The sequence below is a fragment of the Oceanisphaera submarina genome (assembly GCF_046521305.1).
GTDB classification, from domain to species: Bacteria; Pseudomonadota; Gammaproteobacteria; order Enterobacterales; family Aeromonadaceae; genus Oceanimonas; species Oceanimonas submarina.
This window is the reverse complement of record NZ_JBKGFN010000001.1, coordinates 1-450,384: the sequence shown is the minus strand read 5'-3', so window position 1 is coordinate 450,384 and position 450,384 is coordinate 1. Positions and strand designations below refer to the sequence as shown.

450 protein-coding genes, 9 tRNA genes, 1 other RNA gene, 9 pseudogenes, 3 riboswitches and 1 other annotated feature (1 of these 473 only partly in view) are annotated in these 450,384 nt (G+C 57.7%); of the genes and pseudogenes, 265 read left to right on the top strand and 204 right to left on the bottom strand.

The window, feature by feature from the left end; translation table 11 throughout:
* Positions 1-1,545, top strand: partial view of a glutamine--tRNA ligase gene (gene glnS / locus ACLEIV_RS02345; protein WP_410455045.1) — the 3' portion only. The gene continues 117 nt to the left of window position 1, outside the view; 1,545 of the gene's 1,662 nt are visible here — the last part of the coding sequence; the start codon falls outside the window, past its left edge; it ends in the stop codon at positions 1,543-1,545.
* 72 nt (positions 1,546-1,617) lie between these two features.
* Here the strand turns inward: glnS and fur are convergent, their stop codons facing one another.
* Positions 1,618-2,055 (bottom strand): ferric iron uptake transcriptional regulator, encoded by a 438-nt coding sequence (gene fur, locus ACLEIV_RS02340; RefSeq protein WP_410455044.1) that lies wholly within the window; start codon positions 2,053-2,055, stop codon positions 1,618-1,620.
* Positions 2,056-2,227: 172 nt separating this feature from the next.
* Between fur and ACLEIV_RS02335 the strand changes: the two genes are divergently transcribed.
* Positions 2,228-2,695 carry a DUF4442 domain-containing protein gene (locus ACLEIV_RS02335; protein WP_410455043.1) on the top strand — a complete coding sequence of 156 codons (468 nt, stop codon included), beginning with the start codon at positions 2,228-2,230 and terminating at the stop codon, positions 2,693-2,695.
* Positions 2,696-2,826: 131 nt separating this feature from the next.
* On the top strand, positions 2,827-3,069 hold the full coding sequence (locus ACLEIV_RS02330; RefSeq protein ID WP_104485520.1) for an LPP leucine zipper domain-containing protein: 243 nt from the start codon (positions 2,827-2,829) through the stop codon (positions 3,067-3,069).
* Positions 3,070-3,138: 69 nt separating this feature from the next.
* On the opposite strand, the gene ACLEIV_RS02325 is transcribed toward ACLEIV_RS02330, so the two are convergent.
* The 5 genes from ACLEIV_RS02325 to ACLEIV_RS02305 form a co-directional block, all read right to left on the bottom strand.
* Positions 3,139-4,044: a L,D-transpeptidase family protein gene (locus ACLEIV_RS02325; protein ID WP_410455042.1), complete on the bottom strand. Its 906-nt coding sequence runs from the start codon at positions 4,042-4,044 to the stop codon at positions 3,139-3,141.
* A 106-nt stretch (positions 4,045-4,150) separates the two neighbouring features.
* The gene (gene fldA, locus ACLEIV_RS02320) at positions 4,151-4,678 is read right to left on the bottom strand and encodes a flavodoxin FldA (RefSeq protein WP_410455041.1); all 528 of its coding nucleotides are present in this window, start codon (positions 4,676-4,678) and stop codon (positions 4,151-4,153) included.
* Positions 4,679-4,724: 46 nt separating this feature from the next.
* Positions 4,725-5,009, bottom strand: coding sequence for a LexA regulated protein (gene ybfE / locus ACLEIV_RS02315; protein ID WP_410455040.1), 285 nt, complete (start codon positions 5,007-5,009; stop codon positions 4,725-4,727).
* A 3-nt stretch (positions 5,010-5,012) separates the two neighbouring features.
* The gene (locus ACLEIV_RS02310) at positions 5,013-5,234 is read right to left on the bottom strand and encodes a DUF2788 domain-containing protein (protein WP_410455094.1); all 222 of its coding nucleotides are present in this window, start codon (positions 5,232-5,234) and stop codon (positions 5,013-5,015) included.
* Positions 5,235-5,290: 56 nt separating this feature from the next.
* Positions 5,291-6,058 (bottom strand): alpha/beta fold hydrolase, encoded by a 768-nt coding sequence (locus tag ACLEIV_RS02305; protein WP_410455039.1) that lies wholly within the window; start codon positions 6,056-6,058, stop codon positions 5,291-5,293.
* Positions 6,059-6,191: 133 nt separating this feature from the next.
* On the opposite strand from ACLEIV_RS02305, the gene seqA reads away from it, so the two are divergent.
* The 4 genes from seqA (at position 6,192) to ACLEIV_RS02285 (ending at position 10,990) form a co-directional block, all read left to right on the top strand.
* Positions 6,192-6,695 (top strand): replication initiation negative regulator SeqA, encoded by a 504-nt coding sequence (gene seqA, locus ACLEIV_RS02300; RefSeq protein WP_410455093.1) that lies wholly within the window; start codon positions 6,192-6,194, stop codon positions 6,693-6,695.
* 57 nt (positions 6,696-6,752) lie between these two features.
* Positions 6,753-8,396 (top strand): phosphoglucomutase (alpha-D-glucose-1,6-bisphosphate-dependent), encoded by a 1,644-nt coding sequence (gene pgm / locus ACLEIV_RS02295; RefSeq protein ID WP_410455038.1) that lies wholly within the window; start codon positions 6,753-6,755, stop codon positions 8,394-8,396.
* Positions 8,397-8,862: 466 nt separating this feature from the next.
* Complete coding sequence (gene astE / locus ACLEIV_RS02290; protein ID WP_410455037.1) at positions 8,863-9,894, top strand: succinylglutamate desuccinylase; 1,032 nt, start codon at positions 8,863-8,865, stop codon at positions 9,892-9,894.
* 232 nt (positions 9,895-10,126) lie between these two features.
* The gene (locus tag ACLEIV_RS02285; RefSeq protein WP_410455036.1) at positions 10,127-10,990 is read left to right on the top strand and encodes a hypothetical protein; all 864 of its coding nucleotides are present in this window, start codon (positions 10,127-10,129) and stop codon (positions 10,988-10,990) included.
* A 72-nt stretch (positions 10,991-11,062) separates the two neighbouring features.
* Here the strand turns inward: ACLEIV_RS02285 and ACLEIV_RS02280 are convergent, their stop codons facing one another.
* Positions 11,063-11,845, bottom strand: a complete 783-nt coding sequence (locus tag ACLEIV_RS02280; RefSeq protein WP_410455035.1) for a nucleoside-binding protein — start codon at positions 11,843-11,845, stop codon at positions 11,063-11,065.
* Positions 11,846-12,007: 162 nt separating this feature from the next.
* Entirely contained in the window at positions 12,008-12,556 is a 549-nt protein-coding gene (locus ACLEIV_RS02275; RefSeq protein ID WP_410455034.1) for an HPP family protein, read from the bottom strand.
* 117 nt (positions 12,557-12,673) lie between these two features.
* Here ACLEIV_RS02275 and ACLEIV_RS02270 point away from each other — a divergent pair, with 117 nt between their 5' ends.
* Positions 12,674-12,883, top strand: coding sequence for a hypothetical protein (locus tag ACLEIV_RS02270; protein ID WP_410455033.1), 210 nt, complete (start codon positions 12,674-12,676; stop codon positions 12,881-12,883).
* 51 nt (positions 12,884-12,934) lie between these two features.
* Positions 12,935-13,025, top strand: a tRNA-Ser gene (locus ACLEIV_RS02265).
* Positions 13,026-13,088: 63 nt separating this feature from the next.
* Here ACLEIV_RS02265 and ACLEIV_RS02260 read toward each other — a convergent pair.
* From ACLEIV_RS02260 to ACLEIV_RS02245, 4 genes are all read right to left on the bottom strand, one after another.
* The gene (locus tag ACLEIV_RS02260) at positions 13,089-14,078 is read right to left on the bottom strand and encodes a TAXI family TRAP transporter solute-binding subunit (protein WP_410455032.1); all 990 of its coding nucleotides are present in this window, start codon (positions 14,076-14,078) and stop codon (positions 13,089-13,091) included.
* Positions 14,079-14,255: 177 nt separating this feature from the next.
* Positions 14,256-15,392, bottom strand: coding sequence for a MalY/PatB family protein (locus ACLEIV_RS02255; RefSeq protein WP_410455031.1), 1,137 nt, complete (start codon positions 15,390-15,392; stop codon positions 14,256-14,258).
* Positions 15,393-15,452: 60 nt separating this feature from the next.
* Complete coding sequence (locus ACLEIV_RS02250; protein WP_410455030.1) at positions 15,453-16,397, bottom strand: LysR family transcriptional regulator; 945 nt, start codon at positions 16,395-16,397, stop codon at positions 15,453-15,455.
* A 102-nt stretch (positions 16,398-16,499) separates the two neighbouring features.
* Positions 16,500-17,267 (bottom strand): YciK family oxidoreductase, encoded by a 768-nt coding sequence (locus ACLEIV_RS02245; protein ID WP_410455029.1) that lies wholly within the window; start codon positions 17,265-17,267, stop codon positions 16,500-16,502.
* A gap of 192 nt (positions 17,268-17,459) precedes the next feature.
* On the opposite strand from ACLEIV_RS02245, the gene sohB reads away from it, so the two are divergent.
* Positions 17,460-18,479: a protease SohB gene (sohB, locus tag ACLEIV_RS02240; protein WP_410455092.1), complete on the top strand. Its 1,020-nt coding sequence runs from the start codon at positions 17,460-17,462 to the stop codon at positions 18,477-18,479.
* 235 nt (positions 18,480-18,714) lie between these two features.
* Here the strand turns inward: sohB and astB are convergent, their stop codons facing one another.
* Entirely contained in the window at positions 18,715-20,052 is a 1,338-nt protein-coding gene (gene astB, locus ACLEIV_RS02235; RefSeq protein WP_410455028.1) for an N-succinylarginine dihydrolase, read from the bottom strand.
* A gap of 335 nt (positions 20,053-20,387) precedes the next feature.
* Here astB and topA point away from each other — a divergent pair, with 335 nt between their 5' ends.
* Positions 20,388-23,015 carry a type I DNA topoisomerase gene (gene topA / locus ACLEIV_RS02230; RefSeq protein WP_410455027.1) on the top strand — a complete coding sequence of 876 codons (2,628 nt, stop codon included), beginning with the start codon at positions 20,388-20,390 and terminating at the stop codon, positions 23,013-23,015.
* 183 nt (positions 23,016-23,198) lie between these two features.
* Entirely contained in the window at positions 23,199-23,363 is a 165-nt protein-coding gene (locus ACLEIV_RS02225; RefSeq protein WP_410455026.1) for a hypothetical protein, read from the top strand.
* Positions 23,364-23,384: 21 nt separating this feature from the next.
* On the opposite strand, the gene ACLEIV_RS02220 is transcribed toward ACLEIV_RS02225, so the two are convergent.
* From ACLEIV_RS02220 to ggt, 3 genes are all read right to left on the bottom strand, one after another.
* A complete protein-coding gene (locus ACLEIV_RS02220; protein WP_410455025.1) occupies positions 23,385-23,738 on the bottom strand; it encodes an MGMT family protein in 354 nt (117 codons plus the stop codon).
* A 4-nt stretch (positions 23,739-23,742) separates the two neighbouring features.
* A complete protein-coding gene (locus tag ACLEIV_RS02215; RefSeq protein WP_410455024.1) occupies positions 23,743-25,296 on the bottom strand; it encodes a methyl-accepting chemotaxis protein in 1,554 nt (517 codons plus the stop codon).
* 169 nt (positions 25,297-25,465) lie between these two features.
* On the bottom strand, positions 25,466-27,220 hold the full coding sequence (gene ggt / locus ACLEIV_RS02210; RefSeq protein WP_410455023.1) for a gamma-glutamyltransferase: 1,755 nt from the start codon (positions 27,218-27,220) through the stop codon (positions 25,466-25,468).
* Between the two features lie 427 nt (positions 27,221-27,647).
* Here ggt and ACLEIV_RS02205 point away from each other — a divergent pair.
* Positions 27,648-27,723: transfer RNA gene (locus ACLEIV_RS02205), tRNA-Gly, on the top strand.
* 11 nt (positions 27,724-27,734) lie between these two features.
* A tRNA-Cys gene (locus ACLEIV_RS02200) sits at positions 27,735-27,808 on the top strand.
* Positions 27,809-27,832: 24 nt separating this feature from the next.
* On the opposite strand, the gene ACLEIV_RS02195 is transcribed toward ACLEIV_RS02200, so the two are convergent.
* Positions 27,833-28,636, bottom strand: coding sequence for a DUF1853 family protein (locus ACLEIV_RS02195; RefSeq protein ID WP_410455022.1), 804 nt, complete (start codon positions 28,634-28,636; stop codon positions 27,833-27,835).
* A gap of 52 nt (positions 28,637-28,688) precedes the next feature.
* Between ACLEIV_RS02195 and ACLEIV_RS02190 the strand changes: the two genes are divergently transcribed.
* From ACLEIV_RS02190 to ACLEIV_RS02140, 11 genes are all read left to right on the top strand, one after another.
* Positions 28,689-29,447: a Nif3-like dinuclear metal center hexameric protein gene (locus tag ACLEIV_RS02190; RefSeq protein WP_410455021.1), complete on the top strand. Its 759-nt coding sequence runs from the start codon at positions 28,689-28,691 to the stop codon at positions 29,445-29,447.
* Between the two features lie 281 nt (positions 29,448-29,728).
* A complete protein-coding gene (locus ACLEIV_RS02185) occupies positions 29,729-31,102 on the top strand; it encodes a sigma-54-dependent transcriptional regulator (RefSeq protein ID WP_410455020.1) in 1,374 nt (457 codons plus the stop codon).
* Positions 31,102-31,476, top strand: coding sequence for an Hpt domain-containing protein (locus ACLEIV_RS02180; protein ID WP_410455019.1), 375 nt, complete (start codon positions 31,102-31,104; stop codon positions 31,474-31,476). The genes ACLEIV_RS02185 and ACLEIV_RS02180 overlap by 1 nt, the downstream gene beginning before the upstream one ends.
* A gap of 353 nt (positions 31,477-31,829) precedes the next feature.
* A riboswitch (molybdenum cofactor riboswitch) is annotated at positions 31,830-31,970 on the top strand.
* A complete protein-coding gene (gene moaA / locus ACLEIV_RS02175) occupies positions 31,958-32,938 on the top strand; it encodes a GTP 3',8-cyclase MoaA (RefSeq protein ID WP_410455018.1) in 981 nt (326 codons plus the stop codon). Its footprint overlaps the riboswitch before it by 13 nt.
* Positions 32,939-33,140: 202 nt before the next feature.
* The gene (gene moaB, locus ACLEIV_RS02170) at positions 33,141-33,656 is read left to right on the top strand and encodes a molybdenum cofactor biosynthesis protein B (RefSeq protein WP_410455017.1); all 516 of its coding nucleotides are present in this window, start codon (positions 33,141-33,143) and stop codon (positions 33,654-33,656) included.
* Positions 33,653-34,126: a cyclic pyranopterin monophosphate synthase MoaC gene (moaC, locus tag ACLEIV_RS02165; RefSeq protein WP_410455016.1), complete on the top strand. Its 474-nt coding sequence runs from the start codon at positions 33,653-33,655 to the stop codon at positions 34,124-34,126. Before moaB ends, moaC begins: the two co-directional genes overlap by 4 nt.
* Positions 34,123-34,371 (top strand): molybdopterin synthase sulfur carrier subunit, encoded by a 249-nt coding sequence (moaD, locus tag ACLEIV_RS02160; RefSeq protein WP_410455015.1) that lies wholly within the window; start codon positions 34,123-34,125, stop codon positions 34,369-34,371. The genes moaC and moaD overlap by 4 nt, the downstream gene beginning before the upstream one ends.
* A gap of 1 nt (position 34,372) precedes the next feature.
* The gene (moaE, locus tag ACLEIV_RS02155; RefSeq protein WP_410455014.1) at positions 34,373-34,819 is read left to right on the top strand and encodes a molybdopterin synthase catalytic subunit MoaE; all 447 of its coding nucleotides are present in this window, start codon (positions 34,373-34,375) and stop codon (positions 34,817-34,819) included.
* A gap of 643 nt (positions 34,820-35,462) precedes the next feature.
* Positions 35,463-36,269, top strand: a complete 807-nt coding sequence (locus ACLEIV_RS02150; protein WP_410455013.1) for a MetQ/NlpA family ABC transporter substrate-binding protein — start codon at positions 35,463-35,465, stop codon at positions 36,267-36,269.
* A gap of 15 nt (positions 36,270-36,284) precedes the next feature.
* Complete coding sequence (locus ACLEIV_RS02145; protein ID WP_410455012.1) at positions 36,285-36,674, top strand: alpha/beta fold hydrolase; 390 nt, start codon at positions 36,285-36,287, stop codon at positions 36,672-36,674.
* 24 nt (positions 36,675-36,698) lie between these two features.
* Positions 36,699-37,136, top strand: a complete 438-nt coding sequence (locus ACLEIV_RS02140; protein WP_410455011.1) for a hypothetical protein — start codon at positions 36,699-36,701, stop codon at positions 37,134-37,136.
* Positions 37,137-37,160: 24 nt separating this feature from the next.
* Here the strand turns inward: ACLEIV_RS02140 and ACLEIV_RS02135 are convergent, their stop codons facing one another.
* The 4 genes from ACLEIV_RS02135 to ACLEIV_RS02120 all read right to left on the bottom strand — a co-directional run bounded on the left by ACLEIV_RS02135 (position 37,161) and on the right by ACLEIV_RS02120 (position 40,870).
* Complete coding sequence (locus tag ACLEIV_RS02135) at positions 37,161-37,427, bottom strand: PilZ domain-containing protein (protein WP_410455010.1); 267 nt, start codon at positions 37,425-37,427, stop codon at positions 37,161-37,163.
* A 308-nt stretch (positions 37,428-37,735) separates the two neighbouring features.
* Positions 37,736-37,999, bottom strand: a complete 264-nt coding sequence (locus ACLEIV_RS02130) for a DUF1289 domain-containing protein (RefSeq protein WP_410455009.1) — start codon at positions 37,997-37,999, stop codon at positions 37,736-37,738.
* Positions 38,000-38,060: 61 nt separating this feature from the next.
* Positions 38,061-39,335 carry an NAD(P)/FAD-dependent oxidoreductase gene (locus ACLEIV_RS02125; RefSeq protein WP_410455008.1) on the bottom strand — a complete coding sequence of 425 codons (1,275 nt, stop codon included), beginning with the start codon at positions 39,333-39,335 and terminating at the stop codon, positions 38,061-38,063.
* A gap of 176 nt (positions 39,336-39,511) precedes the next feature.
* Positions 39,512-40,870 carry a glutamine synthetase family protein gene (locus tag ACLEIV_RS02120; protein WP_410455007.1) on the bottom strand — a complete coding sequence of 453 codons (1,359 nt, stop codon included), beginning with the start codon at positions 40,868-40,870 and terminating at the stop codon, positions 39,512-39,514.
* Between the two features lie 257 nt (positions 40,871-41,127).
* Here ACLEIV_RS02120 and ACLEIV_RS02115 point away from each other — a divergent pair, with 257 nt between their 5' ends.
* The 9 genes from ACLEIV_RS02115 to ACLEIV_RS02075 all read left to right on the top strand — a co-directional run bounded on the left by ACLEIV_RS02115 (position 41,128) and on the right by ACLEIV_RS02075 (position 50,232).
* The gene (locus ACLEIV_RS02115) at positions 41,128-42,456 is read left to right on the top strand and encodes a glutamine synthetase family protein (RefSeq protein WP_410455006.1); all 1,329 of its coding nucleotides are present in this window, start codon (positions 41,128-41,130) and stop codon (positions 42,454-42,456) included.
* A 43-nt stretch (positions 42,457-42,499) separates the two neighbouring features.
* Positions 42,500-43,861 carry an aspartate aminotransferase family protein gene (locus ACLEIV_RS02110; protein ID WP_410455005.1) on the top strand — a complete coding sequence of 454 codons (1,362 nt, stop codon included), beginning with the start codon at positions 42,500-42,502 and terminating at the stop codon, positions 43,859-43,861.
* A 19-nt stretch (positions 43,862-43,880) separates the two neighbouring features.
* Positions 43,881-44,987, top strand: coding sequence for an extracellular solute-binding protein (locus tag ACLEIV_RS02105; protein WP_410455004.1), 1,107 nt, complete (start codon positions 43,881-43,883; stop codon positions 44,985-44,987).
* 75 nt (positions 44,988-45,062) lie between these two features.
* The gene (gene potG / locus ACLEIV_RS02100) at positions 45,063-46,184 is read left to right on the top strand and encodes a putrescine ABC transporter ATP-binding subunit PotG (RefSeq protein WP_410455003.1); all 1,122 of its coding nucleotides are present in this window, start codon (positions 45,063-45,065) and stop codon (positions 46,182-46,184) included.
* A 10-nt stretch (positions 46,185-46,194) separates the two neighbouring features.
* Positions 46,195-47,088, top strand: a complete 894-nt coding sequence (gene potH, locus ACLEIV_RS02095; protein WP_410455002.1) for a putrescine ABC transporter permease PotH — start codon at positions 46,195-46,197, stop codon at positions 47,086-47,088.
* Positions 47,089-47,091: 3 nt separating this feature from the next.
* Positions 47,092-47,943 (top strand): ABC transporter permease subunit, encoded by an 852-nt coding sequence (locus ACLEIV_RS02090; protein WP_410455001.1) that lies wholly within the window; start codon positions 47,092-47,094, stop codon positions 47,941-47,943.
* 10 nt (positions 47,944-47,953) lie between these two features.
* Positions 47,954-48,499 carry a cupin domain-containing protein gene (locus tag ACLEIV_RS02085; protein WP_410455000.1) on the top strand — a complete coding sequence of 182 codons (546 nt, stop codon included), beginning with the start codon at positions 47,954-47,956 and terminating at the stop codon, positions 48,497-48,499.
* Between the two features lie 152 nt (positions 48,500-48,651).
* Entirely contained in the window at positions 48,652-49,773 is a 1,122-nt protein-coding gene (gene ald, locus ACLEIV_RS02080) for an alanine dehydrogenase (RefSeq protein WP_410454999.1), read from the top strand.
* A gap of 45 nt (positions 49,774-49,818) precedes the next feature.
* On the top strand, positions 49,819-50,232 hold the full coding sequence (locus ACLEIV_RS02075) for a YkvA family protein (RefSeq protein ID WP_410454998.1): 414 nt from the start codon (positions 49,819-49,821) through the stop codon (positions 50,230-50,232).
* A 38-nt stretch (positions 50,233-50,270) separates the two neighbouring features.
* On the opposite strand, the gene lysC is transcribed toward ACLEIV_RS02075, so the two are convergent.
* Positions 50,271-51,608, bottom strand: a complete 1,338-nt coding sequence (gene lysC / locus ACLEIV_RS02070) for a lysine-sensitive aspartokinase 3 (RefSeq protein ID WP_410454997.1) — start codon at positions 51,606-51,608, stop codon at positions 50,271-50,273.
* A gap of 63 nt (positions 51,609-51,671) precedes the next feature.
* Positions 51,672-51,842: riboswitch (Lysine riboswitch) on the bottom strand.
* A gap of 79 nt (positions 51,843-51,921) precedes the next feature.
* Positions 51,922-53,250, bottom strand: coding sequence for an amino-acid N-acetyltransferase (gene argA, locus ACLEIV_RS02065; protein WP_410454996.1), 1,329 nt, complete (start codon positions 53,248-53,250; stop codon positions 51,922-51,924).
* Positions 53,251-53,503: 253 nt separating this feature from the next.
* Between argA and nhaD the strand changes: the two genes are divergently transcribed.
* Positions 53,504-54,949, top strand: a complete 1,446-nt coding sequence (gene nhaD, locus ACLEIV_RS02060; RefSeq protein ID WP_410454995.1) for a sodium:proton antiporter NhaD — start codon at positions 53,504-53,506, stop codon at positions 54,947-54,949.
* A gap of 482 nt (positions 54,950-55,431) precedes the next feature.
* On the opposite strand, the gene ACLEIV_RS02055 is transcribed toward nhaD, so the two are convergent.
* The 3 genes from ACLEIV_RS02055 to ACLEIV_RS02045 form a co-directional block, all read right to left on the bottom strand.
* On the bottom strand, positions 55,432-57,999 hold the full coding sequence (locus tag ACLEIV_RS02055; protein ID WP_410454994.1) for a TRAP transporter permease: 2,568 nt from the start codon (positions 57,997-57,999) through the stop codon (positions 55,432-55,434).
* A 149-nt stretch (positions 58,000-58,148) separates the two neighbouring features.
* Positions 58,149-59,117, bottom strand: a complete 969-nt coding sequence (locus ACLEIV_RS02050; protein ID WP_410455091.1) for a TAXI family TRAP transporter solute-binding subunit — start codon at positions 59,115-59,117, stop codon at positions 58,149-58,151.
* A gap of 189 nt (positions 59,118-59,306) precedes the next feature.
* On the bottom strand, positions 59,307-60,548 hold the full coding sequence (locus tag ACLEIV_RS02045) for a D-amino acid dehydrogenase (RefSeq protein ID WP_410454993.1): 1,242 nt from the start codon (positions 60,546-60,548) through the stop codon (positions 59,307-59,309).
* Positions 60,549-60,672: 124 nt separating this feature from the next.
* Here ACLEIV_RS02045 and ACLEIV_RS02040 point away from each other — a divergent pair, with 124 nt between their 5' ends.
* Complete coding sequence (locus ACLEIV_RS02040; protein WP_410454992.1) at positions 60,673-61,575, top strand: LysR family transcriptional regulator; 903 nt, start codon at positions 60,673-60,675, stop codon at positions 61,573-61,575.
* A 38-nt stretch (positions 61,576-61,613) separates the two neighbouring features.
* On the opposite strand, the gene ACLEIV_RS02035 is transcribed toward ACLEIV_RS02040, so the two are convergent.
* From ACLEIV_RS02035 to nagA, 3 genes are all read right to left on the bottom strand, one after another.
* Complete coding sequence (locus tag ACLEIV_RS02035) at positions 61,614-62,171, bottom strand: TMEM165/GDT1 family protein (RefSeq protein ID WP_410454991.1); 558 nt, start codon at positions 62,169-62,171, stop codon at positions 61,614-61,616.
* Positions 62,172-62,185: 14 nt separating this feature from the next.
* Positions 62,186-62,394: riboswitch (yybP-ykoY riboswitch) on the bottom strand.
* Between the two features lie 41 nt (positions 62,395-62,435).
* On the bottom strand, positions 62,436-62,756 hold the full coding sequence (locus ACLEIV_RS02030) for a translation initiation factor (RefSeq protein ID WP_410454990.1): 321 nt from the start codon (positions 62,754-62,756) through the stop codon (positions 62,436-62,438).
* Between the two features lie 27 nt (positions 62,757-62,783).
* Complete coding sequence (gene nagA / locus ACLEIV_RS02025; RefSeq protein ID WP_410454989.1) at positions 62,784-63,926, bottom strand: N-acetylglucosamine-6-phosphate deacetylase; 1,143 nt, start codon at positions 63,924-63,926, stop codon at positions 62,784-62,786.
* Between the two features lie 226 nt (positions 63,927-64,152).
* On the opposite strand from nagA, the gene nagE reads away from it, so the two are divergent.
* Entirely contained in the window at positions 64,153-65,655 is a 1,503-nt protein-coding gene (gene nagE, locus ACLEIV_RS02020; protein ID WP_410454988.1) for an N-acetylglucosamine-specific PTS transporter subunit IIBC, read from the top strand.
* 546 nt (positions 65,656-66,201) lie between these two features.
* Here the strand turns inward: nagE and ACLEIV_RS02015 are convergent.
* Positions 66,202-66,277 (bottom strand) — tRNA-Asn (locus ACLEIV_RS02015).
* Between the two features lie 155 nt (positions 66,278-66,432).
* Between ACLEIV_RS02015 and uvrB the strand changes: the two genes are divergently transcribed.
* The gene (gene uvrB, locus ACLEIV_RS02010; RefSeq protein WP_410454987.1) at positions 66,433-68,433 is read left to right on the top strand and encodes an excinuclease ABC subunit UvrB; all 2,001 of its coding nucleotides are present in this window, start codon (positions 66,433-66,435) and stop codon (positions 68,431-68,433) included.
* 28 nt (positions 68,434-68,461) lie between these two features.
* Here the strand turns inward: uvrB and ACLEIV_RS02005 are convergent, their stop codons facing one another.
* From ACLEIV_RS02005 to corA, 3 genes are all read right to left on the bottom strand, one after another.
* Positions 68,462-69,787, bottom strand: coding sequence for an alpha/beta hydrolase (locus tag ACLEIV_RS02005; RefSeq protein ID WP_410454986.1), 1,326 nt, complete (start codon positions 69,785-69,787; stop codon positions 68,462-68,464).
* A gap of 179 nt (positions 69,788-69,966) precedes the next feature.
* Complete coding sequence (locus ACLEIV_RS02000) at positions 69,967-70,434, bottom strand: CreA family protein (RefSeq protein ID WP_410454985.1); 468 nt, start codon at positions 70,432-70,434, stop codon at positions 69,967-69,969.
* A gap of 24 nt (positions 70,435-70,458) precedes the next feature.
* Complete coding sequence (corA, locus tag ACLEIV_RS01995; RefSeq protein ID WP_410454984.1) at positions 70,459-71,406, bottom strand: magnesium/cobalt transporter CorA; 948 nt, start codon at positions 71,404-71,406, stop codon at positions 70,459-70,461.
* A gap of 190 nt (positions 71,407-71,596) precedes the next feature.
* Here corA and ACLEIV_RS01990 point away from each other — a divergent pair, with 190 nt between their 5' ends.
* Entirely contained in the window at positions 71,597-72,091 is a 495-nt protein-coding gene (locus ACLEIV_RS01990; RefSeq protein WP_410454983.1) for a DUF922 domain-containing protein, read from the top strand.
* Between the two features lie 338 nt (positions 72,092-72,429).
* On the opposite strand, the gene mnmC is transcribed toward ACLEIV_RS01990, so the two are convergent.
* Positions 72,430-74,421, bottom strand: a complete 1,992-nt coding sequence (gene mnmC, locus ACLEIV_RS01985) for a bifunctional tRNA (5-methylaminomethyl-2-thiouridine)(34)-methyltransferase MnmC2/FAD-dependent 5-carboxymethylaminomethyl-2-thiouridine(34) oxidoreductase MnmC1 (protein ID WP_410454982.1) — start codon at positions 74,419-74,421, stop codon at positions 72,430-72,432.
* A gap of 105 nt (positions 74,422-74,526) precedes the next feature.
* Here mnmC and fabB point away from each other — a divergent pair, with 105 nt between their 5' ends.
* Positions 74,527-75,741: a beta-ketoacyl-ACP synthase I gene (gene fabB, locus ACLEIV_RS01980; RefSeq protein WP_410454981.1), complete on the top strand. Its 1,215-nt coding sequence runs from the start codon at positions 74,527-74,529 to the stop codon at positions 75,739-75,741.
* A gap of 185 nt (positions 75,742-75,926) precedes the next feature.
* Here fabB and ACLEIV_RS01975 read toward each other — a convergent pair whose 3' ends face one another.
* Positions 75,927-76,658: a phosphatase PAP2 family protein gene (locus tag ACLEIV_RS01975; RefSeq protein WP_410454980.1), complete on the bottom strand. Its 732-nt coding sequence runs from the start codon at positions 76,656-76,658 to the stop codon at positions 75,927-75,929.
* A gap of 145 nt (positions 76,659-76,803) precedes the next feature.
* Between ACLEIV_RS01975 and ACLEIV_RS01970 the strand changes: the two genes are divergently transcribed.
* The 6 genes from ACLEIV_RS01970 (at position 76,804) to dedD (ending at position 83,897) form a co-directional block, all read left to right on the top strand.
* Positions 76,804-77,922, top strand: a complete 1,119-nt coding sequence (locus ACLEIV_RS01970; RefSeq protein WP_410454979.1) for a 4-phosphoerythronate dehydrogenase — start codon at positions 76,804-76,806, stop codon at positions 77,920-77,922.
* A gap of 143 nt (positions 77,923-78,065) precedes the next feature.
* Complete coding sequence (locus tag ACLEIV_RS01965; protein ID WP_410454978.1) at positions 78,066-79,934, top strand: FimV/HubP family polar landmark protein; 1,869 nt, start codon at positions 78,066-78,068, stop codon at positions 79,932-79,934.
* A 91-nt stretch (positions 79,935-80,025) separates the two neighbouring features.
* Positions 80,026-80,820 carry a tRNA pseudouridine(38-40) synthase TruA gene (gene truA / locus ACLEIV_RS01960; RefSeq protein WP_410454977.1) on the top strand — a complete coding sequence of 265 codons (795 nt, stop codon included), beginning with the start codon at positions 80,026-80,028 and terminating at the stop codon, positions 80,818-80,820.
* A 281-nt stretch (positions 80,821-81,101) separates the two neighbouring features.
* The gene (gene accD, locus ACLEIV_RS01955) at positions 81,102-81,965 is read left to right on the top strand and encodes an acetyl-CoA carboxylase, carboxyltransferase subunit beta (protein WP_410454976.1); all 864 of its coding nucleotides are present in this window, start codon (positions 81,102-81,104) and stop codon (positions 81,963-81,965) included.
* Positions 81,962-83,200 (top strand): bifunctional tetrahydrofolate synthase/dihydrofolate synthase, encoded by a 1,239-nt coding sequence (folC, locus tag ACLEIV_RS01950; RefSeq protein ID WP_410455090.1) that lies wholly within the window; start codon positions 81,962-81,964, stop codon positions 83,198-83,200. Before accD ends, folC begins: the two co-directional genes overlap by 4 nt.
* A gap of 37 nt (positions 83,201-83,237) precedes the next feature.
* Positions 83,238-83,897: a cell division protein DedD gene (gene dedD, locus ACLEIV_RS01945; RefSeq protein ID WP_410454975.1), complete on the top strand. Its 660-nt coding sequence runs from the start codon at positions 83,238-83,240 to the stop codon at positions 83,895-83,897.
* A 147-nt stretch (positions 83,898-84,044) separates the two neighbouring features.
* On the opposite strand, the gene aguA is transcribed toward dedD, so the two are convergent.
* The gene (gene aguA, locus ACLEIV_RS01940) at positions 84,045-85,115 is read right to left on the bottom strand and encodes an agmatine deiminase (RefSeq protein WP_410454974.1); all 1,071 of its coding nucleotides are present in this window, start codon (positions 85,113-85,115) and stop codon (positions 84,045-84,047) included.
* Positions 85,115-86,005, bottom strand: coding sequence for an N-carbamoylputrescine amidase (gene aguB, locus ACLEIV_RS01935; RefSeq protein ID WP_477529378.1), 891 nt, complete (start codon positions 86,003-86,005; stop codon positions 85,115-85,117). Before aguB ends, aguA begins: the two co-directional genes overlap by 1 nt.
* A 302-nt stretch (positions 86,006-86,307) precedes the next feature.
* On the opposite strand from aguB, the gene ACLEIV_RS01930 reads away from it, so the two are divergent.
* On the top strand, positions 86,308-87,210 hold the full coding sequence (locus ACLEIV_RS01930; RefSeq protein WP_410454973.1) for a LysR family transcriptional regulator: 903 nt from the start codon (positions 86,308-86,310) through the stop codon (positions 87,208-87,210).
* A gap of 432 nt (positions 87,211-87,642) precedes the next feature.
* Here ACLEIV_RS01930 and ACLEIV_RS01925 read toward each other — a convergent pair whose 3' ends face one another.
* The gene (locus ACLEIV_RS01925) at positions 87,643-88,965 is read right to left on the bottom strand and encodes a Na+/H+ antiporter family protein (protein ID WP_410454972.1); all 1,323 of its coding nucleotides are present in this window, start codon (positions 88,963-88,965) and stop codon (positions 87,643-87,645) included.
* Positions 88,966-89,204: 239 nt separating this feature from the next.
* Between ACLEIV_RS01925 and ACLEIV_RS01920 the strand changes: the two genes are divergently transcribed.
* Positions 89,205-89,810 (top strand): peroxiredoxin C, encoded by a 606-nt coding sequence (locus ACLEIV_RS01920; protein WP_410454971.1) that lies wholly within the window; start codon positions 89,205-89,207, stop codon positions 89,808-89,810.
* 97 nt (positions 89,811-89,907) lie between these two features.
* Here the strand turns inward: ACLEIV_RS01920 and ACLEIV_RS01915 are convergent, their stop codons facing one another.
* Positions 89,908-90,153, bottom strand: coding sequence for a TIGR02647 family protein (locus tag ACLEIV_RS01915; RefSeq protein ID WP_410454970.1), 246 nt, complete (start codon positions 90,151-90,153; stop codon positions 89,908-89,910).
* A gap of 170 nt (positions 90,154-90,323) precedes the next feature.
* Here ACLEIV_RS01915 and modF point away from each other — a divergent pair, with 170 nt between their 5' ends.
* Both modF and ACLEIV_RS01905 read left to right on the top strand, forming a co-directional pair.
* Complete coding sequence (gene modF, locus ACLEIV_RS01910; RefSeq protein WP_410454969.1) at positions 90,324-91,802, top strand: molybdate ABC transporter ATP-binding protein ModF; 1,479 nt, start codon at positions 90,324-90,326, stop codon at positions 91,800-91,802.
* A 207-nt stretch (positions 91,803-92,009) separates the two neighbouring features.
* Positions 92,010-92,681, top strand: a complete 672-nt coding sequence (locus ACLEIV_RS01905) for a cupin domain-containing protein (RefSeq protein WP_410454968.1) — start codon at positions 92,010-92,012, stop codon at positions 92,679-92,681.
* A 106-nt stretch (positions 92,682-92,787) separates the two neighbouring features.
* Here ACLEIV_RS01905 and rnt read toward each other — a convergent pair whose 3' ends face one another.
* Positions 92,788-93,486, bottom strand: coding sequence for a ribonuclease T (rnt, locus tag ACLEIV_RS01900; protein WP_410454967.1), 699 nt, complete (start codon positions 93,484-93,486; stop codon positions 92,788-92,790).
* A gap of 368 nt (positions 93,487-93,854) precedes the next feature.
* Here rnt and ACLEIV_RS01895 point away from each other — a divergent pair.
* The 4 genes from ACLEIV_RS01895 (at position 93,855) to ACLEIV_RS01880 (ending at position 100,954) form a co-directional block, all read left to right on the top strand.
* Positions 93,855-93,942, top strand: a tRNA-Ser gene (locus tag ACLEIV_RS01895).
* Between the two features lie 222 nt (positions 93,943-94,164).
* Positions 94,165-98,223: a CHASE domain-containing protein gene (locus tag ACLEIV_RS01890; RefSeq protein WP_410454966.1), complete on the top strand. Its 4,059-nt coding sequence runs from the start codon at positions 94,165-94,167 to the stop codon at positions 98,221-98,223.
* A complete protein-coding gene (locus tag ACLEIV_RS01885) occupies positions 98,220-99,203 on the top strand; it encodes a diguanylate cyclase (RefSeq protein ID WP_410454965.1) in 984 nt (327 codons plus the stop codon). Before ACLEIV_RS01890 ends, ACLEIV_RS01885 begins: the two co-directional genes overlap by 4 nt.
* Positions 99,204-99,283: 80 nt before the next feature.
* Positions 99,284-100,954, top strand: a complete 1,671-nt coding sequence (locus tag ACLEIV_RS01880) for an AMP-binding protein (protein ID WP_410454964.1) — start codon at positions 99,284-99,286, stop codon at positions 100,952-100,954.
* Between the two features lie 169 nt (positions 100,955-101,123).
* Here ACLEIV_RS01880 and ACLEIV_RS01875 read toward each other — a convergent pair whose 3' ends face one another.
* Positions 101,124-102,053: a LysR family transcriptional regulator gene (locus tag ACLEIV_RS01875; RefSeq protein WP_410454963.1), complete on the bottom strand. Its 930-nt coding sequence runs from the start codon at positions 102,051-102,053 to the stop codon at positions 101,124-101,126.
* Positions 102,054-102,098: 45 nt separating this feature from the next.
* Positions 102,099-102,767 carry a DUF2982 domain-containing protein gene (locus ACLEIV_RS01870; protein ID WP_410454962.1) on the bottom strand — a complete coding sequence of 223 codons (669 nt, stop codon included), beginning with the start codon at positions 102,765-102,767 and terminating at the stop codon, positions 102,099-102,101.
* A gap of 69 nt (positions 102,768-102,836) precedes the next feature.
* On the opposite strand from ACLEIV_RS01870, the gene nfsA reads away from it, so the two are divergent.
* Positions 102,837-103,562, top strand: a complete 726-nt coding sequence (gene nfsA, locus ACLEIV_RS01865; RefSeq protein ID WP_410454961.1) for an oxygen-insensitive NADPH nitroreductase — start codon at positions 102,837-102,839, stop codon at positions 103,560-103,562.
* Between the two features lie 76 nt (positions 103,563-103,638).
* Here nfsA and ACLEIV_RS01860 read toward each other — a convergent pair whose 3' ends face one another.
* Positions 103,639-104,076, bottom strand: coding sequence for a universal stress protein (locus tag ACLEIV_RS01860; RefSeq protein ID WP_410454960.1), 438 nt, complete (start codon positions 104,074-104,076; stop codon positions 103,639-103,641).
* Positions 104,077-104,373: 297 nt separating this feature from the next.
* On the opposite strand from ACLEIV_RS01860, the gene ACLEIV_RS01855 reads away from it, so the two are divergent.
* The 4 genes from ACLEIV_RS01855 (at position 104,374) to ACLEIV_RS01840 (ending at position 105,881) form a co-directional block, all read left to right on the top strand.
* Positions 104,374-104,574 carry a hypothetical protein gene (locus ACLEIV_RS01855; RefSeq protein WP_410454959.1) on the top strand — a complete coding sequence of 67 codons (201 nt, stop codon included), beginning with the start codon at positions 104,374-104,376 and terminating at the stop codon, positions 104,572-104,574.
* Positions 104,575-104,645: 71 nt separating this feature from the next.
* Entirely contained in the window at positions 104,646-104,780 is a 135-nt protein-coding gene (locus ACLEIV_RS01850; RefSeq protein ID WP_410454958.1) for a TIGR02808 family protein, read from the top strand.
* 329 nt (positions 104,781-105,109) lie between these two features.
* On the top strand, positions 105,110-105,622 hold the full coding sequence (gene sixA / locus ACLEIV_RS01845; RefSeq protein WP_410454957.1) for a phosphohistidine phosphatase SixA: 513 nt from the start codon (positions 105,110-105,112) through the stop codon (positions 105,620-105,622).
* Between the two features lie 46 nt (positions 105,623-105,668).
* On the top strand, positions 105,669-105,881 hold the full coding sequence (locus ACLEIV_RS01840) for a DUF1107 domain-containing protein (RefSeq protein ID WP_410454956.1): 213 nt from the start codon (positions 105,669-105,671) through the stop codon (positions 105,879-105,881).
* A gap of 213 nt (positions 105,882-106,094) precedes the next feature.
* On the opposite strand, the gene smrB is transcribed toward ACLEIV_RS01840, so the two are convergent.
* Positions 106,095-106,619, bottom strand: a complete 525-nt coding sequence (smrB, locus tag ACLEIV_RS01835) for an endonuclease SmrB (protein WP_410454955.1) — start codon at positions 106,617-106,619, stop codon at positions 106,095-106,097.
* Between the two features lie 50 nt (positions 106,620-106,669).
* On the opposite strand from smrB, the gene prmB reads away from it, so the two are divergent.
* From prmB to ACLEIV_RS01810, 5 genes are all read left to right on the top strand, one after another.
* Entirely contained in the window at positions 106,670-107,590 is a 921-nt protein-coding gene (gene prmB / locus ACLEIV_RS01830; RefSeq protein ID WP_410454954.1) for a 50S ribosomal protein L3 N(5)-glutamine methyltransferase, read from the top strand.
* Positions 107,591-107,612: 22 nt separating this feature from the next.
* Positions 107,613-108,698, top strand: a complete 1,086-nt coding sequence (aroC, locus tag ACLEIV_RS01825) for a chorismate synthase (RefSeq protein WP_410454953.1) — start codon at positions 107,613-107,615, stop codon at positions 108,696-108,698.
* Between the two features lie 117 nt (positions 108,699-108,815).
* Positions 108,816-109,340 carry an elongation factor P hydroxylase gene (locus tag ACLEIV_RS01820; protein ID WP_410454952.1) on the top strand — a complete coding sequence of 175 codons (525 nt, stop codon included), beginning with the start codon at positions 108,816-108,818 and terminating at the stop codon, positions 109,338-109,340.
* Between the two features lie 15 nt (positions 109,341-109,355).
* Positions 109,356-110,486, top strand: a complete 1,131-nt coding sequence (locus ACLEIV_RS01815) for an ATP-NAD kinase family protein (protein WP_410454951.1) — start codon at positions 109,356-109,358, stop codon at positions 110,484-110,486.
* Positions 110,487-110,783: a YfcL family protein gene (locus tag ACLEIV_RS01810; protein WP_410454950.1), complete on the top strand. Its 297-nt coding sequence runs from the start codon at positions 110,487-110,489 to the stop codon at positions 110,781-110,783.
* 328 nt (positions 110,784-111,111) lie between these two features.
* On the opposite strand, the gene cysN is transcribed toward ACLEIV_RS01810, so the two are convergent.
* Positions 111,112-113,034 (bottom strand): sulfate adenylyltransferase subunit CysN, encoded by a 1,923-nt coding sequence (cysN, locus tag ACLEIV_RS01805; protein ID WP_410454949.1) that lies wholly within the window; start codon positions 113,032-113,034, stop codon positions 111,112-111,114.
* The gene (gene cysD / locus ACLEIV_RS01800) at positions 113,034-113,933 is read right to left on the bottom strand and encodes a sulfate adenylyltransferase subunit CysD (RefSeq protein WP_410454948.1); all 900 of its coding nucleotides are present in this window, start codon (positions 113,931-113,933) and stop codon (positions 113,034-113,036) included. The genes cysN and cysD overlap by 1 nt, the downstream gene beginning before the upstream one ends.
* A gap of 121 nt (positions 113,934-114,054) precedes the next feature.
* Here cysD and ACLEIV_RS01795 point away from each other — a divergent pair, with 121 nt between their 5' ends.
* Together ACLEIV_RS01795 and ffs are read left to right on the top strand one after the other, a co-directional pair.
* Positions 114,055-115,782 (top strand): SLC13 family permease, encoded by a 1,728-nt coding sequence (locus tag ACLEIV_RS01795; protein ID WP_410454947.1) that lies wholly within the window; start codon positions 114,055-114,057, stop codon positions 115,780-115,782.
* A gap of 168 nt (positions 115,783-115,950) precedes the next feature.
* Positions 115,951-116,048, top strand: an RNA gene (gene ffs, locus ACLEIV_RS01790) — signal recognition particle sRNA small type.
* A 107-nt stretch (positions 116,049-116,155) separates the two neighbouring features.
* Here the strand turns inward: ffs and ACLEIV_RS01785 are convergent.
* Entirely contained in the window at positions 116,156-116,482 is a 327-nt protein-coding gene (locus ACLEIV_RS01785) for a hypothetical protein (RefSeq protein ID WP_410455097.1), read from the bottom strand.
* Here ACLEIV_RS01785 and ACLEIV_RS01780 point away from each other — a divergent pair.
* Positions 116,436-116,654: pseudogene (locus ACLEIV_RS01780) on the top strand (IS5-like element ISAs34 family transposase); the annotation flags it as partial. The gene ACLEIV_RS01785 and the pseudogene ACLEIV_RS01780 sit on opposite strands and share 47 nt — an antisense overlap.
* Positions 116,655-117,077: 423 nt before the next feature.
* Here the strand turns inward: ACLEIV_RS01780 and ACLEIV_RS01775 are convergent.
* From ACLEIV_RS01775 to ACLEIV_RS01765, 3 genes and pseudogenes are all read right to left on the bottom strand, one after another.
* Positions 117,078-117,419, bottom strand: a complete 342-nt coding sequence (locus ACLEIV_RS01775) for a hypothetical protein (RefSeq protein ID WP_410454946.1) — start codon at positions 117,417-117,419, stop codon at positions 117,078-117,080.
* Between the two features lie 408 nt (positions 117,420-117,827).
* Positions 117,828-118,651 (bottom strand): annotated as a pseudogene (locus ACLEIV_RS01770) (IS5 family transposase).
* Positions 118,652-118,760: 109 nt separating this feature from the next.
* A pseudogene (locus tag ACLEIV_RS01765) lies at positions 118,761-119,702 on the bottom strand (integrase core domain-containing protein).
* A 996-nt stretch (positions 119,703-120,698) separates the two neighbouring features.
* Here ACLEIV_RS01765 and ACLEIV_RS01760 point away from each other — a divergent pair.
* The 10 genes from ACLEIV_RS01760 to ACLEIV_RS01715 all read left to right on the top strand — a co-directional run bounded on the left by ACLEIV_RS01760 (position 120,699) and on the right by ACLEIV_RS01715 (position 128,396).
* A complete protein-coding gene (locus ACLEIV_RS01760) occupies positions 120,699-120,944 on the top strand; it encodes a DUF3955 domain-containing protein (RefSeq protein WP_410454945.1) in 246 nt (81 codons plus the stop codon).
* Between the two features lie 326 nt (positions 120,945-121,270).
* Entirely contained in the window at positions 121,271-121,528 is a 258-nt protein-coding gene (locus ACLEIV_RS01755) for a DUF3297 family protein (RefSeq protein WP_410454944.1), read from the top strand.
* A gap of 194 nt (positions 121,529-121,722) precedes the next feature.
* Positions 121,723-122,478 (top strand): alpha/beta hydrolase, encoded by a 756-nt coding sequence (locus ACLEIV_RS01750; protein ID WP_410454943.1) that lies wholly within the window; start codon positions 121,723-121,725, stop codon positions 122,476-122,478.
* Positions 122,479-122,513: 35 nt separating this feature from the next.
* Positions 122,514-122,858 (top strand): DUF4377 domain-containing protein, encoded by a 345-nt coding sequence (locus ACLEIV_RS01745; RefSeq protein ID WP_410454942.1) that lies wholly within the window; start codon positions 122,514-122,516, stop codon positions 122,856-122,858.
* A 180-nt stretch (positions 122,859-123,038) separates the two neighbouring features.
* A complete protein-coding gene (locus ACLEIV_RS01740) occupies positions 123,039-123,446 on the top strand; it encodes a GNAT family N-acetyltransferase (protein WP_410454941.1) in 408 nt (135 codons plus the stop codon).
* Between the two features lie 8 nt (positions 123,447-123,454).
* Positions 123,455-123,844 (top strand): DUF3147 family protein, encoded by a 390-nt coding sequence (locus ACLEIV_RS01735; protein WP_410454940.1) that lies wholly within the window; start codon positions 123,455-123,457, stop codon positions 123,842-123,844.
* A 495-nt stretch (positions 123,845-124,339) separates the two neighbouring features.
* A complete protein-coding gene (locus ACLEIV_RS01730; protein ID WP_410454939.1) occupies positions 124,340-124,654 on the top strand; it encodes a DUF6172 family protein in 315 nt (104 codons plus the stop codon).
* 416 nt (positions 124,655-125,070) lie between these two features.
* Positions 125,071-126,465 carry a DEAD/DEAH box helicase gene (locus ACLEIV_RS01725; RefSeq protein WP_410454938.1) on the top strand — a complete coding sequence of 465 codons (1,395 nt, stop codon included), beginning with the start codon at positions 125,071-125,073 and terminating at the stop codon, positions 126,463-126,465.
* A gap of 90 nt (positions 126,466-126,555) precedes the next feature.
* Positions 126,556-127,269: an RluA family pseudouridine synthase gene (locus ACLEIV_RS01720; protein ID WP_410454937.1), complete on the top strand. Its 714-nt coding sequence runs from the start codon at positions 126,556-126,558 to the stop codon at positions 127,267-127,269.
* A 269-nt stretch (positions 127,270-127,538) separates the two neighbouring features.
* On the top strand, positions 127,539-128,396 hold the full coding sequence (locus ACLEIV_RS01715) for a PA4780 family RIO1-like protein kinase (protein ID WP_410454936.1): 858 nt from the start codon (positions 127,539-127,541) through the stop codon (positions 128,394-128,396).
* A gap of 320 nt (positions 128,397-128,716) precedes the next feature.
* Here ACLEIV_RS01715 and ACLEIV_RS01710 read toward each other — a convergent pair whose 3' ends face one another.
* The 4 genes and pseudogenes from ACLEIV_RS01710 to ACLEIV_RS01695 all read right to left on the bottom strand — a co-directional run.
* A complete protein-coding gene (locus ACLEIV_RS01710; RefSeq protein WP_410454935.1) occupies positions 128,717-129,640 on the bottom strand; it encodes a pirin family protein in 924 nt (307 codons plus the stop codon).
* Positions 129,633-130,208, bottom strand: coding sequence for an NADPH-dependent FMN reductase (locus ACLEIV_RS01705; RefSeq protein ID WP_410454934.1), 576 nt, complete (start codon positions 130,206-130,208; stop codon positions 129,633-129,635). Before ACLEIV_RS01705 ends, ACLEIV_RS01710 begins: the two co-directional genes overlap by 8 nt.
* 73 nt (positions 130,209-130,281) lie before the next feature.
* Complete coding sequence (gene ycaC / locus ACLEIV_RS01700) at positions 130,282-130,959, bottom strand: isochorismate family cysteine hydrolase YcaC (RefSeq protein ID WP_477529377.1); 678 nt, start codon at positions 130,957-130,959, stop codon at positions 130,282-130,284.
* 40 nt (positions 130,960-130,999) lie between these two features.
* A pseudogene (locus ACLEIV_RS01695) lies at positions 131,000-131,236 on the bottom strand (pirin-like C-terminal cupin domain-containing protein); the annotation flags it as partial.
* Positions 131,237-131,384: 148 nt separating this feature from the next.
* Here ACLEIV_RS01695 and ACLEIV_RS01690 point away from each other — a divergent pair.
* The 15 genes and pseudogenes from ACLEIV_RS01690 to ACLEIV_RS01620 all read left to right on the top strand — a co-directional run.
* Positions 131,385-131,546, top strand: a pseudogene (locus ACLEIV_RS01690) (LysR family transcriptional regulator); the annotation flags it as partial.
* A 48-nt stretch (positions 131,547-131,594) separates the two neighbouring features.
* A pseudogene (locus tag ACLEIV_RS01685) lies at positions 131,595-131,792 on the top strand (LysR substrate-binding domain-containing protein); the annotation flags it as partial.
* Positions 131,793-131,846: 54 nt separating this feature from the next.
* Entirely contained in the window at positions 131,847-132,386 is a 540-nt protein-coding gene (locus tag ACLEIV_RS01680) for a GFA family protein (protein ID WP_410454931.1), read from the top strand.
* A gap of 255 nt (positions 132,387-132,641) precedes the next feature.
* Positions 132,642-133,511, top strand: coding sequence for a delta-class carbonic anhydrase (locus tag ACLEIV_RS01675; protein WP_410454930.1), 870 nt, complete (start codon positions 132,642-132,644; stop codon positions 133,509-133,511).
* A 210-nt stretch (positions 133,512-133,721) separates the two neighbouring features.
* A complete protein-coding gene (locus ACLEIV_RS01670; protein WP_410454929.1) occupies positions 133,722-133,916 on the top strand; it encodes a cupin domain-containing protein in 195 nt (64 codons plus the stop codon).
* A 22-nt stretch (positions 133,917-133,938) separates the two neighbouring features.
* Positions 133,939-134,625, top strand: a complete 687-nt coding sequence (locus tag ACLEIV_RS01665) for an ABC transporter ATP-binding protein (RefSeq protein WP_410454928.1) — start codon at positions 133,939-133,941, stop codon at positions 134,623-134,625.
* Positions 134,616-137,117, top strand: a complete 2,502-nt coding sequence (locus ACLEIV_RS01660; RefSeq protein ID WP_410454927.1) for an ABC transporter permease — start codon at positions 134,616-134,618, stop codon at positions 137,115-137,117. The genes ACLEIV_RS01665 and ACLEIV_RS01660 overlap by 10 nt, the downstream gene beginning before the upstream one ends.
* Positions 137,114-138,379, top strand: coding sequence for a lipocalin-like domain-containing protein (locus ACLEIV_RS01655; RefSeq protein ID WP_410454926.1), 1,266 nt, complete (start codon positions 137,114-137,116; stop codon positions 138,377-138,379). The genes ACLEIV_RS01660 and ACLEIV_RS01655 overlap by 4 nt, the downstream gene beginning before the upstream one ends.
* Before the next feature lie 63 nt (positions 138,380-138,442).
* Entirely contained in the window at positions 138,443-138,955 is a 513-nt protein-coding gene (locus ACLEIV_RS01650; RefSeq protein WP_410455086.1) for a substrate-binding domain-containing protein, read from the top strand.
* 166 nt (positions 138,956-139,121) lie between these two features.
* On the top strand, positions 139,122-139,544 hold the full coding sequence (locus ACLEIV_RS01645) for a GNAT family N-acetyltransferase (RefSeq protein ID WP_410454925.1): 423 nt from the start codon (positions 139,122-139,124) through the stop codon (positions 139,542-139,544).
* A gap of 87 nt (positions 139,545-139,631) precedes the next feature.
* Positions 139,632-140,423, top strand: coding sequence for a PhzF family phenazine biosynthesis protein (locus tag ACLEIV_RS01640; RefSeq protein WP_410454924.1), 792 nt, complete (start codon positions 139,632-139,634; stop codon positions 140,421-140,423).
* Positions 140,424-140,458: 35 nt separating this feature from the next.
* Positions 140,459-141,118 (top strand): LysE family transporter, encoded by a 660-nt coding sequence (locus ACLEIV_RS01635; protein ID WP_410454923.1) that lies wholly within the window; start codon positions 140,459-140,461, stop codon positions 141,116-141,118.
* Positions 141,119-141,153: 35 nt separating this feature from the next.
* Positions 141,154-141,369, top strand: coding sequence for a hypothetical protein (locus ACLEIV_RS01630; protein WP_410454922.1), 216 nt, complete (start codon positions 141,154-141,156; stop codon positions 141,367-141,369).
* A 54-nt stretch (positions 141,370-141,423) separates the two neighbouring features.
* Positions 141,424-141,747 carry a cupin domain-containing protein gene (locus ACLEIV_RS01625; protein WP_410454921.1) on the top strand — a complete coding sequence of 108 codons (324 nt, stop codon included), beginning with the start codon at positions 141,424-141,426 and terminating at the stop codon, positions 141,745-141,747.
* Positions 141,748-141,876: 129 nt separating this feature from the next.
* Complete coding sequence (locus ACLEIV_RS01620) at positions 141,877-142,845, top strand: ribonuclease Z (protein WP_410454920.1); 969 nt, start codon at positions 141,877-141,879, stop codon at positions 142,843-142,845.
* 55 nt (positions 142,846-142,900) lie between these two features.
* Here ACLEIV_RS01620 and ACLEIV_RS01615 read toward each other — a convergent pair whose 3' ends face one another.
* A complete protein-coding gene (locus ACLEIV_RS01615; RefSeq protein WP_410454919.1) occupies positions 142,901-144,094 on the bottom strand; it encodes an MFS transporter in 1,194 nt (397 codons plus the stop codon).
* 116 nt (positions 144,095-144,210) lie between these two features.
* Here ACLEIV_RS01615 and ACLEIV_RS01610 point away from each other — a divergent pair, with 116 nt between their 5' ends.
* Positions 144,211-145,104, top strand: a complete 894-nt coding sequence (locus ACLEIV_RS01610) for a LysR family transcriptional regulator (protein ID WP_410454918.1) — start codon at positions 144,211-144,213, stop codon at positions 145,102-145,104.
* Between the two features lie 100 nt (positions 145,105-145,204).
* On the opposite strand, the gene katG is transcribed toward ACLEIV_RS01610, so the two are convergent.
* Positions 145,205-147,436, bottom strand: a complete 2,232-nt coding sequence (katG, locus tag ACLEIV_RS01605) for a catalase/peroxidase HPI (protein WP_410454917.1) — start codon at positions 147,434-147,436, stop codon at positions 145,205-145,207.
* Between the two features lie 220 nt (positions 147,437-147,656).
* Between katG and ACLEIV_RS01600 the strand changes: the two genes are divergently transcribed.
* A complete protein-coding gene (locus tag ACLEIV_RS01600; protein WP_410454916.1) occupies positions 147,657-148,295 on the top strand; it encodes a 3'-5' exonuclease in 639 nt (212 codons plus the stop codon).
* Here the strand turns inward: ACLEIV_RS01600 and ACLEIV_RS01595 are convergent, their stop codons facing one another.
* The 5 genes and pseudogenes from ACLEIV_RS01595 to ACLEIV_RS01575 all read right to left on the bottom strand — a co-directional run.
* Positions 148,296-149,066, bottom strand: a complete 771-nt coding sequence (locus tag ACLEIV_RS01595) for an alpha/beta fold hydrolase (protein WP_410454915.1) — start codon at positions 149,064-149,066, stop codon at positions 148,296-148,298.
* Between the two features lie 61 nt (positions 149,067-149,127).
* On the bottom strand, positions 149,128-150,669 hold the full coding sequence (gshA, locus tag ACLEIV_RS01590) for a glutamate--cysteine ligase (RefSeq protein ID WP_410454914.1): 1,542 nt from the start codon (positions 150,667-150,669) through the stop codon (positions 149,128-149,130).
* 180 nt (positions 150,670-150,849) lie between these two features.
* Positions 150,850-151,776: a bestrophin family protein gene (locus ACLEIV_RS01585; RefSeq protein ID WP_410454913.1), complete on the bottom strand. Its 927-nt coding sequence runs from the start codon at positions 151,774-151,776 to the stop codon at positions 150,850-150,852.
* A gap of 379 nt (positions 151,777-152,155) precedes the next feature.
* On the bottom strand, positions 152,156-152,998 hold the full coding sequence (fghA, locus tag ACLEIV_RS01580; RefSeq protein WP_410454912.1) for an S-formylglutathione hydrolase: 843 nt from the start codon (positions 152,996-152,998) through the stop codon (positions 152,156-152,158).
* A 228-nt stretch (positions 152,999-153,226) separates the two neighbouring features.
* A pseudogene (locus tag ACLEIV_RS01575) lies at positions 153,227-153,538 on the bottom strand (S-(hydroxymethyl)glutathione dehydrogenase); the annotation flags it as partial.
* A 185-nt stretch (positions 153,539-153,723) separates the two neighbouring features.
* Between ACLEIV_RS01575 and ACLEIV_RS01570 the strand changes: the two are divergent.
* Both ACLEIV_RS01570 and ACLEIV_RS01565 read left to right on the top strand, forming a co-directional pair.
* A complete protein-coding gene (locus tag ACLEIV_RS01570) occupies positions 153,724-154,593 on the top strand; it encodes a LysR family transcriptional regulator (protein ID WP_410454911.1) in 870 nt (289 codons plus the stop codon).
* Between the two features lie 195 nt (positions 154,594-154,788).
* Positions 154,789-154,980, top strand: a complete 192-nt coding sequence (locus tag ACLEIV_RS01565) for a hypothetical protein (RefSeq protein WP_410454910.1) — start codon at positions 154,789-154,791, stop codon at positions 154,978-154,980.
* Positions 154,981-155,292: 312 nt separating this feature from the next.
* Here the strand turns inward: ACLEIV_RS01565 and ACLEIV_RS01560 are convergent, their stop codons facing one another.
* Positions 155,293-157,449, bottom strand: coding sequence for an FAD-dependent oxidoreductase (locus tag ACLEIV_RS01560; protein WP_410454909.1), 2,157 nt, complete (start codon positions 157,447-157,449; stop codon positions 155,293-155,295).
* Positions 157,450-157,617: 168 nt separating this feature from the next.
* Here ACLEIV_RS01560 and ACLEIV_RS01555 point away from each other — a divergent pair, with 168 nt between their 5' ends.
* The 5 genes from ACLEIV_RS01555 (at position 157,618) to ACLEIV_RS01535 (ending at position 164,815) form a co-directional block, all read left to right on the top strand.
* Complete coding sequence (locus ACLEIV_RS01555) at positions 157,618-158,757, top strand: efflux RND transporter periplasmic adaptor subunit (RefSeq protein WP_410454908.1); 1,140 nt, start codon at positions 157,618-157,620, stop codon at positions 158,755-158,757.
* 1 nt (position 158,758) lies between these two features.
* Positions 158,759-161,854, top strand: coding sequence for an efflux RND transporter permease subunit (locus tag ACLEIV_RS01550; RefSeq protein ID WP_410454907.1), 3,096 nt, complete (start codon positions 158,759-158,761; stop codon positions 161,852-161,854).
* 169 nt (positions 161,855-162,023) lie between these two features.
* Positions 162,024-162,971: a c-type cytochrome gene (locus ACLEIV_RS01545; protein WP_410454906.1), complete on the top strand. Its 948-nt coding sequence runs from the start codon at positions 162,024-162,026 to the stop codon at positions 162,969-162,971.
* An 8-nt stretch (positions 162,972-162,979) separates the two neighbouring features.
* Entirely contained in the window at positions 162,980-163,726 is a 747-nt protein-coding gene (locus tag ACLEIV_RS01540; protein ID WP_410454905.1) for a DUF6969 family protein, read from the top strand.
* Positions 163,727-163,942: 216 nt separating this feature from the next.
* Complete coding sequence (locus ACLEIV_RS01535; protein ID WP_410454904.1) at positions 163,943-164,815, top strand: patatin-like phospholipase family protein; 873 nt, start codon at positions 163,943-163,945, stop codon at positions 164,813-164,815.
* Between the two features lie 76 nt (positions 164,816-164,891).
* Here the strand turns inward: ACLEIV_RS01535 and ACLEIV_RS01530 are convergent, their stop codons facing one another.
* From ACLEIV_RS01530 to lhpI, 3 genes are all read right to left on the bottom strand, one after another.
* A complete protein-coding gene (locus ACLEIV_RS01530; RefSeq protein WP_410454903.1) occupies positions 164,892-166,151 on the bottom strand; it encodes an NAD(P)/FAD-dependent oxidoreductase in 1,260 nt (419 codons plus the stop codon).
* Entirely contained in the window at positions 166,148-167,590 is a 1,443-nt protein-coding gene (gene nhaC, locus ACLEIV_RS01525; RefSeq protein ID WP_410454902.1) for a Na+/H+ antiporter NhaC, read from the bottom strand. Before nhaC ends, ACLEIV_RS01530 begins: the two co-directional genes overlap by 4 nt.
* Positions 167,591-167,703: 113 nt before the next feature.
* Positions 167,704-168,669 (bottom strand): bifunctional Delta(1)-pyrroline-2-carboxylate/Delta(1)-piperideine-2-carboxylate reductase, encoded by a 966-nt coding sequence (gene lhpI / locus ACLEIV_RS01520; RefSeq protein WP_410454901.1) that lies wholly within the window; start codon positions 168,667-168,669, stop codon positions 167,704-167,706.
* 210 nt (positions 168,670-168,879) lie between these two features.
* On the opposite strand from lhpI, the gene ACLEIV_RS01515 reads away from it, so the two are divergent.
* The 6 genes from ACLEIV_RS01515 (at position 168,880) to ACLEIV_RS01490 (ending at position 175,411) form a co-directional block, all read left to right on the top strand.
* Positions 168,880-169,662 (top strand): AraC family transcriptional regulator, encoded by a 783-nt coding sequence (locus ACLEIV_RS01515; protein WP_410454900.1) that lies wholly within the window; start codon positions 168,880-168,882, stop codon positions 169,660-169,662.
* A gap of 341 nt (positions 169,663-170,003) precedes the next feature.
* Positions 170,004-171,401, top strand: a complete 1,398-nt coding sequence (locus tag ACLEIV_RS01510) for a sodium:solute symporter family transporter (RefSeq protein ID WP_410454899.1) — start codon at positions 170,004-170,006, stop codon at positions 171,399-171,401.
* A 135-nt stretch (positions 171,402-171,536) separates the two neighbouring features.
* Positions 171,537-171,929: a YbaN family protein gene (locus ACLEIV_RS01505; RefSeq protein ID WP_410454898.1), complete on the top strand. Its 393-nt coding sequence runs from the start codon at positions 171,537-171,539 to the stop codon at positions 171,927-171,929.
* A 70-nt stretch (positions 171,930-171,999) separates the two neighbouring features.
* Positions 172,000-172,545, top strand: a complete 546-nt coding sequence (apt, locus tag ACLEIV_RS01500) for an adenine phosphoribosyltransferase (protein WP_410454897.1) — start codon at positions 172,000-172,002, stop codon at positions 172,543-172,545.
* A gap of 6 nt (positions 172,546-172,551) precedes the next feature.
* A complete protein-coding gene (dnaX, locus tag ACLEIV_RS01495) occupies positions 172,552-175,041 on the top strand; it encodes a DNA polymerase III subunit gamma/tau (RefSeq protein WP_410454896.1) in 2,490 nt (829 codons plus the stop codon).
* A gap of 40 nt (positions 175,042-175,081) precedes the next feature.
* A complete protein-coding gene (locus ACLEIV_RS01490; RefSeq protein ID WP_410454895.1) occupies positions 175,082-175,411 on the top strand; it encodes a YbaB/EbfC family nucleoid-associated protein in 330 nt (109 codons plus the stop codon).
* Between the two features lie 27 nt (positions 175,412-175,438).
* Here ACLEIV_RS01490 and ACLEIV_RS01485 read toward each other — a convergent pair whose 3' ends face one another.
* The 21 genes from ACLEIV_RS01485 to ACLEIV_RS01385 form a co-directional block, all read right to left on the bottom strand.
* Positions 175,439-176,719, bottom strand: coding sequence for a tyrosine-type recombinase/integrase (locus ACLEIV_RS01485; RefSeq protein ID WP_410454894.1), 1,281 nt, complete (start codon positions 176,717-176,719; stop codon positions 175,439-175,441).
* Between the two features lie 10 nt (positions 176,720-176,729).
* On the bottom strand, positions 176,730-177,053 hold the full coding sequence (locus ACLEIV_RS01480; RefSeq protein WP_410454893.1) for a hypothetical protein: 324 nt from the start codon (positions 177,051-177,053) through the stop codon (positions 176,730-176,732).
* A gap of 170 nt (positions 177,054-177,223) precedes the next feature.
* Positions 177,224-178,762, bottom strand: a complete 1,539-nt coding sequence (locus tag ACLEIV_RS01475; protein ID WP_410454892.1) for a DNA cytosine methyltransferase — start codon at positions 178,760-178,762, stop codon at positions 177,224-177,226.
* 117 nt (positions 178,763-178,879) lie between these two features.
* Positions 178,880-179,131: a hypothetical protein gene (locus tag ACLEIV_RS01470; RefSeq protein ID WP_410454891.1), complete on the bottom strand. Its 252-nt coding sequence runs from the start codon at positions 179,129-179,131 to the stop codon at positions 178,880-178,882.
* Positions 179,128-179,400: a hypothetical protein gene (locus tag ACLEIV_RS01465; protein ID WP_410454890.1), complete on the bottom strand. Its 273-nt coding sequence runs from the start codon at positions 179,398-179,400 to the stop codon at positions 179,128-179,130. Before ACLEIV_RS01465 ends, ACLEIV_RS01470 begins: the two co-directional genes overlap by 4 nt.
* On the bottom strand, positions 179,397-179,969 hold the full coding sequence (locus tag ACLEIV_RS01460) for a hypothetical protein (protein ID WP_410454889.1): 573 nt from the start codon (positions 179,967-179,969) through the stop codon (positions 179,397-179,399). The genes ACLEIV_RS01465 and ACLEIV_RS01460 overlap by 4 nt, the downstream gene beginning before the upstream one ends.
* 5 nt (positions 179,970-179,974) lie before the next feature.
* Entirely contained in the window at positions 179,975-180,688 is a 714-nt protein-coding gene (locus ACLEIV_RS01455; RefSeq protein ID WP_410454888.1) for a hypothetical protein, read from the bottom strand.
* Positions 180,685-181,002, bottom strand: coding sequence for a hypothetical protein (locus ACLEIV_RS01450; RefSeq protein ID WP_410454887.1), 318 nt, complete (start codon positions 181,000-181,002; stop codon positions 180,685-180,687). Before ACLEIV_RS01450 ends, ACLEIV_RS01455 begins: the two co-directional genes overlap by 4 nt.
* 244 nt (positions 181,003-181,246) lie before the next feature.
* Positions 181,247-181,510 carry a hypothetical protein gene (locus tag ACLEIV_RS01445; protein ID WP_410454886.1) on the bottom strand — a complete coding sequence of 88 codons (264 nt, stop codon included), beginning with the start codon at positions 181,508-181,510 and terminating at the stop codon, positions 181,247-181,249.
* Positions 181,507-182,439 carry a recombination-associated protein RdgC gene (gene rdgC, locus ACLEIV_RS01440; RefSeq protein WP_410454885.1) on the bottom strand — a complete coding sequence of 311 codons (933 nt, stop codon included), beginning with the start codon at positions 182,437-182,439 and terminating at the stop codon, positions 181,507-181,509. The genes ACLEIV_RS01445 and rdgC overlap by 4 nt, the downstream gene beginning before the upstream one ends.
* Positions 182,440-182,455: 16 nt before the next feature.
* Complete coding sequence (locus ACLEIV_RS01435; protein ID WP_410454884.1) at positions 182,456-182,941, bottom strand: hypothetical protein; 486 nt, start codon at positions 182,939-182,941, stop codon at positions 182,456-182,458.
* 36 nt (positions 182,942-182,977) lie between these two features.
* Complete coding sequence (locus ACLEIV_RS01430) at positions 182,978-183,550, bottom strand: phage N-6-adenine-methyltransferase (protein WP_410454883.1); 573 nt, start codon at positions 183,548-183,550, stop codon at positions 182,978-182,980.
* Entirely contained in the window at positions 183,547-183,792 is a 246-nt protein-coding gene (locus ACLEIV_RS01425) for a hypothetical protein (protein ID WP_410454882.1), read from the bottom strand. The genes ACLEIV_RS01430 and ACLEIV_RS01425 overlap by 4 nt, the downstream gene beginning before the upstream one ends.
* Positions 183,793-183,825: 33 nt before the next feature.
* On the bottom strand, positions 183,826-184,083 hold the full coding sequence (locus ACLEIV_RS01420; RefSeq protein WP_410454881.1) for a hypothetical protein: 258 nt from the start codon (positions 184,081-184,083) through the stop codon (positions 183,826-183,828).
* 160 nt (positions 184,084-184,243) lie between these two features.
* The gene (locus tag ACLEIV_RS01415; protein ID WP_410454880.1) at positions 184,244-184,441 is read right to left on the bottom strand and encodes a DUF1382 family protein; all 198 of its coding nucleotides are present in this window, start codon (positions 184,439-184,441) and stop codon (positions 184,244-184,246) included.
* 20 nt (positions 184,442-184,461) lie between these two features.
* Positions 184,462-185,793 (bottom strand): phosphoadenosine phosphosulfate reductase domain-containing protein, encoded by a 1,332-nt coding sequence (locus ACLEIV_RS01410; protein WP_410454879.1) that lies wholly within the window; start codon positions 185,791-185,793, stop codon positions 184,462-184,464.
* A 34-nt stretch (positions 185,794-185,827) separates the two neighbouring features.
* Positions 185,828-186,931 (bottom strand): hypothetical protein, encoded by a 1,104-nt coding sequence (locus ACLEIV_RS01405; RefSeq protein WP_410454878.1) that lies wholly within the window; start codon positions 186,929-186,931, stop codon positions 185,828-185,830.
* Between the two features lie 22 nt (positions 186,932-186,953).
* Positions 186,954-187,970 carry a recombinase RecT gene (locus ACLEIV_RS01400; protein ID WP_410454877.1) on the bottom strand — a complete coding sequence of 339 codons (1,017 nt, stop codon included), beginning with the start codon at positions 187,968-187,970 and terminating at the stop codon, positions 186,954-186,956.
* Positions 187,971-187,974: 4 nt separating this feature from the next.
* A complete protein-coding gene (locus ACLEIV_RS01395; RefSeq protein WP_410454876.1) occupies positions 187,975-188,793 on the bottom strand; it encodes a PD-(D/E)XK nuclease-like domain-containing protein in 819 nt (272 codons plus the stop codon).
* On the bottom strand, positions 188,786-189,214 hold the full coding sequence (locus ACLEIV_RS01390) for a hypothetical protein (protein ID WP_410454875.1): 429 nt from the start codon (positions 189,212-189,214) through the stop codon (positions 188,786-188,788). Before ACLEIV_RS01390 ends, ACLEIV_RS01395 begins: the two co-directional genes overlap by 8 nt.
* A 13-nt stretch (positions 189,215-189,227) precedes the next feature.
* A complete protein-coding gene (locus tag ACLEIV_RS01385) occupies positions 189,228-189,413 on the bottom strand; it encodes a hypothetical protein (RefSeq protein WP_410454874.1) in 186 nt (61 codons plus the stop codon).
* A gap of 1,318 nt (positions 189,414-190,731) precedes the next feature.
* Here ACLEIV_RS01385 and ACLEIV_RS01380 point away from each other — a divergent pair.
* The gene (locus ACLEIV_RS01380) at positions 190,732-191,004 is read left to right on the top strand and encodes a hypothetical protein (RefSeq protein ID WP_410454873.1); all 273 of its coding nucleotides are present in this window, start codon (positions 190,732-190,734) and stop codon (positions 191,002-191,004) included.
* On the opposite strand, the gene ACLEIV_RS01375 is transcribed toward ACLEIV_RS01380, so the two are convergent.
* Positions 191,001-191,933 (bottom strand): hypothetical protein, encoded by a 933-nt coding sequence (locus ACLEIV_RS01375; RefSeq protein WP_410454872.1) that lies wholly within the window; start codon positions 191,931-191,933, stop codon positions 191,001-191,003. The two genes, ACLEIV_RS01380 and ACLEIV_RS01375, sit on opposite strands and share 4 nt — an antisense overlap.
* Positions 191,934-191,952: 19 nt before the next feature.
* Positions 191,953-192,870 carry a LexA family transcriptional regulator gene (locus ACLEIV_RS01370; protein ID WP_410454871.1) on the bottom strand — a complete coding sequence of 306 codons (918 nt, stop codon included), beginning with the start codon at positions 192,868-192,870 and terminating at the stop codon, positions 191,953-191,955.
* Here ACLEIV_RS01370 and ACLEIV_RS01365 point away from each other — a divergent pair.
* The 18 genes from ACLEIV_RS01365 (at position 192,869) to ACLEIV_RS01280 (ending at position 203,635) form a co-directional block, all read left to right on the top strand.
* Positions 192,869-193,066 carry a Cro/CI family transcriptional regulator gene (locus tag ACLEIV_RS01365; protein WP_410454870.1) on the top strand — a complete coding sequence of 66 codons (198 nt, stop codon included), beginning with the start codon at positions 192,869-192,871 and terminating at the stop codon, positions 193,064-193,066. The genes ACLEIV_RS01370 and ACLEIV_RS01365 overlap by 2 nt on opposite strands.
* An 82-nt stretch (positions 193,067-193,148) precedes the next feature.
* Entirely contained in the window at positions 193,149-193,592 is a 444-nt protein-coding gene (locus ACLEIV_RS01360) for a phage regulatory CII family protein (protein ID WP_410454869.1), read from the top strand.
* A 25-nt stretch (positions 193,593-193,617) separates the two neighbouring features.
* Entirely contained in the window at positions 193,618-193,815 is a 198-nt protein-coding gene (locus tag ACLEIV_RS01355; RefSeq protein WP_410454868.1) for a hypothetical protein, read from the top strand.
* Between the two features lie 14 nt (positions 193,816-193,829).
* Complete coding sequence (locus ACLEIV_RS01350; protein ID WP_410454867.1) at positions 193,830-194,093, top strand: hypothetical protein; 264 nt, start codon at positions 193,830-193,832, stop codon at positions 194,091-194,093.
* Positions 194,090-195,043 (top strand): hypothetical protein, encoded by a 954-nt coding sequence (locus tag ACLEIV_RS01345; RefSeq protein WP_410454866.1) that lies wholly within the window; start codon positions 194,090-194,092, stop codon positions 195,041-195,043. Before ACLEIV_RS01350 ends, ACLEIV_RS01345 begins: the two co-directional genes overlap by 4 nt.
* Complete coding sequence (locus ACLEIV_RS01340) at positions 195,036-196,424, top strand: replicative DNA helicase (RefSeq protein ID WP_410454865.1); 1,389 nt, start codon at positions 195,036-195,038, stop codon at positions 196,422-196,424. The genes ACLEIV_RS01345 and ACLEIV_RS01340 overlap by 8 nt, the downstream gene beginning before the upstream one ends.
* A 10-nt stretch (positions 196,425-196,434) precedes the next feature.
* Positions 196,435-196,986, top strand: a complete 552-nt coding sequence (locus tag ACLEIV_RS01335; protein WP_410454864.1) for a Fic family protein — start codon at positions 196,435-196,437, stop codon at positions 196,984-196,986.
* A gap of 208 nt (positions 196,987-197,194) precedes the next feature.
* Positions 197,195-197,644: a DUF1367 family protein gene (locus ACLEIV_RS01330; RefSeq protein ID WP_410454863.1), complete on the top strand. Its 450-nt coding sequence runs from the start codon at positions 197,195-197,197 to the stop codon at positions 197,642-197,644.
* Positions 197,644-198,216 carry a recombination protein NinG gene (locus ACLEIV_RS01325; protein ID WP_410454862.1) on the top strand — a complete coding sequence of 191 codons (573 nt, stop codon included), beginning with the start codon at positions 197,644-197,646 and terminating at the stop codon, positions 198,214-198,216. Before ACLEIV_RS01330 ends, ACLEIV_RS01325 begins: the two co-directional genes overlap by 1 nt.
* A gap of 33 nt (positions 198,217-198,249) precedes the next feature.
* Positions 198,250-198,897 carry an antitermination protein Q gene (locus ACLEIV_RS01320; RefSeq protein WP_410454861.1) on the top strand — a complete coding sequence of 216 codons (648 nt, stop codon included), beginning with the start codon at positions 198,250-198,252 and terminating at the stop codon, positions 198,895-198,897.
* Positions 198,898-199,036: 139 nt separating this feature from the next.
* Positions 199,037-199,360: a hypothetical protein gene (locus tag ACLEIV_RS01315; protein WP_410454860.1), complete on the top strand. Its 324-nt coding sequence runs from the start codon at positions 199,037-199,039 to the stop codon at positions 199,358-199,360.
* A complete protein-coding gene (locus tag ACLEIV_RS01310; RefSeq protein WP_410454859.1) occupies positions 199,357-199,740 on the top strand; it encodes a hypothetical protein in 384 nt (127 codons plus the stop codon). The genes ACLEIV_RS01315 and ACLEIV_RS01310 overlap by 4 nt, the downstream gene beginning before the upstream one ends.
* Positions 199,733-200,923 (top strand): MucR family transcriptional regulator, encoded by a 1,191-nt coding sequence (locus ACLEIV_RS01305; protein WP_410454858.1) that lies wholly within the window; start codon positions 199,733-199,735, stop codon positions 200,921-200,923. Before ACLEIV_RS01310 ends, ACLEIV_RS01305 begins: the two co-directional genes overlap by 8 nt.
* A gap of 545 nt (positions 200,924-201,468) precedes the next feature.
* A complete protein-coding gene (locus tag ACLEIV_RS01300) occupies positions 201,469-201,954 on the top strand; it encodes a KilA-N domain-containing protein (protein ID WP_410454857.1) in 486 nt (161 codons plus the stop codon).
* A 113-nt stretch (positions 201,955-202,067) separates the two neighbouring features.
* Positions 202,068-202,424 (top strand): phage holin family protein, encoded by a 357-nt coding sequence (locus tag ACLEIV_RS01295; protein ID WP_410454856.1) that lies wholly within the window; start codon positions 202,068-202,070, stop codon positions 202,422-202,424.
* A complete protein-coding gene (locus tag ACLEIV_RS01290) occupies positions 202,421-202,576 on the top strand; it encodes a hypothetical protein (protein ID WP_410454855.1) in 156 nt (51 codons plus the stop codon). Before ACLEIV_RS01295 ends, ACLEIV_RS01290 begins: the two co-directional genes overlap by 4 nt.
* Positions 202,545-203,096, top strand: a complete 552-nt coding sequence (locus ACLEIV_RS01285) for a TIGR02594 family protein (protein WP_410454854.1) — start codon at positions 202,545-202,547, stop codon at positions 203,094-203,096. The genes ACLEIV_RS01290 and ACLEIV_RS01285 overlap by 32 nt, the downstream gene beginning before the upstream one ends.
* Complete coding sequence (locus tag ACLEIV_RS01280; RefSeq protein WP_410454853.1) at positions 203,093-203,635, top strand: lysis system i-spanin subunit Rz; 543 nt, start codon at positions 203,093-203,095, stop codon at positions 203,633-203,635. The genes ACLEIV_RS01285 and ACLEIV_RS01280 overlap by 4 nt, the downstream gene beginning before the upstream one ends.
* A gap of 40 nt (positions 203,636-203,675) precedes the next feature.
* On the opposite strand, the gene ACLEIV_RS01275 is transcribed toward ACLEIV_RS01280, so the two are convergent.
* Entirely contained in the window at positions 203,676-203,888 is a 213-nt protein-coding gene (locus tag ACLEIV_RS01275) for a hypothetical protein (RefSeq protein ID WP_410455096.1), read from the bottom strand.
* Between ACLEIV_RS01275 and ACLEIV_RS01270 the strand changes: the two genes are divergently transcribed.
* The 19 genes from ACLEIV_RS01270 (at position 203,844) to ACLEIV_RS01180 (ending at position 215,686) form a co-directional block, all read left to right on the top strand.
* The gene (locus ACLEIV_RS01270) at positions 203,844-203,942 is read left to right on the top strand and encodes an HNH endonuclease (RefSeq protein WP_410455085.1); all 99 of its coding nucleotides are present in this window, start codon (positions 203,844-203,846) and stop codon (positions 203,940-203,942) included. The two genes, ACLEIV_RS01275 and ACLEIV_RS01270, sit on opposite strands and share 45 nt — an antisense overlap.
* Positions 203,943-204,080: 138 nt before the next feature.
* Positions 204,081-204,554, top strand: coding sequence for a phage terminase small subunit P27 family (locus ACLEIV_RS01265; protein WP_410454852.1), 474 nt, complete (start codon positions 204,081-204,083; stop codon positions 204,552-204,554).
* A gap of 3 nt (positions 204,555-204,557) precedes the next feature.
* Positions 204,558-206,273: a terminase large subunit gene (locus tag ACLEIV_RS01260; RefSeq protein ID WP_410454851.1), complete on the top strand. Its 1,716-nt coding sequence runs from the start codon at positions 204,558-204,560 to the stop codon at positions 206,271-206,273.
* Positions 206,267-206,446: a hypothetical protein gene (locus ACLEIV_RS01255; protein WP_410454850.1), complete on the top strand. Its 180-nt coding sequence runs from the start codon at positions 206,267-206,269 to the stop codon at positions 206,444-206,446. Before ACLEIV_RS01260 ends, ACLEIV_RS01255 begins: the two co-directional genes overlap by 7 nt.
* Entirely contained in the window at positions 206,446-207,705 is a 1,260-nt protein-coding gene (locus ACLEIV_RS01250) for a phage portal protein (protein ID WP_410454849.1), read from the top strand. Before ACLEIV_RS01255 ends, ACLEIV_RS01250 begins: the two co-directional genes overlap by 1 nt.
* Complete coding sequence (locus ACLEIV_RS01245; RefSeq protein WP_410454848.1) at positions 207,693-208,643, top strand: S49 family peptidase; 951 nt, start codon at positions 207,693-207,695, stop codon at positions 208,641-208,643. The genes ACLEIV_RS01250 and ACLEIV_RS01245 overlap by 13 nt, the downstream gene beginning before the upstream one ends.
* 69 nt (positions 208,644-208,712) lie before the next feature.
* On the top strand, positions 208,713-209,990 hold the full coding sequence (locus ACLEIV_RS01240; protein WP_410455084.1) for a phage major capsid protein: 1,278 nt from the start codon (positions 208,713-208,715) through the stop codon (positions 209,988-209,990).
* Between the two features lie 56 nt (positions 209,991-210,046).
* A complete protein-coding gene (locus ACLEIV_RS01235; RefSeq protein WP_410454847.1) occupies positions 210,047-210,223 on the top strand; it encodes a hypothetical protein in 177 nt (58 codons plus the stop codon).
* A 6-nt stretch (positions 210,224-210,229) separates the two neighbouring features.
* Positions 210,230-210,562 (top strand): head-tail connector protein, encoded by a 333-nt coding sequence (locus tag ACLEIV_RS01230; protein ID WP_410454846.1) that lies wholly within the window; start codon positions 210,230-210,232, stop codon positions 210,560-210,562.
* A 3-nt stretch (positions 210,563-210,565) separates the two neighbouring features.
* Positions 210,566-210,910, top strand: a complete 345-nt coding sequence (locus ACLEIV_RS01225) for a phage head closure protein (protein WP_410454845.1) — start codon at positions 210,566-210,568, stop codon at positions 210,908-210,910.
* Entirely contained in the window at positions 210,897-211,331 is a 435-nt protein-coding gene (locus ACLEIV_RS01220) for an HK97-gp10 family putative phage morphogenesis protein (RefSeq protein ID WP_410454844.1), read from the top strand. Before ACLEIV_RS01225 ends, ACLEIV_RS01220 begins: the two co-directional genes overlap by 14 nt.
* Positions 211,328-212,056 (top strand): hypothetical protein, encoded by a 729-nt coding sequence (locus ACLEIV_RS01215; RefSeq protein WP_410454843.1) that lies wholly within the window; start codon positions 211,328-211,330, stop codon positions 212,054-212,056. The genes ACLEIV_RS01220 and ACLEIV_RS01215 overlap by 4 nt, the downstream gene beginning before the upstream one ends.
* An 11-nt stretch (positions 212,057-212,067) precedes the next feature.
* The gene (locus ACLEIV_RS01210; RefSeq protein WP_410454842.1) at positions 212,068-212,223 is read left to right on the top strand and encodes a hypothetical protein; all 156 of its coding nucleotides are present in this window, start codon (positions 212,068-212,070) and stop codon (positions 212,221-212,223) included.
* Entirely contained in the window at positions 212,186-213,118 is a 933-nt protein-coding gene (locus ACLEIV_RS01205; RefSeq protein WP_410454841.1) for a phage tail tube protein, read from the top strand. Before ACLEIV_RS01210 ends, ACLEIV_RS01205 begins: the two co-directional genes overlap by 38 nt.
* Positions 213,119-213,127: 9 nt before the next feature.
* Positions 213,128-213,469 carry a hypothetical protein gene (locus ACLEIV_RS01200; RefSeq protein ID WP_410454840.1) on the top strand — a complete coding sequence of 114 codons (342 nt, stop codon included), beginning with the start codon at positions 213,128-213,130 and terminating at the stop codon, positions 213,467-213,469.
* 71 nt (positions 213,470-213,540) lie between these two features.
* The gene (locus tag ACLEIV_RS01195) at positions 213,541-213,804 is read left to right on the top strand and encodes a DUF1799 domain-containing protein (protein WP_410454839.1); all 264 of its coding nucleotides are present in this window, start codon (positions 213,541-213,543) and stop codon (positions 213,802-213,804) included.
* Positions 213,805-214,036: 232 nt separating this feature from the next.
* Positions 214,037-214,531, top strand: coding sequence for a GIY-YIG nuclease family protein (locus ACLEIV_RS01190; RefSeq protein WP_410454838.1), 495 nt, complete (start codon positions 214,037-214,039; stop codon positions 214,529-214,531).
* A 228-nt stretch (positions 214,532-214,759) separates the two neighbouring features.
* Positions 214,760-215,524, top strand: coding sequence for a KilA-N domain-containing protein (locus tag ACLEIV_RS01185; protein WP_410454837.1), 765 nt, complete (start codon positions 214,760-214,762; stop codon positions 215,522-215,524).
* 39 nt (positions 215,525-215,563) lie between these two features.
* Positions 215,564-215,686, top strand: a complete 123-nt coding sequence (locus tag ACLEIV_RS01180) for a hypothetical protein (RefSeq protein ID WP_410454836.1) — start codon at positions 215,564-215,566, stop codon at positions 215,684-215,686.
* 530 nt (positions 215,687-216,216) lie between these two features.
* On the opposite strand, the gene ACLEIV_RS01175 is transcribed toward ACLEIV_RS01180, so the two are convergent.
* The gene (locus ACLEIV_RS01175; protein ID WP_410454835.1) at positions 216,217-216,375 is read right to left on the bottom strand and encodes a hypothetical protein; all 159 of its coding nucleotides are present in this window, start codon (positions 216,373-216,375) and stop codon (positions 216,217-216,219) included.
* Between the two features lie 347 nt (positions 216,376-216,722).
* Positions 216,723-217,043, bottom strand: coding sequence for an Arc family DNA-binding protein (locus ACLEIV_RS01170; RefSeq protein WP_410454834.1), 321 nt, complete (start codon positions 217,041-217,043; stop codon positions 216,723-216,725).
* A 152-nt stretch (positions 217,044-217,195) separates the two neighbouring features.
* Here ACLEIV_RS01170 and ACLEIV_RS01165 point away from each other — a divergent pair, with 152 nt between their 5' ends.
* The 13 genes from ACLEIV_RS01165 (at position 217,196) to recR (ending at position 230,792) form a co-directional block, all read left to right on the top strand.
* Positions 217,196-217,351, top strand: a complete 156-nt coding sequence (locus ACLEIV_RS01165) for an Arc family DNA-binding protein (RefSeq protein WP_410454833.1) — start codon at positions 217,196-217,198, stop codon at positions 217,349-217,351.
* The gene (locus tag ACLEIV_RS01160; protein WP_410454832.1) at positions 217,332-218,363 is read left to right on the top strand and encodes a BRO-N domain-containing protein; all 1,032 of its coding nucleotides are present in this window, start codon (positions 217,332-217,334) and stop codon (positions 218,361-218,363) included. The genes ACLEIV_RS01165 and ACLEIV_RS01160 overlap by 20 nt, the downstream gene beginning before the upstream one ends.
* Positions 218,364-218,494: 131 nt before the next feature.
* Positions 218,495-218,938: a hypothetical protein gene (locus ACLEIV_RS01155; protein ID WP_410454831.1), complete on the top strand. Its 444-nt coding sequence runs from the start codon at positions 218,495-218,497 to the stop codon at positions 218,936-218,938.
* 66 nt (positions 218,939-219,004) lie between these two features.
* Positions 219,005-222,082, top strand: a complete 3,078-nt coding sequence (locus ACLEIV_RS01150) for a coiled-coil domain-containing protein (RefSeq protein ID WP_410454830.1) — start codon at positions 219,005-219,007, stop codon at positions 222,080-222,082.
* 8 nt (positions 222,083-222,090) lie between these two features.
* Positions 222,091-222,417: a phage tail protein gene (locus ACLEIV_RS01145; protein ID WP_410454829.1), complete on the top strand. Its 327-nt coding sequence runs from the start codon at positions 222,091-222,093 to the stop codon at positions 222,415-222,417.
* On the top strand, positions 222,414-223,121 hold the full coding sequence (locus ACLEIV_RS01140; RefSeq protein ID WP_410454828.1) for a phage minor tail protein L: 708 nt from the start codon (positions 222,414-222,416) through the stop codon (positions 223,119-223,121). The genes ACLEIV_RS01145 and ACLEIV_RS01140 overlap by 4 nt, the downstream gene beginning before the upstream one ends.
* 2 nt (positions 223,122-223,123) lie before the next feature.
* Positions 223,124-223,846 carry a Mov34/MPN/PAD-1 family protein gene (locus tag ACLEIV_RS01135; RefSeq protein WP_410454827.1) on the top strand — a complete coding sequence of 241 codons (723 nt, stop codon included), beginning with the start codon at positions 223,124-223,126 and terminating at the stop codon, positions 223,844-223,846.
* A complete protein-coding gene (locus ACLEIV_RS01130; protein WP_410454826.1) occupies positions 223,843-224,388 on the top strand; it encodes a tail assembly protein in 546 nt (181 codons plus the stop codon). The genes ACLEIV_RS01135 and ACLEIV_RS01130 overlap by 4 nt, the downstream gene beginning before the upstream one ends.
* Entirely contained in the window at positions 224,388-227,603 is a 3,216-nt protein-coding gene (locus ACLEIV_RS01125; protein ID WP_410454825.1) for a TipJ family phage tail tip protein, read from the top strand. Before ACLEIV_RS01130 ends, ACLEIV_RS01125 begins: the two co-directional genes overlap by 1 nt.
* 9 nt (positions 227,604-227,612) lie before the next feature.
* On the top strand, positions 227,613-229,031 hold the full coding sequence (locus tag ACLEIV_RS01120) for a phage major tropism determinant (protein WP_410454824.1): 1,419 nt from the start codon (positions 227,613-227,615) through the stop codon (positions 229,029-229,031).
* Positions 229,032-229,084: 53 nt separating this feature from the next.
* Positions 229,085-229,639, top strand: coding sequence for a DUF4376 domain-containing protein (locus ACLEIV_RS01115; RefSeq protein ID WP_410454823.1), 555 nt, complete (start codon positions 229,085-229,087; stop codon positions 229,637-229,639).
* 11 nt (positions 229,640-229,650) lie between these two features.
* A complete protein-coding gene (locus ACLEIV_RS01110; RefSeq protein WP_410454822.1) occupies positions 229,651-229,908 on the top strand; it encodes a hypothetical protein in 258 nt (85 codons plus the stop codon).
* A 278-nt stretch (positions 229,909-230,186) separates the two neighbouring features.
* Positions 230,187-230,792, top strand: a complete 606-nt coding sequence (gene recR / locus ACLEIV_RS01105) for a recombination mediator RecR (RefSeq protein ID WP_410454821.1) — start codon at positions 230,187-230,189, stop codon at positions 230,790-230,792.
* Positions 230,793-230,875: 83 nt separating this feature from the next.
* On the opposite strand, the gene cdd is transcribed toward recR, so the two are convergent.
* The 7 genes from cdd to ACLEIV_RS01070 form a co-directional block, all read right to left on the bottom strand.
* On the bottom strand, positions 230,876-231,733 hold the full coding sequence (cdd, locus tag ACLEIV_RS01100; protein WP_410454820.1) for a cytidine deaminase: 858 nt from the start codon (positions 231,731-231,733) through the stop codon (positions 230,876-230,878).
* A 19-nt stretch (positions 231,734-231,752) separates the two neighbouring features.
* Positions 231,753-232,442, bottom strand: a complete 690-nt coding sequence (locus ACLEIV_RS01095) for an LrgB family protein (RefSeq protein ID WP_410454819.1) — start codon at positions 232,440-232,442, stop codon at positions 231,753-231,755.
* Positions 232,439-232,777 carry a CidA/LrgA family protein gene (locus ACLEIV_RS01090; RefSeq protein ID WP_410454818.1) on the bottom strand — a complete coding sequence of 113 codons (339 nt, stop codon included), beginning with the start codon at positions 232,775-232,777 and terminating at the stop codon, positions 232,439-232,441. Before ACLEIV_RS01090 ends, ACLEIV_RS01095 begins: the two co-directional genes overlap by 4 nt.
* Before the next feature lie 10 nt (positions 232,778-232,787).
* A complete protein-coding gene (sbcB, locus tag ACLEIV_RS01085; protein ID WP_410454817.1) occupies positions 232,788-234,209 on the bottom strand; it encodes an exodeoxyribonuclease I in 1,422 nt (473 codons plus the stop codon).
* A gap of 378 nt (positions 234,210-234,587) precedes the next feature.
* Positions 234,588-234,929, bottom strand: a complete 342-nt coding sequence (locus tag ACLEIV_RS01080; protein WP_410455083.1) for a MaoP family protein — start codon at positions 234,927-234,929, stop codon at positions 234,588-234,590.
* Positions 234,930-235,047: 118 nt separating this feature from the next.
* The gene (locus ACLEIV_RS01075; RefSeq protein WP_410454816.1) at positions 235,048-235,935 is read right to left on the bottom strand and encodes a tetratricopeptide repeat protein; all 888 of its coding nucleotides are present in this window, start codon (positions 235,933-235,935) and stop codon (positions 235,048-235,050) included.
* 128 nt (positions 235,936-236,063) lie between these two features.
* Positions 236,064-236,273, bottom strand: coding sequence for a cold-shock protein (locus ACLEIV_RS01070; protein ID WP_104487633.1), 210 nt, complete (start codon positions 236,271-236,273; stop codon positions 236,064-236,066).
* Between the two features lie 289 nt (positions 236,274-236,562).
* On the opposite strand from ACLEIV_RS01070, the gene ectA reads away from it, so the two are divergent.
* From ectA to rplY, 11 genes are all read left to right on the top strand, one after another.
* Positions 236,563-237,081, top strand: a complete 519-nt coding sequence (gene ectA / locus ACLEIV_RS01065; RefSeq protein ID WP_410454815.1) for a diaminobutyrate acetyltransferase — start codon at positions 236,563-236,565, stop codon at positions 237,079-237,081.
* A 74-nt stretch (positions 237,082-237,155) separates the two neighbouring features.
* On the top strand, positions 237,156-238,427 hold the full coding sequence (ectB, locus tag ACLEIV_RS01060) for a diaminobutyrate--2-oxoglutarate transaminase (RefSeq protein ID WP_410454814.1): 1,272 nt from the start codon (positions 237,156-237,158) through the stop codon (positions 238,425-238,427).
* Positions 238,428-238,646: 219 nt separating this feature from the next.
* A complete protein-coding gene (locus ACLEIV_RS01055) occupies positions 238,647-239,045 on the top strand; it encodes an ectoine synthase (RefSeq protein WP_410454813.1) in 399 nt (132 codons plus the stop codon).
* Positions 239,046-239,183: 138 nt separating this feature from the next.
* Positions 239,184-240,620 (top strand): aspartate kinase, encoded by a 1,437-nt coding sequence (locus ACLEIV_RS01050; protein ID WP_410454812.1) that lies wholly within the window; start codon positions 239,184-239,186, stop codon positions 240,618-240,620.
* A 554-nt stretch (positions 240,621-241,174) separates the two neighbouring features.
* Positions 241,175-241,456, top strand: coding sequence for a peptidylprolyl isomerase PpiC (ppiC, locus tag ACLEIV_RS01045; RefSeq protein ID WP_410454811.1), 282 nt, complete (start codon positions 241,175-241,177; stop codon positions 241,454-241,456).
* 92 nt (positions 241,457-241,548) lie between these two features.
* Complete coding sequence (locus ACLEIV_RS01040; RefSeq protein WP_410454810.1) at positions 241,549-243,171, top strand: DUF2813 domain-containing protein; 1,623 nt, start codon at positions 241,549-241,551, stop codon at positions 243,169-243,171.
* Positions 243,172-243,203: 32 nt separating this feature from the next.
* Positions 243,204-243,938, top strand: a complete 735-nt coding sequence (locus tag ACLEIV_RS01035) for a hypothetical protein (RefSeq protein ID WP_410454809.1) — start codon at positions 243,204-243,206, stop codon at positions 243,936-243,938.
* A gap of 93 nt (positions 243,939-244,031) precedes the next feature.
* Positions 244,032-245,168: an MFS transporter gene (locus tag ACLEIV_RS01030; RefSeq protein WP_410454808.1), complete on the top strand. Its 1,137-nt coding sequence runs from the start codon at positions 244,032-244,034 to the stop codon at positions 245,166-245,168.
* Between the two features lie 224 nt (positions 245,169-245,392).
* Positions 245,393-245,869 (top strand): outer membrane lipoprotein, encoded by a 477-nt coding sequence (locus ACLEIV_RS01025; protein ID WP_410454807.1) that lies wholly within the window; start codon positions 245,393-245,395, stop codon positions 245,867-245,869.
* A gap of 775 nt (positions 245,870-246,644) precedes the next feature.
* Entirely contained in the window at positions 246,645-250,520 is a 3,876-nt protein-coding gene (gene hrpA, locus ACLEIV_RS01020) for an ATP-dependent RNA helicase HrpA (RefSeq protein WP_410454806.1), read from the top strand.
* A 169-nt stretch (positions 250,521-250,689) separates the two neighbouring features.
* Positions 250,690-250,977 (top strand): 50S ribosomal protein L25, encoded by a 288-nt coding sequence (rplY, locus tag ACLEIV_RS01015; RefSeq protein ID WP_410454805.1) that lies wholly within the window; start codon positions 250,690-250,692, stop codon positions 250,975-250,977.
* A 56-nt stretch (positions 250,978-251,033) separates the two neighbouring features.
* On the opposite strand, the gene ACLEIV_RS01010 is transcribed toward rplY, so the two are convergent.
* A complete protein-coding gene (locus tag ACLEIV_RS01010; RefSeq protein WP_410454804.1) occupies positions 251,034-251,513 on the bottom strand; it encodes a LabA-like NYN domain-containing protein in 480 nt (159 codons plus the stop codon).
* Between the two features lie 151 nt (positions 251,514-251,664).
* Between ACLEIV_RS01010 and ACLEIV_RS01005 the strand changes: the two genes are divergently transcribed.
* The 12 genes from ACLEIV_RS01005 to ACLEIV_RS00950 all read left to right on the top strand — a co-directional run bounded on the left by ACLEIV_RS01005 (position 251,665) and on the right by ACLEIV_RS00950 (position 267,578).
* Positions 251,665-252,171: a DUF3087 domain-containing protein gene (locus tag ACLEIV_RS01005; protein WP_410454803.1), complete on the top strand. Its 507-nt coding sequence runs from the start codon at positions 251,665-251,667 to the stop codon at positions 252,169-252,171.
* Positions 252,172-252,267: 96 nt separating this feature from the next.
* Entirely contained in the window at positions 252,268-252,609 is a 342-nt protein-coding gene (locus ACLEIV_RS01000; protein ID WP_410454802.1) for a PBPRA1643 family SWIM/SEC-C metal-binding motif protein, read from the top strand.
* 171 nt (positions 252,610-252,780) lie between these two features.
* The gene (locus ACLEIV_RS00995) at positions 252,781-252,990 is read left to right on the top strand and encodes a DUF3565 domain-containing protein (RefSeq protein ID WP_410454801.1); all 210 of its coding nucleotides are present in this window, start codon (positions 252,781-252,783) and stop codon (positions 252,988-252,990) included.
* 116 nt (positions 252,991-253,106) lie between these two features.
* Entirely contained in the window at positions 253,107-254,099 is a 993-nt protein-coding gene (locus ACLEIV_RS00990; RefSeq protein WP_410454800.1) for a hypothetical protein, read from the top strand.
* An 11-nt stretch (positions 254,100-254,110) separates the two neighbouring features.
* Entirely contained in the window at positions 254,111-254,938 is an 828-nt protein-coding gene (locus tag ACLEIV_RS00985) for a mechanosensitive ion channel family protein (protein ID WP_410454799.1), read from the top strand.
* 146 nt (positions 254,939-255,084) lie between these two features.
* Positions 255,085-256,068: a transposase gene (locus ACLEIV_RS00980; protein ID WP_410454798.1), complete on the top strand. Its 984-nt coding sequence runs from the start codon at positions 255,085-255,087 to the stop codon at positions 256,066-256,068.
* A 331-nt stretch (positions 256,069-256,399) separates the two neighbouring features.
* Positions 256,400-259,807, top strand: a complete 3,408-nt coding sequence (recC, locus tag ACLEIV_RS00975) for an exodeoxyribonuclease V subunit gamma (protein WP_410454797.1) — start codon at positions 256,400-256,402, stop codon at positions 259,805-259,807.
* Entirely contained in the window at positions 259,804-263,532 is a 3,729-nt protein-coding gene (gene recB / locus ACLEIV_RS00970) for an exodeoxyribonuclease V subunit beta (protein ID WP_410454796.1), read from the top strand. The genes recC and recB overlap by 4 nt, the downstream gene beginning before the upstream one ends.
* Complete coding sequence (recD, locus tag ACLEIV_RS00965; protein ID WP_410454795.1) at positions 263,519-265,564, top strand: exodeoxyribonuclease V subunit alpha; 2,046 nt, start codon at positions 263,519-263,521, stop codon at positions 265,562-265,564. Before recB ends, recD begins: the two co-directional genes overlap by 14 nt.
* Positions 265,565-265,687: 123 nt before the next feature.
* Positions 265,688-266,218, top strand: coding sequence for a DUF3455 domain-containing protein (locus ACLEIV_RS00960; protein WP_410454794.1), 531 nt, complete (start codon positions 265,688-265,690; stop codon positions 266,216-266,218).
* Positions 266,219-266,310: 92 nt separating this feature from the next.
* Positions 266,311-266,877: a sigma-70 family RNA polymerase sigma factor gene (locus ACLEIV_RS00955; RefSeq protein ID WP_410454793.1), complete on the top strand. Its 567-nt coding sequence runs from the start codon at positions 266,311-266,313 to the stop codon at positions 266,875-266,877.
* The gene (locus ACLEIV_RS00950) at positions 266,874-267,578 is read left to right on the top strand and encodes an anti-sigma factor (RefSeq protein ID WP_410454792.1); all 705 of its coding nucleotides are present in this window, start codon (positions 266,874-266,876) and stop codon (positions 267,576-267,578) included. Before ACLEIV_RS00955 ends, ACLEIV_RS00950 begins: the two co-directional genes overlap by 4 nt.
* A 163-nt stretch (positions 267,579-267,741) precedes the next feature.
* On the opposite strand, the gene ACLEIV_RS00945 is transcribed toward ACLEIV_RS00950, so the two are convergent.
* The 5 genes from ACLEIV_RS00945 to ACLEIV_RS00925 all read right to left on the bottom strand — a co-directional run bounded on the left by ACLEIV_RS00945 (position 267,742) and on the right by ACLEIV_RS00925 (position 274,102).
* Positions 267,742-270,306 (bottom strand): EAL domain-containing protein, encoded by a 2,565-nt coding sequence (locus ACLEIV_RS00945; protein ID WP_410454791.1) that lies wholly within the window; start codon positions 270,304-270,306, stop codon positions 267,742-267,744.
* Positions 270,307-270,478: 172 nt separating this feature from the next.
* On the bottom strand, positions 270,479-272,143 hold the full coding sequence (gene asnB / locus ACLEIV_RS00940) for an asparagine synthase B (protein WP_410454790.1): 1,665 nt from the start codon (positions 272,141-272,143) through the stop codon (positions 270,479-270,481).
* 333 nt (positions 272,144-272,476) lie between these two features.
* Positions 272,477-273,115 carry a 2OG-Fe(II) oxygenase gene (locus ACLEIV_RS00935; protein WP_410454789.1) on the bottom strand — a complete coding sequence of 213 codons (639 nt, stop codon included), beginning with the start codon at positions 273,113-273,115 and terminating at the stop codon, positions 272,477-272,479.
* Between the two features lie 188 nt (positions 273,116-273,303).
* Positions 273,304-273,391, bottom strand: a tRNA-Ser gene (locus ACLEIV_RS00930).
* Positions 273,392-273,673: 282 nt separating this feature from the next.
* Positions 273,674-274,102 carry a YbjN domain-containing protein gene (locus ACLEIV_RS00925; protein ID WP_410455082.1) on the bottom strand — a complete coding sequence of 143 codons (429 nt, stop codon included), beginning with the start codon at positions 274,100-274,102 and terminating at the stop codon, positions 273,674-273,676.
* Between the two features lie 272 nt (positions 274,103-274,374).
* Between ACLEIV_RS00925 and ACLEIV_RS00920 the strand changes: the two genes are divergently transcribed.
* The gene (locus ACLEIV_RS00920) at positions 274,375-275,235 is read left to right on the top strand and encodes a universal stress protein (protein WP_410454788.1); all 861 of its coding nucleotides are present in this window, start codon (positions 274,375-274,377) and stop codon (positions 275,233-275,235) included.
* 166 nt (positions 275,236-275,401) lie between these two features.
* Here ACLEIV_RS00920 and cysQ read toward each other — a convergent pair whose 3' ends face one another.
* Positions 275,402-276,220 carry a 3'(2'),5'-bisphosphate nucleotidase CysQ gene (gene cysQ, locus ACLEIV_RS00915; protein ID WP_410454787.1) on the bottom strand — a complete coding sequence of 273 codons (819 nt, stop codon included), beginning with the start codon at positions 276,218-276,220 and terminating at the stop codon, positions 275,402-275,404.
* Between the two features lie 455 nt (positions 276,221-276,675).
* On the opposite strand from cysQ, the gene ACLEIV_RS00910 reads away from it, so the two are divergent.
* Complete coding sequence (locus tag ACLEIV_RS00910; RefSeq protein ID WP_410454786.1) at positions 276,676-278,268, top strand: ABC-F family ATPase; 1,593 nt, start codon at positions 276,676-276,678, stop codon at positions 278,266-278,268.
* Positions 278,269-278,374: 106 nt separating this feature from the next.
* Here the strand turns inward: ACLEIV_RS00910 and ACLEIV_RS00905 are convergent, their stop codons facing one another.
* The 3 genes from ACLEIV_RS00905 to ACLEIV_RS00895 form a co-directional block, all read right to left on the bottom strand.
* A complete protein-coding gene (locus ACLEIV_RS00905) occupies positions 278,375-279,229 on the bottom strand; it encodes a universal stress protein (protein WP_410454785.1) in 855 nt (284 codons plus the stop codon).
* Between the two features lie 189 nt (positions 279,230-279,418).
* Entirely contained in the window at positions 279,419-280,273 is an 855-nt protein-coding gene (locus tag ACLEIV_RS00900; protein WP_410454784.1) for a universal stress protein, read from the bottom strand.
* A gap of 12 nt (positions 280,274-280,285) precedes the next feature.
* Positions 280,286-281,770 (bottom strand): SulP family inorganic anion transporter, encoded by a 1,485-nt coding sequence (locus ACLEIV_RS00895; protein ID WP_410454783.1) that lies wholly within the window; start codon positions 281,768-281,770, stop codon positions 280,286-280,288.
* A gap of 415 nt (positions 281,771-282,185) precedes the next feature.
* On the opposite strand from ACLEIV_RS00895, the gene ACLEIV_RS00890 reads away from it, so the two are divergent.
* Positions 282,186-282,587, top strand: a complete 402-nt coding sequence (locus ACLEIV_RS00890) for a phosphate-starvation-inducible protein PsiE (protein ID WP_410454782.1) — start codon at positions 282,186-282,188, stop codon at positions 282,585-282,587.
* A gap of 117 nt (positions 282,588-282,704) precedes the next feature.
* On the opposite strand, the gene ACLEIV_RS00885 is transcribed toward ACLEIV_RS00890, so the two are convergent.
* Complete coding sequence (locus ACLEIV_RS00885) at positions 282,705-283,262, bottom strand: hypothetical protein (protein WP_410454781.1); 558 nt, start codon at positions 283,260-283,262, stop codon at positions 282,705-282,707.
* Between the two features lie 177 nt (positions 283,263-283,439).
* Here ACLEIV_RS00885 and ACLEIV_RS00880 point away from each other — a divergent pair, with 177 nt between their 5' ends.
* The 4 genes from ACLEIV_RS00880 to ACLEIV_RS00865 all read left to right on the top strand — a co-directional run bounded on the left by ACLEIV_RS00880 (position 283,440) and on the right by ACLEIV_RS00865 (position 286,895).
* Complete coding sequence (locus ACLEIV_RS00880; RefSeq protein ID WP_410454780.1) at positions 283,440-283,637, top strand: DUF4250 domain-containing protein; 198 nt, start codon at positions 283,440-283,442, stop codon at positions 283,635-283,637.
* Between the two features lie 156 nt (positions 283,638-283,793).
* The gene (locus ACLEIV_RS00875) at positions 283,794-284,450 is read left to right on the top strand and encodes a thiopurine S-methyltransferase (protein WP_410454779.1); all 657 of its coding nucleotides are present in this window, start codon (positions 283,794-283,796) and stop codon (positions 284,448-284,450) included.
* A 329-nt stretch (positions 284,451-284,779) separates the two neighbouring features.
* Positions 284,780-286,147, top strand: a complete 1,368-nt coding sequence (locus ACLEIV_RS00870) for a YjiH family protein (protein WP_410454778.1) — start codon at positions 284,780-284,782, stop codon at positions 286,145-286,147.
* Between the two features lie 211 nt (positions 286,148-286,358).
* Positions 286,359-286,895 (top strand): DUF924 family protein, encoded by a 537-nt coding sequence (locus ACLEIV_RS00865; RefSeq protein WP_410454777.1) that lies wholly within the window; start codon positions 286,359-286,361, stop codon positions 286,893-286,895.
* Between the two features lie 55 nt (positions 286,896-286,950).
* Here ACLEIV_RS00865 and ACLEIV_RS00860 read toward each other — a convergent pair whose 3' ends face one another.
* Together ACLEIV_RS00860 and dinG are read right to left on the bottom strand one after the other, a co-directional pair.
* Positions 286,951-287,583, bottom strand: a complete 633-nt coding sequence (locus ACLEIV_RS00860) for a YccT family protein (protein WP_410454776.1) — start codon at positions 287,581-287,583, stop codon at positions 286,951-286,953.
* 167 nt (positions 287,584-287,750) lie between these two features.
* The gene (gene dinG / locus ACLEIV_RS00855; RefSeq protein WP_410454775.1) at positions 287,751-289,865 is read right to left on the bottom strand and encodes an ATP-dependent DNA helicase DinG; all 2,115 of its coding nucleotides are present in this window, start codon (positions 289,863-289,865) and stop codon (positions 287,751-287,753) included.
* Positions 289,866-290,122: 257 nt separating this feature from the next.
* Between dinG and ACLEIV_RS00850 the strand changes: the two genes are divergently transcribed.
* Entirely contained in the window at positions 290,123-291,169 is a 1,047-nt protein-coding gene (locus ACLEIV_RS00850) for a porin (protein ID WP_410454774.1), read from the top strand.
* 104 nt (positions 291,170-291,273) lie between these two features.
* On the opposite strand, the gene ACLEIV_RS00845 is transcribed toward ACLEIV_RS00850, so the two are convergent.
* The 8 genes from ACLEIV_RS00845 to ACLEIV_RS00810 form a co-directional block, all read right to left on the bottom strand.
* On the bottom strand, positions 291,274-291,645 hold the full coding sequence (locus tag ACLEIV_RS00845; RefSeq protein ID WP_410454773.1) for a transcriptional regulator, TraR/DksA family protein: 372 nt from the start codon (positions 291,643-291,645) through the stop codon (positions 291,274-291,276).
* A 137-nt stretch (positions 291,646-291,782) separates the two neighbouring features.
* Positions 291,783-292,724 (bottom strand): tRNA-dihydrouridine synthase, encoded by a 942-nt coding sequence (locus tag ACLEIV_RS00840; protein WP_410454772.1) that lies wholly within the window; start codon positions 292,722-292,724, stop codon positions 291,783-291,785.
* Between the two features lie 668 nt (positions 292,725-293,392).
* A complete protein-coding gene (locus ACLEIV_RS00835; protein WP_410454771.1) occupies positions 293,393-294,184 on the bottom strand; it encodes a sterol desaturase family protein in 792 nt (263 codons plus the stop codon).
* Positions 294,171-294,830, bottom strand: coding sequence for a TIGR04282 family arsenosugar biosynthesis glycosyltransferase (locus ACLEIV_RS00830; protein ID WP_410454770.1), 660 nt, complete (start codon positions 294,828-294,830; stop codon positions 294,171-294,173). Before ACLEIV_RS00830 ends, ACLEIV_RS00835 begins: the two co-directional genes overlap by 14 nt.
* A complete protein-coding gene (locus ACLEIV_RS00825) occupies positions 294,827-295,492 on the bottom strand; it encodes a TIGR04283 family arsenosugar biosynthesis glycosyltransferase (protein WP_410454769.1) in 666 nt (221 codons plus the stop codon). The genes ACLEIV_RS00830 and ACLEIV_RS00825 overlap by 4 nt, the downstream gene beginning before the upstream one ends.
* Complete coding sequence (gene arsS / locus ACLEIV_RS00820; protein ID WP_410454768.1) at positions 295,489-296,490, bottom strand: arsenosugar biosynthesis radical SAM (seleno)protein ArsS; 1,002 nt, start codon at positions 296,488-296,490, stop codon at positions 295,489-295,491. The genes ACLEIV_RS00825 and arsS overlap by 4 nt, the downstream gene beginning before the upstream one ends.
* Before the next feature lie 38 nt (positions 296,491-296,528).
* On the bottom strand, positions 296,529-296,741 hold the full coding sequence (locus tag ACLEIV_RS00815; RefSeq protein ID WP_410454767.1) for an anti-sigma factor family protein: 213 nt from the start codon (positions 296,739-296,741) through the stop codon (positions 296,529-296,531).
* A complete protein-coding gene (locus ACLEIV_RS00810) occupies positions 296,735-297,325 on the bottom strand; it encodes a sigma-70 family RNA polymerase sigma factor (protein ID WP_410454766.1) in 591 nt (196 codons plus the stop codon). The genes ACLEIV_RS00815 and ACLEIV_RS00810 overlap by 7 nt, the downstream gene beginning before the upstream one ends.
* Positions 297,326-297,526: 201 nt before the next feature.
* Between ACLEIV_RS00810 and mtnK the strand changes: the two genes are divergently transcribed.
* Positions 297,527-298,726, top strand: a complete 1,200-nt coding sequence (gene mtnK, locus ACLEIV_RS00805; protein ID WP_410454765.1) for an S-methyl-5-thioribose kinase — start codon at positions 297,527-297,529, stop codon at positions 298,724-298,726.
* Positions 298,727-298,734: 8 nt separating this feature from the next.
* Here the strand turns inward: mtnK and ACLEIV_RS00800 are convergent, their stop codons facing one another.
* The gene (locus ACLEIV_RS00800) at positions 298,735-299,634 is read right to left on the bottom strand and encodes a LysR family transcriptional regulator (protein WP_410454764.1); all 900 of its coding nucleotides are present in this window, start codon (positions 299,632-299,634) and stop codon (positions 298,735-298,737) included.
* 89 nt (positions 299,635-299,723) lie between these two features.
* On the opposite strand from ACLEIV_RS00800, the gene ACLEIV_RS00795 reads away from it, so the two are divergent.
* Entirely contained in the window at positions 299,724-300,959 is a 1,236-nt protein-coding gene (locus ACLEIV_RS00795; RefSeq protein ID WP_410454763.1) for an MFS transporter, read from the top strand.
* A gap of 15 nt (positions 300,960-300,974) precedes the next feature.
* Here ACLEIV_RS00795 and ACLEIV_RS00790 read toward each other — a convergent pair whose 3' ends face one another.
* Together ACLEIV_RS00790 and ACLEIV_RS00785 are read right to left on the bottom strand one after the other, a co-directional pair.
* On the bottom strand, positions 300,975-301,550 hold the full coding sequence (locus tag ACLEIV_RS00790) for a VOC family protein (RefSeq protein WP_410454762.1): 576 nt from the start codon (positions 301,548-301,550) through the stop codon (positions 300,975-300,977).
* A gap of 5 nt (positions 301,551-301,555) precedes the next feature.
* Entirely contained in the window at positions 301,556-302,320 is a 765-nt protein-coding gene (locus tag ACLEIV_RS00785) for a DNA repair ATPase (RefSeq protein WP_410454761.1), read from the bottom strand.
* Between the two features lie 206 nt (positions 302,321-302,526).
* On the opposite strand from ACLEIV_RS00785, the gene cysB reads away from it, so the two are divergent.
* Positions 302,527-303,501 (top strand): HTH-type transcriptional regulator CysB, encoded by a 975-nt coding sequence (gene cysB / locus ACLEIV_RS00780; RefSeq protein ID WP_410454760.1) that lies wholly within the window; start codon positions 302,527-302,529, stop codon positions 303,499-303,501.
* Between the two features lie 155 nt (positions 303,502-303,656).
* Here cysB and gloA read toward each other — a convergent pair whose 3' ends face one another.
* Positions 303,657-304,064: a lactoylglutathione lyase gene (gene gloA, locus ACLEIV_RS00775; protein ID WP_410454759.1), complete on the bottom strand. Its 408-nt coding sequence runs from the start codon at positions 304,062-304,064 to the stop codon at positions 303,657-303,659.
* A 369-nt stretch (positions 304,065-304,433) separates the two neighbouring features.
* On the opposite strand from gloA, the gene ACLEIV_RS00770 reads away from it, so the two are divergent.
* Together ACLEIV_RS00770 and ACLEIV_RS00765 are read left to right on the top strand one after the other, a co-directional pair.
* Positions 304,434-304,895: a Crp/Fnr family transcriptional regulator gene (locus ACLEIV_RS00770; RefSeq protein WP_410454758.1), complete on the top strand. Its 462-nt coding sequence runs from the start codon at positions 304,434-304,436 to the stop codon at positions 304,893-304,895.
* A 12-nt stretch (positions 304,896-304,907) separates the two neighbouring features.
* Entirely contained in the window at positions 304,908-305,165 is a 258-nt protein-coding gene (locus tag ACLEIV_RS00765; protein WP_410454757.1) for a Crp/Fnr family transcriptional regulator, read from the top strand.
* 167 nt (positions 305,166-305,332) lie between these two features.
* On the opposite strand, the gene ACLEIV_RS00760 is transcribed toward ACLEIV_RS00765, so the two are convergent.
* The 3 genes from ACLEIV_RS00760 to ACLEIV_RS00750 all read right to left on the bottom strand — a co-directional run bounded on the left by ACLEIV_RS00760 (position 305,333) and on the right by ACLEIV_RS00750 (position 306,284).
* Positions 305,333-305,488, bottom strand: coding sequence for a hypothetical protein (locus ACLEIV_RS00760; RefSeq protein WP_410454756.1), 156 nt, complete (start codon positions 305,486-305,488; stop codon positions 305,333-305,335).
* Positions 305,489-305,732: 244 nt separating this feature from the next.
* Complete coding sequence (locus ACLEIV_RS00755) at positions 305,733-305,930, bottom strand: Thivi_2564 family membrane protein (protein WP_410454755.1); 198 nt, start codon at positions 305,928-305,930, stop codon at positions 305,733-305,735.
* 195 nt (positions 305,931-306,125) lie between these two features.
* Positions 306,126-306,284, bottom strand: a complete 159-nt coding sequence (locus tag ACLEIV_RS00750) for a DUF3309 family protein (RefSeq protein WP_410454754.1) — start codon at positions 306,282-306,284, stop codon at positions 306,126-306,128.
* Positions 306,285-306,661: 377 nt separating this feature from the next.
* Between ACLEIV_RS00750 and ACLEIV_RS00745 the strand changes: the two genes are divergently transcribed.
* Both ACLEIV_RS00745 and ACLEIV_RS00740 read left to right on the top strand, forming a co-directional pair.
* Positions 306,662-307,063, top strand: coding sequence for a high-potential iron-sulfur protein (locus ACLEIV_RS00745; protein WP_410454753.1), 402 nt, complete (start codon positions 306,662-306,664; stop codon positions 307,061-307,063).
* A 153-nt stretch (positions 307,064-307,216) separates the two neighbouring features.
* Positions 307,217-307,423 (top strand): CsbD family protein, encoded by a 207-nt coding sequence (locus tag ACLEIV_RS00740; protein WP_410454752.1) that lies wholly within the window; start codon positions 307,217-307,219, stop codon positions 307,421-307,423.
* Positions 307,424-307,513: 90 nt separating this feature from the next.
* Here the strand turns inward: ACLEIV_RS00740 and nth are convergent, their stop codons facing one another.
* The 11 genes from nth to ACLEIV_RS00685 all read right to left on the bottom strand — a co-directional run bounded on the left by nth (position 307,514) and on the right by ACLEIV_RS00685 (position 317,780).
* Complete coding sequence (nth, locus tag ACLEIV_RS00735) at positions 307,514-308,149, bottom strand: endonuclease III (protein WP_410454751.1); 636 nt, start codon at positions 308,147-308,149, stop codon at positions 307,514-307,516.
* Positions 308,146-308,841 (bottom strand): electron transport complex subunit E, encoded by a 696-nt coding sequence (locus ACLEIV_RS00730; protein WP_410454750.1) that lies wholly within the window; start codon positions 308,839-308,841, stop codon positions 308,146-308,148. Before ACLEIV_RS00730 ends, nth begins: the two co-directional genes overlap by 4 nt.
* Positions 308,838-309,470, bottom strand: coding sequence for an electron transport complex subunit RsxG (rsxG, locus tag ACLEIV_RS00725; protein WP_410454749.1), 633 nt, complete (start codon positions 309,468-309,470; stop codon positions 308,838-308,840). The genes ACLEIV_RS00730 and rsxG overlap by 4 nt, the downstream gene beginning before the upstream one ends.
* Positions 309,470-310,519, bottom strand: a complete 1,050-nt coding sequence (gene rsxD, locus ACLEIV_RS00720; protein WP_410454748.1) for an electron transport complex subunit RsxD — start codon at positions 310,517-310,519, stop codon at positions 309,470-309,472. The genes rsxG and rsxD overlap by 1 nt, the downstream gene beginning before the upstream one ends.
* Positions 310,519-312,822, bottom strand: coding sequence for an electron transport complex subunit RsxC (gene rsxC / locus ACLEIV_RS00715; protein ID WP_410454747.1), 2,304 nt, complete (start codon positions 312,820-312,822; stop codon positions 310,519-310,521). Before rsxC ends, rsxD begins: the two co-directional genes overlap by 1 nt.
* A 1-nt stretch (position 312,823) precedes the next feature.
* Positions 312,824-313,378 carry an electron transport complex subunit RsxB gene (gene rsxB / locus ACLEIV_RS00710; protein WP_410454746.1) on the bottom strand — a complete coding sequence of 185 codons (555 nt, stop codon included), beginning with the start codon at positions 313,376-313,378 and terminating at the stop codon, positions 312,824-312,826.
* A 1-nt stretch (position 313,379) separates the two neighbouring features.
* Complete coding sequence (rsxA, locus tag ACLEIV_RS00705) at positions 313,380-313,961, bottom strand: electron transport complex subunit RsxA (protein WP_104488368.1); 582 nt, start codon at positions 313,959-313,961, stop codon at positions 313,380-313,382.
* Between the two features lie 92 nt (positions 313,962-314,053).
* The gene (locus ACLEIV_RS00700) at positions 314,054-314,785 is read right to left on the bottom strand and encodes a sulfite exporter TauE/SafE family protein (protein WP_410454745.1); all 732 of its coding nucleotides are present in this window, start codon (positions 314,783-314,785) and stop codon (positions 314,054-314,056) included.
* A 305-nt stretch (positions 314,786-315,090) separates the two neighbouring features.
* The gene (gene pfkA, locus ACLEIV_RS00695) at positions 315,091-316,053 is read right to left on the bottom strand and encodes a 6-phosphofructokinase (protein ID WP_410454744.1); all 963 of its coding nucleotides are present in this window, start codon (positions 316,051-316,053) and stop codon (positions 315,091-315,093) included.
* A 74-nt stretch (positions 316,054-316,127) separates the two neighbouring features.
* Positions 316,128-316,880 (bottom strand): triose-phosphate isomerase, encoded by a 753-nt coding sequence (gene tpiA, locus ACLEIV_RS00690; protein WP_410454743.1) that lies wholly within the window; start codon positions 316,878-316,880, stop codon positions 316,128-316,130.
* 93 nt (positions 316,881-316,973) lie between these two features.
* Positions 316,974-317,780 carry a YdcF family protein gene (locus ACLEIV_RS00685; protein ID WP_410454742.1) on the bottom strand — a complete coding sequence of 269 codons (807 nt, stop codon included), beginning with the start codon at positions 317,778-317,780 and terminating at the stop codon, positions 316,974-316,976.
* A gap of 80 nt (positions 317,781-317,860) precedes the next feature.
* Between ACLEIV_RS00685 and ACLEIV_RS00680 the strand changes: the two genes are divergently transcribed.
* From ACLEIV_RS00680 to mukB, 4 genes are all read left to right on the top strand, one after another.
* On the top strand, positions 317,861-318,631 hold the full coding sequence (locus ACLEIV_RS00680) for a methyltransferase domain-containing protein (RefSeq protein WP_410455081.1): 771 nt from the start codon (positions 317,861-317,863) through the stop codon (positions 318,629-318,631).
* 305 nt (positions 318,632-318,936) lie between these two features.
* A complete protein-coding gene (mukF, locus tag ACLEIV_RS00675) occupies positions 318,937-320,262 on the top strand; it encodes a chromosome partition protein MukF (protein WP_410454741.1) in 1,326 nt (441 codons plus the stop codon).
* Positions 320,243-320,914: a chromosome partition protein MukE gene (gene mukE / locus ACLEIV_RS00670; RefSeq protein WP_410454740.1), complete on the top strand. Its 672-nt coding sequence runs from the start codon at positions 320,243-320,245 to the stop codon at positions 320,912-320,914. The genes mukF and mukE overlap by 20 nt, the downstream gene beginning before the upstream one ends.
* 14 nt (positions 320,915-320,928) lie before the next feature.
* Positions 320,929-325,350 (top strand): chromosome partition protein MukB, encoded by a 4,422-nt coding sequence (gene mukB, locus ACLEIV_RS00665; protein ID WP_410455080.1) that lies wholly within the window; start codon positions 320,929-320,931, stop codon positions 325,348-325,350.
* Positions 325,351-325,756: 406 nt separating this feature from the next.
* Here mukB and ACLEIV_RS00660 read toward each other — a convergent pair.
* Positions 325,757-326,722 (bottom strand): annotated as a pseudogene (locus ACLEIV_RS00660) (integron integrase).
* Positions 326,723-327,060: 338 nt separating this feature from the next.
* Here ACLEIV_RS00660 and ACLEIV_RS00655 point away from each other — a divergent pair.
* From ACLEIV_RS00655 to ACLEIV_RS00620, 8 genes are all read left to right on the top strand, one after another.
* On the top strand, positions 327,061-327,987 hold the full coding sequence (locus ACLEIV_RS00655) for a hypothetical protein (protein WP_410454739.1): 927 nt from the start codon (positions 327,061-327,063) through the stop codon (positions 327,985-327,987).
* Complete coding sequence (locus tag ACLEIV_RS00650; RefSeq protein ID WP_410454738.1) at positions 327,972-329,411, top strand: HEPN/Toprim-associated domain-containing protein; 1,440 nt, start codon at positions 327,972-327,974, stop codon at positions 329,409-329,411. Before ACLEIV_RS00655 ends, ACLEIV_RS00650 begins: the two co-directional genes overlap by 16 nt.
* A 742-nt stretch (positions 329,412-330,153) precedes the next feature.
* Positions 330,154-331,890 (top strand): AIPR family protein, encoded by a 1,737-nt coding sequence (locus ACLEIV_RS00645; RefSeq protein ID WP_410454737.1) that lies wholly within the window; start codon positions 330,154-330,156, stop codon positions 331,888-331,890.
* A gap of 26 nt (positions 331,891-331,916) precedes the next feature.
* Complete coding sequence (locus ACLEIV_RS00640; RefSeq protein WP_410454736.1) at positions 331,917-332,489, top strand: hypothetical protein; 573 nt, start codon at positions 331,917-331,919, stop codon at positions 332,487-332,489.
* 97 nt (positions 332,490-332,586) lie between these two features.
* Positions 332,587-333,075 (top strand): P-loop NTPase family protein, encoded by a 489-nt coding sequence (locus tag ACLEIV_RS00635; protein ID WP_410454735.1) that lies wholly within the window; start codon positions 332,587-332,589, stop codon positions 333,073-333,075.
* A gap of 203 nt (positions 333,076-333,278) precedes the next feature.
* Positions 333,279-333,902 carry a peptidase E gene (locus ACLEIV_RS00630; protein WP_410454734.1) on the top strand — a complete coding sequence of 208 codons (624 nt, stop codon included), beginning with the start codon at positions 333,279-333,281 and terminating at the stop codon, positions 333,900-333,902.
* An 81-nt stretch (positions 333,903-333,983) separates the two neighbouring features.
* A complete protein-coding gene (locus ACLEIV_RS00625; protein WP_410454733.1) occupies positions 333,984-334,580 on the top strand; it encodes a DJ-1/PfpI family protein in 597 nt (198 codons plus the stop codon).
* 238 nt (positions 334,581-334,818) lie between these two features.
* Positions 334,819-335,157 (top strand): zinc ribbon domain-containing protein YjdM, encoded by a 339-nt coding sequence (locus tag ACLEIV_RS00620; protein WP_410454732.1) that lies wholly within the window; start codon positions 334,819-334,821, stop codon positions 335,155-335,157.
* A gap of 134 nt (positions 335,158-335,291) precedes the next feature.
* On the opposite strand, the gene ACLEIV_RS00615 is transcribed toward ACLEIV_RS00620, so the two are convergent.
* On the bottom strand, positions 335,292-336,074 hold the full coding sequence (locus ACLEIV_RS00615; RefSeq protein ID WP_410454731.1) for a transporter substrate-binding domain-containing protein: 783 nt from the start codon (positions 336,072-336,074) through the stop codon (positions 335,292-335,294).
* Between the two features lie 244 nt (positions 336,075-336,318).
* Between ACLEIV_RS00615 and ACLEIV_RS00610 the strand changes: the two genes are divergently transcribed.
* The 3 genes from ACLEIV_RS00610 to catB all read left to right on the top strand — a co-directional run bounded on the left by ACLEIV_RS00610 (position 336,319) and on the right by catB (position 337,464).
* Positions 336,319-336,534, top strand: a complete 216-nt coding sequence (locus ACLEIV_RS00610) for a GDCCVxC domain-containing (seleno)protein (RefSeq protein WP_410454730.1) — start codon at positions 336,319-336,321, stop codon at positions 336,532-336,534.
* Positions 336,527-336,724, top strand: coding sequence for a mercury resistance system transport protein MerF (gene merF / locus ACLEIV_RS00605; RefSeq protein ID WP_410454729.1), 198 nt, complete (start codon positions 336,527-336,529; stop codon positions 336,722-336,724). The genes ACLEIV_RS00610 and merF overlap by 8 nt, the downstream gene beginning before the upstream one ends.
* A 107-nt stretch (positions 336,725-336,831) precedes the next feature.
* A complete protein-coding gene (catB, locus tag ACLEIV_RS00600) occupies positions 336,832-337,464 on the top strand; it encodes a type B chloramphenicol O-acetyltransferase (RefSeq protein WP_410454728.1) in 633 nt (210 codons plus the stop codon).
* Positions 337,465-337,468: 4 nt separating this feature from the next.
* On the opposite strand, the gene ACLEIV_RS00595 is transcribed toward catB, so the two are convergent.
* Positions 337,469-338,407 carry a DMT family transporter gene (locus tag ACLEIV_RS00595; RefSeq protein ID WP_410454727.1) on the bottom strand — a complete coding sequence of 313 codons (939 nt, stop codon included), beginning with the start codon at positions 338,405-338,407 and terminating at the stop codon, positions 337,469-337,471.
* A gap of 163 nt (positions 338,408-338,570) precedes the next feature.
* On the opposite strand from ACLEIV_RS00595, the gene ACLEIV_RS00590 reads away from it, so the two are divergent.
* A complete protein-coding gene (locus ACLEIV_RS00590; protein WP_410454726.1) occupies positions 338,571-339,209 on the top strand; it encodes a PepSY domain-containing protein in 639 nt (212 codons plus the stop codon).
* Here ACLEIV_RS00590 and ACLEIV_RS00585 read toward each other — a convergent pair.
* Complete coding sequence (locus ACLEIV_RS00585) at positions 339,157-339,831, bottom strand: Dph6-related ATP pyrophosphatase (protein ID WP_410454725.1); 675 nt, start codon at positions 339,829-339,831, stop codon at positions 339,157-339,159. The genes ACLEIV_RS00590 and ACLEIV_RS00585 overlap by 53 nt on opposite strands.
* A 194-nt stretch (positions 339,832-340,025) precedes the next feature.
* Here ACLEIV_RS00585 and ACLEIV_RS00580 point away from each other — a divergent pair, with 194 nt between their 5' ends.
* A complete protein-coding gene (locus ACLEIV_RS00580) occupies positions 340,026-340,148 on the top strand; it encodes a hypothetical protein (protein ID WP_410454724.1) in 123 nt (40 codons plus the stop codon).
* Positions 340,149-340,216: 68 nt separating this feature from the next.
* Here ACLEIV_RS00580 and ACLEIV_RS00575 read toward each other — a convergent pair whose 3' ends face one another.
* A complete protein-coding gene (locus ACLEIV_RS00575; protein WP_410454723.1) occupies positions 340,217-340,717 on the bottom strand; it encodes a phosphatase domain-containing putative toxin in 501 nt (166 codons plus the stop codon).
* Positions 340,718-340,996: 279 nt separating this feature from the next.
* Between ACLEIV_RS00575 and ACLEIV_RS00570 the strand changes: the two genes are divergently transcribed.
* Together ACLEIV_RS00570 and ACLEIV_RS00565 are read left to right on the top strand one after the other, a co-directional pair.
* Positions 340,997-341,362: a SpoIIAA family protein gene (locus ACLEIV_RS00570; protein ID WP_410454722.1), complete on the top strand. Its 366-nt coding sequence runs from the start codon at positions 340,997-340,999 to the stop codon at positions 341,360-341,362.
* Positions 341,363-341,381: 19 nt separating this feature from the next.
* On the top strand, positions 341,382-341,573 hold the full coding sequence (locus tag ACLEIV_RS00565; RefSeq protein ID WP_410454721.1) for a DUF1289 domain-containing protein: 192 nt from the start codon (positions 341,382-341,384) through the stop codon (positions 341,571-341,573).
* Between the two features lie 51 nt (positions 341,574-341,624).
* Here the strand turns inward: ACLEIV_RS00565 and ACLEIV_RS00560 are convergent, their stop codons facing one another.
* Complete coding sequence (locus ACLEIV_RS00560; protein ID WP_410454720.1) at positions 341,625-342,173, bottom strand: hypothetical protein; 549 nt, start codon at positions 342,171-342,173, stop codon at positions 341,625-341,627.
* Between the two features lie 540 nt (positions 342,174-342,713).
* Between ACLEIV_RS00560 and ACLEIV_RS00555 the strand changes: the two genes are divergently transcribed.
* The 3 genes from ACLEIV_RS00555 (at position 342,714) to ACLEIV_RS00545 (ending at position 345,058) form a co-directional block, all read left to right on the top strand.
* Complete coding sequence (locus ACLEIV_RS00555) at positions 342,714-343,271, top strand: cytochrome P460 family protein (RefSeq protein WP_410454719.1); 558 nt, start codon at positions 342,714-342,716, stop codon at positions 343,269-343,271.
* 130 nt (positions 343,272-343,401) lie between these two features.
* Positions 343,402-343,689 carry a sll1863 family stress response protein gene (locus ACLEIV_RS00550; protein ID WP_410454718.1) on the top strand — a complete coding sequence of 96 codons (288 nt, stop codon included), beginning with the start codon at positions 343,402-343,404 and terminating at the stop codon, positions 343,687-343,689.
* Between the two features lie 205 nt (positions 343,690-343,894).
* Positions 343,895-345,058 (top strand): mechanosensitive ion channel family protein, encoded by a 1,164-nt coding sequence (locus ACLEIV_RS00545; RefSeq protein WP_410454717.1) that lies wholly within the window; start codon positions 343,895-343,897, stop codon positions 345,056-345,058.
* Between the two features lie 13 nt (positions 345,059-345,071).
* Here the strand turns inward: ACLEIV_RS00545 and ACLEIV_RS00540 are convergent, their stop codons facing one another.
* From ACLEIV_RS00540 to ACLEIV_RS00515, 6 genes are all read right to left on the bottom strand, one after another.
* Entirely contained in the window at positions 345,072-345,674 is a 603-nt protein-coding gene (locus tag ACLEIV_RS00540; protein ID WP_410454716.1) for a PqiC family protein, read from the bottom strand.
* Complete coding sequence (gene pqiB / locus ACLEIV_RS00535) at positions 345,671-347,308, bottom strand: intermembrane transport protein PqiB (RefSeq protein WP_410454715.1); 1,638 nt, start codon at positions 347,306-347,308, stop codon at positions 345,671-345,673. Before pqiB ends, ACLEIV_RS00540 begins: the two co-directional genes overlap by 4 nt.
* Positions 347,301-348,692 carry a PqiA/YebS family transporter subunit gene (locus ACLEIV_RS00530; RefSeq protein WP_410454714.1) on the bottom strand — a complete coding sequence of 464 codons (1,392 nt, stop codon included), beginning with the start codon at positions 348,690-348,692 and terminating at the stop codon, positions 347,301-347,303. Before ACLEIV_RS00530 ends, pqiB begins: the two co-directional genes overlap by 8 nt.
* A 167-nt stretch (positions 348,693-348,859) precedes the next feature.
* Positions 348,860-350,050 carry an amino acid aminotransferase gene (locus tag ACLEIV_RS00525; RefSeq protein WP_410454713.1) on the bottom strand — a complete coding sequence of 397 codons (1,191 nt, stop codon included), beginning with the start codon at positions 350,048-350,050 and terminating at the stop codon, positions 348,860-348,862.
* A gap of 95 nt (positions 350,051-350,145) precedes the next feature.
* Positions 350,146-351,348, bottom strand: coding sequence for a Bcr/CflA family multidrug efflux MFS transporter (locus tag ACLEIV_RS00520; RefSeq protein ID WP_410454712.1), 1,203 nt, complete (start codon positions 351,346-351,348; stop codon positions 350,146-350,148).
* 205 nt (positions 351,349-351,553) lie between these two features.
* Positions 351,554-352,456: a DNA replication terminus site-binding protein gene (locus ACLEIV_RS00515; RefSeq protein WP_410454711.1), complete on the bottom strand. Its 903-nt coding sequence runs from the start codon at positions 352,454-352,456 to the stop codon at positions 351,554-351,556.
* A 275-nt stretch (positions 352,457-352,731) separates the two neighbouring features.
* Between ACLEIV_RS00515 and ACLEIV_RS00510 the strand changes: the two genes are divergently transcribed.
* From ACLEIV_RS00510 to ACLEIV_RS00475, 8 genes are all read left to right on the top strand, one after another.
* Positions 352,732-354,261, top strand: a complete 1,530-nt coding sequence (locus tag ACLEIV_RS00510) for an alkaline phosphatase D family protein (protein WP_410454710.1) — start codon at positions 352,732-352,734, stop codon at positions 354,259-354,261.
* Positions 354,262-354,600: 339 nt separating this feature from the next.
* Positions 354,601-354,981: a hypothetical protein gene (locus tag ACLEIV_RS00505; RefSeq protein WP_410454709.1), complete on the top strand. Its 381-nt coding sequence runs from the start codon at positions 354,601-354,603 to the stop codon at positions 354,979-354,981.
* 126 nt (positions 354,982-355,107) lie between these two features.
* Positions 355,108-355,449 (top strand): SH3 domain-containing protein, encoded by a 342-nt coding sequence (locus ACLEIV_RS00500; RefSeq protein WP_410454708.1) that lies wholly within the window; start codon positions 355,108-355,110, stop codon positions 355,447-355,449.
* A 135-nt stretch (positions 355,450-355,584) separates the two neighbouring features.
* The gene (locus ACLEIV_RS00495) at positions 355,585-356,169 is read left to right on the top strand and encodes an O-methyltransferase (RefSeq protein WP_410454707.1); all 585 of its coding nucleotides are present in this window, start codon (positions 355,585-355,587) and stop codon (positions 356,167-356,169) included.
* A gap of 142 nt (positions 356,170-356,311) precedes the next feature.
* Positions 356,312-357,355 carry an NAD(P)H-dependent flavin oxidoreductase gene (locus ACLEIV_RS00490; protein WP_410454706.1) on the top strand — a complete coding sequence of 348 codons (1,044 nt, stop codon included), beginning with the start codon at positions 356,312-356,314 and terminating at the stop codon, positions 357,353-357,355.
* Between the two features lie 346 nt (positions 357,356-357,701).
* Positions 357,702-358,109, top strand: a complete 408-nt coding sequence (locus ACLEIV_RS00485; protein ID WP_410454705.1) for a GFA family protein — start codon at positions 357,702-357,704, stop codon at positions 358,107-358,109.
* Positions 358,110-358,217: 108 nt separating this feature from the next.
* Positions 358,218-358,622 (top strand): hypothetical protein, encoded by a 405-nt coding sequence (locus ACLEIV_RS00480; RefSeq protein ID WP_410454704.1) that lies wholly within the window; start codon positions 358,218-358,220, stop codon positions 358,620-358,622.
* A 23-nt stretch (positions 358,623-358,645) separates the two neighbouring features.
* Positions 358,646-359,128, top strand: a complete 483-nt coding sequence (locus ACLEIV_RS00475) for a GNAT family N-acetyltransferase (RefSeq protein WP_410454703.1) — start codon at positions 358,646-358,648, stop codon at positions 359,126-359,128.
* 57 nt (positions 359,129-359,185) lie between these two features.
* On the opposite strand, the pseudogene ACLEIV_RS00470 reads toward ACLEIV_RS00475, so the two are convergent.
* A pseudogene (locus ACLEIV_RS00470) lies at positions 359,186-359,757 on the bottom strand (ISAs1 family transposase); the annotation flags it as partial.
* A gap of 115 nt (positions 359,758-359,872) precedes the next feature.
* Here ACLEIV_RS00470 and ACLEIV_RS00465 point away from each other — a divergent pair.
* Entirely contained in the window at positions 359,873-360,286 is a 414-nt protein-coding gene (locus ACLEIV_RS00465; RefSeq protein WP_410454702.1) for a lysozyme inhibitor LprI family protein, read from the top strand.
* A gap of 365 nt (positions 360,287-360,651) precedes the next feature.
* Here the strand turns inward: ACLEIV_RS00465 and hisIE are convergent, their stop codons facing one another.
* The 11 genes from hisIE to ACLEIV_RS00410 form a co-directional block, all read right to left on the bottom strand.
* Positions 360,652-361,275 (bottom strand): bifunctional phosphoribosyl-AMP cyclohydrolase/phosphoribosyl-ATP diphosphatase HisIE, encoded by a 624-nt coding sequence (gene hisIE / locus ACLEIV_RS00460; protein WP_410454701.1) that lies wholly within the window; start codon positions 361,273-361,275, stop codon positions 360,652-360,654.
* Positions 361,268-362,041 carry an imidazole glycerol phosphate synthase subunit HisF gene (gene hisF / locus ACLEIV_RS00455; protein ID WP_410454700.1) on the bottom strand — a complete coding sequence of 258 codons (774 nt, stop codon included), beginning with the start codon at positions 362,039-362,041 and terminating at the stop codon, positions 361,268-361,270. The genes hisIE and hisF overlap by 8 nt, the downstream gene beginning before the upstream one ends.
* Positions 362,023-362,760 (bottom strand): 1-(5-phosphoribosyl)-5-[(5-phosphoribosylamino)methylideneamino]imidazole-4-carboxamide isomerase, encoded by a 738-nt coding sequence (gene hisA / locus ACLEIV_RS00450; RefSeq protein ID WP_410454699.1) that lies wholly within the window; start codon positions 362,758-362,760, stop codon positions 362,023-362,025. Before hisA ends, hisF begins: the two co-directional genes overlap by 19 nt.
* Positions 362,761-362,841: 81 nt before the next feature.
* Positions 362,842-363,432 (bottom strand): imidazole glycerol phosphate synthase subunit HisH, encoded by a 591-nt coding sequence (gene hisH, locus ACLEIV_RS00445; RefSeq protein WP_410455079.1) that lies wholly within the window; start codon positions 363,430-363,432, stop codon positions 362,842-362,844.
* An 8-nt stretch (positions 363,433-363,440) separates the two neighbouring features.
* Entirely contained in the window at positions 363,441-364,529 is a 1,089-nt protein-coding gene (gene hisB, locus ACLEIV_RS00440) for a bifunctional histidinol-phosphatase/imidazoleglycerol-phosphate dehydratase HisB (RefSeq protein WP_410454698.1), read from the bottom strand.
* Positions 364,530-365,588: a histidinol-phosphate transaminase gene (gene hisC / locus ACLEIV_RS00435; protein ID WP_410454697.1), complete on the bottom strand. Its 1,059-nt coding sequence runs from the start codon at positions 365,586-365,588 to the stop codon at positions 364,530-364,532.
* Positions 365,585-366,877 (bottom strand): histidinol dehydrogenase, encoded by a 1,293-nt coding sequence (hisD, locus tag ACLEIV_RS00430; RefSeq protein ID WP_410454696.1) that lies wholly within the window; start codon positions 366,875-366,877, stop codon positions 365,585-365,587. Before hisD ends, hisC begins: the two co-directional genes overlap by 4 nt.
* A 3-nt stretch (positions 366,878-366,880) precedes the next feature.
* The gene (hisG, locus tag ACLEIV_RS00425) at positions 366,881-367,777 is read right to left on the bottom strand and encodes an ATP phosphoribosyltransferase (RefSeq protein ID WP_410455078.1); all 897 of its coding nucleotides are present in this window, start codon (positions 367,775-367,777) and stop codon (positions 366,881-366,883) included.
* Between the two features lie 65 nt (positions 367,778-367,842).
* Positions 367,843-367,965, bottom strand: a sequence feature (His leader region).
* A gap of 235 nt (positions 367,966-368,200) precedes the next feature.
* Complete coding sequence (locus ACLEIV_RS00420; RefSeq protein WP_410454695.1) at positions 368,201-369,082, bottom strand: LysR substrate-binding domain-containing protein; 882 nt, start codon at positions 369,080-369,082, stop codon at positions 368,201-368,203.
* 135 nt (positions 369,083-369,217) lie between these two features.
* Positions 369,218-371,146, bottom strand: coding sequence for a TRAP transporter permease (locus ACLEIV_RS00415; RefSeq protein ID WP_410454694.1), 1,929 nt, complete (start codon positions 371,144-371,146; stop codon positions 369,218-369,220).
* Between the two features lie 69 nt (positions 371,147-371,215).
* Positions 371,216-372,214 (bottom strand): TAXI family TRAP transporter solute-binding subunit, encoded by a 999-nt coding sequence (locus tag ACLEIV_RS00410; RefSeq protein WP_410454693.1) that lies wholly within the window; start codon positions 372,212-372,214, stop codon positions 371,216-371,218.
* A gap of 535 nt (positions 372,215-372,749) precedes the next feature.
* Between ACLEIV_RS00410 and ACLEIV_RS00405 the strand changes: the two genes are divergently transcribed.
* Positions 372,750-373,982, top strand: coding sequence for a porin family protein (locus ACLEIV_RS00405; protein ID WP_410454692.1), 1,233 nt, complete (start codon positions 372,750-372,752; stop codon positions 373,980-373,982).
* 8 nt (positions 373,983-373,990) lie between these two features.
* On the top strand, positions 373,991-374,134 hold the full coding sequence (locus tag ACLEIV_RS00400) for a hypothetical protein (RefSeq protein WP_410454691.1): 144 nt from the start codon (positions 373,991-373,993) through the stop codon (positions 374,132-374,134).
* 130 nt (positions 374,135-374,264) lie between these two features.
* On the opposite strand, the gene hglS is transcribed toward ACLEIV_RS00400, so the two are convergent.
* Positions 374,265-375,635 carry a 2-oxoadipate dioxygenase/decarboxylase HglS gene (gene hglS / locus ACLEIV_RS00395; protein ID WP_410454690.1) on the bottom strand — a complete coding sequence of 457 codons (1,371 nt, stop codon included), beginning with the start codon at positions 375,633-375,635 and terminating at the stop codon, positions 374,265-374,267.
* 120 nt (positions 375,636-375,755) lie between these two features.
* Positions 375,756-376,481, bottom strand: a complete 726-nt coding sequence (locus ACLEIV_RS00390; protein WP_410454689.1) for a tRNA (adenine(22)-N(1))-methyltransferase — start codon at positions 376,479-376,481, stop codon at positions 375,756-375,758.
* A 136-nt stretch (positions 376,482-376,617) separates the two neighbouring features.
* Between ACLEIV_RS00390 and ACLEIV_RS00385 the strand changes: the two genes are divergently transcribed.
* From ACLEIV_RS00385 to rnd, 5 genes are all read left to right on the top strand, one after another.
* Positions 376,618-377,340, top strand: coding sequence for a ZIP family metal transporter (locus ACLEIV_RS00385; RefSeq protein WP_410454688.1), 723 nt, complete (start codon positions 376,618-376,620; stop codon positions 377,338-377,340).
* Between the two features lie 345 nt (positions 377,341-377,685).
* A complete protein-coding gene (locus ACLEIV_RS00380) occupies positions 377,686-379,629 on the top strand; it encodes a DNA repair helicase YoaA (protein ID WP_410454687.1) in 1,944 nt (647 codons plus the stop codon).
* A 7-nt stretch (positions 379,630-379,636) separates the two neighbouring features.
* The gene (gene tsaB, locus ACLEIV_RS00375) at positions 379,637-380,326 is read left to right on the top strand and encodes a tRNA (adenosine(37)-N6)-threonylcarbamoyltransferase complex dimerization subunit type 1 TsaB (protein WP_410454686.1); all 690 of its coding nucleotides are present in this window, start codon (positions 379,637-379,639) and stop codon (positions 380,324-380,326) included.
* A gap of 292 nt (positions 380,327-380,618) precedes the next feature.
* Positions 380,619-382,328 (top strand): long-chain-fatty-acid--CoA ligase FadD, encoded by a 1,710-nt coding sequence (gene fadD / locus ACLEIV_RS00370; protein WP_410454685.1) that lies wholly within the window; start codon positions 380,619-380,621, stop codon positions 382,326-382,328.
* A 53-nt stretch (positions 382,329-382,381) separates the two neighbouring features.
* Complete coding sequence (rnd, locus tag ACLEIV_RS00365) at positions 382,382-383,476, top strand: ribonuclease D (protein WP_410454684.1); 1,095 nt, start codon at positions 382,382-382,384, stop codon at positions 383,474-383,476.
* A gap of 43 nt (positions 383,477-383,519) precedes the next feature.
* Here rnd and minE read toward each other — a convergent pair whose 3' ends face one another.
* Genes minE through minC form a run of 3 tightly spaced genes read right to left on the bottom strand, consistent with a single transcriptional unit; the run spans position 383,520 to position 385,331 of the window.
* A complete protein-coding gene (gene minE / locus ACLEIV_RS00360) occupies positions 383,520-383,807 on the bottom strand; it encodes a cell division topological specificity factor MinE (RefSeq protein ID WP_410454683.1) in 288 nt (95 codons plus the stop codon).
* A gap of 3 nt (positions 383,808-383,810) precedes the next feature.
* Positions 383,811-384,623 (bottom strand): septum site-determining protein MinD, encoded by an 813-nt coding sequence (gene minD / locus ACLEIV_RS00355; protein WP_410454682.1) that lies wholly within the window; start codon positions 384,621-384,623, stop codon positions 383,811-383,813.
* Positions 384,624-384,647: 24 nt separating this feature from the next.
* Positions 384,648-385,331, bottom strand: a complete 684-nt coding sequence (gene minC, locus ACLEIV_RS00350; protein ID WP_410454681.1) for a septum site-determining protein MinC — start codon at positions 385,329-385,331, stop codon at positions 384,648-384,650.
* A 105-nt stretch (positions 385,332-385,436) separates the two neighbouring features.
* Here minC and ACLEIV_RS00345 point away from each other — a divergent pair, with 105 nt between their 5' ends.
* The 3 genes from ACLEIV_RS00345 to ACLEIV_RS00335 are packed head-to-tail and all read left to right on the top strand — an operon-like array spanning position 385,437 to position 386,868.
* Positions 385,437-385,718 carry a YcgL domain-containing protein gene (locus ACLEIV_RS00345; RefSeq protein WP_410454680.1) on the top strand — a complete coding sequence of 94 codons (282 nt, stop codon included), beginning with the start codon at positions 385,437-385,439 and terminating at the stop codon, positions 385,716-385,718.
* 48 nt (positions 385,719-385,766) lie between these two features.
* A complete protein-coding gene (locus ACLEIV_RS00340; protein ID WP_410454679.1) occupies positions 385,767-386,429 on the top strand; it encodes a fumarylacetoacetate hydrolase family protein in 663 nt (220 codons plus the stop codon).
* Positions 386,430-386,433: 4 nt separating this feature from the next.
* Complete coding sequence (locus ACLEIV_RS00335; protein WP_410454678.1) at positions 386,434-386,868, top strand: YcgN family cysteine cluster protein; 435 nt, start codon at positions 386,434-386,436, stop codon at positions 386,866-386,868.
* A gap of 109 nt (positions 386,869-386,977) precedes the next feature.
* Here the strand turns inward: ACLEIV_RS00335 and dsbB are convergent, their stop codons facing one another.
* Positions 386,978-387,490, bottom strand: a complete 513-nt coding sequence (gene dsbB / locus ACLEIV_RS00330) for a disulfide bond formation protein DsbB (RefSeq protein WP_410454677.1) — start codon at positions 387,488-387,490, stop codon at positions 386,978-386,980.
* A gap of 123 nt (positions 387,491-387,613) precedes the next feature.
* On the opposite strand from dsbB, the gene fadR reads away from it, so the two are divergent.
* Positions 387,614-388,327, top strand: coding sequence for a fatty acid metabolism transcriptional regulator FadR (gene fadR / locus ACLEIV_RS00325; RefSeq protein ID WP_410454676.1), 714 nt, complete (start codon positions 387,614-387,616; stop codon positions 388,325-388,327).
* 44 nt (positions 388,328-388,371) lie between these two features.
* On the opposite strand, the gene ACLEIV_RS00320 is transcribed toward fadR, so the two are convergent.
* Genes ACLEIV_RS00320 through ACLEIV_RS00310 form a run of 3 tightly spaced genes read right to left on the bottom strand, consistent with a single transcriptional unit; the run spans position 388,372 to position 393,129 of the window.
* Positions 388,372-389,907 carry a SpoVR family protein gene (locus ACLEIV_RS00320; protein ID WP_410454675.1) on the bottom strand — a complete coding sequence of 512 codons (1,536 nt, stop codon included), beginning with the start codon at positions 389,905-389,907 and terminating at the stop codon, positions 388,372-388,374.
* A 7-nt stretch (positions 389,908-389,914) separates the two neighbouring features.
* On the bottom strand, positions 389,915-391,183 hold the full coding sequence (locus tag ACLEIV_RS00315; protein WP_410454674.1) for a YeaH/YhbH family protein: 1,269 nt from the start codon (positions 391,181-391,183) through the stop codon (positions 389,915-389,917).
* 23 nt (positions 391,184-391,206) lie between these two features.
* Entirely contained in the window at positions 391,207-393,129 is a 1,923-nt protein-coding gene (locus ACLEIV_RS00310; protein WP_410454673.1) for a PrkA family serine protein kinase, read from the bottom strand.
* A 680-nt stretch (positions 393,130-393,809) separates the two neighbouring features.
* Between ACLEIV_RS00310 and ACLEIV_RS00305 the strand changes: the two genes are divergently transcribed.
* Entirely contained in the window at positions 393,810-394,403 is a 594-nt protein-coding gene (locus tag ACLEIV_RS00305; protein ID WP_410454672.1) for an FMN-dependent NADH-azoreductase, read from the top strand.
* A gap of 96 nt (positions 394,404-394,499) precedes the next feature.
* On the opposite strand, the gene aptA is transcribed toward ACLEIV_RS00305, so the two are convergent.
* On the bottom strand, positions 394,500-395,822 hold the full coding sequence (gene aptA, locus ACLEIV_RS00300; protein WP_410454671.1) for an omega-aminotransferase AptA: 1,323 nt from the start codon (positions 395,820-395,822) through the stop codon (positions 394,500-394,502).
* A gap of 180 nt (positions 395,823-396,002) precedes the next feature.
* Between aptA and ACLEIV_RS00295 the strand changes: the two genes are divergently transcribed.
* The 5 genes from ACLEIV_RS00295 to ACLEIV_RS00275 all read left to right on the top strand — a co-directional run bounded on the left by ACLEIV_RS00295 (position 396,003) and on the right by ACLEIV_RS00275 (position 400,668).
* Complete coding sequence (locus tag ACLEIV_RS00295) at positions 396,003-396,929, top strand: LysR substrate-binding domain-containing protein (protein ID WP_410454670.1); 927 nt, start codon at positions 396,003-396,005, stop codon at positions 396,927-396,929.
* A gap of 105 nt (positions 396,930-397,034) precedes the next feature.
* Positions 397,035-397,808 (top strand): ABC transporter substrate-binding protein, encoded by a 774-nt coding sequence (locus tag ACLEIV_RS00290; RefSeq protein ID WP_410455077.1) that lies wholly within the window; start codon positions 397,035-397,037, stop codon positions 397,806-397,808.
* A gap of 45 nt (positions 397,809-397,853) precedes the next feature.
* Positions 397,854-398,957 carry an NAD(P)/FAD-dependent oxidoreductase gene (locus ACLEIV_RS00285; protein ID WP_410454669.1) on the top strand — a complete coding sequence of 368 codons (1,104 nt, stop codon included), beginning with the start codon at positions 397,854-397,856 and terminating at the stop codon, positions 398,955-398,957.
* Between the two features lie 3 nt (positions 398,958-398,960).
* Positions 398,961-399,278: a (2Fe-2S)-binding protein gene (locus tag ACLEIV_RS00280; RefSeq protein WP_410454668.1), complete on the top strand. Its 318-nt coding sequence runs from the start codon at positions 398,961-398,963 to the stop codon at positions 399,276-399,278.
* A complete protein-coding gene (locus tag ACLEIV_RS00275) occupies positions 399,265-400,668 on the top strand; it encodes an FAD/NAD(P)-dependent oxidoreductase (RefSeq protein ID WP_410454667.1) in 1,404 nt (467 codons plus the stop codon). Before ACLEIV_RS00280 ends, ACLEIV_RS00275 begins: the two co-directional genes overlap by 14 nt.
* Positions 400,669-400,925: 257 nt before the next feature.
* On the opposite strand, the gene ACLEIV_RS00270 is transcribed toward ACLEIV_RS00275, so the two are convergent.
* From ACLEIV_RS00270 to ACLEIV_RS00250, 5 genes are all read right to left on the bottom strand, one after another.
* A tRNA-Val gene (locus tag ACLEIV_RS00270) sits at positions 400,926-401,002 on the bottom strand.
* Positions 401,003-401,063: 61 nt separating this feature from the next.
* A tRNA-Val gene (locus ACLEIV_RS00265) sits at positions 401,064-401,140 on the bottom strand.
* A gap of 61 nt (positions 401,141-401,201) precedes the next feature.
* Positions 401,202-401,278 (bottom strand) — tRNA-Val (locus ACLEIV_RS00260).
* 91 nt (positions 401,279-401,369) lie between these two features.
* On the bottom strand, positions 401,370-402,404 hold the full coding sequence (locus tag ACLEIV_RS00255) for a DUF3080 family protein (RefSeq protein ID WP_410454666.1): 1,035 nt from the start codon (positions 402,402-402,404) through the stop codon (positions 401,370-401,372).
* Positions 402,349-403,737, bottom strand: a complete 1,389-nt coding sequence (locus tag ACLEIV_RS00250) for an MATE family efflux transporter (protein WP_410454665.1) — start codon at positions 403,735-403,737, stop codon at positions 402,349-402,351. Before ACLEIV_RS00250 ends, ACLEIV_RS00255 begins: the two co-directional genes overlap by 56 nt.
* A gap of 161 nt (positions 403,738-403,898) precedes the next feature.
* Between ACLEIV_RS00250 and ACLEIV_RS00245 the strand changes: the two genes are divergently transcribed.
* Positions 403,899-404,504 carry a riboflavin synthase subunit alpha gene (locus ACLEIV_RS00245; protein WP_410454664.1) on the top strand — a complete coding sequence of 202 codons (606 nt, stop codon included), beginning with the start codon at positions 403,899-403,901 and terminating at the stop codon, positions 404,502-404,504.
* A 42-nt stretch (positions 404,505-404,546) separates the two neighbouring features.
* Here the strand turns inward: ACLEIV_RS00245 and ACLEIV_RS00240 are convergent, their stop codons facing one another.
* Genes ACLEIV_RS00240 through ACLEIV_RS00230 form a run of 3 tightly spaced genes read right to left on the bottom strand, consistent with a single transcriptional unit; the run spans position 404,547 to position 406,396 of the window.
* Positions 404,547-404,750 (bottom strand): CPXCG motif-containing cysteine-rich protein, encoded by a 204-nt coding sequence (locus ACLEIV_RS00240; protein WP_410454663.1) that lies wholly within the window; start codon positions 404,748-404,750, stop codon positions 404,547-404,549.
* Positions 404,751-404,777: 27 nt separating this feature from the next.
* Complete coding sequence (locus tag ACLEIV_RS00235) at positions 404,778-405,524, bottom strand: pteridine reductase (protein ID WP_410454662.1); 747 nt, start codon at positions 405,522-405,524, stop codon at positions 404,778-404,780.
* Between the two features lie 8 nt (positions 405,525-405,532).
* Complete coding sequence (locus ACLEIV_RS00230) at positions 405,533-406,396, bottom strand: fructosamine kinase family protein (protein WP_410454661.1); 864 nt, start codon at positions 406,394-406,396, stop codon at positions 405,533-405,535.
* A 381-nt stretch (positions 406,397-406,777) separates the two neighbouring features.
* On the opposite strand from ACLEIV_RS00230, the gene thrS reads away from it, so the two are divergent.
* From thrS to cobB, 8 genes are all read left to right on the top strand, one after another.
* On the top strand, positions 406,778-408,712 hold the full coding sequence (gene thrS, locus ACLEIV_RS00225) for a threonine--tRNA ligase (protein ID WP_410454660.1): 1,935 nt from the start codon (positions 406,778-406,780) through the stop codon (positions 408,710-408,712).
* Positions 408,709-409,251: a translation initiation factor IF-3 gene (gene infC, locus ACLEIV_RS00220; RefSeq protein WP_298722689.1), complete on the top strand. Its 543-nt coding sequence runs from the start codon at positions 408,709-408,711 to the stop codon at positions 409,249-409,251. Before thrS ends, infC begins: the two co-directional genes overlap by 4 nt.
* 75 nt (positions 409,252-409,326) lie before the next feature.
* Entirely contained in the window at positions 409,327-409,521 is a 195-nt protein-coding gene (rpmI, locus tag ACLEIV_RS00215; protein ID WP_298722666.1) for a 50S ribosomal protein L35, read from the top strand.
* 14 nt (positions 409,522-409,535) lie between these two features.
* Positions 409,536-409,892 (top strand): 50S ribosomal protein L20, encoded by a 357-nt coding sequence (rplT, locus tag ACLEIV_RS00210; protein WP_188628857.1) that lies wholly within the window; start codon positions 409,536-409,538, stop codon positions 409,890-409,892.
* A gap of 154 nt (positions 409,893-410,046) precedes the next feature.
* Positions 410,047-411,030, top strand: a complete 984-nt coding sequence (gene pheS, locus ACLEIV_RS00205; protein ID WP_410454659.1) for a phenylalanine--tRNA ligase subunit alpha — start codon at positions 410,047-410,049, stop codon at positions 411,028-411,030.
* A 15-nt stretch (positions 411,031-411,045) separates the two neighbouring features.
* Positions 411,046-413,433 carry a phenylalanine--tRNA ligase subunit beta gene (gene pheT / locus ACLEIV_RS00200; protein ID WP_410454658.1) on the top strand — a complete coding sequence of 796 codons (2,388 nt, stop codon included), beginning with the start codon at positions 411,046-411,048 and terminating at the stop codon, positions 413,431-413,433.
* 1 nt (position 413,434) lies between these two features.
* On the top strand, positions 413,435-413,740 hold the full coding sequence (locus ACLEIV_RS00195; protein ID WP_410454657.1) for an integration host factor subunit alpha: 306 nt from the start codon (positions 413,435-413,437) through the stop codon (positions 413,738-413,740).
* Between the two features lie 137 nt (positions 413,741-413,877).
* Positions 413,878-414,594, top strand: coding sequence for a Sir2 family NAD+-dependent deacetylase (cobB, locus tag ACLEIV_RS00190; protein WP_410454656.1), 717 nt, complete (start codon positions 413,878-413,880; stop codon positions 414,592-414,594).
* A gap of 72 nt (positions 414,595-414,666) precedes the next feature.
* On the opposite strand, the gene ACLEIV_RS00185 is transcribed toward cobB, so the two are convergent.
* The 4 genes from ACLEIV_RS00185 to potA are packed head-to-tail and all read right to left on the bottom strand — an operon-like array spanning position 414,667 to position 418,533.
* Entirely contained in the window at positions 414,667-415,716 is a 1,050-nt protein-coding gene (locus tag ACLEIV_RS00185; protein WP_410454655.1) for an extracellular solute-binding protein, read from the bottom strand.
* A gap of 1 nt (position 415,717) precedes the next feature.
* Positions 415,718-416,485 (bottom strand): spermidine/putrescine ABC transporter permease PotC, encoded by a 768-nt coding sequence (potC, locus tag ACLEIV_RS00180; RefSeq protein ID WP_410454654.1) that lies wholly within the window; start codon positions 416,483-416,485, stop codon positions 415,718-415,720.
* Complete coding sequence (gene potB / locus ACLEIV_RS00175) at positions 416,478-417,413, bottom strand: spermidine/putrescine ABC transporter permease PotB (protein ID WP_410454653.1); 936 nt, start codon at positions 417,411-417,413, stop codon at positions 416,478-416,480. The genes potC and potB overlap by 8 nt, the downstream gene beginning before the upstream one ends.
* A complete protein-coding gene (potA, locus tag ACLEIV_RS00170) occupies positions 417,400-418,533 on the bottom strand; it encodes a spermidine/putrescine ABC transporter ATP-binding protein PotA (RefSeq protein WP_410454652.1) in 1,134 nt (377 codons plus the stop codon). Before potA ends, potB begins: the two co-directional genes overlap by 14 nt.
* 236 nt (positions 418,534-418,769) lie before the next feature.
* Here potA and ACLEIV_RS00165 point away from each other — a divergent pair, with 236 nt between their 5' ends.
* Both ACLEIV_RS00165 and ACLEIV_RS00160 read left to right on the top strand, forming a co-directional pair.
* Positions 418,770-419,555, top strand: a complete 786-nt coding sequence (locus tag ACLEIV_RS00165; RefSeq protein ID WP_410454651.1) for a DUF2189 domain-containing protein — start codon at positions 418,770-418,772, stop codon at positions 419,553-419,555.
* Positions 419,552-420,151 (top strand): DUF2987 domain-containing protein, encoded by a 600-nt coding sequence (locus ACLEIV_RS00160; RefSeq protein ID WP_410454650.1) that lies wholly within the window; start codon positions 419,552-419,554, stop codon positions 420,149-420,151. The genes ACLEIV_RS00165 and ACLEIV_RS00160 overlap by 4 nt, the downstream gene beginning before the upstream one ends.
* Before the next feature lie 146 nt (positions 420,152-420,297).
* On the opposite strand, the gene ttcA is transcribed toward ACLEIV_RS00160, so the two are convergent.
* From ttcA to ccoN, 11 genes are all read right to left on the bottom strand, one after another.
* Positions 420,298-421,254, bottom strand: a complete 957-nt coding sequence (gene ttcA / locus ACLEIV_RS00155) for a tRNA 2-thiocytidine(32) synthetase TtcA (protein ID WP_410454649.1) — start codon at positions 421,252-421,254, stop codon at positions 420,298-420,300.
* Positions 421,255-421,325: 71 nt separating this feature from the next.
* Entirely contained in the window at positions 421,326-422,237 is a 912-nt protein-coding gene (gene uspE, locus ACLEIV_RS00150; RefSeq protein ID WP_410454648.1) for a universal stress protein UspE, read from the bottom strand.
* A 27-nt stretch (positions 422,238-422,264) separates the two neighbouring features.
* On the bottom strand, positions 422,265-423,011 hold the full coding sequence (locus ACLEIV_RS00145; RefSeq protein ID WP_410454647.1) for an FNR family transcription factor: 747 nt from the start codon (positions 423,009-423,011) through the stop codon (positions 422,265-422,267).
* Positions 423,012-423,075: 64 nt separating this feature from the next.
* On the bottom strand, positions 423,076-423,756 hold the full coding sequence (locus ACLEIV_RS00140) for a sulfite exporter TauE/SafE family protein (protein WP_410454646.1): 681 nt from the start codon (positions 423,754-423,756) through the stop codon (positions 423,076-423,078).
* Positions 423,740-423,979: a cbb3-type cytochrome oxidase assembly protein CcoS gene (gene ccoS / locus ACLEIV_RS00135; protein WP_410454645.1), complete on the bottom strand. Its 240-nt coding sequence runs from the start codon at positions 423,977-423,979 to the stop codon at positions 423,740-423,742. Before ccoS ends, ACLEIV_RS00140 begins: the two co-directional genes overlap by 17 nt.
* Positions 423,976-426,345 carry a heavy metal translocating P-type ATPase gene (locus ACLEIV_RS00130; RefSeq protein ID WP_410454644.1) on the bottom strand — a complete coding sequence of 790 codons (2,370 nt, stop codon included), beginning with the start codon at positions 426,343-426,345 and terminating at the stop codon, positions 423,976-423,978. The genes ccoS and ACLEIV_RS00130 overlap by 4 nt, the downstream gene beginning before the upstream one ends.
* Positions 426,346-426,347: 2 nt before the next feature.
* Positions 426,348-426,833, bottom strand: coding sequence for a FixH family protein (locus ACLEIV_RS00125; RefSeq protein WP_410454643.1), 486 nt, complete (start codon positions 426,831-426,833; stop codon positions 426,348-426,350).
* A gap of 88 nt (positions 426,834-426,921) precedes the next feature.
* Complete coding sequence (gene ccoP / locus ACLEIV_RS00120) at positions 426,922-427,896, bottom strand: cytochrome-c oxidase, cbb3-type subunit III (protein ID WP_410454642.1); 975 nt, start codon at positions 427,894-427,896, stop codon at positions 426,922-426,924.
* Positions 427,893-428,111 (bottom strand): cbb3-type cytochrome oxidase subunit 3, encoded by a 219-nt coding sequence (locus tag ACLEIV_RS00115; RefSeq protein WP_410454641.1) that lies wholly within the window; start codon positions 428,109-428,111, stop codon positions 427,893-427,895. The genes ccoP and ACLEIV_RS00115 overlap by 4 nt, the downstream gene beginning before the upstream one ends.
* Before the next feature lie 12 nt (positions 428,112-428,123).
* A complete protein-coding gene (gene ccoO, locus ACLEIV_RS00110; RefSeq protein ID WP_410454640.1) occupies positions 428,124-428,741 on the bottom strand; it encodes a cytochrome-c oxidase, cbb3-type subunit II in 618 nt (205 codons plus the stop codon).
* 12 nt (positions 428,742-428,753) lie between these two features.
* Positions 428,754-430,178 (bottom strand): cytochrome-c oxidase, cbb3-type subunit I, encoded by a 1,425-nt coding sequence (ccoN, locus tag ACLEIV_RS00105; RefSeq protein ID WP_410454639.1) that lies wholly within the window; start codon positions 430,176-430,178, stop codon positions 428,754-428,756.
* A gap of 311 nt (positions 430,179-430,489) precedes the next feature.
* On the opposite strand from ccoN, the gene ACLEIV_RS00100 reads away from it, so the two are divergent.
* Positions 430,490-430,978 carry a hypothetical protein gene (locus ACLEIV_RS00100; protein WP_410454638.1) on the top strand — a complete coding sequence of 163 codons (489 nt, stop codon included), beginning with the start codon at positions 430,490-430,492 and terminating at the stop codon, positions 430,976-430,978.
* 181 nt (positions 430,979-431,159) lie between these two features.
* Here the strand turns inward: ACLEIV_RS00100 and ACLEIV_RS00095 are convergent, their stop codons facing one another.
* Complete coding sequence (locus ACLEIV_RS00095; RefSeq protein ID WP_410454637.1) at positions 431,160-431,942, bottom strand: dienelactone hydrolase family protein; 783 nt, start codon at positions 431,940-431,942, stop codon at positions 431,160-431,162.
* Between the two features lie 160 nt (positions 431,943-432,102).
* On the opposite strand from ACLEIV_RS00095, the gene ACLEIV_RS00090 reads away from it, so the two are divergent.
* Positions 432,103-433,395 (top strand): tyrosine-type recombinase/integrase, encoded by a 1,293-nt coding sequence (locus tag ACLEIV_RS00090; protein ID WP_410454636.1) that lies wholly within the window; start codon positions 432,103-432,105, stop codon positions 433,393-433,395.
* A 207-nt stretch (positions 433,396-433,602) separates the two neighbouring features.
* Here ACLEIV_RS00090 and ACLEIV_RS00085 read toward each other — a convergent pair whose 3' ends face one another.
* The gene (locus tag ACLEIV_RS00085) at positions 433,603-433,809 is read right to left on the bottom strand and encodes a hypothetical protein (RefSeq protein WP_410454635.1); all 207 of its coding nucleotides are present in this window, start codon (positions 433,807-433,809) and stop codon (positions 433,603-433,605) included.
* Between the two features lie 220 nt (positions 433,810-434,029).
* Positions 434,030-434,185: a YgjP-like metallopeptidase domain-containing protein gene (locus tag ACLEIV_RS00080; RefSeq protein ID WP_410454634.1), complete on the bottom strand. Its 156-nt coding sequence runs from the start codon at positions 434,183-434,185 to the stop codon at positions 434,030-434,032.
* Between the two features lie 149 nt (positions 434,186-434,334).
* On the opposite strand from ACLEIV_RS00080, the gene ACLEIV_RS00075 reads away from it, so the two are divergent.
* Positions 434,335-434,535, top strand: a complete 201-nt coding sequence (locus ACLEIV_RS00075) for a hypothetical protein (protein WP_410454633.1) — start codon at positions 434,335-434,337, stop codon at positions 434,533-434,535.
* Between the two features lie 538 nt (positions 434,536-435,073).
* Here ACLEIV_RS00075 and ACLEIV_RS00070 read toward each other — a convergent pair.
* A complete protein-coding gene (locus ACLEIV_RS00070; RefSeq protein ID WP_071474100.1) occupies positions 435,074-435,277 on the bottom strand; it encodes a cold-shock protein in 204 nt (67 codons plus the stop codon).
* Between the two features lie 663 nt (positions 435,278-435,940).
* Between ACLEIV_RS00070 and ACLEIV_RS00065 the strand changes: the two genes are divergently transcribed.
* From ACLEIV_RS00065 to ACLEIV_RS00050, 4 genes are all read left to right on the top strand, one after another.
* On the top strand, positions 435,941-436,237 hold the full coding sequence (locus ACLEIV_RS00065) for an MTH1187 family thiamine-binding protein (RefSeq protein WP_410454632.1): 297 nt from the start codon (positions 435,941-435,943) through the stop codon (positions 436,235-436,237).
* 208 nt (positions 436,238-436,445) lie between these two features.
* Positions 436,446-437,672: a DEAD/DEAH box helicase gene (locus ACLEIV_RS00060; RefSeq protein WP_410454631.1), complete on the top strand. Its 1,227-nt coding sequence runs from the start codon at positions 436,446-436,448 to the stop codon at positions 437,670-437,672.
* 34 nt (positions 437,673-437,706) lie between these two features.
* Positions 437,707-438,504 (top strand): PhnD/SsuA/transferrin family substrate-binding protein, encoded by a 798-nt coding sequence (locus ACLEIV_RS00055; protein WP_410454630.1) that lies wholly within the window; start codon positions 437,707-437,709, stop codon positions 438,502-438,504.
* 82 nt (positions 438,505-438,586) lie between these two features.
* Complete coding sequence (locus ACLEIV_RS00050) at positions 438,587-439,573, top strand: class I SAM-dependent methyltransferase (protein WP_410454629.1); 987 nt, start codon at positions 438,587-438,589, stop codon at positions 439,571-439,573.
* Between the two features lie 104 nt (positions 439,574-439,677).
* Here ACLEIV_RS00050 and ACLEIV_RS00045 read toward each other — a convergent pair whose 3' ends face one another.
* Together ACLEIV_RS00045 and ACLEIV_RS00040 are read right to left on the bottom strand one after the other, a co-directional pair.
* Positions 439,678-439,977, bottom strand: a complete 300-nt coding sequence (locus ACLEIV_RS00045; protein ID WP_410454628.1) for a hypothetical protein — start codon at positions 439,975-439,977, stop codon at positions 439,678-439,680.
* On the bottom strand, positions 439,955-441,235 hold the full coding sequence (locus tag ACLEIV_RS00040; protein ID WP_410454627.1) for a methyl-accepting chemotaxis protein: 1,281 nt from the start codon (positions 441,233-441,235) through the stop codon (positions 439,955-439,957). Before ACLEIV_RS00040 ends, ACLEIV_RS00045 begins: the two co-directional genes overlap by 23 nt.
* Positions 441,236-441,604: 369 nt before the next feature.
* Between ACLEIV_RS00040 and ACLEIV_RS00035 the strand changes: the two genes are divergently transcribed.
* The 3 genes from ACLEIV_RS00035 to fabA all read left to right on the top strand — a co-directional run bounded on the left by ACLEIV_RS00035 (position 441,605) and on the right by fabA (position 445,249).
* Positions 441,605-442,336, top strand: coding sequence for a hypothetical protein (locus ACLEIV_RS00035; protein ID WP_410454626.1), 732 nt, complete (start codon positions 441,605-441,607; stop codon positions 442,334-442,336).
* 336 nt (positions 442,337-442,672) lie between these two features.
* The gene (locus ACLEIV_RS00030) at positions 442,673-444,628 is read left to right on the top strand and encodes a Lon protease family protein (protein WP_410454625.1); all 1,956 of its coding nucleotides are present in this window, start codon (positions 442,673-442,675) and stop codon (positions 444,626-444,628) included.
* A gap of 90 nt (positions 444,629-444,718) precedes the next feature.
* Positions 444,719-445,249 (top strand): 3-hydroxyacyl-[acyl-carrier-protein] dehydratase FabA, encoded by a 531-nt coding sequence (fabA, locus tag ACLEIV_RS00025; protein WP_410454624.1) that lies wholly within the window; start codon positions 444,719-444,721, stop codon positions 445,247-445,249.
* Positions 445,250-445,353: 104 nt separating this feature from the next.
* On the opposite strand, the gene rmf is transcribed toward fabA, so the two are convergent.
* From rmf to rlmKL, 4 genes are all read right to left on the bottom strand, one after another.
* On the bottom strand, positions 445,354-445,530 hold the full coding sequence (gene rmf, locus ACLEIV_RS00020; protein ID WP_071474110.1) for a ribosome modulation factor: 177 nt from the start codon (positions 445,528-445,530) through the stop codon (positions 445,354-445,356).
* A 391-nt stretch (positions 445,531-445,921) separates the two neighbouring features.
* Positions 445,922-447,823 carry an ATP-binding cassette ATPase Uup gene (uup, locus tag ACLEIV_RS00015; RefSeq protein ID WP_410454623.1) on the bottom strand — a complete coding sequence of 634 codons (1,902 nt, stop codon included), beginning with the start codon at positions 447,821-447,823 and terminating at the stop codon, positions 445,922-445,924.
* The gene (locus ACLEIV_RS00010) at positions 447,820-448,053 is read right to left on the bottom strand and encodes a glutaredoxin family protein (protein WP_204794615.1); all 234 of its coding nucleotides are present in this window, start codon (positions 448,051-448,053) and stop codon (positions 447,820-447,822) included. The genes uup and ACLEIV_RS00010 overlap by 4 nt, the downstream gene beginning before the upstream one ends.
* Positions 448,053-450,152 carry a bifunctional 23S rRNA (guanine(2069)-N(7))-methyltransferase RlmK/23S rRNA (guanine(2445)-N(2))-methyltransferase RlmL gene (gene rlmKL, locus ACLEIV_RS00005; RefSeq protein WP_410455076.1) on the bottom strand — a complete coding sequence of 700 codons (2,100 nt, stop codon included), beginning with the start codon at positions 450,150-450,152 and terminating at the stop codon, positions 448,053-448,055. Before rlmKL ends, ACLEIV_RS00010 begins: the two co-directional genes overlap by 1 nt.
* Positions 450,153-450,384 lie beyond the last annotated feature (232 nt).

Sequence of the window (450,384 nt, the reverse complement as noted above, 5' to 3'; positions counted from 1 at the left end):
CTGCATATTGGCCACGCCAAATCCATCTGTCTGAATTTCGGTATTGCACAGGATTACCAGGGACACTGTAATCTGCGTTTCGATGACACCAACCCGGAAAAAGAGAGCGTCGAATACGTCGAGTCGATTCAACGCGATGTGCAGTGGCTAGGCTTTGCATGGAGTGGCGATATTCGCTATTCCTCAGACTATTTCGACCGGTTGTACGGTTATGCCGTTGAGTTGATCGAGAAAGGTCTGGCCTATGTCGACGAACTGACCCCCGAGCAGATCCGCGAGCATCGCGGTACCCTGACCTCACCGGGTCGCAGCAGCCCTTATCGGGATCGACCGGTTGAGGAAAACCTGAGCCTGTTTACCCGCATGCGTAACGGTGAGTTTGCGGAAGGGACTGCCTGTCTGCGGGCCAAAATAGACATGGCGTCACCCTTTATGGTGCTGCGTGACCCCGTGCTGTACCGGGTGCGCTTTGTCCATCATCACCAGACCGGTGACAAGTGGTGCATCTACCCGATGTATGACTTCACCCACTGTATTTCGGATGCCATCGAAGGCATCAGCCATTCGTTGTGCACCCTGGAGTTCCAGGATAACCGTCGCCTCTATGACTGGGTGCTGGACAACATCAGCATCGAATGTCACCCGCGTCAGTACGAGTTTTCCCGGCTCAATCTGGAATATACAGTGATGTCCAAGCGTAAGCTCAACCAGCTGGTGGCCGAAGGTCACGTCGAGGGTTGGGATGATCCGCGTATGCCGACCATCTCCGGCTTGCGCCGCCGCGGCTATACACCGGCTTCCATCCGCGAGTTCTGTTTGCGTATCGGTGTGACCAAGCAGGATAACACGGTGGAAATGGGCATGCTGGAAGCCTGTATTCGGGACGATCTGAATGACAATGCGCCGCGCGCCATGGCGGTATTGCGACCGGTGCGGCTGGTGATTGAGAACCTGGCCGAGGATCATGAAGAAATTCTGGTGGCACCTAAACATCCCAGCAAACCGGAAATGGGCACCCGCGAGCTGCCCTTTACCCGCGACATCTACATAGATGAAGCAGACTTCCGCGAAGAAGCCAACAAGAAGTACAAGCGATTGGTGCTGGGCAAGGAAGTGCGGTTGCGTAATGCGTATGTGATCAAGGCCGAGCGGGTAGAAAAAGACACTGACGGGAACATCACCACCATTTTCTGCCGCTACGATCCCGATACCCTGGGTAAGGATCCGGCCGATGGCCGTAAGGTCAAGGGCGTGATCCACTGGGTGTCGGCCCGTCGTGGGGTGCCTGCCGAGGTGCGTCTGTATGACCGGTTATTCAATGTGCCCAACCCGGGTGCCGCCGACTCCTTTGAACAGGCGTTGAATCCGGGTTCGTTGCAGGTGCTGAGCGGCGCCGTGGTTGAACCGTCATTGTGTCAGGCCGAGCCTGAACATGCGTTCCAGTTTGAGCGTGAAGGCTACTTCTGCCGGGACAGCAAGGCAGAAGGCGTGGTGTTCAACCTGACGGTGGCACTGCGTGATTCCTGGGGCAAGGAAGAGGGCTAAGGCGCCCTCATTCATCCCGGGCATAAAAAAGCCGCAGTTTACTGCGGCTTTTTTAATCTTGATGGTTGCCCATTACTTGTTTTCATCATTATGGCTGCACTCATCGTTCAGGCAGTGCCCATACAGATAGAGGCTATGATTGGTCAGCTTGATATTGTATTGAGCGGCAATATCACGCTGGCGCTGTTCTATGGTCTCGTCGTGAAACTCGATGACCTTGCCGCAGTCGAGGCACACCAGATGATCATGGTGTTCCTGGGTGGCCAGTTCAAAGACCGATTTTCCGCCTTCGAAATGATGGCGGGCTACAATACCGGCGTCATCAAACTGATTCAGTACTCGATAGACGGTGGCCAGGCCAATCTCTTCACCCTGATCAATCAGTAGCTTGTACAGATCTTCCGCACTGACGTGCTGGGTTTCGGGTTGTTGCAGCAACTCAAGAATCTTCACGCGGGGGAGCGTGACTTTGAGGCCTGCTTTTTTCAGAGCTTGATTATTGTCAGCCATAAGAATAATGTTTCGCATTTCGTTTGATTATTGCTTTTATTGTGCTTGTTCCCGCCCTTAAAGGCAACCGCAATCTGGCTCGGCCCCCTGTCATGGGAATGGCCAAGAAACCTGCCCATTCCTGTTTATCTTTGTTAGTATCTGACGCAGTTAAACTGGTCGGATGAGATTGATGAAGCAGATATTTTCCCACCCTCGATTGCTGAAAAAACTCTTCAACTGTTGGCCCCCCTTCTGGGGGGCCGGTATCCGTATCGAACAGCTCAGTAGTGATTACAGTTACTGCCGGATTGGGCTGGTCCTGCGCTGGTGGAATAAAAATGCCAACGGCACCCAGTATGGTGGCAGCCTGTTCTCGATGACGGATCCTGCCTACTCGATGTTATTGATGGCGTTACTGGGTCCGGATTATCGGGTGTGGGACAGAGCCGCGAGTATTACTTTCTTCAAGCCGGGCAGGGGGCGGGTTTATGCTGATATTCATTTGAGCCGAGAGCGGCTGGATGACATACTTGATGCGACCGCAGGCGGCGATAAATATTTTCCTCGCTTCCGTATCAATATCGTGGATGAGCAGGGAAACCTGGTCGCCGAGGTTGCTCGCACCTTATATGTGCGTAAAAAATGTACAAAAAGATGATATATCAGGATCTTAAGCAAAATTTCCTACTGTCATGACTTATAAAATAATTTGCGATAAGCAGGGAACTTCGTCCATACTTAGCTTGCCTAAGTGGTCTTTTTGACTCCCATACAAACAAGGAGCTTGTAATGCGTAATAAAATGATGTTGGTTGGTGGTGTTGTTGGTACTCTGCTGTTGGCAGGTTGTAGCTCTACCGATGCACTGGAAACCAAAATGGACAGCCTGGCCCAGGACGTACAAGCCGTTCAACAAGGCCAGCAAATGAACTCTGCCAAGATCGATCGTCTGGCTGCCGACGTTGCCGAAGCCCGTGCTTCTGCCGATCGCGCCAACTCTCGTCTGGATCAGATGGGCCGTTACACCAAGTAATTTGGTGGTACGGAAAAAAAAGCCTGGCTTACGCCAGGCTTTTTTATATCTGCTATCTCGTGGCGGGACTTATGGTAACTGTCCTACCAGTTGCGGCATGCCTTGCTGGTTGCGGATGACCTGTTCAATCAGCTGCCGGTCTGCTCCCTGTTCCAGCAGCGGCATCAGCGCCGTCATATCCAGCGGTCGCTCATCGGCCAGACCTTCGGGCGTCAGTGGCTCGTGGGCTTCAACAAAGGTCTGACCGTATTGATCGGTACTGACCTTGAGTGCCTGATTAACAACCTGCACCTGGGTGCCGCTGTCGACCTGGGCAAACAGCCATTCCACATGTTCAGGGTACATACGGATACAACCGGCGCTGGCACGCAGGCCGACATCCAGCGGGTCATTGGTGCCGTGGATCAGATATTCACCGCTGCCGTAAGCCAGACGCATGGCATACTCACCCAACGGATTATCAGGCCCTGCCGGAACCACTGCCGGCAATGGCAGCCCCTTGGCCTCATACTCGCGACGAGTATTGGCGGTGGGCGTCCAGGTCGGATTCTTTCGCATCTGACTGATACGAGTGATCATCTCTGGTGTCGCCCGGCCGACCCGGCCGATACCGATGGGAAACACATAAACTTCACTACCCTGCTCCGGGTAGTAGTAGAGGCGCAGCTCGGCGAGATTGATGACGATGCCTGTGGTTTCTGCCCGGGGCAGTAATAGCTGGTTGGGGATCACTATCTCTTGCCCCGGCTTCAGCAGAAACAGATCCTGCTCCGGGTTGGCAGCCAGCAGCAATATGGGGCTGACCCCGTAATAGCGTGCCAGACTGGCCAGGGTGTCACCTTCCTGAGCGGTGTGCAGCAATATCTGCCCTACCGGCTGGCCTCTGTCTTCCGGCAGAGGGAACGGATTGATGTTGGCCTGGGCCAGTGCCGCCGGCAACAACAGTATCAACAGTAAAACACTTAACCTTTTCATCTGTGTTCTCTTGAGTGTGTTTGGGTGATTGAATCACGATCATCCAATCTGGGATACAAAAAAGGGACGCGCCTGCCGCGTCCCTTAGTAGACCTGAGAAACCGGCTTAAGCTTCCAGTTCCTTCAGGCACATTTCTTCATATACCTGTTTGCACCAGTCTTTTACCCGGCTCTGAGTCAGCTCGGGCTGGCGATCTTCGTCGATGCCCAGGCCAATGAAGTTGGCGTCGTCCACCAGGGCGCGCGAGGCTTCGAAGTCGTAGCCTTCGGTCGGCCAATGGCCAACGATAATAGCGCCCTTGGGCTCGATGATTTCACGCAGAGTGCCCATGGCATCGAGGAAATATTCGGCGTAGTCTTCCTGATCACCACAACCGAACAGCGCCACCAGCTTGTCGTTGAAGTCGATGTTCTCCAGCTCCGGGAAGAAGTCGTCCCAGTCAGCCTGGGATTCACCGTAGTACCAGGTCGGAATACCCAGCAGCAGCAGATCGAAACCGGCGATATCCTCTTTGGTGCTCTTGGCGATGTCATGCACCTCGATCAGCTGTTTGCCCAGCTCTTTCTGGATCATCTTGGCCACGGCTTCGGTATTGCCGGTGTCACTTCCAAAAAACAGACCTACACTTGCCATAATAATGCTGTACCTGTCGAAAATGTGGGTGGTCAGGCCGCCGGGCCTAATTGCTGCCCTGCTGTTCAAGCTGTTGCAACAGCAAGGCCTGGATCAATTCGGCCCGGCTGAGCTGTTGCTCTGCGGCCAGTAAGTTCAATCTGCTCAACAAGTGTTCGTCCACTTTCAGCTCTATGCGCCGAAGACCGCGTTCGCGATCGCGCCTGAGCTGATTGCGCTTGTTGAGTTTGAGTTGGGCTTCCCGGGGCAGGGGATTGGTCTTGGGCCTGCCGCGCCGGCGTTCGTCGGCGAACAAGTCCAGCGTGGTTCTGTCTGTATCTTGTTTGGCCATGAATTAACCGACACCGCCTCCTTCCCAGACGGCCTCTATAATGCCCTTGGCCACAAAGCCGGCACAGCCCAGAAACAGGACTGCCCAGACGATGTAACGACCAAATATGGGCACTTTGCCCCGTTTGAGTACATCCTGAATAGCCAGTCCGATCAACAGGAATATCGCCACGAAAAACAGCTTGAGACCGAGGCTTTCCAGTAGCTCGATTTGTTCCAATGACATCATGTTGTCCGACCCTGTAAATTGAGCGCCACTATATCACAAAGGATTTGAGCCTGTTAACTGGCCGCGGCCAGGAAATCCAGCACCAGTCGATTGAACAGCAGGGGCTTTTCTGCATGCAGCCAGTGGCCGGTTCCCGGTATTACCTTGGCCCTGGCCTGGGGAAATTGCTGCGCAACCTGGGGCTGATGTTCGGGCAGCAGATAGTCGGACTCGCCTCCTTTGATAAACAGAACCGGGCCTGGATAAGGCTGGCTGACTCCGGGCCAGCTCATGATGTTGCGATAATGGCTGAATAATACCGGCAGGTTGAAGCGCCAGGGATCGGCGCTGTCGGGGACAAAGGATTTCAACAGAAACTGACGAACCCCGGCGAGCTTCACATGGTGGCTCAGCACCTCGTCGGCGGTTTTTCGGTCACGGCAACCGGCTTCGGTCACGGCCTGCAATCCCTTGAATACCTCATCATGGCGGGCCTGGGTATAGGCCACCGGTGCTATGTCGGCTACCACAAGCCCACCAATGGCGGCAGGGGCCAGACCGGCCGCCATCATGGCAACCTTGCCACCCATGGAATGCCCGATCAGGATAGGACGTTCGAGTTGCAGCTGCTCGCTCAGGCTCAGAATGTCTTCGGCCATGTCGTGATAATGCATCTGTTCACTACGCGGTGACAAACCGTGATTGCGCACATCCACGGCGATAACGTCGAAGTGCTCGGACAGTGACTTGCTGAGCCCGTTCAGGTTATCCAGGCTGCCGAACAGACCGTGGATCACGATCACCGGTCGGCCTTGCCCCTGGCGGCGAAAATTCAGTTGCATGTGTATTTCCAGACGAGGAATCAAGGCCGATATTGTTGCCTGCCGATGCCGACGGTGCAACCCGCTTGGGCCTGTGGTCTACGCCATGTATAATCAGGCTCCGTCATTGGGAGTGGACATGCCAGAAAACATGATGAAAACCATAGAGGTGGATGAAGATCTTTATCGTTATATTGCCAGCAACACCCGGCATATCGGTGAAAGTGCCTCGGATATATTACGGCGCCTGTTGAAACTGGACGCGATAGCGGCTAATCCACGGGAGCCTGCCGCGCCGGCTGCGCCCGTTGTAGAGGCGGGTCGGGGTGTGGAGCAGATGCTAACTGGTGGTGAGTTGGCGGAGCAGGAGTCTGCCATCGACCGTTTTATGCATATTCTGTCGGTGCTGTATCGAGAAAATCCGATGGCGTTTGCTCAGGCCAGCGATATCAAGGGACGCAAGCGGATTTATTTTGCCGACGACGAAGCGGCACTGTTGGCCAGTGGTAATACCACCAAACCCAAGGCCATCGAAGGCAGCCCTTACTGGGTGATAACCAATACCAATACCGGTCGCAAACGCAATATAGTGGCCCAGCTGATGGCGGCCATGGGCTACCCCCACGGATTGATCGAGCGCGTGTGTCACAGCATCTAAAACAAGCGTAAGCAAAAGGACCATGGTTATGGGCATAGATATGAGCACAGATCTGTTATGAGCACACACCCCAGAGCCGGGATGCCGGCCAACGCCGCCGAACTGGTGAATGTTCCCCGGCTGATGTCGGCTTATTACCAGCTGAAGCCCGACGTCGGCCAGGCGGCGCAGAGAGTTGCCTTCGGTACCTCGGGTCACAGGGGGTGCGCGCTGGATCTGAGCTTTAACGAACGGCACATCCATGCCATCTGCCAGGCTATTGCCGAATACCGCCGGCTGCAGGGGCTGACTGGCCCCCTGTATCTGGGCATGGATACCCATGCCCTGTCGGAAGCGGCCTGGGGGTCGGCGCTGGAAGTACTGACGGCAAACGGGGTGCAAGTCAGAATTCAGCCGGAGCGAGGCTATACGCCGACGCCGGTGATTTCTCATGCCATTCTCAATCACAACCGAGCCCATCCCGACGCTCTGGCGGACGGCATAGTGATCACCCCGTCTCATAATCCCCCCCGCGACGGCGGCATCAAATACAACGGCGCCGACGGTGGCCCGGCATCCAGCGAGGCAACCGGCTGGATTCAGGACAGGGCCAATGCCCTGATTGCCGCGCAAGGGGTGGGTATTCGCACCCAGCCGCTGCCGGCGGCGCTGGCGCTGGCGGTGCCCTTCGATTATATCGACCACTATGTCGCGGAACTGGGTGAGGTGGTCAACCTGGTCGCCATTCGCGAGGCCGGCATTCGCATCGGCATCGATCCGCTGGGGGGCGCCGGCCTGGCCTACTGGCCCCATATCGCCGAACGCCATGGCCTGGATATTACCGTGGTCAACCCATGTCAGGAGCCGACCTTTTCCTTCATGCCCCTGGATCATGACGGCAAGATCCGCATGGACTGCTCCAGCCCCTACAGCATGGCCAACCTGCTGGCGATGAAGGACGACTTCGATATCGCCTGCGGCAATGATCCCGATTACGACCGCCATGGTATCGTCGACCCCGGCGGCCTGATGAACCCCAATCATTATCTGGCGGTGTGTATTCATTATCTGTTCACCCACAGGCCGGACTGGTCGCCGACTCTGGCGGTGGGCAAGACCCTGGTGTCTTCCTCGATGATCGATCGGGTGGCGGCCCGGCTGGGACGCCGGCTGATGGAAGTGCCGGTCGGCTTCAAGTGGTACGTCAGGGAGCTGATGGATGGTCAGCTGGGCTTTGCCGGGGAAGAAAGTGCCGGAGCTTCCTTTTTAAGGATGAACGGCGACGTGTGGAGTACCGATAAAGACGGCTTTATTCCTTCATTGCTGGCGGCGGAAATACTGGCGGTTACCGGACTGACGCCGCACCGCTATTATACGCAACTGGTGGCCGAACTGGGGCAGCCGGTGTATCGCCGTGTCGATGCACCCGCCACCCTTGGTCAAAAACAGGTGCTGGCGAAGCTGGACGCCGCTGCCATCGATGCCGACACCCTGGCCGGAGATCCCATTATCGCTCTCTTGACCCATGCTCCCGGTAACGGGGCCGCGATTGGCGGGCTCAAGGTCGTGACCGAGCAGGGCTGGTTTGCAGCACGGCCCAGCGGCACCGAGCAGGTCTACAAAATCTATGCCGAAAGTTTTAGGGGCGAGGCTCACCTCGACACCCTGATCCGGGAGGCACAGGAGCTGGTCGGTGCCACTTTTTCCAAAGCCGGCGTTTAACCCGTCAGTTCACACGACACGCCGCTGGTAAATGACACTCACCCTTGCAGCCTTCTGCGAACATTCATCGGATGTTCGGCCAGGCTGCAACCGTTCGGCACGGCGAGACAAGTTTGTCTCGCCGGGGGCCCGGAAAGGCCATCAGACCGTTTTTCATGGCAATCGGATCGCATGTGGAGCGTCACCAGGAAGTGCTCGCGCGCGTCGGCGGAACGGGCCCTTTGATCGGGGGTATTATTTTTCAGACGCTTCGCCGTCCCTGATGATGCATAAGAATGCAGTAGTGTCGTTCTTGAATGCATTAATTAGCACCATTTTTGCCAGTTTAAATCATCCCTCCTCAGCCTCAGCCCCATTTTCATCCGTGTAAATGGGCACACGTCATGACATCACTAGACTTTACTGCTGAAATCAGGTTTTATCACCACGTGATATTTCGCTGTTATTGGTTTTATTGGAGGTAAATATGAACGGAAGCCGGCTCGATGATTTTTTAGCGCTTAGTAGATCAAACCCCTGGGAGCTTGCTCCTTTTCAGGAATCATTGCCCGATGGCAGCCAGATTCAGGTATGGGATACCGGAGTTCTGTGTATCGAGCCGGCGGTACCGGGTAACCGGGATCTGGTGCTGTCTTCTGGCATACACGGCAATGAAACCGCGCCCATCGAGCTGTGTGAGCGTTTGTTGAAGGCCATTCTGAGCGGTCATTTACCTTGCCGGCAGCGACTGCTGTTCATCTTCGGCAATCCGGCGGCGATGAATCTGGGCGTGCGGGAAGTGGAAGAAAACCTGAATCGGCTGTTTTCCGGCGCCCATGCCCGGGGAGATAAGCGTAATCACGAGCGTGAGCGGGCGGCTCGGCTGGAGCAATACGTCACGCGTTTTTTTCAGGCCCGGGATGGCGCCGAACGACTGCATTATGATCTGCACACCGCGATTCGACCGTCGGCATACGAGAAATTCGCCATCTACCCCTTCACCCACGGCGCGCCTTATAGCCGCAGTCAGCTGGCCTTTTTATGTAGCGCCGGGGTCGACACCATACTGTTGGCCCATGGCCCGACTACCACCTTCAGCTATTTCAGTGCCCGGAACTTCGGCGCCCATGCCTTTACCGTGGAACTGGGCAAGGTGATGCCTTTTGGCCAGAATGACGCCAGCCGCTTTGCCGCCATCGAGCTCAATCTGGAACAGCTGATTAGCAAGCCCGACTGGCAGCCAGCTGCGATCGATCTCGGGCAGATACGGATATTCAGGGTGTGTCAGGAAATTATCAAACAGAGTGAACAATTCTGTTTTCATTTTGCCGATACGGTGGCCAATTTCAGTGCCTTTCCGGTCGGTACCCTGTTGGCCGAAGACGGTGAACAACACTGGTTTGTTCGTGAACCGGAAGAGGCGGTGGTCTTTCCCAACGCCGGAGTGGCCAGGGGGCAGCGGGCCGCGCTGATGCTCTCGGCTGCCGAGCTGACCGTCGACATGCTGGATGGAAGTTGAAATCGACGCGGTTTGGAACCAGAAAAACGGCCGGTGAAAAGGTGGGGCAGATCACGGATGTGGCAGAGTGTATAATATTTTTATGCTTTTTTGTGAACAAAATGTAGATTTATGGTGTCGGTCTGTGTAATTATTTTTGTGCTTAAGATTAAAGCGAAGGCACAACACTGACGCCGTTTAAATGAAGAATAATCAGGGCGTCATACTTCAAGAATGTGAGGGAATCACGAATATGAAGCAACTCAGCAAGCGCATTTTCACTGTCTCTGCCCTGGCTCTGGCCGTTTCCGCCGCCCCCCAGGTGAGCGCTGCCACCTGGTCCGATACCTATGTCGGCTATCGTTACGGCTCTGAGTTCACCGAGCCAAGTAACCCCAATGATGTAGAAAAACACATTCTGCAGCTGACCCACGCCAGCGGCTACGCCTACGGCCAGAATTTCTTCAACCTGGATATACTGCAGTCTGACGATATGGATCCGGCTAATGGTAGTGCCCGCGGCGAAGGCGACGGGGCATTGGAAGCCTATCTGACCTACCGCCATCAGCTGCATTTGGGCAAGGTGCTGGACAAGGATCTGAGCTTCGGTCCGGTCAAGGAAGTGGCGCTGAGTGCCGGCTTCGATCTCAACACCAAGAACACCCAATTTGCACCGCGTAAGCAGCTGTTGCTGGTAGGTCCGACCCTGAAGTTCGGCTTGCCCAAGGGCTTTGCCGATCTGAGTCTGTTCTATGCCTATGAGCGAAATCACTGTGGGGCCCCTTTCTGTCAACAGAGCGATATCAGCTTTGATCCTTACTATGTGATTAACCTGGCCTGGGGTGTTCCGTTTAACGCCGGCCCGGTACCGATGAAGTTCCAAGGCTTCGGTAACTATAATGGTGCCAAGGGTCAGGATTACAACTTTAATGAAACCAAGCCCGAAGTGCTGGTTCGTACTTCGTTGATGGTCGATGTGGGTCAGCTGGCGTTCAACAAGAGCAACACCCTGTGGGCCGGTGTCGGTTATGAATACTGGGACAACAAGTTCGGCAACCACGGTAAGCCGGGCGTCGATACTCGTGCGCCGACCTTTCAGATGGAATGGCATTTCTAAACCTGCATGACGGCTCCCGTTACGACGTTTAGGTTCAGGAGGGAGGACAGTGCTTGTCCTCCCGCTTGCTTATCAGAACCGCCAGACCGCCAGGCCCTGGACGGCACTTTCGGTAACGTCACTGCCGAACTTGTTGTGCCAGTACTGGTACTCTATGCCCACGAACAGCCGCTGGGGATCATTGAATAGGGTCTTGCCCAGGTCGTAACGCAGTTGAGGCTGAGCCAGGATATGGGCCTTGACCTTGTCACCAAATTCGTTGTCGCGGCTACCGATATATTCGACATGGCCTTCCAAGCTAAAATCATGGCTAGCGAAGGAGAAAGGGAAGGCCCAGGCGGTATCCAGCATCCAGCTGTTCCCTTCCTTGGGGGCGCCGCCGTTGGCCACACCGACGCTGTCATCGATATAGGCGGTGAGCAGGGTATTGAAGAAGGCGGCGCCGGGCACATCCAACGCAAGCTGAATGCCAGGAAGGTACTTGCGTATCTTGCTGTCTCCACCGGCATTGACCCCCATTACCAGGCCCACATCCTGCACCGGCCCGACGCTCAGATCGGCGCCGCTGATCTTGCCCAGACTGAAGTTGAAATAGCCCTCGCCGTACCAGTCTCGCCGACGTTGTCCGTCGTCCCAGTCGGAATAATCGATAAAGAAGAAGTTATCACCGTATTTCCAGCCACTGGCATGCTGCAGGGTATAGATATTGGTTGTCGACTTTTGCTCGGCATTGGCCCCGAATGGGTTTTGCTTGAGGTTGCCCAACTGGTAGTGGAGCTCAGTCGTGCTCCAGTCGGCGGCGAGGGCGGGGGTGGTGGCCATGGCCACCACCAGCGCTAAGGCGGTTTTATTCATCATGACTCCCTGTCATTTTTGTATTCATAGATGTGAATACAGGTAGTGGTAAAGGCCGGCAGGTTGTATCACCGTGGCAGCTCGGCAATGTTATCCAAATGTTACCTTTTGAGTCGTGAGGAAGATCACAATTCCTGATTTATTTCTATATGAAGATTCTTCTTATGAAGATTTACTGTTGTCAGCATAGGAGTCGGGGTTTGTCGGGGGACTATTATGTCTTTGGGTGGGAGCGGCTTTGGGGCCGAAGGGATAGCGGCGATGAGTGAAGATATAGTGATACAGGCTGGCAAAGCCGACCATGAAGAGGCTGCCGACCAGGGTAGGTACCATGAAGTCCTGCGGTGGCAGATGCGCACCGGACAGATAAATCAGAATCGGGTTGGCGCCCGCCGGCGGGTGCAGGGTGTCGGTCAATACCATCAGGGTGATGCCGAGGCCAAAGCAGGCGGCGAGGCCCAGCATGGGGTCGGGTATCAGCGCCATGCCGGCTACGGCAATGCCGGTGGTCAGCAGATGACCCAGTATCACGTTCTTGGGGCGAGACAGGGGAGCGGAAGGCAGCAGCAGCAGCAGCACCAGGGTCGCGCCCAGCGGCGCGCTCAGTACCATTAAATGGGCCCAATCTTTCAGATAGCTCAGTAAAATAACGGCGGCAAAGGCCGCCAATCCGGCGAGGGTGGCGTCGCGCAGTCGGTGTTTAAAGTGCATAGAACCTCGAAGATGAAACAGGTGGTATTGAACAACGGATTAAATTGTATTCAAGATGCATAAAAAATAAAAGATATGCCTGCTACGCTAACGTTATAACTTAGTGCCGGAGGCGATATGAATGAGCGTGAGTCATTACGCAAAGCCCTGTCCTGGTTGTTGGCACAGCCCCGGCTGGATCAAGAGACGATTGCCGAGGCAAGCCGGCATTTCGATCTGTCTCCGGTCGATGAGGAATTTTTGCACCGCTATTTTATCGAGGAACGGCGACGTCGGGCCAATGTTCAGTCAAAAAATACTCGAAGTGACGATTTAGGCAGCAGTTGAATTCCAGCCTATTTACAGCGACCATCGGGTTCAGTACTATTCATCGCGTTCGGAGGGGTGGCAGAGTGGTTGAATGCACCGGTCTTGAAAACCGGCATGGGTTTATAGCCCATCCAGGGTTCAAATCCCTGCTCCTCCGCCATATAGAAAAAGAAAACGCCGCCTGGTTTATACCAGGCGGCGTTTTTCGTTCTGTTCCGGTAGTCTATTCCAGCAAGCCTTTTTCCCTGAAGTATCTGCTCGCACCGGGGTGTAGCGGCGCCGACAGACCGACATCGATCATCTGGGCCGGCTGCAGTAAGGTCAATGAGGGGTGCAGGCGGATAAACTGCTCGAAGTGGTCGAATACGGCTTTGGTCACTTCATAAATGACCGGTTCCGGCACCGAGGCATGGGTCAGCAGGTTGGCAGCGACCTCAAAGGTGTGTATATCTTCTGCGGTTCCCCGGTATTGACCGCCGGTAAGGGTGACAGGACGATAGTAGCCGTGCTCGGCGACCAGTTTGTCGACCACCGCATCGCCGATCGACACCAGATTTACCTCACAGGCACTGGCGGCTTCTTTGATTGAGCCGTTAGGATGACCGACCACGTAAACGAAAGCATCAATACGGTTATTGCACAGCGCCTGGCTATGCTCTGCGGCGCCCTGCTCGGATATCTGACCGAAGTCGTCATGGCTCCAGCCATAAGCCTGGAGCAGGGTATCCATGGTTTCACGCTGGCCTGAACCGGCATTGCCGATGTTCACTCTTTTGCCCTTGAGATCGGCAAAATGATGGATGTTGGCCTCTTTGCGAGCCACTATGGTGAGGGCTTCACCATGTAGGGTGAAGACGGAACGCAGCTCCTGATAGGGCCCCTGTTCGGTAAAGGGGCCTGTGCCATGGTAGGCCTGATACTCTACATCCGACTGTACCAGCCCCAGCTCCAGTTCACCGCGACGCAGTGAGGCGATGTTGTAGGGCGAGCCACCGGTGCTTTCTACCATACAACGGATGCCGTGCCTGGCTCTTTCCTGATTGACCAGTCTGCAGATGGCGCCACCGGTTGGGTAATACACCCCGGTCATGCCTCCGGTGCCAATGGTGATAAACACAGGTTCGGCGGCCATGGCTGCCATGGGGGGGAGCAGCGCGGCGAGCAGTCCGAGCATCTGGGCGAGTCGGCGGGCCCGGATTTTCCTTAATGACATGTCTGTCTCCTTATACTGGCGCCAGGTCGCCAGGTCGCCAGGTCGCCAGCGAGGATCGCTGTGCAGCCAAGTGATTACAGTGATTACAAGATAGCAAAAAACGAGCGGCGGCCCGGGTTTACAAGAATGAGGACAAGCGGAGCAATATGTCGGGCCGGGATGACCGGCCCGAGGGGATCAGCGGTTGCTGATGGCGGCAATCATGCGGTGCAGGGCTTCGTCCAACATGGCGCGCGAGCAACCGAAGTTGAGCCGGATAAAATCGCTGCCGCCGAACTGGCCGCCGGGTGACAGGCCGACGCCGGCCTGTTCGAAGAAGCCGATGGCATCGTCCAGTTCCAGCGCGCTGATATCAATCCAGGCCAGATAGGTGGCTTCCGGTGCCAGTACCTTGATGCCGGGCACATTGTTGAGACGTTCAACCAGCAAATCCCGGTTCTGGCGCAGATAGGCTATCTGGGCTTCCAGCCAGTCGTCGCCGTCCCGGTAGGCGGCTTCGGCCGCCACAAAGCCGAGCAGATTGACATCGGCCATGATGCCACGGGCGGCGCGGGTAAAGCGGGTACGCAGCTCGGGGTTGGGGACGATGGCAAACGAGCAGCACAGTCCTGCGATATTGAAGGTTTTGCTGGGCGCCATCAGAATAACACTGCGGCTGGCCGCATCGTCGTTCAGGTCGGCATAAGGTATATGAGGCTTGCCTTCGTCGAGCAGCAGATCGCAGTGAATCTCGTCCGAGCAGACAATCAGATTATGGCGTTGGGCAATGTCGTTGATGGCCAGTAACTCTTCACGGGTGTAGATGGTGCCGCCCGGATTATGCGGGTTACAGAACAGCAGCAATTCGCTGTCTTTGGCTTGTTCTTCCAGCTGGTCCAGATCCAGCAGCCAGCGGCCGTCTTTTTCGATCATGTCGACATAGGCGGCTTTGCGGCCATGAAACCCCGGTGCATGCAGAAACGGATAATAAATCGGTTTGGGGGTGAGCACGGCGCTGCCCGGTTCGCTGAAGGTCTGGCAGGCCAGGTTCAGGGCCGGAACGACACCGGGCATGTACACCAGCCAGTCGGCTTCGATTTGCCAGCCGTAACGGTCGGCCATGCGTTGTATGATCAGTTCGGTCAGCTGCGGGCTGGGTCGGCTATAGCCGAAAATACCGTGTTCTACCCGCTCATTCAGCGCCTCGATAACGGCGGGGGGCGCCTTGAATTCGGTATCCGCCACCCACATCGGTAAAATATCGGTGCCTTCGTATTTCAGCCACTTCAGGGCTCGGGTAGGGCGGCGGTCTATCCACTGATCAAAATCAAACATCGGGGTTCCTTGTCAAATGCGAGGCCATCAGCATAAGGAAGCCGCTTCGGCCTGGCAAGATCAAGGTGCAGGCAGGGCCCTTTCCTGATCGCTCAGGGACTCTTTCATCTCGTCATTCAGGACCATTTCGTGATTGCCGTAATGATGGCGGATCAGGCTCAGCAGCAGGCTGGCCGCCGGGCCCGGCGGCGTGGCTCGGGGCAACACCATATGGGTAAAGCGCTTGCGCAGCGCCTGATTGGCCATGGGCAGGCGCTGCAGCAAGCCGCTGTCGATCATTGGTGCCACCACTTCCAGTGGCAGCCAGGCAAAACCGATACCACGACGCAGCAGCGACAGGGTGTCGTGCAGATGGTTTATAACCCAGCGTTGCTCCGCCCGTTCCCAACCCTCTTCCTGCTCGTTGCCATCGGCCAGAATCAGTTCCAGTTCGGGATCCAGTTCATGGGCGGTGACTTCATCGAGAAGGGCGAGGGGGTGTTCGGGGGCGCATACCGGCACATACACAGTGGCGGCCAAAGGCAGGCTGGTCACCCGGCTAAAAGCGCGGCAGGCAAACACCAGGTCGGCGGCCTGCTTGTCGACCACCGCCTGACAGCCGGAAGGCTGGGCTTCGACCAGGTGAATGCGGCAGCCCCGTGAGCGGGGATAAAAATCCGCCAGCGCCTGATACAGGGGCTGGCGGGGGAGTGATGCTTCTACCACTATACGCAGAATCGGCTCCCAGCCACTGGCCAGTACCCCGGCGAGTAGCTCGAGTTCTTCTATGCCCTGGGTCAGCTTGCGTGAACGGCGTAAGAAAACCTCTCCTTCCGGCGTCAGATAGGCCTTGCGGCCCCTGACTTCCAGCAGTGGTACACCCAGCCCTTGCTGTAGCTTGGCGACGGCGTGATTGAGTGATGACTGGCTTTTACTGAGTTTTTCAGCCGCCTGGGCATAACCGCCACAGTCGACGACCGCCTGAAAAATCCGCCATTGCTCTACCGTGCTCTTGGGACGATACATGGTTATTGCTTCATCCTTTTGGCAATGGGGTCAAGCTGTTATGACCCCAGAGTTCACGAATTGGTAAGCTTAGTTTTAGACGAAGTTATGCGGTCTGTCAGCTTATTGGTTGACGCGTGGGCGGATTTTGTCGGGTTGAGCGTCCAGTGACTGGCCGCTGATTTTCAGGCTGTCATCGCCCATCAGATATAGGTACAGGGGCATGATTTCCTGCGGGGTACGCAGGGTGGCCGGATCTTCTCCGGGGTAGGCCCGGGCCCGCATATCGGTACGGGTGGCCCCCGGGTTGATGCAGTTTACGCGCACCCTGGTGTTGTCCAGCTCGTCGGCCAGTACTTCCATCATGCCCTCGGTGGCAAACTTGGACACCGCATAGCTGCCCCAATAGGCCCGCCCCTGCTTGCCTACACCAGAGCTGGTGTAGACGATGGAGGCGTTCGGGGTGGCTTTCAGCAACGGCAACAGTGCCTGGGTCATCAGGAACTGGGATTTGACGTTGATCTGCATCACCTTGTCCCAGTCGTCTTCCCCGATCATCTCGAAGGGACCGAGCACGGCCAGATGGCCGGCGTTGAACAGCACCCCGTCCAGACGGCCGAACTGTTGCTTCAGGGTCTCGGCCATATCCAGATAATGCTGTTTGGTCGCGCCCTGCAGATCCAGAGGGATAATCGCCGGCTCGGGGCTGCCCTGAGCCAGCAGTTCATCGTAGACCGCTTCGAGTTTTTTCACGGTTCTGCCCAGCAGAATGACGGTGGCACCATGAGCACCATAGGTCAGCGCCGCGTCGCGGCCGATGCCGTCGCCGGCACCGGTGACCAGAATCACCTTGTCATTGAGTAAATCGGGGGATGCATGATAGTCGAGCATGTGCCTGTGTTCTCTCGGCAATAAATCAGGTATGACGATCAAACCAGACTCTGGGCACGGATACCAGCCTCACAGGCCAAAAGTTGGCAGGAAAAAGTGGAAAGGAAAAGAGTCGGTTGTAAAAAGCCCGTTGGTGTTCGTCATGAGGGCTTTTACAATGGGGGTCGAATTAGGTCTCAAGGAAATCTCATGCTGGAATTTTTATACGAATATGGCCTGTTTATGGCCAAGAGCCTGACCTGGGTGCTGGCCATCGGCGTCGTGGTGGCATTGATCTCCGGTGCCGCCATGCGGCAAAAGCGGGGTGACGATCGGTTGGAAGTCGAGGATCTGGGCGCCGGGTTGCGCCGGCAGCAGCAACGGCTGCAACTCGCCACGGCGGTGAACGACAGTGAACGCAAGGCGCTCAAGCAGCAATTCAAGCAGCAGGCCAAGGCCGATAAAAAAATGGCGGACAAGGGCCCCCGGCTTTATGTGCTCGATTTCAAGGGCAGCATGGATGCTCATGAAGTGGCTGGCCTCAGTCGGGAAATTACCGGCCTGCTGCAACTGGCTCGCGAAGGGGATCAGGTGCTGCTTAATCTGGAGTCCGGCGGTGGCGTGGTGCACGGCTATGGCCTGGGGGCTGCCGAGCTGGCGCGGGTTAAGGCGAAGGGCCTGCACCTCACGGTGGCGGTAGACAAGGTGGCGGCCAGTGGCGGTTACATGATGGCCTGTGTTGCCGAACGCATTATCGCGGCGCCCTTCGCCATCGTCGGCTCCATCGGTGTGGTGGCGCAGTTGCCCAACTTCAATAAGTTCCTCAAGAGTAAAGACATCGACATCGAGCTGCATACCGCCGGCCAGTACAAGCGTACCCTGACCCTGTTCGGCGAGAACGATGACGAAGGCCGCGCCAAGTTCCGCGAAGAGCTGGAGGTGATTCATCACAGGTTCAAGGACTTTATTGCCGAGAACCGACCTGCGCTTGCATTGGACAAGGTGGCCACCGGTGAACACTGGCTGGCGACCGACGCCCGCGAGCTGGGGCTGGTGGACGAGCTGATGACCAGCAGCGACTACCTGCTGGCCGCGAGTGCCGACAAGCGGGTGATCCGCCTGCATTACCAGCCGAAACAGACCATCAAGGACAAGCTGGGCAAGGCGGTGGAAGCGGGTGTCAGCCGGGGATTGATGAGATTGGTGGAAGCGGGACAACGCCCTTTCGGGTGAGGTTAGATCAAGGTCATCGTTGTTAGAGGCAACAGAGCCGACTCCCATGACTCGCCATAAACTCATCCCAGAGGGCTCAGGAAATGCGGTCCATGGCGGTCGGACGCCATGTGCTGAGCGTCACAGGGAGGTGCTTGAGTGAGTTCGGTGGAGCGGGGCCTTTGTCCGGGATGGGTATGTTTAATGCGCTGGGCATGAAAAGGGCTGCACTTGCGGCCCTTTTCATGAGCGTGAGTTAGCGCTGGAAGGGGTAGACGGAGCCCAGTTGCAGGATCTGGGTCAGTTCGTCCAGAGCCGAGCGAGACTCCAGTAGCAGCGCAGGGTCACGCAGATCGTTCAGGCTCAGGCTGTCGCGGTAATGGCGGTCTACCCATTGATTCAGTCGGCCAAACAGCGCTTCGTTCATCAGGCAGGCGGGATTGGTGGCCGCATGCTCCGCTTCGGTCATCGCCACCCGCAGCCGCAGGCAGGCCGGGCCGCCGCCGTTGCGCATGCTCTGTTTTACATCCATGAAGTGGACTTCCCGAATGGGCGTGTTCAGGGTCAGCAGCTTGTCCAGATAGGCCTTGACGCTGGGGGTGTCGGCGCATTCCGAGGGCGCGATAATTGCCATGTGGCCGGGACGCAGGGTCACTATCTGGGTGTTGAACAGGTAGCTTTTCACCGCGTCCAGCACCGGTACTTCGGCGGTGGGCACCTCGATGAAGTGCAGTTCGGTATCGGGCAGCTTGCGGCGAATTTCGTCCAGGGCGGCACTGGTGTCGAGAAAGGCCTGCTGATGGTAAAACAGCACATTCTGGTTGCCGACCGCGATCACGTCATTATGGAATACCCCCTGATCGATCACCTCCGGGTTCTGGGCAATGAAAATGGCGGTATCATCATTCAGACCGTGCAAACGGGCCACGGCGCGGGAGGCTTCCAGGGTCTGGCGAGCCGGGTAACGGCGTGGCGCCGGACGGCTTTGATCGAAGGCGCTGCGTCCATACACGAACAGCTCAACTCCGGCCTGGCCGTAATCGGCGCACAGGCGAGTGTGGTTGGCGGCCCCTTCGTCACCGAAATACTCGTTGGTAGGCAGGGCGGAGTGATGGCTGAAATAACGTTCGTCGGCAAAGACCTGCCCCAGAATGCGACCGGTTACTTCATGCTCGATAGAGCGATGAAACTTGTTGGTCAGGTTGGCCGGGGTAAAGTGAATACGGCCATCGAGGGTATCGGCGCCGGGCGAGACAGTTGCGGCGTTGGCGGTCCACATGCTGGAAGCGGAGCAACAGGCGGCCAGTAGCACGGGATCTTCGCGAAAGGCTTTTTCCAGCACCTGGGCATCGCTGCCGGTAAAACCCAGCCGGCGCAGAGTATGAATGTCGGGACGCTCCTGGGGGGCCAGTACGCCCTGCACCAGGCCCAGATCGGTCAGTGCCTTCATTTTTTGCAGGCCCTGCCTGGCCGCCTGTTTGGGGCTGGATGCATCCTGCGCATTGCTTTGAGAGGCTACATTGCCGTAAGAAAGGCCGGCGTAGTTATGGGTAGGGCCAACCAGACCATCAAAGTTAGCTTCAAACTGTACCATTATATTGTCCTTTTAAATGGTGAAAATGGCCGAGATAATTCTGAGTTACGCCATTATAAGTGGATTTTTCGAGGAGATGTAACCCGAATTTAACAACAGATTATGCCTTAATCATAACAATGCATAAAAAGCGGACGAACAGGCAACTTAATCAAAAAAGCGGTTGATTCCTGCAGGTATGAAGGTGTTAATAAGTAAATATAAATTCACTTAACTTTTTTCCGGCCCTAGCCTGGCAAGTTTGCTTTTTACGGCTTTTTCACTTATACAGCCGTCATTACCTTGCCGCCGGACCCCTGAGTGGGGGCCAGACCTTAAGGATCTATACGCGCTTTATGAGCAAATCCCTCGTTATCGTGGAATCGCCCGCCAAGGCAAAAACCATCAACAAATATCTGGGTAAAGACTTCATCGTCAAATCCAGTGTCGGCCATGTACGTGATCTGCCCACCGCCGGCTCCTCTGCCGCCAAGAAAGCCGGGGGGAAAAAAGCCGACACCAAGCAGTTGAGCCCCGAAGAAAAAGCCCGGCTCAAACAGCAGAAAGAGCAGAAGGCGCTGATCGCCCGTATGGGAGTCGACCCCGGCCATGGCTGGAAGGCGAACTACCAGGTGCTGCCCGGCAAGGAGAAGGTGGTCACCGAATTACAGGCGCTGGCCGAAAAAGCCGACACCATCTATCTGGCAACGGATTTGGACCGCGAAGGGGAGGCGATTGCCTGGCACCTGAAGGAGTTGATCGGCGGTGACGATGAGCGCTTCAAGCGGGTGGTCTTCAACGAAATCACCAAGACGGCGATTCAGGACGCCTTCAGTCGTCCGTCCGAGCTTAACCAGAACCGGGTGAATGCCCAGCAGGCACGCCGTTTTCTGGATAGGGTCGTGGGCTATATGGTCTCGCCCCTGTTGTGGAAAAAAGTGGCCCGCGGCCTGTCTGCCGGTCGGGTACAGTCGGTGGCGGTACGTCTGCTGGTAGAGAAAGAACGTGAAATCAAGGCGTTCGTACCGGAAGAATACTGGGACATTCAGGCCAGCCTGAGCAACGAAGAAAAGCTGGCGTTGTCGATGGCGGTGGCCAAATACCAGGGCAAGGAGTTCCGTCCGGTCAACGAAGCCCAGACCATGGCGGCGGTCGACGCGCTCAAGGCGAGCCGTTTCGAGGTCGTCTCGCGCGATGACAAGCCGACCCAGAGCAAGCCGCCGGCGCCCTTTATCACCTCGACCCTGCAGCAGGCGGCCAGTACCCGGCTGAGCTTTGGCGTCAAACGCACCATGATGCTGGCCCAGCGCTTGTATGAAGCGGGTTACATCACCTACATGCGAACCGACTCGACCAACCTGAGTCAGGAAGCGGTGGCCGGGGTACGCGAGTTTATTCAGGAGCAGTACGGCCCGGATTATCTGCCCGAAAATCCCAATGTGCATAGCGCCAAGGCCAATGCCCAGGAAGCACACGAAGCGATTCGTCCTTCCGACGTGGCGCTGTCTGCCGACCAGCTCGATGGCATGGAAGCGGATGCCAAGCGGCTGTACGATCTCATCTGGCGCCAGTTTGTGGCCTGCCAGATGGTACCGGCCCAGTATGACAGCACCACCATTACGGTGCGTGCCGGCGATTACGATCTCAAGGCCCGTGGCCGCATCCTGCGTTTTGCCGGTTGGACCAGGGTACAGGCTGCCGCTCAGGGTCGTAAAGGCGAAGACACCGTCTTGCCCGCCGTGCAGGCAGGTGAGGTGCTCACGCTCGAGCAACTCGATCCCAAACAGCACTTTACCAAGCCACCGGCGCGTTTCACCGAAGCGGCGCTGGTGCGCGAGCTGGAAAAGCGCGGCATCGGCCGGCCTTCCACCTATGCGTCCATCATTTCCACCATTCAGGACCGGGGCTATGTCAAGGTCGAAAGCCGCCGCTTCTATGCGGAAAAAATGGGTGAGATTGTGGCCGACCGGCTGCAGGAAAGCTTTGCCGAGCTGATGAACTACGACTTTACCGCCCAGATGGAAAGCAAGCTGGACGAAATTGCCGGCGGCAGCCTCAACTGGACTCAGGTGCTGGATGCCTTCTATGCGGAATTCAGCGAAGATCTGGAGAAGGCCGAGCGGCCGGTGGACGAAGGCGGCATGCGCGCCAATGAAATGGTGCTGACCGATATCGACTGCCCCACCTGTGGCCGCAAGATGGGCATTCGTACCGCCAGCACAGGGGTGTTTCTCGGTTGCTCCGGCTATGCGTTACCGCCCAAGGAGCGCTGCAAGCAGACCATCAACCTGATCCCGGGTGACGAGTTCGTGCTGGCCAACGACGAAGAGGCGGAAACCGATGCCCTGCGCGCCAAGCACCGCTGTGGCAAGTGCGGCACCGCCATGGACGCCTATCTTATCGACGACAAACGCAAACTGCATGTGTGTGGTCAGAACCCGGACTGTGACGGCTACGAGCTGGAACAGGGGCAATTCAAGCTGAAAGGCTATGAAGGGCCGGTGATCGACTGTGATCGTTGCGGCGCCGAGATGCAACTGAAAAATGGCCGCTTCGGCAAGTACATGGCCTGTACCAACGAGGAGTGCAAGAATACCCGCAAGATCCTCAAAAACGGCGAGGTGGCTCCACCCAAGGAAGATCCGGTGCACCTGCCCGAGTTGCCCTGTACCCAGTCTGACGCCTACTTCGTGCTGCGAGACGGTGCGGCGGGGATCTTCATGGCGGCCAGCAACTTCCCCAAATCGCGGGAAACCCGGGCCCCGCTGGTGGAAGAGCTGGTGCAGTTCAAGGATCGACTGCCGCCCAAGTTCTTGTATCTTGCCGAGGCACCGATCCAGGATCCGGAAGGCAACAAGGCGGTGGTGCGCTTCAGTCGTAAAAACAAGGAACAATATGTGATGACCGAGGTCAATAAGAAAGCGACCGGCTGGGCTGCGCATTATGTTGATGGCAAGTGGCAGCAAAGCCAGAAGGGTAAATAACCGCCGAAGCGGGCCGGCAGCAATGGCTGGCTGGCCCCGGCAGGTCGGATTATTGCAGATCTGGTTATTGCTGATAGGGTTAATACAGATCTGGTGATTGCAATAGTATCAGCATCGCGAGTGAGCAAAGATGACACAGGGACGTTAATTCAACGCAGGCATGCCTGCTAATGGAGATTGAATATGGATATTCATGACATCAGACCGGGCATGATCTGCCACACGCCGGACGGCTCCGGCTATGTGCTGGAAGTCGACATCAACAATCAGCTGGTCTTGTTACAGCGCGAAGACGAGACGATTCCCTTTCAGGTTCATGTCAGCGAACTGCAGGAAGAAAGAAACTGAGTTCATTGCAAGACCATTAACTTACTGATCCATCAACATCAGAATAGCGGCCAGATCGGGCCGCCATCTGTATTGCTCCATCGGCACCCTGTCTCCTTTCAGTAATATCCCCTCTGTCAGCAATCGTTGTCGTTGTTCATGCCATCCATCACTGCCTCTGGACAGGCTGATGCGGCCATTGGCGGCCACCACCCGGTGCCAGGGCAGCATCGAGGTATCCCGGGTACGCAGAATGCGTCCGATCAGCCTGGCTCGGCCCGGCAGGCCGGCCAGGTCCGCCAGCTGCCCGTAACTGACCACCTGCCCCGGGGGAACCAGGGCAAGCAGTGTCAGCACCTTGTGGCTGTGATCAACTTTGCTACCGTTGTGGGGCATGGGCTCAGGAAAAGGTCCTGGTCAGATCGTTGAGCCCATGGGAGCGTTCCAACAGCTGTTTGCTGGCGCCTTCCACGTGGGCAATCTTGTCCAGATTGGCCGAAGACGTTTCGGAAATTTGATGGACATTGTGGCTGATTTCTTCGGCCACCAGCTGTTGCTGTTCGGCGGCCGAAGATATTTGTACGGTAATGCCGACAATATTGTCGATTTCAGTCACTACCCGGGCCAGGCTGGCGCTGCCGGCTTCGGCAGCACCGACGCACTCCTGGCTGTGTTCCATGTTGGTGTCCATCATGGCACGCCACCGGGCCAGGGTTTGCTGGATCTGGCTGATGCTGGTCTGTATCTGCTCGGTGGCCCCGTGGGTGCGGGTAGAGAGGGCGCGAACCTCTTCCGCCACCACCGCAAAACCGCGGCCATGCTCACCGGCCCGGGCGGCCTCGATGGCGGCATTGAGGGCCAGCAGGTTGGTCTGATCGGCAATACCCTGAATTTCACTCATCAGGGTGCCGATACGATCAGACTCCTGAGTCAGGGCCAGGGTGGCCTCGGCGGCCTGCTCGGCCTCTTGCGCCAGCTCGATGATTTTCAGTCGGGTTTGCTCCAGCTGATCCTGGGTCAGGTGGCACTGGTGTTGTGCTTCGCTCGCATTAGTGGCCGCCTGCTGGGTATTCTGGGTAATTTCGTTGGCGGAGGCCGACAGCTCGTTGATGGCGGCGGCGATCTGATGGGTATCGCTGTCCTGGCGGCTCAGTTCGACCCTGGCACCCGTCATGGCCTGCATCATGGAGCCGGCCAGATCTTTCAGCGAGTCGGTGGCGTCATCGACCCTGCCGAGTATGGTGCGGGTTCGGGCCTGCCACATCTTCAGGTGATAATCGGCGATGGAGTGGGGCTCATCGCCGGAATAGACCAGCCGGGAAATACTGTCGTATTCGCGGCCCAGTCCCTGCAGGTAATACTGAGTGCCAAACAGCGACTTGCGATAGCTGAGCGTGCACCAGGCGACCGGCAGCAGGCTCCAGAGCAGCTGACTGCTCCCTCCCTGCACAAAGGCCCCGGCCAGCAGTGCGACCAGGCCGCTTGCCGCCAGCCAGGCGTTGGCCTGCTTTGGCCAGAAACGAGCGCGGCGGTTGCCTTGTTCCTGCTTCAGCAGCTGACGATAAGCTTGAGCCGCTTTGTCCCGGACGCGATCGTCGAGCTGGGTGCGTACCGACTGGTAGCCGGTTATTTTTCCCTGTTGGTAGATAGGCGTGACATAGGCATCCACCCAGTAATAGCGGCCGTCTTTACAACGGTTTTTGACCGCGCCGCGCCAGGCCTGGCCGGCCTTGGCATGTTCCCACAGATCCTGGAAGGCAGCCTTGGGCATATCCGGGTGACGCACGATATTGTGGTGTTTGCCGATCAGCTCTTCCGGTTGATAGCCGGCGACACGACAGAATACCTCGTTGGCATAGGTAATAACGCCGCGCAGGTCGGTGGTGGAAACCAGTTGTTCCTGGCCGCTATAGGTGACTTCCTCGTCAATGACATGCTGGTTTTTTGTTTTCATTGGTATCCGGTGCTTGTTATCGGGTTACGGTGACTCCTGCTCGGGCTATCGGCCCCCGAAGTTAAAACTTGAATGGAGTCTTTCAGAGCCCTCAATATACGAGGGTTCACGATAAAATTCATGTCTTACCTGTATATTATGTAGGGTCTTTTAGTCACCTACAGGCAATTCAGTCTGAGGCCAACGCCACACCTTCTCGCCGGGGATCGGCGGCGGCACTGAGATGGTCTCCGTGCAGCATGATACCGTGCAGGCCGGAGTTGAGTTCGGTCAATCGGGTGTCAAAGCCCAGTTGCACCATGGCCGCTTGCAGCGCCAGGTTTCGACCCCTGGGCTCCATTTCCAATGTTCCGCCGCGATGTAGCACGTGGGGCTGATGCAGTGCTTCCTGCAGGTTCATGCCCCAGTCGAGCAGGTTGATCAGGCTGTGCAGCACATAGCCGATGATGCTGCTGCCGCCGGGGGAGCCAATCACCAGCAGAGGCTTGTTCTGATGCAACACTATGGTGGGCGACATGGATGAGCGCGGGCGTTTGCCCGGTTCCAGCCGGTTGGCGACCGGTATGCCGTTCTGGCTGGGGCTGAAGGAAAAATCGGTCAGTTCGTTGTTGAGCAAAAAGCCCTGCACCATCAGGCGGGAGCCGAAGCCGTTTTCTATGGTGGAGGTCATGGACAGGGCATTGCCTTCGGCATCGACGATGCTGATGTGCGAGGTGGAAGGGAACTCGGGGGAATGGTCGGGCGCCCGGCGGCCGTGGAAGAGCGCCGGGGTGCCGGGGCTCACCTGTGGCAGGGCGACGGATCCGTCGGCGATAAGTTTTGCCCGGCCGGCAAGATAGTCAGGGGCAAGCAGTGCTGTCACCGGCACAGAGACAAAGTCGCTGTCGGCGGCATAAAGGTTACGGTCGGCAAAGGCCAGGCGCGAAGCATCGGCGATCCAGCGCCAGCCATCGGGAGCATTGGGCCCTGCCGTGGCCAGGTCGACATGAGACAAGATGCCGAGAATCTGTCCCAGGGCGAGGGTGCCGGAGCTGGGCGGACCCATGCCGCAGATCTGATACCGGCGGTAGGGGGCGCAGAGCGGCGCCCGTTCCTTGACCCGATAATCGGCCAGATCGGTCAGGCTCAGATGACCGGCCGGGCTGGCCTGACGTACCTTGTCGACCATGGCGGCGGCGAGCTGGCCCTGATAAAACGCCGAGGGACCTTCAATGCTGATCCGGCTTAGCGCGGCGGCCAGCAGGGAGTTGGTTCTGGTGCTGCCGGCCGACAAAGGGCGGCCCTGATCATCGAAGAAATAGCGGCGACTGTCGGGGTCCCTCGACAGATAATCCTGATCTTCCGCGATCAGCCGGGCCAGACGCGGTGATACGGTAAACCCGTTCAAGGCCAGAGTGATGGCGGGCTTGAATAATTTTTGCCAGGGCAGGGTACCGAAGCGTTGATGAGCCTGCCACATCAGCATGACGGTGCCGGGTGTGCCCACCGAGCGTCCACCGACCACGGCGTCGAAGAAAGGCAGTGGCTGGCCTTCCTCATCCATAAACAGATCTTCCGGTACCGTCATGGGGGCGGTTTCCCGGCCGTCCAGGGTGGTCAGCCGGGCCAGATGTTGTTGCCAGTACACCAGAAAGGCACCGCCGCCGATGCCCGAAGACTGGGGTTCGACCAGGGTCAGCACCGCCTGGGCCGCGATCATGGCATCAACCGCACTGCCGCCTTGTTGCAGCATCTGTTGAGCCGCCCGGCTGGCATAGGGATTGGCCGTGACCACCATGGCTTTGTCGGCGGTGACCAGCGGTTTGTTACGCCAGCCGGTGGCCGCCTCCGGTGCCGGTGTGTCGGTGTTGATGCTGGCGTTGGCCCGAGCATGAGACAGGGTGAGGGGAGCCAGCAATATGAACGTCAGTAACAGCAGGGGCATGGGGTGCACTCTACGGGACAGGATGTCTGCAAGCTTAGCTAGCTCTGATTGAGCAGCCAAGGCTTATACCTATTACATTAAACAAATGATCTATTTAATTGCTGTATCAATGTGGGACAAAGAGTCCGCTCTACCGACCCGCTTCAAGCACCTCCCTGTGATGTTCAGTACCTGACATCCCTGCCATGTGATGGTCTCTGAAATGGGAGGCGGCTGCATTGCCTCTGGCAACTTCTCTCAAAATCTGTTCGGATACTCAATGAGATTGGTATTAAGGCCGTTAAAAAATGCACAACACGCTGAAAATTAAAGCGAATAAACCAGAGATCATAAAAATGGCTTGTATTGTCTGGCAGCCTGCCTATAATGCGCAGCCATCGGACGGCAGCAACTGCAGCCCGGTGCACCAGTAATCAAAGAAGTTTAAGCGGGAATAGCTCAGCTGGTAGAGCACAACCTTGCCAAGGTTGGGGTCGCGAGTTCGAATCTCGTTTCCCGCTCCAAATTTTGCAAAGGCGCGTTAGCAAAGCGGTTATGCAGCGGATTGCAAATCCGTTCAGTCCGGTTCGACTCCGGAACGCGCCTCCATCTTCTTCGTTGTATCCCCAGCTTTTATTTCCTCTCGTTAAGCCATTCCGAATCTACCCTGATATACCAGTTACCTTTTTTGTCCTGAAAATTCTGTCTTCTATCCTGATGTTCACTGTGCCGTCCACCGGTCAGCCAGCCGAGTTTTTGCTGTGGTTCAAAAGAAGCATCCGGGGACTCGAGCCCCCAGTGCCCACGTTCGCCCTGATCGGATAAAAACTGCTGGCAGGAGGGCGGATAATAGAGGCGTCCCTTCATGATAAGCCGAGAGCCTTGTGGCATCAGCTTCTGGTGCAGGAGGCGTTCACGAATCCGTGGATGCTGACTGAGTTTGAGCTGATGTTGAAGCATATGCTCGACTTTGTGTCGTAACTTGTCGCGTGTATTTATACCGCAAGCCTGATCGTAAGCTTCGCTTGGATTTCTTATCAGGTAGAATTTGACCGCCAGTTCCCAATGCTCGATGCGCTGTGACTCCTGGTCCCAGACGATAAAATCGAAGGCGCCCAGGGTGGTGCCGTCAATCACCTGTTGCCAGTTGTGGGCCAACAGTTGAAAACGGGAATGGTCGAGCAGAAAAAAGTGCCAAAGTGCTTCGAAATACAGGCCGAGGCGGCGATAAGGTCGGCAATGGGCGTGCAGCACCTCGGGAGCGGCGTCCAGTTCGAGCAGCCGCGGTTGGTACTCGGCGAGCAGTTGCCGGTACCAGTCATTATCGGGAGCCAGTGGCGAGCTTTGCAGCAGGTTGGGGCTGGCCAGCGCCCAGGCCAGATCCCGTACCACAGGGGTGGTTAGCTGCGTTAAGAAAAGACGGAGTGAATCGCTCATCTAAGGGAACCTTTTGTTTTACAATGGACCTAAGTCACGCCATGGAGTCAGCATGAACAATCTGGAACTCGAACGGCTGCTGAATAGGCAGCTCAACGCAGCAGCCATCAAGGATTATTGTCCGAATGGCCTGCAAGTGGAAGGTAAAACCGAGGTGAATCATCTGGTGACCGGCGTTACCGCCAGCCAGGCGCTGGTCGATCACGCCATCGAGGTGGGCGCAGACGCCTTGCTGGTGCATCACGGTTACTTCTGGAAGGGGGAAGACGAGCGGGTACGCGGTATCAAGCGGATGCGACTCAAGGCCCTGCTCAGTCATGATATTAATCTTTATGCCTATCACCTGCCGCTGGACATTGCCCCTGAGATCGGCAATAACGCCCGGCTGGCGGCGCTGCTGGGTATCCGGATAGAAGGCCCGCTCGAACCGGACAATGCACTTTCGGTGTCGATGAGGGGCGAGCTGGATACTCCGGTCAGTGGCGCCGAGCTGAGCGAGCGGCTGCAACAACGGCTGGGCCGGTCCGTGTTGCATGTGGGTGACCAGGGGCCGGCGTTGATCCGTCGGGTAGGCTGGTGCACCGGTGGGGGGCAGGGTTATATCGACCTTGCCGCCGACCAGGGCATGGACGCCTTCATCAGCGGTGAGGTGTCGGAGCAAACCGTGCATGTGGCGCGAGAACGGGGAATTCATTTCTTTGCGGCCGGTCATCACGCCACTGAGCGCTATGGTATCCAGGCGCTCGGTGACTGGCTGGCGCGGGAGCAGGGACTGCAGGTCAGCTTCATGGATATCGACAACCCGGCCTAGCCAGTGGCGAGCTTGAGACATAAAAAATACCAGGGTACATGAATACCCTGGTTTCGCAGCAGCCACAGAGGCTTAAAGCGGATGTCGTTCTTAACGCTAGCAATGAAAGAAATGAAATGGCAGACAATAGAGCAGTGACGAGATGAGTGACAAATGGGTCACACTTGATGTTGATGTGATGTTAACATCAGGTTAATTCTCTGCAAGTTTTTTTTCACGGACCATGTTCTCGTAGACAATGTGAAAAGACGAACCAGACGGTTAAGGGTGAGAGATAAAAGATGGTAGATGAGAGACTGAATGTCTTGTTGGTAGAGGACACGGCCCCCCTGGCAGCGCTGTATCAGGCTTATTTGCAGGATGAGCCGCTGTCGCTGACGGTGGTCAGCAATGGTCAGCAGGCGCTGGAACATATTCGGCGGCAACCACCTGATATTCTGCTGCTTGATCTGATCTTGCCCGACATGCCCGGCATGGAGATCCTGCAGTGGCTACATCGGGAGCAGCCGAATGTCACCACCATAGTGATGACGGCCCATGGCTCGGTGGATGTGGCAGTGGATGCCATGCGTCTGGGAGCCCATGACTTTATCAACAAGCCGGTCGAGGCCGAGCGACTCAAGGTCACGCTGCATAACACCATGAAGTTTCGCCATCTGAATCAGCTGGTGGACCGCTATCGTCACGAAATAGAACGCGAGCCCTTTCAGGGTTTTATCGGGGCCAGTCTACCGATGCAGAAGGTATACCGCCTGATTGAAAACGCAGCTCCCAGTACCGCGACCGTCTTTATTACCGGTGAAAGCGGCACCGGCAAGGAAGTTTGTGCCGAGGCGTTGCATCGGCTCAGTGGGCGCAGCGAGGGGCCCTTTATTGCCCTGAACTGTGCTGCCATTCCCAAGGATCTGATGGAAAGCGAGCTGTTCGGCCATATCAAGGGGGCCTTTACCGGCGCCCTGCAGGACCGGGATGGCGCCGTGATCCGGGCCGATGGCGGCACCCTGTTCATGGATGAAATCTGCGAAATGGATCTGGAGCTGCAGAGCAAGCTGCTGCGCTTCCTGCAGACCGGGCAGATACAGCCGGTGGGCAGCTCCCAGCAGATCAAGGTTGATGTTCGTATCGTCTGCGCCACCAACCGGGATCCACTGGTCGAGGTGGAGCAGGGGCGCTTTCGGGAAGACCTGTATTACCGCCTGCATGTGATCCCTATCCATCTGCCGCCGCTGCGGGAACGGGGAGGCGATGTGATCAACATCGCCAACGCCCTGGTACGACAGGCGTCCCGGGAAGAGAACAAATCGTTTGTCGGCCTGTCGGAGGCCACCAAAGACCGGCTGCAGGGCTACCACTGGCCGGGTAACGTACGTCAGCTGCAAAACGTGATCCGCAATGCGGTGGTGCTGCATCAGGGGGAATGGATAGAGCAGGATATGCTGCCGGCTCCTCTGGATACCCCCTTGGCACACAGCACTCCGTCACAGCCGGTAGCCGATGCCCTGCCGGCCCCCATAGTGCCATTATCGGTGATCGAACGGCAGGCGATAGAAAGGGCCATCAGCCATTGTCAGGGCAATGTTTCCCGGGCCGCCGCCCTGTTGGAAGTCAGTCCTTCCACCATCTACCGCAAGCTGCAGAGTTGGGACAACAGCTGATGGCCGATTGGCAACGCCTGCAGGCGAGACTCCCCTTGCTCGATCAGCATCAGTTGCAGCGGATGGAACGGGAGTTGGGAGACGAGGTATTGACACGATTGCTGCGGCTCTTTGTTGAAGATAGCCTGCAGCAGAAGGAGGCCCTGCAAGGGGCCTTTGCCGAGCGGGATTATGCCTTGATAGCCCGCTGTTGCCACAGCCTGAAATCGACCTGTGGCAGTTATGGTGCCCTGCGCTGCCAGTATTTGAGCGAAAAGCTGGAACAGTCCTGTCATGAGCAGGATGAAGATCAGGTGGAAAACCGGATACGGGCATGGCAGCAAGCGCAGGAAGATACCCTGCAGCAACTCGAAACCCGACTGAATGCCGAATAACAGACAAAAAAATGGCCAACCCAAAGGGTTGGCCGAACTTCAGCTAGAGCTGAAGAGAGCACGGGATAAAAACAACTGCTGTTACATATGAAATAATCGTGCCAACTTTTCAAATGCAGTAATGGCGGACGTTTCCGTGCTTTTGGCCAATACATGAATCATGCAAATTGCGAAAAACATGTCTTTTGCAATCTCGCCGCTCTCAATATGAGAATGCTTACGCCTCACGCCTCACGCCTCACGCCTCACGCCTCACGCTAAAACAGTGAGCGCCTGCAGATAATCTGGGTCGCTTCCATATTCTTCTTGATCTGAAGTTATGTTTTTACCTAAGGTGGTAGTAGAAAACCGGAAAACGTCAAAAACTCCGAGTCTGGTGGACCTACGTTGGCCAAGGTCAATAAGGTTGCCAGGCCGTTCAGCCTGTTGCTGTAAGGGTAGGGAGAGAAATGTCCCTGCCTCCCGTATTGGAAAGGTGTTTATGTTTGAATTACAGGATGCGTTTGCGCGCAAGTTCCAGTATTTGCGGCTGTCGGTCACCGATGTCTGCAACTTCAAGTGCAATTACTGTCTGCCCGACGGCTATCGACCCGATGGCCGCAAGTCATTTCTGACTCTGGACGAAATCCGCCGCCTGACCGGGGCCTTTGCCGCCATGGGTACCAGCAAGGTGCGCATTACCGGCGGCGAGCCCTCGTTGCGCAAGGATTTTACCGACATCATAGAAACCGTGGCGGCGACGCCCGGCATTCAGAAGGTGGCCATGACTACCAATGGCTATCGCATGGCGAAGCAGGTGGCAGACTGGCGCCGTGCCGGCCTGACCGCCATCAACGTCAGCATCGACAGCCTGGATCCGCGCATGTTTCACCAGATCACCGGCCAGAACCGCTTTCATGAGGTGATGGCCGGCATCGATGCGGCCTTTGACGCCGGCTTCGAACAGGTCAAGGTCAATGCGGTGCTGATGCGGGGCCTCAACGACGAGGATCTCGGCCGCTTTCTCGCCTGGATCAAGGACAATCCCATCCAGCTGCGGTTTATCGAGCTGATGCAGACCGGCGAAATGGACGAGCTGTTCAACCGTCACCATGTGCGCGGCGCCCTTATCAAGGAGCAACTGTTGCAACAAGGCTGGCAACAGAAGCTGCGGGCCCATAACGACGGCCCGGCCGAAGTGTTCTGGCATCCGGAATATCGGGGTGAAATCGGCCTCATCATGCCCTATGCCAAGGACTTCTGCGCCAGCTGTAACCGACTGCGGGTCTCGTCGCTGGGCAAGTTGCACCTGTGTCTGTTTGGAGACTATGGCGTGGATCTGCGTGATTTACTGGCGGAAGATAATCAGCATGCGGCCTTGCAGCGTCGCCTTCGAGACGCCCTGGCCGACAAAAAAGCCACCCATTTCCTGCACGAAGGCCATACCGGCATGACGCCCAACCTGGCCTCGATCGGCGGCTGAGCAAATATCTTTGTCCTCCCGGAGGTGAAGGCGCCGCCTGTTTGGTCTACCCCGCGGGAAGCCCGATCGTGATGGGAAGGTATTAACGTCGGTTGCCCGAGGCACCGGATTTGCTTTTGAGACAGGGCTCGTTGATCTTGTGTTTCCCTGTGCGAGAATGCGGTTATCAACATTCTTTATATGAAAATTTTGCGAGGATTTCATGAGCCATGCCGACACGGCCTTTGTGCCACTGAACATGGCGGTGCTTACCGTCTCCGATACCCGTAATGAAGACACCGACAGCTCGGGCCGTTATCTGGTCGAGGCGCTGACCGGCGCCGGCCACCGGCTGGCGGAAAAAGTCATCCTCAAGGACGACAAATACGATATTCGTGCCCTGGTATCCCGCTGGATTGCCAGCAAGGAAGTACAGGTCGTGATCATCACCGGCGGCACCGGTTTTACCGGTCGCGATACCACCCCCGAGGCGATCGTGCCGCTGCTCGACACCCAGATTGACGGCTTCGGCGAGCTGTTTCGTCATATCACCTATCAGGAACTGGGTACCTCGACCGTGCAGAGTCGCGCCCTCGGTGGCCTGGCCAACCACACCGCCGTGTTCTGCCTGCCGGGCTCTACCGGTGCCTGTCGTACCGGCTGGAACGGCATTCTGGCCGAACAGCTCGATGCCCGTCACAAGCCCTGCAACTTCGTTCAGCATCTGGTGCTCGCATGAGCCAGCTGACTCACATCAACGCCTCGGGCGAGGCCAATATGGTGGACGTCAGCGACAAGGCGGTGACGGTGCGTGAAGCTCGGGCCGAAGCCTGGGTGCTGATGGCCGACGAAACCCTGCAGTTGATCCTGAGTGGTCGGCACCATAAGGGCGATGTGTTCGCCACCGCCCGTATCGCCGGCATCATGGCGGCGAAGAAAACCGCCGATCTGATCCCGCTGTGCCATCCGCTGGCGTTGTCCAAGGTGGAGGTGCAGCTGACGGCGGATGTCGAGCGGGGCGGGGTGCAAATCAGCAGTTACTGCAAGCTGTCCGGCCAGACCGGGGTCGAGATGGAAGCGTTGACTGCCGCCTCGGTGGCGGCGTTGACCATCTACGACATGTGCAAGGCGGTGCAGAAGGACATGCGCATCGAAGGCGTCCGCCTGCTGGAAAAACGGGGCGGCAAATCGGGAGATTTCAGGGCATGACAATCAAGGTGGTCTTTTTTGCTCAGGTACGGGAGCTGGTGGGGCAGGATGAACTCAGTTTGCCTGCCGATTACGCGGATGTGGAATCGCTGCGTCAGGCATTGGTCACCCGGGGCAACAAGTGGGCGCTGGCACTGGCCGACGACAAGCTGCTGGCGGCGGTCAATCACACCATAGTGCCGTTCGATACCGCAGTTCACTCGGGAGACGAAGTCGCCTTCTTCCCGCCGGTTACCGGAGGCTGAGATGATCAGGGTACAAACCGCCGATTTCAGCCTGGGCGCCGAATACGCCGCCCTCAGCCAGTCGCACCAGACCGGCGCCGTGGTGACCTTTATCGGCAAGGTACGAGAGATGAATCAGGGGGCTGCGGTCAGCGGCATGACCCTGGAACATTACCCGGGCATGACAGAACACGCCCTGCAACAGATAGTGAGTCAGGCCCACGACCGCTGGCCGCTGCTGGAATGCCGGGTGATCCACCGGGTCGGACCCTTGGCGCTGGGCGATCAGATCGTCTTCGTCGGGGTGGCCAGCCAGCATAGAGAGGCGGCGTTCGAAGCCTGCCATTTCATCATGGATTATCTAAAGACCCGGGCGCCTTTCTGGAAGAAAGAGCAGACCGACACCGGCGAACGCTGGGTAGAGGCAAAAGACAGCGACACCCAGGCGGCAGAAAAGTGGCACGAGTAAACTGAGTCGTTTCTTCTGTCCTCCCTCAATATCAGTACAGGCTGCAGCTCTCTCCCTGTGGCTGCGGCTTTAGCCGGCGGAGCAAGCGATTCGGTGTTTATACCAAATTGATTAAATGATTGCTCTCTTCGGTTGCTTTACAAAAGTAGGACAAAGGGTCCGCTCCGCCGACTCGCCGTGAACCCATCCTCGGGGCTCAGCCGAGCATCCGTGGTGCGGATGCTCGGCTGAGCAGAACCCTTTGTCTTCCTTGATGCTGCAGAGTCATCTGTTGGCACTGTCTGCAGGCAACTAGGGGCTCAGAAAGAGGCAACAGAGACGAGCTCCCACGACCATGAAATGCCAGGGATGACATTTCTGAGTCCTCAGGGACGAGTTTATGGCGTGTCGTGGGAGCCGGCTGTGTTGCCTCTGAATTCGGGCTCGAGAAAGATCAGATCTTTATTCAGATTGGTATTAGATTTGGCGCCGTATCAGCATATTTCTGGCCACACAGATACGGCGCCACGTAAACGGGTGTCTACAAAAGAGTAACCCTTCCTTTTCCACTTGGCGTCAAACGGCCTCCTTGCTAGTATAGCCATCTAAATGTCCAAACGATTAATGCCCTGTTGGCTGTTGTTGTCGTTCACAAGGAGTTGTCATGCGTCGTACCCTGCTCAAGTTGCCCCTGCTGGCCCTGGCCTTCGGTGCCTTTCCGGTACTGGCCGTCGATGCGGATAAAAGGGAAATCGTCATCGGTACAACCGTGGGCGACTTCGCCGACATGGTGACCGAGTCGATCAAACCCCAGCTGGAAGCCCTGGGCTACAAGGTTAAGCTGGTCGAGTTTACCGATTACGTCATGCCCAACCTGGCCTTGGCCGAAGGAGCGGTGGACGTCAACTGCTTCCAGCACAAGCCCTATCTTGAGACCTTCAGCAAGGACCGAGGTCTTGAGCTGAGCCCGGTGGCGCAGGTACCTACCGGCCCCATGGGGCTGTATTCCGGCAAGCAGGATCAGCTGGATGAGGTAAAAAAGGGCAGCACCGTTGCTATCCCCAACGATCCGACCAATCAGGCCCGGGCACTGCTGATGCTGGTAGATCTGGGCTGGATCACCCTGCGTGACGACATCGATCCGTTGCGGGCCAGCGAGTTCGATGTGGCCGACAATCCCGAGGGCATCAAGTTGATCCCGCTGGAAGCGGCGCAGCTGCCTCGTTCCCGACAGGATGTGGACTTCTCGGTGATCAACGGCAACTATGCCGCCTCCAGTGGTATTGCCTTCAGCGAAGGCCTGTTCCTGGAGCGCAGCTACGACTTCATCAACTGGGTGGTGGTGCGGAGCGAAGACAAGGACCGGCGCTTCGTGCAGGATGTAGTGGCGGCCTATGATTCGGCTGTCTTCAAGGAGTATGCGGTGAAGCGTTTCGAAGGCTACAAGTACCCAGAAAGCTGGGATCGTTAAGCCTTGACAGTGCAGATGCATCGTTCATGGCAGTTTGAGGTTCATGGCCGTCGGCTGGCGGTGATGGAGTGGGGGGATCCGCAAGGGGTACCTGTGGTGGCGCTGCATGGCTGGCTCGACAATGCCGCCAGCTTTACCTTGCTGGCCCGTCATTTACCTCATGTTCGGCTGATTGCCCTCGATTTGGCCGGACATGGTCTGTCGGATCATCGCGCCGCAGGTCAGCCCTACTATATCTGGGACAACGTGGCCGATGTGCAGGCCCTGGTCGACGAGCTGGCGCTGGAACAGGTGGTGCTACTCGGGCATTCGCTCGGTGCCGGGGTAGCGACCCTGTTTGCCGGCGCCTTTCCCGATCGGGTCAGTCGGATGCTACTGATAGACGGCCTGGTTCCGCTCGACTAGGCAGCCGACCGGTTGCCGGAGCAGATGACCAGGGCATTGCTGAACGGTGCTCGCCTGAGCAGACGTTCCCTGCGGCCTTATTCCAGTTTCGAACAGGCGGTGCAGGCGCGGATGAACGGTCGCTGGCCGGTGAGCAGGGAGGCGGCAGTCTGGTTGCTGGAGCGAGGATTGGAACAGCGGTCGGATGGCTGGTATTGGCGCAGCGATCTGGCCCTGACCCAGCCCTCCATTGTCCGGCTGTGCGAGCAGCAAATTGCCGCCTTCGTGCGCCGGCTGACCATGCCGGTGCTGCTGGTCATGGCGGAGCGGAGCGAAGAGCGGGCCTTGGTCGAATCGATGCTGGCGTTGGTGCCTGAGCTGGAGTTCAAGACCCTGTCCGGCAGCCATCATCTGCATCTGGAAGCGGCGGCATCGTTACAGATTGCCGCATGGTTCGGCGAGCGGCTGGCCACACCGGGTTAATCGGGTTGGCCTGCGACCCCAGCTCTAGACGATAAACTCCAGAGCAATGTCATTTCTATCTATCCGTACCACCTTCATCATGAGTGGTGGCAGAGTCTGGTCCCAGTCCGGGTCCAGGACTTTGGCTTCAAACAACATGCCGAGTGAAAAATCAGAAGCGGTGACGACTTCCACCAGGACACCGCCTTCGGACATGTTGCTGATGTTACCTTCGATCGGCCCAAAGTATTCGTTACTCAGGCATATTCTGCAGTTCGTTTTACGGCGCGGGTCTTTACGGCGATCTTTCATTGCCTCTCTCCCCAGTGTCAGAGTCTGATGCTGTTACATCGGCATGAAAAGGGTCTAACGGGTCCCTCGGATTCCAAGTATAGGCGGGTCCGAAGGCACTTGAAGGTAATACCGGTAAAGAAGCAGCCATCCGCATGCTGCTTAAAACCAGTCTCGTCATTTGAGCCGGGTATCGGCATGGCGCAGGGAGAGTCGTTCCTCGAACCGAGCCCGGCGTTTGAACTCAAGGTCCTGGCCGGCGGTCAACATCTGCACCGGGAAGAAAAAGCGGCGGATCGGATTACCGGATGGCCGAGTGAGTGGTTGGCCTAAAGCAGCGAATCCTGAGGTGGAGTGTCCTGTCGGACGAGTTCGAACTCTAACTCGAGTTGTTTCTTGCGGGCGGCGGCCAATACCCGGCGTTTGCGATCCTGGCACAGACGGATCACCTCGCGTTTTTGTCCCGAGCTGAATTGCAGCCAGTTGAAGCGTTCGTCCCGGCTGCGAAAACAGCCCTTGCAGTAGCCTCTGTTGTTGACCTGACAGACACCGATGCAGGGGCTGGGTACCTCGAAAAACTCCAGTTGCTCCATTTTTCCTCCCTAATCTCCCTAAATGGGGCATATTTCACCGTTTTCGGCAAGCGTCCCGCGCCTACAACCAGTCCCGTAGCCGATACCAGGTCATGGCCAGCACCAGTGCCGGTGTGCGTAATAGTCGGCCACCGGGAAAGTCGTGGTGTGGAATTCGTCCGAACAAATCGAAGCGCTCGGCCGAGCCTGCGATGGCATCGGCCATCAGGCTGCCGGCCATACCGGTGAGGGCGATGCCGTGGCCGGAAAAACCCTGGGCATAATAGACGTTATCGTTCAGGCGGCCGAAGTGAGGTGCCCGGTTCATGGTGATGCCCACATAGCCGCCCCAGGTGTATTGCTGATTCACGTCCCTGAGCTGGGGGAACACCTGGCGCAGCCGCTGGCCCATGGCACCGGCCAGATTGAGTGGGTCCAGCCGAGAGTAGCTGACCCGGCCACCGAACAGCAGCCGGGTGTCGGCACTCAGGCGAAAGTAGTCGAGCACGAAGTTGATGTCGGCCACCGCCATGTTGTTGGCGATAAGGGCTGCGGCTCTTTCCTTGCCGAGCGGCTCGGTGGCGGTTATATAGGTGCCCACCGGCATGATCTTGCGCTCTATGTCCGGGGAGATACCGTCCAGATAGGCGTTGCCACACAGCAAGAGTTGACGACAGCGGACCCGTCCGCGGGCCGTGTGGGCCACCGGTGTGGCGCCCTGTTCTATGCGGGTGACGGCCGTCTGCTCATAAAACTGTGCGCCTGCCTGCTGGGCGGCCTCGACCAGCCCCAGGGTGTAGTTGAGTGGGTGCACATGGCCGCTGTCGGGATCATAGAGGCCGCCCAGATAAGACTCGGTGGCCAGCTGTGCCTGCACCTGATCCCTGCTCCACAGTTGCAGGCCGTCGTAGCCGAAGTTGAGTCGCAGATCTTCGGCCCAGCCTTCCAGCTCGGTCATATGGCGGGGTTTGACCGCCGCATGCAGGTGGCCGTCGGCCAGGTCGCAGTCGATGTTATGGGTCTTGATACGTTGGCGCATCTGGGTCATGGCTTCCAGCGATATGTCCCACAGGGCCCGGCTGGTATCCTTGCCGACCATGGTGGTGAGTTTGGACTGATCGCAGGCATAGCCGAAAATCATCTGACCGCCGCTGCGTCCGGAGGCGCCCCAGCCAACCTTGTGGGCTTCCAGCACCGCCACCTTGTAGCCTTTTTCTGCCAGCGACAGCGCCGCCGAGGCGCCGGTGATGCCGGCGCCGACGATGCACACATCCACGTCCAGATCGTTTTCCAGGGTGGGGTAGCTCAGGGGCAGGTTGAGGGAAGCGGCATAGTAGGAATCGGCGTGCTGCTGCATAGGGGCTCCGTTAATCATTCTGTTGTTTTGCTTTAATATTCTGGGTCGGCCCACCAAAGGGGCGACTCCGCCGACACGCCGTGAATACCTCTATGTACGCTCTCTGCTTCATCCTTGAAGCGGAAGGCCGGCGGAGCAGCTCTCTTTGGTCGTCTACCTGATCTGGAGTCATCTTGTTATACCAGGTGTTGGTACCACTGGTATTCCAGCGGGGTGACGTGCTGGTCGAATTCGGCCAGCTCGAAGCGCTTGTTGATAAGGTAGGCACGATGAAATTCCTTGCCCAGATACTGGGATAACCGGTGCGACTGGGCGAAGCGGTCCAGCGCATCCTGCCAACGGTAGGGCAGTAAGGGCAAGTCCATCTTGTTGGCGTCGCCCGGAATCGGCGCCGGGGCCTGCAGTTGCTCGCCGATGCCGTGATCCACCGCCGCCAGTATGGCCGCCACCACCAGGTAGGGGTTGGCGTCGGCGCCGGCCACCCTGTGTTCGAGGCGGGTATTGGCCTTGTCGCCCGACGGCACGCGCAGTGCCACTGTGCGGTTGTCGAAGCCCCAGCTGGCGTGCAGCGGCACAAACATGTGCGGTTGCAGCCGACGGTAGGAGTTGGCATTGGGGGCAAACAGCGCCATGCATTCGGGCAACATGCTGCAGTTGCCGGCAATGGCCTGGCGCAGCAGCTCGTGATCCTCGGCGAAGACGTTGTTGCCTTCTTCGTCGAGCAGGCTGACGTGAATGTGCATGCCGGAGCCGGCCTGGCCATTATAGGGCTTGGCCATGAAGGTGGCGTACATGCCTTCCTTGTTGGCCACCGCCTTGATGGCGCGCTTGAGCAGCACCGCCTGATCGCAGGCGTCCACCGCGTTGTGCTGGTGGGTCAGGTTGATCTCGAACTGGCCCGGCGCATATTCGGCCACGGCGTTGTCGGCGGGAATTTTCTGCAGTTTGCAGACTTCCGACACCCGCACCAGAAAGTCTTCCCAACTGTCGAGATCGTCGAGGGAATAGACCTGGGTATCGTGCATGCGCTCATCGGTGCCCGGCAGAATCGGCGGCTGGGGCAGGCCATCGGCGCCTTCCTTCTGATCCACCAGGTAAAACTCCAGCTCCACCGCCACACAGGGGCGTAATCCCTTGTCCAGCAGTCGTTGTATCACCTTCTGTAATACGTGACGCGGATCGGCGAAAAAGGGGCTGCCGTCCGTGTCTTCCATGGTCATCAGGATCTGGGCGGAGGGGGTCTTGTGCCAGGGCACCGGCACCAGGGTATGGGGCAGCAACCGGCACAGTCGGTCGCTGTCACCCTGAGCCAGCCCCAGGCCGGTGTCTTCCACCGTCTGGCCGGTGATGTCGAGGGCAAAGACAGACGCGGGCAGGCAGATGCCATCATTCATGGCTTTTTCCATGGCACTGCTTTGAATACGCTTTCCCCTGAGTACTCCGTTGATATCGCACAGCATCAGGTCGATGGACTGATAATCGGCCCAGGGGCCGTTGGGTGCCGAATGGGGGTGTTTGCGATGGTCCTTGATCATGTCGTCATCCTTAACGTGCTTTGGCCTTGTTGTTGGACCACTAGATTGTCAGCTAATCATGAGAACAGGTGTTTAATATATGGATATTTTGATGAATCTTGATTTCGGTCTCATACCGGCCCATTGTAATGATGAATGATTTTCCTGTTAATAATTTCTATGTATAGCATGACCTTAGCAAAGGTGGTCTATGCTTCCCTGTATTTCCCACACCATGGGTATGAATGATGAGTGTTCAAAATCCTGAAAAGCGAGATATGGAATGGTTACGGCTGTGGATGCAGAAGCATGCCATTACCGAGGTGGAATGCCTGTTGCCGGACTTTACCGGCAATGCCCGGGGCAAGATACTGCCCGCCAGCAAATTCCTCAAGGAAGGGGGCATGCGGCTGCCGGAAAATATCTTTCTGCAGACCGTCAACGGTGACTGGCCGGACGATGAAAATATCGACTGGACCGAACGCGACATGGAGCTGCACGCCGACATCAATACTCCCCGTTTGGTGCCCTGGGCCAGCGAGCCCACCGCCCAGGTGATCCACGACTGTTTCGACGCCGACGGCAATCCGGTCGACATGGCCCCCCGCAGCGTGCTGCGCCGGGTGCTTAATCTCTATGAGGCAAAAGGCTGGCGCCCCGTGGTGGCGCCGGAGCTGGAGTTCTTCCTGGTCAAGAAAAACGAGGACTGGGACTATCCGCTAGAGCCGCCCATCGGTCGTAACGGTCGGCCCGAGACGGCCCGTCAGTCGTTCAGCATCGATGCGGTCAACGAATTCGATCCCATCTTCGAGGACATGTACGACTTCTGCGAGGCCCAGGGACTGGAGGTGGACACCCTGATCCACGAGTCGGGCGCGGCGCAGATGGAGGTCAACTTCATTCACGGCGACGCCCTGGATCTGGCTGATCAGGTGTTTCTGTTCAAGCGCACCATGCGCGAGGCGGCGATGCGCCATGACGTGTACGCCACCTTCATGGCCAAGCCGATGAAAAACGAGCCGGGCAGCTCCATGCACATTCATCAGAGTCTTATTGATGCGGATGGTAACAACCTGTTCGCCAATGCCGACGGCAGCCACAGCGAGCGGTTTCTGCACTTTATCGGTGGCATGCAACACTATATTCCCAGTGCGGTCGCGCTGTTTGCCCCCAACGTCAACTCCTATCGCCGCCTGGCGTTCGGAGACTCGGCGCCGCGCAACATGGCCTGGGGTGAAGACAACCGCACCGTAGGCCTGCGGGTGCCGCGCTCGGGGCCGGCCGACCGGCGTCTCGAAAACCGCTTTGCCGGTGCCGATGCCAACCCTTACCTGGCGCTGGCCGCCAGCCTGGCCTGTGGTTATCTGGGCATGATGAACAAGATTGAACCCACAGAGCAGATACAGGGCAGTGCCTATAACATGCCCTTCGGTGTGGCCCGAAGCCTGGAGGAAGCCTTGCTTGAACTGGAGCAATGCGATGAATTGTGTCAGCTGCTGGGGCCCCGCTTCGTCAGCGCCTTTATTTCGGTCAAGCGCAAGGAATACGAGGCCTTCTTTACCGTGATCAGCGCCTGGGAACGGGAGTTTCTGCTGCTTAACGTGTGATGGTGACAACAATGGAATGGGTGTCATGAACAGGGAGTCGAGAATGCCAAAACCACCGAAGAGTCCGTTGCAACAGCTGGATGCGGCCCATCACCTGCATCCCTTTACCGACAGCCGGGCGCTGCATCAGAAAGGCGCCCGGGTCATAGAGCGGGGCGAGGGCGTCTATCTGTGGGATGCGGACGGCCGACGCATTCTCGACGCCATGGCCGGGCTCTGGTGCGTCAACCTGGGCTATGGCCGGGAAGAACTGGTGCTGGCCGCCGAGCAGCAACTGCGCCGGCTGCCCTATTACAATCTCTTCTTTCAGACCACCCACCTCAGGGCCACCGAGCTGGCGGCCAGCCTCGCCACCCTGCTGCCTGGCGACATGGAGCACCTGTTTTTTACCGGATCCGGCTCCGAATGCAACGACACCGTGATCCGCATGGTGCGTCATTACTGGGCCGGGCAGGGGCAACCCGGGCGAAAAACCATCATCAGTCGCCACAACGCCTATCACGGCTCCACCCTGGCCGGTGCCTCGCTCGGCGGCATGAAACCCATGCATGCCCAGGGCGGTTTGCCGTTGCCGGACATAGTGCACATCGACCAGCCCTACCATTTCGGGGAAGGTCAGGGGCTGGACCCACAGCAGTTTGGCCTGGAACGGGCCCGCCAGCTCGAACATAAAATCCTGGAACTGGGGCCGGACAGGGTGGCGGCCTTTATCGGCGAGCCCATTCAGGGCGCCGGCGGGGTCATCATTCCGCCCGACTCTTACTGGCCGGAAATTCAGCGTATCTGCCGGCAGTACGAGGTTCTGCTGGTGGTAGACGAGGTGATCTGCGGTTTTGGCCGCACCGGTCACTGGTTTGCCAGCGAACATTACGGCCTGGAGCCGGATCTGCTGTGCATGGCCAAGGGCATTACCTCCGGCTATATCCCGCTGGGGGCGGTAGCGGTGGGCGCGCGGCTGGCCCGGGGGCTGATAGCAGGCGGTGAATTCTTTCACGGCTTCACCTATTCCGGCCATCCGGTGGCCTGTGCGGTGGCGCTGGCCAATATCGAGGTGATGCAAAAGGAACGGCTGGTAGCGCGGGTGCACGACGACATAGGCCCCTATCTGCAGCAGGAATGGGCCCGTCTCGGCAACCACCCGCTGGTGGGGGAAACCCGAGGCCTGGGGCTGCTGGCGGCGCTGGAGCTGGTGGCCGACAAAAGCGACAACCGGCGCTTTGCCGAGGATGCGGGTGCCGGGATCATCTGCCGTGAACACTGTTTCGATCTCGGCCTGGTGATGCGGGCGGTGGGCGACACCATGATTGTTTCGCCGCCGCTGGTGATCGGCAGGGCCGAAGTCGATGAGTTGATAACCAAGGCGCGCCAGGCGCTGGATCTGACTTACCAGACACTGATGAACTGACAAGGATGGAGCAATGCAGATGGTAAAGACAACCGCTTTTCGTGTGAGCATGGTGGCCGTTGGCCTGGGACTGGCATTGAGTGCCCGAGCCGAGGAACCACCCCAGCTGAACTTTTATAACTGGTCCGACTATATCGCGGAGGATACCCTGGCCGGCTTTACCGCCGCGACCGGCATCGAGGTCACCTACGATGTGTTCGACTCCAACGAAGTGCTGGAAGCCAAGTTGCTGGCGGGTAATACCGGCTTCGACGTGGTGGTGCCCACCAGCGACTTCATGGCCCGCCAGATCCTGGCTGGCGCCTTCATGCCGCTGGATAAATCAAAACTCGGCAACTACGGCAACCTGGATCCGAAGATCATGGCGGTGCTGGCGGACAAGGATCCGGGCAACAAGTATGGCGTCCCCTATATGTGGGGTACCACCGGCATCGGTTATAACGTCGACAAGGTCAGAGAGGCCCTGGGAGAGGATGCCCCGCTGGACTCCTGGGATCTGGTGATGAAGCCGGAAAATCTGGCCAAACTCGGCCAGTGCGGCGTGGCCTTTCTGGATGCGCCCACCGAAGTTTTCGCCGCCGCCCTGAATTATCAGGGGCTGGATCCCAACAGCACCAAGGCCGCCGATTACAAGGGGCCGGCCACCGAGCTGATGATGAGCCTGCGGTCTCATATCACCTATTTCCATTCGTCGAAGTACATCAATGATCTGGCCAACGGCGACATCTGTGTGGCGGTGGGCTGGTCCGGCGACATATTGCAGGCGCGGGACAGGGCCGCCGAAGCCGAACAAGGGGTCAATATTGCCTACCGGATCCCGAAAGAAGGCGCCCTGATGTGGGTCGACATGTTGACCATTCCGAAGGATGCCAGGCATCCGGACAACGCGCACCAGCTTATCGACTATCTGCTGCGGCCCGAAGTGATCGCCGGCGTGTCCAACTACGTGGCCTATGCCAACGCCAATACCCCCGCCAAGGCACTGGTGGATGAAGATATTCGCAACGATCCCGGCATCTACCCCAGCGAAGAGGCGGCGGAAAGGCTCTATACCGCCAAGCTGTTGCCGCAGAAGGTCAACCGGGTGATCACCCGGGCCTGGACCCGGGTCAAGACCGGCAAGTGAGACGAGGGGCCTGAGGTTGAGAGCTTTCGCTTAAGCGCCCGTCGGGCGAGGGGTTGATGAACACCAGGAGGTAACATGCCGGAAAACGAAAGCCAGCCCAAAGACAGTATCGCTCCTTTCCTGGAAGTAAGGGGGCTCACCAAGCTGTACGACGGTCAGCCCGCGGTGGACGACGTCAGCCTGGGCGTGATGCGGGGGGAGATTTTCGCCCTGCTCGGTGCTTCCGGTTGCGGCAAGTCGACCCTGTTGCGGATGCTGGCCGGGTTCGAGCCACCGAGCCGGGGTGAAATATTGCTCGATGGGGTCGACATCGCCGAGGTGCCACCCTATGACAGGCCCATTAACATGATGTTTCAGTCCTATGCGCTGTTTCCGCACATGACGGTGGAGGCCAATATCGCCTTCGGCCTGAAACAGGATAGGCTGCCGCGGGCGGAAGTGGCCGGGCGGGTGGAACAGATGCTGAAACTGGTGCACATGGAAGGCTTCGCCAAACGCAAGCCCCATCAGCTGTCCGGCGGCCAGCGGCAACGGGTGGCGCTGGCCCGCAGCCTGGCCAAGCGGCCCAAGCTGTTGTTGCTGGACGAGCCCATGGGCGCGCTGGACAAGAAGCTGCGCGAAGAGATGCAACTGGAGCTGGTCAACATCATAGAGCGGGTGGGGGTGACCTGCGTCATGGTGACCCACGATCAGGAAGAGGCCATGACCATGGCCGGGCGCATCGCCATCATGAACAAGGGACGGCTGGTGCAGGTAGGCGAGCCGCTGGATGTGTATGAATTTCCCAACTGCCGCTACAGCGCCGAGTTTATCGGCTCGGTCAACGTCTTCGAGGGGCAGCTTGAGACCAACGAGACCGACAGTGCCCTCATTCGCTGCCCCGAACTGGATCGTCCCCTGCGCATCAATCACGGTGTGTCCATCGGCGAAGGCTTGCCGATGATGATAGCGGTACGGCCCGAGAAGATGTTTCTCTGTGCCGAGGCCCCCTCAGAAGACAGCAACTGGCTCAGCGGCATCGTCGACGAAATCGCCTATCTGGGCAGCTTGTCGATTTATCATGTGCGCTTGCCCTCGGGTAAACGGATACTGGCGACCCTGCCCAACATGGACCGGCATCGCCGGGGCAATCCTACCTGGGGTGATCGGGTGCATTTGCGCTGGGAAGCCGACAGCTGTGCCGTGCTACTGACCTAGGGAGATGCTGATGAATACCCGTTCCCGACTCAAACTCGGTCGCAGCCTGGTCATCGCCCTGCCTTACAGCTGGCTGCTGCTGTTTTTTTTGATCCCCTTTCTGATCGTGTTCAAGATCAGCCTGTCCGAGGCGGCGCTGGCCATACCGCCCTACAGCGAGATACTGAGCTTTGCCGACGAGCAGCTGCAACTGGTGCTCAACCTGGGCAACTATCTGTTTCTGTTGAGCGACAGCCTCTATGTGCGGTCTTATCTGCAGTCGCTTCAGGTAGCCGGCATCTCGACCCTGCTCTGCCTTCTGATCGGCTACCCCATGGCCTGGGCCATAGTGCATTCCCGGCCCTCGACCCGTAACGTCTTGCTGATGCTGGTGATATTGCCGTCCTGGACTTCCTTTCTGATCCGGGTTTACGCCTGGATGGGCATCCTCGGCAACAACGGTTTTCTCAACAATGTGTTGCTGGCCATCGGGGTTATCGAGACCCCGTTGCAGATCCTCAACACCAACATCGCCGTCTACATCGGCATCGTCTATGCGTATCTGCCCTTCATGATATTACCGCTTTATACCGCCCTGATGCGGCTCGACTACTCGCTGGTGGAGGCGGCGGCGGATCTGGGGGCCCGGCCCTGGAAAAGCCTGCTGACGGTGATAGTGCCACTGACCAGGGGCGGCATCATCGCCGGCTCCATGCTGGTGTTCATTCCGGCGGTGGGGGAGTTCGTGATCCCCGAGCTGCTGGGCGGCCCCGATACCCTGTTGATCGGGCGGGTACTGTGGCAGGAGTTCTTCAACAACCGGGACTGGCCGATAGCGGCGGCGGTGGCCAGCATCATGCTGCTGTTGTTGATGGTACCCATCATGTGGTTCCACCGCATTCAACGCAAAGAAATGGAGGGCTGAGCCATGAACCAGATTCCCGTCAGCCGTTCCCGACTGCGACCGACAGTCCTGCTGCTGGGCTTCGGTTTTCTCTACCTGCCCATGCTGTTACTGATTATCTACTCCTTCAACAGCTCGCGGCTGGTCACGGTCTGGGCCGGCTGGTCCACCCGCTGGTATGGCGAGCTGTGGCAGGATCAGATGATGATGCAGGCGGTGGGCCTGAGCCTGACCATCGCCTTCTTTGCCGCCAGCACCGCCGTGGTGCTGGGCACGGTGGCGGGTTTTGTGCTGACCCGCATGGGGCGCTTTCGCGGCGAAAGCGGCTTCGCCTTCCTGATCACGGCGCCGCTGGTGATGCCGGAAGTGATCACGGGTCTGTCCCTGCTGTTGCTGTTCGTGGCCATGGGCGACTGGCTGGGGTGGCCTCAACAGCGAGGCATGGGCACTATCTGGATTGCCCATGTGACCTTCTGCACCGCCTATGTGGCGGTGGTGGTCAGCTCCCGGCTGCGAGAGCTGGACCGCTCGGTGGAAGAGGCGGCGATGGACCTGGGCGCCCGGCCGCTCAAGGTATTCTTCGTGATCACCCTGCCGATTATCGCACCCGCTATCGTGGCCGGCTGGCTGCTGGCCTTTACCCTGTCGCTCGACGATCTGGTGATCGCCAGCTTCGTGTCCGGCCCCAACGCCACCACGCTGCCCATGGTGGTCTTTTCCAGCGTGCGGCTGGGGGTCAGTCCCAAAATCAATGCCCTGGCGACGGTGATTATTCTGATCGTGTCGCTGGTGACCTTTATCGGTTGGTGGCTGATGGCGCGCGCCGAGCGACGGCGCGGCCAGGAAGCGGCGGCGGGTCGCGGCTCTGGCACCTGAAGGAGAATAAATGATGGAGCTTGCCGAACGACTGAAATGGTTGCGGGGCCGTCATGGCCTGACCCAGCGAGAGCTGGCCCGCCGGGCCGGGGTGAACAACAGTCTGATCTCGCAAATCGAGCAGGCGGCGGTCAACCCGTCGGTGGCCACGCTCAAACGGATACTGGATGGCTTTCCCATCACCATGGGTGCCTTCTTCAGCCTGGAACAGGAGCCGGTCCGCCAGTGTTTTTTTCGACAGCAGGAGATGCTGCCCATGTCCAGCGGCGAGGTGCAGATGTGGCTGTTGGGCCCGCTGCATCGGGGCCACAGGTTGGCGCTGCAACGGGAGCTGTATCCACCAGGCGCCGATACCGGCCCCGAGATGCTGAGCAACGAAGCAGAGGAAGCGGGCCTCGTGCTGAGCGGGGAAATCGAGGTCACGGTGGGGGAGCAGTGCTGCGTGCTGCGTGCCGGCGATGGCTATTACTTCGATACCCGCCAGCCTCATCGTTTTCGCAATATCGGCAGCGAGCAATGCGAGTTGATCTCGGCGGCGACCCCGCCCACCTTCTAGCGGCGCGGATGCGGGCCTTTCCTCTCTTCGGTGGAGGATTGAATGTTAAAACACAAACGCGCAAGATGAAGACAACCGGCTGCTTACCGGAGCCGATTTCTGGTGTCGCCCCGGTACAGTGTCAATGACAAGATCGCACAAAAGAGGTGGTTATGGACATCGGTGTACCACGGGAAATAAAGAATAACGAATATCGGGTCGGCATGACGCCGGGTGGCGTCAAGGAGCTGGTACGCGATGGCCACCGGGTACTGGTGCAATGCGGTGCCGGCAGCGGTATCGGCCTGCTCGATGAAGATTATGCCGCCGCCGGTGCCGAGCTGGTGCCGGAGGCGAGCGACATCTTTGCGCGGGCCGAGATGGTGATCAAGGTCAAGGAACCCCAGCCGGAAGAATACCGACAATTGAGATCCGGTCAGCTGCTGTTTACCTACCTGCATCTGGCGCCGGATCTGGCTCAGACCCGGGGGCTGTTGAAATCCGGCTGTACCGCCATCGCCTACGAGACCGTTACCGACGCCCGGGGCGGCCTGCCGTTGCTGGCGCCGATGAGCGAGGTGGCCGGGCGCATGGCGGTACAGGCAGGCGCCCATTGTCTGGAAAAAGCCCAGGGCGGGCGAGGGGTGCTGCTGGGCGGCGTACCGGGTGTGGCGCCGGGCCGGGTACTGGTGCTGGGCGGTGGCGTGGTAGGCATCAATGCCGCCCGTATGGCGCTCGGGCTGGGCGCCGATGTGACCATTCTCGACAAGTCACTGAACCGCCTGAAAGAGCTGGACAGCCTTTACGGTCCGGGACTGAAAACCCTGTACTCCACCACCGATAACATAGAGTTTGAACTGGCTCGCAGCGATCTGGTCATCGGCGCCGTGCTGATCCCGGGGGCGGCGGCGCCCAGGCTGGTGACCCGCGACATGCTCAAGCTGCTGCCTCAGGGCGCCGTGCTGGTGGATGTGGCCATCGATCAGGGGGGGTGTTTCGAAACCAGCCATGCCACCACCCATCGGCAGCCGACCTTCGAAGTGGACGGCATAGTACACTACTGTGTAGCCAATATGCCGGGGGCGGTGGCCCGCACTTCCACCTTTGCCCTGACCAACGCCACCTTGCCCTTCATTCAGGCGCTGGCCAACCTGGGCTGGCGGCAGGCCCTGCAGCAGGACCAACATCTGGCGAATGGCCTCAACGTGCACCAGGGCAACATCACCTGTCAGGCGGTGGCCGAAGCTCATGCTCTGGACCATACCCCGCTGGCACAGGTGCTGGCAAGGGGCTGAAAGCGGCGTGAACAGGCCGGTTTTTCACGCAGGGGAGAGTCGAGAATGGCATTGAGCAGAGAGCAGGAAGCGCGGGCCCGGGCCCGGTTCATCGATGGCATGGGCGAGATGGACGATATCGAGCTGAATGAGGCGGCCCAAGGGGGCGAGCGCAAGCTGAACAGATTCGGCGACAGGCCGCCGGGCTCGCTGGCCGAATGGTGGCAGGAACTGCAGCTGATGGTGAGCCTGCTCAACGACTATCGCAAGGGCGACTATCGGGCCGTGCCCTGGAAGGTGATCGCCGCCATCACCGGGGCCGTCATCTATTTTGTGTCGCCGTTGGACGTGGTGCCGGACGTTCTGCCGCTGGCCGGTTACCTGGACGATGCACTGGTGATCAAGCTGGCACTGGATCTGGCCCGCTCGGATCTGGCCCAATATGCACACTGGAAAGAGGGGCAAAACGGTGAGGAATGAGGCTCCCCTCACTCCTCGCCCTTCATTTTAACCGGGGCTTACGCCGGCAGCAGCTCCCGATGCAGGTCGATAATCACCTGATTGGCGTTGTCTTCCTGTACCAGAAAACACAGATTATGCGGACTGGCGCCGTGACAGATCATGCGAATGTTGACGTTTTCCAACGCCTGAAACACCCGGGTGCCGGTACCGTTGACTTCGCTCATGCGATTGCCGATCAGCGCCACCAGCGCCAGTCCCTGTTCAACCTTGAGGTGACAGTGCTTGCCGAGTTCGGCCTTCACTTCTTCGGTCAGCAATTCGGCGCCGGCGTCCAGGGTGAGCGACACGCAAATCTCGGAGGTGGTGATCAAGTCCACCGAAATCTTGTGCTTGGCCAGAATGCCGAATACCTCGGCCAGAAAGCCGTGTACCTGGAACATGCTCTGATTGGTCAGGGTCAGCAGCACCTGGTTGCGACGCAGGGCCAGGGCGCGGAACAGCGGCTGACTGGGAGTGCTGTTGCGAATCCAGGTGCCACCGGCTTCCGGCGCCTTGCTGGAGCCCACAAACACCGGTATCTGCTTGCGTACCGCCGGTTGCAGGGTGGCGGGATGCAGCACCTTGGCACCGAAGGTGGCCATTTCCGAGGCTTCGCTGAAGCTGATTTCGGGAATGGCGCGCGCCTCGCTTACCAGTCGCGGATCCGTGGTGTAGATACCGGGCACGTCGGTCCAGATTTGCACGGCGACGGCGTCCAGCGCTTCGCCCAGGAGGGCGGCGGAAAAATCACTGCCGCCCCGGCCCAGGGTGGTGGTACGGCCGTCTTTGGCGGCGCCGATAAAGCCCTGGGTGACGACCAGCTGGTTATCACACAGGGGTTTGAGTTCTTTTTCCACTTCGGCACGCAGGGTGGCCAGGTCGGGCGCGGCACGGCTGAAACGATCGTCGGTGCGCATCACCTTGCGTACATCAAACCACACGGCCGGAGTGCCGCGATGGCGTAGCAGCTCCACGAACAGTCGGGTAGACATCAGCTCGCCCTGGGCCACGATTTCATCGTGCAGCGCCTTGGTGGGGCTGATGACGGCACTGTCGGCCAGCTCCTTGATATGAACCAGAATGTCTTCGATATGCCGGGTCAGCATGTCGGGCTTGTCCAGGCTGTCGAGAATGCCTTGCTGGATTTCGGTCAACTGTTGCAGCAGTGTGGCGCGCGACTCGGGTTGTTGTTCACCCGAGGCCAGGGCCACCAGCAGGTTGGTGACGCCGGAGCTGGCGCTCAGTACCGCCAGACGGGTATCGGGGTTGTGTTCGAGAATGGCGGCGCAACGGCTCATGGCGTCGGCATCGGCGACGCTGGTACCACCAAATTTGGCAACGGTTAACTGACTCAAGTGCAGCTCCTTGATGTGTGCATATAGTAGGTAACGGGGAAACGGCTGCAGAGACGGGAAAAGTCACTTAGAAGCACGCCACCCACAGGTGACAACCCGAAGGATTCAGCCTTCGTAGCCGAGGGTGATACGCTGCCCCGTATTACCCTCTCGGCGTTATCTCCCCTGACCGGCGATCCTGGGAGTGGGAGCTCCTCCTGCCGGCTGCCTGAATAACGCGCCTCTTCTCGCCCGACGTGCGGGCTGCCATATAAGTACTGACTCTGTCTGTCGCTGTCAATAATTAAGTGGTTAAATTCATCTGATATCAGTGTTATACCAGATCTTTCATCATGATCTTGGAACGACGCTGGTAATTGTAGAGCGCCTGCTTGCCCATCGGCAGGGCGCTAACATCCACCGGCTCGAAACCGCGCTCCCGAAACCAGTGAATGGAGCGGGTGGTCAGGATAAACAGCCGGCTCATGCCGCGCTTCTTGGCCTGCTCTTCCACCTTGTTCAGCAGCATGTCGCCCCGGCTGCCCCGGCGATAATCCGGATGAATGGCCACACAGGCCATTTCCGCCATAGCCTCTTCCGGAAAGGGATAGAGGGCGGCACAGCCGATGATGGCGCCGTCTTTCTCTATGATGGTGAACTGATCGACTTCCATTTCCAGCTGCTCGCGGGAGCGGCGCACCAGAATGCCTTCTTCCTCCAGCGGGCGGATCAGATCCAGGATGCCGCCGATGTCGTCGATACGAGCCTGACGGGCCTGCTCGGCGCTCAGGCTGACCAGCTGGGTACCGAGACCGTCACGGGTGAACAGTTCCTGGATAAGGGCACCGTCTTCCTTGTAACTCACCAGATGGCTGCGGGGAACCCCGGCACGACAGCTTGAAATGGCCGCACGCAGATAGCGGGCGGTGCCGGACAGGGTCTCGCCGTCGGACAGTAGCCGCTGCAGATGTTCTTCCGCCTGCTCGGGAAAAAGTTCCGGAATGGCCACACCCTCTTCGTTGAGCACACCGCGCTGAGAGCAGAAGCCGATCAGCTTCTCGGCCTTGAGTTCGATGGCCAGGCGTCGGGCCAGCTCTTCGGAAGACAGGTTGAAGCTTTCGCCGGTCACCGAAAAGCCGATAGGAGAAATCAGCACGGTGGCGCCGTTGGCCAGCTGATGATGAATGGTGTCGGTATGGATGCGGCGTACCCGGCCGGAATGCTGATAATCCACGCCATCATCCACTCCCAATGGTTGGGCCGTGACAAAGTTGCCGGTCACCACGTTGATGCGCGCGTTCTGCATCGGGGTATTGATAAGCCCCATCGACAGACGGGCCATGATGTCCATCTGCAAGCCGCCACAGACATTCTTGATGATGCGAAAGCTGTGCTCGTCGGTCACCCGGGTATGCTTGTGAAAGATATTGTCCAGCCCGGCTTCTTCCAGCCCCTGATCGATTTGCGGGCGGGCGCCAAACACGATGACCAAGCGGATACCGAGGCTGGTCAGCAGCGCGATATCGGTGATGATATTGGGAAAATTATCCTGATCGATGGCTTCGCCACCGAGCATGACCACGAAGGTCGAGCCCCGGTGCAGGTTGACATAGGGGCTGGATTGACGAAACGCCTTGACCAGGGCGGCATCGGTATCGCGCACGGGCAGTCCTTAAAGCGAAAAAACAAAGATGCATGATCGTGAAAAATAATGCAGAAAACAAGACTAAATATTTACTTTCTGGCCGAATATTTCAAGGTGGCAGCCTCGCATTTCGATATGAAAAATGCGAACCAGCGCCAATAAAGCGGCCTGTCGTGACAAGTGCTTTATGTTAGTCTTTTCAATGGGGTTGACCTAAGGATCGGCAGGCTCCCCGGTAGCTATAGCCAAAATAACAAAAGCGAGAAAAACAATGCAAAGGAAACTGTGCTTACTCACTCTGGGGGGGCTGGCAGCACTGTTCAGCTCCTCTGTTTTTGCGGCCGCGGGGCCACTGGATTTAACCTATTCTTCGATCGGCATCTTTGCCGTTGTCATCTTCGTTATCGCCTACCTGCTGGTGATGGGAGAAGAATACCTCCATCTGCGCAAGTCCAAGCCGGTGTTGATTGCCGCCGGTATCATCTGGGTCGCCATCGGCTGGACCTATATCAATCATGATATTCCGGGCGTCACCGAGGCGGCATTTCGGCATAACCTGCTGGAGTATTCCGAACTGCTGCTGTTCCTGCTGGTGGCGATGACCTATATCAACGCCATGGAGGAACGTGGACTGTTTGATGCCCTGCGAGCCTGGATGGTGCGGCGCGGTTTCAGCTACAAGTCTCTGTTCTGGATGACAGGGTTTCTGGCCTTCTTCATTTCTCCCATCGCCGACAACCTGACCACGGCATTGCTGATGTGTGCCGTGGTGATCAAGGTGGCGGAAGGGGACAAGCGTTTCATCAACCTGTGCTGCATAAATATTGTCATTGCCGCCAACGCCGGTGGCGCTTTCAGTCCCTTCGGCGACATCACCACCCTGATGGTGTGGCAGGCCGGCATCATCAAGTTCAACGAGTTCTTCATCCTGTTCATTCCCTCTCTGCTCAACTACCTGGTGCCGGCGCTGGTGATGGGCTTCTTTATCGAAAACCGCAAACCCGCCGCCCTCTACGAAGAAGTGGAAGTCAAACGCGGCGCCATTCGCATCGTGTTGCTGTTTTTGCTGACCATCGCCACCGCCGTGGCCTGCCACAGTCTGCTGCACCTGCCGCCGGTACTGGGCATGATGACCGGCCTCGGTTACCTGCAGTTTTTCGGCTATTACCTGCGCCAGACCCTGCCGGGTTCACTGGCGCGCAAGCGGGTGATGGCCGAAAAGCGGGGCGATGAAGAGGCGCTAAAGCGGCTGGGCAGCGTGGTGCCGTTTGATGTGTTTAACCGAATCGCGCGGGCCGAGTGGGATACCCTGCTGTTTTTCTACGGGGTGGTGATGTGTGTCGGCGGTCTGGGATTCATGGGCTATCTGGCGCTGGTGTCCGAGGTGCTCTATGGCGGTTGGGATGCGGTCTATGCCAACGTCGCGCTGGGCGTGGTGTCTGCGGTGGTGGATAACATTCCGGTGATGTTTGCGGTGCTGTCCATGCAACCCGAAATGTCCCACGGCAACTGGTTGCTTATCACCCTGACCGCCGGTGTGGGCGGCAGCCTCTTGTCCATCGGCTCGGCCGCCGGCGTGGCGCTGATGGGCCAGGCCCGGGGCATGTATACCTTTTTCGGCCACCTCAAGTGGGCCCCGGTGATTTTCCTCGGTTATGTGGCGAGCATTCTGGCGCATCTGTGGCTGAACGCCGACAGCTTCAAGGTGTTTGGCTGAAGAGCAGCGGTCAGCGTTAAGCGATGAGTCAACAACAACGCCCCTGAAAGTCCTCTGCTTTCAGGGGCGCTTTTTTTTGGGGAATGACCAATTTCACTGATTTAATCTCAACATAAAGGTCGGACAAAGGGCTCACTCTGCCGACCCGTTCGAGCACATCCTTGTGGCGTTCAGCACATGAGGTCCCTGTCATGTGATGGTCGTCTGAGCCGATCCCTTTGTCTTCCTTACGGCCCCGGAGTCACCATGCCGGGGCTTTTTTATTGTTGGCAAACGTGTGCAAAGGGTTAATACCAATTCCAGAGGAAACACAGCCACCGCCCTCGACTCGACATGAACCCATCCTTGGGGGCATCGGAAATGCCATCCCTGGCATTTCACGGTCGTGGGAGTCGATCTCTGTTTCCTCTTCCTGAACACCGAGTTGTCCGTAAACGGTGCCAACAGGCGGCCGGGGCCTGATGGCTTTACGATGTGCTACATCAAGGTGCAGGGCCGGGTAACGGCTCGCGACGACGGCGTTGCAGCCAGACCACCAGGCCAAGCAACAGGAAGCCGGGCCCCCACATCAGCTCTTTCACCCAACGCTCGGTCGGTGCACGCACCACCAGTATTTGCTGGTCGAAGTCCAGACCGGCATCGGCGGCGGGGCTGGCGAAGGCGACGCTGTCGATCATCACCTTGCCGTTATCTTCATACAGCATCAGACCGAGTTTCTGCAGTCGCTCCGCACCGCTGTCTCCTGCCGGTACCGGCAGTAACAGGCTGAATTCCTGCGGGTCACCGACCGCATCCACCCCGAGCATGCGCAGGCGAAGCTTGCTCTCGGCATCGATCTCGCCGATGACCTGCTCCAGTTGTGCCGGTGGCACCTCGCGATAGGGATCGTGCAGCATGTCCATCCAGAAGCCCGGGCGGAACAGGGTAAAGGCTACCAACAGCAGCAAGAGTCCTTCATACCAACGGCTGCGCACCAGGAAAAAGCCCTGGGTTCCGGCGGCAAAGATCAGCATGGCGGCGGTGGAAATCACGAAGATCAGCACGCCGTGCCAGAAGCTCACGTCAATCAGCAGCAGATCCGTGTTGAAGATGAACAGGAAGGGCAGGGCGGCGGTACGCAGGCTGTAGTAGAAGGCGGTGACACCGGTCTTGATGGGGTCGCCCTTGGACACGGCCGCGGCGGCAAACGAGGCCAGACCCACCGGGGGCGTCACGTCGGCCATGATGCCGAAGTAGAACACGAACAGATGCACCGCAATCAGCGGCACTATCAGGCCGTTTTGCTGACCCAGAGTCACCACTACCGGCGCCAGCAGGCTGGACACCACTATGTAGTTGGCGGTGGTTGGCAGGCCCATGCCCAGTATCAGGCTGAATACCGCGATAAACATCAGCATCAACAGCAGATTGCCCATCGACAGCAGCTCGACCAGATCGGCCAGCACCAGTCCGACCCCGGTTTGTGACACGGCACCGACGATAAGCCCGGCGGCGGCGGTGGCGATACCGATGCCGATCATGTTGCGGGCGCCGGCCAGCAGACCCTCACGCAGATCGATGACGCCGTCCATAAAGGTGCCGTGCTCGTGCAGGCCATCGGTGCGCATCCAGCTCAGCAGCGGGCGCTGGGTCAGCAGTATCACCACCAGCATCATGCTGCCCCAGAACGCCGACAGCCCGGGTGACAGGCGCTCGACCATCAAACACCAGACCAGCACCACGACCGGCAGCAAAAAGTGCAGGCCAGATAGCAACACGGCGCGGGTTTGCGGCAGGGCATCGAGCGGTGCACTGGGATCTTCGGGCGCCAGCGGGGCGACGCTGGCGGCAATCTTCAGCAGGCCCAGATAGGCCAGTGCAAGCAGTGCGCCGACGCCCTCCAGCACATAATCACCCAGCACCGGCTTGAGCCAGCCGAGGCCATAATAAACGGCCAGCGACAGACCGCTGATCAGGGCCACACCGAAGGCAAAGCCGGTCAGGCGGCGCAGCCAGGGGGTGGGCCGATGGCCGCCGATGGGCTGCAGACCGAGCTTGAGCGACTCCAGATGCACGATGTAAAGCAGGGCAATATAGGAGATGGCCGCCGGCAGAAAGGCGTGCTTGATGATCTCGACATACGGCATGCCGATATACTCGACCATCAAGAAGGCCGCCGCGCCCATGACCGGTGGCATGATCTGGCCGTTAACCGAGGAGGCGACTTCCACCGCGCCAGCCTTTTCGGCCGAGAAACCGGTGCGCTTCATCATCGGAATGGTGAAGGTGCCGGTGGTGACCACGTTGGCGATGGAAGAGCCGGAGATCATGCCGGTCAGGCCGGAGGCGACCACCGCGGCCTTGGCCGGACCGCCGCGCAGGTGGCCGAGCAGGCTGAAGGCGAGCTGAATGAAGTAATGGCCGGCACCGGCCCGTTCGAGCAGGGCGCCGAACAGCACGAACAGAAACACGAAACTGGTGGATACGCCGAGGGCGATGCCGAACACCCCTTCGGTGGTGATCCACTGATGGTTGGCCAGGGCGCTGAAGCTGACCCCGCGGTGGGCCAGCAGGCTCGGCATATAAGGACCGGCCAGGCTGTAGACAAGAAAGACCAGGGCGATGATGGCCAGCGGCGGCCCCAGGGCCCGGCGCGTGGCCTCAAGCAGCAGCGTCATGCCGACACAGGCGGTGAGCAGATCGGCGGTGGTCAGACTGCCCGGACGCTGAGACAGTTCCTGATAGAAGATGAACAGATAGGCCGCACAGGCGGAGGCGACCAGACCCAGCACGATATCGAGCAGGGGCACCCGGTTACGCGGCGATTTGCTGAAGGCGGGAAAAACCAGAAACGCCAGCAGCAGGGCAAAGGCAAGGTGGATGGAGCGTGTTTCCGTGTTGTTGAGTACGCCAACACCAAAGATGAAGGGGAGCGGAGAGGCGATCCAGAGCTGGAACAGTGACCAGCACAGGGCCAGTCCGGCGATCACCCTGGCCATGATGCCATCGGGTGAACGCGCACCGACATCCTGGGCGATCAGCTCCTCTGCGGATAATTGTTTTTCTGCCATAGGAAGGTACCTATTTTGGTTGTGCAATAGGAAGAGCAAAACCTCTCCCGCCGACGGGGCGGGAGAGGTTTGAGTGCCAGCAGATACCGATGTCAGGCAGTGTGCCCAGTGGCGGATATCTCACGGTTTACCGTGTTGTCGGCAAACGGTTACAGCCAGCCTTTTTCCTTGTAGAAACGCACGGCCCCTTCATGCAGCGGCGCCGTGATACCGGCACTGATCATGTCTTCGGCCTTGAGATCGGCAAAGGCGGGGTGCAGACGCTTGAAACGTTCCAGGTTGTCGAACACGGACTTGACCAGTTGATAGACCACTTCCGGATCGGTTTGCGCTGTGGTGGCCAGCACCGCCTTGCCTCCGATGGAGGGTACCGGCTGGTCGACACCCGGATAGAGACCGGCAGGAATGTTGGCGCGGGTAAAGTAGCTTGCCTTGGCCAGCAGCTTGTCGACACCATCGCCTGCTACCGGGATCAGTTTGGCATCGGCCGTGGTCAGTGCTTCCTGAATGGCGCCGCTGGGGTGACCCACCACATAGGTAATGGCATCCAGGTTGTTGTCGCCCAGGGCCGCGGCCATTTCGGCCGGTTTCAGTTCGGCGGCAAGGGAGAAGCTGTCTTTGGTCCAGCCGCTGGCCTGCATCAGTTCATCGAAGGTATCGCGGCTACCGGAGCCGGGAACACCGATATTGACCCGCTTGCCCTCGAGATCCTCGATGCTGTCGATGTCACTGTCGTTACGCACTACCACGGTGAGAATTTCACTTTGCAGCGAGAAGACGGCGCGCAGTTCAGTCACCGGTTTTTTGTCGAAGGGAGCCTGACCTTCCAGTGCCTTGTACTGGTGATCGGACTGAATAAAGCCGAAATCGTAGTCGCCGTTTTGCAGAGAGACGATATTGCCGACGCTGCCTGCCGATGAAGGAGCATTACATTTTATGTCATGCTCCTCGGCACCGCGATTGAGAAAACGGCACACCGACTGGCCGGCCGTATAGTAAACGCCGGTCTGGCCGCCGGTGCCTATGGTCACGTAGCGTGCTTCGGCGCTGACCTGGCTGCTGAACAGGAGGGCGGTTACCGCGCCGGTAAGCAGTTTGACGACTTTACGGTTTTGCATATCCATATTGGTTTTCCTCGGGTTATTTTCCAAATAACATCATCATTCTTCTTATGGTCAACACATTGGTTTATGTGTAGCCATATGAGGCGTTTACGTTAATGTACTACTCCGTTAATTGCTAATAAAAAGAGCGCAAATAATAAGGATGAGAATATACAGTGTGTCAATAAAAGTGGCCTGAAAACGTCAGCCGGCCAATTGCAGGCCCTGCAGAGAAATAGCCGTGGGCTCATCGTTGATTAAATTGGCCAGAGTGTCGGCACTACCACAGGCCAGGGTAAACCCCAGGCTGCCATGGCCGGCATTCAGCCACAGATTTTTGATACCGCTGTGCCCGATGAAGGGAGTGCCTTCGGGGGTGGCGGGGCGCAGGCCGGCCCAGGCGGTGGCGGTGTGATAGTCGCCCGCGTGGGGGAAACAAGCCTGAGCCTGTCGGCGCAACGAGGCAATTCGACGGGCGTCGAGATCGGTGTTCCAGTCGCCAATGTCCACCATGGCGGCGATGCGCAGTCGATCATCCAGGCGCGCATAGACAATTTTTCGGTCATAGTCGGTGACATTGGTCTGTGGCACCCTGGTGTGATCGCTCACGGGCAGAGTCAGACTGTATCCCTTCAAGGGGTAAAGCGGCAGCTTAAGCCCCAGCGGCCGCAGCAGGGCGGCGCTGCCAATGCCGGCGGCCACCACCAGATGATCGACCGTCACATCGCCCTCTGTCAGCGACAAGGCCCGTACCTGTCCGCGTTCGAGCTGCAGCTTGCTGATGGTTTGCCCGCTGTACAGCCTGAAATTGGCATGCCCGCGAAGGCGCTGCAGCAGTTGCCGGCAGAACAGGTGGCAATCGCCCACTTCGTCGCCGGGCGAAAATATACCGCCCTGCAGCCGTGAGGCCAGACTGGCCAGGGCGGGCTCGGCCTCGATGCATTGTTGGGCATCCAGCACCTGTTGCGGTGTGTCGGCTTTGACGCCAGCGGCGGCTTTCTTGAGGCTGGCGCCATCGCGATAAATGACCAGCTTGCCATTGGCACGCCAGGCGAAGCCGTTCAGGCCATCCCGCTCGCGCCAGCTACTCAAGACCTGCTGGCTATGCAGTGCCAGTCGCAGCAGATGGGTGGCATTGGACTGATTGACGCTACGGCGGCAGGCCAGCAAAAAGCGCAGGCACCAGCGCCATTGTTCGAGGTTCATCCTTGGCTGAAAACGCAGCGGGGCATCTTTTCTCAGCATCCAGCCCAGCGCCTGCCATGGCACCCCGGCATCAGCCAGCGGCGCCACGTAGCGATAACTCAGCTGACCGCCATTGGCGAAGCTGGTTTCCATGCCGACCGTATCCCGTTGCTCGAACAGCTCGACCCGGTACCCTTTTTTGACCAAGGCATAGGCGGTGGTCAATCCAATCACCCCACCACCGATAATTGCGACTCGCATGACTGATTTCCTTTAAACTCAATCGCTTCAGCATAGGCATTGCCGCGGTGAACGAACAATGAAAAGATAAAAGCAGGTCATAACCTTTGGTTATGCCAGTAAGGTATCCAAAGGAGTCAGCTGTATGCGTTTACGCCATATCGAGTTGTTTCAGGCCGTGCTGCAAACCGGCAGCCTGACGGCGGCCGCCGAACTGCTGCATATTTCCCAACCTGCCGCCAGCAAGAGCCTGCAGCAGGCCGAGCAACAACTGGGCTTTGCCTTGTTTCGTCGGGTGCGCGGCAAACTGCTGCCCACTACAGAGGCGTTGATCCTGCAACAGCCTGCCGAGCAATTGTCGTCTGATCTGCAGCGCCTTCGCCGGCTGGCGGATAACCTGCGCCGCGGCAATGCACGTGCATTGCGCTTGATGTGTACTCCGACGCTGGCGCTGAGTTTGCTGCCCCGGGCACTGGGTGGTTGGCGTGAATATTATCCCGATACCGAATGTGAACTGGCGACTCAGCACACCCGGGAAATGACCCAGGCGCTGTTGCTGCGCGAAGCGGACCTGGGGCTGACGCTGCAGCGGGTCAAGCACCCCGCTGTGCAGGTTGATGTGCTTGCTCATAGCCGGATGATGGCGATTGCGCCGCCCGGCTGGTGGAGCGAGGCGCAATGTCATGAACCCATTCGGCTACAATCCCTGGCGGGGGTCAATTTGATCGGTCTCGATAGTCGAGATGGCCTCGGTGGTTTGCTGCACAGCCATACTCGAGAACTCGATCCTCCGGTGTGCATTCATACCCGGGTACAAACCTATCAGCTGGCGCGCCAGATGGTGGCCGCCGGCCAGGGGATTGCATTGGTCGACCCTTTTACCGCCCTGATGGGGGCACGCGGTGAGGTACAGGCCCGGCCACTGGAGCCAGGCCTGGCCGTGTCACTCTATGTGCTGCGTCGTGCCGGCGAAACATTGATACCGGCACAGCAGACGTTGCTGGAACAGCTGCAGGCCGTGGCCATCAGCCTGTTGCAGGGGGAATGAAAAAAGCCGCCCTAAGGCGGCTTTTTTGTTTGAGCGACTTACCACCACAAGGTGGTGATGCCCAGTATCATAAACAGCAGGGCGCTGGCGCCGTGAATCCACTTCATCGGAATACGCTCGGCGCCCTTCTTGCCAATCAGTACCACGGGTACGTTGGCGGCCATCATGCCGAGGGTGGTTCCGACCACCACCAGCCAGTAGTCTTCCACGAAACGGGCGGCCAGCAGCACGGTGGCAAGCTGGGTCTTGTCGCCCATTTCCGCCAGAAAGAACAGCACAAAGGTGGTGACAAAGGGCCCGTAGCGGCGAAGGGTGCCGTCTTCATCATCGAGCTTGTCCGGAATCAGCATCCAGAATGCCATGACGAAGAAAGAGCCGGCCAGCAGATAGCGTAGCCAGTCGGGATCCAGCCATTGCTGAACCCATACTCCCACCCAGCCGGCCAGGCCGTGGTTGAGCAGGGTAGCGGCCAATATGCCGGCAATAATGGGCAGGGGTTTTCTGAAACGACAGCTCAGCACCAGGGCGAGCAGTTGGGTTTTGTCACCGATTTCGGCGATGGCGACCGCGAGGGTCGAGGTAGTCAGTGCTTCCAAGATAGTTACCGGGGGACGGGTGATGAGCAACCAATGAGCAGGCCATGCCACCCGTCCCCGGTATCGGCATCAGCCTGTCAAAGGTCTCGTCAAACCACGGTTATCTTGTTAACAACTCGTCAGCAAGATACCTGGGTCACGGCCACCATGGTGATTTGCACCAATTATGTTGACGACCGTCTCGACAATCATTGTCGAGAGACTACTCCCCCTTGTGCAGGAGCCGAGTATTCTAGCGGTAGACACGTGAAAATCAAGGTGGAATTAACCACCGACTTTTTTCACCTTAAGTCCGGTTTTGGTCAGCAGGGCGCCGACCTGCTCCAGCCGGTCGCCCTGAATCTCAATGACCCCTTTCTTGACCGCACCGCCGGTGCCCAGCTGTTTCTTCAGCTGCTTGGCCAGGACACCGACCTGCCCGGTGGGCACGCCGTATACGCAGATCACCCCGGCACCCTTGCGGCCCTTGGTTTCGCGGCGCAGGCGCACCACACCATCGTCGGGGAAGGGGCTGTCGGTAGACGCGGAGGCATCGGCTTGTTTGGCCTGCCAGTCGGGATCTGTGCTGTATACCAGTTTGTTCATATGTTGACTCGATAATCGGTGATAACGTCAGGTACTGAAGCGGCCGTTGACCAGGGTGGCCTTGACCTCCAGCTGGCGGCTCAGCACCACCAGATTGGCCACCTTGCCGACGGCAATGGCGCCGAGCTCGTGGTCGAGGTTCAGTGCCCGGGCCGGATAGAGGCTGGCCATGCGCAGCGCTTCTTCCAGCGGCAGCCCGACCCGTTCAACCAGGTTTTTGACCCCGGCAATCATGGTCAGCGCCGAGCCGCCGAGTGTACCATGCCGGTCCACACAGCGACCATCGCGTACCAGGACAGGGGTGCCGCAAAAGTCGAACCGGGTCAGCTCGGGGCCCGCACCGGCGGCGGCGGTGGCATCGGTCACCAGACACAGACGCGGGCCCAGCACCCGGTGTGCCAGTCGCACATTGGCATCATGCACATGAAAGCCATCCACGATAATTCCTGCGTATACCGTGTCGTTGTCGAACACGGCCCCCACGGCGCCGGGCTCCCGGCCGTTGAGGGTGGGTGTCATGGCATTGTAAAGGTGAGTGGCAAAACCGACACCGGCGTCAAAACCGGCCATGGCGTCGTCATAACTGGCGGCGGTATGGCCCATGGCCACCAGAATACCGGCTGCTTTCAGGCGGCGAATATGTACCGGGCTGTTGCACTCGGGGGCCAGGGTGACTGTGGCGATCACCGCCGCATTACGGCATAAAAAGTCCAGCATGGGCTCGTCCAGCGGCCGGATCTGCGCCGCCGGATGAATGCCCTTGCGCGTGAGGTTGGTGTAGGGGCCTTCCAGATGCAGCCCCGGCACCCGGTGCCGATGTCGGGCCATGTAGTCCTGGGTGACCGAGACCGCCTGCCGCATATCCCGGTCGGGGGAGGTGATCAGCGTCGGCAGAAAGCTGGTGGTGCCAGACCTTAGGTTGGTCCTGTGCATGGTATCCAGCGTTTGGATGCTGATGTCGTCATTGAACATGACCCCGCCGCAGCCGTTTAGCTGCAGGTCGATAAAGCCGGCGCTGAGCAGGGCGCCGCTCAGCGAGTGACGCGGCAGTGAGGCATCGAGTGTTGCTTCGGGCTGAATGGCGACAATGCGGTCTTGTTCTATCACCACCGACTGATGGTCGAGCATGTGCTCGCCGTCAAACAGGGTGCAGTGGGTCAGGGCAAACATGGTAGCGATGGCTCCTGGTGCCGGAACGGATTTTCATACATAAAGTAGTGATAGCGCTGTGGATATTCTGGCGGGAATCCGACGTATGCGTCCATATTGAAGGTAACCATATGTCGGAAGACTACCATATTTTCAAGTTCGGGGAGAAACAGAGACGCTGTCGTCACCGTCAGGCTCACGCCGGCACCTACTATGTAGCAAATCATCTTGCCTGAGGAGATCAGCCGTGAATGTATTGGGATATTTACAGAAACTGGGCAAGGCGTTGATGTTGCCCATAGCGACACTGCCGGTGGCGGCTCTGCTGTTGCGTTTGGGACAGCCGGATTTGCTGGGTATCGTCTTTATTGCCGAGGCGGGGGCGGCCATCTTCAATCAGCTGCCGCTGTTGTTTGGTCTGGGCATAGCGGTGGGTCTGTCTCAAAACGATGCCGGTGCCGCCGCCCTGGCCGGTGCCGTCGGTTATTTTGTGCTGACCGGCGCCGCCGGCGCCATTAACAGCGATATCGACATGTCTTTCTTCGGGGGCATCATCGCCGGCATCATCGCCGGCCACAGCTATAACCGCTTTCATCGGGTGCGGCTGCCCGATTATCTGGCCTTCTTCGGTGGCAAGCGGCTGGTGCCGATTATGACCGGGCTTTTTGCATTGCTGGCGGCCTTTATTGCCGGCTTTGTCTGGCCCTTCCTGCAACAGGGCATCGACAGTTTTGGCTCTGCCATCTCTACCTCGGGGGCGTTTGGTCAGTTTTTTTATGGCGTGCTCAACCGTGGGCTGATTCCGGTTGGTTTGCACCATGTGCTGAATTCCCTGTTCTGGTTCGGTCTGGGGGACTGCCTCATGCTGAGCTATGAGGCGGCAGACAAGTTGCAACAGTTGTGTCTGGATCCGGCGCTGGTTGGCACTCTGGCGGTGGGCGGTCCCGTACCAGGGGTGGACGGCGGCGTGATCAAGGAGCTGGCCACCGAGGTGACCCGGGGCGATTTGCATCGGTTCTTTGCCGGTGATCCGACTGCCGGGGTCTTTATGGCCGGCTTTTATCCGGTGATGATGTTTGGCTTGCCGGCCGGGGCGCTGGCCATGGTGTTGGCTGCCCCCAGGGGGAAACGTGCTCAGGTGGGTGGCCTGTTGTTGTCACTGGCGATGACATCGGTGTTGACCGGTATCACCGAGCCGCTGGAGTTTTCTTTCATGTTTCTGGCGCCGCTGCTTTATGTGCTGCATGCGCTGCTGACCGGGCTGGCGCTGGTGGTGGCCAACCTGTTCGGAGTACTGCACGGCTTTGGTTTTTCTGCCGGCCTGTTCGACCTGGTACTGAACTGGGGGCTGGCCACCCGGCCCTGGACTCTGGTGGTCATCGGTGTGGTGTTCGCCATCCTCTATTTTTTCGCCTTCTTCTTCGCCATCCGCGTCTTTCGTCTCAAGACACCGGGGTGGGAGGACGCCCCCCGGCTTATTGCCGGTGACATGGTGGTCATCGAGTCGGCCCAGCTGGCAACCGAATATCTGTCCGCCCTGGGCGGGGCGGACAACCTAGAGCATATCGATGCCTGCATCACCCGGCTGCGGTTGACCATCAAGGACCCGGGCCGGGTAGATGAAGTTCGGCTGACGGAGCTGGGGGTAACAAGCGTGGTGAAGCTCGGCAATCAGAACCTGCAGCTGATCGTCGGCCCGCAGGCGGACAGTCTGGCCGCCGACATCAAGGCGCTGATCGACAGGGCGTGATAGCGGAACGGCGGAAAACAGGGGCATTCTGAACGGGGCTGACGGAAGTTGGCCCTGTTTTTATTATTTCAGGGCATAAATATGACAAACCACTTGAAAAAAACAGTTTAAGTCGGCATATGCCAGCCGTGGTGTGCCCGCTAACTGCAATGATTCGACGGCACTGCCGGAAATGCAGTACTCGGAATTTTCAGGCTGTCAAGCGGAAGCACGGAGTAGCACGAGACTCAAAAGGTTATGCACAACGGGCCCGAGCCTTGTGCTGACAGGGTTAGGCGTACTTATCCACCATTTCTGTGGATAAGGTTGTGGATTACCTACCCAAAACCGGTTAGAAGCCAGTCAGGACAGGCTTCTCGGATAAGGCGACAAAAAATTAACCAAAAAATAAATACTTTAAAAACAAACACTTGAAAAAAGATACAACAAAGCAGCGCTCGATATCTGAACGATAGCAGCGACATTAGAGTAAAGACACAAAATGTGGGTTTTTTGAAGTAAGCGCGGGGCTTGTAGTGGATAAGTCAAGAGAAATGGAGCAAAAATTGGCTCCCCCTGCTGGACTCGAACCAGCGACATACGGATTAACAGTCCGGCGTTCTACCAACTGAACTAAGGGGGAATCTCGCGAAGAGGCCGCAGATAATACGCAGCCGGGTCAGCAGGGTCAAGGATAAAATGCGAATTTTGACCCTTAAGGCAATAGCGGCAGTTTTCGCTTAAATTTAGCGCTTCACAGGGGGTAAACTGGGGATCGAATCGAGAGGGGAGTGAGAAATGAGCAAAGATTTCCAACTGGTCAGCGAGTATCAGCCCGGAGGTGATCAGCCGACGGCGATTGCGCAACTGCTGGAGGGGATCGATGCCGGCCTGGCTCACCAGACCCTGCTCGGGGTGACCGGCTCGGGCAAAACCTTTACCGTGGCCAACGTCATTGCCGAGCTGAACCGACCCACCATGATACTGGCGCCCAACAAGACCCTGGCCGCTCAGCTCTATGGCGAGATGAAGGAATTCTTCCCTCATAATTCGGTGGAGTATTTCGTTTCCTACTACGACTATTATCAGCCCGAAGCCTATGTGCCGACGACAGATACCTTTATTGAGAAAGATGCTTCCATCAACGATCATATCGAGCAGATGCGGCTGTCGGCCACCAAGGCACTGATGGAGCGGCGGGACGTGATCATAGTGGCTTCGGTGTCGGCCATCTACGGTCTGGGTGATCCCCAGTCCTACCTGAGCATGATGCTGCACCTGCGCACCGGCGATGTGCTGAATCAGCGGGACATGCTGCGTCGGCTGGCGGAGCTGCAATACAGCCGCAACGACGCCGGTTTTCAGCGTGGTACCTTCCGGGTACGAGGGGAGGTGATCGATATCTTTCCGGCCGAGTCGGACAACCAGGCGGTGCGGGTCGAGTTGTTCGATGACGAAATCGAGCGCATCAGTTTGTTCGATCCCCTCACCGGTGGTGTGTCCAAAACGCTGGCGCGCTTTACCATCTATCCCAAGACCCACTACGTGACCCCGCGAGAAAAACTGCTCGGCGCCATCGAACATATCAAGGTGGAATTGCAGGCGCGCAAGGCGCAGTTGCTGTCGTCCAACAAATTGCTGGAAGAGCAACGGATCAGCCAGCGTACCCAGTTCGATATCGAGATGATTCAGGAGCTGGGCTATTGCTCGGGTATCGAAAACTATTCCCGTTATCTGTCGGGTCGGGGCGAGGGCGAGCCGCCGCCGACGCTGTTCGATTACCTGCCCGGTGATGGTTTATTGATCATCGATGAATCCCACGTCACGGTGCCGCAGATTGGCGGCATGTATAAAGGTGACCGCTCGCGCAAGGAAACCCTGGTGGAATATGGTTTTCGTCTGCCCTCGGCGCTGGACAACCGCCCGCTGCGCTTCGAGGAGTTCGAAGGTCTGATGCCGCAGACGGTATTTGTGTCCGCTACCCCCGGCCCCTACGAGCTGGACAAGTCCGGTGAGGATGTGGCCGAGCAGGTGGTGCGGCCCACCGGCTTGCTCGACCCGGTGCTGGAAGTGCGGCCGGTGGCCACTCAGGTGGACGACGTGCTGTCCGAGGCGCGGCTGCGCATCGCGCAAAACGAGCGGGTGCTGGTCACCACCCTGACCAAGCGCATGGCCGAAGATCTCACCGAATACCTGAACGATCACGGCCTGCGGGTACGTTACCTGCATTCGGATATCGACACCGTGGAGCGAATGGAGATCATTCGCGATCTGCGGCTGGGCGAGTTCGACGTACTGGTAGGCATCAACCTGCTGCGGGAAGGGCTGGACATGCCGGAAGTGTCTCTGGTGGCCATTCTGGATGCGGACAAGGAAGGCTTCCTGCGCTCCGAGCGGTCGCTCATTCAGACCATAGGCCGGGCCGCCCGTAACCTGAATGGTAAGGCCATTCTCTATGCGGACAGGGTGACCCGTTCCATGGCCGCGGCCATGAGTGAAACCGAGCGCCGGCGGGAAGTACAACGGCAGTTCAACGAAGAGAATGGCATAGTGCCGAAGGGGCTGACCAAGGGCGTGACCGATGTGATGGACCTGGACGGCAGCCGCCGCATCGGCTCCAAACGTGCCAAAGACAAGACACCGCGGCCGGAGCACCTGCCCACGGCCAAGGAACTGGACCGCCACATCACCGAGCTGGAAAAAACCATGCTGGAGCAGGCCCGCAACCTGGAATTCGAACAGGCCGCGGCCACCCGGGATCGCATACATGAACTGCGCGAGCAGCTTATTCGCAGTTGAGCGAAGGGGCAACATCAGGCCGGACGGCTTACCATTGCCCTTTAAGCTCTGTCGCGGCGGCTTGCCGAACCTTTTCGGGGTAGTCGGGCGCCAGGTACCAGATTCCTTCCAGCTCGGTCGGCGTCAGCCCCCGGCGATGAGGCGGCAAGTCGGTTCGCATCAGAAAAATGATATCGCTGCTCATCCACGGATGGCGATACCAATAGTGATGACCGGTTATATCGAAACCGCGTACTTCCTGGCCGAAGGAAACATCGATGATTTCCACGTTGCTCAGCTGGTGTTCTATGATAAACCTATCCTCAATTGCTTCGGCCCCCGTGGAGCCGGCACGGACCTCTCCTCCCATGAATTGTTTCGCTGCTTTCAAGGCGTTGTCATCGTCGGTCACGGTGATCACCACCTGATCTGCCAACTCGCTGATGGCCGGCAGCCGGTCAAGAAACTGGTTGATGCCCACATCGGTTGCCGCGAAAATCACAGAGGCGATTCTGAAGGTCTCCTTGAGCTGCCTTGCATTCAACTCGGCATAGTCCCGGCGTATTTCAAACAAGGCCTTGGAGGCCACCTTGCCACCGGCGCTGTAGGCCAGAATATTGATGTGCTCGGCCTTGCTGTGCTCGGCCAGCAGCGTCAGCAGCTCCTTTAGCGCCAGGCTCGAATGCCGGGCTCGACGCACGTCGATTCCCAAAAGATAAAAGAGAATGTTCTGATGCGAGGGCCAGGCAAAAGCCAGCCCAACAAAGTCCCTGCCGGAAAAATGCTCGATTTCGGCGGTCAGAATAGCAGCGTTGGCAAATCCGACTTTGGTACCGTGTACATAAACCATGATTTCTTTATCGACCGATGCGTCGAGTTCCCGGTTGATGGCATTGATGAACCCTTGCTGATCTGGTGAAAGAGGATGAGTAGAGCGAGCGGTACCGATCGGTATGCGGGCGGTTTCGGTGAGGCGTTCGAGGGTGAGTGGCACAGGTACGAGAGGCTTTTCGACCAGCGATGATGCCAGCAACTCACTCCAGCTGGCATTTGGTTCTCCCATTCGGATAATGGCTTCACCCAGATGAAGGGAAGTGTCCACGGCATTACCGTAATGCAGCCCACGCTTCGAGACGAGAGGGGCCCGGTTGGTGGCATAAAAAATATGAGTCCGGGTACTTTTATGCTTTGTGGTCAGGTGCGAAAAAGGATCGATGGCCCCGTTCTGGTAGAGAACCGGCGTAGGCATCAGGGTTAAATTTTTCTGTGTCGAACAGCCAGACAGTATTAACCCGAGCAGAAGCAGACAAGCGTGCCAGCACCACGGCCACGGCCCAAATCCATGTATTACGGCGGTAATCTTGGCGGGTATCATGAAGGCTCTCCCGAGACGAAACTGGCTATATTAGGTTTAGTCCTTAATGGCGAACTCCGTGAAGCGGAGATTAAAACGCGGGTCTGTTGTGCTTACCGGTTTGCTGGATGAGGTGATTTCGGGCAGGGGAGAGCAAGGGGGCCGCTTCACGGCGAAGCGACGGGCCTTGCTTATTCGGATTATGGTTGTACGGGTGCCTGGTAGGCGGCGGATCCCCACAGGGGCACGGTGGACATGGAATGCTTGAAGCTGCCCTCGGTTTCCTTGGTGCTGTAGGCGATATACAGCAGGCTCTGGCTGCCCGGATCGTAGATGCGCCGGATTTTCAGACTTTTCAGGAAGATACTCTTCGATTTCTTGAACACGATATCGCCGCTCTTCGACTTGTCGATGGCCGCTATCATGGCGGGAGTGATCTCGCCGGTCTGGCGGCAGCTGATTGACATGTCGGACGGATCGGCCAGGCTCAGATCGGCCACCACATCGGAAATATGACAGGTCACGCCGGGCACGCCCGGATCGGTCAGTACTTCTATCTTGATGTCCTTGGTGGTGAACAGGCCCAGGGATACATCGCCCACTTCATTATTGTCGCAGCCGGTGAGGGCGAGGGCAGTCAAACCGCCCAGCATCAGTTTTTTCCACATATCGGACTCCTCGTACTGGTGAAATTACAGCCAGCCTTTGCGTTTGAAGAAATAATAGGTACCACAGGCAGACATCAGCATCATCACCAACGACATGGGGTACCCGTAATCAAAACCAAGCTCGGGCATGATTTCAAAGTTCATGCCGTAAATACTGGCGATCAGGGTCGGGGGTAAAAACACCACGGCGGCCACCGAGAAAATCTTGATCACCTTGCTCTGCTCCAGGCTGGTAAAGCCCATGGCCGCTTCCAGCTGAAAGTTGATCTTGTCGAACAGAAACTGGGTGTGGGGCAGCAGCGATTCGATGTCGTAGAGCATTTCGTCGATCCATTTTCGTTGCTCGTCGTTACCGCTTTGGCGAAAAGAACGCTTGATGAAACGCAGCGCCCGCCGGGTATCGTACAGGGCCAGACGGATATGGCCGTTGCCGTCTTCCTGCAGCATCAGATCCGACATGGTGGTGCGCAAGTCGCTTACATGCAGCACCTGCTTGGCGGTGGCTTCCAGGGTCTTGTAGCCGTCTTCGATCAGGTCGGAAATATATTCGATTTTGAGCTGAAAAATTTCCAGCAGCAGATCGGGCGCGTCTTTCGCTTCCAGCCGGTCCTGACGCATGTAGTGACGCAGCAGCCGCATCAGGCCGAGATCGTCTTCCCGAAAACTGATCAGCATGTCTTTACGCAAGGTAAAGAGCACGTTGATACCGTCGATCTCCTTGCCCATACGCTGGGGAAACAGCGAATGAATGTGCAAGCCGTCCTTGTCCCGGTAAAAACGGGCCGAGGCCTCGATGTCGTCGAGCTCGTCGATCTCCGGTACTTCTTCCACAAACAGCTGCTTCATCCAGCGTTGTTCTTGTTCGTCCGGTTTGAGAATATCCAGCCACAGGGTGTTGGGAGGTAAGGTGTCCTCCAGGTTGAGCGGCTGAATGTCGAGAGATTTTCCATTCAGGGTATAGGCTGTGATCATGCAGCTCTCCAACCAGTAAACAATGACTTGCACTATATAGAGGCGCACACCGGATGTCAGGTAATCGGTGGGTTGACCTCGTTTTTTGGCGTTTATTTTATCAGAACAGGAGTAGACTCAAATGACTTGGCTCTGTGTCCGGCCTATAATGATGAGATCCCGCCATCAGAGCCCCCATCGGAGAGCTATCGTGAAACCAAGCTGTTGTGCCTTGATATTGTTGCTGGCGATGCCCGCAACGGCCGACATGACACTGAAGGCACGGCAAACGGTGGATATTTATGGCTCCAGCGCCCTGGAGCCAAACCTGGCCGATGTGGATTATCGATTGACCTGGCAGCTGTCGGGGGAGCAAACCGAGGCGGGCTGTCTGCCGTCCCAGGTGCTGGTCTCGTTGACCGCGACCGTGACCGAACCCCTGGAATGGCCGCAGACCCCCGCCTGGCAGAACTATCGGCTGGCACTCACCGCCTACGAGCGGCTGGTGCGGGAACGGGCCCTGCTGTCGGGAGAATGGCTGGAACGTTCACTGTTCGACATCGCGGCGCAATCGAATTGCGAGCAGTTGCGTCAGGTGGCAGACAACGTCGGTTATCACCAGCTCGACATCGCCCGCACCCTGTTACGAGATTTTCAGCAGCAGAACGATTACGGCCGCAACCTGGGGCTTATTCGTCCGGAGTAGGCCTTACTCCAATCCCAGTTATGATCTGAGCATCTTTTAGACCCAGGCTCCAGAGGCAACACAGCCACCTCCCTTGACACGCTACGGATAAATGATACTCACAGTTTCAACCTGCTGCGAACATGCACCGGATGTTCGGTCAGGTTGAAACCGTTCGTCACGGCGAGACAGGCTTGCCCCCTGTAAGCCCGGACATGTCATCTGACCGCCATGGATGGCGGGAATGCCGGAACGGCAGGAGCATTTTTTGGCCCTGGCATGTCACGGTCGTGGGAGCGGGCCCTTTGTTCGGGATTGATATGACAATCAAATAGATCGACTGTTTAATGAGATAGATGTTATTCCACCGGTTTTCCTTTCAGCAGCTTGCGCACCCAATGTCGATTGGGGTTAAGCACCGCCAATTGTGCCTGTGACAGCGGGTAGGGCTCGTCCAGCAACTGAGCCGCCATCAGCTCGGCCAGCAAGGGTGCCGAACACAAGCCCCGTGAGCCCATCCCCGACATCACATACAGCCCCGCATGATCTTCCGCCAGCGGTAATGCTTCCCACTTTCGACGTGGCATCTTGTCATATTGCGCCAGTTGCCGTGCTTTATCCGGCGCGGCGCCGGCCAGCGGCAGATGATCGCGACAGGCGGCGCGCACACTCACCCGGCCGTCACCGGCCTTGGGCGTCAGATCGTCGAGCGCGGGCAGGGTACGTACCAGCTTGTGCAGGTTGTCCTGCTCGTCTTGCTCCCGATAATCCAATGCGGACTGTCTGCGACCATAGCTGGCGCCGACGCAGTGTGTTCCTTGCCAGGCGGGAGTGAGATAACCTTCGTAGCAGACCACGGTTTTCAATGCCGTTAGCGAGGGGCTTGAAGGCTGGTAATTGACCTGGCCCCGTACCGGCGACAGCGCCAGGGCGCTGGTCTGCGGCCATTTTGTCACTTCGTGGCCGTTGGCCAGTACCACATTATCGGCATAGAAGGTTTCGGCCTCGGTGGTGAGGTACCATTGATTATTTTCCCGTGCCAGCGTTTCGACCCGGGTCTGATAGTGGCAGTCCAGCAGACCGCTTTTTTTCGCCTCGGCCAGCAGGGCGGCGGTCAGTTCGAAGGGACAGACCCAGCCCCCCAGCGGATACTCGATACCGGGCAGGTTGGCTGCAATACCGGTGCGCGCGTTTACCTGCCCGGCGGTTAATGGCTGCAGCAGTGCAGACGGAAACCGACTGGCCAGCAGCTTGTCGATTTTGGCGGCGCTTTTGTCGTTGTAAGCCAACTGGACCACACCACACCAGTCATGGCCGAAGGCGTGCCGCTCGGCCAGGGCCGGCAGGGCCCGACGTCCGAAGAGAAAGGCCTGCATAAAAAACTGGCTCAGGCAGTCGTGTTCGCCGTTAAGCAGCGGATAAATGGCGGCCTGGCGGTTGCCCGAGGCGCCCATCGCCGGGGCTTCATTCTGCTCGAGCAGGGTCACCCGCTGGCCGCGGCGGGTGAGGGCATGGGCCAGGCTGGCACCGGCGATGCCGGCCCCGACAATCAGGGTATGGCCGGACCGACCCGGTCGGCGCCAGAACCAGGGCGTGGGGTAGGGCGCGCGATTATTACTGCAACGCACGCCTGCCAGCATTTCCCGTTTGCGACCAAAGCCCTTGACCCGAGCCACCTTGAAGCCGGCTTCGTTCAGCCCGCGGCGAACGAAACCGGCGGCGGTAAAGGTGGCCAGGGTGGCGCCATGACGAGCCAGACGTGCCAGTTGCCGGAACAGTTGTGGCGTCCACATCTCCGGATTCTTGCTGGGCGCGAAGCCGTCCAGATACCAGGCGTCCACCTTGCCGGCCAGACCCGCCTCCATCTGAGGCAGTACTTCGGCCACGTCTCCCAGCCATAAATCCAGGCATACATTTTCGTCCAGCCAGAGTCGGTGGCAGCCGTTAACGGCGGGAGGATATTCAGCTAACAAACGTTCGCTTAAAATGCTAAGCTCTGGCCATTGGTCTAGTGCCTGCTGCAGATCGGCGTGGGTAAGCGGAAACTTTTCCACGCTGATCAGGTGGAGGCGCCGGGCGTTACCTTGCGGATGCTGCCGACGATAGTCGATAAAGGCCTGCCAGGTGGCCAGCACGTTCAGGCCGGTGCCAAAGCCGGTTTCGGCCACCACGAACAATGACCTGTCGTGGCTAATCCAGCGGTCGGGCAGGGCATTGTGACCCAGAAACACATAGCGGGTTTCGGCCAGACCATCGTCATTAGAGAAGTAGACATCGTCGAACGCAGCGGCAACCGGCGTGCCCTGGTCGTTCCAGTCCAGACTTGCGGTTGTAATGAAGTGGGGTGACACTGAACCTCCGGGGCCGTAAAAACGGTCATTTTATGTGAAAGCAGACCAGTTTGACCATGTTTTGTGGTTAGAATTGGCGCCAAATCAAGACAGTAGGAAAGATAGATGAGAAGAGCAGTCATTACCGGTATCGGCGTGGTATCCAGCATTGGTAACAATCAGGAAGAGGTTCTGGCCTCACTCAAGGCGGGCCGCTCCGGTATTAGCTTCTCCCAGCAGTTTGCCGATCATAACCTGCGTAGTCAGGTATGGGGGAATGTTAATCTGATCCCGTCCGAGCATATCGATCGTAAAGTCATGCGCTTTATGGGCGATGCCGCCGCCTTTGCCTATCTTTCCATGGAGCAGGCGATCGCCGATGCGGGCCTTGACGAGTCCATGGTATCCAACGAGCGCACCGGCCTGGTCGCTGGCTCCGGTGGCGCTTCCTCCAAGAATCAGATTGAAGCCTGTGACATTCTGCGGGAAAAAGGCGTGCGCCGTGTAGGGCCTTACATGGTGCCGCGTACCATGTCGTCCACCACCTCGGCCTGTCTGGCGACCCCCTTCAAAATCAAGGGTATCAACTACACCATCAGTTCCGCCTGTGCCACCTCTGCACACTGTATCGGCCATGCGCTGGAGCAGATCCAGCTGGGCAAGCAGGACATCGTCTTCGCCGGTGGCGGTGAAGAAGTAGACTGGACCCTGGCCCTACAGTTCGATGCCATGGGCGCCCTGTCCAGCAAATACAATGAGACCCCGGAACTGGCTTCCCGTACCTACGATGCGGGCCGTGACGGCTTCGTTATCTCCGGTGGCGGCGGCATGGTGGTGGTGGAAGAACTGGAGCATGCTCTCAAGCGTGGTGCTAAGATCTACGCCGAAATCACCGGCTACGGTGCCACTTCCGACGGCTACGACATGGTGGCTCCGTCCGGCGAAGGTGCCGTGCGCTGTATGCAGCAAGCCATGGCCACGGCGCCGGCCCCGGTGCAGTACATCAACACCCACGGCACTTCTACTCCGGTCGGTGACGTCAAGGAGCTGGAAGCCATCAACAACCTGTTTGGCGACAAGGCCCCTTACATCTCTGCCACCAAGGCGATGACCGGCCATGCGCTGGGGGCGGCCGGTGTGCACGAGGCGGTGTATTCGCTACTGATGCTGCAGCACGGCTTTATTGCCCCGAGCATCAACATCACCGAACTGGACGAGAAGGCCAAAAATCTGCCTATCGTTACCGAATACAAAGAAGCCGAGCTGGACACCGTCATGTCCAACAGCTTCGGTTTCGGCGGCACCAACGCCAGCCTGGTATTCAGCAAGTACAAAGGCTGATAGACAGGTAATACCACAGTAAAAAGGGCGCTTCGGCGCCCTTTTTGTGTTTCCAGCTCTCGCTCCGAAAATGTATCCCGGGCGCAGCAAGGAATACCAGGGAGTCCCGTATCGTCTCCCTCGCGAAGGTGGGGTTCATGGCCTGATGCGCAAGCCGTCATGCATTTCGTAGAGCTGCCGACTCGTCAGCGCCGATCCCAGCGAATAAAGGCCCAGGCGCCGAGTACGCCGAACATCACCCCCAGCAGACTGCTGGCCAGAATATCCACCGGCCAGTGCAGGCCCAGCAACAGCCGCGAATAACATACCGCCACCGCCCAGGTGGTCAAGGCGCCGATAAGCCAGGGGGAACGACGTCGATAAAGCAGCAACAGGCAATAGAAGGCGGCGATGGTCATGGCGGCAATGGAGTGGCCGGAGGGGAAGGAGTAACTGACTTCATCCTGCCAGTGCAACTTGAGCCAACCCGGTACCTGACGCTCCGGCATTTCTTTCAAACCATCGGCCAGCCATTGTTCCCGTATCGCGGGTAGTTGGGCATAAAAACGGTCGCTGTCGGCGAGTCGTCCTTTTTCAGCCAACCACAGTACATAAGGGCGGGGCTCTTTGAAGTACTGCTTGGCCAGCGTTTTGGTGACAAAGGCGCTGCCCAGCGCGGCCATCAGGCAGAAAAAAAACATCAGTAATATGCCGGGTCTGTGCCGCCAGCGGTGCAAGACCAGCAGGCTCAGGCCGACAAGGGTGATGACGATGCCGACCTTGCCGACCGACAGGGTCAGCCCATAGGCCAGCAGGGCTGGGGCATCATCCAGATCCAGCAGTGGGAACCAGTGCCAGTGCCATTGGTAGCCCATGCTGGCGATGGCGACCGGCAATACCAGTATCGCCAGTACCGTGAACAGTAACCGTGCTGTCATGAAAAGAAGTCGTCAGAAAGGAAAGCGATGATTCTAGCAAAACGGCGGGCCGATGGAAGCTGAAGCCCACCGCAACTCGGGGTACAATGAGTCGCTATTCGGGGAGCTCGTCATTCAAGGGGCCCGTCATTCAAGGAAATAGTCGATGAAATTGCTGGCCGATGAAAATATGCCCTTCGTGCAGGAACTGTTTGGTGACGGGGCCGAGATAGTGACTTGCCCCGGGCGGGAGATCAGGCCCGAGCAGTTGCGTGATGTGGATGTATTGCTGGTGCGTTCCATTACCCGGGTGGATGCCGCCCTGTTGGCCGAGGCCGAACGGCTGAGCTTTGTGGGCACCGCCACCATTGGTTGCGATCATATCGATACCGAGCTGTTGGCCCGGCGGGGCATCGCCTTTGCCAGTGCGCCGGGTTGCAACAAGGTCGCGGTGGGTGATTATGTGCTGGCGGCCTTGCTGCGGGTGGCTGGGCACAAGGGCTGGTCGCTGAAGGATAAAACCCTGGGTGTGGTGGGGGTTGGCAATACCGGTGTCGAAGTGGCCGCACGAGCCCGGGCACTGGGCATGACAGTCCTCTTGTGTGATCCGCCGAGGGCATTGAAGGACACGACAGCGTTTGTCGGTTTTGAACAGGCACTGGGCGCCGATATCGTCAGTTTTCATGTCCCCCTGACTCACGGCGGTGATCATCCAACTTGGCACCTGCTGGATCAGGACGCGATCGCCGGGCTGAGTGATGACCAGGTACTGATCAACGCCTGCCGGGGCGATGTATGGGACAACCGGGCCTTGCTGGCCCGGCAACAATTAGCTCACCAACAGGGTTCCTCTCAGCTGACCCTGGTGATGGATGTGTGGGAGCATGAGCCCGAGGTGCTGGCCTCACTGGTGCCTCATGTCTTGCTGGCCACTCCTCATATCGCCGGCTATAGCCTCGAAGGCAAGGCGAGGGGTACCTTTGCTCTCTACCGGGCCTTGTGCGAGCAGCAGCAGGTGAGTATGCGACATACCCCCGAGCAGTTGTTGCCACCGCCGCCGATAGGCGCCGTGTATCTGAACCAGGCGCCGGATCAGGCATTGGTGGCAAGTCTGGTGCGGTTAGTGTACGACATAGAGCAGGACGACACCGCTTTTCGCCAGGCCCTGGGCCAGCCGGGCTTTTTTGACCGATTGCGCAAGCAGTATCCCCAGCGTCGCGAGCTGGGCTCCGTACTACTGTCGGGAATGACCGACGCTGGCGAAGCATTGGGCTTTAAAGTTTGAAGGCCGGGTGCCGATAGCCGGTTAATAGAGAAAGCGGACAGATAAGTTCCTATTGGCACTGTTTTTTTCTACACTGGTGACATAGCCCGCCTCGACCGCCGGACGAACCGGTTCCGCGTCAGGAAAAGGATACAAGAGACATAATGAAACGATTCAGACCCCATATCGGTTTTGGTCTGGCCGGGTGGCTGGCCTGCATAGCCCCGGCAATGGCCCAGAGTGAATTCTATATCGAACTCAGAGGGCCGGAATCGGCGTCACCTGCACCTGCCGCCGCGCCGGTTCAGCCGTCAGCCTCTCAGCCGTCAGCCTCTCAGCCGGTGGCGAGCCCCGGCCGTTACGGCCCGGTGCAGAGCACCGATACCCTCTGGGCCATTGCCGCCCGCCATACCCGGGCGCCGGTGACGGTGCAGCAGACCATGGTGGCGCTCTACCACCTCAATCCCCAGGCGTTTGTGCGCGGTAATATCAATTACCTGCAGCGTGGTGCGCGCTTGCGGCTGCCGACAGAGTCGCAGGCTCGCCAGCGCTCGCCGCGTGACGCCGAGGTGGAGTTTCGCCGTTTAAGCCGACAGGGTAACCGCAGCGTAACGCGGGCCGCCACCGCCCCGAAACCTGCTCCGACAGCGAAACCTGCGCAGGCTGTCGCCCGGCCGAGGCCGGTGTCACCCGCCGTGGTCACGCCGGCGCCAGATGAGTTGCCCGTGCAGGAGACGCCTCCAGTGGCGGCGGTGCCGCCGGTGCAGCAGGCGACCGTGCCAGCCAGTACGATTACCCGGTCGGCCGATAGCGACGCCAGTGGACTAAGTGAGCCCAAGGCGGCCCCGGTTGTGCCTGCGGTCATCGCTCCCCCTCCGGCGCCAGAACAGGCCGAAGAGATGGCGTTGTCCCGGCTGCAGCTGCAACTGATGGACGAGCTACGTGAACAGGTTGCCATGTCCAACGAGCAGCTGGCTAACCTGGCGGATAACAATCAGCTACTGCGTCAAGGTCTGACCCGGTTAACGGCCGAGGTGGAAGAATTGAAACAGGGCCGGGCCGCAGAGGCAGCGCCCGAGTCTGCGCCCAGCCAGGCCGGCATGGGTAACGAACTATTGTCCAATCCGCTGAATCTGGCGCTGATACTGACTTTGCCGGCCTTGTTGTTGCTGGCGATGTTTACCCTGTGGTGGCGTAAGCGAGTACGGCGGGATCTGGCCGAGCAGGAGCAGGAGTTGTCCGAGAGCACCTCGGCGATGATGGACGACGAGCGCAACGAGTTTGATGACTTGTTCTCTGCCGAACCGGAACCCGAGCCGACGGTTGCCACCGAACCGGAATCCGGGCCTATGGCTGTTGATTTGCCGGCGCAGGAAATCGACGAAGATGCCTTCGCCCGGTTCCTCGAAGAGCAACAGCGGATGGAAGAGGACGAAGCCGAACCGATGGCGTCGACGTCCGAGGCGGCCGTGACGTCCGAGGCGCTGTCAGAGACGTTGTTCGATGACGAAGTCGCGTTGGCAGACAGTCGCAGTCAGCTCACCGGCAAGGGCGCCGAGGAGCTGCTGTTCGAAGATGAAATGGCGGCAGACGATACTCCACCGGAGACGCAGGTACCAAGCGACGATATTGATGAGCTGCTGCTCAATACCGAAGCGCCGGCGCCGGCCGAGGAACAGAGTGCACCCCTGGAACCCGAGCCGACATTACAGCAGCAGGCTGTCGATACCGATTATGTCTCGGTGGACCAGCTGATGGCCGAAGCGGATCTGAGTGACGGACCTGAGCGTGAATTTGAGCGCAAACTGGATCTGGAGCTGGATGACTATGCCGGTGTGCTCGGGCAGGGGCAGAGTGTGGATATCGATCTCGATGAGGGAGGCATGGGCGCCAAGCTGGATCTGGCTCGGGCCTATATCGAAATCGACGATATCGACAGCGCACGCGAACTGCTGAACGAGGCGCTGGAACGGGGCAATGAAGAACAACAGAGCGACGCACAAAAGCTGTTGCAACGGTTGGCCAGGCGCTGATTTCCTTTCACCGGCCTCGTTCCGAGGCCGGTTCTTCAATTTGACTCGGTAACGGGTATAATTGCCGTCCTTTTTACCCTTGGAACTGATTATGCGCATTGCCCTTGGCATCGAGTATGACGGCAGCCGTTATTATGGCTGGCAACGGCAACGAGAAGTCCCCAGCGTTCAGGCTGAGGTGGAAAAAGCCTTGTCCAGAATTGCCGATCATCCGATTAGCATACAGTGTGCCGGCCGCACCGACGCCGGTGTGCACGGTACCGGCCAGGTAGTGCACTTTGATACCCATGCCGACAGGCAGGCCGGAGCCTGGACCCTGGGCATGAACGCGAATTTGCCGTCCGATATTGCGGTGCGGTGGGTCAAGACGATGGGTGACGACTTTCACGCGCGCTTCAGCGCCACCGCCCGTCGCTATCGCTACATTATTTTCAACCACAATATGCGGCCCGCCATTCATGGTAGCGGCGTCAGCCATTATGTGGGTGATATTGATGTGCAGAAAATGCATGAGGCGGGCCAGTATCTGCTGGGCGAGCACGACTTTACCTCTTTTCGTGCCATGCAGTGCCAGTCGCATAGCCCCAATCGCAACATCATGCACCTGACCGTACAGCGCTATGGTCATTATGTGGTGCTCGACATCAAGGCCAACGCCTTTGTGCATCATATGGTGCGCAACATTACCGGCACGCTGTTGAAGGTGGGGATGGGAGAAGAAAGTGTTGCCTGGGTGCAGGAAGTACTGGAAGGGCGCGACCGTAACCTGGCCGGGCCCACCGCCAAGGCGGGCGGACTTTATCTGGTGGCGGTAGACTACCCGGAGCACCATGGGTTGCCGGATGCTCCTCCGGGACCATTATGGCTACCGGATCAGTTGCGCTGATCGGGGTAGGACCAGTACCGGCAGGCTTAAGTTTTTTATCAACGCGCATGCAGATATATGGTTTAATGCCAGCCATAACGCCTCGGGCGCCCCGAAAGGGAACGCCCGGCAACCAGGCTGGCAGAGGGCGGGGTAACGGCGAGCAGCACCGGGTAACGGTGATGGTAGGCCGATTACCGAACGTCCAATCTGACCAGACTGCGTGATAACGATGCAATTGTCTTGCAATAACCATGCAGTGACAAAGCTGCAATAACGATGCAATAACGCTAAGGATTTCCATGAGTTGGCTTGAGAAAATTCTTCCCAAGAATAAGAACATCGGTGTTCGTCGTCATAACATTCCGGAAGGGGTCTGGACCAAGTGCGCCAATTGCGAGCAGGTTTTGTACCGTGCCGAGCTGGATCGCAACCTGGAAGTCTGTCCCAAGTGCGATCACCACATGCGCATTGGCGGTCGGATGCGACTGGACAAGTTCCTCGATCAGGATGGTCGTGTCGAGCTGGGTGCCGAACTCGAGCCCCAGGATGTGCTCAAGTTCAAAGACTCCAAGAAATACAAGGACCGCCTCAGCGCCGCTCAGAAAAACAGCAACGAAAAAGACGCCATAGTGGTGATGACCGGCACCCTCAAAGGCCTGCCGGTGGCGGCCTGTGCCTTTGAATTCTCCTTCATGGGCGGCTCCATGGCTTCGGTAGTGGGGGCGCGCTTTATCAAGGCGGTTGATGCCTGTATCGCAGAAAACCGGGCCCTGGTGTGTTTCTCCGCCTCCGGTGGTGCCCGCATGCAGGAAGCCCTGTTCTCACTGATGCAGATGGCCAAGACCAGTGCCGCACTCAATCGTTTGTCACAGGCGGGTCTGCCGTATATCTCGGTGCTGACCGATCCGACCATGGGTGGCGTATCTGCCAGTCTGGCGATGCTGGGCGATGTGAACGTCGGCGAGCCCAAGGCACTGATCGGTTTTGCCGGTCCGCGCGTCATCGAACAAACGGTACGGGAAAAACTGCCCGAAGGTTTCCAGCGCAGCGAATTCCTGCTGGAGCATGGCGCCATCGACATGATTGTCGATCGTCGTGAAATGCGCGACAAGCTGGCAGGACTCATCGGCAAGTTGATGAATCAGGAGCCGGCCGAGTTCTGATGAGCAGCCTCGTGGACTCTCGCAGCCGATCGCTTGCCGACTGGCTGGTCGTACTGGAAAGCCTCAACATGGCTCATATCGAGCTGGGGCTGGAGCGCATGGCGCTGGTGGCCGGCAGGCTGGATCTGCTCAGCCTGCCAAGCCATGTGATCACCGTCGGCGGCACCAACGGTAAGGGCACCACCTGCGCCCTGCTCGAGGCCATGCTGCGCGCCGGTGGTCATAGCGTCGGTGTCTATTCGTCTCCTCATCTGGTCGATTATCGCGAACGGGTGCGTATCAACGGTGTCAGCCCGGCGGCAGACGCCTTTTGTGCCGCCTTTGCCGCGGTAGAAACGGCCCGGGCCGAGGTGGCACTGACCTACTTCGAGTTCACCACCCTGGCGGCGCTGTGGCTGTTCCGTGATGCGGCGCCCGAGGTGGTGTTGCTGGAAGTGGGGCTGGGTGGCCGGCTGGATGCCACCAATGTGGTGGCGTCGGATCAGACGGTGGTCACCACGGTGGCGCTCGATCATACCGACTGGCTGGGCTTTGACCGGGAAAGCATCGGCTTCGAAAAAGCCGGTATTTTCCGCGCCGGCAAGCCGGCGGTGTGCGGCGATGCTCACCCTCCGGCCAGCCTGCTGGTCCATGCCGAGCAGCTGGGAACCCCGCTGAGTTGCACCGGGCGGGATTATCAATGGCAGGCGCTGGATGATGAGTGGTGTTTTCAGGGCCTGGGCCTGAGTCTGGACACCCTGCCGTTGCCGAGTCTGCCGCTGATGAACGCGGCAACGGCATTGGCGACCCTGGCGTTGTCGCCGTTTTCCCTCGATATCGAGGCGATAAAGACGGGGCTGCAACAGGCCAGCCTGAGCGGCCGCCTGCAGCAGCTGACACCCAGGCTGTGGGTGGACGTGGCCCATAACCCGGAGTCGGCCGGCTACCTGGCCAGCCGGCTAGCCGGTATCAAGGGCGGCGGTCGCTGCCTGGCTGTGGTGGCCATGCTCAAGGACAAGGACATTGCCGCCAGCCTGGCCCCCTTGCGTGACCTGGTCGACGACTGGTATCTGGCCAGTCTCGGCGGCCCTCGCGGTGCCAGTGCGGCCGAGCTGGCCGAACGGCAAGCGGGCACCTGTTTCGACTCGGTCACGGCTGCATTGGCGGCGGCAGAAGCGCAGGCGGATGAGCAGGACATCATCATCGCCTTCGGCTCCTTCTTTACCGTTGCCGAGGTGCTGGCGAGCAGAAGATAACCAACGGCATAACTGGCAGCAAGTGAGGAAGGGCGCTTTGGCGACACAATTTCAGCATCGATTAGTGGGTACCGTCATTCTGGTGGCGCTGGGCGTTATTTTTCTGCCCGATCTGCTGGATGGCAAACAACAGCTGGTCCCCGATGAGGCGGTCACCATACCGCTGCGCCCGGAACTCGAACCGGCCCGCCCCGTAGTGATGGCACCGCCCGCCGCCGAGCAGCAGACGGACGGTGAGCAGGTAACGGCCGGCCAGCCGGTGTCGGCGGAGGCCAAGCCGGAGGTCTGGTCGCTGGAACAGGCCAAAGAGGCACCGCCGGTGGCGCCTAAGCCGGTCTCTAAGCCAGAGCCGAAACCAGAACCTAAACCCGAGCCGAAACCCGTACCTGCGCCCAGGCCGGCCCCGGTGGTGAAACCCGCACCGATCATAAAACCGGCACCGGTCATTACGCAGGTAGCGCCGCAGCAGGGAGACTATGTGGTTCAGCTGGGAGCGTTTCGCAATGCGGATAACGTCAATGCGCTGGTCAGAAAACTGCGAGCATCCGGTTATCGGGCTCAGACCACCCCGTCGGTACCCCGTCAGGGTGAGCTGAACCGGGTCTGGGTGGGGCCCGACAGCAAAGCACGTCTGGAACAGCAATTGTCGGCGCTGGAGCGGCTCACCGGCCTCAAGGGCAGCGTGCGGCCCCAGTAGTGCGATAACCGCGATTGCGATACAAAAAAGCCCCGTTAACCGACTCGGTTAACGGGGCTTTTTATTGCGATATCATCATCTGTCGATACCACTTGCGTCGGCAGGCCCTGCGAAGCATGGGCACCTCCATACGCCTCACGCCCGGTGTTACACCGCCGGGATCTGCTGGGTGATGCAATGGATATTGCCGCCGCCGAGCAGGATTTCCCGGGTCGGAACCCCGACCACTTCCAGCTCCGGGAAGATGGTTTCCAGTATCCGGCGGGCCTCGTCGTCGGTACGCTCGTCCAGCAGCGGAAACACCAGCCGGTTGTTGGTGATCAGGAAATTGACATAAGAGGCCGCCATCCGCTCATCGGCAACCCTGGGCACACCGGCGCCGGGAGCCACGCCGGCGGCTTCCTGCCTGGTGATAAACAGGGGGCCGGGCTGGGGCAGTTTCCATATCTTCAAGGCGCGCCCCCTGGCGTCCCGGGCCTGGCTCAGCACCTTGTATGCCGCCTGTGAGCGGGCATACTGAGGATCACTCTTGTCATCGGTCCAGTGCAGTATTACCTCACCGGGGCGGGCGAAACAGGCCATGTTGTCGATGTGGCCATTGGTTTCGTCCAGATAGACCCCGTGCGGCAGCCAGATAAAATGGCTGACGCCCAGGTACTCTCTCAGCTGCTGCTCTATGTCTTCCCGGGTGTAGTCCGGATTGCGATTGGGGTTGAGCAGACACTCGGCGGTGGTCAGCAGGGTGCCTTCGCCATCCACGTGAATGGAGCCGCCTTCCAGCACCAGTGGTGCCTTGTGCACCGGCAGTTGCTGATGGGCCAGCATGGCGCCGGCCATGGCCTGATCCTTTTCCCAGGGATAATAGAGGCCTTCTTCGTGGCCGCCCCAGGCGTTGAACATCCAGTCGATGCCGGCGGCCTCGCCTTTGCCGTTGATGACCACGGTAGGACCGGTATCCCGGGCCCAGGCGTCGTCGCTGTCGATGGCCACCAGGTTGATCTGTGGCGGCATCAATTGCCTTGCCTTGTCCATTTCTTCTGCCGGTACCGCCATATATACAGGCGTGGCGGCGGCAATGGCCTCGGCCAGCCTGGCAAAGGTGGCCTGAGCCGGTTTACCCTGCTCGCGCCAGTTATCGGGCCTGTGCGGCCAGATCATCCATACCGCCTGCTGGGGAGCCCATTCGGCGGGCATGTGAAAACCCTTGAGTGCGTCCATCAGCGACCTCCCTGCTGCTTGCCGTCGGAGGTCTGCAGGGTGTGATACATGGCCGGACGGCGATCCCGGAACAGGCCCCAGCTGATACGGGTTTTGGCGATGTCTTCCAGATCGAAGCTGTGCACCAGCACGCCTTCGGTGGTCTTGTCTGCCTGTGCCACCAGCTCACCGAACTGATCGGCGATAAAGGAAGAGCCGTAGAAGGTCATCTCGAGGCCGTCGATGTATTTGCTCTGTTCGGTACCGATACGGTTGGAGGCGATGACCGGTACCAGGTTGGCGGCGGCATGGCCTTGCTGGGTACGGGTCCAGTGCGGCTGGCTGTCGATCTCGGGATAGGCGGGCTCGGAGCCGATGGCGGTCGGATAGAAAATCAGCTCGGCACCCATCAGCGCCAGGCTGCGGGCGGTTTCCGGGAACCACTGATCCCAGCAGATGCCCACGCCAATTTTGGCATAGCGGGTCTGCCACACCTTGAAGCCGGTGTCGCCGGGGGTGAAGAACTGTTTTTCCTGATAGGCCGGACCATTGGGAATATGGGTCTTGCGGTACAGATCCAGCACGCTGCCATCGGCGTCGATCACCACCAGGGAGTTGTAATAGGCGTTACCGGCTTTCTCGAAGAAGCTCAGCGGCAGCACCACGGCCAGCTCTTTGGCCAGCGCCTGAAAATGACGGATCAGCGGGCTGTTGTCGACGTCATGAGCCAGGGCGAAGTGCTCGGGGCTCTGGTCGATGCAGAAATAGGGCGTTTCGAACAGTTCCTGAATAAGGATAATCTGTGCCCCCTGGGTGGCTGCTTCACGTACCAGCTTATCGGCACGATTGATGTTTTCTTCTTTGTTCCAGCTGCAGGCCATCTGGGTAGCGGCCACGGTAACCATTGCCATAATCAACTCCTTAACTCGTTAAATTGTCAGCATATTGTAGCTGGGGGAGGAGAAAGGGATCTGCTCCGCCGACCGTAACATGCTCCTGCCTTTCCGGCATTCCCACCGTCCCTGACGGTCAGATAGCATGTCCGATCTTGCATGGATGTATTCGCAGCGAGTCGGCGGGGCTGTTCCTTTGGTCGACGTGCTGCGCGTCACTCATTTATCAACAACTCGACCCTTCAGATCGCAGTGTGCCCCTTGCGTTATCATCCATCAAATGAATAGTATTAATTTAATTATTTATCTGGTGAATAAAGATGAAGCTGCATCAGCTCGACCTTAACCTGTTGCTGGCCTTTGATGCCCTCATGACCCAGCGCAACGTCACCCGGGCGGCCCAGCAGTGTTTTATCAGCCAGCCCGCCATGAGTCATGCGCTTAACCGGCTGCGACAGTTTTTCGAAGATCCGCTGCTGGTGCGCAGCGCCACCGGCATGCAGCCGACCGGACGGGCCCAGGCCCTGCATCAGGCCGTGCGGCAGGCCCTGGAGCTGCTCGAACAGGAGCTGGGGCGGGAAGACAGCTTCGTACCGGCTACCTCGAACCGACGTTTCGTGCTCAGCACTACCGATTACGTCGAGTGTGTGCTGATCCCGCCCCTGATCCGCCGTTTGCAGACCGAAGCCCCGGGCGTGCGTATCGAAATCGGGATACTGCGGGACCGGCTACCCGAGCAGGCGCTGGCCAACGGCGAGGTGGATCTGGTGCTGGGTTTCGATGAATACATGCAGGTACCGGGATCGCTGCGTACCGAAACCTGGCTGACCGAGCCGCTGGCGGGGCTGGTGGCGCGGGAGCACCCGGTGGTGACCGAGCAGATAACCCTGGCGCAGCTGACCGGGCTGCCCCATGTGTTTCATTCACCTCTGGGCACCCGGGAGTCCATCGTCGATACCTGGCTGGCAAGCCAGGATCTGAAACGCAGCATCTCGGTCAACAGCCAGAGCTACATGTCGGCGGCGGCCATCGTCAGTCAGAGTGATCACCTGCTGATTCTGCCCCATAAGGTGGCAGAAATGCTGGCCGAGGCGCTGCCGCTGAAACGGGTAACACTGCCGGAAGATCTGCCGGCCTATCATCTCAACTGCGTCTGGCATCCGCTACACGACCGCCAGCCGGCATTGCAGTGGCTACGGGGCCTGCTGCGCTCCCTGATCTGACGTGGCGATAGATGTGAGATGTGATATCAATCCCACGAAACAAATGATCGGCGTAAACGTCGGACAAAAGGCCCGCTCCGCTGACTCGCTCAAGCACCTCCTTGTGACGCTCAGCACATGACATCCCTGTCATGTGATGGTCGACGGAGCAGATCCCTTTGCCCTCCTTGATGCCCCGGCGTCTGTTGGCGTTATCATCCGATGACTCAGAGGTTAAAAATAGGCGGCAGGGATTGCCTCAGCCGACCGTCAAATACCAGGGATGGTATTTGCTGAGCGGCCCATGGATGGGCCAGAAGCGTGTCGGAGGAGGCAACCCTGTTGCCTCTTTGCACGCCATAAGCTGTGAGATCTGGCAGGCAGAAAAATGCCGGGGCTTGCCCGGCATGAAATTGTGGTCGTGCAGATGTCGCTGTTTTACGTGTTCGTGGCTTAAAGCACCATGGCCGCAACCCAGCCGAAACCGACCAGCGGCAGGTTGTAGTGCAGGAAGGTCGGTACTACCGAGTCCCATATGTGATCGTGCTGGCCATCGGCATTCAGGCCCGAAGTGGGGCCCAGGGTGGAGTCGGAGGCGGGAGAGCCCGCATCACCCAGGGCGCCGGCGGTGCCGATAATGGCCAGGGTCGCCAGCGGCGAAAAGCCCAGCGCTATGCACAGCGGCACATAGATGGGGGCGATAATGGGAATGGTGGAAAACGACGAGCCGATGCCCATGGTGATAAAGAGCCCCACCACCAGCATGGCCAGGGCCGCCAGTGCCTTGTTGTCACCCAGCACCGAGTCGACCGCCTGTACCAGGGAGCCGATGCCGTCGGTCGCCTTCATCACGGCGGCAAAACCGGCGGCGGCAATCATGATAAAGCCGATCAGCGACATCATCTTCACCCCCTGGGTAAAGGCGTCCTGACTTTCCTTGTATTTGATGACGCCACCCAGGGTGAAAATCACGAAGCCGACCATGGCGCCGAGAATGATGGAGTCGCTGTACAGCTGCAGGCTCAGGGCGCTCAGAATGGCCACTACGGCGATGCCGATATGGAAAACGTTGATCTGAATATGCTCGGGCTCGACAGCCAGTATCTTGCTTTCATCATAAAGGCGCGGCTTGCGGTAGCTGATGAACAGGGCCACCAGCAATCCCAGGAACATGCCGCCAACCGGAATGGCCATGGCGGTGGGCAGCATCGACTTGCTCACGGCCACGCCGTTTTCGATCAGGTTAGCCAGCAGGATGTTATTGAGAAAAATACCGCCAAAGCCGACCGGCAGCATCATGTAGGTGGCGGTCAGGCCGAAGGTCAGCACACAGGCCACGGCACGACGATCCAGTTTGAGCTTGGCCATCACATGCAGCAGCGGCGGCACCAGGATGGGAATAAAGGCGATATGAATGGGGATCAGGTTCTGGGATGAAATGGCGACCAGCAACAGGGCGCACAACAGCATGGCCTTGATCCACAGTACGCGGCCGGCCGTGGCGTTCTGGCCCAGGGCCTTGATGACCTTGACCGCCAGTAAATCGGTAATGCCGGAGCGGGCAATGGCCACGGCAAAGGCGCCCAGCATGGCGTAGCTCAGGGCGATGGTGGCACCACCACCGAGACCATCGGCAAAGATTTTGGCGGCGTCGGTCAGTAACAGGCCACCGACCATGCCACCGACCAGGGCGCTGAGGGCGAGAGAGATCACCACGTTGATGCGTAGCAGGCTAAGGGCCAGCATCAGGCAGACGGCGACGACAACAGGATTCATTGAATATCCTTATGGTATTTTTTTGCAGAGGAAAACTAAGGGGGGCTAGTTTGCGAATTCAGCCCGGAATGTCGAGCTTTTTTGTCGACAATCTGCATTCATCGCCGCTGAAACTTTGCGCAACCGGCAACATATCGCGTGTGCTGCCCCTTGGGTTTGGCCGCAGGCGCCCATATACTGTGTAATCGAACGACGTGGTTTCCTGGAAACCCATTAGTGTAATCACCAAGGAGATAGACATGGGCGTATTGGTAGGCCGTCAGGCCCCCGACTTTACCGCTGCTGCTGTACTGGGTAATGGCGAAATCGTTGATAACTTCAACTTCAAGGAATTCACCAAGGGCAAAGCAGCCGTGGTGTTTTTCTACCCACTGGACTTCACCTTCGTATGTCCTTCAGAGTTGATCGCCTTCGATCATCGCTTTGAAGAATTCCAGAAGCGTGGCGTGGAAGTGATCGGCGTGTCCATCGATTCCCAGTTCAGCCACAACGCATGGCGTAACACCTCCGTGGAAAACGGTGGTATCGGCCAGGTGAAATACCCGCTGGTTGCCGACGTCAAGCACGACATCTGCAAGGCCTATGACGTTGAGCATCCGGAAGCCGGTGTGGCCTTCCGCGGTTCTTTCCTGATCGACAAGAGCGGCCTGGTACGTCACCAGGTGGTTAACGATCTGCCGCTGGGTCGTAACATCGACGAAATGCTGCGCATGGTCGACGCCCTGGAATTCCACGAGACCAACGGTGAAGTGTGCCCGGCTCAGTGGGAAAAAGGCAAAAAAGGTATGGAAGCATCTACCGAAGGCGTAGCCAAGTACCTGACCGAGAACGCCAGCGGCCTGTAAGCCTTTTGCGATTCGAATGAAATAAAAATGCCGGCCATTGCCGGCATTTTTTATGGGTGATGAAAGCGACGCGTCATTCAGGCGCCGTCAGAAAATTTCAGGCGGTGGCGGGTTCGCGCAGCAGTGTCAGCAGCGCCTGGGCGTGTTCACTGGCCTCACGGCCCAGGTCGGTCAGGTAGCCGCCATCTGGCTGGGTGCTCAGCCCCTTCTCATGCAGGCGTCTGGCGGCGGCAATCAACGACGGCTCGGCATCGCTATGTACCTTGATGCCTTGCTGGGTGGTATCGAGATTGAAATGCAACAGCAGATTCAGTTCGTTGAGCAGGTCCGGGTGATAGCGCATATGAATACCTCGATGAAAAAAGACCTTTAAACGTTAGCTTGTTCTGCCGTCTTCGGTTGCGTGCTGGCTCACAATTAAGGATTTAGTGGCGCATATTGTTACTTGCATCACAGAGCCGGGTTGTCGATGATGTGCCTTTTTATGATTCATCGAGAAGGAATTTTGATCCCATGACTGCCATTCGTATCAGTAACGCCGACTTCGCCATCAGCGAACATCATCGCCTGTCCGTCAAGGCGCTTGAGTTGGACGCCGGGCAATGCTGGAGCTTTGTTGGTGCCAATGGCAGCGGCAAAACGGCGCTGGCCCGCGCCCTGGCCGGCGAGCTGACACAGCTGGGCGGGGAGGCCGACAACGGTTTCGATCATATAGAGTGGGTGTCCTTCGAGCAGCTGCAGCAACTGGCCGACCGGGAACGGGAAGAGGACGAGAGCGACCTGCTCGACTATCAGGACGAGGGGCACAGCGCTCGCCAGATCATGCTGGAAGCCGGGGGCGATGCGGACGAACTGGAGCTGCTGGCCGCACGTTTCGGTATTCAGTCGCTGCTGGACCGGGGGTTTCGCCATCTTTCAACCGGTGAAACTCGCAAGGTGCTGCTGTGCCGGGCCCTGTTGCAGCGGCCGGAGCTGCTTATCCTGGACGAGCCCTTCGACGGCCTGGACGTGGCGTCGCACCGGGACCTGATGACCCTGCTGCAGGAGCTGGCGACGGCGGGGCAGACCCTGGTACTGATCCTCAACCGTTTCGAGGAAATTCCCGACTTCTCCGGCCGGCTCGGCATTCTGGCCGATTGTGAACTGAGCCTGGCCGGTCCGCGCGCCGAGGTGGCGGCATCGGCCGAGCTGATGCAACTGAGCCATCTGGCGGCAATGGAAAACGCGACTCAGGCACTGCCACCGGCAGACCCGGACGCACAACGCCGGGTACTGGATGCCGATACCCCGCGTATCATCATGCGTGATATCGAGGTCGGCTATGGTGACAAGCGTATTCTTACCGGCCTGAACTGGCAGGTAGATCCGGGCCAGCACTGGCAGATCATCGGTCCCAATGGCGCCGGAAAGTCGACCCTTCTGAGTCTGGTTACCGGCGATCATCCCCAGGGTTACAGCAACGATCTGACCCTGTTCGGGCATCGACGGGGCAGCGGCGAGAGCATCTGGGACATCAAACAGCACATCGGCTATGTCAGCACCAGCATGCAACAGGATTACCGCGTCACCGCCACCCCCAGGGCGGTGATCCTGTCCGGTTTCTTCGACTCCATCGGCGTCTATCAACAGCCGGGTGATGCCCAGCTGGCGCTGGTCGATCAATGGCTGAGCCTGCTCGGCATGCAGGACATGGCCAACGAGCCGTTCCGTCATCTGTCTTACGGTCAGCAACGGCTGCTGCTGATTGCCCGCGCCATGGTCAAGCATCCACCCATACTGATCCTGGACGAGCCGCTGCAGGGGTTGGACAGCTTCAACCGGCATTGGGTCAAACGCTGGATCGATCTGCTGGTGGCCGAAGGCAGCACTCAGCTGCTGTTTGTATCGCATCATCAAGAGGATGCACCAGGTTGCATCAGCCATCGGCTGACCTTCGTGGCCGAGGGCGAGGGGTATCGGTATCTGACTACAGCCATAAGCCATAAGCCGTAAGCTTGCAGTGTTTTGTAACCGCCGGGGCCGCTGGCGGATCAGAGCACGCGAGACGTTCAGGTGATAACGCCGTGCCCGCAAACGTCGAGTCGTTTGCGGGTTTGCGCCGCATAAATGGGCGCTTCATGCCGCACGCCGTTTCCTGCTTGACCCAAACGTGAGGGCAGGCGAGGATGAAGCTACCCTCGTCTGTCGGGACATGAACCGATGCTGAACATGAATTTCTCCCAACCCCTTTCTCTTGATTACGATGTCAGCCGCTGGCAGCCGTCGCCTGCCGCGGGCGTATGGCGCTATCCGCTGGAACGCCAACAGGCCGAAAGCGGCCATGTCACCAGCCTGGTGCGGTTTGAGCCAGACGCTCACTTTCCCGAACATCTGCATCCCATGGGTGAAGAATTCTGGGTGCTGGAAGGTATCTTTTCCGATGAACACGGCGATTACCCCGCCGGCAGCTATGTGCGGAATCCGCCCGGTAGCCGTCACGGATCCTTCACCCGCGAGGGGTGCGTGATTTTCGTCAAGCTGAACCAGTTTGCTGAAGATGACGATGCCTGGTTGAAGATACTGCCCGAGCAGAGATTATGGATAACCGGCGCTCAGGGGTATCGCCGGCTGCCGCTGCACCATCATGGCGGTGTGCATACCAGCGTGCTGCACTTTCCCGAAGATGGCGCCTTCCCATCCTGCTGTTATCGACACGGGCTGGAAATTCTGGTGCTGGAAGGATGCTTGCGTGACGGGAGTTCGGATTATCCGGCGCTGAGCTGGTTGCGGTTTCCTTCTGGCGCCGAACCGGTGCTGAAGACACAGGCCGGCACCCGGCTGTGGGTCAGAACCGGACACCTGGAGGTACCGGCCACGGTAGCCTCTTCCTGAATACCGACCTTCGCAGAGCAACCAAATAAATCAGTTATTAAATGCGAAGGGTATCACCAGGCCCACGACCCGGCCGGCTTGGCGTCGGGTCGCGGGCAGAAGTGTCTCATAGCGAAGGTGTCGACTCGCTTACGCCATCGTCGTTTTCTTCGTTCTTTATATCGCTCTCGACGGGGGCCAGAGGCCAGCCACCCAGTTCCTTCCAGCGGTTGACGATACGGCAGAACAGATCCGTGGTTTTTTGGGTGTCGTAGAGGGCGCTGTGTGCTTCTTTGTTGTCGAAGTTCATGCCGGCGGCCTTGCAGGCTTTGGCCAGTACCGTTTGCCCTAACGCCAGGCCCGCCAGGGTAGCGGTGTCGAAGGTGGCGAAAGGATGAAAGGGATTGCGTTTGATGCCTGCCCGCTCTGCCGCCGCCATCACGAAGCCGTGATCGAAGGAAGCGTTGTGGGCCACGACGATGGCACGCTGACACTTGTTGGCCTTGAGCCCTTTGCGAATACCCTTGAAGATCTGCTCCAGGGCTTCCTGCTCGGTCACGGCCCCGCGCAAGGCGCTATAGGGATCTATGCCGGTAAAGGCGAGGGCTGCGGGCTCGAGGTTGGCGCCTTCGAAGGGAGAGACATGAAAATGAAAGGTCTGATCCGGCACCAGCCAGCCATCTTTGTCCATTTTCAGGGTAATGGCGGCAATTTCCAGCAGGGCGTCGGTTCTGGCATTGAAACCACCGGTTTCCACGTCGATCACCACCGGATAATAGCCCCGAAAGCGTTCGTTAAGCTGAGTTAAAGCTGCTGTTGCCGTCATTATTGTCCTAATTTACCTGAAAAAAACCGGGCCGCCATTATGCCAGAGTCACCCGTCGTCGTCGCCTGTCCCGGCCGGTCGGCAAGCGGGTACACACCACAGTGGCGTAATATTGTGCAAACGGTTCCGGCGCAGGCAAAAAAAGATTGCACCCCGCCAGCGGCTTGCCTACTATACGCCCCGCTCGCCGAGGACGGTAACGGACAGGCGGCAAGAAAAATAAAAAATGATGGTGAGGTGTCCGAGTGGCTGCCAAGCGGCAAAGCCGGGGTGTAAGTCACGTAGCGTGCTACGTCAGCCCGAGGACATGAATCCACAGATAATAAACTGGTGAAAGTGACACCAGTCATCAAAAAACACAACAATATGGTGAGGTGTCCGAGTGGCTGAAGGAGCACGCCTGGAAAGTGTGTATACGGCAACGTATCGAGGGTTCGAATCCCTCCCTCACCGCCATATTCCAGAAAAACCCGCTGAGCAATCAGCGGGTTTTTTCGTTTCAGCGCCTCAGCCCCATCTTGTTTCAAACTTGTCATGCTGCCAGTTTCGACCATAAAAGGTTTTCATATAGAGCCTTTTTTTCTACAGTAGCACTCCATCCCTATGAGTCTGTCGGGTGAGCTATTGCGGTAACCCCTGGTTCTACTCACCTGCCCTACCGCGAAAGGAATCGATACATTGAAGCTACATTTTGGCTTTATCAGGAATCGTTGGTCATTGCTTACCCTGGTTATCGGGCTGGCGGTCAGCATATTTCTGGCCTGGCAACTCGATCAAAGCAATGAACAGCGGGCGCAGGAGGCGGTAACCGACGCCGCAGCAGAAACCAAGTTGGCGATCCAAAATCGCCTCGAGCGTTATCTGTACGGTTTACACGGTGCCCGTGGGGCCGTGCTGACGGCGGGTGAGCATGGTATTAGTCGTGTTCAGTTTCATCGCTACAGCCTCACGCGGAATATCGATAAAGAGTTTCCCGGCGCCCGCGGGTTCGGTTTTGTCCGTCGAGTACCACGCTTCATGACCGAGTCTTTTGTCGAGCTGGCGCGAGCCGATGGGCAGCCCGATTTTCGGATAAAAGAGCTGGCCGCCCACGAGAGTGAGCGTTTTGTCATCCAGTATATTGAACCTGTGGGGCGCAATATCGAGGCGGTCGGCCTCGATATTGGCTCGGAGAAAACCCGACGTGACGCGGCAGAGGCGGCAATACGCACGGGGGAGGTCCGGCTGACCGGGCCTATCACCCTGGTACAGGCCAGCGGCAAGCCACAACAATCTTTTCTGATCCTGATGCCCATTTATCGAGGCGGTGTGACGCCGGCCACCGAGGCCGAACGTGAGCAACAGGCGTTGGGTTGGAGCTATGCCCCCCTGTTGATGGAAGAGGTACTGTCCACTCTGCGCCTGGATGATGATGTCGTACACCTCGAACTGTTTGATGTGACCGAACCCGGCGAGGAGCAAAGGTTCTATAGTAATGGCCAAGAGGCCTTCAGCGCTTATAGCGAGGCTGTTCAATTCGAGGTGTACGGCCGGCGCTGGGAGTTCAGGTTCAGTGCTTACCCCTCGTTTGTGCAAGGTCTGAACCCGGGGTCTCCGCTGCACCTTTTTCTGCTGGGGTGTCTGATCAGTGTATTGGCGGCGTCACTCATCGGCACCACTCACCTGAGCCGACAACGTCGTCAGCAGGTGTTGGACGAGCAGGCGCGGCTGGCGGCCATCGTCGAGAGCTCGGCCGATGGCATTATCGGCGAGACACTCGATGGGATCATCACCAGTTGGAACCGGGGAGCCGAGCAACTATTCGGTTATCCCGCCAAGATGGCTATCGGTCAGTCGTTGACCCGTCTGGTGGTGCCGGATGATCGACTGCAGGAAGAAGCCAATATTTTTGCTCGGGTCAGCAAGGGCGAACATATTCCCCATTTCGAGACCATTCGTCAGCGACAAGACGGGCATCGATTCTATGTTTCCGTTACCGTCTCACCGATTTGCAACAGTCAGGGCTTGGTCATCGGGGCCTCGAAGACGGTGCGCGATATTACCAGCCAGAAGGAGGCCGAGGCTCGTATCCTCGACCTCAACAGCAATCTGGAGGCCGAGGTTGTTCGGCGAACAGCCGAATTGACGGCGGTGCGGGATCAGTTGCTGATGGCGGCAGAAGCGGCCCGGCTGGGGGTCTGGAGTTGGCATCTGGCGGACAATACGCTGGACTGGAACGACAAGATGTTCGAGATATTCGACTACCCCGTTACCTTGCGCCATAACGGGCTCCGCTACGAACATTGGCATGATCGGGTGCATCTTGACGATATCGAGATGATGACTGCCAGCCTGCAAGCGGCGGTACAGGGGACGAGCTCTTTTGATCTGGTTTTTCGCATTGTCCTGCCCGATGGCCGCACACGCTATATACAGGCGGGTGCCCAGGTTGAACGCGATGAGCAGGGTCAGGCTATTCGGGTAACCGGCGTCAACCTAGACATTACCCCCCAGCGCGAACTCGAAACCGGCCTTCGGCAGGCCAAGGCGGAGGCCGACGAGGCCAGTGCAGCCAAGTCGACCTTTCTCAACAACATGAGTCATGAAATCCGCACGCCCTTGAATGCCGTGCTGGGCATGTTGCAGCTGGTGCAGCAGACGGCGCTGGATCAGCGGCAAAGCGATTACATCGGCAAGGCACACATGGCAGCCAGATCCTTGCTGGGCCTGCTTAACGATATTCTGGATTATGCCAAAATCGAGGCCGGCAAGCTGCAGTTGGAGCCGCATCCATTCGAGCTGGAAGGACTGATGCAGGAGCTGGCGGTGGTACTGTCCGGTAACCTGGGTACCAGGCCGGTTGAACTGATGTTCGATTTTGCGCCTTCACTGCCCGGCAGCCTGATTGGTGATCGCCTGCGACTGCAGCAAATCCTGATCAACCTGGCGGGCAACGCCATCAAGTTCACCGAGCAGGGGGAGGTGGTGGTTCGCCTCAGTGAGCTGAGCCGGAGCCCGGGGTGGGTGCGACTGCGGGTAGAGGTTACAGACACCGGTATCGGCATTGCCGAAGACAAGCTCGAGTATATTCTCGAGGGATTCAATCAGGCCGAGGCTTCGACCGCTCGTCGTTTCGGCGGCACCGGCCTCGGGCTGGTGATCAGCAAACGTCTGCTGGCCCTCATGGGCTCCGAGCTTCATGTACGCAGCACACCGGGCGAGGGAAGCTGCTTCTGGTTCGAGGTGATGTTTGGCCTCGAAGAGGAAGTACCGGCACTGGTTCCGGCCGAGACGGGCGGGCAACCGCTGCGGGTGCTGGTGGTGGACGATCATCTGGTGTCGGCCGATATTCTGGCCCGTGTGGCTCGCCAGCAGGGCTGGCAGGTGAGCATCGCCAACAGCGGACAGGCGGCATTGCTGGAAGTAGAACAAAACAATCACTATGACCTGGTGCTGATGGACTGGTCCATGCCCGACATGAACGGCCTGGAGGCGGCGGCGAAGATCCGGACGCTGGCTCAGGAGCACCTGCCTACCGTTATCATGATCACGGCCTATGGTCGCGAGCAACTGGTTCAGGCCCAGCAGACGGAGAATCCGGCCTTTGTCGACTTCCTCACCAAGCCCGTGACGCCGCAGCAACTGATCACCTCGGTCCGGCAGGCATTGGCAGGAGATACGGTGGTGCCGGGGCATAAGACGATTCCTACTCCCTTAAGGCAACGGCTTAAGGGGCTGCGCCTGCTGGTGGTGGAGGACAATGCCCTCAACCGCCAGGTCGCTGCCGAATTGCTTCGTGGTGAAGGGGCCTGTGTCACGCTGGCCGAAGGGGGGCTGGAAGGGGTTAGTAAAGTGGTTGCGGCGCCGACGGCGTTCGATATGGTGCTGATGGACATGCAAATGCCCGACATCGACGGTCTGGAAGCCACCCGGCGTATTCGGATCCAGGACTCGTGCCGGGATCTGCCGATATTGGCGATGACGGCCAATGTGACCATGGCGGATCAGCGAGCCTGTCTGGCCGCGGGCATGGATGCGCATATCGCCAAGCCGGTGGATATAGAGCAACTGGTGGCCGTGCTGCTTTCATTTTGCTCCGACAACGGCGATCCGGCCGCCGAGCAGCCAGCTGAACGGCAGGCTGGATCAGGTGAGAGCGTCGACGTTATTATCCGCCGTTTCGGTGGGGATGCACATCTGTATCAACGACTGCTGATGGGGTTCGAGGAAGAGGCCGGCGCGTTGTTTGATGAGCTGGAACGCCATGTTCGAGAGCGGGATCCGGCGGCGGCGGCGACGCTGCACACCTTCAGGGGGGCGGCGGGCACCATGGGGGCAGCAACCTTTGCCGCCCGGCTGTCGGCGCTCGAGCAACAGCTAGGCGATCAGAATAGGGAGCAGGTCTTTTCCTCGCTGAATGCAGCCGGCCTGTCTGTCTTGAAAGAACAGCTGGCGCAAGAGCGGATGGCCCTGCTTGAAGCCGTAAGCAGGCAGGTGACGGCTGCCGAGCCGGTGGCCAACCTCGAGGCGATGCCTGACACCCGGGAGGCCACAGGGGACTGCACCAAAAAACAACTCGAACAGCTGCTGGCGCTGCTGGAAGCGGGGAATATGGACGCCATCGACTACTTTGAGCGGCTGTCGGCTTCGGTACTCGAGTCGGTGAGCGACCGGCGGGAAGTGCTGGCCGCCGACGTCCAGAATCTGGACTTCGCCGCTGCGAGCAGAATAGTACGCGAACGATTGGAGGCTTTATGAATCTGACACAATTGCTGGATGCCTTTCCCCATCCGGTAGGCCCGTTACGGATCCTGATTGTGGACGATCAGCCGGTGAACATACGGGTGCTACATCAGGTGTTTCGGGACGAATTTGAAGTGCTGATGGCGACGAGTGGAGAGCAGGCGATCACCGTTTGTCGGGAGCAGCGCCCGGACATCATACTGCTGGACGTGATCATGCCGGGGATCAGTGGCCATGAGGTGTGTCGCCGACTGAAAGCCGATCCGGATACCCGGGATATTCCGGTTATTTTCGTGACCTCCCAAATAGAGGAAGCGGAAGAAGCCCAGGGCTTTGAAATTGGCGCGGTGGATTTTATCACCAAGCCAGTCAACCCGGTGATCGTCTCGGCCCGGGTACGCACCCATCTGGCATTGAAGCTGCAAAGTGATCTGTTGCGCTCCATCGCCATGATCGACGGCCTGACCAAGGTGTCTAACCGCCGTAAATTTGATGACGCGCTGGCGATTAGCTGGCGCGCCTGCCAGCGCGAGGGACGGCCGTTGTCGCTGGTACTGCTGGACCTGGACTATTTCAAACAGTTCAACGACAGATACGGACATCAGGAAGGAGACAACTGCCTGATTGCGGTGGCCGGTGCACTCAGTCACTCGGTGCGTCGCCCCCACGATCTGGTCGCCCGTTATGGCGGCGAGGAATTTGTCTGTATCCTGCCCGATACCGATGCACAGGGCACAGCAGGACGTGTGGCCGAGATACAGGCGGCGGTGAAAGCGCTTGGCATAGAACACCAGGGCTCGGAGATTGGTAACCTGGTGACCATCAGCCTGGGCGTGGCAACGCAGGTTCCTACCTCCGACTCGACCCCTCAGGCCTTGCTGGCGGCCGCCGATCGGCAATTGTATCGGGCCAAACAAGAAGGGCGGGATCGGGTCTGTGCCATCGATCTTACCTCGCCGCCGCCAGAGGATGCTAGAAGCCAGAAATATCAATAACCTATCGTTGGTCCAACTGGTACTTTCGGCGGTTTTTGCAATACTGTGAAGAACAGTGCCCACCACAGACAAGGATGGTTATGAGCATGGATACCGACAAGCTGCCACTGGAAATGCTGTATCACAGGGCCGAACACCAGCCCGAAGACGTCTACCTGCGTCAGCCAAAAGACGGCCACTGGCATGAATACAGCTGGTCGCGGGTACTGGATCAGGCTTCTCGCCTGGTGGCGGGCCTGAATTCCCTAGGGCTGTCGCCCGGCGACAAGGTGGCCTTGTTGTCCAAAAACTGTGCCGAGTGGTTTATCTGCGACTTTGCCCTGCAGATGGGCGGTTTTGTCAGCGTGCCCATTTATCCCACCGCCGGTGCCGACACCGTGCGTTATGTGCTGGAGCACAGCGAGAGCCGGGCCATTATCACCGGCAAGCTGGACGAGCCGGAGGTACAGGCGCCGGGCATTCCCGAAGGTATTCTCCGTATTGCCATGCCGTATTCGTCTGCCCTGCATACCCAGCATGACTGGGACAGCATGCTGGCACAGGAGCCGATAGCGCGGCCACCGACGCCGGAGCCGGATCGGCTGATGACCCTGGTCTATACCTCGGGCAGTACCGGTCATCCCAAGGGCGTGATGATCGACTTTGGCGCCTACGCGGCGGCCTGCCAGGGCATAGTGGAAACAGTGGGACTGAACAGTCGGGATCGCGCCTTTTCCTATCTGCCGCTGTCGCACATTACCGAGCGCGTTTATGTGCTGGGGGCCAGCCTCTATGGCGGGGTGCAGGTCGGCTTCGCCCAGAGTCTGGACACCTTCATCGACGATGTGAAAACCATCTCACCCACGGTATTTATCTCGGTACCCCGGCTGTGGACCAACTTTCGCAGCGGCATACTGGCCAGGTTGCCTCAGAAAAAACTGAATATCCTGCTGAAAATTCCGGTGATATCCGGATTGGTCAAAAAGAAGATCCGGGCCGGCCTTGGCCTGAGCGATGCCCGCGTGCTGGGATGTGGCTCGGCACCGGTATCGCCGTCGCTGTTACGCTGGTACGAGAAGCTCGACATGCCGATTACCGAAGCCTGGGGCATGACCGAAAACCTGGCTTATTCCACCCTGAACTATCCCTATCGTTCCGACAAGGTGGGTACCGTGGGCCGGCGGGGCCTTCATGTCGACCTTCGTATTGCCGATAATGGCGAAATACTCTGTCGTTGCCCGGGCATGATGCGCGGTTATTACAAGCAGGAAGAAGCGAGCCGAGAGGCTCTGCAGGATAGCTGGCTGCATACCGGTGATCAGGGGCAGCTCGACGGAGAAGGCTATCTCACCATCACAGGGCGGATAAAAGACGCCTTCAAGACCGCCAAGGGAAAATATGTACTGCCGGTACCGATAGAGACGATGTTGACCGACAACGCCTTGATCGAGCAGGCCTGCGTGATCGGCAGTGGTCAGGCGCAGCCGTTAGCCCTGGTGCAGCTGGCCGAAGGCACCGATCAGCATCATAAAGGGCCTATTTCCGAGCAACTGAACGCCACGCTCGACCATATCAATCGGCGGCTGGAGTCGCATCAGAAGCTGGGTGGCATTATGGTGATGGCGGCACCTTGGACCATAGAAAATAACATCATGACCCCGACACTCAAGGTCAAACGCCATCAGCTGGAACGGCAATACGCGGATCTGGATCAGCGGTGGCCGAAGGGGAGCAAGATCCTGTGGGAGCAGCAGTTGCCCGAGAAAAAGTAATTATTGCAAAAACGGAATAATCACGTTTTTCGTTTTGCGTAATAACGGCTAATGTACCTGCAAAAGCTATGTTACCGTCAATAACAGAATACAGATTGATATCTTTTGTTAGTGGAGTCGGGCAGAGGGAAGCTGCCCATTTTTTTGCCCGCCGTTTATACCCGTCGCATTATTTCTCTTCGTTTTTCCCCTGCCGATGTCGGACCCAGGTTGATGCCAACCGTTCCCGCATATGTCGATCGATAAACTCGATAAAGGTATTGAGCCGTACCGGTGCCAGCTCCCGGTTGTGATATACCATATGAAAGGGTCGCTTGCCGCCCAGCCAGCCGGGTAGCACAGGGCACAGCAGTCCGGCATTCACATGGTGCGCTACATAATGCTTGGGCACATTGACTATCCCCAACCCCTGAATGGCAACCTTGACTGCCGATTGCATCTGGTTGACCGATAATCGAGCCACCGGTTTCAGATGAAAGCGGCGACCGTCTTCATGGGTCAGCTGCCAGTTACGATGTGGCCAGCACTGGATGATATGGTGTTGATCCAACGCTTCCGGTTCCTGCGGCATGCCTTCGCGCTCCAGATACTGAGGGGAGGCAAAGAGGCCGTAGTGCACTTCGCCCAGGCGACGGGCCCGCAGGCTGGAGTCGGGCAGTTCGCCGCTGAAAAACACCACGTCCAGATCCGTATCCAGCAGGCTGGTATAGTCGTTACTTTGCAGCAAGTCGATGCGTATTTCCGGATATTCAAGGCAGAAATCGGTAATGCCGTCGATCAGGAAAGTGTTGGAAATGGCGATGGGGGCGGCCACCTTGATAAGCCCGCTCATGCGCTGACGCTGCCCCTGAATATCGCCTGTCACCTGCTCCATCTCTGTCAGCAGCGGGTTGAGTCGTTCATAGTAGCGCCGGCCTTCTTCGGTCAGTTGCAGCTTGCGGGTGGTGCGGCTCAGCAACTTGCAACCCAGCGATTGCTCCAGGGCCGAAATGCGTCGGCTGAGGGTGGCGGTGGGCATGGCCAGCTGGTTGGCCGCATGGGAAAAGCCGCCTTGCTGTACCACCTTGATAAACAGGTAAAACGAGTCGAGATGTTTCATCGGCCTTGTCTATGTTGGTAATGGGTTGGTTGATGGGGTGGTTGTTCAGATGACGGGCTGCAGATAACGGCGCAGCAGGGTAATAAACTCGGCTGCTTCCCGGTCCAGACTGGACTCGTGTATCAGCAAATCATACCCATAGAGCTCGCGCAGATGGGTCATGCGGTGACCGAGCATGGCGGCGAGCCCCTGATAGTGCTGCCCGCCGGCCGAGCGATAGTGACTGTCTTCTACCAGCCAGTCTTGCAGATGATGGCGGCTGATGGCGCCATGACGCAGGGCCATGGCCAGCAGGGGCCTTTGTTCGGTCAGCAGGTGAACCACCAGCCGTGGGCTCATCAGTGGCAGAAATTCATCATAATCGCGGATCTTGATGCCTATGTAGGGTAGATCGACCAGATCCAGCCCGCTCTGCAGCCGGGGCTGATCTACCCGTATGATATTGCTCCAGTGCAGGCTCCAGCCACCAATCTTGTGGTGAAAGTGCAGGTTGTCGGCACTCAGAGAAAAACTGTACACCGGCTCGCGCAGCTTGAGGATACCGAGCACCGTCATCACCAGGCCGGCCATGAACAGAAAAACCACCACCAGCCGGCCGCGGTCATCCAGCCAGTAGCCGACCAGCAGCAGAGCCAGCATCACGGCCAGGCCCGCCAGGGTCAGTGCCAGCCCGTTGCGGCGCGACATGGGCTTTATGTGTTGTGTTTCCCGCACCCTGCCTCCTCTTTAGCGCGCGATTCCTTTAAGGTGATGATACACACAGACCGACAGCAAGAGGTAACAATGTCAGCCGCCATCGAGGTGATGCGTCATCACCGCTCTATCCGCAAGTTTACCGCACAAGCCCTGAGTGCCGAACAGCGCGAGGCGATAATGGCATCGGCCCAGTCGGCCTCCAGCTCCAGCTTTCTGCAGGCATCCATGGTGATCCGGGTGACGGATCCCGGGTTGAGGGCAGAGGTGATGGCCCTGTGCGGTAACCAGCCTTACATCGGTGGTGCCGCCGAGTTCTGGGTATTCTGTGCCGATTTTCACCGTCACCTGCAGTGGGTGCCCGAGGCCAGAACCGGCTTTGCCGAGCAATTGCTGATCGGGGCCATCGACACCGCGCTGATGGGGCAGAACGCCCTGACGGCGGCGGAATCACTGGGCCTGGGCGGTGTCTTTATCGGTGCGGTGCGCAACCAGCCTTTTGAGCTCTGTGATTTGCTGGATCTGCCCAAGGGGCTGATACCCTTGTTCGGACTCTGCCTCGGGTATCCGGCGCAGGATCCCGAGCCCAAGCCCCGTTTGCCGGCCAGCCTGGTGTTTTGTGAAAACCGTTATCCGGCGCGCTTCGACGAGGGCCAGATGCGGGCCTATGACCAGCAGGTACGGCAGTATTACCGCACTCGTTCCGGGGGCAACAAGGACATGAGCTGGACCGGACAGATAGGGGAGACCCTGGCCAGGGAGGCGCGTCCTTTCATGCTGGAATTTTTGCACCGTCAGGGCTTCTGTTTACGTTGATATCATCGTGAGGGGGGAGAGGGGAAGGGTGAGGAGAACGACGACGATTCACGCCCGACCCCTCATCAGTTTCCAGTCAGGTCTTGTCCGATAGCTTGATCACCAGCAAATCACAGCCGTTGATATCGAGAAAGCCGGTCGAGTGAGAAAACAACTGGCCAAGAAAGGGGCGTTCAAGCTGGCGACCGCAAATCAGCAAATCCGCCTGTTTTTCTTTTACCGCCAGCTGTACCGCCTGGCGAACATCGCCGTGTGGCAAAGACACACTGCTGGCATTGCGTTGCTCCTCCTTGAGCATATGCATGATTTCATGACCGCTTTCGAGGCGGAGCTTGTTTTTTAGCTGGCGTAAATCCAGACTCAGACTCCCCATATAAACCCCGCTCAGGTCGGGCTCGACATGAATGATATGCAGCCCTGCCTGATGACACTCGGCCAACTCTACCGCCCGCTTCAGCAGCGGTTTTTCCCTGTGATTCAGCTCCAGAGCAACCAGAATATTACGATAAGGCATAATTCCCTCCTCGGAGCCGGCGGCATCAATGCCACCGTCTGCAACCAGAATGTTGCTTTATTTTTCACTATTAGCCCTGGCATCACCAAATGCAAGAACACTCTCGCGGCCAGCCGTGACTTTCAATCCGGCGAGTGCTGTACCTTTACCGGATCTTGGGGTCAGTAGCCGACATGGAGGCGCTGCATGAAGCCTGTGAGCCCGGTGGCAGCCAGACTCGCGCGATTCAGTGCCACCGGTCTGCCTGACAAGCCGGCAAACGTTGTGTTAATCTTTGCCTCATCAGGAGGTCGGTTTATGATCCTTATTTTTACACTCGCAGTCCCCTTGTTTGGCGGGCTTTTTTATGTAGCCGCACTGAAAAGTGCCTTGCCGCCTCGTCGCTGGGCCTTGCTGGGTTGCCTGTTCGGGCCGGCGATTTTCCCTTTGTTTATGGCCAGACGACGCTGGTCACTGGTGTGTGCCCGAGGCATGGCGTACGGTCTGCTGCGGGCCTGAGTTGATCTCGCGCAAGGCCGTTTTCTCTTTATCTGACAGACTGTCATGGTTGGGATTTGTTTGGAGCACTTATGAGCGTACTGGAAAAATTTGTCTGGGACGTCCTGGATTATGCCGCCATGCCGCTGATTTTTTTGCTGGGCTTTGTCGGCGTGTCGGTGGGGGCCTGTTTAATACTGATGTGGCTGGACAAGCGTCGGGGTTGATTGCTGGTTTATAGTCCGTCGTGAGTATGTGTTTTTCAGACTGGCCTCAGGGCCGGTTTTTTTATCTTTGTTTTCATCATATTGTCATCCGGCCGCACTAGACTTCCCCCCGTTTTCAGCCCGAATATAGCGCCTTAATTTCGCAGAGGTCGTAAAAAACGAACGATTTCCGGTGTAACTGTGTTCTTTATGTTATAGCTAAGGATAAGGATAAAAACAGAGTTCCTGCCACTTGAGTAAAGGGTGAGCTGGATCCTTGAGCACAACAATATGCAGGGGTATGATGCCCGCCGTTGAAAAAGGCGGGTTCGCCTGAAAGTGAGGTGGAGATGAATATCTTTATCATGCGCCACGGGCAGGCGGCACCGGAAGCATCAAGCGATGCATTACGGCCGTTGACCGTACAGGGGAAGGATGAAACCTGTTTAATGGCGCAGTGGTTGGCACCGCAAGTACCGGTGTTCGATCGTGTGCTGGTGAGTCCTTATCTGCGTGCCAAACAAACCTGGCAGCAGCTCTCCAAATATATTTCTGGCACCCAGGTGGAAAGCTGTGAGGAGCTTACCCCTAATGCCGATGCGGATATTGCGGCCAGCTTGCTGCTGGCGTACGGCGATCTGCATCCCGGGGGCAACCTGCTGGTGGTCAGCCACATGCCCGTGGTCGGCTTTCTGGTCGAGAGTCTTTGTCCGGCCACCATGGCGCCGATTTTCGTGACCGCGGGCATAGCCAGGGTGTCCTTCGGTAAAGAGCAGGGGGCAGTGTTCGACTGGCTGGAAGGACCGCATAACGTGCGTCCTCATTATCAGCAACACTGCCAGGCACTGGGGTCTTTGGGATAAAGGCCTTGCATTGAGTGATAACAAGAAAACAAAGCAGAGGTGCGACATGCGCATATTTAACAAATATCAGCCTTTGTTGATTGCCAAGTATGTAAAAACCTTTTTCAGTGGACGGTTATACATTCATGGCCGCGGGGCTTTCCATTACGCCAGAGGGATACTGGTGATGCCGGAGAACGCCGATGATCGTCACCGCCGTACGGTGCAGGAAATCAACCAGCTGATCGGCAAGATGCAAGCACCGGCCGAGGCCGTGTGATGACATAGCCATAAACGGGCAGCCATAAGCCGTAGCTAAAACAGCGCCGCTTGCAGAACCGGATTTGCTCGGTTATCAAAGCGGCGTTTTCGACTCTTGTCTCCGACCATATCCAGCCCTTCAGACAATATCTGCATCCGCTTCGGGACCTTCTTATTTCTCTGGTTCTATAATCCCCTCGGGCTGCTGATGGCTTACAGCTTTATTTTCCCGCTAAATCTCTATTCTCAGCAGTACCAGCAGGGCGGCGTTGCCACCCCAGCCACGGGTCGCCTGATGAAAGGCCAGCACCTGGGGGTGTTGCACCAGCCACATCGGCAGCCGCTGCTTCAGAATATGCTTGCCGTGACCGTGCATGATGGCTACACAGTTAACATGCTGGCGCCGGGCCGCTATCAGTAGCGCCGATAATTCTTCTTTTGCCTGCTCCTGGGTCAGGCCATGCAAGTCCAGAAACAACTCAGGCACATAATCGCCCCGGCGCAGTTTTTTCAGCTCATAGGCCGAGGTGTCTGGTTCGCGATAGCGGGTGGGTCCTTCCTGATCCAGATAAGGTTCGTACACATCGGAAAAAGGGTGCGCCTCGGCCCTGTCTTTGCGTACCATTTGCCGCTGTGCTTTCACCTTGACCGGCGCCCGGTGCGGACTTATGGTATCCTGCTTCATTTTGCGGACACCCTGCACCGCTGCCTTAAAGAGCGCTTTTTCGTCGTCTTCGGGGTAAGAGGTGGGGGACATGTCTGTATCCGATTATTAAAAAACAGCCATTTTATCGAGGCGGAGGGGTTTTGGACACGCTTTTTCATGATGAAGCACTCATCGAGCTGCATACTGTAGGTGATTGGTTACGTTTTGCCGTTAGCCGTTTTCAGCAGGCCGGCCTTTTTTATGGCCATGGCACCGACAACGCCTGGGACGAAGCGGTGCAGCTGATACTGCCCTTGCTCCATCTGCCCCAGGATTGCCCGCCGCAGGTTAGGGATGCCCGTTTGCTGACCAGCGAGCGAAAAGTCCTGCTTGATGCACTAAAGATGCGGGTCGAGCAGCGCATACCCACCCCTTATATTACCCATACCGCCTGGTTTGCCGGCTACGAGTTTCATGTTGACGAGCGCGTGCTGATCCCACGCTCGCCCATCGCCGAGCTGATAGAAGGCCGCTTTGCTCCCTGGTTGACCCTGGAGCCCCGTCGCATCATGGATCTGTGCACCGGCTCCGGTTGTATCGCCATCGCCCTGGCCCACGCCTTTCCGGATGCCGAAGTGGACGCGCTGGATATTTGTCGTGACGCGCTGGACGTGGCGGAAATCAACATTCAGAACCATGGCCTGGAACAGCAGGTGATCCCGATAGAATCGGATCTGTTTTCGGCGTTGCCGGCAGGTGATCAATACGACTTGATCGTGGCCAATCCGCCCTACGTAGATGCCGAAGACATGAGTGATCTGCCCGAAGAATTCCAGCACGAGCCCGAGCTGGCGCTGGCTTCCGGTTGCGATGGTCTCGATTTTACCCGTCGACTGCTGGCTCAGGCCTGCGATTTCCTTACCGAAGACGGCCTTTTGGTCGTGGAAGTGGGCAACAGCCAGATCCATATGGAAGAGGCCTATCCCCAGTTGCCGCTGTTGTGGGTTGAATTCGAGCACGGTGGCCATGGTGTCTTTGTGATCAGTCGTCGCGATCTTGAACCCTTTCGGGACCAGTTTTAAATATCAATAAAGGAAATTACTAATGGCAGGGAACAGTATCGGAACCCTTTTTCGTGTTTCAACCTTCGGTGAGAGCCATGGTCTGGCTCTGGGCGCCGTGGTCGATGGCGTACCGCCGGGCATTGAACTGAGCGAAGCGGATCTGCAGCAGGATCTGGATCGGCGCAAGCCGGGCACCTCCCGCTTTACCACCCAGCGCAGGGAAGCGGATCAGGTCAAGATCCTGAGTGGCGTATTTGAAGGCAAGACCACGGGCACCTCCATCGGTCTGCTGATCGAAAATACCGATCAGCGCTCCAAGGATTATTCCGCCATCAAGGATCTGTTCCGTCCGGGTCATGCGGACTACACCTACCACCAGAAGTACGGCATTCGCGACTATCGTGGCGGCGGCCGTTCTTCGGCTCGGGAAACCGCCATGCGGGTGGCCGCCGGCGCCATCGCCAAGAAGGTGCTGGCCAAATACGGGGTGTCCATCTTCGCACACCTGACCCAGCTGGGACCTATCCAGGCCGAGACGTTCGACAAGAGCCTGATTGAAACCAATCCCTTCTTCTTTGCCGATGCGGGCAAGTTGGATGCGCTGGACGAATACATGCGTGACCTGAAAAAAGAAGGTAACTCCATCGGCGCCAAGATCCAGGTGGTGGCCCAGGGGGTGCCGGTCGGGCTGGGCGAACCGGTGTTCGACCGACTGGACGCCGATATTGCCCATGCGCTGATGAGCATCAATGCGGTCAAGGGCGTGGAAATCGGTGACGGCTTTGCGGTGGTGGAGCAAAAAGGCTCCGAGCACCGCGACGAGCTGCATCCGGATGGCTTTGTCAGCAACCACGCGGGCGGCATTCTGGGCGGTATTTCCAGCGGTCAGGACATAGTGGCCAGCATAGCGCTCAAGCCGACGTCCAGCATCATGGTGCCGGGTAACACCATAGACACCACCGGTGATGCCGCCGAGCTGGTGACCCGTGGTCGCCACGACCCCTGTGTGGGCATTCGTGCCGTGCCCATTGCCGAGGCGATGCTGGCCATAGTGCTGCTCGACCATCTGCTGCTCAACCGAGGCCAAAACGCCGAAGTGAGCACCGGAACACCAAAACTGGTCTGATATCCCCCTTGTTTGCCCCCGGTAGCCGGGTAAAATAGCGGCCCTTAGGGTGTGTCCCGTCACTGTGCATTAATTGCGCTGACGCAGTGACATAGTGATTGAGGGTCGCTTTTTATTATGTCATTTTGCTATCGGGATCTGATTTCCCTGTTTAACCAAAGCTTCGCCGCCACGTACAATACGCGCCTCGAGCGGGGCGATGACGAACCTATCTATCTGCCGGCCGATGCCGAGGTGGGTCATCATCGCATTATTTTTGCTCATGGTTTTTTTGCCAGCGCCCTGCACGAGGTAGCCCACTGGCTGCTGGCGGGCGAGGCCCGGCGCACCCAGGTGGACTACGGCTACTGGTACTGCCCGGACGGCCGCGATGGTGAACAGCAGCGGCAGTTTGAAGCGGTGGAAATCAAACCCCAGGCCATCGAGTGGGCGCTGTCCTTGTGCTGCGGTTTTCACTTCAACGTGAGCTGCGACAACCTCAACGGCAGCGTGGAGCCGGACAGGCACGCCTTCAAGGCGCTCGTGCGGGAGCAGGCGCTGCGTTACCTGGAACAGGGCTTTCCGTCCCGGGCCCAGACGTTGATGGCGGCGTTGCGGCGTCATTACCAACGGCCGGCACTCACGGCGGCCGATTTCAGCTGAGACAAGAGGGCAGTGATGTTCAAGATTGGTTTGATTATCAACCCGCTGGCGGGGCTGGGCGGCAGCGTGGCGCTCAAGGGCAGCGACGGCATGGCCGAACAGGCGCTGGCGCTGGGGGCCGAACCCCGATCGCTCAAGCGCACTCAGCTGGCGCTGGCCGAGCTGACAGCCCTCAAAGACGGCTTAACCTTCTATACGGTAGCCGGCGACATGGGGGAAACCGTGTGCCGTCAGCAGGCATTGCCCTTCGAGGTTTGTTATCAGCCCGCCAGCCCCACCACTGCCGAAGACACCCGTAATGCGGTGGCCGCCCTGGTGGAGCAGGGCATCGACTTGCTGCTGTTCGCCGGTGGTGACGGTACCGCCCGGGACGTGTGCGCCGCCGCCCCCGACAACCTCTGTGTGCTGGGCATTCCCGCCGGGGTGAAAATTCACTCCGGTGTTTATGGCGTCACGCCGGCCGGTACCGGCCGCCTGCTGGCCATGCTGGTGCGTGGCGAGCCGGTCAGCCTGCTGGCCGCAGACGTGATGGACATCGACGAAGCCGCCTTCCGCGAAGGACGAGTGCATGCCCGTCGTTACGGCGAAATGCTGATACCGGGTGATCTTAGCTATGTGCAGGCGGTCAAGGTGTCGGGCGTGGAGTCGGACGAGCTGGTGTTGACCGATATTGCCGACGACATCCTCGAGCGGATGGAAGAGGACGACGACTGCTATTTCATCATGGGCTCCGGCGGTACCGTGGCGGCGGTGATGGAGCGGCTGGGGCTGGAGAATACCTTGCTGGGCGTGGATCTGGTTTATCAGAAACGCCTGGTGGCTTCGGATCTGGACGCCAGAGGCCTGTATCAACAAATCAGGGACAGGAAATGCAAGCTGGTGATCACCCTTATCGGGGGGCAGGGTCATATTTTCGGCCGTGGCAATCAGCAGCTGAGCCCCGAGGTGATCAAGGCAGTGGGGCGCGACAATATCTGGCTACTGGCGACCAAGACCAAGCTTAATTCGCTGCAAGGCCGCCCGTTGCGAGTGGACACCAATGATTTCGAGCTGGACCGAGCGCTTGGCGGCCTGATACGAGTGATCACTGGCTATCATGATGAAGTTCTGGTGCGGGTGGCAAACCCGGAAGACGAGGCGCAATAAATGAATATTTTTGAATTTGAACGGCTGCTGCTGGCAGAAATCGACGGCAATATCGCTACCGCCACAGACGACCAGCTGTTTGCCGGTGGCTATTTGCGCGGGCATATCACCCTGTCGGTTGCCCAGTGTGAAATCGCCGGTCGTAACCATGTGCGGGACGTCAAAGCCCGGGTTAACACCAGCCTCAATCAGGCCATTCTGAGCGGTGAGCTGAACGATGCGGATCAGAAACTGGTGCAGTCGTTCTGGGCCGAACTGGTCGGCAAGGTAGAGCAGGCAGCCGCCACCGTCGAATAAGCGGTGCGGCCAAGGTCTCTGTAACATCCCATACCAAAGGCCGGAGCTATCCGGCCTTTTTGCGTTACAGGCCCGGAGCCGGTGGATCAGGAGCGTCAGCTCCGCGCAGGCGGAGATCCATGGCAAGGGCACTGGGTTCCCGCCTGCGCGGCAATGACGGTAGAGAGGCGGCGCTATGTGGCGGGCGGGCAGGGTGTTACCGGCATGACGCCGGGTTTAATCGCCCTGCTGCGCAGTCCTGCCGGCTGAAGCGGCAGTTACACCAAAAGCAACTCATGAAAAAAGGAGCCTACCGGCTCCTTTTGTCTTACGGTGTAACGCCCGGCGCTTAGCCGGCAATGACACCGCGCTTGCGCAGTTCGGCGATCACCAGGTCGGCGGCTTCGTCGGCACTGAGGCGGGTGGTATCCAGGTGGATTTCTGCCGCTTCAGGCTGTTCGTAGGCCGAGTCGATGCCGGTGAAGTTTTTCAGCTCACCGCGACGGGCTTTCTTGTACAGGCCCTTCACGTCGCGCTCTTCGGCTACGTTCAGCGGGGTGTCGACAAACACCTCGATAAACTCGCCTTCGGCCAGTGACTCGCGGGCCATGCGGCGTTCGGCACGGAACGGCGAGATGAAGGCGGTGAGCACTATCAGACCCGCATCGACCATCAGCTTCGAGACTTCGGCTACCCGGCGAATATTTTCTACCCGGTCGGCGTCGGTAAAGCCCAGATCCTTGTTCAGACCGTGACGTACGTTGTCGCCGTCCAGCAGGTAGGTGTGGCCGCCCAGGGCATGCAGCTTTTTCTCTACCAGGTTGGCGATGGTCGACTTGCCGGCACCGGACAGGCCGGTAAACCAAAGAAGGCTCGGCTGCTGGCTCTTGGCCTGGGCGCGGGCGTCCTTGTTCACGTCCACATGCTGGTAGTGAATGTTCTGGCTACGGCGCAGGGCAAAGTGCAGCATGCCGGCGGCCACAGTAGTGTTGCTGAGGCGGTCGATCAGGATAAAACCGCCGGTGTCCTTGTTGGTCTGGTAGTCATCGAAGGCGATGGCCCTGTCCAGGCTCAGGTTACAGACGCCGATACCGTTCAGCTCCAGTTGCTTGGCGGCGGTGTGTTCCAGGGTGTTGACGTTCACCTGATACTTGATGTCGGTTACGCTGGCAGTCACGGTCTGGGTGCCGATTTTCAGCAGATAGGGGCGACCGGGCAGCAGGGCGTCGTCGTGCATCCATACCAGGGTGCTTTCAAACTGATCGGCGGTTTCGGCCGGTGCCTCGGCGATGGAGATCACATCGCCCCGGGAGATATCGATTTCATCCGCCAGGGTCAGGGTCACCGACTGACCGGCTACCGCCTGTTCCAGATCGCCGCTGTAGGTAACGATACGCTCGACCGTGCTTTCCTTGCCCGACGGCTGCACGCGAATGCGGTCACCGGGCTTGATTACGCCGCTGGTGATGGAACCGGAGAAGCCACGGAAGTCCAGGTTGGGGCGGTTGACCCACTGTACCGGCAGACGGAAGGGCGCGCGCTGCATGCGGGTGTCGTCCACTTCCACCGTTTCCAGAAAGCCCATCAGGGTGGTGCCCTTGTATTCAGGCATCTTGTACCAGGTCATTCTGGGGCTGGGGTCAACGATGTTGTCGCCCTTGAACGCCGACATCGGAATATAGGTGATGTTGCTCAGGCCCAATTGCTCGGCAAACCGGCCGTATTCCTCGACGATCTCGTTAAAACGCTGCTCGGAGTAGTCGACCAGATCCATCTTGTTGATGGCCACCACAATCTGGCGAATGCCCAGCAGGGACATCAGGTAACTGTGACGGCGGGTCTGGGTGAGAATACCTTTACGGGCATCGACCATCAGAATGGCGGCGTCGGCGGTAGAGGCACCGGTCACCATGTTGCGGGTGTACTGTTCGTGCCCCGGGGTGTCGGCCACGATGAACTTGCGCTTGTCGGTGGAGAAGAAACGATAGGCAACGTCGATGGTAATGCCCTGCTCGCGTTCGGCGGCCAGGCCGTCGACCAGCAGCGCAAAGTCGATGTCTTCGCCCTGGGTGCCCCATTTTCTGGAGTCGGCTTCCATGGCGGCCAGTTGATCTTCAAACAGCATCTTGGACTCGAACAACAGGCGACCAATCAGGGTGCTCTTGCCGTCGTCCACGCTGCCGCAGGTAATAAACCGCAGCAGACTCTTGTGCTCGTGGGCCTGCAGATATTGCTCGATATCGGAGGAGATAAGGTCGGATACGTGCGCCATTAGAAGTAACCCTCTTGTTTTTTCTTTTCCATGGATGCGGCGGAGTCGTGGTCTATCATGCGGCCCTGACGTTCGGACGTTTTGGTGAGCAGCATTTCCTGAATAATGGCGGGCAGGGTGTCGGCCTCCGACTCCACGGCCCCGGTGAGCGGATAACAACCCAGGGTACGGAAGCGCACGTTTTTCATCATCGGCACTTCACCGTCTTTCAGCGGCATGCGCTCGTCATCCACCATGATCAGGGCGCCGTCGCGCTCCACTACCGGGCGCTTGGCCGCATAATACAGCGGCACAATGGGAATGTTTTCCAGATGGATATACTGCCAGATATCCAGCTCGGTCCAGTTTGACAGCGGAAACACCCGAATCGACTCGCCCTTCTGCTTGCGGGCGTTATACAGCTTCCACAGTTCCGGACGCTGGTTCTTGGGATCCCAGCGGTGCTGCGCGGTACGGAAAGAGAAGATACGCTCCTTGGCGCGGGACTTTTCTTCATCCCGGCGGGCCCCCCCGAAGGCGGCGTCGAAGCCGTGCTGGTCCAACGCCTGCTTCAGACCCTCGGTCTTGGTAATGTCGGTATGAATGGCCGAGCCGTGGGTGAAGGGGTTGATGTCCTTCTCTACGGCCTCGGGGTTCACATGCACCAGCAAGTCCATGCCCAGCTTCTCTACCATCTGGTCGCGAAATTCGTACATTTCGCGAAACTTCCAGCGAGTGTCCACATGCAGCAGCGGGAAGGGGGGAAGGGACGGGTAGAAGGCTTTCATCGCCAAATGCAGCATCACGGCGCTGTCTTTACCGATGGAGTAGAGCATGACCGGATTGTCGGCCTCTGCCACTACTTCCCGCATGATGTGGATACTTTCGGCTTCCAGCCGTTGCAGGTGCGTCAGATTCATATGTGATACCGCTCTCAATTATGGATTATACTAATAACCAAATGTTATAGATGATCTATATATCCAGTTTATTTGATATATGGTTACAATGATAGCCCTGCTAAAGAGCGAGTGGTTATATATGTCAGCATATTTGGTATTAGCATCAATTGGCGCCTTGTTGGCCCTGCTGATCCAGGGACGAGTGCCACCGGCGGTACTGTTTACCGGCTGGGCGGTGGGCTATGTACTGTTCGGAGTGACCGAACAACAGGCATTGCTTACCAGTTTTTCCAACCCGGCCTTGATCACCCTGTTGGTGCTGATGCTGGTGTCGCTGGCGCTGGAACGCTCGCCGCTGCTCGATCGGGTATCGGACACCCTGCTCAAGGGCCGCGAGTCGATGGCCAGCCTGCGGTTGATGGGGTTGACCGCCTTTCTTTCCGCCTTTCTCAATAACACCGCCGTGGTGGGCTCCTTGCTGGGGGTGATTTCCCGGCAGCGTTACATTCCGGCCTCACGACTGTTGATCCCGCTGTCTTACGCTTCCATCCTGGGCGGCGTCACCACCCTGGTAGGCACCTCCACCAACCTGGTGGTGAACTCTTTCGTCATTAACGCCGGTCTGCCGCCGCTGGGTATGTTTCAGTTCACCATGGTCGGCTTGCCGGTGGCGCTGATTTGTATTCTGGGGCTGTTGTTCAGCGCCCGCCTGTTGCCGCAAAACCGGGTGCAGGATCAGGAAACACCCCAGTCCTATTTTCTGGAAGCTCAGATCATGGCCGAGTCGCCGCTGATCGGTAACAGCATCGAAGACAACCAGCTTCGCAGCCTGAACGGGCTGTTCTTGCTGGAAATATTACGCCACGACCGACTGCTGAGTCCGGTGTCGCCAGACGAAGTGCTGCAGCAGGGAGATGTGCTGGTGTTTACCGGTGAAGTGGAAAAGGTGCAGGCGTTACAGCGTTTTCCCGGCTTGCAGTTATTTGGCAACGGGGTAGATCGGCTGCTGTCCTCCAACCTGGTGGAAGTGGTGATCGCCAACGAGTCGGAGCTGGCCAAACGTACCTTGCGCGAGGTGGACTTTCGCACCCTGTTCAACGCCGGCGTGGTCGGTATTCGTCGTGGCCGGCGCCGGCTGACCGGCCAGCTGGGGCAGATACCGTTGCGGGTAGGTGACAGCCTGTTGCTGGCGGTGGGGCCGGACTTTACCGATCAACGTAATATCGACAGCAATTTTCATGTGCTGAGCGGTACCCTGCAGCGGCCCAAGCTGCACAAAAATCAGAGCCTGCTCGCCTTTTGCGGCTTTGGCGTTGTCATTGCCCTAGCGGCATCAGGGCTGGTGCCGCTGCTGAACGGCCTGCTGGTATTGCTGGCAGCGTTGCTGGTGACCCGCATTCTGACCCTGAGCGAGCTGCGTCGGCGTTTTCCGTTCGAATTGTGGCTGATCATCGGCTCGGCGCTGACCGTGGCCAAGGCGCTGGAAAGCTCGGGTGGGGCGCAACTGGTGGCCGATGCGGTGCGCAGCGTCTGCAACGGTTATGGGGTGTACGGCGCCTTCATCGGGGTGTTTGTGATTACGCTGATCCTCACCGAGGTGGTGACCAACAACGCCGCCGCCGCCCTGGTGTTTCCCATCGGACTCTCTACCGCCAGCGCCTTTGGCGCCGATCCCATGCCCTTCATCATGGCGGTGGCCTTTGGCGCCAGTGCCTGTTTTATTATCCCGTTCGGCTATCAGACCCACTTGATGGTCTATTCGCCGGGCCGCTATCGCATGGTGGATTATCTGAAGACGGGGCTGCCGGTCAGCCTGCTGTATTCGGCCGGGGTCATCAGCCTGGTACCGCTGATGTTCCCGTTTTAATGAAACTGTGAGGGGAAAGGGGGGAAGAGAGAGGCGCCAAAAGGGGAGCAGTCTGTCCTCGCGCCTCACTCTTTTGCTTCATCACTGATGAATAAAACCGCAATCAGTCAGTGGCTTATTGCAATCAAACACATCTTTGCTACACTGGCCTTTCTTCGATGGTGACCCCGTTGGTCCTCTCGCATCAGAATCTTGTTTACCAGGCCAGGCCCGGAAGGGAGCAACCAAAGCAGGAACCTCTGAGTGCCGGGATGTGGCTGGCGGCGGTCACCTCCAATTTCCAGCTGTCGCTTTTAGCATAAGTTGACAAATCTTTACTATAAGCTGACAAAATTTGCACCATAAGGTGACATAGCCGTCATTTGTTGTAGTATTACAACAAATGACGGTACTGCCTATGTATAGGCGTCGCTTGAAACACTCCCCGGTCAAAAATATCTTCCGCTTTGCCAGCGCCAAAATGAGCGCTGTAGTGACGGCTGAATCCTCTCTTGAGTTCGATACCTGCTTCCACCCTGAGTCTTCCCCCTATATAGCTTCGTTTGAGGCACAATCTGAAGGCTTCTATTATAACTTCGAAGGTAAAAGGTGGTCCTGCACGCCGGACTTCAAGGTGCAACATCGGCAGCAAGGAACACAGTTTTTCGAGCTTATCAGCTGAGATAAAGTACGCCATCACTGCGCTATCCACGCTGTCCATTCCGACACCGGCAGGACGAATTCGTACCCGGCCCGTCCATCTTGCAGGAGACAAGGCTTACAGTAGCAAAGGGTTGCGAGCAGAATTGAAGCGCAGAGGTATCAAACCGGTCATTTCTCAACGCTCGGATCAACGCAGACGACATCGTGGCCGTAATGGTGTAGAGCGCTGCTCCGCCACGCGCTGACAAATAACCTTCGTAACACTCGAAGTTTTTCTCCCGTACCGTGCATGGGGAAACAGCTTGTAGTACAGGTGAGCAGTGACGTAAGCCCTCAACGATCATGCCGGTGCGGGCCAGGTCATATCAGATGTATCACGGCGCCTGATCTCCACGGTCATGGCCCGTTTGCGTTTGCATTCATTCCCGCTCAAATCTGGCGATGGTCCCGTTCCGCCAGTTCGACGAACCCGGGCATCTATGAAGGGGTTCAGGCCGAGAGTCGGTCTAATTTACTGTCCGGAATTAGTTGACCACTAGATGTAGATTCCTGCTCAGTTAACGAAGTAAAGCCAGCGGAGCTGTGCGCAGCTCCGCTGTGGGCTTGGTTGTTATTGAGCAACCACCCTGTTGCTGTTTTCTAAACTATCGCGCCTACAGGGCAACCACAAGCGCGAAGTCTGACCAGCGGAAGATGGCGCCAGTGGGAAGATCGGTGAATTCGACTTTATCAGGACCGTGCATCCAGTCCTTCTGACCTTTGGTGCCAGCGAACAGGAAGGACTCTGCGCTACCCATGGTGATCTCGAACACCGAATAGTCGCTCTCGTTGATGGTCTGCTTGATCTTGCAAGATCCTTCATAGAGAGTCTTGCTGGCGGCTGTACTCGTGAGCTTGCAGGTTCCAGTCGCGTTGACGGTCGCTTCCTCTGCACTGACATAGTTTGCGAAGAAAATGGCAAATACTATCCCGATGAATTTTTTGGTAAGTTTCATCGAATTCTCCTTCAGTATGATGGGTTCACTTTTATAGTTTCAGACGCCACATTTTTTATATATGTAAACCTCCTCACTTGAGTGTGCGGAAAACAGATAAAGGCAGTCCTTTACGACTGACGCTCAGTGTATGAAGCGCATGGCAGCTTAACTCGATATGTAAAAGCGGGAGGTAAACTCCATACTCCGGAAGTTGGCCCATCCTGATGCCGTCGTTACGTTGTAAAATATAGAGCAGATTACAGATTACTGACAATATATACTTTGCCGGCGGTAAATAAGAAAGGCAGAGCCAGACAGCAGACGTCGGCTGGAGCCGTTGGTTATGTGCTGTCGCCAGGTTTTGGGTATCAAAATCCAGGTCATGAATTCAGGGCAGGAAAGAGCCTGGGCTGTGTTCTTAAACTGCTAACTTTCTGTGCAAACACGGTCACGGAGTAGCTCCCGCAGGTAACGCATACAGAATGGGAGCTTGATGAAGGCTGAAAACATGAACGCCAGTTTTTCATAGCGCGTTGATATTATTATAAATTTTCAGCCAACCAAAGCAGCGCTCTACACCATTACGGCCACGATGTCGTCTGCGTTGATCCGAGCGTTGAGAAATGACCGGTTTGATACCTCTGCGCTTCAATTCTGCTCGCAACCCTTTGCTACTGTAAGCCTTGTCTCCTGCAAGATGGACGGGCCGGGTACGAACTCGCCCTGCCGGTGTCGGAATGGACACCGTGGATAGCGCAGTGATGGCGTACTTTATCTCAGATGATTGGCCGGGAGACAGACAGAAGCCCAGAGGCAGTCCGTTACCATCACTCACTAAATGAATGTTGCTGCCAAACTCACCGCGAGAGCGACCCAAGGCTTGATGAAAAGGGCCTATCCCCTTTTTTTGGGTACGCCCACCGCATCTTTTGAAGCTCGAAGGTTGGAGCCATCGAGACTCCATAGCTCAAAATCAATCAAGCCTTCTTCATTTAGCTCGAGCTGAAGTTGCTGCAAAGTGGCATCTAACAGGCCACGTTGTTACCAGCGCCGAAAGGTGTTGTAAACGGTGTGCCAAGGACCGAAACGCTCAGGCAAGTCTCGCCAGGGGGCGCCAGAATGACGAATCCAAAGCATGGTATCCAACATCACACGAGGCGCCTGGACAAGACCGTCCCATCCGGGGGCGGCAGGGAAACAGAGGCGCAATCAGCGCCCATTGCGCATGTGAGCTGATATCGACGAGACATAGGAGATGTGCATTTGTGATTGAAAATAAAGGAGATTATATCTAAATTGTAGTCATTCAGACTCGATCTGACAGTTACCGACTTTCCGTTCGTGACTGTCAGATCTTAATCAGCCCAGACACTTCTCTTGCCAAGCTGATTTACCATCAATCAATGTCTCCATGGGTGTACGACCACAGCACATTTTTCCCTGATGGGTTCGTTCATTGTTGTAGTACTCTAACCAGATATCCAGAGCGTGTTGAAGCTCATCAAGCTCACTGTAAATCTTCTTCCTGAAGGTCACCTGGTAGAACTCCTGCATATCGTCTTATGGAAGCGCTCACAGATACCGTTGGTCTGGGGTGAGCGTGATGTCATTGATTGCCAGATACAGCTGGTAATCATGCTGCTCCGCTTTGCTACAATACTCAGTCCCCCGGTCAGTCAATATCCGCAGCAGAGGCAGCTCATGGCTCTCAAACAAGGGTAAGACCTTGTCATTCAGCAGGTCGGCAGCCGTGATGGGCGTTTTGGTGGTATACAGCTTGGCGCAGGCAACTTTGGAGTAGGTATCGACGAAGGTTTACTGATAGAAACGGCCAACGCCTTTAAGTGTTCCAACGTAGAAGGTGTCTTGCGAGCCCAGGTAGCCGGGATGGACGGTTTCTATCTCACCCGAGACTTCATCATCCTGCTGCTTGTGCTCCAGTTCTGCAACTTTGGATTCCGTCAGGATCAGACTTTTTTCTGCCATTTTGGCTTCCAGAGCAGCCAACCGTTGCTTGAAGTTAGCCAACTCATGCCGAAGCCAGATGTTACGCACACCTCTGGCAGAAACAAAGATACCGCGCTTGCGCAGCTCGTTGCTTACTCGTACCTGTCCATGCGCAGGCTGTTCAATGGCATAGGCAATGACAGCCTCTTCAACTTCCAACGCGGCTTTATAACGGTAAAAGGTATCTCGTGACAGTCTCATCACCTTGCAGGCCCGGGATACGTTGCCAAGCTCTTCTGCCAGGTTGGGCAATCCAAGCTTGTGTTTGATGATGCGTTCGTTACTCTTGATCATGAGGGTTGCCTCTTATGTCTTTGATGTCGGTTTGGTCACTTTCATCAAAGCCGGTAACCCTCACTTCTTCAAGGTGAGTGTCAGATCAAGTCAGAACTAATACATGTTAATGTGTAACGTAAAGCCCAGATCCAAGGAGAGCCCATCGGCTTGCTCATCAGAAAATGGTGTATAAAGGTGGCGTGTTGTTTAGTAATCTTTCTGACATGATTGTGCACGATTAGCTTGTAGGGTGCACTTTATGTCACCTTATGGTTGATACTTGTGTCACTTCATGGTGAAGGTTGGTGGTAAGTTATTGGGTTTTAGTTGCAGTTTTTGTCAACTTATGCTGAAAGCGACACCAGTATTATCCTCGAATACTTCCACTACTGTTTTACCCCATTTTTCATCTCTGTTCTCCATCGATGATTTCGTTGCGCCTTGCCGACGACCCTCTGCCTGTTTAATGTCTATTACATTAAACATTCGATCGGTTTGACTGTGCTACTAATTCCAGGCAAAAGAGCCGGCTTCTCCGACTCGCTCAAGCACCTCCCCATGACGGCACATGACATCCAACCGCCATGGAGGGTGGGGGAGTAGCGGCATTGCAGGAGCTTTTGTTGGCCCTGTCATGTGCAGCTCGGTGGCGCAGATCCCTTTGTTCTCCTAATTGCTCAGAGGCTGTCTGTTGGCAGCCTCGGCAGGCAACTCGGTAAACCAACAGCATCGGATGAGCCCATCCCCTCTGTATGATGCCGTCCTGAAATACTGATACCCATACAGTATATTTGGTGGTTTTTGTTTTTCTTGCGCGAATACTTCGCACGGTTGCCGAATGATATGAGCATGCGCCTTTTTGTCGGGCATAAGACAGAACATGGATAAATCTATATAGTCATATTATTATTTCCGTACTGCTGCATTGTGTGCTGTGTGTATACTCAGTATGTAAAACATTATAACTTGCCTGGTCAATTGCATTTTTTGAAGTGAACCATAGACCCTTACAAAATGTCGGGTGTTTCTATATCCAAGTTTGAGGTTTCAATGAAATTTCTTAGTAAATATAAGATAAGTTTCCTTTTTTGTATGAGTGGCGTTGTGTGTTTAATGGCCTATGCCGTTATCGGCTCGTACATAGATGAAAATGGATTGCTGGTCGAGCCATTCGGGTTTATTCCTTTGTTCTGGCTGCTCGAGCTATTGGCGCTTGTGGTTTTCATTATTACCTTTGTTAAACATAGAAAAACCGGATAACTACAGGCGCGCGAAAATGCTTCGTTATAACGAATGTTTAAGAGCGACTCCCAACGCTTGGCATGCTCAGTTCAAGGTTGTATTTTGTGTTTGCGATTCAATGGTTGAGATATGGTGGTAGCATGGCTCACACCTTAACGCGGCGCTAGAGGATCGAGTTACCCATGAACAGCGGGTATTTTTATAGTGAATTGAATTTTTGGAGCGATACTCAGCTTTGCTATAAATCAATCATATAAACTTCTAACTAATCTACTACTGTACTTCTTGAGCGTCAGGCCGGCATTGTATATAATGGCAAACCTTTTATTTATGTAGATAAAAACATGAGCGATACTAAATCACAACCAGCATTGCCAGATCGTCTTTCGGGTCACCCTCGCAGCCCGTATCATGTGGCTGAATGTTTCGAGCACAATATTGGTATTCGGCTGAACGGTAAAGATCGTACCGATGTTGAAGAGTATTGCATTAGTGAAGGTTGGGTGAAAATACCATCGCCTAAAGCATTGGATCGTCGTGGTCAGCCGATGTCGATTACGTTAAAAGGAACGGTTGAAGCCTTTTATAGCCAAGTCGTTTAGACACCACTTACTGTTTTAACCAAGAAGGGCCCGAGAAACTCAGGCCCTTTTTTTAATGTGTAACCAAGAATTACTGTCTATTTTTACTGTGTAGAAGTATTTTCATTGCGGTGTTATATTTTTTAACGACCTGCAGCAGTAAAAATTTATCTATTCATCTCTGGCCAAAGGTAGAGATTTAACAGGATAAAAGCATGAAATTCATTGCCGGATTTTTTATTTTATTACTCTCTTTTTCAAGCCTTGCACAAACCTTGATAATCCATGATGCCGAAAGAGAAAGAAACATTCCCATCTCCGTTTCACTGCCTACCGAAGCCCGGGCCTGCACTCTGGCCCGGAAGTGCAAGGTGGCCTTTCTCAGCGCCGGCAACAGGGTACCGTATGAACAGTATCGCTTTATCAGCGAGCGCTTGAATTCACTGGGCTACCTGACCATAGCGGTAGATCACGAGTTGCCGCAAGATCCGCCATTGTCCAGAGCCGGTGACCTGTATCAAACCCGGATCGAAAACTGGCAGCGCGGGGCGGTCACCCTGGCATTTTTGCAGCAGCAGCTGCCGGACCGCTTTACGGAATACGACTTCAACCAGCTATTACTGGTCGGGCACTCCAATGGCGGCGACATTTCGGCATGGCTGGCTAATGAAGGCAAAGACTACATTGTCAACCTCATCACCCTGGATCATCGCCGAGTAAGCTTGCCAAAAAGTGATGCTGTTCGTGTGTTGTCGATCCGGGCCACGGAATACCCCACCGCGCAGGCGGTGCTGCTGACCGATGCCGAACAGCGGGAATATAACGGCTGCGTGGTAGCAATTACCGACTCAAAACACATGGATCTGAGCGATTACGGTACCGCCTGGGTCAAGCAAACCGTGGCCGAGGTGATAGAAGGCTTTTTGTCTCAACAAAGCTGTGTTGCAATACGGCACATCCATAAAACGTAATTCGCCATGTGGCGATTATGGTCAGGAGTCTATCGATGAAAAAGCGTATCACGGCGTTGCTGACACTGTTACTGGCGGGTTGTTCAACGGGTGGCGCGCCGGAGGCAAACGGCAACGTCGAGGCAACGGCAGAGGTGATGACCGTTACGGTGGGGCCGCAACGCGTTCACTGTGTTGGGGTGGGCCCCATGCAATGCCTGGTGGTGGATGGTCGCCTGTTCTATGACCGTATTCAGGGCTTCGAATTTGAACCGGGCTACCAGCAAACGCTACGGGTAGAGCGCCGCCAGCGCTTTACGTCGGCCACGGCCCCGGCGGATGCCAGCTTGTATCAGTACCGGTTGCTGCAGGTGCTCGACAAGCATAAAGCCCGGCCTTGAAGGTACTGCTAGCCAAGGGGCTGGCCGGTACCGTGAGCCTGACCTTCAGGGTTTCGGCCGCAGAGGGCGCTAGTTCCCCATATCCGGAGCTGTGAGGGGGCGGTTAGGTAACTGGCCATCCAGCCACGACTATGCCTTAAGGAGTCGGCATGACTGTAATATACGGAATCAGAGGTATATATGGATATTAAAGTTGAGCTTAACGGCCATGTTGATGAAGCCGAGATCATTGAAATTTATCGTGAAAATGGATGGTCTTCTGCTGACAAACCAGACCAGTTAATCCTTGCGTTACGTAACTCCCATACACTTGTTACAGCACGAGTTTCAGGAAAACTTGTTGGCGTGGGTAATGCAATTTCAGATGGTCATTTGGTGGTCTACTATCCTCACATGCTTGTTCACCCCTCAATGCATGGCAAGGGTGTTGGTCGCAAGATGATGGAAACAATGCAATCCGTTTATAGCAGCTTTCATCAGCAAATGCTTACAGCAGACGGCGAAGCTATCGAGTTCTACAAAGCATTAGGTTTTGAGCGTGCAGCTAATACCGAACCTATGTGGATATACGCAGGAACAGAGCACTAGATTTTGTCATGTCTGTTATTTCCGACAACAAGAACAGGGCGTGTATGTTGACTTATTATATAATTAAAGTTGTGATAACAACGGTGTTGGTTGTCGCTATATCCGAGGTGGCTAAACGGAGCTCTGTTGTCGGGGCCATAATGGCATCCGTGCCGTTGATATCGGTTCTTGCGATGATTTGGCTTTACATCGATACCAAAGATGTCACAAAAATTAGTAATTTATCTATCAGCATATTTTGGCTTGTTATCCCGTCCTTGGCTTTGTTTTTAACACTTCCCTTTCTGTTGGCACAGGGGCTGAATTTTTATCTGAGTATGAGTGTTTCAATAGGGGTTACAATTGTATGTTACTGGGCCATGGCATTAGTTTTAGAAGGTCTCGGGATGAAGCTTTAAATGCCGACGAAATATTGTGATGATGACTCCTATTTTGTGCCTTTCTTGACCGTGTGCTCACCCTGCCAAAGTAATCTATCCCTTGTTCGGTGTGTTATTGATAACCTTGTGTTCTGTGATGCGGATGCCCGAGCTGATTTGATATTCGTGAGTATATTTGGGCGGCAGCAGTGGCTGGTCGAGCCAGGCCGACGCGCCAGCGCTGTCAGCGGACGACATCATTGCTTACATTATTGGTATTGCCGGCAAACCGAAGTGTTGCCGGATGAAAATCAAACATGTTGAGTAGGTGTTAATAGCCGGAACACCCTCTTTGGCTAAAAATCAGGCGTTCATGCCCTCGTTCTGCCTGGAGAGGGGGTGGGAGCTCCATTTGGTTCTTTTCACGGGGTAAAAAGTCGCAGAAATTGGCGGTTATCTTCTACCCATCCATGTAGAATGCGCTTTTAAAAGCTCATTCAGCTTTACTCTTGAGTGCACTACTGTAGGAACCCCATGAAAAAGACAATCGCTTTAACTCACCCCAAGCTGCAACCTGCTCGCCTGGTGGACTCAATCAAGCATGATATTAAGAAATACCTGAACAGAGAGCGTAGAAAGACTCTGCCTCAAGGTATGGACTACTGGACTTTCGATTGTCGCTTTGGTGCATCAGAGGATGTAGCAGAAGAGATCTATACCTCTGAAATAAATAAACATATCGATGCTGCCGTGGCGCAGGAACTACCCGAGTTCTATGTAGAGATCCTCGCCAGAGCCTGTAACCATGCTCCGCGTTCGAGTACCAAAGCCGCCGCCGACGAAGCTTGAGACCCCTGGGCTGACCGCAGCAGAAAGGCGTTCAACGTAAGGGGCAGACCCCTTGAATTGAATCAGTCAAAAGAAGCTGTCGGAAGCTTCGGCGATGACTCTTTTTCAGTTTGGGCAAGTGCGCTGCCCAGATGGTGCTGAAGCGCGCGGGCCTTGGCCGCCAACGGCCCGGTCGTAAGGGACTGGGCCCCTGTGTCCAGCCCCGGGACGTCAGGTGTCAGGGGATTTACGTTCTATCATGGGCGACGAGCGACTCTCTGCACGCAAGCAAAAGGCGTTGTCCACTCCGTTTTCACACCAGGGCAAGGCGATATAAAACCCAGCGGAAACCACAATCAATCCTCTCCTCTACTGCTAAAGTACTGTACAATCTGCCCTCGTTTTTTTGACTGTAGCGACTCTACAGAGGATCTCCCATGCAATTTTCATCTTTAGATTTGGCCCCAGATCTGCAACGCGCTCTTGTTGAATGTGGCTACAGTGCTATGACACCGGTACAAATGCAGGCCATTGTGCCTGCGCGTCGCGGCAAAGATTTACAAGTAACCGCGCAAACAGGTACAGGTAAAACCGCGGCCTTTGCCGTACCTGTATTACAACGCATGCTGGATAAACCCAAGGCAACCGTCGAGCGACGTCCTCGTGCATTGATCCTGACGCCAACCCGTGAATTGGCAGAGCAATTATCCGACGCTATCGGTGCTTATGCGAAGTATTTACCTCTCAGTGTAACGGCACTATACGGTGGCGTTAAAATGGGTGGTCAGGCCAACAAATTAAAAGCCGGCGTCGATATTGTTATCACCACTCCGGGCCGTTTGCTGGAGCACATGACCCTGGGTAATGTAACGTTAACCGACGTTGAATTTGTGGTACTGGATGAAGCAGACCGTATGTTGGATATGGGCTTTATCGCCGATGTACTGAAGTTGATGCAACTGACCGCGCAGACACGCCAAACCCTGCTGTTTTCGGCGACAACGTCACCCGCCGTCAATGAGTTGTCACATAAAATTCTGAAAAATCATCAACAGATCCGTGTGACTAAAATCAATAGTACGGCTGATACTGTAAGACATGCGGTGTATCCGGTAGAAGAAAGTCGCAAAATAGAACTGTTCGAAAAGCTGCTGGAAGAGAAAAACTGGTTTCAGGTTTTGGTGTTTACCAGTACCAAGGAGCAGGCTGAACGACTACTCGCCGGCCTTAAAAAGAGCAAAATTGAAGCTGCTGTCTGTCATGGCGATAAAAGTCAGGGGGCGAGACGTCGTGCTGTCGCTGATTTTAAATCCGGTAAACTACAAATCTTGATAGCCACCGAAGTGGCTGCCCGTGGTTTGGATATTCAAGGTCTGGATTATGTGGTGAACTTCAACTTGCCTTATTTGCCGGAAGATTATGTGCATCGTATCGGTCGCACGGGGCGGGCAGGGAGCAAAGGTAGTGCTATTTCATTTGTCAGCCGTGAAGAAGAGCAAACCCTGGAGCGAATTCAAAAGCTGATTGGTACCGAGGTTAAACGCATCATCAAGCCGGGCTTTGAAGTGACCAGCCGCGGTTCACTATTAAAAACTATCTCGCGTAAGGTATTGACCGGGCGTTGCAACAAAGCCAGTGAAACCGTTATTGAGCTGGAAGGTTCAAACGACGGTCGTCACAAAGGTAAACCACGCCGTGCCAGGTCGGGTGATGAATCGGGCAACAAGACCACGGCAAAACCCGTGCGCTTGAAAAATACCACTACCCCAAAAAGTACCGGACCGAAGAAAAAAATATTACGTGGTAAACGCGCCGATAAATATTCACGTTAAGCACTTTCAATTGTAAGTGAAATCGGTGCCGCCTAAAGAGGTTATTCACAGGCGGCACCGACTATGGTTATCAACAGCGGGGAATATTGAATGTCTGGTATCGGCCTGCCGACTCACACCATCGTTGATGACTTTGTGGCGCCGGCGTGCGACGACTTTGTCGCCATTTTGTATCAGGATGACGACATCCTTTTGATCAATAAGCCCAGCGGTTTGCTCAGTTTGTCGGGTAAAAACCCCCTTAACCAGGACTCGGTGCACTACCGTTTGGTACATGGCCAGGAGGGGATGAGTCCGGCATTTCCGCAGGCAAAGTTACCGCATCGCCTGGATTTTGGCACATCGGGCATTATGGTGGTGGGACTGCATGCAGCGTCGGCGCAACACCTCAATAAACAGTTTCAGGAACGTACGATTCAAAAGCGATATCTGGCCTTGCTGGAAGGTTGGATAGCCGACGATCTGGGGCGGATTACGGCGGCCATAGCGAAAGATAAAAACCATTTTCCCCGGGTAAAGATTTGCCATACCACAGGCAAAGCGGCCATAAGTGAATACAGGGTATTACAGCGTCTGGATCAACCGCGTCGGAGTTTGGTGCAGTTTATTCCTGTTACGGGGCGTACACACCAGTTACGGATTCACAGCCAGGCGATGGGCCATCCCATTCTCGGATGTGATTTGTATAACAGCGTTTATAGCGAGCAGATGGCCGATCGTTTGTTGTTACACGCCAGTGATTTATATTTTAAACACCCAACCAGCGGTGAACGGTTGCATGGGGTGTGCCCTTGTCCGTTTTGAACTGACAAATTATTTTTATTCGAGGCGGTTTATGTAAATGTTTCATCAGTACACGGAATGAAATGTGTAATGTCTTATCAAAAGCCAGATAAATATATCCATTGAGAAATGGATATAAAGAATGACAGGACGGCTGATGGTTCTCCATTTAACCATTGTCGACATTAACCATGAAAGGTGATACTCTGCTTGGCCAGAATACACCAATACACACAGACTATACTCGGTAAAATAATGATTGATAGCCGACCTTACTTGGCAGACCGCATGTGAAAATACCCAAACGCCTACAGCCTCTCGTCGATGATGGTTTAATCGATGACGTTATCAGCCGACTGATGAGCGGCAAAGAAGCCGATATTTTTGTCGTCCGTTGTGGTGAGCACATTCGTTGTGCCAAAGTTTATAAAGATGCCATTAAACGCAGCTTTAAGAAAGCGGCACAATATCAGGAAGGGCGCAAAGTTCGCAGTGGCCGTCAGGCACGAGCCATGGAAAAGCGTTCAAACTATGGCCGCCAGCAGCAGGAAATAATTTGGCAGAATGCCGAAATTGATGCTTTATCCCGTTTGGCCAGTGCCGGTGTGCGTGTACCCGAAACGTTCGGTTGCGTTGATGGCGTATTACTAATGGAATTGGTTACCGACGCAGCGGGTGATGTTGCTCCACGACTCGGTGATGTGATGATGTCGGAAGAGCAAGCAATTGAAGATCACACACTCATGATGCATTACATTATGCTCATGCTCTGTGCGGGAATAGTACACGGTGATTTATCCGAATTTAACGTATTGGTTGATGAGCACGGCCCCGTGGTTATCGATTTACCACAAGCGGTTAATGCCGCCGCCAATAACAGCGCACAAGAGATGTTCGCCCGTGACGTCAACAATATGCGTCGCTATTATGGCGAGTTTGCCCCCGCCTTGCTGCACACGCAATACGCCAAAGAAATGTGGGCGTTGTTTGAAGAAGCTAACTTAACACCAAACTCAACGCTCAGTGGTGAGTTTGAAGATGACGGCAACAGTGCAGATGTAGATTCCGTACTGGAAGAAATCAAGGCGGCGATGGAAGAAGAGCAGGAGCGTAAAGAGCGCATACGTGAAGCCGAGGAAGGTGCTTGAGTTTATTCGCAGCCTGTTTTTTATCTGTGTTCCGCGCTGCTTATATTTGACAGGGCGGAAGACTGGGTCTGATATCGGGAGATAAAAAAGATGAATGCCGAGCTTTTTCTGGCATTCACCGGCCTCTTTATCGCGGCTCTTTTAGAGACCATTTAGCGGCAGCCACCGGCTATGGTGGCAAGAAAATCTATGCCGCTAGCGCCAGGGTTCATGGCCGCAGGCTGTCGGATATGCGGCAGGTGGACTGTGGCTGGCTACCCTTCAAAAAAACTGACTGGGGCGAGCCACGAACAGGCGTTGCTCGCCGCCATACCGTGTGTCTACCCCTGGCTGGTCGGGTAGGGGATGTACTCGTCAGCATCGTTTTTTATGATGGGGAACCTGCGCTCCTGCCATTGCGTTTTTGCCGCTTCAATGCGCTCTTTTCTGCTGGATACGAAGTTCCAGTCCATATATCGGCTGCCGATATCATCACCCCCAATCAGCGCAATTTGAGTGTCACTTTCGGCTTTAATGACGACGTTTTCATCATCATTCAGTATGACCATCGTATGTCGGGGCACCCGGGTGTCTCGCAGGCTGATTTCTCCCTCTACCACATACAGGCCCCGCTGGGCCGCAGTCGGCAGTGCTAGGGCTTGTCCCGCTTTTAACCGGGCTTCGATATACAGCGTCGGGCTGAATGTCTGCACGGGTGATACCGCACCATAAGCTGTTCCCATCATGACACTGACCGAAGCACCATTCACGTCCACTCTGGGTAAAGCGTCAGCGGAGTAATGGTAAAAGGCAGGCTCCGTTTCCTCATCCTTTTCCGGCAGCGCCAGCCATAGCTGGAGGCCATGTACCGTATGAGGCCTGTTTTTTATTTCCGGTGGCTCACGTTCGGAATGGACCATGCCCGATCCCGTCACCATCAAGTTGAGATCGCCGGGGCGGATCACCTGCTTGCTGCCGATGGAATCCTGGTGCAGTATCTCACCCTCGAATAAATAGGTAACGGTGGCAATATTGATGTGGGGGTGAGGCCGAACATCCATGCCTTCTCCGGCGGCAAAGGTCGCAGGCCCCATATGGTCGAAAAAGACCCAGGGCCCAATCCGCCTGATGACCTGGTTGGGCAAGGTTCTGCGAACGAAAAAACCGCCGAGATCCTTGTCCTTCGGGTGAATAAGCTGTTGGATGGCACCGCACCCTGCAACCAGATCACACTGCTCTGCCACTGCTTGCTGCAGGTTACTCATATGTTGTCTCCGAAGGCCCTAGCTTGTGATTCAGAGTTATCAATGCCGTTACCAACTGACCGATAAAGTCGCGGGTAGTGGCATCGGCAAGCTGACCATGACTATCAAATTTTTCATGAGCCCCGGCGATCATCACCTCGGGTTTGTTCACGAAGTGTACGTCGAGGTAAATCATGATCTGGCGCAGATGGTATTGCGCTCTGGCTCCGCCCAGCTGGCTCATGCTTGAGCTCATGATGGCGGCGGGCTTGCCGGCAAAGGGTTGTGGTTTCTGCCGAGATAGCCAGTCAATGGCGTTTTTCAATACTCCGGGAACCGAGTAATTGTATTCCGGCGTAGAGAACAGAATGGCATCGGCGGTGATCACCTTCTCAGCAAGCTGAAGGACCTCCGGTGGCACCTTGTCGCCATCCAGTTCCTGGTTGTATAGCGGCAGCTTGCTGATATCGAGCAGTTCAATGTCACATTCCGTCGGCGCCATCTCTATAGCGATCCGAATTGCTGCGGTATTGTATGAATCCTTCCGTAAACTGCCTGAAAAGGCCACTATGCGGGTTTTACTGCTCATAATTAACCTCCGGTAACGTGAAGCAGGGGGCGCCTGGAGGCGCCCAGGTTGACGCATTCTGCATACTGAAGCGTCAATGTCCGTGGATCAGGTTCCGATAGTCCGGAATATGATTGGAGAACAGATTAGCCAGCCCTTCTACATCGTTACGCCAGTCGCGGTGCAGTTCACATGCCGCACCAAACCAGGTCATTAATTGCGCTCCGGCCGTCGACATACGATTCCATGCGGCGTCGCGGGTCATGGAGTTGAAGGTGCCCGAAGCGTCTGTGATCACAAATACTTCAAACCCTTCTTCCAGCGCCGACAGTGCCGGAAAGGCAACACACACCTCGGTAACCACACCCGCTATAATCAACTGCTTCTTTCCCGTCGCTTTTATAGCCTGGACAAACTCTTCGTTATCCCATGCATTGATCTGGCCCGGGCGTGCGATATAGGGCGAGTCGGGAAACATTTCCTTCAGCTCGGGCACCAGGGGGCCGTTGGGTCCCTGTTCAAAGCTCGTGGTCAGAATAGTCGGCAATTCAAAGTACCTGGCGCAATCGGCCAGCGCCAACATATTGTTCTTGAACTTATCAGGGTCGATGTCGCGAACCAGCGAAAGCAGGCCTGTCTGATGGTCAACCAACAGTACCGCCGCGTCATTTTTATCCAAACGAACATAAGGGACAGTCATGTTATTTCTCCTGGAAAGATGTGCACAAGGCACGGCCAGCAGGCCGAAGAAGTCTCCTAAACGTGCTTTCATTCACCGAATTTACCCGTCTGAAAATCGGTCATCGCTTGTCTTATTTCGGCTTCGTGTTCATTACAAAAGGGCCATAGCCGACCAGGGGTTCATCAATGGGCTTACCGCTCGAAATAAGCAGTTCACGGTCCCGACTCGCCACCGGCTCCGGTCCAACCCCGTCCCGGAATGGCATGACGGTCTGGCCCGCCTCCACTGGTTGTCTGTTGACGGTTAGCTGTCCTTTTCTCACCACCACCATGGAAGACCATCCCGCTTCGAGGGGAAAGCGGTAGTGACCCGATGCCTGAAAGCACCATCCATCACCAGCATGGGGGTATGTGTCCTGGCCGGGCCGGTTAACCCTACCATTTCACCGGCAATGAGTCGTAAGCTGCCTCTGCGGTCCGGTACTTCCAGGCAAGGGATTTGCTCGGCGGTTTTCCCCTGCAGGCCGCGCACTGGGTATCCCCAAGTCCAAGCTTAGTCGACGTCTAGCGGGTCTTGAGGAAAGGCTGGGCGTGACACCGATTTATCGTTCTACCAGGCAGTTCAAGGTCACGGAGATAGGGCAGACTTCTGACCCATTGCAAGGCGATGCCGGTTGAAGCGAGGCGGCGCAGGAAGCAGTTGAATTCAGCCATGCGGAACCCTGCGGCACCATAAAGCTGACCTGCCCGATAGCGCGATTGGATTCCCACACAGGTCGGGTGCTTGCCGGGTTCATGGCGACATTTCCCAGAATAAATATTCATCTGGAGGTGACGAACCGACGAGTGGCTCTGGTCGCCGAAGGAATGGATATTGTCATCAGGATCCGCCCGGCCCGTCGGAGAACAGTGAGTTTGTTTTGAAGCTGTTGTCGGGGCGCGGCCTGTGCCTGGTGGCATCCCAAAAGGATATTATTCATGTGGTTTTCCCTTCAAGCAGGGAGCTGCTGCCTGCGGTTCGTGCATTATCCGACCACCTCGGCGAGTGTTATCCGGCCTTCAGGGAAGACTGACCCTACCGGGCCTATAAGAATGTATCAACAGGTTCAGCAGTGTCCTCCGTTCAGGGTTATGGGTCGCTCGCCACCCCTTGTTTATATGAATGAACAGACAGTCGTTAAATGCCACCGTAATCAATGCAGAAATAATCAATGCAGAAAACTACAGGGCGAAGATTACAGCTATTGGGTTGTTGTACCGCAATCGCAGTTTAATATTACTTCGGGTGAGGATAACGTCTCCACATACAAGGCGAGCGATGTTTCGAGTAAGTTCTTTTACTCTAATTGTGGTTCGGCCGCTTATTTTGTTAACGGGAAATGTTTTCCCGATGATGATGTCCTGCCACTGGGCGCTGTCGAAAGCTATGTGAATGAGCTGGCTCCCCGAATTCAGGTTTATACAACAGGCAAGGCTCCGTGGGTTACACTGCATGACGATGAGCCAATATATAGTTAACGGTAAAGTCCAACCGTAAATGTCTGTAGTCGAACCTATTTTAATTCTGAGAATACTATTGGATTATAAATGTTGAAGCAGTAATGGTGGCGGTCCTTACGCTTGTTCTGGCTAATCCTGTTTCGGTATAGACCAGGCCGTGTGACTTTGAACCGGCCGGTTTAACAGGTTCAGGATATGGCGTGCGGGACTTGATCCTGTTTTTCATACGTGAGTAAATTGGATTGTCAATCACCAATCCAAAGAGAAAAAACCATGAAAGCCAACGCGCTTCTTATACTGGTAACAACGGCAACAATATCATGTAACGTCTTTGCCGAAGACGTTGATTATAATATTCACGGTCAGGTGTCTGATCAGAAAATAGCCGAACAGCGACACAAGCTGGCGGAGAACATCAAGAGCCAGGGCTTCGGTCCTCAATCACCGCGTAATATCGATTCTATTAAGGGAAGTAACAATATTTCATTTAACGCCGCGCCTGCGTACGACAAAATGAATCTGTGCAATATTCATTTTCACAAGAATGCAGAACATACAGGCGGAGAGTTTTTGAAATATGCCGGTAATGGTGATGGTCACGGCTATCTGGGTGGTTATCAATATTCGGGAAAGCTAACCCAGGCAGAGTTGTTAGCGGTCGACCATGAGGTATGCCCAAGCAAGCATGGTAGCCTCTACCCTGGAGACACCATCGAAGTTCATTATGTCCATTCAAGCGCCCAGGTAACACCAGGGCCCACCCTGGACGCTTGCCTCAGTGAGTCGATCAATAACCCACAATTGCGTGTAGAAACCCAGGTGTATGTCCTGGTCAATGACCACAATGCTCGTGACTTCGGTGCGTTAACAGATTTTGGGCAGATAAACGGATTACAGCAGGCCTTGAATATTCCCAACGATACCGGAATACCTGTTCAATATGCGGGTTCAACCACGGGCCCTGGTTACAACGAAGTCGGCTCGCCTTTTCAGGTAACCTGGAGTGTGCGTCCCGAAGTTACCAAGGTCAACATTGCTACCGTAGGCGAGTGGTGCAAGGGAAATGTCTTCAACGAAGATCATGCTCATGGTGTAAGAAATCTCGTCACCAATCCGGATTTGCTTTCCACCATCAAAAGATAACGTGATCGCCTTACATTTTCATTTGTCGGGGCTGCGTGCCACCATGAGGTTGTTTACGGCATTCAGCGGCTGCCACGCGGTAAATAATGACAAGCGTTATTTGGCTGATTCGGGCACCTCATTCTGATTTACGTGCTTTCCGGCATGTTGTCTTCGGCCAGTTGCCAGTTGCCAGTTGCCAGTCGTTGGCGTCGCTGAGCAGCGGGTGCCATGAACAGCATCTTTGAAAACATGCCATCGGATCTGTCGGGCGAGCATTTTCTGGACCTGCTTAAGACGCCGAATGTTCGCATAGCGCGCATCGTGTCCAGGGGGCGCAGCTCGGCCGGGGCGGGCTGGTTTGATCAGGACGAATGGGTCATGGTGCCGGAGGGGACGGGTACCGGTGTCGTTAAACCGCGGTAGTGTTAACAATACGGAGGTCTCCATGCTTGAGTTTCGCCATGTCTGCAAGGCTTACACCACCCCTCAGGGATCGCTAAGCGTGTTGTCAGGCGTAGATCTGCACCTTGGCGCCGGTGAAAGTCTGGCGTTGATGGGCGAGTCGGGCAGCGGAAAGTCGACGCTGCTGCACCTGGCGGCGGGGCTCGATTTGCCCGACCAGGGCGAGGTCTACATCGGTCATCAGTCTCTGGCCAACCTGAATGAGTCCGGCCGGGCGCGTATCAGACGCAACAGGCTCGGCCTGGTGTTTCAGCAGTTTCATCTGGTTGCCAGCTTGAACGTGGCCGATAATTTGCGCCTGCAGGCCCGGTTGGCGGGGCGTGAAGATGCGGCCTGGTCGACCAGGCTGCTGGCGCGACTGGAGCTTGCCGGGCGCGAACGTCAGTATCCCGAGCAATTGTCCGGCGGTCAGCAACAGCGTTTGGCCATTGGTCGCGCGCTGGCGTCTCGCCCGGCGTTGTTGCTGGCCGACGAGCCTACCGGCAATCTTGACGAAACCACCGCCGAGACCGTGCTCGAGCTGTTACTGGAGCTGGTTGCCGAAAGCGGCAGCAGCCTGCTGATGGTGACGCACAGCCCCAGGGTTGCGGCCCCGCTGGATCGTCGAGTGATACTGCGCCGTGGTCAACTGCTGGCCGACACCGCCAGGAGTCGTTTGCCATGCGCCTGACGGTGGTGGTGCTGACGACGCTGTTATCGCACTATCGGCGCCATCCTGGCCAGTTGGCCATGCTGCTGTTGGGGCTCTGGGTGGCGGGGGCGCTATGGAGCGGTGTGCAGGCCATCAACGCCTCGGCGCGAGAAAACTATGCACGGGCCGAGGCACTGCTGGGCAGCGGCTTTGATCGTCTGGAACGTGAGGACGGACAGGCACTGACCCGAGGCGACTTCATCCAGCTGCGCCGGGCGGGGGTACTGGTCTCGCCACTGCTAGAGGGTGAGCTGGTGACCGACAGCGGCAAGAAACTCACTCTCATTGGGATAGATCCACTCACCTTGCCCGGTAACAGCACGCTGGCCCACACTCGGGCACCGGGTAAGTTGCAGGACTTTATTATGCCTCCCTGGCAGACCCGTTTGGCGCCAGATACTCGCTCCCGGCTGGGCACTCACCCAACATTGCCCGGTGGTACGCCTTTTCCGCCCATGATGGAGGTGCCCGAGCTGCCGCCCAATACGCTGGTGATGGATATTGCGATTGCCGCCCGGCTGCTGGATGCCGGCGATTCGATCACCGCGCTGGTGAGCGCCAGGAATGTCCTGTCTGCGGCTCCCGACGGATTCACGCTGGTGCGCGCCGATACTCGGACCAGCCCCGGTGAGCTGACCCAAAGCTTTCATCTCAACCTCACGGCCATGGCGATGCTGGCGCTGATTGTCGGCTTGTTTATCGTGCAGGCGGCGCTGGGGCTGGCGCTGGAGCAACGCCTTGGGTCGTTGCGCACGCTCCGTGCCCTTGGCGTGTCCGCTCACACCCTGGTTGTCCTGCTGGCGCTGGAGCTTGTGTTGCTGGGGCTGCCTGGTGCACTGGCAGGGCTGGTCAGCGGCTTGTGGCTGGCCAAAGTCCTGCTGCCCGACGTGGCCGCCACCTTGCAAAGCCTGTACGGCGCCAAGGTTAGCGGCACGCTCAGCCTGCCCTGGCATTACTGGCTGGGCGGTATCGGGGTAACGCTGGGCGGCCTCCTCATTGCCGGCAGCGGCGTGCTGTGGCGGGCAAGCCGTATCAGTCTGCTCGGACTCGGTCAGGCGCAGGCGTGGCGAGCCGGTTTTCAGCACCAGCTGCGGGTGCAGACTCGGCTGGGCGCGGTGGCTGCGTTGTCGGCGTTGGTGTTCGGGCTATGGTTGATAACCCGGCCCGGCGGCGAAGGGTTGGGCGCGGGGTTCGGACTGGTCGCGGCCATTATGTTGGCCGCTGCCTTGTGGCTATCACCGCTGCTGGCCTGGCTACTGTCTTTGTCGCTTCAGGGGCTGACACGCCTGGCTCACAGTTGGCCACTCACCCAGTGGGCCCTGGCCGATTTGCAGCTGCAACTGCCACGGTTGTCGCTGGCCATGATGGCGCTGCTGATGGCGCTGGCTGCCAACCTGGGTGTCGGCAGCATGGTCGGCGGTTTTCGTCTGACTTTTCTCGACTGGCTCGATCAGCGGATGATGGCGGATCTTTACCTCAAGCCGCCGGCGGCACGGTTCGCCGATATCGACACCTGGCTTGCCCGGCGCGATGCGGTCAAGGAGCGGCTGATCACCGCCAACGCCGAATCTCAGCTACTCGAGATCACCACAGGCAACACCGAGCCCCGTCGCCGGGGCCTGCCGCTACCGGTATTTGGCATCACGCCGGGGCAAACGTTGACGGCTGGCTGGCCATTGCTCGCCACCCTTGGCGGGCGAGACGCCGCCTGGCAGGCGTTTCGGCATGGCGAGGCTTTTATCAACGAGCAGCTGGCCCTGGGCGAAGGCGTTGTTCTGGGCGACCGACTAAGCCTGGCCATCCCCGGCGGGGTCGAACGTGTCACCGTGGTGGGCATCTACCCCGATTACGGTAACCCGCGGGGCGAAGTGGTGCTGGCCACGCAGCAGGTGCGGCGGCTGTTCGGGGTGCCGCCGGCCTCTATCGGTATCGTGATGCAGACTGGCGAGGATGCCGGCCTGCTACGCCGACAGCTGAGCGAACGCTTCGCTCTGACACCGCAGAGTTTGCGCGACCAGCGGGAAGTCAAGGCCACGGCAACCGCCATCTTCGAGCGCACCTTTGCCATCACCCGGGCGTTGAATGGCCTGACCCTTGCCGTGGCGGCGTTGGCGCTGCTGGCGTCCCTGCTGGCTCAAGCCCGGGAACGGCGCCAACGCATGGCAACACTCTGGGCGATGGGCGTGCCACTGCGTCGGCTGCTTGCTATTCAGCTGGCTCAGCTGGCCGGTGCCGCCCTGGTCACGGGCCTGCTGGCCATTCCTCTGGGCATTGCCATTACCGCCTGCCTGGTGTGGGGCATTAATGTGGCGGCCTTTGGCTGGCGGCTGCCGCTGCATTTTTTTCCCGGCGAAATGAGCCTGACCCTGGTCATCGCCGGGCTGGTAGCCCTGCTGGCGGCGGGTCTGCCGATGTTCAAGCTGTGGCGCACGCCCCCCCGGGCATTGCTGGCCGAGGAGGAAAGCGGATGATCAAACGGTGGCAGCTGAGCTTATCGGGTCGAGGCCTGTCCATGCTGTGCCTGCTGTTGTTGCTCCTGGCCTGTGGTCCGGCGCCTGAACCCGGCTCGGAGGCCAGATCTGAGCCTGGCAATCGCTCGGATCCGGGTACGGACCCGCGTGGCGGCAGAGCCGGCTTTGCCGGTTTGGGCGCATCAAGCCAGGGCTATGCCCACGCCAGCCCCGCGATGGCCCTTGGTTTTCCTGAGGATCACGGCCCGCACCCGGACTTTCGTATCGAGTGGTGGTATCTCACGGCCAATCTGGAAGACGAGCATGGCGAGCCGCTGGGCATGCAGTGGACGCTGTTTCGCCAGGCGCAACAGTCCAAGGCACCCGCCGTACCGGCAGCCGGCGCTGCCGATCTCGAGATTAGCTCTAGCGACGGGCCCTGGGCGGCGGAACAACTGTGGATGGCGCACATGGCGCTGTCCCGTGGCGAGCGGCACCGTGTGGCCGAACGCTTCGCGCGGGGCCCCGGCGTGCCACTCCCGGGTGCCGAACAGCAGGCCGGCGTGACGGCCCGGCCTTTTCGTGCCTGGCTGGACGACTGGCGGCTTGAAAGCCGGATCACGGAATCCGGGAGTGATGCACTGGACCACCTGCGTTTGACGGCAGCGGCCGAGGGCGAACAAGGTCCCTTTGGTTATCAACTGGAACTCGAAGCCGAAGGCCCCCTGGTGCGCCACGGCCTTAACGGCTTCAGCCAGAAATCGGCCGATGGCCAGGGCTCCATGTATTACAGTCAGCCCTTTTATCGGGTCGGCGGCGAGGTGATGCTGGACGGCGAGCGCATGGCGGTGAGCGGGCGGGCCTGGCTGGATCGGGAATGGAGCAGTCAACTGCTGAGCGGCAGCCAAACCGGCTGGGACTGGTTTTCGTTGCACCTGAACAGTGGCGCCCGGCTGATGGCCTTTCGCCTGCGCGGTGGGGGCGCAAACCATGACGACTATATTTCCGGCAGCTGGATCACCTCCGCTGGCGAGGTCACGCCGCTGACTGCCAAAGCGTTAACACTGATGCCGCAGGCGTTTGCCAGGGTCGCCGGCCATCGCGTGCCGGTGCGCTGGCGGCTGACGCTGCCAGCGCAGAACCTTGAGCTGGAGATAACGGCGCGCCACGCGAATCGCTGGATGAACACCTCCGTGCCCTACTGGGAAGGTGCGGTCGGTGTGACCGACGTCAGAAGTGGAGCACAGCGCGGCCAGGGCTATCTGGAAATGACCGGGTATTGATGTGCAGGCAAAGGGTGACTCATCTTCTGGAGCTGCAACGCCAGCACCCGGGATTGATTATCGATTATCGATTATCGCTTTGCACCCAATGCCGACGTAGAAAAAGCCATCGCGGCCGATGGCCTGGATTTCGGGTTGATGAGTCGTCTCGCCACGCGGGATGAGGTACATTGTCAGCCGGTTGCCGAAGAACCCTTGCTGCTGGTAACGCCGGCCACAGTTACGGCCCCAAGCTGGCCCACCTTGTTGCAGCTTGGCTTTATCGATCATCCGGATGGGGCACACCATGCAGGCCTGCTGCTGGGGGCCAACTACCCCGAGTTTCAACACAGCAATCTGTTTGAAAAAAAAGGGTTTTCCAACCAGATAAACCTTATTCTCGAACCGGTGAGCATGGGACTGGGGTTTACCGTCTTGCCGGCCCATGCGGTAGCCGCATTTCAAAAGCCACAACAGGTCAACGGCCATCGGTTGAGCCATCCGGTGAGTGAAACCCTCTATCTCGGGGTCAACCGCAACCGGGCCTTGCCCAACCGGGTGCACAGCGTAATGGCCGAGGCCAGGAAGTGGCTGTGATTGTTATCGTTAATCGTGCACGACAGGCACAGGCACCGCTTAAACGGGTGCCGATACGCCAGGCGTCATCCGGGATTACCCCTAATTAAGTGGCGGCGCTGGTAAAGGCACAAAGGGCAGCAGATTGAATGAGACAAGCTGTATGGCCGAATAGAGAGCAACAATAATGACTAAAGACATGGATATCGATTTCAAGGTAAACAGCCCGCTCGGTACCGAGCAGTTTATTGGTCTGTTGGTCGGCTCCACCCTGGGTGAGCGGCGGCCGGTGAACGACTCCGTTTGCATGCAGGGCATGCTGGACAACGCCAACCTCATCGTCAGTGCCTGGCAGGGCGACCAGCTTGTCGGTATTGCCCGCAGCATGACCGACTTTCATTATGCCTGCTATCTGTCGGATCTGGCGGTGCATGAAAACTACCAGAAGCTGGGCATCGGCAAGCGTTTACAGGCGCTCACGCAAGAGCAGCTGGGCCCCTTGTGCAAGCTTATTTTGATTGCGGCGCCGGCGGCCAATGGCTATTACGAGCAGCTGGGTTATAGCCATAATGACCGGTGCTGGGTGAAGGAACAGGCCACCGGCGTTTAGCACAGGCAGCCGTACCAGAGTTATTGATACTCTGTGCCGCACACGCCTGGTTGTGCCCAGGTGACAACATAAAATGGAGTTCATGGAATGGAATTAAGTTTATTTGTGGTGGATGCGTTTACCGACCGGCAGTTCAAGGGTAATTCGGCCGCCGTGGTGCCGGTCACCGAATGGCCACAAGACGCCTTGATGCAACAGATTGCCACCGAAAATAACCTGTCGGAAACCGCCTTCATCAAGGCGATCGACCAGGGGCGGTATGCGATACGCTGGTTTTCTCCGATCACCGAAATCGATTTTTGTGGTCACGCCACTCTGGCGGCGTCGTTCGTGCTGTTCAACCATTTGGGCTGTGCCGGTGAAATCGAGTATGTCACCCAAACCGTGGGCAGCCTGACGGTGGTGCAGCTGGCTGACGGACGCATCGAGATGAGCTTTCCCAATCAGGCGCCCGAGCTGGTGGCCAAGGTGCCCGCCGCCTTGCTGGAAGGGCTGTCGGCCACCCCGGTCGAGGTGCTGAAAAACCGCCAGGCCTACGTGGTGGTATTGGCATCGCAAGCCGAGGTTCGTGAGCTGAGCTATCGGTCGGAACTGCTGAAAACACTGGCCCCATTCGATGTGGTGGTGACGGCGGCGGCGACCGAACATGATTTTGTCTCCCGCTACTTCTGGCCCGCCAATGGTGGCGATGAAGATCCGGTGACCGGCTCGATACACGCGGCGCTGGCCCCTTACTGGGCACAACGGCTGTCTAAATCGGAGCTGGTGGCCTACCAGGCCTCGGCCCGCGGCGGGATTGTGCATTGTCGAATGGTCAATGATCGAGTACTGGTGTCCGGCCATGGTGTCCTGTATCTGAAAGGGCACATCTACGTTTAACGACCGATTTTTACGTTCATAAGGGAGTATTAACATTGGATATCGCGTTACTGACCATTTTCATTACCGTCGCCATGGCTCACTTTCTCGCCTTGCTCAGCCCGGGACCGGACTTTTTGCTGGTGGTAAAAAGTGCGATGCGAAACAACAAGCAAATGGCGCTGGGCGTGGCTGTGGGTATTGCCACGGCCAATGCCGTTTATATCGCGCTTTGTCTGGTGGGGGTCGGTGCCATACTGGCGAGCTCTCTTTTTGTCATGACCCTGCTCAAGTTTGCCGGTGGTGCTTTTCTCACCTATCTGGCCATTTCGGCCATCAGGGCGAAGAAGGCAAGCTACACCGCTTTAAATGCGTCTGTCTCGTCTGCGGCAGGCCATGGCACCACCTATGCGAGAGAATTTTTGACCGGCTTTGCATCCGGTATTCTCAACCCTAAAAACCCTCTCTTTTATCTCAGCCTGTTCACACTGGTACTGAATAATGAGGTAGGGCTCTGGTTCAAGATAGGGCTGGGTATCTGGATGACACTGGTGGTGTTTTTGTGGGATGCGTTCATTATTTATGCACTGTCACGCGAGGGCGTTCGGCGCCGTTTCAACCGTATGGCGTTTTATATCGACAAGGTTACCGGCTCCATTCTGGGGGTGTTCGGGCTTACCTTGGTTCATTCGGCCATCTTCGACGGTAAAAAATAGCTGGCGACCGTCACGCCATGATCAACGAGGGTGCAGTGGATGAAATAACAAGTAACCAGCAGTATTTCGAGCAGCGGCAGTTGCCGTTGCAGAACAGCCTGTTTATCCGTACCAAATTGCACAATGTCGACTTTAGCGAACCCGGTCATTTCAATATCAATGTGCTGGAGAATACGCTTACCAAGGCCCGGTTTTCGCGCTACGAAGCGCTGAGTCTGCTCGAGAACCTGGGCATAGAGCTGGTCGACTAGGCTGCGGTTCAACGATTCGCCGCTACCTATCACCCTTCGGCGCAAGGCCCGAGAATGAATAACATATTTGACAACCTGCCGGCAGATCTGTCGCGCGAGCACTTTCTGGATCTGCTCAACACGCCGAGTGTTCGCATAGAACGGATAGTGTCGAAGGGGCACGACTCGCCCGAGGCGGGCTGGTACGATCAGGATGAAGACGAGTGGGTCATGGTGCTGGAAGGCGAGGGAACCCTGGCGTTTGAAGGTGGCCGGGTTGTCACCCTTAGCAAGGGCGGTTTTATTCATATTCCCGCCCATTGCCGACACCGAGTCAGCCATACCCGGCCAGACGACATTACCGTGTGGCTGGCCGTCTTTTTCAGCCCGGCCGGATAAGACTGTTATCCGGAGCGGCGGTGTGCAAGGTGATGCTACTCCTGAAAATGCCGGAGTGCTCGCCGCTTCGCGCCGTATTAATGGGGGCCTGCGGAGTTGATACGCGAGCAAACGATCTGAGGGCGAAACATGGAACTCATCTTTTTAGGCACCTCGTCGGGATCGCCCACCAAGAGCCGAAATGTTTCGGGGCTGGCGCTGAGAAAGTCCGGCGCCAGGCCCTGGATCCTGGTCGACTGTGGCGAGGGCACCCAGCACCGGCTGTTGCATACCCCCTTGTCGCTGAGCCGTTTGCAGACCATCTGTATCACTCATGTGCATGGGGATCACTGTTATGGTCTGCCGGGCTTGCTGGCCAGCGCGGCCATGGCGGGGCGACGGGCGCCGCTCACCATTATCGGACCCGCCGCCCTGCAAGGATGGCTGGAGGCCACCCAAGAGGCCACTCATCTGACGCTGGGCTACCCGCTGCATTTTATCGATGTTGCGGCGCTGGCCGGGCGGCAAGATTGGGTGGTGGCGGAGGGCTTCAATATTACGGTGTTGCCGCTGTCTCATCGGGTACCGTCTTTTGGTTATGAATTTGTCGAAACGGGGCAGCCGTGCAAGCTCGATGTGGACAGGCTGAAGGCAGACAACATTGAACCCGGGCCTTTATGGGGGCGGCTGCAGCGGGGCGAACGGGTGACACTGGCGGACGGGCGGGTGATTGACGGCCGCGATTATCTGCTGGCATTGTGGGCGCCGCGCAAGGTCATTATCTGCGGCGACAACGACAATCCCGCCTTGATCGCAGAGCGTGCCGGTTCGGTTGATGTGCTGGTGCACGAGGCCACTTTTACCCAGGCCATCGCCAACAAGTTGGGCACCGGGCCGCAGCACAGTTCGGCCATGAGCATTGCGCAGTGCGCCGCCGAAGCCTCGGTGCCCAACCTGATCCTCACTCATTTCAGCCCACGCTATAAAGACGGTGGCGCGGGGTTGACCATTAAGGATATAGAGCAGGAAGCGGGGCATTATTACGGCGGAATCTTGTTTCTGGCCCGGGACCTGGATGTGTTTCATCTGGATCGATCGGGGGGGCTCAGCCGTCGATAGTGCGGTGTCTGCCGATAGAGGTGCCGGCGTAGGGATATTTCCCTAGTGAGGGCAGTCAGGCTGCGGACTGCATTGGCCTGCGCCTGGCGCTGACACTCAGTATCCACAAGGCCAGGATAACCAGCAGCACCGCATCCGCCATCAGCGTTATAAATACGGCCTCCAGCGAACCCGTTGTTTCGCGGATATACCCGGCCAGCAGATTACCCAGGGAGCCGCCCATGCCAAAGGTTACCATGCAGATGCCATTGATTTGCATGGTGGCGGTAGCGGAGTAGTGCCGGCCAATCCAGCCCGCCAGTACGCCCCACATGGGGAAATACATCAGGCCGTAACCAACGCCGGCGAGCAGCGCAAACTGGCCCGGATCGTAGATAAACGCCGCCAGCCCCAGGGCGAAGCCGCCGAATATCACCAACAATGCCACGCCGTGACCCTTGCGGTCGGCCAGCTTGCCGGTGAGCACTCCTGCTACCATGCCGGTGAGCCCCACTGTGGTCCAGGTGTAGCCGCCGAGGGCGGCAGGCAGGGCCAGTTGGTCCAGATAGGTGTTGAGCCAGTTGGAAAAGGGCATGGTGGCAAACCCGACCAGAAAGCAGATCAGGCAGGCAAAGAAGGCGGTTTGCTCGCCCAAAATGGTGCTTAACAGCTTCGAGGCGGGAATGACCGACTCAAGGGGCTCGGCCTCGGCGGTTAACGGTTTTTTTAACCCGTTTAGCAGGTACCAGGTCAGGCAGACCACCAGCAGCCCCATCATCCCCGCTATTTGCCAGCCCTGTTGCCAGCCGAGGGAGGGAATCACCAGCAGGATCAGCAGGCCATTCAGGCCATACCCCCAGGCCGTACCGCTGGATACGGCCGAGAGGTAGGTCGAACGCTGCTCGGGTCGGGCATGGCGGCTGATTATCTCCACTATGGTTCCCCAGCTGATGGCGGCACTGGCAGCCAGGCAGGTCAGCGCCAGGGTAATGTATAACGGGTCTTGCAGTTGCGACATGGTAAACAGCAGGCTGGTAGCCAGGCTGCCGGTCAGCAGCGACAGGCGTGCGGTTCCCAGCCGATGGCCAAGCAATCCGAGCAGCATGGCGCCGGCGAGATAGGCCAGCTGGGTGAGAGCACCGATAGCGGCAAGGTGCCAGTGGCTGAGGGCAATGGACTCCCGCATCAGCGGCACCAGTGCGGCAAACAGGAAGATGCCAAACCCGTGGCTGACGATTTGGTTCATTCCGAATATCACGGCCATCTTCATCGCTGTCTCTCCCTGAACTGATGATGAATCGATAACCAGTCCATCCTGAATGCTTGCCAGTTTTCGGTAAATCGATAAATATCAATATCTGCCTTCAATAAAATTGAAATCTTATCATGCGTGACTTACCCATAACTCTGCTGCGGACCTTTGTGGTGGTGGCGGAAACACTCAACCTGACGATGGCGGCTGGCCGGCTGCACCGGGCACCCTCTACCATCAGCATGCAGTTGAACCGGCTGGAAGGACTGGTCACCGCCGAGCTGATGGAACGCGGGCAATATGGAGTACGGTTAACCCCGGCCGGAGAGTCGCTCCGGGCTCATGCCCAGCAGTTGCTAAACCTGCATGATCGGATCCTGGGTTCGTTTCAGAACGCGGATATCGGCGGCAAGGTGCGCTTCGGCACCCATGATCAATATGCCACCCGTAGCCTGCCCCCGTTGCTGGAAGCCTTTGTCCTCAACTACCCGGAAGCGAGACTGGAAGTGTTCTGTGATCATCGACCCCATTATCTGGCGTCGCTGGTCAGGGAAGGCAAGCTGGACCTTGCCCTGGTGGAAATGCCGGAACTGTCGGGCGAGGGACAACGTCTCGGTCGTGATGAGCTGGTGTGGGTGCGCTCGGAGATGCACATGGCGCATCTGCGGGAGCCCTTGCCACTGGCGATGTTTGTTGAAGGCTGTTATCACAGGGACACGGCGCGTCGGGCGCTGGAGCGGGCGGAAACGTCCTATCGTATCGCCTTTACCAGTCAGAGCCGGGCGGGGGTGCTGGCGGCGGTGCGGGCGGGGATTGGGGTCGGGGTGATCCCGCGCAAGACGCTGGAACCGGGCATGGTGGTGATTGATGAGGGGTTGCCTTCTCTGCCCAGGACCGACACTACTCTGTTTGTGGCCGAACAGATTAACGAGGCGACGGCCCGTCTGGCGCAGATCATAGAGGACAGTCCGCAGTTTACCCGTGCCGAGCCCGGAGTGCCGTACCGGCAACAGAGTCCGCTGGATTAGGGAACCGTTACACGGTATCGGGGCACCCCTGAATAAAAGTACCAGCCGAGACACCGCCCGGGTGCCGGTATTGCCGGCACCCGGGCGGTGATTGGCCGGATCAGGCGAGTTCGAAGCGGTCCGCGTTCATCACCTTGTTCCAGACGGTGACAAAATCGCGCACGAATGTCTCTCTGGCGTCAGCCTGGGCATACACTTCCGACACCGCCCGCAACTGGGAGTTGGAGCCGAAAATCAGATCGACGCGTGTCGCCGTCCACTTCACATTCCCCGTTTGGCGGTCTCGTCCCTCAAACACATCCTCTTCACCGCTGGCGGGCTGCCACACAGTGTCCATGTCGAGCAGGTTGACGAAGAAGTCGTTGCTCAGCGTTTCCGGGTGGCGGGTAAAGACCCCATGTTGTGTCCTTTCGTAGTTGGCATCCAGCACCCGCATGCCGCCTAGCAGCACCGTCATTTCCGGCGCGCTCAGTTGCAGCAGTTGTGCCTTGTCCACCAACATTTCTTCGTCCGACACGGCGAATTTGGTACGGCGATAGTTGCGAAAACCATCGGCCTGTGGCTTGAGCGGCGCGAAGGACTCCACATCGGTCTGCTCCTGCGAGGCATCGGTGCGGCCCGGCGTGAAGGGGACTTCGATGGGGTGTCCGGCATCGTTGGCGGCCAGCTCAACGGCGGCGGCCCCGCCCAGTACGATCACGTCGGCCAGCGATACCCGCTTGTTACCGGTTTGCGCCTGATTGAAGTCGTTCTGTATGCCTTCCAGCACCTTCAGTACCTTTGCCAGTTGCACCGGTTGGTTAACTTCCCAGTCTTTCTGCGGCGCCAGGCGCAGGCGAGCACCGTTGGCGCCGCCGCGTTTGTCGGAGCCACGGAAGGTCGAGGCCGACGCCCAGGCGGTGGCTACCAGCTCGGAGACCGACAGCCCGGAAGCCAGCAACGTGCTCTTGAGGCTGGCGATGTCCTGCTCGTTAACCAGCTCGTGATCGAGGGCCGGTACCGGGTCTTGCCAGATCAGTTCTTCTTTCGGGACCTCGGGGCCCAGGTAGCGCGAGATGGGGCCCATGTCTCTGTGGGTCAGCTTGTACCAGGCCCGGGCGAAGGCGTCGGCGAACTCGTCCGGATGGGCATGAAAGTGCGCCGAAATCTTGCGATAGGCCGGATCTTCCCGCATCGCCATGTCGGCGGTGGACATCATGGGCGCATGGTGCTTGTTCGGGTTGTGGGCATCCGGCACCGTGCCTTTGGCGGCGGCGTCTTTCGGCGTCCATTGGTGAGCGCCGGCCGGGCTCTTGGTCAATTCCCATTCATAGCCGAACAGGGTGTCGAAGTAGCTCATGTCCCATTGGGTCGGAGTCGGGGTCCAGGCGCCTTCCAGGCCGCTGGTGATGGTATCTTCGCCCGCGCCGCTGCCCATGCTGTTGATCCAGCCGAGGCCCATGGCCTCGAGAGGGGCCGCTTCCGGCTCCGGGCCCAGATGAGCGGGATCGCCGGCGCCGTGGGTTTTGCCGAAGGTGTGTCCGCCGGCGGTCAGAGCCACGGTTTCAACGTCGTTCATCGCCATGCGGGCGAAGGTTTCGCGAATGTCGCGGGCAGAGCCGAGCGGATCGGGCTTGCCGTCCGGGCCTTCCGGGTTGACGTAAATCAGGCCCATCTGCACGGCGGCGAGCGGGTTTTCCAGCTTGCGATTGCCGGCGTACCGGCTGTTGGCTTTGTCGCTGGTGGCCAGCCACTCCTGCTCGGCACCCCAGTAAATGTCTTCTTCCGGCTCCCAGATGTCTTGACGACCGCCGGCAAAGCCGAAGGTCTTGAAACCCATGGACTCCAGCGCCACGTTGCCGGTCAGTATCAGCAGATCGGCCCAGGAGATCTTGTTGCCGTATTTTTGCTTGATGGGCCACAGCAGGCGACGGGCCTTGTCCAGGTTGCCGTTGTCGGGCCAGCTGTTGAGCGGGGCAAAGCGTTGCGAGCCACTGCCGGCGCCACCGCGGCCATCGCCGATGCGATAGGTGCCGGCGCTGTGCCAGGCCATACGGATGAAGAGGGGACCGTAGTGGCCATAGTCGGCCGGCCACCAGTCTTGCGAGTCGGTCATCAGCACATGCAGGTCTTTTTTCACCGCGGCCAGATCGAGGCTCTTGAAGGCCTCGGCGTAGTTGAAGTCTGCGCCCAGGGGATTCAACTCGGCGGTGTTCTGGTGCAGTATCCTGAGGTTCAGCTGATTAGGCCACCAGTGCAGGTTTGCCGTGCCGTTGTTACCCTGCTTGGTACGAGAACCGTGCATGACCGGGCATGTTCCGGTACTGGCTGCGTCCTGTTTATTTTCGTTCATCAATTATTTCTCCAGTGTTGGTGATGCTAATTGAACTGCTCGGTAAAACTGACGGCGGGTTACTGCTAACTGGTTGTTGCACCAGCTTGTCGCCATCCGGCCCCGACAGGTATACCACTCCCGTCCCTCAGGGTTAAATGGCTTATTCTTATCAATACGATAGTCTCTGTTTATCGCTCGTCTCGGCGCCGGGATCTTTAACTAATAGCATGAGGCTGATATGGACACTCGTGAATATCTTGAAAGACCCACCAAGAACGCCATGCGTGAGCTCCCCGAGTTTAGCGGCTTGTCTCAGGCAAACATCCATCTGATCGAGAGCGCCGGGCAGGTAAGTTTTGCCCGAGAGCAGCTCGGCAACTGCACCCACATCGGTTTTGATACAGAGAGCAAGCCGACCTTCATGGCGGGTGAAACCGGCACAGGCCCGCATCTGGTGCAATTGGCCACCCCCGAACATGCCTTTCTGTTTACGGCCGGGCATCTGGCTGGCAACGTCGCCGGCAGAGCACTGCTGGCCGAGGTTCTTCAATCGGATCGGATTATCAAGGTGGGGTTCGGGCTCAAATCGGATCGCGGGCCGGTGCAGCGCCTGCTGGGGGTTGGGTTGCACACCACCATGGAGCTGTCGGGAGCGGTCAAGCGGCTGGGGTATCGCCAGCAGGTGGGGCTGCAGGCCGCGGTGGCCGTGGTGCTGGGCGAATACCTGCCGAAGTCCAGAAGAGTCACCCTCTCCAACTGGGCGGCAGAGTCGTTGTCTGCCGCTCAACAGAGCTATGCCGCTAACGATGCCTATGCCAGCCTGCGTGTTTATCAGGCACTGAGTCAAACGGCACCCCAGCTGCTGCTCCTGGCCTGATCAGCCGGGCGCATCAGTCCCGTGGTGTAGCCATGCCCGTATTTGCTTACAGACCCAGTCCGGGGCATCCAGAGGCAGATCGTGACCGGCATCGGGGTGGCGGCGCAGGGGAAGTTGCCAATGCTCGGCAATGGCCTGGCTGCAGCGGGGATGGACCAGTTCGTCGCCCAGGCTGTTCAGCACCAACACGGGCACCCGGGGTCGGGTAGGGGGCGGACGATAACGGGCGGCGGCAAGCAGCTGGCACAAGGTATTGCGGCGTTTGGGTGGCAGTTCCCGGGAATAGGCGGCCCAGCGGGTCAGGATGCGAGTGTCATGGGCAAAAAAACGGCTGGTCAGCTGCAGTATGGCGGCCTCCTGCAGCAGGGGATCTCGCTGCCACAGGCACCATTTCAGCAGCGGCCAGTATGCCGACGGCCTCAGCCGGTGATAAAAGGGGCTGAGGCCGGCCAGGCTGCTGTTGATCAAGGCCACGGCGCTCACTTCGGCAGGGTAACGGCTGGCCCAGTCTAGTGCGACCATGCCGCCCAGTGACAAGGCGAGCAGCTTTAGCGAGCCCCGGGCCCGCTTTGCCTGCCAACGCGCTCTTAACCCGTCGGTAATGTCCGGAATGCGGCACGGGCTCGATTGATGATATTCGCGGCCCAAACCGGGTAAATCCGCCAGTATTACCCGGTCATCGGGAAAGTACCGTTGCAAACGTGCGGGAAATCCTTCCCAGTGACGTTGCTCGCGCATCAGCCCTCGCAGTAACAGCCAGTTCGTGCTCAAGTTGGCTCCTGACAACTGACGGCTTTGCTGCCGCCATGCTCGCAGCGTGGCACACCCTTGCTCAGACCGCCATTGACGGCGTGGCCGCTTCTTCCTCTTCCAGCCGTTGTTGTGCCGCCAGGGACGAGCGGGCCAGTTGGCTGAAATAGCGGCTTTGCTCCGGGCGGAGCGGGGTCCGTTGCCAGTAGTGCGTCAGCTCGGTGGCCCGGCCCTGCATCCAGTGGGTGTAATCCTGCTTCGTGGCCGTCATCTGCTGCAGAATTCGGGCCGAAGGCGTCAGCTCGGGCTGTTGCAGCAGCGGCTTGTAGTGCTGTACCGCATCCCGGTAGCCGCTACCGGCTTGGTCCAGCAGTTGGGCGATGGCGCCGAGCTCGGCAAAGAGTTGTTCGCCCCAGGCGGTGCGGCCGAGTTCGCCGCTGGCGGTGTCGAGCCGCAGAGCGGGCCGGCGGCCCTGCTCGGTAATGCGAGTCTGGTTGCGGGCCAGACGCCGTTGTTCCTGCTCGCCGATTTCCGGGCTGTCCTGCAGCAGGCAGAACAGCAGAAAGGTATCCAGAAAACGGACCTGGGTGTCATCGATGCCCAGCGGCAGCAGGGGGTTGATGTCCAGGTTGCGCACTTCTATGTATTCCACGCCCCGGTCTGCCATGGCCTGCAGCGGTGTTTCTCCGGCATGGGTCACCCGCTTGGGGCGAATATCGCTGTAATACTCGTTTTCTATCTGCAGAATATTGTCGTTCAGCTGGCGGATTTCGCCGTCTACCTCGACCCCGATGCGGGTATAGGGTGCATGGGGGGTATTCAGGGCCCGGGTCAGATCCCGGCCGTATTCCGCCAGGCTGTTGGTGCTGATGTGCAGGCTGGCCTGGGCGTCGCTCTGGTAACCGAGGCCGCTCATGCGCAACGAGGTGGCGTGGGGCAGATAGAGGGTGTCGGTGCCAAGGCTGGCCAGCCGGTGCGGGCGGCCATCCATAAAGGAGCGGCTGAGGGCGGGCGAGGCGCCGAACAGATAGAGCAGCAGCCAGCCGTAGCGGCGGAAGTTGCGGATCAGCGCAAAATACTGGGCCGAGCGGAAATCGGCCAGCGAGTCCTGGCTGCCCAGCAACTGCCGATAGCCCTGCCAGAAGCTGTCGGGCAAAGAGAAGTTGAAGTGGATACCGGCAATGCTCTGCATGATGCGGCCATAGCGTACATCCAGACCCCGGCGATAGGTGTGCTTCATCCGGCCCGAACGGGAAGTGCCGTATTCGGCGATGGGCACGCTGTTGTTACCCTGCAGGGCGCAGGGCATGCTGGCGGGCCACAGACGTTCGTCCACCAGCTGGATGGCGGTGTAACGGTGCAGTTGCTCCAGAAAATCGAGGGTCTCGCCAATGTGCTCGCCGGCAGGCGTAATAAATTCCAGCAGTGACTCGGAATAGTCGGTGGTGATATGCGGGTGCGTCAGCGCGGATCCCAGGGTAGTCGGATGAGCTCCTTGTGCCAGCCGGCCCCTGGGGGTTACCCGCAGGGCTTCCTTTTCGATGCCGCGACGAATATGGGCCAGCGGCCGGACAAGATCGGCACCGGCCAGCTGTGACAGGCGCGGAGTAAGGGATGGCATCATCAAAAGAACCTCTGTATCAAGTCAATCAATCGGGCCAGTCGGCCTGACTCTTTACGAACCCGTTTTACGAACCCGGTATCGCCGGCCGAGATTATATTTCCCCTGCGTTCAGAGATAATGACCCATCGATGCAAATGACTTTTGATTGTCAGTAACAATACTGGGCATAGCAGGGTGTGGCTATGTTAGGCAGCCGTCTTTGGGGGTGAGGACGGGCGGAAGCTCGGCTTCTTCCAGCGCTTCCAGCAGGTTGATTTCGATGGTACGCGACAGGGCGCCGAGCGGCAGATCGTTGGCGGCCAGGCCAAAGGGTTCTTCCAGCTCTTCACTGAGGGCATCCAGGCCGAAAAAGGTGTAGGCGATGACGGCACAGATCAGGGGAGTGACCCAACCCAAAGAAGAGACCAGGCCAAAGGGCAACATAAAGCAATACAGATAGGTGGTGCGGTGCACCAGCAGGGTATAGGCAAACGGCAGCGGCGTATTCTGAATGCGTTCGCAGGCGGCCAGCACCCCGGTCATGGAGGTGAGCCGCTCGTCCATGCTTTGCACCAGAAACTCCGATAATAACCGCTGGCGCCGACTGTAACCGACCTTCTTTCCCATCAGCCGCAGCAGGCACTCGGGCAGGTTTTGCGCCTGGCGCAGGCTGGCATGATGCTCCGGCTCGACAAAACGGTCGACGTCTTGCCAGGGCGAGGTGTCACGCAGCCGGTGGCGCAAGGCATGGGTAAAGGCGATGGTCAGGTGGATCATGCGCCGCTGGGTGTGCCGTCCGGTTTCGGTTTCCTGATCCATAAAGGAGATCACCTGGCGGGCCAGGCTGCGAGCATCAATCATCAACTGGCCCCATTGTTCACGTGCCTCCCACCAGCGTGCATAGCTGGCGTTGTTGCGAAAGCCGAGAAACAACGACAGGGCGACCCCGAGCAGGGTAAAGGGGGCCGTGCTGTAAGAGGCAAAAAAACCGGGATACCCGTGCTGAATAGCGGCGATTAACATACTGAGCAGGGTGATCAGCAAAATCTGGGGATAAATCTGCGGGATGACGGAGCCGCGCAGGGTAAAGAACAGCCTGAACGCGTGCGCTTTTTGCCGAACGATCATGCCAGCCTCCGTGCGGTAGTTGAGTGGTGATAAATGCAGAAATGGGTCATTCAAGTGCAGCCGGCGGGATGAAGAAGTCATAAGATTCTGACCCTTGGCGGTCTTTCCACCCTGTTATGCATAAAACACCTGCTCATGTCCACGAAGGTGGACATCCAGGATGGTAAGCACGGCTCTGCAGCGGTGGCATCGCCTGCAGAGTAGCACCGGACCCCCGCCTACGCGAGGGTGACGAGATCAGTGTGTCATTCCCGCTAAGGCGGGAATCCAGGGACTGCGGCGCAGAGTCGTCAGCCTGCGGGCTGCCTGCAAAGACACCGGCCCCCCGCCTTAGCGGGGGACTGAATGCTGACCTTGAAAGCTGTTCCCCGGGGCCGGATCATGACTTGGTCAGGTGTCCGGCGTGAAAGCGCAGATGCTGCTCTATGAAACTGGCGATGAAATAATAGCTGTGATCAAAGCCTTCCCGCCGGTTCAGCTCCAGCGGATAACCGCTGATATGGGCAGCGGCCTCCAGCGTCTCCGGCTTGAGCTGCTCGGTGAGAAAGTCGTCGGCCTCGCCCTGATCCACCAAAGCCGGCACAAACCTGCCGGCCTGGCGCATCAACAGGCTGGCATCGTAGTCGGCCCAGGCAGCGGTGTCCTTGCCCAGATAAGCCGTAAAGGCTTTCTTGCCCCAGGGGCAGTTGACCGGATTGCCGATAGGGCTGAAGGCCGACACAGAGCGGTAACGCTCCGGGTTGCGCATGGCCAGCACCAGGGCGCCGTGACCGCCCATGGAATGACCGGCAATGGATCTTTGATCATTGAGCGGAAACATGGACTCGACAAGTGCCGGCAGTTCGTTCAGTACATAGTCGTACATGCGGTAATGCCGATTCCAGGGCGCCTGGGTGGCGTTGACATAGAAGCCGGCACCCTTGCCCAGATCGTAGCCGTCATCATCCGCAACCTCATCGCCGCGGGGGCTGGTGTCCGGTGCAATGATGGCGATGCCCAGCTCGGCGGCGATGCGTTGGGCACCGGCTTTCTGCATGAAGTTTTCATCGGTGCAGGTCAGGCCGGACAACCAGTACAGCGTCGGCACCTTGTTACCGCTCATGGCCTGCGGCGGCAGGTATATGGCAAATCGCATGGTGCAGTTCAGTGTTTCAGAATAATGGCTGTACTGTTTGTGCCAGCCATCGAAGCTCTTGTTACAGCTCAGGTTGTCAATGCTCATCCGTATCTCCCTGAAAACGGGGTGCCGTGGTGGCGATGGTGATATTATATTTACATTCTTTCTGGTGATAATGGCCGGATGCATTAAATGACCTTTACTAAATAGTAATAGTCATGAGGTAGATGTTATGTGCCGAGCGCCATTGGGGCGAGCGTAAAGCCGTGGCCGGAAAGTCCGGGGACTTTCCGGCCGCGTTCATGATGATGCGAGCTCAAGGCCTCGCTGCCGTTATTTGTCGAAATGGAGCACGGTACGAATACTCCTGCCCTGATGCAGCAGCTCGAAGGCCTTGTTCAGATCCTCCAGCCCCATGGTATGGGTGATGAAGTCACTGAGCTTGAATTCGCCTTTCATGTAGCGGTCAACATAGCCCGGCAGCGCGGAGCGGCCCTTGACGCCGCCGAAGGCCGAGCCTTTCCAGACCCGGCCGGTGATCAGATGGAAGGGGCGGGTAGAAATTTCCTGACTGGCACCGGCCACGCCGATGATCACCGACTCGCCCCAGCCTTTGTGGCAGCGTTCCAGCGCAGAACGCATCACGTTGGCGAGTATCCACAAGACCTCACGTGACTCATGCAGGCGCTGGCGGAATGACTTACCTTGGCCCGCCATTATACTTATCCTTTTTTGGTTGATAATAACTGTATTTTTGAAATTACTTTTACTGGAAAGTAATAATATAATGTGCTTATCGATGTATTCGGCTCCGGCGTAAGGACGTAGGTATGTTTATCTGGGAAGGAGTAAGTGAGTTCGTGGCGGTGGCCGAGGTAGAAAGCTTTACCGTGGCGGCAAAAAGGCTGGGCATCTCTACCGCTCAGGTCAGTCGTCAGGTCAGCGCGCTGGAAACCCGGCTGTCGACCAAGCTGTTTTACCGCACCACCCGCAAGGTGTCGGTGACCGAAGCCGGCCAGATTTATTATCAGCACTGCCGGCAGGTGCTCGACGGACTGGAGGAAGCCGAGCGTACCATCACCAATCTGCAGCTGGCGCCCAGGGGCAAGTTGCGGCTGACGGCGCCGGTGACCTATGGCGAAAAAACCATAGCCCCCTTGGTCAACGATTTTGTGCTGCGTTACCCGGAGCTGGAAGTACAGATGAAACTGACCAACCAGAAACTGGATCTGGTGGCCGAGGGCTACGATCTGGCAATACGGCTGGGCAAGCTGGAAGACTCCAGCATGATGGCCAGGCGGCTGTCGTCCCGCACCCAGTATGTGTGCGCCTCGGCCCATTATCTTTCCACCTATGGGGTGCCGCATTCGTTATCGGAGCTGGAGCAACATAACTGCCTGCAGGGCAACCTGGATTACTGGCGTTTTCAGGAACAGGGCAAGCCGCGCAATGTGCGGGTAAAAGGTAATATTCGCTGTGACAGCGGCTGGGCGCTGCTGGATGCCGCCTTGAAGGGCATCGGCATAGTGCAGCTGCCGGATTATTATGTGCAGCCGGCGCTGGACTCGGGCCAGCTTATCTCCCTGCTGGAGCATTATCAGGAGCCGGACGATGGCATCTGGGCCCTCTATCCGCACAACCGTCATCTGTCGCCCAAGGTACGGATGCTGCTGGACTTTTTTAGCGAGGCGCTGAGCTGACAGCGTGCTCGGCTTGCAGTTTGACCGTAAAATAATGTTGTTTTTCTGTAATAAATCTCCCTCTTACCGCGTCTTTATGAGTAACCGTCAGACACTGTTGCCATGACGGAGGGGCGATTGCCCTGTTGTTGACTTAGGCCTTGCAGGCAACGGCAGTGATCACAAGGCTGCACATTCAGGTAAGAGGGAAGCATTATGAAAGCCATTATTTCACTTATGCTAGCGGCGGTGTTTACCGTAACTATGTTACCGGCCCAGGCAGCCACTGTGTCAGTTAACACGGGCATCATTACCCAGACCTTGTCGATGGGTGATGGGGTGGATAGCCGTCATTGTATGCTGATGAAAAAACGGGGCATGAAAGCGCCCGGTTATTGCAGACCTTAAACAGGCAGGCAATGTAAGCCGGGCCGGGATGCAGTCGCATCCCGGCCCGTTTTTGTGTGGTTATACCCGCACATATAAAAATATATCTATTTGATTATTATATTAATTTAGAACAAAGGGCCCGCTCCGCCGAGTCGCTATGAATACCTCCATGTACGCGCTCCGTTTTATCCCTGAAACAGAAATCCCTTTGTCCTCCTTGAAGATCCGGCGTCGCCTGTTTGTGATGCCAGTAGCTAGCTCTGGCGTCAAGAAGAGACGGCGGGGGTTGCCTCTTTATTCAGCAAGCCGGTTTGTGACTAAGAGACAGGCTTATTCCTTACCCAGCCGCCATTGATGATAACGGCCCAGCCAGGCCAGCACCCGCTCGGGTGCATGGGCGCGCTTCCATTCGCCGGCGGCGTACTTGTTGGCTTCCGCCAGGGTCGGGTAGACATGAATGGTGCCCAGTATCTTGTTCAGGCCGAGTCCGTGCTTCATCGCCAGCACATATTCCGCCAGCAGGTCGCCGGCGTGCTCGCCGACGATGGTCACCCCCAGTATCCGGTCTTTGCCGGGCGCGGTCAGTACCTTGATAAAGCCCTGATCCGAGCCGTCGGTAATGGCCCTGTCCAGTTCGTCCAGCTCGAAGCGGGTTATCTCGTAGTCGATGTCCTGCGCCCTGGCTTCCTGCTCACTCAGGCCCACCCGAGCCACCTCGGGATCGACGAAGGTACACCAGGGCACCACCGAATAATCGACAGAGAAGCGTTTGAAGTGACCGAACAGGGCATTCACGCTGGCATACCAGGCCATGTGGGCGGCGGTGTGAGTGAACTGATAGGGGCCGGCCACGTCACCGGCCGCATAAATATTGGGATACAGGGTTTCCAGATACTCGTTGGTGGTGACGGTGCGATCCGTGGGTATGCCCAGCGTTTCCAGCCCGTAGCCCTGCAGCCGTGCCTTGCGGCCCAGGGCCAGCAGCAGATCGTCGCATTCCAGTATGGTTTCCCGGCCCTGATGCGTAGCCATGACTCGAATGCCATCGCGACCTTGCTCCACCCGCAGCGGGCTATGTTCGGTCAGCACCCTGACGCCGTCTTCGCTGAGGGCCTGTTTGACCCAGTCACTGACTTCCGGGTCTTCTTTCGGCATCAGATGCGGATTGCGCTGTAGCAGCGTCACCTCGGATCCCAGACGGGCGAAGGTCTGGGTCAGCTCGCAGCCGATGGGGCCGCCGCCCATGACCAGCAGCCGTTTGGGCGGCGTGTCCCGTGTGGCCATGCTGTCCCACAGGGTGTCGCTGGTGAGAAAATCTACGTCACCCAGCCCGGGTATCGGCGGCACGGCGGCGCTGGCGCCGGCGGCGATGATGATGCTGCGGGCGGTCAACCGTTGCGTGTTGCCGTTATGGAGGCTGACGTCTACGGTCCAAGGATCCACCAGCGTACCGTAGCCCTGAAGCACTTCCACTCCCAGCTTGGTATAACGCTCGACGCTGTCGTGAGGCTCGACCTTGCGGATCACGGCCTGCACCCGTTGCATAACCTGTTTGAAGCTGAACTCGGGGACTGTGCCGCTCAGGCCGAACTGTCCGGCATTGCGCATCTGGTGGGCCAGTTTGGCACTGCGGATCAGCGCCTTGCTTGGCACGCAGCCGGTGTTGAGGCAGTCGCCGCCCATCCTGTCGGCTTCAATCAACGTGACTTTGGCCTTGACCGCCGCGGCTATGTAGGCGCTGACCAGACCGCCGGCGCCGGCGCCGATCACGATGAGGTTGCGATCGAAATGGCGGGGTTTGCTGAAGCCGCTATACACCCGGCGACGCTGCACCAGGCGCAGCATGGCGCGAGCCAGCAGCGGGAAGATACCGAGCAGGGCGAAGGAAGCCAGCAGGGTCGGCGACAGTATGCCGCTCAGGCTGCTGATGGCCGCCAGCTGGGTACCGGCGTTCACATACACCAGGGTGCCGGGCAGCATGCCGAGCTGGCTTACCCAGTAGAAGGTGCGAGCGGGCAGGGCGGTCAGCCCCATCAGCAGGTTGATGATGAAGAAGGGAAACACCGGCACCAGCCGCAGGGTAAACAGGTAGAAGGCGCCGTCCCGGCTGATGCCTCGGTCGATGGCCTTGAGCTTGTCGCCGAAGCGTTGCTGTACCTGTTCCCGCAGCAAAAAACGGGACACCAGAAAGGCCAGTGTGGCGCCGATGCTCGAGGCAAACGACACCAGTACCAGCCCCTGCCAGACGCCGAAAAAGGCACCGGCGGCCAGGGTCATGATGGCGGCGCCGGGTAGCGATAGTGCCGCCATCAGCACATACAGCACAAAAAAGCCGGCGGCCATCAGCCAGGGCGATTCGGCCCGCAGCGCGGCAATCTGTGCCTGTTGTTGTTTCAAGGCTTCCAGCGTGAACCAGTTGCCCAGATCGAAGATGAAAAACAGGGCGATCAGCAGCAACAGCAGGGTAAACAGCAAGGGTTTGCGCATAAGAAATCCTTTTTGTGGCGATGAGGCGGCAGGGCGCCGGTGATCATGATGAAGGTTATGCACAAAGTCGCAAGAGATACGGAGATTATTACACCGATGTCCGTTCAGGCATTCGGGACGACTAGACTTTAGTTTGGTACCGGCTGGTTGTCGCAGAGCGAGGTAAAGATGCCGAAAAAATTACTATGGGCCGGAGTGGGTCTGCTTGTCGTACTGCCCATCGTCGCCGTGTTGGTGCTGATCAAGCTGGCCCAGTTCGATGCCATGGCCACGGCGGGCGAGCAGATGCAGATGCCGCCTGAGCCGGTCAACATGATTGAGGTGCAGGAGGAACGCTGGCAGCCGACCGTGGCGGCGGTGGGCTCTGTGGTGGCGGTGCAGGGCGCCCTGTTGCGTATCGAGGCCGAGGGTATAGTGCAGGATATCACCTTCGAGTCGGGGGCTCGGGTAGAGGCCGGTGAGGTGCTGTTGCGGCTCGACGCCGAGCTGGAGCAGGCCCAGTTGCGCGAGGCCGAGTCTGCCGCCGCCCTGGCGCGGCTGTCCTTTCGGCGGGCGCAGCAACTGCGTAAGCGTCAGAGTATTTCCCAGAGCGAGCTGGATCAGGTGTCTGCCAACATGAAGCAGAGCCAGGCCCGGGTCGATTTTTTCCGTGCCCTGATCAACAGAAAAACCCTGCGTGCGCCCTTTGCCGGACAGCTCGGCATCCGTCAGATAAGCCAGGGCCAGTTTCTCGACAAGGGCAGCGCCGTGGTGTCGCTACAGTCCCTCGACCCTGTGTATGTGGACTTCTCCCTGCCTCAACAACAGCTGGCCGAGTTGAAGCAGGGGCTGGCGATCACGGTCACCTCCGACAGCTACCCCGGGCAGCGGTTTGCCGGCAAGATCACCGCCTTCAACGCCGAGATAGATGCCGTGACCCGCAGCGTGCGGGCTCAGGCGACCCTGGCCAACCCGGACGGACGCCTGCGACCCGGCATGTTTGTGGCGGTAGAGATGCAGCTGGCACGTTTGAACACCGTCTTGCTGATCCCGCAGACGGCGGTGGTGCACGGCCCCGATGGCGATGCGGTCTTCGTGCTGGAAGAGGGGGAAAAGGGGGCCGATGGGACTTCGTCACTGGTGGTACAGTCGCGTCCGGTTCGTCTCGGCACCCGGCGTGGTGACTTCGTTGCCGTCACCGAGGGGCTGGCGGTGGATGAGCGGGTGGTGTCGACCGGGGTGTTCAAGCTGTTTCCGGGCATGACGGTGGTGATAGACAACAGCCTGGCGCCGGACTTCAAACTCTCCCCCCTGCCCGGTAACAGCTGATATGCGTGCCGTCACCGATATCTTCGTCCGTCGCCCCGTGCTGGCACTGGTGGTCAGCATAGTGATAGTGATTGCCGGTCTGCAGGCCTGGTGGTCGCTTAGTGTACGCCAGTATCCTCAAAGCGAAAATGCCTCCGTGATTGTGGCCACCCCCTATATCGGCGCCAGTGCCGAGGTGGTGCGCGGCTTCGTTACCACCGCCATCGAAGGCGCCATCGCCTCCGCCGACGGCATCGATTACGTGGAGTCCAAGAGCCTGCTCGGCCTGTCGCTGGTGACGGCCAGGCTCAAGCTCAACTACGAGCCGACCCGGGCGCTGGCCGACATTACCGCCAAGGTCAATCAGGTGCGCAACGAGCTGCCGACAGAAGCCGAGGTGCCGGCGATCAGCGTGCAATCGGCAGACTCGGAATTTGCCGCCGCCTATCTGAGTTTCTCTTCCGAGCGGCTGTCCCAGAGCGAAATCACCGATTATCTGGTGCGGGTGGTGCAGCCCCGGCTGGCGGCACTGGAGGGGGTGCAACGGGCCGAGATCTTCGGGGCGCGCACCTTTGCCTTGCGGGTTTGGCTCAAGCCGGAGCGTATGGCGGCGCTCAATATCAGTCCGTTCCAGGTCAGCACGGCCCTGGCCGCCAACAATTTTCTGTCGGCGGTGGGCAGTACCAAGGGCGCTCAGGTGCAGGTGTATCTGACCGCCAATACCGACCTGCATACCGCCGAGCAGTTCCGGCAGCTGGTGGTGCGCCGGCAGGGCGATACCCTGGTGCGGCTGCAGGAGGTGGCCGAGGTAGAATTGGGTGCGGAGGACTATGACACCGAGGTCAGCTTCAACGGCCAGACGGCGGTGTTCATGGGCATATTTCCGCTACCCAACACCAATACCATAGAGGTCATTCAGGGGGTGCGGGCGGATCTGAAGGCATTGGGCCGGGACTTGCCCTCCGGGCTGAACGCAGAGATAGGCTACGATGCCTCCGAATACATAGATAACGCCATTCATGAGGTGGTGGGTACTCTGGCGGATACCCTGCTTATCGTTATCGTGGTCATCTTCCTGTTTCTCGGCTCCTGGCGCTCGGTGCTGGTGCCGGTGGTGGCCATTCCGGTGTCGCTGATCGGCGCCATCTTCCTGATGCAGGCCTTCGGCTTCACCCTTAATCTGCTGACTCTGCTGGCCATCGTGCTGTCGGTGGGGCTGGTGGTGGACGATGCCATCGTAGTGGTGGAAAACGTCGAGCGCCACCTGCGCGAGGGGCGCACACCGCGCGAGGCGGCGCTGATCGGCGCCCGGGAGCTGATCGGCCCGGTGATTGCCATGACCATCACCCTGGCCGCGGTTTATACCCCCATCGGCCTGCAGGGGGGCCTGACCGGCTCGTTGTTTCGCGAGTTTGCCCTCACCCTGGCCGGGGCCGTGACCATCTCCGGCGTGGTGGCGTTGACCCTGTCGCCCATGATGAGTGCCACCTTGCTACGCAGTGCCGAGCGGGAAGAGCGCGGTTTTACCGGCTGGGTCAATCACCGTTTCGATCGCTTTCGTCTGGCTTACGGCCGGGGGCTGGCGCATATCCTCAAGCGCCGCCCGGCGGTGTATGTGCTGTGGGCCGTGCTGACCCTGCTGGTGGGGCCCATGTATCTGTTGTCGCCCAAGGAGCTGGCGCCACTGGAGGATCAGGGCTTCATGTTCGGTATCATCAACAATGCGGCCAACGCCTCGGCGGATCAGAAAGTCCATTTCGGGCGGGCGGCGGAACAGGTGTTTCTGAATGCACCGGAGCGGGAGCTGACCTTCCAGATCCTGCTGTCGCCTTCGGATCCGTTCGCGGCGGCGCTGGGGGTGGGCGGCTTCAGCGGCATGGTGGTCAAGCCCTGGGATCGGCGCAGCCGCTCCATTCGGGAAATTGTGCCCGAGATGCAGGCCGGGCTGTCCGCCATTCCCGGCCTGCAGGTGTTTGCCAGTCAGCCGGCGGCGCTGCCCGGGGGCAGTAATTTTCCGGTGGAATTCATCATCGCCTCCACCGATGAGCCAGCGCAGATGCTGGTGTATGCCGAGCAGTTGCAGCAACAGGCGATGGCAAGTGGCCTCTTCTATTTTCCGCCGGTGATCGATCTCAAGATTGACCAGCCCCAGTCGGAAATTGTGCTCGACTACCAGAAGCTGGCCGCCCTCGGGCTGACCCAGCGACAGGTGGGGGCCGATCTGGGGGCGGCGCTGGGGGGCAACTATGTCAATCGCTTCAATATAGCGGGTCGGGCCTACAAGGTGATCCCTCAGCTGGAGCGGGGGGAGCGGCTCAACCCGGATCAGCTGACCGACCTCTATATTGGCGGACCGGGCGGGCAACTGATACCGCTCGGGGCCATTGCCACCCTGCGCGACAGCACGGTGCCGCGTTCGCTCAACCGTTTTCAGCAGCTCAATGCGGTCAAGCTGTCGGGTATGACGCCCCGACTGGACGAGGGGTTGAAGGTGCTGGAAGCGGCTGCGCGCGAGCTGCTGCCGGCGAATTACACCATCAACTACACCGGCGAGTCGCGCCAGCTGCGTACCGAGGGAGGCAAATTTTTGCCGGCGCTGGGGCTGGCGATATTGATGATATTTCTGGTGCTGGCGGTGCAGTTCAATTCCTTTCGTGACCCACTGGTGATTTTGCTGGGCTCGGTACCGCTGGCCATGTTCGGGGCCTTGATCTTTACCGTGCTGAAGATGCCCAATCCGGACTTGCCCTGGTGGACCGACGGCTGGACCACCACCCTGAATATCTACGCCCAGGTCGGGCTGGTGACCCTGGTGGGACTGATCGCCAAAAACGGCATTTTGATCGTCGAATTTGCCAACAAGCTGCAGCAGCAGGGGCACGACAAGCTGGCGGCGATTGAAGAGGCGGCCATGACCCGTTTTCGCCCCGTGCTGATGACCTCGGTTGCCACGGTGGCGGGGCACTTTCCGCTGACGCTGGTCGAGGGGCCGGGGGCGGAGGCACGTAACTCCATCGGTCTGGTGCTGGTGGGCGGCATGGCCATCGGCACCCTGTTCACCCTGTTTGTGGTGCCTTCGCTCTATATGCTGATTGCCCGACAGCATGGTAAGCCGTAAATGACGCCGGGCCTCAGCGTTGTGCGGTTCAGGCTATTCTGACGTGAGCGTGTAACAGAAATGTTTGTCGGCCTGTAATAACCGGGGAACCTGTTGCGACTCTATCAACCGGCAAGGCCTGTTTTACCCCGAGCCTTTCACGGACGAACTTATCTTGAGGAACATCATCATGCGTCGATCTACCCCCCAGTCCGAATGTCACTTTCGTATTTCTCCCGTTGCGGCCCTGGTGTCGGCTTCTTTGCTGACCCTGGCACTGTCGGGCCCTGTGCAGGCCGTCGAGTCGGGTGCCAATGGTGTGCCGCCGATAGTCATGAGCAAGAAGCCCTGCGCAGCTCATCCTTGTGCCGCCAACCCATGCAGTGCCGTCGCGCCTACAGCCAACCCCTGTGCGGCCAAGAACCCCTGTGCGGTGAAGAGTCCGTGCGCGGCTAACCCCTGTGCGGCGAAACATCCCTGTGCGACCAAGAATCCCTGCGCCGCCAAGGCCGTGCAGCGGCCGGCCAGCTATCAGCCCTATCAGGGCGACAAGGCCGAGCTGGTGACTCTGGGTCAGGCGCTGTTCAACGATCCCAACCTGAGCAGCAATGGTCTGTCATGCGGCAGCTGTCACCAGGGGCAGCAAATGTACCAGGGCAGTTTTGCCATGGCCTACCCCCACCCGGTGACGATGGCCCGGGACCAGTTTGGTCTGAGTCAGGTGCATCTGGATGAGATGATCCAGATTTGCATGGTGGCTCCCATGGCATCCCGGCCTCTGGCATGGGACTCGAAAGAGCTGGCGGCCCTGGTGGCCTATGTACAGACGGAGCAGACGACCTTCAATCCCTGTGCTGCCAAGAACCCGTGCGCAGCCAAGAGTCCCTGCGCAGCTAACCCGTGCGCGGTGAAGAGTCCGTGCGCGGCTAACCCGTGCGCGGTGAAGAGTCCGTGCGCGGCTAATCCCTGCGCGGTGAAGAGTCCCTGCGTGGCTAACCCCTGCGCGGTGAAGAGTCCGTGCGCGGCCAATCCCTGCGCGGTGAAGAGTCCGTGTGCGGCCAATCCCTGCGCGGTGAAGAGTCCGTGTGCGGCCAATCCCTGCGCGGCGAAAAATCCCTGCGCCGTCAAGTCCCAGTAAGGATGCCTATGACAGCAATTACACTCGAACCCTTGCCCCAGCTGGTGCCGCCGCTGGCGGCCAGCCTGAGGCCGGAGACCATAAGCCGGATGCGTGAGGCCGGAGCCCGAGTTCGGGAGTGCTACCGGGTGATGACCAGGGGCGGGGTCAATATCGTCGGGGAGGTGCTCAGGGGGCAGGGTACCTTCTATGAGATGACCCACTACCCGCTCGACGATGTATTCGATAGAGACAGCCACAGTCAGTATTACTACCATGCCCACCGGGGTGGCGAGCTGGAGCATGGCCACTTTCATACCTTTTTGCGCGGGCCGGGCATACCCGCCCAGCTGACGATGCTGGATTATCCCCAGGCCAGCGAACCCTGGCCCCAGGGTGATAAAGCCATTGCCCATCTGGCCGCCATTTCCATGGACGCCTGGGGATATCCTTCTGGCCTGTTTGCCTGCAATCGCTGGGTGACCGATGAAAGCTGGTATCCGGCCGAGGCGGTGATTTCCCTGCTGGACAGCTTCGTCATCGATCATGCCAATCCGTCCTGGCCGGTCAACATCTGGTTGAGCAACATGCTGGTGCTGTTCCGGCCCCACATCGAGGCGCTGCTGGTGCATCGGGATGCGGTGATCCGGCACTGGCAGGCATTGCACCCGGACAAGGACGTGTTTGAAGACCGACAGCTGGAGATCACCGGTCAACTGGCGATTTCGGTGGATGACTGGCTGGCCGAACTGGAGGCGGTGTCTAGCGTCAGTTGAGCTTTCGCGGGTAAATGGTGCTCGAGTCATTCCCGCGAAGGCGGGAATCCAGGGTCGATGACACTGAGCTGCAGCCTTCCGGTCTCCTGCAGATGCGCACTGGCCCCCGCCTTCGCGAGGGTGACGGTTGAACGACCTTAATGACCGCCCCTGAAAGTCGGTGCCGTGCTGACTTCCGTCGACCTAAGGTCAACAGACCCTAGATAAGGAGGTATTATGAAGGGGCGAAAAGCAGGCAGGACGGCCCTGGTACTGGCCGGTGGCGGCAGTCTGGGCGCGGTACAGGTGGGCATGTTGCAGGCTCTGGTCGAGTCAGGCGTGCAGGCAGACATGGTGGTGGGCGCTTCGGTGGGAGCCATCAACGGCGCCTATTATGCGGCCCGGCCCCATGCGCAGGGGGTAGAGGAGCTGGCCGCGCTCTGGCTGTCATTGCGCAGCGAAGATGTGTTTCCCATCCATGCCTTCACCACGCTCAAGTCTCTGTTGCTGGGGCATAATCATATCGCCCGGGCCGATGGTCTGGCCCGGCTGTTGCACAACAAGCTGCCGGTGGCGCGCATCGAGCAAACCGAGCTGCCGCTGTATATAGTGGCGACCGACTTGCTGACCGGCCAGGAGGCCTTGCTGTCGAGCGGTCCACTGGCCGAGGCCCTGCTGGCCAGTTCGGCCATTCCGCTGATCTTTCCCCATCGGATGATTGAGGGACAGGCGCTGGTGGATGGCAGCATAGCCAGCAATACGCCCATTGCCAGCGCCGTGGAACTGGGTGCCGAGCGGCTGCTGGTGTTGCCCACCGGCTTTGGCTGTGCCTGCCCGGGAGTGCCCGGTCGCATGGCGTCCCTGGCCCTGCACACCCTGAATCTGCTCAGCATGTGGCAACTGGTACGGGATGTGGAACACTATCAGTCCCGGGCCGCCATTTATGTGGTGGCGCCCCTGTGTCCGCAGGCGGTATCGGTGTTTGATTTTTCGGTGACCGCCGCGCTGTTGCGCCGGGCCCGGGCACATACTCTGGACTGGCTGGCGCAGGACGGGCTGGAAAAGCAAGGGGTGCCCGACACCCTCAGGCCCCATCACCACGAGGCCTGAGGGGGAGCCGAAGGAGAGCCCTGTCTCGCCCCCTTCCATTGTCATTGACCGGGCTCCTTGACGGTTTCACCCCCTGTCATCGAGCAAAGCGGGACAGAGCGTAAGGCAAAAGATCCAGGGGAGGCCGGCGTTCCTCTACCAGTGACAGTATCAGCTCGGCGCTGATTGCCGCCTGAGTCAGGCCCAGATGCTGGTGCCCGAAAGCCAGTAACAAATGGGGATAGACCGGGTGTCGATCGATAACGGGTAACGAGTCTGGCAGGGTAGGCCGAAATCCCATCCATTCCTGTTGTGGCCAGTCAGTGTGCTTCAGTTCCGGCAGCAATGCCTGACTATGATGGCGTAGTGTGACGGTGCGTTTTGGCTTGAAAGGCACTTCCAGTCCGCCCCATTCACTGACCCCTACGGTTCTTAATCCGTTGGCAAGGGGAGTCATCACGACGTTTCGTTCGGCAGAGCCGATGGGACGAGACAGGGGCGGCTGTTCACCTTGCCAGGTAATGTGATAGCCCCGTTCGGCCTCCAGAGGAATATCTATCCCCAATGGTTTGAGCAGCCTTGTGCTCCAGGCTCCTGTGCTGAGTACAGTTCGGTCAAACGAGTCATGGCCATTATCGGTGGTCAGCTTGACCTGTTGACCGTCCGGCGACAGGGCGGTCACCGCTGTCTGCCGAAACTGACCTCCCTGCTGGATAAATGCCCGATACAGAGACTGGCAGAGCAGCAAGGGGTCATCCATCTGACAGGCGTCAGGGTAATAAATGGCGTGGGTAACGCGGCCCGCCAAGGCCGGTTCCAGTTCGGCCACTTCCTTATGGTCAATCAACCTGGCATTGATATCCCATTCCTGCAGGTGGCGCAGGTGTCGCTTTGCGGCGGCCAGGGCTCGGGGGTTCTCCCAGATTTGAAGATATCCGGATGCAAGCAAATGATGTTCCAGCCCTTCTGCGGTCAGCAGTCGTTGCCACGCATCGATGGCTCTTTGGTTCAAGGCATGTAATGCATCGCGGCTTTTGGCCGCCCTGGACTCGCTGCCACAGCGAACAAATTTCCATAACCAGGGCAGGGCCTTGTGAAAATAGGCAAGAGGGGTGGCGACAGGACCATGGGGGTTGAGCCATAACCTGAGCGCGGCCTTTAAGGTGCCCGGGTTGGCCAGCGGGTCTATCAGCTCGGTTGCCAGATAACTGGCGTTACCGGACGAGGTCTGGCTGCCGGGCAATTGGGCGTCAAACAGGGTCACGCCGTATCCTGCACGTTGCAGGGTAAGGGCATTGCAAAGTCCGACCACGCCGGCACCAATGACCGCAATCTGTGCTGTTTTTTCTTTTTTCATTTTATCTCACCGGTTTCAGTGCGTTTGCAAAACCAGCCCATCTGGGCATACAGAATTCCGATCATGGGAGACAGCCAGCAGGCGAAGGCCAGGGGGGCATAGAGCAGGGCACTGAAATCCCCGTCTGCCACGGTCAACCCCAGGGCGCCAATGACGAAGGCACCTCCCGCATTCCATGGGATCAGCGGGGAAACCAGGGTGCCGCCTTCTTCTATTGCTCGCGACAGATTCAAGCGGGAGTAGCCCACCTTGTTATATTCTGCCATATACATGCGTCCGGGCAGGGCAATGGATAAATACACGTCACCCGATATGATGTTGGTCGTTATCGAGGTCAGGATGGCGCTGGTTTGCAGCCCCTTGAAGCCGCGGGACAGCTTGAGAATGGCCTGCACCATGGATTCCAGGCAGCGAGTACGCTCCAGGGCACCGCCAAAGGCCAATGCGAACATCATCAGGGTCACCACCCAGGTCATTGAGGTGACACCACCCCGGTTGAGCAGGTTGTTGAGTGCCTCATTGCCGGCCTCTATCTTGAAACCACTGTGCGCGAACGTGAGGACCTGGTTCAGGTTGTAGCCATATTGGCTTGCAGCCACGACAGCCCCGATGCTGAAGCCGATAAACAGGGCCGGTATGGGGGATACCTTGAAGAAAGCCAGGGCAATCAGTACCAGTATCGGCAAGGCGGCGGGCCATCCCATATCAAACTGGGCCAGCAGGCCTTGTTTGAAGGTGTCAATCTGTGCCAACTGGTTGACATCGTGCGCCACGCCGGCGGTGCCGACGAACAGATACAGTAAAAAGGCGATTATCATGGCGGGCACTGTGGTAGGCATCATGTTGCGGATATGATTGAAGACATTGGTTTCGGTTACCGCCGCAGCCAGGTTGGTGGTGTCGGACAGGGGGGAGATTTTGTCACCAAAAAAGGATCCGGAAACGACGGCGCCGGCGGTCCAGTAGACGGGAATGGAAAAGGCCTCGCCTATGCCAATCAGTGCCAGCCCGACGGTGCCGACGGTCGTCCAGCTCGACCCGATAGCCAGAGATACCACGGAGCAGAGCAGCATGGAGGCTGCCAGAAACCAGGTGGGATTAATCAGCTCCAGGCCGTAATAAATCAGCATGGGCACGGTGCCACTGGCAATCCAGATACTGACCAGCATGCCTACTACGATCAGCGTCGCAATGGATGGCATGGCGACATGCAGCACATGGAACGCCCCCGCTTCTATATCCTTCCAGCGGTATCCCTGAGCCCAGCCTACCAGGGCCGTAATGGCAAAACCGATAGCCAGTGCAATATGGGGGGTAAAATCGTTGTAATAAAAAATCTGCAGGGCAATCAGCCCTATGGTCGCCAGCATGGGGACGCAGGCGATGGGCAGGCTCGGCAGATTGATGGTCGGGATGTCCTTCTGGACTGCAGTGTGCATAGAGGTCTCTCCGTGACGGTATGCGAAGGATAATCGATATCGTCATGTTGCTGATTGTGACGTTATCTTTTACGCCGGTGATCATATTACCGGTGCATTGTGGTCTGTGGGGATTACCCCTGAACATCCCGGTGGCGGTGATACGCCAGGATGGCAGCAGCAAGATCTTCTATGGATGCACCCACAGACTTGAACAGGGTGATGGCGTTTTCGGGATCAGCCAATGTGGCTCGGCCCGGGTGGGTTCCCCGGCACAGGTCGGGCAGATCAGCGAGTACGTCGGCCGCGTCGATCACACCCTGTTGCATGGGAATGAGCAGTTCTCCGGTTTCGCTCAGGGCGCCGGCCCGGGTATCGACAAACAGCTGGCTGCGGCGCAGCGCTTCATCATCCGCTTCACGCATGGTGGGGGTAAAACTGCCGACCAGATCCAGGTGACAACCCGGGCCTAGCCAGTCGCCTTTGAGGATGGGGGTCGTGGCCATGGTCGCGCAGCTGATGATGTCCATCTGTGTGGCGATCCGGGGCAAATCCTCCTGGGACGCAATCTTGATATCCACTCCCTGCTCCCGGAACTCCATGGCCAAATCCGCCGCCGCGACCGGATTGCGGGCCCATACCCATACCTGGGTGATGGGGCGAACGGCCATATGGGCCTGGATAAGGCGTCGGGCCATGCGACCGGCCCCCATGATCAGTAACTTGGTGGATTCCGGTCTGGACAGGTAGCGTGACGCCAGGGCAGACGCCGCAGCGGTACGGCGAGCGGTCAGTTCATTACCTTCCAGTTGGGCCAGGGGCCGACCGGTTTTGCCACAGTTAAGCAGATAGTGGCTATTGAGTCCCGGTAGATTAAGTGTGCTGTTACCGGGGAAGACGTTCACCTGCTTGATGCCAAGGTATTCTCCTTCTACCCAGGCCGGCATGAGCAGTAGGGTCGCCTGAGGCGCATCGGGGACATTGATAAAGTGATGATGGCGAACCGGAGACTGAACCTCTTTGGTAAACATCAGGTCCAGCTGATTCACCAGGGCTTCCCACGGCAGGGCGTCTACGATTTGTTGGGCATTCAGTTGCATGGTTTCCCTTATTTTTTATGAATATGCCTCCATGCTAGGCGGATATGGGGTATGAAAATTGGCAGAGACTATGGAGTGGTTGTCTCAGGCTATGAAAATGAACAAATTTCACCGGATAATGTTAAATACCACTCGCCTTTTGTTCCCAAGTGGTGACGTCATGGTTAGTATGCGGTTGACTGCCTGATGCCTTATGGAGAGAGTGCACACATGATTGCGACACAGGCCCGAACCAATGTGATTGCGACCCGGTCGGGGGAGCATTTGCATGCGTATCCGCAAATACTCATCGGTGTTGGCGGGGCTACGCACTGTGAATTTGATAACAGTGCGGTCAGCATGAAGCGCGGTAGTGTGCTGATGGTACCTGATGCGGCAAAACACCGTTATGCCGGGCAGTGTCTCGACAGCGAGCTCCTGGTGCTGGACCTGAACCTGGCTGATGAGCTGGTGCTTTCTCTGGAAACCGTGTGTGGACTGTCGTTTCGTGACAGCCTGTTTCGTTCACCCCAGTCGGTGGAGCTGGCGGCCGAAACGCAGCCATTGCTGGATTTTGCCCGATATCAGCTGTCACAGAGCCGGGGCGTCATCACTCAGGTTGTGAATCACCAGCTGGTCACGCTGTTTTTGACCCTGATCGGTCAGCAGTACGCCAGCGATAGCACCGAAAATCTGCCGTCATCACTGCGTCTGGATGTGCTTAACCGGGTGATTGACAACGCACTGGATGAACCACCCGCCAATCATGTGCTGGCTGAGGCGCTGCACGTCAGTGAAAGCCACCTTTATTATCTGTGTCGTAAGCAGTTCGGCCTGACACCACAGCAATATGCCAGCGCCCGGCGGCTGAATCGGGCCCGAACCTGCCTGCAGCAAACGCGAATGAGCGTAACAGGAGTCGCCCTGGAGCACGGTTTTGCCGATACGGCGAGTTTTTCGAGGGCGTACAAGCGCTTTTTTGGTCATTCCCCCCGACAGGAGCGTACTCTATAGCACCCAGCTGGAGGGTGATCATGGCTGCTTTTCAAGCCGTGTGGAATAGCGGATAAAGCCTGATCGATATGGTTTTTCCGGCCCCGGCCGCCCGCTGCCGATTAGCCCTGGTACGGCCTCGGCCAGCCGGCGCCACATGTGTTTTTGTACTTCATGGCATGGCCATAGGTACCCGGCTTACCCGGTTTGTCGTGCCGTCTCGTTATATGCGGATCGGCCGGCAGCATGACCAAGGGCACAAGCGAGATAAATAAATGGACTCTCATTGTAATAACACCACCCCGACTAACGACTCAGCACCCTATTCTTCAGACGACTGACCAGATGATAAGGAGATCTTCATGGCCGACTTTCCCGTTTCCATACTGATAGTGATGCTTGCCGGCGTGGGGCTGCTGAGCATGCTGCTGGCGCCCCGTGTGCGTACCGTCGAAGGTTTTTTCTCCGGCCGAGACGAGCAGGGTGGGCAGCCCGGGTTGCTGACGCTGACCTTTTCTCAGGTCACCACCTGGATCTTTGCTCGCTCGCTGCTGAACGCCGCCATTCTCGGCTATTTCTACGGCATAGCCGGGGCACTGGCTTATGCCGCCTATTACGGCTCTTTTCTCACCGGCTGGCTGATTGTCGACCGGCTGCGTTACCGCCACGGTGTACACAATATACAGGGCTTTCTGGTGGCTCGTTTCGGCCGGGTGGGCGTTGCCTGCTTCAATCTGTTGATTTCTCTGCGGCTGCTGACCGAGGTCTTCGCCAACCTGCTGGTGGTGGGCATGGTGTTCGGGGTGGCGGGCTCCGGCGCCTACACCGGGGCTATTCTGGCGGTATCCGGGCTGACGCTGATCTATTCCATGACCGGCGGCCTGCGGGCCTCGCTGCGTACCGATGTGCTGCAAATGGGGTTGCTTATCGTGCTCATTGTTCTGCTGTTCGCCATGACACTGCTGCACCCCCTGTTCGACTGGCACGGCGTGCTGATCAGCAGCCCGGAATTAACCAGTCCGGGTTGGATATTACTGCTGGTGGCGCTTTTGCAGGTATTGAGTTACCCGCTGCACGACCCCGTGATGATGGACAGAGGCTTTATCGCCGACCGGGACACCACCAAGCGCAGTTTTATGCATGCCTTCTGGCTGTCGGCACTGCTGATCCTGGCCTTCGGCCTGATCGGGGTGTTCGCCGGCCTGCAGGGCGGTGACGACAAGGATGTGCTGCTGACCCTGCAGCGTCTGCTCGGCACACCGGCCATGCTGTTGCTGGGGCTGGCGCTGGTGATTTCCGCCGCCTCTACCCTGGACTCGACCCTGTCCAGCGCGTCCAAGCTACTGGTGGTGGACATGGGGCTGGGGCGTCCCTCAGCCGCGAGCGGCCGGCTGGCCATGGCATTGTTTGCCTTCGGTGGTCTGATGCTGGTGTTTGTGGGCAGCAAGGACCTGTTTGATGCGGTAGCGGTCAGTGGCACGGCATCATTGGCGCTGACTCCGGTGATACTGTTCAGTATTCTCGCCGGGCGGGAGGTGGCCCGCTGGAGCTTCGTGGCCAACTTTGTCGTGGCCCTGGCCGGTGCCGTGCTGTATTTTCTCGAAAACGGCGGCCGGCTCGATCTGATAGGCCCGCTGTTCGGCGTGGAACACAGCTACAGCAAGTTGCTGGTGATAACCGTGATGATTCTGCTTTCGGGGCTACTGCTCTTTGCTCTGGGACTAAAGCCGAAGGCGGTGGCCCAGAAGCAGGGCGCATAATACCGTCATGGAACCCTGATCCGGAGCGGGGGATTCTGTGATGCCGGTCTCTTGCCCGATGGCCGCCCACTGCTTTGGCTCCCCGTGGTGGCGGCATCCTGCTATTATCGGCAAGTGAGTATTAAGGAGGGCGTTATGCGCATCTTATTTGCCCTGCTTGGCTGTATATCCTTGGGGTTGGGCATGCTGGGGGCCTTTTTGCCGGTGCTGCCGACCACGCCTTTTGTGTTACTGGCGGCATGTCTGTTTGGCAAGTCATCACCCCGGGTACACCGTTGGCTGGTGAATCATCCCTGGTTTGGCGGCATGATCCGCGATTGGCAGGCTCACCGTGGCCTGCGTGCCCATGTGCGGCGCCGGGCCCTGTGGATGATGGGGTTAAGCTTTGCTTTTTCTATTTATATCGTGCCCCTGTGGCAGGTTAAAGTGGGGCTGGTGCTGACATTTGTGGTATTGGTGTGGTGGTTTTTGCGCTTGCCTCTGGTGCCTGAACCCCCGGCGGTTGCATTGAAACAGACTAGGCCCTAAGCTAGCCGCCATTCAACCTTATATGCCATGCCCGTGCCGTGTCCGGGCCTAACAAGGCTGCCTGCTTATTATGAAACAAGAAACCCTTAAACTGATTTCCGACAGCATCACCTCCATTCCCGATTACCCTAAAGAAGGCATCGTTTTCCGCGATATCACCAGCCTGGTGGAAAATGCCGAGGCGTTCAAGGCGACCATCGATGCCCTGGTGGAGCTGTATCGTCATTCCGGTATCAACAAGGTGCTGGGCACCGAAGCCCGCGGCTTTATCTTCGGCGCCCCGGTCGCGGCGGCGCTGGGGGTAGGATTTATTCCGGCCCGCAAACCGTCCAAGTTGCCCCGTGAGGTCATTGAAGTACCTTATGATCTGGAATACGGTCAGGATCGGCTACAGATACATGTGGACTCGATTTTACCCGGCGAGAAAGTGTTGATCATCGACGATCTGCTGGCCACCGGCGGCACGGTGGAAGCGGCGGTCAAACTGGTGCGCCGCTGTGGCGGTGAGGTGCAGGAAGCGGCCTTCGTGATTGCCCTGCCGGCTTTAGGGGGCTTGCAGCGACTGAATAATATGGGCATCCGGGTGAACAGCCTGGTTCAGTTTGACGGTCATTAATTGACGATGAGCTATCAGGTTCTCGCCAGAAAGTGGCGCCCCCGGCGTTTTGCCGATGTAGTGGGTCAGCAGCATGTACTGACCGCCCTGGTCAACGCCCTGTCACAGGGGCGGCTGCACCATGCCTATCTGTTCAGCGGCACCCGGGGAGTGGGCAAGACCTCCATCGCCCGGCTGCTGGCCAAGGCGCTGAACTGCGACACCGGCATTACCCCCGAGCCTTGTGGCCAATGTGCCAGTTGTCTGGAAATAGAGCAGGGCCGCTTCATCGATCTGCTGGAGATTGATGCGGCCAGCCGTACCAAGGTGGAAGACACCCGCGAACTGCTGGACAACGTGCAGTATCAGCCGGCCCGCGGGCGCTTCAAGGTGTATCTGATTGATGAAGTGCACATGCTCTCTCGTCACAGCTTCAATGCACTGTTGAAGACCCTGGAAGAGCCGCCGCCCCACGTCAAGTTTCTGCTGGCCACCACGGATCCGCAGAAGCTGCCGATCACCATTCTGTCTCGTTGTCTGCAGTTCCACCTGAAGAGCCTGGAGCCTGCGCTTATCGATGGTCAGCTGCATCATATTCTGCGGCAAGAAAAGTTTTCATTTGAGCCCGAGGCGACTGCCGCCCTGGCGCGTGCCGCCGATGGCAGCCTGCGTGATGCCCTGAGCCTGACCGATCAGGCGCTGGCCTTCGGTAACGGTGCAGTCAGGTTGGATCTGGTTGAGTCTATGCTGGGCAACCTCAACCGCAGCCAGTTACTGGCGCTGGTCGAGGCGGTGCTGGCCGGGGATGGTGAGGCCTTGCTGGCACGCGTGGCCCAGCTGGCGGCCATGGGCCCGGATTACGATCAAATTCACAAGGAGCTGATTGGCTTCTGGCATCAGTTGGCACTGGCTCAAGTAATACCGGCTGCCCCGTCGCCTTATGCCACCGAGCTTAATCGGCTGGCGCCGCTGGTGTCGGCCGAGCAAATCCAGCTGTATTACCAGATTTGCCTGCAGGGCCGTAAAGATCTTCCTTTCGCCCCCGATGGCCGCTCGGCGCTGGAAATGACGCTGTTACGTACCCTGGCCTTTTACCCCGAGGCGCCGGTTGCCACGACGTCCGGTGCAGCGGCGCCGCGACTGGCTGCAGAGGTACCCGGAGCCACTGCCGCAAAAAAGCCTGAGCCGCCTGCATCCGACGTCGCGCCGCAAGACGCGATGGAAGATGATGCGATGGCGGCCAGATTGTGGCAGGAACAGGACGACATTCTGACCGAAGCGGGGCGCTTGGGGCATGCTTCACCGCCACAACCTCAACCCCAGCCCCAGGAGCTGAGCAGTGTTCCTGAGGCTCCGGTGGCAGACGAAGCGGTCTTGTCTTCGCCGACGGCATCACCGACGGCGTCGAACTCGACAGCGCCTGCCTCAGAGGCAAAGACTACGGCTGCAGAGCCTCCGGCTGAGCGGCCACCAGCGCCCCTGGCTGCGGCGCCGACACCGGAAGCCGCGGCTCCTCTGGTTTCATCACCTGCAGTCGATACCGTTACCGACGAGGCGGCAGCCGATGTCGCTCGTATTCGCCGTTTGTTGCAAACCCGTAACCGGTTGCGCAGCCAGAGTCCGGAGAAAACTCAAGGGCCGGAGAAAACCGCAGTCGAGCCAGCCAAGCCTGCCGTCAGAACCCTGTCTGCGGTGCCGCCGAGCAGATCGACGGCCCCTGTCACTCCGGCTTCAATCAAGTCTGTGCCGAACCAGGTTCAGCCGGATGGCTTACGGCCGCCGATGCCAGAGCAGGGCGGTGGCCGCCCTGCCTCTCGGGTCATGACGGGGGCGGAAGAATTGCCGCCGCTCGATGCCTATGAGGACATGCCCTGGGATGACGACGACTCGCCGCCCTGGCAGGACGATTCGACTGCTCCCGGGTTAATGGCGGTGCCAACCACCCAGCCGGCGCAATCGGTCAGTCGTCCGGCCGGATCATTACCGCAGCCGACGGTGGCACAGGGTAGGGCCGCCAGTGCGCCGAACAGGCCGGCATCGGCTCCCCCTCGGCCCGGTTCCTCCAGAATGAGGGCGACGGCAGCCTCGTCGCAGTCCGGTTCCGAGCCCCTGAAAGCGGCGAGCCTGCTGCCCGAGGCCGAGGATGAATGGACCCGGCTGGTGGCACAACTGCCGCTGGGCGGTTTGCTGCGCCAGCTGGCGATGCACAGCACGCTGGAATGTCATGAAAACCAGTGGCGGCTCTGGTTGCGTTCGGCGCACCGCCACCTGCTGACCGAGAAGACCCGGCAGGAACTGGAAGCGGCCATCAACGGGCAGCAGCCGGCGCCGGTCAGCTTGCAGGTGGAAATCGGCGAGCAGGGGGGGGAAACCCCGTTCGAGATCGAACAATTGCTGTATCAGGCGGCGACCGCACGTGCCAAAGATGAAATCGAGGGCGATGATGCGGTACAATTTTTCATATCGCGCTTCGCGGCGGTGCTCGACACCGACAGTATCGAGCCCATGGCGCTGTAGCGTCGGGTTTTATTTATCCATTAATCAAGAGTGAGCATGTATGTTTGGTAAAGGTGGAATGGGCAATATCATGAAGCAGGCCCAGCAGATGCAGGAAAAAATGCAGAAGCTGCAAGAAGAGCTGGCCCAGATGGAAGTGGTAGGCGAAGCCGGTGCCGGCCTGGTTAAAGTCACCATGGCGGGCAGCCACTCGGTACGCCGTGTCGAGCTGGACGAAAGCCTGCTGCAAGACGACAAGGAACTGCTTGAAGATCTGCTGGCTGCCGCGGTTAACGACGCAGTGCGCCGGGTCGAAGAGCAGAACAAGAGCCGGATGGGCGAGCTGACCGGCGGCATGCAACTGCCCCCGGGCTTCAAGATGCCGTTCTAAGCATTTTACCCTATATAACTCAGGGGTTTAACCGACCCCTGTTTCATCGGGGGTCACATGGGGGTCAAGATCTCCCAGTTTTCTGGCCAGCTCGTCCCGGTAATTCGGATTTTCTTCCGACACCCACTTTGCGTACACCTTCCTGATCATGCCCCAGTCTTTGTGACCCATCTGTTTGGCCAGGTAAGCAGGGTGCGCCCCAATCATCAGCATCATCGATGCATAACTGTGGCGCAGCTGATACGGCTCGCGGTGTGCCAGTTTCGCGCTTCGCAGCAGGTTTGCCCAGGCTCCAGGTGCGGGCATCAACTCTGGATTGAGGTAGGGTTTGTTCTCTCGACTCAAGAATACCCGGCGCCGCTGTTCTGTACGGGTTTTGTTGTGCAGCAGGTGGATCACTTCTTCACGTGCCGGCAGCATGTAGGTTAATTCCCGCTGTCGCTTTAGCACAGCCAACGCCTCGGGTAGTAGCTCGATGATGCGTTGGCCAGCCTGTGTTTTCGGTGGCTTGATTTGCCCAGCCCGGTTCAGGTTGTAGCGTACTCGTGCAGTTCCCGCCGTCAGGTCGATGTCTTCCCATGCCAACGCTTTCATTTCCCCGGGACGTACTCCAGTCCAGAAGAGAAACGACATCATCTGTCTGTGTTTTTCCACTTTGCACACAGACAGCAGTCTGGTCAACTCGTCACGGCTGAATGGATCCACCAACTCGGAAGGATCCTGCTCGTCGCCGGCCTTTCTCAACTTGCGAAGCCGGGTAAAGGGAGACTGCTCGATATAACCGTCTTTCACCGCTTCATCGAACACCGCGCGGATGGTGCGGAAATACTCCTGCAGAGTTGATACTTTTCGCCCTTGAAGTGCCAGGTTGCGGATTCGCTCAAGCTCCCGATGGTCAATGTCCCGCACATCCAAATCCAGAACCCTGAATGGCTCGAGAAAGCGTGAGCTGGTCATGATCTTGCAGCGCGAAGAGTATGATAGATCGTATTTTCTCGACTCCTGGTAGATGGTGAAGTAATCGCGCAGGCTGTGCTGAACAATGTTGTGCCGCGGGTCATCGGGGAAATGCTTGTGCCAGAATGCAGCTTCGTCGGTACCGAAGTTTCCGGTCTGCACGTCGATCTTAATGGCAGACAGTTTGTTGCCGGCATAGAGAACGTTGGTCTCGGTGGGCAGCAGGCCGATAGATTTCCTAAGTGGTGTGCGCCGGCCTGGTACTTTGAACGCGAGCCTTAGCCGTCCCTTGTGAATGTGCACGCCAGGGGTGGCATCCAACAGTCGCTGGACCTTGGTGGGTAGCTTCATTCGACTTTGCTCACTTTTGACTGCGGGCCATGTGCTCGCGCAGTGCCCGCAGGTGAACGACATAACGCCCACTGTTCAAGATCCAGACCACGCCTTCGGGATAGGCGCCACGGCGGAATCGTTGCGATAGGGCGTTGGTAGTCATCCCCACAAGAGGGGCTGCCTTTTTGATGGTCATCCAACCTTGGTCACCACCGGATTGTTTGAGCAGCTCCAGTTCGGATTGCAGGTTGTTCACCCGTTCCTGAAGCCGCGACACTTCCTCAATGGCGCGCTGTGATTGATAAAGATGTTCGGCCATCAGGCGGCCGATATCGGCTTGCTGTGTTTGCATAAGTTTATCCTGTTGGTAAGGTGGCGCCCATTGGTCCGGCGGTGAAACGGGGAGTGGAGTTCACTGGACAATGCCGATTTGGCATATCCTGTGGTTTGTCTATACTCATTTGGAGCGCTTCATACCGTGTGCTCCATGTGGTTGTTTGTGGCCACCGCTGGGTGGCCTTTTTATGCAGCCACTCGCTCCACGCACATTTCCGGCAAGTTGACCCGAACCAGCGCCTCAGCCAGTGGCGGGCACACGCTGTTGCCGCAGCGGGCGATCTGCTTTTCCTTTGTCACTCGCTTTCCATCCGGATCTACGTCGATGATGTAGTCGGTGGGGAAGCCCTGGGCTGCGAAAAGCTCATGTGGCTCCAGCATGCGCATGCCGATATCGACGATTTGATAATCCTGACCCTGAATCGTTACCAGGCCAAAGCGGTGCTTGGTGGTGATGGTCTGCAGGGGATCGTCTACTGGCTGGCCGATATTGGTGCCGTAGTATTTGAGCAGGAAGGCCCGCACCTCGCCGACATGCAAGCCGCCGGCGGTTACCGTGGGCATGGGCTCGGTTACCGGCTGGCCGTGCTGGCAGGTGCCGCGCAGCTTTACCAGGTGACTGGTGACCAGGGCATTGTGATCGACCGTGGTTACCGTTGGCGCCGGCGCCTCCAGGCTGGCACCGGGTCCGGTGTAGTTGCCGCCGTAGTGCTTGGCTAGGAAGGCAGCCACCAACTGACTTTTGCCGCCACCACCGGCCGTGACGGTACCCATGGGCACGTCCATGCTGTGGCCGGTGGAATTGCCGAACTGACGGGCAATAATCGGGGCCAGCCACTTATCCACGATAAACGGTCGCTCGGCCTCGATAACGAACTTCTTCAGTCCCCGACCGATTCGTTTGAGCGTTTTCTCCGCCAGCGGCCTCTTTCGCTCGAAAATCGAAGGGCAGGGAATCGACCAGTCGATGCAGTCGGCGGCGGTGAGCCAGGGCTTGAGCTTGCCGCGCTTCACCTCTTTGCTGTTCGGATCGCCGTGGGTTGGCTTGGGCCACTTGATGGGCTGGCCGTCGCAGCGCATCACCATAAAAAGTCGCTTGCGGATAGTCGGCGTACCGTAGTCGCTAGCGCGCAACTCTTTCCATTCCACCTGATAGCCCAGGCCCTTGAACATCTTCAGCTTGGCCTGCAGATCATATTCCACGCCCAGGAAACGGCAGGCCTCAAGGAATCCCGGTTCCCGCGGCGACAGCCCGGTGGTGAGGATGGCGACAAAGGCGCGGAAGGTGTCGCCGCGCCGGTCCGGACAGGGCTTCAGCTCTCCCTTCAGATCGCGCACTAACGGACCCCAGGTTTGGAATTCCTCGACGTTCTCCAACATCATTACCCGGGGCCGAACCTTGAGCGCCCAACGCAAAGTGACCCAGGCCAGTCCGCGGATCTCCTTGTTCACTGGCGCGCCGCCCTTGGCCTTGCTGAAGTGCTTGCAGTCCGGGCTGAACCAGGCGAGACCGATAGGGCGGCCGGCGGCTACCTCCACCGGATCCACGTCCCATACCGATTCGCAATAATGTTTGGTGTCGGGGTGGTTCATGCTGTGCATGTTGATGGCTGCCAGGTCGTGATTAATGGCGGCATCCACGGAGCGGCCGGTGGCCAGCTCAATACCGGTGCTGGCACCGCCGCCACCGGCAAAGTTATCGACAATAATTTCCCTGAAGAGCATTGTTGCAGGCTCCCTTTGTTGGATGTTGTTATGGGGGGTATCAGGTATTTCCGGCCAGGGCGATAAGGGTAGTGCCGATGACAATCAGCAGCGCCAGGCCGTAGAGGGAAGAGCGATTCACTGCTTGCTGAACTCCATCACTTTCTTAATCACACCATTGTGGTCCTGACCTTCGGCGCCGACCGCCCGGGCGATGTGCTGCATGGCTTCGCGTAGGTGGCGGGCCTCGCCGCGCAGGTTGGTGAGTTCGGCGAACTGCTCCACCTCCAGCGGGGTGGCGTTACGCTGCTTCTCGCCGGTCTCGGCGTCCACCACATGGTGCAGGTTGCCGGCGTGCGGGCCGGCGTAGGGTTTGAGGGTTTGGGTCATTGAGCCTCCCTGTTCATTCTCTTGATGATGCCGTCCGGGTGGTAGTTGTCGTGACCGTGCTGACGGATGGTCCTTTCGAAGTCGGCGGCCAGCTTTTCGTCCAGCTCAACAAAGCCCGATTCCACTGCTTCGCTGAAGATGTCTGCAAAGTGGTTGATGGCGCCCAGCCGGATCTGGTCGGTGCGTTCAGCCAGGTGCTGCTCCAGCGCCTCCCGGTCAACCGGATCCAGGCGCTCGATGATGCGGGATATGTGTTCTGGTGTGTTCACGCTGCAGCCTCCTGTGGTGGGGTGATGATGCCCAGCCGGACGCCCTCGTCACGAATGGCTGTCATGTCCTCGATGTTGTAGCCCCAGATATGGCCGCCGCTCAGGCGGGTGTGGGTGAAGTAACCCGGGTTGAACTGGTGGCCGTGCCGGATGTAATCGCGCAGTACCTCTACCACGCTGCGCAGGGTGCCGCCGCTGGTGAAGCCGCGCCACTCTCGTTCAGTGTGGGTATAGATACGGCGCCGGCTGTAGTAGTCAACGAACCACACCCGGCCCTTGGCATCCTGCTCTAGGGTGGCGTAGTGGCCGTTATGGAAAAAGAAACGGCGACCTCGGTCGCCGATAAACTTGAGCCATTCATTGGCTTTGTCCGCCCGCTCGCTGGGCGCGGGGTCGGGGAGTTCGTAGAAGCTGTCACAGCCGCACTTCGGGCAAACCAGGGCGGTGATTTCCAGCTTGTCCATTTTCTCGGTGGTGCGGTTCTTTTCGTCGTTGGTCCCGGTCCAGCGGCAGTGCCTGCGGCTGCATTGGTCGCGTTTGGTCATGGGTTGGTCCTCTGTTGTTGCCAAGGCGGCTATGCGGTGTGGTCAAAGGTGGGTATCCCTGCCTCACGGCACCTTTCCAGCAGGGTTAGCAGGTAGTCCCGTTTACCGTAGTTCTCTGCCTTGCCTGGCATAAAGAAAGCCAACTCGGCGCCTTCGCAAAGCTCAGTCACTTTGAGCGCGCATTCCCCGCTTTCATGCTTGAATATTTCGGCCTTGGTGACGTTCTTGAAGGGTCTTCCTTCCAGCTGAATATCCACCCCATCCTGAAACTCCGCGGGCTTTAATTCATAGTCGCACCGGTAATCCCAATCCCCCCAGTATTCACCTTCGCCGTCGCAGCCGTTTTCATCGATCTCGTCTTCGGCGGGCCGGTTTTGCCGGTTGACCTGTTTAACCTCGGCGACAACACGGGCGACCACGATCTGATCAACGCCTTCTCTCCAGCCTTCATCGTTCAGGTAGTAGCCGATGCGGGTTGTCACTTCATCTTCCGCTTCCTTGCGGGTATCGAAGCGCTCCATTTCACCCTCGCAGTCGTCAATAACGACCCAGGGGAGGGATTTTGCTGCCTGCTTTTTCGCGTCAGGCGCCGGCCCCGCCTTGCCTTGCAGCTTCACCTGTAGCTCAGTCACATCCTGCAGCATGCGCTTGATAAAGCCCTGGTCGTAACCGTCGCCCCTTGCCTCGGCATTTCGCTGCAAGTTTTCAAGGCCGTTTTTCAGTTTCAATACGGTGTCTTTCATAAGGCTTGCTCCTTCAATTCCGGTATTGCGCCCTCGAACATTCTCAGGTTGCGCTTGAGTCGCTCTTCGCCGGTAAAGTTCAGTTCGTGCAGGTCTTCGTCTGGGGCCAGCATGATGTGGGACACATCACTGTCCCGAATGTCGCGGCCGGCGGCTGCCTTGTCGCTATTGAAGCCCGGGAACCAGGCGTTGCCGTTGGGGTACATGCAGCGCAGCTCTTCGCCGCTGTGCAGGCGAATGTGGTAGACGTCCTTATAGCGGCTGCCGTCGTATTCAAACCAGATGCCGATCTGGCTGGGGTGGTGGTTCAGCATTGGCTATTTCCCTTTCAGGCCGGGCGGGTACGGATTGACCGCATACATTTCAAGCCCGGCTTTGGCATTCCCTTTTTCTTAAGGTGGGCGGCGGCATGGCACAGGCGGTTATATGCCTCTACAGTACCCAGCTGCGTTTCGAGGTTGTTTACCGCCAGCGCCAGGCCGTGGTCGCACGGTCTAACAATGGGCTTCGGTGCTGGCCTGCTGGCGGAAAAGTCAGGGTTAAGTCGGGTGACCTTGCTCACTGTTTCTCCTCCGGCTCAACCGGGTGCCCCAGGCAGTCACCTTTCTCGTCATGGTGGTCACAAACCGGTACCACCTCGAAGCCCTTGGCTTTCAGGTCTCGGCCCATCTGCAGCACTTCCTCGCCGGTCATGCTTCGGCGCGTTCCCCTGTCTATGAAAATGTCATCCAGCTCGCGCGGGCGTCTGGCTCGGCTCAGAATGCCGTTATCAATGTCCATGGTCACGCAGAAGCTGCGGAGCTCATGTGATAGTGCAGTCATGCGGCTTGCTCCTGTTCGCTTTCTTCGCGGTATTCCATGATGGTGATCAGCTCTTTGGTTGCGCTGCTCAACAGCTCCACTTTGACCGCTGCGTCGTGGCTCCAGGCTTCGATAGCATCAGCAAAGTCCGGCTCGTCGGTGTCGGCCCACTTCACTCCCTTCAGCATAAAGTCATGGGTGATCTTGAAGCCCAGGCCACGCCAGTTGAGCGCCAGTGTCTCCACCTGAAAGTTGCTATCCAGGCGCTCCAGCAGCTCGTCACAGGAAGCCACGTCAATGCCGGTGTAATTGATCACCTCCTTATGGCCATCTTGGGTGCGCGTCAGTCGGCAATACTCGCCCACCTCGAACATGCCAAAGGCGTCCAGGGCATCGTGATCGTTTTGAATGCGGGTGATCAGTCGGGCGGTGAGTCCGCGCTTGGCGCCATTGATATGGATAGTCTTGGTCTCTACTGCCTCCATTACCTTGACCAGCTGGCCCATTAACACACTGGCCATGCGCTTGCTGGCGGTGGCCACAAACAGCCGCTCGCTCTCGATGTGGTAATAGGCCTGAATGGCGGTGGACTTAACCAGGGCGCGCTTGATTAGCTCCTGCTTGGTGATCTCTTTGAAGTTGTCAAAATCAAACCCCTCCATGGCTTCCTCGCCGTCCCGATCTCGAATTTCCTTGATGCGGCGATCGCATTCGGAGCGAACCGCCGACGCCGGCAACACCTTTTCTTCATGGCCCAGCATGAACGAGTAACCACCGGGGAACTCCGAAACCAGATCCTGGGTAGTGTGGTGCGGCATAAAGCCGGCGCGTTCCAGCTCGGTTTCCGCTATTCGGGTGTAGGGCAGCTTTTCCAGGTGTTGGCGCAGCTCCTTGGCGGCGGGCAGCTTGGAGGAAAAGATGATCAGGTTCTTCATGGGGTTCAGTTTCATGGTTGGTCCTCTGTGGTCATGCGGCATGCGCAGTGGTGTCGCCCCAGGCGCCCAGGGCGGTAAAAATGGCATCAGCTTGCTGTATGGATATCTCGCTCCCTTCGGGCGAGCCTATCCAGGCGGCACCAACCAGATGGTTGGGATTCATGGATTGCTTGATAAATTGCTGGTGGTAGTCGTTAAAACCGGCGGCCAGGTCGCACTGCTTGCGCCGGTCGGGCAGAAACAGCTGCTCCGCCTTGAGGTATTTGCGGCCCTGGTCATCAATGCCGAGGGCGACGATCAGCATGCTCCACTTGTGGGCAAACTCGGTCATGGCTTTGGCTTGGATCAGGGTGGCCGGAAAGGCTTTATTGGCGATGAGGTCAACAATGTCGCAGGTATCGCGGCCGGTGACGTAAGCCACGCCGAACCCCTTTACCAGTTGCTCGGCCTGCCGGCGTTTGCGTTCGTGCGGGTTATGCGGTTTTCGCACCGCCTTTTTGTTCTTGGGTTTTTGCATTACTGCCTTCCTTGTTCTGGTGCCAGTACCACAGTCTTACCCGGCGGCGCATGTGGCCTCCTGAAACAGCAGCACCGGCTGCTCCATCAAGGCCTGACCTTTGGCCATCAGCGCGTCCCGCTCCACATAGGTGCGACGGGGCAGTTGCTGGCGGCCATAGGGGTCGAACACAAAGAACAAACTGCCTTTGTTGTTGCCGCTCACCGGCTTGCCGGTCTCAGGTTCCAGAAAGGAAATGCGGCCCTTGATGACCTCGCGAACCTCTTGGCAGAACTCAATGGCCTTGGCATACCAGCCCACGGAGTTGTCGGCCATCACCAGCATCACCACGCCTATACCCATGTCCTGCAGCACGATGGCGGCGGTGACCCAGGGGCCAATGTCGGAGTAGGGCGGGTTGCACCACACATAGTTGCCGGCGGGGATGAGCCCGGCCATGCGCTGCAGGGTCTCATGGTTCAAGGTGTCGTCTGCCTCGGTGAGGTAGATGGGATGTTTGGCATTGCGATCGCTGGCACAAATGTCCGCGGCAAAGTCGAACTCGGCTTCCATCGCCATGTACACCGGCAGGGGCGTCGCCCACGAGTCGCGACTTATTTTCTCGCTCACTTCGCCCCCTTATTCAGGTTGCGGGTGTTAATGAACTCTCGGATCTGCTCGCGCACATTCTCCAGGCCGCGTTCCAGTCGGGCCTCGGTGTCGTACAGGCACTGCAGGTCGTAATGCAGCCCGTCGTTGCCATTCTGGCCTATCTGCTCAATGCGCTCTTCGCTCGGCCATTGCTGGCCGGCGGTGATATCGATAACGGCGGAGCGGGTGTCTGCGGTGGGAAGCTGTTGGTCGGTGCGCATGTTTGGTCCTCTGATTTTTTGGGAGAGAAGGGGTTACAGGCGGTATTCCTGCTCTATCTGTGTCAGTTCGCGCTGATGCTCGATGGCGGCGGCGCGCTGGCGGACGTTGCTGGGCTGGATGGTGTTGAACACGCTGCGGCTGCGCTTGCTGTCCCGCTCTCGGGTGCATTGCACACAGCGGCGGTTAACGACATAGCGATAGTCGGTGTGGCCGCGCTTGCAGGGCTCGCCGGTGTAGTAGTAGGTCAGTTCCCGATCTTGCGCGTCCTCGCGGGTGATGATGTTGTGCATGTGATCCTCATCGTCACTCGAACCCGGGTCGGCCGGTGTTCCGGCAGTGGCTGGTAGCTGGCCAGCTCGTACTCGAATCCGTCGATAATAAAGGGGCGGCCTTTTTCGTCCGCCATGGCAATGGCCAGCAGCTGGGGGCTGTCTGGCAGGTGCATTTGCTCTACGGTGTGCATTCATCACCCGCTGCCGCTTCAATCTCGATCGCCGCAAGGCTGGCAGTCGCCATCTCGACCAGGTGCGCCTTGCTTTCGTTGTCTGCCACCGGCACCGGGACAAAATCGATGCCGGCATTGGCTAAGGTTTGCGCCACCGACAAGGCGTTGCGCAGGTCGGCGGGGTTGGCTCGTTGTACGGTCATGTGGCCTCCAGGGCGTTGGGTTATTCACAGAGTCCATATTTGCTTGAACAGGATTCAGCGTTGATAGATGCGGTCACCAGGTCATAGACCTTGCCGCCTCGGCCGGTCTTCGACCAATCGACGGCATCATGTACGCTGCCGCCAATCACGCCACCTCTCGGTCCCAGCATGCTGGTGCCTTGGTACGCCTCGACTTCTAGCTCATAATCTCGATGTGGCAGACGGGTGTTAATGCCCAACCGGGCCGGGCGACTATCGGTCGCAGTGTTAACTTCTTCCCCTGAATCCTCATCGAGGTGGGGGGTGATGCGTATCTGCCGCTGCACGGGCTTGAACTGCCGCCTGTTGACGTGGCCAACGATCATCCAGTGTATCCAGCGGGAGGTTTTCGCCACTTGCAACTCCCATTCGGCTGCCCGCTCGATCTCGCTGGGGAATCGAGCGGCAATTTCGGCCAGCTCCTCCTTTTTGACCAAGATGCAGGGCATACAACCGACTCGGCCCATGCCCTGGCTGTACAGTGGGTTTGGCTTCACGCCAAAGTGACGGTACAGCGCGAACACGTCGGCGGCAGTCCATTGGTGGATTGGCAGGAAGTTATACAGCTGACCACTATCGTCGCGCCGGTCTTCTTCGAAGCGGGTATAACCGGCTCGCTTGTCCGACTCGTCACCGCGAACGCCGGACCACTGCACCACATCGCAGCCCGCCTCAATCAGCGGGGTCAGCACCCGATCCAGCACCACTTTCATTTTCAGCTCGTCGGTGCAAAACCGCTGCCGACCGAGCGGGAAACCGCCGTGTGTTAATGCCATATCGAGGAACGGATTTCCCGTTCTGTGCAGGGCGGACAGCGCGGCATCAAGCGGTGTGTCGTAATCACCCCAGCCCATCGCCTTGGCGGCACTGCGCCAGTTCTCTGCAAACTTGGTGTCGGCTCTGGATAGCGAAGGCATGAGGATCCCCCGATAGGATCCGGCTCGAACCATCTGTTTTTTACGCCACCCCTTGCTGATGGCTTCCCGCCGCTTGGCAAACATTTCCTCCGGGTAGTCGGCAGACACTATCTCAACCACCGGGCCTTTATCGGGCCGCTGTTCGTGCAGGGTCTTGAGGTGTTCGATGGTCATGGGGTGTTCGTTGCCGGTGTCGGCTGCTACGGAGCGGTAAGCGCCGCCGGTAATGGCCATTGCCAGCAGGTCGGTGGCGCCACTGTCTTTGCCACCGCTGTTGTTGATAATGTTCACTGGTTCGTTAATGCCGAACTCGTCCAGATAGCGGCGAAAGGCTTGCTCTACTTCTTTGATTTTTGCGCTTATGTCAGACACATGGATAACGGGTGACTCAGGCATTTCTTCTCCAGGGAAGGGGCTTGCGCCCCTGTGGTCAGTAGGTGATGGTCATGTGGGGAACCTGGCCCTTGGCGACGGCGCAGATCACGGCCTTGGCCTGTTCTTCGGTCAGGTCGGTGTGTGCCATCAGGTCGATAAGGGCGGCGTTATTCACCTGCTTGCGGTGCTCGACATTGGCGGCCTTGGCTGCCGCTTCGCGCTGGGCTTGCTCCGCTGCTTGCTGCTGCGCCAATTGCTCGGCGGCTACGCGCTGGCGTTCGGCCTCGATGGCTTGCTGCTGTTGTTGCTGCGCTCGCTGTTCAGCGTCGATGCGATCTTGTTCGGCCTGTCGCCTTGCGTTGATGGCTTGCTGCTCGGCCAGCTCTGCGGCGGCTTGTGCTTCGCGTTGCGCTTGCTCTGCCTGGGCCTTTAACTCGGCTTCGCGCTGCATGGCGGCATCCCGTTCGGCTTTTGCTGCCTGCTCTGCCTCGGCCTTGGCTCTGGCGGCGGCCTCGATGGCGATCCGCTGTTCGCGCTCTTGCTGCTCGCGCTGGGCGGCCTCTTGGCGCAGCCGCTCCAGTTCGGCCTGCTGGGCCTCTTTCGTTATTGCCGCCTCGCGCGCTTCGGTCAGTCGCTTGATTGACGCCTCTTTCGCTATTGCGGCCTGCGCTGTCAGCTCTTCCATGGTGCTGACATCCACCAACATGAGGTTTTCAATCGACATATAGAGCTGGGCCGCCGTTAACTCGCCGGCGTTTTGGTCCCACTCTCGTATTGCCTGCAGGCGCTCATTGAGCGAATCGGTGCGGGCCTTCTCTACCGCCTCCCACTCGTTAAGCGGGGCGCGCACTTCATCACGCAGCGCGTCCATTTGCTTGACGAACTCGCGCAGCTCCAACTCTACCGTTTTGGGTAGCTCTTTCAGGTGCTTGAGGTAGTCGCGGCCCGGCTTTTCGACGGCGGTCTTGCTGCGGGACACTTGCATGGCCAGGCTGGCGATGCGTGCGCGACCCTTCTTGGTGCTGAGGTCGGGCACTTCGCCCTTAACCTGATCGGCTACTCGCTCGATAAAGGGGGTCAGGCCCCCGGTGGTGTAAATCTTTGGCGCCAGGTCGGCGGTGATTTCCGGCAATGCCAGTTCGGTGGTTTGCTCAGTCATGGTTGGCCCTCTGTGATGATGATTACTCGGCGGGGATGGCGTCCAGCTCGGCCTTGCGGGCCCGGTAGGCATCCATGGCCTGATTGCGGTAGCCGTTGGGCAGGTCGCCCAGGGTGGCCAGCTCGTTGGCCAGCTTGCTTAACTGCTCCTGACTCTCTGCCAGTTCAAACTTGCCCAGCAAGTCGTCGTAATGGTCCTGCTGCTGCTGGCTCCATTGCGGCTCTGGCTCGGCGCCGGCTTGTGGCTCTGGCTTGCCGTCGATGGCGGCCTTGAGGTGGTCTATGGTCGCGGCCGGCCTGGCGGGCGGGGTGACGTCCTTCTCTTTGTGGAAGTCCATCACCTGGCCGCGCTCCAGCATATCCATCAGCTCGGAGGCGTTGGGCAGGCGGCGGGCCAGCCGGTGCAGGGCGCTCTTGACGGCCATGCGGTCGTACCAGTCTTTCCAGGGACCGTACTGGCCGCCCTTGCTGGCACCGCGTACCCGGTCCACCTCCTCCTTGGTCATGACCTCCACAATCAGCTCGCCGCTTTTCAGCTTGGCGAAGGCGAAGGACAGGATGAACTCGCCCCGGCCGACCAGCTTAGGACGGTAATTGATGTGCTCGCCGTTCTCGTCCATCCAGTAATCGAACTCGTCGCCGTCGAATACGGCTTTTCCGGCGATCACCTCTATCTGGCCGGACTGGCGGGCCCGCTTCAGCACCCCATCGACCATGGGCAGATACTGGGCTTTCTTTACCCAGGTGTCCTGGCCGTTGCGTTTCATCTTGGAGTTGTAGACCACCAGGGCGGCCTCGCGGTTGTCCGGTATCAGGCCGTCTTTGGCGCAGTCGGACAGTGCCATGATGACGGTGCCGGGGTCGGCGTCTGCCAGATCCGGATTCTTGGCCATGGCGACCGCAGCGGCCCTGACGAACACTTCCGGGGTGACGTGCGCCGGTAGCAGGGAGTAGATGCCCTGCTTTTCAATCTCCGGCGCCATCATGTTGTAGAAAGATGCGACGGATCCGGGCTCCACCGTGGTTGCAACGTTGCTCATTGGGTTAACTCCTTGCCCAGCGCGGGCAGATGATGGGTTTGAAGTCGTGCCAGTCGTCTTCGACGCGGCAGCGGTGGTATTCATTGAGGTTGCGCCGGTACAGCTCGCGGCCCATCTGCTTGAGGTCGTCATCCAGCGGGCGGACCCGTACCGGGTAGCGACCGCAGTTCACGCTGGAGCTGACCACCAGGAATAAGAACAGGGGTTCTTCACCGAAGTGCGCCTGATAGCCGTCGCAATACATGGCGTCCTGGCGGTGGTAGCCAAATTCGATGACGTGGCGCTCAAAGCGGCTCATGTCGTCCACTTTCTTGACGTCCACCATGATGGGGCGATTGCCGATCATTCGGTCGGGGCGGATGCGGCACAGCTCACCGGTTTCGCTGTCGTTCCAGTAAATGCTGGCCTCGGCCTGGCCGTCTGCCTCCAGTAACCAGCGCGCGTCCGGGTGGGCCAGGGCACTTTCCCGCATCAGGCTGAGCTTGCGCCCCTCTTCGGCGGTCATAATGATTTTGCCCAGTTCTGAACACTCGGACAGAAACGCCTGCTCGTCCGCCTTGCCTGCCGTGGTGCGCCGGTTGAATTCCGGCGCGATGATGAAGCGGTCTTTGAATTCGTCCGGCTCCAGCAAAATACAGTGCAGGGCGGTGCCCATGTCGAGCGCCTTGGTTTTCTCTTCGTCTACCGGTGCATCCCGGCTCCAGATGAAGGTGGCGGGGGACTCGTCAATCAGCCCCAGGCCGCTGTTGCTGATGCCTGGGCTACGGTGATAGTCGGCGTTGCTCAGGCCGTAGTGAATGCCGGGAATGGATAGGTCAGTCATAGTCCGGCTCCTGCGGCTTGCGTGAATCGAACTCCCCAGCAGCCTCTTCCAGCAGCAGGTCGCGCACGTCGTCCCGCAATAGCAGGGCCACGTCGGCCAGGTTGCTGTCGATATCCCTTAGCCCGTCAATGGCGGCGGAGCTCATGGTGGTAAAGACGGCCAGCAGTCGGGCCAGTGGCTGCTCCATCGGTTCGCCGCGTTCGAACTGGCGCTCGGCGAACAGGTGCCAGAGGCTGAACCCGTCCTCCCGGTGCTCACCCATGGGGTACCTGGCGAAGCCGGCCAGCTGTTCGGCCAGGTGCTGGTCGCAGCAGGCTTCCCGCGCTTCCCGCTCGGCCTGCTCCGGGTCTTTACGGCGGGCCAGGGTGGCGGCGGTGGGCGGCAGGGGGTGGCGGCTGTAGCTGCTTTGCATGTGCTGCATGAGTTGGCCCTCTTTATTGCGCTCGGTAGTCCGCTCGACCCTTGCCGGTGGGCAACTGCTGGGCAATGGCGGCGAGCCGTGGGTGGTGGTTATGGATAAATTCAAAGGGGGCGGTGCGGCGTTTACAGCTGCGCTGCCAGCCTTCGGCTTTGAGTTCGGATACAACGTCGGCTAATGACGGCCGAGTAATGGGCTGCATGTGGCCTCCGTTTGGGTATAAAAAGCCCGCCAGCGAGGCGGGAAGGTGGGTTTCAACACAGAGTCCGGCGCACTCGGCACCAGGTAACGGATAATGGAATGTCAGCATAACAATTTCATTGAATGCGCCGGGCGCTGTGCTGATGGGGTGGGTCACACCGGTCAAGCCTTCCCCTCCAGTCTTAATGCCAGTGAAGAGGTGGAGTTAAAGAGGAAGGCTTGCCGTTGTGTGCCGGTTACGCTGTCTTTTCTCGTTCTAGTGGTACTCCGGTCCGTCATATCCGCTTAGGCATTCAAGGCACATCGCGCCCATGCGTGTTGGGTGGCTTTTCGGTACCCACATGCTTTTTGGTACGAACTTTCCACAATCGAAGCACTGTTTATAAAATTGAGTTCCACCTCCAGCACGGCCAGTTTCGCTCCGAGTTGTTCGGTCATGCGCTCCGCTTAATTCAATAGGGCATTTTGAGTTTTCACGTTTCATGTATCGGTGCTCGCTTACATTGAAAATGACCTCCGTGACGTGGAGGCATCCGGTTTCGTCACCACCCGGGACCGCTAACGTAGTGCAAAGGAGTTGGGTGGCCGAAACTGCCGACGTTACTGAAACCGCCACCTCCAGCTGGGCGGGTGCACATGGTGTTCATCGGTCAAGAGCCAGGCAGATGGATGCTTTAATCCCTATGGCCCGTTCGGCGTGAAAGTCGCACTGACTGCACGTTGCTCCGCGTCGGTTTTCCCCTGACTCTTGCCGATGCCCACTGATACGCCAGTGGGTAACGGGAACCCTTCGCTGTTCCGGCGCTCTATCGCCCGCTACTGATTGCAGGCTTTAGAGTCGTTTGTTGTGTGGCTGTGGAGCTTCCTGCACGACGCTTAATCAGTATTGCGCCGTGGTCACTGGCTATTAAGACATGCGGCGTACAGCTCCGTTCGCCTGCTGGTTAAGGCACCCCGCATGAATACTGCAATCTCTGCCTTACGCCGCCCGGGATCGTACCCCTCGGCTCAGGTCTTTCCCCCTTATTACCGCGTCCGGCGAGCCGGGGCGGGGCCAGACATGGCTGCCTGGGGATGGCGAGGGGATCGCACGGGCCAGATTGTTAAAGAGCGGTGCAGCTCTCCCGGGATGGCCGGCGCTGCTGTTGATGTGGATAGTAGTCCTGCTACTAAGTTGTGGTCAACAGCTTTGCTAATAAAAATGGTGTTAAAACTGACGAATTTGCATAAGTTGTTGATTATTAGGTGTTTATTTTTTATTGGTTTTGGTGTTACTTGGTGAGTAAAATTGTGATGCGTTTTGATGTGGGAGAGGGAGCATGAAGAACCCCGTGCGAGCAGAGACAGTTGATGAAGCCATCAAAAGGTCATCAGCCTATGCCGAGGCTGAACGGTACTTTATTAACAAAAACACGTTCTCAATTGAAGAGGATAGTGAGGGGTTTTATGTATGTCACATTGATACAGGATACGAAGTAATGAGGCTACCACAAGAAATGCCCGATCAACTGATATGGTGGGCTGTTGAACTCTACAACATGGCATTTCTGAGTGGCTTTACCCGTGGATTAGAAAATGGAAATGTAAATTAATCTTTATAAATCGACTCTAAAAATGTGATAAAGTGTTCACTGTCTTTTATTGAATACTGTTTATCTTTTTCAAGCTTAAGCCTAATGGGCTTTAGGTTTTCATGTGCTAAAAATTTCTTGGCTCTCAAAACGAACGTTTCAGATTCGGAAATATTTTTTTGTATCTGATTGGCTTTTTTTGCTAATGATTTTAAATCTGGGGTCGATGTATTTCCTATGTCACATTGGAAAACAGCATTGAGTACTTCAAGCGAGTCTGTTATCAGAAGATTCTTAAGCTTATCCCGCTCTACTATGACATCGACATATTGGACTATCCCAACAGAACGATCGATAAACTTAGCATCATCACGATGCATTTTGGGGTTGTTTTTTAGCTGCATCTCGACTTCAGCTTCTGAAGCTTTGCCTTGAATATAAAGTTCGCCACTGCTTGATCTTCGCAGGTCCGAGAGGATTTTTGCAGCAGATTCTCCAACCTTTGATTTGTCGAAGGTTTGGCTAAGCTTTTTGTTTGCCCATTTTGCACCACGTTGGCCATTCAATATTTTGTCTATTTTATCTTTCGTTTCGCTATACTCTGACTTTGTTTTCAATATCGTTTCTTTTGCTACCTCGAACTCCATGAACTTATGGAAGTCATTGACGAGTTGCTGAAAGTCTATATTGAAGTGATTGGTTCCACATTGATGTCCAATGTTAGTCTTTACTCCACTCTCGGTGGTTACCAGATAACCTTTGATGTGGGGCGCGTGACATGTGGAGAGTCCACACCTTTTTTTGTCAGCTATTTCATAGTAGCCAAAAATTGACAGTAATTTTTCTTGCTTAGGATTAAGGTCAAGAACAAATGACTGATCAGATGTAATTTGTTCCCAAGACTTAGATTTGTCGATGCCACCTGTACTTCTAATTACAATCATATTCATGCTCACTATTTATAGTTATTCACCACATAGTGCTTGACCAAAATACCCGGCCAATAATGCTAATGTACTCAGGCCATCCAGGGCCGTATTCCTCATCGGGGAACTCATCAATGTTGAATGAGCGGAGTCGGATGCCGCCACCAGGTAGGCGAAAGACTTGCTTTACCCGCAGCATGCCTTCGTGGTCGACGGCATAGACCTTGCCGTCGCGGATCTGGAGGTCTTGTTTATTAATGCCAACCACACTGCCGTCCATCAGTGCCGGCTCCATGCTGTTGCCACTGACATAGGCGCAGGCCGCATGCTCTTTCATCACGCCTGCACTGCTCAGGGTGCGGCGACTAAAGCGCAATTTGGCACCGCCATTTTCAACTACTTGGGTGCGGCCGTCGCCGGCAGCCAGTTCAACTTCTCTGTACAGGGGGAGCTCCACTTCATCTGCCCCAAGCGGTGTTGAGTCGTCCCATGGATCGAGCTCTCCGAACATGGTCACTTCATGCTTAGGGGATTTGATGGGGGTTTTACCTGGTAGCAATCCATGAGCATTGGCCAGGTTTGGGCTTATGTCAGCCACCTCAACACCCAGCTCTCTTGCGAATTTCATGACAGCTTCGATGTTGAGGGGAACGCGGCCGTTCAGATACTGACTTACGGCGCTTTGACCTGCCCAGCCACAGCGAGACGCCAGCTCTTCTTGGGTCAGCCTTACGCCTGATCCTGCCAGCTCTCGCTTGCGGCGGTTATAGATGCTTTTTAAACGTTCTGCGTCGGCCTTCTCTGCATCACTGAGAGGGCGGCGTTTCATGGTTTCGCTCATAACCCCCTTTTTATCAGTAACGCTTATATTTTCGCAAACATCGGTGATGTTTTTGTGTTGCTCTGTATAATTAGCGCTGCTACTATCTGTGGTGTTTGAATTAGCAGAGGTTAACACCATGACTGAGCTCCCTCTCAAAGAGTTTGTGAGCGGCCTCACCCAAGAAGCCGCCGCCAAGAAGATCGGCGTCACCCAAAGTGGCTTGTCCCAAATGCTCAGGAGTGACCGAAGGATATTCGTCCATATCGATGAAAAAACTGGCGAGTTTATCGAAGCATTTGAAGTTCGACCGATTGGCTCACCAACCGCGGCCTGACCCAATCCGCATTGAGGTAATGATGACAGTACCCAGCAAGAAAAACACGAGAGCCACTAAACGGGTTTCACCCGGAGACCCCATGGCGGCCGCTTACCTGTTGGGCCAGCAGCACAACATCAGTGAGCTGGCCCGGCTGCTTGGCAAGAGCGGCAACATTCTCAGCAACAAGCTGAACCCGGATTGCGACACCCACCACCTGACCCTGGCCGAGGCCGTGGCCATTACCGAGCTGGCCGACGACGACACCATTCTGGAAGCCTGGGCCCACAGCCGGGGCAAGGCGCTGGTCTCGGTGCCGTCTGGTGAGTCCACCGACGAAGAGCTGGCCGATCAGGTGATGCTGGTTAACGAAGTGATGGGCGCGGTGTTTCAGGAATTGCGCCTGGCGCGCAAGGACGGGGTGATCGATCCGCAGGAGCACAAAACCATTACCAGTGCCGTGCAGAGCGCAGTGAGAGAGCTGATGAACCTGGAAGCCGACGTGGCGGCCAGTGTGCGGGATCTGCCCGGCAGGCGGGCGTAAATTCTGGGCAAGAAAAAGCCCGCTGATGCTTGGCGGCGATGCGGGCTTAGTCAATAACCAATCAAGGCTGATTGATATGCAAAACCATAGCGAAAAAATCACAAATTCTCAATGGCTGACGCTGCAAAAAGGTCGCCCCGTGCTGTTTTCGGAACGGGTGAGCCAAGCGGGACAGGTGTTGGCGTTATTCGTCATCCTGTTGGCGTCGTACAAGGCCGGTTGAGGGGAGCGCAGAACATGAAAATCCGTTCACTGGAGCACATTCGGCTCCATCTCAATGATCTGGCCCTGCGCCACGTTCACGCGATGCACTGCGAGTCGGTGCAGGGCTGGACAATCGCCGTCACTGTTTACACCGCCAATGACGGCATCGACATTTTCACTGTGGGGCAGGGCGGCGAATTGGCCACTTACCCCAGCATGATCAGTGTTGCCGATGCCTTGGCCTCCGTAGGTGTGCAACAGTTCACCGTTACCCAGCAAGCGAGGGCCGCAGCATGAGCCAGCCAGCGCTGAACATCGTTCAGTTCCCGACCAGTGGAGGCCGCGTGAAAGAGAATCGCAGGGGCGGTTTTGTGGCCCTGTATCGCAGCATTCGCAAGGACGCCCGCCTGAGCATCGCCAGCCGCCGAGCCCTGTGGATTGAGCTGCTGTGTCAGGCCAGCTATGAGCGTGAAGAGGTCGTGTTTATGGGGCAGCGCATTACGCTGGAGCCCGGTCAACTGACGACCACGTACAACATTCTGGGTGATAACATCCGGGATGATGATAACCGCGCGATGAGCAAAGAAGCCGTTCGCCGGCGCCTGAAGTTTTTTCAGGATGAAGGCATGATTTCGGTGGAAAGCCATTCCGGTCGTAATGGTTACTTGTTGATAACTATTCTCAATTACACCGCTTATCAGAATGTGTCGGGCGACACATTACCCGACACATTACTCGACACATCTAACGCCAGTGGTGGCGCGGGTTTGAATGGCATCAGCAACACATTACCCGACACTTTACCCGACACACAGAACAACCATATAACCATTACTAACTCACCTAAAGGTGAGGGCGACCGCCTGCCGGCGGCCAGCGACGAACCGCAACAGGGAAATCAAAGCCAATCCCAGCAAGTCGAATCTCAGCAAACCGATAATCCCCAAAAGTCCCGTTGCCCGGTAACCGCCATCGTGGCGCTGTATCACCGGGTTCTGCCTGAACTGCCCGAGGTCAAGATGCTGACCGACACTCGGCGCAAGTACATTCAGGCCCGCTGGAACGAGAAGGCTAATCGCCAGACTTTGGATTTCTGGGAGCGGTATTTCGAGTACGTTCGCCAAAGCCCGTTCCTGATGGGCCAAACCGACGGTAGTCACGGCAAGCCGCCGTTCCGCGCCGACTTGGAGTGGCTGGTGCGCCCGAGCAACTTCGCCAAGGTGATCGAGGAAAAATACCATGCTTGACCAAATCGATACCCAGCACTGGGAAATCAGCCTGCTTGGCTGCGCGGTGCAGAACTACAACCTGGACGCCCAGGAAGCGCTGAGCCTGATCAGCCCTGACATGCTGCGCTACCAGGAGCCTCGCATCCTGTACGCCGCCATCCAACGCTGCCGCAGCAACGGCCAGGAAGTGGACCCGATGCATGTGTACGAGGCCATCGAGCTGATGCGGGCCGATCTGAGTCTGGGCCGCTTCACCGAGATCCTGCACAAGGAAGCAATGGGCTCGGCCAATATCAAGGCCTATGCCAGCCGCATCATGGAATTGCACCGGTTGAACAGCACTCTGGCGCTGATCAAGCAGGCTGAGCAGGCGATTCTGGATACCAGAGACACCCGTCAGGCGCTGGAGTCGGTCAAGGCTATCATGGGTCAGGTGGATTTATCGGAAGGCAAGGAGCCGCGCCAACTGGACGCCGTGCTGAGTGAATACTTCGACCACCAAATGGCAGTGTACGAGGGACGGGCCACTCAGGGGCAGATGCTGGGCATGGCTGGTGTGGCCGACGCCTTCGGCCCTATCGGTGAAACGGATCTGATTGTCGTGGCCGGCAGGCCGGGCATGGGCAAGACACAGTGCGCCCTGACCGTTGCCTCTGATATCGCCCTGGAGCGCAACAAGCCGGTGCTGTTCTTCTCGCTGGAAATGGACGACACCCAGATAGCCGAGCGGGTACTGCTGGCGGAAGCGGGCCTAAGTGTGGACGACGTGAACAATGGTCGCGCCTTTGAGGAAGACACCCCTGCTGCCCTGATGGGCAAGGCGGCCAGGCACATCCAGGGCAAGCCGTTTTTCATCAGTCAGTCCGTGGGCGTGACGGTAGACGACATTGCCATCCAGGCACGCAAGTTCGCCAAACGGCATCCGAACACCGGCGCCGTCATCGTGGATTACCTGGGGCTTATCAAGTTCAACGGCAACATGCGCCACGATCTGGCCATTGCCGAGATCACCGGCGGACTCAAACGCCTGGCGCAGGAAATCAAGGTGCCGATTATCTGCCTGGCCCAGCTTAACCGGGGACTGGAGCAGCGGCAAGACAAGCGCCCCGTGATGGCCGATCTGCGCGACTCCGGCGCTATCGAGCAGGACGCCGACAAGATCGTATTCGTGTACCGGGATGCGGTGTACGACAGCCAGACTCCGATGCGCGACACCATTGAGCTGATCAACGGCAAGCGCCGTCGGGGCGAACCCCAGAACGGTTATTGCCATTTCCGTAACGGTCACATCAAGCCGATGACCATGGAGGGTCAGGTATGGGCGCAAAACATGGCAACAGAAAAGCCGGGCAACGGTAATAACTCCGGCCACAGAGGTCGGGGCAACGGATTGAGATGAAGGGGGATTCATGACCAAACCAAATTACGGACAACTGCTGCACGCTCATTTTCAGGCCGGCGGTGGACCATTAACCCACATTGGTATCGCTGGGCTGCTGGACGTCAGCTTTGCCCGTGCATCGTCGGTACTGAGCGAACTGGAATCATCAGCGGTGTGGTCGCTGACCGTATCCGACAGTGATTACCGCCGACTCCTGACCGTCATCACCCCGGTTGACCCGGGAACCCGGCCCACCGAAGAGCAGGTTGCCGAGCATCTGCGGCGCAACCCCCAACTGTCTGCCAATGCATTGGCATTGGCTACCGGTTGCTCCAAGCACATGGCACGCAGGGTGCGATCTCAACTGGTGGAAGTGGGGGAGATCCATCAGAACTTTGTGCCCCGGGCGCGGCGCTTCGCTCGCAAGACACCCAAGCGGGCTAACACCGGACGCAAGTCGGCCCGGGAAGATCTGAACGGCGGGATCACTGTCCCCACGGTGCGCTGGGCCAGTGATGAACCCGCGCTGGCCAAAGCGGTGCGCTTTCGTGAGCTCTGGCCGAGAGCGGCAACCCGATGAACTCCCAACACAATACCAGTGCAGCTGCGCAGGGACGGCCCACTGAGGAGTTTTGCGACCTCGAGCTGAGCAAGTGGGCCAGCTATCAGCTGTGGCGGCTCAGGAAGCGGGAAATCCAGCGAGGCGCGGTAGAACAGGCGCTCCACGGAATGCCTGCGGCAAAACAAAAACGGGATAGGTTTTGGCTGAACCACTACCGGGAGGGGCGATGCGCGTAGAGGTCATCAAGGCACCGGGCGGCACGCTGATCCCGGCGTGTGACAGCGAGGCAGAACGGATGCGCCGCTTTGCCAACGGCGGCCAGTACACCATTGAGCTGAAGGCGACCCGTAACCCGCGCTTTCACCGAAAGATGTTCGCGTTTTTTCAGTTTTGTTTCCAGCACTGGTGTGCAGATCAGGCGGGGATGGAGTTTGCCGACGAGTCCACCCAGTTCGACACCTTCCGCCGGCACCTGACGGTGCTGGCCGGCTTTCGGGAGGTCAGTTACACCATCGACGGCCGGGTGCGTGTTGAGGCCAGGAGCCTGAGCTATGGCGCGATGGACGATGAGGAATTCGAGCGCTGCTACAAGGCCATGATCGGGGCAGCCATTGCGCACATATTCAAGGGTTGTGACAGCGAGGCGATCTGGAACCGACTGATGGAGTTTTTCTGATGGCGAACAGCAAACGACGCTGCAAACACTGCCGGGAATACCATCCGGCGCCGGCCGGCATCAAAACGCCAGGTGGCTGGTTCTGCTCGGTGGCCCACGCCGCCGATTTTGCCCAGGGTAAGGTGCGCACCGAGCGGGCGCGGGATCATGCCCGGATGCACCGGCAGCGCAAGATGGACGTGAAGCCGATCGGCTACTGGATGAAGCGGGCTCAGGCGGCTTTTAACGCTTATATCCGCGAGCGGGACGCAGTGGAACCATGTATCAGCTGTGGTCGGCACCACGACGGTCAGTATCACGCAGGGCATTTCCGTACCACCGGGGCGGCGCCGGAGCTGCGCTTTGAAGAGGCCAACTGCCACAAGCAGTGTGCCCCCTGCAACAATCACCTGTCGGGCAACCTGGTGGCGTACCGGGTGTCGTTGATCGACAAGATAGGCCTGGCATGGGTGGAGTGGCTGGAAGGGCCTCAGGAGCCCAAGCGCTACCGGAAAGAGGATTACCAGGCCATTGAGGCCGAATACAAAAATAAGCTGAAGCTGCTCCAGCAACACCAGGGCGGCCAGCAGTAACTAAAAAACATAGCTTAACAGGGGAAGTGGCGCATGAAATTACAATACGCAATAACGCTGAACGAGCCGCGTTCGGTTGACGCCGTTGCCCAGCAAATGTCCGGCAGCAGCCGAACAGCATTCACCCGCACCGACGTGCTCACCGCGCTGGGGGTGCTGCAGGGGCAGGAGCGGGCAGGCCTGGCACTGATTTACGCCAAGTACACCAAGGACAAGGGCGAAACCCGCCGCGCCGTGGAGGCCTGCGCCAAAGTGGCCGTGCAACTGGCCGGCAAGCTGCCGGTGAAGGAGCGGGGCAAAACACAAGTGATCATCGCCCAGGGTCTGGCCCGTCTCGCCGTGGCCGAGTTCAGCCGTACCGCCGACACGCCTGGGGCAAAGTGTCGTTGTGGCGGTCGTGGAACGGTTGCCGATGAGGAAAGGCTGGTTGAGTTAATAGTTCTGGCCAGTAAGCCGGTGGATGCTCCTACCAAGCCCTGTTCCCGCTGTCGCGGCACTGGCCTCAAGCCGGTTCCCGCCAGCCGGGTATACCGCGCCGTGGCGGCACTGGCACCCGCCCTGAGTGAGCGGACGTTCTACCGTCAGTGGCAGGGGCTCTATGACCAGCTGCTGGCCTGGTGCTATACGCAGGAGGATCGCGCCGAGCGGGGCTATTCGAGGTTGACGAGGGAGGCGGCGTGACCAACATTTTCTGTGACCCCGGAAAATAAAGATTATTTGTTTGTATTGACAATCAAATTGGCGGACATTATATTTGAACCATGAGTTGAGCACAGAGCCACTCACCGCCCCGGCGGAACCGGGAATTAAGGAGTCAGCCATGAAGATGTACCACAGCACCTCAGTTGAAAATTATCAGTCTATTATCAGTGATGGTTTTCTTTCTGCCCCTGTGTATCTCACGCCGTCAAAAAAGACTGCTGAGGAGTACGGAGCTAATAATTCTCCCATGTTTGTAATCATCGAAGTGGACGTTGATGAAACAGGCTTCTGTGCTGATGCAGAGTTTGTAAAAGGTCAAATGGAAGCGGAAGAAGCCATTGAAGAAAGCCTTTCTAACGGCTCAGTTTTCATTGATGAGGATGTATCTGTAGCTGGTCACATTGCATCACACTATGAAGATTACGAGGAGGTTGGGCTGTGAACGAAAGCAAATTCAACACCTACCTGGCCGCCGCCAAAACCATCGGGGGCGACTACGCGGCAGGCTACCAGCGCGGCCTGCGCCGCCATTACCACGGCGAACAGTTCGGCACCGAGGCCGAGCACCAACAGTGGCTGGCCCTCGATGGCCACCGCCAGGAACTGGGCGACGGCTACCGCGACGGATTTAAAGGCAAGCCGCCGCGCGGCTTTCACGGCAACCTCGGCAATCTGCACGCCCAGGGCGTGCTGCCCGCCGACAGCCAGTTGCAGGTCCGACTCAACAGTCAGCTCAAGGCGCAGTTCGTCAAACAAGCTAAGCGCGAGGGCATGAAGCTGTCGGCCTGGGTGCTGAAAACACTGGACGCCGCCTGTGACTAACATCACCAGCAAGGCGGACGTGGCCGATTACCTCAATCACGATAAGATCGAATGCCTGGAATGCGGCCGGCGTTACCAGTTTTTGCCGGTGCACCTCAAGCGGGCGCACCAACTCAGCGCCGAAGACTACCGAGAACGGCACAACCTGCCCACCGGCACCCCATTGGCGGGACTGGGTTACCGTCAGGCCCAGCGTGACAAACTCAACCGCATGATCGCCAATGGCACGCTCACCCATGACCACCTGCCCACTGCCGTGGAGCAGGCCCGCACCGCCGGACGTGGTCAGCGTCGGGATTACGATCTGGCCGAGCAGGGCGAGATCGCCAAACGCATCGAACACCCGCAACTGCCGCCGGGGGCCAAGCGTGCCGATGGCCGCGCCGCCGACCGAGCCCGTCAGTACCAGCGTGAGTACCGCGCATTACAGGCCGGGACCATCACTCAGGAACAACTGGCGTTTCTCAAGGAAAATTATTCCATTCAGGGACCAGACTGGACGGCCCGCCGGCTCGGCGTAACCAGGGCTGAGCTGGTGGCTCTGGTGGAGCTGGCTGGACTGAAACAACCGATAAAAATTCGGCGCTGGACGCAGCAGGAGGATGAGTTTATTGCCGCGCACATCAACCAGCACGGCACGGCCTGGGTAGCGCAGCAACTGGATCGCACCTACAGCGCCATGATCACCCGGGTGACCATCCTGGGGCTGAAAAGAGGAAGCCGAAAACAGGGACAGCACCAACCCTGGACAGACGCCGATGACGCCAAACTCAAACAGATGCTGGAGGCGGGCAGTTCCTACGCCGAGGCGGCCCAGGCGCTGGGTCGGTCGCTCAGTGCCACACGGGCGCAGATATTTAAAATGGGCTACACCTTCCAGCAGCAGTGGCGGCGCTACACCGACGATGAAATAAACACCATGACGACGCTGTACGGGAATGGAAAAACCGTGGCGGAAATAGGTCGAGCACTGGATCGAGACGCCAACAGCGTCAGGAACAAACTGATAGAACTAGGGCTGATGGGCAAGGCCGATAAACGTCCCCGCTGGACTGCCGAGCAGGATCAATTCCTGCTTGAGCACTATGCCCGCCTGGGGGCGGTTGGTTGCGCCGAGGCGCTGGGCCGCACCGAGCGCAGCATTCAGATCAGGGCCACCCGCCTGGGACTGCGCCGCCGCTGATCCCATTCCGGCCTTTCCGTGAACCAGTGCCCGCCCCTGAGTTAAGATAAACGGGAGTCCTGTTGCTCCCTCTCTCAAGAATCAATCCGTTTAACGGCTTTTCTTGGGAGTCACCATGCCTTCATTACCCGATAGTAAACACGCCACGGCTCTACGGCCTGGACAATTCCGCCATGTGATCAGGGTGGCTGGTATCACGTGGCGGTAAATAACTGTGTAAAAACACATCCTGTGCACTTGAACAGTGGCAGAGAATGGCGTAAAGTTTCGCCCATAGTGGGGTAAATGCCTGTATGCAGTTGCCCACACGTCCCAGTCATTCAAAGCCCTGACCTTCACCGGTCGGGGTTTTTTCGTTTCTGCAGGATAGGCCCGTACAGCCGAAAAGGTGGAGCCGCTCTCCACTCCTCCCCCTCCTGCGATTTATATAGCCCGCCCTGTGCGGGTTTTTCTGTTTATGCGCCCTCTAGGCCGATCACCGAACAGGCAGCTGCTTCACTGCCCCGGGGGCGCACCTTACTGAAGCGAATTTCATGGAGAAGTGCATGAAAGAATTGATCCTGTGTAACCAAAAGGTAAAAGTGGCCGAAGACGGCATGGTATCCCTGACCGATATGTGGAAGGCTGCCGGCGGCAAGAATAAAGACCGCCCCAAATACTTCCTTAAAAACGACAGAACGGTCGCTTTTGTTGATGAGTTGACCAAAGGCGAAAATCCGCCTTTGAGAATTACCAAGGGTGGTAGTGAGTCGGGCACCTGGGGCTGCAAGTACCTTGCGTACAAGTATGCCGCCTGGATTGACCCCGCCTTCGAGGTGGGCGTTTATCGGATACTGGATCAGTTCTTCAGCGGTGAGCTGCAATCCCGCCCTCACCGAGAGCTCCATGACTTTTTGCTGAAAGAGCGCGTATCCGTCGATATGGGCAGTCTTGCCGGGCGAGCCTTACGGATAAGGCGCATCGAGAAAACCGAACTCGAACAAGAGCGAGGTCGGCTGGAACATAAATACCAACTGCAAATAACCTACTGAAGCCCCGCCATCGAGCGGGGCTTTTTATTTCAATGCACCCGCCAAGCCTATGTCGACGACATCAATGTCGCTGACATGCTCAAATCGTGCGGGTTTTTATCCGCGAGCCGACTATGCCCGACGACAAAATCACGCTGCTGCAACGGCTGGCGGAGGAAGACACGCCTGTGTGGGGTTATCTCTGGTTCATCCTGCTGGCCATCTGGGGTGGGACCGCCAACTACATCAGCCGCATCCGGCGCGACAAGGCGATCAGCTTTTCGGTCGCCGAGCTTACCGGCGAGTGGACCATCTCCGCTCTGGCCGGCCTGCTTACTGCCTACCTGTGCGCCGAGATGGAGTTCAGCTACTACATCACCGCCGTGGCCGTGGCCATTGCCGGTCACATGGGTGGCCGGGCCCTGTACCTGATTGAAGATATGGGCCGCAAGCGCTTTCCGGGGGCTGGCAACCGGGAGGGTGGGCAATGACCGACATTCCCAGCCCGTCCCACAGGTGTGAGCAAATGAGCCGCTACGCCAGAGATGGCGACACCGCCTATCACTATCACCAGATGGCCGAGCACTGGCGCCGGCAGGAGAGCCGCAACCATGACGACACAGACCGAGCTGCCCTGGATTGACCGCGCCCGTAGTTATCTGGGCTTGCGCGAGAATACCAGCCCGACCGAACACAACCCGCTGCTGATCCACATGCTCGACAGCATGGGCGCGTTCAATGGCGAGGCCAAAGCCTGGTGGCGTAATGATGACGTGGCCTGGTGCGGGCTGTTCGTCGGCTATGTGCTGGGCACCATGCAGCGCTATGTGGTGCGGGAGTGGTACCGGGCCAGCGAGTGGAGTGGTCACACCATGACCGAGCTGTTCGAACCGGCCTATGGCTGCCTGGTCACCTTCACGCGCACCGGTGGCGGCCATGTCGGCTTTGTGGTGGGGCAGGACAAGCACGGCAACATCATGGTGCTGGGCGGCAATCAGGGCAACGAGGTGAACATTCGCCCCTTTGCCCGCAGTCGCGTGACCGGTTACTACTGGCCGAGCAAGATGCAGAACGGCAGGCCCATCAAATCCAACCCGGCCAGCCACCGCTATCAGCTGCCACTGCTGACCAGCGACGGCCGAGTGTCGGAGGATGAGGCATGATGACCCGTCTGTTTTCCTACGGCCTGGCCATCTTTGCTGCGGCGTACCTGGCGTGGTTTACCACGGCCACCTACTACCATGCCGAGCTGACTGCCGTGCAACGCGATCATGCCGAGCAACTGCGCATGATGGTCGAGATCAACGCCGCCGAGCTGGAGCAGGCCACTCGTAAGGCCGAGAGTCTGCAGCAGCAGGTGGCGGCCATCGATGCCCACTACACACAGGAACTGAATGATGCTAAAGCCAATGTTGATCGGCTGCGTGATGCTGTGGACAGTGGCGCTCGCCGGCTGCACATCCTCGCCAAGCGACCCATCCATTGCCCTGCAGTGCCCGGCGCCCCCGGTGATACCGGCATGGGTGATGGAGAAGCCGTCGAACTCGCTCCAGGCGCTCGACGCGCTTATTACCGTCTCCGATACGGAATAACGGCAGACATCGCCAAGCTGGCGGCCTGTCAGGAGATATTGAAGGCAATGAGTGAGGGAACTAATGCCGCCGAGAATTCCCAAGGCCTGTCGCAAGCGCGGTTGCCCTAATACAACGGTGCACGGTCATGGCTACTGTGACCAGCACCAGTCACTGGCCGGATGGGGAGCCCATCAGGCTGGCCGAAGTCGTCACGAACGTGGTTACGGTACCGACTGGGATAAGATCCGGCGGCGGATCCTGCAGCGTGACCGCCACCTGTGCCAAGAATGCCTGCGGCAGGGGCGAGCGGTTGCAGCCAAGACCGTCGACCACATCGTGCCCAAGGCGCGAGGCGGCACCGATGATGACTTCAATTTGCAAAGCCTGTGTTGGCCATGCCACCGCAGCAAGACATCCCGTGAGCGACTGGGGTAGAGGCCCATCAGCGGCTAAGGGGGTAGGGGGGTATAAATCCTCTCAGCCTTTGCCCAACCGGGACCGCCGCCCAACTCTTTTCGCATCGCCGCAGGTTAGAAAACTTTTTTTCGGGATCTTCAAAGGAGGGTTTGGAACATGCCAGGACCACCGCCGACCCCGTCACATCTGCGCTTGGTGAAGGGGAACCCATCAAAACGCGCTCTCAACAAGGACGAACCAACCCCCGATAAAGGGGTACCCAACACGCCAAAGCATCTGAGCAAGACCGGTAAATACTGGTTCAAGAAACTGGCTGCCGATCTCGACAACATCGGCGTGCTGACGCTGTTGGATGCCAAGGCGCTGGAGCTGCTGGTCGAGGTTTACGCCGAGTACCGGGAGCACTGCAAGACTCTGGATTCTGAAGGCTACACCTACACCACCACTTCCATGGCCGGCGACACGCTGCTGAAAGCGCACCCGGCCGCCGCCATGAAATCGGATGCCTGGAAGCGGTTGCGAGCCATGATGGCTGAATTTGGCATGACCCCGGCCAGCCGCAGCAAAGTGGCTGCCGGCGGTGAGCAGGAAAAAGACCCATTGGAAGACTTCTTGAGCAAGCGAAAATAATGAATGGCCACAGTTCAGGACGGTGTCCGCTACGCCGAGCGCGTGGTTGCCGGCGATATCATCGCTTGCAAATGGACCATACTGGCGTGCCAGCGCTTCCTGACTGACCTGGAGCAAGGCCCCGAACGGGGTGTTTACTTCGACGAGGGGCGCGCACAGCACGCCCTCGACTTCTATCAATTTGTGCCCCATGTAAAAGGGCGACTCACCGGCCAGCCCATTGACTTGATGGATTGGCACACCTTCATTCTGATCAACCTGTTCGGCTTCGTTATCGTCCTGATCGATGAGATGACCGGCGAAGCGGTGCTGGATGACGACGGCGATGCAGTGATGGTGCGCCGCTTTCGTACCGCCTATAACGAGGTGGCGCGGAAAAACGCCAAATCGACCTTGAGCTCCGGCGTCGGCCTTTACATGACCGGGGCCGATGCCGAGGGTGGCGCCGAGGTCTACTCGGCAGCCACCACCCGGGACCAGGCGCGGATCGTGTTCGAAGACGCCAAGAACATGATCAAGAAAAGCAAGCTGCTGAAGCGGCTGTTCGGCTTCAACAAGCTGAACATCCACCAGGAGCAGACCGCCTCCAAGTTTGAACCGCTGTCCAGCGACGCCAACAACCTGGACGGCCTCAACATCCATTGTGGCATCGTCGACGAACTGCACGCACACCGCACCCGCGATGTGTGGGATGTGCTGGAAACCGCCACCGGCGCCCGTACCCAGCCGCTGATCCTGGGCATAACCACCGCAGGCTTTAACCGGGAGGGGATTTGCTATGAGATCCGCGACTACAGCACCAAGGTGCTGTCCGGTGTGGTCGAAGACGACAGCTTTTTTGCCATTATCTTCACCCTGGACGAAGGCGACGATCCCTGGGATGAAACTAACTGGCCCAAGGCCAACCCGGGCCTGGGCATCTGCAAGCGCTGGGACGACATGCGCCGCCTGGCCAAAAAGGCCAGGGCGCAGGTGGCAGCCCGCACCAACTTCCTGACCAAGCACCTCAACATCTGGGTGCAGTCGGAATCGAGCTGGATGGACATGGCCCGCTGGCTCGCCGCCAGTCGTATCGACCCGCCAGAGCAGTTGCAGCGGCTGCCGCTGTGGGTGGGCATCGACCTCTCGAACAAGATCGACGTGGCGGCTGCCATCAAGGTATGGCAGGAGCCCGATGGTTCGGTGCAGGTGGCCAGCCGTTTCTGGCTGCCGGAAGGCCGCATCGAGTCGGCACCCAAGCACATCGCCGAGCTGTACCGCAAGTGGGCGGATGCGGGTTATCTGGAGCTAACCGACGGCGAAGTGATCGACCATCTGCAGATCAAGGAAGAGCTGATCGAATGGGTAGCCGGCGAGTCGCTGCGAGAAGTTGGTCACGACCCCTGGAGCGCCACCCAGTTTGCCCTGGCCCTGATGGGCGAAGGGATGCCGGTGGTGGAGGTGCCGCAAACGGTCAAGAACCTGAGTGAGGCCATGAAAGAGACCGAAGGCCTGGTGAAGGGGCAACGCATACGCCACGACCACAACCCGGTGATGAACTGGATGATGGCCAACGTGGTGTGCAAGGTCGACAACAACGGCAACTACTTTCCCCGTAAGGCAACTTCTGAGGCCAAGATTGACGGCCCGGTGGGCCTGTTTACCGCCATGAGCCGCCTGATCGTGGGCGGAGGCGAAGGGGCATCCTCCATTTACGACGAATCGGACGTGTTATGTTGATGCAATTAATCGTGTTCCTTGTCGGCCTTGCCGGTGCTGCTGCCATTGCTTTTGGCGCCTGGCTGCTGACCCCGGCGGCCGGCTTTATCGTCGGTGGTAGCCTTGCGGTGTTCTGGTCCTGGCTGATGGCCAAGTCCATGGCATCAGCGGTCCCTGCCAAAGGGGGTGACTGATGTTTATCCCCCAGATGTTCAAGGGCACCAGCAGTGGTGGTACCAATAGCGACTGGAGCCGCTGGATAAGCTCCATGTCCGGGCGTACCACGGCGGCCGGCATTCACATTACCCCCGAGTCGGCACTGGCCTCCAGCGCGGTGCGTGCCTGCGTAACCCTGTTGGCCGAGTCGGTGGCCCAGCTTCCCTGTGAGCTATATGAACGGTCGGACCAGGGCGAGCGTAAAAGGGCCACGGATCACCCGCTGTACGATGTGGTGCATAACCTGCCCAACCGCAAGGACACAGCCTTTGAATATTACGAACAAACCCAGGGGTGCCTAGGCATTCGCGGCAACCACTACAGCCTGATCGAGCGGGACGGTGCCGGCTATGTGACCGAGCTGATCCCCATCAACCCGGACAAGGTGACGGTTCTGAAGGGACCGGACGCCTTGCCCTACTACCACCTGACCGACGCCAACGAGATACTGCCGGCGCGTCTGGTGCATCATGTGCGCGGCTTCTCCCTGGATGGTTATGTAGGACTGTCGCCGATCCAGACCAACGCCGATGTCATCGGCCTTAGTCAGGCCACCGAAGGCCACGCCGCCCAGGTGTTTGCCAATGGCACCACCATGAGTGGTGTGATCGAGCGACCCATGGAGTCGGGGGCTATCAATACCCAGGCGGCGGTGGATGCTTTGCTTTCCAAATGGCAGGAACGGCACAGCGGCATGCGCAATGCGTTTTCCGTGGCACTGCTGCAGGAGGGCATGACCTACAAGCAACTGGCCATGGACAACGAAAAGGCCCAGCTGCTGCAGAGTCGCAACTTCTCCATCACCGAGATCTGCCGGCTCTACAAGGTGCCGCCGCACATGATCCAGCAGTTGGACAAGGCCAGCTTCAACAACATCGAGCACCAGGGCCTGCAGTTCGTTATCTACACCCTGCTGCCCTGGCTCAAGCGTATCGAAGCGGCGATGATGCGCGATCTGCTGCTGCGCTCGGAGCGGAGCCGGTTTTATATCGAGTTCAATGTGTCCGGACTGCTGCGCGGCGACCAAAAGAGCAGGTACGAGGCCTATGCCCTCGGCCGACAGTGGGGCTGGCTGTCGGTCAACGACATTCGCCGGCTGGAGAACCTGCCGCCCATCGCCGGCGGGGATAAATACCTGACCCCGCTTAACATGGTGGATTCCAAACAGATCCAGCAGTCGATGAATGCCACCCCCCAACAGATGAAAGACATCGAGGCCATTTTATGCCGCAACTGATCAACTATCCGCACGTCGCCGCCCAGGTGTTCGACGTGCCGCTTTACGCGACACGCACTGCGCTGGACGCGGTCAAATCGGTGCTGGTGCCCCGGCTGATGGGGCGTTCTTCCACCCTTGAGCTGCCTCAGACATTTGCCTCCGCCGCCCCTGAAGTTCAGGCCAGCAGTGGTCAGGGCCGGGTGGAGCAATTCGACGGCATGCACATCGTCGGCAAAATTGCGGTGGTCAAGGTGCATGGCCTCTTGGTGGCCCGTCGGGGCCACATCACTCAGGCCTGTACCGAGCTGATGAGCTACGAATTGATCCGCCGCAACATCGCCATGGCACTGACCCATGACCTGGTTGAGGAAATTGTGCTCGACCTGAACTCGGGCGGCGGCATGGCGGTGGGCTGTAAGGAGCTGGCGGACTACATCTACCAGGCCCGGCAGCAAAAGCCGATCACCGCCATCGTTAACTTCTACGCCTACTCGGCCTGTTACTTTGTGGCCGCCGCCTGCAGCCGCATCGTGGTCAGCACCACATCCGGTGTGGGCTCCATCGGCGTACTGCTGGAGCATATGGAGCTGTCCCGCTGGGAGCAGGAAGTGGGTCTGACCTTCACCACCTTTTTCCGGGGCGAGCGTAAGAATGACGGCAGCCCCCACGAACCGCTGACCGAGGGCGCCACGGTGGCCATCAACCAGCGCCTGGACGAGGCCTATCAGCTCTTTACCGAGTCGGTGGCCGAATACCGGGGGCTCAAGGTGCAGGCGGTGATCGACACCCAGGCCAGCCTGATGAGTGCATCCGAAGCCATTGCCGCCGGCTTTGCCGACGAGCTGATGAGCCCGGATCAGGCCATCAATGCCATTGCCAGCAAATACCAGACTCCACCGCCGCGGCGTTCCATTCAGGCGCGGGCGGCGGCCATCGACCTTAGCTGTAAGCTCTAGCCACGCGGCGGAGTAAACAACCCATGGCGGCCTTCGGGCCGCCTTTTTTGTTAACGGAGAACCGTGACTATGTTGATTGAAGAACTGCGCCGCAAGCGTGCCGAAGTGAACGCCCAGATCCAGGGTCTGGCCGCTCAAGAGAAAGAAGGCGAGCTCACCGCCGAACAACTGACCGAGTTCGAAACCCTGAGCACCGAGTTTGACAACCTCAGCGCCAAGATTACCCGGCTGGAAGCGGCCGAGCGCATGAATGCCCAGCAGGCCGCCCCGGTCAAGGCGCTGGGCGGCAAGGGCCCGGCGGTCCACACCAAACAGGAGTTGCAGCAATACCCCGGTGCCAGCATGGCCCGGATCACCATGGCCATCGCCGCCGGCAAGGGTGACCTGGACAAGGCCGTTAACTTTGCTCACGACACCATCGGTGACAGCGACGTGGCCATGGCCATCGAGACCGCTGCGGGATCCGGCGGCGCCCTGATCCCGCAGAACACCGCGGATGAAGTGATCGAATTGCTGCGTAACCGCACCGTCGTTCGCAAGCTCGGCGCGCGCTCGGTGCCTTTGCCCAACGGCAATATGTCCATGCCGCGCATGAGCGGTGGCGCCACCGCCGGCTATGTGGGTGAAGGCGCGGATGTACTGGCGAGCGAAGCCGAGTTCGATGATGTGAAACTGTCGGCCAAGACCATGATCACCCTGGTGCCGCTGTCCAACCAGCTGATCGGCCGTGCCGGTTTTCAGGTAGAGCAGCTGGTGCTGGCCGACATCATCAACGCCATGGCCGTGCGCGAAGACAAGGCCTTCCTGCGTGATGACGGCACCAACAACACGCCCACGGGTATGAAAGCGGTGGCCACCGCCGCCAGCCGCACCGAAGCCTGGAGCGGTACCGCCGACTTGGCCGGCATCGACGCCTATCTAGACTCGCTGATCCTGAAGCTGATGGAATCCAACAGCCTGATGGTCTCCTGTGGTTGGGGTCTGTCTCCGCGCACCTACATGAAGCTGTTTGGCCTGCGTGACGGCAACGGCAACAAGGTGTACCCGGAAATGGCCCAGGGCGTGTTGAAGGGTTATCCCATCGAGCACACCAACACCATTCCGGCCAACCTGGGAGTTGGTACTAACGAGTCGGAAATCTACTTTGCCGATTTCAACGATGTGGTGATCGGCGAGGACGGCAATTTCACCGTCGATTTCAGCCGCGAGGCCACTTACAAGGATGCCGGCGGCAACCTGGTGTCGGCGTTTGCCCGCAACCAGTCGCTGATCCGCGTCGTGGCTGAGCACGACATTGGTTTCCGCCACCCCGAAGGCCTGGTGCTGGGTACCGGTGTGACCTGGTAATCCCTCGGCGCCGGCCCGTCCGGCGCCATTCTAAATATCGATAGTGAGATCACAGCATGACCACACCTGCAGAGACCAAAAAGCCCGCTGCCTCGGCGGCCAAAAAACTGACCCCGATCCTCTTTATCAAGGCCTGGGGGCGCTACGTCAAAGGCGATATCGCCGGTTTCCAGCCAGAGGAATCCGAACGGCTGATTAAAACCATCAAGGTGGCCGAGGCCTATAAGGAGTAACCCACCATGATCGACATTGAGGACATACGCGCCCAGTGTCGACTGGATGACGACATCACCGGCGAGGACGCATACCTGCAGATGTTGCTGCAGGCGGCGACCCGTCACGTTGAGGTGTGCATTCAGAAAACACTGGTGCCATTGGCGGGCTGGGATCCTGCGGCCGAGGGCGCCGAGAGCAAACAGCCGCTCACCGATGACCTGCGGCTGGCCGTGCTGTTCCTCATTGGCCACTGGTATGCCAACCGTGAGTCGGTAGTTATTGGCACCATTACTTCCGAGGTGCCGCTGACTTTCGATGCTCTCATACAACAGTATCGTCCCACTATCATCGGGTGATTTATGAGTGGAGTGAGAGCCGGCAAATACCGGCACCGCGTGACCCTGGAATGGCTGAACCCCAATGTCCGCAGCGATTCCGGCGAACGTGGCGACGCCTGGGTGCCTGGCATTACCGTCTGGGCCGAGGTGCGGCAGCTGCGTGGCCGGCTGCTGTTCGCCGCCGATCAGGCCAACAGTGAAACCACCGCTACCATCCGGATGCGCTGGCGGCAGCCGGTGGCGGATGCCACTGGCAAGTCACTACGCCTGCGCCATGGCGGCCAGCTTTACCGTATCGATGGCCGCCCCATCGATGTGGACGGCCGCCGCATTGAACTGGAGGTGATGGTACATGAGTGGGTTTGAGCTGAATGTCAGCCACCAGGGTGTTGATCAGATGCTGCGAGAACTCGCACAGCTGGAGCGCCGACTGCAAACGCGGGCGGTGCGTGCCGGCCTGGTGGAGTTTGTGCAACCCATTAAAAAGGCCGCCCAGCAGCTGGCCCCCAAGGATTCGGGGGATCTCGCCCGGGCTGTGAACCACCGCAACCTGTCTCCGCGCGTGAAAAGGAGGCTGGGGATTGCCGCCGGCACCGTTGCCTTGCTGGTTGGTCCGAACCGAAAGGTGAAAGGCCGCTGGCAAACACAAAAGGGGATTTGGCAGGAGCACGGGACCAAGCGCATGCAGGCCAACCCGTTTATGGGGCCCGCCCTGGAGCGGGGGCAAGCCGGCGGTGAACAACGGTTTTACAAGGGATTAAGTGAATCCCTGGAGCGAATTCGATGATCGACAGCATCATACAGGCGCTGGCCGGTGTGGGTATTGCCGCCCAGGCATCCAGTCAGGCCGACATCGGCGCCGTGGACATGGTGCCTTTGGTGCGTAGCCTGGGTGATCAGGTCACCGCCGGGCACACCTATCCGTTGCGCTTGCCGCCGGATTTAGAGGTGGATCAGCACGGCGTTTACCAACTCGCCAGCCGGCGCAACATTGAGGCCGACGGCTGGACCATTGCCCGCACCGACACTTGGTTGGTCAGCCTGCGGGCCGCCAGCTTTGACGCCCTGCGTCCCATGGCCGACGGCTTTGTGGATGCGGTGGCGGTACATGCCGGCCCGGTGGGGGCGGAGATAACCGATGCTGCCACCGACTATGAATTCGACCAGAGGCAATTTCGTGCTCATTTCGAATTGCAAACCACGGCCATGGCGACTGATGCGGCACCGACGGCGGCCTTTGTACACGTACTGGGGGCCACGGCCCAGGACAACGCCCTGGCCAGCATGGCGGTTCGGCAGACGGTGATCAAGCAACTGGCGGTGGTGCTGGCAGGTAATGCCCTGCAACTGGAGGACATGAGCGCCGCAGCACGAGGAGTTCTTTTGGGTTTGGAGTCGGACGATGCAGTCAGCCCCCTTGAATACGCTGGTGGCGCCCAGATTGGCGTGTTTGGCCATCAGATCCTCTGGCGTGAAGCCTATCAGTATCAACAAGTAATCCGCAGTACATAACAGGAGGCCCCATGGCATCTGGTGGCAGCTACCACATCAACGAACACGGTGACCGGGAGCTGAAACAGCGCTCCGGCCACGCCCAACCCCAGCCCCCGGCCGCGCCGGCCAAACAGAAGGTGAACACCAATGAAGACGAGAAAAAAGGCCCTGCTGGTCGCGGTTGAGGCCAGCTATGGCGTGTCCCCCGACATTGCCACCGCCACCCTGCTCACCATTTCCGAGCTGGACAGCAGCCCCTATGAAGGCGACCGGGTTGAGCGTACCCGGCTGCGCGAGCAGTTCGGGGCCAACGCCGAGATCAACGTGGCGCCCTTCACCACGGTGACCGCCACCATTCCACTGGCCGGCTCGGGTGCCGCCGGCACCGCGCCCAACTTTGGCCTGCTGCTGCGCGCCTGTGGCCTGGCGGAAACCGTGACCCCGACCACGTCGGTCAGTTACACCCCGGCCACGGATGATCATGAGTCGTTCACGGTGTGGTTTGTTGAGGACGGTCAGCTGCAGCGGGTGCCCGGTTGCCGGGGCACGGTAGAATTCGCGCTCACCGCCAAAGAGCTGCCCACCATGAAATTCACCCTCACCGGACTGTATCAGCGGCCGGTGGCGCATGCCACGGCGCTGGCCCAGACCCTGGTCAACATCGTGGATGAGATCCCGGTCAACAAGGCCAACACGGTGGCGTTCAGTGTGCATGCTCACGCCGGTTGCGGCCAGTCGCTCAGCGTGAACCTGGGCAACACCGTAACCCACCGCCACCTGATTGGCTGCGAAAACGTGCAGATCACCGACCGCGCGGTGGCTGGCAGCGTCGAAATCGAGGCGCCGAGCATCGCCACCAAGGACTATTTCGCCCTGTTGGAATCCCACGAGCAGGTGACCCTGGGCGCGGTAGACCTCACCCACGGCACCGTGGCCGGCAACATCGTTCAGTTTGCCCTGCCAAAAACCCAGCTGAGCAGCATCAGCCGCTCCGACTCCGACGGCATTGTGCACTACGCCATGGACCTGCGTGCCCTGCCGGACCTGGGCGACGACGAGCTCACTATCACGTTTAAATAAGGAATTTTCATGCTGATTATCAAAACCATTCCGGACATTACCGTGCCGGTAGACATTCAGGTGCCCGGCGAGGCCGAGCCCAGCCGCATCCAGGCCACCTGGAAGCTGTACGACTACGACGAGGCCCAGGCACGCATCGACAAAATCAACGCCCAGAAACTGGATGACGCCCAGCTGGTGGCGGACGATCTGCGCGGTTTGTCCGAGCTGTTTGACGAGCAGGGCCAACCGGTGGCATTCACCCCCGAGCTGGCCCAGCAACTGCTGAAAAAAACCTATGTGCGCATTCCGCTGGTGCGCAGCTGGTTCTTCGCGCAGAACTGCCGCACCGAGGCCGCCGCAAAAAACTGATCGACCTCGGCCGGGCCTGGGCCGGCGCCGGCCGGGGTGGCAAAAACGAGCTGGATTCCGATCTGGCAATCATGGGCATCACCCTGGAACAAAAACACACCGAGCCGGAAACCATCGGCATCTGGCCCGAGCACACTGAGGCGTGGGAGGTATTCCGCGCCTGCTCCCGCCAGTGGCGCATTGTGTCCGGCATGGCCGGGGCGTTTTACCAGGGGCTGGACGCCAGCGCCCTGGCTGCCACCATGGACATGATGGGGGTGGCCGACCGCCGCACCTGTTTGCACCAAGTGGGGCAAATTGAAACCGGGGCATTGGAGTTGCTGAACCAGCGTTGATCGGCAGGGGGGCTGATAGTGGCAAACGTTGGCGTTAGAGTGCCCCCATACTGGCCAGAGCTTTACGGTCAGCCAAGAACCCGCCTTGAGCGGGTTTTTTCGTTCCTGAGCCCTGGCACCTGCCGGGGCTTTTTCGTTTCTGCAGGATAGGCCCGTACAGCCGAACAGGGTGCTGGCGCTCTCCACAGCCCCTTTCCTGCAACCCTTTCTCCGGAGAGAGGAGAGAACAAAGATGATGAAACTGATTGCTGCAGCTAACAGGGCAGGGAAAGCTTATTCTGATTTCCTTGCTGGACGCTCAGAAGATGAAGTGGAAGCGTTCGATTTGATCAACGAATTCACTAAGGAGTTAAAGCGGGTGGGCTGTAAGGAGCACCATTTTGTTAATGCGGCAATGCTGACAGGATTGTCGTTCAGTGTGAGAAACAGTCGAGACAGAAGGGCGGGAGAGTCATTCGTCTACGCCTTCAAATCCAAAATCAGCGGCTTGACCAAGATCGGGACTACGAAAAGGTTTGCCAAGAGGTCTTCTGAGTTGGCGAGCATGTCGCCTGACGGCTTGAGCCTGATAATGAAGGTGCCCGGTGACAGCAAGCTTGAAAGCACCCTCCATCGCAAGTTCGCGAATCTAAGAAAACACGGGGAATGGTTCCTACTGGGGGAGGTCGAGATCAGGTACATGCTTGAGCTTTGCGGGGCGAAAAAGCCATCGCCCAGATGCCGCTGAAACTGCACTAGCCCCGCCATCGAGCGGGTTTTTTCATTTATAGGCCCTGGCATTTGCCGGGGCTTTTTGTTTATGCACTCCCTAGGCCGATCACCGAACCGGGTGGCCCGCTTCAGCCACCCTGGGAGTGCGACTTTTTTGCAGGATAGGGTAGCTCCCGAACGGGCGCCGGCTGCTCTCCACGGCGCCCTTCCTGCACCCTTTTTATCCGGAGGGTGGAGACGCACCATGACGAACATCATCAAGCACCAGTTTCAGGGTCAGGCCGTCAGCTTCAACACCGACGGCTGGATCAATGCGACTGAGGTGGCCAAGCGTTTCAATAAGCGACTTGATCACTGGCTGGAGAATGCTGAAACACTGGATTACGTAAAAGCCCTGGAAGAGGTGACCAGCGGAAAAAAATCCAACATCGTAGATACCCGGAAATCCGGGTATGTAAAAACCAGCAAGGCCCGAATGGACCGAGGGGGCGGGACTTGGCTGCATCCTAAGCTTGCTGTTGCCTTTGCTCGCTGGTGCGACGCCAAGTTTTCTGTCTGGTGCGACTTGCAGATAGACGAACTGATCCGATCTTCCCTGGCACCAGCCGGCATGACCGAATACATGCTGCAAATGCTTCGCCACGAACCAGCCGGATGGGAGCGGCGCTTTCCGCCCGACTATTACCACGCGCTGGCAAAGGTGACCAACACCGCCTATTGCGGACACCAGGGTGGTACTCCGGCCATTTACGGCGGCATTACCATGCAGTGGGTGTATCAGGCCGTGATGCCCGCCGAGGTGCTGGCCGAAATCAAGGGCCGCCGGCAGGGTGGCGAGAAGCTGCATCAATGGCTGAGCGAAGGCGGTGCGGCGGTACTGGATCGCCAGATTGGCGCGGTCACCATGCTGGCCAACACCTCCTGCGACTATCAGGACTTCACCGCCCGCTGTTCGCAGGTGTTTGGTGTGAAAGGGCAGATCAGAATGGTGTTCCCGTCCGCCGCATAGCCCCGCCATCGAGCGGGGTTTTTTATGGAGACACTGAACATGATTTCAGCAAATACCCCAACCCGGCGGTTGATCTGGGCCATGGTGATCGTGGCCGGGCTCTGGTCACTGGGCCAGCTGCTGCCCGGTGTGGCAGTACTGATCGAGGCGATCAAGTCATGATTCCGTAGGATGGAAGCCGCCACGTTGTCACATTTGACAACCTAAGTGATTGAATCAAAAGGGTTTGATATTTTTTCGTTGCTGTGGCAAAACCGTGGTTCAGCATCGGCGTGGTTGTGCGAGGGGGAAGTTGTAACCGGCGGAAAGGAGGGCTGCTGAAGTGGGGGATCTGGTCAAAAATAAACCCCTTCCGCTGAAGAGAGGGGGTTTATCAAAAACAGGTGAAAAAGGGCTTTACACTGACCTGTCGCTGTTCGGAAACCGTGGTCATGATAGCCACCGAAGGTATGCTCATATGAGGATGCCTCAGATTGGGGTAGCCCTATTGACGGTCAATGGAATTCGCCATGAAGTATTAAAAACAACCGCCTGTATGATGCAGGCGCGGGGTCGCTCGGTAACCATTGTCATTTTGACAACGCAGGTGATAAGGCCGGCAAGCGTCTTCATAACGAATACGGTTGCCATGCCGCTTGCTGTGGAACGCCCAGGAGGGAAAGGGGGCCGCAATTTGCGGAGACCTGAGAGGGTCAATTTGACCCTCTCAGTCCACTTTTTGAGGGTGTTGCTATAAGGCAACACCCAAATTTTCTCATGTCGCTTTTAATCTTTCGGTACTGCGCTGGCCAGCTTAAGCTAAGGCCGTCAACTACTGACTTCAATGACACATGCGGCTCGTCACTGTGCATAACAGTTATCATTATGGGGACGTCACTGGGTATTAGCATCACCATAATGGTAACGGAGGTGGATGGTGGGGCAGCAGGTATGGTCATAATGACCATGGCTGAAGGGGGTGGTTATTATGACCATGGCTGAAGGGGGTGGTTATTATGACCACACCTTTACTTGGCATCTGAGCGGTTATGGTAACCGTGCAGCTTAGCCACCTGCGTTATGCAGGTGGTTGACAGAGTGCCAACAGATAGGGTGCGCGTATGACACTCGCACCTATTCATCAGGGTTTCTGCTCAAAAATAAACCCATCGTTTTGAAAGGATGGGTTTATCAAAAACAGGTGAAAAAGGGCTTTACACTAGGGCTGTTCGTCGATTTTGGCTTTAGTGGCGTTGAGCATTCGTGTAATGAGGCTGCGTTGAACTTCACCAACCCAGACAAGAGCTTGAGCTATGTCCTCTGGATCAATGGATTCGGGGTCAAGTGGTTTGCCGCCTTTATTCGCGATTATTTGGTCAAGCAGGTTTTCAGGAACGCCGGCACCACCCGCAAAAGATTGCTGCAGGCGATGGACGATCTCGGCGTTCATAGAGCGGCCAGAAGCTCTGGCTGCCTCTTCAACCTTATCTTTAAGTTCGGAGGGCATGCGCACTCCGAAAGGGGCGATGTTTCTGCTCATGGTGACCTTGTGTTGTTTACGGCACTCACCCGAGAACCTCAATTTGAGGCTCTCGGCAAAGAGGCTACACAGTGTAGTCAAAAGAGGCTTGACGGAATAGATACACGGTGTAATGATTACACCGTGTAGTAATTCACTCGCAGGAGAAAAAAATGCAAACACGACAAGTAAAGCCTTTTGGTTTGCGTATGCAACCAGAGCTAAAAGCTTTGCTTCAGAAGCTGGCTAAGGATAACGGTCGGTCACTGAACTCAGAGCTGATTCAGCGATTAAAGGAAAGTGTTAAAAGTGAGAAGACTGAACTGTAAGAAAGATAAAGCCCCGACCGTTGCAGCAGTCGGGGCTCAAGTGTCAAACCAAACTAACAAAGAAGGCATCGACATGACCAATATAGCAAATACTGAACTCGCATTCCACGATACTGAATTCAACGTGGTTAACCATAACAGCTCAATCTGGCTGACTGCGGTAGATCTGGCGAGAGCTCTTGGGTACAAAAAACCCAATGCTGTTTCACAGATTTATGAGCGCAATCAGGACGAGTTCACCCATGGAATGACGCAGATCCTTAACCTGAGGGCTTCAGGTAATCTTATGAAAGAGGTGCGGGTCTTCTCCCTGCGCGGTGCACATCTGGTAGCAATATTCTCCAAGACCAGGGTGGCCAAAGCGTTCCGCAAGTGGGTGCTGGATGTGCTGGATAAAGAAGTGGCCAGCGCGCCGAGCTACAGCACCAAAGATGAACGGACGCCACTTAAAGATGCCGTCAATATGTTGATCGGCAAGAGCACCAACCTGAGCTACTCCGATGCGTGGCGAATGGTGCACCAGAGGTTTGCCATCGATAGTGTAAAAGAACTAACCGCCGAGCAGCTGCCCGCTGCCGTGGAGTATGTGCACAAGATCATTCTTGAGGGCCAGTTGCTGCCTAAAGAGACCCTGCCGGTTGCACCGGTGCAAATACAGCTCAACTACTCCATGGCCGACTGGATCAAGCGCTGCCTGCACCCCAGCGTGACCCCTGTTGAATCCAGCCCGGGGCGGTTCCGGATCTTGCCGGCGCATATTGGCAGCGGGGACGGCTGGTCGCCAACCAGCTATCTGATTGCCGAACTCACGCGGCACGGATACGAAACAGCCGCCATCCGGTTGGAGCACCTGGCCATGCGCCATTATATGGAGTGGATGGGGACCACCCTCTGGCAAATTCGGCTGTTGGCCCAGAACTGCAATGACGCCGAGACCATGAGGCGATCGCTGACGGCCATTGAAAGTCGGGCTAATACCCGCAACCTGCCGCCGTTGGTGCTGCCGGCGTAATAAAGGTGCGGGCCATGCAGTTCGCGTAGCAAGCCAGCCGCTAATTTGATATTGCAATGACTTTTTAACGTCATTTAGATCTATTTTGACGGCTCGGTTATAGTGTGTTTTTTGACGAGGACGCTATAACCATGGATGTGAAAGAAGTCGAGTACTTGGAGAGAGGCACGGAATTTAAACCGCTCAGAAAACCTAGTGATTATTATCAAAAGGTAGTTGCTGATGATGGAACAATCATTTATCGCGCTAACCGGCCGGCAGTCAGAGAGCTGGCTAATGCTCGCATGGAAGTTGTTAGGCAGGTTGCATTGGCTGGCGGCAACGTACATACGGCCGGGCTTGATCTGAGTGATCAGGTTGAGGCATTTTTCATGTCTGTGCCTCCCGAAGCGCTGGCTGAGATATATGGGTGCTTAGCTCAAGAAATGGAAGCCATTGCAGCCACGCTGAATGAAGAAGCTGACAAGGTAGAGGCTGAAGTTGAGAGGCAAGGCCTTGCCGCTGAACAAATAGGAACAGCCATAGGTGCTGTTATACTTTTCTCTCTTGTGTTCTTTTTTCTGTCGAATACTTAGAGATAAGATTGAATAACTAAAAACCGCCTTCGGGCGGTTTTTTTATACCTGAAATTCGAGGCTACCATGGTAAAAACCTTTACCACCGGCCTGGTGATCACCGGCGACCCGTCCGGCGGGGTGCGGGCGTTCAAGTCGGTGTCCGATGCGGCAGGCCGCTACGATCGCAGTTTGCGCGATACCAACAAGCGCACCGAGCAGTTTGACCGCCAAAGCCAGCAAGCCGACGCCACCCTGGCCACCATGACCAACACCGCGCGCACCGCGGCGGCGGCGCTGTCTGGCGTGTTCGCCGTAGGGGCGTTGCAGGGGCAGGCGCGACTGGTGGCCGATGCCGAGATACTGTCGCGCACGCTCAAGGTGAGCACCGGCACTCTGATGGAGTGGCAGTATGCCGGTGAACAGGTCAACCTCTCCGCCGAGAAGATGGGCGACATTTTCAAAGATGCCTCAGACAAAATCGGCGACTTTGTGGCCACCGGTGGCGGTGAGGCGAAAGACCTTTTCGAAAATCTCAATCTGAACATCAACGAGCTGCGTTCGCTGTCTCCGGATCAGCAGTTATTGAAAATCGCCGAGGCGGTGAACCAGATAAAAGAGCCCTCGCAGCGCATCTTCTTTATGGAAGCGCTGGCCGATGACGCCAGCCGCCTGCTGCCGCTGCTGGAGAACAACGGCGCGCTGTTGAAGCAGTTCAGCGCCGAGGCCCGCAACATGGGCGTAGCGCTGGACGATGGCGACATCGCCAGCATAGTGGCCGCGGATCAGGCGATGAAAACCCTGTCGGCTACCACGCAGGGCCTGGCTAATGCCCTGATTGCCGATTTGGGCCCGGGCCTGAACGAGGGCGTGGCCGGGCTGCGCGATTGGATAACCGAAGCCGGTGGCGCCGCCGAGGTAATGGATAACCTGACCACCGTTGGTGGCGCGCTGGCCGCCCTGTATGTGGGGCGACTGGCCGGCGGCATTGCCAGCAAAACCGCCGCCACTCTGCAGGGTATGGCCGCCGAGCGGGCCGCCACCGCGCAAACCGCCCAGCGTATTGCCCAGGAGCAACAGGCCGCCGCTCAAACCGCCCGCCGCACCGCCGGTGAGCAGACCGCCGCCGTCACCTCGGCGCGCATAGCAGTGCAACGAGCGCAACAGGCCCAGACTGAGGCCGCCGAACGGCTGCGACTCATTCAGCTGACGCAGCAGCAACTGGCCGCCGAACGCCTGCTGGAAACCCAGCGCCTGCAGGCGCAGATCAGCGCCACCGGCCGCCAGATGTCACTGACCCGGCTGGGTGAAATACGCCGTACCGAAGCGACTCTGGCCGCCCAGCAGGCCGCCGCCGAGCGCACCCTGGCCGCGGCGCAAACGACCGCCACCGGCACCACCCGGGCGCTAACCCTGGCTCAGGCTGAATTATCCCGGACCAATGCGGTGGTGACCACCACCACGACGGCCGCCGCTGCCGCCACCCGCACCGCGTCTATCGCTCAGGTGGCCATGACCACTACCACCCGTGCTCTGGCTTCGGGCATGGCGTTGCTGGGTGGCCCGATGGGCGTGGCCGCCCTGGCAGGTTTTGCTCTGTGGGAATACAGCAAGCGCACCGAACTGGCTAGGGATAAAACCCGCGAGGTGACCCAGGCCACCGATGAGTTCAGAAACAGCTTATACAAGCTCAGCGCCGCCGAGAAGCGGGTGACCTACACCCGTCTGATGTACGAAGCCGAAGAGCTGAAGGGTAAACTCGCCGATTTGCAACGGGTCAAGGAAAATCTGGCCAATACCGATGGGGGCGATGCCCCAGCCCGAGCGGATATTCTCCGCGAGCAGCAGCGGGTTAACGACCAGATTGCCGACTACAACGCCCAGCTGGACATAGCACAGAAAAACCGGCAGGCCCTGACCGACGCGCACCTGGAAGGGCTAAAGCTGGAAAAGGACTTAAATTTACCGCCACTTAAACCGGATGATGCGGCGGCCAAGAAGCTGGCCAATCAGCGAGAGCAGGCCCAGCAGTACCTGCAAGAACTGTCACGCCTCAACGCCAACGAACAGCAGCAGGTGGAAAACTGGCGTGCCGATAGCCTGGCCCAGACCGAGAGCTACTACCGCCAGAACTTGATCATCCACGAGCAGTTCTTGTTCGCCAAAAACGCTATTGATGAGGAAGCCGCCCGCCGACTGAAGGAAATTGAAGAGCAGCGCTGGAATAAATACACCAGTGGCGGACTCGGTGATCTGGCGCAAGAGCAGCGGGATGCTCAAGGGCTGCAAGGCCCTCGTGGCGAGTTGATCCGGGGCGGTGTAGCTCAGAGCATTGCCAGTCAGACGTTTCAGGGCTTGCCCGAGGTGGGGGGGCTCAGCCCTCAGGTAGGCGGGGAGTTTGGCGAACTGGTCCGCATTCAGCAAGAAACCGAAAGAATGCGTGAGGCATATCAACAGCGCATCGATGAGTATAAAAATTATCGCGAGCTGGAAGTAGAGAATAAAGCTCTCTACGACGAGCAAATTACTGAACTGGAAAATCGCCGCCGTGAAAACGAGTTGGCCGCCGAGCAGCAAATCAATCACATGAAGCTCAGCATAGCCGGCAGTGCATTTGGCACCATGGCCGATTTGGCCCGCACTTTTGCGGGTGAGCAATCCGGCATTTACAAAGCGATGTTTATTGCCCAAAAAGGCATCGCCATTGCTCAGACCATTATCAACGCCGAAATGGCTGCCACCGCCGCCCTAGCTCCGCCGCCTGTTGGCATGGGGCCGGTCGCCGGCGCAGGTTACGCCCAAGTCATTCGTGGCATTGGCTATGCCTCAGTGGCGGCCATCGCTGCGCAGACCATCATGGGCCAGGCTCACGACGGCATCGATTATGTACCCAACGAGGGCACCTGGAACTTGGCCGAAGGCGAACGAGTCACCGGCGCGGCGCTTAACCGCGATCTGACCCGGTTTCTGGAGCGGGAGAACAAGGCCGGCAGTAAAGGCGGCAGGGTCAGGGTGGAGGTTGTCCAGCACTTTCATATCGAAGGGGGCGCGGCCAGCGCCAATGCCGACCCGCAGGCCCTGGCGGCCATTTATGCCACCGCCAGGCGGGCCACCTACGAGGTGCTCAACAACGAACTGCGCCCCGGCGGCGTACTGAACCAATAAGGTGGAGCATGGAAACATTCACATGGGCCCCGGCAAGCTGCCAGCCCCAGGCCCAGCCGAGGGTGAAAAAGGCGCAATTCGGCGACGGCTACAGCCAGCGCAGCAGTGACGGCATCAACATCCTGTTACGAACCTACAGCCTGACCTTTGCCGATTACCCGGCACTGATTGAGCCGATAGACGCCTTCTTCGAGCAGCACGCGGGGGTGCAGGCGTTCTGGTTTACCGCCCCCGACACGGGCCGCACCATCAGAGTCGTCTGCAGTCAATGGTCCGGGGCTCGCCGCTCCGGCTGGTGGGAGATCGCCGCCACCTTCGAAGAGGTCCCTGCATGAGCGACAAAATCAACAGCCAGGCGCAGGAACTGGCGCAGGACGCCATTATCAGCCTGTTTGAGCTGGACACCAGCCGCACCGGCGGTGGCATGGTGCGCTTCGCCCCCGAGCCCATCAATGGTCAGCCGGTGCGCTTTGCCGGTAATGAATATTTTGCCTTTCCCATTCAGGCCAGTGGTTTTGAGTATTCGGGAAAGGGGCCACTGCCGCGCCCCAAACTCACGGTGTCGTCATTGGATATGGCCTTTATGGCGCTGGTGCTGAGTACCGATGACCTGGTGGGCATGCCCATTCGCCGGCTGCGCACCTACCGCCGCCACCTGGACGACGGCACCGATCCGGACCCGGGGGCTTTGTTCCCGGTGGATTATTTCGTGGTGGAGCGCAAGACCAGTCATAACAAAACGGTCATGCAGTTTGAGCTGAGCAGCGCCCTGGATCAGGAGGGGCGCGGAATTCCGGCCCGGCAAATACTGCGTGACAGCTGCAGCCATCGCTACCGGTTTCGCTCGGGAGCTGACTTCTCTTACGAGGGGGTCACCTGCCCCTACAGCGGCGAGGCCTGCTTTACCGCCGGCGGCGAGCCCACCACCGCCGATAACGATCGCTGCGGCAAGCGGCTGTCGGACTGCCGCCTGCGCTTTGGCCAGTATGCCGAGCTGCCTTTTTACGGCTTCCCCGGCGTGGGCCGCTTCAGGAGCTAACCATGTTTGAGCAATACCATGAGCAGATAACCGCCGAGGCGCTGGCCGGTTATCCACTGGAGTGTGTCTGGCTAATCACCGTCTCCGATTGCCGGCAGGTGGCCAACGTGGCCGACGAGCCCGAAAAAACCTTTCGCATCGCCAAGCGCGATCTGCTGAAGGCGCAGAAAGAGGGCCTGCTGGCGGTGGTGCACAGCCACCCGAATTACCCGGACTGCCCGAGCGAGGCCGATATGCGCGGCCAGATCAACACCGGCGTACCCTGGGGCATTATTGCCACCGACGGCACCGGCTGTACCCCCATCGCCTGGTGGGGTAAAGGAGTGGACGTGCCGCCATTGGTGGGCCGGGGCTTTCGCCATGGCATCACCGACTGTTACGCGCTGATCCGGGATTACTACCGCACCGAGCGGGGCGTGACCTTGCCGGAATACCCGCGCAACTGGGAGTGGTGGCTGAACGGTGACGATCTCTACGGCGAAGGCTTTCGCTCTGCCGGCTTTGTGCCCATCGACGCCCGCCAGGCGCAACCCGGGGATGTGTGGATCGCCCAGGTGCGCAGCCCGGTGCCCAATCACGGCGGCGTGCTGCTGGAGCGGGGTTTGGCGTTACACCATCCGTGCGCCAGTAATCCGGTGGACCCCACCCGGCTGTCGGTACGCGAGCCCATCGCCCGCTGGCTGCCGCATATTGCGCTGTGGTTGAGATACGAGGGGGACGCATGAGAACACTGTATTTACACGGCCCGCTGGCCGAGCGCTTTGGCGACAGCTTTGAACTGGACGTAACCACCGCCGCCGAGGCGGTGCACGCCCTCAGCGTGCAGCTGCCGGGTTTTCGGGACGAGATAACAAGGGGCAACTGGCACATTGTGCGGGGTTCGCCGGAGAGCGAAGACAGCGTGACCGAACAGGAGTTGCAGCTTGGTTTGGGCAACACCACCGAGCTGCACCTGCTGCCGGCGGTGGCAGGTGCGGGCGGTGCCCTGGATGCATTTGCAGGGTTTACCCTGACACTGGTGGCCTTCATGGTGGGCGGGCCAGGGTTGGCTGCCACCGTGGCCGGAGGGCAAATGGTCACCAACATGACCACGCCCGTGGCCGCCGCCGACTACGCCAACCGCGAGCGCCCCGATCAGCGCCCCTCGTTTTTGTTTGACGGCCCGGTTAACACCAGCACACAGGGCCTGCCAGTGCCCATTATTTGCGGCCGGGTGAAGTCCGGCAGTGTGGTGATCAGTGCCGGCATGACGGCGGAGCAAATCTAATGATGCAAGACATTCATGGCGCCAAGGGTGGCGGCAAGGGTGGCGGTGGCAGTCAGCGTGTTGCCGTTGAGGATCCCAACACCCTGCGCAGCGCCTCCACCGCCCGCATTATAGACATGTTGGGCGAGGGGCCCATCGTCGGCCTGGTGGATGGCCTGAAATCGGTGTATGTGGACAATACCCCGGTGCAGGCCGCCAGCGGCCAGATGAACTTTTCCGGCATTACCATCGACACCCGGGATGGTTACCCGGCGCAAACCTATCTGCCCGGGTTTTCGGCGGTGGAAACCGAGGTGTACGTCAACGCCCAGGTAAAGGCGGTCATGCCCATCGTGCGCACGGTGCAAAACCCGGCGGTAAATGCGGTGCGGGTCACAGTGCAGGTGCCGGCGCTCACCAGCCAGAACCAGAGCAACGGCGACCTCAACGGCACCAGCGTGGCCATCGCCATCGACGCCCGCACCGGCGGTGGCGCCTGGCAGGAGCTGCGCACCGACACCATCAGCGGCAAGACCACATCACCCTATCAGCGCAGCTACCGGATCAACCTGCCCGGTGCCGCGCCCTGGGAAATCCGACTGCGCCGGCTCACCGCAGACAGCGAAAAAGCCGCGCTGCGTAACGACACCTGGTTTTATTCCTACACCGAGATCATCGACGCCAAGCTGAGCTATCCCGACTCGGCGCTGGTGGGTATCGAGGTGGACGCCCGTCAGTTCGGCAGCCAGATCCCCTCGCGCAGTTACGATGTGAAGGGGATTATCATTCCGGTGCCGAGCAACTACGACCCGGAAACGCGGGTTTATAGCGGGTTGTGGGACGGCACCTTTAAACAGGCCTGGACCGATAACACCGCCTGGCACTACTACAACCTCGCCACCAACAAGCGTTATGGCGCCGGCATTGAAGACGTGGACAAGTGGGGCCTGTATCAGATTGCCCAGTATTGCGACGAACGGGTGTCCGACGGTTACGGTGGGGAAGAGCCGCGCTTTACCTTCAATACCGTGCTGGCCAACAAGGAAGACGCCATCAAGGCGCTGCAGAATCTGGCGTCTGTGTTCCGGGGTATGACCTACTGGGGCACCAACTCGGTGATGGCGGTGGCCGACATGCCGGCGGATCCGGTGCGGCTGGTCACTCCCGCCAACGTCATCGACGGCGAGTTTGAATACAGTGGCACCGCGCTTAAAAATCGGCACTCGGTGGCCCTGGTCACCTGGAATGACCCCGCCGACAACTACAAGAAACAAATCGAGGTGGTGGAAGACGCCGAGGCTATCGAGCAATACGGCTGGCGAGAGGCGGAGGTGGTCGCTTTTGGTTGCACCAGTCGCGGCCAGGCCCACCGCTTTGGCCGCTGGCTGCTGTTCAGCGAGCGCACCGAGACCGAAACCGTCAGCTATGTGGCCGGCACCGACCATGCCGATCTGCGCCCCGGTGATGTCATTCAGCTGTCCGATCCCGGCACCGCCGGCGCCCGGCTCTCGGGCCGGCTGCGCGAAACCGGCACCAGCACCCTGCAGCTGGACGCCGTGCCCGACGCGGTACAGGGGCAGGTGTGGCAACTGGATGTGATACTGCCCGCCGGCACCGTAGAGCGCCGCACCGTGGCCAGCTGGGACGCCGACAACCGGATCACCCTGTCCGAGCCGCTCAGCGCTGCCCCGGTGGCCCATGCGGTATGGATGCTGTCCAGCACCAGCGTGCAGCCCCGGCTGTTCCGGGTGATCTCCAACTCGGAGCGGGACGGTGGCACCTACGCCATCACCGCCATGGCCCACAACCCGGGCAAATATGCAGCGGTAGAGCAGGGGCTGGCCCTGCCCGAGCCGGACACCAGCCTGTTGCCCACGGGCGAGCTGCCGCCGCCGCTGGACATTACCCTGGAAGAGTATCTCTATCAGGCCGGGCCCATGGTGCGCTCCGGGGCCACCATTTCGGTGCAACTGCCCATGGATCCGCGCATTTCCGCCACCGAGGTGGAGGTGTGGCGACCGGCCGACTCGGGTTATGCCTCGCTGGGTTATATCAGTGGTTCGTCGGTCGATATATCCGACACCCTGCCGGGAGAATACAAAATTCGCGCCCGCACCATCAGTGTGGTGAGCAGGTCGGCATGGCGCGAGCAGTCCTTCTCTTTGCTCGGCTTGATGGCACCGCCCACCGATGTGGCCGATCTGCAACTGGTGGTGAACAGCGGTCAGCTGCTGCTGAACTGGCCGCCGGTCACGGATCTGGACCTGAGCCACTACCGGCTGAAGTACAGCGCCGACCCTGCCGCCACCTGGGCCAGCGCCCAGGACATTGCCCCCTATATTGCCGCCGGCACCACCTCCATCACCCTGCCGGCCCGCAACGGCGCCTGGTTGATCAAGGCGGTGGACGCCAGCGGCAACGAGAGCCTGCTGGCCCGCCGGGCCGAGCTGTCTTCCGCCGAGCTGGTGAATGCCAACGTGGTGGAGCTGGTGGACGAGCCGAACTGGCCCGGCACACCGGACAGCGTGTATGCCCTGGACGGCGAGCTGCGGCTGATGGATGCCGGCAATATCGCGGGCTGGTCGTCACTGGCGGCTGTGCCGCTGCTGTCTTACGGGGCCGACTCGGTATCACCCGAGGGCTACTACTATGCCGACGAAGTGGTGGATCTGGGCCATGTCTACCCCTGTCGGCTCGCGGTCACCCTGTCCGCCATGGGGGTGGACCTGCTTAACACCCTCAGCACCTGGGCCAGCCTATCGGACGTGGATCAGCTGGATGCGTCCGACGTGTCCCAGTGGGACATTCGCGCCGAGCTCAGCATCAGCCACACTGCGGCGGCGGCAGCCCCTGCCGACTGGGGCGACTGGCAGCCGCTCACCATTGGCGAATACACCGGCCGGGCGTTTCGTTTTCGCCTGCGCCTGCGCAGCTTTGCCGCCTCGGTGACTCCGGCAGTGTCGGCCATGGCCATCACCGTGGATATGCCGGACCGGGTGGCCGACGGCCAGGATCTGGTGTGCCCGCCCCAAGGCCTGCGGGTGAGCTTTGCGCCGCCCTTTATGGCCAGGCCGTCGCTGGCGGTGGACGCGCAGGGGTTGCTGTCCGGCGAGCGCAAGGTTATCACCAACATCACCGACACCGGCTTTGATCTGCAGTTTCTGGACGAGCAGGGCGCCGGCGTGTCGCGCACTTTCGATTATCTGGCCAAGGGTTACGGCCGCCGCATTCAATAATAGGGTTTTATGTCTCAATACGATTTCGGGGTCATCGACCCCGCCGCCACCTCCGGCACCCAGCTGGCCGGGTTGATCACCCAGTTCCGGGATGCCGTTAACTCCAACCACAAGGGCGCGGCCCGGCCTACCTATGTTCGCGCCGGCATGATGTGGGTGAAGGAAACCTCCGCCACCCAGTGGGATCTGATGCTCTACGATGGCCAGATCGACCTGCTGCTGCGCAGCCTCAACCCGCAAACCCACAAGCTGCTGCCGCTGCCGCTCACCCAAGGTGGCACCGGTGGCGAGAGCGCGGCCCAGGCCAAGGTCAACCTGGGCCTGGATAAGGTGCGCAACGTGGCCAGCTACAGCCAGGACGAAATCAACAACCTGCTGGCGGCCAGTGTGCTGACCAAGGCTGATCTGCAATCTCCCTGCATCAAAAAGACCGGGGCGGGGGCGGTGAGCATAAAAGCGAACACCACGGTGCTTACTGGCACCGGCGTGGTGACATTTGCTATCGACACCGCCGTCACCATGCCCGGCACCCTGAATGCCGGTGAAAACTACGGCGTCTGGGTCAAGCCGGACGGCTCCGCCGTGGCGGTGGAAGCGCCCACCAATGCCGGGCCCTACAACTGGGGCAACCCGCCGGTGGCGGATGCCGTGCTGATCGGCGGCTTTCACTACTCACTCACAGCCCCCGGCACCACCCCGGCCACCGGCTCCTTTGCTACCTCCGGCTTTACCAACCAGGGTGGCAACTACCCCTGGACCCAGGCGCAGATCGATAAAATCGCCGGGGTGAACGAGTACAGCATCTGGGATCTGCTGTTCCGCCCTAAAACCTACGGCCTCAAGGGCTTTGTGTTCGACCCCGAGACGCGCATTTGGGTGGCCGCCTACTTCTGCGGTACCGACCACATCAGCGATGGCCCCAGTCGCGCCGGCAGTAACGTTGCCAGCGGCACCGTGCTGCCGAAAATCCCGCTGGCCTATGGTGGTGACGGTACGGCGACCTATGGCCGACTGAGCTGGTACGAAGCCAACGAAATCGCCCTCAGCCATGGTTGCCGCATATTGGATTACCAGGAGTTCGCCAGTGCGGCACTGGGCGTGACCGAGGGCCAGTCACTGGGTGGCGCGTCGGTGACCATCCCGATTACGTTGCGTCAGCCCGGCTACACCAGCCGGCTGGGTCTGGAGCAGGCCTGCGGCCATCAGTGGATATGGGGTGCCAATGCTAACGGCACTGGTGGCTCTGGATGGGTGGCCGGGCCTAATCGCGGTAATTCCTACGGCACGCCCTATGCCGGCCTCTTTGGCAGCTATCGGGCAGGCGGCTCCCACTCCGGCTCGCGCGCGGCGGCTTGGGACAATCCTGCGTGGAACTCGGGCGGGAGCCTCAGCCTACGCGTCGCCTGTGACCACATGCAACCTGTTTAATAGCGCGAAAACGTCCGTGACGTTATGCAGCAAATTCAGATTCGGAGAAACCGATGAAACACCTTTACGACCCCACCACCCGCGAGCCCATTACCGGCATCCTGCCCGCCAGCGTCACACTGCCCTTTAAGACCACGCCGCCGCCTGAGCCCGGCGCCGGTCAGTATGTGCTGGCATCCCCGGACGGCAGTGCCGACGACTGGGAGCTGATAGCAAAAGAAGGCGATGAGTGGTCGCTGGATTTTCACCAGCAAGCCAAGCATGCCGAGATCAATCAGTGGCGAGATGCCCAGGAAGCCGAGAATCTGCAGTTCGAGCACGGCGGCCACCAATGGGATGGCGGCACCGCATCGAAAAACCGGATGGCGGAAACCCTGGCACTGGGCAACGCCCTGGCTGCATTGCCGGCGGGGTTCTTCTGGACATCCGCTGCCGACGTTGATGTACCCATGACGCTGACCGAGTTGCAAGCATTGGCCGATTCCATGGCCGCCGCCAGAGGGCTGCGCGGGTTCGAGATCCACAGCAGACAACGCCAAATGAAAGCAGACGTAGTGGCGCTGGACACCATAGAAGCGGTTCAGTCTTACGTGATCGGCTGGCTATAGGAGCCTGACCCATGAAAAATCCCAACTGGTTGATGTCCATTGGTATCGGCCTGGATCAGTTACTGAATGCCGCACTCGGTGGCGATATTGACGAGACGCTATCCAGCCGCACCTATCGCCGCTCCCGCGGCGGCTCGAAAGGTTGGCAGCGCCTCGAAACCGTAATCGATAAAGCCTTTTTCTGGCAGGGCGCGCATTGCCGGGCGTCATACCGGCATGAGCGGCAACGCCGGAAGCAGTGGCTTGAGCTTTATGATCACCTGAAGTAGAAACAAAAAAGCCCGCTCAAGGCGGGCTGATTTTCGGGGGTCACATAGGGGCCAAAAACAGGCGCGTTTTGTTAGATGCAACTGATTACACCTAACAAAGCACCCTGATAAATTGATGGCTTGTAAGCTTATGTTGGCTCATGTACCATTCCTCAGAATTTGGCTTCAAGATGCCGTTCTAAGGCAACTGCCTGTATGAAGCCGGGAATAAGATCCCGGCTTTCTGTTTTCTGTTTTCTGTTTCCCGTGTTTCCTGTTTTTACCTCCCGAGTGACCTCATGCGTTTTAGCCCCCTGTTGGATGAATTGATCAAGAGCCTGCAAGTGTTGCCCGGCGTGGGTCCCAAATCGGCCCAGCGGATGGCGTTTGCTCTGCTGGAGCGTCAGCGTGCCGGTGGCCGTCGTCTGGCGCATGTGTTGGATCAGGCGTTGGAAAAGATTGGCCATTGCCGCCAGTGCCGCACCTTCACCGAAGAAGAGATTTGTCCGCTTTGTGCCAATCCCAAGCGGGCCATCAGCGGTCAGCTCTGCATCGTGGAAAGCCCGGCCGATGTGGTGGCTATCGAGCAGACCGGTCAGTATCAGGGACGTTACTTCGTGTTGATGGGGCATCTGTCGCCTCTCGACGGCGTAGGACCGGAAGAGCTGGGACTGGATAATCTGGCCGACTGGCTGGCTGCCGAGTCGTTCGAAGAGCTGATCCTGGCGACCAACCCCACGGTGGAAGGGGAAGCGACCGCCTATTTCATTGCCGATATAGCACGCAGCCATGGCGTCGGCGTCAGCCGCATCGCCCACGGCGTGCCCATCGGTGGCGAGCTGGATCTGGTGGACGGTAACACCCTCAGCCATTCCTTCATGGGACGAAAGACTTTCGCCGATTGATGCTGTTATGAAGGGAGGAGAGCAATCTATTTACTCCTTACCGGGTGTTAACAGCTTATATTCCGATACATATAAACCCGGACTCATAAAACCAGTCGGTCAAGCGTGACTGCACTTAGCTGACCCAGCAGCCGGGCAGCGGCATCATACTGTTGTACATCGGCGCTGGCTTCCACGATAAAGGCGCGTCGTATCTGGTCGGCGCCATAGCCCTGCAAAAACAGCTGGCTCAGGGCGAGCTGCATGGGGCCCAGGCTGGGGTTGAAGGCGGCGTTTTCCAGGTAACGGCCGCGGCAGATGTGTCCATTGTCCAGCAACAGGGCCACGCCGGCGCGGTTGTGGCTATAAGGAGCGTAGCTGGCATTGGCTTCGGCTTGGGCGGCCAGACAAGCCAGGTCTTGCGCCGTCGGTTGTTGGTCGTTCTGCTGGCCAAGCGAGCCGATCGGGCTGTTTAGCATGCCGCAAGACTGACCCAGATCCGCCGGGCCAAAGGCATGAGGCAGCAGCTCGTCAAGCATGAAGTGATCGTCGGGTAATACCAGCATGAGGCTGTCTTGATTGAGTTCATGCATAAACTGGCGACAGTGACCGCAGGGGCTGGCGCTGACAATGATTTTTTCGATGTGGTGTTCATCAAAGAGCGCCGCATGGCCAATGGCAGCCTGCTCCGCATGCAGTGCAGAATTCAGGGGGAGGCCGCCGGTTTCCATATTGGCGCCCAGGTACCAGTGGCCGGAGCCGCCAATGGCGATGGCACCCACCCGAAAGCCGGATACGGGTACCTGTGCTTTTTGCCGGGCCAGCGGTAGCAGGGCCAGTGCCAGAGCATCCTCTCCCAGCCGGGTCGCGTGCAACAGTATGGCGATCTGCTCCGGGCTGAAGCGACACAGACCCTCGAGCCGGTGCAGCTGCAGTGTCTGTTTGAGTGCATCATTTGTCATCGGCAGCGTCTCTTGCAACTTAATGAATCAGCCAAAGGTACAGGTGAAACAGCGGCGGGGCCAGCACGGCGGTGGCGATGCCGCATACCACCATGGCCAGCGAGGCGAAGGCACCCTGTACCGGGCCCATCTCGGCGGCGGCACCGGTGCCGATGGCGTGGGCACTGGCGCCCATGGCCAGACCCTGAGCCTCGGGGTTATGTATACCGGCCCACTTCAGTAGTGGAAAGCCGATGATGGCGCCCATCATGCCGACGATGATCACCAGCCCTGCCGCGATGGCCGGAATGCCGTTCATGGTCTGGCTGACGCTCATGGCCAGCGGCGTGGTAATCGACTTGGTCGCGATGGAGGCCAACAGTCGGGGTTGAGCCTGCATCATGCCACCGATAATCAGGGTGGTACCGACAGAAATCAGGGCAGACAGGCTGCAGCACAGCACTATGGGCCACAGCCTCTGACGAATTTTGGCAGTCTGCTGATACAGCGGCAGGGCGAATGACACCACCGCCAGCTCCAGCAACAGCGTCAGGGGCCGGGCACCGGCCTGATAATCGGCCGAGTCTTGTCCGGTCAGCAGCAGCAGGGCGATGATCGCCAGCGCCGGCAGCATGATGGTGTTCATCAGTGGGCTTTTGTATCTGCGCGCCAGCTTCTTGACCAGCAGATAAAGCAGGGCGGTCAGCGGTATTGCGAACCACAGCATCATGGCAGCATTCTCTGGTAAAGCCGCCCCACGACCAGCAGGATCAACACCAGACCACTGAGGGCTGAGCTGATCATCAGTCCCAGACCGTCGCTGAGCAAGTCTGCATAGCCGAGCAGACCGGCGGCCACGGGAATAAACAGCAGCCTCATATGACGCAGCAGCAACTGGCCGCCGTCATGCACCCAGTTCAGGGGGATAAGCTGGGTGCTTAGCAGAAAAAACAGTACGAAGAGCCCGAGAATGCTGCCCGGAAACGCAAAGGGCAAGAGTGTTGCCATGCCCTTACCCACCATCAGGCAGGCCAGCAACACCGCAAAGTCGCGAATCAATTTCATGTGATGGCTCTTAAAGGGATTGAACATAACGGGCTACCGCCTGAAGCAGTGCCAGCTTGTTTTCATCTTCCTGATGCTCGATCACCAATTGTTCCAGTCGGTGCATGTAGGGCTCGGCCATGCCGGCCAGTCTGTCCTGACAATGCTGTCGCCAGCGCTGCCATTCCTGTTCATTCAGCGTATGAGGGTAGTTACGGGCCCGGTAGCGAAACAGCAGCTCGGGCAGACGGGCATCGCTGAACTGCAGTGGCAGAGCGGCGAGGGCATCGGGCGTGCTGTTGTGCACCATGGCCATGGCCGCCTTGTCTGCCGCACTGAAAAAACCGCCCTGATAGAGCGCCGCATCCACATCGGTGACGGGGGGAAAGTCCCGTTGCAGCTGATAGAGCGCCACCACTTTTTCGCGAATTTCCGGATGGCGGCGCAGTAGATCCAGGCTCTGACGGCAGCGAGCCCGGTCGATACCTAGCTCGTCGGCTCTTTGCTCGGTCAGTGCCGCCGCCTTGGCCAGCGCCGGACATTTGTTGATATGCACCAGCTTGACCGGTACCGGCGCCAGCTCGCCCAAGTCTGCCCGTCTGGTGTAGAGCCGTTCGTGCAACTGTTCCGGGGTCAGCTCGACCAGCGGCGTCAAATCCATGTTCAAATTGACACAAATCACCGCATTGGCGTTGTCCGGATGCCAGGCCAGGGGCGCAATCCAGCTGGCACAGCCCTGCCAGACCGAAAACATGCCGGACACATGCACCAGCGGCTTACTGTTGATGACGTCAATCAGCGCCTTTACCTTGTGCTTGCTGCGCAGTTCGAACAGGTAGTCGAACAGCTTGGGCTGGGCCTGGCGCAGCAGTCGGGCCAGGGCGATGGTGGCGCGCACATCGGCCAGGGCGTCGTGGGCATTGCCGTGATCGATGCCGTTGGCCTCGGTCAGCCGCTCCAGCTTGAAACTGGGCTTGCCGTCTTCGTCTTCCGGCCAGGTGATGCCGTCAGGACGCAGGGCATAGAAGGTGCGCACCACATCCAGCAGATCCCAGCGGGAATTGCCCTGCTGCCAGCTGTAGGCGTAGGGGTCATAGAAGTTGCGATACAGGGTGTAGCGGGTCACTTCATCGTCGAAGCGAATATTGTTGTAGCCAAGAATACAGGTGCCGGCCTGGCTGAACTGCTCGTGGATGCGGGCAATAAACTCGGCCTCGCACAATCCCTGTTGTTGGGCGGTTTGCGGTGTGATGCCGGTGATCAGTGTCGCCTCGGGCGAGGGCAGGTAGTCGACCGGCAACCGACAATAGAACATGACCGGCTCACCAACCTCGTTCAGCTCGGCATCGGTGCGGATGGCGGCAAATTGCACCGGCCTGTCCAGCGCAGGATTGATGCCTGCCGTCTCGTAGTCGTGGAACAGAAAAGTGGGCTGTGCTGCTTGGTCGCTCATGATGTGGTGTCTTTATCGCTGTGGGTCATACCGGATGCTATATCGAGGCCGGCAGGAAAAACTGGGCCTAGGGTATCATTTTGCAAAAGCAGCCGTAAGTCGTAAGCGGTCAGAGGCAAGCGAAACCAGGTTGTTTGCAAGGCCTGCCTTGGTCGAGAGGTGTTGCGGTGGGCGTAGAGATGCCTCCGTTGAAACGAAGCCCGCGTATATTCCGGAGCGGGCCGAATTCAATTGTCTCGAGATATGTTCGCAGCCCGATCATCTGCCGCAAGCATATTGGTGAAAACACAAGACATGCTCCGCTTCAGACAGGGCTGAATAAAGCGGCCCGTGAGCACAATATGGGGAGGCGAAGGTGCGCCCCATGAGTTTGACGGTTTATTCGGCGCTGTCTTCTGCCGGTTCATAGTCGTCGTCGCCACTACTGCCTGCGGTCATGGGCGAACACAGACGGTGTACACGCTTGGGGCCGATGACTTTCAGGTATTTCAACCAGACTTTGGCATGGCGGCTTTCTGAGGCAGCGCCTTGTTGTACCTGTTCGAAAAAGCGTTGCTCGTCATCGCAATTCGGTGCCCGTTGTCCGGTGTACAGCGCCAGCATGGCGTGGCCGGATTGTTCAAGCAGCTGGGCTTCCGCGACGGTAAATTCGCCACAACGACGCAGACCGCGAGGAAAATGGGCGAAGTCCTGAAACGGCTTGGTTGACTCAAAGCTCATATTCATTCTCACTCTATGTGGCTCTATGATTCGCGCAAAGTATGGCACCGGATCCTGGTATGCAAAATCAATTTTTTTCACGTGTTATTAAAAATTTTTTCATTCTTGTTTTTTGACTTCACGATTCACTTTCTCCACCGCTGTGATCGGAGCTGTCACTGGTCAGCTCGATAAAACGGGGGTGCTGACGCAGTGGGTCGAATTCTTCATCATCGGCCGCGACACTACGCAGGTGTACATTGCTCTGCACCGCCAGTTCGAGATCGGATAATGCCTGATCTTCATTACCCACGCCGGCATGGGCACAGGCACGCTGATAGAGGGCGTGCGCGTTTTGCTGATCCACCTGCAGTACCCGGTTGCACAGGCTCAGTGCCCACTGGCGCTCGTTCATCATCAGGGCGGCGTCGGCCTTGTGGGTGAGGGCGTCCAGATCGCCGGGTTTGATGTCCAGGATCTGATCGTAGATATCGATTTTAGCCTGAGGGCTCTGCTCCTGACTGGCGCGCAGCCAGAGGCCGTGAATCTCCTGGAAGCGTTCTATTTCCCGGTAATTTTCCGCAATAACCTTGGTTTTTCGCTGCAATTCGCGTTCTATCTGTTTCAGCTTGTGTTCGTAGGTGCTGGTGATTTTTTTCATCTCGGTTTCGGCATATTCCCGGGCGGTTTTTTTCAGTTCCCGTAACGATTGCCAGCCGACGATGGCCAGCACGGAGGCGGCTCCCGCCAGCAGATAGAAGAAATAGGTCACGGTCACGTTGGCGTAGCTGATGGCCTTGTCAGCCACCGCCAGCTCTTTTTGCACCACCTCGTCGGTGACGTGGATCTGAAAGCGGGCCATTTCGCTGCGCAGCGCCTTCAGCTCATCCAGCATATAGCGCTCCATAAAGGGCGTGAGCGGGATGCGCACTTCCGCCGCGGCTTCTTCGGCCGGGGCGGGTTCAGTCTGGGCGAGAGCGGGTAAAGACACGATAAAAAAACAGAGGGATATAAATAATCTGGTCATGGGGTACCGACTGGGGGTGAAAGACTCGAGAACATGGTCGGTGCAGGATAACCCTATGATGTCTGGTGTTCAAATAATGACTAGTGCTAAAAATGACCAGGCGGCACCGGGGTGCCGCCTGATAAGGGTCAAGCCAGTTCTACTTCTTCGGCTTGCGGCCCTTTCTTGCCCTGGGTGACGACAAAGGTGACCGGCTGACCTTCCTGCAGGGTTTTGAAGCCATCACCCTGTATGGAGGAAAAGTGTACAAACAGATCCGGCCCGGAAGCCCGGGTGATGAATCCAAAGCCTTTTTCCTCGTTGAACCATTTTACGGTTCCTGTTTCTTTCGTACTCATAGTGTGTATCCGATTTAGTCTGACAAGGTGGAGATAACAGCATCGCCACTGCATTGATAGTAGCAGGTCGCCATGAGGCGAGCCTGCAAGGCCGCCAATCTCCCGTGGTGGCTGGGCCTGGAATGGTTCCGTTCGTGGCTTTACATGGTTTTTTTGGTCACATCACGACGGTAAAATGCATGCTGTTCAAATTAATTTAATCGAGATAAGGTTGCAATTCATCAATGGTTTGTTAGGTTAATAAGGGATTTTTACTTAGCCCACTAACTAAAACAGCTTAGGACTATAAATGATTGCTACCGACACGGACACGACCATTGATTTGCAACTATTGTTGCGCCACCCCAAGGCTACCGACGGTCATGAGGTGAATAGCCTGATTGCCCGTTGTAAACCCCTGGATACCAATTCTACCTACTGCAACCTGCTGCAATGCCTGCACTTTGCCGACACTTGTATGTTGGCCGAAGATGAAGACGGCACACTGCTGGGGTTTATCTCTGCCTACCGTAAACCTTCCGAGCCGAACACCCTGTTTGTCTGGCAGGTAGCCATAGATAAACGCGCCCGTGGTGAAGGGCTGGGGCGCACCCTGCTCGATACTCTGCTGGGAGTGGATGCCTGTGCCGGCGTCACTCACGTCGAAACCACCATCACCGCCGACAATGCACCTTCCTGGGGACTGTTTGAAAGCCTGGCCCGCAGTCAGGGCACCGGGCCGGGCGTGCGTCAGGTGCTGTTCGACCAGCAGCGTCACTTCAACGGTGGCAGCAGCAGCGAAATCCTCTACCGCATTGCTCTCGGCTGATCCTGTCGGCCGACCCTCAGTATTTTTCGAATTTTATATTTTTAGATTTGAACTCAGGACTTTAAGGAGTCGAGATGAGTATTTTTGATGTAATGGAATCCAGTGTACAAACTTATGCCCGTTCTTTTCCGGTGGTATTCAACGAAGCCCGGGGCGTATGGCTGCACGACCAGAGTGGCAAGCGCTATCTGGACTTTCTCGCCGGTGCCGGCACCCTCAACTACGGCCATAATCACCCGATACTGAAAGAAGCGTTGATTGAATATATTCAGGCCGATGGCATCGCCCATGGCCTGGATATGCACACCTCCGCCAAGGCGGGGTTTTTGACCGCGTTGCAGCAGATCATCCTCAAGCCGCGTAACATGAACCATGTGGCCCAGTTTACCGGCCCCACCGGTACCAATGCGGTAGAAGCGGCGATGAAGCTGGCCCGCAAGGTGACCGGTCGTGAGAATATCGTGGCCTTTACCAATGGTTTCCACGGCGTCAGTCTGGGTGCCCTGGCTGCCACCGGTAACCAGCACCACCGCGGCGGCGCCGGTACCGTACTGGCCAACGTCAGTCGTCTGCCGTATGACGGCTATACCGGTGCCGGTGAAGACAGCCTGCTGCTGTTCGAAACCATGCTCGAGGACAACTCCAGTGGTCTCGACAAGCCTGCCGCCGTGCTGTTTGAAGTGGTGCAGGGCGAGGGCGGCCTGAATGCGGCCTCGGTGGAATGGCTGCAGCGACTGGAAAAAATCTGCCGCAAGCACGACATTCTGCTGATTGCCGATGACATTCAAGCCGGTTGTGGCCGTACCGGCACCTTCTTCAGCTTCGAGCCCGCCGGCATCAAGCCGGACATCATTACCCTGTCCAAGTCGCTGAGCGGCATGGGACTGCCTTTTGCGCTGGTGCTGATGCGTCCCGAGCTGGATCAGTGGGAGCCGGGCGAACACAACGGTACCTTCCGTGGCAATAACCATGCCTTCATCACCGCTCGCAAGGCGCTGGAAACCTTTTGGAAAGACGATGTCTTCGCCGGTGAAGTACGGGCCAAGGGCGAGCTGCTGACCAGGCGCATGCAGGCCATGGTTGATCGTTTCCCGCAGTTGTTCGTGAAGGTCAAAGGCCGGGGCATGATGCAGGGTATTGCCTGCCGTGACGGAGATATTGCCGATGTGATTACCTCCAAGTGCTTTGAACGCGGACTCATCATCGAGACTGCCGGCCCCAACGACGAAGTGGTCAAGTGCCTGTGCCCGCTGATCATCACCGAAGCCGAGTTGACCCAGGGTCTGGACTGGTTGGAAGAATCCATCATCGAGACCGCCGGTGAACGTCTGAAGAAGGCGTCTTAAGCTCGGTTTTTCTGGCGGAAGGTTTAATGCCGGTCAGCAGGGAGGGGCAGCTTGTTGCCTAAGCCAGCCGTCGATGGCAGGGATGCCATCGACGAGCATACAGGGAAGTACTTGCTGCGTGTTGGCGTGGCAGTAAGTTGCCCCGATGCCCCTTTATCCGCACGCTGAATTTCACTGTCCGCCCAAGTGGGCAAAAACAGAATAAAAGAAAGGAATACCATGATAGTACGTACTCTTGCCGAATGTGAACAAAGCGAACGCCGTGTCCAGTCCGACACCGGCACCTGGGAAAGCACCCGTATGCTGCTGAAAGACGACAACATGGGTTTTTCGTTTCATATCACCACCATTTATGCCAATACCGAAACCCATATCCACTATCAGAATCATCTGGAGTCGGTGTACTGCATGAGCGGCAACGGCGAAATAGAAGATCTGGCCGATGGTAAAATTTATCCTATCCAGCCCGGCACCCTCTATATCCTCGACAAGCACGACAATCACCTGCTGCGCGGTGGTAGCGAAGACATGAAACTGGCCTGCGTGTTCAATCCGCCGCTGACCGGTAAGGAAGTGCATGACGCCGATGGTGTCTATGCACTGGAAACCGAAGCCTAAGACAGCAGTCCATCGGGGGCATGGGCCCCCGATGACGGACATTTTCACTGGGCAGGGCCTAGTTGCAGTCAGCATCCCAGGCCCACTGAAAATGTGCGACCAGGGCAATAAATCAATAAAAAATTTAAGGGAATAATAGTGTCACACACAGTAGAGAAAATTGGCGGCACCTCCATGAGCGAGTATCGGGCGGTGCGGGATAATATCGTGCTACACAAACGCAAGCCCGGCGAATACTACCGGCGGATGCTGGTGGTATCGGCCTTCGGTGGTATCACCGATGGCCTGCTGGAGTGCAAACGCACCGGTGCCCCGGGCGTTTATGCGACCTTTGCGGATGCAGAAGACGACAGCGCCTGGGAACAGACGCTGGATAACGTCAGTAACCGCATGGCCCAGATCAACAAGGAGATGTTTGGTCTGAGCCCCGAGCGCGCCCTGGCAGACTCTTTTATGCACGATCGCATCGCCGGCATTCGCGACTGTTTGCATCATCTTCGCCAGGTCTGTGCCTTTGGACAGTTCCAGCTTGCGGAGCAGTTGCAGACCATTCGCGAACTGTTGGCGGCCATGGGCGAGGCCCACAGTGCTCACAACATGGTGCTGTATCTGCGTCAGAGTGGCGTGAATGCGGTATTGATGGACCTGACCGGCTGGCGCACCGATGAGGCACTGCCGCTGGATCAGGTGCTGGAGCAGGCACTGGAACGATTCGACCTGTCCAGCCAGTTGCCGGTGGTGACCGGTTATGCTCATTGCAAAGAAGGGCTGATGAGCCGGTTCGACCGGGGTTACAGCGAGATGACCTTCAGTCGGCTGGCGGTGCTGAGCGGCGCACGCGAAGCCATCATTCATAAGGAGTTTCACCTGAGCAGCGCCGACCCGCGGCTGGCGGGCGAAGATCAGGTGATCCCCATCGGTCGCACCAACTACGACGTGACCGATCAGCTGTCCAACCTGGGGATGGAAGCCATTCACCCCCAGGCTGCCAAGGGCCTGCGTCAGCAGGATATTCCGTTGCGGGTGCGCAACACCTTCGAGCCGGATCACGAAGGCACCCTGATCACCACCAACTATCGCAGCCCTTCTCCCTGTGTGGAAATGGTGGCCGGTCGCCGCAATCTGTTTGCGGTCGAGCTGTTCGACCAGGACATGGTGGGCCGGGTATCCCACTATGCCGAGTGTTTCACCGATGAGCTGGACCGGATGAAGCTGAATCTGGTGGCCAAGGACATGAATGCCAATACCCTGACCTATTATGTGTCCGGCAACCGCAAGAAGGTACGCCGCCTGGTCTGTGCCTTGCAACATAGGTTCGACAATGCCGATGTGAATACCCACAAGGTGTCGCTGGTATCGGCGGTGGGCAGCGACATGAGTATTCCGGGACTGTTGGCCCGCTCTGTGGGTGCACTGAACAAGGCCAATGTGCCGGTACGAGCCGTACACCAGTCGCTGAGAGCGGTGGAAATGCAGTTTATCGTCGATGACGAATATTACGAGCAGGCGGTGGTGTCGCTGCACGACGAACTGGTGCAGACCCATGCCGAAACTGTCGCGCTGGCGGTGGCTTGATGTTGTGAGGATGAGCCCCAGGCTTCATATTGCATAGATTCAATAACCGATCTATTCGGTCGCTGTGCAAAGCTCGGACAAAGGGCCAGCTCTTCCGACACGTGGTGAATACTTCCATGTAGGCTCCACCGCGCGATCCTTGGCGTGGAGGGTCGGCGGAGCAGAACCCTTTATCCTCCCTGATGCCAGGGAGTGGCCTGCTGGTATCGTCTACAGAGAACTCGATGTGCGAGAAGGGGTAACAGAGATCGCCTCCCACGACCGTGACATGCCATGGCCGGAAAATGTTCCTGCCGTTCCGGCATTCCCGCCCTCCCTGACAGTCAGACGGCATTTCCGAGCCGACAGGAGGCTAGCTTGTCTCGCCGTGAGTATCGGTTATCCATAGCGTGTCGCGGGAGTCGGCTGTGTTGCCTCTGAGCTCGGGTTTAAAAACGATCGGAGATTTTTCAAGTCGGTACCATCCTTCTCTCCTCAAGGGCGGGGTTAACCTTCCCTGAATCCCCACTTTTTGGCACACTGAACCCTTGTTTTCTGCAATCTGGACTCCTTTCATGGCAAAACGTGCCTGTGCCCTGCATATACTGGTAAAAACCGAAGCCGAATGCCTGGCGATAAAACAGCAGCTGGATAACGGCGGCGACTTTCACAAGCTCGCCAAAAAACATTCCACCTGTCCTTCCGGCAAGCGTGGTGGCGACCTGGGGGAATTCAACAAGGGTGATATGGTCGGCCCCTTCGACAAGGCGGTATTCGGTGGCCCCGAGCTGGTCATACAGGGGCCGGTGAAAACCCGTTTCGGCTATCATCTGATCAAGGTGCTATATCGTAATTGAAGAGGAGACGCCGGCCGACAACACCCGTGGCCGGCCACACTCGCGTCCGTTAACACCATTGGTCGTTAACAGGAGCTCACCAAGGACAGCGCATGTTTCTTGAGCATATTCAGATCCGCAACTTCATGGGCCTTAATCAGCTGTCGCTGACGCTTAATCAGAGCACGGCGCTGATAGGTGAGAATGCCTGGGGGAAAACCAGCCTGTTTCGGGCCCTGTGGCGGCTGATGGGGCAGGGGGGCTGCTGCTACCAGTTTGTGGACGAGGACTTCTACCGCGCCGAGCCGGGTGAGGCGGTCGACGAGCTGCAAATCGTGCTCAGTTACCGCGAGCACAGGCCCGGTATCAGCGAGCATTCGGCGCGGCTGGCGCGGTTGGAGCCGGTCTGGGTCAAGCATAAAGACAGTTTTCATCGGGTGCATTACCGGGCCCGGGCGCGGCGCAGTGCCGAGGGTATTATCAGCGAACACGGTTTTGTGGACGGTGGCGGTGTCCCCATCGAGCTGGATGACGCCCACCAACTGGTACATAGCCTGATAGAAATGAACCCGGTGTTCCGTCTGCGGGATTCTCGGGGCACGCCCCAGGATCTGCCGATCGTCAACCTGAACGGCGATTACGAGAAGCTGCTGACGCGGCTGAGTGAGCAACTGGCGGAAGAAGACGAGCTGACCCGGCGTGATATCAAGGCCGGGCTGGATGCGGTGCGTCAGCTGCTGGAACATTACTTTACCCCTCAGGGTGCCACTAGCCGGGCACCCCGACGGGCGCGGGACATCGCCATTCACCCGGTGACCCTGAGTCAGTTGGGCAAGCTGAACGACTGGCAGCCGCTGGGCGAGGAAAGCGGCTTGTCGCTGGCGCTGTCGGCGGTGGCCCGCACCATACTGCAGGCGCGCGGTGGACGACCCATAGAGACCGGTGCCCGGCCCATGTTACTGATTGAAGATCCGGAAAGCCGGCTGCATCCCACCATGCTGGCGGTAACCTGGGGCATTCTGGACAGGTTTCCGGGGCAGAAGCTGGTTACCACCAATTCCGGCGATCTGCTGTCGGCCTTTCCACTCAATCACCTGCGCCGACTGGTGCGGGTAGAGCTCGAAACCAAAAGCTTCCAGATTGGCAATGAAAAATACAATGGCGAAGACATGCGCCGCATCGCCTTTCACGTGCGCATTAACAGACCCATGTCGCTCTTTGCGCGCTACTGGCTGCTGGTGGAAGGGGAAACCGAGATCTGGCTGCTGAACGAGCTGGCTCGTATCTGTGGTTATGTCTTGCCCGCAGAGGGTATCCGTATCATCGAGTTCGCCCAGTGTGGCCACAGTCCCTTGATCAAGGTGGCGCGGGATTTCGGTATCGGCTGGCATCTGCTGACCGATGGCGACGAGGCGGGCCAGAAATACGCTCAGGGCGTACGCAGCATGTTGCGCGGCGAGAGGGAAGAGGATCATCTGAGCGTATTACCGCGGCTCGATATCGAACATTATCTGTACGACCGGGGGCTGGAATCGGTGTTTCGCCAGGAAGCGCAAATCCATGACAAGCATACCCCGGCCACCCGTATTATCGAACGCGCCCTCAGTCGGCGCAGCAAACCGGGCATGGCGTTGGCGGTGGTGGAGGCCATCGAGTTGCAGGGCGTGCAGCTGGTCCCGGTGGAATTACGGCGCATGTTCGCCCGCATGGTCGCGATTGCCCGTCGACAGCGGTAGAATACGCAGGTTTATATTTTGGAGAATCACCGATGACAGAACTGTTGCCGGCGCGATTGTTTGCGCCACTGGCATTAACCGCCATTGCGGCCCTGGGCCTGCTGCTGTGGGTATTACGAAACGGCGATCTTTGCCCCGGCCAGCGTCGGCGTATCGGCGACGGTCTGTTGTCGGCCTGGGCGGTGTTTGGTCTGGCTCTGATGATGGGGGTGGAAGCCGAGGTGCCGGCTCCTCTGCTGTGGCTGGGTGGGCTGGCATTGATCGCCGGCTTGGGCGTAGTCCTGTATCAGGCGCGACTGCAGGGCAAGCGCAGCCTGCCGTTGAGCCGGCACACGCCGGCGCTGGTACTGGCGGTGATTTCTGGTGGCTGGGTCATGACCATGATGGGCCCGGCCGCGTTGCTGGTGGCCGGCGCCGGTGGTTGTGTGTTTGCGCACCTGATCATGGTACGGGCCAAGCATCGTTTGCAGGCCTTCAATGCCCTGTTGCCGCTGGTGGGTATCTCGTCTGCCGTCGGTTGCTTGCTGTTGTTGCTGGCGCAGGCCCTGTTTGCCCATAGTGAATCCCAGGCGGACGTGAGCCACTTGATTGTGCCCTTCGCCCAGATGAGTGCGGCGATATTGCTCGGTGCCATCATCTGGTTACTGCCCTTGCTGAGAAAAGAACAGACCCGGCCACCGGTGATTGCGGTTGCGGCTTTGTTAATATTGGGTGCCCTGACCACGGGACAGGGCATTATCTGGCAGTTGCCGGTTAACATCAGTTAAACAGCAAAAAAATTGCAGCAATAACCAAAATTTTCTCGTTGTACTTGCCCATTAGCCCTACCTAGAATGCGCGCCTCAAAAACCGGAGGCGCCATGTACTTAATACCCCTTTATCTGCATTTGACACTGCTTACCCTGGGTAACGCTTTTTTGCTGACCTTGGTGGCCGTGTACCTGAATGATCAGGGGGCGCCGGCGGCACAAATCGGTCTGGTGGGCTCGGCGTTTTATCTGGGCATGCTGGGAGCGAGCTTCATCGCCGATAAACTGATAGAGCGGCTGGGCCACGTGCGTTCGTTGGTATTGTGCTGCCTGACGCTGGCGCTGGCCGCCCTGGCACTGACCTGGACCAGCCTGTTACCGGTATGGTTGATACTGCGGGTGCTGGCGGGCATGGCGGCGGCGGTCAGCTTCGTGGCGGTAGAAAGCTGGGTGCTGGGCGTGGCGCCGCTACATCGTCGTTCCAGTGCCATGGCGCGTTACATGCTTATCTATTACTTCAGTTACGGCATCAGTCAGCTGTTTATCGACTGGATCCCGACCGCCGGCATGGCCGGCTTCTGGCTGGCGTCCGGCCTGTGCGTATTGTCTGTGGCACCCTTGCTGTGGGCCAAACGGCCGGGTTTGAATGCCGAGGGAGACATCAATGCCAACAGCGGCAAGCCACCCCGGGCCGACAGGGCCTTGGGGCTGGCCGGTTGTCTGGTGGCGGGCATGTTGCTCGGTGCCCTCTATGCCCTGATGCCCATTCAGCTGGAGCAGCTGGCGTTGGGGGATGAAATCGGGCTGTACATGGCCTGGCTTATCCTGTGTGGCATGGCGTTTCAGCTGCCCAACGGCAGCCTGGCCGACAAGTTTGGCAAACGTACCATGATGGCGGCACAAACCCTGATGATTGGCATGGGCTGTCTGTTGCTGTGGGAATTCGACGGCAAGAGCGCCATGATCATGGCGTTTGCGCTATTGGGTGCGGGGGGCTTCACCCTGTATCCCACCACCATGTCCTATGCCTGCGGCAAGATGCACGGCCGGGCCCTGGTGAGAATGACCCAGAAGCTGATGTTTACTTACAGTATCGGCTCGCTGACCGGTCCCATGATAGCGGGCATGATGCTGGAAAAATTCCAGTCCGGCCTGTTCCTGTTTGTCATCCTGCTGGTGGCTGGCTGGGCGCTGTGGCTGTTGTTGATGCGTCTGCTGACCGACAAGCCGGTGGGTACCACTATTTAAGCTGCACCTTGATCTTCTTTATTTGCGGCAACGGCCGGCCCCAGTGCCGGCCGTTGTGGTTTCCGGGCTTATTTCCGGGTCAAATGAGGGTAGACTGGAGTTAGTCCATCAAAGACAGTCGTTATCGGCCGGTTAAGACCGCAATAAAGGACAGCAGGAACGGGTCTATATTTTTTTGCGGTGATCAAAACGAGAAGGGCTCTGTCGCTTTTCATAGGGGGTTCATGATGAAAATGAAAACATTGTCAGCGGTTGCCGTGGTTGCCGCGCTGGGTCTGGCGGGCTGTGCCAACCCGGATGTGTATTCCGGAGATGTCTATAGCAGCAGTGCCGCCAAGCAGGCACAAACGGTGACTTACGGCACCGTGGTGTCGGTGCGGCCCGTGACCATTCAGGCCGGAGACGAAAATCCGAACCTTATCGGTACTCTGGGTGGCGGTGTGGTTGGTGGCATGCTGGGTAATCAGATTGGCGGTGGCTCCGGTCGTTCACTGGCCACGGCGGCGGCAGCCATTGCCGGTGCTATGGTGGGTTCGCGGGCCGAGGACAAAATAAACCAGGTCAAGGCGGTGGAGCTTGAAGTACGTACCGACAGGGGGGACAGCCTGATTGTGGTACAAAAGGCCGATCGTAGCTGGCAAGCGGGCCAGCGGGTACGGCTGGTGGGTTCGGGCAGCACCATGAGTGTGGCTCCTTACTGAGCCAGCCTGAAGACTAAACAGCAGAAAGGCGCCCCTGGAGGCGCCTTTTTACTATCAGGAAATATTTTTATTTCTTATGTGTTTTACAGTCCTGTCTTCCCGGGCTCATTTACATCTGTGCCAAGGAAGGTGCAGAAACGGCGACTAAAGCGGCGCCAACTGTAAAAATGACGGTTATAACCAACTCTTTCATTTTTTACCTTCCTCAACGATGGGCTGTGTCCCTAATATACGGACATGCCGTTGGCTTTTCAATCGGTATTTTGTGATTTATTCATACATTTCGATGCCCAGCAGTTGTGATGCCTGTTTTGTTAAGTTTAAATTTTCCTGAACGTCATTTTTCCACAATTTACAGCTTGTTTTCTTTGAGTTTAAGTTTAGTTAAATTCATTTAAATCAGTGTCTTATATTTTATTTTTTTTGTCATTCCGCTCTTTGTGGTCGGATCTATCTTCTCAGCCTGATGTAGATCAATGTCACGTTTTTAACGGGCCTCCGTTCATCACCGATGCCGGCGCTCAGACTTTTAGGCGGTAAAAACACCACTAAAGTGGAAAGAACGCACCGGAATGGAGCCGGGGAAGATATTCTTGTTGCAAGCCAGCTAACAGGAGTGAAACAGAACCCGGGATGGCATGTCCCTTGTTTTGGATGAGCAGTGCCGGCGCAGCCACAGTCTGACTATGACAGGGGATACGCCATCCCGGCTCCCTTCGTGGCTCATTTCTGCTAGAATGCGCGCCAGTTTTTCATCGAGTAAATGGGGTTGGGTTTGACGCAGTCCGTTGAACAATGGCAGGCAAAGCTGAAAGAGTGCAGGGGTGCCGTTCGCGGCCGTTTTCGTCGTCGGTTGCAGGGGCTGGCAAAACTGCCTCAGGCCAAACGGGGAAAAGTGCTGGCAAACATTGCCGCCGAGATGACCGCCTCGAGCACCGAGCGCCGCCGTCGGCAGGCACTGCTGGCCCATTCCATTCATTATCCGCCGCAACTGCCGGTCAGCGAAAAGCGCGATCTGATAAAAGCCGCCATCCGCGATCATCAGGTGGTGATTATTGCCGGTGAAACCGGCTCCGGCAAAACCACCCAGATCCCCAAGATGTGTCTGGAGCTGGGGCTGGGGATAGAGGGCACCATAGGCCACACCCAGCCTCGGCGCTTGGCGGCGCGCAGCGTGGCGACCCGACTGGCGCAGGAGCTGGAATGCGAGCTGGGCCAGCGGGTCGGCTACAAGGTGCGCTTCAACGATCAGATAAGCGAAGGCACTCAGGTCAAACTGATGACCGACGGGATTCTGCTGGCCGAAATTCAGCAAGATCGCATGTTGCGACAGTATGACACCATCATCATCGATGAAGCCCACGAGCGCAGTCTTAATATCGACTTCATCATGGGTTATCTGAAGCAACTATTGCCGAAAAGGCCGGATCTCAAGGTGATTATCACCTCGGCGACCATAGATCCCGAACGATTTTCCCGGCATTTCAACCAGGCACCCATCATCTCGGTGTCGGGACGCACCTATCCGGTGGAGCTACGCTATCGGCCGCTGGTGGCAGATGACGCCGAGCGGGATCAACTGCAGGGTATTTTCGATGCGGTGACCGAGCTCACCCAGGAAGGCCCGGGCGATATTCTGATCTTCATGAACGGCGAGCGGGAAATTCGCGATACCGCCGATGCGCTGAACAAACTGGAGCTGCGCCATACCGAGGTGGTACCGCTCTACTCCCGGCTGTCCAACGCCGAGCAGAACCGCGTTTTCGAATCCCACGGCGGCCGACGCATCGTGCTGGCCACCAACGTGGCCGAAACCTCGCTCACCGTGCCCGGCATTCGTTACGTAATAGATCCGGGTACCGCGCGTATCAGCCGTTATTCCTACCGTACCAAGGTACAGCGGCTGCCGATTGAGCCCATTTCTCAGGCCAGCGCCAACCAGCGTATGGGCCGCTGCGGCCGGGTAGAGGCGGGCATCTGTATTCGTCTGTATGGCGAAGACGACTTCATGAACCGGCCCGAGTTTACCGATCCGGAAATTCTGCGCACCAACCTGGCCTCGGTTATCCTGCAGATGCTGTCGTTGGGCCTGGGCGACATTTCCGCCTTTCCGTTCGTGGAAGCGCCGGATCGCAAGAACATCAGCGACGGTATTCGGTTGCTGGAAGAGCTGGGCGCCGTGCTGGGTGATCAGGGCAGCCTGGCGCTGACCCCGCTGGGGCGCGATCTGGCCCGGCTGCCGGTGGACCCGCGACTGGCGCGCATGGTGCTGGCGGCACGCGAGCACGGTTGTGTGACCGAGGTGATGGTGATCACCGCCGCGCTCAGCATTCAGGACCCCCGTGAGCGGCCGCAAGACAAGCAACAGGCCGCCGCCGAGATGCACCGCCGTTTTGCCGATAAAGACTCGGACTTCATGGCCTACATCAAGCTATGGAACTACCTGAAGGAGCAGCAGAAAAGCTTAAGCGGCAACCAGTTTCGCAAGCAGTGCATCAAGGAGTTTCTCAACTACCTGCGGGTGCGCGAATGGCAGGACATCTACAGCCAGCTCAGGCTGGTGGTGCGCGAGCTGGGCTTTGCGCTCAACAGCGAGCCCGCAGATTACAACAGTCTGCATCAGGCGCTGCTGACCGGCATGCTCAGTCAGGTCGGCATGCGTGACGGCGATAAAAAAGACATCATCGGCGCCCGTAACGCCCGCTTCGTGCTGGTGCCCGGCTCCAGTCTTGCCAAAAAGCCACCCCGCTGGCTGATGGTGGCCGAACTGACCGAAACCCATCGTCTTTATGGTCGCACCGCCGCCCGCCTGGAACTGGACTGGTTGGAACGGGCGGGCGGCCACCTGCTCAAGTCCAGTTACAGCGAGCCCTACTGGTCGAAAAAGCAGGGCGCCGTCATGGGCTACCTGAGCCAGAATCTGTTCGGCCTGCCGGTGGTGGTGCGTCGGCGTGTCAACTACAGCCAGGTCGATCCCAAACTATGTCGTGAGCTGTTTATTCGCCAGGCCCTGGTGGAAGGCGAGCTGCACACCCGTCACGAGTTCTTTCACCATAACAGAGCCCTGCTGGAACAGGCCGAGGCCCTGGAGCACAAGTCGCGCCGGCGGGATCTGGTGATTGACGACGAAACCCTGTTCCGTTTTTACGACGAACGGCTGCCCGCCGACATGGTGTCGATTCGCCATTTCGATGACTGGTGGAAGCAGGCGCGCAAAGACCGGCCCGAATTGCTGCATTTTACCGAAGAAATGCTGCTCAACGAGCGGGCCGACCGGGTCACGACCCGGGATTATCCCGATGCCTGGCAGCACGACGGCCTGAATTTGGCGCTGGACTACCAGTTTGAGCCGGGCCAGGAAGAAGATGGCGTGACCGTGCGTATTCCGCTGCCGTTGTTGAACCAGGTACAGCCGGCGCCGTTTCGGTGGCAGGTGCCCGGCCTGCGCCGCGACTTGCTGATTGGGCTGATTAAATCACTGCCCAAGCCGATGCGTAAACACTTTGTGCCGGCGCCCAACTTCGTCGAGGCGCTGCTGGCGACCATGACGCCGCTGGAAGGGGAGCTGCTCGATCAGATGGAAAAGCACCTGCGCCGCATGACGGGGGCAACGGTACCGCGAGAAGACTGGGACTGGCAGGCGCTGCCGGTGCATTTGATCATGCGTTTTTGCGTGCTGGATGCCGACGGCAAGGTATTGGCCGCAGGCCGGGACCTGGAGGCCATCAAGCTGTCGCTGCAGGGGCAGGTGCAGACCGCGCTGACCCAGGCGGTGGATGACGATCGCTTCGAGCAGGAGGGATTGCTGGCCTTTCCCGAGCGCACCATTCCCAAAACCTATGCCGCCAAGCGCGCCGGGTTCGAGGTAAAGGCTTATCCGGCCATTGCCGATCAGGTCGACAGCGTGGCGCTGACCCTGTGTGAAGACGAAGTCAGTCAGGCCCAGACCATGTGGAGTGGTCAGAGCCGGCTCTTGCTGCTGCAACTGCCGTCGCCCATCAAGTACCTACATGCAAAACTGCCCAACAAGGCCAAACTGGGCTTGTATTTCAACCCTTATGGCAAGGTGCTGGAGTTGGTGGACGACTGTATTCGTGCCGGTGTGCATGCCCTGATGCGCAAGCATGGCGCGCCGGCCTGGACGCCCGAGGACTTTGTCGTACTGAAAGACAAGGTTGCCGGTGAACTGGATCAGACGGTGGCCGTCATTGCGTTGCAGGTGGAAGAGGTGCTGAGTCGGGCTCACGCCGTGAAGAAACGGCTCAAGGGCAAGATCGATCTGGCGATGGCGATGGCCATGTCGGACATTCAGGCCCAGCTGGACGGGCTGATTTTCCGGGGCTTCGTGACCGACACGGGAGCCGAGCGGCTGACCGATCTCGGTCGTTATCTGGAGGCCTTGTCGCGCCGGCTGGACAAACTGGCGATCGATCCGCACCGGGATCGGGCACACCTGCTGAAAATTCAGCAGGTACAGCAGGCCTACCGCTCGTTGCTGAACAAGCAGCCCAAGGGCAAGCCGTTGGTGCCCGAGGTGGCGGAAATCCGCTGGATGATAGAGGAACTACGGGTGTCGTATTTCGCCCAGACCCTGGGTACGCCGTATCCTATTTCCGACAAGCGTATCCAGCAGCAGATAGCGGCGTTGTAAACCCGGTGAGGGGTGAGGCATGTGTGTCGTTCGTGCCTCGCCTCACCCTTAATACCTCTCGGCCTCTGCTTTACCTTGTTGCCGGGGCCGGTGCATGTTACCATCCGCGCGCTTTTTACAGGCGAATGCCGGTCGCAGCGTTCGCCACTAACCTTTAAGAGAGAAAATTATGTCATTCGTATTTGAAGCTGAAGTTCGTTCAGACCTGGGGAAAGGTGCGAGCCGCCGCCTGCGTCATGAAGACAAGATCCCTGCCATCGTTTACGGTGCAGGCCAGGAGCCGGTAGCTATCGCTCTGGACCATAAAAAAGCCGTTCTCGCTCAGGCTGACGACGCTTTCTACAGCGAAGTGCTGACTCTGGTTATCGATGGTCAGGAAGTGAAGGTGAAGGTGAAGGACGTACAGCGTCATCCCTTCAAGCCGAAGCTGACCCACCTGGATTTCGTTCGCGCTTAATTGCGAACTGAATGCCGAAAAAAACCGCCGCAAGGCGGTTTTTTTGTGCCTGTGCTTTATGACAGCAGCAGACTCTGATCGATGGCGATAAAATCGCTGGCCGCATCCATCAACGCCCTGGCGGTGAGGGCGGGGGCACCATACACTTCGACCCGTTTGCCGTAATGCTGGCGCAGCTTGTCGGCCAGAATGGCAAAGTCTCCGTCGCCGGACACCAGCACCAGCGTGTCGGTCATGACTGCCGACTCCAGTATATCGATGGTAATGCCAACATCCCAGTCGCCTTTGGCCGAGCCGTCTGCCCGTCGAATAAAGGGCTTGAGCTTCACCTCGAAGCCGATGGCCCGTAAAATGTTCTGAAACTGGCGCTGTTTCTCGTCGCCCCGGTCGATGGCATAGGCATAGGCTGCCACCACCTCTCGGCCGTCGGCCACCCGGGCCCAGAAGGCGTTGTAATCGAAATTGCCTCCCAGCGCCTGTCGACAGGTGTAATACACATTCTGTACATCTACAAAAATCGCGACTTTTTCCGGCATGATGGGCTCGGGGTTGCTCAGGTCTGCTGCAATCAGACGTCTAGGGTAGCAGGTTCCGGCCCCCGATGGCCCGGCTTTGCTTCCCGGCGGTAGTGAGTGATGCGCTTTCTGGTTATAATACGGCCACTTTTTACTTTTCTTTCAGGTTGTTATGAAGTTAATCGACATCGATAAAACCCGTTATCGCCGCCATTTAAATCGCGTTCTCATTGGCTGCGGCCTGGTGCTGGCGGCGGGCAGCCTGCTTGTCTCGCAAACCCTGATCGCCCTGTTTCCGGCTCCGGACGGCAGTCATTTTCACTGGAATGCGCTGGGTGTATTGGTGGCGGCGGCGGCCATCGGGCTGGGCTTGAGTAAATATCGCCACCATGATTATCTGACCGAGGTGCTGTATGTGTGGGAGCTGAAGCAGTCGCTGAACAAGATCACCCGTAAAATGCGCAAGCTGGAAGCGGCGGCGCAGGAGGGCGATGCCGATGCGCTGCTGGCGCTGCAGTACGGTTATGCCGGTTCACGGCAATTGTGGAAGCTCGATGACAACATCATCATCATGGATGAACTGAACACCAAACAGGCACAACTCGACAAACTGGCGGCCAGGTTCAACCTGACGCTGAATACCGATGATTATGATGACAGTATTCTGAAGCGGTTTTAACGGGGCTCGAGTACAATGCCCGTCTTTTATGACTCCATGATATGGGTATTGCGCGTCAGCAACCCCTCTGTCCTTTCAAGCAGTAAGGATGACGACATGTCAGACAAGTTTTTTTTCAAGGGCCGCCAGGATGCGCGCCAAAGCCACATCAGTTATGGTTATCAGACCAAGGCCAGTCATAAACTCGGCAGCAAGAAGCATCCGCTGACGCTGGTGGTGACCAGTGAGGCCCGCAAGTCGGAAGTCGACGCCCTGGTTGCCGAGGCTCGGCTGTTCGCCGAGGTGACTATCGACAGCAATGAGGGCGCGGTCGAGTCTATTGCCGAGCTGACCACGCTGCTCAACAAGGCCAGTACCGTCAAGCAGGATAAAACCCCCGAGCGCAACGACCCCTGCAACTGTGGCAGCGGCAATAAATACAAGAAGTGCTGCGGTTAAGGCATGTTCAACGCCAGGGACAATGGCAGTGCGAGATTGAACTTGTGAGATTGAAATACAAAGAGGGGCGGACGGTTTGTCCGCCCCTCTTTTTATTATCTGCTATTCCGTTCGACGGTTCTGGAGCTAAACATGAACCATTCCCTTTCAGCGTAAAAATGAGTCATAAACATGAAACGAGCGATTATCGGTTATCACCTCGATGAAGAGCATGACTGGGTGGCAGAATTGCAGTGCGGTCATTTCCAGCATGTACGCCACCAGCCGCCCTTTATCAACCGGGCCTGGGTCACGACAGCCTCCGGGCGGGCGGCCATGCTTGGGTACCTGCTGTCCTGCAAAAAATGTGACCGGGGCGAGCCGACAGACGCCCCGGTATGACAGCCGCTCTCGCCGCTGTCTTTGGCCTGCCACATCAAGTCTGTGTGCCGCACCGGCTACACTGACTGCAGAGGTGGCTGCGCGAGTGGCGAATTCACATGAAAGGGGGAAGTCCGATGACAGAGCGCAATCACTGGCAATTGATCCCGGTAGAGGACTTCCATTGTCCGGCGGCGCCGACGGTGACCCGTTTTCAGCAGGGCTGGCGACGAGTGCTGCGAGTCTTTGGGCTGCAAGACCAGGAAACGGCGACCCAGGATGCTGATACCGAGCTGCCCGACTATCAGGCGTTTGAACGTGGCCCAGCGGTCAGAGCCCTGAACACGCATTTTGAAGACTGGGTTGACGGCGCCGACCAGGGCGTCTGTTTTCTGCTGGATCCCCCCTTCAGCGGCTGCGCCGCCATTTCCCGAGACTGGACCTGGCAACAGGGATGGGCCTTGTTAACGCCACCGGCTCCGGCTCAGATCCGCGCAGTGGCGCTGGACGAGTGGTGGCAGCAGCAAGCGTCCCGGGGTGTGCCCTGGCTGATTGACGATTTGGCCCGCTATCTGTTACGCAGCGCCGACGGCCTGCGCTTCATCCGGGTGCTGCTGCCTCGGCTGCTGCACGGCGACTTTGGTCAGGGCCTGGTGGTGTGCGACAGCTGGACCTTTGCTTTTTTACGGCATGCCTGGCCGCTCAGCCTGCCGCGAGTCTATTGCTTTGCTCCGGCCGAGTCGGCCTTGCTGCGTCAGAATGGTATCACCGGATCGGATCGGCAGCTGAGTCATTTGGCCGGCCAGGCGCGAGGCAACGTGGGGCTGGCATTGGCACTGTGGGCATGTCAGGTAAACGCAGACAAACGGCTGCTGGAATTGCCGCTGGAGGCGAACGACGACACCGCCTTTATCCTGTATTCGCTGCTGCTGCATCGGGGCCTGAGCGGAGAGGAATTGCAACGGGTGTTGCCGGTAATGGCACCGGACCAGCTTAATGTGCAGCTGTTGCGGCTGGAGCAATTCCGTATTGTCGAGCGAAATAAGGAGCACTGGCGGCTTGATGTGTATGGCTATCTGGCGGTGCGTGACTTTCTAGGCAGCCGGGGTTATCTGCTGGACGACTTTTAGCGGGGGTGGGTATGAATACGGAGCGGGTGGTCAAATTATTCAGGGATATTACCACTCAGACGCTGATGGAAGCCCTGGCGGTGATACTGGTGGCAATATTGCTGGTGTGGCTGAGCCAGAAATTGCTGCCCTGGCTGGCGGAACGGGTACACAGCAGCCGACGGTTATTTGTGCTGGCGCTGATCCCCACCATTCGCATTCTGGTGCTAGTGGCCGCGCTGTTGTGGATAGTACCGCTTTTTATCGAGCCGACGGTACAGAACACCCTGGCCATTCTGGGCGCAGCCGGTTTGGCCATCGGTTTTGCGCTCAAAGATTATGTCAGCAGCCTGCTGGCGGGGGCAGTGGCGGCCTATGAACTGCCTTACCGACCCGGTGACTGGATAGAAGTAGAGGGGATCTACGGCGAGGTCAGGCATGTAGGTATGAGGGTGGTGGAGGTAGTGACCCCGAGTGATACCGTGGTGTTTATTCCCCATCAGAAGCTGTGGACCGGGCTTATCCATAACGCCAACAACGGCGGGGTCAGTCTGATGTGCGTGGTGAGCTTTTATCTGGCACCGGATCACGATGCCCACGAAGTGCGCAGGGTGCTGCAAGACGTGACACTGTCCAGCCCCTATCTCAAACTGAGCAGGCCGGTGCTGGTACTGCTGGAAGAGCAACCCTGGGGCACCCATTATCGCATCAAGGCCTATCCGATGGATCCGCGGCAGCAGTTTCAGTTCATGTCCGATCTGACCGCTCGCGGCAAGGATAGCCTGCGCAAGATGCCGGTAAGCTTTGCTCGTATCCCGCCGGAGCAGGCGATGGATCTGGGCGCAGAGTCTGACCCATGAGCATCAGCTCAGGGTAGAAAACATCGGGGTAACAAACCGAACACCCAAAAAAAATCAAAAAACCAAAGGACACCCATCAGCTTGGTTGTTTATTTGAACTGAAACTAAGCTTGAGGTTAATTCGTTGTACTTGGAGGGCTTTATTTATGACTCGTCCTCGTTCCGAGCTGGTGTCACCGGCTGATACACCTTACTACCATTGTATCTGTCGTTGCGTGCGACGCGCCTACCTGTGCGGCGAAGACCGGCTGACCGGCCAGGATTTCAACCATCGAAAACGCTGGGTACTGGCGCGGTTGCAACAGTTGCAGAAGGTATTCACTATCGATTTATGCGCCTATGCGGTCATGGCCAATCACTATCATCTGGTAATGCATGTGGATACTGCCGCCGCCGAGGCATTGACTGAGAACGAGGTGGTGGCGCGCTGGCAGCTGTTGTTTCGACTGCCGGTACCGGTGGTACGTTATATGGCGGGAACGACGGATACCGAGACAGAGCAGCGGGCGCAGGCCATTATTGCCGGCTGGCGCCGTCGGTTGAGTGATTTGTCCTGGTATATGCGCTGCCTCAACGAGCATATTGCTCGTAAGGCCAATGAGGAAGACAACTGCAAGGGCCGGTTCTGGGAAGGGCGTTTTCGCTCACAGGCCATATTGGATGATGTAGGTCTGCTGGCCTGCATGACCTACGTCGATCTTAATCCATTGCGCGCCGGGGTAGTGAACAAACCGGAAGACTCGGTGGATGTGTCTCTGCATCAACGGATTCGGCGCTATGTTCGGTCAAACAAGCATACTCCGGGCGGTCAGACTCAAGAGCTAGCGCTGCTCCCCTTTATCGAACACTTTCATCAAGATAAGGAAAAAGGCATTCCTTTCTCCTTTGCCGACTATCTGCAACTGGTAGACTGGGCGGGCAGGGCGAGGCGGGAAGGCAAAGCCGGCGTGATAGCCGTGGATACCCCGCCCATTCTGACACGCCTGGGACTGGACTCGGCAGGCTTTCTCGCTGCTCTGAAGCCTCATCACTTATCTCGAGGCAGCGTGATCGGTCGTGGAGCGAGCAGAATACGCTATGCCCAGGCTCATCACCGACGATGTGTGCAGGGCCCGTCTTTTTCACCATAAGCCGTGCCTGACTTCTGTACCGACCAAGACGGGTTGCCTTTATTCTCATTAAACGCCGAGACAAGCGTGTTAGCTTACTTTTTGCCTGTCTACCCGCATCCAACCCTGTTCCTTAAACGTATTATCCTTGATGGATTCATGTGGTCCCTACCTTGGCCAGATCACTCAGCTGGGGACTTTATTATGAGCCACAAGCTTCGGGGCTTGTGAAGTGGGTGTCCTGATTAGTTCCTGCCGAACAGTCCAGAGTGATCGGCCGAAAGATGGGTATCCCAAGAGGAGGGATTTGGCATTATCATGGGGCGGTGCGGGCTCATAACAAGGGATTCGAATGCAGAAGAAAGATGCGCTGACGCCGGGGTTGATGGTGGTGCACGGCAACCAGCTGGAGGAACTACGAGATCTGGCGGTGGCCTGGATGCGGAGTAACCCGCTGGCCCCCTTGGAAAACGAGGTCATACTGGTGCAGAGCAACGGCATCGCCCAGTGGTTGAAGCTGGCGCTGGCCGAGCATCGCAGCGGCGGTATTGCCGCTGCCATGCAGGTGGATCTGCCGGCGCGTTTTCTGTGGCAAACCTACCGTTCCGTGCTCGGTAGTCACAGTATTCCGTTGCAGTCGCCACTCGACAAGGCACCGCTTACCTGGCGATTGATGCGGTTGTTGCCCGAGCTGCTGGCCGATGAGCGCTTTGCGCCGTTGCACCGTTTTCTGCAGCATGATGACGATTGTCGCAAGCGCTATCAACTGGCCGAGCGACTGGCGGACTTGTTCGATCAGTATCAGGTATACAGAGCCGACTGGCTGGCGGAGTGGGCCGCAGGGCGCGACCGGATCATCAGCGCCCGCCGGGGGCCAGTGCCGCTGGATGAGGCGGTGCTGTGGCAGCCGGCGCTGTGGCGGACATTGCTGGAAGACGTGGGCCACGAACAGCTGGCCGGCAGCCGCGCCGGGGTACACCCGCGCTTTGTCGAGCATTTGCGTGAATGCAGGGAACGCCCGGCCGGTCTGCCGCGCCGGGTGATCGTGTTCGGTATTTCCTCGCTCCCTGCCCAGACTCTGGAGGCGCTGGCGGCACTGGCGCGTTTCACCCAGGTGCTGCTGTGCGTGCATAACCCCTGTCAGCATCACTGGGGCGACATAGTGCCGGATCAGGACCTGCTGCGGCACCGCTACCGCCGCCATGCCCGTAAACCAGGACAGCCACTTGAGCTGACCGACAACGATCTGCATCAACATGCCCACCCTCTGCTGGCGGCCTGGGGCAAGCAGGGGCGGGACTACATCAACCTGCTCGACAGCGTCGACGATCCCGAACACTATCGCGCCCGCTTCGACGCCGTCGGCAGCCGCATCGACCTGTTCGGTGAAGGGGATACCAGCCACCAGCTCGGCCAGTTGCAGGACGACATGCTCAACCTGCGGCCGCTGGCGGAAACCCGTGAGCAGTGGCCGCCGCTGATTGATGACACCGCTTCCATTCGCTTCCATGTGGCCCACAGTGCCCAGCGCGAGGTGGAAATACTGCACGATCAACTGCTGGAGTATTTCAGCACCGATGCCGGCCTGCGTCCGCGCGACATCATCGTCATGGTGCCGGACGTCAACATCTACGCTCCTCATATCCAGGCGGTGTTCGGCCAGTACGTACGGGAAGACGACCGCTACATTCCCTTTACCCTGGCGGATCAGGGCAGTAGGGGCACGGAACCCTTATTGATTGCGTTGGAGCAACTGTTGCGTCTGCCGGACAACCGTCAGACGGTGAGCGAAATACTGGACCTGCTGGAAGTGCCGGCACTGCGCGATCGCTTCGGCATCAACGAACAGGACCTGCCCACCTTGCATCGCTGGATTGAAGGCGCCGGGGTACGCTGGGGGCTGGATGCCGGGCGTCGTGCCGTCCTTGGGCTGCCGGCGGATCTGGAACAGAATACCTGGCGCTTTGGCCTGCGCCGCATGCTGCTCGGTTATGCGGTGGGATCGGGGGATGCCTGTCAGGGCATAGAGCCTTTTGATGAAATCGGTGGCCTGGACGCGGCCTTGATCGGCCCCCTGGTCAGGCTGCTGGATACCCTGGCTGCCTTGCATCGACAGCTGTCTCGGCCTCGTCTGCCGGCAGAGTGGGGACAGGTGATGCATGAGCTGCTGGAGTCGTGTTTTCGGCCGGCCAACGACCGGGAACGAACCTTGCTGGCAGGCCTGACCGAGGCGCTGGAAAACTGGCAGGAGCTCTGTACCGGGGTCGAACTCGAGGAGCCGCTGCCGCTCAACGTGGTGCGCGAGGCCTGGCTGGGGGCCCTGGATCAGGGCTCGCTCAGCCAGCGTTTTCTGGCCGGAGCGGTCAACTTCTGTACCCTGATGCCGATGCGGGCCATTCCCTTTCGCATGGTCTGCCTGCTGGGCATGAACGACGGCGACTACCCGCGTAGCGTGACCCCGCTCGACTTCGATCTGATGGCGGGGGATTACCGCCCCGGAGACCGTTCCCGGCGGGAAGACGACCGCTACTTGCTGCTGGAGGCCCTGCTGTCGGCTCGCGAACGGCTTTATATCAGCTGGGTGGGGCGCAGCATTCGCGACAACAGCGAACGGCCGCCCTCGGTGCTGGTCGGCCAGCTGCGGGATCACCTGGCCGGCGGCTGGCGCATGGACGACGGTCGTGAGCTGCTGCCCGCCATTACCACGGAACACCCGCTTCAGCCGTTCAGCAAGGCCTATTTTGGTGAAGAGGGGCCGTTGTTCAGTTACGCCCGGGAATGGGCCGGCCTGCACCGCAGTCTGATGCCTCGGCACGAGGCCGTCTTGCCGCCGCTGGAGTTCGACGAGGCGCAGCCGCTGGATCGGTTGCAGCATTTTCTGCGTGATCCTGTGGGGCACTTCTTTACCCAGCGGCTCAAGGTCTATCTGGATGAAGAAACACCGCCCCAGTTGGATGAAGAGCCCTTCGAACTCAATGGTTTGCAGCTTTATCAGCTGAAACGGCAACTGCTGGAGCAGGCCAGCCAGTCGGCCGAGGCCCCGGGGCAGTCACTGGCCCTGGAGGCCCGCCGGCTCGAAGGCCAGGGCCTGCTGCCACTGGCCGGTTTCGGCGAACGACAGAAAGCACAGCTGCTGGCGCCCTTGCCCGAGCAGCTGCAGCGCTATCAGGCGGTGTGCCGGCAGTGGCCGACACCGCTGGAGTCACCCTTGCCCTTGCGGTTTGTTCATGAGGGCATAGCGCTTGAAGGCTGGCTGGGTGGCCTGCATAGGGACGGCGAACGGCTGGCGCGCATCGAGCTGCAACCGGGCACCCTGATGAACAAGAAAACCTTCAAATGGCATCGGTTGTTGCGCCCTTTCGTGACCCAGGTGACGGCGGCTGCCGTCGGCATAGAGCTGACCACACTGCTGGTGGGAGAAGACGAAACCCTGTTGTTCCTGCCCTTGCCCCGGCGTCACGCCGAGTGCATTCTGCAGAGCTGGCTGGAGGCCTGGCGACTCGGGCTGGAGGCGCCGCTGCCGGTGGCGCTGAATACCGCCATGGTCTGGCTTGAACAGCAGGACGAGGAAAAGGCCCGCAAAGCCTACGAAGGCGACGATTACCAGTTTGTCGGAGAATGCCGGCAAAATGCAGCCCTGTCTCGCCAGTACCCGACCTTTGCGGCGCTGAACGCCAGTAGCGACTTCGCCGACTGGAGTACCCGCCTCTATCAACCCTTGCTGGACCATCAACCCGAATCGCTGGAGACAGAGCAATGAGCGCACCTTCCTCCCGCCCGCTGGCGCTGCGGTTTGTGCTGCATGGCAGCCGACTGATAGAGGCCAGCGCCGGTACCGGTAAAACCTTTACCATTTCGGCACTCTATCTGCGGCTGGTGCTGGGCCACGGCGGCAACGCCGGCTTCGAACGCGAGCTGCTGCCGCCGGAGATCCTGGTGGTGACCTTTACCGATGCCGCCACCCGTGAACTACGCGACCGCATCCGGGCCCGGCTGGTGGAGGCGGCACTGGTATTTCGTGGCGCAGCCGAGGGCGATGAGTTGCTGGTGCAACTCAAGGCCGACTTCGACTCCGAACAATGGCCCGCCTGCGCCCGGCGGCTCGACATCGCCGCCCAGTGGATGGACGAGGCGGCGGTGTCCACCATTCACGGCTGGTGCCAGCGCATGCTGCGCGAGCACGCCTTCGACAGCGGCAGCCTCTTTACCCAGACCCTGCAGACCGATCACAGCGAGCTGCTGGTGCTGGTGGTGCGTGACTACTGGCGCCAGCAGTGCTATCCGCTGGCGGGCGAGGCGCTGGACTGGGTGATCAGCCACTGGAAAACGCCGGACACCCTGCTTGGCGAACTGCGGCCCCTGTTGCAGGAGTCGGGCGAGGCGAGCGAGCCCCTGTCCGAGCTGCTGGCGGCGGATCTACAGCGACATGCGGAGACCTTAGCCCGGCTCAAGGCGCCCTGGGGCGTCTGGCTGGAAGAAATTGATGGCATCTTGCAAGCGGCCATAGCGGCAAAGCAGGTTCACGGCAAGTGGTTGCAAGCCAGGCGTACCGACGGTTGGCTGGCTGCCATAGGTGACTGGTTCAACAGTGATGCGGTTGAGCTTTCGCTCAGCGAGGCGGCACTTTATCGCCTGACGCCCGAGGGAATAGCGGAAGCCTGGAAAGTCGGGGATGCACCTTCACACCCCGCCTTTACGGCCATGCAGACCCTGCCTGCGCAGCTTGTCGCCCTTGCTGCTCCTCTCGAGGCCCCCCGCCGCCACGCCGCCGCCTGGGTGAGCCGGCGTTTCGACGAGGAAAAGCGCCGCCGGGCCGAGATGGGCTTCGACGACATGCTGTCCCGGCTGGACGACGCCCTGCAGGGGGACAACGGCGACCGGCTGGCCGAGGTGATACGCCACCAGTTTCCGGTGGCGCTGATCGATGAATTTCAGGACACGGACCCGCTGCAGTACCGCATTTTCGACCGCATCTACCGGCTGGTCGAGAACCACACCAGCAGCGGCCTCTTCCTGATTGGCGATCCCAAACAGGCGATTTACGCCTTTCGCGGTGCCGATATTCATACCTATCTGAGTGCACGGCAGGCCACCAGCGGTCGTCACGACAGCCTGGACACCAACTTTCGTTCGGCAACCGCCATGGTGACTGCGGTCAACCGGATCTTCGAGCTGGCCGAACAGCGTGACGACGGCAAGGGCGCCTTCCTGTTCCGTGAGGGCGCCGATAATCCGCTGCCCTTCATGCCGGTGCAGGCCAAGGGCCGCAAAGAGCGGTGGCACGTCAACAGCAATGCCAACGAGAAAGGACACCCATTTGCCAACGAGAAAGGACACCCATTTGCTGCCGGTCAGCCGGCGCTGACCATCTGGCAGCTGGAGCAGGACGAGCCGGTGTCGGGGGCGGCCTATCGCGAGCAGATGGCGGCCGGCGCGGCCACCGAAATAACCGCACTGCTCAACCTGGGGCGGCGGGGCCAGGCCGGTTTTGTCGGTGAGCAGGGCTTGACCGCGCTGCAGCCGAGCGACATCGCCGTGCTGGTCCGGGACTTCAGGGAGGCCGAGGCCATTCGCACCGAGCTGGCCGCCCGCGGGGTACGCAGCGTTTACCTGTCCGACAAGGACTCCATCTTCGACAGCCAGGAGGCGAGGGATCTGCTGTTGTGGCTGCGTGCCTGCGCCGAGCCGGAGCAGGACCGCTTGCTGCGGGCGGCCCTGGCCAGCCGTAGCCTGGGGCTGACCCTGAGCGAGCTTGAGCAGCTCAATCAGGACGAACGCAGTTGGGAGCGGCGGGTGATGCAGTTTCGCGACTATCGCAGCCGCTGGCGTCGGCAGGGGGTGCTGCCCATGGTGCATCAGCTGCTGCACGACTTCGCCTTGCCGGGCCGGCTGATGGTGCGGACCGATGGCGAGCGGGCCCTGACCAACCTGCTGCATCTGGCCGAACTGATGCAGCAGGCGGCGGCTACCTTGGACGGGGAGCAGGCGCTGACCCGTCATCTGGCCGAGCTGATTGGCGGCGAGGGGCTGGCGGCGGACGAACAGGTACTGCGGCTGGAAAGCGATGCGGCCCTGGTGCGGGTGGTGACCATTCACAAGTCCAAGGGACTGGAATACCCGCTGGTGTTTTTGCCTTTTATCTGCTCGTTCAAGGCGCAGAAAAAGGGCAGGGCGGTGCAACTGCACGATGGCGAGCGCCGCCGCCTGGTGCTGACACCGGACGAAGAGCAGTTGGCGCAGGCCGACCGCGAGCGACTGGGGGAGGATCTGCGGCTGCTTTATGTGGCCCTGACCCGCGCCCGTCACGCCTGCTGGCTGGGCCTGGCCGATATCAAGGTGGGCAATGCCAAAGGCTCGCGCCTGCATGACTCGGCGCTGGGCTACCTGCTGGGCGCCGGAGTGCCCTTGCCCAACAGCCGGGCGCTGGCCGACTGGCTGGGGCCGCTGGCGATGGCGGGTGAAATCGAGCTGGCGCCCGTGCCCGTGCCGAGTGCGCAGCCTTTAGAGGGCCGGGAGGAAGCCGCCACCGAGCCCCACTGGCGCATCCCAAGCCGGCCCGCCGCCGAGCACTGGTGGATTGCCTCTTACAGTGCCCTGCGCACCGGCGAGGTGAATGCGGTCAGGCCGACGCGGCGCTTCGAGGATGCCGCCCCGGAGAGTCCGGCGGCGGCCACGGTGGCAGACGATGAACGAGAGTCGGTATTCATGCCGCTGCGTCCCGGTGAAACGCCGACCCTGCACCGTTTTCCGCGCGGGCCCAATCCGGGGACCTTTTTGCACGGTCTGCTGGAACTGGCCGGACGCGAGGGCTTCGATGCCGACTCGCCGGCGCTGGCGGATCAGCTGGCCCGGCGCTGCCAGCTACGCGGCCTGAGCGAATGGATAGCCCCGCTGGGGGGCTGGCTGCGGCAGTTGTTGCATACGCCCTTGTGTGAGCCCACATCGGAAATGACGGCACCGAGGCTGGCCGGGCTGAGTGCCTTTCAGCCGGAGCTGGAATTCTGGCTGGAGGTCAGCCGGGTGGACGTGCGCCGCATCGATGCCCTGGTGCAGACCGCCGTGCTGCCGGGAGAGCCCAGAGCCGAGTTGCTGCCCGATACCCTGAACGGCATGTTCAAGGGCTTTATCGATCTGGTATTTGAACATCGGGGTCGTTACTTCGTGGTGGACTACAAGTCGAACTGGCTGGGCAATGACGAGGCGGCCTATACGGAGGCCGCCATGAACGAACAGGTGCTGAAACACCGTTACGATCTGCAGTATGTGCTCTACCTGCTGGCGCTGCATCGCCAGTTGAAGTTGCGACTACCCGATTACGATTACGATACCCACATGGGCGGCGCCCTCTATCTGTTCGTGCGTCATCCACCAGCCGTCTACCGGGACAGGCCGCCCCGCGAACTGATAGAAACCCTGGACGCCCTCTTTACCGGCCCCGGCCTGAGTGGTGAGTCTGACGAGGAGTTAACAAATGATGCAGTCTGATGTGATGGTCGAACCGGCGCTGAATGGCCATCAATCGATGTTTGACTTGCTGGACAGCTGGGTTGAGCAGGGCTGGCTGCGGGCGCTGGATCGGGCCCTGGCCGGTTTTTTTGCCGAGCTGGAGCCGGACGCCGAGCCTCTGTTGCTGCTGGCGACGGCGCTGGCCAGCCATCAGCTGGGCCACGGTCATGTGTGTCTGGATCTGGCCGCCACCCTTGCCAGCCCCGATTTTGCGCTGTCGCTGCCGCCGGAAGGAGACGAAGCCGGCACCAGCCCCTTGCCATCAAAGGTACTGGCGGAGGTCGGGTTGGATGACTGGTGTCGGCGGTTGCAGGCAAGCCATCTGGTGGCGTCGGCCGCCGGCGATGCCTCCACCCCGCTGGTACTGGACGGCGGGCGACTCTATCTGCGTCGTTACTGGCGCTACGAGCAGTCGGTGGCCCGGGCGCTTGCCAGCAGGCTGAGCCAGCAACCGGCCTTGCCCGAGCAGTTGAGCGAGCGGCTGGAGCAGTTGTTTCCCGAGCCATTGGTGGTGGATGGCCAGCGGCAGACCGACTGGCAGAAGCTGGCCTGCGCGCTGGCGGCCCGGGGCAATTTCAGCCTCATTACCGGTGGCCCCGGCACCGGCAAGACCACTACCGTGGTGCGATTGCTGGCGCTGTTGCAGCAGTCGGCGGGCGACCAGTCGCTGCGTATCCGGCTGGCGGCCCCCACCGGCAAGGCGGCCGCCCGGCTCACCGAGTCCATCGGCGCCCAGGTTGCCTCGCTGCCGGTGAGCGAGGCGGTGCGTAGCCAAATCCCGAGTGAGGTCACCACGCTGCACCGGCTGCTGGGCAGCCTGCCCGACAGCCGACATTTTCGGCATCATGCGGGTAATCTGTTGCCGCTCGATGTCCTGGTGGTGGATGAAGCCTCGATGATCGACCTGGAGATGATGGCCTGCCTGCTGGCGGCGCTGCCGCTTCATGCCCGGCTGATCCTGCTGGGTGATAAGGATCAGCTGGCCTCGGTGGAGGCGGGGGCCCTGCTCGGCGATCTGTGCCGGGATGCGGAGGGCGGTTTTTACGATCCGGAACTGGGTCGCTGGCTGGAGCTGATGAGCGGCGAAACCCTGGCCCACCCGGCCTTGCAGCCGGGCAGTGCCGGGCAACATCCGCTGGCCCAGCGCACCCTGATGCTGCGCTATTCCCGCCGCTTCGGCAGTGGCTCCGGCATAGGACGACTGGCCCAGGCGGTCAACGAGCAGGATGCGACCACCGCCCGCGCCATTCTGAACGAGGGTAACGCCGATCTGCATCTGCAACGACTGCGCGGCGAGCAGGACAAGACGCTGGACAGATTGTTGCTCAAGGGGCGGGGAGAGGCCTGCGGCTATGGTCGTTACCTCGAACTGCTGCAACGCGAGCGGCCGGCGGCGGCCTGTCCGCCGGAGCACCCGGCCTGGAGCCGGTGGGCGGGCCAGGTGCTGACCGCCTTTGATCAGTTCCGGCTGCTGTGCGCGGTACGTAAGGGTCCCTGGGGGGTGGAAGGCCTTAACCTGCGCATCGCCGGCCTGTTGCATCGGCGCGGCCTATTACCGGCGGATCAGGGCTGGTACGAGGGGCGCCCTGTGCTGGTGACTCGTAACGATTACAGCCTGGGGTTGATGAACGGTGACATCGGCATCGCTCTGCGGCTGCCGGACGAGCCGGGTCGGACCCTGCTGCGGGTGGCCTTTCCGCGCAACGACGGCTCAGGCTCGCTCAGGTTCGTGTTGCCCAGCCGTCTGAGTGCGGTGGAAACCGTGTTTGCGATGACGGTGCACAAATCCCAGGGCTCGGAATTTGCCCACACCGCCCTGATCCTGCCGGATGGTCTCAATCCGGTGCTGACCAAGGAACTGCTCTACACCGGCATCACCCGGGCCCGCCATCATTTCAGCCTGATTGAAAGTCGGCCCTCGGTGTTCGAACAGGCGGTACAAAGACGGGTAGAGCGGCGCAGCGGTTTGCTGGCCGGATTACAGGCAGAGCGAGCCGACAAAGGGCCATGATCCCTGTATTTCAAAAAATGTGAAAAAATCTGTTTATTGCTGCATCCGTTTGCTCCGCTGGCGGGTAGTACAAGGGTGGCACCTATTGCCGCTCTTGGTACTACCGTCACAAGGAGATATGACATGCAAAATATTCAGCTCAAAATGACCCCGGTACTGGCCTCGGCCCTGTTGCTTGGCCTGTCTTCCGTTGCCCACGCCATGGTGCCCGAAAGCATGCAGGTGCCGGCAGGCCACAAGGTCGCGCTGGAAACGGTGGGGGTGGGCGAAATTACCTACGAATGTCGTGATAAGCCCGATGCCCCTGGCGAACTGGGTTGGGCGTTTGCCGGGCCTAATGCGGTACTGAACGATAGCAGTGGCAAGCAGGTGGGGCGTTATTTCGGGCCGCCGGCCACCTGGGCGGCGATGGATGGTTCCAAGGTGACAGGGACTCAATTGGCCGTGTCCCCGGGGGGCGAGGGTAATATCCCTTATCAACTGGTACAGGCCAATCCGGCGATGGGAGAGGGGGCCATGGTCGGCGTCACTTATATCCAGCGGCTGGACACCCAGGGTGGGGTGGCGCCGGCGATGGCCTGCGGTGAAGCCAACAAGGGCGAACGTCAGATCGTTAAATACCAGGCCAATTATATTTTCTGGAAAGCCAGCTAAAGGAGCGCGCAGTACCATCCGCAGCGAATTGAACTATACTCTGCCTCACAAAAAAGGCTTCGTTTGAAAACTATGTGGATGGTGCTTCGCCGATGACAGAACCCAATCAGGATTTTGATTACCAGGCCGCGTTAGCGGCCTGTGCCCGTAAGGATCGCCATGGCCTTCACACCCTGTATGAACAGGAAGGAGGGCGATTGCTGGGAGTGGTGCTGCGTATCGTGCGCGATCATGCCCTGGCGGAAGACATAGTGCACGATGCCCTGATCAACATCTGGCTGCGTGCCGACAGCTTCGACCCGGCCCGGGGGTCGGCCCGGGGCTGGATTTACAGCGTGGCCCGGCATCTGGCTCTGAATACGGTGCGTAACCGGGGGCGGGAACTTGGTCTGGATCAGCATGGCGCTGAGGCGCTGGATGCCCGACAGTCATACGAACACTGGCTGCAGAGCCGGGATGGGGAATCCTGGCATGATCATGACAAGCGGGTTGAACATTGCCTGGATCAGCTGGAGCCTGAACGGCGTAACTGTATTCTGCATGCCTACGTAGACGGTTGTAGCCATCATGAAATTGCCGATCGGATGGGGGCGCCGTTGGGAACGGTCAAAGCCTGGATCCGGCGCAGTCTGATAGTTCTGAGGGAGTGCATGGCATGAGCGATGTACATCAGTACGATCCCGAACTGTATGCCCTGGCCGGGGAGTATGTGCTGGGTACCTTGCCTGTCGAACAACGGCGATGGCTGGAACAGCGGCTGGAGCACGATGAACCGCTGCAGGCGGCGGTGGCGAAGTGGGAAGAGCGACTGCATCCACTGACGGGGCTGGCGGCGGTACAAACACCCTCTCCCCGGCTGTGGCTCCGGGTCGAGCGCAGCCTGGATGCTCTGTCCCGGATCAGGGCAACAGTCGAGCCTGTTCGCTGGTGGCAGCGGCTGGGGCTGTGGCGAGGGCTGACTGCCGCCAGCCTGGCCATGAGTGTGTTGCTTACCGTGGCCGTCGTGTATCGTCCCTTGCCTGAGCCCCGTTACATCGTCGTGCTGGCAGCACCGGAAGACAGGGCGCCGGGCTGGCTGGTTCAAGCCAGCGATCCCAGTGAAATTCAACTGATCCCCCTGGCTGCGGTGGAAGTGCCGGCGGATCGGGTACTGGAGTTCTGGACCAAGGGTGACGACTGGAACCGGCCTGTTTCTCTCGGCCTGGTGGAGCCGGGCCAACGTCTGCGGGTGCCGCTGGATACCCTGCCTCCGCTGGCCCCCAACCAGCTGTTCGAGCTGACCCTGGAGCAGGCCGGAGGCTCGCCTACCGGCCTGCCTACCGGCCCCATCCAGTTTATCGGCCGAATGGTGAAAATTTAACCAAAAACGGGGGCAAGCGCCGGGACTGCCCGGCGCTTGCCCCCGTCCTGGCGATCACCTTCGGCTCCAGGCTCTGTTTCTGGTGGGCGGTCTGCAGGTCGCCCACTCACCATGCCATTAACGATGAGGACTCCCTCTCGTTATCCGGAGATGGGTGTTCTTTCTACTCTTTCCTTTCTCTCTTTCCTTCTTCCGGTCTGCCGTTGTCATTCATCAGGTATTGTCTGGCAACGTGCTCGGCGGGCATGGGGCGGCCGGTCAGGTAGCCCTGGATCAGATTGACGTGATACTGGCGCAGGGTGATCAACTGGTCCTGTCTCTCTACGCCTTCGGCGACCACCGTCAGTTTCAGGCCCTGAGCCATGCCGGTGATGGCGGCCAGTATGGTGTTGCTACCCTGGTTTTCGCCCAGTTGCTGAATAAAGGATTTGTCTATCTTGAGGGTGGTGATCGGCAACTGGTGCAGGTAGCTGAGAGAAGAGTAGCCGGTGCCGAAGTCATCCATCGCCACCCGGCAGCCCAATTGGCGCAGCTCCTGTAATACCTGTACCGCTTGCTGCTGCTTGTCGAGCAGCATGCTTTCGGTCAGTTCAAAGCTGATCAGGCCTGCCGGCAGCCGGTAGTCATCATAGAGGGCACGGATTTGTTCAATCAGATCCTGCTGCCAGAACTGTTGGGCCGACAGGTTGACGGCGACCGGCACCGGTGTCAGACCCGCGTCCAGCCAGGTGCGCAGCTGGGCCGCGACCCTATGCATCAGATAGCGACTCAGCGGCAGTATCAGGCCGGAGCGTTCGGCCAGGGGAATAAAATCGGCGGGGGAGACCTGGCCGAACTCCGGGTGATGCCAGCGGGCCAGCGCCTCCATGCTGTAGAGTCGGCCGGAATCCCGCTCCACCAGGGGCTGGTAATGCAGGCCGAGCCCTTCGCCGCTGTCGATGGAGTCGCGCAGTGCCGTTTCCATGGCCAGCCAACGATGCTCGCGTACATCCAGGCGGGTGCTGTATAGTCGGAAGGAATTGCGGCCTTCCTGCTTGGCTCGGTACATGGCGGCATCCGCATGATGCAGCAGCTGTTCGACGTCGGCGGCATCGTCCGGGTAGAGGCTTACCCCCAGGCTGCAGCTGATACGGAAGCTTTGACCCTTGATCTGAAAGGGCTCGCCGATGGCGTCCAGCAGACGGCGGGCGATGCGAGTCACTTCATCTGGTTTGCTCAAGTTCGGCAGCAGGGCGATAAATTCATCTCCCCCCAGCCGGGCCAGGGTGTCATCTTCCCGTAACAGGGCGGTCATGCGGCGCGACACATCAAGCAGCAGCTCGTCGCCGGCGGCATGCCCCAGAGTATCGTTGACCTGTTTGAAATGATCGAGATCGATAAAGAGCACCGCCAGTCGCTGTTGGTGGCGATGTGCATGGCGAATGGCCAGTTCCAGTCGGTCTTCGAGCAGACGACGATTTGGCAGCTTGGTCAGGGCATCGTAATAGGCCAGTTTGCGGATTTGATCCTCGTTCTCCCGAATATGGGTAATATCGCTGAACAAGGCCGCATAATGACTGTTGTTACCCTCCGCATCGGAAATGGCGGTGATGGTGAGTAATTCCAGATACAGCTGCCCGCTCTTGCGCCGGTTCCAGATTTCGCCGCGCCAGTAGCCTTTTTGTTGCAGGGTGTGCCACATGCCATTGTAGAAGTCAGTATCATGGCGCCCGGAAGACAGAACGGCGGGCGTTTTGCCCATCACTTCTTCCAGCAGATAGCCGGTGGTATGGGTAAAGGCCGGGTTGACGAATTCGATCTGGCCTTTGGCATTGGTGATCATCACTCCTTCCAGCGAGGCGTCTATCACTCGTTCGGCCAGTTGCAGGTTGAGTCGGGAACGGCTCAGGGCCTGGTCGCGTTGTGTCAGGGCCTGCTGTAACTCCAGTTGGTAACGCCGGTCGGCACCTTCCAGAATATGACTAAAACCGAGCAGCCCTACTATTTGCGGATTTTGCCGACAGCTATTGTCCTGTACCGCCAGATGACGGAGATGGTTGTCGATCAGCATATCCCTGGCACGCAGCAGGGTATCCTGGCTGTCTATGGTCAGTAGCGGGCGGCTGGCCAGGGTGCCAAGCGGGATATTGCCCGGGTGACGGGCGGCAAAGCGTACCAGGTCGCGCTCGGTGATAATGCCGAACTCACCGTCGTCACAGGCGACCACGGCCGCATCTTGTCCCTGCTCCAGCATCAGGGCCGCTGCCTGGCCGAGCGACAGGGTGCCCTGCAGCATCAGCGGCTGGCTGTTTATCGCCTCGTGAACCTTGCGCAGGCTGAGGTATAGCTCCAATCCCTGCTTCAGTGCAATATCGGTCTGGGACACTATTCCCTGCGGCTGGCCTTCATCGTCCACTACCAGAAAATGCCGACGTTGTTCTTCGTCGAACCGCCGGGCTACTTCCGCCACCGGGGTGTGCAGGGGCAGGCTGATCACCGGGCTGCTCATCACCTTGCCGATAGGAATGTTCAGGGAGCCCGGATCATTGAAGTCGAGCCGCAGGCTGTCGTGCTCGGTCCAGATGCCAACGGCCACGCCGCGTTGCATGACCAGTATGGAGCTGCATTGGCGCCTGGCCATGCGCTCTGCGGCTTCATGCAAGGGAGTATCGGGGCTGCAGTTGAGCAGGGCGATGTGCATCAGACGTTCGACGGGCAGGTTGAGGGTGCTGGGATCGAGATGTATCACATTAACTCATTTGGAGCTGATTTTACGGATACATTAGCATATCCCTGCGCAGTAACATAAATGAATAACATACAAAAGACAGGTGACCGAGGCGTCAATAACGACGTTATTTTCATGGAGGTGAGATGCCGGGTGGCGCCTGTGAAGGCGCTACCCGGTGTCGTCGGGTGGCTCAGTAAGACTGGGTATGAACGCCTTTTATTGCCCGGCCGGATGGGTCGGCCATGTTCTTCCATTGCTCGTCCCACTCCAGTGCCGTGGGGGTGGAGCAGGCGACGGACGGACCACAAGGCACGCAGTGGGCGGCGGACTCCTGCGGGAAGTGGCCTTCGAAGATGGCGCGGTAATAATAGGCTTCCTTGTTGGTGGGGGTGTTGAGCGGGAACCGGAACGCCGCCGCCGCCATCATCTGATCCGTCACCTCTGTTTCCACCATTTCCTTCAGGCTGTCTATCCAGGAATAACCCACGCCGTCGGAAAACTGCTCCTTCTGGCGCCATACCACATCAACGGGCAGCAGATCGCTGAAGGCTTCACGCAGTATGTGTTTTTCCATCTTGCCGTTGCCGCACATCTTGTCGGTTGGGTTCAGGCGCATGGCCACGTCCATGAATTCCTTGTCGAGGAAGGGTACCCGGGCTTCCACGCCCCAGGCGGCCATCGACTTGTTGGCTCGCAGGCAGTCGAACATGTGCAGCGCCTGCAGCTTGCGCACCGTTTCTTCGTGGAATTCCTTGGCATTCGGCGCCTTGTGGAAATACAGATAGCCGCCGAACAGTTCGTCCGAGCCTTCGCCGGACAGCACCATCTTGATGCCCATGGCCTTGATGCGACGCGCCATCAGGTACATGGGGGTAGAGGCTCTGATGGTGGTGACATCGTAGGTTTCCAGGTGATAGATCACCTCGCTCAGGGCGTCGAGACCTTCCTGCACCGTGTAGTGCAGCTCGTGATGCACGGTACCCAGGTGATCGGCTACCTTGCGGGCGGCAATCAGATCCGGCGCACCTTCCAGGCCCACGGCGAAGGAGTGCAGCCGGGGCCACCAGGCTTCGCTGTTGTCGCCGTCTTCCACCCGGCGGTCCGCATAAATCTTGGCAATGGCAGAGATCACCGACGAGTCCAGGCCGCCGGAGAGCAGCACGCCATAGGGCACGTCGCACATCAGCTGGCGCTTGACCGCCGCCATCAACGCTTCGCGCAGCTCGATCACGCTGGAAGTATTGTCCTTGACCGCGGCGTAGTGTTCCCAGTCGCGTTGATAATAGCGGCGCAGCTTGCCTTCCTTGCTGTACAGCAACTGGCCGGGAGGAAACTCCTTGATGCTCTTGCATACGGGGGTGAGCGCCTTCAGCTCGGAGGCGACATAGAAGTTGCCCTGTTCGTCGTGGCCGGTGTAGAGCGGAATTATGCCCATGTGATCACGACCAATCAGATAGGCGTCCTGCTCTTCGTCGTAAAGGACGAAGGCGAAGATGCCGTTGAGATCGTCGAGAAACCCGGGCCCTTTTTCCTTATACAGCGCCAGTATGATTTCGCAGTCGGACTGGGTCTGAAACTCGAAGTCCACGGCAAGCCCGGCTTCCAGCTCCTTGTGGTTGTAGATTTCGCCGTTTACCGCCAGCGCCTGGGTTTTGGCCGGGTTCAGTAGCGGTTGGGCACCGCTGTCCAGGCCGACGATGGCCAGCCGCTCATGTACCAGAATGGCGTTGTCGCTGCTGTAGATACCGGACCAGTCGGGGCCCCGGTGGCGCAATAGCTTGGACAGCTCCAGTGCCCGGCTGCGCAGGATAGCGGGGTCGGATTTGAGTTCGAGAATACCGAAGATAGAACACATGGGATCATCCTTAATTGGTGGCGCTAAACACTAGGCTCAGGTTGGCAGAGTGACACCAGGATGAAAAGTGAAAATGATGAAATGTGATAAATAAAGCCATTTGAATTTTAAATTGATATATTAAATGGCTTTATTTTTTAAATCGTCAAAAAATGACGTGTAATTTTAATGATTGTGCGGTGGTGTCTGGCCCATTGAACCGTCGATCTGCTTGAGTGTCATATAGGCCCCGAACAAAGGGCCCGCTCCGCCGATTCGCTCTAGCATCTTTTTGCGCCGCTCAGTACCAGACATCAGTGCAAAAAGATGAGCAGACCCTTGCTGGTATTGGTATTACAGCCGTATGGTCGGGGCGACCGGGTCGTCGATACGAAACCAGCCGGCGATGCTCAGCCGGTCCCGGGTGGCCGGCAACACCTCGTGCGGGAAGTCTTCCGACAGAAAGCACACCAGGGTGCCGGCTTTTGGCAATACCCGATGCATGACGGTTTTTCCGCGCACAGGATAGACCAGTAACTCGCCGCCATCGCTCGGTTGCCAGTCGTCGTTGAGATACAGCACGGTAGTGAGCCGGCGGTTGCCCCGGCCACGAAAGGCATCCAGGTGCTTCTTGTAAAAATCGCCCATCTGATAAAGCGCATAGTGGCACTCGTAGTCTTTCAGCCCCATAAACAGCTGGCGGTTCAGCTGTAGCTGCAGTTCGGCCATTTGCGCCAGGTAACAGCGCTGTATCGGGGAATCGCCTTCCAGCCAGCGGGTCTTGTCGGTGCGGATTTGTTCATTGGTCTGTTGCAGTCGCTCCCGGCCGATAGCGGCAGGGGTCAGCTCCCCGGGGGGCAGGGTGGCCAGGTCGTGGCGCAGGGCGGCGACCATATCGGCATTGATAAAGTCGGGAAAAATACCGATGCCGGGGTCGGCAATCGCATCCACTATCTCGGTAAAATCATGTTCAAGCCGTACAACTGCATTCACATCGAACCCTCCATCAGGAGCGCCTATGTACACCCATTACGACTCGGGTAGCCAGAAAGAAAAACTGCACGTGAAGAACGAGAGTACTGTTTGAGGAAAGGTTTGTCATTCGATTGCCGAAAAGGAGTGCAAACATGGTGCTTTCAGGCATGAAAAAACCCCGAGCAGTGCTGCTCGGGGTTTCAATGTGGCGGTGAGGGAGGGATTCGAACCCTCGATACGTTGCCGTATACACACTTTCCAGGCGTGCTCCTTCAGCCACTCGGACACCTCACCATATTTTTCATTCAATTTTATTCAAGAGTGTTATGTTCACTCCGTGTTTACTGATGATTCATGTCCTCGAACCGACGGAGCAGGCTCCGTGGCTTTTGCCTTTTTCAGGCTTCGCCTTGGGCAGCCTCTCGGACATCTCACCAGGTTTCCGGCATTTTGTTATGGTCTTGCTTGACCGGCCCCGCTTGGGAACGGGGCGTAAGTTAACGACTTGTCGGTGCTTGTTCAAGGCTTTTCAGTAAAAAAACGCGCGACTGGCTTAACCCTGAACAAGTTGCGGGCTTAATGCACAGCCGAGGGGGTTTTCTGCGGCTCCTCGTCCTGCATCAGAAAGCCGAGCTCGGTGATTTCGTTCAACAGCTGTTGGGTCGCCATCATGGTTTGCTGCACTATCCACAAGAACTGCGGCTGATCCATACCGGCCTGGGTGTGGAGGTAGTCGGCCACGATCAGGCGGGGCAGATTGTCGTCAACGATATCGACAAATACCTTGAGGCTGGGGTAGTTCATGTTCAGTCGGCCCAGGTCGGCCACCAGAGCCAGCAGGGCGGTGGGGCGCACCTCTATTTCGGTGGTGAGAATGGCGTCTTCATGTTCCACGAACAGTCGGCTTTCCAGTACGCCGTCCTGCCCCTGCAGATCGGAAAGGTGGATGCCGTGGCAGTTTTCACAGATGTAGTGGTCGATGTAACCGGCGGTTAGCCAGCGCATGGCGATTTCTGCTGTTAACACTGAGATTCCTGAAAAATGGGGCTTGAAGGGACGCTAGTGTAAACCAAAGGCCGGGTGAGGAAAATCAAAAGCCGGCCCCGACGGGCGCGACCGGGTAATAAAACCCGCTTTGATTTGATTTTGTTATCAAAAGCGGGAATGCTCACTATATGTCCATCGAGGAGCAACCCTGTTCCCCTGGTTATTGTGACAAGTTGCCGTCTGCCACTACTATCTTTTGCTATCGGAAGGCTATTAGAAGGAAAATCGAGATGAAAACACTGCTTGCTGCTATCGATCTGGAACAGGAGTCCATGCTGGTGGTTAAAAGGGCTGTCGAACTTGCCGTTCGGCTCAAGGCCAGCCTGCACCTGATACATGTAGTGGATGATGCGCTGACCCTCTATGAGCCCATGGTCGAAATTTCGGTGCGCCACCGACTGCAACAGGCGGCTGAAATGGCCCTGCAGGTTTTTTTCGATCTCTTGCCCGAGGATCTTAAAGCCCGGGGAGGCTGCCATGTGATGCTGGGCAAGCCTTATCAAGCCCTGGGCAAAAAAGTCGAGGAGCTGAAAGCCGACCTGTTGATTGTGGGACGGCATCATATAGAGCCGTTGCGGGATCTTTTTGTAGGGACTACCGCCGAGCGCTTGCTGCGCCACTGCGACATCCCCCTGCTGATGGTCAGTACCGATTCTACGAAGAGCTATGAACATGTGCTGGCGGCGACGGACTTTTCCCGCAGTTCGCACCATGCGCTGAAGGCGGCCTTGTGGCTGGCGCCGGAGGTGGACATTCGGCTGGTCCATGTATTCGATCCGCCTTTTATCGGCTTCGTGCACCACGACCAGCAGGATATGGATGACATGATCAGGCTGCAGAAGGAGCGGATCACCAGAGAGATCGAAACCGAGATGGCGCATTTTTTGATAGAAGACGATCAAGACCGTATCCGGCCCGATATCATGGCGGGCGGCGTACAGGCTTGCCTGACCAATGCGGTAGAGCTGCATCGGCCACAACTGCTGGTGCTGGGTACGCATGGTCGACAGGGCATCGGCCGGTTGCTGATCGGCAGCGTCGCCACCGGCTTTTTGAGCACCTTGCCCTGCGATGTACTGGTGGCGAGGTAAGTCAGGAACGGCGTTGTCTGAATAACAACACCAACAGACAGCGCCGGGTCATAGAAAAGGCCGCAGGAATTGCCTCGGCCGACCATCACATGTCGAGGATGGTCGCTGAGCCTCACAAGGGGGCTCGATGCGTATCGGAGGAGGTAGCCCTGCGTCTCTTGGTGCGCTACTGCTCACATCTGTTAAACAACGCCGGCCAGCGCTGATTGCTGTTGCCCACGACCAGAAAATGAGGATTGAGCAGTTGTTGTGGGTTGGCGTAGCCGAGTGGCCGGCCATCGAGTTGTATCACCCGGCCACCGGCCTGCTCCGCCACGCAGTGGGCGGCGGCGGTATCCCACAGCGAGGTGGGCCCCAGCCGCGGATACACATCGGCGGCGCCTTCGGCCACCAGACACAACTTGAGCGAACTGCCCATGGCGACCAGCTCGTGCTTACCCAGTTTCTCCAGCAACAGCGGCATGGCCTCACCGGCGTGGGAGCGGCTGCCCACTACCCGCCAGGGCGTGCCGGCCTGATGTTCGGCGACCTTAAGCGGCCTTTTATTACCCTCGGCGTCGGTCTTGGTGGCGCCAAATCCCCGGGCGGCGGTGTAGCACAGCTCCAACGCCGGGGCATAGACCACGCCCAGTACCGGAGCGCCCTGTTCGATCAGCGCAATGTTGACGGTAAATTCGCCGTTGCGCTTGATGAACTCCTTGGTGCCGTCGAGCGGGTCGACCAGCCAGTAACGGCCTTGTGCGTCAGCGCCGCCGAATTGATCTGTGTCTTCTTCCGACAGCACCGGCAGGCGCAGAGGAAGTTGGTTCAGGCGAGCGTCAATCAGCCGATGGGCGGCGGCGTCGGCCTCGGTCAGCGGTGACTGGTCGGCTTTTTGCTCGACCGAAAAATCCCGGCCATAGATGTCCATGATGGCGGCACCCGCCTCCCGGGCGATGGTTTCCACCTCGGTAATCAGGGCGGCAGTGAGGTAATCTGAGTGCACCGTGCTCTCCATAGGGTGACCTTGAAATGAGTCAATATGATATAAAAAAACGCAGCTTATTCCTATTTATGCAGTAAAAGCCGGCTCATCAAAGGATCCATTCGATTTTTATATCAATCTTTTCGTTCTCCTTGATGCTCGGGCATCGCCTGTTAGTACTGTCTGCAGGCCACTTGGTGTTCAGGAAGAGGCAACAGAGAACGCCTCCCACGACCATGACATGCCATGGGTGTACTCGTAGCGTGTCGAGAGAGGCGGCTGTGCTGCCGTTGGCGCTCCGCCCCACATCTGGTCAGATACTCAATGTGATTGGGATTCCCGCTGAAAAACACCCATGTGGCACCCTTGTTGCCATTAATATTGCACATTCTTTGAACTTTTCTCCCGGTGCCGGTATCCTTGTCGACCTTCGGCGATAGCGCCTTCCTTCGTTTCGTTAATTGTGAGTCTGCTTCTTGATTTCCACCAACAACATCACCATGCAATTCGGCGCCAAGCCGCTGTTTGAAAATATCTCCGTTAAATTCGGCGACGGCAACCGTTATGGCCTTATCGGCGCCAACGGTTGCGGCAAGTCTACCTTCATGAAAATCATGGGTGGGGATCTGGAGCCCAGCGCCGGTAATGTCAGCCTGGACGCCAACGAGCGGCTGGGCAAGCTGCGCCAGGATCAGTTCGCCTACGAAGATGTACGCGTGCTGGACGTGGTGATGATGGGCCATACCGAACTGTGGGCCGCCATTCAGGAGCGTGACGCGATTTACGCCAATCTGGAAGCCAGCGATGACGACTACATGAGAGCCGCAGAGCTGGAAGGCAAGGTAGCCGAGTACGACGGTTACACCGCCGAGTCCCGTGCCGGCGAGCTATTGTTGGGCGTGGGCATTGCGGTCGAGCAACACACCGGCCCCATGAGCGAAGTGGCGCCAGGCTGGAAACTGCGGGTGCTGCTGGCCCAGGCGCTGTTTGCCGATCCGGAAGTGCTGCTGCTCGACGAGCCCACCAACAACCTGGACATCGACACCATTCGCTGGCTGGAAGGTGCGCTCAACGAGCGTAACAGCACCATGATCATCATCTCGCACGACCGTCACTTTCTGAACAGTGTCTGTACTCACATGGCGGATCTGGATTACGGTGAACTGCGGGTTTATCCGGGTAACTACGACGACTACATGCTGGCCTCCACCCAGGCCCGCGAGCGCCTGATGTCCGATAACGCCAAGAAAAAGACCCAGATTGCCGATCTGCAGTCGTTCGTGGCCCGCTTCAGCGCCAACGCCTCCAAGGCCCGTCAGGCGACCTCTCGTGCCAAGCAGATAGAAAAAATCAAGCTGGAAGAGGTCAAGGCCTCCAGTCGCCAGAACCCCTTCCTGCGTTTCGAGCAAGACAAGAAGCTCTACCGTAACGTGCTGGAAATGGAACAGATGTCTCAGGGCTATGGCGAAGAGCCGTTGTTCAAGAATCTGAACATGCTGGTGGAAGTGGGTGAGCGCATCGCCATTCTCGGTGCCAACGGTATCGGCAAGTCGACCCTGGTCAAGACCCTGGTCGGTGAGCTGGCGCCCACCAGTGGCCATTACAAGTGGTCGGATAACGCCACTATCGGTTATTACGCTCAGGATCATGCCGACGATTTCGATATGGATATCACGGTATTCGACTGGATGAGTCAGTGGCAGCAGGCCGGCGACGACGAGCAGACCATTCGCAGCATTCTCGGGCGTTTGCTGTTCAGCCAGGACGACATCAAGAAGAAAGTCGGCGTGCTGTCCGGTGGTGAGCAGGGGCGCATGCTGTTCGGCAAGCTGATGCTGCAAAAGCCCAACATTCTGGTGATGGATGAACCCACCAACCACCTGGACATGGAGTCTATCGAGTCGCTGAACATGGCGCTGGAAATGTATCAGGGGACCCTGATCTTCGTGTCTCACGATCGGGAGTTCGTGTCATCGCTGGCTACCCGCATTATCGAGTTGAGCGAAAGCGGCATGCGCAACTTCAGCGGCAATTACGAAGAATATCTGCGTGAAAAAGGCGTAGTGTAACCGGACGATTTGATCGGGCGGGAACGAGCTTCCGCCCGGTCTGGCTCAGGCAGAAAAAAACCACCGGGGGCATGACCCCCGGTGGTTTTTTCGTGCTGGATAATCCCTAGCGCAGTATCAGCAGGGGTTGCGATGATTCCAGCAGCATCAGATCGGTGATACTGCCCAACAGCCACTGCCGCATGCGGGAGTGGCCGTAGGCACCCATCACCGTCAGATCGATGTTCTGTTTCTGCTGATAGGCCAGCAGGTTCTTTTTAACCTCTCCCTGCAACAGCGCAGAGGTTGCCTTCAAGCCGGCTTCTTCCAACTGCAGGCGAGCCACTTCCAACAGCTCGAGGTTTTTTGGGTCGGGTCCGGCTACCATGACCACATGGCACTCGAGATCACGGAACAGCGGCGAGCTTGCCAGCATGTCCAGGCCCTTGCGGGTGGTGGTACTGCCGTCAAATGCCAGCATGATCCGGCTCGGCTTTTTAAACTCGCCGGTCGTCAGCAGCAAGGGCTTGTCGGTGGTACGGATCACCTGTTCTACATGGCTTCCCAGCCGATTCGGAGAGTCGTCCTGGTTGCTGCCCTGGCGGCCCAATACCAGCAACTGGCAGTAATCTTCGTACTGATCCAGTACCTGCGCCAGCCGGCCTTCGCGCTGAATGGTGCGGGGCGTGGGGAAACCGGCCTGGGTCACATGGTTACCGGCCTGCTCCAGCACCAGACGGCTTTGTTCTTTGACCAGCTCGACTCTTTTCTTGTCCAGGGCGGCCAGTTCGGTGGTGATATCTTCCTGGGCGTAGAGGCTGGTGGCTGCGCTCAGATTGAGTAGTACGCTCGGCTCCGGTTTGTGCAAAACATGCAGTAATACCAGAGAAGTGCCGAGGCGGCAGTTGGCCCAAGCGGCATAATCGCAAACCGTAGCAGTGTGCTCGGAGCCGTCGATACAAGCTAATACATTGGTGTTCATGACCTTCATCCTGATGGTAAGTTGTTGACTTGAATAATAAAGAATCGAGGGGGCTCCGATTCTCGATTACTCTACCATATTTGGGCGCCCTTGTGCCTTGATGCGGCGTAAGGTTACTGCGGGTCGGGGTCGTTGGTCGAAAAAGGGCAGGGCCGGGCGGCCCTGCACTGAGCATGAGGAAAGCACGGATTAGCGCAGGATAAGCAGTGGCACCCGGGCTGTGCTAATCATGGCGGTGGTGGTGCTGCCCACCAATAGCTGACGAATGCGGGAATGGCCGTAGGCGCCCATCACCATCATGTCTATGCCATGCTCCAGCTGATAAGCCGGCAGTGCCCGGTCGACCTCACCGGCCACGATGTGGGTACGGGCATCAAGGCCGGACTGACTCAGAACGCTGCCGGCCCAGGCCAGTTGTTCCCGGTGATCGTCGGTATCGGCACCCACCAGCACTATGTGCAGCTCAAGCCCCTTGAACAGCGGGCTCTGGGCCAGCATCTCCACTCCCTTGCGGGTGGTGGCGCTGCCATCGAACGCCAGCATGACTTTTTCCGGCGTCTTGAATTCGCCCTGGGTTACCAGAATGGGGCGATGCAGGGCACGGATCACCTGTTCGACATGGCTGCCGAGATGCGCATAGGGGGAGCTGGACGCTTCCCCGTGGCGGCCCAGCACCAGCAGCCGGGTATCGGGCTCGAATTCCAACAGGGTTTCAATCAGCTCGCCGTGGCGTTGCAAGGTGGCCGGAGCTGCCACTCCGGCCACAGTGGCACGGGTGCGTGCAGCATCCAGCATCAGTGAGCCTTGCTCCGTGGCCAGCTTGCTGCGCCGGGCATCCAGCTCTGCCAGCTCTGCCAGCAAGTGTTCCTGGCTACCCAGGCCAATGCTGCCACTGAGATCACTTTTGGCCTGGCTGGCATCCTTGCCCTGTACGTGAATAAAGGTCAGCGGAGCCTCTAGGCGCAGACTGGCCCAGCTGGCGCAATCGCATACGGCGCTGGCGTGGCTGGAACCGTCGATACAGGCCATTACATTGGTCGTCATAGTCATTACTCCTTAGTGGCCCATCAGCTTTTCTACAGCCTTGGGATCCTTATGCTCGGCAAAGCGATCCACCAGGGTGGCGCTGGCCTCGTTCAGACCGATCACTTCCACCTCGGTGCCGTCCCGGCGGAAAGTCAGTATCACCTTGTCCAGGGCACCGATGGCGGTAATATCCCAAAAATGGGCCCGGCTCAGATCGATGCGTACCCGTCCGACCACTTCCTTGAAGTCGAAGGCGGCCACGAACTGCTCGGCGGAGGTGAAGAACACCTGGCCCACTACCCGGTATTCCCGGGCGCCGTCGTCGGCTTTAGCGGAGCCCACATACAGGATCTGCCCCACCTTGTTGGCGAAGAACAGGGCGCTGAGCAGTACCCCCATCAGCACACCATAAGCCAGATTATGGGTGTATACCACGGTGGCGACGGTGGCGACCATTACAATGCTGGAGCTGACAGGATGCGCTTTCAGATCGGTAACCGAGCTCCAGCTGAAGGTACCGATAGAGACCATGATCATCACCGCCACCAGCGCCGCCATCGGAATTTGGGATACCCAGGGGCCGAGGAACACCACCATGATCAGCAGCACCACGCCCGCTACCAGTGTCGAGAGCCGGCCGCGACCGCCGGATTTGACGTTGATGACCGACTGACCAATCATGGCGCAACCGGCCATGCCGCCCAGGGCGCCGGTGGCAATGTTGGCCAGACCCTGGCCCTTGCACTCCCGGTTCTTGTCGCTCTTGGTGTCGGTGAGATCGTCCACTATGGTGGCGGTCATCATCGACTCGAGCAGACCCACTATGGCCAGCGACAGGGAATAGGGGAAGATAATGGCGAGGGTCTCGACGTTGAGAGGTACCTCGGGCCACAGGAACATCGGCAGGCTGTCCGGCAGCTCGCCCATGTCACCCACGGTGCGTATATCGATGCCGAAGGCAATGGCGACCAGGGTCAGGCTGACGATGCAGACCAGGGGAGAAGGCAGCAGTTTGCCCACGACCGGCACCAGCGGCAGCAGATATATGATACCCAGTCCGGCGGCGGTCATGGCATACACATGCCAGGTGACGTTGGTCAGTTCGGGCAACTGGGCCATAAAGATAAGAATGGCCAGGGCGTTGACGAAGCCGGTGACCACGGAGCGGGACACAAAGCGCATCAGCTCGCCCAGACGCAAATAACCGGCCAGGATCTGCAGTACACCGCACAACAGGGTAGCGGCCAGCAGATATTGCAGACCGTGCTCCCTGACCAGGGTCACCATCAGCAGCGCCATGGCGCCGGTGGCGGCAGAAATCATGCCTGGACGGCCACCGGCGAAGGCGATGACCACCGCCATGCTGAAGGAGGCATAGAGACCGACTTTCGGGTCGACGCCGGCGATGATAGAGAAGGCGATGGCTTCCGGGATCAGCGCCAGGGCAACCACCAGGCCGGCGAGCACGTCTCCCCTTATGTTGAAGAACCAGGTTTGCTTGATATTCGGTAGCATTATTATTGTTCCAGGGTTGTGGGTCGGGTGTCGTACCGGCGTGGCATCGGGGCGGGCGCGGTGGTACGGATTCATTAACTTGTATGGACAAGGTTGTATGGGCAAAGCAAAACGCTCGCACAGGGGCGAGGCAAGGCACTGACAAGCGCGGTGGATACTGGGTGTGCGGGCTAGGGCGGTGTGTTCGCTTTATTCAAAAAGTTCATACAAGTTTAATTTCTTATAAGTTATGTGAGTGAAAACGCGGTTATTATAGGGGTCGGCCCGGATGGGAACAAGACCGGATCCAGCGGTCTCGACCCGGGTGTCGCCACCTTTACGGGCTGCACTCTCTTCACAGACCGGGCAACAAAAGTGTCAACCTGGCTGCAAGCCCGGAAATGTATTCTGTTTACATCAAATCGAAGGGAAGTCTATGAGTAATAACCGCATGTTGGGCAGCAAGGTACTGGATGTGTTGCAGCACATTGGCCTGATCATCGTGGCCGCGTCCACGGTGGCGGCGGTGGGCATTGAAATTGGCCATATGTGGCGAGCCAGAACCGTGACCCTGGCCGACTTGCTGCTGATGTTTATCTACCTGGAAGTGCTGGCGATGGTTGCCATTTACCTGCGTTCCGGTAAGTTGCCCATTCGCATACCGCTCTATATCGCCATCGTCGCTTTGGCTCGTTATCTTATTCTGGACATGAAAGGCATGGACAGCTGGCGGCTGTTCACGGTGGCCGGCGCCGCTCTGGTACTGGCGGTGGCGATATTGGTGATCCGCTACGGCCACGTCAGGTTTCCTTACGACAAGGACGAAGGCGGGCACTGAGCAGGCGGTTCTAACGCGTCGTTTCTCTATACCGTTTCTTTTAAGGCCGCCACCCTATGGCGGCTCTCGCCGGATTAACCCCATCCCAGTAAACAATCGATCTGTTCGATTGCCATATCAATCCCGGATAAAGGACCCGTTCCGCCAACCCGCCTTGGCGGAGATCACGGCATGCAGCGAACCGCATTGTCTGGCTGCGGGTCTCATGCCGGTCATGAAATGGCCGGGGGTACATCTTGCCTGAACGGATGCAGCCGGCAGGGGATCGTGCTGGTTGACCATGAACACACTTTGGCGACGATGGCTGCCGGTGGGCAGCGTGAGATCGGCTGACTGCCAGCACACCAGGGCGGCAATGCCGGTGCAGGCCATGGCCTGTTGCAGCAGCTGCCTGGATGCCCTTTTTACCTCTATTACCCGTGCCGGATTGACGTCTGCCTCCACCAGTGCCCGGCGTGACAACGGCGCCGGTGCATTGGCGATCAATATCCACCCCCGGTTATCGCGACTGATGGCGGCCAGATTAGCCAGCAGGCGAGCCTGTTGAGCACTGTTCCAGTGAGTAATACGCATGATGGGGTTGTCTGCTTCCCCCTGATGGGACTGGCTCTGGGGCATGAATGCAAACGCCTGCTCACGGGATAACGGCTCATGGGAAAACAAGAGAGTGGCCATACGGGATCCTTGTTGCTCGGTTACTGTTTTTATATACAGTAGTGGTCGGTGAAGCATCGGTCAACAAAATACTGTTTAAATGAACAGTATTTTTGGGTGGGGCAGTATTTTACGCTCCGGCTATAGTATTCGTTGATCCGGCTATATAGAGCCCAAAAAACCAGACGGGAGAACGACATGGACAAAACGTTACTGGAGCGAATGGATAACCATATGGTGCTGAGTATTCTGAACGAGAAGCTGCGTCTGGAGTGCGACAGCCTCACGGCATTGCTGTCCCGTTACGAGCTGGACAGCGGCTGGCTGATGGCGCGTATGTCACAAATTGGCTACCGCTACGATCCCAACAGCAATCAGTTCAAGCCGGGGGCTTGATAGACAGGGTGTCAAGCTGCGATAGTCCCGGTTTTATCAGGGGCTGTTGACCTCTTGCGGCCGAATTTCGTTCGAGTTAAACGCGTTTAGCCGAACCCACAAACTGCGGCACAAATTACGTCGAAAGGTCAGCAGACCCTCACAATAGGAGTCGACATGGAAGCAGAGTTCTGGCATCAGCGCTGGCAGTCTTCGCGCATCGGATTTCACCGCCAGCAGGTTAACTCCCAGTTAAGCCGGTTCTGGCCCGGCTTAACGCTCTCGGAGCAGACCGAGGTGCTGGTGCCTCTTTGCGGCAAGAGCCGGGATATGCACTGGCTGGCGGAGCAGGGGCATCCGGTGGCGGGGTTCGAGCTGTCGCCGCTGGCGGTGCAGGACTTTTTCGCCGAAGCCGGGCTTGAACCCGACTCGGAGCAATCAGGTGACTATCGATGTCGACATGCCGGCCGGATACGCCTGTATGAAGGCGACTTCTTTCAGGCCGACAGCCTGCAGCGCCGCTTCGATGCCGCCTATGACAGGGCGGCGCTGATTGCCCTGCCGGAGTCGATGCGTATCGCCTATGTCGACTTGCTGGCGCGATTGCTTAACCCGGGGGCGGTTCTGCTGCTGATCACCGTGGATTATGCTCCCGCCCAGCAGCAGCAGTCGCCGCCCTTTGCGGTGCCCGAATCGGAAGTCCGGCGGCTGTTTGAGGCGCATTTCACCGTGGAGCGGTTGGGGCATATAGAAGAAGGACAGCACAATCCCCGGGTAGCGTCGGGGGAACGGCAGTTCTTCGATGAGTTGTGTTTTGTGCTCCGGCGTAAATGAGTTGTCCAGGCTGCCCCGGCAGCCTTTTTTATTTTTGTGCGCCGGGTCGGTTTCCTTGACCCCGAAAAATCCCTATACTCCCGCCTGCTTTAACAAAATAGAACAAAAATCTAACATGACCCGCCTTGGTGGGGATATGTTTTGGTTTTTTCTTTTGATTAAATATATTTGGCTGTAAAATAAGTATTCAGCAAGATGGCTACAATGTGATGATTTATTCATTGATGGGTTGGTTTTATTCCCTTATGTCTTGCTGGGCCGCATAAAACAGCGGTTTTTACCTTTTTTAGCCGAGTTGGGCGTTGTGACCCGATAAGGAAGGAGTAACCATGGAAAATACCTTGAAAGGGCAGGCTGCGGTTGGTAAACGCAATCTGCTGATGTTTTTGCTGCCCTCGCTGCTGGGCATACTGCTGTTCATGACCCCGGTCAGCTATAACGGCGATCTGACCATCATGATAGCGGTGCTGGCCAAAAGCCTGCAGGCGGCGTTGTCGGATTCGCTCACCATTATAGTGACCGGCGTTATCAGCCTGTCGGCGGTAGTGACCCTGTTCGCCACCCTGTTCAAACCGGCGTTTGTCACCCGCAGCTCTTTTTTGAATACCCTGTTCAACGTGAGTCCTGTGTGGTTGGTAAGCCGGCTGCTGGGCGCCGTGTTCGTGGTGATGGTTTACACCCAGGCCGGCCCGGAAATTCTCTATAGCGGTGACACCGGCGGCCTGGTGCTGAACGATCTACTGCCGGTGCTGTTTGCGGTCTTTATCTTTGCCGGTCTGCTGTTGCCGTTACTGCTGGACTTCGGCCTGCTGGAATTTGTCGGCACCCTGCTGACCGGTATCATGCGGCCGGTGTTTCGTCTGCCCGGTCGTTCGGCGGTAGACTGCATGGCCTCCTGGCTGGGCGATGGCAGCGTGGGTATTCTGCTGACCAGCAAACAGTATGAAGGCAGGCATTACACCCAGCGCGAGGCGGCGGTGATCGGCACCACCTTCTCGGCGGTGTCCATCACCTTCAGCCTGGTGGTACTGGCTCAGGTGAAACTGGAGCATATGTTCATTCCTTTCTACCTGGCGGTATGTCTGGCCGGTATCGTCGCGGCCATCGTCGTGCCGCGTCTGCCACCGCTGTGCTGGAAGAAGGACACCTTCATCAACGGTGAAGCGCGCCCGAGCAATGACGAAGAGACCCCGGCCGGTTATTCCCGTTTGAGCCACGGTTATCACCTGGCACTGGCCCGTGCCGGCAAGGTGGAAAGCCTGGGCCGGGTGGCCTGTACCGGCTTTCACAATGCCCTGGACATGCTGCTGGGTGTACTGCCGGTGGTGATGGCCTTCGGTACCCTGGCATTGGTGATTGCCGAAACCACGCCGCTGTTCAGTTGGCTGGGCATGCCCTTTGTGCCGCTACTGGAGCTGCTGCAGATCCCGGAAGCGGCCGCCGCCTCCGAGACCATGGTGGTTGGTTTTGCCGACATGTTCATTCCGGCCATTCTCGCGACCTCGATCGAGAGTGATCTGACCCGCTTCGTGATTGCCGCCCTGTCGGTGACCCAGCTTATCTATATGTCGGAAGTGGGCGCCCTGCTGCTGGGCAGCAAGATCCCGGTGAATATAGTGGAGCTGTTTGTCATCTTTCTGCTGCGCACTCTGGTCACCCTGCCGGTGATTGCGCTCATCGGCCACCTGGTGTTCTGACAACAACGCTTTTTAGCCTGAAGAAGCCCCGTGGATACGGGGCTTTTTTGTATCTTCACGGCAGAGATCCGCTCCCTTCCCTTGACTGCGCTACCATCAGAATGACTCGGGGGGCAACGCAAGGGGAGGGCTGGAGGGAGGCGACACCGCCCGGCTATGGCGCATGCTCTGCTAGTGTTGTTATCTACAGGGGTTACATCAAGGAGCAGTAATGTATCAATCGGTACTGACATTCTGGTTTGAGGAGCTGACGCCGGCTCAGTGGTGGCAAAAGAGCAAGGCGCTGGATGATGACATTCGCCGGCGTTTTGGTGCGCTGCATCGGCGAGCCTGTCTGGGGGAGTTGTTCGAATGGCGTACCCGGGCGGAGGGGCGATTGGCGGAGATCATCGTGCTGGACCAGTTTTCCCGCAATATTCATCGTGACCAGCCCGAAGCCTTTGCCGTCGACGGCATGGCGCTGGTCCTGGCACAGGAGGCGATAAGCGCGGGGGCGGAGAGGGGACTGACGCAACAGCAGCGGGTGTTTTTGTACATGCCGATGATGCACAGCGAGTCGCTCAAGGTGCACGATGTGGCGCTGGCCCTATTCGAGAAAAACGATACGGCCGATAATCTGGCGTTCGAACGACGGCACCGGGATATAATTGTCCGTTTCGGACGTTATCCTCATCGCAACGCCATTCTGGGACGGACATCCACCGCCGAAGAAATCACCTTTCTGCAGCAACCAGGCTCCTCCTTCTGAATAAAGGAGGTCGGCGTCTTTTTTCGAATGCGAAAATAACGCCGACCCTTTTTTATTACTGCTGCTGGATGGTCCAGATCTGGAAGGCGCGCTGGGTGTCCTTGTCGGCGGCGTTCCACCAGTGCTTCAGCATCTCCAGAGCGTCGGCGTCCACGACCGCATCGCCAAACTTGGCCTGGGCGGCGGCCACGGCGGCATCGGTGCGGCCGTTGAAGGCCATGCCTTTTTCTGCCAAGGATGCCTGAATACCAGCGGCGGTATCCAGGCCGGCCGGCATCGGGATCAGGGTCAGCTCGGCCGGTACGCTATTACCGTTTTTCTTGTCTACGATGGAGAGTTCGGTCGCTTGCTCGCGTAAAAACTGGCGCGCCAATTGATAATTGATGGGCGTTTTATAGTCGAGAGTGAGCTCGGCATCGGCAGGCACATCAAGGGTAATGATCACCGGATCGCCATTGAGCACGCGTAACTCGGAGCGAGTTGAAAAATCGTTGGTATAGGAAACCGCAAGCTGTTGCTTGCCTTCGGCGAGATCCACCTTGTGGACGGACTTGGTAATGCTGTTGGCGGTTTTGTTGCCATTGACCAAATGGATTTGATAAGGCTGTTGAGCTTCAAAGGTGGCGGCGTTGGCGCCAAAAGACAAGCCGGCAAGCGCGAGGGCGGCGAGGGTTAAACGTGTTTTCATCTGGGGCTCCTGAGCCATGTATGTTCCCATCCCTGATGTACGGTTTTCATACAGGTTTTATATGCGGAATGGGCTGCTAAGTAATTAGTAGTATTCAAGTTAACCGCAGGATTGTGACAATTTACGGTTGGCAGCGCAATAACCGATAACGGCAATCCAGTGTGGCCTTAACCCAGCTCTCGGGTAAAGGGGGGCAGGGCGTCGAGCAGGGCCGGGCCATAGCGCCGGCTGATCAGCCGTTTGTCCAGCAGCACGATGCGGCCGCTGTCGGTTTCGGTACGCAGCAGGCGGCCGCAGGCCTGGATCAGCTTGCGCGAGGCCTCGGGCATGGCCAGCTGCATGAAGGGGTTGCCGCCGCACAGGCTGATCCACTCGGCCATGGCTTCTTCTACCGGCGAGGTAGGCACGGCGAAGGGCAACTTGGTGATGACCAGGTTGGTCAGGTAGTGGCCGGGCAGGTCCAGCCCCTCGGCAAAGCTGCCTGTACCGAACAGCACGCTGGGCTGTTTGCCGTCGCATTTCATCTTGTGCAGTTGCAACAGGGCCTGACGGCTGGCTTCGCCCTGCACCAGCAGCGAGAGGCCCTTGGCCCGTAATGCCTCGGCGGCCTGGTTCATCTGCCGGTAGGAAGAAAACAACACCAGGCTGGCGCCCTGATCTTTCAGCCACAGCGGGATCTGTTCGACCAGCAAGGCGTCAAAATCCGGGTCGGTCGGCTCGCAGCCGAGCGGCGGTATGATCAGCCGGGCGCTCTGATAATTGAAGGGTGAATTCAGGCGCAGATAATGGCTGCCGTCGTCGGCCCGTAATCCCACGGCCCGACGAAAATAACCGAAATCGTTCAGGGCGGTGAGGGTGGCGGACACCATGATCACCGCCGCCGCCCGCGACCAGCACCATTGTTCCAGCAGATGGCCCACCGCCAGTGGGGTGGCGCAGATCAGCAGTTCCTGCTTGTCGTGCTGAACGAGTTCCAGCCAGCGGGCCGGGGGCGTCTGTTTGGGGCCGGTGGCACGCAGCAATAACTCGGCGCCGTCGCGCAATTGCTCGCCATGCAGCTGCTGCTGGCTCAGGGTCGCCAGCGCAGCCTCTATGGCGGCGGCCTGGCTCGGCCTGAGTTTGAGCTGTTCACTCAGTTGGCTGTGCAAGGGTCCCAGGGCGCGGCAAAACATCTGGGCATCGTCTTTCAATACGCCGAGCAATTCATCAAGACCGGAGGGTAAATCTCCGGGACTGAAGCGCAGACAGCCCTGAGAGTCGGGTTCAAGTTCCCGGCGTTGCAGGGCACCGTGCAATTGACGGTAAAGGCCGTTCAGCGCCGGTATCAGCTGGCTCAGGCTCTGTAGCAGCCGGCCCAGCGCCGACTGACCTTCTGCCCCCAGCAGCTCGTTCAGGCCACCCAGCCATTTGTTGAACTGCTCGAGTTGGCGCCGGCTCTGGCGCAGGGCCAGCCGTGCCGATCCCTGCTCGCGGGCCACCGGCGCGATATGATGAGCTTCATCCAGTATGTAAAGGCACTGCTCCGGCTCGGGCAGCACAATGCCGCCGCCCATGCTCAAATCGGCCAGCAGCAGGGCATGATTGACCACTATTACATCGGCCTGCTCCAGCTCGGCCCGGGCCAGATGAAAGGGGCATCGTTGGTGGCCGAGGGCCGGCTGGCAGCTGTGCCGCTCTGCCTGCAGTTGATGCCACAGGGCCGGGTCGATGGGCTGGGGCCAGCTGTCCCGGTCACCTTGCCAGCTGCCCGCCATGAAGGCCTGCCACAGTTCGGCCAGTTGCTGTTGCTGGCCCGGATTCAATGCCTGCGCCGGTTCAAACATGCCGATTTGAGCCTCGCCCCGGGCCAGTGCCTCTAGCCGGCGGGCGCAACAGTAGCGCGCCCGGCCCTTGGCCAGTACGAAGCGAAAGGCGGGTTGGCAGTGGGGCAGAAACAGCGGCAGATCCTTGTCCACCAATTGCTCCTGCAGCGCCAGGGTGGCGGTGGAGATCACCAGCTTCTTCTGATTCATGCGCGCCCACGGAATGCCGGCCTGCAGATAGGCCAGCGACTTGCCGATGCCGGTGCCGGCTTCGGCCACCAGAATACGCCGGGCCCGGTCGTAGCGGCCGAGCAATACCTTGCCGATTTCCGCCACCAGGTAGTTTTGCTCCCGACGGGGAATAAAGCCGGGCAGCGCCTGACTTAAGCGACGGTAGTTATCGCGCACCAGGTTTTGGTAATCACCGCCCGACTTGGGTGGCGTAGCGAGTGGTTGAGCTTGTGATGTGGGCTGGGACATAGAGGGGAGCTGGATGAATTGACGCCGCAATTATAACCGTTAGCCGTTTTTATGCCAGTTACAAGCAGTTAACTGGGGAAAAGCGCCGTGGGTCACAGTTGCATCACCGACGAGTGCAACTGTCACAAAAAGTTCCCGCAGTTTTGTTGCAAGCCCAAAAAACCGGTGATAGGCTGCCTGCCATAGTAACGTGATGCGTTGCTAACACAGGGAATTACAAGGACTTAGTGTTTAACTACAGTAGGCATATAAAAATCATGAAAAAAACGATTCTTGCACTGACCATTCCTGCGCTGTTCGCAACTTCCGCCAGCGCCGTGACTGTTTACTCCGACGAAGGTGCCCAGGTTGATATCTACGGCCGCGTTCAGTATGAAGCCGGTGAGCGTGGTTACCAGGCCGATGGCAAAACTGCCGAAAACTTCGGCGGCGACGGTGAAGCCCGTCTGGGCGTCAACGTCAAGTACGACCTGAACAACGACGTCGATCTGATCGGTAAGTTGGAATGGTCTGTAGTGACCGAAGGTGATGGCGATTCTGATGGCGCTTCAGCGGGCAAATCCATCAAGTCTCGCTACGCCTGGGCCGGTTTCCGCTTCATGGACACCACCGACCTGACTTTCGGTCGCAGCCAGAACCCGACCGCTCAAGTAATCTACTTCACCGATGTATTCAATATCTATGGTGCTGACACCATCTATAGCGGTGCAGTTCAACTCGACGACAAGGTAGACGATCAAATTCGCGTAGCCTATGCCGCTAACGGTGTGGATCTGCGCGCCGCCTACGCCTTTGCCGATGCCGACAAGGCTGACAATAATACCGGCAAGGAGAACCAATGGTCTGCCTCTGCCGGTTACACAGCTCCTTTCGGTCTGGGTGTAGCCGTTGCTTACGAGCAGCAGAACTTTGGTAACGGTGGCGTTCCTGCTAATGGTGACGGTGAGTTGGACGCCTGGATGGCCGGTGTGAACTACAGCATCGACGGCTTCTACTTCGCTGCTATCTACAGCCAGATAGAAGAGGAAGACAACAGCAAAAAGCTGGAAACCGAAGGTTACGAACTGCACGCCCAGTACAGCGTGGATGCCTGGACCCTGATGGCCCAGTATGCCAAGCAGGAAGCTGATAATAACACTGGTTCCAAGTGGGATAGCGTTGACAACATCACCCTGGGTGCCCAGTACGCACTGACTCCCAAGGCCAAGCTGTATGCCGAATATGTGATTTCCGACTCTGAAGTTGATGCTTCCGGTGTGAAGAAAGACGACCGTTACGGTATGGGTATCCAGTACAACTTCTAATTTAGCTTGGTCTAAATAAAGAGGTTCAAAAAGCCGGCGCAAGCCGGCTTTTTTATTGTTTGAAGTTAAAGTTGTGAAACGATTTGTGTGCCTCACGCCTTTTGTTACAACTGCCAGTTCCCGTGCTGGGCCTTGTGGTACTTCTGCTCGCAAACATCACAGCGTTGGCGGCAGGGATCCAGCCACAGCTGTTCGCGCGTCAGCTCGGCTTCGCAGTCGCTACACAGGCCATAGAGGCCAAGCTGCCATTGGCACAGGGCGGCATCCACCTGCTTGAGGGCGTTGATTTGGGGTTGCAGTTGGGGCCAGGCGGTCAATGGCGGATGATCGACCCATTCGTCGGCGGGCACTTGTTGTAGTTGGGCGGCAAGTGCCGCGTTCAGCTCCTGCAGTGTGAACAAAAAGCGGTGGCGGCGGTCTTCGGCCACAGCCAACAACCGTAGCTCCAGCTCTTGTTCGGTGATATTGCGGCTCATGATCACATCCAGTGAGTGAAATATGGCTGTCAGTATAGGGTTGGCCACTTGTTAACATCATGATGCAAATCAAGAGAATGGGCAGGTGAGACGTATCCGGCTGCAACACCAGAATACCCAGGCGAGGCCGGATCACGTCAGGCCTCGCTCCTCACTGCGTCCAGCACCCGGCGAATATCGTCGGTGTGCTTCAGGGTGCGGATGTGGCCGAACAAATCCCGGGCTTGGGGGTAATACAGCTTGAGGTAGCTTAGCCATTGCTTGAGGCGATTGGGGTAATAGACCGCCTTGTTACCTTCGACCTCCAGCGCCGAATAGCTCAGCAACAGGACTATGATCTCTTGCCAGCCCATGGGAGCGGCGCCGGTCTTGATGGTGGCGGCCAAATTGGGCAGCGCCAGCGCGCCCCGGCCCAGCATGACGTCCTGGCAGTCACTTTGCTGTTGTGCCAGTGCCGCCTGCCCGGCATTCCAGATCTCGCCGTTCACCACCACGGGGATCGACAGCGCCTGCTTAATCTCGGCCACCAGCGGCCAGTAGGCCGGGGGTCTATAGCCATCTTTCTTGCTGCGGGCGTGTACCGCCAGCTCGCTGACGCCGCCCTCGGCCAGGGCCTGGCTGTTTTCTAGATAGGAGTCGCGCTCTTCCTGTCCCAGGCGGATCTTGGCGCTTACCGGCAGGTGAGCCGGCACGGCGGCGCGCACCGCCTTGGCGATGCGATACAGTTGTTCGCTGTCACCGAGGAGGGCGGCACCGCCACGATGTTTGTTCACGGTTTTGGCCGGACAGCCGAAGTTGAGATCTATGCCTTCGGCGCCCAGACGACAGGCCTGATCGGCATTTTCCGCCAGCCAGTCCGGCTCTTGACCCAGCAGCTGAATGCGTACCTGAGTACCGGCCGGGGTACGGCAGCCCTGATGCAACTCCGGACACAGCCGGTAAAAGACCTTGGGTGGCAGGCGCATGTCGACCACGCGTACAAACTCGGTCACGCAAAGATCGTAAGGGTTGATGCGGGTCAGTAGATCTCGCATCAGGTGGTCGAGCACCCCTTCCATCGGGGCCAGTATCAGGCGCATAGTCACTCTTGGTTGGTAAAAGGTCGGCAAAAAAGTCGGAAAAGCGGGGGATTGTAGCCTGCGGGGCCCGGAGAACAAAGCTTGCTCGCCTGCTCTTTGCCTTGCACCTCGGGGTCACCCTGTTAATCACGAGTTCAAGGGAGGGAGTTGTTTGCTCCTGCCCCTTGGCAGCGGCGGTGCAGGCATAACGGCGGGATTTCGCCAGGGGAGGCGGGTAGAGTGTCGTTTCGGCCGAAAGATTGAACCTGCGGAACAAACATGTGAGCACTATGCAGTAATACCAATTACATTAAACACTCGATCTTTTTGACTGTCATACCCATCCCGGACAAAGGGCCCGTTCCACCGACTCGCTCACGCACTTCCTTGTGACGCCCAGCACATGACCTCCCTGTCATGTGCTGGGCGGGGGAGCCGCTCCCTTTGCCCTCCTTGATGCTCCGACGTCGCCTGTTGGTACTCCTGCGGACAACTCGGTGTTGCCTCTGGTCTGGGGCCTCAATATGACCAGATCATTACTGGGATTGGTATAACCCCTCCTCTTGCGTTGCACCTCACCGTTCTTCTGATGATATCGAGGCCAAGGGGAGGGAGCAGAGCGGCGTGACACGCGGGCCCGGCGGTCCAATAAATTGGCCCCTACGAGACGAGCCTTGCCCCTCATATTATTACCGGCGCCGAAAGGGCTGTAACAACAATCGGTGCAGGCGCAGCTCGGTGGGGTTGCGAAACTGGTTCAGTCCTATGGTCATGCCTTGCTGGCCGGCGGCCGGACGGGCGCGATAGGTGCCGAACAGCCGATCCCACCAGGGCAGGTTGAAGCCGAAGTTGCTGTCGGTCTCTTTGGGGATCACCGAATGATGCACCCTGTGCATGTCGGGGGTGACCAGTATCAGCCGCAGCCATCTGTCGAGTCGTTTCGGGCATCGCACATTGCCATGGTTGAACATGGCGGTGGCGTTGAGCAGCACCTCGAATAGCAGCACCGCCAGCGCCGGGGCCCCGAGCAGGGTCACCGCCGCCAGCTTGATGGCCATGGACAGCAGAATTTCGAGCGGGTGAAAACGCAGACCCGTGGTGACGTCGAATTCCAGATCCGCATGGTGCACCCGGTGCAGCCGCCACAGCAGGGGAACGGCATGAAACAGCCGGTGTTGCAGGTAAATCAGCAGATCCAGTATCAGCAGCGACAGGACAACACAGATCCATATCGGCACAGAGACGGCGTTGAACAGCCCCCAGCCTCGTTCACTGGCGAGCAGAGCCGCGCCCACGGCGGCCAGAGGAAAACACCAGCGCAGTACCAGGGTGTTGATGATCACCAGCAACAGATTATGGGGCCAGCGCCGGAGGCGATCTATGTGTTGTGGCCGACGCGGGGCCCGCCACTCCCACAGCATCATTATCAGCAGCACGCCGATAAAGATGCCCAGCCGGATCAGCGGCTCAAGTTCGAACATGCGGGTTGTTCTCTGTTGGGTAACCGTGCAGCTGCTCTGCCCAGGCTGCAGGCAGCCAGAACAAGTCATGCGGCTCGTCGATGTCCTGCAGGCGCTCGCCGAGTACACAACGCCAGCCCAGCCGTGCGATGCGTTCTCGGGTGATGGCGGCGACCCTGTCCGTGCTCCAGGGCATGTGCTCGAACAGGCTGGTATGAAAGCGGCGCAGACCGAGCAGGGCATAGCCGCCGTCAATGGTGGGATGCAGCAGGCAATCAGAGTCGACCAATTGCCGGGCGGTCCGGCGCAGCAGTTCGGGCGACAGTTGCGGGCAGTCGGTGCCGATCAGCAGTACCTGCTCATGTCCATTAGCAACCAGGCCCCGGCGAGCGGCGCGGGCCATGCGTTGGCCCAGGTCGCCTTCGCCCTGGTCGCTGCGCTCGATGCCAGGTGGCAGCGGAAGATGGCGCCACTCGATGGCGCCAGGAGCGGGACTCATGCATAGCTCTACCGGACCCGTATCGGCGCTCATGCTGGCATTCAGGGTGCTCATCAGCATCTGCCGTGCCAGACGGGCCGCACCGTCGGCGCCGAGGGCGGGGATGAGCCGGGTTTTGGCCAGCCCGGCCACCGGTGCCTTGGCGAAGATGATGATGCGGGTGTTCATCGATAGGCCCTCGCCAGTTGCCCGGGGCTGGCCCCACGCCAGTAGGCGAAACGCAGCCGCCACATCAGTACCATGGTGCGCCACAGGCCCTTTTGCTCCCAGCGCCGACCCGAGGTCGCGACCTTCTGCCGCAGACAGGACGGGGGGCCCAGGCGTTTCAGCCGCTTGCTGATTTCTATGTCTTCCATCAGTGGCTGTTCGGGAAAGCCGTTCACGGCCTCGAAGGCGCGTCGGTGCACAAAAATGGCCTGATCGCCGGTGGCGATGCCGGTGAGGCGCGAGCGCAAGTTCATCATGAAGGCGATCACCGCCAACATGGGGTGGCGGCCGGTAATAGTCACATCGAACCGGCCCCAGTCATGACTGGCCAGCGCCTCGGCTATCAGTCGGTCGGCGTTAGGCGGCAATCGGGTATCGGCGTGCAGAAACAGCAGTTGCTCGCCACGGGCCGCGGCGGCGCCGGCGTTCATCTGTCGGGCCCGACCGGCGGGCGCAGACAGTACCCGCGCCCCGGCTTCCTGCGCCAGGGTGACCGAATCGTCGGTGCTGCCGCCGTCCACCAGGAGCAGCTCGGCGGTGGCCGAATATGGGCGCAGTTCACTCAGGGTCCGGGGCAGGGAGTCGGCCTCGTTCAGCATCGGCATTATGATGGACAGGCTCATGATGCCCCGGGTTCCTCGTGCAGGGCACCGCCGCAACTGCTGCCCTGGCCGGCGGTACAACCATAGCAGTGTTCGGCTACCCGTATCGGCTGATCTTCCAGCTTTCGGTGCAACAGATCCCGCAGATGGGGGAGTCCGGCTTCTTTACCGGTACTTTTCTCGTCACCCGGCAGCCGCAGCCCCAGTTGCTGGTTGAAGTCGCAGTCGTACAGGTACCCCTCCCAGTCCACGCTGACCAGGTTGCGACACATCAGCCCCGGCAGGTTGGCGGCGGAGAAATTGTCCTTCAGCAGGCGCAGGTAATCGTGGAACTGACGTTTGCTGATCAGGTAATCGCCGAAGCGCTTGATCGGCATGTTGGCCAGCGCAAACAGGTGATTGAAGCGAATATCGAAGTGCTCCATCAATTCGTGGCGATAGGCCGTCTCCAGCCCCTGCTGCTCGGGGGGCAGACTCGGGCCCTGGGGGTTGTAGACAAGATTGAGCACCAGACCCGAGCCCGGCTGGCCATAGCCGAGCCGATTGAGCTGCTGCAGGGCGGCGATGCTCTTGTTGAAGGTGCCCTTGCCGCGCTGGCGGTCGACGTTGTCGAGCTCGTAGCAGGGCAGCGAGGCCACTATTTCCACCTGCTGTTCGGCCAGAAAGTCGGCCAGGGTTTCCTGACCCGGTTCGAACAGTATGGTGAGGTTACAGCGGTCGATGACGGTGACGCCGAGCCTGCGGGCGGCCAGCACCAGCTTGCGAAAGTGCGGGTGCAGCTCGGGAGCGCCGCCGGTCAAGTCCAGGGTGGTGAGCTTGCGAGCCTCCAGTACCCGGGGGATCAACGCCAGATTGGCGTCGTCCATCATCTCGGTGCGGTGGGGGCCGGCGGCCACATGGCAATGCACGCATTTCATGTTGCATTTGTAGCCCAGGTTCACCTGCAGCGTATCCAGCGTCTGGCGGCGCACGGCAGGAAAGTCGGTCAAATCCAGCAGGGGTAAGGTGTCTCGCATCATGATTCCTTCATCGAATGGGGTCCATGTCGGCTTTGCCGTCACTCATGGCGGCCGGGCTTGCCGTTTTTGTCATGATCGGGCTTGTCGGCATAGGCTCTGGCCAGTGATCGTATGACCGGCAATTGACGTTCGAAATTGCGACAGCCCTTGCACATCATGGTGTGCAGCGCCAACGACAGCTTTTCGGTGGTACCCAGGGGCCGTTCCTGACTCTCGGACATCAGTTGGGTGGCTTTGTGGCAGCTCAGCATGTGCAGTCTCCTTGTTTTTGCCAGGTGTTCTCCAGGCATTCGCGTAGTCGCAGTCGGGCCCGATACAGCAATACATTGAGGTTGCTCACGGTCAGGTCCAGCTCGCGGCAGATCTCGGGGCTTTCCAGGCCGACGAACTCGCGCATCATGAAGGTGCGGCCCTGGTTGGGAGGCAGTTTATCCAGACACAGCTCGAACAGGGTCCAGAACTCGTCGTCTTCCCGGCTGCTTTCGGGGGCGCTCCATTCCACCGGTCGTTCTTCCTTGTGCCACATGCCGGAGCGGTTGAACAACTGTTCTTCCAGGTTGTTAGAGTCGTCGCCGCCCAGGCTGGTGATGGTGACCAGACGCTGGTTCTTGCGGATCACATCGACAATTTTGTGCTTGAGGATGGCGAAGACCCAGTTCTTGTAGGCGGCCCGGCCGTTGAAGCTGTCTGCGTACTTGAAGGCGCCGAGCAGAGCCTCCTGCACCGCGTCTTCTGCAAGCTGAGCGTCTTTCAGCTGCAGGGTGGCAAAGCGCAGCATCTGGCGGCGTAACTCATCGGACAACAAGGAGTGTGAAGTGTTATGTCTCTGATCCATAATGACTCTTTTTTGTGGTAGCGGGTCCTTCCCATTGATTAGACTCTAACGCCACCGGCGTTGTGCTACCAGCATTGTCTGTGTTGTTATAAACGACTTGTTATAAACGAGTTGTCATGCCTGAGTCGTGGCCTGCGCCGGTTTTATTACAGCGCGGATGGATTTCAGAGAAAGAAAACATCGGAGCGGGAGTCAGCAGTGATGAGTCGGTATCGAATTTTCAAGGTGGCAGATGCCATCGCCTATGCTCGAGAAGCGGCGGGGCTGGCGTCCGATCTGCCGTTGCGGGGCGAGGAAATTGGCGACGGCAACCTGAACCAGGTGTTTCGGGTGTGGTCGCCGGGCGAGCCGCATGGTGTTATCGTCAAGCAGGCGTTGCCCTATATTCGCTGCATCGGCGAGTCCTGGCCCCTTACCCGGGACCGGGCCCGTATCGAGGCACAAATACTGCTGCGCCATGGCGAAGCCTGCCCGGAATACACGGTGGCGGTGTTGCATCACGACCCGGCGCTGTCGGCGATGTTGCTGGAGGATTTATCGGATCACCGGGTGTGGCGCCAGGCCCTGCTGGACGATCAGCTCTTTCCCGAGGCGGCGGCGCAACTGGGCCGTTATCTGGCCCGGGTGCATTATCACAGCAGCGCCTTTTACCTCGATTATCAGGCGCAGCGGGCGGTCAGCACCCGGTTTGTCAATCCGGAGTTGATGGCCATTACCGAGGCGGTCTTCTTTGTCGATCCGTTTCGGGATCACGAACGCAACAATGTCGAGCCCTTGATCCGCGCCGAGGCGGAGCAACTGTGGGCCGATGACGCGTTGAAAGTGAAAGTCGCGGCGCTCAAGCACGACTTTCGCTGTAAAGGCGAGGCCCTGCTGCACGGGGATCTTCATACCGGTTCGGTCATGGTGGCGGCAGGCACGCTCAAGGTCATCGACGCCGAATTTGGCGGCTATGGCCCCATCGGCTTCGATTTGGGGGTTATTTTTGCCAACTTGCTGCTGAACGTCTGCAGTCAGCCGGGGCGGCACCCGGCGGTGATCGGCCAGCGTTATCAGCAGCAACGCATAGAGGAAATACGTGCCCTGTGGCAGAGCTTCAGGGCCGATTTTATCGCGCTGGCGGCCGGGAGTGCCGATCCGGCACTGGCCGAGGCGGGGTATGCGCAGGCATTCATGCGGCGAGTCTGGCGAGACGCGCTGGGATACGCGGGCTGCGAGATGGTGCGCCGCACCATCGGTATTGCCCATGTGGCGGATCTGGATGGCATCGAAGACCCGGTCCGACGTGTGGCCTGTCAGCGCCAGGCGTTGTCCCTGGGGCGCACCCTTGTCATGGAGGCGGAGCAGCTCGACGACACCGCCTTTAACCTGTTGCTGGTGCAGCAGATCATCGCGGGCTGATGCAGGGGTCAGCCCGAAGGCCGAGCCGTAAAGAGGGCATGTTCCGTGCGAATAAAGTCGATAAAGGCCTGCTCGGCCCGGGACAGACGGCGATCGTTGGGCCAGGCCAGGCAGAGATCGAGAAAGTAGGGCTCGGCAAAAGATAGCGGGAACAGGTCGGGATCGTCCTTGATCACCATGCGCAGAAACGTCGTAATGGCAAAGCCCTGACGAACTACCGCCTTTAACAGCGGGATCAGGTTGCTTTCGAAGCCGATACGGGGGTGGATGCCGGTCAGTTTCGCCATCTCGTCGATGTATTCCCGGTGAAAGAAACCGTGGCGAAACACCGCCAGCTCCTGACCAAGAAAGTCGTCGATGGCGATGGACGCCTGATGCCGGGCCGGATGCTCGCCATTGACCACCGCCACCATTTCTTCTCGCAGCAGGGGCAGGCCGGTCAACCCCGGCGGCAAGGAGGATGTCAGTACTATGCCAAGGCCCAGCCGGCCCTGACATAACCGGGTCAGCACATCCTGGGTGCCGGCCTCGATCACCCGAATCGACAACCCCGGATACTTGTGTTTGAACGCCATCAGCAGCGGCGGAAAGTAAAAGGAGCCCAGCATGCTGGGAATGCCGATACAGACTTCTCCGCTGTTGAGATCGTGCAGCGCCGCCATGTCCTGCTCGGCCAGGGTGAGGGCATTGAGGATACGTTCGGCATGCTGATAGAGTCGTTCACCTTCGGCAGTAAGCTGCATCCGGCCCTGGCGGCGGTCGAACAGCGCGATGCCGAGCTGGTGTTCCAGCTTTTTGATGGTCATGGTCACGGCGGGCTGGGCCAGGTGCAGCCGCTCGGCGGCGCGGGTGATGTTGCCCTCTCGGGCCACGGCGGCAAACTGGCGCAGCCATTTGGTTTCAATCATAAGGTTTTGTTATTTTTTACATAATTTTTATATATTTCATTTATACGCAGGTGGGGGGTAAGGTCAAGGCTCTGATCCGGGAGTAAGCCATGATCGATCTGAAAACCCCACTCTGGTGGCGTGCCACCCTGGCATTGGGCCTGGGCTCCATGCTGGTGTTCATCAACCTGTATCTGACCCAGCCGCTGTTGCCGCTGCTGGCGCGCGACTTCGAACTGTCGGCGCTGTCGGCCAGCTGGGCCCTGTCCATCTCTACCCTGGGGCTGGCCTTTGGACTCTTGTTTTGGGCGCGGGTTGCCGATCGGCTGGGGCGCAAACCGGTCATGCTGGGCTGTTTGCTGGTGGCCATTCTGATGAGCCTGCTGATGGTGTGGCTGCCGGGCTTTGGCTGGCTGCTGGCGGCGCGGGGCCTGCAGGGCTTTTTTCTGGCCGGGCTGCCGGCCACGGCGGTGGCCTATATGGGCGAGGAGTTTACTCCCCGAGCCCTGGTCACCAGCATTGGCATCTATATCGCCGCCAACTCCCTGGGCGGCATCGCCGGGCGGGTGTTCGGCGGTCTGCTGGCACAATGGGGAGAGAAGTGGGGTGCGCAGGGGGTCGGTGGCTGGCAGACCGGTTTTCTGGTACTGGGCGCACTCAGCCTGCTGTTGTGGTTGCCGCTGCTGAAGTGGCTGCCGTCGTCCCGGCATTTTGTGCCAACCAGCAAGGGCGAGGGCATGAATGCGCTGCTGGACCATCTTCGTAACCCCTTGTTGTGGCCCGTGTACCTGGTGGGCGGGCTCAACTTCATGGTGTTTCTGAACCAGTACACCTATGTGGCCTTCTATCTGGCGGCGCCGCCCATTCATATGGCACCGGCGGCGCTGGGACTGCTGTTTCTGACTTATCTCACCGGTACCTTTGCCTCCGGCATCAGCGGTTGGCTGATCAACCGCGTCGGGCTGTGCCGTACCCTGCTGGGTGCCATCGGCATCATGGCTGTCGGCAATCTCGGCCTGCTCAGTGATCGGTTGCCGGTGATCCTGCTGGCGCTGCTGGTAGACAGTTTCGCTTTCTTTCTTGCCCATGCCTGCGCCAGCAGTTGGGTGGGGCGCAGCGTACAGCAGCACAGGGCGCTGGCGTCGTCTTTATATCTGGTGTTTTACTATCTGGGCGCCAGCCTGGGCGGACTTTATCTTTATCCTTTCTGGAGCTGGGCCGGATTGCCCGGCGTGGCGCTGGGCATGATGCTGGTATTACTGATCACGGCGGGTCTCAGCCTGAGGTTGTTACGGCAAGAATCAGCCGTAAGCGGCAGGCAAAACAGCACCGTCTGCGGGGCATGATTCATTCTTTTCCCTTTACATCAGGTCTGTAGACGATTTCGATGGCTTACCGCTGTCTTTTAACCAGTAATCGGCGGGTACCGGTATCACCTCGCCGCGGGCGATTTCGAGGGCGATGGTGTCGGCCAGGCTGTGGTGATGAAACTTGACCTGATAGGGTGGCAGTGCCAGGGTCAGTTCCGGTGGATGCCCTTGTAATCCCCGGGTGTTAAAGGGTATCCAGGGATAGTCCGCGAGTAGCTGCTGCAGGTTGTTCACCACGATCTCGCCGTGCTCCAGGCCGTGCCGATGCTGCTTGCCGGCCTTGGGGGCGGCAAGCTCGATACAGGGGATGGGCCCGAAGGAACTGGCCAGCGGTTGATGCAACCGAAAGGTGATGATGGGCCTGTTGCCAATCATGCCTTCCACCAGGCAGTCTCCAAACCGGGCCAGGGCACTGCGCAGCCGCAGGTACTCTTGCGGGTCGGCGGCCCGATAACAGATGTGATCCATGGGTCCCAGCGCCGGCGGCAGGCCGTGGTCGAGCAGGCCGAGCTCCAGTTCAGCCAGAAAATGGTGAGGTTCGCCTAGCAGTTCGTCCAGTGTCGGCATCGGGGTTACCATTTTTTCTTGGGTTCAAACAACATATCGAGTTCGGATTTTTCCTGATCTTCTTCGCGGGCTTTCTGCTCTTGTTGTATCCTGCTCTGGGTCTGGCTCAGCTCATTCAGTCGTTGTTGCAGGTTTTCTTCGATGCCTTTGAGCTGATCGTCCTTGTCGGGTACCTGCTCCAGCACGTTCAGGCCCTTGGCCAGCATCTGGCGGGCCATGTTGTTGTTCTGTTCGTTCAGGGCGATATGCGCACGCTTGACCAGATTGGCCAGGTTGACCTTCAGCTGCACCAGTTCGAGGCGACGATCTTCTATCACAAAGGTCTGGTTGCCCAGCTTGCCCTTGTTGTGCTCGATGCGCAGCAAGGCACGTAGCCGTTTCACTATTTTCAGCATATGGATGGCCTGCTGATCCGATTCGGGCGGTTTCAGGCTGGTCTGCTCCATTTGGAAATGTTCCTTAACCTGCTGCAGTTGTTGCTCGATATTGGCTTTGCGGGATTTTACCTGCTCATTGGCCGGATCCTGGCGCTGCATGGTGTGCAGGCTATGCAGAATGCGCTGATATAACACCATCACCAGTGCCTTGCTGAACGGTAGCAGGCTGGCGTGCAGCAGCAGTTCATCGGTCTCGTTGATGATGTTTTTATGTTTGAGTAACAAGGTGCGTTTTTCTGCTTCCTGTTTTTGTCGGTACTGCTGAAGAATATTGTAGATAATGACCAGGAACAGCAGGGCGCCTATGGTTATCAGGATCAGGGTCAGCGTCATGTGTCGGCGGCTCGATGATGGCGGAAACAGAGCAGAAATGTTACCCCAGTCCCCGGGTTTTGGCTAACATCCATCCGGTTAACATAACAAAAATGGTGCTAGTTCAGACAATTAACATATAACTCTTGGTTATTAGCACATGACAAAGAGGATATTATGGCAGGGTCTGATAATATTTAGCTACGTCACCTTAATGTTGAGCCGCCATGAAACTGCAGCAATTGCGCTATATCGTTGAAGTTGCCAATCACAATCTGAATGTGTCCGCCACCGCCGAAAGCCTTTACACCTCCCAACCCGGGATCAGTAAACAGGTGCGGATGCTGGAAGATGAACTGGGCATCCAGGTGTTTGAGCGTAGTGGTAAACACCTGACTCAGGTGACCCCGGCGGGCAAGGACATCATCCGAATTTCCAGCGAGATCCTCGGCAAGGTCGAGAGCATCAAGGCGGTGGCCAGTCAGCATACCCATCCGGATCAGGGCTCGCTCAACATATCGACCACCCACACCCAGGCCCGCTATGCGTTGCCGGGCGTGATCAAGGGTTTTATCAAACGCTACCCCAAGGTGTCACTGCACATGCATCAGGGTACGCCGGTACAGATCAGCGAGTCGGTGGCCAAGGGCTCGTCCGACTTTGCCATTGCCACCGAAGCGATGCATTTGTATCAGGATTTGATCATGTTGCCCTGTTATCACTGGAATCGCTGTATTCTGGTACCCAGGGATCACCCGTTGGCCGGCATCGACAAGCCGGATATTGCCGACATTGCCCATTATTCGCTGGTGACCTATGTATTTGGTTTTACCGGTCGTTCCGAGTTGGATATTGCCTTTAACAAGGCAGGTTTCGAGCCCAGGGTGGTGTTTACCGCTACCGATGCCGACGTGATCAAGACTTATGTGCGATTGGGAATCGGCATAGGCGTGCTGGCCAGCATGGCGGTGGACCCGGTGCATGATGATGACCTGGTGGCGATCGACGCCAGCCATCTGTTTGCGGCCAGCACCACCAAGATAGGTTTTCGCAAAGGGACCTTTCTGCGCAGTTACATGTATGATTTTATGGAGCGGTTTGCACCCCATCTCACCCGCGAGCGGGTAGACAGAGCAACGGCCCTGAAGTCACCGGATGAAATAGACAAGCTGTTCGAGGACGTGGAGCTGCCGGTACGCTGATTTACGTGCGGTGTAACGTCATCTCCAGAAGGTGGAGAGCCATGGCTCAGGGTACTGGATTCCCGCCTTTGGGGGGATGAGGTTGCAGAAGCGGTGATTTGTCGGCAACAAAAAGGAGCCTTTCGGCTCCTTTTTGTTGCCGACCGCTTACGGCTTTATTCCCCCAGGCCCTTGCCGGCGTCGTCTTTGGCGATCAGCTCAATCTTGTAGCCGTCCGGATCTTCCACGAAGGCAATGACGGTGGTGCCGCCCTTGACCGGACCCGGTTCGCGGGTGACCTTGCCACCGGCGGCGCGGATTTGCTCGCTCATGCCGTAGATGTCGTCGGCTTCGATGGCGATATGGCCATAGGCGTTGCCCAGATCATACTGCTCTGTGCCCCAGTTGTAGGTCAGCTCCAGTACCGCTTCGTCTTCTTCCTTGCCGTAACCGACAAAGGCCAGGGTGTACTGGTATTCGGTGTTTTCGCTGGTGCGTAGCAGTTTCATGCCCATGATATCGGTATAGAAGGCGATGGACTTATCGAGATTGCCGACGCGCAGCATGGTGTGCAGTATACGCATGATTAAAACTCCCAGAGTGAAGAGGGGAAACCGTCACCCGATATTTATTAGGCAGCGGATATCGTGTTGTGAATAGTGATTGGTCAGACCTGGCGCTGTACGGCACGCTTGCCTGATCGGCTAAGAGTTTATCTCCTGTTTCGCCGGCATATTGTACCTGATACCGCTATCCGACTGTACCGCGCGCTACACCATGCATAACGCCTTCATCGCGTATGGCCGAACGACTCCGATTGGTTCCGGATATTGTCACCAGATATGCAGGATCACCGGTCTTTGCGGCGAGCCTTACCTTGGGTAAAGGCGTACTTTTGCGCTCCAGACCTTTGCTTGACTAGAATGGTTGTAAGCCTAATCACAGAGGTGGATATGCCGAGCGAGCCCAACCTGTCTACACCCATGCAAAACCGCCTGCTGGCGACACTGCCGAATGCCGTACAGCAGCGCCTGTTCCCGCATCTCGAACCGGTATCGCTGCCGCTGGGAGAGGTGTTGTATGAATCGGGAGGCAGCCTGCGCTATGTCTATTTCCCTACCGATGCCATCGTTTCGCTGCTCTATGTCATGAGAAGCGGTGCCTCGGCGGAAATCTCGGTTGTGGGTAATGAAGGTATCGTCGGCATTGCCGTCTTCATGGGCGGAGACAGCACCCCGAGCCGAGCCATAGTGCAGAGTGCCGGCAACGGCTACCGGCTGTTGGGCTCGCGGCTCAAGGACGAGTTCAATCGTGATGCCGAGATGCGGCTGCTGATGCTGCGTTACACCCAGGCTCTGATCACTCAGATGGCGCAAACGGCGGTGTGCAATCGCCATCATTCGGTCGATCAGTAGCTGTGTCGCTGGTTGTTGCTGTCACTGGACAGATTACCGGATAATTGTCTGACCATGACCCAGGAGCTGATTGCCAACATGCTCGGTGTGCGCCGGGAAGGTGTCACCATAGCGGCCGGCAAGCTGCAGCAGCTTGGGGTTATCGAATACCATCGCGGGCATATTACGGTGCTGGACAGAACCAGACTGGAGCAGCTGAGTTGTGAATGTTACGCCGTGGTCAAAAAAGAAACCGATCGCCTGCAGCTTTCCCCCCATGGCGGCATATAAAACCACTTTCTATGGTTCTTAAAACAACAAAGCGGGAGTCCGTCAAAGGCGTCTCCCGAAACTTCTGAACCTGTTCACCAATTTCCACCGTTGAAAGGTAAAAACGGCGGAAGTTAACGGGGATAATCAAGGTCTGCGTTTTTCCATCAAAACCTTATTCCACTTTATTATTTTTCTTTTTGTTTTTGTGGGGGTTGTTGCTGTTGAGCATCAGCCTTGGTTGCTGCCTTTGGTTCATTTTGTCCCTGCGTATGTTTTTGCTGCTGGAGATCTTGAGGCGCGGTTTTCTTCTCGGGCTGATTGGGGGTACGGGTTTTGTCCATGGTAACCTCTGGGTGTATCGCCCTCCGCGATATTGCGTTCTGACGATATAATAAGCATGACAGTGAATCAGTGCTGCGTCTGTATGTCATCGCACTCAGTACGCCAATAAACGATATATTTTCAGATTGTTTATATTGGTTAGACTGTGGCTCGGCCGTTCTGCAACCAATACCGCGAGATGCAGCCGCCGACATCCCTGTCCGTATTTCAACCCTATTGCCGGATCAGGTAACAAGGGTGTCGTCACCCTAATCGACCCACACGAATGCCATCCAATGCACCCAATACGCCGAACGCCTGCAGTAACCAGATGACGACCGCAATCACCACCACAATATTCAGAATGCTCTTTATTTTTCTATCCATCGGGATGTAGGCATTCACCAGCCAGAGCAAAACGCCTACCACGATCAATATGATCACCAAGTTAATAAGAGGCATGATAGTTCTCCTGTCAGATTATTCAGCTGCATCCGATGGGTTATCACCAGTTGCACTCTCGGAAACATGTAGATGGAAGACGGCGGCATAGAGAAACAGGCTGATGGTGCCTGTTTCTTGTTCCGTTACCGATTAATTCGGGAAATCCCGGCTTCCTCCAGATTCATCCCGTATCCATCTGGTTTAATCGGTTAATCAGATCCGGCCCAGCAGCAACAGCACCACTACTACCAGCAGGACAACCCCGAAAAGGCCGCTGGGGGCATAGCCCCAACTACGGCTGTGGGGCCAGCTGGGAAAGGCGCCGATAAGCAATAAAATAAGCAGGATTAACAGAATGGTTCCCAATGTCATGTCCCCCGGCAGGTGACTCACAAGGGTGCTGGTGAGCACGTCACCGGCACCAGATCCCGGGTCCGCGGCCCTTGCCAGCGGCGCCCGAGAGGAGGCAGTAATAACGGGACGGCCTGCGTGACGCCTGGCGATACTGCCATCTCCTCGCGATTAGATTACTACCCCATATCGGGGGTGGTCTGTACGTTAGCGCACGCTACTCCTGGATAACTCCAGATCTCGTTTTATCGTTTTTCTATCGGGCTATGTACGCCATCGTACATACGGTGTCGGCATGACTGGCTAGACTTTTATTCGGCTTTCGTACGGCCGGCAGACCCGCAAATGCTGACCGTACCGGAAACGACGCAGATCCTATCGGCTCGAAGGAGATTGAGATGAAACAAGAGAACGATAACAGGCTGACACATAGAAACCGCTCGCTGGACACCGGCGGCATGGCTGAAACGGACCCCCTTTCTTGCAGAACACTTTCCCGCAGAACTGTGCTGCGCAGTGCCTTGGCAATAGGGTTTGGCGTGCTTATCCCCTTTACCCTGATAGGCTGTGAGAGAAAGGAAGAATCAGGATATGGCGCTGCGCCGGCAGCCGCCAACCCTGAGGCGGGCGGATCGACCAAGGTGTCGCAGGCCAGCGTTCACTATCAGAGCCAGCCAAATGATAGCGGGCAAAAATGCAGCCAGTGCCAACATTTTATCTCCGAGTCCAATAGCTGCCAGCTGGTCGAGGGTACGATAAGCTCCGAGGGTTGGTGCGATCTGTGGACGAAGCAAGGGTAATGTAACAAGGCCGCAATTCAGTGGCATGTAAAATACCGGAATCCAGCCCGGCTGCCGGTGAATAGTAACGACATGGGCCGGCGTTATACCTTGCTGGCCATTTGATGGCTGATTGAGTCGGGTGAAAACCAAGCGAACATATGAGGAGAACATATGAACTGGGACATTATTGAAGGTAACTGGAAACAGTTCAAGGGCAAGGTAAAAGGCCAATGGGGCAAGCTGACCGACGATCATCTCGATGAGATTGCCGGCAAGCGCCAGGAGTTGTCTGGCAAGATTCAGGAAGCCTATGGCATTAGCAAAGAAGAAGCCGAAAAACAGCTTAAGGAGTTTGAAGACCGTAATCGGGATCTGTAATCAACAGCCTTGCTTGATTGCCCTGATATATAAAACAAAGCCCTGCCAAGTGCAGGGCTTGTAAAGGGCGGCTTGTTTCACTCCCGAACCCTAATCATCCGGCTTGTCTTTATAATCACATAAATCTTCGATCACGCAGGAGCCGCAGCGCGGCTTGCGGGCGATGCAGGTGTAGCGTCCGTGCAGGATAAACCAGTGGTGTACATCCTGCTTGAACTCCGCCGGTACCCATTTCAGCAGCTTCTGCTCTACCTCGTCCACGTTTTTGCCCGGGGCGAAGCCGGTGCGGTTGGACAGCCGAAAAATATGGGTGTCCACCGCTATGGTGGGCCAGCCGAAGGCGGTGTTGAGCACCACGTTGGCGGTTTTGCGGCCCACGCCGGGCAGGGCTTCCAGCGCCTCCCGGTTTTCGGGGACTTCGCCGCCGTGTTGTTCCTGCAATATGGTGCAGGTCTTGATGACGTTGACCGCCTTGGTGTTGAACAGGCCTATGGTCTTGATGTGCTCCCTGACGCCCTCTACTCCCAAAGCCAGCATGGCGGCGGGGGTGGGGCCGGCGGCAAAGAGGCCTATGGTGGCCTTGTTCACGCTGACATCCGTGGCCTGGGCCGACAGCAGCACCGCAATCAGCAGCTCGAAGGGGTTGCGAAAATCCAGCTCGGTGGTGGGGTGCGGGTTTTCCGCCCGCAACCGCTCCAGGATCTGGCGGCGTTTTTCCATGTTCATAATGAGGTGACTCGCGCTCGGGTAACTTCGGTCTTGGGCGCCGGTGCCCGGCGGGCCGCCAGCCGGCCGTCCAGCCAGTTTTTGGCGGCGATCATCAGGCCCAGTCCGATAAAGGCGCCGGGGGGCAGTATCGCCAGCAGAAAGCCGTTATCCAGGTGCAGTACGTCGATGCGCAGGCTCGAGGCCCAGTCGCCAAGCAGCAGCTCGGCGCCGTCGAACAGGGTGCCCTGACCCAGCAGTTCGCGCAGGCCGCCCAGCACCAGCAGCACGGCGGTGAAGCCAAGGCCCATCATGAGGCCGTCGAACGCCGCCAGCCCCGGGGTCGTCTTGGAGGCGAAGGCCTCGGCCCGACCGATGATCACGCAGTTGGTGACGATCAGCGGAATAAAGATACCCAGCGACTGATAAAGCCCGTAGGTATAGGCGTTCATCAGCAGCTGTACGCAGGTCACCAGGCTTGCGATGATCATCACATAGATGGGAATGCGTACTTCATTTGGCACCCACTGGCGCACCAGGGAAACGGTGAGGTTGGAGCCAATCAACACCAGCATGGTGGCGATGCCCAGCCCCATGGCGTTGGTCAGGGTGCTGGTGACCGCCAGTACCGGGCAGAGGCCGAGAATTTGCACCAGGGCCGGGTTATTGGCCCACAGACCCTGCCGGATGATGTCTTTATATTGTTCGCTCACAGGGATTCTCCACAAGACGGGGCCTGAGTCAGCAGCCGGGGTTGCTGGTCGACCAGCAGCAGCACCTTGCGCACCGCCTTGACCACGGCCCTGGGGGTAATGGTGGCGCCGGTAAAGGCGTCGAACTGGCCGCCGTCGCTGCGTACCGCCCAACGGGCGTCTTCTTCACCCTGCATCGACTGGCCGTTGAAGTCGAGCACCCAGGGGGACTTTTTCAGTTCGATCTTGTCACCCAGCCCCGGAGTTTCATTATGGTTGAGCACCCGCACCCCGTTCAGGGTGCCGTCTACCTTAACGCCGACCACCAGCTTGATCTCACCGTTGTAGCCGTCGGGCGCCACGGCCTCGATGGCGTAACTTTGCGGTTGACCGGCTTTCATGGCGGTAAACACGGGCAAGGGATCAGAAGTGCCCAGAAACTGCTCGCTGCTCAGCATGACGCAGTGATCGAACAGGGGTTCGTCGTGGCTGTCGGCGGGCAGCAGCTCGTCCAGCACCCGCAGCAGTTGGGCCTGTTCCTGCTCTATGATGGTGTCTCTGGTCAGGCTGTGGGTGAAGGCTACGAAGGCGGTGCAGCCGAGGGCGAACAGCGCCAGCGTCAGCCCGTTCTTGCGCATCATGTCCAGCATCAGCGGGCCGCTCCGTAGGTAGTGGGTTTGGTCAGCGCATCGATCATCGGCACCGTCATGTTGGCCAGCAGCACGGCGAAGGCCACCGCGTCCGGATAGCCGCCGAAGGTGCGGATCAGGTAAACCAGCAGGCCGATCAGCACGCCGTAGATCAGGCGGCCACGAAAGGTGGTGGAGGCCGACACCGGATCGGTGGCGATAAAGAAGGCACCGATCATGGTGGCGCCCGACAGCAGGTGCATCATGGGGCTGGCGGTACCGTCCGGGGCAATCATAAAGCCGAACAGGCTGAACAGCAGCAGGCTGCCGATAATGGCCGCCGGAATGGGCCAGCTGATGAGTTTCAACCGTAGCAGCATCAGGCCGCCGGCCAGATAGGCCAGGTTGACCCACTGCCAGCCGATGCCGGCCAGGCCACCGAATACCGGGGCGGCCAGTATTTCGCTGCCGGTATGCCCCTGGCCAAAGCCGGTTTTAAGGGTGTCGAGCGGGGTGGCCATGGTGGTGCCGTCGGCCAGCTCGCGCAACTGGTGCGGGCTGAAACCGTCCAGGGTGAAACCGGTGAAGATGGCGGACAGGCTGTCGGCGAAGGTCACCGGATACAACTGCAGTTCCAGCGGCGGCAGCCAGCTGGTCATGTGCAGCGGAAACGACACCAGCAGCAGTACATAGGCGACCATGGCCGGATTGAACAGGTTCTGGCCTATGCCGCCATAAAGCTGTTTGGCCACGATAATGGCGAAGGCGGTGCCGATCACCACCAGCCACCAGGGCGCCAGTGACGGCAGGGCGATGCCGATCAGCAGGGCGGTCAGCAGCGCCGAGTTATCCCTGAGCTGGCCCAGACGACGGCCGCGCAGGGCCAGCACCAGGGCTTCGGCGCCGTAGGCGGTGAGCACCGCCAACACGACTTGTATCAGGCTGCCCCAGCCGAAAAACCAGCACTGGGCAAGAATGCCCGGTATCAGGCAGTAACAGACCCGCCGCATCAGGGTGGCGGTGTCGAGCGGAGCGCGATCATGGGGTGAGCTGCTGATTGTAAACGCCATTAGGACTCGTCTTCTCGATCGGATGGGGTGGATGCCGCCTGCCTTTGAGCCTCGGCGGCCTTGCGTGCCTTGGCCCGGGCGACGGCGGCCTTGATGGCGGCTTGCTTGTTGTCGGCTGCGGCATCGGCCGGTGCCTCGGTTTTTGCCGGTTCCGCTTCGGTGCCGGATGCCGGTGTAGCCGCAGTCTGTGCGGCCTTGCGTGCCTTGGCCCGGGCGACGGCGGCCTTGATGGCGGCTTGCTTGTCGTCGGCTGCGGCATCGGCCGGTGCCTCGGTTTTTGCCGGTTCCGCTTCGGTGCCGGATGCCGGTGTAGCCGCAGTCTGTGCGGCCTTGCGGGCCTTGGCCCGGGCGACGGCGGCCTTGATGGCGGCTTGCTTGTCGTCGGTTGCGGCATCGGCCGGTGCCTCGGTTGTTGCCGGTTCCGCTTCGGTGCCGGATGCCGGTGTAGCCGCAGTCTGCGCGGCCTTGCGGGCCTTGGCCCGGGCGACGGCGGCAGCCACGGCGGATTTTTTATCCTTGGCCACGGCGCTGTCATCGGCGTTGTCGGCGGCAGGCGCAGGTTCCGCCGCCTCGGCTTGTGCGGCCTTACGGGCCTTGGCCCGGGCGACGGCGGCGGCTACGGCGGATTTTTTATCGGTGTCGGCGCTGTCGGTAGCATTATTCTCACCGCGGGTGCCATCGGCCTGCGTCTGTTTTTGCTCCCGGTTGCGGCGTGCTTCTTCCTTGCGGGCGGCGCGGGCGGCGGCCATGTCGTCCGCGCCTTGCTCCTGCTGGCGGGCCTTCACCCGGGCCAGGGCGGCGGCCACCGGATCTTCGCCCCCGGCGGCGGCCTGTTCGGCCATGCGCGCCTTGCGCTCACTGGCGGCTTTGGCCTGTCGGGCCTGACGTTCTTCTTTTTCGCGGGCCAGCCGTTGCTGGCGGGCCTCGAAGCGTTGCCTGGCATGTTCGGCCAGCTCGGCCTCGCGCTGGGCCTGGCGAATATCGGCCTTGGCCACCCGGTAATACTGCACCAAGGGTATGTTGCTGGGGCAGACGTAGGCACAGGCGCCGCATTCGATGCAGTCGAACAGGTGATGGCTGTTGAGCTTGTCGTGATCCTGGCTGCGGGCATACCAGTACAGCTGCTGGGGCAACAGGCTGGCGGGGCAGGCATCGGCGCAATTGCTGCAGCGAATGCAGGCCATTTCTTCCGCCGGCGGCGCCAGTTCGGCCTGCTTCGGCGCCAGCACGCAGTTGCTGCCCTTGATGATGGGGGCGGCGGCGCTGTGCAGGGTAAAGCCCATCATGGGGCCGCCCATGATGATGCGCTGCCCGGGCTCGGGGTTCAGGCCGTAGCGTTTCAGCAAGTGGCGTACCGGGGTACCGATATGCACCCAGGCATTACCGGGCTCGGCGAAGGCCTCGCCTGCCAGGGTGACCACCCGGCGTGTCAGCGGCTCGTCGTCGATAACGGCCTGTTTGACCGCATAAGCCGTGCCCACGTTCTGCACCACTATGCCGATGTCGGCGGGCAGGCCGTTGCGGGGCACCTGCAGGCCGGTGAGAATTTCGATCAGCTGTTTTTCACCGCCGGACGGGTACTTGGTGGGCACCGTCACTATCAGCAGGTTTTCGTTCCGGTTGGCGGCGCGCAGTGCGGCCAGGGCCTCGGGCTTGTTGTCTTCCACCGCCAGTATGGTGGTCTGCGGCTGCACTATGTGGCGCAGTATCTCCACGCCCAGCAGTATTTCGGCCGGGTGTTCGCGCATCAGCCGGTCGTCGGCGCTGATATAGGGTTCGCATTCCACCCCGTTGATGATCAGGGTATCTATTTTTTTCTTGCGGGGCGTCAGCTTGACGTGGGCCGGAAAACCGGCCCCGCCGAGCCCCGTGATACCGGCTTCGTGAACTCGCTCCAGCAGCACGTCTGCGCCCAGCAGCCGGTAGTCGGCCACCGGAAAACGCGGCCGCCACTGATCTTCGCCGTCGGGTTTGAGCACGATGCACAGACCGTCCAGGCCCGAGGGATGGCACAGGGCCCTGTCTTCGATGGCGACAATGGTACCGGAAGTCGGGGCATGCACCGGTATCATCATGGGGTTGAGTGGCTCGGTCAGAGGCTGGCCCCTGAGCACCCGTTCGCCGACGTGCACCCTGATCTTGGCCGGCTGGCCGATGTGCTGGCGCACCTGCAGTATCAACTCTTCCGGCAGGCCGGCATGGCTGATGGCCGTGAGGTTGGCCGGCGCCTTGCGCCCGGGCGGATGAATGCCGCCATGAAAGTCGTGCAGCTTGCCTGCGTTGAGATCCTGTAACAGCGACATCTTAATCTACCTGCTTGATGGCGATGGGCGGCAGTTGCCATTTCCAGTTGTCGGGGGTGACCTTGAGCGGAATCATCTCGATGCAATCGGTGGGGCAGGGGTCCACGCACAAATCACAGCCTGTGCATTCGTCCGCTATCACCGTATGCAGCGCCTTGGTGGCGCCGACGATGGCGTCTACCGGACAGGCCTGAATGCACTTGGTGCAGCCTATGCACATGTCTTCGTGAATAAAGGCGACCTTTTTCTCGGGCTCGGCGGCTTCCTCGCCCATGGCCTGGGGCTCGACCCCCATCAGATCGGCCATTTTGCGCATGGTGGCGTCGCCGCCGGGCACACACTTGTTGATGTCGTCACCGTTGGCCACGGCTTCGGCATACGGCTTGCAGCCAGGGTAACCGCATTGACCGCACTGGGTCTGGGGCAGGAGCTCGTCGAGCTGCTCGACGATGGGATCGGATTCCACCCGAAATCTGACGGCGGCAAAGCCGAGGATCAGGCCGAAGATGAGGGCCAGCAGGGCCAGCACCGCGATGGCGATTAAAATATTGCTCATATTACAACTTGACCAGTCCGGTAAAGCCCATGAAGGCCAGTGACATCAGGCCGGCGGTGATCATCGCCAGCGCCGCGCCCTTGAAGGGAGCGGGCACATCGGCCCCGGCCAGGCGCTCGCGCATGGCGGCAAACAGCACCAGCACCAGCGAAAAGCCCAATGCGGCGCCAAAGCCGTACACCAGGCTCTGCATGAAGTTGTGCTGTTCGTTGATGTTGAGCAGTGCCACGCCGAGCACCGCACAGTTGGTGGTGATCAGCGGCAGAAAGATACCCAGCAGCCGGTACAGGGTGGGGCTGGTCTTGTGCACCACCATTTCGGTGAACTGGACCACCACGGCGATCACCAGAATAAACGACAGGGTGCGCAGGTACAGCAGATCCAGTGGCAGCAGTATGTACTGGTTGACCAGATACGAGCAGGCGGCGGCCAGGGTCAGCACGAAGGTGGTGGCCAGCCCCATGCCGATGGCGGTTTCAAGCTTGCCGGACACGCCCATGAAGGGACAGAGTCCGAGAAACTTGACCAGCACGAAGTTGTTGACCAGCACGGTGCCGACAAACAGCAGCAGGTATTCAGACATGATCACTCGGCGGATAATAAATAACGGCCGGTATTATCGGACTTTATGCCGCGTTTAACAATGCCACAGATGCTGTGGGTTTAGACCGGGCCTCAGAGAAAAGTGTTAATTAACATGCCAATAACGGCGAAGGTACAAAGCAGCAAAGAGCCGTAGTGCATTATCGGCCTGGATACCAGATGCAGGGTATGCGCCGCCACCCAGTTGCCGAGCAGGGTAGCCGGCACCAGCGGCAGGGCCAGTTTGAGGTGATCCAGGGAAAGAAAACCACCCAGAGCCAGGGCGGCCACCGACATCATGGTGGATACCACGAAGAAGCCGGCCAGGTTGGCACGAATGCGGTGCATGTCGGCCCCGTGCATCACCAGCACCATCGGCGGCCCGCCGATGGTGGTACTGGTGCCCATGACACCGGACATAAAGCCGCCCAGCGCCATGTTGGTGCGGGTCATCGGCAGAGCTATGTCTTTCAGCCGTACCAGCACGCCGAGCATGATGGTGATGGCGATAAGAATGGCCAGTACCTGCTGGGACACCACCGCCAGCAGCAAGACGCCCAGGGCACTGCCGGGAATGCGCGCCAGCAGCGCCGGCGCCAGCAGGTTGAGCTCCAGCCCTTTGCGAAAGCGCCAGCCGTTCATCAGGCACATCACCAGCAGTACCACCATCAGCGGGCCGGGCACCAGCGCCGGATCCAGATAAAACAGTATGGGGGCGGCAACGATGGCCATGCCAAAACCGATGGCGGTTTGCACATAGGCGCCGATAAAGCAGGCCAGCGCGGCCAGCAGCAGCACCATGAAATTCAGATCGAGGTTATCCATAGAGTCATGGCCTTGAAAGCACAAAATGGGAGTCATTATGGCTAATAGCCTAGGGCGGGGGAAGCCAGGTAAAGCTTGGCCTTAACGATATTGCGAGCTGGATCCATGTTGGGACTGGCTCGATACCATCGCGCCCGTAGGCACGCCATTCATGTGGCGTAAACCGGTAAGCGACCGGGAGCAGGCAAACATGGCGTCATGATCCGGGTATGTCGGGTGTTTGGCATTGGCCTGCACTGCGGGCCCAGCGACAGTCAACTCTAAATCTGGCGGTGATATGGCCGCCCACAGGCGGCCGCAGCCAATCAGAACAGGGTGTTCGACAGCTGGTACATTTCTTCGTTGAACGGCCGCTTCAGGTGCTTGATGCAGTCGATGATGTCGTGATGCACTATGTGGTTGCTCTGCAGGCCCATGCAGCGGCCGCCGTAGCCTTCGAGCAGCAGCTCGACTGCACGGGCGCCCATGCGGCTGGCCATGATGCGGTCTTGCGCCGTGGGGGTACCGCCGCGCTGAATGTGGCCGAGAATGGTGGCGCGGGTGTCCCGGCCGGTGGCGGCCTGAATGTCGTGGGCCAGCCGGTTGACGTCGCACATGTTCTCGCAGATGGCGACGATGGCGTGCTTCTTGCCCTTGGCCACCCCTTCGTGGATCTGGCGGATAAGCTCGTCCTGTTCGAAGGCCACCTCCGGCACTATCACGTATTCGGCACCACCGGCCACGGCGGCGGAAGAAGTAAGGTCGCCACAGTGGCGGCCCATGATCTCCACCACAGAGATGCGGTTGTGGGAGCTGCAGGTGTCGCGCAGCCGGTCGATGGCTTCTACCGCCACGTTGAGGGCGGTGTCGAAGCCGATGGTAAAGTCGGTACCGGCGATGTCGTTGTCGATGGTGCCGGGAATGCCGATGCAGGGAAAGCCCATCTCGGTCAGGCACATGGCACCCATGTAGGAGCCGTCGCCGCCGATCACCACCAGGGCGTCTATGCCATGCCGCTTCAGGTTTTTGACCGCTTCTTCACGTACTTTTGCATCCTTGAACTCGGGAAAGCGCGCCGAGCCCAGAAAGGTGCCGCCCCGGGTGATGACGTCGGACACCGAGTGCCGTTCCAGTTTGACAATATCACCCTGGTGCAGGCCCAGATAGCCGCTGTGAATACCGAACACTTCCAGGTTGTGATGCAGAGCGGTCCGTACCACGGCGCGGATGGCGGCGTTCATGCCGGGGGCATCGCCGCCGCTGGTCAGTACTCCAATTCGTTTAATCATGTCGCCTCTTGGGTCGTCCGTTTTCAAACTCGGCCATGTTCACCGGATCAGAGCACACATCCGGTGAACAAAAATCAGGCGCCGGCGCGGATAATGGCGGCAAACTCGTCCGCCTGCAGGGCGGCACCGCCCACCAGGGCACCGTCTATATCTTCCATCGCAAACAGGCCGGCGGCGCCGGCGCCCTTGACCGAACCACCGTAGAGGATCTGTACGGCCGCCGCGACGTCGGCGTTCTGCTTGGCCAGAAAAGCGCGAATGGCGGCGTGGACGTCCTGGGCAATCTCGGGGGTCGCGGTCTTGCCGGTGCCGATGGCCCATACCGGCTCGTAGGCAATCACGGCATTGGCCAGGGCATCGATGCCGCCGTGGGCTATCACCTCGTGCAGCTGGCGCTCGACCACGGCCAGGGTTTCACCTTCTTCAAACTGTTCCAGGGTTTCACCGATGCACAGCACCGGCACCAGACCGGCCTGCTGAACGGCGGCAAACTTGGCGGCCACCATGGCATCGCTTTCGCCGTGCAGGGTACGACGCTCGCTGTGGCCGACCAGCACATAATGCACGCCAAACTCCGAATACATGGCCGGGGAGTTTTCGCCGGTGAAAGCGCCCTGGTCATGGATGTCGGCGTCCTGGGCGCCGAGGGCAATGTTGCTGTCGGTCAGCAGCGCCTGGGCCTGGCCGAGGAACAGCACCGGCGGGCACACCGCCACGGCAACACTTGGGGTTTCGGTAGCAGGGGCCTTGAGCGCATTGATAAGCTCGGCCACCATGTTCTTGCTGCCGTTGAGTTTCCAGTTACCCATTACCAGAGTCTGTCGCATCTTGTGTTGTTTCCTGTTCGTGAAATGAGGGCATTATAGGGGCAGGGATCCGCCGAAACCAGAAGGCTCATGCCCTGCGGTGTTATTTGTCTTCTATTTGTTCTCTGTCCTGTCTGTTTTACTCGTCAGCCACTGCCAGCCCAGGCCCAGATATTCATGCCAGGCGATTTCGCTGCGCTCCAGGTAATGGCCCCGGGGCAGATAGGTATACAAGGGCAGGATGGCGCTGCTTTCCCTGGCATGGTGACCCACCGGCGCCGCCCGGGGCCGAGCGCCCCGGGCCCGAAACAACACCATGGAGCGAGGCATGTGACTGGCGGAGGTGACCAGCAGCGCCCGGCGCCCGGCAATCAAGGGGGCGATGGCGGCGGCCTCTTCCGCGGTGTCTTTGGGCTCGGGCAGCATCAGCAGGCGATCGGGCGCTATGCCCAGCGCCAGGGCCACGGCCCCGTAGAGTTCGGCGCTGGAACGGCCTTCTCCCCCCGCATAACCGCTTAAAATCAGCCGGGCCTCGGGGTAGGCATGGGCCAGCCGAACCCCTTCGGTAATGCGCACCAGACCGGCGTTACCCAGTTGGCTCAGCAACGGCAGTGACAGATCCGCCACCTGGGCGGCGCCGAGCACTATGATGTCCTGCACCGGCAGCCCCGACGTCGAGTCGACCACATGGGGCGGAAATTGTGACTCGAGCGGCGCTATCAGCAAGTTGGCCACCGGCCGGGTAGAGAGCAGCAGCAAGGCGGTCAGCGACAGCAACAACAGGCTGTTTCCACTGCGCCTGTGTTGCCTCAGCAGCATAATCAACCCGAAAAAGCCCAGGATCAGCAGCAGAGGTAGCGGTAATAACAGGCTACCCAGCCACTTTTTGGCCAAAAACGCCATCTCCATGTACACACTCATTTGTTAACCGTATCGGTTGTGCCAGAATAGCGCCCCCGGACTCAGCAAGAAACACCCAGGTGAGAAGAAAGCCCAAGGTAATAAAGAGCAATACCAACTTCGATGGCAAGAGCGATACCTTCGCCCGCAATATCTATGGCACCACCAAGGGGCGCATTCGACTGGCGGTGTTGAGCCGGGATATTGACGAACTGCTGGCCGGGTTGCCGGACCGGCCCCTGCGCATTCTGGACGCGGGGGGCGGCTTCGGCCCGTTGTCACAACCGCTGGCGGCGCTTGGCCACCAGGTGGTGCTGTGTGACTTGTCCGGCGAAATGCTGGCGCTGGCCCGGGAGCAGGTAACGGAAAAGGGGTTACTTGCGCAATTCGAATTCATTCAGGCGCCCATTCAGTCGTTGAGTGTTGAAGACCTTGGCCAGTTTGACCTGATTTTGTGTCATGCGGTGCTGGAATGGGTGGAAGAGCAGGCCCGCCTGCTGGCCTGTTTACAGACGCTGCTGGCGGACGGCGGCCATTTGTCACTGATGTTTTACAACCGGGACGGCCTCCTGTATCACAGTCTGGTGATGGGGCATTTTGATTACGTGCACGCCGATCTGGTCAAGAAACGACGCCAGAAGCTGACGCCGGGCTGGCCCTGCCGGCCGGAGGCGGTTTACCGGTGGCTGGACGAGCTGGGCTTTGTTATAACCGGACGCAGCGGGGTGCGGGTGATCCACGACTACATGGTGGAGAAGCGCATCAAGGTCGAGCAGGCGGACGAGGTGATCGCCATGGAACTGGCCCACGCCCGGCAGGAGCCCTTCATGCACCTGGGACGCTACATCCACGTGCTGGCAAAGAAAGAATAAATGACGGGTGTGGTGGAATGTGGAGACGGTGTTCGTCGGCCAAAGGGCCAACTCCACCGACTCGCTATAGGCTATGACACTCACTGTTTCCGTCTACTGCGAACATTCACTGGATGTTCGGTCAGGCTGAAACAGTTCGTCACGGCGAAACGGACTCGCCCCATGTACGCTCTCTGTTTCATCCCTGAAACAGAAGGTCGGTGGAGTAGATCCCTTTGGCCTCCAGCCCAACACCGGAGTGGCCTGATGCCAGCCACATTTCAATGTTCGGGCGTATAGAAACAAGAACTGAAGAGAGCAGCAAGATGACGGAAATGTCCCGCACCCTGCCGGACTGGATCGGTTGGGTCAAACAGGAAAATGTAGGCATAAACCTGCCCCCGGAGCGGCTGGCCTTCCTGCTGGCGATACAGATATTCGGCCGGGGTGGCGAGCAACCACAACTGACCGAGGCCGAACTGCACCATGCCTTCGGTTTTGTCAGCAAGGGCTTCGAGCAGGCCGAAGACACCCTGGCCAGCCGTGCCAACAACGCCATTAACGATCTGGTGCGCCAGCGGCTGTTGAGCCGTTTTCAGGGCGAGCCGGGCGAGGGCGAAAGCCTGTACCGGCTGACGCGCCTCGGCATTGCCATCGTCGAATTCTTTGCCGCCCAGCGCGAGGTCAGCCAGATCAAGCTGTCGCTGCAGCTGGAGCAGGTTGCCCGGGATCTGGACCAGGTGGCCGGGGCCATCGCCGACGACCCCGATGAGCAGCAGTGGGCGCAGGACGTGGCCGGCCGGCTGACGTATTCGGTGTCCGAGCAGCTGGCGCGCATCGACGACACCCAGCGCGCCATGGACGAGCAGCAGAACGCGGTCAAGGCCAACATCGCCGCCCTGCTCAACAAGAACTGGCACGAGGCCATTTCCGCCTGTGAGCAGTTGCTGCGCGAAACCGGCCTGACCCTGCGCGAACTGCAGGACACCCTGGACAAGGCAGGCCATGGCCTGCAGCAGAGCCTGCTCAACATCGAAGAGCAGTTGCAGCAGAGCGGGCGCGACGAGTCGCTGGCGTCTTTGTGCCAGCAACTGCAGGCCCGGCTGGACGCCATTATTCTGTGGGGCAGCCAGTGTATCGAGCTGTGGGCCCGTTACGATCTGCACGTGCACCGCTTCATCCGTACCGCCATCGACATGGACAAGAACCGTGCCTTCAGCCAGCGGCTGCGGGAGTCCGTTCGCCAGTTTGAAGATCACAACTGGCGGCTGTGTATCGCCCAGGCCCAGCCGCTGCTGGAACTGCGCGACGAAACCATGGCCGCCTACGCCGAAGAAGTCACCGGCGAGTTGCCGGTGGAGCTGGAATACCACGACATGGTGGACGTGTCCGCCGAGCTGTCGGGTCGCATTCGCGATCACCTGCAGGCGTTTCCGCTGGCCGGCAAGCCGCTCGACATGGCCGCCGTGCTCAAAGACTATCTGCACGATTATCCTCAATACCAACATTTCGATATTGCCCGTTTGCTGATTGACGAAGCGGTCAAACTGGGCCACGCCAACGCCGAATGCATGGGCGCCGCCCAGCCGGACTGGCAACGCATCAACGCCCACGGGGCCAAGGTACAAGCACATGTTATCGACCAATACTGATCTCGCCCTGGACCCCCGTCTGGCCCAGGCCATTGCCAACCCGCTGTTTCCGGCGCTGGACAACCAGCTGCGCGCCGGCCGCCACATCAGCGCCGACGAGCTGGAGCAGCATTCGCTGCTGCAGGAGTACTACCCGGAGCTGGAGGCCTTTTACCAGCGCTACCACGTAGAGCTGGTGCGTGCCCCCGAGGGCTTTTATTACCTGCGCCCGCGCTCGACCAGCGAACTCGGCACCTCTATTCTGTCCGAGCTGGAAATGCTGGTGGGCAAGGTGCTGTGCTACCTGTACCTGAGCCCGGATCGGCTGATCAACGAAGGGGTCTTCTCCCTGCTCGATTTGCAGGAAGAAATACTGACCCTGGCCAACGAAACCGCCCTGTTGCGCATGGTGAACCAGCGCGCCGGTGGTTCGGATCTCGACAAGCGCAAGCTGGCCGACAAACTCAAGAGCGCGATTCGCCGGCTCAAACGGCTGGGCATGGTCAGCGGCGTGGGCAGCCAGGACAAGTTTCGCATCGGTGAGGCGGTGTTTCGCTTCGCCGCCGACGTGCGCACCGACGAAGATCCGCGCGCGCTGCAGCTGCGCATGATTAAGGAGGGTGAGGCGGTGGCCGGCCACGACCAGGACGAAGAGCAGGAGAACGATCAGTGAGCACGCCAGAAACGATGAATACCTTCAGCCGGGGCAAGTTCCACTCCCTGACCATGGTTAACTGGAACGGCTTTTTCGCCCGTACCTTCGAGCTGGACACCCTGGTCACCACGCTGTCGGGCGGCAACGGCGCCGGCAAGTCCACCACCATGGCCGCCTTTATCGCGGCGCTTATTCCCGATCTCAGCCTGCTGCACTTTCGCAACACCACGGAGGCGGGCAGCCAGTCCGGCAGCCGCGACAAGGGGTTGTACGGCAAGCTGCAGCGCGGCCATTGCTATTCGATGATTGAGGTGGATACCTCGCAAGGCGAGCGGGTCTGGTTTGGCGTGCATCTGGAGCAGGTGGCCAACCGGGACAACAAGGTCAACCTGACCTCCTTCAGCGTGCAGGGCATCAAGCCCGAGCACACCCCGACCGCGCTGCTGCTGCACCGGCTGGACGACGGTCGCGGCCAGGTGCGTTCGCTGGCCGAGCTGAAGGCGGCGGCCCAGCAGGACGGGCTGCGTTTTACCCGTTTCAATACGGTGAGCGAGTATCATAATTTTCTGTTCGACACCGGTGTGACCCCGCGCAAGCTCAAGGATCAGCGCGATCGGGTCAAGTTCTACCGCCTGATCGAAGCCTCCCTGTACGGCGGTATTTCCAGCACCATCAGCCGCAGCCTGAAAGACTACCTGCTGCCGGAAAATGCCGGCATCCGCAAGGCCTTCAACGACATGGAAGCGGCGATTTTCGAGAACCGCCGCACCCTGGAAGCCATACGCGAAACCCAGCGTCAGCGGGACCAGTTCCGCCAGCTGATCACCGAAACCACTCACTATGTGGCCGCCGACTATGTGCGCAACAGCGCCGAGAAGAAGCGGCTGTCGGAGCAGGCGCTGGCGGCGCGCAAGGCGCTGGCGGAAGAACGCCGCATTCTGGCCGAAGAAAAGAACCGGCTGATTTATCTGGCCGACGAGCTGGAGCAACTGGGCGCCCGCGAACGCATGCTGGGTGAAGAGCTGGACATCGCCTCCGAGCATCTGGCGCGGGTGCTGAACGGGGTCAAACTCAACGAGAAGATCACCGGTTATCAGCAGGAGCTGGACGAGCTGGAAGAAAAACTCGCCATTCAGGAAGAAACCCTGGCCGAGCTGCAGGACGAACATGCAGAGGCCACCGCCACCAAGGCGGCGGCCGACGAAGAGGTGGACAGCCTCAAGAGCCAGCTGGCCGATTATCAGCAGGCGCTGGACACCCAGCAGACCCGCGCCATTCAGTATCGACAGGCCCGGCAGGCCCTGGGGGAGGCCAAGGTGCGCTGCGGCTTGCCGGAGCTGAGCCCGGAGCAGGCCAAAGAGCAGGAGCAGGTACACCAGCAGCGCGAGCAACAACTGACCGCCGTGGTACTGGAACAACGCCAGCAGCTCTCGCTCGCCGAAGCGGCCCGTGCCCAGTACGATCAGGCGCTGGCGCTGTTGCAGGCCGTCGACGGCGAGGCCAGCCGGGCCTCTGCCTTTGCCCGCGCCAACCAGTTGCTGGAGCAGGGGCGGGAATATCAGGCCCTGCTGGCGCGGGACGGCGCCATTCGCCGCCAGTTGCAGCAGGCCGAGCAGGCGACCGACAAGCGCGAAAAAGCCAGGGCCCTGCAGGCCGAGCTGGCCCGGCTGGGACGGCCGGTGCAGGACGAGTCCGAGCTGGAACTGCAGTTGGCGGAGCTGGACGAGCAGAAGAGCGAGCTGGAAGAAAAACTGGCCGACTGTGCCGACGCCCAGCGCCAGAGCCAGTCTCGCCTGGGGCAGATTGCCCCCCGGGTAACCGAACTGCGCGCCCAGGCCCCGGCCTGGCATCAGTCGCAACAGACGCTTGAGCGCTTGCGCGCGCTGTCCGGCCTGCCGCTGACCGACAGCAATGAGGTGACCGCCGCCATGCAGCAGGCGCTGCGCGACGAGCATCAGGCCGAGCAGAGCAAGCAGCAATCTCTGGCCGCCAAGCAGCGGCTGGAACAGCAAATTCGCGCCCTGAGCAGCGGTGTCGACGCCGATCCCCGGCTGATTGCCCTGTGCGAACAGCTGGGCGGCACTCTGCTGGCCGACGTGTACGACGACATAGCGGTAGACGACGCCCCCTATTACGAGGCGCTGTACGGCCCGGCCCGCAACGGCATAGTGGTGGCCGACCCCCAGGCGGCGCTGGAGCAGTTGCAGGCGCTGGAGTCGTGCCCGGCGGATCTCTATTTGATCCAGGGCAACCCGGACGCCTTCGACGAAGATCTGTTGCACGCCACCGAGCTGGACGGCGCCATCTGGGTGAAAAACGGCGAACGCCAGCTGCGTTATTCCCGTTTTCCGACCGAGCCCATGTTTGGCCGCGCCGCCCGCGAGGCCAAGATAGAACAACTGAGCGCCGAGCTGGAAACCGCCAGCAGCCAGTATGCGGAGTCTGCCTTCGCCCAGCAGAAACACAGCCGGCTCTATCATCAGCTGAGTGAGTTTGTCGGCCAGGGCCTGCAACTGGCCTTTGGCGACAACCCGGAAGCCGCGCTGGACGAGCTGGCGGCCCGGCAGCATCAGCTGGAGCAGGAGCTGGCCGGCATCGCCGGTCAGCGGGATCAGTGGCAGGCACGCCGCAACCAGCTGCGCGAGCAGCAGGCGTTGCTGCACAAGCTGCTGCCGTTGGCGGACCTGTTGGTCGACGAGGGGCTGGCCCAGCGGCTGACCGCCGCCCGGGAAGAAATGGCCCAGCTGGACACCGCCCGCGACTTCATGGCCGCCCACGGCCAGCGCCTGGGTCGGCTGGCCGAGCAGGTACAGGTATTGCGCCAGGATCCCGCCGGATTCGACGCCCTGCAACAGCAGGTGGCCGAAGCCGAAGACGAGCTGCGTGAGGCCCGCAACCGCACCTACACCCTGACCCAGCTGGTGGCCCGGTTGCCGCACCTGGCCTATGCGGACGCCGAGCAATTGCTGGATCAGAGCTCGGCCATGAACGACAGCCTCAAGGCCAAGCTGGTACAGGCCATCGATGCCCGTCGCAAGGCAGGTTTGCGCGCCGAGCAGCTGAACGGTCGCCTGACCGATGCGCTGCAGGCGCGCACCGCCCTGGTGACCGGCCGGGATGCCCGGAGCCAGACCCTGAACGAATTCCGCGACGAACTGAATGCCCTGGGCATTCAGCTTGCGCCCGACATGGAAGACAAGGCCCGGGAGGCCAAGCGTTCCATCGAGAACGAGCTGGTGCACACCCGTGGCAAGCGCAGCCAGACCGAGGCCCAGCGCCAGGTGAGCAAGCGCGAAGTCGAATCCCTGAGTCAGCGCCTGGGTAAAGACGGCCAGGGCTATTTTGCCGCCCGCAAGGCGCTGGTGGCCCACAAGGCCAACTGGGCCAGGGTGGCGCGACTGGCGCGGGACCACGATGTGGAGCGGCGTCTGGCCCGGCCCGAACTGGCGTATCTGGACTCGGACGAGCTGCGCTCCATTTCCGACAAGGCGCTGGGTGCCCTGCGCATGGCGGTGGCCCACGACGAAGAGCTGCGCGATGCCCTGCGTCTGAGCGAGGGTAACCGCAATACCCTGCAGAAGGTACAGTTCTACATTCTGGTGTTCAGCCACCTCAAGGCGCGTATCCGTCACGACATCATCCGGGCCGACGATCCGGTGGAAGCACTGGAAGAGATGGAAGTGGAGCTGGGCCGTCTGGCGGACGAGCTGCAGCTGCGCGAGGGCCAGCTGTCGCTGTCTTCCGTGGAAGTGGCGGCCAAGATCAACACCATCATTCGTCGCGAGCAGAACCGCATTCGCCAGCTCAACCAGGGCCTGCAGAACATCAGCTTCGGTCTGGTGGCCGGGGTGCGGCTGAACGTGAACATTCGCGACACCTATGGCCGCCTGCTTGAGGCGCTGAGCGACCCGGAAGGCCGCCATCAGGACCTGTTCGGCAGCAAGGAGCTGAGCTTCTCCGAAGCCATGGGCAAGCTGTTCCAGCGACTGAACCCGCAGCTGGAGCAGAGTGATCGCAGCCCGCAGGTGCTGGGCCAGGCCCTGCTGGACTATCGCAACTATCTGGACTTGGACATAGAAGTGCAGCGCGGCGCCGACGGCTGGCTGCGCGCCGAAAGCGGCGCGCTATCTACCGGCGAGGCCATCGGTACCGGCCAGGCCATCCTGCTGATGGTGCTGCAGAGCTGGGAGGAGGAGTCCCGCCACCTGCGCAACAAGGAGGTGAAACCCTGCCGCCTGTTGTTCCTGGACGAAGCGGCACGACTGGACGCCCGCTCCATCGCCACCCTGTTCGAACTGTGCGAACGCCAGGACATGCAGTTGCTGATTGCCGCGCCCGAGAACATCAGCCCGGAAAAAGGCACCACCTACAAGCTGATCCGCAAGGTACACGGCAAGCAGGAACAGGTACACGTAGTGGGCCTGCGCGGCTTTGCCGCCGAAGCGGTGGTGTAATCCGGCGGAGTCGGACAAAGGGCCGACTCCGTTGACTCGCCATGAACCCATCCATGGCACGGAGGGGCGGCGGAGCCGTTCCCTTTATCCTCCCGATAATATCGGCGTGGCCTGAACTACTCAAATTGCCGGAGACTTGTCGTCATTCCTGCATTCCTTTCTTAGTCCCCCGCGTCTCTTTTTTGTCATTCCCGCGAAGGCGGGAATCCAGCCCCGCCGAATCCCCCAACACTGCCAATCTGCAACCCTTGCCCCTTATAATGCGAGGCTTCATTCGAATTCAACGTAATGTCGGCAACCGCGCTCACAAACAGGGAAAGGGAGAGGCCAGATCGCCCACGAGATTCGGGCGGTAGCGTGCCTGTAGAATGAAAATAAGGTTAACTTTGCTTTGAAAACACCGGAGTTACCCGAAAAAATTATCCAGCGGACTGCGCGTGCCAGCAAAGTGCTGTCCAATTACATGGGTATAGATTTGAGTTGTTCTTACATCGCTGTGGCCGAGTAACTCCTGCACCGTTCTGATATCACGGCCGGCTTCCAGCAAATGAGTGGCAAAACTATGCCTGAAGGTGTGACAACTGATCCTCTTATGCTGAATGCCCGATTTAAATACTGCAGTTTTGAGGGCTTTTCGCGGCACTGAATCGTGCAGGTGATGGCGGCAAAGTATACCGGTGACAGGATGTTGGCACAGGCTGACCGATGGAAATATAAACATCCAGGCACTGTGGCGAAAGGCGTTAGGATATTTTTTGCCCAGTGCATGGGGTAAGGAAGGGCCAACACCTTTCTGGTTGTCTCTTTGCTGAATCATCAATGCTTGTTCTATTTGTGCATGCAGAGCAGGATGGAGGTGGCGGCTTAAAATGGTTTTACGATCTTTGTTACCCTTGGTGTTTCGCACCGTGAGAGAGCTATCATCGAAGCCGATATCCTGAATGCGCAGCCTCAGACATTCCGTGATCCTGAGCCCACTGCCATAAAGCAGTGAGAAGATCAGGCGATAATGATTGTCCAGATTATCGAGGAGCTGTTTTACCTCTTCCCGAGTGAGTACAACGGGTAAGCGTCGATGCTGTTTGGCATGCTGAAAGCCAAGTTCTCCCAGCTCTGTAGCCAGCACTTGGTGATAGAGAAAAGCTAAGGCATTCAAGGCCGTTTTCTGAGTATTGACAGCGACATTATGCTCGTTGGCGAGCTAGGATAGAAAAGCCTTCACTTCTACTGGGCCCATGTTTTCTGGATGCGTTAAATGATGAAACCGTATGTAGCGTTTGATCCATTGCAGGTAGGTTTTTTCGGTGCGAAGGCTGTATCCGCGAAGGCGTAACTCCTGCCGGACTCGATTAAGAAAAGGGCTGCTACTCATAATTACCTTTCGAAATTACACAGCTATTAATGCTGTGTAAGTACAGTATATTTTTGGTTGTCCAGCTCAGGTGCTCGAAATGATGCGGCTGGATGCGCATTTACCTGCAATTTAATTGATAAATTTATAATTTTATCAATGAGTTAGATAATGGTGTGCTGTTGATACTGAGCATCATCAAGCAGAGATATGAGCATGCTCTATTTTATCAAGAGAAAATGACTGTCAAAGAGTAAAAGAGATGTTAATCAGTGCGTTAAGTTGATAGTGTTGAGGTCATGTATGAGTGTAAATGCGCATGCGCAGTACTAAAATGTTAAAGAGATTTGAGGAAAGTCGTGAAATTCGAGAATTTGTCATTTTCATTTATTTGGTTATTTTTATTAACTCTTTTAGTTTTTATCCCCGAACACAGCTTGATTCCGCCTTTATCCATCAAGGCAACATTTTCTTGGCTAGGTATATTTATACTTGCTTTTTTAGTAGCGAAAAACCTTATCAAAGCTAGTCGCGATGAATATAGAGCACTGGTAATTCATATCAAAGGTAAGATTCCTTCCTTCAAAGGTGAGATCGTTGAGAGTAACATGGCATTGGGGTTGTCTTATTCTGGGCTGGCGTGTTGGTTTTTAATCATTTTACTTAAGGATGGCTTATTCCCTTTACCGCTATTCATCCTAGGTGCAATTCTAATGGTTTGGGGACTATCTATTTTCTTAGAAGAGAATGGTTTTTATAAATTTTCAGAGTCGCGACTATCTAACAAATGGGTATTAAGCGCAATCGCATCTGCTGTTCTTTACTGGGCAGGTTTTAATAGCGCAGGACAGGTAAACTCAGTATTTGCTATCGATCCAGGATTTTTCCCTTTTACTTTGGCTGCTATGGTTTTAGTTAATGTAATTATCTTATTTTGTCTAATTATGGTTCCCGTATTTTTTGTTTCAGGGGTCATAATATTACTAAAGTTTGTAAGAGAAGTTTTAGGGAAGAAAAAAAGTAAAGAATCTATGATGTTTATGGCTCTATTACTGTTTAGTGCGTATGCGTCTATTATGGGCTTGATTATGCTGTCTCCAAAAACTCAAGAAAATATTGTTAGGTCAATTGCATTGAAAACTGACTTTAACTCGACACATGTGTGCAAAGATGATTGGCTTAAAGATAAACCAGTAATATTTGTAGGTCCCAATTCAAGCCACGTTTTAACGAAATCTAATGTTCATAAAGATAAGTATGAAATATATAAGTGTATATCTCTTTAACAAGTCAATTAACTTCGCGCCTTCTAGGCGCCGGACGCAGCAAAGCTGCGCCGGTTATTGAAGCGTTAGGCAGCAGCGACGCTATCTCAAATTATTCAAGACGATATATTTTTAAATTAGAAGGTACATTAATGGGAACTTCGATAGAGCTACGCCTTGGAAACGTGTCCCTGTCGTATGCTAAAAATCATATGGGTAGAGACTATGGTTTTCTATTCCAAGACAGTGATTTAACTCGTAGAAAATCTGAAGCAATAGATTACGAGTATTATGAAGAGCATCCAGAAGAACAGCAGGAACTTGAGGAGTTTGAGGAGACGTTTGTTAGGACGTTATCGCGTGCTATACCTCGTCTTAACTTACTTGGTTATACATTGGAGCGTGCGCGTACTGAATACGAGTACCTTATTGCTGAAGCCGAAGAGATTTCAATCTTTCGTGAAGTTGAAGAATCAAAAAAGAAATATCTTACGTTTGAAGAATTCTGTGATTTGGTGTGTCGTTACCCATTAGCCGATCTGGATAATGAATATGTAGAGTACGATACACCAGATCGAGACATAGCTTCTCAGGGGAGACTTGCGGCTGACTTGGATGAGTTTGCCCGTCTCCCTTGGTGTGGCGGTTCTGACTTATATTGGTCAGAGGCTAGCTACTTTTCGGAAAAAGCTTGTATTCTAAGTGCTGAATCAATGCTTCAGGTTTTCGCACTCAATGAAGATAACCATAAGAGCGAAGTTACTTGGGAGTTTGGTCCCATTGTCCATGCTGGTTGGGTTCAACGTGATGAATTTCGTGGCGGAGTACTTAAAAAACAAAAAATTCTAATCGCAACCGAGGGTACATCTGATGCTCGTATTCTTAGGCGAGGGATAGATGTTTTACGGCCAGATGTGGCTGATTTTTTCAATTTTGTGGATGTAGAAGAGCGTCATCCGTTCTGGGGGACTGGAAATCTTGTAAAGTTTGCTGAAGGTCTTTTAAGAATAGATGTTCTTAACCAAGTATTGTTCGTTTTTGATAATGATGCAGAGGGAGTTGACGCTTTTTATAAGCTTAAAAAACTAAATCTTCCTGCGAATATGGGAGCAATGCTCCTACCTGAACTTGAGGAGTTTGCAGAGTTTAAAACAGTCGGCCCTGAAGGTGAAAATGTTTCTAACATCAATGGACGAGCTGTTGCAATTGAATGCTATCTGGATCTTCGTTTGAAACAATATCCAGCCCCTCAGATTACATGGAGTAATTTTAAAAAAGATATCAATGCATGGCATGGAGCATTAGATTACAAAGAATCCTATTCAAAGCATTTTTACGCACAAACCGACGAAGTGCTATTAAATGGTAGTTATGATGTATCCAAGCTCTCAAAGCTAATTGATACACTGATCCACGAATCAGGATTGGTGGCTCCAGTAGTTTGAACTCAAGCTGCCTAACAAACAATTTAAGAGTGATTCAGCACGCTTGGCATTTTTTGTTTGGGTTAAGTTCAGTGATTACGGTGGTCAAGTTAAGTGTCGTGGTTGCGTGCTTCACACCTTAATTGGGCGTTATGTGTCAATGTGCCTATTTCTTTCGACCTCTACCAAGTGTTCGTAGGCGGCCTCGCACCAGTTTGCGATGTCTCCGTATTCTTGTAATTTCGTTGAGTGTTGTTCTTGCTTAAATTCGGAGCTCAAGCCTATCAATAAGAGCATTGCAATGTGCTCAGGTTGAGCCCGTTGAATCGATAACATCTTTTTTGCGTAGTCTCGTATGTCGTTACTTTGAGCTCTGTGGCTAAGTTCGTAGTATTTATTAGCCAGCTTTGACTTCATAACGTTACCAGATGGGGTAGATTCATAGGGTAGTGAATCTATAGTTTTCTTTAATGCTTCTATCGAGCAATTAATTGATTTTTCTCTAAAAGAAAAAACTCTGAACGCAAAAACTACAAAAAATATGAGTAAAATAGCGACTATATATATCATGGAATAGATCCTAAAAGTTTGCTAAATTTGAGCGAAGTATAGTACTACGCCATTAGTTTCGCTTGTGTCTTCAATAAAGGCACATAACAAAAGCCTAATGTTTGCCGCTATCGCGGCTGGGACCTCCACTGCGCTGGCGCTACGTTCCGGCCCCATAGGCCGGCGTTATGCATAATCGAGTTTGGAGATCAGAATGGACAAAATAACCAAGTCGCTAATAGAAGCGTTTTCAAAGCAATATGAAATAGAGAATGTTAGCGAAGCGACTAAATTTGAGCATTTTTCTAACTTTTCTATTATCTCAAAGCTGTTCCGAGGAAGCTTCGAACTCGACGACATTCATGCTGGATCAGGCGGAGATTGCGGCATTGATGGACTGGCTTTAATTGTTAACGGCAGAATCATAATCGATGAGGACGAGCTTCGAGACGTCGTTGAGACGACATCACACCTAGATGCGGACATCACATTCATACAGACAAAAACGTCATCATCTTTTGACGGATCGGCAATAGGAAGTTTCATACATGGAGTGAAGGATTTTCTCAGTGATGAGCCTCAACTAGTTCAAAATGAAAGAATCCGGAAGATGAAATCGATATGGGAATCTGCTATATCAATGTCTTCGTATATGGTAAATAGAAGACCGACATGTAGGCTTTACTATGTATGTACCGGGAAGTGGCAGAACGATCAAAACCTTCAAGCAATAATCAATTCTGGAAAATCTGAGATAGAGAATGTTGGTCTTTTCGAAGAGGTGTCAATAGATCCGCTTGGCGCTAGTGAAGTACAGCGATTGTTTCACGAAACAAAAAATAAGCTTTCTTCAACTATAAATTTTCAAAGCCGAATAACTCTGCCGGACATTGAAGGTGTTCAGGAGGCATACCTTGGCATTCTCCCTTTTCAAGAATATGTGAAGCTTATACAAGACGAAAACAGCACTATTTATAGCATATTTGACGACAATGTTAGAGACTTTCAAGGAAGTAATGTCGTTAATAAGAAAATAAAAAGTACCTTAGAGAATCGAAAATTCGATCTGTTTTGTGTTCTTAATAATGGTATCACTATCGTTGCTTCAGCCCTTACGCCAGCAGCGAATCGGTTTACAATAAGAGATTATCAAGTAGTGAATGGCTGCCAAACGAGCCATGTTCTACACGAGTGCCAAAACATTGAAGGAATTGATGATGTTTATGTTCCCATAAAGATTGTAGTTACCGACAATGACGATATTAAAACTGCGATTACGATGGCTACCAACAGCCAGACGGAAGTAAAAACAGAACAGCTTGAAGCACTAAATATCTTTCAGAAAAAGCTCGAGCTTTATTACAATGCAGAAAGGAAATCTTTCCCGTTGTATTACGAGCGAAGGTCTCAGCAGTACAACTCAGACGCAGGCGTTAAGAAGACTCAGGTAATATCCATACCAATACAGATCAAGGCTTTCGCCTCTATGTTTCTGAACTCTCCGCATTTGGTATCCGGATATTACGGGACCATCGTAAATCGATTTTCGGGGCAAATATTCAACGAGGAGCATAAGTACTCAACATATTATATTAGTGCTCTTTCTTACTACAGAATTGAGCAATTCTTTAGAAGTGGCGGCCTGAAAACTGAGCATAAAAAGGCGAGATTTCATATTCTTTATCTTGTGCGTCTCCTTGCTACTGGTGAGCATTTGCCCCCTTTCAACAGCAATAAAATTGAATCTATTTGTGAAAATTTTAAAGAAACCTTGGTAGATGAGGGTAAGGCGTTGGCGCTATTGCAGAAGGCGAAGAAGATATTCGAGTCGTCAGGTCTTGACCTTAACAAGAAACAGTACAAATCGGAAAGTGAAACTGAGCTTTTGTTGGCAGCGTACAGGTCGCATAACAATTCAATGCAGCCGACCGCTGCCGCGTCGGCTGATTGAGACGTTATGCAACATGAGGTTAGACGATGGGGCTGATCGGAAACATTATAAATATTACTGCTTTGCTACTGCCACCGATATTGGTTTGGTTATACTTTGGTCGTAAGAAAAAGCAAATACTAAATCAGCCGGCAGAAACAAAAATACAGATAGCACACAGAAATCAAGATTTAAAAGATTGGAAGGCACATTACCAAGAAACATTCGCAAAATTTGTTTTTCCAGCGATTATTTTCTCAAGTTTACTCAGTGTTGGAGACTCGGTTATGGATAAAAAAGATAAACATATGTCTGTATTAAAAAGTGAGCTAGATGAAATAAAGCAGGAACACGGGGAACGAATCAAAAACATCGAAAATTACCTGTTCCCGCCTGGGGGGCCTGGCGGCCCTACAATTTTTCAAAGAATGGACTCGTTAGAGAAGAGCCGTGAAGACCTCGAAGGTTTAATGCTCAGGGTCACAGATCCTGATCCGGAGTTAAGGAAAATGGTAGAAGAATTGCAGCAGCAAATTACACTTTTGCGCCAAGAAATAGATGAATTGAAAATCAGGTTAGTACCAACTAAGACGCAAGGCTTTATGGAAGGAGGCATGTAATTGCATAACAAAGCGCTGCTACGGAAAATTTGCTCGCTGGCGCTCCCGAATTTCCGCAGAGCGCGGCGTTATGTGCCATTAAAGCTTCGGAGGCACTTTGAGTAAAATTCTAGTTTTTGGAAACTCGGGTTCTGGTAAGTCCACATTTTCTAAGTACATTGCGCGGAAACTCGGTTTGGCTCATTTGGATTTGGATGTCTTGGCATGGCTTCCGACATCTCCACCCCAAAGAATGTCTATCGAAGAATCCAGGGGAAAAATTAATGATTTCATAGCCGAGCACGAAAGTTGGGTGGTTGAGGGTTGCTATACCGATTTATTAGAACTCCTAAAGCATGAGGCATCGGAAATTGTGTTTATGGATCTAACTATTGAGCAATGCATCGTCAATGCCAAGAATCGTCCATGGGAGCCGCATAAATACGAGTCTAAAGAAGCGCAAGATGCCAACTTAAATATGCTAATAAATTGGATCAAAGATTATAAGGTCAGATCAGACTCATTTTCCTATGAGTCACATCGTAGATTTTATGACTCGTTCCAAGGGAAAAAGGTTGCTTATACCGAGAATCAAGTACACACATAACAAGCGCAAGCAGTTTGCTACGGCCCGTCGGGCCTCCGCGGGACGACCAACGCTATGCACGTTTTGTGCAGGTCGCTGCGCTCCCAGTTTTACACAAAACGTGCATAGCATTGGTCGCTCCTGTTGCGGGTATTAAGTTGTCGAGTTACCCATGAATAGTAGACACTTTCTATCGTAATACGACCCAGAAATAAGGAAGCCTGATGAGAAAAATGTTTTTATCTTCATCTTTCGCTGTTGTAAAAGATCTATTTGTGAAATTCAGTGGAGGAAAGCATGAAGGCCGAAGAGTTACATTCATCCCCACGGCAAGCCTTACAGAAGAAGTGACGTTCTATGTGGAGGCTGGAAAAAAAGCCCTAGAGGGAATGGGGCTAATTGTTGATGAACTGGAGATTTCAACGGCAACAAATGAAGAAATAGAAAACAAGATTAAATCTAATGATTACATCTATACTACTGGCGGAAACACCTTTTTTTTACTTCAGGAGCTTAAAAGAACGGGCGCAGATAAAATCATAATTGAGCAAGTGAACTCTGGGAAAGTATATGTTGGAGAATCTGCTGGTTCTATTGTCCTTTCACGCAGTATTGAGTATGTGAAGGATATGGACGATGTCGCGGCGGCGCCAAATATAGGTTCGTTATCTTCATTAGGTCTCGTTGATTTTTACCCAGTTCCGCACTATACAAACTTTCCATTTACAGAGTCAGTTGAAAGCATAATTTCCTGTTACGAAGGCAAGTTAGAACTTGTCCCAATTAGTAATACACAAGCAATTGTCGTAAATGATGGCCAGTGTGAAGTGTGGAGCAGTGAAACTTAACAAGTGTAGACTGTCGGACAAAATAACTTGCTGCGCTCGTAATTTTCCGCAGCTGAAGACGTTAAGCAAAAGGAGGAAAATATGGACATTGCTGTATTAACTTTTGATGGATTTAATGAACTGGATTCATTTATAGCATCGGGAATTTTGAACCGAATGAAAGACGCTGGTTGGAATGTACAGATAACTAGTCCCACAACATCTGTCACATCCATGAATGGAGTTACCATCCAATCTCAACAACCTCTTGAATTTGCCAATAGTGCAGACGTCGTATTGTTTGGTAGCGGTGTTTTAACCCGTGATATCGCGCAAGACAGTAACATATTATCAAGACTAAAACTTAATCCTCAAACTCAGTTAATTGGTGGTCAATGTTCAGGGACATTGCTGATGTCCGTACTCGGCTTGCTGCATCAAGTACCAGCTTGTACAGATTTAACCACTAAACCCTGGGTTGTTGAGTCAGGAATTACAGTTTTAGAACAGCCCTTTTATGCGGAAGGTAATATTGCGACAGCCGGTGGTTGTTTGTCATCAAAGTACTTAGCTGCGTGGGTCATTAGCAAACTATCAGGTAAGGCAAACGCTGAATCGGCGATTCATTACGTTGCGCCAGTCGGTGAAAAAGAAAGTACGGTGAAACACTGTATGTCGGTAGTGGGTGCATATATTTAAAACTTGTCTAATAAAGCGTTCAAGACGAATTCGGTAGTTCCCCCGTTTTAGTGGATACCTCGGCCTAATCGAAGACAAGGTGAACAATGCCGGCCTGCGTGCTGAAATAATCAGCAGTGATCGGATGTTTTTTATTCTGACTGATTGAGTAACACAAGAAGTTCGCGGGAATCTGCTCGATATGTCAGGAAGCACCGATTAAAATAGGTTCCAAACCACGTTGAAGAAGAAGTCATCCATGTCATTTCCTCCATGCCCCGCATGCAAATCCGAATTCGTTTACCAGGATCAAGACCAGCTGATCTGCCCCGAGTGCGGCCATGAATGGAGCCCGTCGGAAGCCGCAGCCGAAGACGAGGCGCCGACCGCAAAGGATGCCAATGGCACCCCGCTGCAAGCAGGTGACAAGATCACCCTGGCGAAAGACCTCAAGGTAAAAGGCAGCTCTCTGGTGCTCAAGATTGGCACCAAGGCACTTATCAGACGAATAGTGGACGGTAAGGATCACGAGCTGGACTGCAAGGTGGATGGTGCAGGCGAAATGATGGTGACGGCAGCGTTTGTGAAAAAAGCCTGAGGTTGTTGCCCTGCCCATGCCTGAACAGGGTGTTGTTACGATGCCATGATTATAGCGCCTGCCTGATTTCTTTTAATGCGAGTAAAGCGTGGCCGCTAATAAAGCGGCGGCCACGTCAGGGATCGCGTTAGCGCCTATTCCACGCCGTAGATGTCGTAGGGGAAGTAGTTGCTGGCAATTTGCTGGTGAATGCCTTTTTCGCGCAGCGCCAGTATGCCCTTGTTCAGCAGCTCGGCCAGAGAAGCATCCTGCTTGCGCACGGCGATGCCGATGCCTCTGCCGAACCACGCCTCTTCGGTGAAAGAGGGGCCGGAAAAGTGAAAATCTTTGCCGTCTGGCTGATCCAGCAGGCCGCTCTGCAGACCAATGGCACCGCCGAATACGGTGTCGATACGCCCGGAGCGCAGATCCATAAAGGCTTCGTCGAAGGTGCCATAGCGGGCCACATCAACATCCGGATGCTGCGCGGCAAGATACTTGTCGCCTATGGTGGCACGCTGAACGCCGACTTTGAGATCGTCCATGCCTTCGTCGCTGAATTCAATTTCCCGCCCCACCTTGGTGACGAAACGGGTAGGCACCCGTGCGTAGGGAATAGTAAACAGCACGCTCTTTTCGCGTTCTGGAGTGATGGTCATGGCGGCGATAATGGCGTCGTTCTTGCGAGACAGCAGGGCGGGGATGATGCCGTCCCAATCCTGGGCCCGGATAGTACATTTTACCTGCAATTCCTCGCACAGAGCACGGGCCAGCTCCACTTCAAATCCCTTCAGTTCTCCGTCGGTGGTGGTCCAGCTAAATGGCGGATAGGCACCTTCGACACTGAATTTTATTTCCTTCCAGTCCTTGGCCACGGCGCTGCCGGTGGCCGTCAAGGCCAGGCCCAACAACGCGGCTTTCCAAACACTTTGCCTCATAGGTTACTCCTTGTGTTGTGTGTGTCCTGGTACCATGGTGTTAACGTCACATGGTGGTGGCTCGAGCCAGACGACAGTAATGTGCAAGCAAGAAAGGCGTCAAGTGAAAACTTCTGTAGTCAGACGCCGATCCCGATATTATCTTTTATATGGTGGCTGCTGCGCCATGTTATTGGTTGTCAGGTTCCGCAAATGACGGAGACCAGCCTTACATTTGGGTGTCCAACCAGCGAGGCCGAGACAGATGAAACCCGAACTTGAATCCATGGTGACCTGTCCTGCATGTGGTCACCAGGAAGCGGAAGTCATGCCGGAAGGCGCTTGCCAGTATTATTATCAATGCAAGTGGTGCCATGCCTTGCTGAAACCAAAGTCGGGTGACTGTTGTATTTTCTGCTCCTATGGCGACACTCCTTGCCCGTCTGTCCAGTCACGCAAGCCTGGCCATAACGATGGATAGCAAGCTCATCAAAGTGGGGCTTGTTGGCGGTATGGTCACCGCGCTGTGCTGCTTTACGCCAATTCTGGTATGGGCGTTGTCGGCTCTCGGGGTATCGGTAATGATCGGCTATCTGGACTATGTACTCTTCCCGTTGCTGGGCCTTTTTATCCTGCTGCTGCTGTTGGGCGTAGCAAGACACGTGCGATGAGGGGGGGGGATTGATATGGTGATGGGCTTCATTATCGGGGCTGCCTTCGGCAAGGTCGTGGCCGTGCTGGTGAACGGATACGGGAAAAATAGATAACAAGGTCTGGTATGCGCAATTATTTCGAGAGTCCCTTCGTTGGCAAGCCACTGAAAGAGCAGGTCACCAACCCAAACATCAGGGTGGGCAAGCACAGCTATTATTCGGGCTATTACCATCATCACAGCTTCGATGACTGTGCCCGTTACCTGATGCCCGACAGAACCGATGTCGATCAGCTGATCATCGGTAACTATTGCTCCATCGGCTCCGGTGCCGTCTTCATGATGGCGGGTAACCAGGGGCACAGGCATGACTGGGTGAGCAGCTTTCCCTTTTTCTATCAAGACAATGAGAACTTCACCGAGGCACAAGACGGTTTTGAACGTGCCGGTGACACCGTGATTGGTCATGATGTATGGATTGGCACCGAGGCGATGATCATGGCGGGAGTGACCATTGGCGATGGCGCCGTCGTTGCCAGTCGTGCCGTGGTAACAAAGGATGTAGAGCCTTATTCCATTGTTGGCTCAAACCCGGCCAGGCATATTCGCTATCGCTTTACCGGGCATGAAAGGGCGCGGTTGCTGGAAATGAAATGGTGGTTTTGGACCGACGAGCAGGTAAAGGGGGCCATGCGCCTGATGTGTTCGTCCGATATCAAGGGGCTCTATGCCTACTGGCAAGGCCTGAACCGCACATAACACATCATTTGTCTGCCTGCCCCTGTGCTTGTCTGGCCTTGCCGAAGGTGACCAGGGCCACGCCGATGGCGATGAGAGCTGCACCGGCAAGCAGTCCTTCGGGCGGCGTTTCGCCCTGTACAAACACCGCAACCGGCACGCCGATAACGGCTCCTACGGCGCCGAGCAAACTCAACAGCACGGGCCCACCGGTTTTTTGCAGTATGAACAGCAGTAAAAATTGTCCGGCGAAAATCAGCGCCTGGACGGCAATCAGCAACAGCGGCAGCGTCTGGTCCATGGGCACGGCCAGAGAAAAACCAGGCACCCATCCCGCCGCCAGCAGCATGATGGCGGCGGCAACCAGCATGCCGGGCGCCAGGGCGTCGGCAGACACCCCCCTGGGCCAGCGCAGGGTGCGGTAAATATTGCCGATGGCCAGCAATACGGGGCCGGCCAGGGCCAGCAGAATCCAGAAGCCGTCTGTATCGGGCGCGGCAAACTTGCGCGCTGCCAGCATGCCGGCCCCGGCCAGGGCCGTGACCACCCCCAGAGCCCGGGTCGTCCTGAAGCGCTCCATTCCCAATGCCAGCGCCCCCACATAGGTCAACAGCGGCGGCAGCGAGATGATAAGGGCGACAAAACCGGCACCCACGTGTGGTATGGCCGAAAAGAAGATGAGATTGGAGCCGGCCACGCCCACCAGTGCAGACACCGCATAGTATTCCATCGTGTGCCCGCTAATCGGTGGCAGATCGCGGCGCAGCGCCGCCACAAACAGCAAAATCAGCGCGGCACCCACAATCGACCAGCACAAGAAGGCCAACGGAGACAACTGCGTTTCACCCGCCAGTTTGGCCAGGTTGGTAGAAAGGCCCAGCAGGGCGCCACCAAACAGCAGGCACAGCAACGGGACCAGCCAGGGCCTGTGAGGGTCTGTGCTCCGGGTTGCCGAATGCGCCATGCGGTTTTTATGCCTCCGGTATTGTCTGACTGATGAATGTATCGCGAAGGTATCTTATCAGATGATAAATTACCGTGTCTGGTCGCGAAGCGGTCAATACACGGCAAGTGTCGAGCTTGGCATCATATCGACAACATCAAAATTCAACCGTAAGAGAGCCGGAGTGAGAAAAACAAAACGAATACATCGTCTGTTGGGGTTACTGCTGCTGTTGCCGCTGTTCGGCTGGGCGCTTACCGGCATGGTGTTTTTTATCAAGCCCGGTTATGAGGGCGCCTATGAACAGCTGGCGGTCAAGACCTATCCGTTGCAGCAGGCGGTGCTGATAAGCCCAGAGCCACATTGGCAGCAGGTGCGGCTGGTCGGCACTGTGCTGGGCCCGCACCTGCTGGTAAAGAGTCGGGGGCAGTCGCTGCATCTGCGGCCGGACAGCCAGTCGCCCTTTGTACTGCCGGATGAAACGCAGTTGCGCTTGCTGCTGCAGGACGCCATGGCGGCCAACCCGACCCGTTACGGCGAGATTGAATCGCTTGACGGCACCCGTGCTTTTACCAGTACAGGGATAAGCATCAGCCTGGACTGGGATACGCTTTCTTTGCGCCAGCAGGGCGCAGATACCCGGCTTATCAACGGCCTGTACCGGGTGCATTATCTGCAATGGCTGCCGTTCGGGCCGCTTAATGACTGGCTGGGCATGCTGGGCCTGGTATTGCTGCTGGCCATGGCGCTGGTGGGGCTCAGGCTGTGCTTCAGGCGAACAGCCGTGGCAGTACGTCCGCAAACACAAAGCCGTCGCGGGTAACGGTGTCGCCGATACGGATGTCGATTTTGTGCCGGAACATGGGGCCGTCAAACGCAAAGCTGTGAAACTCGCCATTTTCGCCGCAGTGGTCAGTGCCTTCGGGCAGTTCGGCCAGCAGGGCCGGACTCAGCTCCTGGCCGGCAAGGTGCACGGGAACCTTGTTCGGGTCCAGGCAGGTGATAACGGTGCGCAGGCCACTGGCAAACATCTTGCCGGGCAGGGTCTCGGTGGCCGTGCCCCAGATGGGAAACACGGCGGCGATGCCGGTACCATGCAGCTGTTGTTCCCGGTACTGGCGCACATCTTCCAGCAGCAAGTCGCCAAAGCCGAAACAGTCGATGCCCCGGGCTTTGGCGCCGTCGATAAAGTCGGCCATCCGTTGGTTATATTGCTCGTTGCTGCAGGGGAAGGGGAGATAGATGATCTCCAGCGGCAGGCCTATGCTGTCTGCCTGCCGACGCAACAGCTCGGTCCGCACGCCATGCATGGCAACCCGCTGGAACTCCTCGTTGACGGTGGTGAACAGGCCCACTACTTCGAATTCGGGATCTTGCTGCAGAGTGTGCAGGGCCCAGGCGCTGTCTTTACCGCTGCTCCAGGACATCAGGGTTTTTCTGGTCATGGTGTTCCTTGATGGGGCCGATGCGATGGATCGGCACAAAAGGGTGATATGTCGGGACTTTATCATGATGCGCGACCAAATAGAGTCGCGACCGACGGCTTTGTTGCCCATGTCTGGGTCTCAGCGTATGGTACGGGGCACAAAGCATGGGTTCTGGGGTAACATGGCCCGATTGCGATAACGCGGGGAACAGGATGGACATTAGATGGCTGGAAGCTTATCTGGTGCTGTGCGAGCTGCGCAATTTCTCCCGCGCCGCCGGGGCCCGTCATAGATGTGTCGGCCTGCGGGCCGACATCGTATGCTCAATGAAGTGAACATGTAAATATCCCTCCCATGGCAGGAGAGTTGCCGCCCGTTTATGCGGCATCAATTCACCGAGCCGTTAGCCCAGCCTTTTTATATAGTTATCCTGCTCCGGCAGAGTAAAGGCCTTGGGCCGTACCGCCTTGATCTGTTCCCGCGCCTGCTGTGGCTCGACCCCCATGGCCCTCAACAATCGGTAGGCCATCATGCTGGTGCGGCCCGAGCCGGTCACGCAGTGGATCACCACGTCTTTGCCGTGGGCCAGCTGGGTCAGCATGGCCACCAGGTTGGCCTGCCATTTATCCTCGCAGACCCGATCCGGCACTTCATCTTCATGAATGGGCAGATGCAGCCATCGCATTCCCAGGGCGGTGACCAATTCAGGCAACTGGCTGACGTTTTTCTCTGCCAGTTCGGCTTCCGTGATCAGGCTGATCACGGTGCCGGCCCCGTTGTTGTTTAGCTGGGTCAGGCTGTCGGTCAGTGATACGGTCTGGGTGCCCGGGCAAGGGGTCAGGGCCAGTCGGCCCGGCCTGGGGGTCTTGATATACCATACCGGGTGGGTGTTGGCTGACTTCATGATGGTTCCTCCTGGTTTATCGACGGTTTTTACCGGGGTCTCTTTCAACTGTAGCCATAGCCATCGCATTAAACATTCGATCTTTCTGACGGCCATTCCGGTTTCGGACCAAGAGTCCGCTCCGCCGCTCCTGATACCGCCGGCCCGATATGTTCGGAGACGTCATCACATTGGCATCGGTGCTTTGGTTGCGTGGAAAACCATGGCGTGAACGCTAGGCGGTTTGAAAATAATGTAAAATACAAGACATGAGTCACGCTGTACTTACCGGGAGCGATCATGTTCAACATAGAGGTAAAGGGGACAAACCGGCTGGATATTGTGTTCAGCGGTCAACTGGACAGTGATGACATGAAGGCCGCACTGGACGAGTTGGTGAAGAAAAGCGACAGCATGAAAAACGGCAGAATGCTGTATCGTATTGGCGAATTCGACTGGCCGACTCTGGGTGCCATCGGCGTGGAGCTTTCTCGCCTTCCGGAGCTGTTCAGGATGATCCGACGGTTTGACAAGGTGGCGGTAATTGCCGAACAAGGCTGGGTAAGAACGGCAAGCAAACTGGAAGGTGCCTTGATTCCCGGGCTCGATATCAAGGCGTTCGAGCCGGCGGAAGAGTCGGAAGCGCAAGCCTGGCTTGCCCGTTAACTCATTAACAAGGATACAAATGACGAAAGATAAGGATGGGGGCGTGAGCAGCCCCTGTATCAGGCAGTGCAAACTCGACGAACATGAAGTGTGCCGGGGCTGTTATCGCAGCATGTCGGAAATCATCGGCTGGGGTGACCGATCGGATGAACAAAAGAAAAGTATTCTGGCCAATTGCGCCCGGCGGATAAAGGGGCTGGCGGTGAGCTGAACGGCCATGAAAAAGCCAGCCTTGGCGGCTGGCTTATATCGACAGGGACTATCAGTAGTTGAAACCCATACCCAGTACGTATGCCCAGGCTCCGTTGTCAAAGTTGTCCTCAGCACTGTCGCCACTGTCGAACAGGAACTGGTATTCGGCACGGGCCAGAATGAAGGTAGAGGGGAGCACATAATATTTAAGGCCCAGCTCCAAACCGGCCACACCGGTATTCTTCACACCGTCACCATAAATGCCACCCAGCGAGGCGCCGACAAAGGGGCGAGCCTGGTGTTGGCCAAAATGGTAGTCGACATAACCCCGGGTGCTGCCGTTCCAGGCATCATCACCATTTTCTACACTGGCGTAGTTTACGCTTTGGCGGATACCGGCTACGGTCTGGTTGGACAAAAACCAACCTACATCACCCGACACGCCAAAGGTGCCGTTATCAAAATCCTTGCTACTGGTACCTGCGCCGGACAGGGTGAATTCCCGATCGCCTACTTTGGGACCGAAATCTTGACTGTGCATGCCCTGAGCCTGGGAATAGGCTGGGATCATGATGGCGCTGGCGCATAGTGCAATTGAAAACTTCTTGATCGTATTCATGAGAAACTCCTTGCATGGATCCATCATAAAAACACTAACCAAGCACTCAAATTGTCCGGCCGCTTGTCCGGAGTTTTCCGGAAGCACGACGCTAAAGTAGACATACTTGAGACCAATTTCTGTTTTCTTTCGGTCTGCAGATGTTAACAGACTGATTTCCTATCCTAATACACTGTTTGCCGGTAACCAACCGTTAATTTAATTGTAGCAACTGCAATAAAGGAAATTAACATGGAGTGGGGTGTCGTGAGCGTAACCTTTTCTTTCTTCGAGCCATTAGGTCATTACCGGTACCACATAGATGTAGACAGGGGAGGAGAATATGTCAATGAAAAGGTCGAATGGATGGGGCACTGACAGAGCCGCGTGCTGATGCCAATGGATGGAAAATGTGGACGACAAGATATCACCGGTCTGGATTTATCGTCCATGCTTACTGTCGGAACTGGCCGGTTTCCGTATCGAGTATGGGCGGTGGTGTCTGAGCTGCTGCCCCTTGCAGGAGTCCGGCCTTTGTTAACCGATGACAGGAGCTAAACGATGAACAAGATAATGTCTGGTACCCTGCTGGCCTCTGTGATGCTTGGGTCATTATCCGCCATGGCGGCGGCCGATCTCGCCGAAGACACCTATAGCCGCTATGTGAGTGCAGAGGGAGATATTTCTCTGCCCGATGATGCCCGAGCCGACTGGTCACACCTGGGTTCCTGGATAGTGGCAGATGACAAGGCGCCGGGCCATGGCTTCCATGATGTATACACTCAGCCCGAGGCGGTGCAGGGTTACAGGGAAGCGGGGGCATTCCCCGACGGCACCGTTCTGATAAAGGAAATCCGCAGTATCGAGTCGGGTAGCAAGACCACAGGCCATGCTCAATGGGCCGGAGACAAGGGGGTCTGGTTCGTGATGGTCAAAGACGATAAGGGCCGTTTCGATGGACCCCATTGGGGCAAAGGATGGGGCTGGGCCTTGTATGAGGCTAAAGATCCGTCGAAGAATGTGTCCAAGAGCTTTGCCGAGACCTGTCAGACCTGTCACATTCCGGCAGAGGCCACCGGTTGGGTTTTCACCGAAGGGTACCCGACCCTGAGAAAATAACGCAGATTGGCGGCGCTCGACAGAACGCATTATTGAAACCATGGTCGCTTTATGGCCTGGGGTTCTGTCGGCACCTGTCGATGCCGGTATTCGGTGGTCTGCTTGTCATCACCGCATCAGGAGAGTTCCCATGAATGAGAGAGAGCTGTATCAGAAAAAGGCCCGGGCCAAGTTAGATGAATGGAAGGCCGAGCTGGACAAACTCAAGGCCCAGGCATCGGCAGCCAGTGCCGATCGCCAGCTGGAATTGAACCGGCACATTGACGCGCTGAATGCGAAAGTCGAGCAAAGCGAGCGAAAGCTGGATGAGTTGCTCGACAGCGGCGAAGAGGGCTGGGAGTCGGTAAAACAGGGTTTTGAAAGCGCCTGGACTACGCTCAAGCTGTCTTTCAAGGACGCCGCCGACAAGTTCAAGTAACTCCTAGGCCTGGGTCCGGGCAGGATCCAGGCTGCATCCCTTCAACGACTCATTTTCGTCTCCTGTCAGCTGTGTGGCCTGATGCCCTTTATTCCGTTGGTCATGTGTGTCTGAAATATTCTTAAGTTATTGACCTTGCAACAGATGCTATAGTTTTATGCGTCCGGTGAAGCAAGTTCTTTACGCTGAAAACAAGGATGTGATAATGGCCAATTCCAGTCTTACCCTGTTGTGGGAACAGTTTCGCGAAAGCTTACGGGATACCGGTGATGCCCTGGGAGTCAGCGGGCTCAATTGGCAAGAGCTGGTCGTGGCCGTCGTGGGTCAACTGCTGGTCTCGATGATGATTCTGGCATTGTTCGGAACCGTGTATTGGCTGCTGGCCAGCCTGCTCAGGCTGGTGCTGGGGCGATCGAACTACGGCACCCGGCCTTTGATGTCCGCCAGAACCGTGCTGCGTTATCTGTTGGGCCTGGCGGCCATCGTGGCCATTCTGGCCCAATACGGTGCCCCCGACGGTGTGCTCAAGGGCGCCGCCCGGGCCGGGCTGATGGCGCTGGCCTTTTATGTGCTCTGGTTGCTGCTGTCTCGCGGTCTGACTTCCAGCCTGTCGCGCCATCATATTGACTCTTCGCTGGAGCAACTGTGCAAGAACACCCTGTCGGTTTCTCTTATCGCCCTGGGCGCCATTACCGTTATGGCCCAGTTCGGCTTCGATGTGCTCTCCATCATTGCCGGTCTCGGCATAGTGGGTATCGCCGTGGGTTTTGCGGCCCAGTCGACCCTGGCCAATTTTATTGCCGGTATCACCCTGCTGATCGAGCGGCCTTTTCGCATCGGTGACTGGGTGCAGATCCACGGTCAGGAAGGCAGGGTGGTACGCATCGCTTTTCGTACCACCTGGCTGCGTACCCGGGACAATATTTTCAGCATGATCCCGAACGAAAGCGTGGCGACCTCGGACATCATCAACTTCAGCGCCGAAGGGCCGACCCGCATTCGTATTCCGCTGGGTATTGCCTATAAAGAGTCGGTCGAGCGGGCACGGGAGGTGATAATGCCGCTGTTGAGTGCCCACCCCATGGTGATCTCCAACAACCAGATGAAGCCCAGGGTACAGCTGCGCCAGCTGGCGGACTCGTCGCTGAACCTGAGTGCTCAGGTGTGGGTTCGGTCGGAAGATGTGGAGGTGAAGGGGCGTATTTCCTGCGAGTTGCTGGAGAGCATCAAGCAGGGCCTGGATGACGCCGGTATCGAAATGCCCTTTCCCCATCTGCAGCTGTTTATCGACGAAGCCAAGGGCCTGGAGCCCTGGCTTAATCGGGAGAGAAAAACGGTGGCGTCGACAAGCGAACAGGGCACGGACTGATCCGGCAATCGCCTCAGCGCTGCTGACTCAGCTCGATGGCCAGCTGATCGGCTACCTGTTCCCAGGCGGCGGCGAGGGCGCGAACCAGGGCCGGATAGCCGTCGTCAGTCAGCGGTTGTTCAACACGAAAACCGGCCTGTTTCAGCAGGCGACCGCTGCCGTCCAGCAGTTGCCATTGGCCTTCGGCCAGGGCCATGCCGTCGTGATGGCCCTGAAAGCGACTCACCTGAATTCTGATCTCCCGTACCGGCACGCCGCCTGCCATCGGCTGGCCCTTGCTCACTACCTGTGCCCGAGACAGGCCTGACGCCAGACGTTGCTGCAGTGTTTGTTGCAGCTGTTTGCCTATATCTTCGGCCCACAGGTGCCGGCGGGCCTGATACACCTCTATGTCGTTTAACTGCATCACGATGCCGTCACTGTCCAGGTGGCCGGCGATGCCGACCGGCGCGACGGCAATGGCCAGAGCAGGCGGATATTGTTGTGTTGCTGCGGTGGACGGCAGCAGATAACTGGACGGGCCGGGATCGCTGCCGGCGCATCCGGTCAGGCCGAGCAGCAGAGTGAGTACCAGGCCGGGCAGTAATGCCGGCCGGGTGCGGAGAGTGATTGTCATTTCCTGGCCCTCGGTTGTGGGTCTTCGGTGAGTTTTTTATCGAAAATCAGCGCATTGGGCTGATCGTTCAGGGTACGTATTACCGGCTGCAGGTCCCGCATCAGTTTTTCCAGTCGCGACAGGGTCTGGGTCAGCTCACCGTAGCCCTGAGAGTCGGGGGCAAAGCCCTGCAGGGTATCGCGCAGCTGGCGCATGGTGGTGTTCACGTTTTCCGGCAACTGGCCGGTGGCCGGATCTGCCAGCAGCGCATCCACCGAGGTGGCGATGCCGTTGACCTTGTCCATGGTTTGCTGGGTGCTGGCCAGGGTTTGGTTGAGGGTGTCTAACACAGGTTCAATCTGCAGCTTGTTCAGCTTGTCCAGCAGGTTGGACACCTTCTGTTCAATCTGGGCAAAGCCGCCGGAAGTGGTGGGGAACACCTGTTTTTTCACAAAGGTCATGCGCTGGAAAGGCACCGCTTCTTTATAGAAGTTGAGATCCACGAACAGGGCGCCGGTGAGCAGGTTGCCGGCCTTGAGCGAGGCACGCAGACCATGGTCAAACATGCGCTCCAGTCGCTGTTGCCATTGTTCTGTATCCACGTCCTGCTCGGTATCGTCGAAGCGCTGGGGCTCGATACGGATCAGCACCGGAATGGCGAAGCGGCTGAGCGAGTCGGGCTGGGGCGCGGTAAAATTCCAGGGTACGCTGACCACGGTGCCGATGCGTACCCCCCTGTATTCCACCGGGGCGCCGGGACTCAGGCCGCGTACCGTGTCGTCCACCAGCATCACATATTCCAGATACTGGCCGTATCGGCCTTCCTTGGCGCTGTCTTCATCGTTGAACAACACGTAATTGGCGCCTTCCTTGGCCTGACGACCCATGGAGGCATTTTCGGGAACCCCGAAGGTGATGCCGCCGCCAATCAATGACTCAAACGAGGCGACATTCACCCTGAAGCCTTCGGAGTCCAGTCGCATATCAATCCCGGAGGCGGTCCAGAAACGAGTGGTGCTGGTCACCAGTACTTCGTAGGGAGACTGAATATAGAGCCGATGGCGCATTTCCCGTTTTTCCGGATCGAAATGGCTGTCTTCCACCCGGCCTACCGTATACCCCTGATAGGTCACAGGATCGCCGGTGGAAATGGCATTGCCCACCTGGCTGATCAGATTGATGCGCAAACCTTCGGCATCGGGTGGGGCGACCGGCGGTTGCTCCAGTACGTCGAATATCTCTTGTGCCTGCTCGCTGCTACCGGGTAACAGCTGAATGTAGGCTCCGGACAGCACGGTGCCGAGGCCGCTGACACCTTCGCGGCCGATGCGGGGCTTGACCACCCAGAACCGGGTATCCTCGTTGAGCATGTCTTCTGCCTGGGGGCTCATGCGGGCGGTGATTTCCGCATGTTCGAGATCGTCCGATAGCCTGACTTTCTCTACCCGGCCCACTTCTACATTCCGGGTCTTGATCAGGGTTTTACCGGCTTCGATGCCTTCGGCATTGTCCATGATCAGGGTAATGGAGGGGCCCAGTTTGCTCAGGTTGTCGTAAATCATCCAGGCGCCAATCAGCAGGGCTACCAGAGGAACAATCCAGATGGGAGAGAGGGAACGCTGGGGCCGTCGTTCGGCGCGCTGGGGGTCAGACATGAGAAGATTCCTTGGATGGATGCCGGGATCCGGTAGAAGATAAGTCTGCGTGTGCGGGTGGCTCTGCGCCCTGCCAGATGCTGCGCGGGTCGAACATCATGGCCGCCAGCATGGTCAGCACTACCACTGTGGTAAAGGCCAGAGCACCGGCGCCGGGCTCGATGGACATGATGGAGCCGTTGCGGATCAGGGCCACCAGAATGGCGACCACAAACACGTCCACCATGGACCAGCGACCGATAAATTCGGTAATACGATAGAGGCGAATACGTTTCTGGCGGCTCAGGGGCCGTTGTTGCTGGCGCACCACATAACAAAGCCACAGCAAGGCCAGCATCTTGCTGACCGGCACCAGCACGCTGGCGATAAAGATGATCATGGCGATGGGAAAGTCGCCATTCTGGATAAACAGCAGCACGCCGCCGATGATGGTAGCAGGCGTGGTATCACCGAGTGAGGTGGTGATCATGATGGGATAGAGGTTGGCCGGCAGATACATCACTACAGAGGCGGCCAACAGCGCCAGGGTGACCTGATTACCGGTGCGATAAGGGTGTAGCGGTTCGCCGCAACGCCGACAGCGGCCCTTGCCGCTTTCCGGTAGTCGATTGACCAGGCCGCAGGTGTGGCAGCCGGCCAGGCCCTGCTCGGAGGCGGCAAAGCCAACCCTGGCACCGGCGGGCGCCTGGGCTTCCTTCTCGAGCGAAAACCACAGCCAGTCGCTGTCCACCGACTGGGTGGTCAGCAGCAACAGCAGTGCATAGACACAAAAGGACCAGAATGACAGCCCCAGCTCGACATGGGCCATGCCCATGATCTTGATAAGACTGACCAGGGTACCGATCACGAATACATCGGCCATCATCCAGGGAGTCACATGGCGCAGAGTTCGGGCTATCTGCCGACTGCGGGGCAGGGGATGGCGCGACAGAAGACCCAGGCACAGCCAGGACAGACTCAGCAGGTAGATGGCAGGCAGCACTATCACAGTAAGCAGTACGCACAAGGCCACCAGTGGCTGATGCTGGCCGATGAGGGTCGAGGCGGTTTCGGTCAGCTCTATGCGGTTGCCGATGCCGCTGATATCGAAGCTGATAAAAGGAAAGGCTACCGACAACGCCAGGGTGATCAGGGTGGCGATGGCCAGCGCCAGGCTGCGTTCGGCCGGGTTGGTATGACGGCGCACCAGCGTATGGCCGCAGCGCGGGCAGTCGGCTTTTTCACCGGGGTTGATTGATGGTAGCGCCAACAGCAGATCGCATTCGTGGCAGACACGCAGGCGACGCCGCGACACTATGGTGCCTGGCTGTCGATGGGTGCTTGATGCCGAGTCGATACTGTTTCCTTCAGGCGATTTTTCTTCAGGCAATGAGGGGTCGGCCAATGAGATTCATGCCTCCAGAATGCTACCAGTGAGTGCTTGATACTACGACAGTTTTCGGCCCTGCTCCAGTACTGGATCCAGGCGTCTGCCATGCGGTTTCCATTAAACGAAAAAGGCCCCGCACTGCGGGGCCTTTCGAGCTGCCTTGGCTATAAAAACATTGGCTATCAGACGATGGCTGCCAGGGCGTCACACAGGGCGTCGATATTCGACTTGGTGATGCCGGCTACGCTGATGCGGCCGGAGCCGACGATGTAGATGCCGAATTCGTCCTTCAGGCGGGCGACTTGCTCCTTGTTCAGGCCGGAGAAAGAGAACATGCCGTTCTGACGGGCGATAAAGCTGAAGTCCTTGTTCACGCCGCGGCTGGACAGCTTCTCGACGAACAGGGTGCGCATTTCCTGAATACGGTCACGCATTTCGGCCAGCTCTGCCAGCCAGTCCTGATACAGCTCGGGATCGTTGGCGATGATGGCGACCACGTTGGCCCCATGAGACGGCGGGTTGGAGTAGTTGGCGCGGATAATGCCTTTCACCTGGCTGAAGGAGGTGTTGGCGGTCTCGGCGTCTTTGGCGACCAGGGTGAAGGCACCCACGCGCTCGTTGTACATGCCGAAGTTCTTGGAGAAAGAACTGGCAATCAGCAGCTCGACATTATGCTCGGCAAATACGCGCAGGCCATAGGCATCTTCTTCGATACCCTTGGCAAAGCCCTGGTAGGCGAAGTCGAACAGCGGCAGCCAGCCTTTTTCGGCAGACAGCTTGGCCAGTTGTTGCCACTGGGCCTCGGTAGGGTCGATACCGGTCGGGTTGTGGCAGCAACCGTGCAGCAGCACCACATCACCGGCCTTGGCATGGGCCAGATCGGCCAGCATGGCGTCAAAGTCCAGATCCTTGGCGTCGGCGTTGTAGTAGCCGTATTCTTTCACTTCCAGACCGGCGGCGGTAAATACGGCTCTGTGGTTGGCCCAGGTGGGGTTGGAGATCCAGATGGTGTTGGTCTCGAGCTGGCGGGCAATAAACTCACCGGCGATACGCAGGGCACCGGTGCCACCCGGTGCCTGGGCGGTGCGGGCACGCTGGCCGGCGATAATGGCGGAGTCGGCGCCAAACAGCAGTTGTTGCACCACGCGGCCATAGGCCTCGATGCCTTCTATGCTGAGATAGTTTTTGGTGGTTTGCTCTTGCACCAGGCGGGCTTCGGCTTTTTTCACGCAGCGCAGTACCGGAGTCTGGCCGGCTTCGTCTTTGTAGATGCCCACGCCCAGGTTGATTTTGTCGGTGCGGGGATCTTTGCGGAAAGCATCGGTCAGGCCCAGTATGGGGTCGGCCGGAGCAGCAGTGACCTTCTCAAACATAGTCTTGTTAAATCCTTGTAGTAAAGAGTGTCTTCGGGTCGCAGAGTGCGACGGTTCCTAGTTATATCATCTGCGCCCTCATTAAAAAACGGCTTTCAGTGCTGGATCTGGACGGACCTTTTCAAAACCGGATGAACCAGCAGCCAGTAACTGCCGAGCGCCACCCAGGTACAGAGTGTCATCACCGCCGCCATGGGCAGCGCCGAGGAAACATGACTGGCGTTAACCGCAAAAGTGGCCACGGCCCCCAGTCCGAAACGGCTGGTACCGGCCAGTGCCGAGGCGGTGCCGGCCGCTTCGGGAAAGTGGCTGAGTAGCCCGGCCATGGCATTGGCACCGACCAGGCTTATCTGGGCGATCAGCAGGGTGACCGGCAGGGCTATACCCCAGAGCCCGCCAAACCCGGTGCTGGCGGTGAAAATGAGTCCGATGGCGGCAATGGCTGCCAGGGTAAGCCCCAGTTTGAGCAGGCGATCGCTGCCCAGGGTTTTGACCAGTCGACTGTTGGCGAAGGTGAGTAGCATCATCAGCAGAATGTTCATGCCGAACAGCAGGCCATAGTGCTGGGCAGGTACCCCGAACAGTTCGATATATACCAGCGGCGAGCCGGAAATAAAGGCAAACATGGAGGCGGTGGTGAGGGCGCCGCACAGTATGTAGCCCAGTGCGGCCCGGTGGCGGAGGATCTTGGCGTAGTTCTGCAGCACCGGCAGCAGGCGAAATGGTTGCCGGTGCTCGGGTTTGAGGGTTTCGGGAATCTTGATGGTCAGCATGATGGTCACCACCAGGCCGATGGCGGCGAGCAGGATGAAGATGCTGTGCCAATGCGCGATCAGCAGCAGGTAACCGCCGATCAGTGGCGCCAGCAGCGGAGCCAGGGTCATGACCAGAATCACCATCGACATCATTCTGGCGAACATGTCGCGCTCGAACATGTCTCGCAGCAGGGCATTCAGCACCACGGAGCCGGCCGCGCCGCCAATGGCCTGCAGCAGGCGAAAGGCCATCAGGGTGTGGATGTCATCTGCACTGGCACATCCCAGGCTTGCCAGGGTAAAAAGCGTCAGGCCGCCGATCATTACCGGTTTTCGGCCCACCGCATCGGCCAGCGGGCCGTAAAACAGCTGACCCACAGCAAAGCCTGCCAGATATACGCTAATGGTGAGCTGGGCCTGGGCTACGGGTACGCCAAAGTCGTGCGCTATGGTCGGCAGGCTGGGCAAATACATATCGATGGCCAGGGGAGTGAGGCCGGCGAGGCAGGCGAGTAACAGCAATATGGAAAGGGGCAGACCCATAGATTCATCCAGATATGATCGTGGAAACCGATTTAAACATGATAATGATTATCATGCAAAAAACCTAAGAGATGGCTATAAGCGGTAAGCAACGCCATGGTGGCTGAAGGTCTGACGTATGTTTGTTTTTGATTTCAGGCTTATTGTTGCCGTCGCCGTTTCAGCCCGCGGTATTCCCGGTGCCGGATTTTTCTTACCGCTTTCTTTAATCTGGCCGGTAGGGATAGATATGCAGCCGGGGGATCAGCGGTTCTTCGGTGATGCGGGCGGCCCGGCGCTTGCGGCTGTTGCTGGGCGGGTAGTTGCCGAGTGCGGTCACCGCCGGTAACTCGTTCTGACACAGCAACAGCGGCAGGTGCGCCTTGACCTGTTGCTGGCGCGGGGTGAGCGCCTCGCTCCAGCGAACATTGACCATGGGATGGGTCTTGACCGGGCGTCGCAGGCGCAGTTCGACGCCCGCTGGCAGCCGTTTCACGTCGTAGATTTCTCTGTCCACACACTGTATCCAGGTTTGGGTGTCGGTCAGCGGCGGAGGAGTGCGCCGGGCGTCGGTGAGCTGTTTGACCAGCTTGTCTTTGTCGATCTTCTGGATGATTTGTTTGTTGGCCCAGGTAAAGCCCAGTCGCGATACCGGATGTGGCAGCAACACCAGATGGCGGTAGACCTGCAGGGTAATGAGGCCGGGCAGGGTATCGTGTACCAGGGCAAACTTCTTGTCGCGGCCCTCGGCTTCCTGCACCTGGGCTCTAAACTCGCCCTTGAGTCGGTTGATGTCTTCGGTGAGCGCTTGCAGCTCCGGTTTGAGTGCCGTTGGCAGCACCAGATAACCCGGCAGACGAAAGCTGGCCTTGGCCGAACAGCCGGGGCGGATATACCACTGGCGATAACCGTCCTGCGTGGCTGCGATGGCCGCCGCGCCATCGAGCCGGGATACATTGATTTGTGTGACCGGTTCGTGCTCGTCGCCGCTGGCCACATCGGGCAGGGGGAAGCAGCAGGCATTCACCGGCGCCGTGTCGGCCGCCAGTGTGATCAGATCTGACAAGGCCGCCATGGCGGTCTCCAGTTCGAAGAAGGTATGACGTAGTCGGGCCGCAGGAGTAAACATTTTATTATGCCAACATACATAAGGTGACTCTGAATGTAGCAGTCGGCCGGCGCCGGTGCAACTGCCTGTTTCACAGGATGAGCGGCCACCAGAGTCACATACGAGGTGGGAGTGGTGTGCCCGACATGACCGGGTGGCTGCCGGTCATGTCGGGCTATTTTATCATCTTCGGATCATGGTTATTCATCATTGTCTTCAATTATTCATTCAGTCTTTACCCGATTTTCATCTTCGGTTTCTACAGTGGCTCTTTGCTTGTTAAAACAGAGGGTGACATGAAACGACGCGACTTTCTTCAGGGCATGGCGGTGCTGGGCGGCGGCCTGTTGCTCAGCAAGACGCCGGCCATGGCCGCCACCGGCCAGCCGCAACAGCAAAGCGGCATTCAGATTGGTGACGTGCTTGCCAGCAGCGCCATTGTGTGGGGCCGCAGCGATCGTCCGGCACGCATGTGGGTGGAGTGGGATACCGATAACCGTTTTACCCAACCCGGGAAGGTACGCGGGCCCTGGGCCTTGTCGCCCAGCGACTTTACCAGCCGGGTTGAACTCACCGGCCTGCCTGCCGGTCGCCGCATTCATGTGCGGGTGGGTTACCGCGAGGCCGGCAATGGCGAATGGTCCGAGTGGGTGGTAGGCAGCTTTATGACGGCACCCGCCGCCGTTGGTCCGGTGCGTTTTCTCTGGTCCGGCGATACCGCCGGACAGGGATATGGTATTAACCCGGAAGTGGGTGGCATGACAATTTACCGCACCATGGCCGAGCAGGAGCCCGACTTTTTTGTGCACAGCGGCGACACCATCTATGCCGATGGCCCCATTCCCGCGCAAATAGAGGTGGAAGACGGCAAGGTGTGGAAAAATCTGGTCACACCCGAAGTCAGCAAGGTGGCCGAAACCCTCCAGGAGTTCCGTGGTCGTTACCGCTATAACCTGATGGACGAGAACGTGCGCCTGTTCAACAGTCGGGTCGCCCAGATATGGCAGTGGGACGATCACGAGGTAGTGAACAACTATTCCGCCTCGAAAGATTTGAGCGGTGATGCCCGTTATCAGGTGAAAAGCGCCACCCTGTTGCAGGCACGGGCCACCCGCGCCTTTTTTGACTATGCGCCCATGCGCCGCAGTGGCCCCGAAGGCGGCGAGCAAATCTATCGCAGCCTGCCGTTTGGCCCGCAGCTGGACCGCTTTGTGCTCGACATGCGCTCTTATCGTGGCCCCAACAGTGCCAACCTGCACACCCAGCCCGGGGCCGAGACCGCCATTCTGGGGCAGACCCAGGTAGACTGGCTGCTGGCGCAGCTTGAAGCTTCAACCGCTACCTGGAAGGCGGTGTTCTGCGACATGCCGCTGGGCCTGCAGGTTGCCGACGGTGATACCCGATGGGAGGCGGTGGCCAACGGCGATCACGGCACGGCAAAAGGCAGAGAGCTGGAAATTGCCCGGCTGCTCAAGGGTATTAAAGACGCGGGCATCAAAAACGTGGTGTGGTTTACCGCCGACGTGCACTACACGGCGGCGCACTATTACGATCCGGCCAAAGCCGGCTTTAACGACTTTGCGCCATTCTGGGAGTTTGTGTCCGGGCCGCTGAATGCCGGCAGCTTCGGCCCCGGCAAGGTGGACGACACCTTTGGCCTGCAGGTGGTGTACGAGAAATCACCCGCCACACAAAACCTGTCGCCTCTGGCCGGTCTGCAGTTCTTCGGTCAGGTGGATATAGACGCCCACAGCCGGGCCATGACCGTGACCCTCAAGGATCTCAACAACGAAACCCTGTTTATCAAGGTACTGCAACCCGCTTGAACGTCCCACCAGATATACCCGGCCCGCACTGCGGGCCTTTTTTTTAAGGGTCTCAATTGAATTATTCTTCGACTGGGTCAGAATAGGACGCTTATTGACAATGATGCAACCAGGACAGATCGCCTGCAAGATCCGGCGGTAGTGTGGACGGTGTTGGCCCGGCTCGATCTTCAATACCTTGTGGCACATAAACCTAGGAGCGTTAAGCGCCGTTTTTGAGTGTTGATCGCCACGTTTCGCTCGGTGGCCAGCCAGGTCAGAAAATCTCGCGCCTCTAAGCCACCCAAGTTGCAGAGTCTGCATGCGTATGCTCACTATCAAAAAATGTTGGGTGTTACGATGTTTCAGGTACTTCCAGCCGCCGCTTCTGGGGGGGGCGCGACGCACGGGAGCAAAGTCATCGTGGCGCTTTCGCGCCGGATGCCGGCGAGGCGGCATCACTCAGGCAACCCGCCAGCCGCGATCGCCCATATTGCTCCTGACAGTTACCTCTGGATCAAGCCAGACAAGTTTCATGAAAGCTTCTGCCAAGACCTGACTCCGGATGAGGCGCTGGTGATGGCGGTAACACAGAAAGCACCACTGGGCTCGACGTTCGATGACAACGTCACGGCTCCGGCCTGGAAGAAGAAGCCGAGCTGGTATCAGATTTCCAGCGAAGATCGCATGATTCACCCGGTAATCAGAAGAAAATGTCCGCGCGCATCAATCCGCGCCTAGCTGCAAGCCATGCATCGCCGGCCTCGAAAGCTGACGAGGTGACAGCACTGGTAGAAGAAGCGGCAGTTCCTGCAAAGTAACGGGCCTGTTCGCTTAGCTTGAGTCTTATGTGCTTTGGAGAAAACGATGGAAGTTGTTGTAATTGAAGAACATATATCTGAATACCCTAATCCGATATATCTGAAGCAAGGTGAAAAAGTTAGCCTGGGAGAAATGGATGACGAATTTCCTGATTGGATATTTGTAACGACTGAATCAGACATGCAGGGTTGGGCTCCGATTCAATACATTGATAAGCTACCCTGTAATTCTAAGGGTGTTTTTCTGCATGATTACGATGCTTCGGAGCTCAATACAGTTTTAGGTGAGCAACTATTAGTCCTTTTTGAACTCAATTCTTGGTATCGCGTTTCAAGATCAACTGGTGAAAAGGGGTGGATTCCTGTGTACACGGTAAAATGCATATAGCGAAGCGTTCAAGAGGGATTTTGCACGGGTGACATTTTGGTTCGCGTCGGGTTTTGTGGGAAGTATTGTGCAGAAATTTATGTATTTCATGACTGAGCCTCTTAACGCGAAGTTATATCTATTGAGGAAGTTACAGTGGAATTTAAACGAATCATGGAAGATTTAGAGCAATTTGGGATCGAGAACGACCAGGCTCAATCTGATAAATCAAAGAAATATCTTAGTATCACAAGAGATACTGGTGAGTTTCTATCTGTACTTGTTAAGGCTACTGGTGCAAGCAGGATCCTGGAAATTGGCACCTCTAACGGGTATTCTACCATTTGGCTGGCATCAGCACTCCCAGACAACGGTATGGTTTACACCGTGGAGGTGAATCCTCAGAAAGTGGCAGAAGCCCGAGTCAACTTCGATAAAACCAATGTAAGCTCGAAGATCACTCAACTTGTGGGTGACGTCAGCGACGTTTTAGTCGAGGTTCCCGAAAATGTGGACTTCATTTTTCTCGATGCAGACCGGAAAACGTATGTGTCATTAGCCAAACAGTTGTTTAAGCTTCTTAAGAACGGCGGTTTGCTTGTATGTGATAATGCCATTTCTCATCGAGATGAGCTTGAAAATTTCACCGTTTGGTTAAACAAGCAGAGCAATCTAAGCATTTCATTAGTACCTGTAGGTAAAGGTGAGCTGCTCGTTTACAAAGGTGAAAGAAAGGTATGAAAGACTGCTCAAGCGGGATTCGCAACGCGTAGCATTTTTACTATGAGTTGATTTCTGTGTTTAAGGTGGTGTACGGCGGTATTGGTATTGCGTTGCTCACCCCTTGGCAGGGCGTTATATTCTCATCAAATAAGGGAATGAGATGAACAGAAATTATAATGATTTATTAGGTACAGCATTGCCTATTATTCAATCGCCAATGGCTGGAGTCCAGGGAAGTGCGTTAACCATAGCAGTAAGTGAAGCGGGGGGGTTAGGCTCTTTACCTTGCGGTATGCTAAGTATCGAGCAAATCATCAGTGAAATAAAAATGATTAAAGCGGCTACGACTAATCCTTATAACCTGAATTTCTTCTGTCATGAGGATTTTCCTTACAATGAAAAACGGCAGGCCATATGGCGAAATCAACTGAATCCCTATTTTGATGAGCTAGGTTTAGGAGTGAATAGCTTGATTGGAGGTGCGAATAGAGTACCCTTTAGTCATGAAATAGCGGATGCAATTGAGCCGTTTGCTCCGGAATTTGTTAGTTTTCATTTTGGCTTGCCAGCTAGTGATTTGCTACAACGAGTAAAGAGTTGGGGAACACGGGTGGTGTCATCTGCCACTACAGTTGAAGAAGCAGTTTGGTTAGAGTCACTTGGCGTGGATGGAATTATTGCACAAGGAATAGAAGCAGGTGGTCACAGAGGGATGTTCTTGTCTAAAGATATCTCAACTCAAATGGGGTTGATTTCACTGGTTCCCCAGATAGTTAGTCGAGTAAATATTCCTGTGATAGCCGCAGGAGGTATAGGTGATAGACGTTCGATAAATTCTTGTTTGAAGTTAGGGGCTACTGCTGTACAAGTGGGAACAGCTTATTTATTATGCCCAGAAGCCTCAACTTCAGATCTTCACAGACAGGCTCTGAAAAATGAAAAGTCCTTGCATACCGCTTTAACGAATGTTTTTTCGGGAAAACCAGCTCGAGGCATAGTGAATCGTGTTATGAGAGAGCTTGGTTATATGAGTCCGTCAGTTCCAGAATTTCCGTATGCTTCAATTGAGATGACAGAATTACGTAAACACGCTGAAAGAAAAGGAATTGACGATTTTTCACCTTTATGGTGTGGCCAGAATACACAAGGGTGCAAAGAAATTTCCGCAAAAGAACTGACGGTTCAGTTGGCTGGAGAGTGCTGATAAACCTCTTTGAGAGGGATAAAGCTCGCTATGGCTCTAATTTTCCGGTGAGTGCGGTGTTAATCAGATTGGCTCGTTTAATTCACTTGCTGGGCATTGGGTGTAACATGACTTTTAGCAGCTATTCCTGCTATAGGTTTAGGTGTTGTTTTGAAAGGTGCTGTAATGACGTTCATCGACATTGAAATTGCCGGGGCTGTATGTTTTATATACCTTGGCATGAAAGTGTGGTGTACAATAGTTGAGTGAGCCACGAACAGTAGACACTTTCTATCGTTAGGCTTTGCCTTCACTGCAAAATTTCACGTTCTGGTAGTGTTATGACTGATAGAGCCTAGGAGATAGAATGAAATATCCAATTAAAGGCTCGTGTCAATGCGGGAAAATAGAGTATCAATTGTTTTCGGCGCCACTGATGGTGGTCGCGTGCCACTGCAAAGAATGCCAGAAACTCTCTACAAGTGCATTTAGCATTACAGCGGTTGTAGATTCTGACTCGGTTGAGTTTAAGGGCAAGATGGTTGAATGGAACAGAGTCGCAGATAGCGGAAACATAAATGGAGCAAGGTTTTGCCCAACCTGTGGAAACAGGATATATCATTTTGATCCGAAAGAGCCCAAGAAGATAAAGCTCAAACCATCAAACCTGTCAGACACCAGCATCATTAAACCGACGGCCCATGTTTGGGTCAGCGAGAAGCAAGACTGGTATTCTATACCGGAAGGCGTTGCGATATATGATAAACAGCCATAATTCAGCTGTCGCTAACAAGGCCAGGCACAGCGACGGCTTTTTAGTGACGGCGTTTACTGCATTACAAAGCCGCGGGTGCTGGCGGTGTTAATCATACAAGGAGGTACAATGTACAAGTCACGAAAACTGGAAGGTGAGCAAGATTGGCTAGATGCCGACGGAGTTAAAATTTACACCATTTCAGCAGATGAAGAATCAATAAACATGGTGGCTTTCAATAATCGGCTTGCCGATGTGAAATTTGAAATAACACTAGAATGGGAACAAACTGCTGCGTTCGCTATTTTCCATAATGGTGAAAGTTGTAGGTATTTGGTTTTGGTTTGGTGGGGTAATGATAATGAATTGTTTACGTCGGTGTCGGTTGAAGTTAATGGCAACTGGGTTGTAGACCCAACTAAGTATTCATTTTGTCTTTATGATATGGAAGTGATGTGGAAAGAGCGCAATATCTACATTGAAACAATGGATTGCGAACGTCCATCATTAGCCAGGTATCGGGTTAGCCGTTAGTCGTAATAATTTCAGGATTGAGTATGTCAATAGAACCTATTGTGGAATCAACATGGTCTGAAATACTGAGGTTGCAAGCCGAAGTGTACCTTTTTGTTAAGCCTGAGAGTATTGAGGTCTTGAAGGATAAATGGTTTAGATCACCCCGTTGTTGTTTTATCTGTCGAGAAGGCGAGCAACTGATGGGGTATTTGTTGGCGCATTCCTGGAACAATGATTCACCTCCTAAGCTATTCCAGACATTGCCAAGAGGAACAGAAGGGCCAATTTTATTCCTTCATGATTTAGCCGTGTCCAATTCTTCATTTGGAAAGGGTGTTGGTTCAACAATGATTACTCATCTAGTAAGAGTAGCGACCCTTTCAGGCTACAAACAAATCAGGTTGGTCTCGATTCAAAATTCAATGTTGTTCTGGCAAAAACAAGGATTTACACCAGTAGAGCAAGAAGTCTGCAAAAGTTATGGTGAAGGTGCTCAACTGATGCAGCGAGTACTTTGGATGTAAAGCACATTCAAGAGGGACAGCCAGTGGGTGGCATTTTTGTTTTGCGTCGACTTATTTTTACGGTGGCATACGGAAATCTGGTGAGCCAGGGTGAGAGCAGGTATATTCATTTTCACCCATTGAGCGAAGACCCGCGATAAGTACTTGCTCCAGATAGGTGCTGCTCATACTCGCTATCTTCTGTTTCCGCCGGATACTGGCCTTTTTCGTGGTTTCGGCTCGCGACATATTCAGCGCCACGTGCCGCATGCAAGCCAGGATTTCAGCCGCCTCAGCACGGTAGATAGGGCAATAATCTTCGTTCATCGATACGTCCAGCACCCAGTGCAGACTGTTCTCGATACGCCAGTGCTCCCGCACGGCGGCAGCGAAACGAGCCTTGTCCAGGCTGCCGAACAGATGTAGTAGCGATACTCGAGGGACTGTTTTCCTGATTTTTCCAGCCGATAGCCGATGGCTACGCCCCGTGTTTTCAAGCCCGTCCACTCCGGGAAGTCGCTGGCCACGTTATCAACAGGCAGCACATGATATTCTCTGACTTCAATGCGCCCATGGCCTTTTCCACTGTTACATTGGTCGGTTGCTGCCGAGTGGAGCGGTCTGAGCGCGTGCTGAACCGCGCGATGCAGTAACTCCTAACCTTGGATGGAAGTTCAAGACGCTTAAGCCACCTGGTGGCTCGAATCTAAACAAACTATGCATTTTCAGGTCGGTGTAACGTGGTATCTGCTTTCGGAGTAAATTATGAAAAGGTATGTTTTATTGGTTTTAACGTGCTTGTCATTTTCAGTAATGGCAACCGAAGAAATTGTCGATTGTAATGACCCCAAAAATACAATTGAAATCAATGAATGTGCAATAAGCGAGTTGGGTTCGGCAAAAGCTGAGTTAAGGAAATACTTGGAGGCAGGTTTTGAGCGTCATGCCGGTGATGCAACATTGATTGCCTCAATAAAGGTTGCTCAAGAAGATTGGCGGGCGTATATGGCATCACATTGTAACTCTGTCTATACGCAGTGGCGTGACGGTACAATTCGGGGCTTAATGGCCATTTCTTGTAAAACAAAGCTAACGAAACAAAGAAGTCATGAAATTTGGGATAATTTCTTAACTTATATGGATAGTACGCCACCGGTTTTACCTGAACCAAAAGAGTAATATGCCTTTGATCCGGGGATGTCGTTTGAGCAGGCGAGGGCGACTGTGTGAGCATTCGCAGCAGCAGGCGGTGGAGCTTGGCTTTAAGGCCATGCGGTTCAACAGTGTGGTTGCTACCACGAAGCCTGCGTCTTTTGGCCGTATTGCAGGATGGTGCGGGGGGCGTAGTTACTTGATGTTCTGGTTATCTATTTTACATAAAACACATCTGAACGAAGTGGTTTAATGCCGTCAACTGTCAGTTTTTGCCTGGGAGAGGGGCGGCGTTGCTGAGGGTATTTTCCCCAATACATCGGGGCCTGCAGAGGGTGAATGCCTTTTCGGCCACATAAAGAAAGGCGGGCCTTGTGGCCCGCCTTTTGCGTTTATTTGCTGTGGCGTTCTTGCAGCTTGGCGACCACGTCACTCAGTTGCAGGCCTTCCTGCTGTAGCAGCACCGTCAGGTGATAAAGCAAGTCGGCGGACTCGCACACCAGTTCGTCGTGATCGTGCACCGTGGCGGCGAGGGCGGTTTCCACCCCTTCTTCACCCACCTTCTGGGCGATGCGCTTGGTGCCGCTGGCATACAGGCTGGCGGTGTAGCTGGATGCGGGATCGGCGCCCTTGCGGCTGGCGATGACCTGCTCCAGCTCGGCGAGAAAGGTCAGGTCGGGCACTTGCTGCTCGTTGAAACAGGACACGTTGCCCAGGTGGCAGGTGGGGCCAACCGGCTCTACAATCGCCAGCAATGTGTCGTTATCGCAGTCGGTACCGATGTCCTTGAGCTGCAATACATGACCGGAGCTTTCGCCTTTGGTCCACAGCCGGTTCTTGGTGCGGCTGAAAAAGGTGACCTGACGGGTTTCCAGGGTTTTTGCCAGTGCCTCCTTGTTCATGTAACCCAGCATCAGCACCCGGCCGCTGTGGCAGTCCTGCACCACGGTGGGCATCAGGCCGTCGACCTTGTCCCAGTCCAGCGTACCGGCATCAAACGCTTTACTATCAGTCACGTATTACCACTCCTTCCTGTTTCAGATACTGCTTGAGCTCACCGATATTGATGATGCCCTTGTGAAAGACCGAGGCGGCCAGGGCGCCGTCGACATCTGCCTGTTGAAAGGCGTCACGGAAGTGTACCATTTCGCCGGCGCCGCCCGAGGCGATCAGCGGCACTCTGCAGATGGCCCGTACCCGTTGTAGTTGCTCAAGGTCATAACCCTGGCGCACGCCGTCCTGGTTCATCACGTTGAGCACGATTTCGCCGGCGCCCCGTTGTTGTGCTTCCTGCACCCAGTCGAAGGTGCTCCACTTGGTCACCTGGGTACGGCTTTCGTCGCCGGTGAACTGATGCACCTGATAGAGTCCGGTGGCTTCATCGAAGTAGGAGTCGATGCCTACGACTATGCACTGCACGCCGAAGGTGTCTGCCAGTTCGGTGATGAGCGCGGGGTTGGCCAGAGCCGGGGAGTTGATGGAGATCTTGTCGGCGCCGAATTCCAGCAAGCGGCCTGCGTCTTCGACGGATTTTATGCCGCCGGCGACGCAGAAGGGAATGTCGATCACTTCTGCCACCCGGCTGACCCAGCTCTTGTCGACGACGCGGTCCTGACTGCTGGCGGTGATGTCATAAAACACCAGCTCGTCGGCGCCTTCGGCCGCATAGCGCTGGGCCAGGGGCACTATGTCGCCGATGATCTCGTGGTTGCGGAATTTTACGCCCTTGACCACCTGGCCGTCCTTGACGTCCAGACAGGGAATTATGCGTCTTGCCAACATGCGATTGCCTCCGCCACGGTGAATTTACCCTCGAGCAGAGAGCGCCCCAGAATCACCCCGGCCACGCCGGTGCCCTTGAGCGCGTCCACATCATCTATGTTGCCGATACCGCCGGACGCCTGCCACAGTATGGTGGGGTAGCGGGCGGCCAGCTCGCGATACAGCGCCACGTTGGAGCCGGAGAGGGTGCCGTCCTTGGAGATGTCGGTGCACAGCACATGGCAGAGGCCGGCGGGCAGGTAATGTTCGAGCAGGGCTTCTATGGTGATGCCGCTGTCTTCCTGCCAGCCGGCGATGGCGATTTTCTTCTCGCCAAAGGGCGTAATGTTGATGTCCAGCGCCAGCACGATACGATCGGGGCCGTACTGCTTGATCCAGCTGGTGACCAGCTCGGGTTTCTTGACCGCGGTGGAGCCGATCACCACCCGCTGGGCGCCGATGTCGAGCAGATCCTTCACGTCCTGCTCGGTACGGATGCCGCCGCCTATCTGCACCGGTACCGGGGTGTTTTCAATCAGCTGTTTGATCACCTCAAGCTGGCGTCGGTTGCTGTCCTTGGCGCCGTCCAGATCCACCAGGTGCAGCTGGGTGGCGCCTTCGGCCACATAGAGGTCGAACCGCTCTTGTGGCGAGGCGGTATATTCGGTTTTTTGCTGATAGTCACCCTGATACAGGCGCACTACCTTGCCACCAATCAAGTCTATGGCGGGAATAATCATGTGTTACGGCTCCAGAAAAATGTTCAGCTGTCGGGCACCTTGCCGCATCCCATCATTCAGTTCTATGGCAGGAATGCTCATTTAAAGCTCCAGAAAGTTCTTCAGCAGTTGGGCCCCGGCGGCGCCGGAACGTTCCGGGTGGAATTGCACACCAAAAAAATTGGCCTGGCCGATGGCGGCGCTGAAGGTCTGGCCATGCTGGCTCGAGGCCAGGGTATATTCACCCACCGGTACCGCATAGGAATGCACGAAGTAGAAGAAACTGCCTTCGGGAATATCCTTGAACAAGGGGTGACCGGGCATGGGAGTAATTTGGTTCCAGCCCATGTGAGGCAGGCGAATGCCGTCGCTGCTTTCCATGTGGGTGCAGTCGGCGTCAATTTTGCCCAAGCAGTCGACTTCCCCTTCTTCTGAGCGGCTCACCAGCATCTGCATGCCGAGACAAATGCCCAGCACCGGTTGCTGCAGCCGGTTGATGAGGCCAATCAGATTGCGCTCTTTCAGGTTTTTCATCGCCTCGCGGGCGGTGCCCACGCCGGGCAACAGCAGCTTGTCGGCGGCCAGCACCACTTCGGGCTCCTTGCTGACGGTAACCTCGTAGCCCAGGCGTTCGATGGCATAGCGCACCGACGACAGGTTGGCACAGCCGGTATCGATGATCACGACGTTCACGGGATGGCTCACAGAACCCCCTTGCTGGAGGGAAGTTCGTTGCCTTCCACCTTGATGGCCTGACGCAGGGCACGACCGAAGCCCTTGAACACGCTTTCCACCATGTGGTGGGTGTTGTCGCCGGTCACCTTGAGGTGAATATTGGCGGCCAGGCTGTCGCTCAAGCTGCGGAAGAAGTGCGGCACCATTTCTACCGACAGATCGCCGGCCTTGTCTTGTCGGAAGTCACCGTCGAACTTCATGTAGGGGCGACCCGACAGATCCAGGGTGACGGCGGCTTCACATTCGTCCATCGGCAGCACAAAGCCGAACCGGCCGATGCCGCGCTTGTTGCCAAGCGCCTTGCGCAGCGCCTCGCCCAGGGCCAGTGCCGTGTCTTCTACCGTGTGATGATCGTCGATGTGCAGATCGCCCTCCACCGCCACTGTCAGCTGAAAACCGCCGTGGGTGGCTATCTGATCCAGCATGTGATCGAAGAAGTGCAGCCCGGTGTTAATCTGGTTGCCGCCCTGGGTGTCCAGATCAAGCGCGATGCGAATGTCGGTTTCCTTGGTGGTGCGGGTCACCTCGGCGGTGCGGCCGCGGCTCAGCAGACGCGCCACTATCTGGGGCCAGCCCAGCTTCTCCTGGCCTGCTGCGTCACCGTGACCGTAGTGCAGACCCTTTAGTCCCATGTTCTCGGCCAGTCCCATGTCGGTCTGGCGATCGCCGATCACCCAGGAGTCGGTAAAGTCGATGCGGCCGGCCTGCAGGTAGTCTTTCACCAGGCCCAGACGTGGTTTGCGGCAGGCACAGTCGTCATGCTGGAAGTGGGGGCAGATCAGCACGTCCTGAAAGTTTACGCCCTGAGAGTTGAGGATCTGCATCATCAGGTTGTGCGGGGCATCAAAGTCGGCTTGCGGAAAGCTGTCGGTGCCCAGGCCGTCCTGGTTGGTGACCATCACCAGCTTGTAGCCGGCGTCCTGCAGCTTGAGCAGGGCCGGAATAACGCCCGGCAGAAAGGCCAGTTTGTCGAGCCGGTCCAGTTGTTTGTCCACCGCCGGCTCTTCTACCATGGTGCCGTCGCGATCGATAAATAAGATACGTTCCTTAGTCACTTATTGCTCCTGTTGCAGTATCTGGAGTACCGCGTCCATTTCGGCACTGTTGCCGATGGTGATTCGAATACAGTCGGAAAGTCCGGGTTTGCTGGCAAAATCCCGCAGTATGATACCGGCCTTGCTCATGCGGGCAAAGACATGGCTGCCGGGTGTGAAGCGTACCAGCAGGTAGTTGCCGTTGGGAGCGAAGACGTGCTGTACCTGGGGGTTCTGGCGTAACTGCTCGGCGAGGGTCGCCTTGAGGGCGTTGATCTCGGCCACCCGCTCACGCATGGTGGCCAGCCCGTCCTCGCTCAGGGCCTGGGCGGCAATCTGGGCGACCGGCTCGGGTACCGGGTAGGGAGCGATGACCTTCAGCAGCAGGCCGATGACCTCCGGGTTGGCCAGAGTAAAGCCGCAGCGCAGTCCGGCCAGGCCGAAGGCCTTGGACAGGGTGCGGATCAGCACCAGTTGCGGGTAGTCGGCCAGTAACCCGGCCTGGGTGGACTCGGGGCAGAATTCGATGTAGGCCTCGTCCACCACCACCAGGGCGCGATCCTTTGCGGCCTCGAGCAGGCGCAGCAGCCCGGCGCGGTCCACCAGATCGCCGGTGGGATTATTGGGCGAGCACAAGAACACCAGTTTGACCTGATCGAGTTGCTCGATGATGCCATCGAAGTCGGGCTGACGATCCTCTCGCAGCGGCACATCGATGATGCCCACGCCGTTGGTCTCGGCGCTGATGGCATACATGCCGTAGGTAGGCGAGCAGAGCAGGATCTGGTCCCGGCCCGGCTCGCAGAAGGTGCGGATCAGCAGTTCTATGCCTTCGTCGCCACCACGGCTGACCAGTACCTGCTCTGCGGTCACTCCCGCATAGGCCGCATAGCGGTTGATCACCTGGGGCGGCTGACATTCGGGATAGCGGTTCAACCGCGCGCAATCCAGGCTGTATTCGCCGCTGTCGGCCGCTTCGTTGGCGTTGAGCCAGATGTGGCCCTGGCCACCGATGCGCCGTGCCGACTGATAAGGGGTCAGGGCCTGCACCTGGGTGCGGGCCAGTTGGGTGATGCTCATGCTTGCTTCTCCAGTTTGGCCAGCCGCAGGCTGACCGCATTCTTGTGGGCATCCAGAGTTTCGGTGGCGGCCAGCAGCTCGACTGCTGGGCCTATGGCGCGCAGGCCTTCCGGGCTTAGCTCCTGTACCGTAAAGCGGCGCTGGTAATCGGCCAGCCCCAGGCTGGAATAGGTGCGCGAATAGCCGTAGGTCGGCAGGGTGTGATTGGTGCCGCTGGCGTAATCGCCCACCGACTCCGGGGTCCAGGCGCCGAGGAAGATGGAGCCGGCGTTCTTGAGGCCCGGCAGCAGGGCGCGGGGCTCGGCGGTTTGTACTATCAGGTGCTCGGGGGCATAGGCGTTGGAGATAGCCACGGCCTGTGCCAGATCGTCGCAGATAAAGGTACGGCTTTCGGCCAGGGCCTGACGGGCGATGTCGGCGCGAGTCAGCTGTTCCAGCTGTTGTATCAGCGCGGCGTTGACCTTTTCCGCCAGCGCACGGCTCGGCGTCACCAGTATCACCTGGGAGTCGGGGCCGTGCTCGGCCTGAGACAGCAGATCCGAGGCGACAAAGTCGGCATCGGCACTGTCGTCGGCGATCACCAGTACTTCGGAGGGGCCGGCGGGCATGTCGATGGCGGCGCCATTTACGTCCGAAGATACCTGCTGTTTGGCTTCGGTTACCCAGGTGTTTCCGGGGCCGAAAATCTTGTCAACCTTGGTTACGCTCTCGCTGCCGTAGGCCATGGCTGCGACCGCCTGAGCGCCGCCCAGGGTATAGATGGCATCCACACCACAGCGGCGGGCGGTATAGATGATGGCGTCATTGATGGGCGGCGGTGAGCACAATACCACTCGTTCACAGCCGGCCAGTCGGGCCGGGATGGCCAGCATCATCACGGTGGATACTAAGGGCGCGCTGCCACCGGGCACATAGAGACCGACTCTTTCTATCGGCTGAAAGTGCAGCTCGCAGCGCACCCCCGGGCTGGTATCCAGCGCTATGGGTTGCGGTAACTGGGCCCGGTGAAAGGTTTCTATGTTGACGATGGCCAGCTCGATGGCGGCCTTCAGCTCATCACTCACGCGGCTGGCGGCGGTGTCGATTTCCTGTGGTGACAGCTGCAGCGTGCTGCGATCGGCTTTGTCCAGAGTACGGGTCAGCTCAATCAGGGCGGTGTCACCACCCTCGCGTACCTTGTTGATGATGTCGGCTACCTGGGCTTCGCGGCCGGCCAGGGCTTGGGCCGGGCGGCGCAGCGCGTCTGCCTGGCCGGTGGTATTCAATTGATTCCAGTCGAGAATATTCATGTTTTACTCCATCATCTTCTCGATGGGCAGCACCAGAATGGAGGAGGCGCCCAGGGCCTTGAGGCCTTCCATGGTTTCCCAGAACATGTCTTCGCCGCTCACCATGTGAATGGCCACCTGGTTGCTTTCACCGGCCAGTTGCATGATGGTCGGGCGTTCGGCGCCGGGCAACAGATTGATGACCGCTTCCAACCGATCCTTGGGGGCGTGCAGCATGATGTATTTGCTTTCACGCGCCTGTTGCAGGCCCTGAATTCGGGGCAGCAGGCGGTCGATAACCTGTTGCTTGGCGGTTGGCAGGGTGCTGGCGCTCTGGATAAGTACGGCCTTGGAGCGGAAGATGACGTCGGTTTCGACCAGGCCGTTGGCTTCCAGGGTGGCGCCGGTAGACACCAGATCACAGATGGCGTCGGCCACCCCGGCACGTGGCGCCACTTCTACCGAGCCGTTCAGCATGACGCTCTTGAATGTGACGCCCTGACGGTCCATGTAGCGCTTGAGCAACCAGGGGTAGGAGGTGGCGATACGCTTGCCTTCCAAGCTTTCCGGACCCTGGTAGTCGAACTCCTGCGCCACCGCCAGCGACAGCCGGCAACCGCCGAAGTCCAGGCGCTTGAGCACGCTGTAATCGGCGCTTTGGCCCTGGGCCTGGCGTTCCATCAGGGTTTCTTCCAGCACGTTTTCACCGACCACACCCAGGTCGACGACACCGTCCATCACCAGACCGGGAATGTCGTCATCACGCACCAGCAGTAAGTCGATGGGCATGTTTTCGGCGTGGGCGATCAGGCGCTGTTCACGCAGGTTGAGTTTGACGCCGCAGCCCTTGAGCAGTTTCTGGCATTCGGTGCTGAGGCGGCCTGATTTCTGAATGGCGATGCGAAGACGATTTTGATCCAGTGTCATGATGTTGTGTTCCCTGTCTGTAGTCTGATAAATGAACTGTGTAAAAATAAAGCCGTAAAACGAAAAAACCCTCGGAGCCATGCTTCCGAGGGTTTAGATATTCTGTCCTGCTGGAAGCCGCCAAGAGATAGGCCTTCCAGAATAAAATTCTGAAAGCCTAGTCGGGATGATGATGGTGATGCTTGGCGTTGTGCAGGAAGTTCATAATAGGGTTGGCCTGTGTTGCTTCTAATCGGTCTGCGCCCACCTTAGCAAGCCGGATCGGATTTGCCAACCCCGGATGACAAGAAACTTCCCGAGCCATCGCCGGCCGATTTTCCGGCTCAGGCGAGCCCATGGTGGACTATAGGGTGAATATGGTTTTCTGCAGAAAATATAAATAATTATTCCCGCGCTGCCAGTGCAATATCCCGCTTGCTAGTCGGTCTGGTGCAGCAGGTATTCGGCAAAGAGGCGGACTTTTTCCACTTCGCCCAGCCGCTCAGGGTAGGCCAGATAATAGCCGTTGGCGCTGATCAGGGAATGGGACCAAGGCATGATCAGCTCCCCGCGCGTCAGCTCGCCTTCAATCAAAAAGCGCGGCAGCAGGGCGATGCCGACGCCTGCGATGGTGGCCCGGATCAGCATGTGGAAGGTTTCGAAGCGGTTACCCTGGTAGCTGTGCTCAGTGGTCAGGCTCTGGGAGGCGAACCAGTCGTGCCAGGCCCGGGGCCGGGTCGAGAGGTGCATCAGCCGGTAACGGGTCAGATCCAGCGGTGAGCCCAGAGCCTGGCTGTTAAGCAGCGTCGGCGAGCAGACGGGCACCACTTCTTCATCGAACAAGCGGTGACATTCCAGGCCGGGCCAGCTGCCATGGCCGTAAAAAAAGGCGATATCGATGCCTTCCTTGTCCAGATCGAAGGGCTCGACCTGCTCGCAGCAATCCAGGCTGATATGGGAATGACGGTCGAGAAAGGCGGTCAGTCGCGGTGTCAGCCAGTGGCTGCCGAAGGTTGGCAGGGTCGCTATCTTGAGCACATCGAGGTGGCTGTTGTAGGACATGATGTACTGGGACGACATTTCCAGCTGAGCCAGGATTTTGCGTACTTCGCCGATGTAGATGGCGCCTTCCGGCGTCAGACACAGGGAGCGGCGTACCCGCCGAAACAGCTTGCGATTAAGGAACGACTCCAGCTGGGCTACCTGCTTGCTGACTGCACTCTGGGTCAGGCTGAGCTCGTCGGCTGCACGGGTAAAACTCAGGTGTCTGGCGGCGGCTTCAAAACACTGCATGGCCGCAATAGAAGGGAGATAGCGCATGAATCCGTTCATCGATAGAAAACAGGCCGCTAGTATACCTGTGTCTTGACAGCTTGAATATTAGAGGTAAGGCGGGAGGGGGGTGAGCAGGAAGGTAAAAGGCGTGAGAGACTTCCCCCACGCCTTGCAGTTCTTTTATACGGTAGCCAGTACGGGCCGCTGGCGCTGCAGCCAGTAGCAGACAGCAATCAGCGTCAGGCCGGCACCGGAGCTGATGGCACCGGGCATTACCATGGCCAGGCCGGCGGCGAGCAGCATAGTGCGTTCTATCATCGAGCTGGGGCGAATGAAATAGCCAATCAGCGAGCTGCTGATGGCCATCATGCCCAGCAGGGCAAACGCCAGCGCCATGGCCAGTTCCGGCAGGTTCACGTCCACCATCACCAGTATCGGGTTATAGACGAACACATAGGGGATGATGAAGGCACCGATGGCCAGCTTGACCGCGGTGACCCCGGTTTTCATCGGGTTGGCCCGGGCGATACCGGCCCCGGCATAGGCGGCCAGACAGACCGGAGGGGTAATATCCGCCACTATGCCGAAGTAGAACACGAACAGGTGCACGGCAATGGGCGCCAGGCCGAATTCGTTGATCAGCGCCGGTGCCGCTATGGTGGCGGTCACCACGTAGTTGGCGGTGGTCGGCAGCCCCATGCCCAGCACGATACAGGCGATCATGGTGAAGATCAGTGCCAGGATCAGGGTGCCGTCGGCCAGGTTGATGATACCGGCGGCAAACTTGGCCCCCAGCCCTGTCATGCCCACCACACCGGCAATAATACCGGCGGTGGCGACGGCGGCGATCACCGGCAAGGCCACCCGCGCACCTTGCTCAAGCAGAGACAGCATCGATTTGGGCGACAGCCGGGTGTCCTTTCTGACCATGCTGACGATCAGCGCGGCGGCAATACCGAGCAGGGCGGCGCGCTGGGCGGTGAAACCGGAGAGAATGGTGCCGACCACCACTACCAGTGGCAGCAGCATGTACCCCTGACGTTTGAGTAGCCCCAGTTTGCTCGGCAGCTGATCCTTGGGAATACCCAGAATACCTTGTTTCTTGGCTTCGAAGTGGGCGCCGATGAAGATGCCGCTGAAGTAGAGCACGGCGGGAATGATGGCGGCCATCATGATCTCGGCGTAGGAGACCCCGATGTACTCCACCATGATAAAGGCGGCGGCCCCCATCAGCGGCGGCATGATCTGGCCGCCGGTCGAGGCGGCGGCTTCGCTGGCGGCGGCAAACTCGGGCTTGAAGCCGGCTTTCTTCATCATCGGAATGGTGAAGGAGCCGGATGCTACCGTGTTGCCGACCGAACTGCCGGAAATCATGCCCTGAAAGGCGCTGGCGATCACCGCGGCCTTGGCGCTGCCGCCGGTGTAACGGCCGGTGCAGGCAAAGGCCAGGTCATTGAAGAACTGGCCTACGCCGGTGCGGGTAAGCACTACCCCGAAGAACAGGAACAAGAAGATGAATTTGGCAGATATCTGGATCGGCGTGCCGAAGATGCCGCTCTCCCGGAACCAGAGACTGACCGACACATCGGTCAGTTCGAAGCCGGGGTGAGACAGAATGCGGGTCGGAATGAAATTGCCGAACAGGGCATAGGCGATGGCGAGCGAGGCGACGATGACGATGGGCATGCCCACGGTACGCCGGGTCGCTTCCAGCACGAACAGCACGCCGAGAATGGAAACAAACAGATCGAAAGTCGAATAGCCGGTAATGCGGCCCTGAAGAATCTCGTTGAAGAACAGGATCTTGTAATAGGCGACGAAGGTGGCCACGAAAGCCAGAATCACGTCATACCAGGCCACGCCACTGCGGTTGATGCCATGGCGACTGGCCGGATACAGCAAAAATATCATGCCCAGGGCCAGCCCCAGGTGCACCGCGCCCTGCTTCTGGGTGGGGAGGGTACCGAAATAGCCGGTATAGAGATGAAAGCTGGTCAGGGCGACCGCAAACAGGGTGACTATCCAACCCCAGCGGCCGATGTTTTTTCTGAAGGCCGACTCTTTGTCGTATTTCTCGAGCAGCGCTTCCGGTGTTTGAGTGTTATCCATAGCAGATTTCCATTAACCAAATAAAAAGAGGCGGGCACGAATGCCCACCTCAATCCAGACCGGGATCGGTTATTTTGCCTTGATGTTCTCGAAAGAAGAGACTTTGTTGCTGGCGCGACTGACGATCTGAACCACTTCCGGGTAAATCTGGCCGATAAAGGCGGCGTTATCGACCGGTGAGCCTTCAAACTCGGCCTTGCCTTCGAGGGCGTTGCGGGCCGGAACATGGACAGACATCCCCAGATCCATCTTGTCGTCGCGAATGCTGACCAGGTTTTCGATGGAGGCACTGGTTTCTACGTTGGTGAAGTTGGCGCCCGGTATGTTGTTGTTCCAGGTGGTGGCAATTTCGCCGCCCAGCGGATAGTAGGTGCCGCCCTGGCTGCCGGTGCCGAGAATAAACTCATGCTTGGCAGTCACATTGCCCAGCTCGGCCACCGGCATATTCACGGTCAGGCCTTTCTCTTCATAGAAACGCTTGGCGCCCGGGTGGATCTTGAGCGAGTCGCCACCGTTGAGGGCATGCTCCAGGGTCAGGAACTTGGATTGGGAATGGGTGATCTGGTCGGCCTGGTCATACATGATCCTGGCCAGCTGATAGCCCATTTCTTCGTTGATGGTGTTGGTGTTGCCCATCAGTACGGCGAAGGCAGCGATGGTCTGCACGTCTTTATCCAGGAACTTGTAGCTGTCTTTGTCGATAATAAAACGGCGGTAATCGCTGTTTTTTTCGATTTTGTCCACGACCTCGTCGGACAGGCTCAGCATGACCACGTCACCCGAGGCGGCCTGCAGGCTTTCGATACTGCCGGCGGGCAGTCCCATTATGCCGATGGAGATATCGATGTTGCCATCCTGTACGCCGTCCAGGGCGTCACCGAAACGTTCCTGATAGGCGTTGAAATCCGCATCTTCAACGCCGTAGGCACTCAGGACCATGCGCGATACTTTCTGGGTGGTGCTGGCGGCGGGACCAATCGCGATATTGGCTGTGCTGCCACCGGCATCACAGCCGCTCAGTGCGGTGGCCAGGCTCAGGGTGGCGGCAGCCAGTAATGTCTTTTTCATGGATTCAATGTCCTTATCAGCCGAGAGTTCTGTCCGTTTCATCGTCAGTGTCAGCCGTTGGCTGTTGATGTCTGGCGTTCTCGGCCTTGTGTGATGGTAAATGAGGGCGAAGGGTCTACCATTTTTTGTTCGAGATCAAACGAAAAATGGTAATAGATTCATTCCTTATTTTCTAATTTGTTGGTGTTTTGAACCGACATTGAACTTATTTTTAGATTTTTTGGTAGATCAGAACATCGAATTTGGTGGTTTATATTAAGGCCGGATCATGGCCCTGGATGTAGGGCCGCGGTTGTCTGGATTTCTTTCGTCGTCGTGCAGCGTGGTGCTTCAACCCGGGCTTGACTAAGGTTAATGGTAAGGTGTTGTTCAAAAAATAATCAACCCAGGGAGGGGACTACCATTTAGAAAGGATGAATCGCTCTGCTATTTACTGCCCCGTTCAACGCCTTGAAAACACAGCGCCTATCTATCTCCGAGCTATCGGATGGCGGTGTCTGTATCCAGGAATGCAGTGAAGGAGAGGAGAATCATCATGGCCCATCAAAAAACACTATTGGCGACGGCCATTGTCTGCGCAATAGCCAGCGGGCCCGCATTGGCCCTGACCGAGGCGCAGGAACTGGAGCAGCTCAAGCGCCAGCTTGGTACCTTGCTTGAGCGGGTCAATCAGCTTGAAACCAAAACATTGAATGCCGAAGCACGAGCCCAGGCGGCGGAAAAAAAAGCCGAAACCATGAGTTCAAGCAGGGCGCCGTCCGTCGTCAGTTCGGGTAATGACAAGATCCGGGTGTCTGTTTCCGGTCATGTAAATCGGGCCCTGCTGGTGGTGGATGACGGCGAGGAAACCGATCTCTACCATGTCGATAATGACAGTTCTTCGACCCGGTTACGGGTGATTGGCGAAGGGGATGTCAGCCCAGAGCTGACGGTGGGGACCGCCATCGAGGTGCAGCTGGAGTCCAATTCATCTTTCAATGTCAGCCAGGATAACGAAGCGGTGGGTGGCGACAGTGTTTCCGACCGCCGGCTGGAGGTGTATTTCGATCACGACCGGCTCGGCAAGCTGTGGATGGGTAAAGGCTGGGCCGCCAGTGAAGACAGTTCAGAAATGGACTTATCCGGTACTGCGCTGGTTGGTTATTCCTCTACCGCCGACATTGCTGGCGGCATCAAGTTCCGCAATGGCGTCGGTAACCTCAGCTCGACCCGAGTGGGAGACGTCTTTCTCAACCTGGATGGCCTGGGCCGTAGAAACCGTCTGCGCTATGATACCCCGAGTGTTGCCGGTGTGAAACTGGCGGCCAGTGCGGTGGAAGACAGCGCCTGGGATACGGCGCTGACCTATGCCGCCGAACATGGTCTCGGTTCGGTAGCGGCGGCGGTGGCCTATTCGGATCAGGAAAGCAACGACGGCCAGGTCAATGGCTCGGCTTCTTTCCTGCATAACAGCGGGATCAGCCTGACCATGGCCGCGGGGGAGCGGGACAGTGGTGGTCTGGATCCCAACTTTGTCTATGGCAAGCTGGGGTATCAGAATCGGTGGTTCGACGCAGGTAAAACCGCGTTTTCTGCCGACTACCATGTGGCCAATCATGCTCAGGTGAGAAGCGACAAGGCCAAGTCCGTCGGGGTGCAGATGGTACAGAATGTCGACAATTGGGCGACCGAGCTCTATGTGGGTTATCGCAACTATGATCTGGAGCGGGCGGGAGAAAATCTCGATGAGGTGGACGCGGTCATTGCCGGTGCCCGGATCAAGTTCTAGGAGTCGTGATGAAAATAAGCATGATGCTGGTGATACTGTTGTTGCTCGGCGGCTGTAGCGGGACCCCGGTTCAATACCACAGCGAACGGGAAATACCCGAAGGACCGGGCCTGCTGACCGGCGCCGACGGGGCTTATCAGCGCCACAGGTAACGGCTGTTTTGCGGAACGTGTCAGTACGGCAAAAATAAAGACAGGGGGCTGGGCATCTGAACTGCCGACAGCCCCCCTTGTTTCATGCCCGTTATGTTTTCAGGTCAATCCGGTTTTAATGGGATTGGAGTCAGGCACCGAGCGCCTGAAGTACCTGCCGGGCGGAGTCGTCCTGCAGTTTGGCGTAGAGGCCGAACTCATCGACCACAGGGCAGCCCAGGGCCTGCTCGAAGGCGGCTTGATTGGCATTCTGGGCATAGGCCTGATGCTGGCTGCCGCCCAGGTTGGACTGGAAGATACCGGCGGCGCTGACCGGCAGAAAGTCTTCGTAGATGATGGGAGTGGCCCTGATCAGACCGGCCTCTATCAGTGCATTAATATCACCACTGGCGTTTTTTCCACCTTCTGCCTGCTGGCGTCCGGCTTCGGTCAGGCCATAGCGGAAATAGCCCAATTGTTGGGCGCGCAGGCTGTCTTCATCGTCCGGAAAGCCGGCGAACACCTCGGCCAGCTGGCGCTGATGGGCCTCGTTATCGATTTTGGCCGGTGCCTGACGCGAGCGGTTCAGCAGCTCGTCGTAGAGGGCACGCCCCTTGGGGGTGAGTGCCATGCCGCGCTGCTCTATTTCGCCGAAGCGAGCGGTATGGGTGCCGGCCTGCTCGCCGGCAAAGCAGACCGGCTCTTCCAGCGCGGTGAAGCTGGTCTGGCGTAGCAGTATGGGACAACGGCGACGGGGAGGGCCTTCGATCAGCGCCTTGGGGTTGATGCCCACGGCGGGCATCCGTTGCTGCACGGTGTCGATGTCCAGGGTTCTCGGCGTCAGGTGATTGATATGGGGGCCGCGGAAGCAGACCACATCGGCGATGAGCCGGTGGGCGTCCTGCAGGGCCTGATAGCTGGCGAGATCGACGGTGGCATTCTGGTGCCAGCGGAAGGTCTCCAGCACCTCGGCCACGAAGTGGCGGGCCTGAGCTTCGGTCAGGCCACCCTGAGCTTCGGCCTGGTTGACCAGCACCCGCGCCTGGGCGGTAAAGATATCGCGCGCGGCCAGTATCTCGGCCGCGCGAGCCCGCAGGGCATCATCTTCAATTAGCTCCAGGCGCAGCAGCGAGGTGAAGATACGGAATGGATTGCGCCGCAGCGAGGCATTATCCGTGGGCCGAAAGGCGGTGGAATGCACCGGCACGCCGGCTTCGGACAAGTCGTAATAGCTGACCGGGTGCATGCCCATGATGGCGAAGACCCGGCGCAGCATCTTGAGCTCGGCGGCGGTGCCCACCCGAATGGCCCCATGGCGTTCCAGACTCAGCCGGTCCAGTTCACCGCTTTCCTGCCATTGCTGTTGCATTGCCGGCTCGGCGGCCAGCACCTGATCGTTTACCTCGGCCACCAGCTGCATCAGGGTTCCGTACTGGGGCACTTCCTGCTGATACATACGAGACATGGATTCGGAAAACAGGGTACGGATATCGTCCGCGTGCAAAAAAGAGTCGTGCGCCATGATGTTAATGTCCTTTGACCAATGAGATGGTGATACCCAACCTTAATGCCACATCATGAGTAATGACAAACGGCAACTGCTCGCGAATACATTCCATATTGGAATACTAGCTGATGAACCCTATCCGCCGTGTTGCCGAATAGTAATGGCCTGATATGCCTCTATGATGTGGAAAACCTCCGCATGTTGGCCCTGCTGCATACGTTGGTAATGGCCGAGTGTCTGGTTCAGGTACCGGGAGGCGGTATCGGCCTGCTCGGGGCTGCGGGCTTGCCAGAGTTGTTTGCCGACGGCACTGACCCTGGTCCGGCGCTGATGCGTGTTGGCCCGGGTCGAGACCAGCAACAGTTCGTAGAAGCGCCGGTTTTCTTCCAGCAGCCGCTCTTGTTGCAGATGAAAGTTCAGTCGGATCAGTTGCTGGCGCAAGGTGTATTGATGGTGGACTGGACACAGCAGGAAATCGATGTCGGCATCAGGATTGGCCTTATGAATGGCGCTCACGAGTTTCACCATCAGGTCGCCGCCCACTCCGGCGATGATCACCAGCTGCTTGCCATCATGAAGAGACAGAGGGAGAGTGGCCACGTCGATGCAGTGAAGCTGCCATGTCGACAGGGAGGCTGAGGGCGGTGCCTGGGGGGCCATTGCCGGATAAAATTGCCGTAACCGGGTTTCCAGCTCGTCCATCAGACTGGGCACTATATCGACGAAGTGAATAACAGGCGCCGCCCGGCGGGATAATAAGGCGGCGCCCAATAAACCGTGGTCACAGCAACAATCCCAGATATGGGTATAGCCCGGTTCGACCATGGCTTCGATGTTCTGGAGTCGTTTGCCGATTTTCATGATGACTGCCTGTGGTGCAAAGCCGCGCAGTATATCAGCGTCGGCCGGCCTTGCGTATCGGAGGTGCAGCGATGGCTATTAGAACAGGGCTATGGTAACAAGGACGGAATAATAACAGATTCATATGGGAGCAATTATGTTTGACGTCATGATGATACTGGGGCTGACGCTGATGGCCGGTATGGCGATGCCCTTCGGTGCCCTCATTGGCAGCAAGGAGCATATTCACCCGGATTGGCTGGAAAACGAATTTCGCCATTCTGTGATCGCCTTCGGTGGTGGCGCCTTGCTGTCGGCGGTGGCCCTGGTGCTGGTGCCCGAGGGCACTGTGCCCCTGGATCTGATGACGGCGGCTCTGTGTTTCTGTGGCGGCGGTCTGATCTTCATGGCGCTGGATATGTTGCTGTACAAACTCAATACCCCGGCCAGTCAGCTGGCGGCCATGCTGTCGGACTTTATCCCGGAGTCGCTGGCGCTGGGGGCGACGCTCGTCCTGGGCGGAGTTGGCAATGCGTTATTGCTCGCCGGCTTGATGGTACTGCAGAATATGCCGGAAGGCTTTAACGCTTATCGGGAGCTGGGGCAGTCCAAACGTTACAGTGGACGCAAGATTATCGCCCTGTTTACGATGATGGCGTTGCTGGGACCGATTGCAGGACTGTCCGGGTATATCTGGTTGGCGGACTCACCGTCGCTGGTGGCCGGTATCATGATGTTCGCCGCCGGCGGTATTCTCTATTCGGTGTTTCAGGACATTGCCCCGCAGGCGGTGCTCGAAAAACACTGGGCCCCGCCGATGGGCGCGGTACTGGGCTTCGTGCTGGGCATTGTCGGGCACATGCTGACAACGCATGGGTGAGGAGACAAGAGAAGGTCGGTGGAGTGGCGCCCCTTGTCCTCCTCGGACTGGGGGAGTGCCACAACCGCCTCCCGGACAAGATTACCCCATCTAGGCCTGGCCATGCCGTTCGTGAAAACGGCGCAGTTTGGCCTCTCTCCGATCCTCCTTCAGCCTCAGCCTCTGCAACAGGTCACCGGTTTCGGACATGATGACGACTCCGGAATGTATCCGCACGAGAGGGAACAGGCCAAAATAGTGTCGCATGGCGATGTTGAAAACGGAATGTTGAAAACGGAATAGTCGGCTGCCGTGTCGCGACCGCTTTTGTTATCATGCCCTTTTCATCGACGGGATTTACCTGCCTTGGAGCACGACGACAGCAGCACGCTTTTTGCCGAGCGCTTTACAGAACTCTTTACCGAACTGGGGCCTCTGGCCCGGGCCATCGATGGCTTTAAACCCCGCGCGGCCCAGGTAGAGATGGCGACGGCGGTAGGCCAGGCACTGGATGACAAGGTACCATTGGTGGTAGAGGCGGGTACCGGCACCGGCAAAACCTATGCCTATCTGGCACCGGTGCTGGCGGCAGGCAAGAAGGTGGTGCTCAGCACCGGCTCGCGCAATCTGCAGGAGCAGCTGTTTCATCGCGACTTGCCGACCCTGGTCAAGGCGATGAATTATCATCATCCGGTGGCCCTGCTCAAGGGGCGGGCGAACTACATCTGTCTGGAACGGTTGGGGTTGCTGAACGACAGCGTGCCGACGCTGTCGGCGGAGGGGCTGGTCGACTTGCAGCGAGTGCGGCGTTTCGTGCCCATGACCCACAGCGGCGATATCGGCGATATTCCCGGCCTGGCCGAACGCAGCGAGGTGTTGTCGCTGGTCACCAGCACCAACGATAACTGCCTTGGCCGCGACTGCAGTCATTATCAGGACTGTTATCTAGTCAAGGCCCGCAACAAGGCGATGGAGGCGCAGGTGGTGGTGGTGAATCACCACCTGTTCTTCGCCGACATGGCGGTGCGTGACACCGGCTTTGGTCAGCTGATCCCCGACGCCGACGCCTATATTCTCGATGAAGCCCATCAATTGCCGGAGATTGCCGGCCAGTATTTCGGTCAGAGTCAGTCCAGCAGGCAAGTACTTGAACTGGCGCGGGATCTGCGGTTGGCACAAAAGGTGGAAGCCAGAGACATGGCTCAGCTGGGCAAGGCGGCGGATCAGCTGGAACGTCATACCCAGGACTTGCGACTGACCTTCGGTCATGACAGCAGTCGGGGGCAGTTGCGGCCCATGCTGGCCCGTGCCGAGGTGGCGCAGGCGCTGATCCGGCTGAACGAGAGTCTGGCATTCAGTTACGAGGTACTCAAGCTGGCGCTGGGGCGGGGCGAGCAGCTCGATCACTGCTTCGAGCGCCTGGTGGGACTGCGTACCCAGCTGGACTCTGTCACCCGGGTGGAAGAAGACGGCTATTCCTACTGGTTCGACTGTACCCGGCTGCATATCAGTTTTCACAAGACTCCGTTGTCGGTGGCCGATCGCTTCTCAGTGGAGCTGGCCAAAGACGAGGTGAGCTGGGTCTTTACCTCCGCCACTCTGGCGGTAGGGGACAGTTTTGCACACTTTTGCGCCGATCTCGGGCTGTCAAAGTGTCGTACCTTGCAATTGGACAGCCCTTTTGATTACTCTCGCCAGTCCCGTTTGTGCGTGCCCCGTTATTTACCGGAAACCAACGCCGCCGGTCGTGGCCGCTGGCTGGCCGAAAGCCTGGCCGACACCCTGGATGCAGTGCCCGGCGGCAGCTTTTTTCTGTGTACCAGTTACAAGGTAATGAACGAGGTCGCCGAGGTGTTGCGCATCCGGCTGGATCGCACCGTGCTGGTACAGGGCGAAGACAACAAGGTGCGGCTGCTGGAACGTTTCAGCCAGGATGGTCGGGCGGTACTGGTGGCCACCAGCAGTTTCTGGGAAGGCATAGACGTGCGCGGCAACGCCCTGCAATGCGTGGTGATCGACAAGCTGCCGTTCAGTGCCCCGGACGACCCACTGCTGAGCGCCCGGCTCGAAGATTGTCGCCGGCGGGGCGAAGACGGTTTTGCCCGGGTGCAGTTGCCCAAGGCCATCATTACCCTCAAGCAGGGGGTGGGTCGTCTGATCCGGGACGTACAGGACAAGGGCGTGCTGGTGATCACCGACGGCCGCCTGGTTAACCGGGCTTACGGTGCCGACTTTATCAATAGCCTGCCGGCCATGCCACGTACCCGAAGCCTGCAGCAGCTGGCCGAATTTTTATTAACCCTGGAGTAATAAACACATGACCCGAATACTGGCCATCGACACCGCCACCGAGGCCTGCTCTGCCGCCCTGTGGCAGAACGGCGAGCTGTTGAGCCGTTATCAGGTGGCGCCTCGAGGCCATACGGACTTGATCCTGCCGATGGTGGCCGAGCTGTTGGCCGAAGGTGAACTGTCGCTTAATCAACTTGATGGCCTGGCTTTCGGTCGGGGCCCGGGCTCTTTTACCGGGGTACGAATCACCCTGGGAGTGGCACAGGGGCTGGCCTATGGTGCGGACGTGCCGCTACTGGGCGTTTCCAACCTGCAGGCGCTGGCTCAGGGTGCCCATCGCGCCTGCGGAGGCGAGCGGGTGCTGTCGGCCATCGATGCTCGCATGGGGGAAATCTATGTGGGCGCTTATCGGCTGGAACAGGGGCTCATGGTCGGTACCATTGAAGAGCGGGTGCTGGCACCGGCACAGTTTCTGGATAGCACCGATACGGGCACCGACAGCTGGCAACTGGGTGTGGGCTCGGGCTTTGTCACCTATGCTGAACTCATGAGTCGGGTAGAAGGACGATGTGAGGCGGTGCCCTTTCCCGAAGCCCGGGATCTGTTACCCCAGGCCATCGCGCTATGGCAGGCCGGTCTGGGGGTTGCCGCGGCCGATGCACGCCCTGTCTATCTGCGGGACAAGGTGACCTGGCAAAAACTGCCGGGACGCTGACAGGAGCTGTAGTGAATATTTTCTCGATCAGACAGTGGGAGGATTCGGATTCTCCTCTGTTCTATCCTCAGCGACCCTATCACCGCAGCCTGAAATATCGTCAGCGCCGCCGACGCAACAGCCGGCGTTGTTTGCGGCTGTGGCATTATCGGCGGCGCTGACCCTGTCATCATCACTGTCTGTTAATGTTATGTTGCACTCGGCTCGTATTACGGATAGCGTTTAGAGTAATTGCTTTAAATGTGCACCATCAACAGCCGATGTGATGGCGCCCCTGTCTCAGGAGACTGATATGGAAGCTAGTTTGTCCGGCCAACAACCGGCGCCTTTTTCCGGTAAACCCTGGTTGAACCGTTACCCGGCGGGGGTGCCCGCCGAAATCGATACCGAGAAATGTTCCTCTCTGGTGGAAATGTTTGAACAGGGGGTGGCCGAGTTTGCAGAGCTGCCTGCGTATAGCAACTTCGGCAAGACCTTGTGTTATCGGGAGCTGGACCGCCTGTCCCGGGACTTTGCCGCCTATCTGCAGCAAGGATTCAAACTGGCTCCTGGCGAGCGTATCGCGCTGATGATGCCGAATCTGTTGCAATATCCGGTCTGTCTGTTCGGCGCGCTGCGCGCCGGTCTGGTGGTGGTGAACGTCAACCCGCTTTATACCGCCCGCGAGCTGAAGCATCAGCTGAGCGACGCCCGGGCGAGCACCATTGTCATCGTGGAAAACTTTGCCCATACCCTGACCGAGGTACTTGAAGAGGTGCCGGTGAAGCAGGTGATCCTGACCCGCATGGGCGATCACCTAGGGCCGGTGAAGGGCACCCTGCTCAATGCGGTTGTCAAGTACATCAAGAAGCTAGTGCCCGAATATCACTTGCCTGCCGCCATCCGTTACAAGACGGCCCTGGCTCGGGGCCGTGGTCTGCGCTATACCCGGCCCGATTTGAATGGCGATACCCTGGCCTTTTTGCAATATACCGGCGGTACCACTGGACGCTCGAAAGGGGCCATGCTCAGCCACCGCAATATGTTGGCCAACGTGGAGCAGTGTCTTGGCGTTTATGGTCCGGTATTGAGCAGGGGGCAGGAAAAGGTGGTGACAGCGCTGCCGCTCTATCATGTGTTCGCGTTGACGGTAAACGGCCTGCTGTTTTTTCGTCTCGGCGCCCATAACCTGCTGATCACCAACCCGCGGGATATTCCGGGTTTCGTGCGAGAGCTCAAGGGCGATGACTTCAGCTGTATCACCGGCGTCAACACCCTGTTCAATGCACTGGTGAACAACGCGGATTTTCAGGGGCATGACTTCAAGAGTCTGAAGCTGACCATAGGCGGTGGTATGGCGGTACAGCGAGCGGTCGCCGAGCAGTGGCAGGCCATTACCGGTAGTCGCTTGCTGGAAGGATATGGTCTGACAGAATGCTCACCGCTGGTGACCGTCTGTCCCTATGACATGGACGGTTACAACGGCTCCATCGGGTTGCCGGTGTGCTCCACCGAGGTTCGACTGGTCGACGATAACGGCGAGGAAATTCATCTGACCCATACTCCCGGCGAGATGGAAGTGAAAGGCCCGCAGGTGATGAGTGGCTACTGGGGCCAGAGTGGCGAAGATGATGGCACCTTTCACGACGGCTGGCTGCGTACCGGCGATATCGCCACCATCAACGAGCAGGGTTTTCTGAAAATTGTGGATCGCAAGAAGGACATGATACTGGTATCCGGCTTCAATGTGTTTCCCAATGAAATAGAAGATGTGGCCATGCAGTACCCGGGGGTACTGGAGGCGGCGGCGGTGGGGGTGCCCCACAGGGACAGCGGTGAAATGGTCAAACTGGTGGTGGTGCAAAAGCCGGGTGCCAGTCTGGACGAAAAAGCGTTGATCGGCCATTGTCGCCAATATCTGACTGCCTATAAGGTGCCTAAGGTGATAGAATTTCGTGACGAATTGCCCAAAACCAATGTCGGTAAAATACTGCGCCGGGAGCTGCGAGAAGCCGCTGCCTGAGTCGGAACCCCGGGCAACCGGGGTTTTTATTTTGCCGTCTACTCAGAGCGCCCATGACTTATACACTGATCACCGATAACCAGACTCTGGCCGACTTTTGTGCCACCGACGCCACCTTGCTGGCGCTGGATACCGAATTTGTTCGCACCCGCACCTTCTATGCCAAACCGGGCCTCTATCAGCTGTTCGATGGCCAGCGCACGGCGCTGATTGATCCGGTAGCGGTATCTGAGCTGTCGCCGTTGTGGCGTCTGTTGCACGATCCGGCCCGACTGTGTGTGCTGCATGCGGGGGGAGAGGATCTGGAATTGTTCCAGCACCAGAGCGGCGCCTTGCCGGCCCGGGTACACGATACTCAACTGGCTGCCGCCTTTCTTGGCTATGGTACCCAGCTGGGTTTTGCCCCTCTGGTCGAGAAATTACAGGGGGTGAGCCTGGACAAGGCCCATGCCCGTACCGACTGGCTGGCCCGGCCCTTGTCGAGCGCGCAGCTGAGCTATGCGGCGGACGATGTGATTTATCTCTATCCTGTCTACCAAAAGCTGATGCAGCAGCTGGAGCTGAAGGGACTGACTGACTGGTTCGAACAGGAATGCGAGCGGGCGGTAAAGCGACGTAGTGAAAGTGTGGCTCCCGAGCTTGCCTACCTGGACATCAAGAATGCCTGGACCCTGGACCCTCAGGCGCTGGGTATATTGCAACGGCTGTGTCAGTGGCGATTGACCGAGGCGCGGCGTCGGGATCTGGCGGTCAACTTTGTGGTGAAGGAAGCAAATCTGTTCCGTGTGGCGGAGCGGGCACCTCGGAATCCGGGTGATCTGACTCGTCTGGGACTGGAGCCAATGGAAATCAAGCGTCATGGCGACACCTTGCTGACGCTGGTACAACAGGCGCTGGATACTCCCGACAGCTGGCCGGAGCCGGTGCAACGGCTGGTGGATTATCCGGGCTACAAGGCGGAGCTCAAGCGTATCAAGGGCATTGTGGAGCTTGCCGGAGAGCAGGCCGAAATTCCGGCGGAACTGATCGCGTCCAAGCGATTGATCCATCAGTATCTGAGCTGGAAGTGGCGGTTGGAAGAAAGTAAAGACATGACGCCAGCTCTGTTACAAGGCTGGCGCGGAGAACTGCTTACAGCACAGCTGTAATGTGAAGCATGAAAAAGGGGGCGAACAAGCTCGCCCCTGGCTTTTACGGTACTACCGGTTTTTCTTCTTTTTCGTCGAGATCGGGGAACATGATGTTGAGTTCCAGTACCGACAAATGGTCGCCTTTCTGGTCGAGCTGTACCGAAATCTGATCGATGTCGATCTTCACATATTTACGAATCACCTCCAGAATATCCTGTTGCATCTGCGGCAGGTAATCCGGGGTATCCCGCTGGCTACGTTCGTGGGCAACAATGATCTGTAGGCGCTCTTTGGCGAGCTTGGCGCTGTTCTGGGTCTTTTTTGAACGAAAATAGTCCAGTAGAGACATGGGTTAACTCCCAAAAAGTCGGCTAAAAAATCCCTTCTTCTCTTCATCGAGGAAACGGAAGGAGCGTTCTTCGCCCAGCAGGCGGGCTACAGAGTCGGCATAGGCCAGAGCGGCATCGGACTCGCCATCCAGGATCACCGGCTCACCGGCGTTCGATGCCTTGAGCACGGCCGGGGACTCGGGGATCACACCCAGCAGCGGAATGGCCAGTATTTCCTGTACATCGTGCACGCTCAGCATGTCGCCACGGCTGACACGCTCGGGGGAGTAGCGGGTCAGCAACAGGTGTTCCTTTATCGGCTCCATGCCTTTTTCGGCCCGGCGCGACTTGGACGACAGAATCCCCAGAATACGGTCGGAATCTCGTACCGAGGACACTTCCGGGTTGGTAGTGACGATGGCTTCATCGGCAAAATACAGTGCCATCAGTGCCCCGGTTTCGATGCCGGCGGGCGAGTCGCAGATGATGTACTCGAAACCCATCTCGGCCAGATCGTTGAGAATTTTCTCTACTCCTTCCCGGGTCAGGGCGTCTTTGTCCCGGGTCTGGGAAGCGGGCAGAATATAGAGTTGCTCGACCCGCTTATCCCGGATCAGTGCCTGAGTAAGATTGGCGTCACCGTTAATCACGTTGACAAAGTCGTATACGACGCGACGTTCACAACCCATGATCAGATCCAGGTTGCGTAAGCCGATATCAAAATCAACCACCACGGTTTTATGACCAAGACTGGCCAGACCGGTACTGATGGCTGCGCTGGAGGTAGTTTTACCCACGCCTCCCTTCCCGGATGTGACGACGATAATTCGTGCCATAGTGTGTTCCTAAAGATCGTAAAATTAGAGGCGATCGAACTTTAACTGTTCGCCCGCCAGAGAAATAGTGACTGGCTGTTCCCAGTTAGCACCCTGTAATCCATCACTGAGTTGATAATGGCCGGCAACAGAAATCAGTTCGGCCATCAATTGCTGACAATAAATACGGGCCGACTCGTTGCCCTTGGCGCCGGCCACGGCCCGGCCTCGCAGCTGACCATAAATATGAATGCTTTCATCGGCGATCACTTCGGCCCCGTTACTGACCGATCCCAGAATAACCAGCGAGCCGTTGGGTGCGTAGACCTGCTGGCCCGAGCGCACCGGGCCACGGTGAACCTTGGTTCCGGGCTGGTTAAGCAGGGCGGCCGGGGCTGCGGGAGCTTCTTGTTGCATCGGAATCTTACCGGTGCTGACCACGGCCAGGCCTGCAGCCCGGGCGGCGGCCCGGGTCGCATCATCCTTGGCACCGGTAATCCCCACCGGCACCAGATCCAGTGCCTTGAGGGCATCGGCCAGTGCGGTGAAGTCGGGTGTCTGTAATAGCTTTTCTATGTTGATGACCAGCGGTGCGGCGCGAAAGAACGCCGGCGCCAGCGCAATCTTTTCTGCCAGCTGTCGTTTTACCCGCTGAATATCACCATCGGTCATATGCACTACCGACAGGGTAAAGCTACTGCCTTTTAATTCAATGCCATGCTCCGCCATAAGCGGCTTTCCCCCGAGGATTCAATCCTTTTTGTTATTGGTCGTGCTGATGTTATAGTTTGCCATCTTAACTGGCAATAAACCCGACGGATTATAGCAATTTCCATGTTGTGTGTAGTGTATAAAAGCCCTAAAAAGGCAGAGACTTATCTTTTTGTCGAGCGACGCGACGACTTCTCTCGTGTGCCGTCACCCTTGCTGGATACTTTCGGTACGCCCAGGCTTGCGATGATCATCAACCTGGCAACAAAGACTCATCTGGCTCAATCCGATCTGGCCAAGGTCAGGCTGGCGTTAAAGACCCAGGGGTATTACCTGCAATTACCACCACCGCCGGAAAATTTGCTGAAACAACATCGGGCGTCCCAGGTCGATCCCTCCGCCTGATACCCGGATTCTTCTTCAACTACGCTGCATATCAGCAAGGAGCCTCTCATGTATCAACATATGGACTTACAGGGGCAGCCTTTGCCCTATGCCGTGGGTAAAGTGGTGTGCGTGGGCCGCAGTTATAAAGATCATGCGGCGGAACTGAACAATCCCGTACCCGAAGAGCCGCTGTTGTTCATCAAACCATCGACCAGCCTGACTGGTCTGGATGCACCCTTGCTGCTGCCCAAAGGGCAGGGAGCCGTGCATCATGAGCTGGAAGTGGCCTTGTTGATTGGTCGCCGTTTGTGCCATACCGAGCCGGGTCATGCGCTGGAGGCGGTGGTTGGTGTGGGGTTGGCGCTGGATTTGACCCTGCGCGATGTACAGGATCGACTCAAGGCCCAGGGACACCCCTGGGAGCGGGCCAAGGCGTTCGACGGCAGTTGTCCAATAACGCCTTTTGCTTTGCCCGAGGTGGTTAACGATTTGCAACGTCTTGATTTTTCCTTGCGGGTCAATGGGGAACAGCGGCAAGACGGTAATACCGCCATGATGATGTGGTCCATCGGCGAGCTGCTGGCGCAGATGAGCCGCTGCTTTACTCTGAACCCCGGCGATGTGGTACTGACCGGCACCCCCAGGGGCGTGGCCGAACTCAAGCCGCAGGATGAACTCGATATGCAACTGAACGGTCAGTACCGGTTCAGTGCCAAAGTAGCAGGATAAATTTATGCAGGCCGATTTCTGGTATACCAAGTCTCTGGAGGAGATGTCCGATGGGGAATGGGAAGCCTTGTGTGACGGCTGCGGCAAATGTTGCCTCAACAAGCTGATTGATGAAGACACCGACGAACTGGTGCATACCAATGTGGCTTGTGAGCTGTTGAACACCCACAGCTGTGCCTGCAGCGATTATGTCAATCGTTTCGCCAAGGTGCCGGATTGCCTGAAGATTACCCGGGATAAACTGGACGATTATTTCTGGCTTCCTTCCACCTGTGCCTATCGTTTGCTGGCAGAAGGCCAGTCGTTGCCGTCCTGGCATCCGTTGCGTACCGGTTCCAAGAGTGCCATGCACAAAGCCGGTCAGTCGGTGCGCGGCAAGGTCGTACCGGAATCCAAAGCCGGTAACTGGGAAGACCACATCATTACCTGGGCTTGTTAACAACGAGCTTTAAGCGCTCAACCGTTAAAAAAGCCGTTCTAGCCGGCGGATCAGGCAGCGCCGAGCTTTCTGATCATGACTTGTGCCTGCAAATTCCCGTTGTGCTGCTTCAAGCCTCACGCCTCACGTTTATTATCCGGACGACAATAAAAAACGCCGCCAGCGCTGACAGCAGGGCGAAAATGCCCATCAGCCACTGAGGCATGCTGAAGCCCAGCCAGGTCCAGGAAGCATCGGCGCAGTCGCCGGTGGGATGAAACAAGGCCGGCCACCAGAGATCCAGTGCCAGCCAGCCTGGAAATTCGGCGAAACTGGAGCATTGGTTAAAGGGAGAAGGATTGAGTTGATAACCGACATGTTCTTTTGCCAGCCAGAATCCCTTGACCGCCGCCGCCAGCCAGCCTGCCAGGGCAAGGCCGTTAACCAGTGTGTTTCGTGGTGCCAGCCAGCCGAGCACCCCTGCCAGTATTACCCCTGCCAGCGCCGCTCTTTGGTAGACGCACATCACGCAGGGATACAGCCCCTGCACATATTGAAAAAACAGCGCCGCTGCCAACAGAGACGTCGCGGTGAGGGTCAGCAGACCCCAGGCAAAACGGGTGCGAGAAAAGGCGTACAGCATGGGTTCCTCATGACGTTCGGGATGACTGACTGTTGGCAGGACCAGGGTTGTGGGGAACTGGTCGGCTCTGTTATTATCGACTATTAATCTTGCCTGTCGTAACAAATTTAACAGAGTGGTTTCATGGTCATCAAGGCACAAAGCCCCGCCAATTTTGCAGAACAATATATCATAGAATCCATCTGGAACAGTCACTTTCCCCCAGGCTCAATACTCCCCGCGGAGCGGGAATTGTCGGAACTGATCGGGGTGACCCGCACGACCCTGCGTGAGGTTCTGCAGCGTCTGGCGCGGGACGGTTGGCTGACCATACAGCACGGTAAGCCGACCCGGGTGAATAACTTCTGGGAAACCTCCAGTCTCAATATCCTGGAAACCCTGGCTCGCCTCGATGAAGACAAGATGCCGGAGTTGATCGAGCATTTGTTGTCTGCCCGCACTCATATCAGCAGTATTTTTATTCGTGGCGCGGTAAAAAATGATCCCGAACGCGTGCTGTCTGCCGTCGCCGAACTGGATCTGCTGACCGATGAAGCCGATGCCTTTGCCGCTTATGACTATGAATTGCATCATCAGCTGGCGTTTGCTTCCGGCAATCCCATCTATGCGCTGATCCTTAATGGTTTCAAGGGGTTGTATTGTCGGGTGGGCCGCTATTATTTTTCACAGCCGGCGGCGCGTCAGCTGGCGGCGGAGTATTATCGGGCCCTTGCCGGTCTGGCGGAAAATGGCAACATTGATGACGTGGCCGAGCTGGTGCGGGACTACGGTAAAAATTCGGGCAAGTTGTGGTTTGATATGCGTGAACATTTACCAGATACCCTGGTTCAACACTGAATGATGCAGTACTGATAAAAACGCCTCCCTAAGGAGGCGTTTTTTTATTCGGTGGCTGGCCGCTCCGGGCAGCGGCCTATGATGCTGGCGTTGCCGTCCGGATCTTCCTGCTCCAGCACCACATTAAAGCCCCACAGACGATGCACGTGTTTCAGTACCTGATGGCTTGAGTCTGCCAGCGGAATGCGGTTGTGCGGTACATGACGAAGGGTGAGAGAGCGGTCGCCTTTCACTTCCACGTTATAGACCTGAATGTTGGGCTCGAGATTGGACAGGTTATACTGATTTGACAGGGTCTGACGCAGCTGGCGATAGCCCTGCTCATCATGGATGGCCGAAATTTCCAGGTAATTGCGGGTATCATCGTCGGCCACTGCAAACAGGTGGAAGTCGCGCATCACCTTGGGTGACAAGAACTGGCTGACAAAGCTTTCGTCCTTGAAGTTCTCCATGGCAAAGTGCAGGGTTTTGACCCAGTCGGATCCGGCAATGTCCGGAAACCAGGCCCTGTCTTCGTCGGTGGGATGCTCGCAGATACGGCGCAAGTCCTGAAACATGGCAAAGCCCAATGCATATGGGTTGATGCCGGAATAATACTTGCTGTTGTAGTTTGGCTGAAAGATGACGTTGGTATGGTTGTGCAATATCTCCATGATGAAGCGATCGGTCACCAGTCCTTCGTCGTACATATGCTGGGTAATGGTGTAATGCCAGAAGGTGGCCCAGCCTTCGTTCATCACCTGGGTCTGCTTCTGGGGATAGAAATACTGGCTTATCTTGCGCACTATGCGCACTATCTCCCGCTGCCATGGCTCGAGCAGAGGTGCGTGTTTCTCGATGAAATACAGAATGTTTTCTTCCGGCTCCTGGGGATAACGGCGTTTTTTTTCCTGCTTGGCGTCGTCCATGCGCGGAAGGGTTTTCCATAGCTCGTTGACCTGGGTTTGCAGATAGGTCTCGCGAGCCTTCTGCCGCCGCCGTTCTTCGGCCAGAGACAGCTTCTGTGGTCGCTTGTATCTATCCACCCCGTAGTTCATCAGTGCATGGCAGCTGTCGAGAATGGATTCCACTTCGGCGACCCCATATTTTTCTTCGCATTCGGTGATGTAGTGTTTTGAAAACAGCAGGTAGTCGATAATGGACTCGGCATCGGTCCAGGTCGTGAACAGGTAGTTGTTCTTGAAGAAGGAGTTATGGCCATAGCAGGCATGGGCGATGACCAGGGCCTGCATCGGCATGGTGTTCTCTTCCATCAGGTATGCGATGCAAGGGTTGGAGTTAATGACGATTTCGTAGGCCAGACCCATCTGGCCTCGTTTGTAATGTTGTTCGGTCTGAATGAATTTTTTGCCGTAAGACCAGTGATGGTAGCCAATGGGCATACCAATGCTGGAGTAGGCATCCATCATCTGCTCGCCGGTGATGATCTCGATCTGGTTGGGATAGGTGCTCAGGCCATAACTTTCGGCAATACGGGCTATTTCCCTGTGGTAGGCCTCGAGTAATTCAAAGCTCCAGTCGGGACCGTCACTGAGCGGGCGGATAGTGGTCATTGCTTCAGAGGTTGTTGTTTTAGACATAGTTACCTCATGCCGCTTGTTTCTTGAACAGTTCCCTGAATACGGGATAAATGTCTTCTACCGCACGAATATGCTCCATGGCAAAGTTGGGAAATTTGCGGGCGATGGACTCGTATTCGTGCCAGAGTGTCTGGTGGGCCCGGTTGGTGATTTCTATGTAGGCGTAGTAACGCACAAAAGACATGATGTCGTTTTGCAGCAACTGTTTGCACAACGGAGAGTCATCTGCCCAGTTATCGCCATCGGACGCCTGTGCCGCATAGATGTTCCACTGATCCGGAGGGTAGCGAGCCTCCATGACCTCTTTCATCAGTTGCAGGGCACTGGAAACAATGGTGCCCCCGGTTTCCTGTGAGTAGAAAAACTCCTGTTCGTCTACTTCCTTGGCCTGGGTATGGTGGCGGATAAACACGACCTCGACATTTTTATAGGTCCGGGTCAGAAACAGATAGAGCAGTAGATAAAAGCGTTTGGCCATGTCCTTTGTGGCCTGATCCATGGAGCCTGACACGTCCATCAGGCAAAACATGACCGCCTGAGTCGAAGGAATGGGACGCTGCACAAAGTTGTTGAAGCGCAGATCGAAGGTGTCGATAAAGGGCACAGCGGCGATGCGCCGTTTCAGTTCGACAATTTGTGCTTCTAGATCCCGAATACGGGCATAATTTTTAGTCGGATGCTTGCCGAGTTCGGCCAGCTCCAGCTCCAGTTCGGCCACGGATTTTTTCTTGCCTACCTGCAGCGCCATGCGCCGGGCCAGAGACTGACGCAGAGATCGCACTATGTTGATGTTGGCCGGTACCCCGTCCGCGGTGTAGCCGGCGCGGAAGGTTTTCATTTCGCTTATCTTGTTGAGCTTGTTTTTCTCCAGGTTTGGCAACTCGAGGCCATCGAACAGCAAGTCCAGATATTCTTCCTTGGAGATCTGGAATACGAAGTCGTCTTCGCCTTCGCCCTGGTTGCTGGCGTCACCCTGACCGCTCCCCCCGCTACCACCACCGGCGGGGCGATCGACCCGGTCGCCGGTAATAAATTGATCATTACCCGGGTGCACCTGATCCCGGTGGCCACCCTTGCCTTGATGAAACAGCGGCTCCGAGATATCGCGAGTAGGAATGGAAACGCTTTCTCCCTTGTCGATATCCTGAATGCTGCGTTTGAGTACCGCATCTGACACCGCTTTTTTCAGTTGTTGTTGGTAGCGGCGGATAAAGCGCTGCCGATTCACAGCGCTTTTGTTGCGGCCATTTAGTCGTCTGTCGATAAAATGCGCCATAATTTCCCCCAACATTCATCTTGTTAAGTTGACTTGCGTACCCGCAGATACCATTCGGACAGCAGTCGTACCTGCTTGCGGGTGTAGCCTTTTTCCATCATCCGGGCGACGAAGTCGTCGTGCTTCTTCTGCTCGTCGGCACTGGTTTTGGAGTTGAAGGAAATGACCGGCAGCAACTCTTCGGTGTTGGAGAACATTTTCTTCTCGATAACGGTTCTGAGCTTTTCGTAACTGGTCCAGTTGGGGTTTTTACCGGCATTGTTGGCCCGGGCCCGCAATACGAAATTGACGATTTCGTTACGGAAGTCCTTGGGGTTGCTGATGCCGGCCGGTTTCTCTATTTTTTCCAGTTCCGCATTGAGCGCCGAACGGTCGAACAGCTGACCGGTTTCCGGGTCTCGGTACTCCTGGTCCTGAATCCAGAAGTCGGCATAGATGACATAACGGTCGAAGATGTTCTGACCATATTCGGAGTAGGACTCCAGATAGGCGGTCTGAATCTCCTTGCCGATAAACTCCACGTATTTGGGAATCAGATACCCCTTGATGAATTCCAGATAATGATCGTGGATATCCTGAGGGAACTGTTCCCGCTCTATCTGCTGCTCCAGTACATAGAACAGATGCACCGGGTTGGCCGCCACTTCGGCGTGGTCGAAGTTGAACACCCGGGACAGGATTTTGAAGGCGAATCGGGTCGATAGCCCATTCATGCCTTCGTCGACTCCGGCGTAATCACGATATTCCTGATACGACTTGGCCTTGGGATCCGTGTCTTTCAGGCTTTCGCCATCATAGACGCGCATCTTGGAATACAGGCTGGAGTTTTCGGGCTCCTTCAGGCGTGACAGCACCGTAAATTGACCCAGGGTCTCCAGGGTGCCCGGAGCACACTTGGCATGAGACAATTCACTGTTGGCCAGCAATTTCTGGTAGATGTCCACCTCTTCGGTGACACGCAGGCAGTAAGGCACCTTGACGATGTACACCCGGTCGAGGAAGGCTTCGTTGTTGCGATTGTGTTTGAAATTCTGCCATTCGGACTCGTTGGAGTGAGCCAGAATAATGCCTTCGAAGGGCAGGGCAGAAAGACCTTCGGTACCGTTATAGTTACCTTCCTGGGTGGCGGTCAGCAGCGGGTGCAGCACCTTGATGGGCGCCTTGAACATTTCCACAAACTCCATCATGCCCTGGTTGGCCTTACAGAGCGCGCCTGAGTAGGAGTAGGCGTCGGCATCATCCTGGGCATAATGCTCCAGCTTGCGGATATCGACCTTACCCACCAGAGAAGAAATGTCCTGGTTATTGTCATCGCCCGGTTCGGTTTTGGCGACCGCAATCTGGTCGAGTACCGAAGGATAGACTTTTTCTACCTTGAAGCGGGAGATGTCACCGCCGTACTCATGCAACCGCTTCACCGCCCAGGGTGACATGATGGGTCTAAGGTAGCGGCGTGGAATGCCGTATTCCTGCTCCAGCATAGGGCCGTCTTCGGTGGCATCGAACAGGCAGAAAGGATGGTCATTGACCGGTGAACCCTTGAGTCGGTATATAGGTACCTTCTGCATCAATCCCTTGAGGCATTCGGCCAACGATGATTTACCACCGCCCACGGGACCCAACAGATACAGTATCTGTTTCTTTTCTTCCAATCCCTGAGCGGCGTGCTTCAGATAGGAAACAATCTGCTCGATGCTTTCTTCCATGCCGTAAAATTCGGCGAAAGCCGGATAGCGGGCAATCACCCGGTTAGAGAAGAGCCGGCTGAATCTTGGCACCTGTGCGGTGTCGATCATTTCCGGCTCGCCGATGGCCATCAACAGGCGTTCAGAGGCCGAAGCATAACAGGCCTTGTCTTCCCGACACATGTCCAGGAATTCCAACAGGCCGTACTCCTCTTCCTTTGCCTTCTCATAGCGCGTTTGGTAATGCTCGAATATTCCCATGGTTTTATCCCCCATAAATCCCGGCTCTGACGTTCAAAACAGAAGAAAGAGCCTTGCGCACACATATTTCATTCCTTTAGTGAAAGGTTAGACAGGATTTCTCTATTGCGCTTGTGTAACGTTCAGAAATGTCGAAGATTTTGTGATATCGCCCCTGTTGCACAGTCGGTAAGGCAAGGCTGCTTTTGCCAGAAAACAAGGGGATTACACATGGGAGTCGATTAACTCCCGGAATAGGCCTTAATCGTATAACCTTTACGTTAACGTAATTATCGTGCTTGTTTGCTGTTCAATCGAGTAATTTGTGATTTTTTTACGTTGACTTCACATTTTCGTCCGGTTAGATTGGACTGGCATTAAGGCCTGGCTATTTGCTACAGCTGAGTAGGCAACTTGTTAGGTGTGATGTGTAGCTCTGTTTAAGCACGTTTCCGTTTGTTTTGCCCTCGCTTGCGAGGGTTTTCTTTTTTTTCGCAGATTAATAAATCACTGCTTACGTTTACGTAAATAGATCCCTGTCGACATCTCATCATTCAAAAAAATTGATGTTCTTGATCGTAAATTTCCGATTTCTCTCTCTGCCTCGCTGGCTTAAAGTAAGGGCACATTCTGCCGTGCTGGCTGCCTTTTGATGTCAACACATTGATATTTAATAAATTTATTAAACGAGGACGGAGAAAATGACGACGACACTGGTACTGAAATCCAGCATCCTGGGTGAATACTCGCAGTCATCAAAATTGATTGATTATATGGTTGAGCGGATGGGCAGCGACCGCATAGCGTTACGCGATCTGGCCGCCGAGCCGCTGCCGATGCTGGACGGTGCCGGCGCCACGGCACTGCGGGGCGGTGAAGATCTGAGCGAGCAGCAACAGGCGTTGCTGGCGTTGTCGGATTTGCTGGTGGAAGAACTGAAGACGGCCGATACCCTGGTGATTGCAGCTCCCATGTACAATTTCCATATTCCGGTCCAGCTCAAGGCCTGGATTGATCTTATCTGTCGTGCCGGTGTGACCTTTCGCTATACCGAGCGGGGATCCCAAGGTCTGTTGACCGGCAAGAAGGCGGTGGTGGTAACCACCAGCGGCGGCAGACATAAAGACAGCCTTCACGATATGGTCACGCCTTATCTGAGCACCGTATTGGGCTTTATCGGTATCGATGATGTCGAGTTCGTCTATGCGGAGGCCATGGGTATGGGAAAAGAAGCGCAGCAGACCGGTTTGAAACATGCCCGGCAACAGCTTGATGAGTTGGTAGCAACCGTCTGAGTCGTCATAAGGCAGGCTGTTCACCAGCAAAAGGGACTGCCATGGCAGTCCCTTTTTTATGTTACCACTTTGTTTGACTCATCTGTCTCAACAGCTTCAGCCAAAGTGCTGCTTGATGCTGCACTCCAGTATGCCGATGGTCTGATCCACATGCTCTTTCTCGATGATCAGCGGCGGCGACATGGCGATGGCGTCGCCCAAAGAGCGCAGCATCATGCCCTGTTCCCAGGCGGCGGTCTGGATAAGCCCCCCGGTGGCGCCGGGCTGGCCGGACAGCGGTTCGAATTCGACGGCGGCAATCAGCGAGTAGTTGCGGACATCTACGACGCCCGGCAGGCCTTTCAGGCTGTGCAGGCCTTGCTCGAAGTAGCGGGAGATGTCGCCATCGGCGGCACCGCGTCGATACAGACCTTCCTGCTCATACACGTCCAGAGTGGCCATGGCGGCGGCACAGGCCAGCGGGTGGGCCGAATAGGTGTAGCCGTGAAAGAACTCCACTCCGGCACCGGCACCTTCCACCACCGCCTCATAGATATGATCCCCGGCCAGTACCGCACCCATGGGGGCGGCGCCGTTGGTCAGGCCCTTGGCGGTGGTCATGATGTCCGGTACTACCTCGAAGGTCTGGCTGGCGAAGACGTCGCCGGTACGGCCGAAGCCACAGATCACCTCGTCGAAGATCAGCAGAATGCCGTGCTGGTCACAGATTTCCCGAATACGCTTCAGGTAGCCGAGCGGAGGCGGCAATACACCACCGGCACCGGTGATCGGCTCTATGATGACGGCGGCGATGCGGCTGGCGTCGTGGCGCTTGATCAGTTTTTCCAGTTCATTGGCTTTTTCCACGCCACCGTGCAGAGGTAGGCCGCGGGAGAAGGCATTCAGTTCCAGATCCTGGGTATGGGACAGATGGTCGTTGGGGATCCACTGGCCGAAGGCCTTGTGATTATTGGTGATCCCCCCCACAGAAATGCCGCCGAAGTTGACGCCGTGGTAGCCGCGCTCCCGACCGATAAACAGCTGCTTGCCGCCATGCCCCCGGGCCTGATGGTAGGCCAGCGCCATCTTCATGGCGGTGTCCACCGACTCGGAACCGGAGTTGGTATAAAACACCTTGTTCAGGTTGCCCGGCGCCAGCCTGGCCAGACGCTCCGACAGCTCGAAGGACAGCGGGTGGCCGAAGCCGAAGCAGGGTGCATAATCCAGGGTTCTGGCCTGCTGGGCGATGGCCTCGGCGATATGCGGATGCCCGTGGCCGGCGTTACAGCACCAGAGGCCGGCGGTCATGTCCAGTACCTGGCGCCGATCGTCGGTGGTCCAGTACATGCCCTTGGCGCCGGTAAGCATACGCGGCTTTGCCTTGAATCCCTTGTTGGGGGTGAATGGCATCCAGTGGGCGGCTAATTCGTTGGTATTCATTGTGGCACTCCCTCAGACTCTGGTTATCCGCTTGTTGTGCGGCTTGTTTTCGGTTTTGTTGATGGGAGCAGTGTGCGAAATTTAAAAAGTTTGAAAAATCATGGCGTTTCAATGTTCAGTTTGACTGGCTTCAACATGAACGGACGGATGACAGTTCAGTGACAGAGAGGAATGTGTTCGATGATAAAGTTTCAGCAGCTCAACGCCTTCAAGGCCGTCTATGAGCTCGGCACCATGATGGCGGCATCGGCTCATATTCATGTTACCCAGCCGGCCATCAGCCGACTGGTAGCCAGCCTGGAGCATCAGCTCGGTTTTGCCCTGTTTCAGCGCATACGGGGGCGTCTGGTGCCTACCGACAAGGGACGGGCCTTCTACCAGGAGGTAGGCAAGGCGTTCTCGGCGCTGGAACATCTCGAACACAGTGCACGGGACATTGCCGAGCAGCATCATGGCAGCCTGCATATCACCGCCTTTCCCATGTTGTCTGACAGCTTCCTGCCGGCGATCCTCGGATGGCTGATGCGGGAAACCCCCGGGCTCAAGGCATCGCTGAAGAGCTATCGGTCGGAAGAAGTGCTCAGGCGTACCGAGATCCAGTCTTGTGATCTGGGCTTCGCCGATACCGAGATCGGCAGTGACAGCGTGACGGCCATTCCGGTGTGGGGAGACTGTGTCTGCATTGTTCCGGCCGACAGCAAACTGGCAACGGCTGCCTGCCTGACGCCGGCGGATCTGTCCGGGGTACCTTTTATCCGTTATGAAAACAGCGATTCGGCCCAGCAGGCATTGGATCGGGAGTTTCAGCTGGCCGGCATCCACAGCCAGGATGTGGTTGAGGTCTCCTTCGCCTCGGTCGCGGCGTCTCTGGTAGCCGAAGGGCTGGGCGTGGCGGTGGTCGACCCCTTCACCGCCCGGCATGCGCAGCGCAGTGGCTTGAACATCGTCATCTGCGCCTTTCATCCTCGGATTCCCTACCGGTTCCAGATCCTGTATCCCGCCTTTCGTCCGATATCCGATCTGGCGCGTGCCTTTGTAGACTCCCTGTTCACTCAGGCAGAGGCCGCCGGGATCCGTCTGCGTTATGACAGGAGCGACAGCCTATAACATCCAGACATACCCTGATCGGCAAACGGCATTGGTACCCGGCGACCGGCGCACTTATAAATTGAGCACTGACAAGCGTCTGTCACCGATGACAAGGAGTTCATGATGAATATGAAGATGATTGCGCTGGCTACGGCCACCCTGATGACCGCAGGGCCGGTTACCGCCAAGGAATGGAAGCAGGTGCGGATTGCGGTAGAAGGAGCCTATCCTCCTTATAGCTGGACCACCACGGAAGGGGAGCTGAAAGGATTTGATATCGACATGGCCAACGCCCTCTGTGAGCAGATGCAGGTTAAATGCTCCCTGGTCACGCAGGAATGGGACGGCATGATCCCCTCGTTGCTGGCGCGGAAGTTCGACGCCATTGTCGCCTCCATGTCGATTACCGCGGAGCGTAAACTCAAGGTCGACTTCACCGACAAGTACTATCAGATATCTTCGCGCTTCGTGGCCAAACAGGGAACCGAATTCAGTTTTGACAAAGCGGGTCTGAAAGGAAAATCCGTGGGTGTGCAGGGCTCCAGCACCCATGAAAAATATGTCGCCGATAATTTCGAGGGCGCGGATATCAAACGTTACGGCTCCCCGGAAAATGCCTTTCTGGATCTGATTTCCGGTCGTGTCGATCTGGTGTTCAACAACATCCCGGCCATCGAAAGCGGCCTGCTGGAGAAGGAAAACGGCGGCGATTTCGCCTTTACCGGCCCTCTCATTACCGAGAAGGAATGGTTTGGTGAGGGCGTGGGTATCGCCGTTCGCAAGCAGGATGACGCGCTGCGCGAAAAATTCAATGACGCCATCAAGGCCATCCGCAACAACGGTGTCTATCAGCAGATCCAGGACAAATATTTCGAGTTCGATATCTATGGTGGCTGAATTAAGGGTGGCTAAGCATGGCGGCTACATTCATGGTGAAGACGCATGAGGGCTAGCCGGGTCGTCGTGATCGGCGGCGGCATGGTCGGGGCGGCGCTGGGATATGGCCTGGCCCGGCAAGGCATAGAGACGCTGATGCTGGATGAGGGAGATCAGGGGCTGCGGGCGGCCCGGGGCAACTTCGGCCTGCTGTGGGTACAGGGCAAGGGGGCGGAGTTTCCTGCCTATGCTCGCTGGACCCTGGACTCCTGCCGGCTGTGGCCGGACTTTGCCGCCGAACTGACCGAGCTGACCGGCATCGATGTGCAGTTTCGTCGGCGCGGCGGTATTCATTACTGCCTTGACGAGCCGGAGCTGGAGGCCTATCGGCTCGAGCTGGCGCAACAGGCGGCCATCAGTGACGGCGACTTCGAGTATCAGTTTCTGAGCCCCACCCAGCTGGCCAGGCTGGAGCCCCATATCGACGTCAATATTCCCGGAGCCTGCTACTCGCCCAACGACGGTCACGTTAACCCGCTGTATCTACTGCGGGCCCTGCAGGCGGGCTTTGTGGCCAAAGGTGGCCACTACCGACCCCGTCATCATGTACTGAACATAGAGACCACGCATGATGGCTTTGTGCTGCATACGGAGCAGGGGCCGATACGGGCCGGGCAACTGGTGCTGGCGGCGGGGCTCGATAATCGCCGGCTGGCGCCCATGGTCGGCTTGTCGCAACCCCTTATTCCCCAGCGGGGCCAGTTGCTGATCACCGAACGCCTGCCCAAGTTGCTGAATTATCCGTCCCTCTACCTGCGCCAGACCGGGGAGGGATCCATCCAGATTGGCGATTCATCCGAGCAGGTCGGCCTGGATGACGGCAATACCCCGCAGGTGATGGCGCAACTGGCCCGGCGCGCCATTTCTCTGCTGCCCGCATTGCGCCACCGGCACATAGTGCGAGGCTGGGGAGCGCTGAGGGTGTTGAGTCCGGATGGTTATCCGGTGTATGAACAAAACCGGGATCCGGGGCCGCGGGCCCATGCCGTCAGCTCTCACAGCGGCGTCACCCTGGCGGCGGTGCACGCCCTGACGCTGGCGCCGATGCTGATGGCCCCTCGGCTAAGACTGTCACTGGATGCCTTCACTCCCCAACGATTCAAGGATTAAGCCATGTTCAAGGATGTCAGCGGGCAGCAACGCCCCTCCCAGACCCTGTATGTCGACGATCAACCCCGGCAGATACCCACCGGTTATACGGTCGCCGCCGCCTTGCTGACGCTGGGATACAAGGCCAATCGCGCCAGCCCGGTGTCCGGCCGTCCGCGGGGCCCTTATTGCATGATGGGGATCTGTTTCGAATGTCTGGTCGACATCGACGGTATCCCCAATCGACAGGGGTGTCTGACCGAGGTGCAGCCGGAGATGCGGGTTCGTTTGTCTTTGTCGAAAGAGCAGTATCCTGGAGAGGAGCTCGATGATGGATGCTGATCTGGCCATTGTCGGTGCCGGCCCTGCGGGCATGGCGGCGGCCATCGAGGCGGGTCGTCTGGGCCTGGAGGCGGTGCTGCTGGACGAACAACCCCGGGTTGGCGGCCAGATTTATCGCAACATAGGCCAGCCCTCGCTGGCCGATCCACGCATTCTGGGACCCGACTATTATGCGGGACATACCCTGGCTGACGAGGTTGCCGACAGCGGTTGTCGGTATTTGCCGAACACCCAGGTGTGGCAGCTCGACCGCGATGGCCGGGTATATTACAGCCGGGAAGGCAAGGCCGCCTCAATACAGGCGCGTCAGGTGATGATTGCCAACGGCGCCCAGGAGCGGCCCTTTCCCATCCCCGGCTGGACCCTGCCCGGGGTAATGACCGCCGGATCGGCGCAAATTCTGCTGAAAACCCCGGGGCTGGCGGCCGACGGCGCCGTGTTTGCCGGCTGCGGGCCCCTGCTTTATCTGGTGGTGTGGCAGTATTTGCAGGCAGGGGTCAAGGTCGGAGCCGTGCTGGATACCACGGCGGCCGCCAATTATCGTCATGCTCTTGGCGCCCTGGACGGCGCTCTGTGCGGGGCCGGATATCTGTGGAAGGGGCTGAAACTGCTGCGGGACATTCGCGCCGCCGGCATTCCCTTTGTTCGCGGAGTCACCGAACTGGCCGCCAGCGCCGAAGACGGCGTACTGAGCCGGGTGACCTACCAGGCCGGCGGGCAGTTACAGCAGCTTGAAACTGAACAGTTGTTTCTGCATCAGGGCGTGGTGCCCGGTGTGAACCTGGCCATGGCCAGCGGCTGTGAACACGTGTGGAGCGAACAGCAATTGTGCTGGCAACCGGTGCTGGATGACTGGGGGCAAAGCTCGCAGCCGCACATCCGGATTATCGGCGACGGCGGGGGCATAGGGGGGGCCGTGGCGGCGGCGCTGAAAGGGCGGCTGGCAGTGCAGCAGCTGGCCCATACCCAGGGCCGCCTAACCCGGGCCGAACGCGATGAGGGGGCCAGGGCGCTGCGTCGTCAGCTGAAGCGGGAACAGGCCTTTCGTCGTTTTATCGACTTGCTCTATCGCCCGTCAGATGCCTTGCGCCTGCCCGCACAGGACGAGGTACTGGTGTGTCGCTGTGAAGAGGTGAGCCTGGGCGACATGCGCCGTGCCGTTAACCAGGGCTGCATGGGGCCCAACCAGCTGAAGAGTTTTACCCGCTGTGGCATGGGGCCCTGCCAGGGCCGTCAGTGCGGGCTGGTGGTCTCGGAGCTGATGGCCCGATTGCAGGGGCAAACAGTAGAACAGGGCGGCTATTACCGCCTGCGCGCTCCGGTCAAGCCCCTGACCCTGGACGAGCTGGCGAGTCTGGATCAGCCACCGGAGCCGGTGGTGCGGGAGTAATATGAGTGTGATTGGCACGAAGAGCGTAACCGGCATCGGCTGCACACACATATTATGCCAACATACAAAGATTTTAATTACCAAATCCGAGGCAATATCGGAGCCATGATTAGTCCGGTAGATACGCCTGATCTTTGGATACAACCGCACACCAAGTGCCGGTTCAGCATCAGGGTTCGGTTATTGTTGGCGGCAAGCCGGCAGGGGAGAGCACAATGCAAAAAAGCGCACTCAGGTGAGTGCGCTTTTTTGGAATCTGGTGCGTCCTAGTGGATTCGAACCACCGACCCCTACCATGTCAAGGTAGTGCTCTAACCAGCTGAGCTAAGGACGCAGAATCTTGTTGTTAAACTGTTGTTTCAAGGAACTTTTACAGGCTTATTGCCAAACAAAAGTGGTGCGTCCTAGTGGATTCGAACCACCGACCCCTACCATGTCAAGGTAGTGCTCTAACCAGCTGAGCTAAGGACGCAGAATCTTGATGTTAAGCTGTTGTTTCAAGGAGCTTTTACAGGCTTATTGCCAAATAAAAATGGTGCGTCCTAGTGGATTCGAACCACCGACCCCTACCATGTCAAGGTAGTGCTCTAACCAACTGAGCTAAGGACGCCTGTCGCCTTGAAGCGAGCGGTATACTAGCCAAGCGCTCGGAGGGGGGCAAGCGTTTTTTCTGCCGAAACAAGCGGATGAAGAACTATTGTTCAAGTCGGTGAAATATCACACCGCTGCAGAAAGCGTTGCCACCGTCGGGCATGCTCCAGGACAAGAGTACGATAGCGACGATAGATTTCGCTGTGCAGCCCTTGAGCAAAATGTTCACGATAAAGGGTCATCGGCTCCAGCCTTGCCGGGGGCGGGGTCAGCGTGTTTTGCAACAAGGGCGCCAACTGTACAAACTGTCTGTCGATCTGGCCGAAATAGCGTTGAATGTCTTCGATATAATAGCGCTGCATGGCATTACGCAGCCGATCGGCCCGAATCTTGCCACCTCGGAAGCAATCAACCCGTTCAAGTTGTTGCAGAAAAACCAGACTCTGGTCGAGATAGTGAGCGGCACTGTGCAGGGAATAAAACAACCGGCCAAGATAATCATTGCGATAAAGACCACTCAGCGCCTGGTTTAATTCATTCGGAGTCAGCAGACCGATGCTGGGTTGGCCTTGAACCTCGGCCTGCAGCCGCTCGAACAGACGGAAGGCATTGACCGTTTCCTGGTAGCCGGTTTGTTGGTTGAAAGCCAGGGTACGCAGGCGAGGAGTAAGGGCGGCGCGAATATCCGGCTCCGCCGCCATCATGTTCCAGTAATAACCGGGTAACAACGGCGTCTTTCGGGCGGCAATATCATGCAGCCAGTCCGTTAATTCCGGATCATCGCTGTTGGCGATACAATGTTGCAGCCCCCGTTGAAACTGCAGGTGATAAAGCAGTTGTCCGGCGGCGCTCTGGCTCTTGCCGACCGGACTGTTGTGCTCACCGACGATGTCCAGCAAACCGCATCGACCCAGCTTGAAAGCATCAAGCAGCCTGGTGCTAATTCTAGGCTGCTGTTGTTGTAATACTCGCTGGGGGGGCAGCGGTGGCAGGGCTGCCGCCGGGCTCAAGGTGGGCTCCGCGACCTCCAGCACATGGGCAATTCGTTTCAGATAGATCTGAAAGTGGTCTTCGAGTTCGTTGGAAGGACTACATGCCGTCAACCAAAGGCAAGCCAGCCCGACTGCGATGTTCAATCCGCTCATAGATAATCCGCAACCGCCATATCAACATCAGTGCCGCTACCGACAAGCCTATCAGAAAACCAATCCAGAAGCCGTGTGGCCCCATGGCCGGTACCAGCCAATCGGTCAGGCCCAGCACCATGCCCACCGGCAGGCCGCACAGCCAATAGGCCACAAAGGTAATGTAAAAGATGGCCTGGGTATCTTTATAACCGCGCAGGGCGGCGGCGGTGATGACCTGGGCCGAGTCGGAAATTTGATATAGCGAGGCCAGTAGCAGCAAGCTGGCCGCCAGTTCCAGTACGACGCTGTCGTCGGTATAGAAACCGCTGATCCAGTGGCGGCCCAGAACGGTTGCCAGGGCGGTCAGTACCGCCAGCAGACAGCCGAATACGATGCCGGTGATGCTGATGACTCTGGCCTGATGGGCTTTGTTCTCGCCCAGGCTGTGACCCACACGGATGGTCATGGCCATTCCCAGACTCAGAGGGATCATGAAAATCATGCTGGAAAAGTTGATGGCAACCTGATGGCCGGCCACCACCTCCGAACCAAAGGGCGACAATAACAGCGCCACCACGGTAAACAGGGTGACTTCGCAGAAAATGGCCATGGCGATGGGAAAACCCAGGCGAAAGAGACGGCCAATCCGGGGCCAATCGGGGGGACTCAGGCGGGTAAAAATGGAAAACGGTTGCAACAGGGGGGAGCGGCGAGTGTAGATAACCATGGCCACCAGCATGACCCAGAATACCAGGGCAGAGGCATAACCACAGCCAACGCCACCGAGGGCCGGCAACCCCAGCTTGCCATGGATCAGGATGTAATTGGCCGGCACGTTGACAGCCAGACCGATAAAGCCGATGAGCATGGTCGGCATGGTATGGGACAGTCCCTCGCTGAAGTTACGCAATACCTGATATAACGCATAGGCGGGCATGCCCCACAGGATACTATGCAGGTAACCGGCGGTTTTATCGGCCAGCAGCGGGTCTACGTCCATCCAGTGCAGGGTGAGCGGCGAGTAATACAATGCCAGCATGGCTGGTAGTGTCACCAGTATGGTCAGCCAGAACCCCTGATGCACGGCTCCGGCTATTTCTCCATGACGACGAGCACCATTTAATTGCGATATGATGGGCGTCAACGCCATAATTACCCCCTGCACCAGCAGGATCAGCGGCAGCCAGAAACTGGTGGCCACCGCCACCGCCGCCAAATCGGTGGCACTGACCTGACCGGCCATGACGGTATCGACAAAGCTCATGGTGGTTTGTGCGACTTGCGCCACCATGATGGGGCCGCACAGGCGTAACAAACGGGGAATTTCGGCAATATAAGGCTTGAAGGCCATCTGGTTCTCGCTTGCAATAAAAGGGATAAGGTTGCCAAGAGCAGGGCTCGGAAACCGATAAAAAGTGGAAAACACATGGGATATAGGCAATTTATGGGAATATAGCCTTGATGAAGGCATATTCCCACTATCTTCAACTGATTTTTAGATGGAAAAGATTCATGTTCACCGGAATAGTACAGGGGCAGGGCATCTTGCTCGACATCATCGATAAACAGGACTTTCGTACGCACCTTGTGCAATTGCCTCAGGCCATGCTGCCCGGGCTGGAGCTGGGCGCTTCCGTGGCTCACAACGGCTGTTGTCTGACGGTCACCGCCATCGAGGGTGACCGGGTCGCGTTTGACTTGATGCAGGAAACTCTGCGGGTAACCAACCTGGGGCGGTTAGGTGTGGGCGACAGCGTCAACCTGGAACGAGCGGCGCGTTTTGGCGACGAAATAGGCGGGCACGCCATGTCCGGCCATATCATGGCCCAGAGCGCCCTGTTGGAACGAGAAGAAACGCAAACTAATACCACACTCTGGTTTGCGTTGCCGGCCGGCCTTGCCAGATACGTCTTTACCAAGGGGTATATCGGCATCGACGGCATCAGCCTGACGCTGGGAGCCATACGGGAAGACCGCTTTGCGGTGCATCTGATCCCGGAAACCTTGTCACGCACCAACTTGGGTTATATTGAGCCCGGTTATCCGGTCAACATCGAAATTGACCCGCAAACCCAAGCGATTGTCGATACGGTAGCGCGGATGATGGAAACTCGATAATGTTATGCCAACATACAGAGAGTTCCTTCAACACAACACAGATTAGAAATACTGCTCATCATCCGCATCGACGCTCAGCTCGACACTATCACTTAATTCATTACGTTTGACCACGATATGCATGGCATTGCAGCAGGCCATGCAGTCTTCGTAATAGTCCTGATCACCTTCGGAAGCATCCACCACGATGCGAGTATGATGACCACAGTGAGGGCACAGGATATTTTGCTCAAAATAGTCTCGCATCGGGTTTTTCCTTATATTGGTTTCAACTCAGGCTTCGGGTAGCCCTCGGCTGGAGCGACCACCATCGAGGGCAATGATCTGCCCGGTCAGGTAACGGGGTCCTGCCAGCAAAAAGGCGGCCGTCTCGGCAATTTCCCCGGGCTGACCCAGACGAGCCATGGGGATGGTCGCCAGCACCTGCTGTTTCTGCTGCTCGGTCAAGGCATGGGCCGGCCAGATAATGGCGCCTGGCGCGATGCCGTTGACCCGAATTGCCGGTGCCAACTCTTCCGCCAACCCCCGGGTGAGGGTAGCCAGGGCATTTTTCGCCATGGTATACAACAGATGATGTTTCAGCCCTTTTTCGGCATGAATATCCACCATGTTGATGATGGATCCCCGGCTGTCTCTCAATGCCGGTGCCAGGGCCTGGATCAGAAAGTAGGGGGCAGCGGCATTGGTAGCGGCCAGATCCTGCCATTGCGCCGGCGTGCCTTCACCGAAAGGAGTGGGGTAAAAACTGGAGGCATTGTTGATCAAACCGTCGAGGCGCCCGAAGTAACCCAGGGCCTTGTCGGCCATGTCGTTCAACTCATCGAGTCGGGTCAAATCCTGGCATAGCAGACGAACACTATCTGGCCGAACGGCATTCAGTTCCTGCATCAGGGCGGTGGCCACTTCTTCACTACGGTGATAGTGCAGCACCAGTCGATATCCCTGCTGATGCAAATGGCGGCTCATTTCGGCACCGATGCGTTTGGCGGCACCGGTAATCAATACCACGGGGTGCGGCATAACATCTCCTAACTGGCAATAATACGATACAGGCTGTCTTTGGCCTGAGCGAGATAAGGCTCGCCGAAATGGTTAACATGATTCAGTAAATGGTAGAGGTTGTAAATCTCTCGCCGCTCTCTGTAACCCTCTTCCAACGGCCAGACTCTATTGTAACCCTGATAAAAGACCTGAGGGAACTGGCCAAACAGTTCGGTCATGGCGATATCGGTTTCTCGGTCACCAAAATAGCTCGCCGGATCAAATACCACGCCCATGTGCTCACAAAAGGAAACATTACCCCGCCAGAGGTCACCGTGCAGCAGGGAGGCACGCGGCTGGTGATGGATCAGATGCAACTTGATGCCCCCGATAATTTCTTCAATATCTCCCAGCCGGATGTTTTTTTCTTCCAGCAACTTCAGCTGCCAACCGATGCGCTGTTCGGCAAAAAAGGTAGCCCATTTCTTGTGCCAGCTATTGGGTTGTACCGACAAGCCGAGAAAATTGTCTTCATCCCAGCCATACATCGGCTGATGCTGACTCTGGTGCAGATGAGCCAGCTGACGGCCGAGCATATACCAGTCCTCTTCGTCCGCATCACCGAAAGACAGGTATTCCAGCACCAGAAAGCTGGTGCTGGCGGTGGTGCCGCTACAGATGGGCCTGGGAATGGTCACCGTCTGGCTACGCCGCAGATGATCCAGGCTGGTCCATTCACCGCGAAACATATCCACCCGCTCCTTGTTATTCAGCTTGACGAAATAGCTGCATCGGCCATCCGAAATCCGGAAGGCCTGGTGGATATCGCCACCGGGCAGTGATTTTTTCTCTTGGATGGTAAAATCACTGCCGGTTGCTTGTGAGATCTGATGAGCGATAACCTGCCACATAATACCTCCGCTGGAGCTGGGTTTGCCCACAGTATAGGTCAGGACGTCACAACCAAACTCCGTCGAGATAAAAATCCAAGCCAGGCCTGTGCCAGCAGAAAAACAGTCATGGCCGTCGACACCATATCGGGGGGAAAGTGACTGTCATAACACGAGGCAGGGCACCATAAAAGTGGTGCAGACATGGCGGGAAAAGAGCAATTCTGCTAAAGTCCGTGGCTCTCGACCTGTGCCGCCGGGCAGCATTAGCACCCCAAGGCGCGCCAGACTGGCAGGGTACGCCAGATGGTTGATACCGCCATGAAGCTTTTCATTATACAGATTCATCTTCATACACTACATGTGCGCTTTGGTAGGGTGCACCACTGTTAAGGACATTTCATGCCGACAATTACTCTTCCCGATGGTAGCCAACGCCATTTCGAACAGGCCGTTTCCGTGCTGGACGTAGCGCAGGACATAGGCCCAGGCCTGGCCAAAGCCTGTATCGCCGGGCGCATCGACGGTCAATTGGTTGACGCCTGTGAGCTGATAAGCGCAGATGCCGAACTGGCCATCATCACCGCCAAGGATCAGGACGGTCTGGACATCCTCCGCCATTCCTGCGCTCACCTGCTGGGTCATGCCATCAAGCAGCTGTGGCCTCAGACCAAAATGGCCATCGGTCCGGTGATCGACAACGGTTTCTATTACGACATCGATCTCGACCATGTGTTGACCGAAGAAGACATCAGCAAGCTGGAAACCCGGATGCTGGAACTGGCCAAAACCGAATATGCGGTCATCAAGAAAAAGGTCAGCTGGCAGGAAGCACGGGATACCTTTGCCAAACGGCATGAACCTTACAAGATAGAGATTCTGGATCAGAACGTCAGCCAGGACGACAAACCCGGCCTCTATCACCACGAAGAATATGTCGACATGTGTCGTGGTCCGCACGTGCCCAACATGCGCTTCTGCCAGCATTTCAAACTGCAGAAAGTCTCCGGCGCCTACTGGCGTGGTGACGCCAAAAACAAGATGCTGCAGCGTATCTACGGTACCGCCTGGGCCGACAAGAAGGCGCTCAAGGGTTACCTGCTGCAGTTGGAAGAGGCCGCCAAACGAGATCACCGTAAAATCGGCAAACAACTCGACCTCTATCACATGCAGGAAGAAGCGCCGGGCATGGTGTTCTGGCACAACGACGGCTGGACCATCTTCCGTGAGCTGGAGCAGTTCGTACGCGACAAGCTGCGCGAATATCAGTACGAGGAAGTGAAGGGCCCCTTCATGATGGATCGGGTGCTATGGGAAAAATCCGGTCATTGGGATAAATATGCCGAAAACATGTTTACCACTCATTCCGAAAACCGGGACTACGCCATCAAGCCGATGAACTGTCCGGGTCACGTGCAGATCTTCAACCAGGGCCTGAAGTCCTACCGGGATCTGCCGCTGCGCATGGCGGAGTTCGGTTGCTGCCATCGTAATGAACCGAGTGGCGCCTTGCACGGTCTGATGCGGGTTCGGGGCTTTACCCAGGACGACGCTCATATCTTCTGTACCGAAGATCAGATCCAGCAAGAAGTGTCCGCCTGTATCCAGATGGTGTACGACACCTACGAAACCTTCGGCTTCAGCAACATCGCGGTCAAGCTGTCGACCCGTCCCGAACAGCGCATCGGCAGCGACGAGGCCTGGGATCAGGCCGAACTGGCCCTGGAGCAGGCGCTCAAGGCCGCCGGTATCGAATATGATCTGCAACCGGGCGAGGGTGCCTTCTATGGTCCCAAAATCGAATTTACCCTGTACGACTGCCTGAACCGGGCCTGGCAGTGTGGCACCGTTCAGCTCGACTTCGCGCTCCCGGGTCGCCTGGGTGCCAGCTATGTGGGTGAAGATAACGAACGGCACGTGCCGGTTATGATTCACCGTGCTATCCTAGGGTCAATCGAGCGTTTTATCGGTATCCTGATTGAAGAGTACGCCGGTCTTTTCCCGACTTGGCTGGCTCCAAATCAGGTAGTCGTGCTCAACATTACCGATAATCAAGCCGATTACGCTCTCAATCTGGCTAACAGCCTGAATAATGTTGGTATTCGGGCCAAAGCGGACTTGAGAAATGAGAAGATAGGCTTTAAAATCCGCGAGCATACTCTGAAGCGGGTACCTTTCATGCTGGTTTGCGGCGACAAAGAAGTCGAAGCCGGCAAAGTAGCGGTTCGTACCCGGAAAGGACAGGATCTCGGCGTCTTCAATGTAGAAGAGCTGACCTCGCTGATACAGCAGGAGATCCTTACTCGCGGTAAGAAAACAGTGGAGGATAGGTTATAAAAGGCGCTAAAAGAGGGAGCAAACCAGCTCCTCGCAATCGACTGAATGAAGAAATCCGACTGCCAGAAGTTCGATTAGTCGGCCTGGAAGGCGAACCCATGGGTGTGGTCTCCATTGCTGAGGCTCTCGAAACTGCAGCCACTGCAGGTGTAGACCTGGTGGAAATCAGTCCCAATGCCGAGCCGCCCGTCTGCCGTCTTATGGACTACGGCAAGTTCCTCTACGAGAAGAGCAAGGCGACCAAGGAACAAAAGAAAAAGCAGAAACAAATCCAGGTCAAGGAAATCAAATTCCGGCCCGGTACAGATGATGGCGACTACCAGGTAAAACTACGCAACCTGGTTCGCTTTTTAGAAGAGGGCAACAAAGCCAAGGTCACGCTGCGTTTTCGCGGTCGTGAAATGGCGCACCAGGAGCTCGGTTTCGATTTGCTCAACCGTATCAAAACGGATCTGGACGAATTGGCCGTGGTCGAGGCCTTTCCCAAGCTGGAAGGGCGTCAGGCTGTCATGGTGCTTGCCCCGAAGAAAAAACAGTAAGGTTTTGCAAGTAGCCGGGTAATGGTTATCCGGCTCGCCTTGTCTGTTTGTTGTTATTAACAATGCGGAGTTGTTATGCCGAAGATGAAGTCAAACAAAGGCGCTGCAAAGCGCTTTAAAAAAACCGCGAGTGGCTTTAAGCGTAAGCAAGCCCATTTGCGTCACATCCTCACCAAGAAAAGCACCAAGCGTAAGCGTCAGCTGCGCGGTAAGTGTCTGGTAGCAGCTTCCGATGTTGCCCAGATCAAATCCATGTTGCCGACTGCTTAAGAGGATAGTGAACAATGCCAAGAGTTAAACGTGGTGTGACCGCTCGCGCTCGTCACAAGAAAATATTAAAGCAAGCCAAAGGTTATTACGGTGCCCGTTCACGCGTCTATCGCGTAGCGGTACAGGCAGTAACCAAAGCCGGTCAATATGCTTATCGTGACCGTCGTGCCAAAAAACGTCAGTTCCGTCAGCTGTGGATTGCCCGTATCAACGCGGCAAGCCGTCAGAACGGTCTGTCATACAGCCGTTTCATCAATGGCCTGAAAAAAGCCTCTGTTGAAATCGATCGCAAGATCCTGGCTGACATCGCCGTACACGACAAGACCACTTTCACCGCTTTGGTTGCCAAAGCAAAAGAAGCCCTGGTTTAAGTCGTTTAGACGATAAATAAGAAGGAGGCTCCGGCCTCCTTTTTTGTTGCTCCCTGCCGGGCTCAGTGGTGGCAGGAAAGACACATATCCTTTATTATCAAGACCTTTCAAATTATTCAGTGTCTGCATCAAGCGGGCAAGTAACGAGGAATACATGGATCAGCTGGAAGACGTGATCGTCAAAGCACAGGCGGAGATCCAGGCTGCCGCCAACGCCGCCGAACTGGATGACATCCGGGTGCATTATCTGGGCAAAAAAGGCTTCTTTACCGAGCAGTCCAAGGCCCTGGGCAAGCTGTCTGCCGAAGAGCGGCCCGCCGCCGGCCAGATAATCAACAAGGCCAAACAGGCGGTCAGCGACGCCATCAACAGCAAGCGCGAAGCGCTGCAGCTGGCCGAGCTGAACCAGAAACTGGCCAGTGAGACTCTGGACATTAGCCTGCCGGGCCGCCGTCAGTCTGCCGGTGGTCTGCATCCGGTCAGCCGCACCATCAAGCGCATCGAGTCGTTTTTCGGTGAATTGGGCTTCCAGGTGGCCGAAGGCCCGGAAATAGAAGACGATTTCCATAATTTCGATGCCCTGAACATTCCGGCGCATCACCCGGCCCGGGCCGATCACGACACTTTCTACTTCAACCCCAAACTGATGCTGCGCACCCAGACCTCCGGCGTGCAAATCCGCACCATGGAACAGCAACAGCCGCCGATCCGCATCATTTCACCGGGCCGAGTCTACCGTAACGACTACGATCAGACCCACACCCCCATGTTCCATCAGGTGGAAGGTCTGCTGGTCGATGAAAACGTCAGTTTTACCCAGCTGAAAGGGGTGCTGCACGACTTTTTGAACAACTTTTTCGAAGAAGATCTGCAAATCCGCTTCCGTCCCTCCTATTTTCCCTTCACCGAGCCCAGTGCCGAAGTGGATGTGATGGGCAAGAACGGCAAATGGCTGGAAGTGCTGGGCTGCGGCATGGTACACCCCAATGTGCTGCGCTCTGTCGGTATCGATCCCGAGCGTTACAGCGGTTTCGCTTTCGGCATGGGGGTTGAGCGTCTCACCATGCTGCGTTATGGCGTGAACGACTTGCGCGCCTTCTTCGAAAATGATCTGCGTTTTCTCAAGCAATTCCGGTAAGCGGCAGGAGCAATAATGAAATTTTCAAAATCATGGCTGGATGAATGGGTCAACACCGGCCTTAGCGCCGAGGCTCTTGCCGAGCAAATCACCATGGCCGGACTGGAAGTGGATGGCATAGAGCCGGTCGCCGGCGACTTCAGTCAGGTAATAGTGGGTGAGGTGGTCGAATGTGGCCAGCACCCGGACGCGGACAAGCTACGCATCACCAAAGTCAATGTCGGCGGCGACGAGCTGCTGGACATCGTCTGTGGCGCGCCCAACTGTCGCCAGGGCCTGAAGGTCGCGGTGGCCGTGGTCGGCGCCGTGCTGCCCGGCGATTTCAAGATCAAGAAAGCCAAGCTGCGCGGCCAGCCGTCCCACGGCATGCTGTGCTCCTACGGCGAACTGGGCATAGAGCTGGACTCCAGCGGCATCGTGGAACTGCCCGCCGATGCCCCCGTCGGCACCCCGGTGCGCGAGTACCTGGCCCTGAACGATGTCGCCATCGAAGTGGATCTGACCCCGAACCGCGCCGACTGCCTGAGTATGGTCGGCCTGGCCCGGGAAGTAGGTGTGCTGAACCAGAAGGATGTGAACTGGCCCGAGATTCCGGCCGTACCGGCCAGCATAGACGACAAGGTCAACATAGCGCTCCAGGCACCATCGGCTTGCCCGCGTTACCTGGGTCGGGTCGTCAGAAACATCGACGTGCAAGCCACCACGCCATTGTGGATGCAGGAAAAACTGCGCCGCAGCGGCATCCGCAGCATAGATCCGGTGGTGGATATCACCAACTTCGTGCTGCTGGAATGGGGACAGCCGATGCATGCCTTCGATCTGGCGACCCTGAACGGCAACATCAGCGTACGCATGGCGGAACAGGGCGAAGCACTGACCCTGCTCGATGGTGCCGAGGTCAGCCTGAACCGCGATACCCTGGTCATTGCCGACGAGCGGCAGGCCGTGGCCATGGCCGGTATCTTCGGCGGTGAAGCCACCGGCGTGACCGAAAATACCCGGGACGTATTGCTGGAATGTGCCTTCTTCAGCCCGCTGGCCATTACCGGCCGGGCGCGCAGCTACGGTCTGCACACCGACTCCTCCCACCGTTTCGAGCGCGGCGTCGATTACCGGTTGCAGCACAAGGTGATGGAGCGGGCGACCGCGCTGTTGCTGGACATCTGCGGCGGCCAAGCCGGCCCCGTGATAGAAGCCGTGGCCGAATCAGAACTGCCTCGGGCCAATACCGTGACCTTGCGCCATGCCAGACTCAACCGTCTGATTGGTATCGACATCGCTGCAGAGCAGGTGAGTGACACGCTGGCTCGTCTGGGCCTGGATGTCACGACCACCGCCGACGGCTGGCAGGTAGTGGTGCCGAGTTACCGTTTCGACATCGCCATCGAAGAAGATCTGGTGGAAGAGGTGGCCCGCATCTACGGCTACAACAATATTCCCGATGTGGCTCCGGTGGCCGGCCTGACCATGTCTCGCCATCAGGAAGCCAGGCTGCCCCTGAACCGGCTGAAAGATGCACTGGTGGATCTGGGATATCAGGAAGCCATTACCTATAGTTTCGTGGACCCCACCCAGCAGCAGCGGCTTTTTCCGGGCGTCGACACCATGGTGCTGCCCAACCCCATCGCCGCCGATATGTCCGTGATGCGGGTATCCCTGTGGCCGGGCCTGATCCAGGCTGCGGTCTACAACCAGAACCGCCAGCAATCACGGCTTCGCCTGTTCGAACAGGGTCTGACTTTTGTGCCGGACGACACCGCCGAAAACGGCGTGCGTCAGACTCCGGTTCTGGCCGGCCTCTTGCTGGGTCCTGTGGTCGATGAACACTGGGACATGGCCGGCAAGGGCGTGGACTTCTTCGACATCAAGGGTGATGTCGAAAGCCTGCTGGCCCTTAGCGCCAGCGAATTGAGCTTCTCCTTTGCCCGCACCGACATCCGCGCCCTGCATCCGGGTCAGTCGGCAGCCTTGCTGCAACAGGGACGGCAGGTCGGTCTGCTCGGCGCCGTGCATCCGAGTCTGCTGCGCAAACTGGGGCTCAAGTCTCAGGCTTATGTATTTGAAATCGAGCTGGCAGCCCTGACCGGACGCCGCGTGCCGGAAGCGGCCGAAGTGTCTCGCTTCCCCGCCAACCGGCGTGATTTGGCACTGGTGGTCGATCAGTCGGTAGCCGCCGGCGATATCCTTGATTTAGCTAGGAAAGTTGGCGGAGATCAATTGGTTGGATTAAACTTGTTCGATGTATACCAAGGACAGGGCATTGCCGACGACAAGAAGAGCCTGGCGCTCAGCTTGGTGTTGCAGGATACCCACAGGACTTTGGAAGAAAAAGAAATTGCCGACACCGTGGCGCGTATTGTCTCGGCACTTTCTGACGAGTTTAGTGCTTCCTTGAGGGATTGATATGGCGTTAACCAAGGCCGACATAGCAGAGCATCTGTTCACCGAACTGGGCATGACCAAGCGTGATGCCAAAGACATGGTGGAGGCGTTTTTCGAAGAAATTCGTTCCGCCCTGGAGCTGGGTGAACAGGTCAAGATTTCCGGTTTCGGTAATTTCGAGTTGCGCAACAAGGGCGAACGCCCCGGGCGCAACCCCAAAACCGGGGAAGACATTCCCATCTCGGCCCGGCGGGTAGTGACCTTTCGGCCCGGCCAGAAACTCAAGGCCCGGGTAGAAAACGTACCACAGCTCGACGATTCAGAATAAGATCAGAGCCAGGCCCGGAGCCTGGCTTTTTTATACCTGATCAGGCTTTTGCCTCACCCCGCTCATTAAGACTAAGGGCGCATTGGCCGCAGGGGTAGATGCTGTTAGCCTAGACTCAGGATAAATTCAGCAAAGGGATGCGGACTGTGCGCACAGGCAATATCGTTATTCTCACCGGAGCCGGCATCTCGGCCGAGTCGGGGATCAGAACCTTCAGGGCCAGTGACGGCCTGTGGGAAGAGCATCATATCGAGGATGTGGCGACTCCCGAGGGCTATCGGCGTGACCCTGAACTGGTGCAGCGTTTTTACAACGCTCGCAGAGAATTACTGCAGTCTGTCGAGCCGAATGCCGCCCACCGGGCTCTGGCCCGACTGGAAGCAGAGTGGCCGGGGCAGGTCACCCTGATCACCCAGAATATCGACGACCTGCATGAACGCGCGGGCAGCAAGAATGTGCTGCACATGCACGGCGAACTGCTCAAGGCCCGTTGCCCGCACTCCAATCAGACCATCGACTGGACAGGACTGCTGCACACCACGGATTTGTGTCATTGTTGTCAGTTTCCCGAGCCGCTTCGGCCCCATGTGGTATGGTTTGGCGAGATGCCGCTGCTGCTGGATCACATCTATCAGGCCCTGAGCGAGGCCAGCCTGTTTATTGCCATCGGGACTTCCGGCAACGTCTATCCCGCCGCCGGACTGGTGCACGAAGCGACGATGCATAACGCCCACACCGTCGAGATAAACCTGGAGCCCAGCCAGGTCAACAACCATTTCAACGAACACCGTTACGGACCCGCCACCCTGAAGGTCGTCGATTATGTTGACGAGCTGCTCAACGGCCGCAGATAACCACTTGCTGAACCAGTACATGCATTAAAAAGCCCGCATGCAGCGGGCCTTTCACTATTGGCAAGGATACAATTACCGGGAGCGCAGCCTGACCCAGTAGTCTTCGTAGATGGCCAGGGTGTCGTCACCCAGATCATCCTGGAAGTGCCCCTTATCGACTATCTCGGGGGAGGGGAACAGCACCGGGTTTGCAGCTACCTCGGCCGGCAGCAGCGACTTGGCCCCCTTGTTCGGTACCGCCAGGCCCAGCTCCTGAATGATCTGCGCGGCGATGTCCGGACGCATCAGAAAGTCCAGCAACTGATGGGCGGCATCCACCGATTTGGCATCGGCGGGAATAGCGGCGCTGTCTACCCAGAAGATGGCACCTTCTTCCGGATACACGTATTCCAGAGCGATGCCATCTTGCTGGGTCTTGTAGGCCTGATCGCTCCACAGCAACCCCAGCGACGTTTCGCCGGTCACATAGGGCATGCGCGGGTTGTCGGAGTTATACAACAGCACATTGTCTTGCAGTGGCAGCAGCTTTTCGTAGGCGGCCTCGATCTCGGCCGGCTCCCGGCTGTTGGCGGAATAGCCCAGGGTCAGCAGCGCCATCTGAAAACTTTCGCGAATATCGTCGGTCAGCATCAGCTGGTTTTGCCACCGGCTGTCCCACAAGTCCTGCCAGGAGTGGATCTCGGCATCGGCCAGATCGTCCCGGTTCACCGCGATGCCGGTGCTGCCGAACGAATAGGGCATGCTGTAGCGATTGCCCGGATCGAAGTCCTTGTTCAGCATGCTGTCGTCGAGCTGACTGAAGTGGGGCAGCATGCTGTCGTCGAGCGGCTGCAACATGCCTTCACGCGCCATCTTGCTCAGCATGTAGCTGGACGGAAAAACCAGATCGTAACTTTCGCGCGCCTTGCTGGTTTGCAACAGCTTGAGCTTGGCATACAGCGCCTCGTTGGAGTCAAAGCTGGCATAGTCCACCTTGACGCCGGTTTCCTCGGTAAAGGCTTGCAGTACATCTTCGGGCAGGTACTCGGCCCAGGCATAGACAGACAGACGATCCTGTGCCTGCGCCATCATGGGCAGACTGGCGGCCACTACCAGGGCCAAAGGACGGAACCGGAATTTCATATCAGCGTTTATTCCTTAACAACAGTTGAGATAGCGCCACCAGCACCAGCGACACCGCCAGCATGATGGTAGCCAGGGCATTCACCTCGGGCGACATGCCCACCTTGACCATGGAGTAGATTTTCAGCGGCAGAATTTCGTAACTTGGGCCGGTGACAAAAGAGCTGACGATCACATCGTCCAGCGACAGGGTAAAACTCAACAGCCAGCCGGCGGCAATGGCGGGCGCGGCCAGCGGCAGTATTATCTTGCAAAAGACAACCGCCTCGCCGGCACCGAGATCCCTTGCCGCTTCCAGCATACGCACATCAAATCCCTTGAGCCGTGAGTAAACGGTGATCACCACGAAGGGCAGGCAAAAGGTAATGTGGGCGAACAGCAGCGACCAGAAGCCGAGTGAAATCCCCAGCACCACAAACAGCGCCAGCAACGAAATGGCCATCACGATATCCGGCGACATCATCACCACAAACAGCATACCGCCCACAAACCCCTTGCCGCGAAACCGGTAGCGATACAGGGCCACCGCCGCCAGGGTGCCGATCAACGCAGCCGCACTGGCCGACACCAGGGCGACGGTCACCGAATGCCAGGCCGCCTCCATCAGGCTGGCGTTGTCGGCCAGGCGGACGAACCAGTCGAGGGTAAAGCCGTCCCAGCGAATACCGTAGCGAGAGCGGTTGAAGGCGTTGGCCATCAGCACGCCTATCGGGATATACAGGTAGGCGAACACCAGCAGCAAAAAACCGCTCTTGAGCCAGTTAATCATCGATCGATACCTTTCTGTTCAACATCTTCGCCGCCCGGTAATACAGATACATCATTCCCGCCATCAATACCGTCAGGGTCACGCTGGTGGCGGAGCCGAAGGGCCAGTCCCGGATATTGAGGAACTGGGTCTTGATGATGTTGCCAATCAGCAGGTTCTTGGCCCCGCCCAGCAGATCCGATATATAAAACATGCCCAGCGCCGGCAGAAACACCAGCAGACAACCGGCCACGATACCCGGCAGAGTCAGTGGCAGTATGATCCGGAAAAAACACGCCAGGGCTCCGGCCCCCAGATCCCGGGCCGCTTCCAGCTGCCGCCCGTCGAGCCTGTCGATGGCGGAGTACAAAGGCAGCACCATGAAGGGCAGCAGTATATACACCAGGCCGATGATCACCGCCACCTCGGTAAACATGATGCGCAGCGGCTGTTCAATTAGCCCCAGGCTCAGCAACACCGTATTGAGCAGCCCCTTGGTACCCAGCACCACCTTGAGCGCATAGGTACGGATCAGCGAGTTGGTCCAGAACGGCACTATTACCAGAAACAGCATCAGTGGCCGTATACGGGCCGGCAGCCGGGCGATGATAAAGGCGAACGGGTAGCCCACAGCCAGACACAGCAGGGTGGCGATACCGGCCATCAATAATGAATGCCCGAGTACTTTCACATACAGCGGATCGAGCAGGCGGCCGTAGCTGTCCAGGCTGAACACCAGGCTTATCAGGCTGGCGTGATCCCGGGTCATGAAACTGGTGGTAATGATCATCAGGTTGGGCAAAAACACAAACAGCAGCAACCAGCCGACGATAAGCGACACCGCCACATGCCTGAAACCATGGGCTTTAAAGCCAGCAGCCCGGCCTCTCCTGGCTTGCGCAGCCTTGCCTGGAGAACCTTTTTCCCGCAAACCGTCAGTGCTGTTCATAGGGCAACACCACCTCCCAGCTGTCGACCCAACTGAGGCTGACCTCTTGGCCCAGACGATGATCGAAATCCGGATCGTCCTCATCGAAGAACTCGGAGATCAGGATCTGCCGGCCAGACTGCAGCTCCACCCGCGACTCCAGGGTCGCGCCCTTGTACAACCGCTCAACAATGCGTCCCGGCACGCCCTTTTTATTCGAATCAATGGTTGGTGTATCGCCGATCTCGGAGCGACTCACGGTCATACGCACGTCTTCCGGACGCAACAACACGCACACCTTGTCACCGGCGCTGAACGGATGTCGACTGTGTACCTGGCATGCCCGACCTTCCACCCGGGCATGCCAGGTACCGGCCGGCTCGGCCGGCGCCAGTAGCTCGCCGTCCAGGATGTTGATCTCGCCGATAAAGCGAGCCACGAACAGGTTAGCGGGTGACTCGTAGATCTCCCGCGGGGTACCGTCCTGCACTATCTTGCCATCGCGCATTACCACAATCCGGTCGGACATGGACAGGGCTTCTTCCTGATCGTGGGTCACGAACACGAAGGTAATGCCGAGCCGGCGCTGCAGCTGCTTGAGCTCGGTCTGCATCTGTTTGCGCAATTTATAGTCGAGGGCACTAAGCGACTCGTCGAGCAGCAGCACCCTGGGGCGGTTGACCACGGCCCGGGCGATGGCCACCCGCTGTTGCTGGCCACCGGACAGCTGATGCGGATAGCGGGCGGCCATCTGCTCCAGCTGCACCATCTTCAGTGCCTCCTGAACCCGCAGCCGGATATCCGCCATCGGCAGCTTTCGCATGCGCAGACCAAAGGCCACGTTGTCGAACAGCGTCATGTGGGGGAAGAGGGCATAACTCTGAAAAACGGTATTCACGTGCCGATGTTCGGCCGCTACCCGGGTAATGTCTGCTTCGGCCAGGGTTATGCGGCCGCCGTCTGCCTGTTCCAGCCCGGCAAGCAGGCGCAGCACCGTGGTTTTACCGCAGCCGGAGGGGCCAAGAAGCGTGAGGAATTCGCCGTCATAAATGGATAAGTCCAGGTTGTCTATGATAGCTTTGCCGTCGAACGTTTTACTGACACCAGTCAGAGAGACCAGGGGAATAGTGTGTTCCGCCATGTACCCTTATACACATCGATGAAAACGCGCCGCGTTTTGATATAAAAAAAGAGCGCGCATTCTAGATCCGGGCTATAGCGAATTAAAACGAATAATTATGACCGAACCGAACACTTTTACTGTTTAACAACTGTCTGACCATTTTTTAATTCCCTTGTTTTTATAATGGCTTAGCGCTACTGCCTCAGGCCTCTTCCTCCGTTATAATGACACCACTTCACGTAAGAGACCGAATTATGAACGAACCACGATTTGCCCGGCTGCAACAATCGCTGGAGCAGGGCTTTACACTGACTCCCAAGGCTGTTTTTCAGGAGGCCTGGCAGCGTATTCAGGGCGCCAAGATGCCGATACTGCTGGCCACCATTGGCGTGGTCGGCTGCTGGCTGCTGTTGAACCAGTTATTGGTGACCGTCAGCGGTGAAAGCGAAGAAACCTCATGGAGTCTCAGCCTGCTGGGCCTGCTGATTTCCATGATCATGGCGCCCATGAGTGGCGGCCTGGACATGATGGGCGTGCACAGATCCGTCGACAGGCCCATACGCCCCAATCAGATCTTCGACTACTTCCGTTATCTGTTACCCCTGGCACTGGCCAGCATGATCATGGGCATCATCAGCAGCCTGTTTCTGCCTCTGGGTCAGAGCCTGGGACTGCCGCCCATGTTGTCGATGCTGCCGACGCTGATCCTGAGCGTGGCGCTGATGTTCACCTTTCCGTTGATCCTGGAAAAGGGACTGAGCCCGGTGCAGGCCATTCTCACCTCGTTGCGACTCTTTGCCCGTCAGTGGATGGTACTACTGTCTATTCATCTGATGATGATGCTGTTGTTCATGGGCGCGATATTGACCTTCGGCATCGGCCTTGTCTGGGTTGCTCCCCTGTATGTAGTGGTGAAGGGTATTCTCTACCGGGAAGCCTGCGGCGTTGAAGGTATACCGGACGACCGGCAGGCCCCTGCTTTCAACCCCCCTCCAAACACCCCGAAGAACAATACTCCCAAGGATCGTTTCGACGCATGAAGCTCTCTTTCATCATTGCCATGCTGGCCCTGACTGCCACCACGGCCCAGGCTACGCCGCTCAACCTGGGCTACAGCGGCTTTTACAAATACATGTCCAAGGTAGCAAAAGCCAAGGTAGAGCACGCCGAGCTCGGCTTTTATCTGAGCCGCACCGACGGGCAGGGGCTCTGTCACATAAAGTCTGGCATCATCCGGGTAGATGACTCGCTCAAGGGAGAGGTCAGGGTGCTGCCCCACGGCCAGTTTGTGCTGCCCTACGATAAACAGCTGGATCTGGACAAGGCGCTGGTCGAACTCGAGGTAGCCGATGCCGGACAGTGTGACATCTCCATCCAGATCCAGGCCGGCCTGGCCGCCGGCGATGTCTCCATGGCGCAACTACGCCAGGTAGAAGGCGAAATGTATCGTCTGTTGCAGAAGATGGCCGGCTGGCCCGGAAGATACTTGGTACCGGAACTGAAGGGGATAAAGCTACATCCGGCCGAGGCCGGGCAACGGCTGAACGGAGTGAAGCAATTAGAACTGAGTGCTGCCGAGCTGAAGGGCGAGCACACCCTGTCACTGCCGGCAGTACGGATCACGCCCTGGTTTTAACTTGCAGCACAAACATCTACCGTCTGAACTATTGGCTCGGTAATAATCGATACCAGGCAGGATAAAACTCTGACGCCTGCGTCAGTAATAGAAAGAGAGCATTAAAAAAGGCGCCGCGGCGCCTTTTTTGTTACTTCGTTCTATGGTTACTTCACTTCGATGATGTCGAGCCGCTCGCCCGGTGCCGGCGCGGTATCGTCCTCGTCCTCATCGACAAAGCGCGGTGCCACATCCGGTTTGTCGAAGCCGATATCGCCGCCGTCGATCACACCCGAGTCGCTGTTGATGCTCTTGAAGTCGAACTGCTGATGATCCAGCAGGTGAGAAGGTACTATTTGCTGCAGCGAGCGGAACATGCTTTCGATGCGGCCGGGGAAGCGTTTGTCCCAGTCTTGCAGCATGTTCTTGATGGCCTGACGTTGCAGATTCTCCTGCGAGCCGCACAGGTTGCAGGGGATAATCGGAAACTCACGGGCTTCGGCAAAGCGCACCAGGTCTTTTTCTTTACAGTAAGCCAGCGGACGGATCACCACATGCTTGCCGTTGTCGCTGACCAGCTTGGGCGGCATCGACTTCATGGTACCGCCGTAGAACATGTTCAGCAGCAGGGTTTCGAGAATGTCATCCCTGTGGTGGCCCAGGGCAATTTTAGTTGCGCCCAGCTCGGTGGCGGTACGATACAGAATACCCCGGCGCAGGCGGGAGCACAGCGAGCAGGTGGTTTTGCCTTCCGGCACCTTGTCCATCACGATGGAATAGGTGTCTTCTTCCACTATCCTGTATTCAACGCCCAGCTCGTCAAGGTAGGCGGGCAGCACATGCTCGGGAAAGCCCGGCTGTTTCTGATCCAGGTTCACCGCTATGATGTCGAAATTGATCGGCGCATGGGCTTTCATGTTGAGCAGAATATCGAGCATGGCATAACTGTCTTTGCCGCCGGACAGACACACCATGACCCGATCGCCGTCTTCAATCATGTTGAAGTCGGCAATGGCTTCGCCCACATGACGACGCAGTCGCTTGTGCAGTTTGTTGAAGTTGTATGCCTGCTTGGCTGCTGGAGCAGCAGACTTAACTTGTTCAGAAATGGCTTGTTCGGTCATGGTAACCCCGGTAAAAAAACTGGGGCTATTATAGTGACTGGCGCCCCGAGGGCAAGGCGCCAGTGGCGGGATCAGACGTCGGGGCGTAACACCAGTACATCACAGTTGAGCTTGTCGATCACGTGCTCGGCGGTATTACCGAGCAGGGCGGCGGACAGACCGGTGCGGCCGACCGATCCCAGGATCACCAGGCTGGCGTTGATGTTGTCGGCACAGCGGGGGATCACTTCTTCTGCCAGTCCTTCCTCCAGGTGCAACGCTTGAGATTCCAGATCGAAACGCACCGCATATTCATACAGGGCGCGCTCGTGGTGCTTCTTCACCGCGGCATTGTAGACATGAGGGTCGAAGTCGGGCAGCTCCAGCGCCATGTTGGTCGGGGTAATGGGGTAGGCATTCACCAGGTGCAGGCTGGCCGACAGCAACCGGGCCACTTCCGCACTTTCGGCGATAACCTTGTTATTCAGCGCCTCCTGGCCCCTGTCGTCACTGCAGCAGTTGACGGCCGCCAGCACATTGCCGCCCATGGGCCAGTCCCGCTCCTTGACCAGCAGCACCGGGCAAGTGCACTTGCGCAGCAGGTGCCAGTCGGTGGGAGTAAAGATAAAGGACTGGATCAGCGCATGCTTGTGCGTGCTTTTCACCACCAGATCATGCTGACCATCCTGTACCTGCTGAATAATGGCTTCGAACGGGCGGCTATGCCATACCACTTTGATATCAAAGCGTATCTTGCTGTCCTCATAGGGAGTAAGCAGGGTTTTCAGCCACTCTTCCCGCCCCTGGACCACCCCTTCACGCATTTCGTCCCGTTCGGTGCTGGACAGCATCGAGGTCATTTCATAAGAAAAGTCGTAGATGGGTAGAAACAGGGTGATAGCGGCCTGCTCCTGCAGGGCGGCGACAGACACGGCACGGTGCAGGGCCGGCTGGCTTTCTGCCACCGGATCCATTACCACCAGAATATGTTGATACTTGATCATAAACAGTCCCTTTCATGAAAGTAATAATCAGGCCGGGGTCGGTGCTCCAGCCAATTGGGCCAGCTCCGGCAGATCCACGATACGAATGTATTTACCGTCCACCTCGATAAGGTTGTTCTTCTGAAAACGGCCCAGCAGACGGCTGACGGTTTCGACGGTCAGTCCCAGATAGTTGCCGATATCGCCCCGGGTCATGGTCAGGCGAAACTCGCGGGCCGAAAAGCCGCGCTGAGAAAAACGACTCGACAGGGCGCACAGAAAAGAGGCCAGCCGTTCTTCGGCGGTTTTCTTGGAAAGCAGCAGTATCATCTGCTGATCGCCGTTGATCTCGTGGCTCATCAACCGCATGATTTGCTGCCGCAGACGGGGCAGCTTGCCCGACAAGTCGTCCAGTACCTCATAGGGGATCTCACATACCATGGCGGTTTCGAGCGCCTGGGCGAAGGAGGGGTGATTGCCGGTATTGATGGCGTCGAAGCCGATGAGATCACCGGCCAGATGGAAGGCGGTGATCTGTTCATCGCCCTGCTCGGTAATGGTATAAGACTTGATAGAGCCGGCACGAATAGCATAAAGCGCCCTTAGCTCTTCACCGGCCTTGAACAGTTGCTGACCTTTCTGAATCGGCTTCTTGCGCTCTATGATGTTATCCAGCTCGTCCAGCTCGTCGGAATTGAGCCCGAGCGGGATACATAACTGACTGATACTGCAATCCTGACAGTGAATTGCACAACTGCTCGTGGCAGTTTTAGTTGTTTTTATCTGATTTCCCATGGCTCAATACAGTGGTGGTATCACAGCACAATCATAGCACCGATACCTGGGGCTTAATAGCGTGTTAAAGCAGCGAAAAAGCCTGGTAAAGCGTAAACAAACCATAAAAAATCAACAAGATGCCAGAGCCTTGGCGAAACCCCGGATGATTGAGCCAATGCCTGAGTTGGCCGGCCAGGCCGCCCAGCGCCAGCAGGGTCGGCAGGGTGCCCATGCCGAACAGGGCCATCACCCGGGCGCCTTCCAGCACACCACCCGACACCGCACTCCAGGTCAGCGCCGAATACACCAGGCCACAAGGCAACCAGCCCCAGATCATGCCGAAGGGCAGGGCCGCCACGGGATGTCTGAACGGCACAAAACGACCGGCCAGCGGTTTAAGGTGACGCCAGAGACCATTGCCCAGCTTCTCCAGTTTCAGCAACACAAACCACCAGCGCGCCAGATAGAGTCCGAGCAATATGGTCATCACCCCGGCCAGCAGTCGTAAAAACACCAGACCCTGCTTGCCCAGGCTGACGTCGGCCAGGCTGGCGAAAACGCCGCCGACCAGGGCGCCGGCCAGGCTGTAACTCAGGATACGACCGACGTTGTAGCTAAGCAGATACAACCACTGCCAGCGGCGCTGGGTCGTGGGAATGGCCATGGAAAAGGCCGCCGCCACGCCGCCGCACATGGCGATGCAGTGACCAGCCCCCAACAGGCCAATCAGCAGCGCCGCCCAGGCATCAAGCTGAGTGGTCATGCTGTTCCTGCTGCTTGTGGCTGTCTTGCTTCTGAGCCGGTTGAACGTTGCGTTGCGCCTGTTGATGAGCCACCTCGTCATCATCAAACAGGATATTGCTGCCATGCCGATCCAGGTCTTCGAACTGGTCGCTTTTTACCGACCAGAAGAAGACGGCGATAGCGATGGCAACAAACACCATGGCGATGGGGATCATCAGGTACCAGATTTCGACGTCGTTCATAGTCGGGAAAGCCTCAGCGAATTGGTCATCACAATCAGGGAGCTGGCCGACATACCGATCATCGCAAACCAGGGGGAAACCTGGCCCATCGCCGCCAGCGGCAGTATCACCAGGTTATAACCCAGCGCCCAGCTAAAGTTCTGTTTGATCACCCGCCGGCAGCGGGCGGAGATATGCCGGGCGGTGAGAATATGCCGCAGATCGTCGGCCAGCATGATGGCATCGGCACTGTTTTTGGCGATATCGGTGCCGCCGGCCATGGCGAAGGACACATGAGCCCCGGCCAGCACAGGCGCATCGTTGATGCCGTCACCAACCATCAGGCAGATGTCACCGGCCTGATCGCAACGGCGCAAATAGGCCAGCTTGTCATCGGGGCTGGCGTGCTTGATTAGCCCGTCGACACCCAACCGCTCGGCAACCCGTTCGGCCTGACCGGAGCTGTCACCGGTGAGAATGGTGGTGGCGATCCCCTGAGCCCGGCAGTCACGAATCAAGGCACCGGCTTCTTCGCGTAGCGGATCGGTCAGCTCGAAACGTGCGACAAGACCTTGCTCATTGGCCAGATAGACACAGAGCTCGGCGTCCTGATTATCCGGTGCCAGCCAGGCACCGCTGCCCAGATGCCAGCGGGTACCATCAATCTGGCCACTGACGCCGCAGCCGACCCGGTTTTCTCGCCCGGACACCTGCAACCGTTCGTTCCGATAAGGCCGGAAGGCACGGGCAATGGGGTGTTCCGACTGGGCTTCCAGCGCCGCGGCCATGGCCAGCCCCTGCGACTCACTCAATTCGGCCAGCGGGGTGACAGCAGTCACGGCCACCTCGCCCCGGGTCAGGGTACCGGTTTTGTCGAACACGATGCGAGTGACCTTGGGCAGGGTATCCAGCACATGAGCCCGGCGTACCAGCACGCCCGAACGGCTCAGACGGGAAGTGGCCACCGTCAGTGCGGTAGGGGTCGCCAGCGACAGGGCACAGGGGCAGGTTGCCACCAGCACCGACAGCATGACCCAGAACGCCTTGTCGGCATCGAGCTGCAGCCACACCAGATAGGTAGCCAGGGTCACCAGCAACAGCGCCGCCACAAAGTAGCGGGACAACTGATCGGCCAGAATGGCCACCCTGGGTTTTTCCGCCAGGGCCTCGTCCTGGGCGCGCAGAATTTCCGATACCCGGGCGTCGGCCAGAGGGCGCAGTACCCGCAGCCGCAAGGGCGATTCCACGTTGGTGGTACCGGCAAAGACGATGTCTCCGGGGTGGCGGCTGACCGGCAGGTGTTCGCCGGTCAGCATCGATTCATCCACGCTGGTGCTGCCGTCGAGTATGTGTGCATCGGCCGGGATCTGGCTGCCCGGGGCCACCAGCACCGTCTGACCCGATTGCAGGGTTTTGGCGGCCACTTCCTGCTCGCCGTCTTCGGTTTCAACCCGGGCCAGCATGGGCACCAGCAAGGTCAGGTTGGCGGTGGTTTCCGAGGCCCGGCGCTTGGCCCGCATTTCGAGAAAACGGCCGGTCAGCAGCAGAAAGGCAAACATGGACACACATTCGTAATAGACGTCACCGGTCCGGGTGACGGTGGCATACACGGAGGCGAAGAAAGCAAACACCATGGCCAGCGATACCGGCAAGTCCATGTTCAGCGCCCGGTTTTTAAGCCCGCGCCAGGCATTGCGATAGAAGGGCAGGGCTGAGTAGGTCATCACAGGGATGGACAGCCAGAGGCTTATCCAGCGGAAATATTCGACCAGATCGGCATCGGTGCCCGGAAACAAATCTTCATATAGGGCCAGTGCTACCATCATCACCTGCATGCTGGCGATGCCTGCCACGCCCATGCGCAGCAGATAAGACTTCACTTCCCGGTTGTAGGCCTGTTCCTGCTGATGGGGCTGAAAGGGCCGAGCCTGATAGCCGATGTCGGAAAAGGCCGCCAGCAGCTGGCTCAAGGGCACCTGTTCACCGTGCCAGCGCAGCCGAGCCCGCTCCGTGGTGGTATTGACCTGAATCAATGACACCCCCGGCACCCGCGACAGATGGCGCTCGATCAGCCAGGCACAGGCGGCACAACTCAGGCCGGAAATGGAGAGCTGTACCTCCTTGAGGTGGTCTTTATCGCTGACGAAGTCCTGCTGTATTTCGGCCAGATCGTAATGTTGCAGCTGTTTCAGCTCGTCGGGAACCGCGTCAGCCCTGGGGGCCGGCGCGGAGCGATGTTGATAGTAGCTGCCCAGGCCGCACTCGATGATGGTGTCGGCCACCGCCAGGCAGCCGGGACAACAAAAGGGTCGATTGATGCCCTCCAGCTGTAGTTGATGTCTGCTGCCGGGGGGAATGGCTTCACCGCAGTGAAAACAGCCGCTCACGATCAGCTCCCGGCGCGAATGATCAGCCGATCGGCTATCGGCAGGCTGATGCGCTTTTGCATGCGCCAGTGGCCATCGAAGGCCTCAATCTGCAGGTTCCACTGGCCCTTCATCAAAGGCTGCTCAAGCCGCTCGCGGTATACTCCGCCCGCATCGCTGGTCATCAGCATTTGTTGGTCCTGCTTGGCCAGAGTGGGGTGGTTGAAGTGGACTCGCACCGCCTCACCATTATTATGCTGACCGTCTATCTTGAGGGCAATTTGGCCGTCCTGATAGCGCAGCTCGGCCACCAGACCGAGGTCGGCGGCGGTTTTCAATTCACTGAGATCCTGGTTGATGGCTCGGCCTTTTTTGTAGTAGTCATCGACCACCATGCTGTCGGCCCCGGAGCTTGCCAGGTGGAAGGTATAAAGGCTGGCCGCCACCGCACACAGCGGCAATACGATAAGAAACCAGGGCCAGAACTGCTGATACCAGGGACGTTGCATAACCAATTCCTACGACAAAAAAAGCGGTGACTAATATAACAAAAAAAGCCCCGACCAGCGGGGCTTTTTAACCAAAGCCCGGTGGGCCTTATTTAGTGTTGTTCAGGCTGTAAACATATGCTGAAAGCAGATGAACCTTGTCTTCGCCCAGAATGTCTTTCCAGGCAGGCATGACGCCGGCACGACCGTTGCGCACGCTGTCTTCCACCGCGGCGCGAGAGCCACCATAGAGCCAGATACCATCGGTCAGGTTGGGCGCACCCACGGCCTGGTTGCCCTTGCCGTCCATACCATGGCAGGCGGCACACATGGCGAAGCGTGCCTGACCCTTCTGGGCTTCTACCGGGTCAACCTTACGGCCGGACAGGCTCAGTACATAGGAGGTTACTTCACGCACGCCGTCTTCACCGAGGCTGGCACCCCAGGCCGGCATGGCACCTTTGCGACCATGAAGCAGGGTAGTTTTGATCTGCTCGGGCGTACCGCCATACAGCCAGTCGGCATCGGTCAGGTTGGGGAAGCCGCGGGCACCGCGGGCGTCCGAGCCATGACACTGGGCACAGTTCTGCAAAAACAGACGCTGGCCAACCTTGGTGGCATCTTCGTCCAGAGCGATGTCGGCAATGGCACGATAGGTAGTGCCATCGGCTTCATAGGTCAGCTCACGGAACTTGGCGCCAAACACCTCATCGGCCTTGACCATTTCCCGCTCGTACTGCACCAGCTTGCCCTGCTCACGCGCGTCGGCCGAAGCCGCGTGATACTCTTCCACCGAACGCACGTTCTGGTTGGAGCTCTGCCAGCCCAGCAGGCCCTTGAAGTTACCCAGACCCGGATACAGTGCCAGATAGAACAGCGCAAACACCACCATGAACACGAACAGATACGACCACCACTTGGGCAGCGGATTGTTCAGTTCGGTAATACCATCATAGGTATGGCCGGTAGGCGCACCTTCTTCCATCCCCATCTTGTCACGAGAACACCAGACCAACAGAGCCAGACAACCAAAAATGGTGCCCAGGCTGATGATGGTGACAAAAACACTTAGAAAAGTACTCATTTTTTATTAGCTCCTGCGCGATCCTGCTCAGTCCCCGGAGGCGTTCCGCTCGCCTGGTTTTCATCATCAAAAATAGAGCTGGCTATCGCATCGAACCTGTCTTTGCGTCGTTTACCGTAGGCCCACCAGACCAGACCGATAAACAGCACAAACAACAACAGCGTCTGATAACTGATCAGCGTCGGCTTGAGCGCTTCCAGGGTACTGAAATCCATAATCGACTCCGGTTATTTAAGGGCGTGGCCCAAAGACTGCAGATAGGCGATGATGGCATCCATCTCGGTCTTGCCCTTCACCGCGGCCTCGGCACCGGCAATGTCGGCATCGGTATAGGGAACGCCGAAGCTGTCGCGGAACAGGGCCAACTTGTCGGCAGTGTGCTCGCCATCCAGTATGTTGGTCTCCAACCAGGGGAACCCGGGCATGTTCGACTCGGGCACCACGTTACGCGGGTTGAGCAGGTGCACACGGTGCCACTCGTCGGAGTAACGACCGCCTACGCGCGCCAGATCGGGACCGGTACGCTTGGAACCCCACAGGAACGGATGCTCCCACACGCTTTCACCGGCAACGGAGTAGTTACCATAGCGCTCGGTTTCGGCACGGAAGGGGCGGATCATCTGGCTGTGACACACATGACATCCGTCGCGAATATAAATATCACGACCTTCCATTTCCAGCGCGGTATAAGGGCGCAGACCCTCTACCGGTTCGTTGGTCTGCTGCTGGAAAAACAGCGGCACGATTTCGACCAGGCCACCGAAGCTGATGGCGATGACGGTGAGTATCACCAACCAGGTTGTGTTTGTTTCGACCAACTCGTGACGATTATTTGGGTTCTTCATTCACAAGTCTCCTTATGCCGGTTGGGGAATGGCTTGCAGGGAGCCTTTCGGCGCCTGAATGGTACGATAGGTGTTGTAAGCCATCAGCAACATGCCGGTCACGAAGAAGCAGCCACCCAGGAAGCGAACGAAATAGAACGGGTACGAGGCTTGCAGACTTTCAACGAAGCTGTAGGTCAGGGTGCCGTCGTCGTTTACCGCGCGCCACATCAGGCCCTGCATCACACCGCTGATCCACATGGACACTATGTACAGCACGGTACCAATGGTCGCCAGCCAGAAATGCGTGTTGATAAGCTTCATGCTGTACATGCGTTCCTGATTGAACAGGTTGGGGATCAGATGGTAAACGGCGCCGATGGAGATCATGGCAACCCAACCCAGCGCTCCGGAGTGCACGTGACCCACGGTCCAATCGGTGTAGTGAGACAGGGCGTTGACAGTTTTGATCGCCATCATGGGGCCTTCGAAGGTGGACATGCCGTAGAACGACAGGGACACGATCAAAAAGCGCAGAATGGGGTCATAACGCAGCTTGTGCCAGGCGCCGGACAGGGTCATGATGCCGTTGATCATACCACCCCAGGAAGGGACGAACAGGATCAGTGACATCACCATACCCAGAGACTGGGCCCAGTCGGGCAGGGCGGTATAATGCAGGTGGTGCGAGCCGGCCCAGATATACAGGGTGATCAGCGCCCAGAAGTGCACGATGGACAAACGGTAAGAATAAACCGGACGACCCGCCTGCTTGGGCACGAAGTAGTACATCATACCCAGGAAACCGGCAGTCAGCAGGAAGCCAACGGCGTTATGACCGTACCACCACTGAATCATGGCATCGGCAGCACCGGCATACATGGAGTAGGACTTCATGCCAGTCAGGGGGATCGCCATGCTGTTGACCAGATGCAGCACGGTAACGGTCAGAATAAAGCCGCCGTAGAACCAGTTCGCCACATAAATGTGGGAGGTCGTACGCTTGTACAGGGTTCCGAAGAACACGATAGCGTAAGACACCCATACGATGGCGATGGCGACATCGATCGGCCATTCCAGCTCGGCATATTCCTTGGAGGAGGTATACCCCTGAGGCAGGGTGATGATCGCCGCCAGAATAATGGCTTGCCAGCCCCAGAATACGAACGATGCCAGCGGGCCACCAAAGAGGCGGACCTGACAGGTACGCTGCACCACATAGAAGGAGGTAGCCATCAGCGCGCTACACCCAAACGCAAAAATAACCGCGTTGGTATGTAATGGACGTAATCGGCTATAGGTTAGCCAGGGCGTTTCGAAGTTGAGGGCAGGCCAGATAAGTTGTGCTGCGATCAGCACACCCAACGACATACCGACGATACCCCAGACTACGGTCATGACCGTAAACTGGCGAACTACAGTATAGTTGTAGTTTGGTTGATTATTAGTTTGACTCATCGTTATAGTTCCGCTTCCACTGCTGTTATTCAGGTTTGCGTTCACACAGGGGTGCTCACGTCGGAAGGATTGAAGACAACCGTTTTTCGTTGGTGTTATCAGGTACCTGAACGGCTTCGTTAACTTTATGTTAACAAAGCAAATCGGGAGACACTGAATGCACCGCGACGATGATAAATGAGTGGCTGCAAAAATAACAGTATAAACAGTAATATGATTACCACTTAACCCCCCTCATAAGGCATAAGAAACTACTTTGATCAAGATCAAGCAAGGGAGTGGATTGTATGCAATACAGGAACTGAATTGACATGAGAGATCGACTAACCGGGCCCAAACTGGTGCAAATTTTGCTGGTGCTGGGAGTTTTATCGGGCGCATTTTGGCTCCGAACCTATATCGACGGCGGTGAGGACACCACATCGGAGAAAGAAAATGCAGAATTTTGTGATATATCTCACGAAAAATGCCGGGTGCATCGGGTGCATCGGGTGCATCGGGGGGAATGGTGGGCCGAGGCACAATTGCAGGCCGACAGACTACAGCCGGAATCACCGTTTCAGCTGATACTGACGTTTTCCGATCCCGAGGTAAAGGTCACCCGCAGCCGGCTGGAGGGGGAAACCATGTACATGGGCACCTTGCCGGCCCTGATCAGCGAAAGTACTCCGGGCCACTGGCAGGGGCAGGCACTGGTAGGAGCCTGTACCGAGCGCAGCATGGTGTGGGCCTGGGTACTGGACATCGAACATAATGGCGAACCACAGCAGCTGAAGTTTTTGTTTGAAGTAGAACGTTAATACCGCTCCCAACGTCGGACAAAGGGCCTGCTCCACAGACCCGCTTCAAGCACATCCACATCCACGTGATGATCGACGGAGCAGATCCCTCTTTGTCCTCCTGATACTGCAGCGTCGCCTGTTGGTCTCGTCAGACAACACGGCGGTGTTGCCTCTGCAACCCTGCTTAATCGCTTACTTACTACTCAAAGCTGTCTTTTAGAAAAGTCTGCAACTGGCGCCATGAGTCCTGATCCGCCGCTTCATCGTAACCCACCGGCATCTTGAACTCGGCCGCGACCCTATCGGCGTCCGGGTTGGTAAAGGCGTGCAGGGCACCGGGGTAATTCACCAGCACATAATCGGCGCCGGCCGCGTCCATTTCCTGCCGAAAGGTGGCGACCTGCTCGGCGGGCACCAGAGGATCGGCGGCGCCGTTGAATACCGCAATACGAATGTTACTGCCGGCGGGCAGGGGATTTGCCTTGGGAGTCAGGGAGCCGTGAAAACTGGCCACCGCCGCCAAAGGTGCACCACTACGAGCCATGTGCAGCACGACACCACCACCATAACAGTAGCCAACTGCCGCCATGGGACTGCCGGCCACCCGCGGATGCCGGGCCAGTTGCTCGCGGGCCACGTTGAAACGCCGTTCCGCCTGGGGGAGGGAAGCCAGTGACGCCCTGGCAAACTCACCGGCCTCGGAAGGATGATTGGCTTCTCTGCCATCACCATACATGTCCAGCGCCAGGGCCACATAGCCAAGCTCGGCCAGCATCTCGGCGCGACGACGAATATAATCATTCAGCCCCCACCATTCATGCACCACCAGTACACCGGGTAGCGGGGAAGCCAGACGGTCATCAAACGCCAGATACCCCTGGAACTCCTGACCATCAACCTGATAGCCGACCGACTCGGTAACCAGCGCCGCCTGAGTGGAAAAACCCAGTACGGCGGCAACCATTATGCTGTATCTGTTCATAAAGCGCCTATCTGCCGTTATGACCGAGCATTAAGCATAGAACAAGCGATAGCGGGAATGGTGACACCCATCAATGCCGATAACTGTATTTATCGGCATTGGCATTTACTAATGCGTTATACTGTTCATCCATACAGCCAACATCAGAAAAAATTGCCCTATGAACGTCCCCGCATTACCGCTGTTTGATGCTCCCCAGTACCTGGAAGAGGGCAACAGCGTCGTTAACCAGCATATCGCCGATATCACCCTGAACGCGGTACCCGATGCCGCCTTTATCTATGAACATGCCATGGACTGGCTGCTCGAAAGCCGGTTCAACGAGAACAATTACAAAACCTACCGCAGCGAACTCACCACCTTTCTGCACTGGTGCTTCGACGTCGAGCAGGTTTCTCCAATCGCCTTGAACCGCCGCGGCATCAACCGCTACGTGGAGTATTGCCTGGCGCCGCCACAGCCATTGATTGCCTATCGTAACGTGGCCCAGTTTGTACTGAACAAGGACTGGGGCGAACGTCAGCCCAACCCGCAGTGGCGACCGTTTCTGGGCAAAAAAATCGACGGTATCGAACAGCCATACCGGCTGAGCGACAAGGCACTGAAAACCAAAATGGCCATACTGTCTTCCTTCTATGGCTATCTGACAAACGAAGAAGTCACCGAGCGCAACCCGGCGGTCATGTGGATGCGTCACAGTCGTTTCGGCTCCAGTCCCGTAGTCGTTGCCGGTCTCGGTGAAGAAGACGAAGTACGGGTGTTCAGCGATTTGCAATGGTCCTATGTGATGGGCACCGCACGCCTGCTGGCCGAGCAGGATCCCGAACGACACCGGCGCACCCTGTTCTTGATCTCCCTGATGTACGGCTGTTATCTGCGCATCTCAGAAGTCGCGGCCCGGCCTGGTTTTTCGCCGGTAATGAGCCAGTTTCGCCGCGACGGTCACACCGGGATCTGGAGCTTTCATATTCCGGTGAGCAAAGGCGGAAAAAATCGCACCGTGGCTGTGTCTCGCGAGTTACTCGAAGCGCTGCAGTCTTATCGCCGATATCTCAAGCTGTCAGCCTTGCCGGCACCCAACGATGCCACACCGCTGTTTGTGCGCCACAAGGCCGCCGGTCGGGGGCGGGATCAGGGCCTGCTCAACGCCAACCTCGGCATTCGACAACTGCGCGATCTGCTCAACGAACTGATGGCCGCCGCCGCCGATGCCGCAGCACAGGACGGTTTTGATCAGGACGCCGGCGAAATGCGCAGCCTGACCGTGCACAGCATTCGACACACCGGCATCACTCACGACATTAATTACAATGGTCGGCCGCTGTCTCATGTGCAGGCCGACGCCGGCCACGACAGCATAGACACCACCTCGCAGTATCTGCACACCGGCAAGGTCGAACGGCACGAAAGCGCCGCCGGTAAACGACTGGACAGACTGGCTACCGGAGACTAAGGGTAAGTATCCGGAACCGTAGGACGATATTTTCTCCACCACAACTAACTTCGCATAATGTATATTATGTTAAATATGATTTATGAATATCTGAACTTCATACCTGTTGTGTGTGGGTTTCAGCTAAAAATGAGATTGTGAGATCCACCATCCAGTCACCTGCCCCTAAGCTGCTGCGCAATAGCTTGTGTCGCGTCAGATCCGGTTTCAATCCCGACTGCGCACCCGACCTGTTTGATAGTATGTCGATACCAGCTCGATGAAATCCCGGGAGTCTTCATTTTCCAGTAAGATCCGGTTGGTCGACTGCCAGTCCACATCATCACGGGCTTTGGCTGGCAGTATCATTTCTCTGTCGCTCGGATTCTCCGGGTTAAGCAAAATCACCCCGATATCGTGCAATGCTGACAGCATCCTCAGTTATTGCACGGTATCGGAAATGCGCGTGGCCACCAGATCCATGCCTTTAGCAATCAGCAGCTCGGCCCAGGCCCTTCCGGATCTGGCGTGTTATACCGGCGCCCTCTATTTACCATAACGCAGTGGTTTTCTTATGATCAGGCTGGCTAATGGCTATTCAGATTCCCGTTTTCATATCAGGAACAACAAGACAACCGCCCTGCCCTGATTAGACTCAATACCCCCACCCTTCATAGGATAAAGACCCGCTGTTCAGCAGCGTTCTCCGCTCCTGCCAGTCGGGAAGATAACGGTACATGTACTGGCGAAAGCGCTCGTTGTGGTGCCGCTCCAGCAGGTGGACCAACTCGTGAACCAGTATGTATTCCATACATCCGGGCGGCTTTTTGGCCAGCGACTGCGAGGTGGAGAATCCAGAAAGCGTTCAGTCGCTACCAGGGGTATGCCGGGGTTGGTTACTTCCATGCGGGTAGCAAACACTTCGATCATTGGTCCGGTGCCCGTAATGGAGAAATCCTGATGAATGATGGCATTGGCTACCAGCTCACGAATAGCCAGCTCGGGATACATAGGCACTTCTTTGCGGAAGGCCTTGCCGATCTCTTCATTGGAAGGAAGCAATGTTTTAAGATAGTCGATCAACCCCTCAAAGCCGACGGCATAGCCTTTGTTGCCTTCGATTTCCCTGATGGTTTCAATGCGGCTATTACCCTTGTATAAAATCAGCCGTTCAGCGTTCAGTGCTTCCAGAATACCGGCTCGGTTATCCGGTAATGGCAGGCCGGTCAAATCGAAATAAACCGGATACTCCAGTAACTGCAACACCTTATCCAACGAAAATCAGGATTTCGCCAGGGTCAGCACCGAGCCATAAGTTCAGCATCTGGCGCATTACGGGCTCGTACTGCTGTATTTAATCATTACCGATCTTTATTTTATTACGAACCTTGCTGAAATGATCGACCTTTCGTTTAATCGCTGTAGTCTGCGTATTACTCTGTTTTTATAATTTAATAAAGATTATGTATGTTGGCATAATTTTGTGTTTGTTGATGCCTGTACCTGACTTCGCTCGCAATCCTCTTATTCTGGCGCCAGCCATAACCTGATTCCGACTTAAACCGGTACTGGGCACACTTAAGCACCGTCCGGATATACCGATGGGGATGGTTATACCAATCACCCTGAGTGCCAGGGCTTTAAACACAAAAAAACCCGCCGAAGCGGGTTTTTTTGGTCTTGAATTACCAGAGGGTAATTACAGAGCCTGAATCTGTGAAGCCTGAGGACCCTTGGCACCTTCAGTAGCGGTGTAGGATACTGCCTGGCCTTCTGCCAGCGTTTTAAAGCCACCGCCGACGATTTCGGAGAAGTGGGCGAACAGATCTTTGCCGCCATCAGCCGGAGTGATGAAACCAAAACCTTTTGCTTCGTTAAACCATTTTACGGTGCCGTTAGCCATTTTATCTTACCTTTATTTTAGTGACGAGCTTATGCTCGGAAAATGCAACAAATATCAAAGAAGGGAAGTTTGGTGACTGTAGTACCGTAAGGAACAAACAATATACAAAGGCCGCGCTAACTTGAAACTCTTGCTGGCGTGCACTCTACGGAAGCAGGGGGGTGGCGTCAAACATTATCGCAAATATATTTGTACGTTATTTGTGCAGTGATTCTTATAACCTCCTCCGGGAAACCCCTGAGATCCTCCAGCCACTCTCCCCCGCCCTTAACCTGCAATACCAGATATCAAAACGGATGACTTGTTCGGTGTCAGGCCCGATTCAGGCCCCTGCTTCGCACCCGACCGGTACGATAGTTTCAGGATAGTCAGCCTCTGATTGGTCTGCGCCAGCGACCCTTGGTTATCTTTGCAGACCGTAAAGTTGTAGGAGTAAGGGCTGTGATTACCACCCTAACATGTTGGCATAAAATAATATCACCATACAGCGATTCTCTTTTACGCCGGCAATCAACAGCAACCAGGCTCCTTGGCCGCCGGGCCTAACGCCCGGTCTTTCACCTGGTGGCTCAACTGGCCGGCACAAACAGCCAGACTGGCCCTTGTCTCCTTGTCACTACCAAGCCGAATATGATGCATTCTCCCGTAAACGAGGAAATGCGAATGTACGTATTGATGGATATCATGGTGTCGCCCGGTGGTGTAGGCACCTCTGTGTCGCCTTATGTGGCCATGTGCCAGAAGATTTTTGAAGAGGCCGGTCTCACTCACAGCATGCATGGCTACGGCACCAACGTGGAAGGCGAGTGGGAAGAGGTAATGGCGGCGGTCAAGCACTGCCACGAAACACTGCATGCGGCCGGTGCCGTGCGTATTACCAGCCACATGAAGGTCGGCACCCGGGTAGACAGAAAGCAGACCATGGCGGACAAGGTCACCAGCGTGCAGGAAAAGCTCTGATGTCTGGCAGGAGGTCGCTGCCGGATTGGCCTCCCTGCCTCATGATTTTGCAAAGCTGCAGTTTTTTATCCTGTGTGGTGTCGGGTTTTCCCGGGGCCATACTCAGGAAGACAGACGTTTATGCTGTCCGGGTGCGGTTAATCAAGACAGTTTACTTGTCTGTTTCAGCTGTTTAGACTTCTGCTCCTCCTTCTCTGTTGGTATTTCCATGACCTTTGCCGAGCTCAAACTTCACCCTGGCCTGCTGGCTGCCTTGCCAACCCTGTATCAGCAGCCAACCCGTATCCAGCAGCTGGCCATTCCGGTGGCGCTGTCCGGCCAGGATGTATTGGCGTTGGCCCAGACCGGCAGCGGAAAGACCCTGGCCTTTGGGTTACCCCTGTTACAGCAAATTCAGCGACAACAGGCACAACCCCGGGCGCTGGTGTTGGTCCCCACGCGCGAGCTGGCAACACAGATAAGTGCCGTACTGCAGCCATTGGCTCAAGCGATGGACATCGGCATAGTGACCCTCTGTGGTGGGGTGGAGCAAGAGCTGCAACTGGCCGGGCTGGCCGCGGGGCCGCAACTGCTGGTGGCCACGCCCGGCCGCCTGCTGGACTTGCTCGAGCAGCAGCTGCTCACTCCGGATGCCATCACGCATCTGGTGTTGGACGAAGCCGACCGCCTGCTGGAAATGGGCTTTTGGCCCGACATTCAGCGGATACTGGCCAGGCTGCCCGAGCAACGGCAGACGCTGCTGTTTTCGGCGACCTTGCCCACCGAGTTGGATGAAATCGCGACCCGTTTGCTCAATTCCCCCCGGCGCATCGAGGCGCAGGCAGGCAACAGCCTGGTCGCGGAGGTGGAAGAGCGCTGTTACCTGGTCAACAAGGGCAGCAAGGCGCAGGCGCTGATGGCCCTGCTGAAGCAAAATACCTGGTCACAGGTACTGGTATTTATCAATGCACGAGACAGCGCCGATGCCCTGGCCAAAAAACTAAACCGGGCCGGAATTCAGGCGGCGGCGCTACACGGCAACAAGGATCAGCAGGTGCGGGAACAGACGCTGGCCGAGTTTAAAGACGGTCGCTTGCGGGTGTTGGTAGCCACCGATCTGTTGGCCCGGGGCATCGATGTGACGGCGCTGCCGGTGGTCTTCAACCTGGACCTGCCCACCAGCGCACCGGTTTATGTGCATCGCGTAGGCCGCACCGCCCGTGCCGGCCGTGAAGGTCTGGCGATATCGCTGGTCTGTCATGGTGAGTCCGAGGCGCTGTCCGCCATTGTCGAGCTGACCGGTCGCCCGATCGAATTACTGCCGCTGGAAGGTTTCCCGGTCACTGATCAGGTCGCCAGCGGCGAACGCAAGCGTCCACCGCGCGACAAGCAGGCCAACCGCCGCAGCGCCAACAAGCGCAGCATCAAACAGTTCAAAGACCACTCGTCACGTTGAATGCCCTGTCTCTGATGTATAAGGAAATGATCACGTGAGTCTGGTCGCAAGTTTACCCTGGTATGATCTGCCGCCGTTGCAGCCTGGGCTGGATACCTTTTGGTCGGTATTGAGAAACGAGCTGCATCGATTAAGCGCTCCTCTGTCATCCTACCGCTTGCCAATACCAGATACGCTGGATCGCCACACCCCGCTGGTCGAACAATGGACCAACCCCGGATTGCTGCTTAGCCAGTGTTGCGGACCGGATCTGTTCACCCCCCAGGCTCGGGGATTGGTACCGATTGCCCGCCCGGTGTTCAGCGATCTCGACTGTACCCCGGGGCAGTATTTCAGCTATATCGTCAGCGCCAGCGGTCGTGAGCCCGCAAGCCCTCAGTCCGCAGGTACGGTTCGTTTCGTGATCAATTCCGCCAGCTCCCGATCCGGCTGTGCCGCCCTGTTCGAATGGGCAAGTGCCAACGGCATTGACGGTGACCAGGTGTTGCTCAGCGGCGGCCATGCCGCCAGCCTGGAATACCTGCGAAACGGCGCGGCAGATCTGGCGGCGATCGATGCCCACAGCTGGCCCTTGCTGGACAGCCGCGGCATCACCATCATCGGCAGAAGCACGGAGGCGCCCGCCCCGCCCTTCGTGATGCATCAACGCAGTCCCATCCACGCAGCCTTGATGTATGAGGCCCTGAGCGACACCATCCAACAGGCGGGCGCCTCAATCAATATCGAGGCGGTGATGAGCACCTGCAGCCAGACTTATCACCCCATACAAATACCCGTGGCCTGGCACGCCCGTCTTCCCGTCGGCGCCAGCCCCTGCTGTGTCCTGGTATGATAAATGAGTAGCATGGTAGCGGTGGCCTAATCAAACACCGGCCGCTAGAATAGCGGCCCTGTTTTGCCTGCCCGAGAACCTCATGGATACCAACGCCCTGCCCGCTTTTTATAGCCAACTGTGCACGGCCTTCGAACAGACCCTTAATGACCACCCCAACGAGATCCGACGGCTGTTTCATGGCCGGGGCCGCCGCTGGCCGGGGCTGGAACAGCTCACCGCCGACTGGCTGGATGGTCAGTTGCTGGTGTCCCTGTTCAGGGAGCCGGAGCCGGCGTTTCTGACCGGGCTGAACACCCTGCTGCAGGCGCTGACCAAACAAGATGCCTGGCAACAGAGTGGTGCCCGTGCCCTCTTGCTGCAACACCGCAGCCGGGAAGGCTCGCCGGTAGACGTATTATGGGGAACGCTGGAGCCGCGTCCTCAGGTGCGGGAGCAGGGTTTGCGCTATCAGCTGGAACTGGGGCGTAACCAGAATCACGGGCTTTTTCTCGATATGCGCCTCGGACGGCGCTGGGTCCGGCAACAGGCAGAGGGCAAGCGGGTGCTGAACCTGTTTGCCTATACCTGTGGTTTTTCGGTCGCGGCGCTCGAAGGGGGCGCCGAGCAGGTGGTCAATCTGGACATGGCCAGGGCGGCGCTGAGCCGGGGCCGGGACAATCACCGGCTGAACCATCATGATCTGGGCAAGGTGACCTTTCTCGGCCATGAGCTGTTCAAATCCTGGGGCAAGGTACGCAAGCTGGGGCCTTATGATCTGATCATCATAGATCCGCCCTCATTCCAGAAAGGCAGTTTCGCCCTGACCCAGGACTATCACAAGATACTGCGCCGTCTGCCCGAGCTGCTGACCGACAACGGCCAGGTGCTGGCCTGTGTCAACGATCCAGACATTCCCAGCCGGTTCTTGATTGACAACATGGCCGAGCAGGCGCCGGCATTGCGCTTTGTCGAACGACTGGACAACCCCCCCGAATTTGCAGACATAGACCCGGAAGCCGGGCTCAAAGCCCTGGTGTTTGGGTCCGACGCAAACCAACAGCCGCTGGGGCAGCCGCAGATATCATGATGCCAAGCTCGGTATACCCTGCGGTGACGGGATAAAAAAGGCTCCGGACGGTGAATCCGCCGGGGCCTGCGTCAGCATGAACAGAATGCATCGATCGGCCGGTTTTATGCCGGCTTGAATCGCATCACCAGCTCGTGCAATTCACCCGAGATCGATTTCAGATAGGTAATGGATTGCGAGGCATTAACAGCACTGTCGGCACTGGAGTCGGCCAAACCGGAAATATTGACCACCTGGCGATTAATGTCTTCCGACACATGGGCCTGTTGTTCCACCGCCGCCGCCATCTGGGTCGACATATCGGCGATATTGCCGACCGCGTCCGAAATGCCGTTCAGCATGGTACCGCTTTCGAGCACCCGTTCCAGCCCTGCTTCGGCATTAATGGCGCCATGATTTGCCACATTCACCGCATGGTCGGCCCGGGCCGTCAGCTCCTGAATAATGACGTAGATTTCCCCGGGTGGACTCCTGGGTACGTTGGGCCAGATTTCTCACCTCGTCCGCCACCACTGCAAAGCCTCGACCCTGCTCACCGGCTCTGGCCGCCTCAATGGCCGCATTCAGCGCCAGCAAGTTGGTCTGATCGGCAATCTGCTCAATCATCTGGGCCGCGCTGGCAATATTGGCGGTCTGCTCCGACACCGCCGACACCGAATGGCTGATTTCCGCCACCGTATCCCGTAGCGTTTCTATCGATTTTTTGGTGACATCGGCCAGCCCCGCTCCTTTGACAACCAGTACATTGGCCGTCTCTGCAGACGCGGCGGTATCATTGACATGGCGGGACACTTCGGCAATCGTCGAGGTCATTTCATTCATCGCCGTGGCTACCTGCAAGGTTTCGGCCTGTTGCCGTTCTATCTCCGAGCTGGTGGCCCGGGTAAGTTCAAAGCCCTTGTCGGTTTCGCAGGCCACCTTCATGGCCGCATTTTCGATACGGGTGATCACAGTGCCCAGATGGGCCGTCTGGCTGAGAATGGCGACTTTCAAAATGCCGATGTCGGCGCCGTCGTCGGTATAGCTCTGTACCGCCAGTTCATGAGAAAAGGCGTTTTTCAACAAGCTATTGAAAGAAGCCAGCATGGATTTTCTCGACAGGGTTGCCCATGTGGCATAAGCGATAACCCCGGCACACAGCCATCCTTGCGCCAGCATCTCGTGTCCAAACAACAACAGCGCCGCCCAGCTGATCAGCGCCAGCAACAGAAACAGGTTTTCCGACGCTATGTTAAGCCGGGAGCTGGTCTGTTTCTTTTTTGTTATATTGGCATAAAGACATTCTGTGCGTGCAACGTCTTCTTTTCTGGGACAGGAGCGTACCGACTCGTAACCCACTATCTGGCCATTGCTCTTCATCGGGGTCACATAGGCGTCCACCCAGTAGTAGTCTCCATTCTTGCACCGGTTCTTGACCAGTCCCATCCAGGGTTTGCCGGCTTTCAGGTGCGCCCACATCACCTCAAAAGCCAGTGCCGGCATGTCAGGGTGTCGTACTATGTTGTGGGGCTGTCCCAACAGCTCATCTCTTGAAAAGCCGCTCATTTCAACGAAGGCATCGTTGCATTCAATGATGCTGCCGTTTTTATCGGTCACGGTGATCAGCTTTTGATGGGTACCGAATACCTTTTCTCGACCGGTAACGGGGAGGTTTTTTCTCATATAACACTACCTTACTCAAAAAGCAGAGGTAAATGCTCAGCATGAAATACGAAAAACACGCACGACTGACGACAGCATCAGCTTGCGGCATGACAGCGCTCATACATGGCCATAAACCTACAATAAAGATACTACAGGCAGGATAAAATCACGGAGGTATACTTGGCGATCCATCTGTCCAGAAAAAAGCTGTCCCTTGCGGCTTTTACTTATAGCCTGAATAACAACAACAGGGTTATATCGGCATCTGCGTTATATCGGCATCTGCGACGATAAACTTTAGCGGTTTTTAATGATTATTCCGGTGCTGTCGCAATAAAAAAGCAGAATCGGTTATGATCCGCTCAACAAACGGCAACAAGAGACACCATGAATATCATCATCTCGGCCAGCAATGCCCTGAGCAAATGGATGCAACTGACGCTACCCCGTCTGCCCAGTCCCGATGGCAAACGCATCGGCACCCAGCCGCTGACCACCGGTTTTGCCCAGATTGCCTGGCAATGTCACCTACAGGAGCACGGCGGTAAGGCCGGTCTTCGCTACCATACGGCCATCGCGGTAGAGGCATATAGCCGCTATGCCATTCTGCTGCCCTTTGCCCAGCCGCCGACCCAGGTCGAGCTGGAAAAGGCGCTGCTGGAGCGCTGGGGTAACGAGGCCTTGCAACTGGCGCTGGACAGCGGGGCCATCAACGACGATGAGCTGCCGCTGATGGTGGATTGTTTTGCGAGCCAGACTTGTCATACCCGCTGGTTCAACAACAACGATCTCAGCATCAACGGCCATGTCGCCGATGCGGGGCAATGGTTGAAACAGACCCTGACACACGAGGGCATGGATTATCTGGATGACAATCACTGCTATGGCCTGGGCATGCACATCAACCAGCTGTACAAAACCGTAGGCGGCCAACGAGCCAAGGCATTTCGGCCTGTGGTCCGCTTGCTGGACGACGCCCTGTTTCGCTTTGGCGCCGGACTCGCGGCCTCGTCATACCCCGATACCCGGGTCGGTGACTTCCCCTGCCCCTATCCGGACCGCCCCGAACACAATAACGTGGTACAGCTGGCGCACTATCGGCGTCGCGCGTTGCGCTGACAATTTGAATAAACACCTCCCGGCTCATTCTCAGAGGCAACACAACCGCCTCTGTCCCGAGCATCGAATTTGTTCGCTGGCGACTCTGGAGCTGAAGGCTCCGCCGCCCCCCAGCGCCAGGGAAGGCGCGGCGGAGTCTGCAGGGAGGTAAATAGATCGGTTATTTAATCTGTTTGGTATAAGCAGCACGTGCAAGCGGCGATTAAATTACATGCAATTGCAGGAAAAACCGGGGATTAAAACCCGCTTTTTAGCGCATATTCGCCATAGCGCTGTCGACCCTGGGCGTGCCTGCAGTATACTGACGACAATTTACCAATATTGATGAGTTTTTGAGTGCAGCCACTGAGTCACGTCGAACTGAACCCCGTTTTTACACTACCCGAACTCTTCACCCTGAACGATGTACCCTGCCTGCCGTTCAGCGCGCTGCAGACCCGGGCAGATTCCGCCTTCGCCACACTGTCGGAATTAAACGCGGTCAACCCCGTGCTGTTACTCAACGGTTTTCCGGGCACTGATTATGAAGAGCTGGTGCAGGATCTGGTTAGAAAACATGCCAAGCATGCGGACTTGTTTGATCTCTGCTACGCCGAAAACCTGAATCACCCACAAAAACCCATCTGGTTGCGGTTGAAGGCCGGTACCGGCCTTGAATTCTGCGAGCTGGTCGGGCAGTTGCTCGAACTGTCGTCCCGCCATCTGGAAGCCGAGCATGTGGTGCAGCGGATCCTGAAAAAACAGGGCAACGACGAAAAAATTGCCGATTACCTGTCATTGCTGTCTCAGCATGTAGCCGCCGGCAAGGGCTTCAGTCACCCGGTGCTTATCAATCTGATGGTGCACCGGCACGACAATACCATTCCCATCGTTTATGCCCGCCAGTTCACCCCCGAGCAACTGTTTGGCGCCATACACTTTCAAACCGAACAGGGATCGGTATTCAGCCACCATCATCTGCTTGAGCCGGGTCTGGTTCATCAGGCCAACGGCGGCTACCTGATAGTGCCAATTGAGGAGCTGCTCGAACAACCCAACCTCTGGTTCCGACTGAAGCATGCCCTCGCCGTCCGCCAGGTAGAATGGAGCCGAGCGGCAGAAATGGCATCGTTTTACTTCCAGCCCGAGCCGCCGCCGCTGGATATTCACCTCATTCTGGTCGGCGATCGGCTGTCGGTCGCCGAGCTCTACCTGCTCGACCGGGAGCTGGATACCCTGGCGTTTTTGCGGGCCGATATCATTCCCGAATGGGATGTGCGTGAACATTTACCCTCTTACCTCGGTTTTCTGTCCCATCTGCGGCAGAAGCACCAGCTGCTGGACATGGACGGCAGCGCCATACTGCGCCTGTGCCGCTATGGATGCCGGCTGACCGAGCACCAGCATCGGTTATCGCTGGTCGAGTCCCAGCTGGTGGCCATGATGCAATTATCAGACGTCATCGCCCGGCGCGAGCAGAGCGAACTGATTACCGAAGCCCATGTAGTGCTGGCCCAGCAGGAACAGGATCATCGTCTGAGCTTTCTGGTGGAACAATCGGATCTGGGCGTGCGTGACGGCCAGTACCTGTTGCAGACCAGCGGCAAGGAGGTGGGCCAGATCAATGGTCTGTCGGTCATTCAGATCACCGGCCACCCTTACGACTTCGGCGAACCGGTACGACTCACCGCCACCGTGCACCTGGGCGATGGCGACGTGGTGGATATAGAACGCAAGGCCGATCTTGCCGGTCATATTCATGCCAAGGCAATGATGATCATCCATGGTTACCTGTCCAACCTGTTCGGGGCCGAGCACCCTTCCCCCCTGTCCGCCAACCTGGTGTTCGAACAGTCTTACCATGAAATTGACGGCGATAGTGCCTCGCTCACCGGCCTGTGTGCCCTGCTCTCGGCCCTGGCCAAGGAGCCGATTTATCAGCACTTTGCGGTGACCGGTGCCGTGGATCAGTTTGGTCATGTGCAACCGGTGGGCGGCGTGAACGAAAAAATAGAAGGCTTCTTCCGCCTGTGCAAGATTCAGGGGCTCACCGGCCAGCAGGGTGTCTTGCTGCCGGCCAGCAACCGGCTGCAGCTCAACCTGTCGGATGAAGTCAGCGCCGCCATTGCCGCCGGTCAGTTTCATATTTATCCGGTCGCCCATGTCGAACAGGCCATCGAGCTGCTCACCGGCAGTGTGGCCGGCGATGTCGAGCAGCCGGATACGCTGTTCGGCCGCATTCGTGACCGCCTCGATGAGCTTAACGGCCATACAGTGGAAACCGGCTTTTTACGGCGCCTGTTCCGACGCTGAAGTGATCGGACTTGTCTGGCGAACAACTGTTCGCTAAAGTGGCGCCAATTTGCAATCCAGGCCTTGGCCTGAACAAAACGGAATAGTGAAATGTCTTCACAAAAAGAACTGGGTAAACATTCCTTTACCAGAGAAGAACTGCTGACCTGTAGCCAGGGCGAATTATTCGGCCCGGGCAACAGCCAGTTGCCGGCCCCCAACATGCTGATGATGGATCGCATCATGCGCATCAACGACGACGGCGGCGAGCACGGCAAGGGCGAAATCATCGCCGAGCTGGATATCAATCCGGATCTGTGGTTCTTCGGTTGCCACTTCCCCGGCGATCCGGTCATGCCCGGCTGTCTGGGTCTGGATGCCATGTGGCAGTTGGTCGGCTTCTTCCTGGGATGGAAAGGGGGCCCCGGCAAGGGTCGTGCTCTGGGTGTGGGTGAAGTGAAGTTCACCGGTCAGATCCTGCCGACCGCCAAGAAGGTAACCTATAAAATCACCCTCAAGCGGGTGATCTGGCGCAAGCTTATCATGGGCATCGCCGATGGTATCGTTGAAGTGGATGGCCGCGTGATCTACGAAGCGAAAGATCTGAAAGTCGGTCTCTTTACCGATACTTCCAGCTTCTGATCACCTTTTGCTCCATGACTCTCTGAGCCATGGAGCAAATAAGTATCGAGTAAATATTAAGGCCCCGACATGTCGGGGCCTTTCTTGTTGAAGCGGTAATATCTTTATTTTATGAAGAGGCCCGAGCCCTTGTCTTCCATGGCGTCTCGCCAGCCCCCCAGCCAGTGTCCTTTGGCATCAAAATCATTGTAGGGGCATTGCTCTTTCGCTCGACCACTGACTCCGGCCTGGTAACCGCGGGTACGCGCTCTTTCCAAGCGGTCACGTTTTTGTCTCTTCATAGGTATAACCCTCGTATAATCAACAAAAAGTGCACGGCAGCGTTACCGCCGCCGCCTCTTATCAATAATGGAATTACGGCTGCAGATCAAGGTTAAATTTTAACCGAAGACCAGCTTGCGAGATTAATTACTGATATTTATGACATTTTTATTAATATCGAAGATGTCGAAATGTGAGTTGGTTCACTCCGATGATATAGCACGGCTACTCGCCCCCTCGCGCAGGGGGACTGGTGCCTTTACAGGCGACCTCTGGCTGACAGCGCTGCGCCACAGCTCCTGGATTCCCGCCTGCGCGGGAATGACGGCTGAACCATACTTAATTACGCGAAATAGCAAGATGCCCGCATCGGCGGGCATCTTGAAAGCAAAAACAGACTGTGTCAGTGGCTTAACCGGCGGACATGGCTTCCAGCTCTTCCCAGCGGGCGAAGGCCACTTCCAGCTCGGCTTCGGCATCGGCCAGTTGCTGCAGGGTCGACTGCGTTTGCTCCTCGAGCTGGCTGAAGAAGTCCGGCGCATTGACCGCTTGCTGCAATGACGCTATCTGCTGCTCCAACTGCTCCAGTTTTAGCGGTAAACCACTCAGCTCCTGCTGCAGCTTGTACGACAACTTCTTGCCCGGCTTCGGCTTGTTCTCAGCCTTGGCGGCAGGTTTGACGGCTTTTTCTTTCGCTACCGCCACGTCGGCCTGGTAGGACAATTGATGTTGCATGTCCTGATAGCCGCCGACAAACTCGCTGACCTTGCCCTCGCCTTCAAACAACCAGCAATGGGTGGCGGTGTTATCGATAAAGTCCCGGTCGTGACTAACCAGCAGCAGGGTGCCTTTATAATCGGCGAGCAACTCTTCGAGCAGTTCCAGGGTTTCTACGTCCAGGTCGTTGGTCGGCTCATCGAGCACCAGCAGGTTGCTGGGCTTGAGGAACAGCCGAGCCAGCAGCAGACGATTTTTTTCACCGCCCGACAACGCTTTCACCGGGGTACGGGCACGTTTGGGTTCGAACAGAAAGTCCTGCAGGTAGCCCAGCACGTGTCGGCTGCGACCATTGACCTCGACTTCCTGCTTGCCTTCGGCCAGGTTGTCCATCACGGTGCGCTCGGGATCCAGCTGTTCCCGATATTGATCGAAATAAGCCACTTCCAGCTTGGTACCACACTTCAGGGTGCCATGCTGGGCTTCCAGTTTACCCAGCAACAGCTTGATGAGGGTACTCTTGCCGCAACCATTGGGACCAACCAGGGCAATTTTATCGCCGCGCTGTACCAGGGTTGAGAAGTTATTGAGCAGCGGCTTGCCTTCGTAGGCAAAATTGATGTTCTCGGCCTCGAACACGATTTTGCCGGAGCGGCGCACATCGTCCAGGGTCACGCTGACCTTGCCGACGCTTTCTCGACGCTGACTGCGCTCATTACGTAATGCCTTGAGGGCTCGAACCCGGCCTTCGTTACGGGTGCGGCGCGCCTTGACCCCTTGACGGATCCAGGCTTCTTCCTGCGCCAGTCGCTTGTCGAACAGCGCATTCTGCTCGGCTTCTACCCGCAGCGCTTCTTCCTTGCTGACCAGATAGTCGTCATAGTTGCCGGGCCAGCTGGACAGCTTGCCGCGATCCAGATCCACGATGCGGGTGGCCATCTTGCGAATAAAGGCACGATCGTGACTGACGAAGACGATGGCGCCCCTGAAGTCCACCAGGAAAGTTTCGAGCCAGGCGATGGCGTCGATATCCAGGTGGTTGGTCGGCTCGTCCAGCAGCAGAATATCCGGATCGTTGGTCAGTGCACGGGCCAGGGCCACCTTGCGCAACCAGCCGCCCGACAGGTCGTTCAGCCGGGTATCGCCGTTCAGGCCAAGCAGGGTCAGGCTCTGGTTGATACGGGTATCGAAGTGCCAGCCATTGGCATGCTCTACCTGCTCTTGCAGGCGCATCAGCTCGTTCATCGCCTTTTCCGACGTATCGTGGCACACCAGCTCCAACTGATGATGATACTTGGCCAGCAAGGCACCCATTTCGGCCAGACCACCGGCCACGTAGTCGAATACGGTTTGATCGTCGGCGACCTTGGGCGGATCCTGCTCGAGTCGGGCGATATTGATGCTCTGTTGCAGCTGACGACGACCGTCGTCCAGCTGCAGTTCTCCGGCAATCACCTTCATCAGGGTCGATTTGCCGGCACCGTTACGGCCCACGATACAGACCCGTTCTCCGGCCTGTATATTGAATTCCAGCCCGTCCAATAACGGGGCGTCACCAAACGCCAACTGGGCGTTTTGCAGGGTTAACAAACTCATGATGTCACTCGGTTAAAGGCAATAATATCGGCGGCGCTAAAAGGCCAGTCCAGCTCGGCACCGTCTTGTCGGCGCAAAACCGGAATCCGTACCGCGTAAGCGGCCAGCCATTGCTCGTTGTTGATAATATCTTGTTGTTCCGTGTCGCCGTGCAGGCCGCACTGTTCAAGCAGTGCCCAGGCCTGTTCGCACAGGTGACAACCATCGGTAGAAAACAGCGTCAGGCTCATCATCGACTCCGGCGAATTTCCCAGCAGTTATGAATGTGCGGATTGCGGGCAAAGTCTTTCGGCAGGCTGGATTTGGTAATATCGCGAGCCTCCAGGCCCAGTTCTTCCAGCCCGGCCATGTCCATCTTGAAATGACGCTTGTTGTTGGAAAAAATCAACACACCATCCGGGCGCAATCGGGTGCTCAACAGCTGCAGCAACTCGATATGATCGCGCTGCACGTCGAAGGCATCTTCCATCCGCTTGGAATTGGAGAAGGTCGGTGGGTCGACGAAGATCAGATCGTAATCGTCGCCGGGTTTGCTCAGCCACTTCAGGCAATCGGCCTGCACAAACTGGTGGCGGCGACCGGTCAAACCATTGAGTTGCATGTTGCGCTCGGCCCACCCCAGATAGGTCCTGGACATGTCTACCGTGGTGGTCGATTTGGCGCCACCCAGCCCCGCATGCACGGACGCGGTGCCGGTATAGGCAAACAGGTTGAGAAAATCCTTGCCTTTGGCCAGTTCGCCCAGCTGTTTGCGAATGGGTCTGTGATCCAGAAACAGGCCGGTGTCGAGGTAGTCGTGCAGGTTCACCAGCAAGCGGGCGTTGTGCTCCTGTACTTCCATCCATTGATCGCGGCGGTCCAGCTTTTCGTACTGTTCCCTGCCCTGCTGGCGCGCACGTACTTTCAGTATGACCTTGTTGCCCGGTACCCCGGTGATCGCCATGGTCGCCTGCACCAGATCGTAAAAACGACCACGGGCCTTGTATTCGGGAATGGTTTTGGGTGCCGCGTATTCCTGGATGACGATATAGTCCTGATAACGGTCGATGGCCGCATTGTATTCCGGCAAGTCCGCATCATAGAGCCGGTAGCAGTCAATCTGCTCGCTACGGGCCCATTTTTCCAACGCCTTGATGTTCTTGGCCAGCCGGTTGGCAAAATCTTCCGCCAGCGGACGGGCCGCCCTGGCATCTTCGGCGATGTGATAATTACGCAGTTCACAGGCCAGGGCACCGTTGAACAGCTTGTAGATTTTTTCGTGGCGCAGGCGCAAGCAGCTGAGCAGCTCGGGAGAACTGGAAATCAGGCTGACGTGCCAGCCCTTGAACTGATCGCGCAGGGTATCCCCCAACTGCTGATGCAAGCCCAGCAGAGACGGAAACTCACTCAAGCGCTCACCGTAAGGCGGGTTGGAAATCAGCCAGCCGGGCTCGGCGGCGGGGTTGACCAGGCTGGTGACGCTGCCCGGTACAAAGCGGATCAGCCCCGCAACGCCGGCTGACTCGGCATTTTCCTGGGCGAAGGCCAGTACTCGCTTGTCCTGATCGAAACCATACAGCTGGGTGTTGGCCTGCTTCATACCACGGGTCGCTCGTACCGTGGCCTCGGCGCTGATCTCCTGCCACAGGGCGCGATCGTGGCCGCTCCAGGCCATAAAGCCAAAGCGCACCCGCAACAGACCCGGCGCCTGATCGGCCGCCATCAGCGCCGCTTCTATTAATAAGGTACCGGAACCACACATGGGGTCGACCAGCGGGGTATTCAGATCCCAGCCGCTGCGCAGCAAAATGGCGGCGGCCAGGTTTTCCTTCAGCGGTGCTTCCCCCGCCTGCTGGCGATAACCCCGTTGGTGCAGCGCCGGGCCGGACAGGTCCAGAGTAATGCTGAGCTGATTACGCTTGAGATGCGCCAGAATACGGATGTCCGGTGTGCGCTTGTCCACGTTCGGTCGCTCGCCCCAACGCTTGGTCAGTCGATCGACGATGGCATCTTTTATCTTGAGCGCCCCGTACTGGGTATTGGTGATGGCCTCGTTACCACCAGAAAAGTCGACGGCAAAGGTCTGCCCTGGTTGAATATGCTGCTCCCACTCGATATTGGCCGCCCCCAGATAAAGATCCATATCATCACGCATGGTGAAGTCGGCCAGTTGCAACATGATACGCGACGCCAGTCGGGACCACATGCAGGCACGGTAAGCTGTGGCCAGTTCCCCCTTGAAGGCCACACCGGCCACGGTTTCCTGAAGCGAGGTCGCGCCCAGGTTTTTCAGTTCTTCGGTGAGTAAGGATTCCAGGCCCTTGGGGCAGGTAGCAAAAAACGGCAGCATAGTCAGGCTTGTCTGATAAAAAGAGGCCGACATTATACCTGAACCACCGCCGGTCTGTAAGAATTGCCGCTTATTGCATGCAATATCGACAGGTTGCGGCATTATTCATCAGACAAAACAAAGTTCTGGCAACGCCCTTGCATTCAGTGATGTGGATCACTAGTATACGCAGCCTGAGGACGCGGGATGGAGCAGTCTGGTAGCTCGTCGGGCTCATAACCCGAAGGTCGTC

Bases quoted from the DNA above. Each gene is read 5' to 3' on its own strand.
- fur (WP_410455044.1), bottom strand. From the start codon at position 2,055: ATGGCTGACAATAATCAAGCTCTGAAAAAAGCAGGCCTCAAAGTCACG.
- ACLEIV_RS02335 (WP_410455043.1), top strand. From the start codon at position 2,228: ATGAAGCAGATATTTTCCCACCCTCGATTGCTGAAAAAACTCTTCAAC.
- ACLEIV_RS02330 (WP_104485520.1), top strand. From the start codon at position 2,827: ATGCGTAATAAAATGATGTTGGTTGGTGGTGTTGTTGGTACTCTGCTG.
- ACLEIV_RS02325 (WP_410455042.1), bottom strand. From the start codon at position 4,044: ATGAAAAGGTTAAGTGTTTTACTGTTGATACTGTTGTTGCCGGCGGCA.
- fldA (WP_410455041.1), bottom strand. From the start codon at position 4,678: ATGGCAAGTGTAGGTCTGTTTTTTGGAAGTGACACCGGCAATACCGAA.
- ybfE (WP_410455040.1), bottom strand. From the start codon at position 5,009: ATGGCCAAACAAGATACAGACAGAACCACGCTGGACTTGTTCGCCGAC.
- ACLEIV_RS02310 (WP_410455094.1), bottom strand. From the start codon at position 5,234: ATGTCATTGGAACAAATCGAGCTACTGGAAAGCCTCGGTCTCAAGCTG.
- ACLEIV_RS02305 (WP_410455039.1), bottom strand. From the start codon at position 6,058: ATGCAACTGAATTTTCGCCGCCAGGGGCAAGGCCGACCGGTGATCGTG.
- seqA (WP_410455093.1), top strand. From the start codon at position 6,192: ATGAAAACCATAGAGGTGGATGAAGATCTTTATCGTTATATTGCCAGC.
- pgm (WP_410455038.1), top strand. From the start codon at position 6,753: ATGAGCACACACCCCAGAGCCGGGATGCCGGCCAACGCCGCCGAACTG.
- astE (WP_410455037.1), top strand. From the start codon at position 8,863: ATGAACGGAAGCCGGCTCGATGATTTTTTAGCGCTTAGTAGATCAAAC.
- ACLEIV_RS02285 (WP_410455036.1), top strand. From the start codon at position 10,127: ATGAAGCAACTCAGCAAGCGCATTTTCACTGTCTCTGCCCTGGCTCTG.
- ACLEIV_RS02280 (WP_410455035.1), bottom strand. From the start codon at position 11,845: ATGAATAAAACCGCCTTAGCGCTGGTGGTGGCCATGGCCACCACCCCC.
- ACLEIV_RS02275 (WP_410455034.1), bottom strand. From the start codon at position 12,556: ATGCACTTTAAACACCGACTGCGCGACGCCACCCTCGCCGGATTGGCG.
- ACLEIV_RS02270 (WP_410455033.1), top strand. From the start codon at position 12,674: ATGAATGAGCGTGAGTCATTACGCAAAGCCCTGTCCTGGTTGTTGGCA.
- ACLEIV_RS02260 (WP_410455032.1), bottom strand. From the start codon at position 14,078: ATGTCATTAAGGAAAATCCGGGCCCGCCGACTCGCCCAGATGCTCGGA.
- ACLEIV_RS02255 (WP_410455031.1), bottom strand. From the start codon at position 15,392: ATGTTTGATTTTGATCAGTGGATAGACCGCCGCCCTACCCGAGCCCTG.
- ACLEIV_RS02250 (WP_410455030.1), bottom strand. From the start codon at position 16,397: ATGTATCGTCCCAAGAGCACGGTAGAGCAATGGCGGATTTTTCAGGCG.
- ACLEIV_RS02245 (WP_410455029.1), bottom strand. From the start codon at position 17,267: ATGCTCGACTATCATGCATCCCCCGATTTACTCAATGACAAGGTGATT.
- astB (WP_410455028.1), bottom strand. From the start codon at position 20,052: ATGGTACAGTTTGAAGCTAACTTTGATGGTCTGGTTGGCCCTACCCAT.
- topA (WP_410455027.1), top strand. From the start codon at position 20,388: ATGAGCAAATCCCTCGTTATCGTGGAATCGCCCGCCAAGGCAAAAACC.
- ACLEIV_RS02225 (WP_410455026.1), top strand. From the start codon at position 23,199: ATGGATATTCATGACATCAGACCGGGCATGATCTGCCACACGCCGGAC.
- ACLEIV_RS02220 (WP_410455025.1), bottom strand. From the start codon at position 23,738: ATGCCCCACAACGGTAGCAAAGTTGATCACAGCCACAAGGTGCTGACA.
- ACLEIV_RS02215 (WP_410455024.1), bottom strand. From the start codon at position 25,296: ATGAAAACAAAAAACCAGCATGTCATTGACGAGGAAGTCACCTATAGC.
- ggt (WP_410455023.1), bottom strand. From the start codon at position 27,220: ATGCCCCTGCTGTTACTGACGTTCATATTGCTGGCTCCCCTCACCCTG.
- ACLEIV_RS02195 (WP_410455022.1), bottom strand. From the start codon at position 28,636: ATGAGCGATTCACTCCGTCTTTTCTTAACGCAGCTAACCACCCCTGTG.
- ACLEIV_RS02190 (WP_410455021.1), top strand. From the start codon at position 28,689: ATGAACAATCTGGAACTCGAACGGCTGCTGAATAGGCAGCTCAACGCA.
- ACLEIV_RS02185 (WP_410455020.1), top strand. From the start codon at position 29,729: ATGGTAGATGAGAGACTGAATGTCTTGTTGGTAGAGGACACGGCCCCC.
- ACLEIV_RS02180 (WP_410455019.1), top strand. From the start codon at position 31,102: ATGGCCGATTGGCAACGCCTGCAGGCGAGACTCCCCTTGCTCGATCAG.
- moaA (WP_410455018.1), top strand. From the start codon at position 31,958: ATGTTTGAATTACAGGATGCGTTTGCGCGCAAGTTCCAGTATTTGCGG.
- moaB (WP_410455017.1), top strand. From the start codon at position 33,141: ATGAGCCATGCCGACACGGCCTTTGTGCCACTGAACATGGCGGTGCTT.
- moaC (WP_410455016.1), top strand. From the start codon at position 33,653: ATGAGCCAGCTGACTCACATCAACGCCTCGGGCGAGGCCAATATGGTG.
- moaD (WP_410455015.1), top strand. From the start codon at position 34,123: ATGACAATCAAGGTGGTCTTTTTTGCTCAGGTACGGGAGCTGGTGGGG.
- moaE (WP_410455014.1), top strand. From the start codon at position 34,373: ATGATCAGGGTACAAACCGCCGATTTCAGCCTGGGCGCCGAATACGCC.
- ACLEIV_RS02150 (WP_410455013.1), top strand. From the start codon at position 35,463: ATGCGTCGTACCCTGCTCAAGTTGCCCCTGCTGGCCCTGGCCTTCGGT.
- ACLEIV_RS02145 (WP_410455012.1), top strand. From the start codon at position 36,285: ATGCATCGTTCATGGCAGTTTGAGGTTCATGGCCGTCGGCTGGCGGTG.
- ACLEIV_RS02140 (WP_410455011.1), top strand. From the start codon at position 36,699: ATGACCAGGGCATTGCTGAACGGTGCTCGCCTGAGCAGACGTTCCCTG.
- ACLEIV_RS02135 (WP_410455010.1), bottom strand. From the start codon at position 37,427: ATGAAAGATCGCCGTAAAGACCCGCGCCGTAAAACGAACTGCAGAATA.
- ACLEIV_RS02130 (WP_410455009.1), bottom strand. From the start codon at position 37,999: ATGGAGCAACTGGAGTTTTTCGAGGTACCCAGCCCCTGCATCGGTGTC.
- ACLEIV_RS02125 (WP_410455008.1), bottom strand. From the start codon at position 39,335: ATGCAGCAGCACGCCGATTCCTACTATGCCGCTTCCCTCAACCTGCCC.
- ACLEIV_RS02120 (WP_410455007.1), bottom strand. From the start codon at position 40,870: ATGATCAAGGACCATCGCAAACACCCCCATTCGGCACCCAACGGCCCC.
- ACLEIV_RS02115 (WP_410455006.1), top strand. From the start codon at position 41,128: ATGGAATGGTTACGGCTGTGGATGCAGAAGCATGCCATTACCGAGGTG.
- ACLEIV_RS02110 (WP_410455005.1), top strand. From the start codon at position 42,500: ATGCCAAAACCACCGAAGAGTCCGTTGCAACAGCTGGATGCGGCCCAT.
- ACLEIV_RS02105 (WP_410455004.1), top strand. From the start codon at position 43,881: ATGGTAAAGACAACCGCTTTTCGTGTGAGCATGGTGGCCGTTGGCCTG.
- potG (WP_410455003.1), top strand. From the start codon at position 45,063: ATGCCGGAAAACGAAAGCCAGCCCAAAGACAGTATCGCTCCTTTCCTG.
- potH (WP_410455002.1), top strand. From the start codon at position 46,195: ATGAATACCCGTTCCCGACTCAAACTCGGTCGCAGCCTGGTCATCGCC.
- ACLEIV_RS02090 (WP_410455001.1), top strand. From the start codon at position 47,092: ATGAACCAGATTCCCGTCAGCCGTTCCCGACTGCGACCGACAGTCCTG.
- ACLEIV_RS02085 (WP_410455000.1), top strand. From the start codon at position 47,954: ATGATGGAGCTTGCCGAACGACTGAAATGGTTGCGGGGCCGTCATGGC.
- ald (WP_410454999.1), top strand. From the start codon at position 48,652: ATGGACATCGGTGTACCACGGGAAATAAAGAATAACGAATATCGGGTC.
- ACLEIV_RS02075 (WP_410454998.1), top strand. From the start codon at position 49,819: ATGGCATTGAGCAGAGAGCAGGAAGCGCGGGCCCGGGCCCGGTTCATC.
- nhaD (WP_410454995.1), top strand. From the start codon at position 53,504: ATGCAAAGGAAACTGTGCTTACTCACTCTGGGGGGGCTGGCAGCACTG.
- ACLEIV_RS02055 (WP_410454994.1), bottom strand. From the start codon at position 57,999: ATGGCAGAAAAACAATTATCCGCAGAGGAGCTGATCGCCCAGGATGTC.
- ACLEIV_RS02050 (WP_410455091.1), bottom strand. From the start codon at position 59,117: ATGCAAAACCGTAAAGTCGTCAAACTGCTTACCGGCGCGGTAACCGCC.
- ACLEIV_RS02045 (WP_410454993.1), bottom strand. From the start codon at position 60,548: ATGCGAGTCGCAATTATCGGTGGTGGGGTGATTGGATTGACCACCGCC.
- ACLEIV_RS02040 (WP_410454992.1), top strand. From the start codon at position 60,673: ATGCGTTTACGCCATATCGAGTTGTTTCAGGCCGTGCTGCAAACCGGC.
- ACLEIV_RS02030 (WP_410454990.1), bottom strand. From the start codon at position 62,756: ATGAACAAACTGGTATACAGCACAGATCCCGACTGGCAGGCCAAACAA.
- nagA (WP_410454989.1), bottom strand. From the start codon at position 63,926: ATGTTTGCCCTGACCCACTGCACCCTGTTTGACGGCGAGCACATGCTC.
- uvrB (WP_410454987.1), top strand. From the start codon at position 66,433: ATGAGCAAAGATTTCCAACTGGTCAGCGAGTATCAGCCCGGAGGTGAT.
- ACLEIV_RS02005 (WP_410454986.1), bottom strand. From the start codon at position 69,787: ATGATACCCGCCAAGATTACCGCCGTAATACATGGATTTGGGCCGTGG.
- ACLEIV_RS02000 (WP_410454985.1), bottom strand. From the start codon at position 70,434: ATGTGGAAAAAACTGATGCTGGGCGGTTTGACTGCCCTCGCCCTCACC.
- corA (WP_410454984.1), bottom strand. From the start codon at position 71,406: ATGATCACAGCCTATACCCTGAATGGAAAATCTCTCGACATTCAGCCG.
- fabB (WP_410454981.1), top strand. From the start codon at position 74,527: ATGAGAAGAGCAGTCATTACCGGTATCGGCGTGGTATCCAGCATTGGT.
- ACLEIV_RS01975 (WP_410454980.1), bottom strand. From the start codon at position 76,658: ATGACAGCACGGTTACTGTTCACGGTACTGGCGATACTGGTATTGCCG.
- ACLEIV_RS01970 (WP_410454979.1), top strand. From the start codon at position 76,804: ATGAAATTGCTGGCCGATGAAAATATGCCCTTCGTGCAGGAACTGTTT.
- ACLEIV_RS01965 (WP_410454978.1), top strand. From the start codon at position 78,066: ATGAAACGATTCAGACCCCATATCGGTTTTGGTCTGGCCGGGTGGCTG.
- truA (WP_410454977.1), top strand. From the start codon at position 80,026: ATGCGCATTGCCCTTGGCATCGAGTATGACGGCAGCCGTTATTATGGC.
- accD (WP_410454976.1), top strand. From the start codon at position 81,102: ATGAGTTGGCTTGAGAAAATTCTTCCCAAGAATAAGAACATCGGTGTT.
- aguA (WP_410454974.1), bottom strand. From the start codon at position 85,115: ATGGACGCACTCAAGGGTTTTCACATGCCCGCCGAATGGGCTCCCCAG.
- aguB (WP_477529378.1), bottom strand. From the start codon at position 86,005: ATGGCAATGGTTACCGTGGCCGCTACCCAGATGGCCTGCAGCTGGAAC.
- ACLEIV_RS01930 (WP_410454973.1), top strand. From the start codon at position 86,308: ATGAAGCTGCATCAGCTCGACCTTAACCTGTTGCTGGCCTTTGATGCC.
- ACLEIV_RS01925 (WP_410454972.1), bottom strand. From the start codon at position 88,965: ATGAATCCTGTTGTCGTCGCCGTCTGCCTGATGCTGGCCCTTAGCCTG.
- ACLEIV_RS01920 (WP_410454971.1), top strand. From the start codon at position 89,205: ATGGGCGTATTGGTAGGCCGTCAGGCCCCCGACTTTACCGCTGCTGCT.
- ACLEIV_RS01915 (WP_410454970.1), bottom strand. From the start codon at position 90,153: ATGCGCTATCACCCGGACCTGCTCAACGAACTGAATCTGCTGTTGCAT.
- modF (WP_410454969.1), top strand. From the start codon at position 90,324: ATGACTGCCATTCGTATCAGTAACGCCGACTTCGCCATCAGCGAACAT.
- ACLEIV_RS01905 (WP_410454968.1), top strand. From the start codon at position 92,010: ATGCTGAACATGAATTTCTCCCAACCCCTTTCTCTTGATTACGATGTC.
- rnt (WP_410454967.1), bottom strand. From the start codon at position 93,486: ATGACGGCAACAGCAGCTTTAACTCAGCTTAACGAACGCTTTCGGGGC.
- ACLEIV_RS01885 (WP_410454965.1), top strand. From the start codon at position 98,220: ATGAATCTGACACAATTGCTGGATGCCTTTCCCCATCCGGTAGGCCCG.
- ACLEIV_RS01880 (WP_410454964.1), top strand. From the start codon at position 99,284: ATGAGCATGGATACCGACAAGCTGCCACTGGAAATGCTGTATCACAGG.
- ACLEIV_RS01875 (WP_410454963.1), bottom strand. From the start codon at position 102,053: ATGAAACATCTCGACTCGTTTTACCTGTTTATCAAGGTGGTACAGCAA.
- nfsA (WP_410454961.1), top strand. From the start codon at position 102,837: ATGTCAGCCGCCATCGAGGTGATGCGTCATCACCGCTCTATCCGCAAG.
- ACLEIV_RS01860 (WP_410454960.1), bottom strand. From the start codon at position 104,076: ATGCCTTATCGTAATATTCTGGTTGCTCTGGAGCTGAATCACAGGGAA.
- ACLEIV_RS01855 (WP_410454959.1), top strand. From the start codon at position 104,374: ATGATCCTTATTTTTACACTCGCAGTCCCCTTGTTTGGCGGGCTTTTT.
- ACLEIV_RS01850 (WP_410454958.1), top strand. From the start codon at position 104,646: ATGAGCGTACTGGAAAAATTTGTCTGGGACGTCCTGGATTATGCCGCC.
- sixA (WP_410454957.1), top strand. From the start codon at position 105,110: ATGAATATCTTTATCATGCGCCACGGGCAGGCGGCACCGGAAGCATCA.
- ACLEIV_RS01840 (WP_410454956.1), top strand. From the start codon at position 105,669: ATGCGCATATTTAACAAATATCAGCCTTTGTTGATTGCCAAGTATGTA.
- smrB (WP_410454955.1), bottom strand. From the start codon at position 106,619: ATGTCCCCCACCTCTTACCCCGAAGACGACGAAAAAGCGCTCTTTAAG.
- aroC (WP_410454953.1), top strand. From the start codon at position 107,613: ATGGCAGGGAACAGTATCGGAACCCTTTTTCGTGTTTCAACCTTCGGT.
- ACLEIV_RS01820 (WP_410454952.1), top strand. From the start codon at position 108,816: ATGTCATTTTGCTATCGGGATCTGATTTCCCTGTTTAACCAAAGCTTC.
- ACLEIV_RS01815 (WP_410454951.1), top strand. From the start codon at position 109,356: ATGTTCAAGATTGGTTTGATTATCAACCCGCTGGCGGGGCTGGGCGGC.
- ACLEIV_RS01810 (WP_410454950.1), top strand. From the start codon at position 110,487: ATGAATATTTTTGAATTTGAACGGCTGCTGCTGGCAGAAATCGACGGC.
- cysN (WP_410454949.1), bottom strand. From the start codon at position 113,034: ATGGCGCACGTATCCGACCTTATCTCCTCCGATATCGAGCAATATCTG.
- cysD (WP_410454948.1), bottom strand. From the start codon at position 113,933: ATGAATCTGACGCACCTGCAACGGCTGGAAGCCGAAAGTATCCACATC.
- ACLEIV_RS01795 (WP_410454947.1), top strand. From the start codon at position 114,055: ATGTCAGCATATTTGGTATTAGCATCAATTGGCGCCTTGTTGGCCCTG.
- ACLEIV_RS01785 (WP_410455097.1), bottom strand. From the start codon at position 116,482: ATGGACAGCGTGGATAGCGCAGTGATGGCGTACTTTATCTCAGCTGAT.
- ACLEIV_RS01775 (WP_410454946.1), bottom strand. From the start codon at position 117,419: ATGAAACTTACCAAAAAATTCATCGGGATAGTATTTGCCATTTTCTTC.
- ACLEIV_RS01760 (WP_410454945.1), top strand. From the start codon at position 120,699: ATGTCGGGTGTTTCTATATCCAAGTTTGAGGTTTCAATGAAATTTCTT.
- ACLEIV_RS01755 (WP_410454944.1), top strand. From the start codon at position 121,271: ATGAGCGATACTAAATCACAACCAGCATTGCCAGATCGTCTTTCGGGT.
- ACLEIV_RS01750 (WP_410454943.1), top strand. From the start codon at position 121,723: ATGAAATTCATTGCCGGATTTTTTATTTTATTACTCTCTTTTTCAAGC.
- ACLEIV_RS01745 (WP_410454942.1), top strand. From the start codon at position 122,514: ATGAAAAAGCGTATCACGGCGTTGCTGACACTGTTACTGGCGGGTTGT.
- ACLEIV_RS01740 (WP_410454941.1), top strand. From the start codon at position 123,039: ATGGATATTAAAGTTGAGCTTAACGGCCATGTTGATGAAGCCGAGATC.
- ACLEIV_RS01735 (WP_410454940.1), top strand. From the start codon at position 123,455: ATGTCTGTTATTTCCGACAACAAGAACAGGGCGTGTATGTTGACTTAT.
- ACLEIV_RS01730 (WP_410454939.1), top strand. From the start codon at position 124,340: ATGAAAAAGACAATCGCTTTAACTCACCCCAAGCTGCAACCTGCTCGC.
- ACLEIV_RS01725 (WP_410454938.1), top strand. From the start codon at position 125,071: ATGCAATTTTCATCTTTAGATTTGGCCCCAGATCTGCAACGCGCTCTT.
- ACLEIV_RS01720 (WP_410454937.1), top strand. From the start codon at position 126,556: ATGTCTGGTATCGGCCTGCCGACTCACACCATCGTTGATGACTTTGTG.
- ACLEIV_RS01710 (WP_410454935.1), bottom strand. From the start codon at position 129,640: ATGAGTAACCTGCAGCAAGCAGTGGCAGAGCAGTGTGATCTGGTTGCA.
- ACLEIV_RS01705 (WP_410454934.1), bottom strand. From the start codon at position 130,208: ATGAGCAGTAAAACCCGCATAGTGGCCTTTTCAGGCAGTTTACGGAAG.
- ycaC (WP_477529377.1), bottom strand. From the start codon at position 130,959: ATGAAAGCACGTTTAGGAGACTTCTTCGGCCTGCTGGCCGTGCCTTGT.
- ACLEIV_RS01680 (WP_410454931.1), top strand. From the start codon at position 131,847: ATGTGGTTTTCCCTTCAAGCAGGGAGCTGCTGCCTGCGGTTCGTGCAT.
- ACLEIV_RS01675 (WP_410454930.1), top strand. From the start codon at position 132,642: ATGAAAGCCAACGCGCTTCTTATACTGGTAACAACGGCAACAATATCA.
- ACLEIV_RS01670 (WP_410454929.1), top strand. From the start codon at position 133,722: ATGAACAGCATCTTTGAAAACATGCCATCGGATCTGTCGGGCGAGCAT.
- ACLEIV_RS01665 (WP_410454928.1), top strand. From the start codon at position 133,939: ATGCTTGAGTTTCGCCATGTCTGCAAGGCTTACACCACCCCTCAGGGA.
- ACLEIV_RS01660 (WP_410454927.1), top strand. From the start codon at position 134,616: ATGCGCCTGACGGTGGTGGTGCTGACGACGCTGTTATCGCACTATCGG.
- ACLEIV_RS01655 (WP_410454926.1), top strand. From the start codon at position 137,114: ATGATCAAACGGTGGCAGCTGAGCTTATCGGGTCGAGGCCTGTCCATG.
- ACLEIV_RS01645 (WP_410454925.1), top strand. From the start codon at position 139,122: ATGACTAAAGACATGGATATCGATTTCAAGGTAAACAGCCCGCTCGGT.
- ACLEIV_RS01640 (WP_410454924.1), top strand. From the start codon at position 139,632: ATGGAATTAAGTTTATTTGTGGTGGATGCGTTTACCGACCGGCAGTTC.
- ACLEIV_RS01625 (WP_410454921.1), top strand. From the start codon at position 141,424: ATGAATAACATATTTGACAACCTGCCGGCAGATCTGTCGCGCGAGCAC.
- ACLEIV_RS01620 (WP_410454920.1), top strand. From the start codon at position 141,877: ATGGAACTCATCTTTTTAGGCACCTCGTCGGGATCGCCCACCAAGAGC.
- ACLEIV_RS01615 (WP_410454919.1), bottom strand. From the start codon at position 144,094: ATGAAGATGGCCGTGATATTCGGAATGAACCAAATCGTCAGCCACGGG.
- ACLEIV_RS01610 (WP_410454918.1), top strand. From the start codon at position 144,211: ATGCGTGACTTACCCATAACTCTGCTGCGGACCTTTGTGGTGGTGGCG.
- katG (WP_410454917.1), bottom strand. From the start codon at position 147,436: ATGAACGAAAATAAACAGGACGCAGCCAGTACCGGAACATGCCCGGTC.
- ACLEIV_RS01600 (WP_410454916.1), top strand. From the start codon at position 147,657: ATGGACACTCGTGAATATCTTGAAAGACCCACCAAGAACGCCATGCGT.
- gshA (WP_410454914.1), bottom strand. From the start codon at position 150,669: ATGATGCCATCCCTTACTCCGCGCCTGTCACAGCTGGCCGGTGCCGAT.
- ACLEIV_RS01585 (WP_410454913.1), bottom strand. From the start codon at position 151,776: ATGATCGTTCGGCAAAAAGCGCACGCGTTCAGGCTGTTCTTTACCCTG.
- fghA (WP_410454912.1), bottom strand. From the start codon at position 152,998: ATGAGCATTGACAACCTGAGCTGTAACAAGAGCTTCGATGGCTGGCAC.
- ACLEIV_RS01570 (WP_410454911.1), top strand. From the start codon at position 153,724: ATGTTTATCTGGGAAGGAGTAAGTGAGTTCGTGGCGGTGGCCGAGGTA.
- ACLEIV_RS01565 (WP_410454910.1), top strand. From the start codon at position 154,789: ATGAAAGCCATTATTTCACTTATGCTAGCGGCGGTGTTTACCGTAACT.
- ACLEIV_RS01560 (WP_410454909.1), bottom strand. From the start codon at position 157,449: ATGCGCAAACCCTTGCTGTTTACCCTGCTGTTGCTGCTGATCGCCCTG.
- ACLEIV_RS01555 (WP_410454908.1), top strand. From the start codon at position 157,618: ATGCCGAAAAAATTACTATGGGCCGGAGTGGGTCTGCTTGTCGTACTG.
- ACLEIV_RS01550 (WP_410454907.1), top strand. From the start codon at position 158,759: ATGCGTGCCGTCACCGATATCTTCGTCCGTCGCCCCGTGCTGGCACTG.
- ACLEIV_RS01545 (WP_410454906.1), top strand. From the start codon at position 162,024: ATGCGTCGATCTACCCCCCAGTCCGAATGTCACTTTCGTATTTCTCCC.
- ACLEIV_RS01540 (WP_410454905.1), top strand. From the start codon at position 162,980: ATGACAGCAATTACACTCGAACCCTTGCCCCAGCTGGTGCCGCCGCTG.
- ACLEIV_RS01535 (WP_410454904.1), top strand. From the start codon at position 163,943: ATGAAGGGGCGAAAAGCAGGCAGGACGGCCCTGGTACTGGCCGGTGGC.
- ACLEIV_RS01530 (WP_410454903.1), bottom strand. From the start codon at position 166,151: ATGAAAAAAGAAAAAACAGCACAGATTGCGGTCATTGGTGCCGGCGTG.
- nhaC (WP_410454902.1), bottom strand. From the start codon at position 167,590: ATGCACACTGCAGTCCAGAAGGACATCCCGACCATCAATCTGCCGAGC.
- lhpI (WP_410454901.1), bottom strand. From the start codon at position 168,669: ATGCAACTGAATGCCCAACAAATCGTAGACGCCCTGCCGTGGGAAGCC.
- ACLEIV_RS01515 (WP_410454900.1), top strand. From the start codon at position 168,880: ATGATTGCGACACAGGCCCGAACCAATGTGATTGCGACCCGGTCGGGG.
- ACLEIV_RS01510 (WP_410454899.1), top strand. From the start codon at position 170,004: ATGGCCGACTTTCCCGTTTCCATACTGATAGTGATGCTTGCCGGCGTG.
- ACLEIV_RS01505 (WP_410454898.1), top strand. From the start codon at position 171,537: ATGCGCATCTTATTTGCCCTGCTTGGCTGTATATCCTTGGGGTTGGGC.
- apt (WP_410454897.1), top strand. From the start codon at position 172,000: ATGAAACAAGAAACCCTTAAACTGATTTCCGACAGCATCACCTCCATT.
- dnaX (WP_410454896.1), top strand. From the start codon at position 172,552: ATGAGCTATCAGGTTCTCGCCAGAAAGTGGCGCCCCCGGCGTTTTGCC.
- ACLEIV_RS01490 (WP_410454895.1), top strand. From the start codon at position 175,082: ATGTTTGGTAAAGGTGGAATGGGCAATATCATGAAGCAGGCCCAGCAG.
- ACLEIV_RS01485 (WP_410454894.1), bottom strand. From the start codon at position 176,719: ATGAAGCTACCCACCAAGGTCCAGCGACTGTTGGATGCCACCCCTGGC.
- ACLEIV_RS01480 (WP_410454893.1), bottom strand. From the start codon at position 177,053: ATGCAAACACAGCAAGCCGATATCGGCCGCCTGATGGCCGAACATCTT.
- ACLEIV_RS01475 (WP_410454892.1), bottom strand. From the start codon at position 178,762: ATGCTCTTCAGGGAAATTATTGTCGATAACTTTGCCGGTGGCGGCGGT.
- ACLEIV_RS01470 (WP_410454891.1), bottom strand. From the start codon at position 179,131: ATGACCCAAACCCTCAAACCCTACGCCGGCCCGCACGCCGGCAACCTG.
- ACLEIV_RS01455 (WP_410454888.1), bottom strand. From the start codon at position 180,688: ATGAAAGACACCGTATTGAAACTGAAAAACGGCCTTGAAAACTTGCAG.
- ACLEIV_RS01450 (WP_410454887.1), bottom strand. From the start codon at position 181,002: ATGCTGAACCACCACCCCAGCCAGATCGGCATCTGGTTTGAATACGAC.
- ACLEIV_RS01445 (WP_410454886.1), bottom strand. From the start codon at position 181,510: ATGACTGCACTATCACATGAGCTCCGCAGCTTCTGCGTGACCATGGAC.
- rdgC (WP_410454885.1), bottom strand. From the start codon at position 182,439: ATGAAACTGAACCCCATGAAGAACCTGATCATCTTTTCCTCCAAGCTG.
- ACLEIV_RS01435 (WP_410454884.1), bottom strand. From the start codon at position 182,941: ATGCAAAAACCCAAGAACAAAAAGGCGGTGCGAAAACCGCATAACCCG.
- ACLEIV_RS01425 (WP_410454882.1), bottom strand. From the start codon at position 183,792: ATGCGCACCGACCAACAGCTTCCCACCGCAGACACCCGCTCCGCCGTT.
- ACLEIV_RS01420 (WP_410454881.1), bottom strand. From the start codon at position 184,083: ATGCACAACATCATCACCCGCGAGGACGCGCAAGATCGGGAACTGACC.
- ACLEIV_RS01415 (WP_410454880.1), bottom strand. From the start codon at position 184,441: ATGACCGTACAACGAGCCAACCCCGCCGACCTGCGCAACGCCTTGTCG.
- ACLEIV_RS01410 (WP_410454879.1), bottom strand. From the start codon at position 185,793: ATGCCTGAGTCACCCGTTATCCATGTGTCTGACATAAGCGCAAAAATC.
- ACLEIV_RS01405 (WP_410454878.1), bottom strand. From the start codon at position 186,931: ATGACTGAGCAAACCACCGAACTGGCATTGCCGGAAATCACCGCCGAC.
- ACLEIV_RS01400 (WP_410454877.1), bottom strand. From the start codon at position 187,970: ATGAGCAACGTTGCAACCACGGTGGAGCCCGGATCCGTCGCATCTTTC.
- ACLEIV_RS01395 (WP_410454876.1), bottom strand. From the start codon at position 188,793: ATGACTGACCTATCCATTCCCGGCATTCACTACGGCCTGAGCAACGCC.
- ACLEIV_RS01390 (WP_410454875.1), bottom strand. From the start codon at position 189,214: ATGCAGCACATGCAAAGCAGCTACAGCCGCCACCCCCTGCCGCCCACC.
- ACLEIV_RS01385 (WP_410454874.1), bottom strand. From the start codon at position 189,413: ATGCAGCCCATTACTCGGCCGTCATTAGCCGACGTTGTATCCGAACTC.
- ACLEIV_RS01380 (WP_410454873.1), top strand. From the start codon at position 190,732: ATGAAGAACCCCGTGCGAGCAGAGACAGTTGATGAAGCCATCAAAAGG.
- ACLEIV_RS01375 (WP_410454872.1), bottom strand. From the start codon at position 191,933: ATGAATATGATTGTAATTAGAAGTACAGGTGGCATCGACAAATCTAAG.
- ACLEIV_RS01365 (WP_410454870.1), top strand. From the start codon at position 192,869: ATGACTGAGCTCCCTCTCAAAGAGTTTGTGAGCGGCCTCACCCAAGAA.
- ACLEIV_RS01370 (WP_410454871.1), bottom strand. From the start codon at position 192,870: ATGGTGTTAACCTCTGCTAATTCAAACACCACAGATAGTAGCAGCGCT.
- ACLEIV_RS01360 (WP_410454869.1), top strand. From the start codon at position 193,149: ATGGCGGCCGCTTACCTGTTGGGCCAGCAGCACAACATCAGTGAGCTG.
- ACLEIV_RS01355 (WP_410454868.1), top strand. From the start codon at position 193,618: ATGCTTGGCGGCGATGCGGGCTTAGTCAATAACCAATCAAGGCTGATT.
- ACLEIV_RS01350 (WP_410454867.1), top strand. From the start codon at position 193,830: ATGAAAATCCGTTCACTGGAGCACATTCGGCTCCATCTCAATGATCTG.
- ACLEIV_RS01345 (WP_410454866.1), top strand. From the start codon at position 194,090: ATGAGCCAGCCAGCGCTGAACATCGTTCAGTTCCCGACCAGTGGAGGC.
- ACLEIV_RS01340 (WP_410454865.1), top strand. From the start codon at position 195,036: ATGCTTGACCAAATCGATACCCAGCACTGGGAAATCAGCCTGCTTGGC.
- ACLEIV_RS01335 (WP_410454864.1), top strand. From the start codon at position 196,435: ATGACCAAACCAAATTACGGACAACTGCTGCACGCTCATTTTCAGGCC.
- ACLEIV_RS01330 (WP_410454863.1), top strand. From the start codon at position 197,195: ATGCGCGTAGAGGTCATCAAGGCACCGGGCGGCACGCTGATCCCGGCG.
- ACLEIV_RS01325 (WP_410454862.1), top strand. From the start codon at position 197,644: ATGGCGAACAGCAAACGACGCTGCAAACACTGCCGGGAATACCATCCG.
- ACLEIV_RS01320 (WP_410454861.1), top strand. From the start codon at position 198,250: ATGAAATTACAATACGCAATAACGCTGAACGAGCCGCGTTCGGTTGAC.
- ACLEIV_RS01315 (WP_410454860.1), top strand. From the start codon at position 199,037: ATGAAGATGTACCACAGCACCTCAGTTGAAAATTATCAGTCTATTATC.
- ACLEIV_RS01300 (WP_410454857.1), top strand. From the start codon at position 201,469: ATGAAAGAATTGATCCTGTGTAACCAAAAGGTAAAAGTGGCCGAAGAC.
- ACLEIV_RS01295 (WP_410454856.1), top strand. From the start codon at position 202,068: ATGCCCGACGACAAAATCACGCTGCTGCAACGGCTGGCGGAGGAAGAC.
- ACLEIV_RS01290 (WP_410454855.1), top strand. From the start codon at position 202,421: ATGACCGACATTCCCAGCCCGTCCCACAGGTGTGAGCAAATGAGCCGC.
- ACLEIV_RS01285 (WP_410454854.1), top strand. From the start codon at position 202,545: ATGACGACACAGACCGAGCTGCCCTGGATTGACCGCGCCCGTAGTTAT.
- ACLEIV_RS01280 (WP_410454853.1), top strand. From the start codon at position 203,093: ATGATGACCCGTCTGTTTTCCTACGGCCTGGCCATCTTTGCTGCGGCG.
- ACLEIV_RS01265 (WP_410454852.1), top strand. From the start codon at position 204,081: ATGCCAGGACCACCGCCGACCCCGTCACATCTGCGCTTGGTGAAGGGG.
- ACLEIV_RS01260 (WP_410454851.1), top strand. From the start codon at position 204,558: ATGGCCACAGTTCAGGACGGTGTCCGCTACGCCGAGCGCGTGGTTGCC.
- ACLEIV_RS01255 (WP_410454850.1), top strand. From the start codon at position 206,267: ATGTTGATGCAATTAATCGTGTTCCTTGTCGGCCTTGCCGGTGCTGCT.
- ACLEIV_RS01250 (WP_410454849.1), top strand. From the start codon at position 206,446: ATGTTTATCCCCCAGATGTTCAAGGGCACCAGCAGTGGTGGTACCAAT.
- ACLEIV_RS01245 (WP_410454848.1), top strand. From the start codon at position 207,693: ATGCCGCAACTGATCAACTATCCGCACGTCGCCGCCCAGGTGTTCGAC.
- ACLEIV_RS01240 (WP_410455084.1), top strand. From the start codon at position 208,713: ATGTTGATTGAAGAACTGCGCCGCAAGCGTGCCGAAGTGAACGCCCAG.
- ACLEIV_RS01235 (WP_410454847.1), top strand. From the start codon at position 210,047: ATGACCACACCTGCAGAGACCAAAAAGCCCGCTGCCTCGGCGGCCAAA.
- ACLEIV_RS01230 (WP_410454846.1), top strand. From the start codon at position 210,230: ATGATCGACATTGAGGACATACGCGCCCAGTGTCGACTGGATGACGAC.
- ACLEIV_RS01225 (WP_410454845.1), top strand. From the start codon at position 210,566: ATGAGTGGAGTGAGAGCCGGCAAATACCGGCACCGCGTGACCCTGGAA.
- ACLEIV_RS01220 (WP_410454844.1), top strand. From the start codon at position 210,897: ATGAGTGGGTTTGAGCTGAATGTCAGCCACCAGGGTGTTGATCAGATG.
- ACLEIV_RS01215 (WP_410454843.1), top strand. From the start codon at position 211,328: ATGATCGACAGCATCATACAGGCGCTGGCCGGTGTGGGTATTGCCGCC.
- ACLEIV_RS01210 (WP_410454842.1), top strand. From the start codon at position 212,068: ATGGCATCTGGTGGCAGCTACCACATCAACGAACACGGTGACCGGGAG.
- ACLEIV_RS01205 (WP_410454841.1), top strand. From the start codon at position 212,186: ATGAAGACGAGAAAAAAGGCCCTGCTGGTCGCGGTTGAGGCCAGCTAT.
- ACLEIV_RS01200 (WP_410454840.1), top strand. From the start codon at position 213,128: ATGCTGATTATCAAAACCATTCCGGACATTACCGTGCCGGTAGACATT.
- ACLEIV_RS01195 (WP_410454839.1), top strand. From the start codon at position 213,541: ATGGGCATCACCCTGGAACAAAAACACACCGAGCCGGAAACCATCGGC.
- ACLEIV_RS01190 (WP_410454838.1), top strand. From the start codon at position 214,037: ATGATGAAACTGATTGCTGCAGCTAACAGGGCAGGGAAAGCTTATTCT.
- ACLEIV_RS01185 (WP_410454837.1), top strand. From the start codon at position 214,760: ATGACGAACATCATCAAGCACCAGTTTCAGGGTCAGGCCGTCAGCTTC.
- ACLEIV_RS01180 (WP_410454836.1), top strand. From the start codon at position 215,564: ATGATTTCAGCAAATACCCCAACCCGGCGGTTGATCTGGGCCATGGTG.
- ACLEIV_RS01175 (WP_410454835.1), bottom strand. From the start codon at position 216,375: ATGCACAGTGACGAGCCGCATGTGTCATTGAAGTCAGTAGTTGACGGC.
- ACLEIV_RS01170 (WP_410454834.1), bottom strand. From the start codon at position 217,043: ATGAGCAGAAACATCGCCCCTTTCGGAGTGCGCATGCCCTCCGAACTT.
- ACLEIV_RS01165 (WP_410454833.1), top strand. From the start codon at position 217,196: ATGCAAACACGACAAGTAAAGCCTTTTGGTTTGCGTATGCAACCAGAG.
- ACLEIV_RS01155 (WP_410454831.1), top strand. From the start codon at position 218,495: ATGGATGTGAAAGAAGTCGAGTACTTGGAGAGAGGCACGGAATTTAAA.
- ACLEIV_RS01150 (WP_410454830.1), top strand. From the start codon at position 219,005: ATGGTAAAAACCTTTACCACCGGCCTGGTGATCACCGGCGACCCGTCC.
- ACLEIV_RS01145 (WP_410454829.1), top strand. From the start codon at position 222,091: ATGGAAACATTCACATGGGCCCCGGCAAGCTGCCAGCCCCAGGCCCAG.
- ACLEIV_RS01140 (WP_410454828.1), top strand. From the start codon at position 222,414: ATGAGCGACAAAATCAACAGCCAGGCGCAGGAACTGGCGCAGGACGCC.
- ACLEIV_RS01135 (WP_410454827.1), top strand. From the start codon at position 223,124: ATGTTTGAGCAATACCATGAGCAGATAACCGCCGAGGCGCTGGCCGGT.
- ACLEIV_RS01130 (WP_410454826.1), top strand. From the start codon at position 223,843: ATGAGAACACTGTATTTACACGGCCCGCTGGCCGAGCGCTTTGGCGAC.
- ACLEIV_RS01125 (WP_410454825.1), top strand. From the start codon at position 224,388: ATGATGCAAGACATTCATGGCGCCAAGGGTGGCGGCAAGGGTGGCGGT.
- ACLEIV_RS01120 (WP_410454824.1), top strand. From the start codon at position 227,613: ATGTCTCAATACGATTTCGGGGTCATCGACCCCGCCGCCACCTCCGGC.
- ACLEIV_RS01115 (WP_410454823.1), top strand. From the start codon at position 229,085: ATGAAACACCTTTACGACCCCACCACCCGCGAGCCCATTACCGGCATC.
- ACLEIV_RS01110 (WP_410454822.1), top strand. From the start codon at position 229,651: ATGAAAAATCCCAACTGGTTGATGTCCATTGGTATCGGCCTGGATCAG.
- recR (WP_410454821.1), top strand. From the start codon at position 230,187: ATGCGTTTTAGCCCCCTGTTGGATGAATTGATCAAGAGCCTGCAAGTG.
- cdd (WP_410454820.1), bottom strand. From the start codon at position 231,733: ATGACAAATGATGCACTCAAACAGACACTGCAGCTGCACCGGCTCGAG.
- ACLEIV_RS01095 (WP_410454819.1), bottom strand. From the start codon at position 232,442: ATGATGCTGTGGTTCGCAATACCGCTGACCGCCCTGCTTTATCTGCTG.
- ACLEIV_RS01090 (WP_410454818.1), bottom strand. From the start codon at position 232,777: ATGAAATTGATTCGCGACTTTGCGGTGTTGCTGGCCTGCCTGATGGTG.
- sbcB (WP_410454817.1), bottom strand. From the start codon at position 234,209: ATGAGCGACCAAGCAGCACAGCCCACTTTTCTGTTCCACGACTACGAG.
- ACLEIV_RS01080 (WP_410455083.1), bottom strand. From the start codon at position 234,929: ATGAGCTTTGAGTCAACCAAGCCGTTTCAGGACTTCGCCCATTTTCCT.
- ACLEIV_RS01075 (WP_410454816.1), bottom strand. From the start codon at position 235,935: ATGACCAGATTATTTATATCCCTCTGTTTTTTTATCGTGTCTTTACCC.
- ACLEIV_RS01070 (WP_104487633.1), bottom strand. From the start codon at position 236,273: ATGAGTACGAAAGAAACAGGAACCGTAAAATGGTTCAACGAGGAAAAA.
- ectA (WP_410454815.1), top strand. From the start codon at position 236,563: ATGATTGCTACCGACACGGACACGACCATTGATTTGCAACTATTGTTG.
- ectB (WP_410454814.1), top strand. From the start codon at position 237,156: ATGAGTATTTTTGATGTAATGGAATCCAGTGTACAAACTTATGCCCGT.
- ACLEIV_RS01055 (WP_410454813.1), top strand. From the start codon at position 238,647: ATGATAGTACGTACTCTTGCCGAATGTGAACAAAGCGAACGCCGTGTC.
- ppiC (WP_410454811.1), top strand. From the start codon at position 241,175: ATGGCAAAACGTGCCTGTGCCCTGCATATACTGGTAAAAACCGAAGCC.
- ACLEIV_RS01040 (WP_410454810.1), top strand. From the start codon at position 241,549: ATGTTTCTTGAGCATATTCAGATCCGCAACTTCATGGGCCTTAATCAG.
- ACLEIV_RS01035 (WP_410454809.1), top strand. From the start codon at position 243,204: ATGACAGAACTGTTGCCGGCGCGATTGTTTGCGCCACTGGCATTAACC.
- ACLEIV_RS01030 (WP_410454808.1), top strand. From the start codon at position 244,032: ATGTACTTAATACCCCTTTATCTGCATTTGACACTGCTTACCCTGGGT.
- ACLEIV_RS01025 (WP_410454807.1), top strand. From the start codon at position 245,393: ATGATGAAAATGAAAACATTGTCAGCGGTTGCCGTGGTTGCCGCGCTG.
- rplY (WP_410454805.1), top strand. From the start codon at position 250,690: ATGTCATTCGTATTTGAAGCTGAAGTTCGTTCAGACCTGGGGAAAGGT.
- ACLEIV_RS01010 (WP_410454804.1), bottom strand. From the start codon at position 251,513: ATGCCGGAAAAAGTCGCGATTTTTGTAGATGTACAGAATGTGTATTAC.
- ACLEIV_RS01005 (WP_410454803.1), top strand. From the start codon at position 251,665: ATGAAGTTAATCGACATCGATAAAACCCGTTATCGCCGCCATTTAAAT.
- ACLEIV_RS01000 (WP_410454802.1), top strand. From the start codon at position 252,268: ATGTCAGACAAGTTTTTTTTCAAGGGCCGCCAGGATGCGCGCCAAAGC.
- ACLEIV_RS00995 (WP_410454801.1), top strand. From the start codon at position 252,781: ATGAAACGAGCGATTATCGGTTATCACCTCGATGAAGAGCATGACTGG.
- ACLEIV_RS00990 (WP_410454800.1), top strand. From the start codon at position 253,107: ATGACAGAGCGCAATCACTGGCAATTGATCCCGGTAGAGGACTTCCAT.
- ACLEIV_RS00985 (WP_410454799.1), top strand. From the start codon at position 254,111: ATGAATACGGAGCGGGTGGTCAAATTATTCAGGGATATTACCACTCAG.
- ACLEIV_RS00980 (WP_410454798.1), top strand. From the start codon at position 255,085: ATGACTCGTCCTCGTTCCGAGCTGGTGTCACCGGCTGATACACCTTAC.
- recC (WP_410454797.1), top strand. From the start codon at position 256,400: ATGCAGAAGAAAGATGCGCTGACGCCGGGGTTGATGGTGGTGCACGGC.
- recB (WP_410454796.1), top strand. From the start codon at position 259,804: ATGAGCGCACCTTCCTCCCGCCCGCTGGCGCTGCGGTTTGTGCTGCAT.
- recD (WP_410454795.1), top strand. From the start codon at position 263,519: ATGATGCAGTCTGATGTGATGGTCGAACCGGCGCTGAATGGCCATCAA.
- ACLEIV_RS00960 (WP_410454794.1), top strand. From the start codon at position 265,688: ATGCAAAATATTCAGCTCAAAATGACCCCGGTACTGGCCTCGGCCCTG.
- ACLEIV_RS00955 (WP_410454793.1), top strand. From the start codon at position 266,311: ATGACAGAACCCAATCAGGATTTTGATTACCAGGCCGCGTTAGCGGCC.
- ACLEIV_RS00950 (WP_410454792.1), top strand. From the start codon at position 266,874: ATGAGCGATGTACATCAGTACGATCCCGAACTGTATGCCCTGGCCGGG.
- asnB (WP_410454790.1), bottom strand. From the start codon at position 272,143: ATGTGTTCTATCTTCGGTATTCTCGAACTCAAATCCGACCCCGCTATC.
- ACLEIV_RS00925 (WP_410455082.1), bottom strand. From the start codon at position 274,102: ATGCGCTGGCTAACCGCCGGTTACATCGACCACTACATCTGTGAAAAC.
- ACLEIV_RS00920 (WP_410454788.1), top strand. From the start codon at position 274,375: ATGAAAACACTGCTTGCTGCTATCGATCTGGAACAGGAGTCCATGCTG.
- ACLEIV_RS00905 (WP_410454785.1), bottom strand. From the start codon at position 279,229: ATGAACACCAATGTATTAGCTTGTATCGACGGCTCCGAGCACACTGCT.
- ACLEIV_RS00900 (WP_410454784.1), bottom strand. From the start codon at position 280,273: ATGACGACCAATGTAATGGCCTGTATCGACGGTTCCAGCCACGCCAGC.
- ACLEIV_RS00895 (WP_410454783.1), bottom strand. From the start codon at position 281,770: ATGCTACCGAATATCAAGCAAACCTGGTTCTTCAACATAAGGGGAGAC.
- ACLEIV_RS00890 (WP_410454782.1), top strand. From the start codon at position 282,186: ATGAGTAATAACCGCATGTTGGGCAGCAAGGTACTGGATGTGTTGCAG.
- ACLEIV_RS00885 (WP_410454781.1), bottom strand. From the start codon at position 283,262: ATGGCCACTCTCTTGTTTTCCCATGAGCCGTTATCCCGTGAGCAGGCG.
- ACLEIV_RS00880 (WP_410454780.1), top strand. From the start codon at position 283,440: ATGGACAAAACGTTACTGGAGCGAATGGATAACCATATGGTGCTGAGT.
- ACLEIV_RS00875 (WP_410454779.1), top strand. From the start codon at position 283,794: ATGGAAGCAGAGTTCTGGCATCAGCGCTGGCAGTCTTCGCGCATCGGA.
- ACLEIV_RS00870 (WP_410454778.1), top strand. From the start codon at position 284,780: ATGGAAAATACCTTGAAAGGGCAGGCTGCGGTTGGTAAACGCAATCTG.
- ACLEIV_RS00865 (WP_410454777.1), top strand. From the start codon at position 286,359: ATGTATCAATCGGTACTGACATTCTGGTTTGAGGAGCTGACGCCGGCT.
- ACLEIV_RS00860 (WP_410454776.1), bottom strand. From the start codon at position 287,583: ATGAAAACACGTTTAACCCTCGCCGCCCTCGCGCTTGCCGGCTTGTCT.
- dinG (WP_410454775.1), bottom strand. From the start codon at position 289,865: ATGTCCCAGCCCACATCACAAGCTCAACCACTCGCTACGCCACCCAAG.
- ACLEIV_RS00850 (WP_410454774.1), top strand. From the start codon at position 290,123: ATGAAAAAAACGATTCTTGCACTGACCATTCCTGCGCTGTTCGCAACT.
- ACLEIV_RS00845 (WP_410454773.1), bottom strand. From the start codon at position 291,645: ATGAGCCGCAATATCACCGAACAAGAGCTGGAGCTACGGTTGTTGGCT.
- ACLEIV_RS00840 (WP_410454772.1), bottom strand. From the start codon at position 292,724: ATGCGCCTGATACTGGCCCCGATGGAAGGGGTGCTCGACCACCTGATG.
- ACLEIV_RS00835 (WP_410454771.1), bottom strand. From the start codon at position 294,184: ATGTTCGAACTTGAGCCGCTGATCCGGCTGGGCATCTTTATCGGCGTG.
- ACLEIV_RS00830 (WP_410454770.1), bottom strand. From the start codon at position 294,830: ATGAACACCCGCATCATCATCTTCGCCAAGGCACCGGTGGCCGGGCTG.
- ACLEIV_RS00825 (WP_410454769.1), bottom strand. From the start codon at position 295,492: ATGAGCCTGTCCATCATAATGCCGATGCTGAACGAGGCCGACTCCCTG.
- arsS (WP_410454768.1), bottom strand. From the start codon at position 296,490: ATGATGCGAGACACCTTACCCCTGCTGGATTTGACCGACTTTCCTGCC.
- ACLEIV_RS00815 (WP_410454767.1), bottom strand. From the start codon at position 296,741: ATGCTGAGCTGCCACAAAGCCACCCAACTGATGTCCGAGAGTCAGGAA.
- ACLEIV_RS00810 (WP_410454766.1), bottom strand. From the start codon at position 297,325: ATGGATCAGAGACATAACACTTCACACTCCTTGTTGTCCGATGAGTTA.
- mtnK (WP_410454765.1), top strand. From the start codon at position 297,527: ATGAGTCGGTATCGAATTTTCAAGGTGGCAGATGCCATCGCCTATGCT.
- ACLEIV_RS00800 (WP_410454764.1), bottom strand. From the start codon at position 299,634: ATGATTGAAACCAAATGGCTGCGCCAGTTTGCCGCCGTGGCCCGAGAG.
- ACLEIV_RS00795 (WP_410454763.1), top strand. From the start codon at position 299,724: ATGATCGATCTGAAAACCCCACTCTGGTGGCGTGCCACCCTGGCATTG.
- ACLEIV_RS00790 (WP_410454762.1), bottom strand. From the start codon at position 301,550: ATGCCGACACTGGACGAACTGCTAGGCGAACCTCACCATTTTCTGGCT.
- ACLEIV_RS00785 (WP_410454761.1), bottom strand. From the start codon at position 302,320: ATGACGCTGACCCTGATCCTGATAACCATAGGCGCCCTGCTGTTCCTG.
- cysB (WP_410454760.1), top strand. From the start codon at position 302,527: ATGAAACTGCAGCAATTGCGCTATATCGTTGAAGTTGCCAATCACAAT.
- gloA (WP_410454759.1), bottom strand. From the start codon at position 304,064: ATGCGTATACTGCACACCATGCTGCGCGTCGGCAATCTCGATAAGTCC.
- ACLEIV_RS00770 (WP_410454758.1), top strand. From the start codon at position 304,434: ATGCCGAGCGAGCCCAACCTGTCTACACCCATGCAAAACCGCCTGCTG.
- ACLEIV_RS00760 (WP_410454756.1), bottom strand. From the start codon at position 305,488: ATGGACAAAACCCGTACCCCCAATCAGCCCGAGAAGAAAACCGCGCCT.
- ACLEIV_RS00755 (WP_410454755.1), bottom strand. From the start codon at position 305,930: ATGCCTCTTATTAACTTGGTGATCATATTGATCGTGGTAGGCGTTTTG.
- ACLEIV_RS00750 (WP_410454754.1), bottom strand. From the start codon at position 306,284: ATGACATTGGGAACCATTCTGTTAATCCTGCTTATTTTATTGCTTATC.
- ACLEIV_RS00745 (WP_410454753.1), top strand. From the start codon at position 306,662: ATGAAACAAGAGAACGATAACAGGCTGACACATAGAAACCGCTCGCTG.
- ACLEIV_RS00740 (WP_410454752.1), top strand. From the start codon at position 307,217: ATGAACTGGGACATTATTGAAGGTAACTGGAAACAGTTCAAGGGCAAG.
- nth (WP_410454751.1), bottom strand. From the start codon at position 308,149: ATGAACATGGAAAAACGCCGCCAGATCCTGGAGCGGTTGCGGGCGGAA.
- rsxG (WP_410454749.1), bottom strand. From the start codon at position 309,470: ATGCTGGACATGATGCGCAAGAACGGGCTGACGCTGGCGCTGTTCGCC.
- rsxD (WP_410454748.1), bottom strand. From the start codon at position 310,519: ATGGCGTTTACAATCAGCAGCTCACCCCATGATCGCGCTCCGCTCGAC.
- rsxC (WP_410454747.1), bottom strand. From the start codon at position 312,822: ATGTCGCTGTTACAGGATCTCAACGCAGGCAAGCTGCACGACTTTCAT.
- rsxB (WP_410454746.1), bottom strand. From the start codon at position 313,378: ATGAGCAATATTTTAATCGCCATCGCGGTGCTGGCCCTGCTGGCCCTC.
- rsxA (WP_104488368.1), bottom strand. From the start codon at position 313,961: ATGTCTGAATACCTGCTGCTGTTTGTCGGCACCGTGCTGGTCAACAAC.
- ACLEIV_RS00700 (WP_410454745.1), bottom strand. From the start codon at position 314,785: ATGGATAACCTCGATCTGAATTTCATGGTGCTGCTGCTGGCCGCGCTG.
- pfkA (WP_410454744.1), bottom strand. From the start codon at position 316,053: ATGATTAAACGAATTGGAGTACTGACCAGCGGCGGCGATGCCCCCGGC.
- tpiA (WP_410454743.1), bottom strand. From the start codon at position 316,880: ATGCGACAGACTCTGGTAATGGGTAACTGGAAACTCAACGGCAGCAAG.
- ACLEIV_RS00685 (WP_410454742.1), bottom strand. From the start codon at position 317,780: ATGAGTGTGTACATGGAGATGGCGTTTTTGGCCAAAAAGTGGCTGGGT.
- mukF (WP_410454741.1), top strand. From the start codon at position 318,937: ATGACGGAAATGTCCCGCACCCTGCCGGACTGGATCGGTTGGGTCAAA.
- mukE (WP_410454740.1), top strand. From the start codon at position 320,243: ATGTTATCGACCAATACTGATCTCGCCCTGGACCCCCGTCTGGCCCAG.
- mukB (WP_410455080.1), top strand. From the start codon at position 320,929: ATGAATACCTTCAGCCGGGGCAAGTTCCACTCCCTGACCATGGTTAAC.
- ACLEIV_RS00645 (WP_410454737.1), top strand. From the start codon at position 330,154: ATGGACAAAATAACCAAGTCGCTAATAGAAGCGTTTTCAAAGCAATAT.
- ACLEIV_RS00640 (WP_410454736.1), top strand. From the start codon at position 331,917: ATGGGGCTGATCGGAAACATTATAAATATTACTGCTTTGCTACTGCCA.
- ACLEIV_RS00630 (WP_410454734.1), top strand. From the start codon at position 333,279: ATGAGAAAAATGTTTTTATCTTCATCTTTCGCTGTTGTAAAAGATCTA.
- ACLEIV_RS00625 (WP_410454733.1), top strand. From the start codon at position 333,984: ATGGACATTGCTGTATTAACTTTTGATGGATTTAATGAACTGGATTCA.
- ACLEIV_RS00620 (WP_410454732.1), top strand. From the start codon at position 334,819: ATGTCATTTCCTCCATGCCCCGCATGCAAATCCGAATTCGTTTACCAG.
- ACLEIV_RS00615 (WP_410454731.1), bottom strand. From the start codon at position 336,074: ATGAGGCAAAGTGTTTGGAAAGCCGCGTTGTTGGGCCTGGCCTTGACG.
- ACLEIV_RS00610 (WP_410454730.1), top strand. From the start codon at position 336,319: ATGAAACCCGAACTTGAATCCATGGTGACCTGTCCTGCATGTGGTCAC.
- merF (WP_410454729.1), top strand. From the start codon at position 336,527: ATGGATAGCAAGCTCATCAAAGTGGGGCTTGTTGGCGGTATGGTCACC.
- catB (WP_410454728.1), top strand. From the start codon at position 336,832: ATGCGCAATTATTTCGAGAGTCCCTTCGTTGGCAAGCCACTGAAAGAG.
- ACLEIV_RS00595 (WP_410454727.1), bottom strand. From the start codon at position 338,407: ATGGCGCATTCGGCAACCCGGAGCACAGACCCTCACAGGCCCTGGCTG.
- ACLEIV_RS00585 (WP_410454725.1), bottom strand. From the start codon at position 339,831: ATGACCAGAAAAACCCTGATGTCCTGGAGCAGCGGTAAAGACAGCGCC.
- ACLEIV_RS00580 (WP_410454724.1), top strand. From the start codon at position 340,026: ATGGACATTAGATGGCTGGAAGCTTATCTGGTGCTGTGCGAGCTGCGC.
- ACLEIV_RS00575 (WP_410454723.1), bottom strand. From the start codon at position 340,717: ATGAAGTCAGCCAACACCCACCCGGTATGGTATATCAAGACCCCCAGG.
- ACLEIV_RS00570 (WP_410454722.1), top strand. From the start codon at position 340,997: ATGTTCAACATAGAGGTAAAGGGGACAAACCGGCTGGATATTGTGTTC.
- ACLEIV_RS00565 (WP_410454721.1), top strand. From the start codon at position 341,382: ATGACGAAAGATAAGGATGGGGGCGTGAGCAGCCCCTGTATCAGGCAG.
- ACLEIV_RS00560 (WP_410454720.1), bottom strand. From the start codon at position 342,173: ATGAATACGATCAAGAAGTTTTCAATTGCACTATGCGCCAGCGCCATC.
- ACLEIV_RS00555 (WP_410454719.1), top strand. From the start codon at position 342,714: ATGAACAAGATAATGTCTGGTACCCTGCTGGCCTCTGTGATGCTTGGG.
- ACLEIV_RS00550 (WP_410454718.1), top strand. From the start codon at position 343,402: ATGAATGAGAGAGAGCTGTATCAGAAAAAGGCCCGGGCCAAGTTAGAT.
- ACLEIV_RS00545 (WP_410454717.1), top strand. From the start codon at position 343,895: ATGGCCAATTCCAGTCTTACCCTGTTGTGGGAACAGTTTCGCGAAAGC.
- ACLEIV_RS00540 (WP_410454716.1), bottom strand. From the start codon at position 345,674: ATGACAATCACTCTCCGCACCCGGCCGGCATTACTGCCCGGCCTGGTA.
- pqiB (WP_410454715.1), bottom strand. From the start codon at position 347,308: ATGTCTGACCCCCAGCGCGCCGAACGACGGCCCCAGCGTTCCCTCTCT.
- ACLEIV_RS00525 (WP_410454713.1), bottom strand. From the start codon at position 350,050: ATGTTTGAGAAGGTCACTGCTGCTCCGGCCGACCCCATACTGGGCCTG.
- ACLEIV_RS00520 (WP_410454712.1), bottom strand. From the start codon at position 351,348: ATGGGTCTGCCCCTTTCCATATTGCTGTTACTCGCCTGCCTCGCCGGC.
- ACLEIV_RS00515 (WP_410454711.1), bottom strand. From the start codon at position 352,456: ATGTTTACTCCTGCGGCCCGACTACGTCATACCTTCTTCGAACTGGAG.
- ACLEIV_RS00510 (WP_410454710.1), top strand. From the start codon at position 352,732: ATGAAACGACGCGACTTTCTTCAGGGCATGGCGGTGCTGGGCGGCGGC.
- ACLEIV_RS00505 (WP_410454709.1), top strand. From the start codon at position 354,601: ATGTTTCAGGTACTTCCAGCCGCCGCTTCTGGGGGGGGCGCGACGCAC.
- ACLEIV_RS00500 (WP_410454708.1), top strand. From the start codon at position 355,108: ATGGAAGTTGTTGTAATTGAAGAACATATATCTGAATACCCTAATCCG.
- ACLEIV_RS00490 (WP_410454706.1), top strand. From the start codon at position 356,312: ATGAACAGAAATTATAATGATTTATTAGGTACAGCATTGCCTATTATT.
- ACLEIV_RS00485 (WP_410454705.1), top strand. From the start codon at position 357,702: ATGAAATATCCAATTAAAGGCTCGTGTCAATGCGGGAAAATAGAGTAT.
- ACLEIV_RS00480 (WP_410454704.1), top strand. From the start codon at position 358,218: ATGTACAAGTCACGAAAACTGGAAGGTGAGCAAGATTGGCTAGATGCC.
- ACLEIV_RS00475 (WP_410454703.1), top strand. From the start codon at position 358,646: ATGTCAATAGAACCTATTGTGGAATCAACATGGTCTGAAATACTGAGG.
- ACLEIV_RS00465 (WP_410454702.1), top strand. From the start codon at position 359,873: ATGAAAAGGTATGTTTTATTGGTTTTAACGTGCTTGTCATTTTCAGTA.
- hisF (WP_410454700.1), bottom strand. From the start codon at position 362,041: ATGTTGGCAAGACGCATAATTCCCTGTCTGGACGTCAAGGACGGCCAG.
- hisA (WP_410454699.1), bottom strand. From the start codon at position 362,760: ATGATTATTCCCGCCATAGACTTGATTGGTGGCAAGGTAGTGCGCCTG.
- hisC (WP_410454697.1), bottom strand. From the start codon at position 365,588: ATGAGCATCACCCAACTGGCCCGCACCCAGGTGCAGGCCCTGACCCCT.
- hisD (WP_410454696.1), bottom strand. From the start codon at position 366,877: ATGAATATTCTCGACTGGAATCAATTGAATACCACCGGCCAGGCAGAC.
- ACLEIV_RS00420 (WP_410454695.1), bottom strand. From the start codon at position 369,082: ATGCGCTATCTCCCTTCTATTGCGGCCATGCAGTGTTTTGAAGCCGCC.
- ACLEIV_RS00415 (WP_410454694.1), bottom strand. From the start codon at position 371,146: ATGGATAACACTCAAACACCGGAAGCGCTGCTCGAGAAATACGACAAA.
- ACLEIV_RS00410 (WP_410454693.1), bottom strand. From the start codon at position 372,214: ATGAAAAAGACATTACTGGCTGCCGCCACCCTGAGCCTGGCCACCGCA.
- ACLEIV_RS00405 (WP_410454692.1), top strand. From the start codon at position 372,750: ATGGCCCATCAAAAAACACTATTGGCGACGGCCATTGTCTGCGCAATA.
- ACLEIV_RS00400 (WP_410454691.1), top strand. From the start codon at position 373,991: ATGAAAATAAGCATGATGCTGGTGATACTGTTGTTGCTCGGCGGCTGT.
- hglS (WP_410454690.1), bottom strand. From the start codon at position 375,635: ATGGCGCACGACTCTTTTTTGCACGCGGACGATATCCGTACCCTGTTT.
- ACLEIV_RS00390 (WP_410454689.1), bottom strand. From the start codon at position 376,481: ATGAAAATCGGCAAACGACTCCAGAACATCGAAGCCATGGTCGAACCG.
- ACLEIV_RS00385 (WP_410454688.1), top strand. From the start codon at position 376,618: ATGTTTGACGTCATGATGATACTGGGGCTGACGCTGATGGCCGGTATG.
- tsaB (WP_410454686.1), top strand. From the start codon at position 379,637: ATGACCCGAATACTGGCCATCGACACCGCCACCGAGGCCTGCTCTGCC.
- fadD (WP_410454685.1), top strand. From the start codon at position 380,619: ATGGAAGCTAGTTTGTCCGGCCAACAACCGGCGCCTTTTTCCGGTAAA.
- rnd (WP_410454684.1), top strand. From the start codon at position 382,382: ATGACTTATACACTGATCACCGATAACCAGACTCTGGCCGACTTTTGT.
- minE (WP_410454683.1), bottom strand. From the start codon at position 383,807: ATGTCTCTACTGGACTATTTTCGTTCAAAAAAGACCCAGAACAGCGCC.
- minD (WP_410454682.1), bottom strand. From the start codon at position 384,623: ATGGCACGAATTATCGTCGTCACATCCGGGAAGGGAGGCGTGGGTAAA.
- minC (WP_410454681.1), bottom strand. From the start codon at position 385,331: ATGGCGGAGCATGGCATTGAATTAAAAGGCAGTAGCTTTACCCTGTCG.
- ACLEIV_RS00345 (WP_410454680.1), top strand. From the start codon at position 385,437: ATGTTGTGTGTAGTGTATAAAAGCCCTAAAAAGGCAGAGACTTATCTT.
- ACLEIV_RS00340 (WP_410454679.1), top strand. From the start codon at position 385,767: ATGTATCAACATATGGACTTACAGGGGCAGCCTTTGCCCTATGCCGTG.
- ACLEIV_RS00335 (WP_410454678.1), top strand. From the start codon at position 386,434: ATGCAGGCCGATTTCTGGTATACCAAGTCTCTGGAGGAGATGTCCGAT.
- dsbB (WP_410454677.1), bottom strand. From the start codon at position 387,490: ATGCTGTACGCCTTTTCTCGCACCCGTTTTGCCTGGGGTCTGCTGACC.
- fadR (WP_410454676.1), top strand. From the start codon at position 387,614: ATGGTCATCAAGGCACAAAGCCCCGCCAATTTTGCAGAACAATATATC.
- ACLEIV_RS00320 (WP_410454675.1), bottom strand. From the start codon at position 389,907: ATGTCTAAAACAACAACCTCTGAAGCAATGACCACTATCCGCCCGCTC.
- ACLEIV_RS00315 (WP_410454674.1), bottom strand. From the start codon at position 391,183: ATGGCGCATTTTATCGACAGACGACTAAATGGCCGCAACAAAAGCGCT.
- ACLEIV_RS00310 (WP_410454673.1), bottom strand. From the start codon at position 393,129: ATGGGAATATTCGAGCATTACCAAACGCGCTATGAGAAGGCAAAGGAA.
- ACLEIV_RS00305 (WP_410454672.1), top strand. From the start codon at position 393,810: ATGACGACGACACTGGTACTGAAATCCAGCATCCTGGGTGAATACTCG.
- aptA (WP_410454671.1), bottom strand. From the start codon at position 395,822: ATGAATACCAACGAATTAGCCGCCCACTGGATGCCATTCACCCCCAAC.
- ACLEIV_RS00295 (WP_410454670.1), top strand. From the start codon at position 396,003: ATGATAAAGTTTCAGCAGCTCAACGCCTTCAAGGCCGTCTATGAGCTC.
- ACLEIV_RS00290 (WP_410455077.1), top strand. From the start codon at position 397,035: ATGAATATGAAGATGATTGCGCTGGCTACGGCCACCCTGATGACCGCA.
- ACLEIV_RS00285 (WP_410454669.1), top strand. From the start codon at position 397,854: ATGAGGGCTAGCCGGGTCGTCGTGATCGGCGGCGGCATGGTCGGGGCG.
- ACLEIV_RS00280 (WP_410454668.1), top strand. From the start codon at position 398,961: ATGTTCAAGGATGTCAGCGGGCAGCAACGCCCCTCCCAGACCCTGTAT.
- ACLEIV_RS00275 (WP_410454667.1), top strand. From the start codon at position 399,265: ATGATGGATGCTGATCTGGCCATTGTCGGTGCCGGCCCTGCGGGCATG.
- ACLEIV_RS00255 (WP_410454666.1), bottom strand. From the start codon at position 402,404: ATGAGCGGATTGAACATCGCAGTCGGGCTGGCTTGCCTTTGGTTGACG.
- ACLEIV_RS00250 (WP_410454665.1), bottom strand. From the start codon at position 403,737: ATGGCCTTCAAGCCTTATATTGCCGAAATTCCCCGTTTGTTACGCCTG.
- ACLEIV_RS00245 (WP_410454664.1), top strand. From the start codon at position 403,899: ATGTTCACCGGAATAGTACAGGGGCAGGGCATCTTGCTCGACATCATC.
- ACLEIV_RS00240 (WP_410454663.1), bottom strand. From the start codon at position 404,750: ATGCGAGACTATTTTGAGCAAAATATCCTGTGCCCTCACTGTGGTCAT.
- ACLEIV_RS00235 (WP_410454662.1), bottom strand. From the start codon at position 405,524: ATGCCGCACCCCGTGGTATTGATTACCGGTGCCGCCAAACGCATCGGT.
- ACLEIV_RS00230 (WP_410454661.1), bottom strand. From the start codon at position 406,396: ATGTGGCAGGTTATCGCTCATCAGATCTCACAAGCAACCGGCAGTGAT.
- thrS (WP_410454660.1), top strand. From the start codon at position 406,778: ATGCCGACAATTACTCTTCCCGATGGTAGCCAACGCCATTTCGAACAG.
- rpmI (WP_298722666.1), top strand. From the start codon at position 409,327: ATGCCGAAGATGAAGTCAAACAAAGGCGCTGCAAAGCGCTTTAAAAAA.
- rplT (WP_188628857.1), top strand. From the start codon at position 409,536: ATGCCAAGAGTTAAACGTGGTGTGACCGCTCGCGCTCGTCACAAGAAA.
- pheS (WP_410454659.1), top strand. From the start codon at position 410,047: ATGGATCAGCTGGAAGACGTGATCGTCAAAGCACAGGCGGAGATCCAG.
- pheT (WP_410454658.1), top strand. From the start codon at position 411,046: ATGAAATTTTCAAAATCATGGCTGGATGAATGGGTCAACACCGGCCTT.
- ACLEIV_RS00195 (WP_410454657.1), top strand. From the start codon at position 413,435: ATGGCGTTAACCAAGGCCGACATAGCAGAGCATCTGTTCACCGAACTG.
- cobB (WP_410454656.1), top strand. From the start codon at position 413,878: ATGCGGACTGTGCGCACAGGCAATATCGTTATTCTCACCGGAGCCGGC.
- ACLEIV_RS00185 (WP_410454655.1), bottom strand. From the start codon at position 415,716: ATGAAATTCCGGTTCCGTCCTTTGGCCCTGGTAGTGGCCGCCAGTCTG.
- potC (WP_410454654.1), bottom strand. From the start codon at position 416,485: ATGATTAACTGGCTCAAGAGCGGTTTTTTGCTGCTGGTGTTCGCCTAC.
- potB (WP_410454653.1), bottom strand. From the start codon at position 417,413: ATGAACAGCACTGACGGTTTGCGGGAAAAAGGTTCTCCAGGCAAGGCT.
- potA (WP_410454652.1), bottom strand. From the start codon at position 418,533: ATGGCGGAACACACTATTCCCCTGGTCTCTCTGACTGGTGTCAGTAAA.
- ACLEIV_RS00165 (WP_410454651.1), top strand. From the start codon at position 418,770: ATGAACGAACCACGATTTGCCCGGCTGCAACAATCGCTGGAGCAGGGC.
- ACLEIV_RS00160 (WP_410454650.1), top strand. From the start codon at position 419,552: ATGAAGCTCTCTTTCATCATTGCCATGCTGGCCCTGACTGCCACCACG.
- ttcA (WP_410454649.1), bottom strand. From the start codon at position 421,254: ATGACCGAACAAGCCATTTCTGAACAAGTTAAGTCTGCTGCTCCAGCA.
- uspE (WP_410454648.1), bottom strand. From the start codon at position 422,237: ATGATCAAGTATCAACATATTCTGGTGGTAATGGATCCGGTGGCAGAA.
- ACLEIV_RS00145 (WP_410454647.1), bottom strand. From the start codon at position 423,011: ATGGGAAATCAGATAAAAACAACTAAAACTGCCACGAGCAGTTGTGCA.
- ACLEIV_RS00140 (WP_410454646.1), bottom strand. From the start codon at position 423,756: ATGACCACTCAGCTTGATGCCTGGGCGGCGCTGCTGATTGGCCTGTTG.
- ccoS (WP_410454645.1), bottom strand. From the start codon at position 423,979: ATGAACGACGTCGAAATCTGGTACCTGATGATCCCCATCGCCATGGTG.
- ACLEIV_RS00125 (WP_410454643.1), bottom strand. From the start codon at position 426,833: ATGCAACGTCCCTGGTATCAGCAGTTCTGGCCCTGGTTTCTTATCGTA.
- ccoP (WP_410454642.1), bottom strand. From the start codon at position 427,896: ATGAGTACTTTTCTAAGTGTTTTTGTCACCATCATCAGCCTGGGCACC.
- ACLEIV_RS00115 (WP_410454641.1), bottom strand. From the start codon at position 428,111: ATGGATTTCAGTACCCTGGAAGCGCTCAAGCCGACGCTGATCAGTTAT.
- ccoO (WP_410454640.1), bottom strand. From the start codon at position 428,741: ATGAAGAACCCAAATAATCGTCACGAGTTGGTCGAAACAAACACAACC.
- ccoN (WP_410454639.1), bottom strand. From the start codon at position 430,178: ATGAGTCAAACTAATAATCAACCAAACTACAACTATACTGTAGTTCGC.
- ACLEIV_RS00100 (WP_410454638.1), top strand. From the start codon at position 430,490: ATGAGAGATCGACTAACCGGGCCCAAACTGGTGCAAATTTTGCTGGTG.
- ACLEIV_RS00095 (WP_410454637.1), bottom strand. From the start codon at position 431,942: ATGAACAGATACAGCATAATGGTTGCCGCCGTACTGGGTTTTTCCACT.
- ACLEIV_RS00090 (WP_410454636.1), top strand. From the start codon at position 432,103: ATGAACGTCCCCGCATTACCGCTGTTTGATGCTCCCCAGTACCTGGAA.
- ACLEIV_RS00085 (WP_410454635.1), bottom strand. From the start codon at position 433,809: ATGCTGTCAGCATTGCACGATATCGGGGTGATTTTGCTTAACCCGGAG.
- ACLEIV_RS00080 (WP_410454634.1), bottom strand. From the start codon at position 434,185: ATGGAATACATACTGGTTCACGAGTTGGTCCACCTGCTGGAGCGGCAC.
- ACLEIV_RS00075 (WP_410454633.1), top strand. From the start codon at position 434,335: ATGAATGATGGCATTGGCTACCAGCTCACGAATAGCCAGCTCGGGATA.
- ACLEIV_RS00070 (WP_071474100.1), bottom strand. From the start codon at position 435,277: ATGGCTAACGGCACCGTAAAATGGTTTAACGAAGCAAAAGGTTTTGGT.
- ACLEIV_RS00065 (WP_410454632.1), top strand. From the start codon at position 435,941: ATGTACGTATTGATGGATATCATGGTGTCGCCCGGTGGTGTAGGCACC.
- ACLEIV_RS00060 (WP_410454631.1), top strand. From the start codon at position 436,446: ATGACCTTTGCCGAGCTCAAACTTCACCCTGGCCTGCTGGCTGCCTTG.
- ACLEIV_RS00050 (WP_410454629.1), top strand. From the start codon at position 438,587: ATGGATACCAACGCCCTGCCCGCTTTTTATAGCCAACTGTGCACGGCC.
- ACLEIV_RS00040 (WP_410454627.1), bottom strand. From the start codon at position 441,235: ATGAGAAAAAACCTCCCCGTTACCGGTCGAGAAAAGGTATTCGGTACC.
- ACLEIV_RS00035 (WP_410454626.1), top strand. From the start codon at position 441,605: ATGAATATCATCATCTCGGCCAGCAATGCCCTGAGCAAATGGATGCAA.
- fabA (WP_410454624.1), top strand. From the start codon at position 444,719: ATGTCTTCACAAAAAGAACTGGGTAAACATTCCTTTACCAGAGAAGAA.
- rmf (WP_071474110.1), bottom strand. From the start codon at position 445,530: ATGAAGAGACAAAAACGTGACCGCTTGGAAAGAGCGCGTACCCGCGGT.
- uup (WP_410454623.1), bottom strand. From the start codon at position 447,823: ATGAGTTTGTTAACCCTGCAAAACGCCCAGTTGGCGTTTGGTGACGCC.
- ACLEIV_RS00010 (WP_204794615.1), bottom strand. From the start codon at position 448,053: ATGAGCCTGACGCTGTTTTCTACCGATGGTTGTCACCTGTGCGAACAG.
- rlmKL (WP_410455076.1), bottom strand. From the start codon at position 450,152: ATGCTGCCGTTTTTTGCTACCTGCCCCAAGGGCCTGGAATCCTTACTC.